Below are 461,373 nucleotides of genomic sequence, written 5' to 3'. Positions count from 1 at the left end.
GCGAAGAACGGATAGATGCGCCCGATGATCTTGTCCACGGGCAGAATCGTGGCGAGGAAGTAGTAGGCAAAGATGATCGCCACAAAAAGCATGCTGTTTATGCCGGTCAAGTGGGAGAGCAGGCCAGCTGGCCCCGCCACGAAGACCACGCCCACCAGAATGAGCAGCACGACGGCGAACACGCGCATGAGCTTCCTGATGGGTTCACCAAGGTTATATCCAACAATATCGGGCACGGACTTGCCGTTATAACGGACAGACAGCATCCCTGAGAAATAGTCATGCACGGCACCGGCGAACACGCAGCCGATCACGACCCACACGAGGGCTATGGGGCCATAGAGGGCACCAAGGATAGGCCCAAAGACAGGCCCAAGCCCGGCGATGTTCAGCAGTTGGATCAGAAACACCTTGGCGGGGCTCATCTCCACATAGTCCACACCGTCAGGCATTTTGCAGGCGGGCGTGGGACGGTTGGGGTTCGGCCCGAACACTTTTTCCACAATGGATCCATATACGAAATACCCACCCAACAGCCCCGCAAGGGCCAACACAAAATACATCCATGAAGGCATACAAATCCCCCTCTCAACGTGAATGTTACGGAACCGCCCTCCCTTACGGCAAGGAGGCTGCTCCATTATAGTACGGAGTCTAATCCCGTATTTCTTTCTGAGTCAAGGGGGAAAGTGCTTTTTGCGCAATAGGATACAAAATCGGGCAGTCTGATTTGGGCCCCTTGGCACGCCGCATCTTCATGGAAGAGGGGCGTACCAAAAACAAAAGGCTGCGCCATAGGAAAGGCTGCTGCTTTATTTCTTGAAATTCCAAAGGAATAACCGGAAAGGCTGTGTTTAAGTTTGTGGTTGATACAAGATTCCAACTGGAAAGGAAGAGTTCTTTGGAAATTATCTGGAGGTCTCGCAACAATTCTTCAAAACCGGATTTCATGTAATGAGCAAAAAATGAGAGAGCCCCACATCACCAGACGTGGAATGAGCTTTTATCTATTGATTTTCATTGAAAAAACCATCAACCGTAAAATTAAACACAGCCACCGGAAAAATGCCCCAAGCATGGAGCCCATCGGCGGGAAAACTGGAGGAAACGGCAGTATTTTCACCATACTGTGAAGCTAACGCAACCATATATCTGACAGAACCAAATAAAAGGCTCTGTTAGAGTATGTGGTTGTTTCATCTCCACAGTTTGGTGAGAATACAGCCTTTTTCTCCGGTTTTCCTCTTGGCGGAATCCATAACAAAGGCATTTTGTTGGTTATTTATTTGCAGCTTCAAGGAAAAAAGCATCAACCATTTTCTCGAACACAGCAAAATAAAAAAGGAAGGGAGCCGAAACTCCCTTCCCATTGAAGCTAACCGGAATCGGCGTCAGCCGACTTCAATTAGAAAGCGTACTTCAGGGTCACAGCACCGCGGAAGTTGTTTTCGCGGTAGTCGTTAGTGTTGTTCCACACATTTTCATCGAGGTCGAGGTTGATGTAGCCGAGTTCGACGCCGAGGGTCAGATCCTGGTAGATCTTGTACTGGGTGTCGAAGTTGACTTCCCAAGCCTTATCGGCGGTGGTCAGGTACAGGCTGTTACCACCGTTGGTCAGGGTAGCACCGCCATGACGCACCATTTCGGTGTTGTTGGTACCCTTCACGAAGCCGACGCGGAAGATGTGGCTGAGGTCTTCCATGAAGGAAATGTCTTTCGCCTGCAGGTACACACCCATGGTACCATCGTTGGACAAGCCAAGCATATCGCAGGAAACACGGCCATAGTTGTCATCGAAACCGTAGGAAGAAACCGACCAAGAGCCTTCAATGGTGGGCATACGTTCGGAGCCGTTGTACGGGCTCTTGTCGTCACCGGAAGCATACCAGAACAGGATGCCGGGGGTGAAGTAGTCCATCTTGTACTCACCAAGGATAGAAGCGAACCAGCCAGCGCGCTCTGCATCGAAGTTCTTACCACCCATGGTCTTGTAAGAACCCATATCAACGCTACCGTAAGCAGCATCAAGAGCAAAGCGGAAAGGATCAAAGTAGGTCAGTTCAGAAGCAATACCCACCCACCAAGCATAGCCATGACGGTCAAGGGAGCTGTTAGCGAGGTTGTCGGTTCCAACGGGCAACAGGCGCTGCAGGTGCGACCCACTCGTCCCATACCAGTCTTCGACACAGTCACCAGAGTTATCAAAGCTGTCGCGACCAATAACGCCACCCATAGCCCACGGGGTCACCTTCACGCCGTCGAAGGTCATGGGTACAGTCAAGCCCACGAAATCCATGGCGTCGCTGTAGCTGTGTCCGGTGGAATAGCTTTCACCAGCGTGGTTGTCATTTTCAGCACGGAGCCAGAAAAGGCTGGCACCCACGTTTTCGGTGAACTGACCGGAGATGGTGATACCAGCGCCATCAGCGGAACCGCCGCCGAGGACAGGGTTGTTGGAAACGAAGCCGGGCAGGCTGAAGTTCTGGAGACCCATACGAACCTTGGCGTCGGTCTGGGGGATCACCCAGTCAACGTAGCTGTAACGAACCTTCACAACCTTGTCGTCGGTACCGAGGGAAGCGCCATCAGAAGACTTACCCCAGTTCTGGTCGCCGATTTCGAAGAACACAACGCCCTTCAGGGATTCGGAAGCGATGACGTCAATCTGGGTACGCAGACGCTGTTTCGCAGAGAACTTATCCTTGCCGGAATTTTCAGCGAAGGTGTTATCACCCACTTCCCAAGAAAATTCCCACAAACCCTTGGCCTTGATATCAGCAGCCTGAGAACCAGCCGCAGCGCCGAGCACGAGGCCGGCAGCAAGAAGCAGAGTCACGATGCGCTTCATTTCTATTCCTTCCTTCTTAAATAAAATTCCTTGCTCAGTGAACACAGGACAATCCAGTGTTCGGGTCTCTTTTCTCACAACTCTAAACCGAGATCAAGCCTTTTTGTAAAAAAATTTAAACTTCGTGATTCTCATCCCTCTCAAACGGCCCTGCAAGGCAAAATCCCTGTACCGCCTCTGGGTGATGAGGGGCCCACGGGCTCCACTAGTTGCCGCTCTCGGAGTCCGTACCGTCCACCTAGGGGAGAATGGGCCACTGGCGTCGAGTTCCGAAGCCTGTTCGGGGGAGTACCGCCCTATGGGAATGAGGGGCCGCCCCTTCTCTGACGAGGGATTCACCTTTTCGATGATTTTCTAAAAAATTCGTTTTGAATTTTAGACAGTTGAAATGTGTCTTTCACTCAATAGCGAATGTCTCCCCTGACACGCATATTGCCCCAGCCCGCGCCGCCATTGTACCCCCCGGCCCTGCCCTTCCCTGACGCAGGCTCGAAACGACGATCCAGCTTCCACAAGGCCGCCCCTCCCCCGGCCCTTTCCCGGATACGGGCAACCGCGTGGTGCCTTCTGGTTGTACGGCAATCCCGCCCCTGCCCTGACACGCATCTTGACCCAACCCGCGCCGCCATTGAGCGCCCCTGCCCCGCCCTTCCCCTGACACGGGCTCGAAACGACGATCTGTTTTCCACAAGGTCGCCCCTGCCCCGGCCCCTTCCCGGATACGGGCAACTGCGTGGTGCCTTCCGGCTGTACGGCAATCCTGCCCCTGCCCTGACACGCATCTTGACCCAGCCCGCACCGCCATTGTACGCCCCGGCCCTACTCCTTCCCTGACGCGGGGCTTGACGGGACGCCGCAAGTACGCAAATAGTCGTATTGTACGGTTGCTCAACGCTCCCGCCCGCATCCAAAGACCTCTTTTAAGGATAGACGCATGGGTTTCTTCTCAAGTATCAAACGGCTGTGGTCATCGAATAAAACTGAGGCAACTCCGCAAACGCCGCAGGTTCCGGCAGAGGAAGCGCAGGCCGCTTCCCAGCCGACTGAAGCGGAAGGCGGCACGTCCCCCGAAACGCCTCCCGCGCCCGACACGCCGCAGCCTCCTGCGGTTTCGGAAACGTTGCCGGAAACGGCCTCCGCAGGGCCGCAGCAGGCCGCTCAGGAAGCGGATCAGCCCGCAGCCGGACAATCTTTTGAACCGGACGGAGCCCCCGCACACGCGCCCATGACCGCCGAACCGGACGCCTCCCCCGCGCCTGTTGCCGCACGCACAGCAAAGGACGGCCTGCCCGGAGCCTCCACCTCCGCGTCTGCCGCACATGCCGCGGGGGGCGGACTGCCCGAAGCGCCCGCGCCCGTTGCCCAGCCTGCCCCCCAGCCGTATGCGCCGGTGGAACCCTCAGGATGGCGGGCCACGTTGCTGCTTGCCCTCCGGGAAGCCGAGCCGCGCCTGTCCGTGTGGCTGTCCATCGTTCTGGAAGACCTCGGCCCCGATGCGCGCACGGGTGACGAGCTCTGGGAACGGGTCCGCTTCCTTTTGACCGCCCTTGGAGCCCCGGAAAACGAAGCTGATGCCTTCGTCGCCGATTTCGCGGCGTGGGCCGAGCGCATGGAATACGAAGAAGTGGCGGACTTCCGTTCGGAATTGCAGTACCGCCTCGCCCTTGCGCTCGATCTTGAAGACGAGGAGGATGAGCGCAGCCGTATTTTCCTCAAGCTGCATCAGGGGTTGGAACGAACCCGCGAACAGCTCGGCAAAGGGCTTTCCACCCTCTTCGCCAGCCACGGCGACCTCTCCGCCGACTTCTGGGACGAATTGGAAGAACTCTTTATTATGGCGGACATGGGCGTCGAAGCCGCGGCCGAACTGTGCAAGCGCCTCAAATCCCGCGCTCGTGCCGCTTCCGCAACCACCCCTGAGGAACTCCGCCCCCTCCTTGCGGCGGAACTGGAAGAGATTTTCCGCATCCCGCGCGGCGTTGTGGCGGTCAACCCGCCTGAGGTCGTGCTGATCATCGGCGTCAACGGCGTGGGCAAGACCACGACCATCGCCAAGCTCGCCTACCGCGCCCGTATGCAGGGCAAAAAAGTCCTCCTTGCCGCCGCCGACACCTTCCGGGCCGCCGCCGTGGAACAGCTTGGCATTTGGGCGGAACGCACGGGTTCCGGCTTCCACTCCAAAGGGCAGAACGCCGATCCCGCTGCCGTGGCATGGGAAGCGATGGATATAGCCATCAGGGATCAATATGATATTCTGTTTATTGATACCGCCGGGCGTCTGCACACCAAAAGCAACCTGATGGACGAGCTCCACAAAATCCGGGAGGTCATCGCCCGCAAACATCCCGGCGCTCCGCACCGCAGCATCCTTATTGTAGACGCCACCACCGGCCAGAACGCGCTCCAGCAGACAAAGATATTCAAGGAAGCCGCCGGGATTGACGAACTCATCCTGACCAAGCTCGACGGCACCGCCAAGGGCGGCGTCGCCGTAGCCGTTTCCATGCAGTACGGCATCCCGATCACCTATGTCGGCCTCGGCGAAAAAATGGAAGACCTCCGCCCCTTCAACGGGGATGACTTCGCCAAGGCGCTCCTTGAGCAGTAACGGGACGATAAAAAAGGGAGGAACCTTTCTGCAAAAGGCTCCTCCCTTTTGAGGACGGGGTCATCCTGAGCGGATTGGAATTCTTGGGGAAGGGGGGCTTTTTTGAAGAAGGCTTCTCCTTCCCTACGTTTGCCCGCGTAGAGCCAGCCGCACCTTTTCCAAACGTTTTGTGCCTATTGAACCGTTCACAATCCTTTCTGAGGCAGGCCGCCTTTGGGACACGGCATCTGAAAGCAGCCACCTGCCGCCCTCCCCTCCCCCTCACAACCCTTTTGACTTTTTTCCGTTTTTTTCCGAAAGTATACCATTTCACACGTAAACCATCCTCAAAAAAACACGCTTTGGAGCGGGCGGGGCCTTTGGGGGAAGCAGCGCCCGCGCTTCTTCGCCCATCCCCTTCCCCTGTTCCCCATACGCCGGAGACCTGCATGTACGACATCGACGATCTGAAAAACCTTGTGGACATGGCGGCGGGCGGGCGCAGCCCCGCCGACCTCCTCATCACCAACGCGAAGCTGGTGGACGTGCTGACCGGAGAAATCCGGGAAACAGACGTCAGCGTGGGCGGCGGCAAAATCCTCGGCTTCTCGCATACCGAGGCTGTGAAGGTCGTTGACGCGCAGGGAGCCTACCTGCTGCCCGGCCTCATCGACGCCCACATCCATATCGAATCCAGCATGGTAAGCCCCGCGCGTTTCGCCGGGCTGGTACTCCCGCACGGCACCACCAGCGTCGTGGCCGATCCGCACGAAATCGCCAATGTCCACGGTCTGGAAGGCATCCGGTACATGCTGGAAAACGGGCGCCATCTGCCGCTCAACATTTTTATCTCCCTCCCCTCCTGTGTCCCGGCGACGCCGTTCGAGGATTCCGGCGCGATCCTTTCCGCCGAAGAACTGGAAGAGCTCATCGACGACCCCAAAGTGACCGGGATCGGCGAAATGATGAACTTCCCCGGCGTCGTCTCCGGCGACTACGACGTGCTGGCAAAAATCCAGCTCGGCACGTCCCACGGCAAAATTGTGGACGGGCACGCCCCCGGCCTGTTGGGCCGGGATCTCGACGCCTATCTCGTCACCGGGATTACGAACACCCATGAGTGCACCACGCTTGAAGAAATGCGCGAGAACCTTTGCCGGGGCAGCTACATCCTGATCCGCGAAGGCTCCGCCGCCAAAAACCTCCGAACGCTCCTGCCCGGCGTCACGCCCGGCAACGCGCGGCGCTGCGCGTTCTGCTGCGATGACCGCCATATTGAGGATATCGTTTCCGACGGGCACATGGACAACCATTTGCGCCTCGCCGTAGGCATGGGGATGGACCCGGTACAGGCCGTCACCATGTGTACGCTCAACGCCGCGGAATGCTTCGGGCTGCGCAACAAGGGAGCCGTCGCCCCCGGCAGGGACGCCGATTTCATCCTTGTGGACGACCTCAAGGCATTCCGCGTGCGCAAGGTCTTCACGGCCGGACGGCTGATCGCCGAAGACGGGCGTGTCCTCATCCCGCTGGATGACGCGGCTGCGGGGGCGCCTTCCCATTCCATCCACCTCAAGCCGCTGGACGAAGATGCCCTGTCCTTGCCTGTCCGCACCGGAAAGGCCCGTGTCATCGGCATTGAGCCCGCCTCCCTCGTTACGAAAAACCTCATCCGCGAGGTAAAGACCGATGATGCGGGATGTTTCCAGTCCTCGCTGAATCCCGGCCTGACCAAAATCGCGGTCATCGAACGGCATAAGAGGACGGGAAAGCTCGGCATCGGGATTCTGGAAGGCTATGGGCTCACGGGAGGGGCCATAGCGACGACCATTTCCCACGACTCCCACAACATTGTCGTAGCGGGCGACAACGACCCCGATATGCTGCTTGCCGTCCGGGAGTTGGCGGACATGGGCGGCGGCATCGTCTCCGTGCACGGAGGGGCTGTCCGGCGTTTACCCCTCCCCATCGCGGGCCTCATGACCTCCGCCGATCCGCAGGAAGTCAACGCCGTCCATCATGATATGCTCGTTGCCGCGCGTGCGGAGCTCGGCATCCCCGAAGACGTCGAACCGTTCATGACCCTCAGCTTCATGGCCCTCCCCGTCATCCCGGAACTCAAGCTGACCGCCCGCGGCCTGTTCAACGTCAACACTTTTTCCTTCGTCGGCGTGGAAGCCGACTGATGAGGTGCGCCATGCCCAGACTCTTGCCGGGGACATCCCCCGAAACCGATCTTTATGCCCTCACCGACGATGAGCTGTCCCTCGGCCGTCCGGCGGTTGAAGTCGCCAAGGCCCTGCTCGACAGCGGCATCAAGATCCTCCAGTACCGCGAAAAGGAAAAAAAGGCCGGGCAGATGCTCAAAGAGTGCATGGAACTGCGCAGCCTGACCCGCGAGGCCAGCGCCTGCTTCATCGTGAATGATCACGTTGACATCGCCATCCTCTGCGAAGCCGACGGCGTACACGTCGGCCAGGAGGATCTCCCTGTCGAGGCCGTGCGCCGTCTCGTTGGCCCGGACATGATCATCGGCCTGTCCACCCATAGCCCGGAGCAGGCCCGCGCAGCCGTGGCCTCCGGCGCCGACTATATCGGGGTCGGCCCCATTTACCCGACGCAGACCAAAAAGGACGTATGCGCCGCGGTAACCCTCGACTACCTTGATTGGGTGGCCGCCAACATCACCCTGCCGTTCGTCGCCATTGGGGGCATCAAGCGCCACAACATTGCGGACGTCATCGCGCATGGCGCCCGCTGCTGCGCCCTCGTTTCCGAGTTCGTCAGCGCCCCTGACATTCCCGCCCGCGTTGCCGAAGTCAGGGCTGCAATAAAAAAAGAGTGTTTTTACAGGTGAGAGGGCAAATTATTCCCTCTCGCCGCCATGTTGCGCGATGGAGGGCGGGCGCATTCCAAGAGTGCTTTGCAGGAAGCGCTTGACCTCCGCCTGATACGGTCATATGTGTTCGACATGAACGGAATCTTCCATGCTCCCAAGTGGTTCGCTCTGCTTCTCCTCGCCGCGTTCACGCTGGCGAACAGCCCCGTGTGGGCCGCTCCGAAGCCTGTCGCCGACAAGGGCGGAGAAAAAAAGGAAGAGGTCGTATGGGGCGAAATGCCTGCTGGAGCCAAAACAACCTATATCGGCATCCATGGAGGCACAGTGCCCGTCAGCCTGCTGACGGCGGGGGACGGTTCCCCTATGATCGCGCTCGTGGGCCTGACCGGAAGCGATTTCCTGAACTTTCTGCGTACCAACGGCAGATTGCAGGAAGAACCCCTGTTTGCCGACAACACAGGGATCTACGCTCCGGGGGCTTATCCTTCGGATATGGACGACAACCCCGTACAGCCGGCAGAGCCTGACGCATCTGCACCACAGCCGACTAATAACGCGACGCAACCTGTGACCGGGAACGCTACACAGCCGCTGGCAAGTGAGCAGACAGCGCAGCAAACCGCCGACAGCCAGCCTACGGAGCTTCCCGAAACCGATCCCGCCATCCCCTCCGAGAGCAATGCTACGCTGCTTTTGGCTGGCTCATCTTCTGGAGACATTCCCGTCATCTATGCCACAGGACGGAACTTTGAACGGCTGAGCCTTGTCCCCGCTAACTGGGCCCCCTTTGGCCTGACTGAAAAAGCCCTTTCGCTTGAAGGGGAAGTAAAAGTTCTCGCCCCGCCCAAGATGCTGCCCAAGCGGCACGCTCTCAAGAAAAAACGGCGCTAATCGTTGATGAACTCACCCAAAGAGGGAAGGAACGTTTCTCCTTCCCTCTTTTTTATTGGCCCTGTCATAGCAAAAGTCTGATGTTCCATTCCATGCAATTCGAGATAGATACTGAAGAAAATATTTTTTGCCGTTGGGCTCGCCAGCAACTTCCTTCAAAAACTCAGTGGAATCAATGCCTGTAAAATCACATCAATCAAATGCTGTGGCAGAGCCTTTTTAGACAGAGCTTTTTTAGCTGGCTGTGTCCTAGGCCGTGTCGCCAATTATATATAACATATTTAAATTAATTAACTATTTTAAGTCATAAAATATTATTTATATAATTTCAAATAGTTATATCTAACATGACGACACAATCTAGAAAATCGCTGCTGCTCTTTTTCTTGAAGTTCCAAAGCAATAACCAGCAACATACCTTAGCCATGAATTCCGCCAATGGGAAAATTGGAGAAAAAGGCCGTATTTTCACCGTGCTATGGAGATGTAACACCCACATGCTATGGCAGGGCCTTTAGTTTATTCGCCTCGGGTTCACACCGATTTTAAGGAATACAGAGTTTATTCTCTCCTCTTTTTTTAAGGTAAGCTGAAACTCAGTTTCCGCTAAGGCTCTTTCCATCCCCCACTCAAAGGTTTTCCGGTACAACTTCTCAACTGCTACACATAGCAATGAGCTATGCCCTAGAGGAAAAATTCCTTAAAGTTGAATAAATAGCAATCCCTCTCCTCCAGTTCTGATAGCCGTAGTTTTCCATCTGCTGAAGCGTAAAAACGAAGTGTTCGCAGCCTGGAAGAACACCTTTGAGGACCGCATCTTTGCTTTTGCAGCGCTTCTTAAAGGCTGTGCAGCAGCAAACGATAGAGTTTTTTGTCCCTGTAATAAGTATCTGGCTGTTTTATCTATGCAATACAACACTACAAGTATAGATTTTATCCAATTTTCTGCCGATGGACACTATGGTTGGGGGATTTTGGGTTATTCCATTGGGATTTCAAAAAAGCATCAACCGTTTCCTATGGCACGGCTTTATGTTGGAGTTTCAGGTGATGGCCAGTAAAAGCCTGCGATCGTAGGGTCTGGCAAGCGGGAAAAGCAGAGAAAAAACGGGATGCCTGTCATGTTTTAAAAAGGCTCTGTTATAGTTTGTGGTTGTTTCATCTCCACAGTGAGGTGAAAATACAGCCCTTTTCTCCGGTTTTCCCCTTGGCGGGAGCCACGACTAAGGCATTTTGCCGGTTAATCCTTTGGAACTTCAAGGAAAAAAGCATCAACTATTTTCTATAACACAGCCTTTAAGAAAGGATACCACGCCCCACGGCAGGGGTTTCTTAAAGGCATTGGAACCGGGGGAGTACGGAGGGGGAGAGGGGAAGTTACGGGAAGGAGGCTGGGGCCGTTAGAAGGAGAGAGAGAGAGAGAGAGAGAGAGGAGGCCCTGAAGCCGTAAAGGGAAGAACTCCGGGTGGGAGGGAAGCCGAGGAGGAGGAGGGAGGGCAAGGCTGAGGAGAAAAACGGGGAGGGGGGAGGATTACGTGATTGGGGAGTGCGGAGGGGGATGCGGGGAGTGCCTGCAAGACAAAAAAACAACGGGCCGTCTTACGAAGACGGCCCGTTGGAAATAAAGTCTTGGCGTTGTTCTACTTTCCCACGTAAGAATGCGCAGTATCATCGACGATGGAGAGCTTAACTGCCGAGTTCGGAATGGGATCGGGTGTACCCTCTCCTCCATGAACACCAAGACAAATCTCTATTAATATGAATTGATAGGGGGTAGGAAGGGGAAAGTTTTTGACAAATAAGCCGCTCGGGCTATTAGTACTGGTCAGCTGAGCGCGTCGCCGCGCTTACACCTCCAGCCTATCGACCGGGTAGTCTACCCGGGCCCTTCAGCTCTTTCGAGGGGAGAACTTATCTTGAGGCAGGCTTCCCGCTTAGATGCTTTCAGCGGTTATCCCTTCCGCACATAGCTACCCTGCTGTGCCGCTGGCGCGACAACAGGATCACCAGGGGTGCGTCCATCCCGGTCCTCTCGTACTAGGGACAGGCCCTCTCAATTCTCCTTCGCCCACAGAAGATAGGGACCAAACTGTCTCACGACGTTTTAAACCCAGCTCGCGTACCACTTTAAACGGCGAACAGCCGTACCCTTGGGACCTGCTTCAGCCCCAGGATGTGATGAGCCGACATCGAGGTGCCAAACCGCATCGTCGATGTGAACTCTTGGATGCGATCAGCCTGTTATCCCCGGCGTACCTTTTATCCAATGAGCGATGGCCCTTCCATTCGGGACCACCGGATCACTAACGCCAACTTTCGTTCCTGTTCGAGATGTCTCTCTTACAGTCAAGCTCCCTTATGCGTTTGCACTCAGCGCCTGGTTTCCGATCAGGCTGAGGGAACCTTTGCATGCCTCCGTTACACTTTAGGAGGCGACCGCCCCAGTCAAACTACCCGCCAGACACTGTCTTTCTCCGGGATGACCGGAAGAAGTTAGGATCTTAAACATGCAAGGGTGGTATTTCAACGATGGCTCCCCCCATACTGGCGTACAGGGTTCACAGCCTCCCACCTATCCTACACATGCAGGCCCAAAATCCAATGTCAAGCTATAGTAAAGGTGCACAGGGTCTTTCCGTCTTTCTGCGGGTACACGGAATTTTCACCGCGACTGCAATTTCACCGAGTCTCTGGCCGAGACAGTGTGGAGATCGTTACGCCATTCGTGCAGGTCGGAACTTACCCGACAAGGAATTTCGCTACCTTAGGACCGTTATAGTTACGGCCGCCGTTTACTGGGGCTTCAATTCGGAGCTTTGCTTGCGCTGACTCCTCCTTTTAACCTTCCAGCACCGGGCAGGCGTCAGTCCGTATACGTCGTCTTTAGGACTTCGCACAGACCTATGTTTTTAGTAAACAGTCGCCACCACCAATTCACTGCGGCTCTCCGGGGCTTCATATGTTAAACATGTCACCCTAGAGAGCACCCCTTCTTCCGAAGTTACGGGGTTATTTTGCCGAGTTCCTTGGCCAGAGTTCTCTCGAGCGCCTTGGATTGTTCATCCCACCCACCTGAGTTGGTTTGCGGTACGGATTGCTGCGGATATACTTAGGAGCTTTTCTAGGCAGCATAGACTCAACGGCTTCAGGGCTTGCGCCCACGGACTCGCGTCTCAGATTCGTCCGGCGGATTTGCCTACCGGATATTCCTACACGCTTGCACCGGGATATCCAACACCCGGCCCGCCTATCTTCCTGCGTCCCTCCATCGCGCTACGCAACAAGTACAGGAATATTAACCTGTTTTCCATCAGTTACGGCTTTCACCCTCACCTTAGGATCCGACTAACCCTGGGAAGATTACCTTTACCCAGGAAACCTCGGGTTTTCGGCGAATATGTTTTTCACATATTTTATCGTTACTCATGTCAGCATAATCACTTCACTACAGTCCAGCATGCCTTCCGGCACACCTTCAGCCCGTAGCGAACGCTCCCCTACCCAACCTCCAAAGGAGATTGCCAAAGCTTCGGTACCATGCTTAGCCCCGTTACATTTTCGGCGCAGAGCCATTAGACCAGTGAGCTATTACGCTTTCTTTAAACGATGGCTGCTTCTAAGCCAACGTCCTGGCTGTCTGAACGGTTCCACTACCTTCACCACTGAGCATGGATTTGGAGACCTTAGCTGTTGGTCTGGGCTGTTTCCCTTTTGACGACGAACCTTCGCACCCGCCGTCTGACTCCCGGGATACAATTAAGCGGCATTCTGAGTTTGATAGAGTTTGGTAATCTGGTAGGACCCCTAGCTCTGTCAGTGCTTTACCTCCGCTAATCAATTCCCGAGGCTATACCTCAATATATTTCGGGGAGAACCAGCTATCACCGGGTTTGATTGACCTTTCACCCCTATCCACAAGTCATCCGGAACGTTTTCAGCCGTTGACGGTTCGGTCCTCCACAAGGCTTTACCCTTGCTTCAACCTGCTCATGGATAGATCACCCGGTTTCGGGTCTACTCCAACGTACTAGTCGGCCTGTTAAGCCTCGCTTTCACTGCGGCTACGCTTTCGCTTAACCTCGCACGGTAGAGTAACTCGCTGACTCATTATACAAAAGGCACGCGATCACTGCAAAAAGCAGCTCTCGCAGCTTGTAGGCAACAGGTTTCAGATTCTATTTCACTCCCCTAACAGGGGTTCTTTTCACCTTTCCCTCACGGTACTAGTTCACTATCGGTCGCTGAGGAGTACTTAGCCTTAGAGGATGGTCCCCCTAGATTCCCACGAGGTTCCACGTGCCTCGCAGTACTCAGGTACCGGCTGCGTCCTTTTCGGTTTCGTGTACGGGGCTGTCACCCGCTATGGCGGAGCTTTCCAGCTCGCTTCCCCTGCCTACTCTGGAATCACGTATGCCGGCCCTACAACCCCGAATGGTCGAAACCATCCGGTTTGGGCTCTTCCCATTTCGCTCGCCGCTACTTTGGGAGTCTCGTTTGATTTCTCTTCCTCCGGGTACTGAGATGTTTCACTTCCCCGGGTTGGCTTCTCTGGACCTATGTATTCAGTCCAGGATGATGGGACATGACTCCCATCGGGTTTCCCCATTCAGAAATCACCGGATCATAGGATGTTTAGCTCCTCCCCGATGCTTATCGCAGCTTACCGCGTCTTTCATCGCCTCTCAGCGCCAAGGCATTCACCTGTTGCCCTTGATATCTTATTTCTCAAGAACTTTACTATTCCCTTCCCATTCCCCTATTCAATTGTAAATGAGCAGCAACCGCCGGTTTTTCCGGCCGGTGCGACCAGGCCATGCCTGGATGACTGCCGCGAAACCTTCGCGCCAATGACCAATCATGGACTGTACGTCAGCAAGCTTGTGGTGGAGGTAGGCGGAATCGAACCGTCGACCCTCTGCGTGCAAAGCAGATGCTCTCCCAGCTGAGCTATACCCCCGATAAGTGGTGGGCCTGGAAAGACTTGAACTTTCGACCTCACGCTTATCAGGCGTGCGCTCTAGCCACCTGAGCTACAGGCCCCTGACGTTGACTTCTCAAAGAGCATGGCATCAAGCCCTTGTTCCTTGCAAGTGAAGAGCGAGTTGGGAATTTTTCCTGTAAAGGAGGTGATCCAGCCGCAGGTTCCCCTACGGCTACCTTGTTACGACTTCACCCCAATCATCGGCCCTACCGTAGACGGCTGCTCCTCTTGCGAGTTGGCCCACCGGCTTCGGGTAAAACCGACTTTCGTGGTGTGACGGGCGGTGTGTACAAGGCCCGGGAACGCATTCACCCGAGCATGCTGATCTCGAATTACTAGCGATTCCGACTTCATGGAGTCGAGTTGCAGACTCCAATCCGGACTGGGACGCGTTTTTTGGGATTGGCTCCACCTCACGGTCTCGCTGCCCTTTGTGCGCGCCATTGTAGTACGTGTGTAGCCCCAGGCGTAAGGGCCATGATGACTTGACGTCGTCCCCACCTTCCTCCCCGTTGACCGGGGCGGTCTCTCCAGAGTGCCCAGCTTTACCTGATGGCAACTGAAGATAGGGGTTGCGCTCGTTGCGGGACTTAACCCAACACCTCACGGCACGAGCTGACGACAGCCATGCAGCACCTGTCTTAGGGCTCCCCGAAGGGCACCCCTTCATTTCCGAAGGGTTCCCTAGATGTCAAGCCTGGGTAAGGTTCTTCGCGTTGCATCGAATTAAACCACATACTCCACCGCTTGTGCGGGCCCCCGTCAATTTCTTTGAGTTTCAGCCTTGCGACCGTACTCCCCAGGCGGGGTGCTTATCGCGTTGGCTACGGCACCGAGACATACATCCCAGCACCCAGCACCCATCGTTTACGGCGTGGACTACCAGGGTATCTAATCCTGTTTGCTACCCACGCTTTCGCACCTCAGCGTCAGTTACCGTCCAGGTGGCCGCCTTCGCCACCGGTGTTCCTCCAGATATCTACGGATTTCACTCCTACACCTGGAATTCCGCCACCCTCTCCGGTACTCAAGCCCGACAGTATCAAGGGCAGTTCCACAGTTGGGCTGTGGGATTTCACCCCTGACTTACCGGGCCGCCTACGTGCGCTTTACGCCCAGTGATTCCGATTAACGCTTGCACCCTCCGTATTACCGCGGCTGCTGGCACGGAGTTAGCCGGTGCTTCCTTTGGGGGTACCGTCAAGCCCTCGCATTATTCACACGAGGGGGTTTCTTCCCCCCTGACAGAGGTTTACGATCCGAGAACCTTCATCCCTCACGCGGCGTCGCTGCGTCAGGCTTTCGCCCATTGCGCAATATTCCCCACTGCTGCCTCCCGTAGGAGTCTGGACCGTGTTCCAGTTCCAGTGTGGCCGGTCATCCTCTCAGACCGGCTACCCATCGTCGCCTTGGTGGGCCGTTACCCCGCCAACCAGCTAATGGGACGCGGACTCATCCTTAAGCGATAGCTTGCAAGCAGAGGCCATCTTTCCCCCCAACGATAAAATCGGGAGCGTATTCGGTATTAGCGACCGTTTCCAGCCGTTATCCCCATCTTAAGGGTAGATTATCCACGCGTTACTCACCCGTGCGCCACTTTACTCATCCCGAAGGACTTTCACGTTCGACTTGCATGTGTTAAGCACGCCGCCAGCGTTCAATCTGAGCCAGAATCAAACTCTCCAGTTGATTGAAAACAACTAGCTTGCCCATATTTCTATGAGCTAAAACTCAAAGTATCTTTTCCCAACTCGCTCTTCACTTGTCAAAGAACCAGAGGCCGTTGCCTCAGCCGCGTCGGTTTCCGTCAGCGGCGAAGCGGGAACTTACCCCGCCCGGTCCAGCTTGTCAACAACTTTTTTTTCAAACCCCGAAGTTTTTTTCGAGGCGCGCCTTGAGGATTTCTCCCCGGCGCAGAAGCGGGAACTTACCCCGACCCCTTCTCGCTGTCAACAACTTTTTTCCGTTTTTTCAAAAAACTTTTTGCCCCGCCGTGCCCGGCCTCACGGCCCTGCCCGGCTCAACGGGACGCTTTGTCCCGCAGCGGCGAGAACGGGTTATGCACCTCTGCGCGACTCCTGTCAACGACTTTTTATTTTTTTCCTGATTTTTTTCTCCACCCCCGATAACGCCCCCGTGTCGTCTGGCGTTTAATCTGGGGATATCATATACTTTCTTTAATAACTTGCCGACGGCTCCGGAGCGGCGTATTTACAGTTGTCGCCCTGTGAAAGCGACCACGTCCCCGTCCCGTACGGCAACGGCGTGTCCTGATGCAGGCTTTTCCATCCTTTAGTTTGCCTTCCCGTCACCCGAACCCCACATCGCCTATGCACTCTTTCTTGCCGTTCAAACATTCCCGCCTCCGTGTGTGCATGCCGCTCTTTGCCGCGCTGCTGCTCTTCCTGATCCCCGGTACCGGCGGGGCCGATCCCGCGCCCGCGTCTCCCACCCCGGAAGTTTCCACGGCGACGCCCTCCGTCGTTCAAGAGGCGCTCCAGGCCGTGGCCAAGCAGACGGCACCGGAAACGCCCGCCTCCCCGGTGGTGCAGACGGCTTCGGCCCTCCCAGCGGTTTCCGGCGAAGCCGCCTCCGCCCTGGACAAAGAGGGCGCCTCCGCTCCCCTTCAGGCGGCGTGGCTGCTGGATCCCAAAGGCACCCACACGCTGACCGACGTCCTTTCTCCAGACGCCCAAAAGGAATTCAAGCCCTACGAGCCGGAATCCCTCCCGCATCAGGCGGGAACCATCTGGATACGCCTCGATCTTGAGGGCAAGGCTCCGGCCTTCCCGCTCGTGCTGGATCTGAATACCCGCATCGCCTCGCAGCTTCCCGGCATCCCGCAGGTCTGGCTGGCCCGCCCCGGCGAGAACAACGGAACGCCGGTGCGCCCCACCAGCGAAGGGCTTTATTCCCTGCCGAACCCGCTGCCGGATCAAACAAGCATCTATATCCGGGTCAACGGCATTCCGGCTCCCGGCTTCGCCCCCACGCTCCGCAATGCGGCGAGCCTGACCCTTGTGGACGAACTGGGGACACAGCCCCAGCTTGTCGCATTGGCCGTGCTGCTGTTCCTGTGTTTGCTGCGCGGGGTCGCAGAACGCCGCGAATGGCGCATGTGGGCCGCGCTCTATATCGCCGCCGTCTGGGTACAGGCGTTCTGGGGCTTGCCCACGACGCCCGCCGGGGAAGTCAGCCGCTGGGACATGCCGGGGCTGCTCGCGCCCGGCGTCGCCCTGCTCATCCTGCCGCATGTCGGCAGGCATATGCTGCGGACGCGCCACCACGCCCCCTTCATTGATATGCAGTTCGTCCTGCTGGCCCTCTTCGGCATCGCCCTTTCCGCCGCGCCGCTGATCCCCGGCTATACGTGGACGCTGCAATTCCTCCCGCTGTGGCCCCTGTTCATGCTCCTGCTCCTGCCCGGCACCCTCGCGGCCTGCATCTGCAAGCTCCCCGGCGCAAGACGCTTCCTGCTGATCTGCATCCTGCCGCCTCTGGGGATGCTGGCGCTGTTCCCGCTCTCCCGCCTGCTCCCCGAACCGATCATCAGCCTGCTGCCCCGCGCGCTGGAAAGCTTCATGACGCCGGGCGTGGTCAGCCTCATCCCGCTGACCGGGCTGGCCTTGAGCGCCCTGCTCGCCGCGCTCTGCCCAAGCCCGAAGCCGCTCCCCGCCCCGAACCGCAGCACACGGGACGCCAAAAACGGCAGGGCGGGAACCGCCGCGTTGGAATTGGGCGGGGCCTCCAAGGTTTCCGAAACCTCGTTCGACCGGCTCCCCCCGTTTTCCGCCGAGCCGGAGGGCCTTGAACTCGCCGACTTCCCGAAGAGGAAACCTGCCGCCGCCAACATGCGGCCTGAGCCCGCGCGGGCCGCCGAAGCCTCCCGGCCCACATCCCGCACCCCGGAAAAAAGCCCGTATCCGCAGGCCCTGCAAGCGCCCCTTTCCGCCGGGATGGTGGAGGAATCGCTCCGCGCCCCGCTGGATGCCCTGCTCCGGGCCATCAGCGCCGTGGATCAATCGCAGCTCTCCGCCGAAGCCCGCCGCCGCACCGACGCCCTCGGCGTGGCCGGGCGCAACCTTGCCACAGCCATCGGCAACATGGGCAGGGGCGTTTCCCACGCTCAGGATTTCGACCGCAAGGAACGGTTCGATTTGAACCAGCTTCTGCTGGAAACCCATGAAGCGGTCTCCAGCCTCGCCGAATCCAAGAACCTCGGCCTGTCGTGGTTCATCGCCCCCTACCTGCCCCGCTGTTATGAAGGGCGGCGCGCCCAGCTCGCCAATGTGCTGGCCCTGCTGGTCGAGAGCGCGGTACTCGCCACCGATCGCGGCATGGTGCAGATCCGTGCCCAGCGCCTGCCCGAAAGCACCGATCCCGGACATCTGCTGTTCACCGTTTCGGATACGGGTTCCGGTATGCCGCCCCTTGAACGCAGCACGCTGGCCCTTGTCCGCACATGGGAACTCGTAGGCCCTGACGGGGAACTCGTTTCCCTCGAAAGCGGCCCCAAGGGAACCACCGTTTCGTTCAGCATGAGGCTCGCCGCCCACGTCGAACAACAGCCCGTCCCCGCCGCGCCCGAACCGGACAAGGAAACGCTGTCCCGCCTGCCCGCGAGCTCCCTGCGCATCATCGTGGCGAGCAGCGTCCCGGCGAACCGGCAGATGTTGTCCTACTATCTGGATGAACTGCCCCATGAAATCATCGAAGCCCGGAGCGCCGGGGAAGCGAAAGCCCTTTACCGCCGCACCCCCGGAGCCCTGATCATTTTCGATGACGACATGCCGGAGGAAAGCATCGCCGAAGCCGTGGCCTCCATCCGCATTTTTGAAGGCGAGCACAATTTCCCGCTGGCCTCCATCCTTGCGCTGGCCGGCAGCGACGAACAGATCGACGCCCTGCGCCGGGCCGGGTGTACCCATTTCCTCAAGAAGCCGATCACGCGCAAGGATCTGCGCGTCCTGACCCTGCGCCTCGCGCCTGTTTCGCGCCGCTTCAAGGATACGGGCGGCGCATCCCCAAAACCCGCGCCCAAGCCGCAGGCGGCTGCGCCCAAGAGTCCGCCGCGCGTCTCGCCGGATATTCCCAACCTTCCGGAATTCCCGGAACCGGCAAAGCCGCTCCCGGCCCTTTCCACGGACGGCAACAGCCACGCCGCCGAACCGGCGCCTGCCAAGAAAGGGCTCTTCGCCTCCCTGTTCGCGCCGTTCCGCAAGCAGGCCAAGCCAGCCGCACCCGAAACGCCCGCCGTGGCCGCCCCGGTTGACGAGCCCGTCATGACGCTTACGGAAAAGGCCCCCGAAAAGCCGATCAAGCTGTCCAGCGTGGGCGAACCCATGCCCATCAGCAAAGCGCCCTCCGAGGAAGCCCCCGCCCCCAAGACGCGCCCTGAGCGCCCGAACCCGCTGGAAGAACGCGCCAAGCATATGCCCGCCCAGCCGAGCGCCCCGAAAGATGCCGCGGAATGGGTCGGGGAACCCATGCCCATCATCAAGAAAAAGGACGGCGATCAGAAAACGGCTCTACAGGTTGAAGCTCCGCTCGAAATGCCCACACAGGAAAAAGAAGCGGAAAAGCGGCCCGATTCCGAACACGATTCCGTGCCGCGGCGTTCCGAAACGCCCGCTCCCCTGAATGCCATGCCTGCGCTCGACCTTGATGAGTGGGTAGGCGAACCCACCCCCATCACCAAGCCGCTGACGTTATCGGATCCGCTGACGGCTTCCGGGGAGGCCCCGTTGACGCTGGAGCCGAAACAGGCCGCTTCCCCCCAAAAGCGGGACAGCGCCCCTTTGACGCTTGATCCTGCCGACGAAGAACCGCTGACGCTGACGGCCCAAGCCGACAAGGAGGAGCCGCTCATGCTCGGCACGCCGCTGCCGGACGGGAAACCCTCCCTTTCCAACGACGCCCTGATGCTGGACGAACCGCTGGGCAACCGGCGGGAGCTTCCGTTGACCGGACTTGAGCTTGAACCGCAGGTCATCAACCTGACCGAGCCCGTCCGCACCCCCACCCCGGCACAGCCTGCGGAGAAGGGCATTCCCGATCTGTTTGGGTCTCCCCGGACAGCCCAACACTCAGGCCCGCGTTCGCTGCTGGATGAAGCGGCCTGTCTCGCCCCCTGTGAACAAGGCTCCCGCCCGACGGCAAACACGGGCGGGCTGGCCATTGACGATATTGTGGAACTCGGCGCACCGATGGATCAGGCCGCCCAGCCGCTCCCCGAAAAAAGCGCCGCCCTCCCCGAACCTCAGGAGGCACCCCTCCCACCCGTGCTTCCGGCAGAAGACGGCGAAACGGCTGCGCAGGAGCAGCCCGCAGCCACTCCCGAAACACCGGGACAAGACCCCGCCCTTCCCGCTGCGGACGGACGGAACGCCCCGCCCCAGCACGCGGAACAGGAAAGCGAGGCATCGGACGAAGCCATCCGCACCCTGCTCGCGGAACTTGATGAAGCTTTGGAGCGCGCCATCCAAGGCGAACAATCGGGCAACGCGCAAATGGTCTGTGAAGCCGCCGCCCATATCGGGCGCCTTGCCGAAACCTATGATCTGCGCGTGCTGGACGATCCGGCCCGCTGCCTTGAAGAGGTCGCCTGCTCCGGCAATATGGACGAAATCGCGCAGCTCATGCCGGATCTGGTTTCCGCCATCAACCGGAATCGGGTTTCCTTTGAAGAAACGGAGCGGGAAGGATAAGACAGCAACGCATTCCAAAGCAAACACCTTTTGAAAGCGTAAGAAACATTGTGAAAGGGGAACTTCTTTATCAGGAAGTTCCCCTTTCACGCTCCCACCGAAGCAAGAGCTATCCAGCCCTTCCCAAGCCGCTCTCCCTTACTGTGGAGCCTGCGGCCTTTTCTGGGTTGCATCATCATGATCCGCATAACTATTTTAGCCCATTAAAAATATTTTTATAGCTTGAAAAATAGTTGAACTATTTGGCTCTATCATAGTACGTGGCTGTTTCATCTCTACAGCCCTTGGATAGGGCTTTACTGCCCCCACAGCATCAAAAACATCCCACAAGGCTCCCGTCCCGGCGGAAAAACTGCGCTACCCCACAGAGCGCCCGGCGTGCCGCCGCCCTTTTCCTTCCCGCCAGCCATAAAAAAAGCCCCCGCAGGCACGGAGGCTTTCCCTTCCCAAGCTGCCGGGAAAAGTTTCCCCGGCGCACATCTTACCGTCCGTAGTCGGCGGTTCCCTTGAGTTCTTCTTCGATCTCGCGGCGGACGTCATCGAGGTCGATGACGATGGGATCCATCAGGGTGAAGCCGCTCGGATTCAGCCATTCCTCATCGTCGGCGTGCTTGTCATCGTAGAACACGTTGTCGAGCACCCGATAGCCCTTGGTGCCGAGGACGTTGTCCCAGTCCGTCACGACAAAGTTGAACTTGGAAGCATCGAATTCTTCAATATTCTCCCAAATCCAGCGGAACGTGCACGTTTCGTTGTCATAGCCCAGAACCGCCAGGAACTGGGCCTTGCTGGAAAGGTACATACGCTGGCGCAGCGTGTACACGTTGCGGTACAGGAGGTTGGCGTTAAACGAAACGTCCTTCCCATCCACCTGCAAACGGATCTCGGAAGACTCGTTGAGGCGCATGCCGAACGTGCGCGTATTGCCCCTGCGCCACCAGTTCATGTACTTCTGGCTGTAGATGTCGCGCCCGCCCTCACGCATGCTCTCCGCCGTCTGGGGCGAGATGGGATGAAGCGCAAGGTCACAACTCAACCCGGTGATCTCGAAAACAACTTTCATGTCTCCTCCAGGGCCTGATGTCCGAAGCAAAAGGCGACCCGCTCAGTCGTTCCCTCTGCCCTTTCTCTGTGAAAAACGCCTTCAGAAAAAAGCTCCGATTCAGAATAACCGAATCGGAGCTTATGCGCAAAGCCTATTTGACGTCGATAACTTCAATGTCAAAGGTCAGGTCTTCCCCGGCCAACGGATGGTTGGCGTCAAGCACCACGGCCTTATCGTTCACTTCGACGATCTGCACTTCCATATCGCCTTCATCGGTGGCGATCTGCAACATCATGCCCACTTCGGGCTTGATGTCTTCCGGAACTTCGCTCACGGGCACTTCCATGAGGAGTTCTTCCAGATGCTCCCCATAAGCGTCATCAGCGGGGATGGTGACTGTAAAACGGTCGCCCGCATTGTGCCCGAGCAATGCATCCTCAAAGCCGGGGATCAGGCTTCCGTCGCCAATGGTAAATTCCAGCGGCTCACGCTCTCTGGAAGAGTCGAATACCTCCCCGTCGGAAAAGGTTCCCGTATAGTGCACGCGAACGGTGTTGCCGTCTTTGACTGCCATGAAAGGCTCCTTAATGTAGTTTTGATATTCCACCATGTCCCCAGAAAGGCGGAAAGTCAAATACCCTTTCAAGGGATTCCCGCCGTCCCTGCGGGCATGACAATCTTGTATATCCTTAACATACGAAAATACATTGTATTTTATCCCATCCCCCTTTTCTATTGACAGCACCGTACAGCCTGTTACTTTTACCCCGTAATCTTTTGCCATTCAGAGGACAATCCATGCCAAACGTTCGCTCCGTCCAGACCGACAAGGCCCGCTTTTTTGGAAACACGACGCCGCAGGAACTTGCCGCCCAGTACGGCACCCCGCTCTACGTCTATAATGAAGACGTGCTGCGCCAGCGCTGCCGGGATCTGCTCGGCCTTTCCAGCCTTCCGGGGTTCCATGTAAACTATTCCGCCAAAGCCAACACGAACCCCGCCCTCCTGCGCATCATCCGTGAAGAAGGCTGCCACGCCGACGCCATGTCGCCCGGCGAACTGCATATCAACAAGCTGGCCGGGTTCACGCCCGACCGCCTCCTGTACGTCTGTAACAATGTTTCCGCCGAAGAAATGAAAAACGCCGTGGACAACGGCCTCATCGTCAGCGTGGATTCCCTGTCGCAGCTCGACCAGTATGGCAAGGTCAACCCCGGCGGCAAGGTGATGATCCGCATCAACCCCGGCATCGGGGCCGGGCATCACAAAAAGGTCATCACCGCCGGAAAGGAAACCAAATTCGGCATCGATCCCACCTCGCTGGATGAAGTCCGCGCCCTGCTCAAAAAACACGGGCTGACGCTCGCCGGGGTGAACCAGCACATCGGCTCGCTGTTCATGGAGCCGGACAATTATCTCAACGCCATCGAATTCCTGCTGCACTTCATCCAGTCGGATCTCGCCGATCTGTTCCCCGGCATTGAGATCATCGACTTCGGGGGCGGCCTCGGCATCCCCTACCGCAAGTATGAAGAAGAGCCCCGCCTCGACATGCAGGAACTGGGCCGCCGGCTTCACGCCCTGCTGTCCGCATGGGTCGGGGAAACCGGCTACAAAGGGAAGTTCTTCATCGAGCCCGGCCGTTATGTCGTCGCGGAATGCGGCGTGCTGCTCGGCACCGTACACGCGACCAAGTTCAACGGCGAGAACCGTTATGTGGGCACCGACCTCGGTTTCAACGTGCTTGTGCGCCCCGCCATGTACGACTCGTTCCACGACATCGAAATTTTCCGCGACGGCGGCGAACCCGATGCCGAACTTGTCGAACAGAGCATCGTCGGCAACATCTGCGAAAGCGGCGACATCCTCGCCAAGAAGCGTATACTGCCGCTCATCAAGGAAGGCGACATCGTCGCCGCGCTCGACGCCGGGGCCTACGGCTTCGTGATGTCTTCCAGCTACAACCAGCGCCCCCGCGCCGCCGAAGTGCTCATCACCAGCGACGGCACGCCCAAGCTCATCCGCCGCCGCGAGACGCTGGACGATCTGACGCGGTGTTTTGTCGAAGAGTAAGATTGGAGGGGGGAGGGAACCTTTCTAAAGAAAGGTTCCCTCCCCCCTCCAAACCTCCCCTCTCCCTCCCAAGACTTTTGTAAAGGTCGATGCCGAGACGGGCGGCAAGACGGCTGAACCTCCACCACGCGTCTCCCGGCAAGGCATCAAAAAGAAATGGCTGTGCCGTAGGAAATGGTTAAGGCTTTATTTCTTGAAACTCCCAAAAAGTAACCAATAAATGCCCCAACAGTGGAGCCCATCGACGGTAAAAACCGGAAAAAAGTCCGTATTTTCACCATACTGTGGAGATAAGAACACATATTTATGACAGAGCTAAAAAAATAAAATACGGCAAGCCCGGAAACCAACGTTTCCGGGCTTGCCTACATTTTTATAGCCCATCATACAGCGGGACTCCCGCCGCGCCGCCTCCCCACCAATCAAAAGTCTTTGGAGATGGAGTTTTTTCGTAAAGGCTGATGCCGAGAAGGGAGGCAAGACGGCTGAACCTCCACCACGCGTCTCCCGGCAAGGCATCAAAAGGAAATGGCTGTGCCATAGGAAATGGTTAAGGCTTCATTTCTTGAGCCTCCCAAAAAGTAACCAATAAGTGCCCCAACCGTGGAGCCCATCGACGGTAAAAACTGGAGAAAAGTCCGTATTTTCACCATACTGTGGAGATAAGAACACATATTTATGACAGAACCAAAGAAATAAAATACGGCAAACCCGGAAACCAACGTTTCCGGGCTTGCCTACATTTTTATAGCCCATCATACAGCGGGACTCCCGCCGCGCCGCCTCCCCACCAGTCGAAAGTCTTTGGAGATGGAGGGGAGGGGTTCGGGGAGGGGAGGAAGAAGCCTTTCTTCAGAAAGGTTCTTCCTCCCCTCCCCGATTCATTCCCCTACTTTCCAAACCGCCGCAAGCGCAGCGCGTTGAGCACAACGGAGACGGACGAGAAGGCCATCGCCGTACCCGCGATCATGGGTGAAAGCGAGGGGCCGCCGAAGATCTTGAGCACCCCGGCGGCAATGGGCAGGCAAAGGATGTTGTAGCCGAAGGCCCAGCCGAGATTCTCCCGGATGTTCCGCAAGGCTGCCCGGCTCAGCTCCAGCGCCGTCACCACGCCGCGCAGCCCCTTGCCAGAACGGGTGTCGCTGCCGAGAAGGACAATGTCCCCGGCTTCCACGGCAACGTCAATGCCGTTGCCCATCGCCATGCCGACATCGGCACGGGCCAGCGCGGGGGCATCGTTGATGCCGTCGCCGATCATCCCCACCCGCAGCCCGGAGGCCTGCAGTTCGCTGATCACCTTCTCCTTACCATCCGGCAACACATCGGCAATCACCTCATCTATGCCCGCAGCCTTCGCTATGGCTTCAGCCGTGCGGCGGTTGTCGCCGCTGAGCATGATCACCCGCAAACCAAGCTGGCGGAGCTCCTTCACCACGCCCGCCGTTTCCGGGCGGATAGCGTCAGCTACGGCAAGCATCCCCACAAGGCGGCCACTCACGGCAAGCAAGAGGGGCGTCGCGCCGGAATCCGACAGCCCCGCCAAACGGGCATCCAGATCCTTTACCGCATCAAAAGCAACCTGCCGCTCTTCCATCAACCGTTTGTTACCGAGCAACAACGGTATGGACTCGTTTTCCAGATCCACATTGCCGGATACGCCGAGGCCGGAAACGCTGGCAAAGCCGCTGACGGGATACAGGCGGAGGTTCCGCTCCTCGGCGGCGGACGTCACGGCCAGCGCAAGCGGATGTTCGGACACGCCCTCAAGCGAGGCGGCGTATCCCAAGATGCGCTCCTCGTCGAACAGCGGATCAAAGGACTCGGCGGCAAGCAGGCGGGGCTTGCCTTCGGTCAGCGTCCCGGTCTTGTCGAAGACGAGCACATCCAGACGGCCCGCGAGTTCAAGGGCCGTACCGTTCTTGACGAGCACGCCCATCTGCGCGCCCCGGCCCGTAGCCACCATGATGGAAATGGGCGTAGCAAGGCCGAGCGCACACGGGCAAGCCACCACCAGCACGGCTACAAAAATACGGAAGGCTTCCGAAACCGGCACATGCCCCAAGAACAACCACCCGGCACCGGCGATGACCGCCAGCGCCATGACCGTGGGCACGAAAACAAGGCTCACGTCGTCGGCCAGCCGGGCGATGGGCGCCTTGGAGCTCTGCGCCTCGCGCACCAGCTTGATGATCCGCGACAAGGCCGTATCCGCACCGACGCGCTCGGCCCGCATGATGAAAGACCCGGTCGTGTTCATCGTGCCGCCCGCCACCGAACTGCCCACGCCCACAGGGACGGGCATGGACTCGCCGGTCAGCATGGAGGCGTCCACGCTGGACGCGCCGCTTGTTACTACCCCGTCAACAGGAATCCTCCCGCCGGGCTTCACCTGCAAATAGTCCCCCACGCGCACGGCCTTGACCGGAACCTCTTCGGCCTGATCCGTCTTGTCGGGGGCGGGCAGGCGCAGGGCCGTTTCCGGGGTCAGGTTCATGAGGGCACCGATGGCGTCGGACATGCGGAACCGCGAAACGGCCTCAAGGTACTTGCCGAACGAGATGAGCGAAATCAGCACGGCGGAGGACTCATAATACAGATCCATCACCTTGCCCGTATGCCCAAGCGCAACCTCGGCCGTATTCCACAGGCTGTACAGGAACGCCGCGCCCGTGCCCATCGCCACGAGGCTATCCATGTTCGGGGTGAGCCGCCACAGGTTCGGCAGACCGGTCAGGTAAAAATGGCGTCCCGACCAGATGACCGGCAAGGTCAGCACAAGCTGCAACAGCGCGTGGTTGAGGGCGGACTCCGGCGAATGCATGGGATCGATGATTGCGGGCAGCGGAAGCCCCCACATGTGCCCCATCGACACCAGAAGCAGCAGGATGGTGAATCCGAATTCGGGCCACAGCCGGGCCTTCAGCATCGCGAGCCGCCCAATGGTTTCCTGCTGCTGCGCTTCCCATGTGTCCACCATATCGGCTTCCGGGGCCACGGGCGTTGCGGTGAACCCCATATCCACGGCCCGCTCCCCAATCTGTTGGATAAGGGCTTCGGTGTCTGATTCGGAAAGCGCAGGATCAGGCACGACGGTGGCGCTGTTGGCGGCAAGGCTGACGGTGGCGGACTGTACGCCGTCCATGCCGTTCAGGACGCGCTCAAGCCGCGATGAGCAGGCGGCGCAGTGCATGCCGCCCACGGTGAAAAGAACTTCTTTCTGCTGATCCATGTGCCTCTCCTCTGCTTGCCAATATCGGCTAAGCTCTTATGATATGAAGGGCGGGCAGCACGGCTGCCCCTTCATCATCCACCTTCTTACCCAGAAAGGATACGATTATGCCCACTCTCACCGTGAAAGGCATGTCCTGCAACCATTGCAAGCAGGCCGTAACCCAGGCTCTGGAAGCGCTTCCCGGCGTGACCGACGTAAACGTCGACCTCCAAAAGGGTGAAGCCACCTGGAAGGAATCCCAGCCCCTCGACATCGCGGAAGTGAAGAAGGCCATCAACAAACTGGGCTTTGAAGCCTAATAAGCATCCCGCGTTCTTCTGTCCACCTTTATTGAAAACCCATTTCACCTATTACACGGATGCCGACCTGTATGCATGTCGTTCTCTTTCAGCCGGAAATACCTCCGAATACGGGCAATGTGGCCCGATTGTGCGCCGCCATGCAGGTTTCGCTGCATCTCATCGAGCCTTTGGGCTTCAAGCTTGAGGATCGCTACCTCAAACGGGCGGGCCTTGACTATTGGCCCCATGTGGACATGACGGTATGGCCCGGCCTCGACGCCTACCTCCGAAACGCCGGGGCGGGCAGGCGGCTCGTCCTCACCAGCGCCCGGCGGGGTGTCGCCCTGCACCGTTTCGCGTTCACGGAAAACGATTCCCTCGTTTTCGGGCGCGAAACGTCAGGGCTGCCGCCGGAAGTGATTGCGCTCTCGCCGCATCACGTCCGCATCCCCATCAAGGGCGAAGTCCGCAGCATCAACCTTTCCACCGCTGCGGGCATCGTCCTGTTTCAGGCGCTCGCCTCCGCCGGGATGGTTGGGGAGTAAGCACAAAGGCCATCGAAGGACATCTGTGGAGGGAGGGGAACCGCCCTGAAAAGGGCCCCCTCCCTCCACAACGTCCGCACGGCCTAGCCGCCCCCTGACAAAGGGTTCGGAGAGGGGCGAAGGAACAGGAAGGGCCCTGCCGGAGGATGTGGCCGTTTTATCTCCACAGTATGGCGAAACCACAGGCGTTTTCTCCAGTTTTTCCGTCGATGGGCTCCATGCCTGGGATATTTTATTGGTTATCCGTTTGGCATTTCAAAGAATAAAGCACCAACCACTTTCTATGGCACAGCCACAGGAATAAGATGGGGGCATTGCCTCATCCCCCGCAAACCGTATTACTGAAGCACTGCCCGCATTTTGGAGGGAAGCGTCCTGTGCCCCATGAAAAAACGCGGCGGCCCCCGATTCAACCCTTTTTTTGATACCCCAGCCCAGGCCGCCGCGAACAGGACGGCAGATCCGGCATCAGGGAACCCCCGCTGCGGAAAAATCAGCCGGTACGGGCTCACCACCGCACCGCCCCATTCTTTGAAAGCAGCGGAACGGATGAGGACATTTTGCAAAAGGGAGGAGCTTAATGGTTCCCCCTTTCCATAGGAAAGAGTTCCCCGGCCGCGGGCCTTCCTTCTCTCATCGCCTTGTGCCGGACGGCATGGGGCGTATGCTTCCATCGGACCCCCAACCCCCATGCCATATGAAACTGAACACCGAACGCATCCACACCATCTGGCACCTGACCTGGCCGCAGTGCATCATGCTGCTCTGTCAATTCGTCATTGGCATCACCGACGTGTGGGCGGGCGGGCGCATCGGCTCGGAGGTGCAGGCCTCCATCGGCCTGATCACACAGTGCCATATGATGTTCATGGCGCTGGCGATGGCCGCCGTGAACGGCGCGGTGGCCTCCATCAGCCAGTCGCTCGGCGCGTGCAAATTCGTCCGGGCGAGGAGGTATGTGGGGCTCGTGACCATCGGCTGCATCGCCGTCGGCTCAGCCATTGCGGTGGCGGCCTCGGTGTGGCGGGAACCGCTCCTGCGCCTCATCCAGACGCCCGAGAGCATCATGCCCGTGGCGATCATGTTCCTGACGGCGACGATTTGGGGCATCCCCGGACAATACACCCTCACCATCGGCGCGGCCGTGTTCCGTTCCGCCAAGATGGTGCTCATCCCGCTGTACGTGACCGGCACGGCCTGCCTGCTCAACGTCTTCGGCGATCTGGCCTTCGGGCTCGGCTGGTGGGGGTTCCCGGCCTACGGCGCAGCGGGGCTCGCCTACTCCACGCTCATCTCGGTCACCGTCGGGGCCGCGCTCATGCTGTTCCTGCTCATGCGCCACGGGCTGTTCACACGCGACAGCTTCCCCGGCTGGCGCTGGATCAAGGCGGGGGCCCCGTACCTGCTCAAGGTCGCCGGGCCCGCGTTCGGCACGTCCTTCCTGTGGCAGACCGGCTATATGGTCCTGTACGTCATCACGGCCTCCCTGCCCTTCGGCAGGGTCAACGCCCTTGCGGGGCTGACCACGGGGCTGCGGGTGGAATCCATTCTGTTTTTGCCAGCCGTGGCGTTCAGCATGACCGCCTCGGTGCTCGTGGGGCACGCGCTCGGCGAGGGCAACCGCCGCGAGGCCAAACGCACCCTGCTCGCCACGCTCGGCATCGCCTGCGCGGGGATGTGCTGCGTGGGGGCCGCCATATGGCCCTGGCGCATGGAACTCGCGGGCCTGATCGCCCCTGATCCCGCCGTGCAGGCCGAAACCGTCAAATACCTTTCCTTCAACATCATGGCCGTGCCGTTCACCGTCGCCAGCGTCGTGCTGGCTGGCGGGCTCAACGGCGCCGGAGCCACGGTCTACCCGATGGTCTCGTTCAGCTTCGCGGTCTGGGCGGTACGCCTGCCCATCGCATGGCTGTTCGGCCACATCATCTGGCAGGACGCCTCAGGGGTCTTCCTCTCCACCTTCGTTTCGCAGGTGGTCATGTCGCTTTCGCTCTTATGGGTCACGCTGCGCTGCAACTGGACCCGTTTCGCCCTGACCGTGCGCCCCCATACCTGCGCATCCCGTTAACCAGAGGTTCACATGCTTACGGAAAACTTCTCTTCCATCGAACTCGGCGACGCCGCCGCGTATGCCCCCTACTTCCGCGCGCTGCCCCTGCACGCCGCCGACTATACCTTCACCAACCTTTGGGGCTGGGGAACCCATTACAACCTTGAGTGGCGCACGGCGCACGGGCTTTGTTGGATCCGCCAGAAGCGCAACGACCTGCCCGTCGAACGCCTGTGGGCTCCGGTGGGCGACTGGCACGCCGCCGACTGGGCCGCCATGCCCGAACTCGTACCGGGCACGACCATCCTCCGCGCCCCTGAGCCGCTGTGCGAACTGCTGCTCGAACGTCTGCCGGGCCGCGTGCAAATCGAAGAAACGCCGGGCCAATGGGAATACCTGTACACGCAGCAAGCGCTCTCGACCCTCGCGGGCAGCAAGCTCCACAAGAAGAAAAACCACGTCAACGGGTATATGAAGGCCTATGGGGAGGACTACCGCACCCTGAACGGCGAAATCATGCCGCAGGTGCTGGCGCTCCAAAACGACTGGTGCAAATGGCGGGAATGCGAGAAGTCCGCTTCGCTGCTGGCCGAAAGCGACGTGGTCTGTTCCGTGCTCCGCAACTGGGACGCCCTGCCCGGGCTTATCGGCGGCGCGCTCTACGTGGGCGGGGAAATGGCCGCCTTCGCCGTGGGCGAACCGCTCGACGATCAGACCATCGTCGTCCACTTTGAAAAGGGCCGCCCTGAATACCGCGGCGTCTATCAGGCCATCAATTTCTGTTTCGCCAAACATTCAGCCAAGGACTTCCTGTTCATCAACCGCGAACAGGACGCCGATGAGGAAGGGCTCCGTCAGGCCAAGGAAAGCTATATGCCGTCCGGGTATCTGAAAAAGAACACCGTCAGGATCATTGCCTAGGCTATGCCGTCAATTAAATATAATCTATTGAAATCATTTAACTATCTTTCAAGCTACAAAAAGACTGTTTTCAATAACTTCAAATAGTTCTATGTCAAACGACGACACGACCTAAGGCTTCATGGAATCCTCTTCGCCGTACCGGCCGGGCCGGGCACCACGAAAGAGGAAACCAAAGGCAAACGGGCCGTCGGCATATGTGCCGACGGCCCGTTTGCCTTCCTTCAAGCAAGCCTGCCCATGAACGCTTTTCCAGAACGCATCGTTAAGAAAGGCGTACCGACAAAAAACATCCCTTAGGCGGCATCCTTGAAACGGGTTTCACTTCCGCAAAACGTATTTCGCGAAATCCTCAAAGGAATCGCCGGCCCTGTTTTCCGTCCCTTCTACGAGGTTGAAGAAACAGTTGGGCATTTCTTTGAGCCTCAAGTTCTTTTGGATGCAGGGGGCACAGCCTTTATCGTGCTTTGTGGGGTGAAGGGGACAGGCGAGGTTTGTACACGAACAGAACGTGCTCAGGTTTTCCATAACAGCCTCCTCAATAAAGGGTATCGTTGTTTCGGACGATACCTGATCGGGGGAGGATTTCTAGAACGGATGTGACTTTCCCGATCCGATACCGGCCGGGGGTGACTCCAAAAAAACGGCGGAAATAGCGGCCCATATGGCTTTGATCCGCAAACCCCGCCTCCGATGCGGCGATGATTGGGGATTTCCCTTCCCGCAGCAATTCCCTTGCCGAATTCAGCCTTGCCATGATCTGAAAAGCCTGAGGGGGAAGCCCATACGCCCTTTTAAAATGCCGCGAAAACCCTTCCCGGCTCATGCCCGACAGTTGGGCCAGCCGGGCAACCGTTTCGTCAAGATCGGGCGGGCGCCTTGGCAGGGGCGGCCTTGGCGCATTGCCGCAATACCGGGCAATGGCGGCTTCGATGTCGGGCCAGCAAACCGCATACCCCCTCCGGCGGCAGAGGCCCCTCAAGGCCGACAATACCCCGTCCACATCGTATCTGCCGGGGTTCAGATAGACATTGAAGCATGAAAGCTCATGGATGTCGGGCAATGAGCGGTGCGGCGTCCAGGAAGGTATCCGCATGGCCTCTCCGGGGCCGATTTCCATCGGCGCATTGCCGACTATGAACCGCCGCCTTCCCGAAAAGACAAACGTGATCTGATCCTCTTCATGGAAATGCGGCGGCAAGCCCACGTCCAGCCCGTGGACAGTCCCCATTTCCACAATGGCGCTTTCTCCCGGACGCCAATAGTGCCAGTTGTCAACGTCGTTCCGCATAGCGTCATCCGCAGCGGCAGCGGGCGACATATTCCGCAGGCCGCCGATTTTGCCACAGGTTCCGCCGAGGCAAGAAAAAGGGCGGGAACCCCCGCCCTGCGCCTTCAGAAGCTATTCGCCCCAGACCAGCGCCACCCAGTCCCCGGACTGCACGCGCCGCGCCTTGCCGAGTTCGGCATACGCCGCCTCGACCGCATCGGCCTGCACGTCCAGCAGGCCGGAAAGCACAAGGCACGCGCCCGGCTTCATCCGGGCCATGAGCGCCGGGGCCAGTTCGCGGAGCGGGCCCGCGAGGATGTTGGCGACCACCAGATCGAACCGCTCGCCTTCGCCCGCCTCGGCACTGCCGGGGGCAATGCGGAAACCGTCGGCCACCTTGTTGATGGCCACGTTCTCAAGGGCGTTGTCCACGGCGACCGGATCGATGTCCGAGCCGAGCCCGGTAAGCCCGTTCAGGCAGCAGGCGATGCCGAGGATGCCCGATCCGGTGCCCACGTCGAAGAAACGCTGTCCGGCCTTGAGGCGGCCCGATGCCAGAAGTTCGGTAATCGCTTCGAGGCACAGCACCGTCGTGTTGTGGTGCCCGGTCCCGAACGCGGATTTCGGCTCGATGACGATGGGCTTGCGGCCTTCCGGCGGCGTGGATTCAAGCAGCCACGGCGGGAGCACAATGAATTGCCCGGCACGGACGGGCGTGAAGAACTCGCGCCACGCCACAGTCCAGTCCTGGCGCGGGACGCTGGACTGCTCGACGTCGAGGCCCGGCAGCCATGCCCGCAGCGCGCTGAGGAGGTTCTCCTGCACGATGGCGTTGTCGCAGTGCACGCGGAAACGGGTTTCGCCGGTGGGGAGGCTGTCCTCCTCCCATCCGTAGGAAATGTTCCGAACCAGAAGCCCGGCGACGGTATCGTACTGCTCCTCGTCGACCACGATGTCGAGGCGGATAAGATCGGGTGTGGACATGCCGTATCCTTAGAGAATTTCGCGGAGGAACGCCTTGGTGCGCTCATGCTGCGGGTTGGTGAAGAACTGTTCCGGGGTGCCCTCTTCGAGGATCACGCCGTGATCCATGAAGATGACGCGGTCGGAGACTTCGCGGGCAAAGCCCATTTCATGCGTGACGCACAGCATGGTCATGCCGTCCTTTGCCAGATCCTTCATACAGCTCAACACTTCGTTGATCATTTCCGGGTCGAGGGCGGAGGTGGGTTCGTCAAACAGCATGGCGCGGGGCTGCATGGCGAGCGAACGGGCGATGGCGACGCGCTGCTGCTGCCCGCCGGAAATCTCGCTCGGACGCTTGGCGGCCTGACGCGCGATCCCCACGCGGCCAAGCAGTTCCATCGCCAGATCCGTGGCTTCCTTCTTGCCCATGCCCCGAACCTTGATCGGTGCAAGGGTCACGTTCTCAAGCACGGTCAGGTGCGGGTAGAGGTTGAACTGCTGGAAGACCATGCCCACCTCGGCGCGCAGGGCGTTCACGTCCACTTCCGGGGCGTAGATGCTCGTCCCTTCAAAGAGGATGTCCCCTTTCTGGATCGGCTCCAGACGGTTCAGGCAGCGGATGAGCGAGCTCTTGCCGGAGCCGGAGGGCCCGCAGATGACCAGCACCTCGCCCTTCTCGACCTGCTCCGAAATACCTTTGAGCACATGGAACTCGCCATACCATTTATGGACATCCCTGATTTCGATCAGCGACATAATTTCATCCTTTCTCGTTGACTTCCATCCGGGGCGCGGGGCTGCACTGCTGGCCGCCGACAGCTCTCTTCCCGGCATACCGTTTCAGCATAACAGGAATTCCATGAACAGGGAAGCCGCCATTGCCCCCCATTCCTCCTTATGCTATCGCTTTTGCACCTCATTTGAACCCAAACCACAGGAGATCGTCATGGCGTTGTTCACCAAGGAAGAGTCCCTCGCCTACCATGAGGAACCCCGCCCGGGAAAGCTTGAAGTCCTTCCCGTCAAACCCTGCTTTACCCAGAAAGACCTGTCGATGGCCTATTCCCCCGGCGTCGCCAACGCCTGCCTCGCCATCGCCGACGATCCTTCCCTCGCCAACGCCTACACCGGGCGCGGCAACCTCGTGGCCGTCGTTTCCAACGGCACCGCCGTCCTCGGGCTCGGCAACATCGGCCCCCTCGCGGGCAAGCCGGTCATGGAAGGCAAAAGCGTGCTCTTCAAGGCGTTTGCGGACGTGAACGCCTATGACATCAACCTTGCCCTCACCGATCCCGACAAGATCATCGAAGTGGTGAAGGCCCTTGAGCCCACCTTCGGCGGCATCAACCTTGAGGACATCAAGGCCCCTGAATGCTTCTACATCGAAGAGGTGCTCAAGAAGGAAATGAACATCCCGGTGTTCCATGACGACCAGCACGGCACGGCCATCATTTCCGGCGCGGGCCTCATCAACGCGCTGGAAATCACCGGCAAGAAGGCCGAAGACTTCATCGTGGTCGTGTCCGGGGCGGGAGCGGCGGCCATCGCCTGCGCCAAGTTCTACACCGAGCTCGGCATCGATCCCGCGAATATCCGCATGTTCGACTCCAAGGGCATCCTGCACAAGGGGCGCACGGATCTGAACAAATACAAGGCGCAGTTCGCCCTGTCCGAAGACATGACCATGGCCGAAGCCCTCAAGGGCGCGGATCTCTTCCTCGGCCTGTCCAAAAAGGATCTCCTCACGCCCGACATGATCAAGGGCATGGCCGAGCATCCGGTCATTTTCGCCTGCGCGAACCCCGATCCCGAAATCGCCTATCCGCTGGCGATGGAAACCCGCCCCGACTGCATCATGGGCACGGGCCGCACCGACTTCCCGAACCAGATCAACAACCTCTCCGGCTTCCCCTATATTTTCCGCGGGGCGCTGGACGTACACGCCACGGAAATCAACGAGGCCATGAAGCTCGCCGCCGCCCGCGCCCTCGCCGCGCTCGCCAAGGAGCCGGTGCCCGCCGAAGTTTCCGCCGCCTATCAGGGCCAGACCTTCAGCTTCGGGCAGGGCTACGTCATCCCGAAGCCCTTTGATCCCCGCCTCATCGAATGGCTGCCCCCGGCTGTTGCGCAGGCCGCGATGGACACCGGCGTCGCCCGCAAGCCCATTGAGGACATGGATGCCTACAAAGCCAGCCTCCGTGTCCGCATCCAGAAGGCGCAGGGCCGCGCCAACGCGCTGATCGAAAGCTACAAGTAAGGGGTGCTGAAAAAGAGAACGGGGGAAGGAAGCCTTTCTGGAGAGGGGATTCCTTCCCCTTCTCTGTTGCCGGAACGCCCTTCCTTTTTCTTCCAAGACGTCCGGCGCCGTCAGGCCCCGTGCCAGCTTTCGCCAGCCCCGGAGAGATCCGGCGCGCCTCAAGAAGACGCCCTTCCTACGGATGCAGCGATTGCGCAGGCGGCTTCATAGGGCGTCAGGGACGTCACATCCAGTTTGCATGTCGGCAGTGCGGCGTAGGCAGGCAGCCGCCGGAGGCTTCGCGGGATGACGCCAGCCTCCCGGATGCCGTCCCGTACATCGCGTTCCAGCCGTTCCCGCAAAGCCTGCTCCGTGCAGACGAGTGAAAAGCTGTGCGACGTAAAGGGAATACCCCGAAGCGGGCCGAGCACGGCCTCGAAAAGGAGGGGCTGATCCATGACCCAGCAGAACAGCACGTAGCGGTAACTCGAATTGTTCAGATAGGCTCGGAGCAGATGCGTGATGTTGGACAGCACCATCCGTTTGTTTTCTTCCGAAACGACAAAAGGATTCATGTTCCAGCACCAGTCGCCGTCCAGCCAGACGCCCGGCGTGAGCTGCCGCAACAGCTCCCGGCAGACGGCGCTTTTCCCCACGCCCATTGCCCCGCCTACGAGGATGAGCTGTTTCTTCATGTCTCCTCCCTAAAAAAATTATGCTTTTTTTGCATGGAATAGCCCGGATGCCCCGATAAACGGGAAGCAACAGAATCCTAACGGCAGGAAAAGCGGTTCTCAGGGAAGGGAAAAGAGCAAGGCGGCATCTCCCGAAGGCGTTCAAGCACGCGGCTCCCTTTCCGGGAAAACCTTATGGAGGGGAAACTGTCTGAAAGGCAAGCTCCATCATGAGAGGAACAGGCCGGAAGGGACGGCACCCCCTGAAAAGGTACCGTGTACAGGGGCACCCGTCTCAACGGCGGCTACGGCACAAAAAAAGGACACCCCCAAAAGGATGTCCTAAAAAATGGCGGAGCGGAAGGGACTTGAACCCTCGGCCTCCGGCGTGACAGGCCGGCGTTATAACCGACTTAACTACCGCTCCGCAGAGGCGGCTTCCCGAATCGCTTCGGTCGCCTGACAACCCGTGAAGGCTGCCGAATATGGATATCGGAAAAATCCGATACAGACTGAATGGCGGAGCGGAAGGGACTTGAACCCTCGGCCTCCGGCGTGACAGGCCGGCGTTATAACCGTCTTAACTACCGCTCCATGCATGGTGGGCAGTACAGGACTTGAACCTGTGACCCCCGCCGTGTGAAGGCGATGCTCTACCAACTGAGCTAACTGCCCATGCAGGAGAGGTATTTACCCGGCCTGCCCTGATCTGTCAACAGAAAAAATGCCCTCCTGAGAAAAAAAGATCCGCGGCCTCATATCCATCATGCCTTTTCCGCCATCCGCCCCCCTTTACATTGCCCCGCCCACTCTTATGGTAAGGGCTGGAAATGAATCTCCAAGTTTTTCCCGGCGGCATGCCCGCGCCCGTCCGCCGCCCCATCCCGGATGAAGGGAAAAGCGCAGGAAATGCACCCTTTCGGAACATTTGCGTTTTCAAAGGAACCCCGGTATCTTCACCCCCATTGTTCCAGCTACTGTTTCAGCTTCGGAGGCTGTTGTTATGTATAGGAAGCCACGGGCCGCCGCGCTCTTTTTGTTCTCACTTCTGACCGTCGGTTCGTTGACGTTCGGACAGGCTTTCGCCGCCGGGGAAAACAGCCGCTTCGATGCGCTCAAACGGTTCAGCCAAGTCCTCGACATCGTCGAGCGGTATTATGTGAAGGAGACCCCGCGCCCTGATCTGGTGAACGGCGCGCTCAAGGGGATGCTCGAATCCCTCGATCCCCACTCAACCATGCTCTCGAAGGAAGAGTTCAAGGATATGCAGGAAAGCACGTCCGGCGAATTCTTCGGCATCGGCATCGAAATCACGATGGAGAACAACCAGCTCACCGTCGTGACCCCCATCGAAGACACGCCCGCCGACAAGGGCGGCATGAAGTCCGGCGACATCATCCTTGCCGTGGGCGGCAAGCCCACGCTGGAAATGACGCTCCAGGAAGCCGTCTCGCATATCCGCGGCCCCAAGGGTTCCGAAGTGGTGCTCACCATCCTGCACCGCGACTCCAAGGAGCCCGTGGACCTGCGCATCAAACGCGACGCCATCCCGCTCATCAGCGTGAAGTCCCGCGAGCTTGAGCCCGGCTACTACTGGGTTCGCCTTACCCGCTTCAGCGAACGCACCACGCAGGAGCTGCTCGACGCCCTGTCCGACGCCAAGCGCAAGGGCCCCATCAAGGGCATCGTCCTCGACCTGCGCAACAACCCCGGCGGGCTGCTGGATCAGGCCGTCAGCGTCTCCGACACGTTCCTGAACAAGGGCGTCATCGTCTCCATGCGCGGCCGCCAGGAAGAGACCGCCCGCGAATTCTCCGCCAAGCCGCAAGATACCGACATCATCGACACGCCCCTCGTCGTGCTCGTAAACGGCGGATCGGCCTCGGCCTCCGAAATCGTAGCCGGGGCGCTCGGCGACCAGAAGCGGGCCCTGCTCGTTGGCGAACGCACCTTCGGCAAGGGATCGGTGCAGAACATCATCCCGCTGTCCGACGGTTCGGGCCTCAAGCTGACCGTGGCGCTCTATTACACGCCGTCCGGCCGCTCCATCCAGGCCGAAGGCATCATGCCCGATCTGGAAGTGCCCTTTGAAGCGCCGAAGGAAAAGCCCGCGCCGCTCAGCTCCCTGCGCATGATCCGCGAGAAGGATCTGAACAAGCACCTTGAAAAGACCGACGGCGACAAGGGCAAGGCGTCCGGCAAGAAGGTGGAAACGCCCGCTCCGGCGGCGAACGAGCCGCTGCCCGATGCGAAGGAATTCCTTGAGCGTGACAACCAGCTCCGCATGAGCCTCCAGTTCGTGAAGAGCCTTCCCAAGATCCGTACCATCCACTAACAGCAATCCCCGGCAGGAGGGATCGCCGGTTTTCCCGCGATCCCTCCTGTCCGTATGTACAGCGGCAGTCCCCTGCCCGATGCCATTGGAGTTTCATGGAGTGGTTTCCCGCACTGCGGAAACGGCTGGCCGCGCGCGGCGTGCGCCTGCCTGATCCGTATCCATACACGGTCAGGACATTCAAGGGTTCGGTTCTGGCTACCCTGTTGACGGCTCTCCTCTTCCTTATCGCCTACGCGGTATGGGAAGCCGCCAGTTACACGGCGCGCAGCGTACAGCGGACTGCGTTCATGACCATTGAGACGACGGCGGCAACGTCCCGGCTGGTTGCCGAGAAAGCGGAACAGGCCGTAGAGTCCCTGTTCCCCAAACCGGCCCCGCCTGCCGAAGCCTCCCTCGAATCCATCCTCCCGCCCAACAGCCATCTGGGGAACCGGATGAAGGACGCCATCCGGCAGAATACCCTGCCCTATCAGGAGGGTTCGGGAACCCTGACCGACGCGGCCCGGCAGATCGATTTCGCCCTGCTCCAGACCGTATTGCGGCTCAAGCTCGACAAGGGGCGCATCCTCCTCCTGACGTCCGACTACCGCACGCAAGGCAAGGATATCTACCACCTCCAGCGGATGCGCATCTATCTGCCCCCCGTTGCCCCAACCCCGGCCCCGCAAACGGCGAGGGGCGAAAACGGGCATGCGCCGTCCGCCGAAACGGGCGATGTGAAAGGCCCCCCGGAACCGGTGTTCCGCTTCCTCAACGCGCTGGCCGAAAGCCTCGACATATGGGCCGACCGTGCCGTACTCACCGAATCGCCGGGCAAGCTCACCTTGGCGGCCAAGGGCGTACTGACGCACGAAATCTGGTTTGAAGCCACGGACGAGGCATTCCCCATCCTGCCGCCCACGGACAAGGCCCCGCGCCTGACCATCGTCATGAACGAACTGGGCGATGATAAGGCCGTTACGGCCTCGCTGCTGGCCCTGAAGCTGCCAATTACGTTTTCCGTGCTGCCCTTTGCCAAGGATGCGGCGGCGACGGCGGCGGCCGCGCACGAGGCCGGGCAGGAAGTCCTTGTGGATATGCCGATGGAGCCGATGCAGTCCCCATTCGTCAAGGCGGGCCCCGGCGAAATCACCACGAAGATGTCCGAGGAAGACATGCGGATCCTGATGGACGACGCCCTCGGCCATGTGCCCTATGCCACGGGCGCGAGCAGCTTTATGGGCTCCCGGCTGACCACGGATACGGCGGCGACGCGGCGTTTCTGTGAAATTCTGGCACGTTCCGGGCTATATGTGCTTGACGACGTGACCCATCAGGGGTCAATTCTATACGCGGAAGCGCGGAGGCGTGGGCTTCCGGCGTGGCGCAGGACGCTTGCGCTGGACGACTGCCCCAAAACTGAAGGCGCCGTGCTCGCGGGCCTGAAAAAGGCGGAGGAAACGGCGCGGGCCAAAGGGCACGCCGTAGCCATCGCCACCCCCGGCCCGCATGTCCTGGCGGCGCTCAAACAGTGGTCACAGGAACGGGACAAAGGCATCCGCCTGGTTCCCCTGCGGCTCCAGCCCGTCGAGGAAGAGACGCTTGCCCCGGACTTCCCCTCCGAACGGCAGGAGGATTCCGCACCGTCTGTCGGATACCAGCCGTAAACGCCTTCCTGAAGATCACCGGCTTTCCGGGTACGGTTCCGAGGGGCGGCGCTTTCCCGCATGGCGGCAGAAAAAAACGCTCTCCTCATCTCCCTGTGCCGGGTATATCCCGCACGCGACTTTTTCAGAAAAGGAAAACCATGAACACACCGGCATCCCTCACCAGCAAGCGTATCGGCTGCATCGGCTGCGGCAACATGGGCGGGGCCATCCTCGGCGGGCTCACCGAAGTTCCCGGCCTGGAACTCTATGGCTACAACCGCACGCCCCAGCGCCTTGAGCCCCTCTGCGCCAAGGGTGTGACCGCCGTACCGGATATCCCCGGCATCGCCGCCCGCTGCGACATCCTCATCATTGGGGTGAAGCCCTACCTCGTCGGCGGCGTGCTCGCCGAAGCCCTGCCCTCCCTGAAACCGGAAACAGTCGTCATTTCCATCGCCGCCGGGGTTACGCTGTACGAGCTGCGCGATGCGGTGCAGGGCCGCTGCCATGTGGCGCGCGTCATGCCGAATACCCCCGCCCTCGTGGGGGCCGGCGTGTTCGGCATTCAGGAAGACCCTGCACTGCCCAAAGACGTGTTCGGCATGATTCTCGATCTGTTCGGGCTGCTGGGCTCCACCATCGTGCTGCCGGAAAAGAAGTTCAACGCGTTCATGGCGCTGGTGGGCTGCGGCCCGGCCTATGTCTTCCACTTCATGGACGCACTCGCCGAGGCGGGCGTCACCATGGGCTTTACCCGTCAGGAGGCGCTTGATCTGGTGACGCAGTTGGTTCTCGGTTCCGCCAAGCTGGCGGCGCTGCCGGGGAGCCACCCCGCCATCCTGCGTGAGCAGGTATGCTCTCCGGCGGGCGTGACCATCGCGGCGGTCAACCACCTCGATCGCACCGCCGTGCGCGGCCACCTCATCGACGCGGTTCTCGCCGCCTACGCGAAGGGCTAGCCGGCTCATCCCAAACCTTCTTGCCCCTGCGCCGGCTCTCATCGCCCACGCGAAGAACTGGCCCTGAGCGGGAGGGATTTTCCCGGTGAAAGGAAAGCGGATACGGAGGTTTTCATCTGATCTTCGCTCAGTTTTCCGCGTTCACGGTGGAAGGAAAACGGCCCGCTCGAAAAAGTCCAAGAAATTTACACGGCGAAGCGCCGTTCCGCAAACGCTTGCGAAGCGCGTCTCCCCGTAATTCCGTAACGCGCCGCGGCCATGCCCGGCATGGCGGGCGGCGGCAAAGGAGAAACACAATGACAGGTCATGATTATTTTCGTGCTCTGCTGGAAGTGGCGACGGTGATCAATTCCAGTCTGGAGCCCACCGTGGTGCTGCACAAGATCACGGAACAGACCGCCAAAGCCATGAACTGCAAGGCGAGCACGCTTCGCCTGCTTGACCGCACGGGCAAGGTTCTGCTCGCCAGCGCGGCGTGGGGCCTCTCCTCCGGCTACATGCGCAAAGGCCCCGTTGAAGTGTCCAAGAGCGGGCTGGACGGCGAAGTCCTCAAGGGCAAGCTCATCCACCTGCGCGACGCATGCAGCGACGGACGGTTCCAGTACCCCGACAGCGCCAAGGCCGAAGGGCTTGTTTCCGTCCTGTCCGCCCCGCTGATGGTGAACGGCAAGGCCATCGGCATCCTGCGCGTCTATTCCAGCGAAGAGCGCGATTTCACCCCGGACGAATGCGATTTCATGCTCGGCGTGGCGAACATTTCCGCCATCGCCATTGAAAACGCCCGCATGCACGAAGCGACCCGCCTCAACTACGAGTTGCTGACGTCCTACAACTATCAGGTCTTTGAAGACTAAAGGATTCCACATGCAAAAAGTACGAGTCGGCATCAACGGTTTCGGCCGCATCGGCAGACAGGTCTTCCGCGCCCTGCACGCCAAATATCAGGATACAGTGGAAGTCGTCGCCATCAACGACCTCTTCGATGCGGAAACCAACTTCCATCTGCTCGAATACGATACGAACTACGGCCGTGCCCATCTTGACGCCGTGGTGGAAGGCGACAACGCCACCGTGGGCGACTGGAAGATCCATTGCTTCGCGGAGCGCGATCCCAAGCTCCTCACCTGGGGGGCCTACGGCGTCGACGTGGTGGTCGAATCCACGGGTATTTTCCGTTCCGCCAAACAAGCCCATGTGCACATTGAAAACGGCGCCAAGAAGGTCATCATCACCGCCCCGGCGAAGGAAGAAGATCTTACCATCGTCATGGGCGTAAACCACAACGACTACGATCCGGCCAAGCATCATGTCGTTTCCAACGCCTCGTGCACCACGAACTGCCTCGCTCCGGTAGCCCTCGTCGTGGAGCGCCTCTTCGGGATCGTTTCCGGCACTATGACCACCGTGCACGCCTACACCAACGACCAGCGCATCCTCGATCTGCCCCACAAGGATCTGCGCCGGGCGCGTGCCGCCGCCTGCAACATCATCCCCACCTCTACCGGTGCGGCTCAGGCCGTAGCCAAGGTCATCCCCTCGCTCAAGGGCAAGTTCACCGGATGGTCACTGCGCGTGCCCACCCCCACCGTCTCCGTGGTGGACTTCACCGCCATCCTGAACAAGGACACCGACACCGACACGATGCGCGCCGCGCTCAAGGAAGCCGCCGAAGGTGAGCTTAAGGGCATCCTCGCCTACAGCGACGCCCCGCTCGTTTCGATGGACTTCAAGGGCAACCCGCACTCCTCCATCGTCGAAGCCGAGTACACCACCGTGCAGGACGGCAAGCTCGCCAAGATCGTCTCGTGGTACGACAACGAATGGGGCTACTCCAACCGCGTCGCCGACCTCATCATGTGGATGAAGGAAAAGGGATTCTAGAACAATCAATGTGGGGGAGGAGAGAGGGAAACTTTCTGGAGAAAGTTTCCCTCTCTCCTCCCCCACGCCCCCTCCTCTCTCCCTTCCAAGACTTTCCCCCTTATTGAATCCCTATTCGCAGTTTTCCTGAAATGGCAGCATGACAGGAATAGCGCTACTCTTGCCCTCCTGTCAGGGATAGAGCAGGGATGGAAGCGGTCAAGGGTTCAATGAAATGGTATGATGGGAATAGAAAAATCAGAAAACGAGAATTCTCTACCCTATGCCCCTGTCATAGCATGTGGTTGCTCCAACCCCCCAGAATGCTGAAATACGCCTCCCTTTTTCCTAGTTTTTCCGTTGGCGGACTCTATGGCTGAGACCTTTTATTGATTGCTCCTTGGGACTTCAAGGAAAGGCTCTGTCAGAGTATATGGTTGTTTTATTTTTGTAATATACTAAAATGTAAACTTTTTCTCAGTTTTTCTCGCTGCTGGACTCCATGATTGGGTATTTTATCAAAACTCATTTCATAATTGGAATCCACTTGTTATAATACGGCAAAGCAAAATCATAGAAAAAGCAGGATAAACAAGGATGGTAATATTGTTCAGCGCAATGTTCCCAGCGAGTTATTGCCTTTTTAAATCTGTTAAGCCATGCAAAAAGGTATTCAATTTTCCATCGTCTTTTATATCTGTGCAATACTCTCATTTCTTGCGTGGGGCTTTTTTCGTAGGGGCCTTTTTACGGTTCTTCCGATGGAATTTCAAAAAAGGAAGCATCAACGGTTTCCTAGACATAGCTTAAGGAAAAGGCTGTGCCATAAGAAAACGGCTGATGCTTTTTTCCTTGAAATTCCAAAGAAATAACCAATAAAATCCCCTAATTATGGCTCCCTCCAGCGGAAAAATTGGAGAAAAAGCATATAGTTGGGCTTTGTTATAGTATGTGGTTGTTTCTCATCTCCACAGTGCGGTGAAAAATAGAGCTTTTTTCCAGTTCTCCCCTTGAAGGGATCCACAGCTAAGGCATTTTTCCGGTTATCCCTTTGAAGTTTCAAGGAAAAAAGCATCAACCATTTCTATAACCCAGCCTATCCCACAAAAAATCCGGCGGAAGGCCGGATACTATCAGGAAAAGACAAGCTGCGAAAAGGGATTCCATAAGGTCAAAAGTCTTTGGAAGAGGGGGGCCGGGGGAGAGGGCTTTCTTCAGAAAGCTCTCTCCCCCGGTGCATCTCCTCCAAAAACCACGAAAGGCCGCCTGAAATCCAGACGGCCTTTCCATATCCTGCCTGAGAACAGCAAGAATCGGTCAAGCATTCCGCCGAAGCGGGCCGGTGTGAGCCGGACTTAGTTCTTTTCAGCCGCAGCTTCAGGCTGACGGGTGAATTCGAGGATCGCCATAGGAGCACAGTCGCCCTTACGGGGAAGCGCCAGTTTGGTGATCCGGGTGTAGCCGCCGGGGACGCCGGCGAACATGGGAGCGACCACGTCAAAAAGACGCTGCACGAGCTTGTGGTCGTTCAAGGTTTCATAAGCCAGACGGCGGGAGTGCAGATCGTTGCGAAGAGCCAAGGTGATCAGAGGTTCCACCACCCGGCGCAGTTCTTTGGCCTTCACTTCCGTCGTGCGGATCTTGCCATACGTGATCATTGCGGAAGCCATGTTGCGGAACAGAGCCTTGCGATGCGAAGGCGTTCTGCCGAGCTTTTTGCCGGAATTGCTATGCCTCATGGTGTTGTTTCCTCTTCCATTCCTGATATTTCTTCTCGAAGTTGTCGATCTTCATGCCGAAATCCAGCCCCATGCTTTCGAGCACGGCCTTGATTTCGTCAAGGGACTTCTTCCCAAAGTTCTTCGTCTTCAGCATTTCGGCTTCGGGCCGCTGCACCAGTTCGCCGACTGTGGCGATATTGGCGCTGCGCAGGCAGTTGGTCGCCCGCACGGACAGCTCCAGCTCATCGATCCCCTTAAAGAGGTTATCGTTGATGTCGGTGCTGCCGCCGCCTTCCCCTCCGCTTTCGCCGGAGATACGTTCATCGAAACTGATGAAGACCGAAATCTGATCCTTAATAATCTTGGCGCTATACGCAATAGCGTCTTCGGGAAGGACGGAACCGTCCGTCCATACTTCAAGAATCAGCTTGTCGTAGTTTGTCATCTGGCCCACGCGGGCCTGTTCCACGGTATACGCCACCTTACGCACGGGAGAGAAGCTCGCGTCCAGCTTGATAAGCCCGATCGTGTCAGGAAGACCTTCGTGCATATCAGCGGGCACATAGCCCTTACCCATGCGCACCTCGAACTCCATGCTGAGCTCCATGTCTTCGGTGAGGGTCGCGATGTGCAGTTCCGGGTTCAAGACTTCCACATTGGCGTTGGTCATGATATCCGCGGCTGTCACCGGGCCTTTCTTCGACACGGAAAGCGTCAGATGCTGGGGCTCGTCAGTCGTCATACCCAGACGAACCTGTTTGATATTCAGGATGACATCCGTAATATCTTCCAGCACTCCGGGGATGGTGGTAAACTCATGCTGCACGCCGGAGATCTTCACAGCCACGAAGGCTGCGCCCTGAAGGGACGAAAGCAGTACCCGACGCAAGGCATTGCCGATGGTGACCCCATAACCGCGTTCGAGAGGTTCGTAGGTGAACTTCCCGTACATGGTATCGTTGGGATCGCTGTCGCACACAATCTGTTCCGGCCGAACGAGTTTGGCCCAGTTGCGTGAATTGATAAGCCTGTTGCCTTGTCTGAAGAGCATGTAAGCCCCCGCTTATTTGGAGTAGAGCTCGACGATGAGGTGCTCGTTGATGGGGAACTGAATGTCGTCGCGCTGCGGCAGTGCTTTCACAATACCCTTGAAGTTGGGAGCGTCCACTTCCAGCCAGGAGGGGCAGCCGCGACGGGCCACGGCTTCCTGAGCTTCGGCGAGAACGGGGATGGTTCTGCTCTTTTCGGGAACTTCAACGCTGTCGCCAACCTTCACCTGAAGGGAAGGAATGGTGACCTTATGACCGTTCAGCGTAAAGACGCCGTGGCGAACCAACTGGCGGGCCTGAGTCCGGGAGTTGGCAAAGCCGAGGCGATACACGACGTTGTCCAGGCGGCGTTCGAGGAAGGCGAGCAGGTTCGCGCCGGTCACGCCCTTCGCCATATCGGCGCGGACGAAATAACCGTGGAACTGCTTTTCCAGAACGCCATAAACGCGACGCACCTTCTGCTTTTCACGCAGCTGGACGGCGTAGTCGCTCAGTTTTTTACGGGCGCGGCCATGCTGACCGGGCGCATAGGGGCGGCGGTCAAAGGCGCACTTGTCGGTGAAGCAACGGTCGCCCTTCAACAAGAGCTTCGTGCCTTCACGACGGCACAAACGACATTTGGCATCATTATATTTGGCCAAGGCGGTGTCCTCCTGTGAGCGCGACTAGACGCGACGCCGTTTCGGCGGGCGGCAGCCGTTGTGGGGAATGGGGGTGACGTCACGGATGAAGGCGACCTTGAAGCCGGCGGCGTTGATGGCGCGCATGGCGGCTTCACGACCGGAGCCCGGCCCCTTCACGTAGACACCCACAGTGCGCATGCCGTTGTCCTGAGCCTTGCGGGCAGCCTGTTCGGCGGCAACCTGCGCGGCAAAGGGCGTGGACTTGCGGGAACCCTTGAACCCGCTCTGTCCGGCACTCGCCCAGCTCACGGTGTTTCCGCGAGTATCGGTAAAAGTGATGATGGTATTATTGAACGAGGCCTGGATGTGAGCCACACCAAGGGGCACGTTCTTCTTTTCTCTTTTCTTGGCAACGCGTTTTGGTCTAGCCATGATTTGCTTCCGTAACCGGGCGTATCCGGTCGTATCAGTGAACGTTTCGCATAGTCAGCCCCCGAAACGGAAGCTGGTCATGCCGGAAGGTTCCTTTACTTCTTCTTACCTACAGCACCACGGCGGGGGCCCTTGCGGGTACGGGCGTTGGTGTGGGTACGCTGTCCATGAACGGGCAGGCCCTTGCGGTGACGCAGGCCACGGTAGCAGCCGATGTCCATGAGACGCTTGATGTTCATCGAAATTTCGCGGCGCAGGTCGCCTTCCACTTTATAGTTCTGTTCGAGTTCCTTACGGACTTCGTTCAGTTCTTCAGCGGTGAGATCGTCGATGCCGCGAGTCCAGTTGACGCCCGAAGCGTCAAGAATTTTCAAGGCCGTTACACGGCCGATGCCGTAGATGTAAGTCAACGCGATGTCCGCGCGCTTGCCTCTGGGCAGGTCAACACCAGCTATTCTGGCCACAGTCTTTCTCCTGAAGGCTAGCCCTGGCGCTGCTTGTGCCGGGGATTTTCGCAGATAACCCTGAGTACGCCCTTACGCCGGATGACTTTGCACTTCGGGCAAATCTTTTTTACGGATGGCCTGACTTTCATGACAAGTCTCTCCACAGGTTTCCTCGGCAGTGCAAAATACTGCCGGAACAGGAAGCCTTAGCTCTTTTTTTACATGCTGTCAATGCACGACATGGTTTTCTTCAAGGAAGGTCCAGTATCTGGGGTCCACCCGGAAGGATAGCCACACAATGCTCAAAATGGGCGGCGAGGCTCCTGTCTCGGGTCACCGCCGACCACTTGTCGTCCAGAATCTCCACTTCCGGTGTTCCCACCGTGATCATGGGCTCAATACACAGCACCATGCCGGTCTTAAGCGGCAACGCCGGTTTCGTGGTTACAACGTAGTTGGGAACTTCGGGCTTTTCGTGCAACGTCGAACCGATGCCGTGCCCAACAAAACGCCTTACCACATGGAACCCGGCACCTTCGGCGTGCTTTTGCACAGCGCCAGCGATGTCGTTGAGTTCATTACCGGATCTCGCTTCGGCCACAGCCAAGGCGAGACTTTCTTCCGTCACCCGCAGCAAGCGGGCCGCCTCAGGGGAAACCTCCCCCACGGCGAAGGTACGGGCCGCGTCCCCATAGAACCCCTCGTAGACAGTCCCCACGTCAAAGCTGACGATGTCGCCTTCTTTGAGGATGACGTCTTCGGAAGGGAACCCGTGCACGATGACTTCGTTCACCGAGCAGCACAGGCCGTACGGAAAACCGTACATGCCCTGGAACGCGGGCTTCACCTTGAATTCGCGACACATCTTTTGGACGATTTCTTCAAAGTACATGGTCGGGAGGCCGGGGCGAACCTGCCTGCCCAACTCGTCCAAAATCATCGCGACCATTCTGTTCGCTTCGCGCAGAAGGCCTATTTCCCTCTCGTTTTTGAGGAAAACGCCGCGGTACTTCTTCACGATCAGCTCCGCCCCTTCATTCGGGTCTTGCCCATCAGCCCTTCATACTGGCGCGAGATGAGATGGGACTCGATCTGCGACATGAAGTCCATTGCGACACCCACAAGGATGAGGATGCTTGTGCCGCCGAAATAGAACGGCACGTTGAACTCCGCAATGAGGAGCATGGGAAGCACTGAAATAACCGAGATATACACGCCGCCCCAAAGGGTCAGGCGAGACAGGACAGCGTCCAGATATTCCTGCGTCTTCTCACCGGGACGGATGCCGGGGATGAAGCCGCCGGCCTTCTTCAGGTTCTCGGCGACATCCTTCGGATCAAAGATGATGGCCGTATAGAAGAAGCAGAAGAAGAAAATCAGGGCGATGAAGATCACATTATACAGGATGGAAGAAGGCGTAAACCACGAAGCCGCCGTTTTCAGCCAATCCGCGATGTCGAAGTTCGCCATCGTGGCCGGGAACAGCAACAAGCTCGACGCGAAAATGGGCGGGATAACCCCGGCCGTATTCACGCGCAGCGGCAAGTGCGTGGACTGCCCGCCGTACATCTTCCGCCCGACCTGGCGCTTGGCGTACTGGATGGGAATACGCCGCTGGGCGCGTTCCATGAAGACGACGCCGACGAGCACCGCAACCATCAAGATCACGAGGGCAAGGGCGATGAACAGGCTCATGTCGCCCAGCTTGATGAGCTGGAAGGACTTCACCAACGCACCGGGAATGCCCACAACGATACCTGAGAAGATGATCAGGGAAATACCGTTGCCAATGCCCTTTTCCGTAATCTGTTCGCCGAGCCACATGATGAGCACGGTGCCAGCGGTCAGGGTCAGCATGGTCATGATGCGGAAAGTCCAGCCCGGTTCGAGGACGACGGGAAGCCCGCCGGGGCTGTACATGGTTTCGAGGCCCACGGCAATGCCGAAGCCCTGAATGATGGTGATAAGAACCGTGCTGTAGCGCGTGTACTGGGTGATTTTACGGCGACCTGCCGCACCCTCTTCCTTGGCCATGCGCTTCAGCTCGGGGCTGACCACCTGCAGGAGTTGAAGGATGATTGAGGCCGAAATGTACGGCATGATGCCGAGGGCGAACACGGAAACATTCCGCAGGCCGCCGCCGGAGAACATGTCGAACAGACCAAACAGGGTGCCTGCCACGCTTTCAAAGAAGTGGGCGAGGGCCCCCCCGTCGACGCCCGGAACCGGGATATGCACCCCGATCCGGTACGCGCAGAGAAGGCCCAGCGTCCAGAGCAGCTTTGTACGCAGTTCAGGCGAACGGGCAAGGTTATCCGCACCACCAAGAGCCACGAGTCACCTACCCTTTCACTTCCAGTTCTTTGACTTCACCGCCAGCGGCGCGGATCTTCTCCGCAGCGGACTGGCTGAACTTGTGCGCTTCCACCTTGATGGCGGCGGAAACGTCCCCTTCGCCCAGGATTTTCACCGGAGCGCCGAAGGGGCAGAGGCCGCGATCATAGATGTCATCAAGGGAGATTTCGCTTTTGCCTTCAAAGGCGGCCACGAGGCGAGCGAGGTTGATCACTTCGTATTCGACCTTGAAGAGGTAGTTCTTGAAACCACGCTTGGGCAGGCGGCGCTGAAGGGGCATCTGGCCGCCTTCAAAGCCGGGACGGACGCCGCCGCCGGAGCGGGCGTTCTGGCCCTTGTTACCCTTGCCGGACGTACATCCCAAGCCGGAACCGGAACCGCGGCCCACGCGCTTGCGGGACTTGCGATCTTCCGCGAAGGGATAGAGTTCGTTCAGATTCATGCTTTGGCAACCTCAACAACCAGGTGGGACACCTTGGCGATCATGCCGCGGACGGCAGGGTTATCCGGAAAGGTCTTAACCATTTCGCGGCGGCGCAGCCCGAGCGCGTCCAGAACCTTCTTCTGGTTGGGCGTGCAGCCGATGCGGCTCTTAACGACTTTAATCGTAATTTCAGACATGGCGCTACTTCCTGGGGGCTTCCAGTTTCATGCCGCGGATTTCGCTCACGGCTTCCGCGCTGCGCAGGGCAGCGAGGCCGGCCATGGTGGCCCGCAGCACGTTGTGGGGGTTGTTGGTCCCGATGGCCTTCGCAAGCACATCGTTCACCCCGGCCGCTTCCATGACAGCGCGCACGGCGCCACCGGCGATGATGCCGGTACCGCGGGAGGCGGGCTTGAGCATGACGCGGCCAGCGCCGAACTCGCCAAGGATTTCATAGGGGAGGGTCCCTTCGATCAGGGGCACCTTCACCATGTTCTTGCGAGCGTGTTCCGTAGCCTTGCGCAGGGCTTCAGGGACTTCCTGAGCCTTGCCGAGGCCGAATCCTACGTTCCCGTTACCGTCGCCAACGACCATCAGGGCGCTGAAGCTGAAGCGACGACCGCCTTTCACGACTTTGGCAACCCGGTTCAGGGAGACGATCTTCTCGATGAAACCCAGTTCATTCTGTTCCATGACAGTGCTATCCTCTCCGGGTTAGAACTCGAGGCCGCCTTCGCGGGCGCCATCGGCCACGGCCTTGATCTTGCCGTGGTAGAGATATCCGTTACGGTCGAAGACCACCTTTTCGATGCTCTTCTCCTTGGCCAGACGGGCAATTTCCTTACCCACCGCTTCAGCGCCGGCCTTGTTGCAGCCGACCTTTTCCCCGCCCTTGGAGAGAGCCAAGGTGGAGGTAGCGGCAAGCGTGGCGCCGGTGAGGTCGTCCACGACCTGCGCATACATATGCAGGTTGGAGCGGAAGATCACCAGGCGAGGCCGTTCGGCCGTACCGGAAATCTTTTTGCGGATGCGGATCTTTCTGCGCTGTCTGGCTTCATTCTTGGTCATAGTGCTCATAGCGCGCCCCGATTATTTACCCTTGCCGCCGGACTTGCCGGCCTTGCGCAGGATGGTTTCGGTTTCGTACTTGATGCCCTTGCCCTTATAGGGTTCAGGCTTGCGGATGCGGCGAATGCGAGCGGCCATTTCGCCCACGAGGACCTTGTCAGCGCCCATGATGGTGAGCTTCTGACCTTCGGCCTTCGCGGACAGTCCAGCAGGCAGTTCCACGAGAACAGGGTGGGAGAAGCCCACCTGAAGTTCAATCACATTACCTTTCACAGCGACGCGGTAACCGACGCCGATGACTTCGAGGGTCTTGGAGAACCCTTTGGTCACGCCCTCGATGCAGTTGGCAAGGAGGGTGCGGCGCAGGCCGTGCTGAGCGCGGGCTTCGCGCGTTTCGGCCTTGCGGGTCAGCGTGACGTGGCCGTCGGCCACTTCATAGGAAAGAAGGTCGCACACCGGGGTGGTGAGCGCAGCCTTCGCTCCCTTTACTTCAACGACATCAGCCCCGACCTTCACCTCGACACCGGAGGGAATGGCGATGGGCAGTTTTCCGATTCTCGACATGCTACACCCGCCTACCAGATTTCACACAAAAGTTCGCCGCCCACCTTCATCTGGTGAGCCTTGTCGCCAGCGAGCACCCCGTGCGAAGTGGACAGGATGCAGATGCCGAGGCCGTTCTGCACGCGGGGGATTTCGTGGGCGCCCACATACACCCGGCGGCCGGGCTTGCTCATCCGCTTCAGGCCTTCAATGGCGGGTTTGCCCTTGAAGTACTTCAACTGGATGTTGATGTTGCGGTCTTCCACGGTTACGTCATCGACGTACCCTTCCTGCTTGAGGATGGCAGCAATGGCTTCCTTCATCTTCGAGCTCGGCACACTCACTTCCTTGTGCAGGGCCAAGTGCGCGTTGCGGATACGCGTCAGCATATCTGCAATAGGATCAGTCATCATCGAATGGTCTCCTTATACCCTTTCACGGTTACCAGCTGGACTTGCGAACGCCGGGAAGATCCCCGCGGAGGGCCATATTGCGGAAGCAGATACGGCACAGTCCAAACTTACGCATGTAAGCGTGGGGTCTGCCGCAGATGGGGCAGCGGTTGTAGGCGCGGCTGGAAAACTTGGGTTTCCGGGCGGCCTTTACTTCAAGAGAAGTACGCGACACTATCCTAACTCCTTACTTTCTGAAAGGCATGCCCAGCTGTTCGAGCAGGAACTTGCCTTCCTTGTCCGTGGTGGCGGTGGTCACGATGGTAATATTCATGCCCTTCGGGTTTTCGATGCGGTCGGCTTCCATTTCAGGGAAGATCGCATGTTCCTTGATCCCGAGGGTGAAGTTGCCACGGCCGTCGAAGCCACGATCCGGGATGCCGCGGAAGTCGCGCACGCGGGGCAGGGCGAAGTTCATGAGCTTGTCCAGGAAGTCCCACATACGTTCCTTGCGGAGCGTCACGCGGCAACCGATGGGCATGCCTTCACGCAGCTTGAACGCGGCGATGGACTTCTTGGCGCGGGTCATCACGGCCTTCTGCCCGGCGATGGCGGACAGTTCGTTCATGGCCTCTTCCATCAGCTTGTTGTTCTGGCTGGCAGAACCGAGGCCGATGTTCAGCGAAATTTTGACAATCCCGGGAATCTGCATGGGAGAGCTGTACGCAAACTCCTTCTGCAATACCGGGACCACTTTCTCGCGGTACACGTTTTCAAGACGGGTCATGGTGGTTCACCTACAGCGTTTCGTTGCACTTCTTGCAGAAGCGGATTTTCTTGCCGTCCTCCGCGTAGCGGTAGCCCACGCGGGTGGGAGCGGCGCAGGCGGGGCACACGACCATGAGGTTGGAGACGTGGATGGGCATTTCCTTGTCCACGATCCCGCCGGGCTCGCGCCGATAGGGGTTGGGCTTCACATGGCGCTTGGCCACGTTGACCTTTTCCACCACAACAGAGTCATGCTTGTGAAGGACCTTCAAGACCTTGCCGATCTTGCCCTGATCCTTGCCGGCGATGACCATAACTTTGTCATCCTTGCGGATACGAAACTGTTTCATGGCAATGACTCCTACAGAACCTCAGGCGCGAGGGACACGATCTTCATGAAGTTCTTGGCACGCAGTTCACGGGCCACGGGTCCGAAGATGCGGGTACCCACGGGTTCGCCCTGCTTGGAAAGCAGCACGGCGGCATTGGAGTCAAACTTGATGTAGGAACCGTCAATGCGGCGCACTTCTTTCGCGGTGCGCACGATTACGGCCTGCATCACGTCGCCCTTCTTCACCTTGCTGTGGGGGATGGCTTCCTTGACGGCAACCATGATGATATCGCCCACGGTGGCGTAACGCCGATGAGAGCCGCCCAGCACCTTGATGCAGGCCACTTTCTTGGCGCCGGAGTTATCGGCAACCTGAAGCGTGGATTCAACCTGGATCATGACGTAACTCCTACACGGCCTTTTCGAGGATGGTCACCAGATGCCAGCGCTTGTTGCGGCTCATGGGACGGAATTCCACGATTTTCACTTTATCACCGATGCCGCATTCGTTCATGGGATCATGAGCGGTAAACTTCTTGCGGCGACGCACGAACTTCTTCAGGAGCGGATGCTTCACCAGGGTCTCAACGCGAACGACGATGGTCTTGTCGTTCTTGTCGCTGACCACGGTACCGATAAGCATGCGGCCCTTGCGGTTTTCCATGGCTTGAGACATGGTGCTATTCCTTTTCCTTCAGGACGGTCAGAATCCGCGCGATGTTCTTCCGGGCGGCGGGAATGGACGAGGTCTTTTCCAGCTGAGCGGTCGTATGTTGGAAGCGCAGATTAAAAAGTTCCTGCCGCTGTTCGGCGAGTTTGGCCTTGAGCTCTTCCACGCCGAGTTCTTTCAGTTCTTTTGCTTTCATACTACAGACCCTCTCTCACCACAATCACTGTCTTGACCGGCAGCTTGTGCGCGGCGCGGGTGAGGGCTTCCTTGGCCAGCTCGATGCTGACGCCCTTGATTTCGTACAGGATGCGGCCGGGCTTGACCGGAGCGCACCAGCCCACCGGGGCGCCCTTACCGGAACCCTGACGGGTTTCGAGAGGCTTCGCGGTGATCGGATGGTCGGGGAACACGCGGATCCACACTTTCCCGCCGCGCTTGATGTGGCGCATCATGGCGATACGGGCGGCTTCAATCTGCTGGTTGGTCAGCTTTCCGTGCTCCACAGTCTTCAAACCGATATCGCCGAAGGCGATGGTGGCACCGCGGAGGGCGGGACCACGCAGGCGGCCTTTCTGCCACTTGCGGAATTTAACTCTTTTGGGAGCGAGCATTACCTTTCAACCTCTTTGTCAAGGATTTCACCTTTGTAGATCCACGCCTTGACGCCGATGATGCCGTACGTGGTACGCGCTTCGGCGAAGCCGTAATCGATGTCGGCACGCAGGGTCTGCAACGGCACGCGGCCGTCGCGGTACCATTCGGTACGGGCGATTTCCGCACCGGCGAGACGGCCGGAGCAGGTCACCTTGATGCCTTCGGCACCAAACTTGCGGGCCATCGTCACCGTGCGCTTCATGGCGCGACGGAAAGCGACGCGGCGTTCGAGCTGCTGGGCGATGTTTTCGGCCACCAGCTGGGAATCCACTTCAGGACGGCGGATTTCGTTCACTTCAAGAGAGAACTCGCGTCCGAACTTGGCGCGCAAGTCATTGCGAAGCTTTTCAATTTCCACACCTTTGCGGCCGATGACGATGCCGGGGCGGGCGGTGGAAAGGATGAGGCGGATCTTGCCCCCGGCGCGTTCGATCTCGATCTTGGAGATGCCGGCGCTGTAGAGGAGCTTCTTCACATACTTGCGGACTTCGTGGTCTTCATACACAAAGGCAGGGTAGTCTTTCTTGCTGAACCAGCGGGACTGCCAGTTCTTGTTATACCCAAGCCGGAATCCGTACGGATGAACTTTCTGACCCATGACTTATTCCTGCCCTTCTGCGAGTATCACGGTAATGTGACTGGTACGCTTGTGGATGTTGGTGGCGCGGCCCTGGGCGCGCGGCATGAACCGCTTCCAGGTGGGGCCTTCGTTCACCAGAATTTCCTTAACGACCAGAGCATCCACGTCCATGCTGGCGTTGTGTTCCGCGTTGGCGAGGGCCGAACGGACCACACCGAGAATAACGCCGGCGGGCTTGTTAGGCGTGAAGCGCAGCAGGTTCATGGCAGCCTCGACAGGCATACCCTTCACGTTGCGGGCGACCAGCCTGGTCTTGCGCGGAGCAACGCGCACGAATTTGGCAGTAGCTTTCGATTCCATGATTGGCACCCGTTATTTCTTGGCCTTGGTCTTCTTGTCGGCGGCATGGCCGTGGAAGGTGCGCGTCGGCGCGAATTCCCCAAGCTTGTGTCCCACCATGTTTTCGGTGACGAAAACGGGCAGGAACTTCTTGCCGTTGTGCACGGCGAAGGTGATCCCCACCATTTCGGGCAGGACGGTGGACCGGCGCGACCAGGTCTTCACCACACGGCGGTCGTTGGTTTCGACGGCCGTTTCCACCTTTTTCATCAGATGGTCGTCCACAAAGGGACCTTTTTTCAGTGATCTGGGCATAACAGCTCCTACTTCTGGCCGCGGCGCTTAACGATGAGACGCGACGAGGGCTTCTTCTTATCGCGGGTCTTGTAGCCCTTGGTGGGCATACCCCACGGGGAAACGGGGTGACGGCCGCCGGAGCTTCTGCCTTCACCACCGCCGAGCGGATGGTCGACCGGGTTCATGGCCACGCCGCGAACCTTGGGACGACGACCGAGCCAGCGATTACGGCCAGCCTTGCCCAGGGAGATGTTCTCATGCTGGATGTTGCCGACCTGGCCGATGGTGGCGAGGCAGGTGGCCAGCACCTTGCGGACTTCACCGGAGGGCATACGCAACAGGGCGTACTTGCCTTCCTTGGCCACGAGCTGGGCATAGGTGCCAGCGGCGCGGCAGAACTGACCGCCGCGACCGGGGTTCAGTTCGATATTGTGCAGCACCGTGCCCACAGGGATGCGGGCCATGGGAAGCGCGTTGCCGGGCTTGATGTCGGCCTTTTCGCCGGACACGATCACGTCGCCCTGCTTCACGCCCAAGGGTGCAAGGATATAGCGTTTTTCACCGTCGGCATAGTGCAGCAGCGCGATGCGGGCGGTACGGTTCGGGTCGTACTCGATATGGGCGACGGTGGCCGGGATATCGAGCTTGTTGCGCTTGAAGTCGATGATGCGATACAGGCGCTTCACGCCACCGCCGCGGCGGCGGCTGGTGACACGACCATGGTTGTTACGACCAGCCTTTTTCGTGAGACCTTCCGTAAGGGATTTCTCAGGCGTGGTTCTGGTGATTTCCTCAAAGTCGGAAACCGTCTGGAAGCGACGGCCCGCCGAGGTGGGTTTCAGCTTGCGCACAGCCATGTTTACACTCCCTCAAAGAACTCGATCTTTTCACCGGACGCGAGGGTCACATAGGCCTTGCGCCATCCGGGGACGCGGCTTACCTTGCGGTTCCGCACGCGTTCCGTGGGCTTACGGGTAACCACGTTCACGTCAGTCACTTTCACATTGAAGGCGGTTTCCACGGCCTTCTTGATCTCAATCTTGTTGGCGTCGGGGTGGACGAAGAAAGCAACCTGATTCGCGCCGTCGCGCAGGAAGGTCGCCTTTTCGGTCACCACGGGCCGCAAGAGAATCTGCGTATGATCCATGGCCAACCTCTTATTTCAGCCGCGTTTCAACGGGTTCCACGGCGCCTTCCAGAAGCACGAGCTGCTTGTGCTTCAGGATCTCGTACACACTGAGCTGATCCGGGGTGGTCAGGGTGATGCCGGGCAGGTTCCGGGAAGAAAGCACAAGATTGCGCGATTCTTCGGGAGCGATGATGAGAGCCTTGGAAAGGCCCAGATTGCCTGCGATCTTGGCGAACACCTTGGTCTTCGCTTCGGGCAGGTCAAAGCCCTTGACCACGAGCAGGTTTTCACCGGCGAGGCGCGAAGAGAGCGCCATGCGCAGGGCCAGCTTGCGGATCTTCTTGTTCACCTTAAAATCGTACTTGCGGGGCTGGGGTCCGAAGAGGATCGCGCCGCCACGCCACACGGGGGAACGGTTGGAACCGGCGCGGGCGCGGCCGGTGCCCTTCTGGCGCCACGGCTTCACGCCGCCGCCGGAAACCATCGCCCGGGTCTTGGTCGAGTGAGTGCCCGCACGCTTGGCAGCGAGCTGAGCCCGCACCACGAGGTGGAGAATCTCCGGCCTCACAGCGACCTCGAACACTTCGGGAGCCAGGGTGAGTTCGCCCTGTTCCGTCTTGTCCTGATCGTATACTTTCACGACAGCCATTGTTTCTCTCCCTACCTACTGCTTACGCACCAGAACGAGGCCGTTTTTGGGGCCGGGCACGGAACCGCGGATGAGGATGACGTTGTCTTCCGCCCGCACGTCCACGATTTCAAGGCCCTGCACGGTAACCTGTTCGGCACCCCAGTGGCCCGCCATTTTTCTGCCCTTGAACACGTGACCGGGGAAGGTGTTGTTACCGATGGAACCACCGGAACGATGCACCTTTTCACAACCGTGCGTGTCCTTGGAGCCCTTGAAGTTCCAGCGGCGCATGACGCCCTGGTACCCCTTACCGAGGCTCGTACCAGTTACTTTAATCTTGTCGCCGGCGGCGAACACGTCCGCGGTCAGCACGGCGCCCACTTCATAAGTGGCCGGGCCGTCGAGGCGGATTTCGCGGACCTTGCGGTAAAGAGCCGTTCCGGCTTTGGCAAAGTGACCCTTCATAGGCTTGGTCACATGCTTTTCCTTGGCTTCTTCGAAGGCGATCTGCAAAGCGTCGTAGCCGTCGTTTTCAGCGGTCTTGACCTGGGTGACAGGGCAAGGGCCAGCCTGAACAACCGTCACGGCCACGGCAGAACCGTCTCCAGCGAAGATGCGGGTCATGCCAAGCTTGCGACCCAGAATTCCCATTTTCTCAGCCATGACATTCCTCGCTAAAGCTTGATTTCCACATCCACACCCGCAGGCAGGCTGAGCTTGCCGAGGGCGTCCACGGTCTGCTGCGTGGGTTCCAGGATGTCCATAAGCCGCTTATGGATCCGCATTTCAAACTGTTCACGGGACTTCTTGTTCACATGCACAGAGCGGTTCACGGTGAATTTATTGATATTGGTGGGCAGAGGAATTGGCCCTGCCACGCCCGCGCCCGTATTCCGAGCCGTATCGACGATTTCCGCCACAGCCTTGTCAAGGATGCGGTAATCGTAAGCCTTGAGCTTGATGCGGATACGATCACTGCTCACTGTCGTCATTGCGTCTACTCCGTTATCTGGCAACAATTGTCCGGTATCGTTCATAAAGAGCAACGAAACGAACCGAACCTCCACACAGCAGCCGACCTTTGAAAAGGCCGGTTCCAAAGCGTATGTACGTGAACGCTTCGGCCAACCCTGGCAAAGACCAGACGGCGGCTATGGGGTCGCCACGAACCTTTTGGTTACGTGCAGACTTCAATTATGTACGCGGGAGATTGGGACGAGGAGGGACGGCCATTCCGGCGTCACTCCGATGCTCTCCATTTCCATAATGAAGTCAACCCATGTTTCGCCAGCCTGGCCTGTATTGGATGAACATCCAATAAGACAGGTAGTCCCGCAGGGTCACCTAAGGGCTCTCGCCCCTTAACAAGACCTTTACAGCTGGGATCCGTGAGGGATTCCCGCAGCTCTAACGGCTCTTGACATCCTTTCGGCAATCAGTGACGCCTGCAAATGTCAAAGTCGGCCTGACGACCGACATAGCAGGATGGACAGTGCATCCACCCTTCCCTGCCGCACAGGGATGACCCACATCAAGTGGGGAAACGCATATCTATACAAAGAAGTCTGGAGCGTCAAGGGTTTTCTTGCCCGTTTCAGCCGCTTCTCCGTTTTTTTCTCTTTTCGGAAAACATTTCGGAACGGTTCCCGCGCCCCGGACCGTGCGTTCCGCCGCCCCTTCCGCCGAACAAGGGCATTGCTTTCCGCCCCCGTCAAGGCTACACTTCCATAAGCCATATCCCTTTCAACCGCGCGGGCCGGTGGCCCGGCAAGGTCCCGCTCATGATCACTCTGCTGCTCACCGTCTTTCTCGTGGTGCTGATTTCCGCGATCTGCTCCATGACCGAAGCGGCCCTCTACTCCGTCCCCTGGACCTATATCGAAAACCTGCGCAAGCAGGGGGCCACTACGGGCGAGATACTCTACCAGCTCCGTTCCCACATTGATCAGCCCATCGCCGCCGTCCTCACGCTCAATACGGTGGCGAACACGGCCGGGGCCGCCATAGCGGGCGCCGTCGCCGCCAACGTGCTCGGCGCGGACAGCACGGCATTGTTCGCGGCGGGGCTGACCGTCCTCATCCTTGCGTTCGGTGAAATCCTCCCCAAGACGCTCGGCGTGGCCCATGCCTGCGGCGTTGCCGGCTGCATGGCCCGGCCGCTCCAGCTCATGGTCATCGTCTTCAAGCCGTTCATCTGGTTTTCGAGCATGTTGACGCGCCTCGTGGCCCCGCCCCAAAGCGGCCCCTCCGCCACTGAGGACGACATCCGGGCGATCACCAGCCTCTCCCGCCAGACCGGCCGCATCCAGCAGTACGAGGAAAACGCCATCAGGAACATCCTCTCGCTGGATGTCAAACATGTGCGCGAGATCATGACCCCGCGCACGATGGTTTTTTCCCTCCAGGAAAGCGTTTCGATCAAGGAAGCCTACAACCACCCCCAGATCTGGCACTACAGCCGTATCCCCGTCTATGGCGACGACAACGAGGACATCGTCGGCATCGTGCTCCGCAAGGACATCGGGCGCTATGTTTCTCAGGGGCAGGGTGAAAAGACGCTGTTTGAAATCATGCAGCCCGTCCGCTTCGTCCTTGAAAACCAGACGGTGGACAAGCTGCTTTTGGAATTTCTGGAGTCGCGGCTCCATCTTTTCATCGTGCTGGACGAATATGGGGGATTGGCGGGCGTGGTATCCCTCGAAGACGTGCTTGAAGAGATGCTTGGCCGGGAGATTGTCGACGAGACCGATGCCGTCGCCGATCTGCGCGAAGCCGCACGCCAGCGCCGCAGTGCCCTGGCGCAGGCCCGCAGCCAGCAGAACGCCGCGCTCAAGGCCGCCCGCGCTGAGGCCGCGAAGGAGTAGTGGGGAGAAAATCGGGGGAGGACGCTTTTTGAAAAAAGCGCCCTCCCCCGAACCCCCTCCCGCAAAAACTTCGACTGGTGGGGAGGCTGTACGGCAGGAGTTCTTTTGTATGGAGAAAAGGCGCCGTCTTCGAGGCGAAGCCCAAACCGATGCAGGAATTCCGTTGTATAGAAAAAAAGTGGTTGCCTCATTGCAGGCTGAATGGCTTGAAAGGTGGATTCTGTATCTTTTTATGGATAGTGCTCGAAGCAAGAAAAGCCCCCGGCAATATTCCGGGGGCTTTTCTTGTGTCCTGAGAATGGCCGGTGAACGGCTTTCTAAAGGCCCCTTTTCGGGGCGGGCCCGCATACTGCGGACAGGCCTTCCCCTTAGGGAGAAAACGGAGAACGGATGCTGCGGGGATCCCCTCCCGCGCCGTCGCTGCTCCGTATGCCTTTTTATTTGAGAGGGAGCGGCTGGCCGCCCCATTTTTTAAGAAAGGGTGGAGTTCGGGGAGGGGAGGAGAACAACCTTCCTCAGAAGGATCTCCCTCCCCGATTCCATACCCATTTCCCTGCCCTGCTAGGCGGATTCGCCTTCCATAAGCGGTTCCGAAACGGGGGATTCATCCTCAACGGAAGAGGCAGGAGGAAAGCCCTTTCTGTTGAGGTGACGGATCCACAGGGTGCAGGCCGCGCTGATGATGCCAGCGGAGCCCAGATAGGCGCAGAGATACCAAGGCTCGCCGCCATCCCAAGCCACGAGCATGGTCGCCACCATCGGCGTCAGGCCCGCGGCGAAAATGCCTGAGAACTGATAGACGAAGGAAATGGCGGAATAGCGGACGGAGGGATCGAAGCTGTCGGAGAAAAGGCTCGACATGGTCCCGAACACGGCGGCGTACACCACGCCGAACGGCAGGGCCAGAGCGAGGCAGACGTAAAGATAGTTGTCGGAATAATTATGGAACACCCAGAAAGCCGGGAAACCAAGGATGCCGAGCAGCAGGGCGCAAAAACCGAACACGCGGGCCTTGCCGATACGGTCGGCGACATAGCCCCAGAAGGGGATGAAGAAAGACATGACCACAGAGGCGATCATGACCACCGCGAGCGCGGAGGAACGCTCAAGCCCGCGGGTCTGGGTCAGGTAGCTCAAGGAGAACACCGCAAAAGTGTTGAAGGCCACGCCGTCGATGAGACGGGCACCCATACAGGCCACCATCATCTTGGGGTAACGCTTGAAGGCGTCGAGCAGGGGGTACTTCACTTCCGGCATCTTGGCCTTGGCTTCCGAGAAGTCCTTGGTTTCATGCACGGAGGAACGGATATAGGAACCGACGAACAGCAGCCCGGCGCTCATAATGAATGCGATGCGCCACCCCCAACTGATGAAGGATTCGTTGGAAAGCACCGCGGAGAAAAAGCCGATGACGCCGGAAGCCAGCAGCAGGCCGAGGGAAAGCCCTATCTGCGGCAGGCTGGCATAAAAAGCGCGCTTGTGCGCGGGAGCCGACTCGAAAGACATCAGCACGGCGCCGCCCCATTCGCCGCCGAGTCCGAGGCCTTGCGCAACACGGCACAAAATGAGCAGGATCGGAGCCCAAATCCCGATGCTGGCATAGGAAGGGATACACCCGATGGCTACGGTTCCCGTCCCCATGATCATCAGGGTAAGCACCAACACCTTTTTGCGGCCGATTTTGTCGCCGAAATGCCCAAACACGAGGCCGCCCAAAGGCCGGGCCACAAAACCCACCGCGAAGGTGGCGAATGCCAGCATGGTTCCGATACGGTCGTCAAATTCGGGGAAATAAAGATGATTGAAGATAAGCCCCGCGACAACGCCGTACAGGAAGAAGTCATACCACTCTATAACGGCCCCTACGAGTGAGGAAACGACGACGCGGCGAAGGTTTTTATCGTGTTCAATCTGTTCTGTGGTTTTCATGAATGCTCCTTGGGATGCTTTGGTGTTGCCCCTGTTTGTTGTCCCTAAAGAGCACAATCTGTGCCATCATTTTAGTGTATTCCCTCGCCTTCATTCGTTTTCCGTCCATTTTTGAGTTTTTTTCTCCTGTGCCGGAAATGGATTACCGCACGTACCGAAAGCGCCGATACTGCTTGCGCAAAAAAGGTATTGTTCTAAATTTGCATCATTTGTTCTACAAAAAAAAGGTATATTGATGAATAAATGCATCAAATGGGAGATTAGATTTTAAGAAACGCTCCTGATAGGTGTTTTTATGCATCATCATGAAATATCCGGGAAAACGCCCTTCATGTGCTGAAAAAAACAAGCGCTGCGGCGGAAAAAAGGCTGAAAAATCAACAGGCGGGAAGGCGTGTTGAAGCCGGAAGTGATTTGACTTTTGCCCTCCCCGCTGGTATTCGGCACGATGGAAGTGAGGAGGAAAGCATAACAGGAACCACCATGGCAAAAAAATCCGGCAAGAACGTCTATCTCGTAGCGCTTCTCCTGTTTTTGGGAGGCGTCGGCTATCTTGCGTATTCCGGCTTTTCCGAAAACAGCGTCTATTTCCTCAATGTCTCCGAAGCGCTTGCCACCCCCTCCGATAAGCTGAAGGCCGCCCGCCTCTTCGGCACCGTTGCCGAGGACGGGCTTTCGCGCTCCGAAACCGGCCGAGACGTCAGGTTCCGGCTGGAAGATCAGGAGAACAAGGCTACTACGCTGTGGGTTGAGTACACGGGCGCCATCCCGGACACCTTCAAGGTCGGTGCGGAAGTCATTGTGGAAGGGGGGCTCCGGCCTGACGGTTCGTTTCAGGCCAAAACGCTCATGACCAAGTGCCCTTCCAAGTATCAAAAGGAAAACAGAGGCTGAACGCCGCCCTGCCCCGAATCTTCGGCCGGCCTGCCGCCCAGCGCGGCGGGCCCCGTGTGATGCGGGCGGAGCGGCTTTTTGTATGTACCGGAGCCGTAACCGCGGCCCACTCTTTCGGGAAGAGATCCCGGACAACTTGGAGCTTCCATGTATTATTTCGCTTTCGTCCTTCTCGCGCTCTCCATGCTCTGCGCACTCGCCGGGGCGCTGTGGGCCGTCAAATCGCTGTGGCCGAGGACGGCCCCGGCTGCGGGCAAGGCCCAGCGCCGCACCTCCGTTCCGGGCCTCGGCTTCATCGAAAAGGCCAACCTGTGCCTGACGGGGTGTTACGTCATCGCGTCCGCTATCCTTATATATGCGCTGGCGAGCTACGACTTCTCCCTGGTCTATGTGGCGAGCTACACCGACCGGCTGTTGCCGCTCTTCTACCGCATTACGGCCTTCTGGGCGGGACAGGCCGGCTCCATGTTGTTCTGGGCTTTCTCCGTAGCCATCTGCGGCGGGCTGTTCCAGCTCACCCGTTCCTATAAGGGCCTGACCCCCGACACGCGGCTCTGGTACTGGGTCTTTTACCTCGGCATCATGAGCTTCTTCGGGCTCATCCTCGTGACGTGGAACAATCCCTTCCTCATGAACCATGCCGTGCCGCAGGACGGCAACGGGCTGAACCCCCTGCTCCAGAACCCCGGCATGATCTTCCATCCCCCGCTGCTGTTCCTCGGTTATGGCGGGTTCGTGATCCCCGGCTGTCTCGCCCTCGCCCAGACGCTGAGCCGCAGGCACGCCGATGAGGCGGCATGGACGGATGTGGCCCGGCCCTTCACGCTGGCGGCGTGGGCCATGCTTACCGCGGGCATCGTGCTCGGCGGCTGGTGGGCCTACATGGAGCTCGGCTGGGGCGGCTACTGGGCATGGGACCCGGTGGAAAACGCCTCCCTCATCCCGTGGCTCATCGCTACGGCGGCCCTGCACACCATGCTCATCCAGACGCGCCGCAACAAGCTGCACGGCGTGAACGTCTTCCTTATGGCGCTCACCACCGTTTCGGCGTTCTTCGCCACCTACCTTGTCCGCAGCGGCGTGGTGCAGTCCGTGCATGCCTTCGGTTCCGGCGGCGTGGGCGTCCCGCTGCTCCTCTTCATCCTCATTTCCATCGCCCTTTCCTTCTGGATCGCCCTGCTCGCGCGGCGTTCCGATGCGGGCGAACTGGCCGGGATCGAAAGCCGCGAAGGGTTCCTTGTCCTGACCTCGTGGCTCCTGCTGGCGCTTTCGCTGATCATCCTCGTCGCCACCATGTGGCCCGTGTTCACCGCCTTCTGGAAAGAGACCGTCATGGGGCTCGCCCGTGAGGTCGTCCTTGACGAGGCCGGGCATGACCACGGCGGCGCGGTGGGCCTGACCGCCGACTTCTACAACCGCGTCTGTATGCCGCTGTTCGCCGCCATGGTCGCCATCCTGAGCATCTGCCCGTGGCTCGGCTGGAACGGCGGCGTCCGCAACATGCGCAAGCTCCTCCTCGTGGTGTGTACCTTCATCGGGGCCGCCGCCGCGATGTACGCCATCGGCTACACCCTGCCCGTCGCCGTGCTCGGCGCGTCGGCAAGCATCGCCGCGCTGGTCAGCATGGGCCTGAAACTCTTTGAGCGGCCCATCTACAGCCACGCTCCGAGCTTTTCCGCCTACGGCATCCACATCGGGGTGGCCCTCATCGCGCTCGGCATCGCCTTTTCCGGCCCCTACAAGATCGAATCCGAACCCACAATGGCTATGGGTGAGACCGTGAAGGTCGGCCAGTTTGAGGTCACCTTCAAGAACCTGTATGAAGGCGAAGGCGCCGGCTATATCTTCCTTGAGGGCGAGCTGGAAGTCCGCAAGGACGGCAAGCTCATCGGCATCGCCTCCCCGCAGCGCCGCGTCTACGCCAAGTGGGGGCAGATGCAGTTCGCGGAGGCCGCGGTCATCCCTTCGCTGGGCAATGAGTTCTATGCGACCCTTATGGCGGTGGATCAGCAGAACCGGGCCGTGTTCCGCCTGAGCTCCAACCCGCTGGTCAACTGGCTGTGGATCGGCGGCATCCTGATGTGCCTGCTGCCGTTCATCAGCTTCAGGCGCCGCAACGGCCGGGAAAGCTGAGATGCTGCTGAAGCTCGCCGGAATCGGAAAACTCTTCGGCGCCCGCGCCGTGCTCAAGAACATCTCGTTTGAGGTGCATCCCGGCACGGTCACGCTGCTGGTCGGCGCGAACGGCGCGGGCAAGACCACCCTGCTCAAGATCATGGCCGGGCTGGCCCGCCCCACCGTGGGCACCGTCGAACGGTTTTGCGAAGATGGCGGGCTCGGCTACCTTGGGCACGCCACGTTCATCTATCCCGGCCTGACCGCGCTTGAGAACCTTGCGTTCTGGAGCGGGATGCACGGGAAGCCGACGGACAAGGCGGCGCTCTCCGAAGCGTTGGCCCGCGTGGAGCTGGCCCCCTTCGCCGAAGAACGGGCCGGAACCTTCTCGCGCGGGATGGCGCAGCGGCTGAACCTCGCCCGCATCCTCCTCCAGTCGCCCCAGCTTCTGCTGCTCGACGAACCGGGCACCGGGCTTGATGTGCGTTCCCTCGCCATCCTGCACCGGGAAATCGCCGTGGCCCGTGAACGGGGCGCGGGGATCGTCTGGATCACCCACGATGTAGCCGGGGACGCCAAGCGCGCCGACCGGATCATCGCCATCGAGAACAGAACCATCGGCTACTGCGGCCCCGCCTCCGGGTATGAAGGCGCCCGCACCGGGGGGGCCGTATGCTGAAAGCCGCCTGCCTCATCGCCCGCAAGGATCTGCGTCTCGTGCTTTCGCGCGGGGCCGGGCTCGTGCAGGCGCTCCTGCTCGGCCTGCTGCTCATCTTCGTGTTCAGCCTGTCACGGGAAACCGGGGAAACCATGAGCGGGCAGGGGGCCGCCACGATCTTCTGGCTGTCCTCGGCCTTCTGTCAGGTCTTATCCTTTAATATGCTGTACGGGCTCGAAGAGGCCAACGGTTCACGGGCGGGGCTGCTGCTCCTGCCCGCGCCGGTCCAGTCCGTATTGCTCGGCAAGGCTGCGGCGGGGCTGTGCATCATCCTGACGGCGCAGCTCCTTTTCCTTCCGGCGGCCATCGTGTTCCTTGGGCAGTCGCTGGGCGACGGCTGGCCTCTGGCCCTGCTCGCCCTCGTCCTTACCGACGTCGGCATGGCGTCGCTCGGCTCCCTGCTCGGCGCGCTGTCGCAAGGGCAGGCCGCGCGGGAATCGCTGCTGTCCATCGTGCTTTTCCCGCTGATCATCCCCATCCTGCTGGCGGGTATCCGCGTCTGCGCCGGGGGGCTCAGCGAAGCCCTGCCCGAAGGCGTGGAGTCATGGCTCGGCATTGCCGCAGCCTTCGACGCGGTGTTCCTCGCGGCGGGGCTTGTCCTTTTCCCCTTTGTCTTTTCAGGAGACGAATAATCTCATGCGGTACACATGGATGCTCCCCTGCGCCGTGCTCGGCGGCGTGCTCATGGCGGCCTGTCAGGTGCTTATCTATTGGTATGCGCCTGTCGAGCAGACGATGGGACTGGTGCAAAAGATCTTTTACACGCATCTGCCGTTGGCGTGGTGGTCATTTGTGAGCTTCTTCCTCGTCTGCGTATCCGGGGTGGCCTACCTCAAGACGCGCAGCCGCCACTGGGACGCCGTGGCCGGGGCCGCCGCCGAGGTGGGCGTGGTGCTCAGCGGGCTGGCGCTCGTTTCCGGCTCCATCTGGGCGCGCCATTCGTGGGGCGTCTGGTGGACGTGGGACCCGCGCCTGACCACGACGCTGATCCTCTGGTTCCTCTATGCGGGCTACCTCGTCCTGCGCAAGATGGACATGCCCCGCGAGCGCCAGGCGAACCTGTGCGCGGTGGTCGGCATCGTGGCCTTTGTGGACGTGCCGCTGGTATTCCTGTCCGCACGGCTGTGGCGCTCCATCCATCCCGCCGTGTTCGCCAACAAGTCCGGCGGGCTTGAACCCGAAATGAAGATCGCCGCCATCGCCGCCGTCGCCTGTTTCGGGCTCGTCTGGGCGGCCCTCGTCGGCCTCCGTACCTTGCAGATTAAACAGAAAGAACGTCTCGACGGCCTCGCCGTCCACGGCGAGTTGTAGTCAACCATAGGGAAAGGATCGGGGGAGGGGCCTTTTTGAAGGCTCTGTCATGGTACGTGGCTGTTTCATCCCCACAGCACGATGAAAATACAGCCTTTTTCTCCGGTTTTTCCTTGGCGGACTTTATGGCTGAAACATTGTATCGGTTGTTCCCTCCGAACTTCAAGGAAAAGGCATCAACCATTTTTATGACACAGCCTTTGAAAAAAGCCCCCTCCAAGAACTTTCGCCTTTTGGATTCCGGGGGTTATATAGGGGGGGCCTCATTTGCAGGGCTCCCTGAGCGTAACCTCACCACCAGCCGGAGTTTTTCGGGAGGAGGCCCGGTTGAGGGGCTTTTGCAGGGCGCTGTCATAGGATGTGGCTGTTTCAGCTCCACAGATTGGTGAACATACCGCCTTTTTCAGTTTTCCCATTGGCGGGCTTCATGGCTGAGGCATTGTATTGGTTATCCCTGTGGAACTTCAAAAAAGAAGGCTCTGTTATAATATGTGGTTGTTTCATCTCCACAGTGCGGTGAAAAATATAGCCTTTTTCCCGTTTTCCCCTTGACGGGATACACGGCTAAGGCATTTTGCCGGTTATCCCTTTGGAGTTTCAAGGAAAAAGCATCAACCATTTTCTATAACACAGCCAAAAAGAAAGTACCAACCATTTCCTATGGCACAGCCTTCAATGAAAGCGGCATAACAATCTGTACAGTCAATATAGTGTAAACATATCAACAAAATCCTGCGGCAGAGGCTTTTGCAAAAGCCCCCTCCGCCATCAAACCAACCACAAATCAAGGAGTCCCCTCATGACCGATATGGATTGGCTCATGTATGCGAATATCGCCGTATGGATCGGGCTCGGCGCCTACCTTGCGTTCTTGATCCGCAACCAGATAGCCCTCAACCGCCGCCTTACCCAGTTGGAGACCCTGCGCAATGACTGATCAGACTTTCGGAAAAAACCGCCGCTCCATCCTGCTGCTCATCACGGCGGGGCTGGTGCTTATGCTCGCGTCCACACTGTCCTACTTCTCGGACAACCCCGGCCTGGTTTCCCACACGACCACCGGCACACAGGCCGCGGCCCCGTCCGGGCAGCAGATGCCCACAAGCGCGGGCATGGACGAAGCCACGCAGCAGGGCATCATGGCCCTGATGCAGAAACTCCAGAAAAACCCCACTGACCTCGAAGCCCTCATCGGCCTGACCGAGCACTTCATGCACACGCAGGACTGGCAGCGGGCCGAGACGTTCGCCCTGCGCGCCGTGGTCGCCGCGCCCAACGAAACGCAGCCTCTCTACATGCTCGGCATCATCCAGCACAGCCAGAACCGCAACGCCGAAGCCGCCGCCAGCCTCGAAAAGGTCGTCGCCGCCAAGGAAGATCCTTCCGTGCGCTACAGCCTCGGCATCCTCTACGCCTACTACCTCGATCAGCCGGACAAGGGCCTCGAACAGCTCCAAAAGGCGCTCGATGACCCGAACACCCCGGCGGATCTCAAGAAGGCGGTGGCCGAGGAGGTCACGAAAATCAGGGAACACAAAAACCACACGCCCCAGCAGGCGCAGTAACGTCCACCGAACCCAAAGGCCGGGGCTCCTCTAAAAAAGGGGATCCGGCCTTTTTGCTTGCAAAAGAAAGGATGGAACGGCAGTCCATGATGAAGAAAGAAATAACCCTGCGGCAGGCAACGCCGCGGGACACGGATACCGTAACGGATCTCGCCCTGCTCCTCTGGCCGGGGCACGGCAGGGAAGCCCTGCGGCAGGAGATGGAAGCCTTTTGTACCCGCGAAGATGCCGCCGCTTTCCTCGCCTCCGCGGACGGCGTGCCCGTGGGGTTCGCCGCCTGTGCCCTGCGGTGGGAATACGTCGAGGGGACGGAACAATCCCCGGCAGGCTACCTCGAAGGGATTTTTGTCGCTGCGGCATTCCGGCGGTGCGGCGCGGCGGCCGGGCTGCTGCGGCGCTGTGAAGCGTGGGCCAAGGAAAAAGGATGTGCGGAGTTCGCCAGCGACTGTGAGCTGGAAAACGAGGAAAGCCGACTGTTCCATGCCGCATGCGGCTTTTCGGAAGTCTGCCGAACCATCAATTTCGCCAAGCGGCTTGCCTAGGCTGGGGTGTAAAAAACCCTCCCGCAAAAGGGGAGGGCCGTAATGCCGTAGGGACGTCCCGGCACCGGACGGGCCGAAACGGAGAGGTTCAAGAGGCGATCAGGCTCCGCAGGATTTCTGGCGCTGGCAGGAACGCAGTTGCAGTTCCAGCACGATCAGGCGCTCATAATCCTGAACAGGAACCACCGTTTGCTGATATTCGGCACGCAAGGCGCTCTCGATCTGCTGGGTTTCTTCCCAGAAATCAAGAAGCTCTTCATCAGCCAGATTCTTGATCTGGACATTGAAGGGCGCTTCATCAGCAGGGGAAAGACGAGTGGCCATAAAATACTCCTTGTCAGCGTACGGGGCCGGAAAAATTCCGGGTGTATCCTGACGACGTAGATTACCTTTACTTTACGGTCAAACTATAAGAACAAACACCGTGGCTGGCAAGCGACTCTAACGCCGCTCCCGTGTTTTGAGGCTTCGGGCGCGGCGAAACGGGGCCCCAATCCGGCGCGACAGAAATAACATTTATGTCAAAAAGGGCAAGCGCCGGGCCTCGCCCCCCCTTTCCGCGCATTCTGCCGGAGGAAAGCCCGAACCCTTTGATATCCAAAAGCCTTTTGGCCCATTACGCGTGACTGCCCGAAATGCCGTCAAAAAAAGGATACGGATTTCGGGTGAAAAGCGCTTCAACAGGCTTGACAGCGGCGGCAACCCGTTACATGAACATCGAACGCCTTGCGAAAATCACACGCTCCGAGGCTTTCCTTTTTTGTTCGAGGATAGAGGATACCATGTCTGAAAAAAAACTCGTTGTCGCTGTTGTGGGGGCTACCGGCGCCGTCGGCCGTGAAATGCTGAAGACCCTTGAAAGCAGGAACTTCCCCGCCACTGAGGTCATTCCCTTCGCCTCGGCCCGTTCCGCCGGGACGAAAGTCCCCTACGGGGATTCCGAGCTGGTCGTGCGCGAACTGAAGGAAGATGTGTTCGAGGACATCGACATCGCCATCTTCTCCGCGGGCGGTTCCACCTCCGAAAAATACGCCCCCCACGCCGCCGCCGCGGGTTGCATCGTCGTGGACAACTCCAGCGCGTGGCGCATGGACGAGCGCTGTCCGCTGGTCGTGCCCGAAGTGAACCCCGATGCGCTGGAAGGGCACAACGGCATCATCGCCAACCCGAACTGCTCCACCATCCAGATGGTCGTGGCCCTGAAGCCCCTGCACGACGCCGCGGGCATCCGCCGCGTGGTGGTCTCCACCTATCAGGCCGTTTCCGGATCCGGGCAGAAGGGCATCAGCGAACTGGAGACGCAAGTCCGCCAGATGTTCAACCTGAAAGAGCCCGAAGTGAACGTGTATCCCCACCGCATCGCGTTCAACTGCATCCCGCACATCGACGTCTTCCTTGAGAACGACTACACCAAGGAAGAAATGAAGATGGTCCACGAAACCGTCAAGATCATGCGCGACCCGAACGTGAAGGTGACCGCCACCTGCGTGCGCGTGCCCGTGTTCTACGGACACTCCGAGTCCGTGAACATCGAAACCGAACGCAAGCTTTCCGCCAAGGAAGCCCGCGCCATCCTTGCGCAGGCCCCCGGCGTGCAGGTGTACGACAACCCCTCCGAAAAGATGTATCCCCTCGCGATCGACGCCGCTGGGGAAGATCAGACCTATGTGGGCCGCATCCGTGAGGACGAGACTATCCCGAACGGCCTCAACCTGTGGATCGTCGCCGACAACATCCGCAAGGGCGCCGCGCTCAACGCCGTCCAGATTGCCGAGGAACTGCTCCGCCGCGACCTGCTCGGCGTAAAGGATCGCACCGTGTTCATCAAGAAGTAAATCCGGCTCCCGCGAACCGTTTCTTCCGATTGGGGCATCCGGGAAACCGGGTGCCCCAATCTGGCCTTTTCGCCCCGAAGGGAGTAAGAATATTGGCAGCCCACCCTTGAAACCACCAGAAAGAGGTTTGCCATGATTCCCGTACTGGACACGAATGCATGGATCGAGAAGCTCCGGGAACTGGAACGTCCCGGCGCGGACAATATTCTGGCTTTCTACGAACACCGTTTCGGCGCGATCTGCCGCGATCCCCGGCTGATGCTGGCCCCGCTGGACGACCACCTCGTCCATCGCGGCGACGGCGTCTTTGAAACCATCCGCTTCACCGAACGCAAGGTCATCCACCTTGATGCGCACCTGCGGCGGCTCGCCAATTCCGCCGCCGGGCTGTCCCTCACCCTGCCCTGCCCCATTGAGGAAATCCGGGATATCGTGCTCGCCGTGGCCAAGGCCGGAGACGAACCCGAAGGCAATATCCGCATCCTGTCGGGCCGCGGGCCCGGAGGGTTCGGCATCGCGCTCAAGGAGTGCCCCCAGTCCAGCCTGTACGTGGCCGCCTACCGCGTCCCGGTACGCACGGACGCATGGTACGACAAGGGCCTCACCGCCTTCCGCAGCGACGTGCCGGTCAAGCCCGCCATGTTCGCCCGCCTCAAGACGACCAACTATCTTTCCGCCGTCTTCATGACGCTTGAGGCCATGCGGAAGCACATGGACGTCGCCCTGACCTTCGACGCGGACGGCTGCCTGACCGAAGCGGCCATAGCCAACGTAGCCGTGGTTGACGCCAAGGGCGCGCTGGTGTTCCCCGAATTCAAGAACGCGCTGGTCGGCACGGTGGCGACCAAGGCGATGGAGCTTGCCAAGGCGTTCATGCCCGTGGAGATCCGCCCCATCCCGCAGGCCGAGCTGGATTCCGTCCGGGAGATGATGATCCTCGGCACGGCGCACGAGTGCATCGGCGTGACCCATTTCGAGGGCAGGCCCATCGGCGGCGGCAAGACCGGCCCCGTGGCCCACAAGCTCCGCAAGCTCATCCGTGAGGATCTCCTCGCCGGCGGCGAGGCTTTTTAAGGAAAGGGGATTGTGGGGATGTGGAGGGGGAGGGAGAACCTTTCTGGAGAAAGGTTCTCCCTCCCCCTCCACGCCTCCCCCACCCACTCCAAAGACTTTCGCGCTTATCGAATCCCTGTTCGGGGCGTTCCCTGTCTGCCGATGAACGCGGGATAGCGAATAGGGGAATGATGGGCGATGTTTTCACAGGCCATTTTCAGCTCCCCCCATCCGCAGTTGAGGGCATTTATTTCCCCATCGCGGTTTTCGGGGCTCTAGAGAAAGGTGGTTGTGGACAAGGTGAAACGGGGGCATCATGTTTCCCGCAATGGATGAAAAATCAAACCGTTCGGGATGATACTCATGGCTTTCTATGGCGGCGCTCCCTAGCGTGGGATGCAAAAGGAGGGCTGCCATGCTCAAACGTACGTTGTGTGCCGCCTTTGCGGTTGCCGTTCTTGCCGCTTTTTCCGTCCCGGCTTTTGCCGGTTCCCACCACAAGATGCGTTTCCGCGGCACTGTGGAAAGCGTCGATCCCGCCCAAAAGACTTTCGTTGTGAAGAATCGGGACGGCAAGGCGATCCCCTTCCGCGTGGATGATCGCAGTGAATTTGAACTCGAACACAGGGACAAGCCCGATCAGGACGTGCCCTTTACGCAATTGAAGGCTGGCGACCGCGTCAAGGTCAAGGCATTCAAGGGAGAACCGCCGTACCTCGTGGACGATGTGGACATCTACAGGTAAATCCGGCCCCGCGAGATGAAGCCTCGGAGGGGAAAGGACGCCGTTTCTTTCCCCTCACCCTGTTTTCCCGTTTCCCATCCGGCAATAACCGAAACGCCGCGCAACGAATTGTTCGCTGTGCGGCGTTTTTCTTCAAGCGTACCGGGAATACTGGAAAAATCTATGTGCCTTGTTTTCGGAGGCATTCGCTTTTTCGATGATTTTCTAGGCGTGTCGTCGTTTTATATATAATTATTTGAAATTATTAAAAATAATGCCGTGTCATAGAAAATGGTTGATGCTTTTTTCCTTGAAGTTCCAAAGGGATAACTGGAAAAATGCCTTAGCCGTGGATCCCGCCAAGGGGAAAACCGGATAAAAAGGCTGTATTTTCACCGCACTGTGGAGATGAAACAACCACAAACTATAACAGAGCCCCCAATAATACCTTTATGACCTGAAAAACAGTTAAATAATTTCAATAAATTATATATAACTAGCGATACGACCTCAAAATTTCATTTTGAATTTCAGATGGTTGAAATACGGTTTCATTGCAAAAGCGGATGTCTCCATTTCCGGGGGAAACCACAGGGAGGCTGGAATCCTCTCAGGCAGGGGATCATTCCGTGCCTTTTCCCATAAGGCGGCGGTACAAATCCATGTATTGCCCAGCCATCCGGGTATCGGTAAACGCCAGCACGGATCGGCTTCCCGCTTCGGCAAGCCGCACCCGCAGGGCTTCGTCGGTCAGGCAGCGCGCCATCGCATCGGCAAGCGATACGGGATCGCCCACGGCGGCAAGAAGCCCGTTCTCGTCCCCGCGCACCAGCTCCCGATTGGAAGCCAGTGCCGAGCAGATCACAGGGACGCCCGTCACCCAGCCTTCCTTGATGGCCCCGCTGCTCCCCTCCCCGTCCACTGACGGGACGACCAGGGCGTCGCAGTCCGGCAGCATGTCCACGCTATCCCGGCGGCCGGGCAGCGCAAGCAGATCATCCACGCCGAGGGCACGGGCTTCTTCTTTGATGGGATCCAGCAACGGCCCATCGCCCACGATGCGCACGGCCCACTGAGGCAGGGAACGCTTCCGCAGTTCCGCCATCGCCCGGACAAGCACGCTGTAGCCTTTCTGGGGCGTGAAGGCTCCTATGCTCTGGAAGAGGAAGCCCCCGCCCCGACGCGCCTCATGAGGGCGGTAACGGGAGGGATCGATGCCGGAATGGATCGCACTGACCCGTGAGGCGGGGATGCCCGCCTCGATCATGCCGTCGGCAATCTCCCGGCTGACGCCCACAACAGCATCGGCAATCCTGTATTTCCACGAGCGCAGCCCACGCCGCAGCGGATACGAAACCCGGCGGCTGTGTATCAAGAGCGTGCCGCTGTGCAGTAGCTTGTAGATCGCGCCCAGCGTAGCGGCGTTGGCGTCATGCGTGTGTACGATATCCGGGGGAAAATCACGCAGCCGCTGCCCCATCCAGCGCAGCAGCAACGGGCTGGCAGGGCTCCGGCCCGGCAAGGCCAAAACGGGCAGGCCCTCGTCATGCAGCAGCTCAGCCAGCTTTCCCGCACGGGGGCAGGCCACCAACGGCTCCATGCCGGATGTGCGGGCCAACGCGCGGGCCAGATAATACACCTGCCGCTGGCCGCCTCGCAATTCCAGCCCAAGATCCAACAACAGAACGCGCATACCCGTCTTCCATCCCCAATTCATGCTTCCGCCCAACGACGCCGCCTTCCGGGCCCGGCACACACCATCGGCCTTTCAACCACGACGGCAAAACCGATTCCTCCGCCGGACCCACGGGCCCACCGCCCTAAAACAACCAGACGATCGAGGCCGGAGCCGGAGACTGCCGACCCCACAGGCCCACCGCACCAAATCCCAACCGTCCATCAAACGAACTCCCTCCGAGCGGCCTCCCCACCAGTCGAAAGTCTTTGGAGGGAAAGGGGAGGGGGTTTGGGGGAGGGGAAAGGGAACCTTTCTGGAGAAAGGTTCCCTTTCCCCTCCCCCAACTTCCCAACATCCAATCACATCTGCTGAGGATGCTCGTAGCCGGGAAGCACCACGGACGCGGCTTCCATCTGGCCCTGCCCCTTGGGACAGTTGCTCTGAAGCACGCAGATCTCACAGCCGCCCTTAAAGGGGTAGTGCGTCACCACGGCATAGCGGCGGGACAGGATGGGATCCTTGTCGTTGCTGTACGGGATGCCCTCGGCCTCCAGCGCCTCGCGCAGCGCGGCGGTGGGCTTGGGGGCGGGCGCGCAGCCGGCATCCTGCACTTCGGGGATTACGGCATGCACGGCGGCCATGCACATGGTCTGCGCCAGCGCGTTGTACAAAAACGCGTTGGACGGCGAGCTTTCCCAAGCCTTGTCCACGTCCTGCTCCACCGCCTCGTCGAGGGCCACCAAAAGATACTTGATCTTGCCCGTGTCGATGCCCTTCACGGTCAGATGGGGAAGCCAGTTCTTCCACAGCGCCATGAAACGCTCCATCACGTCGCCGCCAAGCCGGGTCTCCTGGCTGACGCCCATGAACAATTCCATATCAAACCACGGTTCTACATCGATTTTTTCCGTCGTGAATGCGGTCATGCTTTCCTCTTTGGAGATGTTCAAAAATGCCGTACAATAGTGGCTGGCCTGATAAGGAGCCGCCAAACGGGAGAGTCAACTTTACTTCATCCCGTCACTTTCCTACAATACCCAAAACCGCATGACGCGGTTGTTTCAGCAAGGTCAAAGGAGCCGTCAATGAGCCAACAGTATCCCAGCCGGATACGCTATGAGTACGAACAGGACCCGGAAACCCGCCTCCAGTATACCCACGGCGTATGGGGGGGCATCAACCCGCAAGGCGAAATCGAAATCAGCTTCTACCTCGAAAGCGACAAGATGCCGCCGTATTCCGAACGTATCATAGCCCCTGACGGCAGCTTCGGCCACGAAATCGCCCCCTACAATGACGAGGAGCGCACCATCACCCGGCATATCCATTCGCGCGTGGTCATGAACTACCACACGGCACGGGCCATGCTGGAATGGCTGGAAGACAAGGTCGCCGCCCTTGAAGCCGAAGAGGACGGCGGCGCGCCGCTTTCGTTCGATGAGAGCGGCTTCCAGCACCAATAAAGAAGCTCTTGAACCGGTGAGGACGTTTCACGGCACTGCCCCGCCGGAACCTCCCCTCTTCCTCAGCGTCCGTACCTCCAGCCCGATGCCGCACCCCGGTTTCGGGCTGGCGTTTCCCTCAGTCCGGCGCACTTGAAAACGCGGGCCATATCAGCGTGCCGAACGGCTTGACGCTTCCCGCGCCGCCTCCGCATCCGCCGGAAAGCCTTCAGGGAAGGGAGTGGCATGGAAAAACAGGGGGCCTGCTTGAAAAAGTCCGCCTATTTTCAGGTACGGCTTGTTACCTTACAATCCTCCGAACGCGGATAAGCCGTTTCTTCCAATATTCCTGACTCAAACTGTCCTCACGGACACGCTTGCCGCTGGTGGGGCTGTGCACGAACCGCCCGTTGCCCGTGTACAATGCGGTATGGAGCCCCGTCCGCCCGCGTCTGGTATCAAAGACAAGGATGTCGCCGGGGCGCATGGCAATGCCGCGCCCCACGCCGTACCCGGCCTTGGCCTGCGCGTCGGTCACACGGGGAACATTGATCCCATGCTGGCGATAGGCCCACCAAATCAGCCCGGAACAGTCGAAGCCTTTGGGCGTGGTGCCTCCGAGACGGTAATGCGCACCGATCTGGGAACGCGCGGTCTGGGCGACACGGGCTCCGAGGGAAGAGGCTTCGTACCGCCTGCCGTAGTCGGGCGCGGAAATGTATGTCGTACCGCAGCCGGAGAGCAGCAACGCCAGACAAAGCAAACCGGCGAGCGCCATAAAACGGCACGCCGATCCCATCCCGAACCATTGTTTTACCACTCTGCCTTCCATCTCAGCATGATAGATCACGGAAGGGCTCCATGCCAAGCGTCCATAGGGCCTCTGCCGTCAACGGGACGCACCAGCCCTGAGCCGCGCTTCCCGCAAACCACGCTGCGGAGCAAGACAGGGCGGCGGCTTCGGAAGCCGCACCGAGCGCACCCGGCCCATCCCCCTTGTTGGCGAATACGAGACGGCGGCACCCCGCCGGACAGCGGCGGAACAGCCCTTCGGGGTGCTCCACCAGACGGGCCAGCGTCGCGGGCGTCACCAAGCTCCCCGGCTCCTGCCCCGCCGCCGCGCAAACCAGTGCGGAGCGGTGCACATGCACGTCGTCCAACGGCTGGCCCACGCTGTCCAGGCCGACCACAGCCACGCAGCAATCCAAAGGCTCAGGGAGGACGGGCTCATGCGCAGCGGGAGCCTTGAGGGGCTTACGGGCAGCGCCGTCGGCCTCCACAAGAAAAAGGACATCGGGCAGCGCCGCCGACAGCACGCCGAGCATGCGGGGGGATACGCCGTCCAGCTTCCGCACATCCGGCAGCGGACGCCCGGCGGCCACAACACACGGCGCGGCGCGCAGCGCATCATGGACGGCGGCAACGGGATCAGCCTCCCCCTCCAAGAGAACCACGGGAAGGCCGTTTTCCGGCGGGAAAATCTTGGTCGTGGTGGTACAGACCACACGCCGCCCGGCATCGGCCATGCGCCGGGCCAGCGCGTACATGAGCGTCGTCTTGCCCCCGGCCCCCACAAGCGCGGTCATCCGGGGAAAGGCCGCGCCGCCGGTTCCGGCGAACAGGGCTTCAAGCGGCCGCCTCTTCATGGCTATCCGAGCAGGGAGCGTTTTTTCAGATGGATTTCCAGACAGGTCAGCGCCGCCGGGGTCACCCCGGAAATACGTCCCGCCTGACCAAGGGTACGCGGGCGTACGGCACAGAGCTTTTCCACGATCTCGGCGGACAGGCCGGAAACGGAGGGGTAATCCAGATCCGCCGGGAGGCGCACCTCCTCAAGCCGTGCGGAGCGCTTGACCAGCTCGTCCTGCCGCACCAGATACCCCGCGTACTTCACGGAGGTCTCCGCCTCCAAAAGGACTTCTTCGGGGAAATCCGTCACGCCGGGATGCAGGCGCTCAAGCCGTCCCAGCGTCATGGACGGACGCCGGAGCACTTCCTCTAGCGTCAGAGACTTGTTCGGCACGGGCTCGCCCAGCTCACGGAAAGCGTCGCTTGTCGCCGCGTCCGGCGAAACCCGCACTTCACGCAGCATGTCCAGCAGCCGCCCCAATGCGTCCTGCTTGCGCCGGAAGGCGGCCCACTGTTCGTCGCCCACCAATCCGAGCTCCCGTCCGAGCGGGGTCAGCCGCGCGTCGGCATTGGCTTCGCGCAGCAGCAGTCGGTATTCCGCCCGCGATGTGAACATACGGTACGGCTCCTGCGTCCCCCGCGTCACGAGATCGTCCACCAGCACGGACATATAGGCCACGTCGCGGCCCGGCAGGAACGGCTCGCGGCCCGTCAGGCGGCACCCCACGTTGATCGCGGCCCACATTCCTTGGGCGGCGGCCTCCTCATAGCCGGACGTCCCGTTGATCTGCCCCGCCAGCCACAGGCCGGGCAGCGCCTTGGCCTCCAGCGTGGGCTCAAGCTGCACAGGGTCCACATAGTCGTATTCGATGGCGTAGCCGGGGCGCACCATCTTGGCATGTTCAAGGCCGGGGATGGTGGCGATCATGGCAAGCTGCACATCCAGCGGCAGGCTGGTGGAAATGCCGTTGGCATAGCACTCCTGCCCGTTCAACCCTTCCGGTTCGATAAAGACATGGTGCCGCTCACGCTCAGGAAACCGCGCCACCTTGTCCTCCACGGAGGGGCAGTAGCGCGCGCCCGTGCCTTCAATGACGCCAGTGAACAGCGGCGAGCGATCCATACCTGAACGGATGGCGTCGTGCGTCCGTTCATTGGTCCACGTCACATAGCACGACACCTGCGGCTGTCCGGGCTTTGGCCCGTAAAAGCTGAAGCCCGGAGCCGGATCGTCGCCGGGCTGTTCCTCCATTTGCGAAAAATCAATGGACGACCGGAGCAGCCGCGGGGTAGTCCCCGTCTTGAGGCGGCCCAGCGTGAGGCCGTGCTTCCGCAGCGAATCCGAGAGCTTCATGGCGGCGGCATCGCCGAGGCGCCCGCCGGGGAAATGCGTGAGCCCCACATGGATGAGCCCGCACAGGAAGGTGCCCGTGGTCAGGATGACGTGCGGGGCCTCAAAGGTCTGCCCCAGCTCGGTGCGGACACCGGCGGCGCGCCCGCCCCGCTCCAGCACCTCGTCCACGGTATCCTGCCAGATGGTGATGTTCGGCTCGGCGAACAGGGCGGCCTTCACCGCCTCCATGTAGCTGTCGCGGTCGATCTGCGCGCGGGTCGCCCGCACTGCGGGCCCCTTGCTGGCGTTCAGCGTGCGGAACTGGATGCCCGCCCTGTCGGCCCACAGGCCCATCATGCCGCCGAGGGCGTCGATTTCCCGGACCATATGCCCCTTGGCGAGCCCCCCGATGGCGGGGTTGCACGAAAGGTGCCCGATGCGATCCACATTGCCCGTGATCAGCAGCACGCGCTGCCCGAACCGCGCCAACGTCATGGCGGCTTCACAGCCCGCGTGCCCCGCGCCTACGACTATACAATCGAACATAAGCTTTTCCTTGGGAAAGAGCGGGGGAGGGAAACCCTTCTGGAGAAGGGTTCTCCCTCCCCCGTACCCCCACCCTTCCCAAGACTTTCGGCTGGTGGGGAGGGGACGCAAAAGGAGTATTCTTTGGAGAAGGGGCAGGGAAAGCCCCAGCTATACCGAAATCTCCCCTTTCAACAAGCCGCCGGGAGACAAACACGGAAGTTCAGCCTTCCCAAGCCGCCCGTCCCTTCATCGGCCAGTACAAAAGTCTTGGGCGGGAAAGGGGTGGGATTTGGGGAGGGGAAGCCCTTCTCCAGAAGGGTTCCCCTTCCCAAATCTTCATCATCCCTTAATCGAACAGCATCCGGGCGAGCACCTGCGCGTCGCCGAGGGTGCGGGAAATCAGGGAGTATTCGTTGGCGAGATGATAGGTCGGCACGACGCTGGCCCAGACCGCGGCCGGGATGCCCATGTCGCGGAAGCCCACGGCCACGGTCCCGCCGCCGCTGCCGTCGCAGTGCGGCTCGATGCCGTAGATCTCACGGATGCCGGCGGAAAGGCGGAGCACCACCTCACTGTCGGGCGGGGTTGCGGGCGACGCGGGCGCATTGGTCACGGCGGTGACGTCCACGGTCACGCCATGACGCTCCGCCACGGCTTCCATGATCTCCCGTGTGGAGGTGAGCACGTCGTCGTGGCTGATGCCCGGCAGAATGCGGCTGTCGATGTAGAACACGTCCTTGCCCGGCAGGGAATTGATGTTGGGGACGTTCTCTTCGTGGCGCGTCGGGACGAACGTGCAGCACGGGGGCTGGAACAGCGGATCGACCTGAGCATAAATGGATTCCAGATCCCGCACGTGCAGGATCATGTCGGCGGCGGCGACCAGCGAGTTGCGGCCTTCCTGCGGGCGGGACGCATGGCACTGGTGCCCAAGCACCTCGACGCGCATCCAAAGCTGGCCTTTCTCGGAAATTTCGATGGAGGAGCCGTCCGCCACGCCGTAGTCGGGCACGACCACGAAATCGTCGGGGCCAAACAGGTCGGCATGGGTCTTGAGGATGTAATGGATCCCGTAACGGCTGGAAGTCTCTTCGTCGGAAACGAAAATCAGGCCAAGGGAGAGGTCGGGGGTGATGCCCTGCGCCTTCAGTTCCTGGGCAATGAGCAGGCCGCAGATGATGGCCTGCTGGTTGTCCTCCACGCCGCGCCCACGGATCTTGTCGCCGTCGACGACAACCTTCCACGGATCGGTCTTCCAGTAGGAAAGCTCTCCCGGAGGCACAACGTCCATATGCCCCAGAATCCAAAGGCGGCGCGGCGACGCGCCGGGGATGCGCGCGACCACATTGGGGCGCACGCCGTCGGGAACCCGCGTGTCGGGCGCGTCAATGCGCAGGATGTCCGTTACGCCGAGCTCACGCAGCAGCCCCTCCAGATACAGGGCTTTGGGCATTTCGCCCGTGCCGCCGTTCTCCGGGCCGAGGGCGGGAAGCTCCGTCATGCGGGTCTGGTATTCGATGACCTTGTCCCGCTGCTGTCCGATGGACTCAATAAGCCGAGAAAAACGTGCCATATGTTCCTCATGTACGGCTTCGGAAAAGAAGAAAGGGGAAGACGACGCCTCCCCCTGCCTTGGGAGAACGCCCTTCCCAAAGACGGGCGTTCCCGGAAAAATTGCGGTGCATACCCGCGGACAAAACGCTTCCGAACGGCTTAACGGCCCTTCGCAGCACGCTTGGACGCCTTCAACGGGTTGACCTTGGCGGCCTTGCTGGTTTCCGTCTTGATGTGGGTAGCGAAATTACAGCGGCCGTCGAACCACTTCTTGGCGGGGTTCGGGTAGCTGCCGCAGAACTGCTGCTCTTCAAACGTGCGAACGCGATCACAGCCTTCACACTTTTCAATGACGGGCTGCATCAGCATACCCTTCACTTCAACGCCCTGCTCAGTCTTGACGGCACCCACGAGGGTTTTTGCGTCGCTCATGATAACCTCCTGCGCGCCGGAGCGCGATTTTTTACGTAAGAAACGAACTCTTTTATCCATATCAGCGGAAATGTCAAGCCCCGTCCATGTGTTCCGGCGACAACTCCACCCCTTAAAAGCCGCGCCATGCGAAACGGGATGTGGGGGACGCCTCCGGTTTGCAAAGCGGCTTAAAGGCCGCACGCCACACGAAACGGGGAAATCACACAGCCCGATTTTTATCAGGCGGGCTTAACGCCATGCGAAACGGCACGGTGCCCCGCCTGCCCCGCACCAAAGGCACGTTTGCCTTTTCCCGCCGTTTTGGGCAACGTAACGCAAGCCGATTCCACTTTTTCCGAGGACAGCCATGCCCACGACCACCCTCCCCTATCGCTATGCCCACGCCTCCACCGAGTCCATGACCGGATACTTTTCCTGCGAGCCGCCGGAAGATCTCAGCTTTGAGGATGCGCTCGCCCGCCTTGAGGCCGCCCCCCTCGACGAATTTCTGCACCGCCATCTGCTACGCCGCATAGCGGCCCTGCCCCCGGACGAAGCCGCCGCACTGCGCACGCCTTCCCGTCCGGTGCTCATGGCCTTGCTCTACGAAGCGGCATTCCTGAACGCCGGGCACGCCGAACTATTGAGCGGCGTCTCCGCCGGGGAGCTTGAACGGCTGGAAGGGGCCACCCCCCTGCCGTACCTCGGCTTCGCCCGCAAATCCCTCACGAAGGAAGGGCAAGAGGAACAAGCGAACCTTGCCGCATGGAATGCCCTGTTTGAAGAAAACCTTTCCCGGCACCATCCCCTGCCGCATCCCGACGACAACGAGCTTCCCCTGCCCGCGTATGTGCGGAATGCGGAACCGCCCAAACACGGACGCACGGCAGCGGAGGTTTACGCTGAACGGGCCGTACCCGGACAGCCCATCTGGTCACGCCCCCCGGCCCAGCATACGGCGGCGGAAGCTCTGGCTTCGCTGGCTGCCTGCGGCGTGATCGCCGGGACGGAAATGCGGCACGAATCCTCGCTTGCCCCCGTGGGGCTGCTGCGGAACTGGAACGTGGACATCGCCGTGCGCAGCGGCAAACTCGACTACACCCTACAGGGGGAAGCCACCACATGGGGGCGCGGCCTGTCCATCGCCGCGGCCCGTGCGTCCTACTCAATGGAGATGGTCGAACGCGCTTCGGCCTATCTGTCCGTGGATGGGGACGCCATCACCGATCGCCTCCACCCCACGCCGATTGTCCGGGCCAGCCATGCGGAGCTGCTGGCACAAGGCCGGGCCGCCGTCGATCCGCGCAGCCTGCCCATCGACGCCGAGTACGACGATCAGCCCCTTTACTGGATGGAAGGCCGCGGCGTTTCGGGCAGTACGGTACTTGTCCCGGTACAGGCCGTGGGGCTGTTCTGCAATCTCGACGAACCCGCCCTTTTCCTGTCCCCCGGCTCCACGGGCATGGCTTCGGGCAACACCCTCGATGAAGCCAAGGCCGGCGCGCTTACCGAAATACTGGAACGCGACGCCGAGGCTACCGTACCGTGGCGGCGCGGCCAGTGCTTCGAGCTGCACGCGGACATCGAGCACCCGTTGGCACTGCTCCTCGCGGATTACGCCCGGCGGGGCATCCATGTCTGGTTCCGGGACATGACCACGGAATTCGGCGTCCCCTGCTACCAGAGCTTCGTAACCTGCGGCGACGGTTCCGTGGTTCGCGGAGCGGGGGCGGGGCTTTCCGGGGCCGGGGCCCTGCTCTCGGCGCTGACCGAAACCCCCTATCCGTATCCCAACGGCCCGGCTTCCGCGCCGGTTCCGGCCGGCCTCGCACAGCGCCGCCTTTCCGATCTGCCCGATTACCGGCTCGGCTCGCCCGCCGACAACCTCCGGCTGCTGGAGGAAGTGCTCCTCTCTCATGGGCACGCCCCCGTTTATGTGGAGCTGACGCGTGAGGATCTGGAACTTCCGGTGGTTCGGGCCATCGTTCCGGGCCTCGAACTGACCGCCGACTTCGACGCCTGTTCGCGCCCCTCCGTGCGCCTGTTCCGCCGCTATCTGGAAAAGGCGGGGGCATTGGAAAGGAAATAGGGAATTGGGGAGGGGGAGGAGAAACTTTCTGAAGAAAGTTTCTCCTCCCCCTCCCCAAACCCCACCCCCTCCACTTCAAAGACTTTTGTGTTTATCGAATCCCTGTTTCCAGCGTTCCCTAAGGCGGATTACCGTTTGAAGCAACGTACAGAGTAAAGATGGAATACTCTGGACGGGACCGACCCTCACTGATGAAAAGCCGAGCCGCCGTTCCCCCTGCCGCCTTTTCCGCAATTCCCTTTTCCCTTCATTCACGGTAGGGTGCCGACACGCAGCGGGGAACTTCTCCCCGCCCTTCCCAACAAACCTCAAAGGGAACCATATTCCCTTTCCTCAGCAGATACCGGAGCCATCGTGACGCGCCGTTTTCTCTTTTTCCTGCTCACGTTCCTCACACTAGTTTGCCCGGCGTATGCAGCGCCCCTGCAACCGGGCTTTAAAACCCTCGGCATCTGGGAGCCGGCCCAAAACATACGCTTGGACTTCGCCGTCTGGTATCCCAGCCGTTCCACCCCCTTTCAGGTCAATTACGGCGACTGGAGCTTTTCCGCCGCACGCGGCAGAGCCCCAGTGGAAGGAAAACACCCGCTCATCCTGCTCTCCCATGACAGCGCGGGCTCACGCTTTTCCCTGCATGAACTGGCATCGCAGCTTGCCCGCAACGGTTTTGTCGTCATGGCCTTCACGCATCCCGGCGACAACGTGGATGAGATGGGTACCCTTTTTATGCCCGCGCAGGTGGCAGGCCGGGCCAAACAGCTCACACAGGCACTGGACATTGCCCTGGCCAATCCCGAAACGGAGCCGCTCATCGATCCTGACCGCATCGGCGTCCTCGGCGTCGGCCCCGGTGGCACGGCAGCCATGCTCATCGCCGGAGCACGGCTGGACGCGGCAGGATGGCCCATCTACTGCGCAGGAAAGGAAGAAAACGCCGATCCATACTGCACGCCGTGGGCACGGCAGCGCATGGGGGCTTTTTCCACCACGCCCAACCTTTCCGCGCCCTACCGCGACAGGCGTGTCCGCGCCGCAGCAGCCGTTTCCCCTTCCTATGCCATGATGTTCACCCCCGCCAGCCTATCCCGCATCCGTATTCCTGTCCTGCTGCTCCGTGCCGAGAAGACGCCCCTCTATACCCTTCAGCACGCGGAACGCCTCCTGAGTGCTATGCCCCAGCCCCCACAGCTTGGCATATTGCCCGATGCCGACACCGCCACCCTGATGTCGTCCTGCGGCGAGAACCTGAATCAGACACTTCCTGAAATGTGCCTTGCCGTCGCCCCTTCACGCCGGAAAGCCGTACAGGAAAAAATGGCCGCTGAATCCATCGCCTTCTTCCTCAAGCATCTCGGCACCCCCAACCCTCCGCCGCTCCCTCCTGAGCCCGAAGACAATCCCCAAATTACATCCCAGCCCTCCACGCCGGAAAAAAACGCTATCCGCAAGAAAAGACGCTAGGCCGTTTCGTCATTTTGCATGTAATTATTTGAAAATATTGAAATAACCTTTACAACCCTTAAAAGATAGTTAAATAATTTCAACAGATTGTATCTAATTGACGACACGTCCTAGAAGACAGAGCATAAATCGGAAAGGCTGTGTCATAGAAAACGGTTGATGCTTTATTTCCTTGAAATTCTGAGAGAATAATCAATAAAATCCCCAATCACAGAGTCCACCAGCGGAAAATTTTGAGAAAAAACATATATTTTCAGTATATTGCTAAAACAAAACAACCATGTACTCTAACAGAGCCATCGGAAGCTGATAAGGGAAGGGAACCTTGCATAGGGTGTGTTCATACTATGCTGCATTTTCCCATGATTAAAGGGGGTTGAAGAAAACGCAGCATCACTCAAAATGAGGATAACCATTTGTAAAGATAATGTTTATTCTCTGTTTGCGTGAACAGGCCCTAGGGAATGGAAACACCGCTGCATTTCCTCCCTATCTCTTCAGCCCTCCCTTTCCAAAAACTTTCGCATTGACTGAATCCCTATTGAACACCCTTCCCGGTGAGAGACAACAAAAACTGCCGAACAAAAAACGGTTGGATGGAATTCCATTCAACCGTTTCTGTCATGGGAAAAAGAAGGCTCTGCCATAAAACAAGATAGTATCTCTCTTAATAGAATAAAATATATGGCTGTGTTTAAGTTTGTGGTTGATACAAGATTCCAACTGGAAAGGAAGAGCTCTTTGGAGATTATCTGGAGGTCTCGCAACAATTCTTCAAAACTGGATTTCATGTAATGAACAAAAAATGAGAGAGGCCCACATCACTAGACGTGAAACGAGCTTTTATCTATTCATGATTTTCATTGAAAAAATCAGCAATCGTAAACTTAAACACAGCCAAATATATTATCAGACTGTGCCATAGAAAATGGCTAATGCTTTTTTCCCTGAAGTTCCAAGGGAATAGCCAATAAAATGCCATAGTCATGGATTCCGCCAATGAGAAAACCGGAGAAAAGGCCGTATTTTTCATTATCCTGTGGAGATGAGGCAACCATATCCCATGACAGCCCCCCAAAAAAGACGATGACGGGCAAAAAACAAGTGCCCTGTTGCCGCAAAAAAGGAACGGCCGTCGAGTGAAAAGCGGTCTTTGAAAACAAACACCCCGGACGGAAACCGTCCGGGGTGTTTGTTTTCAAAGACCGCGCCGAGGGGGTCAAGGGGGGCATCATGCCCCCCTTGCCGCCGGAGGCGCATCTAATCATATAGGGTTTAGTTCGCAGCCTTCTTGCTGACTTCTTCAGCGATAGCCGCAGGCACCTTTTCATAGTGGTGGAACTGCATCGTGAAGGTCGCGCGGCCCTGCGTACGGGAACGCAGATCCGTGGCATAGCCGAACATTTCGGACAGCGGAACCTGAGCGCGGACAACCTGAGCACCGGCGCGGGCTTCCATAGACTGCACGCGGCCACGGCGTCCGTTGAGGTCGCCCATCACGTCGCCAAGGTAATCGTCGGGGGTCACCACTTCCACGTCCATATAGGGTTCGAGGAGAGCGGGGGTCGCCTTCTGCATGGCGTCCTTGATGGCCATCGAACCGGCCACATAGAAGGCCTGTTCGGAGGAGTCGACTTCGTGGTAGGAACCGAAGACCAAAGTGACCTTCACGTCCACAACCGGGAAGCCGGCGAGCACACCGGACTTCAGGGCGTCCTGAATACCCTTGTCGATGGAAGGAATGTATTCCTTCGGAATCACGCCGCCGGTGATCGCGTTGACGAACTCGTAACCCTTTTCCGGGTTGGGTTCGACTTCGATCACGCAGTGACCGTACTGGCCGCGGCCGCCGGACTGCTTGGCGTACTTCAGGTCGGACTTGCTGGGCTTCGTGATCGTTTCGCGGTAGGCAACCTGAGGCTTGCCGACGTTGGCGTTCACGTTGAATTCGCGGACCAGACGGTCAACGATGATGTCCAGATGCAGTTCGCCCATGCCCGCGATGAGGGTCTGGCCGGTTTCTTCGTTGCCCTTCACGCGGAAGGACGGGTCTTCCTTCGCCAGCTTGTTGAGCGCGGCGGAGAGGGCGTCACGGTCGGTCTTCGTCTTGGGTTCGATGGCCACTTCGATAACCGGTTCCGGAATATCGAGGGATTCGAGCACCACGGGACGCTTTTCGTCGCAGATCGTGTCGCCGGTGGAGGCAAGCTTCATGCCCACGAGAGCCACGATGTCGCCGGCGCCGGCGGACTTGATGTCCTCACGCTTGTTGGCGTGCATGCGGAGCAGGCGGCCAAGGCGTTCCTTCTTGCCGTTGTTGGCGTTGTACAGCGTCGTACCGGCTTCGATCACGCCCGAATAGATGCGGAAGAACGCCAGATGGCCCACAAAGGGGTCGGAGGCCAGCTTGAACACGAGACCGGCGAGCGGTTCCTTGTCCGAGCTGGAGCAGACGATCTCTTCTTCCGGGTTTTCGGGGTTGTGGCCCACCATCTGCGCAATGTCGAGGGGAGAAGGCAGGTAGTTCACAACCGCGTCGAGCAGAGGCTGCACACCAATGTTGCGGAACGCGGTGCCGCACAGGACGGGCACGATGCTCTGGCGGATGGTGCCCTTACGGATGCAGGAATTGATTTCCTCAACGGTCAGTTCATGGCCTTCGAGGTACTTTTCCATCAATTCTTCATCTTCTTCCGCCACGGAGTCCAGCAGCTCAAGGCGCTTTTCTTCGTACAGATCCTTGAGATCCTCAGGGATTTCACCGTAGATGATCTGGAGGCCCTTGGATTCTTTGTCAAAGCGGACGGCGCGGCCGTTAATGAGGTCAACGACGCCCTCGAACTTGTCTTCAGCCCCGATCGGAATCTGGAGGCAGACGGGCTTTGCTTTCAGGCGGTCGCGGATCATGTCCACGCTGCGGAAGAAGTTGGCGCCGATGCGGTCCATCTTGTTGATGAAGCAGATACGGGGCACACCGTAGCGGTTGGCCTGGCGCCACACGGTTTCAGACTGGGGCTCCACGCCGGCGACGGCGTCGAATACGGCCACGGCACCATCAAGCACGCGCAGGGAGCGTTCCACTTCGATGGTGAAGTCGACGTGGCCGGGGGTGTCGATGATGTTGATCTGGTGTTCAAGCCAGAAACAAGTCGTCGCGGCGGAAGTGATGGTGATGCCGCGTTCCTGCTCCTGTTCCATCCAGTCCATCGTGGCGCCGCCCTCGTGGGTTTCGCCGATTTTATGGTTTTCGCCGGTGTAGTACAGGATGCGTTCGGTCGTCGTGGTCTTACCGGCATCGATGTGGGCCATGATGCCGATATTCCGCATTTTTTCGATAGGTGCTAAACGAGCCATGTTTCTCCCCGACTACCAGCGGTAATGCGCGAAAGCCTTGTTGGCTTCGGCCATGCGATGGGTGTCTTCCTTTTTCTTCACGGCCCCGCCGCGGCTGTTGAAGGCATCCAGAAGCTCGGCGGCGAGCTTGTTGGACATGCCCTTTTCACCGCGGGAACGGGCGTAGGTGATCAGCCAACGGATGGAAAGGGAGACTTGGCGGTCAGGGCGCACTTCCATAGGCACCTGATAGGTGGCGCCGCCCACGCGGCGGGCCTTGACTTCGAGATGGGGCTTCACGTTTTCGAGAGCCTTTTCGAAGGCGCGCAGCGCTTCTTCGCCGGTCTTTTCGGCGAGGACTTCAAGGGCGCCATAGAAAATCTTTTCGGCGGCGCCCTTCTTGCCGTCGTACATGAGACGGTTCACGAAACGGGCGGCCAAGCGGCTGCCATAAATCGGATCAGGCAGAACTTCCCTTCTGGGGATGGGACCTTTACGGGGCATGAAAATTCTCCGGGTAACGCGGGCGCGTTACGTCAGGGGGTTGCAGTGCTATGCGGTTTCCCGATGCGGCGAACCGTTCGGGCTGCCTTGGTGTGTTCCCACTGCGCCCCTCCCGTTGCGGGGGGGCATGGACGCGCACCCGTGGCATGACACTGTGATGCGAAAATCCGCAAGGACGGCGCAACGCCGTCAGGCCTCTTGCCGGAAAAGCTTTGCGGCTTAGGACTTCGGACGCTTGGCACCGTACTTGGAACGGCGCTGGCGGCGATCCTGCACGCCGGAGGTATCCAGAGTACCACGGACGATGTGGTAACGGACACCGGGAAGGTCTTTCACACGGCCGCCGCGAATCATGACGACGGAGTGTTCCTGAAGGTTGTGGCCTTCACCGGGGATGTACGCGGTGACTTCGAGGCCGTTGGTGAGGCGCACACGGGCGACCTTACGCAGAGCCGAGTTCGGCTTCCTCGGGGTCGTCGTGTACACGCGGGTGCACACGCCGCGGCGCTGGGGGCAAGCCTGCAGGGCCGGGGTCTTTTTGTGCTTCACAACCTTCTTCCGCGCGACGCGGATAAGCTGGTTGATAGTTGGCATCTGTTTTCCTCCATAGGAGTGGGTAAATGTTCCGAAAGGAGTCACTCCTACAACGGATATTTTTTGTTGTCAAGCCCATTTGCAAATCGCGGGGCCCTTCCCGGCCCCTCCTGCGGCTTCCCTTTCTCCGAAGAAAAAAACATCATTACTATTTATTTGAGCAATGCGTTTTATTCATTGCCAATCATGAAGCATTTCCGAGCATGTTTGTTCAATCAACGAATTGAATGAATGCACAATCTATTTCTATGTGAAAAAATATTTTATCTCTTACGGCAAAAAACAATTTTTATAGATAAAAAAATCTTTTTTCACATGCCGTGTATTTTATAAAAGCCTATTGACCTGTTTTTTGAAACATCATACGCTGACCCAAAAGAGAGAAGAAGGTTTCTATACTTTCTTTGGTCCCGCTTTTCTTCTTGCCTTGTTTATGTCCATCTATAAACAGTGGAGGATACCACAATGGCTATTGTTGAAAAAGTTGACGGCTTCTTTATTCCTAACGTTACGCTTATTGGTGTAGGCGCTGCAAAAGCTATCCCTGAACGTATCGTTTATCTGAACGCCACGAAGCCGCTGCTTGTCACGGACAAAGGTATCGTCCACACCGGCATTCTGAAACAAATTACGGATATCCTCGACGAAGCGGCGATGGAATACGCCATCTATGATGAGACGGTTCCGAACCCCACCGACATCAATGTCGAAGCCGGCGCCGAACTGTACCGCAAAGAAGAGTGCGACAGCCTTATCTCCATCGGCGGCGGCTCCTCCCATGACTGTTGCAAGGGCATCGGCCTCGTCGTTTCCAACGGCGGCAAAATCCACGACTACGAAGGCGTGGACAAGTCCACCAAGGCCATGCCCCCCTACCTTGCCGTAAACACCACTGCGGGCACCGCCTCCGAAATCACCCGGTTCTGTATTATCACCGACAGCGTCCGCAAAGTGAAAATGGCCATCGTCGACTGGCGCATCACGCCGAGCGTCGCCATCAACGACCCCATCCTGATGGTCGGCATGCCCCCGGCCCTGACCGCCGCCACCGGCATGGACGCGCTTACCCATGCGGTCGAGGCCTACGTCTCCACCGGCGCTACCCCGCTGACCGACGCCTGTGCCGAAAAGGCCATCAAGCTGGTTTCCGAAAACCTGCGCCGCGCCGTCGCCAACGGCAATGACATCCATGCCCGCGAAGGCATGTGCTACGCCCAGTACCTTGCCGGCATGGCCTTCAACAACGCCAGCCTTGGGCACGTCCACGCCATGGCCCACCAGCTTGGCGGCTTCTACAACCTGCCCCACGGCGAGTGCAACGCCATCCTCCTGCCCATCGTGGAAGAGTACAACCTGCTCGCCCATCTTGACAAATTCATCAATATCGCCCGCATGATGGATGAGCACGTAGACGGCCTCTCCAAGCGCGACGCCGCCGAACTGGCCATTTCCGCCATCCGCCGCCTGTCGCAGGATGTGGGCATCCCGTCCAGCATCACCGCGCTTGCCAAGCGGTACGGCAAGGAAGTCAGCCGCGACGACATCCCGACGATGGTCGCCAATGCCCAGAAGGACGCCTGTGGCCTCACCAACCCGCGCAAGATGACCGACGCCGCCGTTCAGCATCTGTACGAAATCGCGTTCTGATTAGGATTGAAGTGAAGATATCGGGGGAGGGCGCTTTTTGAAAAAAGCCCCCTCCCCCGAACCCCCTCCCGCAAAAACTTTGACTGGTGGGGAGGCTGCGCGGCAGGAGTCCCGCCGTATGGAAAGGGAAGGCCATCATCTGTGGCTGTTTTGTTTCCGTAGTAGGGTGAAGCAGATAGGCATTTCTTCATTTTCCCGTTGGCGGGTTTCATAACTGAAGAATTGTGTTGCTTCTTTCTTTAGGCCATGTCGTCGATTAATATATTGAAATCATTAAATTATTTTTTAAATTGCAAAAAATTATTTCAATAATTTTATGTAGTTATATTTTAAACAACGACACGACCCAGGGAGTCAGAAAAGAAAACAGCAATCGCTTGTTGCGCCGCAGACAAAAAATAAGCCGTTCCCTGCTTCCGTTATAGTTTTTGGCTCTGTCATAGATTAAAGTATGTGGTTGCTTTATTTTCACAGTACAATGAAAACACAGCCTTTTTCTCCAATTTTCCTCTTGGCGGAATACAGGGCTAAGGCATTCATCGGTTAGCCCTTTGGAACTTCAAGGAAAAAGGCATCAACCATTTTCTATGAAAGGCCTAGGTTGTGTTGTTATTTTACATATAACTATTTGAAATCACTAAAATAATATTTTATAGCTTTGAAAAATAATTTCATAGTTTCAATAGATTATATCTAGTTGACGACACAATCTCGCTTTTTTGTTGAAGAGAGGCGGCGGGGCGCCATTTCCAATGGGCCGTTTTAAAATTTTTGGAGAAAAACGATTTCATGACTGCCCGGCGCCTACCTCCACACCGGGCAGAGGACGCTGGTAACCGTCCGCAAATGAAAAGGGAAAGGCCGGAACCCCAGCATTGGATTCCGGCCTTTTCTTGCGTTGGAAGCCCCCCACAAAGGGGGGGAATCTTCTATAAGCTCTTTCGTGGACGGTGGAAAGGCGAAAGCCCCCTGCAAGGGGGAGCCATCCTACCGTGATGTCCGGGCGGGAGACGTACGCCGGAAAGCTCCCCGCAAAGGGGAGCCCCCGTCTATTCGGCGCCGTCCTCTTCCTGCGTGGCGGGTTCCACGATCACACGGCGGATTTGTTTGGCGTCGGCTTCGTCCACGATGAACCGCCAGCCGCCGCACTCAAAAATTTCTCCCTTTTCAGGAACATGCCCGGCTTCAAGGCACAGGTAGCCGCCGATGGTATCCACCTCGTCAGCTTCCAGCTTGATGCCGAGTTCTTCCAGATCCTCAAGGTAGGCGCGGCCGGACAGCGCATAACGCGAATCCCCAAGCGGATGGATATCCTCTTCCTTGGGCGCATCGTGCTCATCCTCAATGTCGCCCACGATCTCCTCAAGGATGTCCTCGATGGTGGCAAGGCCGGACGTCCCGCCATATTCGTCCACGGCGATGGCGATATGGTTCTTGCGGGACCGGAATTCCTGAAGCAGCTCGCTCACGATCTTGGTTTCGGGTACAAAAAAGGGCGAACGCATGATTTCGTCCACCGGAGTATGGTGCTTGGCCGGATCAATGAGGAGGCTGATGAGATCCTTGGCATAGGCGATCCCGATGATGTTGTCGCGCGTATCCTTGTAGATGGGCAGTCTGGAATGTCCGGTTTCCAAAATGCACTGCGCCACCTCGCTCACGGGTGCGCCCGTAGGCATACAGTCGAAATCAGTCCGCGGGGTCATGATGTCCTGCACCTGCACGTCGTCAAGGCGCAGGATGCTCAGGATCATGGAGCCTTCGGCGAGATCCAGTTCCCCTTCGTCGCGGGCTTCCATGACGGCCTGCTCGATTGAGTCCCCAGAGCGGCCTCCGAACAGGCTGCAAACCCGATCCCACAAACTTTTGTCCGTACTTCGGTCCAAGCGTATCTCCTCAGGTAAAGGTGAAGGGACGACGGCGTTCCTGCCGGGCAGGGGCTGCGCCTGATCCCTGGGTGGAGCCCACATACACTATTCCATTCGCCTTTGCTACCGGCGGCGGCCTCCCGGACGCCCTTCAGGGGGCCCCGGCAACGCCTTGCGCGGCATGGTCTTTTCTTTATAGCCATTCCTGAACCGATACGCAACGTGCCGGGCCCTGGGAGGCATTCGCCTTTACAAGGGAAAGCGTATTTCAACCATCTAAAATCCAAAAAGAATTCTTTAGAAAAATCATCAAAAAGGCGAATGTCTCGGCCCTAGGCCTTGCGCGTAAACATCCAGATCGCGCACAGCATGGATACCGCCGTGATCGCGGCGATCCGCGCGCTGCTGTCCAGCGCCGCGCTCATGGTGATGTCCTTGAGGAACAGCCCCTGAAGGATCACGATAAAATGCCTCAGCGGGTTCAGTTGGCTCAGATCCTGTAAGAACATCGGCATGTTGTTCACGGGCGTCATGAATCCCGAAAGCAGGATGCACGGCACGCCCACGGTAAAGCACCCCAAAAAAGCCTGCTGCTGCGTGGAGGCGAACGAGGACACCATAAGCCCGATGCTGCTCACCGAAAGCGAGAACAGCAGCATGGTCACGTACAGCACCGCCACAGACCCCACAAACGGCACATCGAAGAACCCGATTATGGAGAAAAAGAAGATGGTCCCGTGCACAAGCCCGACCACACAGCCGGGGATCAGCTTCCCGCAGGCGATCTCCACCGGGCTCGCGGGCGAGACAAGCATCTGGTCGAACGTGCCGAGCTCCCGTTCCCGCGCCACGGTCAGCCCGGTAATGATCATTCCCATCAAGAAATTGATCGTGCCGATCAGGTTCGGCAGGATGAACCAGCGGAAATCGAGGTTCGGGTTGAACCAGTTCAGAGCCTCGACCTCAACGCGGGAAGGCTTGGCCTGCACGAAAGCGGGCGTCGCCGTCGCCAGCCCCTGTACGATCTGCTGGACATACTGCGTCAAAATCTGGGCTGTATTGGATCGCCGACCGTCCAGCAGCAACTGCACCTCGGCGGGCACGCCCCGCTCCACCTTGGCGGAAAAATCGTTCTGGAAGTGCATCACCACCAGCACGTCCTGACGGTTGATGGCTTCCTCGGCCTTCTTGAAATCGTCCTCGAACGTGATGTGCCGGAAGGTCGGCGAACCGCGCAGCCGGCTGATGACCTCCTGGCTCCAGTATCCTGAATCTTCATTGATCACCACCACGTCCACGTTTTTTACTTCCATCGTGGCCGCCCACGCAAAGATGAAAATCTGGATGATCGGCGGGATCAGCACCATGAACCGGCTCTGCCGCGTGCCCATGAGCACCAACAGCTCTTTCCGCGCAATCGCAAGGATACGGCGAAGCGTTCGCATCATACAATAGACCTCCGGCAACGAGACATTCACGTTTGCAATGAAAGCCGCATTGCAACTATCCAAAATGAATTTTTTAAAAAGGCTGCGTCATAGAAAATGGTTGATGCTTTCTTTGAAATTCCAAATGGATAACCAACAAAATATTTTAGCTGTGGATTCCGCCAAGGGGAAAACCGGAGAAAAAGGCTGTATTTTCACCGCACTGTGGAGATGAAACAACCACATATATAACAGAGCCTTTAAAAATCATCGAAAAGGCGAATGTCCCCCAGCAACAGACGGCGGCCCCTTGCCCCTGCATTGAGAGGAAGGCAAGAGGCTGGAGGGGCTCCTTTTCAGAGGCACTCTCCCCAAGGTTCACACATCCAACCGCATACAATAGACCTCCGGCAACGAGACATTCACGTTTGCAATGAAAGCCGCATGGCAACTATCCAAAATGAATTTTTTAAAAAGGCTGCATCATAGAAAATGACTGATGCTTTCTTTGAAGTTCCAAAGGGATAACCAACAAAGTGTTTTAGCCGTAGCTCCCGCCATGGGGAAAACCGGAGAAAAAGGCTGTATTTTCACTGCACCGTGGAGATGAAACAACCACATACTGTAACAGAGCCTTTAAAAATCATCGAAAAGGCGAATGTCCCCCAGCAACAGGCGGCGGCCCCTTGCCCCTGCATTGTGAGGAAGGCAAGAGGCTGGAGGGGCTCCTTTTCAGAGGCCCTCTCCCCAAGGTTCACACATCCAACCGCTTCACCAGCTTCCTGTACGTAATGACCAGAAAGGCGGCGCCAAGCCCAAGCATGAAGGCCATGCGCGGAAGGAACACAGGCCAGATGTCCCCGGCAAGGAAGACCGTCTGAAGCGCCGTGTTGAAATGCCGCGCGGGGATGGCCAGCGTAAGGTATTGCAGCGCGTCGGGCATACTGTTGATGTCAAAGATGAACCCGGACAGGATGACGGCGGGCAGGAACCCGGTGATCAGCCCGGTCTGGGCGGCAAGGAGCTGCTGCTTGGTGAGGATGGAAATGAGCAGCCCCTGCCCAAGCGCGGGCATGAGGAAGGTGCTCGACAAGAGGAACAGGGCGAACACCGAGCCGCGCAGGGGAACCTCAAACAGGAACACCCCCGCCAGCGCGCAGATGGTCATGGAAAACATGCCGAGGAAGTAATACGGGATCAGCTTTCCGAGCAGGATCTGCATCCGGGTCACGGGCGTGGCGAAAAGGGCTTCCATCGTCCCCCGTTCGTACTCGCGGGCAATGACCAAGGCTGTGAGCATGGTCCCGATAAGCGTCATGACGATGGTGATGGAGCCGGGCACCAGATACCAGCGGCTCTTCGCCGCCGGGTTGAACCAGTAGCGCGGGGCCACGTCAAGGGGCTGCTTCTGGACAACCCCGCCGGGCGTCCGCGTCTGCTGCCAGTTGGCGATGACGCCCTGGCTGTAGCCGCGTATGAAGTTCGCCGTGTTCGGCTCGCCTCCCGACACGATCACCTGAATGGGGGCGACAGCCGCCTTGCCCTGCCCGCCCACAAGCAGCGCCTCAAAGTTGTAGGGGATGACGATGAAGCCCGAAATCACGCTGTCGCGCATCATACGCCCGGCTTCGGAACGCGACCGGGCCTCATGGACGCGGAAGTTCGGGGAGTGGGCGAAATTTTCCTGCAATTGCAGCCCCGACCGGCTGTTGCTCTCGTCGAGGATCACGATGTCCATGACCCCGGCGTCCAGCGTGATGCCGTAGCCGAACAGCAGCAGGAAGATCATGGGCAGGATTGCCGCGACCAGATAGGAGGACGGATCACGGATAATCTGCTTGCTCTCCTTGCCCATGAGCGCGAAAAGCTGCGCGAGCCACTGGAAAGCGGGCCGCGCCCGGCCCGGATCGGCATTGCTCATGCGTGACCTCCCTTACGCTGCACGTCCTCAATATAGGCAATAAACGCCTCTTCAAGCGTCATGTCCGCCGCGCCGCCGTTTTCCCCCGCTCCGGGCGCTTTGCCTTTGAGCTCGTCGGGCGTGCCCCGCGCAATGATCCCGCCCTGAAACACCAGCGCGATTTCATCGCAGTATTCTGCCTCTTCCATAAAGTGGGTCGTGACGAGCACCGCCACGCCGTTCTGGGTCATGGCGTTGATATGCTTCCAAAATTCCCGGCGCGTCCGGGGATCGACGCCCGATGTCGGTTCGTCAAGGAACAGCACGGGCGGCTCGTGCAGCGTGGCGCAGGCCATGGCAAGGCGCTGCTTCTGTCCGAGCGGCAGGTTGAACGCCCGGACATCCCGGAACGGCCCCAGATCCAGCGCCTCGACAAGCTGTTCGATACGCGGCTTCACCCTGCTCCGCTCCAGCCCGTACAGATCCGCCATGAGGCGCATGTTCTGCTGCACGGTCAGTTCGCCGTAGAGGGAAAACTTCTGCGCCATATAGCCGAGTTTGGCCCGTGCGGCCCCGCCCGCGGTGAGCAGGTTCATGCCCGCGACGAAGCATTCCCCCTCGGTGGGGCGTGACAGGCCGCACAGCATTCTGAACGTGGTGGACTTCCCCGCCCCGTTGGGGCCAAGCAGCCCGAAGATGCGCCCCGGCTGCACCTCGAAGGTGATGTCGTGCGCCGCGACGAATGTCCCAAACTTCTTGGTCAGGCCCACGGCGCGGATCACAGGCTGTGCGGCGGGAACGGGGGGCGGGGTGGAATCGCCGGGGGAAGGGAGGGGAAACTTTTCTGAAGAAAAGCTTTCCCCTCCCTTCCCCCGGACCCCCATCCCTCCTCTTCCAAAGACTTTTGCGCTTATCGAATCCCTGTCCCCATGCTTCCCCGAAGGCGAAGAGGCCGAAGAAGATGATGACTCTGTTGAGGAGATGCCCGCGACGGACGGTTTACTCAGCTTGGCGTTCTCCCCGGCATGGGAGCCGCCCGCCCCAGCCGGTTCAACGGAAGGCCGGGAGGCGGCCCCACCTTCCGAAAGGGCCCCCGCCTCCCGCCCGCGTGCGAAAGTCTTGGGAAGGGGAAGGGAGGGGGTCCGGGGGAGGGAAGGGGATAACCTTTCTCCAGAAAGGTTTCCCCTTCCCTCCCCCGGTTCTTCCACGCCCCCCCTCCCGCTCACGGGCAAAAACGGGGAGGGCCGCTGATCCATGCCGCCCACGGCGTCGATGTAGGCGTCCTCAAGGCGCGGCGCGACGGGGTGCAGCTCAACGCCGTTGCGGGAAAACGGGCCGCCGTGCGGATCACGGAGCACCACCCGGATGCGGTTGCCCTGAATGAGTGCATCGCGGATATCCGGCTCCTGCTGCCAGCGGGCCAGCATCGCCCGCGCTTCGCCGGACGGCGGCACGAAGGAAAAGACGCGCTTCGCCACCCGGCCCGTAAACCCGGCGGGCGGCCCCTGATACACAAGGCGCCCCTGATCGAGCATCAGCACATGGGCGCAGCGCTCGGCCTCATCCATATAGGCCGTAGACCAAAGCACCGACATGCCGCCCACGGCGAGCTCGGACACCATTTTCCACAGCTCGCGCCGGGAAAGCGGATCGACGCCCACCCCCGGCTCATCGAGCAGCAGCAGGCGGGGCGTGGTCAACAGCGCGCAGGCAAGGCCGAGCTTCTGCTTCATGCCGCCGGAAAGCTTTCCCGCCAGCCGATCCGTAAACGGCGTCAATGCCGTGAACGCCAGCAGCTTTTCAAACATGGCCCGACGCGCCGGGCCCTCAAGCCCGCGCAGCTCGGCATGAAGGTTAAGGTTGTCGATGACGGACAGATCTTCATACAAACCGAAACGCTGCGGCATATACCCGACATCACGGACGGCTTCGCCCGGCGCATCGGGGAGGGGCGCACTCCCGGACACGGCCCGCCGGTTTGAAGCCGTACGGCTCTCCCCATCGGAACCGGGCGCGCGCCCAAGCACGGGCGGAAAACGGCGGGCAGGGTTTCCGGGGGCATCGGAGCCGGGCGCACGCCCAAGCACTTCCACGCTGCCGGATGTCGGCAGGAGCAGCCCGGCCAGCAAGCGCATGAGCGTCGTCTTGCCAGCGGCGTCCGGGCCTACAAGCCCCACGACCAAACCGGAGGGGACATCCGCCGTCAGGCTGGAAAGCGCGGGAGGCGTGCCCGGCGGCACGTCAGGAAAAACCTTGGAAACGCCCTGAAGCCGGATCACAGGCTGCGGCGAAGGGCTCACGGCCTGCCTCCGTCCTTGCGGAGCGTCACGGTGACGGGCATCCCCTGCCGCATCACGTTGTCGGGATCGTCGGCGATGACGCGGAAACGGAACACCAGATCATTCCGCACTTCCTTGGTTTCCACGGTCTTCGGCGTAAATTCGGCGGTCGGTGAAATGAAGCCGATGTGCCCCCGGTACGTTTTGTCCGGCGTGGCGTCGATGGACAGGAGCACCTCCTGTCCGGGCCGGATGTTCCCAAGGTTCGGCTGCGTGACATAGGCCCGTATCCACACGGGATTGTTCAGCGTCACGGTATAGACGGTCTGCCCGCCCTGCACCACCGCGCCGATCTCGTGCACGCGGGTCAGGATCACGCCGTCCTGCGGGGCGAACAGCTCGGTATCCTGCAAATCCGTCGTTGCGCGGGCGAGTCCGGCGCGGGCGGCCTCCACCGCCGCCTTCTGGCGCTCAATGTCTTCGGAGCGGTACCCGCTTTCCATAAGCTGCAACTGTTCGCGGGCGGCGTTGCGGCGGGCCAGCGCATCGCCATAGGACGCGCGCGCCTCGTCAAGGGACTGCTGCGAAACGGCGTTCTGCCGCCGCAGCCGCTCCACGCGCCGCAGGTTGCTGGCGGCGTTCGCATACACGGCCTGCGCCCCGTTCAGGGTGGCGCGCGCCTGCTCGATGTCTTCCGTGCGATACCCCGCAGCCATCTTCCTCAATTCGATTTCCTGCATGGAAAGCTCGGCGGCGGCCTGATCAAAGACCTCCTCATACGGCTTGGCATCAAGGCGCGCGAGGCGTTCCCCCGTTTTCACCACGTCGCCCTCTTCCTTGAAAAGTTCGGCCACGCGCCCGCCCACGCGAAAGCCAACATCCACCTGCCGGATGTCCACGTTGCCGTACAGCGTCAGCAGATCCGAAGGCTGCCGCTTCCCGCCGTACAGCCACCAGATGCCCCCGGCGGCGCAGGCAAGGGCAACGAGAATCAGAATGATGCGCTTCAACATGGATGCCTCCGACATGAAGAATCAGGATGAAGGAAACCGGGAGAAGGGGAGCCCGCGGCCCGGATCGGGGGTTTTGGAAAGCCATCCGCGGACGGCCTGCAACAATCTGCCTGAGATACGAGGATAGGAAAAGGATAATATCAAGTCAAATTAAAATTTCAATTTTAAATTTGACTTGTCGGCCGATTTTGCCTACAAAAAGCCATTATGAACAAAACAAATCCCCCTCAGCGCCCCAAACGCGCGCAGCGGAGCGACGGCCGCTCAACGCGGGCCATTGTCCTTGAGGCCGCAGGCAAGGTTTTTGCCGAACGGGGCTTCGCCGAAGCCACCAGCAAGGAAATATGCGAACGGGCGGGAACGAACGGCGCAGCCGTGAACTACTATTTCGGCGGCAAGGAAGGCCTGTACGAGGAAGTGCTGATCGAGGCGCACCGGCAAATGCTGAGCCTGGAGGATTTAAACATGATCATCGCTTCCGAGGCTGCGCCGGAAGAAAAGCTCCGTGTGTTTCTGGAGCACATCATCCGTACCGCCATGAACGCTTCCGATCTCTGGGGGATCAGGATCTTCCTGCGCGAGCTGGCCTCGCCCTCGCCCTTCGTGCCCAAATTCATCACAACGGCGGTATTCCCGAAATCCCAAAAACTCCGGGAGCTGATCCGGGACATCACGGGCCTTCCGCCGGATTCCCCCGCCGTGCAGCGGGCGACGGCCCTTGTCGCCCTCCCCTGCATGGGGCTCATCCTCTTCCCGGAAAAGCTCCGCACCCTCATGCTTCCCGCCACCGCAGGCGATGCGGAGGGCCTGCTTGAAGACATGCTGGCGTATATGCTCGGCGGCCTTCGCGCCTTGGGGGAAACGGCCCGGTAGGGCGTCTGGAATATTTTGGAGGGGGCGGGGGAAACGTCCTGGAGAACGTTTCCCCCGCCCCCTCCAAGCCTCCCCCTCCCCCTCCCCCTTCTAAGACTTTCCCCCCTATCGAATGGCTTTGTTAGAGTACGCGGTTGTTTCATCTCCACAGTGCGATGAAAAACAGAGCTTTTTTCTAGCATTCCCCTTGGCGGGAGCCACGGCTAAGGCATTTTTCCGGTTATCCCTTTGGAGTTTCAAGGAAAAAAGCATCAACTATTTTCTATAACACAGCCTATCGAATCCCTTTTTCCAGCTTTCCCTGCGGCGGAACCGCCTGCCGCTTTCGGCTCTTTTGGCTGATAGGCAATGGTTTGAACGTGGGGCCTGAAAAAATTTGCTTCGGGAAATACGAGGGAAGGGGGAAAGGGAAAGGTGGGAGACGTGCCGGTGGCATTGAAAAAGGGAGGGGCATATCCCCTCCCCTTTCACAATGGCTAAAGGGCGTTCAAACGGGGGAAGGCTGCAAAAAAAGACGCCCTCCCCGGCTGGCTACATTTTTTTGGCGTCCCGAAGCATTTTCACCGCGCAGAAGTTGCCGCACATGGCGCAGGCTTCCTCGTGCTTATGGGGTTCGCGGCGTTTGTCGAGGATAGCGGGATCGATGGCGGCTTCGCGCATGGCGGGCCAGTCAAGGGACATGCGGGCCTTTGCCATCTTGGCTTCGCGGGCGAGGGCGTGGGGGCGGCCAAGGGCCACTTCCCCGGCCTGCGCAGCCACGCGGGAGGCCATGATGCCCTGCCGCACGTCGTCCATGTCGGGCAGGGTCAGGTGTTCGGCGGGCGTCAGGTAGCACAGGAAGTCCACGCCCACGCGCACGGCCATGGCCCCGCCGATGGCCCCGGCGATGTGGTCGTAGCCCGGCGAGGAGTCGATGGTCAGGGGCCCCAACACGTAGAGCGGCGCGCCGTGGGTCATCTTCTTGATGCTGATGATCTGCGCCTCGACTTCGTTCATGGGCACATGGCCGGGGCCTTCGATCATGCACTGTACGCCGTATTCGAGGCCGCGCTTGGCAAGCGCGCCGAGGGTCATGACTTCTTCCCACTGGGCGGCGTCACCCGCGTCGCATCCCGCGCCGGGGCGCAGGCCGTCGCCGAGCGACAGGGTCACGTTGTACTTGCGGGCCAGTTCGAGCAGGCGGTCATACCCGGTCAGCAGTGGGTTTTCCTTATCGTTCTTGAGCATCCAGCGGGCAAGGATCGACCCGCCGCGCGACACGATGCCGAGCGCGCGCTCGCCGCGGGCGGCCCATTCGGCCCCGCGCCGGGTCAGGCCGCAATGCAGGGTCATGAAGTCCACGCCCTGCTCCGCCTGCATTTCGACTTCGGCGAACAGTTCTTCGGGATCGATGTCGGCGGGATCGCGATCCTTGTCGATATAGCGCTGCGCCACCGAGTACAGCGGCACAGTGCCGAGGGGCAGGGGAGTACGGGCGAGCATATCCCGGCGGATCGCCACAAGATCGCCGGCAATGGACAGATCCATGACCGTATCGGCCCCGGCTTCCCGTGCGACTTCGAGCTTGCGCATTTCGCAGCCGGGGTGGTTCTGGAAAGGCGAAGTTCCGATATTGGCGTTGACCTTCACCCGGCTCGGCTGCCCGACGAGAATGGGCTTGACGTTGGCGTGGTTGGGGTTGCCGAGCAGAACCATTGTCCCGGCTTCGATGGCCGAGGTGATGGCTTCCGGCGTCAATCCCTCGTACTCGGCCAGCGCGGGCAAATGCGCGGCGAGCAGGCCCTGAAGGGCCGCATTTTGAGTGATGATGGACACTAAAGACTCCTCATTGGATTTGCCGGGGCAGGAGGCCCTCCGGCAGCTAAGGGGTACGGCTTCCGCTACCCGCCCATTGTGCCGCAGGAAACCGAACTCCGCAAGCGTTCAACGCGTATGATAAATCATTCTGCACTGGTGTGCGGCCTTGCCTTCTCAACCGTCCGGCCTTACTTTGCGGGGAAATGCAAGCAATCCGGCAATGCGCGGCCCCCCATGCGGGGCGGGCGCGAAGCGCCGCCCGCGGTGCGCCGGAAAGGAGTTCCCCCCATGCCTTCATGCCTCAAACTGCTGACAGGAGCCTTCATGAGCCTCTTTCTGGGTGTCGCGGCCGGGGCTGCGATCGCCGCCCCTTCGCCGTCATCCGGGGTTCCCGACATCGTCCCGGCCATCCCCGATCCGCTTTCCGGAAAAGAGGAGCAGGTCACTAAATTGCCCAACGGGCTGTCCGTGCTCATCCTGAAAGACACCCGCTTCCCCCTCGTCTCCACCCGCCTCTACGTCCACGCCGGTTCCTCGTATGAAACGCCGGATCAGGCGGGCATCAGCCACGTGCTCGAACATATGGTGTTCAAGGGCACGGACAGCCGCCCCAAAAGCGCCATCAGCCAGGAAGTGGAATCCGCGGGAGGCTACCTGAACGCGGCCACGAGCTATGACTATACGGTGTACATCACCGACATGCCCGACCGCCACTGGAAGCTCGGCATGGACGTAGTCCGCGACATGGCTTTCCACCCCACGCTCGATCCGCAGGAGCTGGAATCCGAAAAGAACGTCATCGTCGCCGAACTCCAGCGCGGCGAGGACGATCCGGGCAGCCGGATGTTCAAGACCCTGATGGCGAATACGCTGAAGGGCACCCCGTACGATCGCCCCATCATCGGCTATGAGAAGACCATCCGCGCCCTGACCACGCAGAACCTGCGCGACTACATCGCCAAGTATTACCAGCCGCAGAACATGCTGCTCGTGGTCGTGGGCAACGTCGATCCCGCCGAAGTGCTCGCCGAAGCGGAAAAGATGTTCGCGCCCTATAAAAACGCCACCCCGCTCAGCGAAGTCATGCCCTACGAGGCCGACCGCCTCCCCCTGCCGGGCAGCAGGCCCTCGCTGGTGATACAGCCCGGCCCGTGGAACAAGGTGTATCTTGCCGCGGCCCTGCCCGTGCCCGGTTCGTCAAGCTACCAGTCCGCCACGCTGGACGTGCTGGCCTACCTGCTCGGCGGCGACCGCACCAGCCTTTTCTACAAGACCTATAAATACGAGCGCCAGCTTGTGGACAGCATCAGCGTTTCCAACGTGGGCTTTGAGCGCATCGGCGCGTTCGTGGTCATGGCGGAGCTTGACGCGGGCAAGGTGGAGCCCTTCTGGACTTCGCTCACCAAGGATTTCGCCGCGCTGGACGCTTCGGCGTTCACCCCCGAACAGTTGGAGCGCGCCAAGCTGAACCTTGAAGACGATCTGTACCGCTCCAAGGAAACGCTGTCCGGCCTTGCCTCCAAGATCGGCTACTTCCAGTTCTTCATGGGCGGCGATCAGGGCGAACGGAACGCCATCGAAGCCCTCCGCAACGTGGACAACAATATGCTCAGGCAGGTGCTGGCGACGTGGGTGCGGCCCGATCGCCTGACCACCGTAGTCCTGCCGCCCAAGGACGCCAAGATGCCGGACATGCAGGCCATCCTCGACAAGGAATGGAAGTCCGGGGCCAAGGCTTCCGCGGCGAAGGCGGCGGAAGCGGGCAAAACCGAGGTCATCGATCTCGGCAAGGGCCGTACCGTTGTCCTCATCCCGGACAAGACCCTGCCCTACGTTTCCGCGAACCTGACCTACTCCGGCGGCGACGCGTTGCTGAAGCCTTCCGAACAGGGCCTCTCCGCGCTCGCCTCCAACGTGCTGACCAAGGGCACGGCGAAGCGCAGCGCCACCGAAATGCAGGCGTTCCTTGCCGATCGCGCGGCGGGGCTTGCGGCTTCGTCCGGGCGCAAGACCTTCTCGGTAAACCTCACCACGCCCGCCCGCTTCAACGAGGATTTGTTTGAGCTGCTCGGCGAGGTGGTCACCGCCCCCGCGTTCAGCGAAGATGAAACGGCACGCGGCATCAAGGATCAGCTCGCCGCCATCAAATCCCGCGAAGACCAACCGCTTGGGCTCGCCTTCAGGAAGCTGCCGCCCTTCCTCTTTCCCGGCAGCGTATACGGCTACCTTCAGCTTGGGGAACCGGAAAACGTGCGGAAATACGACGCCGCCCGGCTCCGCAGCTTCTGGGACCGCCAAAAGGCCCGCCCGTGGGTGCTCGCCGTATCGGGCGATTTCGACCGCGATCAGGTATTGGCGTTCGCCAAGGGCCTGCCCGCGCCCGATCAGGGGAAAGTGGACGTGCCCGTCCCCGCATGGGGCACAAGGCCGGAACTCGACATCCCCATGCCGGGGCGCAGCCAGGCCCACCTCATGCTGATCTTCAAGACCGCCCCCAACACCAGCCCGGATACGCCCGCGCTGGATCTGCTCGAAACGTCGCTCGGCGGCATGGGCGGCCCGCTCTTCCGCGACCTGCGCGACAAGCAGGGCCTCGGCTACACCGTGACCGCCTTCAACCGCCAGACCTCGGAAAACGGATACATGGTCTTCTACATCGGGACGGAACCCGGCAAAATGGCGCAGGCGGAAGAGGGGTTCAGGCGGATCATCAACGATCTGCACCAGAATCTCCTGTCGGAAGAGGATGTTAACCGGGGAAAGAACCAGCTTGAAGGCGACTATTACCGGAACATGCAAAGCCTCGGCAGCCGTTCGGGTGAGGCCGCGGCCCTGACGATGGAGGGTTACCCGCTCTCCTTCACCAAAGACCAAATAGAAAAGAGTAAAAAGGTAACCCCTGAACAACTCAGGGAAATCGTCAAAAAATACCTGAATGTCGGCTCGGCATACACGATAAAAGTCTTGCCTTAATTCGCAAAGCGCCCTATAGATTCGGACGCGGGTTCGGAAACGGCCCCGCGCCCGAATCCGCTGGTCGGATTTGTGGGGTTGCCTAGATAACGGCAGACAGGGCAAAGCCCGTTTTCCGATTATTTTTGCGGCAGGGGCATTTTTTGCTTGCCAAACCCAAACGGATTGTGTAAGAGCTAGTCCCTGTTGCTGGTGTAGCTCAACTGGCAGAGCAGCTGATTTGTAATCAGCAGGTTGCGGGTTCGAGTCCCATCACCAGCTCCAGCAAAAGCCGCAAGGCTTCCGGTTCGCCGGATGGAGCACAAGCGGAAGCGATTCCGCGCGCATCGACAAAAACAGATTGCAATGGCCCTGTTTTTGTCTTCCTAAAGTGGAGGGGTTCCCGAGTGGCCAAAGGGAACAGACTGTAAATCTGTCGTCGTGAGACTTCGGAGGTTCAAATCCTCCCCCCTCCACCAGATGAAAAAGCTGACACGGCTGTAGGAGACAGGTAAAAACTGTCAGGGGACTACGGCATACAGGCGGGAATAGCTCAATGGCTAGAGCATCAGCCTTCCAAGCTGAGGGTTGCGAGTTCGAGTCTCGTTTCCCGCTCCACACCTGCCTTTTCCTCCTCCCCCCATTTTGCCGTGCCTAACGTATCGGGATGCCAGAGCGCTGCCAGATTGATGGCCAGTGATGGATGGTCTTGTGACGCCACAGGCTCTGTCCCATAAAATCCGTTATCTTCTGCAACCAAGAAGGGAGACCGTCATGGGTAAGGAAAAATTTACGCGTACCAAGCCTCATATGAACATTGGTACTGTCGGTCACATCGACCACGGCAAGACCACTCTGACTGCCGCCATCACCAAAGTCGCTGCCATGAAGCAGGGCGGTAAGTTCATCGCGTACGACGAAATCGACAAGGCTCCGGAAGAAAAGGAACGTGGCATCACCATTTCCACCGCCCACGTCGAATACGAAACCGACAACCGTCACTACGCCCACGTGGACTGCCCCGGCCACGCCGACTACATCAAGAACATGATCACCGGTGCCGCCCAGATGGACGGCGCGATCATCGTGGTCGCCGCCACCGACGGCCCCATGCCCCAGACCCGTGAGCACATCCTGCTCGCCCGTCAGGTCGGTGTGCCCCACCTCGTCGTGTTCATGAACAAGTGCGACCTCGTCGACGATCCCGAACTGCTCGAACTCGTCGAAATGGAAGTCCGTGAACTGCTGAGCTCCTACGGCTACCCCGGCGACGACATCCCGGTTGTCCGCGGTTCCGCTCTGAAGGCCCTGGAATGCGACAGCGCCGATTCTCCCGACGCCCAGTGCATCCTTGAGCTCCTCAACGCTTGCGACACCTACTTCCCGGATCCTGTCCGCGAAACTGACAAGCCCTTCCTGATGCCCATCGAAGACGTGTTCTCCATCTCCGGCCGCGGCACCGTGGTGACCGGTCGTGTGGAACGCGGCATCATCAAGGTTGGCGACGAAGTTGAAATCGTGGGCATCCGTCCCACCGTGAAGACGACCTGCACCGGCGTTGAAATGTTCCGCAAGCTGCTCGATCAGGGCGAAGCCGGCGACAACATCGGCGCTCTGCTCCGCGGCACGAAGCGTGACGAAGTGGAACGCGGCCAGGTTCTCGCCGCTCCCAAGAGCATCACGCCCCACAAGAAGTTCAAGGCTGAAGTGTACGTTCTGTCCAAGGAAGAAGGCGGCCGCCATACCCCGTTCTTCACCGGTTATCGTCCTCAGTTCTACTTCCGTACCACCGACATCACCGGTGTCATCGCCCTTGAAGAAGGCGTGGAAATGGTTATGCCCGGCGATAACGCTACCTTCAACGTCGAGCTCATCCACCCCATCGCCATGGAAAAGGGCCTCCGCTTCGCCATCCGCGAAGGCGGCCGTACCGTCGGCGCCGGTGTTGTGACCGAAATCGTGGAGTAAAGCCATGCGCGTCAACATCCTGCTCGCTTGCACCGAATGTAAGCGCCGCAATTACGCCACGGTCAAGAACAAGAAGAACACGACCGGACGTGTCGAACTGAAGAAGTTCTGCCCCTGGTGCAGAGCCCACACGGTTCACCGCGAAACCCGGTAGTGACTTCATAAACGCAGGGCAGTAGCTCTAACGGCTAGAGCGGCGGTCTCCAAAACCGCATGTTGGGGGTTCGAATCCCTCCTGCCCTGCCATTTTCATTTCTGCAGGAACGTATCATGACCAAGAAACCGACGACAGCACAAGAAGAAAAATCCGAAGGCATCGTTGCCAAGGCGAAAGCGTTCAGGAATTATCTTGAGCTGTCCAAGACTGAGCTTCGCAAGGTGACTTGGCCCACGGTCAAGGAAACCCGTACGACCAGTCTGGTGGTGTTGGCCTTCGTCGTTGTCATGGCGATCTTCCTCGGCGTTGTGGATCTCGGGCTCTCCAAACTCATCTCCTTCATTCTCGCCGCTTAATGGAGAAGCCCATGATCGAAGAAAACAACGCGTCCTCCGGGGCGGTCGAATCGTCTGCCCAGCAGTCCCAAGCAGAAGCAAAACCCGCGCAGTCAGAATTGACTGCGCAGGACATTTTGGCGGCTTCCACAGTTCAGACCGAGCTGAGCGCGGGGAATCAGGATACGGGGAAATCCCGCTGGTACATCGTGCATACCTACTCCGGCTTTGAACAGCGCGTAGAGGCCACCATCAAGGAAATGATGCGCAACGCCCAGGACAACGGCCTCATCCACGAGGTTGTGGTTCCGACCGAAAAGGTCATCGAACTGGGTAAAGGCGGTGCCAAGCGTACCACCACGCGTAAGTTTTATCCCGGTTACATTATGCTTCGCATGACCATGACCGATTTTTCATGGCACCTCGTGCAAAGCATTCCCAAAGTGACGGGATTTGTGGGCGGCAAAAATCGTCCCGCCCCCATGAAGGACGAGGAGGCGTCCCGTATCCTTTCCCTCATGGAAACCCGCCAGGAACAACCCCGTCCCAAGTTCAGCTTCGAGCGGGGCGACGACGTGCGCGTCATCGACGGGCCTTTCGGCGGCTTCAACGGCGTTGTTGAAGACGTGAACTACGACAAGGGCAAGCTTCGGGTGTCCGTGTCCATCTTCGGCAGACAGACTCCCGTGGAACTGGACTTCATTCAGGTTTCCAAGGGATAACGATTGCTTGCAGTCTGCGGCCCCATGTGCCGTATTAATAGAGGTTGAAAGACAATGGCCAAGAAAGAAGTTGCCAAAATCAAGTTGCAGATTCCCGCTGGCGCTGCGAACCCTTCGCCGCCGGTGGGTCCCGCCCTCGGTCAGCACGGCCTGAACATCATGCAGTTCTGCAAGGAGTTCAACGCCCGTACTATGGAACAGAAGGGTATGATCATTCCCGTGGTCATCACCGCTTATGCTGACCGTTCCTTCACCTTTATCACCAAGACCCCGCCGGCCGCCGTGCTGGTGATGAAAGCGGCCAAGGTGGAAAAGGGTTCGGGCGAACCCAACCGTACCAAGGTGGGCAGCATCACCATGCAGCAGGTTGAAGAGATCGCCAAGCTGAAGCTCCCCGATCTCAACGCCAACGGCTTGGAAGCCGCCGTCAAGTCCATCATGGGTACCGCCCGCAGCATGGGCATCGAGATCAAGTAAGGATCTCCGCCGCGTCAGTCGTACTGCCCTTCCTTACATCAAGGATTCGGCAGGAGATGTTGGAAGACCAGCTTTTGAAAGGATAGAGCAATGCCCTTCGGGAAAAAATATCGTAAGGCGGTAGAAGGCCTCGACCTCTCCCAGCGCTTCTCTGTAGAGGAAGCCGTGGAGAAGTCCCTCGGCGCTTCTTTCGCCAAGTTTGACGAAACTGTGGACGTGGCCATCGGCCTCGGCGTTGACCCCAAATATTCCGACCAGATGGTTCGCGGCGCCGTCTCCCTGCCTCACGGTTTGGGCAAGACCGTTCGTGTGGCCGTATTCTGTAAGGGCGAAAAGGAAGCCGAAGCCCGTGCCGCCGGTGCCGACATCGCCGGCGCTGAAGAGCTCGTCGCGAAAATCAAGGAAGGCTGGCTGGAATTTGACGCCGCCGTCGCCACCCCCGATGTCATGGCCCTCGTCGGTCAGGTCGGCCGTGTGCTCGGCCCCCGCGGTCTGATGCCCAACGCCAAGACCGGCACCGTGACTTTCGACGTCGCCACCGCCGTCAAGGAACTCAAGGCCGGGCGTGTTGACTTCAAGGTCGACAAGGCCGGCGTGCTCCACGCCCCCCTCGGCAAGGTTTCCTTCGGCCCCGAAAAGATCCTTGACAACCTCAAGGCGCTCGTCGAGACCGTGAACCGCCTGAAGCCTTCCGCGGCCAAGGGCACCTACATGAAGAACATGGCCATTTCCACCACTATGGGCCCCGGCTTTAAGGTGGACATGACCTTGATCAAAAAGTTCATCGAAGGCTAACACCCTTTGGGAACAAAAACGGCTCGTCAGGGCCGTTTTTGGCAATGGATTGGGAATTCGAGTCGAAGACGGCAGGTGGGGAAACCCTCAATGATGCCTGCTCAGACGCTTTCTTTGGCTCGGCTTTCCACTGCGAAGATTTTGGACAAATCTTCAAGCAACCCCTAACGTGAAGGAGATTCACGTGAATAGATCTGAAAAAGCTGCCCTGATTGCGCAGATTAAGGCGAAAGCCGACGCTGCCTCTTTTGTGGTAGTGACAGATTTCAAGGGGATGACGGTGGAAGAGCTGACGCGGCTCCGTGCGAAACTCTATGAGTGCGGCGGCGAATATCTCGTCGTCAAGAACACGTTGGCCCGCATCGCCCTCACCGATGGTATGCATGATTCCGTTAAGGACATGTTCAAGGAAAACTGCGGCATCGCCCTGGCCACTCAGGATCCGGTGGCGGTCGCCAAGGCGGTTTCCGAATTTGCCAAGACCAGCAAGCTGTTTACTGTTCGCCATGCCAGCCTTGAAGGCAAGGTGCTCTCCGCCGCCCAGGTGGACGCCCTCGCCAAGCTGCCCGGAAAGCAGGAACTCCTTGGTCAGGTTCTCGGCACCATGAACGCCGTGCCTACCAATTTCGTCTCCCTGTTCGCCAACATGGTTCGTCCTCTCATGTACGCCCTCAAGGCGATCGAAGAGAAAAAGGCTGCCTAGGCAACCCGTTAAACACCCAAGCCAAAGTCTCAAAGGAGCAATCCCATGGCCGTTACCAAAGAAGAAGTTGTTGAATTTATCGCTAACATGACCGTGCTCGAACTCTCCGAGTTCATCAAGGAACTCGAAGAAAAGTTCGGCGTGTCCGCTGCCGCTCCCGCCGCTGCCATGATGGTGGCCGCTCCCGCTGAAGCCGCTGCTCCCGTTGAAGAAAAGACCGAATTCGACGTCATCCTGAAGTCCGCCGGCGCCAACAAGATCGGCGTCATCAAGGTTGTCCGCGCTCTGACCGGCCTCGGCCTGAAGGAAGCCAAGGACAAGGTTGACGGCGCTCCCTCCACCCTGAAGGAAGCCGTGTCCAAGGAAGAAGCCGAAGAAGCCAAGAAGCAGCTGGTTGAAGCCGGCGCTGAAGTTGAAGTGAAGTAAGTTCACTTTATACGCGCTTTCAAAGGCGGTGAGGGTTTGTCCCTCGCCGCCTTTTGCATTGCACGGGTTGGCCCGGCGCTTGAAATCCCATGTGTTGCGGTTGAAGAAACAGAGGCAAGCCGGCGCACTGTTCAGCGCTTCCGCCAGTCCACGGAGGCTCCTCCCCACTCCGCCTCTTTCGGCGCGCAGCTTCCTTCCTTCCTTCCTTCCTTCCTTCCTTCCTTCCTTCCTTCCTTCCTTCCTTCCTTCCTTCCTTCCTTCCTTCCTCAGAAACAGCCCCCCCTGCCATCAGCATCAACAGCACCCATGCGAGCAGCCCGTAACCTTCACGGCATACCGTGAAGGCCAAACCTCCGCAAAGCAGGCCTGCAAGCCGATCGCAAGAGTGCAGCTCCCCAATCTCCCCCGCCGGAACGTCTTCTGAATACGGCATCGATGGAGGCTCCGAAAGCAAGCGGCCCCTCAGTGCGAGGAAAAAACGATGACCGGGCCGTCTCTACGTACCTCTTTGGCCGTTCCGGAACATTCGCGGGAAAGGGAAGAAGAAGAAGAAGAAGAAGAAGAAGAAGAAGAAGAAGAAGATGATGATGATGATGATGAGGAGGAGGAGGATGAGGATGATGATGAGGAGGAGGAGGACGCTTTCCGCCCGGTGTCGTCCGTTCACATCTTGGAACTGTCCCCCATGTACCTATTCCAAGATCGTTCCTTTTCCTCTATGGTGAAAGCCTCCTCGCGGCAAAGCGGAAGGAAGAGGGAGCCGCATGATGCCGCCTTTGGGCCTCCAGCACTAGACGGAAGCAGCCTGTCGCCCGTTTCAAAGTCCTTACAGGATGAACGGAGAAGCCTCGAAGAAAGGGAGGGACAGGCTCCCGGCAAGGAATTCCTTCCTCTCTTCCCCTTGGTTTGCCGCCTTGCCACTATTCAAAAACCATGCCCCAAATGAAGATTTTTTGCTTTACAAGAAAAAAAGCTTGCCTTTGTGACGATTCCTTTTTATCTTTTTGAATTCACGCGACACGAACCAGAGGTGGTATCTGTTCCAATTTTTTGAACTAACGCGGGTATCATCAGTCGACAGCAGCCCTCCGGATCTTCTGGAGGGTAACTATGTTGTCGACCTTGTTGCGTTTTTTATACATGATTGATTCCGAGAGCGCGCAACCCGGGCTCGCTCCGGCTTTTGCCGACCAACCTTCTCAGAGGTGAAATGATGGGTCAGCTTACCAAACAATTTGGCAAGATCAAGGTTGAGGTGGAGATTCCCCACCTGCTCAACCTGCAGGTGGACTCCTACCGGAAGTTCATGCAGGAGGGACGCACGGAACGTCTTCCTGATGAAGGTCTGGAAGGGGTCTTCCGTTCTGTCTTCCCAATCGAAGACTTCAACCGTACCGCCAGCCTCGAATTCGTCAGCTACGAAGTCGGTGAGCCCAAGTACGATCAGGCGGAATGCATCTCCAAAGGTCTTACCTACGAATCCCCGGTACGCATCAAGGTTCGCCTCGTCGTCTATGACGTCGATGACGAGACCGAGGCGCGTACTGTCCGCGATATCAAGGAACAGGACATCTATTTCGGCACCCTGCCCCTGATGACCGAAAAGGGAACCTTCATCATCAACGGGACCGAGCGCGTCATCGTCAACCAGTTACAGCGTTCCCCCGGCATCATCTTCGAGCACGACGGCGGCAAGACGCATACCAGCCGCAAGGTGCTCTACTCCTGCCGCGTCATCCCCATGCGCGGCTCGTGGCTCGACTTCGACTTCGACCACAAGGATATCCTCTACGTGCGCATCGACCGCCGCCGCAAGATGCCTGCCACGATCCTGCTCAAAGCCATGGGCATGAGCAAGACCGAAATCCTGGACTGCTTCTACAAGAAAGAAATCTACGAGCTTGAGGATGACGGCCGCGTCTCGTGGCACTTCAATCCTGAGCTGCACCGCAAGGAACCCGCCTTTGCCGACATCGTCGACAAGGAGGGCAACGTGCTGGTGAAGGCCGGCAAGCCCATCACCAAGCGCGCGTGGCGCCAGATGGAAGCCGCCGGCATCGAAAAGATCGAAGTGGCCCCCGAAACGCCGCTCGGCCTGTTCCTTGCCGAAGATCTGGTCGACAACGCCACCGGTGAAATCCTCGCCGAAGCCGCCGACGAAATCACCGCCGGCCTCCTTGATGCGTGCCGTGAAGCCGGGCTCACGACCATTTCCGCGCTGCATACCCGCGGCACCGACACCTCTTCCTCCATCCGCGACACCCTGGTGCAGGACAAGACGCCCACCATGGAAAAGGCGCAGGAAGAGATCTACCGCCGCCTGCGTCCGAGCTCCCCGCCGACCCCGGAAATCGCCGCGTCGTTCTTCGACAACCTGTTCCGCAACGGCGACTACTACGACCTGTCGCCCGTGGGCCGCTACAAGCTCAACCAGCGCCTCAACAAGACCGATCACGCCGACCTGCGCACCCTTGCCGACGACGACATCCTTGACGCCATCAAGGTGCTTGTCCAGTTGAAGGACAGCCACGGCCCCGCCGACGACATCGACCATCTCGGCAACCGCCGCGTGCGTCTCGTGGGCGAGCTGGTGGAAAACCAGTACCGCATCGGCCTCGTGCGCATGGAACGCGCCATCAAGGAACGGATGAGCATTCAGGAAGTGGCGACGCTCATGCCCCACGACCTGATCAATCCGAAGCCCGTGGCCGCCGTGCTCAAGGAATTCTTCGGCACCTCGCAGCTGTCGCAGTTCATGGACCAGACCAACTCCCTCTCGGAAGTCACGCACAAGCGCCGCCTTTCCGCTCTGGGCCCCGGCGGTCTGACCCGCGAACGCGCCGGTTTTGAAGTCCGAGACGTCCATGTGTCGCACTATGGCCGCATCTGCCCCATCGAAACGCCCGAAGGCCCGAACATTGGCCTGATCGTCTCCCTGACGACCTACGCCAAGGTGAACGACTACGGCTTCATCGAGACGCCGTACCGCGTCATCCGCGACGGCTACATGACCGACGAGTTCGTGCACCTCGACGCTTCCCGCGAAACGGGCCATGTCATTGCGCAGGCCAACGCCGCCGTCGATGCCGACCGCCGTCTTGTGGACGACTACGTCACCGCCCGCGTGGGCGACGACGTGCTCATGGCCGCCCGTGAGGAAATCACCCTCATGGACATTTCGCCGAGCCAGATGGTGTCCATCTCCGCCGCGCTGATCCCGTTCCTCGAACACGACGACGCCAACCGCGCGCTCATGGGCTCGAACATGCAGCGTCAGGCCGTGCCCCTGCTCCGTTCCGAACGCCCCCTTGTGGGCACCGGCATGGAAGTGGACGTGGCCCGCGACTCCGGCGCGTGCATCCTCGCGGAAGGCTCCGGCGTGGTTCACTATGCCGACGCCAACCGCATCATCGTGGCCTATGACGATCCCGCGCTGTACCCCAATATGGGCGGCGTGCGCGCCTACGATCTGCTGAAGTTCCACAAGTCGAACCAGAACTCCTGCTTCGGGCAGGTGCCCTCCTGCGTGCCCGGCCAGATCGTGAAGAAGGGCGACGTGCTCGCCGACGGCCCCGCCATCCATGACGGCGGGCTCGCCCTCGGCAAGAACATGCTCATCGCCTTCATGCCGTGGTGCGGCTACAACTACGAAGACTCCGTCCTCATCTCCGAACGTGTGGTGAAGGAAGACATCTACACTTCCGTCCACATCGAAGAGTTTGAAGTCGTAGCCCGTGACACCAAGCTGGGGCCGGAAGAAATCACCCGCGACATTCCCAACGTGGGCGAAGAAATGCTGCGTAACCTCGACGAGAGCGGCATCATCCGCATCGGCGCGCCCGTGAAGCCTGAGGACATCCTCGTCGGCAAGATCACGCCCAAGGGCGAAACGCAGCTCACCCCGGAAGAAAAGCTCCTGCGCGCCATCTTCGGCGACAAGGCCCGCGACGTGAAGAACACGTCCCTCAAGGTTCCGCCGGGAGTTGAAGGCACGGTCATCGATGTGAAGGTGTTCAACCGCCGCTCCGGCGAAAAGGACGAACGCACCAAGAACATTGAGGACTATGAAATCAGCCGCCTCGACGCCAAGGAACAGGATCACATCCGCGCCATTACGCGCCGGATGCGTGAGCGCCTGCTCCCCATCGTCGGCGGCAAGCAGATCGCCACAAGCCTCCTCGGTGACAAGAAGGGCGAAGTGCTGGCCGAAGCCGGCGCCGCCATGACCGAAGAGCTGCTCATGGCCCTGCCGATCAAGAAGCTGGCCGATCTGTTCCAGAGCAAGGAAGTCAACGAAAACGTCGGCGAACTGCTGGCGCAGTACGATCACCAGATCGAATACATCAAGTCGATCTACGACTCCAAGCGCGAAAAGGTCACGGAAGGGGACGACCTGCCCCCCGGCGTGATCAAGATGGTCAAGGTTCACATCGCCATCAAGCGCAAGCTGTCCGTGGGCGACAAGATGGCCGGCCGCCACGGGAACAAGGGTGTCGTCTCCCGCATCCTGCCGGAAGAGGACATGCCCTTCTTTGCCGACGGTCGCCCCGTGGACATCGTGCTGAACCCCCTCGGCGTGCCTTCCCGTATGAACATCGGCCAGATCATGGAAGTGCATCTCGGCTGGGCCGCCCGCGAACTGGGCCGCCAGCTCGCGGAAATGGTTGACAAGGGCACCGCCCTCCAGTCCGTGCGCGACGAGGTGAAGGACATCTTCGCTTCGCCGGAAATCTCCGCCGAAGTGGATGCGATGGACGACGAGGAATTCCGCAAGTCCGTCCTGAAGCTGCGCAACGGCATCATCACGTACACCCCGGTGTTCGACGGCGCCGAAGAATCGGAAATCTGGAACTGGCTGTCCCGCGCCGGCCTCGACGACGACGGCAAGTCCGTCCTCTATGACGGGCGCACGGGTGAGAAGCTGGAGAACCGCGTGACCACCGGCGTCATGTACTACCTCAAGCTGCACCACCTCGTTGACGAAAAGATCCACGCCCGCTCCACCGGCCCCTACTCCCTCGTCACCCAGCAGCCGCTGGGCGGCAAGGCGCAGTTCGGCGGCCAGCGCCTTGGGGAAATGGAAGTGTGGGCCCTCGAAGCCTACGGCGCTTCCTACCTGTTGCAGGAATTCCTTACCGTCAAGTCGGACGACGTGACGGGGCGCGTGAAGATGTACGAGAAGATCGTCAAGGGCGACAACTTCCTTGAAGCCGGGCTCCCTGAGTCCTTCAACGTCTTGGTCAAGGAACTCATGTCCCTCGGCCTCAACGTCACCCTCCATCAGGAGGAAGGCAAGAAGAGGCCCAAGCGCGTCGGCTTCGCCGAAGAGGAACACCAGCAGTACCTGCAACAGCAGCAGGACATGGCTGACGAATAGATACCATCGCGGGGAAGGGAGAGCCCTTTCATGAAGAAAGCCTTTCCTTTCCCCGCACCCCTCCCCTTTCTCTCCTGAATTTTTTGTGCCGGGCCAGCCCCCGGAACGGAAGAAGGAAGGAAGCGGAGGCCCTCCCAGTTAAGAGACCCTTCATTACGTCCAACCCTCAAGACAGCGGTTTTGAGGGGGTGGGGGTAGGGTTCGGAAACGGGGGTTCGTTACGGATCGCCATTTCTCCGAAGCCTGGCCCGCAAAAGGGAGTACATATATATGAGTCTTGACGATCTCTTCTCGGTTCGCAGCTCGGCTGCCGCCAATGCGAGCCAAATCCGCAATCTGAAAGCCATTCAGATTTCCATCGCCTCGCCGGAGAATATCCGCGAATGGTCCTACGGCGAAGTCAAGAAGCCGGAGACCATCAACTACCGCACGTTCAAGCCCGAACGCGACGGCCTGTTCTGCGCGAAGATCTTCGGCCCCGTGAAGGACTACGAATGCAACTGCGGCAAGTACAAACGCATGAAGCACCGCGGCATCGTCTGCGAAAAGTGCGGCGTTGAAGTCATTGCCTCCAAGGTGCGCCGCGAACGCATGGGCCATATCGAACTGGCCGCGCCCGTCGCCCATATCTGGTTCCTCAAGACCCTGCCCTCCAAGATCGGCACCCTGCTCGACATGACCATGGCCGATCTGGAAAAGGTGCTCTATTTCGACTCGTACATCGTGCTCGATCCCGGCAGCACCAACCTCCAGAAGATGCAGGTCATCTCCGAGGATCAGTACCTCCAGATCATCGACCATTTCGGTGAGGACGCCCTCACCGTGGGCATGGGCGCGGAATCCATCCGCGGCCTGCTCGAAGAGCTGAACCTTGAGGAAATCAAGGTGATGCTGCGCGAAGAGTCGCAGACCACCAAGTCCCAGACCAAAAAGAAGAAGCTCACCAAGCGCCTCAAGGTCGTGGAAGCGTTCCTCGAATCCGGCAACCGCCCCGAATGGATGATCCTCGAAGTCATCCCGGTCATTCCGCCGGAACTGCGCCCCCTCGTCCCGCTCGACGGCGGCCGTTTCGCCACCTCCGACCTGAACGACCTCTACCGCCGCGTGATCAACCGCAACAACCGCCTGAAGCGCCTGATGGAGCTCGGGGCCCCCGACATCATCATCCGCAACGAAAAGCGTATGCTGCAGGAAGCCGTGGACGCCCTGTTCGACAACGGCCGCCGCGGGCGCGCCATCGCCGGCACCAACGGACGCCCCCTGAAGTCCTTGTCCGACATGATCAAGGGCAAGCAGGGCCGTTTCCGCCAGAACCTGCTCGGCAAGCGCGTCGACTACTCCGGCCGTTCCGTCATCGTCGTGGGCCCGTACCTGAAGCTCCATCAGTGCGGCCTGCCCAAGAAAATGGCGCTTGAGCTCTTCAAGCCCTTCATCTATTCCGAACTTGAGAAAAGAGGCCACGCCTCCACCATCAAGAGCGCGAAAAAGATGGTGGAGCGCGAAGAACTGGTCGTGTGGGATATCCTGGCCGACGTGGTCAAGGAATACCCGGTTCTTCTGAACCGCGCCCCTACGCTGCACCGCCTCGGCATCCAGGCCTTTGAGCCGCTGCTCGTCGAAGGCAAGGCCATCCAGCTTCACCCGCTCGTCTGCTCCGCCTACAACGCGGACTTCGACGGCGACCAGATGGCCGTGCACATCCCGCTGTCGGTGGAAGCGCAGATCGAATGCCGCGTGCTCATGATGAGCACCAACAACATCCTGTCGCCCGCCAACGGGACGCCCGTCATCGTGCCTTCCCAGGACATGGTTCTCGGCCTGTATTACATGACCGTGGAACGTTCCTTTGAAAAGGGCGAAGGCATGATCTTCTGCGCCCCGTGGGAAGTGGAAGCCGCCCTCGACGCCAATCAGGTCAGCATGCACGCCCGCATCAAGGTGCGCATGGAAGACGGCAAGCTCACCGACACCACGCCCGGCCGCATCCTCGTGTGGCGCGGCCTGCCCGCCGGCATCAAGTTTGAAAACGTCAACCTTGTGTTGACCAAGAAGAACATCGCCAAGCTGGTGGACAGCGCCTACCGCGACGCCGGGGTCAAGGCGTGCGTCATCCTCTGCGACCGCATCAAGGCCATCGGGTACGAATACGCGACCCGTTCCGGCATCAGCATCGGCGTGAAGGACATGCTGATCCCCGACTCCAAGAAGCGCATCATTGATGCCGCTTCCGCCGAAGTGGACAACATCGAAAGCCAGTACCGCGACGGCATCATCACCCGTACGGAAAAATACAACAAGGTCGTTGACGTTTGGACCAAGGCCACGCAGGACGTATCCGCGGAAATGAACAAGGAAATCTCCACGGATATCCTGACTGACCCGAAGACCGGCAAGCAGGAGGCCAACCTCAGCTTCAACCCGATCTTCATGATGTCCAATTCGGGCGCCCGAGGCAACGCCGACCAGATGCGCCAGCTCGCCGGCATGCGCGGCCTTATGGCCAAGCCCTCCGGCGAAATCATCGAAACCCCGATCACCGCGAGCTTCCGTGAAGGCCTGACGGTGCTCCAGTACTTCACCTCCACGCACGGCGCCCGTAAGGGCCTCGCGGACACCGCCCTCAAAACGGCGAACTCCGGTTACCTGACCCGCCGCCTCGTGGACGTGGTGCAGGACGTCATCGTCTCCGAGCACGACTGCGGCACCGTCGACGGCATCGAAATCCGCGCCATCAAGGACGGCGGCGAAGTCAAGCAGAAGCTGTCCGAGCGCGCGCTCGGCCGTGTGCTGCTCTACCCGGTGTATGATCCCGCCACGGGCGACCTGCTCTATCCCGAAAACACCCTGATCGACGAACCCGTCGCCAAGGTGTTGGATCAGAAGGGCATCAACTCCGTGATGATCCGCTCCGCGCTGACCTGCCAGTCCGAACGCGGCATCTGCTCGCTGTGCTACGGGCGCGACCTTGCCCGCCGCCACCTCGTCAACATCGGCGAGACGGTCGGCATCATCGCGGCGCAGTCCATCGGCGAGCCCGGCACGCAGCTCACCATGCGTACCTTCCACATCGGCGGTACGGCGTCCAAGGAAATCGAACGCTCGAATTTCGAGGCGCAGCATGACGGCCGCGTGGTGCTCACCCGCGTGAAGGAAATCAAGAACCGTGAAGGCATCGCCCAGGTGCTCGGCAAGAGCGGGCAGATCGCCATCATCGACGAGCAGGGCCGCGAAGTGGAACGCTACACGCTTCCCAACGGCGCGCGCCTGCACGTCACGGACGGGCAGTCCGTCAGCAACGGCCAGATCCTTGCCGAATGGGACCCGTTCAACGAACCCTTCGTCTCGGAAGTCGACGGCTTCATCAAGTTTACCGACCTCGTGGACGGCAAGACCTATCAGGAAAAGCTGGACGAAGCCACGCACCAGGCTTCCATGACCATCATCGAATACCGTACGACGAGCTTCCGCCCGTCCATTTCGGTCTGCGATGAAAACGGCGATCCCAAGCTGCGCGGCGCGGGCCAGCTCCCCGCGGTCTACAGCCTCCCCGTCGGCGCGATCATCATGGTCAAGGACGGCGAGCAGGTGCTCGCGGGCGACATCATCGCCCGTAAGCCCCGCGAAACCTCCAAGACCCGCGACATCGTGGGTGGTCTTCCGCGAGTCGCCGAGCTGTTTGAAGTCCGCAAGCCCAAGGATATGGCCGTGGTTTCCGAAATCGCGGGCACCGTCTCCTTCGCGGGCGAAGCCAAGGGCAAGCGCAAGCTCATCGTCACGCCGGAAGTGGGCGAATCCAAGGAATACCTGGTGCCCAAGGGCAAGCACATCACCGTGTCCGACGGCGACTTCGTCGAATGCGGCGACCTGCTGACCGAAGGCAACCCCGAACTGCACGACATCCTGCGCACCAAGGGCGAGAAGTACCTCGCCGCCTATCTGGTGGACGAAATCCAGGAAGTGTACCGCTTCCAGGGCGTGGGCATCGACGACAAGCACATCGAAGTCATCGTACGCCAGATGCTCCGCAAGGTGACCGTCACCGAGCCGGGCGGAACGAGCTTCCTCGTGGGCGAGCAGGTCGACAAGGCCGAGTTCAAGGCCGAAAACCAGAAGGCCATGGCCGAGGGACGTTCCCCCGCCACCGCCGAACCGCTGGTTCTCGGCATCACGCAGGCGTCTTTGACCACCTCGTCCTTCATCTCGGCGGCCTCCTTCCAGGAAACCACCAAGGTGCTCACCGAGGCGGCCCTCAAGGGCAAGATGGACTACCTGCGCGGCCTCAAGGAAAACGTCATCGTCGGCCGCCTCATCCCCGCCGGGACGGGCTACCGCGAATACGTGGATCAGGACATCACTGTCCCGGATCAGAAGGAACGCCCCGACCGCTTCCTTGACGAGCTCAGCGGCAACCCGATCATTGCCGATCTGGACTAGCAAAAACAATTTGGCCCCTCAGTGGGGAGCAATCCCTTTGAGGGGCCAAACAGATCAAACACAAATCCCGCAACCGGTACATCCGGCTGCGGGGTTTATGTTTATCCTGACTGGAACGGGGCTCTTATTTTCCCACTTAGGTCGTGTCGTCAATTTTATAATCTATTAAAACTATTAATTATTTTTTTAAATAACAAGGCTGTGTTCAATTTTACGGTTGATGATTTTTTCAATGAAAATCAATAGATAAAAGTTCATTCCACGTCTAGTGGTGTGGGCCTCTCTCATTTTTTGTTCATTACATGAAATCCAGTTTTGAAGAATTGTTGCGAGACCTCCAGATAATTTCCAAAGAACTCTTCCTTTCCAGTTGGAATCTTGTATCAACCACAAACTTAAACACAGCCAATAACAAAAAATAATTTCAAATAATTATACATAAGACAACAACACAGCCTAGGAAAATCACCAAAGAAAAAGCTTGGCGGATAGTCCCCTTATGTTTTTGATAGGCGGCCTTACGGCGAAGGCTTGCTGTTTATTTTGAAGGCCCTGTCATAGTACGTGGTTGTTTCATCTCTACAGCACGGTGAAAGTACAGCCTTTTCTCCAGTTTTCCCCTTGGCGGACTTCATGGCTGAGGCATTTTGTTGGTTATTCACTTGGAACGTCATAGAAAAAGGCATCAACCTTTTTCTATGACACAGCCATTTTGAAAGGCTGTGCCCTAGGCCGTGTCGTCAATTAGATATAATCCACTGAAATCATTTAACTATTTTAAGCCATGAAAAGATTATTTTTCAATGGTTTCAAATAGTTATATACAAAAATAACGACACGGCCTAGAAAAGGGTTGATGCTTTTTTCCTTGAAATTCCAAAGGAATAACCGGAAAATGCCTTGGCTATGGATTCCGCCAAGGGGAAACCTGGAGAAAAAGGCTGTCTTTTCACCGTGTTGTGGAGATGAAACTCAGTGCGGTACGCGCTACGGAGCTTCGAGATGCTTTTCACCGCGCTGTGGAGATGAAACAGCCACATAGACGGATCCTTTTGAAACTCCCAATAGGCAGCCGATAAAGCGCCCTGGCTGGGGGCAGCCATCATGAAAAGGCAATACACGGAAAGCCGCATTTTTCAGCCAGCAGGGTGCAAGGCAATCATTGGGCGAAGCCGGGCATACCGCAAAGCCGCGGCAGCCCTCAGCGGGCCCTGCCGCCTACGGGCAGCAACGGTTTCGCCGGCTGTCCGCCGCGCAGCCAACTGCCGTCTTCAACCGGATGAACATATCAATCATATCCCATGACGGAGCCTTTTAGCTTTCAGCCCACAAAGCCTTCCCCCTTTCCTTCAGGGGCATGAATATCGCGCACATCCCGGATGTAGCCCTTTTCAACGGCCCCCATAGCCTGTAAGCTGGCGGGATGAACACACCCGGAACTTTTCAGATACACGCCACGGACGGCGCGGCCCGTACCGGCGTCCTCCAGACGGCCCACGGCCCGGTAAACACGCCCATCTTCATGCCCGTCGGCACGGTTGGCAGCGTGAAGGCCATTGCACCCGACGATCTCAACGCCATCGGCGCTGAAATCATCCTCGGAAACACCTATCACCTGTACCTGCGGCCCGGCGACGAGCTTGTAGCGCGGCGCGGCGGCCTGCACGGGTTCAACGCGTGGGACAAGCCCATCCTCACGGACAGCGGGGGCTTTCAGGTCTTCAGCCTTTCCACCCTGCGCACCATCAAGGAGGAAGGGGTTACCTTCCGTTCCCATCTCGACGGCTCGAAGCACCTGTTCACGCCGGAAAAGGTGGTGGGCATCCAGCGCAACCTGAATTCGGACATCATGATGGTGCTCGACGAGTGCGTGCCCGCCGGGGCGGATCACACCTACACAGCCCGCTCGCTGACCATGACCACACGCTGGGCCAAGCGCTGCCGTGACGCCTATCCCAAGGGGACGGCAGGGAACCTGCTGTTCGGCATCGTGCAGGGCGGCATGTTCAAGGATCTGCGTTCGGAGTCCGCGCGCCAGCTCATCGATCTCGACTTCGAGGGCTATGCCATCGGCGGGCTCTCCGTAGGCGAGAGCAAGGACGTCATGATGGAGATGCTGTACCATACGGCCCCCATACTGCCTTCCGAAAAGCCCCGTTATCTCATGGGCGTAGGCACGCCGCTGGACATCATCAAAGGCATCGACGCGGGCGTGGACATGTTCGACTGCGTCCTGCCCACGCGCAACGCCCGCAACGGCACGCTGTACACCTCCCTCGGCAAGCTCAACATCAAGCGCCGCGAATTTGCGGAGGACGACGGCCCGCTCGATCCCGCCTGCAACTGCTACACCTGCCGCACCTTTTCCCGTGCGTATCTGCGGCACCTGTACGTTTCGCAGGAGCTGCTCTCCTTCCGGCTCAACTCCATCCACAACCTGGCCTACTTCCTCGACACCGTCCGCGGGGCCCGCGCCGCCATCCGCGAAGGCCGCTGGGCCGAGTACAGGCGGCGGTATGAAGAGTTGTATGATGTGTAGGGGAGATAAGGATTGAAGGGGGGAGGGGAAACCTTTCTGGAGAAAGGTTTCCCCTCCCCCCTTCAAACTTCCCCCCTCCTCTTCCAAAGACTTTTCCCCTTACCCAGTCCCTTATCCAGAGTGTTCCCGATGACAGAGAAACACGACTCGCCGAACGGCTTTCCTCCAGCGCATCAAGAGCGTTTGGAGCGGGGCCGGGAAACTGGAATGCCTTGTTTCAAGGGAGGGGCACCCTCCTCGTCTTCCTCCTCAAAAAACACGTTGATTGTCGGTGTGGGGACGCTCATTTCGCGGCTTTTGGGATTTGTGCGCGATGCAGGCATTGCGTGGCTGCTCGGCGGTTCGGGGGCGGCGGACGCGCTCACGGCGGCGCTGCGGATTCCGTACATGGCCCGGCGGCTGTTCGGCGAAGGCACGCTGTCCCTCTCCCTGACCGCCGCCTGTACGCGGGAGCGGCTGCGGGGCGGTTCCGGCTGCGGGCTTGCGCTGGCGGTAACGCGCAAGCTGGCCGTATGGACGGGGCTTTTGGTTTTGGCGTGCGTGGCGGGAGCGGGAACCGTCATGCGGGCCATCGCGCCGGGTTTGGAGGAACGCCCGGAAGTGTTCGGGGAGGCCGTTGCGCTGTTCCGTATCTGTGCCCCGTATATCTGGAGCGTCATGATGGCGGCGGGCTGCATGGCGGCCCTGCACAGCAGGCAGCGTTTCCTGCTGCCTTCGCTGACGCCATCCCTGTTCAACCTCTGCGTCATCGGCTTCGCGCTGCTGGCGGCCTTCAACCCGGCATTGCAGCCGGGCGTTCTCGTCGCCTGCGGCGTCCTCTGCGGGGGAATCCTGCAATGGCTGGTTCAGGTGCCCGCAATCCGTGTCCTCCAGCGCGAAGAGGGAAAAGGGGCCGCCGACGCACGGGCTGCCTCGGAAACCTTCCGCCGCCTCCCCGCGGGCATCGTTGGGGCCGCCATGCCCCAACTGGCCTTTCTCGGAGCCTCGGCTTTGGCCTCGCTCCTGCCCGAAGGCCATATGGCTTCCCTGTTTTATGCCGAACGGCTGTTGGAATTTCCCCTCGGCGTGCTCGGAGCCGCCGTAGGCATGGCCGCCGCGCCGCGCCTCGCGGAACTCGCGGCCTCCGAAGGGCTTTCCCGCCCTTCCCGTTCCCACGGAATCCCCCCGTTTTCCCTTTCACGGCAAAAAAGCCCCGGACAGGCTGACTCCACGCCCCCTCTTTCCGCTTCCCATGCGGCCTGTGACGATACCAAGGCGGCGGGCGCCCGCCTGCAAAAGCCTTGGGGGGATGAGGGGATGGGATTTACGGAAGGGGAGGACGAACTTTTTTTCAGGAGAGGGGGGCATCCCCGCGGTTCCCTCGCCCCTTCAAGCTCCCCGACAGCCCCTCTTCACGCCTTCTCGGATGAAATCCAGCGGGCGGCGCTGCTGTCGCTCGGCCTGAACCTGCCCGCAGCTGCGGGTCTGGCGGCGATATCCCTGCCGCTGGTCGCCGTTGTGCTTGGGCACGGGGCCTTTGATGCGGAAGCCGTTTCCGCCACGGCGCTTGCCCTGTGCGCCTACGCGCCCGGCCTGCCCGCCTATGCGCTTTCCCGGCCCCTGCTGGCGGCTTGCCACGCCTTGGAAAGCGGGCTCCCGCTCAAGGCCGCCGTCGTTGCTCTGGCCGTCGCCCTTGCCGGAGGTTACGCCTTCACCCTGCGTTTCGGGGCATGGGGGCCGCCGCTCGGCGTCTCCTTGGGGCTCTGGTGCAATGCGGCCCTGCTCTGGATCGGACTCTCCCGCAGGGTTTCCCTGCGGCTTCCGCTCCGCTCCCTCGCCGTACAGCTTGCTGGAACGGCCCTGACCTTCGGGAGCGCCTATGGCGTTGTCCTCTGGGCCGGGCACGCCTCGAACATCGCGCAGCTGGCCCTTGCCATACCAGCCGGGGCAGCCGTGTACGCCGCCTCCCTGCTCATCGGCGACCGGAATTCGTTCCGCCTCTTGAAAAAGCGATAGTCCACCTGGAGCATTTCCTCTTTACGTTGCCGTATTTCAAAGGCCATTGATGCCGGAAAAGACTGTAATGAGCCGATAGGCATGACCAGCATTGGAAAGGGGGGATGGACTCCGCGCTGGCCAATTGAGGGAAGGAATGCTTTTCCTCAAAAAAACTCCCCTTCCCCAATGCCTCTCCGCTCTTCCAAAGTTTACCCGATCTATCATTCCGGGCGGGCAACGCACCTCGCCCCGTGCGCTTTCCCACCTTTTCTAGGTACTTCACATTCTCACGCGCTCGTCCTATACAAAAAAAATGCAAAAGACATCTTTCTTCCCCCCGTTTATCCGCACCCTCAGCGTCCTTTTTATTGGCACGCTGTTGGCGCTTGTGCTGGCGCGAGGAGCCATGCTCGGCATCCTCTGGCCGGAAGTGGCCGGGAACCCCGCTTCCGACATCCTGAACGCCCTGTACATCGGTACGAAGTTCGATATTCGCATGGTCGTACTCGGGCTCATCCCCATTGCGCTCATCCTCGGCATCCCGCCTCTTGAGCGCCTTCTGGTCCGCAGCCGAGGCTTCCGTGGCTTGATCGACTTGTTGTACGCTACGGTTTTCGCCGCGGCCACGCTCGTGTACATCATCGATTTCGGCTGGTTCTTCTACATGCACACCCGCGTGGACGCGAGCCTGTTCGAACTGCTCGGTGACCCGGACATCGCCGGGACGATGGTCTGGGAAAGTTACCCCGTCGTCTGGATCACGTTCGGGCTCATCGTGGTTACGGCGCTGTACGCCCTGTTCTTCGGCAAAACGCTGGCCAGGCACGAAGCCACGCCGCGCCTCGGATGGAAAGGCCGCACCGGATGGAGCGTCGCCACATTCGCGATCCTGTTCCTCCTCGGCTACGGACAGATCAGCTCCAACCTCTTCCCGCTGCGTTGGAGCAACGCCTTTTTCAGCGTGGACAAAAACATCTCCATCCTCGCCCTGAACCCCATCCAGAACCTTTTCGATACGGTCAACGCGGCGCAGGGAACCCGGCCGAACATCGAGGCCACCCGGGAAAGCTACCCCCGCGTCGCGGCATGGCTCCGCGTGCCCAACCCCGATCCGCAAAAGCTCAACTTCATGCGCACGGCGCACGGCACCCCGGCGGAACAACAGGAAAAGCCGCTGAATGTGGTGGTCATCATCATGGAATCCATGACATGGCCGCGCACGTCCTTCTCGCCCAACCTGACCGGCATTCCCGAGGACACCACGCCGAACCTGATGGCCCTCTCCAAGGATTCGCTGTACTACCCGCTGTTCTTCGCGCCGACGCGCACCACCGCCCGCGCCATCTTCACCACCATGACCGGCATCCCGGACGTGAACCGCTCCGGCGGCACCAGTTCCCGCAATCAGGCACTGGTGGATCAGGCGCTGATGATGAATGAATTCAAAGGGTACAGCAAATATTACATGATCGGCGGCAGCGCGAGCTGGGCCAACATCCGGGGCTTCCTCTCCCACAACATTGAGGGATTGCACCTGCTTGAGGAAGGCTCGTGGAAAGCCCCCAATACCGACGTGTGGGGCCTTTCCGATCTCGATCTGTTCCGCGAGGCGGCCGCCGCGCTCACGAAATCCCCGAAGCCGTTCGTGGCGGTCATCCAGACGGCGGGGTTTCACCGCCCCTACACCATCCCCGAAGACAACGCGGGATTCCAGATCAAACAGCCGTCCGAAGCCATTCTCAAAAACTACGGCTTCACCGGCGCGGACGAATACAACTCGCTCCGCTTCTCCGACCACTCGCTCGGCGAGTTCTTCAAAATCGCCCGGCAGCAGCCCTGGTTTGACAACACCGTGTTCGCCATTTTCGGCGATCACGGCCTGAACGACACGTCCCTGAACATGTCCCCCGGCTATCTGGCCTGCCGCCTCCAGAGCAACCATACGCCCATGCTCATCTACGCGCCCGGCCTCGTCGCTGCGGGCAAACTGCAGCCCGGCGTCGACGGCCGCCCGTGCGGCCAGCCGGACATCTTCCCCACGCTGGCGTCCCTCGCCGGAATCCCCTACCGCTACAACGCGATGGGGCGGAACCTCCTCGATCCGGACACCAAACGGGATGAAATGCAGTTCCTCGGCGGGGAAACCGAATCCACGGTGCGGCTTGTGGAAAACGGCTATTGCTACATCCGCGAAACCGACGAACACATGTACAAAATGGACGCCCCCGTACTGGAGGATCTGCTCAACACGGACCCCGAGCGCGCCGCCCACATGCGCCAGTACGCGCAGGACTTCTACAACGCTTCCAAGTACCTTTTGTATAACAACAAAAAGTTCGACTAATTCTGAAAGGCTCCTTTCTCCCCGAAGGGCATGGGGCACCCGTGGCGGTTCCCATAACCAACAAAGGCCGGTGCCTGCGCATCGGCCTTTGTTGGTTACGGCAGGAGATTACATTCTGCACGGGGATGGTTGCATTCCGTAACCTCCGCGGAATGGAACATCCGCCGCCGCAATACGGCATGCTCTTCCCCTTCATGCCGAATCATCTTTGATAACTAAGGAATACGCATCTTCCTTTCCCAGAAAAGGCAAATGGCACGTTCCATGCTTGCTATGGGTACAGGCCCGCAGCCCCGGACGAAAGAGCCCGCGGCTGCGGATCTCACGTCCCTATGGAACATCAACAAAGGAAAACACGTGCCTCACCCTACGATACACGCCGCTTGCCTTGCATCTTCCGTCAGGGCCTTGTCCGGAACCTGCTCCAGGCCCGCCGCCTTCGTGGGCAACCGCAAGAAAACAAGTCCCCATGAGCCCGTTCTGTCCGGCATAAAGGCACGGTTTGGGGCACTAGCCCGATACGTCGCGGCCCTTAACGAAAAAGCGGCCTTAGGGCTGTCCGCCGCAGCTCAATCGCGCCAGCCCGTCAAACAACTGGAGGAGCTCCTTCCCTTGCCGGAAACGGGAACGCTGCTGCATTTTGAAGCGGGGGACGGCGGCTTTCTGGAGGCCTTTCACGCCGCGCGGCCCGGCTGGGAGCTTTCGGCCATCGAATCCGGCGACGCGTTCATGCGGCTGCTCAAAAAAGGCTTCCTGCGTTCCGCGTACAACGCGGACTACCGCGATGCCGACATCGCTTCCCGATTCGACATCATCGCCGTCACCAAACCCCTGGATGAAATGGTGAAGCCCCTCAACGCCGTCCGCTGGCTGAGCCGCCGCCTCGCGGACAACGGCACGCTGTTCCTCTGGCAGCCCACCCCGCTTATAGGCGCAGGCTTGTCGCTCTGCGGCCTCCCGATCCGCATCGCCAACCTTACGGCCCTTTGCAAAGCCGCCGGGCTCTCCGTGGGCACAATCACGATGGAAGGCAACGCCATCTGCCTCTGTGCCCGGAATGCGTCTCAACACTAGGCCGTGCCGTTATTTTTTGGCTGTGTTATAGAAAATGGTTGATGCTTTTTTCCTTGAAACTCCAGCGGACTACCGCGATGCCGACATCGCTTCCCGATTCGACATCATCGCCGTCACCAAACCTCTGGATGAAATGGCGAAGCCCCTCAACGCCGTCCGCTGGCTGAGCCGCCGCCTCGCGGACAACGGCACGCTGTTCCTCTGGCAGCCCACCCCGCTTATAGGCGCAGGCTTGTCGCTCTGCGGCCTCCCGATCCGCATCGCCAACCTTACAGCCCTTTGCAAAGCCGCCGGGCTCTCCGTGGGCACAATCACGATGGAAGGCAACGCCATCTGTCTCTGTGCCCGGAATGCGTCTCAACACTAAGCCGTGCCGTTATTTTTTGGCTGTGTTATAGAAAATGGTTGATGCTTTTTTCCTTGAAATTCCAAAGGAATAACCAGCCAAATGCCTTAGGCATGGATTCCGCCAAGGGGGAAACTGGAGAAAAAGGCCGTATTTTCGCCGTGCTGTGGAGATGAAACAGCCACATGCTCTGACAGGGCCTTACCATTTTGCAATGCTGAAGTTTAAGGCACGCCCGTCCCGGCATTGGACAGCACAGATGCATTGTGCTTATGCCTTGCGACCGTCCGCTTCACGCAGCCGGAAGAGCCTTTTCAACGTGAAAACGCTCCAATATGCAGGAAGCTTGAACTGCGTGCCCTTCCAAAAGATTGAAGGAAAGGCGGGGAACCCCTCCTCCGTGCAAAAGGGCCCCGCTTCATGACCGAAACGGAATCCCCACCGTTCGGGCCCCTCACACGCGGCAGGGATGAAACCGGGCAACCCGATCGGCTCTGGACAGGGTTGGAGCCCCTCACACACGGTAAGGGCTTGCCCTGTTCGGTCTCGTCCGGGTTGTACGGAATTGGAGTTCCCCACACGCGGCAAGGGCACGCCCGGCTCAAGAACCGCCGGCGGCCTTTGGCTCACCCCTCCCCACATGCCAGAGGCACACCGGATGCCTTGGAGCAATCCTGCCTTATCTGCCCAGATTGCTCACATGCCAAGGGCGCGCCGGAACCTGTGGGCGGAAAGCCCAAAGCCTTCCCCACAGCGTGCCAAGGGCACATAAGGCCATCCCAGTATACGGAAAACCGCCCCCTCATGGGTTCAAGGCCCGAAAACCGGAGAGAAAAAAGGGGGAAAGCCCGGCAAAAGGGCTAGACCTCCAACTGTCTCACGGCTATACACAACAGACGGAGTGTTCTTTTCACCTTGTACCGAACGGAGTGTTCTTCAATGCAGTTGAACGGTGCCAGAATTCTCATCGAGTGTCTGATTCGCGAAGGCGTCAACATCATCTTCGGGTATCCCGGAGGGTCCGTACTGGACATCTATGATGAACTGCCCCAGTACGGCGAACAGCTACGCCACGTTCTGGTACGTCATGAGCAGGCCGCCGTTCACGCCGCCGACGGATACGCCCGCGCCACGGGCAAGGTCGGCGTCTGCATGGCCACATCCGGCCCCGGAGCCACCAACACGGTGACCGGCATCGCGACCGCGTACTGCGATTCCATCCCGCTGGTGATCTTCACCGGGCAGGTACCCACCGGGCTCATCGGCAACGACGCGTTCCAGGAGGTGGACATTGCGGGCATCACACGCCCCTGCACCAAACATAACTATGTGGTGAAGGACGTGAAGGATCTCGCCAAGGTCGTGCGGCAGGCCTTCTATCTGGCCCGCTCCGGGCGTCCCGGCCCCGTGCTTGTGGATCTGCCCAAGAACGTGCTTCAGGGTTCGGCCGAGTTCGCATGGCCCGAAGACGTGAGCCTGCGCAGCTATAACCCGACCTACCGCCCCAACTTCGCCCAGATCCGCAAGGTCGTGGACGCGCTCTACAAGGCGGAGCGCCCCCTGCTGTTCGGCGGCGGCGGCGTGATCATGTCCAACGCCAGCGAAGAATTCCGCAGCCTCGCCAAAACACTCAGCATCCCGGTGACCTGTTCCCTGATGGGCCTCGGCGCGTTCCCCTGCGATCACCCGCAGTGGCTCGGCATGCTCGGCATGCACGGAACCTATGCCGCCAACAAAGCCGTCAGCAACGCCGACCTCCTGATCGCCGTGGGCGTGCGCTTCGACGACCGCGTGACCGGGCGCCTCTCCTCTTTTGCGCCCAAGGCCACCATCGTCCATATCGACATCGACCCCACATCCATCCACAAGAACGTCAATGTGCGCATCCCGGTGGTGGGCGACTGCCGCAACTCGCTGCTCGCCATCCGCGAACACCTCGAAGCCCGCGAACCGCTCCCCTGGAAGGAACGCTTCGCCGCATGGCAGGGTCAGCTTGACGAATGGAAGCAAGAGCAGCCCATCACATGGACGCCCGGCGAAACGACGATCAAGCCGCAGGAAGTCATCAAGGCCGTGGACAGGATCACGGAAGGCAAGGCCATCCTGACCACGGAAGTGGGCCAGCACCAGATGTGGGCCGCGCAGCTCTACAACTTCACCGAACCGCGCACCCTGCTCACTTCGGGCGGCCTCGGAACCATGGGCTACGGCTTCCCCGCCGCCATCGGCGCGCAGTTCGCCTACCCCAACAAGCTCGTCATCGACGTGTCCGGCGACGGCTCGTTCCAGATGAACCTTCAGGAGCTCATCACCGCCGTCAGCAACAAGCTGCCGGTCAAGGTGCTGCTCCTGAACAACGGCTGTCTGGGCATGGTCCGCCAGCTCCAGGATCTTTTCTACGGAGGCCGCCTCAACGCCGTGGACATCCCGGATCAGCCGGATTTCGTGAAGCTCGCCGAAGCCTATGGGGCCGAAGGCTACCGCGTCTCCAAGCTGGAAGACCTTGAGCCCACGCTCCGCACCGCGTTTGCCAGCCCGAACACGGCCATCATCGACGTCATCGTCGAGCGTGACGAAAACGTGTACCCCACCGTGCCCTCCGGGGCTTCGCTGGACGAAATGCTGTTGCTGTAAAAAGGCTGTACAATGTCGGGAGAGGGGGCCATTCCATAACCGCCCCTCCCTCCCAACGGCGCACCACCTCCCCCTTTCAGCCGCGGGGAGGCCGCCCGGAAGGCCGTTTCAAGGGCGCGGACACATTGAAACGGCAGCTGTGCGGGAAACCGCAAAACAAGGTTGTTGGGCGCACGGAACCCGGAACGGCGTTTTTTCCGCCGCCCGCTTTACTGCCCCCGCGCTTTGCGATACGTTCAGACCCATCACCGTACCGAAAGGGGATTGTTATGACTACCGGACGTTTCCACGGAGCTTTCACCGCACTGGTGACGCCGTTCAAGAACGGCAAGATCGATGAGGAAGCTTACCGTGAATTCATCGAATGGCAGATCGAACAGGGCATCGACGGCCTCGTGCCCTGCGGCACCACCGGCGAATCCGCCACGATGACCCACGACGAGCATGAAGCCGCCATCCGCATCTGCGTCGAGCAGGTCAACAAACGCGTTCCCGTCATCGCCGGCGCGGGCTCCAACAACACCCGCGAAGCCATCCCTCTGACCCAGTTCGCCAAAAATGTCGGCGCGGACGCCGCCCTGCACATCACCCCCTATTACAACAAGCCCACGCAGGAAGGCCTGTACCAGCACTTCAAGACCATCTGTTCCGAAGTGTCCATGCCCATCATCCTGTACAACGTGCCCGGCCGCACCGGCTGCAACATGCTGCCCTCCACCGTGGCCCGCATCGCCCGTGACGTGCCCGATGTCGTGGGCATCAAGGAAGCCACGGCGGATCTCATCCATGTGTCCGACCTCGTGGAACAGTGCCCCGAAGGGTTCCAAGTCCTCTCCGGCGACGACTTCACCGTGCTGCCCCACATCGCCGTGGGCGGCTGCGGCGTGATCTCCGTGACCGCGAACGTCGCGCCCAAGCTGATGGCCGACCTCTGCAAGGCCACCCTCGCCGGGGATATGGACGAAGCCAGACGCCTGCATTTCAGGCTCATGCCCATCAACCGGGCCATGTTCCTTGAAACCAACCCGATCCCGGTCAAGACCGCCGTGTGCATGATGCGCGGCCTTGATCTCGAATTCCGCCTGCCCATGGTTCCGCTTATGCCGGACAACCTTGAAAAGCTGACCAAGACGCTCAACGACTGCGGCCTGCTTCATTAATGCAAGCGTACGCAAGCGCCACGGCCTCTTCGGAGTCCGTGGCGTTTTGCGTTTGAAAAACATACGCATAAGGAGACTTCATGGAATCGTCACTTACCTTTACGCCGGACTTCAGCAAATCTGGGGGCCTCATCGCCGCCGTCGCGCAGGATGCGGAAACCCTTGATGTTCTCATGCTGGCGTGGATGAACCCCGAAGCATGGGAAAAGACCCTCGAAACGGGCGAAGCCCATTATTACAGCCGCAGCCGCAAGTGCCTGTGGCATAAAGGCGGCACATCGGGGCATGTGCAGAAGGTGAAGTCCATCCGGCTTGACTGCGACGGCGACGCCGTCGTGCTGCTCATCGAGCAAATCGGCGGGGCCGCCTGCCATGAAGGGTACAGAAGCTGTTTTTCCCGCGAACTCCGCGACGGCAAGGTATCCCGCTGTTCCGAACTCGTATTTGATCCCAAAGAGGTGTACAATGGCTAATCCCATTCTCAAGCTCGGCCTGCCCAAAGGCTCCCTGGAAGACCCGACCATCGATCTCTTCGACCGCGCCGGCTGGAAGGTGCGCAAGCACCCCCGCAACTACTTCCCCGACATCAATGATCCCGAAATCACGGCCCGCCTCTGCCGCGTGCAGGAAATCCCCCTCTACATTCAGGACGGCGTGCTTGATCTCGGCCTGACCGGCAAGGATTGGGTCAAGGAAACCAAGGCCGACGTCGTGGTGGTTTCCGACCTCATCTACTCCAAGGTTTCCAACAAGCCCGCCCGCTGGGTGCTCGCCGTCGCCGGCGATTCCCCCTACCAGAAGCCCGAAGACCTCGCGGGCAAGCGCATCGCCACCGAGCTCATGGGCGTGTGCACCGAATATTTCAAGGAACGCAACATCCCGGTCAACATCAACTATTCATGGGGCGCGACCGAAGCCAAAGTTGTGGAAGGCCTCGCCGACGCCATCGTGGAAGTGACGGAGACGGAAACCACCATCCGCGCCCATAACCTCCGCGTCATCGACGAAGTGCTGGTGACGAACACGGTGCTCATCGCCAACGCCGCCGCCATGCGGGACCCGGAAAAGCGCCGCAAGATCGAGCAGATCGATCTGCTCCTTCAAGGCGCGCTGCGCGCCGAGTCGCTCGTCTGCCTCAAGATGAACGCCCCCGCCGCCAAGCTGGACGCCATCCTTGCCCTGCTGCCCTCCCTGAACTCCCCCACCGTCGCCCCGCTCCAGAACGGCGAATGGCTTTCTCTTGAAACCGTGGTCAGCACCGGCATCGTCCGCGACCTCATCCCCCAGCTCCGCGAAGCCGGGGCCGAAGGGATTCTGGAATACGCGCTGAACAAGGTCATCTAAGGGGAAATGCCTCCGGCGGGCAGGGCTCCGCCCTGCACCCGCTGGGGGGCGAGCCGCCCCCCAGACCCCGGCATAACGGCAGATGCAAAACGGTTCCGCATCCAGCTTGCGCTGGACACGGAACCGTTTTGCATCTGCCGCCCTTTCCCTATTGGGAATTCCCTATTGAGGCCGTGCCGTCATTTCTATATAACTATTTTAAATTATTAAAAATAATTATTTCTATAGGCTCTGTTATAGTTTGTGGCTGTTTCATCTCCATAGTATGGTGAAAATACAGCCTTTTTCTCCGTTTTTCTCCTTGGCGGGAGCCGCGGCTACGGCATTTTGCCGATTATCCCTTTGGAGCTTTAAGGAAAAGGCTCTGTCATAGTACATAATTGTTTTTGTTTTAGTAATATACTGAAAATATATGATTTTTTAAATTTTCTGCTGGTGGGCTCTGTGATTGGGGGATTTTATTGGTTATTTCTTTGGAATTTCAAGGAAATAAAGCATCAACCGTTTTCTATGACACAGCCAAGGAAAAAAGCATCAACCATTTTCTATAACACAGCCTTTTTATAACTTAAAAAATAATAAAATAATTTCAATGTATTACATATAGTTAACGACACAACCTAGAGAACGTTAACATATTATTCTTAATAATATAAAAAGCGGCATTTCCAGGAAACTTTCAACAAACCTCAATCCGTCGCATCACCGCAGCCATCATCCGCCCCACTTACGAAAGTCTTTGAAGAGGAAGGGGGAGGTTTGGAGGGGGAAGGGGAAACTTTCTACAGAAAGTTTCCCCTTCCCCCTCCAATCTTCATTTCCACCCCAGCCCTATCAATGATGGTACGGCAGCCCGCGCGTCAGGGACTCGGCGCGGTACAACTGCTCAAAAAGTACGACGCGGGCGAGCTCATGGGTCATGGTGAGGGGGCCGAGGGCGAGCAAATGGCTGGCCGCCTGCTTTACGGAGTCGTCAAGCCCAAAGGCCCCGCCGATGATAAAACAGGGGCGGCGGCCAGCGTTCTCGGAAAGCCGCTCCAGAAAAGCGGAGAATTGCCGGGAGGTAAAGGCCTTCCCCCGTTCGTCAAGCACGACGGGAATGTCGGAGGCGGAAAGGGCGGATAAAATCCCCTTGCCTTCCAAAGCATTACGGTCAACAATAGGCAAGGAAGGATCGCCGTCCCTGACAATGGACTCGGTGAACGCCCGCCAGCGGGCGAGCCGCTCAACATAATGCTCGGCGGCGGCCTTCCAGAAGGGCGTCTTCAAACGCCCCACGGCAACGATTCGCAATGGCTTTAAAGTCATGATACCCTGTTGTTGCGGGGATGGAATGTATGTTGCGGGCTTCCGGCCCGCAGCCTCACAAGCTCTGGGAAAGAGAGCCTTCACCTAACATCGGCAGGCCCGGGAGGCAAGCATATGACATCTTCACAGGCTAGCGACGTCAACACGCCGCCCTACGTGGACTTAAAGCGCGCGGCGGAGCTCATGCTTGATGGGCATCCCATCATCTTCCCAACGGAAACCTTTTTCGCACTCGGCAGCCGTGCCCTCGACGCCGACGCTACCGCACGGGTTTACCGGGCCAAGCACCGCTCTACAGTCCGCCCTTTGCCCTTGATTCTGGGCGACTGGGAGCAGCTTGATATGATCGCCAAGGTTCACGACGGGCTTATGCCGCTCCTGAAACGCTTCTGGCCCGGCCCGCTCTCGGTCATCCTCCCGGCGCGCCTCCGCGTCCCGGACATCCTCACCGGAGGCACGGGCCGCGTGGCCGTGCGCCTGTCCTCGCATCCCGTAGCCCGCGCGCTTGCGCAGGCCGTAGGCGAGCCCATCACCTCCAGCAGCGCGAACATCAGCGGCAACCCCGCCGTCGTCAGCGTCAAGCAGCTCGACGAAGAGCTGATCGCTTCGGTCATGGGCATCCTTGACGAGCCGCCCGTTCCCGCCGGAGGTCTGCCTTCCACGCTCGTCGAGCGCATGGAAGACGGCAGGCTTCGCCTCCTCAGGGCAGGCGCCGTCACCTCCGCTCAGATTGTTGAAGCCGGGTTTGAGGTTGTGGAAGAGGAGTAAGATTGGAGGGGGGAAGGGGAACCTTTCTGGAGAAGGGCTTCCCCTTCCCCCCTCCAAACCTCCCCCTTTCCCCTCCTAAGACTTTCGGGTTTATCGAATCCCGTATGGCGGCTTTCCCGTTCGCGACAAGTTCTTCAGTTTTTTCTTAAAAAATCTGTTAGTTATAATGGTTGATATTTTATTTTTTGGAATTTCAAATAAACAACAAAGGCTGTGCCATAGAAAACGGTTGGCGTTTTTTTCTTGAAGTTCCAAAGGAATTCCTCCCCAATGCCTCCAATCATGGAGCCCCTCAGCGGAAAATGGAGGAAAATCCTGTAGCTTCATCATATTGTGTAAATAAGACAGCCAGATGCTTTGACAGAGCCTTTCTCCTCCACTTTCCGCCGGGGGACGGCTGCCAAGGCATGGCTTGCCGTACCGCCCTTCACGCCGTCTGCCTTTACGAAAGTTTTAGGGGGGAGGGGATGGGGTTTGGGGAAGGGGAGGGGCCACTTTTGAAAAAGTGGCCCCTCCCCTTCCCCAATCTTCCCCTTTCCTCCCCAGCTACGCAAGCGCGACCAAATCGTAGTCGCGGCACTCGACGATGTCGGCATCGACGAGCGCGCCAGGCTCGACGCCGGGGCCGCTGATGTAAACCATACCGTCGATTTCGGGGGCCTGAAACCACGCGCGCCCGGTATGCAGGCCGGGCCACTCGGAATGGGGCGCATCCACGAGGATGGACAGGCGGTCACCTTCAAACTGGGAGAGCCACTCCGCGCTGATGTCGGCCTGCGCTTCCATGAGCACATCGCGGCGCCATTCCTTCACACGGTCTTCGACCTGATCGGGCATGACGGCGGCCGGCGTCCCTTCTTCGGCACGGTAGGCGAACACGCCGAGATGCTGGAAGCGCACCTCTTCAATGAATTCGCGCAGATGCTCAAAATGCGCCTCCGTTTCTCCGGGGAACCCGACCATGATGCTCGTGCGCAGGGCTGCTTCGGGGAAGACGCTGCGGATGCGGTCAATGGCCTCGCGGGGGTTGCGCGCAAAGGGGCGGCCCATACGGGACAGGACATCCGGGTGGGAGTGCTGCACGGGGACATCAAAGTACGGCACAAACGGCTTGCCCGCCTCGCGCAGATACTTGAGCATTTCGCGCGTCATCCCGGCGGGGTAAAGATACATGAGGCGCAGGCGTTCAAGGCCCGGCAACGGCAGGAGGCCGTCGAGCAGGGTACGAAGATCCTGCTTGCCGTCGAGATCACAGCCCCATTCCGTGAGATCCTGCGCCACGAGATTCAGTTCCTTGACCCCCTGATCCAGCAGGGCGCGGGCCTCGCGGACGATCATGTCCTTGCAGTGGGAGCGGTGCCCGCCCCGGATATTGGGGATGGCGCAGAACGAACAGGCATGGCGGCAGCCGTCGCTGATCTTGAGCCATGCGTAGGATGGCCCGGTGCTCAGGATACGGCCCGGAACCGTGGGTTCGGGGAGGCCGAGCTTCCGCGCGAGCATGGCGGGCCACTCCTCCAGATCGCTGTTGTCCAGCCAAAGATCCACTTCGGGCAGCTCAGGGGCCAGATCTTCCGCGTGGTAACGCCCCACGAGGCACCCGGCGACCGCCAGCAGCGGACGCTTGGGGAGGTCTTCGATGTCGGCGATGGCCTGCGCAATCGTCCGTACGGATTCCTCCGTGGCGGGCTGGATAAAGGCGCAGGTATTGATGAAAACAAGATCGGCCTCATCCGGCGAGTCGACGGGAACCAGCGCCGCCCCAAGGGAACCAAGGAGGCGCTCCGTGTCCACCCGGTTCTTCGGGCAGCCGAGGCTTGTGGAATAACAACGCAGTGAAACGGACATGACGCACCTCATTCTGGGACAGCTCCGCCGTGCGGCGGGGATGTCGTATAGCTTCAAGAACGGCAACACGCTCTCGTGAAGGGGAAATTTCCGGCCTCAACAGCCGGATAAGCGTTTTCCCCATCACCGGAAAAGGCTCCCACGCCTTTTCCTATCATTCCCTTTTGGCGGGCGGCAATGGAATGTTTTCCCCCGACCGGAGGGCTCCGGTGCGGCTTCGCGTCAGGAAACGCTCTGCGGGCCGGGCCGGACGAAGGGGCATCCCGCAGCGGGATTCCCGCCCTTTCACGAAAAGCAATGCCCAACCTGTTGACGGGGCATGGGATTGGCGGCAAACTGCGCGGCGCGACAGTCCGCCGCACGACCCGTTGGTGGTACGCAATATGGCGGCAATGCGCAAGGAGCAGACCATGAGCGAACAGCCTCACGATACGGAACCCGTTACCATCGTCCTCGCCACCCGCAATCAGGGCAAAGTCCGCGAACTGGCGGAGCCGCTGCGCGCCTTCGGCCTGCGCGTCGTCGGGCTGGACGCCTTCCCCGATCTTCCCGAAGTGGAGGAAACGGGCACTACTTTTGAAGAAAACGCCCTGCTCAAGGCCCGCGAAGTTTCCAAACGCACCGGCCTTGTCGCCATTGCCGACGACTCCGGGATCGAAGTGGATGCCCTCAACGGCGCGCCCGGCGTGTACTCCGCCCGCTACAGCGAAGACATGCCGGATTTGCCCGGCACCACCAAGGACGAACGCAATACGATGAAGCTCCTCGCGGCCCTGTCGTCCGTGCGCCTGTGGAACCGTTCGGCGCGCTTCCGTACCGTCATCGCCGCCTGCACGCCGGAAGGCGAAACCCTCGTCGCACCCGGCACATGGGAAGGCAGCGTCGCCTGTTCCCCGCGCGGCAAAAACGGCTTCGGCTACGATCCCGTTTTCCTTGATCCCGAACTGGGCCTCACCGCGGCGGAAATGTCCCCGGAAGAAAAAATGGGCCGCAGCCACAGGGCCAAGGCCCTGCGCGAACTTCTGCGCCTCTGGCCCTCCTTCTGGGGAGGGTATCTCCAGAAGAGAGCTTGACTTTTCCCCGTCCGGCTGTGACTTTGGGGCTGGCAAAAAACCTGCTCAAAGACTATACTGATGCCCACGGGAAGGACGGCTTTTCAATGGGAACCGCCCCTTGTATGGGCATTATGCCGCTATCCGACAGACAGGAGAACAGTTCATGGATCAAGCCACCCTCATGGATAAAATCAAAACCGGGACCACGCTCTGCAAGGCCATCATGCGCAACGGCTACGACGCCTATGCCATCAATGCGCCGCTGCAGGGCCTGATCTTTGAAAAAACCGGCGTATTCGACGTGGACATCGCCTGTGCCTGCGATACGGAAACCCTCTTCAAAATTTTCCCCAACGCCGTCCCCTACACTGAAGAAGGCGCCATGGCCATGCTTCAGGAAAACGGCGTCACCCTGCGTTTCTACGCTACGGATGTTGAGGACGCTTCCCACCCGGAAATGAGCCAGCTCCGCATCACGCCGCGCCTTGCGCGCCTCCTCGCCGAGCTCCAGCTCAAGGGGCAGCTCAAAAGCTCCAATACCAGCGATCCCGAAGCCAAGGATTTTGAGGACTTCGACAAGGCCGGAAGCGTCAAGCTGGTGGGCCTGCCGAGCAAGACGCTCGCCAAGGACTACCTGCTCGCCATCCGCGCCCTGCGCTATGCCGCAAACTTCGATTTGCCCGTCAACCCGCACACATGGGTGAGCATCATCCAGTCCGCCAACCGTATCCTCGACTACGTGCCCGCCCGCGAAATCATGGAAGAATGGCGCAAGGTCGCCGCCGAATCCATGTGGAAGTTCGTGCAGCTCCTCTTTGAAGCCCAGCTTCTGCACGGCCTCATGCCCGAAATCGCCGCCCTGGCCTGCATCAAGCAGGAACGCAACGACGACGGCGACATCGAAAGCGTCTTCGATCACACCATCGAATGCATGAAGCGTTACCCCGAAGAAGGGTTCAGCATGGACTGGTACGGCACCCTCGCCACCATGTTCCATGATGTGGGCAAGCTCTACACCGCCGAACACCTCAACGGGCGCTGGACGTTCTACCAGCACCACCGCGTGGGCGCCGGGGTGACCCGCAAAATCCTGCGCCGCCTGCATTTTACGTCGGAAGACATCGATCTCATCTGCCATCTCGTGCGGCATCACATGATGTTCCACTTCATGCTGACCGACCGCGGCATCCGCCGCTTCAAGGCCCTGCCCGAAACCGAACGCCTGATTGCCATGTGCCGTGCCGACATCAAGGCCCGGAATGGCAGCTATACCTACTTCAACCACAACACCAAGTACCTCACCCGCGCCGAAACGGATGAGCTCCTGCTCGAACCGCTCCTCAACGGCAACGAAATCATGGAATATACCAGCCTGCCCCCCGGCCCCGCTGTGGGCACCATCCGCGAAGCCCTTCTTCAGGCGCAGATCGCCGGAGAAGTTACCGACCGTGATTCCGCCATCACCTTTGTCAAGAATTATGCGGCAAAGCTGAAGTAGTCCGATTCCGATTGATGATTGCGATTGGGGAGGGAGGAGAAACGTTAAGAAGGGGAAGCCCCACGTTTCTCCTCCCCTCTTGCAGCCTACCAGCGCGGCCCGGCCTTTCCCTCTTCTCTTCAAAAATTTTCGTGTGTATCGAACCCCTGTTGCCCGCTTCCCCGACATTCAAAGAATATACGGCTTGAAGCGGAGCCCCGCCCCATCCGGTACAGGCCGGAACGGGTACGTTTTCGCCATACCGCCGGGACAGCAGAACGATCTAGCCGGTTCCTTATTTTTATGGCTGTTTCATAGGAAATGATTGATGGCTTATTTCTCGAAACTCCAAGGGGATGGCCAATAGAATCCCACAACTGTAAAGCCCGTCAACGAAAAACGAGAGAAAAAGTCTCTGTTTTCACCATACTGTGGAAATGAAACAACCGTATCCCATAACAGGGCCTTTTTTATTCACCTATACCCGCAGAGTAACGCAGCGCGCATGATAGACATCCTGAATCTGACGTTCCCCGAACTTGAACGCTTCATCGTGGAAGATCTGGGCCAGCCCAAATTCCGGGCCGTGCAGGTCTGGCAGTGGATATGGCAAAAGCACGCCACCTCGTTCGACGCCATGACCGACGTTTCCAAGCAGCTTCGCGCCAAGCTCGCGGAAGTCGCGGAGATCGTGCTTCCTGAGATCGTGACGGTACAGACCTCATCCGACGGCACGGAAAAGCTGCTGCTCCGGCTGCGGGACGGCGCACTGGTGGAGACGGTCATCCTCCCAAGCACGGGGCAGGACGGTTCCGTGCGGATAGCCCAGTGCGTTTCTTCGCAAATCGGCTGTGCGATGGGCTGCACGTTTTGCAGCACGGGCACGATGGGGTTCATCCGCAACATGACCGCCGGGGAAATCCTGAGCCAGGTTCTTGTGGCCCGCATGAGGCTCGGAGACAACCGCATCGATCACCCCATTATCCGCAACCTCGTCTTTATGGGCATGGGCGAGCCGCTCCTTAACCTGCGCGAAACCACCCGTGCCCTTGAAATGCTGAATCACGACAAGGGAATGGATTTCTCCCCCCGCCGCATTACCGTTTCGACCTGCGGCATCAAGGCGGGCCTGCGCGAACTTGGCGACAGCGGACTGGCCTTCCTCGCCGTCTCGCTCCACGCGCCCAATCAGGAACTCCGCGCCAAGATCATGCCCAAGGCCGCAAACTGGCATCTCGACGATCTCATGGCGACGCTGGAAAATTATCCGCTCAAGACGCGCGAGCACATCACATTCGAGTACCTCCTGCTCGGCGGCGTGAACGATCAGCCCGAACACGCCCGCGAACTCGCCAAGCTCGTTTCCCGGGTCAAGGGCAAGCTCAACCTCATTGCCTACAACCCCTCGGAGACCCAGCTTTACAAGGCCCCCACCGAGGCGGACATCCTTGCGTTTGAAAAGATCCTCTGGTCCAAGGGCATCACCGCCATCCTCCGCAAGAGCAAGGGGCAGGACATCAAGGCCGCCTGCGGCCAACTGAAGAGTGAATGGGAGCGTGGGAAAGGCGGCGGAGAGTAAGATTGGAGGGGGGGAAGGGGAACCTTTCTGAAGAAAGGCTTCCCCTTCCCCCCTCCAAACCTCCCCCCTTCCCCTCCCAAGACTTTTATATGGCTCAACGGAGGCCGGATGGACTGCATCACGCCGTTTCGGAGCCGAACGTCCCCCGGAGGCACGGCAGAAATCCCCCCGTATAGTAGGCGCTTCTCGTTTCGGACACTTCATATCCTCAACAGGCTGAAACCCATAAATAAAAGGCCCACATCACGATGCGGGCCTTTTATTTAAGCAAAACCGCTTCTTTTTCCCTAGGCCGTGTCATCTTCTTATATAATTATTTGAAATTATTAAAAATATTTTTATAGTTTAAAAATAGTCAAATAATTTCAATAGATATATCTAATTAACGACACGACCTAACACGAATCCCATTACAGGGTCATTGCCTTCAAAGGCCCTGTCATAGCGTGTGGTTGTTTCATCTCCACAGTATGGTAAACAGGCAGTCTTTTTCTCCGGTTTTCCTCTTGGCTGAATCCAAGGCTAAGGCATTTTGTCGGCTGTTCCTTTGGGACTTCAAGGAAAGACATCAACCATTTTCTATGGCACAGCCTTTCTTATTTCGGACACTTCGTATCTTCAACAGGCTGAAGCCATAAACAAAAATCCCACATCACGATGTGAGCCTTTTTCATAAGCAAAACCGATTCTTTTTCCCTAACCCATTACAGGGCCCTTGCCTTCAAAAAAACGAGGCTGTGCCATAGGAAATGGCTGATACTTTCTTGAGGTTCCAAAAAGATAACCGATAAAAGACCTCAGGTTTAAAGTACACCAACGGAAAACTGGATAAAAAGGCCGTATTTTCACCATACTGTGGAGATAAAACGACCACATCCTATAACAAAGCCTAAGCCTAACACGCTAACATATCTTTCTTCTTTCATACTCCTACCCACAGGGAAAACGCCCAGCAGGAATTCGATAAACACAAAAATCTTTGGAGAAGAGAGGGAAGAATTTACGGATTACCACTCCCACCCACATAGGGAAAACCGCCGCAACGCTGGCCTTGGCTACGTTGATGTCCTTACGACTCCCGCCCATGTAGAGAAACAGTACAACGGTTCCTGCACATTCGAGGGCTTCTCGTTTATACTCCCGCCCACAGGGAAAACGCCCAACAGGGATTCGATAAACGCAAAAGTCTTTGGAGAAGAGAGGGAAGAATTTACGGATTAACCACTCCCGCCCACATAGGGAAAACCGCCGCAACGCTGGCCTTGGCTATGTTGATGTCCTTACGACTCCCGCCCATGTAGAGAAACAGTACCCGGTTCCTGCACATTCGAGGGCTTCTCGTTTATACTCCCGCCCACAGGGAAAAACGCCCAACAGGGATTCGATAAACGCAAAAGTCTTTGGAAAGGGAGGGATGGGGTTTGGGGAAGGGAGGGAAAAGCTTTTCTTCAGAAAAGTTTTCCCTCCCTTCCCCAATCTTCTTTTCCTTCCCTCACTACTCCCCTGCCGTGTAACAGCCCAACAGCCTGAACGAGTGGCAGGTGTTGCGAAGCTCGGCGAGGACGCCGGAGAGCTCAGGCTTGAGCAGGTTCGTCTCAAGATCAGCGAAAAAGGCGTACTTCCAGCTCTGGGAGCGCAAGGGGCGCGACTCCAGCTTGCGGAGGTTCACGCCAGCCTTGAACAGCAAATCCAAAATACCCGCCAGAGAACCGGGCTTATCGGGCAGCGTGAACAGTACCGACGTCTTGTTGGCTGCCGAAGTGTCCGTAGGCTTGGGGCCAATGACCACAAAACGCGTCTGGTTCGTCGGCTCATCCTCAAGATTGTAGGCAAGGATGGGCAAACCGAGCATCGAGGACAGGCTCTTGTGCCCGATGGCGGCGCTCCCCGGCTCGGAAACCGCCCGGCGCGCGGCGGCGGCGGTGGAATCGCAGGCCATAAGAGACGCATCGGGCAGATGCTGACGCAGCCAGCGCTGGCACTGGGCGAGCGCCTGCGGATGGGAATACACCACCTTGATCGCTTCAGGGGACGACTCCACGGACAGCAGCGTGTGCTGGATGCGGGCGACCGACTCGGTCTGGATGTACACATCGTATTCCATGAAGAGATCGAAGCACTGCCCCACGGAGCCCTGCAGGACGTTCTCAAGCGGGATCACGCCGAGCGCGCACTCGCCGCCGTGCACGGCGGCGAAGGCCTCCCGGAAATTCTTGCAGGGCCGGTAATCCATAAGGTTCCCAAGCAGATCCACAGCCGCAAAATAGGAGTTTGTCCCCTCAGGGCCGAGGTAGGCCACGGATACGGGACGCTGAAGGCTCCGGGACGACGCGAAAATTTCATGCCAGATGGAGCGCAGGTGCTCTTCGGGCAAGGGGCCCGCGTTCTCCCTCGCGAGGTTGTCCAGAATCTGCCGCTCGCGCTGCGGGCGGAAGACGGGGCCGGACGTATTCGCCTTCACGCGCCCCACTTCGAGGCTCAGGGAGGCACGGCGGTTAAGCAGGGCCAACAGTTCGCGATCCACGGCGTCGATCTGGAGGCGCAGCCCCTGAAGCGCTTCGGACTGTTTCGCGGCTGCGGCCTCGGCCCAGCCGTCAGGGGTATCGTTGGATTCGGGCATGGCTATATCTCTCGGATGTTTTCCTGAATGCGCATACCGAAATGGCGCCCGGCCACATCGGATCGGCAGATGACTTCGTCGCCGGGCCGGAGCGCGACCACGCTGACGGGCGTGCCGTCAGGCCGCACAAGGCGGATGGTTTCGGCGTTCTGCAAAAAGACGGAACCGGTGCGCGTGCCTTCCGGCGTTTCCATCTGGGCCGTGATCATCAGCATGGGCCGCACCTCGGTCTTGATGCGCCCTATGGTGGCGAGCGACGTGCGCCCGTCCTTATCCACGATAAGGACTTCGTCCCCGGAGCGCAATTCGCCCACGTAGCAGGTCTTGTCGCCGGGCATCATCGCATAGGCGTGCACGCCGCCCGCGTTGATGCGGAAAGGCCGCGCCGCCACATATTCGTTGTGTTCCGTTTCGGCATGGACAAGGAAGGTGAACGCGCTGGAGTTGCCCACCAGCATCCCCTGCCCCCTCTCCATGAGGGTCAGCGTATCGACGCAGACGCGGTGCCCGAGGCCAACGGTCTTCACTTCGGTAATAGTCGCCTTATCCAGCGACAGCGTGCCTTGCGACAATTTCAGCTCCGATACGATGTTCTTGAGGCTTGCCAACGCTTCGGGGAGCACCACCACGACGGGCACGCCGCATTCGAGAACCCCCGCCGCAAGACGGGCTTCGGCCAGCGAAGCGGCTTCGACCGCCAGCTTTCCGGCCACGGCGGGCTGGGCGAGCAGGTTTTCCACCGGGATGATCTCCCACCCCTGAGCCAGTACGAGACGTTCGCCCCCGGCGATGCGGGAGGCGATGGATTCTTCATCGGCCTTGGAGCCGAGCCCCACGGACGGCATATCCTCCTCGGCCCGCACGTCGCACAGCGCCAGCGAGCGGACGCCCTCCACATGCTCGGCATCGGTGATGATCCCATCGACGCCGGATTCGAGGGCCAACGTCACGTCTTCCTTGCTGAAAGGCACGCTCTTGAAATAAATGTCAGGCATGGTTCCGTTCCTGTTGTTTCAACCGCATCAGGCTCCATGTCCTGACCGGAAAATGGCGATCCCGGAATTTCCGAAACCTTTGTTCTTTTTCCCCGCGCTGCATGCTTCCGCCGTGCAGCCACCTGCCGATGGCCCTTCCGGGGCGGGAAGGGCCCCCAGCCGGGAAACCCTTCCCCGCTCCCGCTAGCCTTCCACAATAGCCAGCGCCTCGTCGAGGGACAGCCCCTGATGGACAAGGCCGCGCAGGGCACGGACGAGCTGCACGCGCTTGGGATGCTGGAACACATTGCGCCCCACGGAAAGGCCGGAACCGCCCGCCTTGAGGGAGTTGTCAACCATTTCGAGGAATTGGCGGGTGGTTTCGGTGCGGGGCCCGCCGGCAATGACCACGGGAACGCAGCAGCCCGCGATGACGTCGGCGAAGGAGTCGATGTCTCCGGTGTAGGGGACTTTCACGATGTCGGCGCCGAGTTCCACGCCCACGCGGGCGCAATGGGCGACGACGGCGGGATCGAATTCATTGGAGATGCGGGGGCCGCGGGCGTACAGCATGGCGAGGAGGGGCATGCTCCATTCTTCGGCTACGCGGGCGACTTCTCCGAGGTCGGCGAGCATGTCGCTCTCATTGTCGTCGCCGAGGTTCACATGCACGGAAACGCCGTCGGCACCGCGGCGGATGGCTTCCTCAACGGTGCATACGAGGCGTTTCTTGTTGGAGTAGCTGGACAGGGATGTGGAAGCGGAAAGATGGATGATGAGGCCAAGATCCTTGCCTTCGCCGGAAGCGCGGAAGCAGCAGCGGCACAACCCTTTATGCATCAGGACGGCGTCAGCGCCGCCGTCGGCCATGTCGGAGACTGTCTTGTGGATATTCTCAATGCCTTCGATAGGGCCGACGGAGACGCCGTGATCCATAGGAACAATGATGGCGCGGCCGGTTTCACGATTGAAGATGCGCTGGAGACGGACTTGCTTGCCGAGGTTCATGGTATTCCATCCTTTGTGTGTTTGCACAGGGAGGCTGGTGCATGGATCCGCGGCAAAAAGAAGGGCCGCGGATTTGCACCCGCGGCCCTGAATGTCTGGTTTTGCTTTACAACAACATCCCACACACCCCTGTACCGCAGGTGCGACCAAAATAAAAAAAGAAGCCCCAAAAGCGGCTGCTTTCGTTGGAAGCGGTAAATGCGGTGGCGGTGTAGTTGGTCATGTCGTCCTCAACTGTGTTTTGTAAAAACTAGTCCCCAATCCGGTTTTCTGTCAAGAAAAAAATGTACCTTTTTTCATCAGCGCGAAAATGTTCGCTTTTCGTCACCGTTCCGCCACAGCCCGCTTTTCCCCGAACCTCCGTTTTTGGCAATGCACAAGGGAGAAACGAATAAAAGGCGGCCTCTTGTTTGTTCATGAAAAAACGATTACAATTTGATCAATTTCAAAGAGCGCTCCTGCGCCGTCCCGCAGTAAAGCTCTCCACTGTGCAATCTTTTACAGGGAGAAGAGTCATGCCTGCCTTGAAGAAGATCCTGTGCGCCCTGGACCTGTCGGATCAGAGCGAATCCGTAGCCGAATACGCCGTTATGCTCGCCAAGATGTCCGGGGCCAGCATTGTGGCGGTGTATGCCGCCCCCACGCTGACCCAGTACACGGGTTTCCATGTGCCGCCGAACACCATCGACAACTTTGTCGGTGAGATCGTTTCCGGCGCCGAACGCTCGATGACCGACTTCGTATCCGAACACTTCACCGGAGTGGACGCCCGCGGCGTCGTCGTCGTCGGCTACGCGGCTGAGGAAATCCTCGCCCTCGCCGAAAGCGAACAGGCCGACATCATCGTTATGGGCACCCGCGGACGCAAGGGCATCGACCTGATCCTGTTCGGCTCCGTGGCTGAAAAGGTCGTAAAGAACGCGACTTGCCCGGTGCTGACCATCCGTCCCACCGACGACGATTGATTGACTTGGGAGGCAGTCCGGCGAAACCGGGCTGCCTCCTTTTTCTTCCCCAGACGGAATGTTCCGCCGCGAAGCCTCCATACGGGACGTTCCCCGGCCTTTTCCCTTCCCCGGACGGAATGTTGCGTTTCGTCCTTCTTCGTATTTGCCCAACTTTCCGTGCCGTCCGGCAGAAACCCGGTCCGCAGGACTCCGCTGCCGGAATCCGGGCCTGCTTCCATGCCTTACAGAAGGCTCCGCCATAATATGCGGCTGTTTTATTTTGGCTGTGTCCAATTTTACGGTTGATGATTTTTTTTCAATGAAAATCAATAGATAAAAGTTCGTTCCACGTCTGGTGATGTGGGCCTCTCTCATTTTTTGTTCATTACATGAAATCCAGTTTTGAAGAATTGTTGCGAGACCTCCAGATAATTTCCAAAGAACTCTTCCTTTCCAGTTGGAATCTTGTATCAACCACAAACTTAAACACAGCCTTTATTTTTACAGTATGCTGAAAATAGGACGTTTTATCAGGCTTCCTTGCTGATGGGCTCCATGATTAGGGCGTTTATTCGTTATTTCTCTGGAATTTCAAGAAAGAAAACATCAACCGCTTCCCATAACACAGCCTTACAGAAAAACGCTTCCGCATCATGGGAGGATGTTTTATGGCCCCCTCCGGCTTTCCCGCCTTTTCCAACAAATGCACGCCCCCGGTAGGCAAGTGTTTCCTTGTGTTCCTCGTTTCGGTGCTTGGGGTATGCGTGAGCATATACTACCGTTTTACGCCCGGCATTCCCTTTGATCGGAACTTGTTCGCGGCGATGGGGATGATCCCGGGCGCGCTCCTGTGCGTGTTCCTCCTGCTCCTGCCTTGCGGGGGCTGGCTTTCTTGGCTGTTCGACACGCTCCTGTGCGCCATCATTCTACCGATACTTTGTTATTCCAGGGGAATGAATATAGGCATATTCCCCGCAGCCGTATGGGGTGCCCTGCTGGGGGCAAGCATCTCCTACCCCCTGTTCACGTTCTTCAACACATTGAAAGAGAGGGCGGAAAAAGGCTCAGGCAAAGACGGCCGACGCCCCGTTTCCGACGAAATGAGTGCCCCAAAGAAATAGCCGCCTCTGGCCGCACGGCCCTGCACTCAACGGGCGCAGTGCGTTTCCCCTTCTTTGCAGGCTATCCTTCCGGCAATCCCCATACCCCGCCGTATGACGGGAGATGCACGCCGCCGCACACCAAGCCTCTTTTCCGTGCAGCACAGGGAGAAGCAACTGTTGCCCGCCTTCCGCACGTAACAGGGCTCTTTTCCGCGCAGCACCGGGAGAAGGGCGTCAGAGCCGGAACGCCTGCGCCACACAGCGCTCTCCAGAGGCTATTGCAACCGCCTTTGGTGGGGGTGGGGTGGACGCGAGCCACGACAGCAAACTGGGGAGGGGAAACGTTCCCAAGAAAGGGCCCCCTCCCCAACATTCAGCCCGTCTACAGCTCCCCGGCCTTCAGCAAGGCTTCGCGGGCGTCCGCCAGACGGCCCTGCACTTCGAGGGCGCGGGAAAGCACCAGCCAGCCATTCCGGTATTCGGGACGCAGGGCCACGCTCTGGCGGGCCAGCGATTCCGCAAGCTCCGGGTCTTCGCCGCCGTCAAGGTAGAGGTCGGCCATGAGGCTGAGGGCGGCCACATCGCGGGGGTTGCGGAGCAGCGCCTGATGCAGATGCTCGCGGGCCTGATCCGCTTTGCCGAGCCGCAGGGCGAGACGGGCAAGGTGCCGGTACGGGAGCGGGCTCCCGGTGTCGAGGGCCGCCGCCGACTCGAACCGGGCGCGGGCTTCTTCAAGCCGTTCCTCAGCCTCGTCGAGCTGCCCGAGCCGGATCAGCGCATACAGATGCGAGGGCGACAGCCGGATGCAGGTACGGAAATGTTCCGCAGCCGCCTCGTTGTCGTGCAGGCTCTGGCAGACCGCGCCGAGGTTGTAGGCCAGCGCGGGATCGTCCGGGGTACGCTGGATCGCCTCCTCGAAAAAGCGCCGGGCTTCGGCATGGCGCCCAAGCGAGGCAAGGCAGACGCCGAGGGAGTTCCACGCCAGCACATTGTCCTCATCGGCAAGCAGGGCAAGCTTGTACTCTTCGATGGCCCCGAACACGTCGCCCCGGCAGTGCCGCTTGTCCGCGCTGATGTTCAGGGCGAGGGAACCGAACTGCCCGATATGCGGCGCGGGGAGCAGGAGCGCATATTCAAGCGCCTTGCGTGCGCCTTCGATCATGTCCGAAGGCCGGAGATCGAGGAAGGGCCAGCAGGCCAGCCCCACGCCGGCACGCACGCCGAGGCGCGAAGCGATGTCGGCGCACAGCTTTTCGTACAGCCCGCGGAGCGGTTCCGCCTCCAGATCGGGATGGAAAAAGATGAGGCTGTTCAGCCCGAAGCGTCCGCCGAGCACCTTCCTGCCGCATACGGAACGGGCGAGATCCGCCACCTGCGCCATGATGTGCTCAGGCTGCGTCATGGGCTGGATCGCGCCGGAAGGGTCACCGTCGCGGCGCGCCATGTCCACATGCAGCAGGGCCAGCGAAAACCGTTCGCACTCGCTGCACGCCCGCGCCAGATGGGCAAGGAAATCGCCGTGCCGCAGGAGCCCGGTCAGGGGATCGGGGCGGTGGAACACGCCGTCGTCCTGCCCTTCGGGGGCCGCGCTCTGCACGCTCAGCCTCTGCTCCTCCTGAAGCAGCGTCAGGGCGTCGTCGGGCTCAAGCGGCCACGCGGGATCGCCAAGGTGCAGAATCTCCGCCACGGATTCCGATTCACGGACTTCCAGAAGGACGATCTCGCCCTTGTAGAGCGGCTGGAGGGACTCGTCCCCGGAACCGCCCTTGACCGCGTAGTTCACCGACCAGACCGAGAAATGCTGGCCTTCCCGCGCGCCCACGCTCCTGCCGAGCGAGGTCAGGACCCGCGAAAGGGGCATCACCTGCCGGATGTGCCCGCCTTCGAGAAGCAGCCTGCCGTACCCCATGACCCGGCCCGCCTGAAAACCGCCGGGGCCGCGCGTGCGGGCCACTTCCGCCGCGAGCTGGGCCTTGTGCAGCAGGATGCGCCCGTGCTCTTCCGAACTGCGCTGGCGGGTCCCGTCCATATCCTGCGGATAGAGCGCATAGCCCGCATGGGGCTGCACGCCGAACGGCCTGCCGATCAGCGGATCGGGGAGGCGCACCTGCTCCATCGCCCGCAGGATGGCGGCGGCAAGGTTCTCGCATTCGGGGCGCGTGGCTTCGGGAAGGAACACCGCGACCGCGCTGTCGCCGATGCGCGCGCCGAACGCCTGATCGGGAAGCTGGCCGGAAAACGCCTCCACCAGCTTGCCCACGAGCCGATCCGCAAACCCGTAGCTGACGTTCCGGGCCACCTCGCGCACGCCGTCGAACCGGACGACGATGAGGCCGAGCGTACCGCCCCGGCTGCTGCCCTCGCCGCTTTCCAGCCCGAACTCCCGCGCGAACGCCGACTGTATGGCCCCGGTTTCCTGCGTGAGCCGCTCCAGCAGCACCTCATGGGTCGCAAGCCCGGAGCGGGGATCGAGCCGCCCGGCCTTGTACAGCTCCAGATTCTCAAGGCACAGATCGACGATGCCGGGCAGGGACGGCAGCAGCGCCGCCACGCGCTCGGCGTCGGGCACACGGGCCATGAACACGCCGAGGAGTTCCCCGTGCCGGACGAGCGGCAGCAAAAGCTTCCCCTCGTCCGGCAGCCATTCCGGTTCCTGCGAACGGGTCTGGCGGGGAAAATAGACGGCATGCGCCTCGAACGGGAGCACGCGGTGCAGGCTGTCCCGCAGCCGCTGCTCCAGATCCAGCAGATCGCGCCGGACAAGGCCGGTCGTCAGGCCCGACATGCCTACCACGTCAGGCGGACGGGCACGCCGCGATCCGCCATGTATTGCTTGAGCTGCCCAATCGTATATTCGCCGTAATGCACGATGGAGGCGATGAGCGCCGCCGAAGCGCGGCCTTCCGTCACGGCGTCCACCATGTGCTGCGGGCTCCCCGCGCCGCCGGAAGCGATGACGGGGATGCGCACGGCGTCGCAGATCCGGCGGGTGAGCGTCAGCTCATAGCCGTCCTTGGTCCCGTCGGCGTCGATGGAGTTGACGCACAGCTCGCCCGCGCCGAGCGCCTCGCAGCGCTTCGCCCACTCGACGGCGTCGATTCCCATGGCCTTGCGCCCGCCATGAATCACGATCTCATACCCGGACGGGATTTCCGGGGTGGCGGGAACCCGCTTCACGTCCATGCCGACCACGATGGCCTGCGAACCGAAGGCGTCCGCGCCCTGCGAAATGATTTCCGGGTTCTTCACGGCGGCGGAGTTCACGGAAATCTTTTCCGCGCCCGCGAGCAGCACGGCCCGCATGTCCTGTAGCGTGGAGATGCCGCCCCCCACGGAGAAGGGGATGAAAATCTCCGAGGCGACCTTTTCCACCACGTCGAGGAAGATCCCGCGCGCCTCAGCGGAAGCCGTGATGTCGTAAAAGACGATTTCATCGGCCCCGGCCTCGTAATACCGCCGGGCGGTTTCCACCGGATCGCCGATGTCTTCGTTGCCCACGAACTTGATGCCCTTGGTCAGGCGCCCGTTGCGCACGTCGAGGCAGGGGATAACCCGTTTCGTCAGCATGCCCGGCCTCCCGCGCTGCGCGCCATGCACCATTCATAGAAATTGGAAAGGATCTTCAAGCCCGGCCTGCCGCTCTTTTCCGGGTGGAACTGGATGGCCCACAGGCCGTCCTGCCCGTACACCGCGCAGAACTCCGTACCGTAACGGCTTGTGGCGATGACCTTTTCCGGGGCCGTCTCCACATAATAACTATGCACGAAATAGAAGGCCGCGTCAGCCGGGACATCCTTCAGGATGGGGCTCTCCTGCTTGCGGGAAATCGTATTCCAGCCCATGTGCGGGATGCGGATAGACGCCCCGCCTTCCTCCAGATGCTCGTCGAAACGCACGCAGCGGCCTTCGACAAGGCCGAGGGTCGGCGTGTCGTTCTCGTCGCTGTGGGCCACCATGATCTGGCAGCCGAGGCAGATCCCAAGCAGGGGCCTGCCCGACGAGACGACATTGCGCAGCACGGCGTCGAGGCCGGAATCCTGAAGGTGGCGCATGGCCTGTCCGGCAGCGCCCACGCCGGGGAAAATCACGCCGTCCGCGCTGTCCACGACGGCGGGATCGGCAGTGATGGCGCAGGGAATGCCCAGATGATCGAGCGCGCGGCGCACGCTGGTCTGGTTCCCCGCCTTGTAGTCAAGGATGGCAAGCATAGTTCTTCCCGGTAAGCCGTTGTCCGCCGCCTCCGCGCGGAGAAACGTCCGGCGGGCGGGAGCGGGTGAAAGCCCATAGAAAGGGCCGAAAACACGATACTATCCGGTTCAGCGCCAGGTCAAGGCCCGCAACGGGCCGGACAGCGGGGGCGGGGCCCCAAAAAACGCGCATGCCCCCTGATTTGAAGGGCCTGTTGGGGGCGCACGGGAGGCCGGGTTGACAGAATCCGTAGTCTGGGCGAAATATATGACAATTCCACACTCCATCACGAGGTAAACCAAGGCCCTTTTTCCCCCGCACGAGCGCGGGAAGCCTGCCATATGGGCCGCAGCGCCAAGGATACGCATGATAAAACGAGCCATCACCCTGCTGCTCTTGGCTCTTCCTTTGTATTTGGCCGCCGTCCCGCAGGCGGAAGGCCGATCTCCGGGGCCGATGCTTGAGGTCTTTACCGGGAGAGCCACCTTTTACAGCGACTCGTTCCACGGCAAGAAAACGGCCAATGGGGAACGCTACAACAAAAACGAATTCACGGCGGCGCACCGTTCCCTTCCTTTGGGAACCATCGTCCGCGTGACCAACCTTTCCAACGGCAACAACCTGCTCGTCCGCATCAACGACCGCGGGCCGGGCAAGAAAAAGCTCATCCTCGACGTTTCCAGGGCCGCCGCCAGCAGGCTGAACATGATCCGGCGCGGCGTGATTCCCGTCCAGGTCGAGGTCGTCGCCGACAAGCGGGGCATCCCGGTTCTGCGGAACAACGCCTTTTACCTGCGGCTGGCCGGCGCACGCACGCTCAAGGACGCCCAAAACAAGCTCAAAACGCTTTCGTCCGCCGGCGCATCCAAGCCCACCAAGCGGGTTTCCCGCAGCCTGCCCGGCGAACTCAAAATCCTCTCGGAACGCCTTCCCAACGGCCGCACGCAGTATTTTATCGGCCAAGGCCCCTTCACCCGCTACCGGGATGCGCAGCGCGCCCTGAGCAAAGCCAGAGCCAGGCATACTGAAGCCAGCGTCGCCTGCCTCCCCAGGCTGGTCGCCGAAAACAACCGCTGACGGCGGTTTGGGCCGCCCCCGCAGCGCCTTTCCGCGCAGCCTGCGCCCGTCGGCTTCGGGGTTCCATACCGCGCCTTTTTGGACAACCGCCCCGCCCTTCGTGGGGCCTTTTCGGGAGCCTCTTGCCCACCCTTTACGGCAAGGCGGCATAATCAGCCGACACTAAAAGGAAAAGCCGTTTAAGTCCCAGAATATTGTTCAAAAAATCACTAAATCTTTTTCGTTCTTCTTTGCACAACTTTTTCTGCAAGCACCTATCGTATTGTTCATACATATTTTTCCCATAAAAAACACAAAACAGGAAACGGTTTTCAACTCCCCAAAAGCCCTTTCAGGGCTGGTGCAGAAATTCACTCCATCCCCTATCGTGCCCTAATCACGCGCCATTTGCACGAGTTCACGGCCCAGCGGGGCTAAATGTGCACAAAATCCTTTGATGACACCGGGTTTCTCGAACCTTCCTTGACACAAACAAGAACTGCATGGTATTTTTAACAAGAAGTAAGATAACTGAGATGAGGCCCGTGCGTTTGCGCTGCGGGCCATCTTAGAATATCCCGCGGCTTTCAGCCGCACCACAATGCGGTTACCAACCAAACCAAGTGGAGGTAAGGCAATGGCAATCAAACATCCAACTCCCTTGTTGGATCAACTCGAAACTGGCCCTTGGCCCAGCTTCGTATCCGACATCAAGCAGGAAGCTGAATACAGAGCGGCCAACCCCGACAACGTGGAATTCCAGGTTCCCGCCGACGCTCCCGACGACCTGCTCGGTGTGCTTGAACTTTCCTATAAGGAAAAGGAAACGCACTGGAAGCACGGCGGCATCGTGGGCGTGTTCGGTTACGGCGGCGGCGTTATCGGCCGTTACTGCGACCAGCCTGAAATGTTCCCCGGCGTGGCGCACTTCCACACCGTCCGTGTGGCCCAGCCCTCCGGCAAGTACTACTCCACCGAATTCCTGCGCGGCCTGTGCGACATCTGGGAACTCCGCGGCTCCGGCCTGACCAACATGCACGGTTCCACCGGCGACATCGTGCTCATCGGCACCCAGACCCCGCAGCTTGAAGAAATCTTCTACGATCTCACCCACAAGCTCGACGTCGACCTCGGCGGTTCCGGTTCCAACCTCCGTACGCCTGCCGCCTGCCTTGGCCAGAGCCGCTGCGAATACGCCTGCTACAACACGCAGGACGCCTGCTACCAGCTCACCATGGACTACCAGGACGAACTGCACCGTCCCGCCTTCCCCTACAAGTTCAAGTTCAAATTCGACGGCTGCCCGAACGGCTGCGTGGCCGCTATGGCCCGTTCCGACTTCGCCGTCGTGGGTACGTGGAAGGACGACATCAAGATCGATCAGGAAGCCGTGAAAGCCTACGTTGCCGGCGAATTCGCCCCCAACGCCGGCGCCCACTCCGGTCGTGACTGGGGCAAGTTCGACATCGAAGCCGAAGTCATCAACCTGTGCCCCTCCAAGTGCATGAAGTGGGACGGCAGCCGCCTCTTCATCAACAACGCCGAATGCGTGCGTTGCATGCACTGTATCAACACCATGCCCCGCGCCCTGCACATCGGCGACGAACGCGGCGCGTCCATCCTCTGCGGCGCCAAGGCCCCGGTCGTTGACGGCGCTCAGATGGGCTCCCTGCTCGTTCCCTTCGTCCCGGTTGAAGCTCCTTACGCTGAACTCAAAGAAATCATTGAAAAGATTTGGGATTGGTGGATGGAAGAAGGCAAGAACCGCGAACGTCTCGGCGAAACCATGAAGCGTCTGTCCTTCCAGAAGCTCCTTGAAGTCACCGAAATCCCCGCTCTTGCTCAGCACGTCAAGGAACCGCGCTCCAACCCGTACATCTTCTTCAAGGAAGAAGAAGTGCCCGGCGGCTGGAACCGTGACCTGGCTGCTTACCGCTCCAGACATCAACGCTAAAGAGAAGGGAGAATTACCATGGCGTTTGTTTCTTCCGGCTACAATCCTGAAAAGCCGATGGAAGGCCGTATCTCCGATATTGGCCCCCGCAAATACGACTCGTTCTTCCCTGAAGTCATCAGGAAGAACTTCGGCAAATGGCTGTACCACGAAATCCTGGAACCCGGCGTGCTCGTGCACGTCGCCGAATCCGGCGACAAGGTGTACACCGTGCGCTGCGGCGGCACCCGTACGATGTCCGTTACCAACATCCGCGAAATCTGCGAAATCGCCGACAAGTACTGCGGCGGGCACGTTCGCTGGACGACCCGTAACAACATCGAATTCATGGTGACCGACGAAGCCACCCTGAAGGCCCTGAAGGAAGATCTGGCGGGCCGCAAGTTCGCCGCCGGCTCCTACAAGTTCCCCATCGGCGGCACCGGCGCCGGCGTTTCCAACATCGTGCACACCCAGGGCTGGGTGCACTGTCACACCCCCGCCACCGACGCCTCCGGCCCGGTTAAGGCTGTGATGGACACCATGTTTGAAGAGTTCAAGAACATGCGTCTGCCCGCCCCCGTGCGCATTTCGCTGGCTTGCTGCATCAACATGTGCGGCGCCGTGCACTGCTCCGACATCGGCATCGTGGGCATCCACCGCAAGCCCCCGATGATCGACGACCAGTGGGTTGACCAGCTCTGCGAAATCCCGCTGGCTGTCGCCGCCTGCCCCACCGCCGCCGTGCGTCCGGTCAAGACCGAACATGACGGCAAGAAGGTCAACTCCGTGGCCATCAAGCAGGATCGCTGCATGTACTGCGGCAACTGCTACACCATGTGCCCCGCCCTGCCCATCTCCGACGGCGAAGGCGACGGCGTCGCCCTGATGGTCGGCGGCAAGGTTTCCAACCGTATCTCCATGCCCAAGTTCTCCAAAGTGGTCGTGGCGTACATTCCCAACGAACCGCCCCGCTGGAACACCCTCACCAGCACGATCAAGCACATCGTGGAAGTGTACTCCGAAAACGCCAACAAGTACGAACGCCTGGGCGACTGGGCCGAACGCATCGGCTGGGAATCCTTCTTTGAGCTGACCGGCCTTGAGTTCACCCACCACCTGATCGACGACTTCCGCGATCCGGCTTACTACACCTGGCGCCAGAGCACCCAGTTCAAGTTCTCTGAACTGGCCCTCGCCGCCCACGGCGGTGAAGCCCACGAATCCGCTTCCGCCGCTGAAGTCACCGCCGAAGACAAGGAAGTCGTCATCAACTTCCTCAAGGAAAAGATGTCCCGTCCCGGCGCGAAGACCAAGTACTACTTCAAGGACTTCCTCGAACTCTTCCCCGCCAAGGGCACCCGCGACGTCAAGAACGTCCTGTCCGTGCTCGTGTCCGAAGAGACGTTGGAATACTGGTCTTCCGGCTCCACGACCATGTACGGTCTGAAGGGCGCCGGCAAGCAGGCCTCTTCCGAAGGCGAAAACTAGTCTTAACGGCTGCGGGGGAGCTTTCTCCCGCGGCTTTCCCTCCCGTTCCCGATCTAGCGGGCACGGGAGGGCTTTTGAGGGAAGGAAGCGATTCCTTCCCTTTTCTTTTCCGGGGGACGGCATGGCCCAGAACATTCGGCTCAGGCACGCACAGTCCGGCATCATCACAACCGGATTTTACGGATTCAGTTGGACGACGCTGTTTTTCAGCGGTTTTCCCGCCATATTCCGTGGCGACCTCCTTACCGGGGTGCTCGTGCTGCTCCTCAGCGCCTCCTCTTTCTGGCTCGTCGCGCTCATCTGGGCCTTTCTCTACAACCGCGTCTACACCACGCGCCTGCTGGAACGCGGCTACGTCTTCGACGACGATCCTGAGAAAGTCCGGGAAGCCAAGCGCGTGCTGGGCATACACGAGTAGAACCAAGGACGCGCCCGTGACGCCGCATCCCCGCCGGTTCCATCCGCCCGGACGGACAGCAAAGCCCGGCCCGGCTGCCCGATCCGTCCCATTCCGCGCGACGCCGGGCGGCACATCCCGCCCATTCCCGTCTCGGCCTCCCTTTGCTGCTCCCCCGGTTTCGGCGAAGCCCTTGAGGGGCTCGGCAGACACGGGGACCCCCTTGCTGGATCCGCAATCCTGCATGGACAAAATGGCGGCGAGGCCCCCTTCCATGCGGCGGCGCGTGCGGCTGGCCTTGCCCGGCTCCGGCATACCCCAGCTTTTCCGCACTCACGGCCCTATCCGCCCGGCACGCCGCCCCTCCGGTATGATTGTCCCGTCCGCGTCTGCGCCCCCCCAGCCCTCTCGGCGGCACGGGGCTGCCGAAGCATGCGGATATCCACAGCATGGAAGCCCTCCCCTTCCAATGGAACGGGCCGCCTCCCGTCCGTCCTCAGCGCCAGCCGTACGCGGCGCTACGCAGGCCACGAAGGGTTTCCCGGCGGCAGAGGGGGAAGGCCCAGTACGCCAAAACGTAAAAGGAAGGCTGTGTTATAGAAAACGGTTGATGCTTTTTTCCTTGAAGTTCCAAAGGATTAGCCGATAAAATGCCTTAGCCGCGGTTCCCGCCAAGGGGAAAACCGGAGAAAAAGGCTGTATTTTCACCGCACTGTGGAGATGAAACAACCACACACTATAACAGAGCCAAAGAGAAAACCTGCGATGTCCGATAACTACATTCTGCTGCGGCACCCCCATACGGGCAAGGAAACAAAGGGATATTACGGATTCAGTTGGGACAGCTTCCGAACCTTGGGGTTCGTCTGGTTCAAACGCGGGGCCCCCTCCGGGGGCATGGAATACATTATCTCCCCGGCTGCGATCCTCATCGTGTTCGGCCTCTTTTTCGGCGTGCCTGCGCTCTCGGAATTGCTCGACGGTACTGAAGTTCCCCTGGGCGGCCTCATGATTTCGGGGCACGCTTTAGTAGCCATGCTGGGCCTCGTTGGGCTGCTGCTTCAGAACACCCTGATCTCCTTCTCCTGCAACCGGCGATATACGCGCAGGCTGCTGGACGAAGGCTACGAAATCGTCCCCGCGATCAATGAGAAGGAAGCCCGGATCGCGCTCAACCTTCCGGGAGGCCCCGATGGCCGCCGATAGCTGCATCCTGCTGCGGCATCCCTGCACGGGCAAGGAAACCGCGGGATACTACGGATTCAGCGGGGAAACGCTTCGTTCCTTCGGTTTCTGCCTCAGGAGGGGCAACACTCGGCTGTTCCTCACCGCGCTGACGCCCCTGATCGGTTTTGTGCTGCTTCCCCCCGTGCTTCTGCTGTTTCCCGATGCCCGGAAAATCCTTCTCGCCCCTTTCCCCGGCGCTGACATCCCCCTTTTTGTGCTTTTCCTCCTGATCCTAGGGTTCCTGTGCGTTTGCGAAACGCTGCCCATCACCACGCACGCCAACCGCATCCACACCACGGAACGGCTCAGGCAGGGCTACGCCCTGCCCGCCGCCTCCGCCAACCTTGATGAAGCGCGGGCCGCCCTCAAGCTCCCGCCCTCCCGGAACAACGCATGATCACACCGACTTTCACGGCCCCCCGCCTCGTCGTCTCCGGCCTTTCCGGGGGCGGCGGAAAAACGCTCCTCTCGCTCGGCCTCGTCCGCGCCCTGACGCTTCGCGGCTTCCGCGTCAAACCCTGCAAGAAGGGCCCGGACTACATTGACGCCGCATGGCTCGGCCTCGCCTCCGGGCGCACGCCGACCAACCTTGATCCCTTCTTTTTGACGGATGCCCGGCTGCGTGCGCTTTTCCGCTCCTCATTCGGCGACGCCGACCTTGCCGTCATTGAAGGCAACCGGGGCCTGTACGACGGGCGTGACGTGCAGGGAAGCTGTTCCACCGCGGCCCTCGCCCGCGCCCTCGGCGCACCCGTCCTGCTTACCCTCACGGTCACCAAGATGACCCGCACCGCCGCCGCGGTCATTGCCGGGCTGGCCCGCTTCGAGCCCGTCAACCTCGCCGGCGTCGTCCTCAACCGTGTGGCGTCCTCACGGCACGCCGCCCTCATCCGGCAGAGCATCGAAACGTACACCGGCATCCCCGTCCTCGGAGAAATCCCCCGGCTTGCCGAGAACCCCATCCCCGAACGGCACATGGGGCTCGTCTCCATGCACGACGAAACCCCGGACGCGCCGGGCCGGGCCTCCCTGCTCGCCGCCCTTGATTCCCTTGCCGGGCTTATTGAAAGCCATATGGACGTTGATGCGGCCCTGCGCCTCGCCCGTTCCGCCCCCGATCTGCGGGACGTCGCCCCCTTCTGGGAAGAAGAAAAAGAAAGGGGAGGAAGGGGAGAAGAAGACGCCGCTTTCCGGGAAGCGGACAACATCGGGAAAGGCCCCGGCAACGCCCCCCAGTATGCCGATGCCACGGTTGGGGAGGCCGATATGGGGAGGACACTCCCCAATGATGCACCGCATGGACCAAAATCCGCCGAAAGCGCGCCTTCCGTCCCCTCGCACCCATCGGAACCAGCCGGAGCTCTGGAAGCGTCCGCATCAGCGCTGCTTCATTCCGGCCTTCCGTCCGCTTCTCCCGTGACCATCGGCTTCGTACGGGATGCGGCCCTGTGGTTCTATTATGAGGAAAATTTTGAGGCCCTGCGCCGTGCCGGAGCCGAACTCGTCGAGCTGAGCCTGCTCTCGCCGGAACCGTGGCCCGGCGAGCGCCTTGACGGGCTCTATCTCGGCGGCGGGTTCCCTGAAATGGTTCCGGAACGCCTCACGGATTCCCCGCATCTGGCGGAAATCCGGGAATACTCCATGCGCGGCATGCCCATCTATGCCGAGTGCGGCGGATTTATGGTTCTGTGCCAAGAGTTGCAGATCAACGGGAAACTGTACCCCATGACCGGGATTTTCCCGGCACGGGCGGAGTTCTGCCAGCGCCCGCAGGGCCTCGGCTATGTGGAGGCCACCGTGGAGGCCGAAAACCCGTTCCATCCGGTAGGCGCCCTTCTGCGCGGGCACGAATTCCACTATTCCCGCTGCGTTGCGCTTGGGGAACTTGAGCCGACCCTGCGCCTCTCGCCCGGCGTGGGCATGTCCGGGCCGGGGCACCGCGCCAAGGGGCTTGCGGCGGAAGGCCCGGACAAACTCAAAAGCCGCGACGGGCTCCTTGTCCGCAACACTTTCGCGGCGTATACGCACCTCTTTGCGCCAGCCGTCCCGCACTGGGCCGCCCGTTTCGTCGCGGCCTGCCGAAAGAACGGATGATCTCCAAGGGGGAGGCGTTTTCAGAGCCACGCGCCTCCCTCTCTCCGGGGTTTCCTTCCCGCGTACTTGTAATCTTATCCACCCGTTGCGCTGTGCCTTCCAACCGCCGCTTCCTTTTGCCGACGGGCCGCCGCTGCGCGCATCCCAAAGGAAGGCGGGATGATATATTTCCTGATTTTCTTCTAATCAGGAATTATTTCTATTTACAGGCCATCAGGTTTGGGGTATTCTTATTTCCTACATCACAGAACAACGCTACGCTCCCGTTTTTTGGGGGATGGAGGCTTATTATGATTGAGGAACGCACCGGCATCATCACTTTCCAAGGCAATCCCCTGACCCTTCTCGGCAAGGGCGTTTCCGTCGGCGAAGCGGCCCCGGACTTCTCCGTGCTGGCCAATGATCTCACCCCGCGCACGCTGGCCGACTACAAGGGCAAGGTGCTGGTCATCAGCGTGGTTCCTTCCCTCGACACGCCCGTCTGCGACATGCAGACCCGCCGTTTCAATGCCGAAGCCGCCAAGCTTTCCGACAACGTCCGCATCCTGACCATCAGCTGCGACCTCCCCTTCGCCCAGACCCGCTGGTGCGGGGCCGCCGGGGTCGATGCCGTCGAAACCCTCTCCGATCACCGCGACCTTTCCTTCGGTACGGCCTATGGCGTCGCCATCAAGGAACTCCGCCTCCTCAGCCGCGCCGTGTTCGTCATCTGCGCCGACGGCGTCATCGCCTACGAGCAGCTCGTCAAGGAAGTCACCCACGACGTCGATTTTGAAGCCGCTCTTGAGGCCGTGAAAGCCTGCCTTGAAAAATAGTTCCGCCAAAAGGCGTGAACCTGCCTCCCCGCCGGGTCTCCCTTTCCTTCCTTCCGAGACCTGCCGGATGATACGGCAAAGGCCGCTCCTGAGCTCTCAGGGGCGGCCTTTGTTCTGAGCCGTGTCGTCAACTAGATATAATCCATTACAATTGTTTAACCATTTTCAAGCCACAAAAAATTATTATATAATTTCAATTAGTTATATGTAAAAAATAACAACACGGCCCAGGGCCTGTTCACCAAAAAGAAAAGGCTGTGTTCTAGAAAATGGTTGATGCCTTTTTCTTTGAAGTTCCACAGGGATAACCGACAAAATGCCTTAGCCCTGTATTCCGCCAAGAGGAAAACCGGAGAAAAAGGCTGTATTTTCACCACACTGTGGAGATGAAACAACCACATACTATGACAGAGCCTTTTGCAAATGGTTACCCTCAATTCGGGCGATGCCGCATCTTTCGTCAATCACATTCAATCATTGAAAAAATTCAGCATAGCGTGAAGACGCCCTAGGCGGAAGGCTGCCCTTCCGCCGCTGCCTCCAGCGCCGCCACGCGGGACTTGAGGGCCTCCAGTTCCGTTTGTAGGGACTGTACCGCGTTGGACGGCTCCCAGTTGCCGTTGTCGGCGTTCCACCATGGGGACGGCCCCCTCCGTGCGGCTCCGGTTGTCCATCAGCGGGAGCATCTTCCCAAGCCACGCATTGAGGCGCTGCATGTTCGCCGTCACGATGGCGTTCCAGCCTTGCTGCCCATAAGTAATCGTCTCAAGCCCGGTCGGGGTCAAACTCGCCATTGCGTCTTCTCCTTGCTTGTCTTATCGGGCCGCCCCTCAGGAACCGCAGGGCCGGACGGCCCGGAACTCCGGCCACGGGGAACAGGCCGTTGCCTTCTTATCCATTGGAATGCCCGGTTCAGGCCACGTATTCCCCGTCCTGCGCTTCCACGGTGACGGATGCCGCCGGGGAAACATACCCAAGCTGCCGCGCCGTCACGGACAGCGTGAAGCGCCCCGGACGCGTGAGGGTGATGGACGTGCCGTTGACCGCATAGTCCTCGCCCGCCGCCGTAAGGACGAAATCCCCGGAGAACCCGGCGGGCACCGGCTCGTTCCCGTTCTCGGTGCGCGTCCCGGCCCCGCCGAAAGCGACGTCCACCGGGCTCCAGCTTACGGTGACGGAATCCCCCGTGCGCACCGCCCGCAGCCCGGCGACGGGCCACGGGAACATCGCCTTTCCGGTCACGGCGAAAGGCAGGCCATCCACCCGATCCGCGCCAAGCACCTCATCTCCCGAAACAGGCCGCAGCTTGACGGCATGGGTGCCTATGGGCAGCCCCTGCACCGTATTTTCCTCGCCCGGATACCGGAATACCCAGATCGCCGCCCCCGCCGCATGCGTCTGGATGGGCGTATTCATGTACCCCCGCACCACGCCGGAGAACCGGGTCGTCTCCGGGCCTTCAAGCACGACCGTCTGGAACAGCATCAGCTCATCATCGACGAGCGCCATGCGCCGCGCCCCGAACAGTTCCGCCCGGCTGACCGGGCCGAAGGACGGATCTTCCTTATAGGGCCGGTACAGCAGCCCCCGCGTGTCGTCCACGGCGAGCGTATCCGCCGGGTACGCCTCGGCAAGCGCCCCGTACTGCGCCCACGGAGCCGAAAGCAGCCCAACGGGGCTGTAGTCGGCGTTCGTGGCGGAACGCTCCACGAGCAGCCCTTCCTCGGAAAGCAGCTCCCGCGCCGCCAGCACGAGAACCGTGGGTTCGGAGCCCGTTTCCGGGTTCCGCGGCAGCTCGAAAAGCCGCGTATGCCGCAGGGGAACCGGCGAGAGATCCGGGGCCGACCACGGCGGGATGCCGGTGACCGGCGGGTACACGGCGGGCGGCTGGGCCATCGGATCGGGCAGGGGTTCCCCCGGAGGCACGAATGTCCCGGACAGCCGTTCCACAACCTGCTTGGCCTGAATCGAGATACGGTTTTCGGACAGGTTCCCGCGCACGACTTCCAGCACGCGCACCCGTACCCCGGAAAGGCCGAAACGCGGGTGCGTGATCTCAAGGATCTGCCCCTGCTCGATGTGGGCATAATCACGCGGCACGTCGAACGAAAACGAGGCCGCCGGGTAGGACTCCACGTCCCGCAGCTCCTCAATGCGCCGCTGCGCCGCGCTGCGGTCGGTAAAGGCGGTCAGATCCACGCTCTTCTTGCGCCGCAGCCCAAGGAGCTGGATGGAAGCCGCGTTGTTGGCGGTCACGGCGCGCTCGGAATAGTCCTGCGCCGCGTCGGTGAACTTGCCGGAAAGATCGTTCCATGTCGTATCCCACGCCGCCCGCTTGAAGGAGAAGGAGCCTTCCAGAAAATCGCCTTCGCCGAGCACCGCCGAGGGCGCCGCGTCAGGATCGGGGGCCCGCAGGGACAGCGTCCCGTCGGCCCGCTCGACGAGCCAGCCGCCCACGAACCCAAGCACCTGCATGATGTGCTCGCGTACGGGTTTCTGGCGCGAGAACACGATGTTCAGGCCATAGCCCTTCTGAGCCCAGAACGACGCGGCGGCGGAAAAGCTCGGCTTGTCGATGGAAGGCCACGAGGCCCCGGCGTCAAGGAGCAGTTGGAGGATGATCGCCGCCGGGTTCACGCCGTTGGGCAGGATGGCGTGCTCCAGCGGGATATCCCCGCAGAACCGCACCACGTAATGCAGCGTCGGCATCATGGACACGTTGAAGCCCAGATAGAACTGCCGGAGCCAGACATGGGCCACTCCGGGGAGGCGGCTGGCGTACGGCCCGGCCTGTGCGGGGTAAAACGCGCCCGTGCCGTCGTTCCAGACCTGCTCCGCGCACGGGATGGCCCCGCCCTGTTCCGTAAGCAGCCGATCATCCTGATAGACGCCGACAAGTTCCAGCGGCCCCATGCCGATGCCCTGCCACACGTCCATGCGGTAGTGGTAGCCTTGCAGCACCTTCTGCTTTTTCTTTTTGCCGCCCTTGCCGCCCACGGCGGTTTCCTCATACTCCGGCTCGCTGGAAAGATTGCCGTAATACAGCAGGTTTCCCGGCAGCCTGACGGTGCCGAACACGCGGGGGATGACAGTCCCTTCCTCAGCCGTGGTCAGGCGGAAGGCGTCGAGGTTGGCCGGGGCCATGTCCGCCCCCTTCATGGAGCGCGGCCCCTTGGCGAACAACGCCGTCGCCACGGTCGCCCCGATGGTCACGGCGGCGATGGCAAGCCCTACGCCCATGCGCCCGCCCCCGTTTCAGCGGCGACGATGCGGAAATGCCGGGTCATGCGCCGCAGCCACCAGTTTCCGAGCGGCGTAAACGACACGCCCCTGCCGTTGATGGCGTGCAGCATCTGGAACCCGCCGCCGCTACAGGGCCAGGCCAGCCCGCAATGGTTGGTCACGCGGCGCTCCGTGGTGGAAAACGCCAGCCAGTCGCCCCGCAGGAGCGGCGCATCCACAGGCAGGGAAGCCATCCCCAGCCCCGGACGCAAACAGTCGCGCATGTGCCTGTGGCTGGCCTCCAGCACGTATTCGTCCCGCGTATGCTCGTGCCAGTCGCGGGGGTAATAGCCGTACTCCAGACGGGTCAGCAGCCCGGCATCCACCAGCGCCTGCCCGACGAACAGCGTGCAGTCCGCGCCGCGCCCCTTGCACCGCTGCAAATGCCTGTAGGGTGTCCCGATCCATGACTCCGCCTCAGCGCGGAAGGCTTCCCACGCGGCCTCGTTGCCGAAATAGTCCATAACGATCCTCCCTCTGGAAACGGAAAAGAAGCGCCTTCCCCTGAAGGCCCCCTTCGGCTTCCTATTTGAATCCCCAAACGGCGGGGTTCCGGCTTGGGATGGAGGCGCAGCCGCCGAACCGGGCGGAATTGCCGAAGCGATCCCGGCAGGTGGCGGGCGAGCCGTCGCATCCGGGGTATGCCGTCACGGTTCCGCCGCTGCCCACACGGGAATCGAAGGGCAACTGAAGCGTGATCGTGTCCCCGACATGCGCGACGATGAACCGGAAATCCCCTCCCGCCGCCGCGTACCCGCGCGTGAAATACCCATCAGGGTACGCGGCGAAGGACGGCGACGTCAGCAGATGCCCGTCCACGGACACGGACGCCGCCACGCCCCATGACTGCGCCGCCAGCCCGCACCCGGAATCGAACAGCACGAACTGGCATTGCCCCGAATAGATCATGCGGGGCAGCATGGCATCGAGGATGCAGCTTGACGAAAGGCAGTTGACCGAAACCTGCGCGGCGTCCGCGCCGGGGATCACCTCCAGCACCACGCCGCCGAAAACCTGCACCGTGCCCCCGCCCTCAGGTTCGTGCTCATAAATGTTCACCCGCGTCGGCAGGATGGGCAACGAAGCCAGATACCGGGTGAGCAGCGTATCCATGCACGCCGTCAGCGTCACCGTGGCGGCCTTGCCGTCCACGCTGCCCCGCAGTTCGCCGCGCTCGATGGCGGCGGGCGTCCATTCCGCCCCACGCCACAGGACGGGTTCCCGCGAGGTCGTGAGCGTATGCACGGTGTCGGCTATGATTTCATAAAGTTCTACAATCTGAGGCAATTCTGTACGCATCAGCTTTCCTCCGGCAGGGTGTGGAACGACAGCTCGCACCGGGAAACCCCGGCGGATTCGTGCCGGACGGTTACGCAGTCCGTATCCAAACGGGCGTAATACTCCCGCCCCACCCGTGAAGACGGGGGGACGGCCACGCCGGGCTCGGAATCGAGGTGCAGCGCCAGTTCGCCCACGCCCGCATCTTCCACGGCCACAAGGCGGCGGTTCAGGACATCCCCGCCCGGCAAGGCGATCCACAGCCGCTGGTTGGGGATGAAGCCGTCCTTTGCGCCGTTGTCCAACACGTACAGGATCGCCTTGTCCGCCGCGGCCCCGCGGGTCAGGGTGAAACAGCGGCGCGGATCGCGCACCAGCAGGGCTTTCCAACGCCCCCGCAGGGCTGTGGCCCGATCCAGCAGCCCGGCGAGCTCCGGTTCCCGCAGCAGGTACTTTTGGCGGTGCGTCGATGGGGCCACGTCCCTCCGGGCGCCCAGCTCCATCACGCCGCCGCGCACGGTGCGCAGAGTCCGCAGCAGGGACGAGGTGCCGCCGACGCCGTCGCCCGACCAGTCGGGACGGTGCGGCCAGAGCCATGCGCCGGACTCGGACGGGACGCGGGGCAACGCCCCCAGCGCCGGCTGCGAGCCCGCCAGTTCGCGGAATTCCACCGACCACGTTTCCATCCCGTCGGAAACCACGGCAGGCTCCGCGCTCGTCAGGATGCCCGTGAACAACGGAACCAGCCGCGTGGCGCCCTCCGCGAACACATCGGGAACCGGCGCAGCCACGGAGAGCGTCCGGCCCGCCGGATCTTTTGAAAGCAGGGAACAGGCCATAAACGTACCGCTCCGGCGTTCGTGCAGCATGATCAAATCGCACAGCCGCGTCAGGTTCCAGCAGTCCCCGAAATCCCTGCCGGGCGTGAGCACCTGCCGGGCGGCGTCGATGTCCGCCACATCCAGCGCCTCCTGCCACAAGGGGACGCCGAACACGCGGTCTTTCCCGTACTGGACAAGGTGGTGGAGCCGCTGCCCGTTCACGCCGTCGCCCCAGATCGTGGCCCGGAGCGTCCGCAGGGGGCGCTTCGCCAGCGGGCGGCGCTGTTCGTCGCCGTTTTCCCCCCGCGTCAGCACGGTGTCGAACGCGTAATCGATCTCCAGCCCGTCCGACCAATCGGGCCAGAACGGAAACAGAAGCAGGCGCGACGCCGTGATCGTCAGGCTCCGTTCCCCGATGTCGGTAACGAACGTATACGTCGTATCCTGCTGCGCCGGGCCGGAAGGCAGCACGGTGAGAAGGCCCTTGAGCGCGCCGGTGGGCGGCAGCACCCCCGGACGGAAGCCGGAAAGGGCCGTGCCCGCAGGCGATGCGCTGTTGACGCCGACAAGCCGCACGGGTGCGAACGTCGCGTTCCAGAGCACCACATCAAGCGTTTCCATCCCCGAAAGCAGCCCCAGATGGGCTTCCGTCGGATACAGATGGATCTGCCCGTAAATGAGATCCGCAACGCTCTCGGCCATGCGGCGTTCCGAGGGCCGAGGCAGCGGCGTGGCCTCGTGCCGCACCATGTCCCCCCGGTGCGGGGCGTCGCCCGCCCATGCGCCCGACGTTCCGGGGATGCTGTAGGAGCACTCCGGGACGCCGCCCGCGCGCGGCCACAGCACCTCTGAAATCATGCTTCCACCTCAACGGCGAGGCCGATGGCGTCCGAGTCCGAGATGTCGGGCAGCACCATGAACACCCGGCCCCCGATGCTGATGCGATCCTTGGGCTTGAGCCCTTGCAGGCTGACCGCCCAATACGGCAGCTCGCCCGCGATGCGCACGTCCTCGCCGTTGCAGACGTACAGCAGCGGCTTGATCAGCATGTGCCGGAGCGTCCCGCTGTTCTGGAGGAGCGCCGCGTTGTACTGGGGAACCGATGCGCAGACCGCGCCCTTGTGCGTAGGGGTTATGGTTTTCCCCCCTGCGTTGACGGCCCCGGCAAGGCTGTAGTCGGTGTTCACCTTCCCGATGACGCTGCGCACGGTGACGCTGGTGCGAACCACACTGGGCGCAGGCGTGCCCGCCGTATAGCCGTAGGTGCCTTCCGGCGGGAATCTTTCGACGTTGGCCCCCTTCCAGAGCAGCCCCACATTGCCGTAGTTGTTGTTGCAAAAATAATACTCGTTGCCGACGTCCCTCTGGGCCGCATACAGCGCGGAAAGCATGAGCCCCATTGCGCTGTTCGCGCTCCACGCCGACCACAACACCATGTTGAGCTCCGTTTCATCCGCCCCGCCGTCCGCCGCCCCGAACATCAGGGGCACCCAGCCCGAATACGGCGTATCGGCCCCGTCGGAAAACGTGTAGGCCACCCGCATCGCCGTCATAATGAACGTCGGGCAGACCAGCACGATCTGCTCGGCGACCGGCGGCAAAATCCACCAGCCCGTGGACGTGATGCTGTATTTCCCCGGAGATCTGAGCCAGACGGGTTTTCCGGTCGCCCGCGAGCAATAGCCGTGCGCCAGCCTTTCGGTGAACCGGCCCGGCTGCGCGTCCCATGCCGCGGAAGCGTCGAACCCCGTGTTGCCGTGTACGGCCAGCAGGAAACGCTCCGCGTTGTCGTGCGCCTGCACAAGCCGCAGCGAAAAATAGAGCCGCCGGTTCCCGCCGCCCGTACTGTGCAGGTACAGTTCGCCTTCGGCATCCACGGCGTTTTTGTCCACCGTCCATCCCCCGGCCTGCGCCGCCCCGGCGATGTTGGCGAGCACGCCTTTCTCCGTCCCTACGTTCGTGTAGCTGAAAACCTTGCATGGCTGCGCCATCATTCGTCTCCTATGGCCATAAAGCTATGCCACTCCACCCGGTTGACGTCGGGGAAGAGGGTGTAGCCGTCCACGTCGCTTTCAACGCCGGCCAGCGCGTCGGGGGCCCAGCGCACCCCGTACATCTCGCCTATGGCCGACGCCCCGGCATAGCCGCCCGTATCCTCAAGCTGGATGACGTACATAGGCAGGAGCAGGCGCGGCGTCCCTTCCGGAAACACGATCCCCGTCCCCTGCGTGTCCATCTTCATGTCCGTCTCATAGCCGCTCGACAACCCCAGCAGGCTGGCCGTGGGGCAAATGGCGAAATGCGAAGTCCATACGCCGTCCGGCCTGCAAATCTGATGGCAGGCGTGATAAGAGGAAAAGCTCCCTCCCAGGGGGAACGTGCCCCGCCGCACGAAGGCCAGATTCCGCCTGTGCTGATCCGCGTCGCGCGAACCCGTGCTTGCGGCGGCGTCGTGCCATGTCGTGTACTGCCACAGGCTCGTGTAGCCGTCCGTCAGGCAGGCCAGGGGCCACGGGTTCTCGCCCGGCAGCGAAAAACGCCGGAGCTGCCCCAAATAGGCGTTGGCATACATCCCGTTGCACTCGGCAACGATGGCGACGCGCGCCTTGTTGCTCCAGATCCAGACGTTCATGGCGGCATTCCAGCAAGGCAGGAAGGCATGCGTCCCGCCCTGCCCCGTCCCGTTGCCGTAGGCCGTATCCAGAAACCCCGTTCCGCCCGGCGCGCCGTCGAAGGCCTTGTAGACCTTGCAGACCAGCCCGCCCTTCACGCCGTCGGTGTACGTCGCGGCATAAAGCCCCACGTACACCTCTTCCGAACCCGCCAGCCCGGTATTGCGGAAGACCGCCGCCGGGCCCCATTCCAGCGAATCCCGGCGCGCCGCCGTCCAGTCGCGGCCCGGCGTGCCCGGATCGCCCGTGATGAAGTCCGTCACTTTGGCCAACAGATCCGCATGGCTGGCCGCCGTCATCTTGCCGCTGAATGCCATTCTTTCCTCCTCAGGCGCACGGCCCGCGCAGGGCGTCAGGGGGCAATCCCTTCCTCGCCCAAAATATTGATGAGCACGCGCCGCCCCCGCGCCGAAGCCAGCGCCCGATCGAATTCGCGTTGAAAATCCATGACGTTGATCACGGTCAGCCCCTCGTTGCCGGACGCCCTGCCCCCGCCCTCCGTCAGGGAGGCGTTCCCGATCTCGCCGCCGAGGGCATAGGCCGTGCGCTTGCCCCCCGATGCCGGGAGGCGCGGCGACGCGAACGGCTCCAGCAGTTCGCGGGGGACGCTCCGACGCCGCAGCGCCTCCAAAGCCGATACCCCGTAATGCCGCACCGTGGGCCTGTCGAGCATGTATTCGCCGGGCGTGGCGCGGATCAGCACGTTGTCCGCCCGCTCGCCTTTATCCTGCCCGCCGATGAGCCCGCCGAACGCGAACCCCTTGGGCTGGGTACCCTTGATGGCGGCAACGCGGGCCATGCCCGCGGCGACGGCGGTGGCGGCCATGATCGCGCCCACCACCGGGCCGCCCCACTCCATCCCCTGCGCATACGCGGCCTGAGCGGCCTTGTAGGTGCTGATGGTGGCCTCGGCGATGGCCAGAGCCTGATACAACTGGTACACGCCCTTGCTCTGGGCAAGGCCGGACTCATAGGCCTGCTTCATGGCGTCCGCCATGCCGCCGGCCAGCGACAACGCCCCTTCAAGCCGCTGGGCGTCGATCGCCTTCTCGCGCTCCGCCTGCTCAGCCTTGATGGACACTTCCCGATCCGCCTGCGCCCGCCGCTCCTCAGCCCAGCTCCGCCCATGCGCCGCAAAAGCTTCCAGCTCGGCCTGATACGCGTCCTTCCGGGCTTCCAGCTCCTGCGCCATCCGCTCGGCCTGTTCCGAAGCGTTTTCCCGCTCCATGTCAGCGGTTTCTCCCGCCTGACGCCGCCGCTCGGCATAATAGTCCGCCATCACCTTGCCGCTGTCCCGGAATGCCGCATCCAGCTCCCGAAGCGCCCCCCTGGACAGCCCTTCCATCCGCTCGGCGGCCCCTTCCGCCAGCTTCCCCAGATCCGGCCCGGAAACGGCCTGCCCCGACGCCTTGTTCAGCGCGGAGACATCAGCCCGGAGCAAGGCCACCAGTTCCCGCACATTCGAGAGCGCCCGGCCCATATCCTTCAACCCTGCGGAAACCGAATCCTTGAGGCTGAGTTCCAGCGTATAGCCGCCATGTCCCATGTCCCGCTCCTATGCTTCCAGAAAGGCTTTGAACTGCCGCCCGTCCGCGTGCAGCGCCACGCGCAGGGCAAGGGCGGCGTCCTTCATGCGTTCGTCCCGGCGCTGCGCCTCGGCCTCAAGCGCCGCGGCGAACGCGCTCCAGCCGTACTCGAACACGTCCCTGTGCCCGGCCCCCGCCAGCCGCATCACCGCGCGGAGGAGTTCCCGTTCAGGGCCGCCTCCATCAGATCGCCGCGCAACTGAGCCCGGAACGCCTCCAGCACCCTGCCGAAGCCCAGCGCCCCGGCTATCCTGAAAAAAGCCGCGTTGACCTCCTTGACCTGCTCCCACAGCAGTTCAAGCTCGCCGGGCGTCATGTCCATAAGGTCATTGGTGGTGAGGTTGGACATCCTCGGCAGCAGCCGCTCCAGATCATGCACCAGCGGGCCCTTGCCGAACTGCTCGCACATATCCAGCACTTCGCGCACCGTCAGTTCCTGAAGGCGCACGTTCAGGGTGCCCTTGTCGTTTTCCATCGTGAATTCGGTTGATTTTCGCATTGGGTATCCTTGTCGGGAAAAAATGATGCGGGGGAGGGAAACCTTTCTGAAGAAAGGTTCTCCCTCCCCCGCGCCCCCTCCCTTCCCAAGACTTTCGGCTGGTGGGGAGGCGGCGCGGAGTGAGTCCCTGCCGCTTGGAAGTGAAAAAAAGGAAGGCCGTTCTTCAGGGAAGGTTTCCCTTATTTTCACAACAAGTTTTGTGGTTATCCGAGATAGCGCACCCGGAAGAACGGGCTTTCGGGATGGTTCAGATCATCGGCGAGCACTTCGCCGGTCATGGGGATGGAGGCCAGTTCCTCGCTGATGAGGCCGACCTCGCCGCTGAGCGAAAGGGTCACCTTCCAGCACTGCACGACAAGCCCCGGCCCCTGATCGGGCTGGCCCACGAACAGCAGTTCGCCGGTGACGTCGCTGGCGGTCAGCGCATCAATAAGCTGTTCGTCGGAAGACTCGCAATCCGCGGTCAGGAAGACCGTGTCGGCGGAGCAGGATTCGCGGACGCGCAGCAGCCCGGTGCGGGCATTAAGATCGTAATCGACGCCCTGACGGTAGCGGACGGTCGGCTCATCGGCCTTGTCCGTGAGCACCACGTCGGCGACGCGGGCGATGCCCTGCAACGTGGCTTTGATTGCAGAGGCGGCGATCTCCTCGCCGGGCACAAAAGCCCCCTGCACGTTCACGCACTCCAAAGCCCCGTCCTTCGCATAGGCGACGGTCGCCGTGGCGCTGGACGTCGAGCCCACCACGGAGGAGCCGGGCGCGAACGTCCCCCCGGTCACCTTGCCGTGCTCCAGGCGCGTGAAGCCGAGCCTTTCCTTGCCCACGAACGTATACAGGCCCTTATTGGCGTTGATCGCCTGCCCGGATACCGTTGCGGCGGCCTGCATCTGTTTCGCCACCGCCGCGCCCTTGAAGGCCCGGAGAATATTCCCGGTGGTGAATTCCTCCAGCGTGAAGGCCACGGCCGCCCCCTTCTGGGTGACGAGCTGGAGATCCTTGGCCTTCGTGCCGCTCATCGAACTGAAATGCTCCAGCTTTTCTTCGGTCAGGCTGATGGTGAAGGCCGGGGCGTTGCCGAGATGGTCGTACCCCTCGCTCCCCACGGCGCGGAAAAACAGCTCGCCCTTGCCGTACAGGTAATTCCTTGTCTGCGGACTTGCAGCCATATCCAATCCTTACAGTGCAATATTGTGTATGGTCGAAACGGTCATGCGGTAGACGCTGGCCCCATCCAGAACGAACCCCCGGATAGAGGACGGCAGGCATGGCCCCATGCCCGGAAGGGGCGGCACGCCGAGGAGCCGCTCCCGCGCCGCGGCAAGCAGCGCATAGGTTCCGGGGTGCCCCGGTTCCGGCTTTTGGCCGTTTGCTTCCGAGCGGTAACTTTTATCCATGACGTAAACCTCGAACTCCATGCGCTCCTCAAGGCGGCGGCCCGAAGGCGTGAACGCGGGAGAACCCGCGTACAGAACCAGCACCGCCGGGAACCCGCGCCGCAGCCGGGCCCATGTGTCCTTGCCCGGCTGCCCCTGAAACGCCGCTACGGTCTTCGCGCCCGGCGTTTCCTTAAGCGGCTCCAGCAATCCGAGGATCGCATCCTCAACCTCCATCGGCGTGCGGCTCACGGCGTCACTCCATCCCACGGGCGGGTGCCCGGTTCGAGCAGCACGGCCCCCGGCGTTTCCGTTCCCGCAGGGGGCAGGCCGGGAATGCCCGCCTTGCCGTCCGCAACGTCGCGCAGCCAGTTGAGCGCCTTGACGTAACGCTCGCGGATGGGATCGGTGTCGCGGATGTCGCCCCCGGTGAGCCGGTACCGGGCAATGTCCCCGGTGACCGAAACCACCACGGGCGGGATCGGCTCAGAGCCCGAAAGCGGCGTCGCATAGCGATCTGCAAGATAGCTGTCCACTTCCGAAGATGCCCGCTCCAGCGCGTCGGAAATGACCGTTTCGTCGAGTTCGCCCGTGCCCCGCCTGTCCGAAAGCGTGCGGATTTCTTCCGCCCCGAACAGGCTCACAAGCTGATCAAGCGTGGCGTATGCCATACAGAAATGCCTCCGGCGGCGATCCGCCCATTTTCGTTCGGCTGAGGCGGGTCCCTCCGCCCCTGCTCCGGCTGAAGCCGTGCGGGGGAGGAGCCCAAGGAAGGGGCTTTCACAAGAAAAGCCCTCCCCATGCCTTCATTCCGTTAAATCAGCCAATGGCTGACCAGCAGCGTCGCGGCGCGGTACCAGATGTTGCTGCCGCCGTCGGGGTCCTGCTCGGCGGAAACGATACGGCGGGCGGCGGACTGGAGGGACGGGGGCACGACCAGCATCGTCCCGGCCTCACCGCCGAAACCGAGGCCGAGGGGACGCCCGCCGTCGGCGCGGAAGCCCTGCATGGTTTCAAGGGCGGCGGCGAAATTGGCGGCGTTCAGCTCCTGCGTGCTGCACACGGCCTGCTGCCAGAAGCCGTACCCGCCGTTGCAGCGGTAACGGATGCCGTAGGGGATCTTGTCCTTCATGAAGACATAGTCGTTGTCCGGATTGGTAATGACCTGCAATTCCGGGGCGGTGCGCTCCTGAAAGATGAACGGGCGCAACGGGCGGGAGACATCCAGCACGAACCACGGCGTCCCGTCGGTGACCGTTTCGCCCACGGCGGCGGGGCGCAGCCAGTTGGAGACGCTTTCAGCGTCGCCGGAACCGTCCGCGTTCGGGTATACGGGATGATCCACGGCAAAGAACGCCTTGCCGTCATAGCATGTGCCGGACGTGCCGTTCTTGAGCAGGCCGAACACGATCTCGTCGGGATGCGTCCCGGCGGCATAGCCCATTTCGCGGAACAGCGGGGCATACACGCCGATGTCGTCGTCCTCCACAGCCGTGCGGGGGATGTCCACGGTGGCCTCGTAGAGGTTGTTCATCACCGAATAGCCGTGCTCCTTGATGTTCTTGAAGGAGCGGTCGCCGGACCATTCGCGGAGTTTGGGGAACTGGCCGATCCAGCCATAGGTGTTGCCCGCCGAGCTGCTCGGCACACGGGTGGACAGCTTGTCCCACTGGGACGGCGCGGACGAAAGCGCATCCTGAAATTCACGCTGGAAGCCCACACGCAGGGCCGACACAAGGGAACTCGTCACTACTGCCATTTGATATATCCTCATGATGAAGAACGGTTCTGAGGAGGGGAAAAGGGCCTCTTCCGAAGGAAAACGCCGTCTTCTCTCCCCCTGATTCCCTCCTCTCCCCCAAAGCCTTCGCTGATGGAAAGATGATGCGGAAGGAACCCCTGTCTTTACATTTCCAAACCGGGGGACGGGCGCGAAAGAAACGGCTTTCCAAGCCGCCCGTACCGACGCCGACCCTTACGAAAGTCTTGGGAGGCGGAGGGGTGGGGTCTGGGGAGGGGAGGAGGAAGCCTTTCTCCAGAAAGGTTCCTCCTCCCCTCCCCAGTCTTCCCTCCCCAACTCCCCTACCCGCGTACGGCGAGATACTCCGCCTCGCTCAGACCGAGCTGGCTGCAAACAAAACGCTCCTCATCGGAAAGCGGGGACGCGGCGGGAGCCGACAGCACGGGGCGGCTGCCCGTGCTCTGGAACGACGAGAGCGCGGCAATGGGCGAAACGGCGGCAAGATAGGTTTCCAGCGCCTCCGGGTCCCGGCGTCCCAGCGCGGTGGCCCAGCCGACAAGCCCACGGCTCAAGCGCCCGTCGGCCACGGCCTCCTCAATATTCCGGGCCATATGATCGCCCTGCGTGACGCTGAGCGCCACCGAAAGCTGCTCGCGCAGGGCTGTGTTGGCGCGCACCAGCGAGGTCAGGGCCGCCTGAGGATGGCAAGCCTGCAAAAAGTCGAACAGCGTGGGCCGGGCGCTGCCGGGCAGCGGATCTGCCTGATGGGGAAAAGGCGGCTGTCCGGGTACGGCGGACGGCTCGGACACGGCGGGATTCGCGGGCGCAAGCAGGGATTCGAGCTTGTCCAGTTCCGCCTGCAAGGTTTCCTCGGCGGCGTCTTCAGGCAGGCCGAGGAGCTGTTTCAGCCGATTGAGCGCATTCATGGCTGTCTCCGGTTGAGGGTTGTCGGATGGGGGGAGCTCCTCAGCCGCGGCGACGGCGCCGAGCCCGTCAAGCGCGGGGACATTGGTCAGGGCCGCGCCTTTCAGTTCCAGCACGTCGCCGTTTTGGGGGTTGAAGGAGAACACCGGGGAAATGAAACGGTATTCATCCTGTCCGATGAAAGCCTTGGCGCCTTCCGTCCACCGGATCGACGCGAACAGCCCCTGCCCCGGCTCGTACCGGAGCGACTCGATCCAGCCTGCGGCCGGGGCGGGCTGCCCGTTGTGGCGGGCATTGAGGCTCTGGTGCTCATAGTCGATGACCAGAGGCGTCTCGCGCCGCCGCCATTGGCCGAGCACACGTTCCGCGCCCGAAGGGGAGAGGTTCCATGCGTTGAGGTTTCCTCCCGTGAGCGTGCCGGGCCTGCCGTCGCGAGCGGCGAACACGCCGTCGGGCAGAAGCCGGATCTCCGGGAAAGGCCGGCGGAGCGAATCCGCCACCGCGGACAATAAAAGGGGATGTAGGGGTGATTGCTTCATGGGCTGCACCCTACGCGGCATTGCGCCGCAAGAAAGGTTGAACGATGTCAGCGGGTGGAAAAACAAAGAACGGAAAGGATCAGGCATGGAACAGACTGCCCCTAAAGGAAAAAGCGGCAAAAGGGCGGCGAGGGGGCGCACTGCGGCACACCGCAGAAGGAAGAGGCGGCAATTTGGTGAAAAACAAAGCTTCTGCGATAAAAACAATCGAAATCGTAAAAAATTTTCCTCACAAACGCCGAAAAGCCTTGTAAGCGAAAACCGACGGATCTATGATTGGTCAACTAAACAATCTTCGGGGTGGAGCATGAAAAAAGTCCTGACGACCTGCGGCTATTGCGGATGCGGGTGCAACCTGTATCTGACCGTGGAGGGCGGGCGCATCACCGGCGTCCTGCCCAAGCCGGATCATCCCGTCAGCCAAGGCATGTTGTGCTCCAAGGGATGGCAGGGGCACGGCTTCGCGCGCCATCCCGACCGTCTGGATCAGCCCCTGCTCCGTCAGGAAGACGGCACGCTGAAAGGCGTTTCGTGGAGCGAAGCCTACCGCGCCATTGCGGAACACCTGCGCGCGGTGATCCGCGCACACGGCCCGGACAAGTTCGCCATGCTCGCCTCGGCGCGCTGCACCAACGAAGAGAACTACCTTGCCGCCAAACTGACCCGCGCCGTGATCGGTTCCCCGAACATCGATCACTGCGCGCGCCTCTGACACAGCCCCACCGTAGCCGGTCTGGCTACAGCATTCGGCTCAGGGGCGGCCACCAACGGCCTTGAGGAAATCCGCTTCGCCGACACCATCCTTGTGATCGGCTCCAACACGTCGGCGCAGCACCCGCTGGCCTACGCCCGCATCACGGCGGCAAAGAAACGCGGGGCAAAGCTCATTGCCGTGGACCCTCGGCGCACGCCCGTGGCGGCGCTGTCGGACATCCACCTCGCCATCCGCCCGGGCAGCAACCTCGCGCTCGTCAACGCGCTGATGCACGTCATCCTGTTTGAAGAGAAAGCGCAGGACGACGCCTTCATCGACGGGCGCACGGAGCATTTCGACGCCCTGCGCGCCTCGTTGGAGGGCTGCACCCCGGAATGGGCCGCGCCGCTCACCGGCCTCCAGCCCGAAGCCATCCGGGAAACGGCCCGGCTGTACGCCAAGGGCCCCAATTCCATCATCCTCTACTGCATGGGCGTCACCCAACAGGCAACGGGGACCCGGACCTGCGGCGCGCTGGCGAACCTCGTCATGCTCTGCGGCATGATCGGGCGGCCTTCCACCGGGCTCATCCCCCTGCGCGGGCAAAACAACGTGCAGGGCTCCTGCGATATGGGCGCGCTCCCCGAAACCCTACCCGGCTACGTCAAGGCGGATTCCGAACTGGGGCGCCAGCGTTTCGCCCGGCTCTGGGGGCCGTTCGCCGACGAGCAGGGCAAAAAACTCACCGAAATCATGGACGGAATGCGCGACGGGAGCATCCGGGCGGCCTACATCATGGGCGAGAACCCCATGCAGTCCGATCCTGACGCGGCGAAAGTCGAATCGGGGCTGCGGAACCTCGATTTCCTCATCGTGCAGGACATTTTCATGACGCCCACGGCGCGGCTTGCCGACGTGGTCCTGCCCGCGGCCAGCTATCTCGAAAAACAGGGGACGTTCACCAACACCGAACGCCGGGTACAGCTCATCAACGAAGTCCTGCCCCCCCTGCCCGGCACCCGCCCCGACTGGCGCATCCTGTGCGACGTGATCAACGCGCTCGGCGGGCGGGCGGACTACGACTCGCCCCGCGAGATCTTCAATGAAATCCGTCAGGTGGTTCCGAGTTACGCGGGCATGGACTATACCCGCCTTGCCGAGGAACAGGGGCTGTGCTGGCCCTGCCCGACCCCGGATCATCCGGGCACGCCCTATCTGCACGCCGCATCCTTCACGCGGGGGCGCGGGCTGTTCACGGTCAACGACGTGCCCGACGATCTCGGCTGCGCCACGGATGAAAGCTATCCGTTCACGCTGCTCACCGGGCGCGTCTCGCACCACTACCACACCGGCACGATGACCCGGCGCTCATGGGCGCTGGATCGCGAGTATCCCGAGGCTTTTCTTGACATGCACCCGGACGATGCGGCGGCCTTGCGGCTCAAGGACAACTGGAAAGTGCGCGTCACCTCGCGGCAGGGTTCCATCGTGGCCCGCCTGCGGACGACAGCGGATCTCCAGCCCGGCACCGTTTTTCTCCCCTTCCATTTCGCGGAGAGCCCCGCCAACGCGCTCACGAGCCACGAGCATCTCGACCCCACGGTCAAGATCCCCGCGCTGAAGCTCACGCCCGTGCGTGTGGAGGAGGCGAGGTAGGGGAAAGGATAAGGGAATATCGGGGGAGGGGAGAGGGGAACTTTCTGGAGAAAGTTCCCCTCTCCCCTCCCCCGAACCCCCTCCCCTCTCCCTTCAAAGACTTTCGTGTTTATCGAATCCCTGTTCGCGGTTTTCCTTTGGGATGACGGGTTGCCGTGTATTCAACTGGACGGCAGTGTTTTACGGGGCTGGGTTATAGGAAGCAGTGTTTTTGCAAGGCTGTGTTTAAGTTTGTGGTTGATACAAGATTCCAACTGGAAAGGAAGAGTTCTTTGGAAATTATCTGGAGGTCTCGCAACAATTCTTCAAAACTGGATTTCATGTAATGAACAAAAAATGAGAGAGGCCCACATCACCAGACGTAGAATGAACTTTTATCTATTGATTTTCATTGAAAAAATCATCAACCGTAAAATTGAACACAGCCTTTTGCAAGGTTAGGTTATAGGAAATGGTTGATTCTTTCGGCTCTGTCATAGTACATGGTTATTTTGTTTCAGCAATATACTGAAATATATGCTTTTTATCCAAATTTTCCGCTGGAGGGCCCTGCGATTGGGGGATTTTATTGGTTATTTCTTTGGAATTTCAAGGAAATAAAGCATCAACCGTTTTCTATGAACAGCCATTCTTTCTTGAAGTTCCAAAAGGATAACCGATACAATGCCTCAGCCATAAAGCCCGCCAATGGAAAAACTGGAGAAAAAGGCCGTATCACCATACTGTGGAGATGAAACAGCCACATCCTAATGATGGACCTTTTGAAACGAACGGGGCGCAGCCTCCCCATCAGCCGGAAGCCTTGGGAAGGTGGGCGGGGAGGGAGCCCACTTCTTCAGAAGGTTTCCCATCCCCATATTCCCGCCTTTCCCTCAGGAGCCCTCATGTTCAAGTTCAAGGCATCGGATCTCCCCGAAATACTGACGCGCTGGTCGGCGCGGTATACGGTATTCGTCCCAAGCGGAAGCCCGGACAACGTACAGATGCGCATCTGGTCGCGCCGCACCCGGAAAGAAGCCCGGTTTATGGAGCCGGACGAATACACCAACCTGAGCGTCGCGCCCAAGGGGTTCGTCTTCGGCGAACGCGAGGAGCTGTTCCGCTGGGAAGGCAGCGAGAAGACCTGTACTGCCGTCAGCGCGCCGTCTTCGTCCTCTTTGCAGGAGGAGGACAAGATCCTGTTCGGCCTGCGTCCCTGCGACACGTACGGGCTGGCCTACATGGATCGCTTTTTCCTCGGCGAACACCACGACATCAATTACCATTTGCGCCGCCAGCATGTGTTCATCGTCGCCGTGAACTGCCTTAATGCCGGGCCTGAATGTTACTGCGCCTCGATGGGCACCGGGCCGTTCGCAGAAATCATCGCCCACACCGAATACGGGATGCAGGCGGGCAAGGGGTATGACCTGCTTCTGACCCCTGATTACGGGCCCGGCCACAAGAAGGGGGAGAAGGGAGAAAATGACTGGTACTGGGTGGAAGCGGGATCGGATCGGGGCAAGGCGCTCCTGTCCCACGTCGCGCCGCTCCTGTACCGCGACCTCGAATTCACGGGCCGCAGGCGCAAGAAGGCCTTGCAGGAAGAGGCGCTGAAGACGTTCCGCCGCACGCTGGACACGTCCACAGTCCGGCAGGTGCTCGCCGCGCACTTCAAGGATGAGGAATGGGATGCCATCGCTTCAAGCTGCATCGCCTGTACCGGGTGCACGCGCGTTTGCCCCACCTGTACCTGCTTCACCACCGAAGAGGAGCGGGACACGCCCCATTCCGGCACCCGCGTCCGGGTCTGGGACTCGTGCCAGTCGGTATCGTTCACCCGGAACGCGGAATTCCACAACCCGCGCTCCAAGACTTCGGCCGTGCGCTACCGGATCTACGATAAGCTGCAATACATTGAAGAGCGTTTCGGCATGAAGGGCTGTACCGGATGCGGGCGGTGCGCCGCCGTCTGCCCGGCCTCCATCGACATGGTGGACATCATGGCCCGGATGAAGGAACGGACGCCCCACGAGGTGTTGGAAGCCCTCGCCCCGGCGACAAACGTGCATTATGAGCGCGAGGAACGCCTGTTCGACCCGCAGCCGTATACGCCGCTCGTAGCGGAGATCATTGATATTTTTGAGGAAGCCAAAGGCATCAAGCGGTTTACGGTCCGCTACCGCGACCGCCCCAATCAGGGCCGCCCCGCCCTGCGCGGCCAGTTCTTCATGCTGACCGTGTTCGGCGTGGGGGAAATCGCCATTTCCGTGCCGTTCAGCGACCGCGTGAAGGATGCCTTCACCTTCTACGTCAAAAAGGTCGGCAAGGTCACTACAGCCATGCACAACCTGAAGGTCGGGGACATGATGGGCCTGCGCGGGCCGTTCGGCGTGCCCCTGCCCTACGAAACGCTGAAAGGACGCGATCTGCTGGTCGTCGGCTCCGGCGTGGGCCACGCGCCCGTGCGCGCAACGCTGGTCCGGGCCATCGAAAACAAGCCGGACTTCGGGCGCATCGCCATCATGGCCAGCGCCTCAACCTATGAAGGGCTGCTGCTCAAGGACGATCTGCGCGAATGGGCGAAAGTCCCCGGCGTCGAGGTGCACTACTCGCTCTCCAAGCCCACGGATCAGGTGGATGCGCACATCGGCTACATCAACGACCTGCTGCCCGGCCTCGGCCTCGACTGGAAAAACACCTCGGCGATCATCTGCGCCTCAGCCCGCCGCATCAAGGCCGTCGCCCGTGACCTCATGCAGCTCGGCATGAAGCCCTCGGACATCTATACGGCCCTCGAAACCAACATGCACTGCGGCATCGGCAAGTGCGGGCACTGCAAGGTCGGGAGCCATTATATGTGCGTGGACGGCCCCGTATTCACGTACGAGGAAATGCTCCAGCTTCCGCCGGAATTCTGATTTCAGGAAAAGGTTTGCCCCTGTCAGGGCATGTGGCTGTTTCATCTCCACAACACGGTGAAAATACAGCCTTTTTAGTTTTCCCCTTGGCGGAATCCACGGCTAAGGCATTTTGTCGGTTATTCCTTTGGAACTTCAAGAAAAAAAGCATCAACCATTTTCTGTGGCGCAGCCTTTGGGAAAAGGTTTGCCCCTGTCAGGGCATGTGCTGTTTCATCCCCACAGCGCGATGAAAATACAGCCTTTTTAGTTTTCCCCTTGGCGGAATCTACGGCTAAGGCATTTTGCCGGTTGTTCCTTTGGAGCTTCAAGAAAAAAACATCAACCATTTTCTATGGCGCAGCCTTCAGGAAAAGGTTTGGCCCTGTCAGGGCATGTGGCTGTTTCATCCCCACAGCCCGGTGAAAATACAGCCTTTTTAGTTTTCCCCTTGGCGGAATCTACGGCTAAGGCATTTTGCCGGTTGTTCCTTTGGAGCTTCAAGGAAAAAGCATCAACCATTTTCTATAACACAGCCAAAGTTTTTCTCCTTATAAAAATAAATAATTTAAATATGATATAAATATACGCTGTTTTCCCCTGCACAAACGCGATTTTTTTTCAGGAAATCGCCCAGAAAACGCTTGACGGAACCGGGCCATCCGACTATACCTCTTTCTCGTGATGCGGCTGTAGCTCAGCTGGATAGAGCAACAGGCTACGAACCTGTAGGCCAGGAGTTCGAATCTCTTCAGCCGCACCAGAATTTTTAAGGACTTACGAGAAAACCTCGTGAGTCCTTTTTTCGTTGGTGCCAACCAGCCCAACATGCCCCGCATTTTCAGCGTATGGGGAAGCAAGGGGAAAGGTTAGATAAAGGCTCCCCGCACGGGGCAGCCCCCTGCCGTCCCCTGCGCACCCATGCAAAGGGGCCGCCCGTTTCCGTTCACACGCGACGCCGGCACACGGCGCCAGCCTACAAGGAGTCCTTTCCATGAAAGCCATTGATTTCCGTTTCCGCCCCAACACGCCCGATGCCGTGGACGGGCTCATCCACAGCCCCTTCTTTGGGGACATGTGCGCTTTTTTCAACTACCCTGATCGCGCGTGGTCGGCCTCGCTCGACAAAATCGTCGAGCTCATGGACGAGCATGAAATCACCGGGGTCATCACCGGGCGCGACGTCGAAACGACCTATGGCTGCCCCTGCTCCAACATGGGCGTTGTGGAGATGATGAAGGCCTACCCCCACAAATTCTATGGCATGGCCGGGCTCGATCCGCACAAAGGCATGCAGGCCATCGACGAGCTTTCCCGCATGGTCAACGAATTCGGCATGAAAGGCGCGTCCATCGATCCCTACCTCGCCAAGCTCCCGGCGGATCACCGCAAGTTTTACCCCATTTATGCCAAATGCTGTGAGCTGAAGGTTCCTGTGGTCATCAGCACCGGGCCCGGCACCCGCGTCCCCGGCGCGATCATGGACGACGCCTCCCCCGCCCGCGTCGATGAAGTGGCCCGCGACTTCCCGGATCTCACCATCGTCATGAGCCACGGCGGGTATCCCTACGTGCAGGAAGCCTGCATGGTCTGCCACCGCAACGCCAACGTCTATATGGAATGGTCTGAATACGAGACGTGGCCCTTCGCGGACGGCTACGTCAAGGCGGGCAATGAGCTCATCCCCGACAAGCTCATTTTCGCCAGCGCCCACCCCTTCTATGACAGTTGGGAACGCGCCAAGCTGTATGAGACCCTCGGCTTCAAGCCCGACGTGCTTGAGAACGTCCTGTACAACAACGCCGCCCGCGTGCTGGGGATTGCGTAGGGAATCGGGGAAAGGGAGAAATCGGGGGAGGGGAGAGGGAAACTTTCTGGAGAAAGTTTCCCTCTCCCCTCCCCCGTACCCCCTCCCCTCTCCCTTCAAAGACTTTCGGCCTTATCGAATCCCTGTTTGCCGCATTCCCTGCTTGCCCTGTTGGGGCGACATGCACCTTTTCGATAGTTTCTGGAAAAGTTCATTTTGTATTTCATATAGTTGAAATACAGCTTTCATTGCAACAGCGAATGTCTCCTGTTGGGAAATGCGAAAAATCTGTTTTTTGGGGCATGGGTTCGTTCCACGGCTTGACAGGAGGAACGAATCTGCATAGATACAAACCCGGATTCAATGTCACCATCGTCTATCCGGTTAGGACGGCGGCCTCTCACGTCGCTAAGAGGGGTTCAAATCCCCTTGGTGACGCCAGTGAATGCAAAAGCCACATCACAATGATGTGGCTTTTTTGCGTTCCGGCCTACGAGCCCCGTGAAGCAAAACGTGCCGTTTTTCCGGCATAAACCTCTCTAAGAGCTGTGTAGATGAGCTTTGGAAGGACAACCGGGCTGAAAAAATTTTTTCTGAGAGAAACGCTTTTCTCTCCAAAACTGGCTGCTCCTTTTCCTGCCTTTTCTAAGGCTCTATTATATGTGGTTATTTCATCTCCACAGTGCGGTGAAAAATAGAGCTCTTTTTCCAGTTTTCCCCTTGGCGGGATCCACGGCTAAGGCATTTTTCCAGTTATCCCTTTGAAGTTTCAAGGAAAAAAACATCAACCATTTTCTATAACACAGCCTTTCTAAAGGCCCTGTCAAAGCATGTGGTTGTTTTATCTCTACCGTACGGTAAAAATACGGCTTTTTTATCCGATTTTCTCCTTGGCGGAATCCATAGCTAAGGCATTTTGCTGGCTGTTCCTTTGGAAGTTCAAAGAAAAAAGCATCAGCCATTTTCTATGATATAAAAGGCTGTGTCATAGAAAATAGTTGATGCTTTTTTCTTGAAGTTCCAGCGGAATTATTGAAAACAATCTTTTTGCAACTTGACAATAGTTAAATAATTTCAATATATTATATTAAAGACACGGCCTAGCCATATATTCCGCCAGCGGAAAAACAGAATAAAAAAGCCGTATTTTACCGTGCTGTAGAGATAAAACAACCACCTATGACAGAGCCACATAAAAAAAGGCCCCGCAACCTTTCGGATGCAGGGCCTTTCTTATGGGCGTCGATTAATAGCGGGAGTAGGAAGGACGAGCTTCGCGCGGGCGGGCTTCGTTCACCTTGAGGTTGCGACCATTGAAACTGAAATTGTCCAGCGCTTCGACAGCGGCCTGAACGCCTTCGCTGGCCATCTCCACAAAACCGAAGCCACGGGCGCGGCCGGTTTCACGGTCGGAAACGAGCTTCACGGAAGCTACTTCACCGTAAGGGACAAAAAGATCGCGAACGTCATCTTCGGTCGCGGACCAAGGGAGATTGCCGACATAGAGAGACTTAGTCATAAAAAAAAGAGACCTTGTGTAAAAAAGAAAGACAAAATGCCTGCGCATGAACTCCATCAGCTCTCTGCGCGACGTCAGTGCACAATGACTTGTTCCCTGAGAAAGTCAAGGATTTTTTCTTATTTTTTAAAAAGTTAGAAAAAAGAATCCTTCATTTCCGAAAGACCTGAACAAAACCGCCCCATTGCCGTCCGCGCATGTCCCGATGCGCAAACGGCGTTTCAGCCGCCCGCACAGCCGGATGCGTTCCCTTCCGTATTTTCCGTCCGCTACCGCAGAAATTCCGTGAGATCCGATTGCAGGATGGCGTCCAGCTCCTCAGTCCGTCCCGCCTCGCTCTCCGTAAAGGCAAACCCGAAAACGGGCAGTTCGGGCGTATCCACCTTGCGCAGTTCGAGCACCTTCGCAAAATGCGCGGCCAGCCGCTCGTAGTCGAAGGCCGAAGACGGCGGCAGGGATTTCGGCTTGTCCAGAATGACCATGCTGTAGATTTTCCCTTCCCGGCCCCGCAGGATGGCGTCAAAATCCGGCTTCCGGCCATTCAGATAGCAGTCCACCGTGTTGATCCCAAAGGCGAAATACGCCATGTCGGTCGTGCACAGCCCCGCGAAACGCATCGCATTGAACTCAATGGGCAAAATCCGATCGGCCCCGACCCGCAATTCGACATGGGCGGGAAAGTCCCGGATGCCCATCAGGGCGTTGACCTCCCTGAAAAACGCCTCAAAACGCGCCTTGTTCGCTTCGATAACGTCCTTACTCGTATAATACAGCCGATCGCTTACGTCGCTCAGCGACGCGAAACGGTGTTTGAAGATATTCAGGATGACCGGTTCGCCCTCTCCGTCGAAATACACGTCCACGGCGAACTCTTCCCCGGTAATGTATTCCTCCACCAAGAACGACGACTGGTTGACCACGCTTTCGGGGAAGCGTTCCCGGCTTTTGCGCAGGTTGCGTTCAATGTCCGCCACAGCCGCAGCCCAATCCCCATCAGATGTGATCGTATAGACGCCGAGGCTGAAGAACCCCACGGAGGGCTTGAGGATAAAGGGCTTTTTCCAGCCGCTCACGTCAGCCTTCCCAAGTTCGCCCACCGGGATCTCGCGGAAGAAGAAATCAGGGTACATTCCGGCCAGCAGGCGGCGCAGAGCGGCCTTGTCCTTCATGGTGTCGATATGGCGTGCCACCGGCATGTCGCCCAGATGCGCGTGGATCCATTCCAGCGCGTTCTCGGAAGACGTATACAGCCGTTCCCCGTTCCGGCAGCGCCGCTCGGCCTCGGCATCGTCCACAAGGTTCAGGCAATAGTCGCGGGCCAGTTCCGCCGTAAACGGGGTCTCCAATACGGGCTGTCCGCTCCGTTCAAGGTAATTGAGGAAGTGCTTCGAGACATACGGCCTGTCCAACAGGATCATGGAAACCTCCGGTGGTGAGTGTGATCATGGGGTAGGGAAGATTGGGGAAGGGGGGAGGAACCTTTCTGGAGAAAGGTTCCTCCCCCCTTCCCCAAACCCCATCCCCCTTTCTCCAAAGACTTTCATCCTTATCGAATCCCTTTCGCCAGCCTTGCCCGTGGGCGACAGCCCAAAACACTCTCTTTTTTCTTAGGCTGTGTCATGGAGATATTCATTTTTGCAATGAAAGATGTATTTCAACTCTATAAAATTCAAAATGAATTTTTTGAAAACCATCGAAAAGGCGAATAGCTCGTGTTATAGAAAATGATTGCTACTTGTTCCTTGAGGTCCCAAAGGAACAACCGGCAAAATGCCTTAGCCGTGGATTCCGTCGATGGGAAAGCAGGAGAAAAAGGCTGTATTTTCACCGTGCTGTGGAGATGAAACAATCGCATATATGACAGAGCCTTTTCATGCAAAGGGAAAGGCGTTGCCACAACAAATGATTGCCGTTTTTTCTGAAAAGCCCAAAAGACAACCAATAAAACGCCTCACCCATAAGGTTGCCTACAGAAGGCTGAAAAACGGAAAGTTGAAAAAAAGCGCATAGTTCCCCTGCTGAGAGATAAAACAAAAGGCTCCGTCATAACATATGGCTATTTTATTCCCGTAACCTGATGAGATATATGCTTTTTATCTATTTTTCCGCTGATGGGCCCCATGATGGGGGCGTTTTATTCGTTATTCCTTTGGAACTTCAAGAAATAAAGCATCAACCGCTTCCTATGGCACAGCCTGAAACAAAAGCCCCTGTCATAAGCATATGGTTATTTCATTTCCGTAGCATACTGAGATATATGCTTTTCTCTGATTTTTCCGCCAACAGACTGCATAATTAGGGAATTTTATTCGCTATTCCTTTGCAATTTCAGAAAATAAAGCATCAGCCATTTCCTATGGCACAGCCAAACAAAGCGATGCCATGCCCCACAAAAAAGAAAGGCTGTGTTATAGAAAATGGTTAATACTTTTTCCTTGAAGTTCCAAAGGGATAACCGGCAAAATGCCTTATCAGTGAATCCAGCCAAGGGGAAAACTGGAGAAAAAGGCTGTATTTTCACCGCACTGTGGAGATAAAGCAACCATAAACGATAACAGAGCCTTTCTCTTTATCAACCGTAAACTTGAACAGAGCCAAAAGAAAAAAGGGAAAGCTCCCAACAGGGATTCAATAAAGGCGAAAGTTTTAGGGGGATGGGGGTGGGGTTTGGGGAGGGGGAAGGGCCCCTTTTCCAAAAGGGGCCCTTCCCCCTCCCCAAGCCAACTCCCTCCTTACGCCTTTGCCAGAGCCTGTTCCAGATCGGCGATGATGTCCTTGATGTTCTCGATGCCGACGGAGAGCCGCACCATACCGGGGGTGATCCCGGCGCTGACAAGCTGCTCGTCGGTGAGCTGGCGATGCGTGGAGCTGGCGGGGTGCAGCACACAGGTGCGGATGTCCGCCACATGCACGAGCAGCGAGGCCATCTTGAGGCTGTCGATAAACCGGGCTCCGGCTTCGCGCCCGCCCTTGAGCGAGAAGGAGATCACGCCGCTGCACCCGTTGGGCAGGTATTTGGCGGCCCGCTCCTTGTAGGGGCTGCCGTCCAGCGTGGGGTAGCTCACGGATTCGACCTTGCCGTGCTTCTCAAGCCAGTGGGCGACGGCATCGGCGTTCCGGCTGTGGCGCTCAATGCGCAGGGGCAGGGTTTCAAGCCCCTGATTGATCAGGAAGGCCCCGAACGGCGTCTGACAGGCCCCCATATCCCGCATCATCTGCGTGCGCGCCTTGACGATATAGGCGGCCTTGCCGAAGGACTGCGTATAAATGGTTCCGTGGTAGGACTCGTCGGGCTCGGTGAATTCCGGGAACTTGCCGTTCGTCCAGTCGAAGGTTCCGCCGTCCACGATCACGCCGCCCATTTGCAGGGCGTGCCCGTCCATGTATTTGGTGGTCGAATGCACCACGATGTCCGCCCCAAATGCAATGGGGCGGCACAGAACCGGCGTGGCGAACGTGTTGTCCACGATCAGCGGCACGCCGTTCTTATGGGCGATGCGGGCGAACTTTTCGATGTCCAGCACTTCAATGCTCGGATTGGCGATGGTCTCGCCGAACAGCGCCTTGGTGTTGGGGCGGAACGCGGCCTGAATCTCCTCTTCGGAGGCTTCCGGGGACACGAAGGTCACTTCAATGCCGAGCCTCTTGAGCGTCACGGCGAACAGGTTCAGCGAGCCGCCGTAGATGGCGGAGGAGCTGACGATATGATCCCCGGCGGCGGCAAGCGTCAGGATGGAAAACGTGGTTGCGGCCTGCCCGGAAGCGGTGCACAGCGCCCCTACCCCGCCTTCCAGCATGGCGATCTTCTGCTCGACGGCGTCCACGGTGGGATTGCCGAGGCGGGTATAGAAGAATCCGGCTTCCTCAAGGTCAAACAGCTTGCTGACCTGTTCGGTCGACTCATACTTAAACGTCGTGCTCTGGCAGATGGGCAAGGTCTGCGGTTCGCCGTTTTTCGGGGAATACCCGGCATACAGGCATTGCGTTTCGATTTCCATTGTTCTCTCCGTTCAGGATGTTTCCTTCCGCAACCTGCGGACGGGTACGGCGTTCCCGGAAGCGTTTCCCGTGGGCATCCGCCCTTTCCGGGCGGCGGGCACATCTCCGCAAAGGGGCTATAAATAAAGCGTGTTTCCGCGCGGATAAAAGATATATCACTATAGCTTGATATGTCAATTTAAAACAGCCCCGCCGCCGGGATTCGACAACGCGGGCCGGGCGGAGTATGCTCTGCACGCTTCCCGTGCGGGATTTCCTTCTGCTGCGCCCCCCCTTTCCCGCACGCCCCAAAGAGACTCGGAGAAAGAACACCGTGGATCAGAAACGAAACCGCAAAACACTGAGCTGGTGCGGAAGCCGCAAACGCAAGGCCGCACGCACGCCATACGACGCCCGGATCACCGAATACGCCCATCAGGGCCACCTTGTCCCGCCCCGAAGCATCCTCAAAACGCCCGAACAGATCGCGGGCATCCGTGAAAGCGGCAAGATCAATATCGCCGTGCTTGACCATGTGGCGGCGCACATCAAGGCGGGCATGACCACCGCCGAAATCGACAGGCTGGTCTTTGAAAAGACCAAGGAACTCGGCGGCGTCCCCGCCCCGCTCGGCTACCGCGGATTCCCCAAGAGCACCTGCACCTCCATCAACGAGGAAGTCTGCCACGGCATCCCCTCCGACGATGTAGTGCTCAAGGATGGCGACATCGTCAATGTGGACGTTTCAACCATCTACAACAGCTACTTTTCCGACTCCTCGCGGATGTTCTGCATCGGCACGGTCAGCAAGGAAAAGCGCCGGCTCGTGGACGTGGCCCGCGAATGCGTGGAGCTGGGCTTGCAGGAAGTGAAGCCGTGGGGCTTCCTCGGCGACATGGGGCAGGCCGTGCACGACAACGCGAAAAGGCACGGCTACAGCGTAGTCCGCGAAGTGGGCGGGCACGGCGTGGGCATCCGGTTCCACGAGGAGCCGTTCGTCAGCTACGTCACCAAGCGCGGGACGGACATGCTGCTGGTTCCCGGCATGATCTTTACCATCGAGCCGATGATCAACATGGGCAAGGATGCCGTCGTGTTGGACAAGGCCAACGGCTGGACGATCCGCACGGCGGACGGCGCACCCTCCGCACAGTGGGAAATCATGGTGCTGGTCACGGAAGACGGGCACGAGGTGCTGGCGTACTGAGCGTCCATAGGGCCGCCTTCCCGCTCCGGGCGAAGGCGGCCTTTTTCAACCGGGCTTGCAGCGTATCCGATACCGGCGGCCTTCATCCAAGAGGACAGCCCTTGTCGTGCCCCTCCCCCGCAGCGCCTGAACATTCCGCAACCCACCGATACGTCAGCTTTTCTCTTTTGATCTATCGAAAATGGCTGATGTTTTTTTCCTTGAAGTTCCAAAGGAATAACCGGCAAAATACCTCAGCTATGGATTCCAACAAGGGAAAAGTGGAGAAAAAGACTGTCTTTTCAGCGCGCTATGGAGATAAAACTGCCACATACCTGACAGAGCCTTCTCTTTCACCAGCCCGGCAGGTTGTTTTTCGCCATGCCTGCCTCCACGTGCAGGTGGCTTACCGTGTTTTGAGGGACACCCCTAAAAAAAGGAACGGCCCATAACGCTATCTCTTCAAATGGCTCCCACCAAGGGGAAATCTGGAGAAAAAGGCTGTCTTTTCACCGCGCTGTGGAGATGAAGCAGCCACATGCCTGACAGAGCCTTCTCTTTCACCGGCCCGGCAGGTTGTTTTTCGCCATGCCTGCCTCAGCGTGCAGGTGGCTTACCGTGTTTTGAGGGACACCCCTGAAAAAAGGAACGGCCCATAACGCTATCTCTTCAATAGGTTACGGGCAGCCCTGGAAAGTTCGGCTTTGAGCTTGGCGGAAGGGGAGGGATTTGAACCCCCGGACGCCTCACGACGTCAACGGTTTTCAAGACCGCCGCATTAAGCCGCTCTGCCACCCTTCCGCAGAGCCGTCCGGCAAGCGAACGGCAACTACTGAACGTCATAAAGCGGAGCGGCCCGTGGGTCAAGCGAAAACAGAGGGCTTCCCCGCAGCCGCACACCTTGTTTTTCCCTTCCTTCCCTTGCGGTTTCCGTGGGGGCTTTCGGTTTCATAAAAATCTTATACCGTTTTTTTGCATTTTTTTAGCCTTTCCAACACGGGTGATATATTGTACTGTATGACGATTTTGACAGAATTCGCATACTTCGAGAAAAAAAGCACATTTCGGACCCACCCAGAATCTCCTGAAAAAGGAATGCGTTCCGCAAGGGCGCTTTTCAGGAACCATAGCTTTTTTGATCAGGCGTTTTTGTCAGGACGGCATGTTCGGCCGACGGCGGCCGACCGGGGCCATATGTTGCCAAGCGCTTGCCATGTCTTGTGTCTTGACACGTGTTTGCCCGGTCGCCTACACCATGATGACGGTGAAAAAGCGCGCCCGTTCCCCCTTGCGGGAAAAGGGCGCCAAGGACGGTTTTCCTGTCTCATGACGTGCCGCGGCCAAGAGGCGAATGGTTTTCAGCAACACAACCATTTCAAGAGGCGAAGGGTATGGAGGATAGGCAGAACAACGCGCCTTCCCACGAGAAGGCCCGCAGTCTGGCAAAACGACTTGAATTCGGTCCCGCACCGTTCATCGTCGGTCTTGTCGTTGCGCTCGTGTTTGGCTGGTGGATTTTCCCGGAACTTTTGTTCAGCAGACAGGATCAGCCTGTGCAGTTCAGCCATGAGACGCATCTCAAAGATGCTTCCCTGGACTGTTCGGTCTGTCACCATCTCCGTGCGGACGGGACGTTCGACGCCCTGCCCTCCACGAAGGACTGTGCGGTCTGCCACTCGCAGATGCTCGGCAAAAGCAAGGCCGAACGGGTCTTCTTCAACGAATACGTCAAGAAGGGCAAGGAAGTGGACTGGAAAGTCTACCAGAAGCAACCTGACAACGTATTCTTCAGCCATGCCGTGCACTCGCTGGCGACCTGCAACAACTGTCATGAGTTCTCCGAGCGTGAGCTTTGTTCCTCGTGCCATCTCGACATGGCTTCCAGCAAAAAGCCGCCCGTGTTCCGCGAGAACAGGATCTCCGGCTACAGCCAGGACACCATGAAGATGTGGCAGTGTGAAGCATGCCATGCCAATCCCAATCACTTTGGCAGCACCAATGCCAGCAACGCGTGCTTTGTCTGCCACAAGTAAGGAGACACCAATGCTTGACAGACGAGGCTTTCTGAAATTCATCGGCGGGGCCGCCGTGGGTACGCTGGCGACTCCTGTGATCTGGAAGGGTTTGGACGATATCTCCATCTGGTCGCAAAACTGGCCGTGGATCCCTTCCCTGCAATACGGCAACAACGAAAACACGTATATCCGCACGGTCAGCAAGCTCTGCCCTTCCGCCGGGGCCACCAAAATTCGCCTCGTGGGCGGGCGTCCCGTGCGCGTCCTCAGCGATCCTGAGAGCCCGCTTGGCGGCGGCGTCACCGCGCTGGCCGCCACCGAAGTCCAGATGCGCTACAGCCCGGCCCGCCTCAAGCGGCCCCTGCTCCGCAGCCCGGACGGGGCCTACGGGGAAATCACGTGGGAAGAGGCTGAAAAGCTGCTGCTCGAAAAACTCGCCGCAGCCAAGAAACAGGCCGGGTGTGACCATGACAGCGTGGTCTGCATTTCCGGCGACGAAAACGGCACCATGAACGAGCTGCTCGCGGGCTTTGCCGCCCAGACCGGCTCAGGCCACTTCTTCGCCATGCCCAGCGATGCGCAGACCACCGCGCAGGCGTGGAGGCTCATGGGTGGGCGCGGGCGCGTCGGCTTCGACATCCCCAACAGCGACTACGTCTTCGCCGTCGGCGCCAACGTGCTGGAAACGTGGGGCCCTGTGGTCGTCAACCGCCACGCGTGGGGGCAGGCCCGTCCCGCGGGCGCCGAACCCGCCATGCGCCTGGCCTATGCCGGGCCCGTGCAGAACAACACGGCCGCGGGCGCCGATCTCTGGCTGCCCATCAAGCCCGGCACGGAACTGTTCCTGCTCCTCGGCGTCGCCCGCCAGCTCATCAAGGACGGCGTGGCCGCCCCCGCCAAAGGGCTGGATGAATTCGTGGAGCTGGTCGCCAAATGGACGCCGGAAAAGGTCTGCGCAATCACGGGCCTCATGCCCGAACGCTTCGCCGCCGTCGTCGAAGGGCTCAAGAAGGCCAAGAAGCCCCTCGTGGTCGTCGGTTCCGAGATGGATCAGGGCGGCGGCACCGCCCCCGTCCGCATCGGCATGGCGATCAACATGCTCCTCGACCGCGTGAACAAGGAAGGCGGGATGCGCGTTATCCCGTTGGCCCCCGCCGCGGTGAAAGGTTCCGCATCCTATGACGTGCTCATGCAGGGCGACCTTGTCAGCTACGCCGCTGAAATGGCGCAGGGGAACAGGCCCGAAGTGGGCGTCCTCATGATCTATGAGGCAAACCCCGTCTATGCCCTGCCCGGCAAGGACATTGAAGCCGTCTTCAAGAAAAGCGGCTTCTCGGTGGCCTTCACCTGCTTCTTCGATGAAACCGCCCGCCGCTGCGATCTCGTGCTGCCCAACGCCCTGGGCCTCGAACGCTACGACGACGTGGCCGACCCCTTCGGCTACGGCAAATTCGTCTACGCGCTGGTTCGCCCCGTGGCCGAGCCGCTCTATCAGGCGCGGCCCGCCGGCGACGTAATCATCGACATGGCCTACAAGCTCGGCATCAACCTCGGCGTTTCCGACGTCGTGACCATGCTCAAGACCAAAGCCTTCAACATGGGCGCCGACTGGGGCTCCCTGAGCGACGGCAACGTCTACGTCAGCGACATCGTGGTTCCCCAAAAGGTATTGAAAGAGCTCTTGGAGTACGGCTCAGGCTCCGAACTCTCCGCCGCCATCGAGAAGGCCGAAGCCCAAGCCTCCTCCGGCAAGGGGCTGGCCGTGGCCTTCGTGAACAAGCTTGGCCTCGGCACGCCCGAAACCGCCATCCCGCCCTTCAACACCAAGCTCATCACCAACGATGAACTGGACAAAAACGTGCTCGTCGCCGCCGTCAACGGGGCCACGCTCAAAAAGCTCGGCCTGTACGAGGGCAACCGCGTCGTCCTGACCGGCAAGGCCGGGAAGGTTATGGCGAAGATCCGCGTCTTTGAAGGCGTTACCGACGATACCGTAGCGTTGACCATGGGCTTCGGGCATACGGCTTTCGGGGAGTTCAACGACGGCAAGGGCATGGACGTTATGGCCCTCGTCACGCCCTCTTTCGAGCCCGGTTCCGGCCTCTCCGTCTGGAACGATACCCGCGTGAACGTCGCCCAAGCATAAGGATTCGTAATCATGTCCGAAGTGAAAGAATTCGACATCAAATGGACAATGGTCGTCGATCTTGACAAGTGCACGGGCTGCGGCGCCTGCATGGTGGCCTGCCAAGCCGAAAACAATGTCGCCCCCAACCCCGACGGCACGAACAAGGTCCGCTCCATCAACTGGATGAAGGTGTACCGCCTCTCCAACAATAAACCGTTCCCGGAACACGACACGGCCTACCTGCCCCGCCCCTGCATGCAGTGCGGGAAGCCCTCCTGCGTGTCCGTCTGCCCCGTCGTCGCCACCGACAAGAACGAAGAGGGCGGCATCGTCAGCCAGGTCTATCCCCGCTGCATCGGCTGCCGGTACTGCATGGCCTCATGCCCTTACCATGCCCGTTACTTCAACTGGTATGATCCGATCTGGCCGGAAGGCATGGAAAAAACCCTCACCCCGGACGTTTCCGTCCGTCCCCGCGGCGTGGTGGAGAAGTGCACCTTCTGCCATCACCGCTGGATGAAGGCCAAGGACAAGGCCATTGCCGAGGGGCGCAACCCCTACGATCTGGCCGATGGGGAATATGTGACCTCCTGCACCGAGGTATGCCCCAACGGGGCAATCTCCTTCGGCGATTCCAAGAATCCCGAACACAAGGTGTATGAGCTGATCCGGAGCCCCCACGCCTTCCGCCTTCTGGAGCGCCTGGGAACCGACCCGCAGGTGTACTACCTGAGCAAGCGCGAATGGGTGCGCCGTCAGGGCGACAACTACCTGGAAAACGAAAAGACCAAGGGGTAGGTCAATGGAAGTGAAAAACTACAACCAGCCCGTCGACGCCGCCCTCTTCCCTGAAGGGTGCCCGCGTTGTTCGCTGCTGAAATTCCTGCTGCATCTTGTTCCCGTGGCCGCGGTCGGCCTGTGGGGCGCCTATGCCGCCTTCCGCGTCCTTGCCTATGGCCTCGGCGAAACCGGCCTTGACGACTACTTCGGGTTCGGCCTCTGGATCACCTTCGACCTCGCCGTCATCGCCCTCGGCGCGGGCGCGTTCTTCACCGGCGCGCTGCGCTACCTGCTGAACATCGACGCCTTGAAGAACATCATCAACCTGACGGTCGTGGTGGGCTTCCTGTGCTACTCCGGCGCCATGCTGGTGCTCGTTCTCGACATCGGCCAGCCGCTCCGCGCATGGTTCGGCTACTGGCATCCGAACGTCCACTCCATGCTGACCGAAGTCATCTTCTGCATCACCTGCTACTGCACCGTGCTCATCATCGAGTACGTGCCTTTGGCGCTGGAAAACCGGCAGTTGGCGAAGAACAAGCTCGCCCACGCCATCGCCCACAATTTCCACCTGATCATGCCCCTGTTCGCGGGCATCGGCGCCTTCCTGTCCACGTTCCACCAAGGCTCCCTCGGCGGCATGTACGGCGTGCTTTTCGGCCGCCCCTACATCCTGCGCGACGGGTTCTTCATCTGGCCGTGGACGTTCTTCCTGTATATCCTCTCCGCCGTGGGTTCCGGCCCCATGTTCACCGTGCTCGTCTGCACGTTCATGGAAAAGCTCACCGGCCGCAGGCTCGTCTCCTGGGACGTGAAGCAGCTCATGGGCAAAATCGCCGGGACGATGTTCACCATCTACATGGTGTTCAAGCTGGCCGACACCGCCGCGTGGGTTTGGGACATCCTCCCCCGTTCCGGCATGACTTTCGATCAGATGTTCCACGGCTGGATCTACGGCAAGTGGCTCCTCTTCGCCGAGCTCGTGGTTTGCGGCGTCGTGCCCGCATACCTGCTCTTCTCGAAGAAGTGCCGCTCCAACCCGGCCCTGTTCTACCTTGGCGGCATCCTCGCCTGCGTCGGCGTGACCATCAACCGCTACGTCATGACCGTTCAGGCCCTCGCCATCCCGGTCATGCCCTTCGACACGTGGGAATTCTACACTCCCAACTGGGCCGAATGGGGCGCGTCCTTCATGGTCATTTCCTATGCGTGGCTCTGCCTTGCCATCTCTTACCGCTATCTCCCCATGTTCCCGCAGGAACGTGAGCTGAACAAGTAAAAAAGATTGGGAGGGGCGGGGAAACCTTTCTGGAGAAAGGTTCTCCCCGCCCCTCCCAAACCCTCCCCACCCCTTCCAAAGACTTTCGCGTTTCGGATCGGGGAGGCTCAAAGAGTGTTCCGCATGACGACGCTGTGATCCGCCGGATTGCAGCGTTTGCCGTACCTGCCCCCGGAACGGGGAAAACCTTCAGCCCCTTTTTCCTATGACGCTTCCTTACGACCTGAATATACTGGATGTCGTGCTGCTTTCGGTCATCGCCCTGTTTACCCTGCGCGGCGCGCTGCGCGGCTTCCTTGACGAAGTGGCGGGGCTTGTGGGCATCATCGGCGGCATATGGCTCGCCGGACGCTATTATGGCGAGCTGGGCCGCATTTTTTCCCAGTATACGACCTCCCAATGGGTCTACATCGTCGCCTATGTGCTGATCCTCTGCATGGTGATGTTCGTCATCAGCATGGCATCCCGCGCCCTCCACTCGTTCCTCAAGATGGCCTATGCCGACTGGATCAACCATGTCGCCGGGGCGGCCGTGGGCGGGCTCAAAGGCTTCCTCATCTGCGCCGTCATGGTCACCCTGCTCACCTACTTCCTCAACGACGCCGATTTCATCAGAAAATCGCGCATGATCCAGCCGATCAAGGAAACCATCGTCGTCTTCAAGCAATTCCTCCCCGAACAATATCGAAAATAACAAGGGGAGAAAAAAGAATGGGAAAGCCCCCTTCCGCAAAACGGAGGCACGGCACCAACGGCAAGGCCGAATGAAAAGGCCCTGTCATACATATGGTTGCTTCATCTCCACAGTATGGCGAAAATACAGCTTTTCCCAGTCTTCCCATTGGCGGAATCCATAGCTGGAGCAAATCAACTTTAAAGTTTTTTGCAACATTAAAGTTCGGCTCTGTTATAGTAGTTGTTTCATCTCCACAGTGCGATGAAAAATAGAGCTTTTTTTCCAGTTTTCCCCTTGGCGGGATCCACGGCTAAGGCATTTTTCCGGTTATCCCTTTGGAGTTTCAAGGAAAAAAACATCAACCATTTTCTATAACATAGCCTAAAGTTTAAGGCTCTCTCGATCCGGCATTAAACAGCGTAAATACATTGTGCCTATGCCTTTACAGCGACCGCCTGCTTCCCGCAGTCAGAAGAGCCTTTTCAGCGTGAAAACGCTCCAAGGCATTTTGCTGGCTATTCCTTTGGAACTCCAAGGAAAAAAGCATCAACCGTTTTCTATAACACAGCCTAAAGTTTAAGGCTCTCTCGATCCGGCATTAAACAGCGCAAATACATTGTGCCTATGCCTTTACAGCGACCGCCTGCTTCCCGCAGCCGGAAGAGCCTTTTCAGCGTGAAAACGCTCCAAGGCATTTTGCTGGTTATTCCTTTGGAACTCCAAGGGAAAAAGCATCAGCCATTTCCTATGGCATATGCACAGTCAATGAAAAGGCCAGCCATACCTTCCAAATGGGGTTCTTCTCTCCGCCGGAACGGACTCCCTCCGCGCAGCCTCCCCACCAATCGAAAATCTTTGGAGGATGAGAGGAGGGGGTGCGGGGGAGGGGGGAAGGAACCTTTCTTGAGAAAGGTTCCTTCCCCCCTCCCCCGCATGCTTTCCCCTTCCAGCTTGAACTCCCCGTTCTTCCGGGATATGTCTGTTGACGGCCCACATTTTCCAACTGCGAACCGAAAAGGGAAACCTCATGTCCGATACCACCACCGCGCCCGCCGCTGCCGACGCCGCCACGCAAGCCGCGCTCGAACGCCTCAATTCCGTCATCGACCGCCTCATCGCACCGGACGGCTGTCCGTGGGACAGCACGCAGACGCCGGAATCGCTGACCGAATACGTCATTGAGGAATGCCACGAACTCGTGGACGCCATCCGCTCCGGCAAAACCGCCGATATGGTCGAAGAACTGGGCGACGTGGCCTTCCTGATCCTGATGATCGGCAAGCTCATGGCCCGCGCGGGAGGCCCGTCCCTCGCCGACGCGCTTGAAGTCGAAGCCGCCAAAATGGTGCGCCGCCATCCCCATGTTTTCAGCGATACGACCTATGAAAGCCAGTCCGAACAGCTCAAGGACTGGGATCGCATCAAACGCGAGGAAAAGGCCGCTGCGGACGCCGAAGGCCCCAAGGGAACCTATGACAGCCTGCCGCGCGGCCTGCCGCCCCTGACGAAGGCCTACCGCATCCACGCCAAGGCCGACCGCGTGGGCTTCACATGGCCCGAAAACGAAGACGTCGAAAAGCAGGTTGAGGCTGAATGGCTGGAACTGCTCGATGCGATGGCTTCCGACGACGCCGAGGCCATCGAACACGAGTTCGGCGACCATATGTTCACCCTCGTCGAACTTGGCCGCCGCAAGGGGATCAAGGCGGCCCCCGCCCTGAACGCCGCCACGGAACGCTTCCTTGCCCGCTTTGAACGCATGGAGGCCCTCGCCCGCGAGCGCGGCCTTGATTTCGTCAGCCTTTCCCTCGACGACAAGGACGACCTCTGGAACGAGGCCAAAGCCGTCGAGAAGCCCGATACGAAGCCGGAACAAGAATAAACTGGAAAGGGCGGGGCCGTTTCCCGAACGCCCCGCCCTCTCCGATCAGCAAAATGCCGCCCTTTCCCCTGCCCCCTCAAAGGGGGCTTTTTGGGGGCGCAACAGCCCTCTATTTCCTTCACTTTTCCCCGGTACGATACAATGATCCTTTTGATTGCAGGCGCTTCGCATACAGGTAAAACCGTTTTAGCGCAAAGGCTGCTGGAAAAATACAACTATCCGTATTTATCCATCGACCTGCTGAAGATGGGGCTCATCAGGAGCGGAAATACCGGCCTAACGCCCGAACAGGATGAGGCTTTGCAAGCCTATCTCTGGCCGATCGTCAAAGAGATGATCAAGACAGCCATTGAAAACCGCCAAAACCTCATCGTCGAAGGCAGCTACATTCCCTTTGACTGGAAAAAAGATTTTCCTGATAGCTACTTGGAACAAATACGCTACTATTGCCTTGTGATGACGGAAGCGTATATCGAAAGCCATTTTGATGAAATCAAAAAACATGCTGACGACATTGAAGCGCGCCTTGACGATTCATGGTGCACAAAAGAGTCCGTGCTTCAAGATAACGCATACAACTTCAAGATGTGCAAGCGGCATGGCTGCAACTGCATCCTGATTGACGGCAGCTACCACGTAGACATAGAACTTTAAAAACCTATTTTTATCATCCAGTTAAACAATAAAAAAGGGCTCTGCCATATACGTGGTTGTTTCATCTCCACAGCATGGTGAAAATACAGCCTTTTTCTCCAATTTTTCCATCGGCGGAATCCGCGGTTAAGGCATTTTGCGGATTATTCCCTTAGAACTTCAAGGAAAAAAACATCAACCGTTTTCTATGACACAGCCCCAAATAATAGGGGCGGGACGCCATTCGCGGCTGCCTCGCCCCTTTTTCATGACAATATGCGGGGCCCATTACGAAGCGGTACGGCCCTCTTCCGGGGAAAGCAGAAGCACCATACGGCCTATTTCCCCAATATCTTTGAAAACGGGGACTCCCTCCGCGCCGCCTCCCCACCAGTCGAAAGTCTTGGGAGAGGAAGGGGTGGGGTTTGGGGAGGGGGAGGAGAAGCCTTTCTCCAGAAAGGTTCTCCTCCCCCTCCCCAATTCTTATACCACGCTTAATCCATGTTGATGACGGCAACCTTGCCGGTTTCGGCGTGCAGCACGTGCACGGCACAACCCAGTCACGGGTCAAAGGCGCGGATGAGCCGCGCTATGTTGACGGGATTTTCAATATCCGGCACGGGCACGCCGATGAGGGCTTCCTCAAGAGCGCCGCGCATGCCGGTATCGCTGCGGGGAGCGCAGTTCCAAAGGGTCGCGGACACGATCTGATAGTTGGCGATCTTGCCGTTGCGAACCTTGGTGAAGTGCATCAGCGAACCGCGAGGCGCTTCGGTAAAGCCGAACCCTTCGGAATCCTTCATCACCGGCATGGAGAACGTCTCCTCGTCGGGATGCACTTCCTTGAGGAAGCGCTCGATGACGTCCAGCATGAGATAGGCTTCTTCAGCGCGGGCCACGTGGCGGCCAAGCAGCGAGAAGGCAAGATCTTCGCCCATGTCGCGGAAGTTCTTCACGTCGAGGCCGAAATACTCCTTGAACAGCTTCTGGCCGATGGGCGAAATGGGCTTGTTGTTCACCCACATACGCGCCAACGGGCCGACTTCCATAGGCTTCCCGTTGTACAGGGGGGCCTTCACGAAGCTGTACGCGCCCTTCTTGTCCACTTCGAGGACGTTTTCACCCTTGGTAAAGGGCTTGCCGGAGGTGGAGTCCGCAAACCACGAATACTTGACGTCTTCGGTGACCTTCTTCACGTCGAAGGGCATGTCCTTGCCGTCCTGATAGGCCCCGGCCTTGAACACGAATTCCTTGCCCTCGTCGTCCAGCGGGAACACGCCCACGCACAGCGCGTTGCGGTATCCCTGCCCGAACGTCCCAAGATCCTTGTACTGGCTGCCGACGAGATACACCACGGGGAGGTACTTTTCCTCGACGAACTTGCGAACCTTCTTGAAGCGGGCCGCGTATTCGACGAGCTTTTCCTTCGTGGGGATTTCAGAAGCGCCGCCGGCGAGGATGCCGTGCACGTGGGGCATACGGCCGCCGAAAAGCGCGACCATCTCATGGCACACGGCGCGCACTTCCAACGCTTCGACGTACTGGTCGACGCCCACGGCGTTGATGGCCGGGGGAAGGCGCAGATCCGGCTTGGCGTAGCGCGGCATGAACGGGGCGGTGTCCGGCCCCTGAATGAAATCCTGCCCCGCCAGATGGTAAAAATGCAGGATGTGCGACTGGAGGTAGTTCGCGCCGAGGATCAGGTTGCGGGTGGCGCGGCCGTTGCTCGGAACCGCGGTGCCGCTGGCCTTTTCCAGCGCGATGCTGGCGGCGGTGGCGTGGGCGGTAGGGCACACGCCGCAGATGCGCTGCACGATCTGCGCGGCGTCGCGCGGATGGCGCCCCCGCAGGATGGATTCAAAACCACGGTACATGCCGCCGGTCAGCTTCGCATCGACGACCTTGCCGTTTTCAACCACGACCTCGGCCTTGAGATGGCCTTCGATGCGGGTCACCGGATCAATGGCAATCGTGGTTTTCTTCTGGGTAACTTCTGCCATAAAGTGGCTCCTCAAAAGCGACTGGAACGGGAAAGCCCGTTCAGAGTGTCAGATAAGCGCAACCCCGGAGGATTGCCGCCTCCCGGCCGGAAAACGGCCTAGTTGACGTAGAAGGGGGACTGCCCGTCGGGGAAGGTCGGGGAGGTACAGCCGATGCACGTTGCGTTGTTGACGCACCAGTTGACCCCGTTGTTCCATTTGCGCTCGAAGGAGTCGCAGGCGCTCCGGGGCCCCTTGCAGCCCATGCTGAAGCGGCAGCCGTCCTTGTCGCTCATGGTCTTGACCATGTGCCCGGCTTCAAAGGCGCTCAGATGGGGGCAGTTCATGTGCACGTTCTTGTAGAACGCCTTCGGGCGGCCGTTGGCGTCGAGCCCCTGCTTGACCAGCAGGCCGAGCGTGTTGGTGGCAAGCGCCTGAAGGCCGAGGCCGATGGTGCCCACGATCCAGTCGGGATGCGGCGGGCAGCCGGGGATGTTGATGACGGGGGCGGGGATGCCTTCCTTCTTGAGGAACGCGGCAACGCCCATAGCGCCGGTCTCGTTGCCCTTCCCGGCGGGGATGCCGCCGTAGGCCGCGCAGGTGCCCACGGCGAGCACGGCGGCGGCGTTGGCGGCCAGCACCTTGGTCACTTCGGTCATGGTCACTTCATAGTGGCCGGCTTCCGCCACCACGCAGCACTTGCCGTCATGCGCCACGGGCACGGCGCCCTCAACGGCGAAAATGAACTTGCCCTTGAACTTCTCGGCGACGCGCATCATGTGCTCATACGCGCCCTCGCCTTCAGCGGCCATGACGGTGGGATGGAATTCAAGGCTGATGATTTTGAGCAGCACGTCGGCGATGCTCGGATGCGTGCTGTTCAGCAACGTGACCGAACAGCCCGTGCATCCCTGCCCCTGAACCCAGAAAACGGGAGGACGTTCGCCGGTAAGCGTCTGGGCAAAGGCCTCGTGGATGGCGGGGTGAAACATTTGGGAAACCCCGAACCCGGCCACCGTGCCCGAACACAGTTTGACGAAATCTCGTCTGGAAAGAGCCATTCCTGCCTCCTTGATAAAGGCATGTTGATACGATGGATAGCGAGGAATGCTGCACAACGCGCGCTCTGAGGACGGACAGAATGCGGCCTACAGCAAAAGATTATAATCGTATTATACAGAGGCCGGAATTGTGTCAATCAAAACAGGGTGAAACGTGCCACTTATCATTTTTTAGTAACACCATTGATGCTGCAACCATGCAACATCACCAACAATGTGCGTTTTAGGACAAGCCCATCAGACCGTATGGCCCAAGAAACGCAGGCTGCCGCACTGCCGATGCAGACCGGTGTCCGCCGCATCCCGCCACACGGCTCAGCGCCTACGGATTTTTCCCATCCCGTGCCGCCCGCCCAAGGCTGCGGGGCGCCCTGCGCTCCGTGAACTGCTTCCGGCTGGCCGCAAAAATCAAGCTCGCCACGACCAGCGTACACATTTCCGCCAACGGTATGGCTACGTAAATGCCTGCATTGCCGAACAGCCCCGGCAACAGCCACAGGAAGCCCACCGGGAAAAGCAGGCTGCGCATGAGGGCCACAGCAGCGGACGCCGCAGCCATATGCAGCGCCGTGAAGAAGCTCGCCAAAGCCATGTTCAGGCCGCTGAACAAGAAAGCCAGCTTGAACCAGTCGATGAAATCCAGCGTCACCGCCACAACCTTTTCCTCATCGGGCAGGAAGATCTTCAACAGCACTTCCGGGTACAGGGCGAACACGCCGTACAGCATGAGCCCGATGCCGAAGACCATACTCAAGGCCAGCCCAAGGAACCGGCGGGCGCGGGCGAAGTTCCGGGCCCCGAAATTGGCGCTTACCAACGGGGACAGGGAATCGCTGATGGCGTAGGACACGGAGGCCCCAAACCATGCGGCGTAATTGATGATGGTAAACGCCGCCACGCCATAGGAACCGATCCGGGCAAGCAGGATCCAGTTGATGAACAGGATCACCAAGCCAATCGACGCCTCATTGATCAGTTCGGAAACGCCGTTCCAGCAGGCCAGCCCGACTTCCTTCCACGCACCAATCGTGCGGGTAAAACGGCATCTCGCCTCAGGAGTGAAAAAGTGCAGGCACAAAAGCCCCGTCGTGACGGTATAGGCGATGCCGGTGGCGTAGGCCGCACCCTCAACGCCCATGCCAAGCATGGAAATGAATACGGCGTCCAGAATGATGTTGATGAGGGCGCTCAGCATAAGCCCGGCGGAAGCCAGGGCGGGTTTCCCGTTCACGCGGACGAAATACGAGAGCGCAAGCCCGCAAGGGATCATCGGCCCGAAAAACAAGAGGCCGCGCAGGTAGGCTTCGGCGGGCCCCCTCAGCTCTTCGTCCGCCCCAAGAAAATCCACCAGCCCTCCGCTGAACAGCAGCATGCCCACCGATGCGGCGGCGCCGATGAACAGCAGGAAAAGCATCGTCTTCGTGAAAATAGCGGAAGCCGCTTCCGGCCTCTTCTCGCCAAGATATTTCCCGGCCCGAACCGCCCCGCCCGACGCAAGCATGACGCCCACCCCGAAAAACAGGGAAAACATCGGCATGACAAGGTTGAGGGCCGCCAAAGGCATCGCCCCGACATAGCGGCCCACGAAAAAGCCGTCCACTATCGCCGCCGAAGACTGGAGCAGCATGGCCAACGTCCACGGGATGCAGTAACGCAAAAAAGTCCGCACCAGAGGGCCGTGGAGCATGAGATCCAATCCGTGCATAACTTTCCTTCAAACAAAAAAGATTGCGGCGTATGAACTGCGGAAGCCCTCTCAGAGAAGGACGCCCTCCCCTCCAAGAAGCCCCGGCAACAGGGCACAGGACGACAAAAGCCCGTCCCACTGATCCGTATGGAAGACGGATACGGCGCTTGTCGGGCATCCCTGCCCATACAAAGGCAGCAGCCCCTTTCAAAAACGCCTATCCGCTCACTCCGACCGTGCTCACCTAGGCCGTGCCGTCATTTTACATAGAACCATTTGAAAACATTAAAACAACATCTTGTGACCCGATAAATAATTAAAATAATTTCAATAGGTTATATCAAATTAACGACACAACCTGACAAAAGATCACGCTCTTTTCAGAATACGCCATTTGTTGCGGGGTGGAAACCGGGCTATGCCATGAAAACAGCATGGCACTCCCAATTAGTACGTATAAGGATTATCCTTACACGGACTAATTGGCAAGAAAAAAGTTCCCCGGCCGATGACAGGCGCCAGCCCATAACAAAAGCCTCCGGTGTGCGCGGAGGCCCCCCGCCGATGGGAAAACCGGATAAAAAGGCTGTAAAAAGCCCCCGGTGTAGGCGGAGGCCCCTTTCAACAGCGATCCTTTCCGGTGCGGCATCAGACTATGCCGTAGCGCACCATATACCAAAGCGTCTTGACGTATTCCGAAAAAATATACCCCATCTCATAGATGCGGAACCGGGCCGTAAAGGTTGCCCCCGCATGGACGGGATGCACCCCGAACGCCACTTCGGGCCAAACGTCCCGGAACACCGTAAGCGCCCGCCTGCTGTGGAACCAGCTCGTCACCAGCATGATGGAACGGGGATGCGTGGCTTCCAGCGCCCCTTTGGTCAAAACGGCGTTTTCATACGTGCTGCGGGATTGGCCCTCATAGGCCGCATCCGGCACGCCCGCCATGCCGAGCCGCCGGGCGATAAGCCCACCGTCGCCGGAGCCCGTCACAAAAACTTTCGGGGCAACGCCCCGATGATACAGCTCCGCCGCGCCGATCACGCGCTGCCCGGATTCCCCTCCAAGCACCACGATCACATCCGCATGTTCCAACGGTACGTCAACATACAGCCACGCTTCCGCCCGCTAAATCAGCACCGCCCCGATCAGCAAAGCGGCAACCGCCAGCCTGCCGATCGCCCCATACCATCCCTGCCCCATCCCCCGCTCCCTGCCGAGCGCCGGATATGCCTTCCTTTTCCCGAACATGCTCCCCCACAAAAAAACAGCCCCTATCCAGCCCACCCCCCTGCATGGGGGCAACAACGGCACACGCCTTTGGAGGAGAGGGGAAATTGAAGGGAGAGGCCCCTTTCCAGAAGGCTGTGTTCTAGAAAATGGTTGATGCTTTTTTCCTTGAAGTTCCACAGGGATAACCGAAAAAATGCCTTAGCCCTGTATTCCGCCAAAAGGAAAACCGGAGAAAAAGGCTGTATTTTCACCGCACTGTGGAGATGAAACAACCACAAACCATAACAGAGCCTTCCAGAAAAAGCCCCCCCAATGCAATCTTCATCAACCCTGCCGCAATCAGTCTCCGGCCTTGAGCTGTTCCCAATACTTTTCGTACAGTTCGCGGGCCTTGCCCACATTGACGGTCACTTCACCCTTGGCGAGCTCTTCCGGGTCCAGCACTATGACCTTGCTTTCGGCGTATTCGGGCTCAAGGATCTTTTCGGCGGCCTTGTTCGGCGTGGAGTAGTTGAACTCTTCCACGCACAGCTTGGCAACCTCAGGGCGCATCAGGTAGCTGATGAACTTGTAGGCGTTTTCCTTGTGCTCGGCCCCGGCGGGGATGGCGAAGTTGTCGAGCCAGATCAACATCCCTTCTTCGGGCACGATGAACTCAAGGTCGGGGTTTTCCTGCATGGCGATGAAGGCGTCACCGTTCCACGACAGCCCGGCCACCACTTCCTCGCTGATGAAGGCCTGCTTGGTGGCGGTCACGTCGAACACGCGCACGGACGGCTTGAGGGCCTTCAGCCATTCATAAGCGGCCTTAATCTCATCGGGGTTGGTGCTGTTGATGGAGTAGCCGCACGCCTTCAAGCCCACGCCGAACGTATCGCGCAGGTCATCGGAAAGCAGCACCCTGCCCTTGAACTCAGGCCGGGCGAGATCCTTCCAGCTCTTGATGGTGGAGACGTCCACGGCCTTCTTGTTCACGAGCAGCCCCACCGTGCCCCACATATAGGGGATGGTCAGGACATTGCCCTTGTCGAAGGGCTGGTTCAGCGAGGCCGGATCAAGGTTGCCGAGGCCCTCAATCTTGCTCTTGTCCAGCTTGGCGAGGAGGTTATCCTGCGCCATCACTTCCACGAAGTACCCGGAAGGGATGACCAGATCGTACCCCTTGGCCCCAAGCAGTTTGAGCTTCGCGTACATGGCCTCGTTGGATTCATAGGTGGAAAGCACCACCTTGATGCCTGTCTCTTTCGTGAAGCCATTGACGACTTCCTGCGGAATGTATTCCGACCAGCTGAACACGTTCAGTTCCTTCGCCTCTTCCGCAAAAACCGGAGAAGCGGCGATCAGCAGCGCGACAAGCGCAACGAGGAGTTTTTTCACGCGAGTTCCTTATAAGGTTGAAGGTACTTAGGAATGTGGGGGAGGGGAGAGGGAACCTTTCTGAAGAAAGGTTCCCTCTCCCCTCCCCCACGCCCCCACCTCTCTCCCTCCCAAGACTTTCGTCTTTTTGGGACGGGGCGGCGAGGAGGCCATGCCTGAAAGGATAAGCGTCTTCCCGAGAAAAGAAAACAGGCTGCGCAACGGAACTCCCGCCGCACGGCCCGCATGCCAGCCGTATTTTTCAAACAGGGATTCAATAAACGCAAAAGTCTTTGGAAAGGGAGGGATGGGGTTTGGGGAAGGGAGGGAAAAGCTTTTCTTCAGAAAAGTTTTCCCTCCCTTCCCCAATCCATTCATCAACCCCGCTTCCTCAAACTTTTCCTGGGCCGCGAGAGGCAGAAGGCCAGCACGACGAGGGCGATGGTGACGCAGAACATGATGGCGGAAAGCGCGTTGACGTCCGGCTTCACGCCGAGCCGCACCATCGAGTAGATGCGCAGGGGCAGCACCTCAAACGTCGGCCCGGCCACGAAAAAGCTGATCAGCACGTCGTCCATAGACAGCGTGAACGCCAAGAGCCACCCCGCGACCACGGCGGGCATGATCACCGGCAGGATCACATAGCGGAACGCCTGCGCCTCAGTCGCCCCAAGATCGCGGGCCGCCTCCACCAGATGCTCGTCGAACTCGGCCAGACGCGCCAGCACGGTCAACGCCACGAACGGCAGGCCGAGCGTCGTATGGGCGATGAGCATGGAGACAAACCCAAGCGGCAGCTTCACGCTGATGAAAAAAATGAGCAGAGAAATCCCCATGACCATCTCCGGCGAGACGGTCAGGACATACAGGGAGGCGTGCAGAAGCTGGCGGCCCGGAAATTCGGTGCGTTTGAGGCACAGCGCGGCGAGGACGCCGAGCAGCGTCGCCAGCGAAGCCGCCAACGCCGCAACGGAAAGCGTATTCACCACCGCGTCGATCAACGCGGCGTTGCCGAAAAGCTGGCCGTACCACTTGAGCGTGAAGCCCTTCCAGTTCGAGGTGTATTTCGCGGCGTTGAAGGAATAAACGATCACCACAAAGATGGGCAGGAACAGGAACGCGTAGACGATCCACAGCCACAGTTTGCCGAGCTTCCGCATCATCACGCCACCTCATCCATGCGGTCGCGCGAGGCGGCCTTGCGGTTGGCCATCCGATATACCACGATGAGCAGGGCCAGCAGCAACGTCAAAATGGTGCTCGCCGCCGCGCCGAGCGGCCAGTCGCGGGCCACCATGAACTGGTTCTTGATGAAGTTGCCGATGAGCATGCTCTTGGCCCCGCCGAGGATTTCAGGGATGTAGAACGCCCCAAGCGAAGGCAGGAAGACGAGCATCGAACCCGCGATGATGCCGGGCAGGGTCAGCGGGAGCGTGACGTGCCAGAATGACTGGAAGCCGTTGGCCCCCAGATCCCGCGCCGCGTCAAGCAGGCGGCTGTCCAGCTTTTCGATGGATGCGTACAGCGGCAAGACCATGAACGGCAGGAACGTGTACAGGATGCCCATAAACACAGCGAAATCGCCGTACATGAAGGACACGGGCCGTTCCGTAACCCCAAGCCACACCAGCAACGTGCTGATGAGCCCGTTGGCCTTGAGAATCAGGATGAGCGCATAGGTACGGATAAGCGAATTCGTCCAGAACGGAATGATGACCAGCAGGAGCAGCCACGGCTTCAGCCTGGCTCCGGCACGGGCGATCCGGTAGGCGAACGGATAGCCCACCAGCAGGCACGCCAGCGTGCTCATGAAGGCCAGCCATAAGGATTCCCACAGGATTTTCAGGAACGTGGGATCGAGCAGGCGCAAATAGTTGTCCAGCGTGAACTGCGGCAATACGAAATCCTGCTCGCCGCGCGTCAGCACCGTCACCACCAGAAGGCCGATATTCGGCAGCAACGCGAACAGCATCAGCCACAGCGCCGTGACGCCGATGGAAAAACGATTGAAAAAGGCCCTAGTCTGCTTCATACGGCAACACCACTTCCCAGCCGTCAACCCAAGTCACGGCAACGCGCTCCCCGCGGTTGTAGCTGATTTCCGCGTCGTCCTCATTGAAGAACTCGGCGACGGAAAGGGTCTCGCCGCAGTCGAGGGCGATGGAAATGTCCACGGTAGCCCCCTTATAGACGGTTTCCTCAATGCGTCCAGTGAGGTACGGCCCTTCGGGACGCTCGTCGTCATGCGCATAGACGCGGATGTCCTCAGGCCGCAAAAGCACGTTCACCCGATCCCCCGCCGCGAACGAACGCGACGTGCGCAGGGTGAAGCGGCGGCCGCTGATGTCCGCGATATAGATGCCCTCTCCGGGCACGGACATGATCCGCGCGGGCAGGATGTTGATCTCCCCGACGAAGCGGGCGACGTACAGGTTGGCCGGTTCCTCGTAGATTTCCTGAGGCGTGCCGATCTGTTCGATGCGGCCCTGATTCATGACCACAACGCGGTCGGACATGGCAAAAGCCTCTTCCTGATCGTGGGTCACGAACACGAAGGTGATGCCGAGGCGTCGCTGGAGGCGTTTGATCTCAAGCTGCATGGCGCGCCGCAGCTTGTAGTCGAGGGCGCTGAACGGCTCGTCGAGGAGCAGCACCAGCGGCTTGTTGACCACGGCGCGGGCAATGGCCACACGCTGCTGCTGGCCGCCGGAAAGCTGGTGCGGGCGGCGATCCGCGTACTGTTCGAGGTGCACCATGCGCAGGGCTTCCAGCACCCTGCCCTCGATCTCGCTTTTCGGGCAGGACTGCATCCGAAGCCCGAAGGCCACGTTGTCGCGCACGGTCATATGCGGGAACAGCGCGTAATTCTGAAACACGGTATTGACCTGGCGGCGCTCCGGCGGGACGCCGTTCATCCGCTGCCCGGCGATGGACACGTCTCCCCGATCCGGGGTCTCGAAGCCCGAAAGGATCCGCAGAATGGTCGTCTTGCCGCAGCCGGAAGGCCCAAGGAGGGTCAGAAACTCGCCGTTGCTGATGCTCAGATCAATGCCCTCAAGCGCGCGAGTGTCCTCAAAAGATTTGTCCACGCCCCTCAACTCAATGATATTGTCCTGTCCGGCCATTCTTCCCGACTGCCTCCGTATCCTTGTATGGAAGGGCGCGCGTCCCCGAACGGAATCGCCGCACATCAGCCATTCACGGTTCCGCCCGTCCTTCAGCACAGATTCTTGCGAAAAAGCCTTCAGCGGCTTGTCCGGGCAGCCCGTCAGGACTCCCGAAGGCTGTCTCAGGACCTTCTCTTTCACGCATCCTCTACATGAGGCGGGTCAAAGGGTCAAGAAAAGCCCCATCCTTGATTTTTCGTATAACCTATTGTCTATACATATTTTATCAAAACAGCCCCTTTCCTTTTTTCCACAAGGGCCAAAAAAATGCTTGTCTTTCGTTTTGGTTCGGGCTAAGAAGGGCTTCTTCACGGGATGTGGCTCAGTCTGGTAGAGCGCTGCGTTCGGGACGCAGAGACCGCGCGTTCAAATCGCGCCATCCCGACCATTCAGAGCTTAAGGGTTTGCTTCACGGCAAACCCTTTTTTTATGCCCAATGCGCGGCGCAAAAAAAGGAATCCTTCCCTATGAAGAATTCCCTCTTCGGCACCGAAACCCGCCGCAGGCCGACGCCTCAGATCGCGTCGGCAATGATCGACTGCGGGGCCAGCAGATCCGCGTGGATAGCCAGCCAGATGCACGGGGAGCTGGTGTAAACCACCCGATGTTTCCTGCGCTTAGGCAGAAACAACGAATCCCCCTTTTTCAGCCCCACTTCCTCGCCATCCATGTAGTGCAGGCGGGCTTCGCCCTCAAGCACCACGACCCATTCATCCAGATCCTGATCATACCATTCGCCTTCGGGAGTGACCTGCCCGTTGGAGACGATGCGTTCCACGCGGATGCTGCCCGCACCCGTCGCAAGGGTCTCGAAAAGTTCCGGCTCTTCAAGAGGGGGATACGCGTCCTTATCTACAAAAAGGATGTTACGTTTTCCGTCCATAGTCATACCTCCACCCGCACCTATAGGCCCCGCATCCCTTTCTGTCCATGCCGGTATTTATCATTTTCAACCCTCCGCCGGCGGGTATACGCCTTGGAAGAAGAATGCGGCCCCAATCTCTACGGATGGAGGAAAACATGCGATTCGGTTATACGCTGCTCGTGGCGGGAGCCCTCTCCCTTGGCATCGGCATCCAAGCCCAAGCCGACAATTTCCTTTCCCATAAAGCGGGAAACGTCACCATCAGCCTCCCTTCCGGCTGGGAAGTCCTTCCCAAGGGCATTCTGAAACAGCTCTCCCAAGAGAATGGCCCTGAAATCCTGCTTCTGGCACAAGGCCCTACGGACGATTTCCTTAAACTGAGCATCATCAGAAACCCCGATCCCCTCACACAGGAAGCCTTCCTCAAGCAAGATGCCGCACAAACGGAAAAGCGCTGTGAGGAACTCATCGGCAAACTGGAAAGCCAGCTTGGCACAGGCAAAGCCGAAGCCACATGCGGCAAGGCCGAGAATGGCGGCGTCGCCGCCCTCGCCGCCCAGATGACCATCCCCGCCCAGGATGACCGCCCGGAACTCATCAACATGACATGGGCCTACCCCAATGGGGACAAGGGCGTGATTGCAAACGCCATGTTCCTGAAGAAGGACGCCGGGAAGTACGAGGCCGACCTCAAAAAAGCCCTCCAGTCCGTCAAGTTCGACAACTAAAGGGCCTCACGGCATCCCCTGCCGTACTTTGAAGATTCCAGCGCGGCCTTTCCACTGCACACCCTTTCCACCCTATGCGCCGCCCCCGGATACCTAAAAAACGCTTCAGTGTCCGATCCCCACCGGATACTGAAGCGTTTTCCTTTTCCAAGACACATCGGCGACCTCATTTTCATGCCGCGGCATATCTTTTTGGCTGTGCCATAGAAAACGGTTGATGCTTTATTTCTTGAAATTACAAAGGAATAACCAATAAATGCGTCCTTCATGGAGTCCGTCAGCGGAAAAATTGGAGAAAAAGTCTCTATTTTCAGCATCCTACTAAAATAAAACGACCATATGCTATGACAGAGCCTTTCATTTTCACAGTACCGTGAAAAATACAGCCTTTTTCGTCGGCGGGTTCTCTGGTTGAGATATTTTCCGGTTACCTCTTTGAAACCTCAGAAAAAAAGCTGTGTCATAGAAAATGATTGATGCTTTTTCCTTGAAGTTCCAAAGGAACAACCAACAAACTGCCTTAGCCATTGATTTCGCCAAGGGGAAAACCGGATAAAAAGACTGTATTTCCAGCATACTGTGTAGATAAAACAACCATATCTGACAGGGCTTTTTGCAAAAAGCCCCTTCCCCGGCCCACTCCGGTAAAAACTTCGACAAATGGGGAGGGGACGCAAAAGAAGTCCATTCCGCTCACGGCCTGTACCCCTATTCTTTTCCCTTAAAAACAAGGCCCTGTTATAGCATCTTGTTGTTTTATCTGCGCGCTATTTGAAGAAAAGAAAGCCTTTCCCCCATTTTGCCGCCGATGGACTTCATGATTGGGGCATTTTACCGGCTATTTCTTTGGAATTTCAAAAAGGCTGTGTTATAGAAAATGGTTGATGCTTTTTTCCTTGAAGGTCCAAAGGGATAACCGGCAAAATGCCTTAGCCGTGGATCCCGCCAAGGGGAAAATCGGAGAAAAAGGCTGTATTTTCACAGCACTGTGGAGATGAAACAACCACAAACTATAACAGAGCCTTCAAAAAAGAAAACATCGGCCGTTTTCTATGACACAGCCCCCAAAAAACGCAAAAAATACCTTCCCTGAAACAGCCCTTCCCCCAAAACAGACAATCCCCGTCACCATCCTCCGCCGGAACGAACTCCCTCCGCGCCGCCTCCCCACCAGTCAAAAGTCTTTGGAGGGAGAGGGGTGGGGTTTGGGGAGGGGGGAGGGAACCTTTCCTCAGAAAGGTTCCCTCCCCCCTCCCCAATATCATTCCATCATCTCCGCCTAGAACTCCAACGAGCCGGGCGTGCGGGGGAACGGAAGCACGTCGCGGATGTTGGAAATGCCGGTAAGCATCATGACGAGGCGCTCGAAGCCCATCCCGAAACCGGAATGCGGAACCGATCCGAAACGGCGCAGATCCAGATACCACCAATAGCCAGCGGGATCCTGATTCATCTCGCGGATACGGTTTTCGAGCACGTCAAGGCGCTCCTCGCGCTGGCTGCCTCCGATGAGCTCACCGATACGGGGCACCAGCACATCCATCGCGGCCACAGTCTCGTGGTCGTCGTTCTGGCGCATGTAGAACGCCTTGATCCCCTTGGGATAATCATACACCGCCACCGGGCGCTTGAAATACTCCTCGGCAAGGAAACGCTCGTGCTCGGTCTGCAAATCGAGGCCAAACTTGGCGGGGTACTCAAAATGCTTCCCGCTCGCCTTCAGAATGTCGATGGCCTCACGGTAGGAACAGCGCGCAAAGGGCTGCGCCACCATACCTTTGAGGCGATCCACCAGCCCCTTGTCCACAAAACGATCGAACAAATCGATATCGTCGGCACGGCGTTCGAGAACCCGGTTGATCACAAAACAGGTCAAGCCCTCTGCCAGATCCATGTTGTCGTTGATATCCGTAAAGGCCACTTCCGGCTCAATCATCCAAAATTCCGCGGCATGGCGCGGGGTATTGGAATTTTCGGCGCGGAAGGTCGGGCCGAACGTGTAGACTTTGCCGAGGCCAAGGGCCAGCGCTTCGGCCTCAAGCTGGCCGGAAACGGTCAAGCTGCATTCCTTGCCGAAAAAGTCCTGCGCATAGGGGTTTTCGCCGGGCTTCGCGGGGGCGTTCGGGGGCAGGGTCGTCACCCGGAACATTTCGCCCGCACCTTCGCAGTCGGATCCCGTCAGGATGGGCGTATGCACATAATAAAACCCGTTCCGATAGAAAAAGTCGTGCACGGCGTGCGCGGCTTCGGCACGGATGCGGAAGGCCGCCCCGTATTTGTTGGTACGGGAACGCAAGTGCGCGATAGTGCGCAGGAATTCGTCTGAATGGCGCTTTTTCTGGAGCGGGAAGGTTTCAGGATCGGCAAGGCCGAACACGGTCATGTCCTTGGCCCGCACTTCCCATTTCTGCCCCTTGCCGGGCGACTCGACGAGTTCGCCCGTAACGGCGACGCACGCGCCCGTGTTGACGCCTTCCAGCTTCTCCCATGCGGCGGTGCCTTCATCGACAATACACTGGATATTGCCGAGGCAGGAACCATCGTTGAGTTCGAGGAACGAAAAGCCTTTGGCATCACGGCGGGTTCTGACCCAGCCGCCGATACGGATTTCAGGCACGGCGGACGCCGCACCGAGAGCTTCAGCTACAGGAGTACGCAGCATAGAGCCTCCTTACATTATACGTTATTTCTTGATTTTTGCCCGTATGAACTCGATAACCACAGGCAGAACCGAAACGATGATGATGCCGTAAATGACGACACTAAAATTATTCTTTACAATCGGTATGTTGCCAAGGAAGTACCCGGCGGAAACCAGCCCCACCACCCAGAGGACGGCCCCGGTGATGTTGAAGGACAGGAACTTGACCGGGGACATGAGCGCGATCCCCGCCACAAACGGCGCAAAGGTACGCACGATGGGGATGAACCGGGCCAAGATGATGGCCTTGCCGCCGTGCCGTTCGTAAAACGCATGGGCCTTGAGCAAGTGCTCCTTGTTCAGAAACCGTGTCTCCCGGCTGAATATGCTTGGCCCCACATGCCGGCCGATTTCATAGTTCACGGCATCTCCAAGGACAGCCGCAGCCAGCAGGATAAGCATACACACAGGATAACTGAGATGCCCGGCCCCGGCCACGGTTCCCGCCGCGAACAGCAGCGAGTCCCCCGGCAGGAACGGCGTCACCACAAGGCCGGTTTCACAGAACACGACGATAAACAGAAAAAGATACAGCAATACCCCATATTCCGCGACAAGCGCAAAAAGGTGCTGATCGATATGCAGAACAAACGAAATCGCCTGTTCAAAAAAAGAAAGATCCGTCATGAAAAGTCCTGACCACGCAAATACAGGTTTGAAACGGCTTGGAAAACAGCGCACAGGATACGGACAGACCTGTGGAGAATCAAGCCCTGATCGCCCCTTCAAACACCCGTAACCCGTTTGTCACAATCCCCCTTTACGGCCCGCCTGCGCCCCTGCCGCCGTGGGTACCGCCAACCCTCCCCCAACCTTTTGTTCCCCCAAAAGAAAAAGGGCTTGACTTTAAAACGGGGACAAGCTATTGATTCCCCCTGTATCGACCACTGGTCAATGCGCCAGCATAGCTCAGCTGGTAGAGCAACTGATTCGTAATCAGTAGGTCCACGGTTCAAATCCGCGTGCTGGCTCCAGAGATTACAAGGGTTTACCCTCAAGTGGGGATAAACCCTTTTTTCTTTGGCTGTGTCATAGAAAATGGTTGATGCTTTTTCCCTTGAAGTTCCAAAGGAATAATCGGCAAAATACCTTAGCTATGCATTCCGCCAAGGGGAAAGCTGGAGGAAGAGGCTGTATTTTTTACCGTGCTGTGGAGATGAAACAGCCACATACCATGACAGAGCCTTTTCTTTTCCGTTCAGTGCAGGCCTACGGAAAGGCATCCGCCGCACCTCCTTTGCCGGGCCCCTCCCCTCTTCTCTCGAAAACCGCCGCCCACGGCTGTGGGCAAAGCGCTGCGCCTTCGCCCGGAACGCAGCAAACTATACAAGCCGGAAAAAAGGCTCCCCCGCTCCTTCCCTCCACAGCACCCTGCACAGACGCCGTTTTGTGAAACGATTTCAGAAGGTAAAAAAAGCGTATAAAAACGCGGCAAAAAAAGGTAACTTCCTTCTTGCAGGCAGGGCGGGCAAAGGCCGTACAAGCAGCGGTGTGCCGAGCAGGAAAAGCAGCGGCCCCGCGAGGGAGGCGGGACTTTCAGATGAAGGCCGGGCCGCCTTAGGAAGAAGAGAAGAGAAGAGAAGAGAAGAGATGTTCATCAGGCCGGATTCCCGTTTCCGCCGCGGAGGGCTCGCCGCCTTGCCGAATGGGGAGCGCCCACGCAGAACAGCCCCATCCACGCGACCTTAAATCAACGGACAAAACGATGGCACGAAACAGCACGGCTCTGGTTCAGACGTTCGAGAAGGGCTTGCAGCTTTTGGAGTACCTTGTTGAGCACAAGGTCGTCTCCGTAACCAGCATCGCCAAACTGATGGGTATCCAAAAAAGCGCAAGCTACCGCTTCCTGAATACGCTGCGGCTGCACGGGTACGTCGAGCAGGACCAGCACAACAACTACATTCTGACCGACAAGGTCTCCAAAATGGGGAACGGCATCGTCCCCCGCATGGAATTCCGCCACATCGTCTCCCGGTTCCTCGACGAGCTGGCCAAGCGCAACTGCAAGGACGGCATCTGCAATCTGGGCAAGTGGAACGGCAAGGAGATCGTCTACGAAGTCCAGAGTGCGAACTTTGAATACGTCCAGTACAGCGTCGGACGGACGGTTCCGGCCTACTGTTCCGCCCTCGGCAAGGCCATCCTTGCCCACCTGCCGGAAGCAGCCCTCGCCACCTACATCCAGCGGACGCCGATGGAGGGCTTCACCGAAAAGACCTGCACCACGGAAGAGCGGCTGCGCGCCGAGCTGCAGGAAGTCAGGGAACGGGGCTACGCGATCATGGACGGCGAACTGTACCTGCCGCTCAAGGGCCTCGCCGTTCCGCTCCTCTCTGGAGACGGGCGGATCAAATATGCCATCAGCGCCACACGCACGCAGTACGGCCCCATTGACTCCCTCATCGAAGACATGCTGGTGCCACTTCAGGAAACCGCCCACGACATCGTGGAGTATATAAAGTTCTACCATTTCGATTAGCTTCGCGCACGCCCGAAGACAAAGGCTCCCGGCCCCACGAACTGTGAGGCCGGGAGCCTTTGTCTGGAGGCATCGGGCGATCAGCGCATCGCTTCGACGAGGAACAGGGAAATCTGCGGGAACAGCGTCACCAGAGCGAGCGTCAGCACCTGCACGCCAAGGAACAGCCATGCCTCGCGCATGATGAGCCCGATCTTGACCTTGCAGATCGGGGCCGCAATCCAGAGCTGCGGCCCCATCGGAGGCGTCACTTCCCCGATGATGGAACAGAACACGGCAAGCGCGCCGTACAGGGCGGGGTCGATGCCGAGCGCGTTGACGCTGGGGAGGAACAGCGGCAGCACGATGACCACCATCGGGAAGCTGGAGAAGAAAAAGCCCATGACCAACAGCAGGCCCTGCACGGCGAACAGGAAGGTTACAGGCCCCAGTTCCATGCCGATGACCCATTCGCAGATCATCTGCGGCAGCCCGACGTAGCCGAGCACGCGTCCGAACAGATCGCCGCCGATGACCAGAAAATAAATCATGCTGCTCAGGCGCACGGTTTCCACCAGCGCATCCATGAACACCTTCCAGTTGACGCCGCGATAGATGACGACGCCGAGGAACAGCGAATAGGCGCACGCCACGGATGCGGCCTGTGTCGGGCTGAAAATGCCGGAGTAGATGCCGCCGAGCACGATCAGGGGCATGAGGATGATAGGGAACGCCTTCTTGAAGGACTCCACCCGCTGAGCGAACGTGGCCCTGACGCCGCTCTGATAGCCGCGCTTCTTGGAAATCCAGATGGACGTCAGGCACATCAGGAACGCGGCCAGCAGGCCGGGGCCCACGCCAGCCGCAAAGAGGTCGGCGACGGAAACGCGGTTGCTCGCTCCAAACACAATCATGAACACGCTGGGCGGGATGACAGCCCCAAGCCCGGCTGAAGTCACGGCGAGCCCTGCGGCGAATGCCCGCGAGTAGCCCGAATCGGCCATCATAGGCACGAAGATCGTCCCGATGATCGCCAAACAGGCCGTCGCAGAACCGGAAATCGATCCGAGGAAGGCCGCGAAGATGCAGATAGCCACAGCCATACCGCCGGGGAGATGCCCGACCAGCCGGTTCATGAAGTCGCGCAGGTAACCCATGCCTCCACTGGCAAGGATCAGGTTGCCCGCCAGAATGAAGAACGGCATCGCCAGCATCGGATAGCTGCTGATGGTGGTGAAAAAGACCTGCGAGACGTTGCCCAGCGGAAATCCCATGGTGTGGATCATGATCGCTATCGAGCCGATGCTGAACGTCACGGCGAGCGGCGAACCCAGCAGGAACAGAAAGACAATGGACGCCAGGGCCAGATAATCGAAGAGTTCCATCCCGTACTCCTGAAGTTAAGCCGGAATCATGGCGAATCCGCGTGAGTGCGACGGCTATTCGTCTGCCTGACTGTCCGCCTTGGCGTAGTTCGTCCTGACGACGGTCACAAGCTGGTATACGGCGAAGATCGTGAACAGGAACATGCCGATGGGTATGCAGCTTTCGACAAGCCAACGCGGTACGGAAATGCAGCGGATGATGTTCATGTTGAACTCATAGCACTGCAAGGTGAACACCACGCCGCCCCATGTGATGACGGCGCCGAAGGCGATGGTGGCGAGACAGTTGACGATTTCGCACACCTTGCGCGGAAGGCCGTGCAGATGCTCACGCACCATGTCCACCGAAACGTGATCGCCGTCGGGCAGAATGGGCCCCGCCAGCATCATGACGGACCAAATGGTGAGCCAAATCGGGATGTCGTACATCAGGTCGATGGAGAAGTGGAACACCGAACGGCAGATGACTTCCGCAAAATTGATGCCGACGCCGATAAAGAAGACGATGCCCCAAAGTTCAACCCAGCGCCGCTTCAGCCGCAGAAGGATCGAAGGCGTTTCCATGACGTTTCCCCTTTGCCGTTGAGGTGGATCCGTCCGGGGCGGAAGGAGCCGCCCCGGACAGGAGGCTACTTCTTGGAGGCCGTGCTGCTGACGGCTTCGAGGAGGGCGGGATTGAGATCCTTGACAAACGCTTCGGTGGACGACTTCAGGACGGCTTCCCATTCGGCGCGGGCTTCGGGGGTCAGCTTGACCAGGACGGTATCCGGGTTTTCATCCCACCACTTGAGGATTTCGAGCTGACGCTTTTCAAAATACTGGTGCACATCCGTGCAGGCGATGGTGAATTCGATGGCTTCGCGTTCGGCCTTGGGCAGCCCGTTCCACCACTTGGCGTTGACCACGAGGGCCTGCGGGCACAAGCCGAAGGGGATGGGGAACATGTACTTGGTCAGGCGGGGCAGGTCATAGTAGGTGTAACCGAAAATATCGTTGGTCAGGCCCTCGATCATGTTCGTCTGGAGCGCGGACACGACTTCGGTATACGGCAGGGCCACACCCACGAGGCCGAGGGCGTCGAACGCGTTGGAATAGGACTTCTGGCCCGCGTAGCGAATCTTCTGCCCCTTAAGGGCGGCGAGTGAGTCGGCGGGGCCGGTCTTCGTCCAAAGCCAGAAGTTGCCGATGGAGTTCGTCCACTTCAGAATCTTGAAGCCCTTGGTCTTTTCAAGCTCTTCCTGCTTCGCCTTCCATGCCGGGGTTTCCATCGTCCGCAGGAAATGCTCGAAACTCTCGAATACGCCGGGAGCCGTGACCAGCCGCCAGTCGGGGTCAAACTGCTCAATGAACTGCGGCAGGGTATAGGTGAACTGACCGGCGCCGGTCGCCACCGCATTCAGGGCGTCGGCGGGCGACTTCACCACGTCGCCTACCCAGCGCATCTTGTACTTCCCGCGCAGGGCGGGATGGTTCTGCATATTGAAATCAAGCGCGCCGTAATAGATGCCTACGGCCTGCCCTTCGGCGTAGGTGGAAGCGGAGCTGTAGGGTTCGGGGAAGAGGAGCTTGACCTCCTTGGGAGCGGCCGCGGCGGAGCCGAGGAACATACTGAACGAAAGCGCACAAACACCGAGTGCTCGACAGGTACTCTTGAAAAGCTTCATCCGGTTTCTCCTCATTGGGGCGTTGAGTGATGCGTTCAGGCCGATTGAACCGGCCAGCCTGCTGATCCGTAAGTATGAAAAACGTCCTGCGGCGGATCGTTTCCATCACACATGAAATCCCATGACGCCGGTTGTGGAAGACAGAGCGTTGCGCCTCGCCGAAGTGGAACGGCTGAAGCCGCGTCCGGGGTATTCGAGAGCCTATATTTTATTTTAAGCAACTATGTTCTTTTTTTATGAACATACGCTTCACAAAATACCGTGTCAAGAGAAGTGACAAGAAAATGTGAAAAAGCTCTCAATAGGGCGGCATGGCATCCTTTTTTCCACGCACCTCTGCCATACCCTCCTTCTTTGGGCCGTAGGGTACGGGAGAATGCCAGACCGAAGCATCCGGGATGCGTCGACGGCACGCAAAAGGCATGGGGCAGGAAAGCTGCGGCGACGTAAAGGGGAGGAACCGGACAGGGAGAGGGGCAGGCAGGCAGGCTTTCGGACTCCGCACCATCGGGAACCCTCCGGCGACCGTGCCTGCTTCATGGGTGCTGAACCGCAAAAGGATGCGCCGACGAGCACGTCTCGGCCTTGGGGAAAAGACACGAACCAAACGCGCGCGAACGCCCTCCCGCCCTTTGCCGGCCCTTCGGAGGACATCACCCGACGACATACCGCCGCCCCGTTCCGTCTTTCGGCTTTGCCTCCGTGAATGCCTCCGGGCACGCGAGGAGCCCCCGCGCCGACAGCGTGAGGGCTCCTCAGGGACGCGGGTTCGCGCCGTGCGCTAAAGCTCGTGCGGAATGCGGCTGATGATGTCCTCCTGCATTTCCTTGCTCAATTCGACGAAATACGCGCTGTATCCCGCCACGCGCACGAGGAGCGACCGGTATTCGTCAGGATGCTTCTGGGCGCAGCGCAGCACCTCCTGCCCTACGATGTTGAACTGGATGTGGAAGAGATCCAAATCCAAAAAGCTCCGCAGGAAGGAGACAAGCCGGAATCGGCCCTGCTCGCCCTCCACGGTGCTCGGCGTGAACCGCACGTTGAGCAGGAGCCCGCCGTCATAATCCACATGCGGGAACTTGGACATGGACTTGATGAGGGCCGTGGGGCCGTTCCTGTCGCGGCCCTGACAGGCGGAAATGCCGTCCGCGAGCGGAAAGCCCGCCAACCGACCCGAAGGCAGAGCGCTCACGCTCGCCCCCTGCGGGATGTTCGAGGTAATCGGGATGATCGTCATCATCCGGGGGTTACCGAGCAGGCCGCGCGTCCCGCCGAAGGTCTGGGACAGAAAGTCCGTCAATTCCCCGGCGAAAACGTCGGCGTCGTCATCGTCGTTGCCCCACTTGGGCGCGTCCTCGACAAGCATACGGCGGACTGCCTCGTATCCCTCGAAATTGGCCCGGATCGCCTCGACCAGCCGGGACATGGGCAGCCTGCCCTCGCGGAACACCAGCTTTTGGACGGCGGCCATCGAATCGATGAAGTCCCCAAACCCGTTGGCGTTCATGCCCGGCCCCCAGTTGTACCGCGCCCCGCCCTGCATGAGGTGCCTGCCCTTCTCCACGCAGTCCAGCGTGACGAGGGAGGCCAGCGGCAAGGGAAGATGTTCCAGATGCAGCCGCTCGAACAGGCTCATCACCAGCGAGAAATGCCGGATGATGTGCCCAAGCTGGCCGTACACCGCCTCCCGGAAATCGTCGAAAGTCTGGAAAGTGACCGGATCCGGGGTCCGCAGGCCGACCTGTTCGCCCGTCTTGAGGTGAACGCCGCGGGTCAGGGCGAACTCAATGGCGGAGGCCAGATTGTAGTGCCCGCCCGAAGTCCACTGGGAGGTCATGCCCGGAATGTCCGGTTCGACGCAGCCGTGCAGGGCCCAGTCACGGGCCGCCCGCGAGGGTACCCCCTTGCGCATGACCATCATGGTGCCCACATCGTCGCTGTGGATGGCGGGAAAGCCCGTACCGGTCTGCACGCACTCCGCAACCTTATGGAAAAACTCTTCAGGATTCTTGCGGCTGAGGCGCACGGACAGCGAAGGCTGCGCCATCCGTACATGGATGGTCGCGTCCAGCATCATATAAGAAAGCGGATTCACGGCATCGTTGCCGTTCACATCCACACCGCCGACGCACAGGTTGTGGAAGGGGCAGTACCCCGCATAGTCCCGCGCGCTCTCGTCCGTCTGATACCAAAGCTGCTCGCCAAGCTTGATCCAAAAGCATTCGAGCAACTCCTGCGCCGCGTCGTCGGTAAGAAGGCCATCCGCCTTGTCCCTCAAAAAGAAAGGATAAAGGTACTGATCAAGGCGGCCTATGGAATAGCCGCCGCCGTTCCCCTCGATGAACAGGCCGCATAGGGTGAAATAGACCTGCTGGATCGCGTCCCGGAAAGTGGCGGGCGCGCCCACGGCGAGGCGGCGGCAGGTTTCGGCGATGTCCCGCAATTCAGACGCCCGGACGGGATCGGCTTCGGCGGCGGCCAGCTCCCCGGCCTTTTCGGCGTACCGCGCCGCCAGCGTCTCCATGCCTTCGCAGGTGATGGCGGCGGCCCGCCAGAAGTCGCGGCGCTCAAGGTTGCGCACGTCGGTGAGATCCAACGCGGCAAGCGCGGCCTCGGCTTCGCGCCTGATCCCGGAGTACCCCTTCACGAACAGGTGATCCCGGAAATTCGGGGTCAGCTCCGAAGGCGTGGACTCCACCTTGACGCCGCAGTCCACCACCCCGCCGACACGGATGATCGCCATCGTATCTTCGGGCACCTGTTTTTCCCAGATGTCTCGGAGCGACTTGCCCACCCAGTAGGGATGGATGATCTCGCGGTACTGCGCCTTCTGTTCCTCAGTGATGTCGTAGGGATCCTGCGGGCGATCCCGCATGGTCTCCAGCTCAAGCACGAACCAGTTGTTCGACAGCTCCGGCGTGATGCAGGCCTGCCGGGCCTTCGCGCCCGCATTGCCGACAATCAGCTCCTGCGGCTGGATGGTGATCGTCTTGGTGCGGCATGTCTCCCGGAAACTCTTGGCGCGCCGCAGGATCAGCGCCTCGCCTTCCGTCTCCCGGAAAACCCGGGTCTTCGCCAGCGCCGCCTCCAGACACACGGAGGGGCGGTTCAGGAAAAACTGCTGCCTGAGAAACTTGATCCGCGGAAACATGGGACATCTCCTTCGCCCGGAACATTCCGGGCGGCATAGGCTCACTGCACGGCGGCCCCTTCGAGGAACCGAGACGTCACAAACGGCGTCCGCTCCAGTTCACGGACCTGACGGCGGCTCAACGCGCCCGTCGCCTCGTGGAAGCGGATCACGTCCTCAATCCAGAAGTGGAGCAGTCCGCCCTCGGCACGGCTTCGGAACAGCTTCCGCTGTTCGTCCGCCGCCAGAAACCGGTGCGTGTCCAGATCACCAAGAGCGACCGCTTCGGAAACCGGCTGCCCGGAGAACATCTCCATGAACCTCCGGTACAGCGGGACGAGTTCGTCCTCCGGCATGGCGAGGATTGCGTCTACGGCCCTAAGATACGCCCTCATGAAGGCTTCGACCTGCGCGGGGTTCGCCTCCGCGAACTTACGGTCGGCGATGAGCAGGATAGGCTGGGTGATGCCGCATTCCCGCCCGGAGACCAGCCGCCGCAACCCAAGGGCGTCGGCCTTGTAGGTGTCCGGGGCCCACAGTACGACCGCATCGCCCATACCGCCGGTGAACGCCTTGAGCGCCTCCTCCGGCTTCGTGTCTATGACGATGGACTCCGCATCGCTCGTGCCGAGCCGTTCCAGCCAAAAATACAGCAACTGGTGCGCGCTGGTTCCCATGGGCGCGAGCACGGTCTTTCCCTGCATGGCCGCGGCGCTGCCGTAGAGTTCGGGATAGCCGGGGTTCTCACCCTTCAGCTTCAGCAAGGGGCTGTCCGGGCGCACGTAAACGGCGTTCGCCGCAGTCTCATCCGCAGCCACCCCAATGACGGAAACCTGCCCGCTGAGGATGCCGAACACGGCGGCGGCCCCGCCGCACGCGCCGATCACGCACCCGGAGCGCCGCATGTTGTCCACCAGATTTTTCCCGGTGGGAAACACCTTGCATTCCAGCGAAACGCCGTTCTCCACATCCCACTTCCGTTCATGTGCATACCATGCGGCGAAGGCTTCGTATTCGGAAAGCCACGCCGTCCGCAGGGTGACGGGCGACGCGGGGGCAAGGCCGGGTACAGTCAGCGCCACGGCCACGACAAGGGCGAGCAGACGGACGAACAACACGGGATACCTCGCTTTGCAAGGCCGCACCCCCGCACGGAGGCGCGGCCGGATTGGCTAGAGTTCATGGGCCGTGCGGCTCAGGATGTCTTCCTGAATCTCGCGGCTCAGCTCGACGAAATAGGCGCTGTAGCCCGCGACGCGGACGAGCAGGCTCTTGTAGTCCTCAGGGGCCCGCTGCGCGCAGCGCAAAACCTCATGGCTGACCACATTGAACTGAATATGGAACACGTCGAGGTCGAGGAAGGTCTTCAGGAAGGCGGACAGGCGCCGCTTGCCTTCTTCCCCGGCGACCACGGCGGGGGTCAGCTTGATGTTCAGGAGCGTCCCGCCGTCGATGCAGTCGTGGGGCAGCTTGCCGAGCGACTGGAGGATCGCGGTTGGGCCGAGCCTGTCCATGCCCTGCGAGGGCGAGCAGCCGTCCGCAAGAGGCTTGCCTGCCTTGCGTCCCGAAGGCAGGGCGGCGACGGACAGGCCCTGCGGCACATTCGACGAGACGGGGTACAGCGCGGGCAGCTTGGGATTGCCGAGCTTGCCGCGGTATGTGCCGATTTCCTTGATGATGGCGTCAAACAGCTTCGTCATGTTGATGTCGGCCTCGTCGTTGTTGTTGCCCCACTTGGGCGCGTCCTCAATGAGCATACGGCGGATGTGCTCGCAGCCCTCAAAGTCGGCCCTGACCGCAGCGACAAGATCGGCCATTGAAATGCGCTTGTCCTCGAATACGATCTTCCGCACCGCCGTCACGGAATCCACGAAGTCCGCAAGGCCGTTGCCGTTCATGCCGGGGCCGGTGTTGAACTCGGCCCCGCCGTGGGTAAGGTCGCAGCCCTTTTCGATGCAGCCGGTGAGCAGCATGGAGGCCACGGGATTCGGCAGGTATTCGTAGTGCAGCTGTTCCAACAGATTCTGAGACACGGAGAACTGGTGCAGCAGGAAACGCAATTGCTTGTATACGGCCTCCTCAAACTGCTCATAAGTCGTGAACGTCGAGGCGTCCCCGGTGTCCGCGCCGAGCTTCTTGCCGCTCTTGAGGTGTACGCCGTTGGTCAAGGCGAACTCCACCACGCTGCCGAGGTTGTAGTGCCCGGCCGAACTCCACTGGTAATGGCGTCCGGCAAGCTGCGCCTCCACGCACCCGATAGGCGCCCAGTCGCGGGCAAGGTGGGCGGGGATGCCCTTCTTAAGCAGCATCTTGTAGCCGACCTCGTCGCTGAAGATGGCCGGGAAACCGGATCCGGTCTGCACCAGCTCGGCAATCTTGAGGAAAAACTCCTCAGGATTCTTCTTGCTCAGACGCACGGACAACGAGGGCTGAACCATCTGTACGTCGATGCTCGCCTGCAGCATGAGGTAGCTCAGTTCGTTGACGGCGTCGCGGCCATAGGTATCAAGGCCGCCCAGCGCGATGTTCTGGAAGGCGCAGAAACCTGAGTAGTGCTTCGCGGCGGGCTCGTTCCAGTACCAAATCTGCTCGCCGAACTTCACCCACAGGCTTTCGATGACTTCAAGGGCATCCTCATCGCTCAGGCCGCGTTCCCGATCCCTGCGGTAATAGGGGATCAGATACTGATCGAGCAGGCCCGGCGAATAGCCGCCCGCGTTGCCTTCGATAAAGAGGCCGACGAAGATGAAATAGGTAAGCTGCAAGGCTTCGTGCAGCGTGTCCGGGGGATTGTGGGCGATCCGGCCGCACACGGCGGCGATGCGTTCGAGGTCACGGCGGCGGGCGTCGTCAGCCCCTTCCATGAGTTCGCGGGCCTTTTGGGCGTGGCGTTCGCACAAAAGGCTGAACCCTTCGCAGCAGATGATCACGGCCTGCCAAAAATCACGCTTTGAAAAGTTCTCGATGTCGTTGAAGTCCAGCCCGGCGAGGTTTTCGGCGGCCTTGCGCTTGATCCCGTCGAAGCCGAGGGGCAGGACGAGCTGATGAAGGGCCGGAACCATGTCGCCGGGGGTACACTCGATCTTCACGTCATTGTCGCAGATGCCGCCGACGGAGAACAGCTCATGGACATCCTTCGGGGCGCGCGCGTCCCAGAAATCCCGGAGCGTCTTGCCCTTCCAGTAGGGATAGATTTCCTCACGATAGAGCCGCTTCTGTTCTTCCGTGATCTGGTAGGGATCCTGCGGGCGTGTGCTCATCGTATCCAATTCGTTGTAGAACCAATTGTTCGAGAGCTCAGGATTCACATGGATGCTGCGCGCCACGGCCCCGGCGTTGCCGACGATGAGCTCGTCCGGCTGGATGGTGATGGTCTTGGTTTCGCAATGCCGCTTGAAGACCTTGGCCCGGCGGATGACCATCGGCTCACTTTCGGTTTCCTGAAACACGCGGGTCGCGGTCAGAGCGCCCTCGATGCAGACGCTCGGCTTGTGGGAAAAGAACTGCTTCTTGAGGCGCATGATCCGTTCGAGACGGGCTTCCTTGGTGAGAGACATCGTCATTCTCCTTTCATTTCAAGAGTTGCCGATCAGGCAACGCACAACACCTTCACATGACCCGCGTGCTCCCGGACGCGGCCGACGGCGGCGGCGACGGCGTCCCGGGCGGGGGGAGGGACATCGCCCAGAGTATAACCGCGCCCGAGCATGTCATATTTGTTCTTGCCGAGGCGGTGGTAGGGCAGCAACTCCAGATCGGCGATGCCCTCAAGCCCGGCTGCGAACGCGCCGTACCGATCGAGATGTTCCGGGGCGTCATTCAGGCCGGGAATGAGCGGAAGGCGCAGATGGATGCGTACGTTTCCGCCCTTTTCGCGGCCCAGACGCCGGATGTTGTCCAGAATCAGCGCATTGGGTTGACCAGTAAGCCGCCTGTGTGCCTCGTCGTCGAGGTGCTTCACGTCAAAAAAGATGTGATCCATCACGTCGGCAAGGGCCAGCAGGCGTTCGTACGGCGCAAACCCCGACGTTTCCATCGCCGTGTTGATGCCGAGCCTCCGACAGCGTTCCGCCAGTTCCACGGCGAATGCGGACTGCGACAGAACCTCCCCGCCGGAAAAGGTCACACCGCCCCCGGAGTTGCGGTAGAACAACATGTCGCCCTTGAGGATGTCGAAGACCTCTTCAACGGTATATTCGCTCCCGGCCATGACCAGCGCCTTTCCGGGACATTCGCGGGCACAAAGGCCGCAGTCGTCGCACAGCTCCCGGTCGATGACCGGCGCCTTCCCCGGTTCAAAGGCCACGGCCCCCTTCGGACACACCCGGGCACAAAGGCCGCAGCCGAGACAGTCGTCGGCCTTTTGCAGCAGTTCCTTCGGCATACGCTGCGTCGTCGGGTTGGAGCACCACAGGCAGCGCAGCGGACAGCCCTTGAAAAAGACCGTCGTCCGCATGCCGGGGCCGTCATGCAGGCAATAGTGCTGAATATTCTCGATAAGCGCCTTCATGCCGATACTCCTACAACGTCAGGCTGTCGTATTCTTCCCGGTGACGTTCGCGCAACGCGTACAATTTGGCGATCTCGACGCTGCCGCGCCGCTCCACGTCCTTTGCGCATTCCAGCAGCACGTCCATGACCCGGACGGGACGGCGCAGGGACAGCAGCCAGCGGACGGTGACGGCAATGTCCTCAGGCTGGATCATCTCTTCAGGAGCCAGCGACGCCCCTTCGCCCGCGGCCATATCGGTATTCACCCAGCCGGGGCACAGAGTCGTGATCGCGATGCCCTTGGCGGAGAGGTCGCGGAACGCGGATTCGCCGAGCCCGACCAGCCCGAACTTGGAGGCCGAATAGCCGCCAAGGTTGGCCACGGCGACCTTGCCGTTGCGCGAGGCCACGTTGACGATATGGCCACCGCCCTGCCGTTCCATAATCGGCACGATTTCCTGCATGAACACGAAGGGCGCCCGCAGGTTGACCTCGAACAGCCGCGTGAACGTGGCGGCGTCCAGATCGAAAGTCCCCGGAATGCTGATCCCAGCCCCGTTGAACAGGAAATCGATCCGCCCGCAGTCCCCAAGGATATCCCTGACCACCGTGCGGATGGCGACGACATCAGACACGTCGGCGGCGTAGATGCCGGGAACAGTTTCGCCTTCGAGGGCGTGCGCCCGGACGATTTCTTCCTTCGCGGCCTCAAGGTTCCCACGATTGCGGGCGACAAGCTGAACCCGATAGCCCAGCGACGCTAGTTCGTGCGCAACGGCCTTGCCGATGCCTCGGCTGCCTCCGGTAACGACGGCGACGGGAGTCGGTTGCATACGCTTCTCCACTTTGGTTTGCAGTGAAGGCGGACGGCCTCAGGCGGCGGGTCCGTCGTTTTCCATAAAATGACAGGTGAACGATTTCCTGACGTACCCCTCGACGTGCCAGATCGTGTGCGCCCCATAGGGAATCACGAAACTGTCGCCGGGGGCCACGGTTACCTGCGAGCCGTCCTCATGTTCGATGACGGCCTCGCCTTCGAGGATGGTGCACATCTCAGTGCTCGGATGGGACATGATCTCGAAGGTTCCGCCTTCGCAGCTCCAGATGCCCGCGATCAGCTTGCCGGACGGATGGACGAAGCAACGCCACGTGTGCGTTACCGGATTCCCGGAAAGCGGATTGGGGGCGATGCCCTCGACGTGCTCCACGGCCCCCTCCGGGCCGAAGCGGACAATCGTTTTCATGGCGACCTCTTTTGTTCTTTTATTTAGAACTTTTTTCTATTTTTGTATACAGAGGCCGCTTTGTCAAGCTTCGGGCAAAAAAAACCGCCCTTGACGGGCGATTCAGGATGGGGGAAGTTCCCCGTTTTTACTAAATTGATTATTCCATAAAAAACAAACTATTAGGATAGCATCATTACAACTTCGGCTCTTTGTGTCCACACACGGCGGCACCCGCAAGAGCCGTTGTCCCTTCCTGCAGGAAGGAAACAGGCTTCCCACGGGCGTGTGCACAGATGAAGGGCCTACGTGGAGCCATTCCGTAAACTCCATCGGCCCGCCATTCAGCGGGGTGCGGTCAGCCGTGCGACCGCCGCGACGATCCCCACGATTTCTTCTTGGGCTTGCCGAGGCAGCGGCAAGAGCAGCCTTTCTATTGTATGCGCCCATTCCCCCGCTTCGTCTTCCCCGCGGAACAAGTCGGCTATGGAACACTCCAGCGCCTCGGCAAAAAGCTGCAACCGTTCAAACCGAGGGGCGATGACACCTTTCTCCATGCGGGATAGGGATTCCTGTGAAATACCCACCCGTTCAGCCAACTCCTCTTGGCTCATCTTCAAGAGCTTCCGTTTTTCCGAAATGATAGAACCGAACCGCACCATGACAGGCTTTGCCGTTTTAGGGGCCATTATGCTCTCCATACTTAAAATTCCGTATGAAAAACATACTTTCAGGAAAAAACGGAACTCGTTATGCACTAAAAGATATATTTATTGACGTAAAAAGCATATTTTGTATAATTTGGCTCACCCGATGCCTTGAATAAAGGGAAGCCGCCAACGACTCGCAGCCAGCGCCAGCAACGCGGGCTCGCCCGTCCCGATGCCCCTACGGAGCGTCGCCAGAGCCTCCACGCATGCTCGCATCTTTCGATACAGCTTAAACCTGGCGCTACCCCCTGAGAAGCTCTAAAGCAGGTTCGATGCCTACTTCGGAACAAATGTTCCCAGCCTGCCGCCACAAAAAAAGCATGTTCAGATCTGTTGAACAGGCTTTTTATAAATATTTTATAATTTCAAAATAATATGCAGTTATCTATTTATGAAAATCGTTCAACTTCGAATACACTTTCCTGGCCCTTCCGGCTTGTAATATCAACATAATCTCAAGGCATGATGCAGACGAACATAATAAGTATCAATGCAATGATAAAACATGTTTTATAATAGAGGATATCATGCTGCGTTATGTATGGAGAAAAAGCCCCAACTTCATTCGCAATTTCACATCAAAGATTTTAGTCAAATACCTTGTGCTAACCTCCCGGCAATCCAGATCAAAAATCAAAGAACGACCGGGGCGCCTGATCATCATGGGAAATTTTTCCAGTGGCGGCGGAATTGGCCGCTCTGCTGAGCGTTATTGTGAACAATTGGAAATAAAAGAGAAAAACCCTATTTGTGGAGATACCACGGCGGCAACGTGCCAGCCGATCAGGAAGCACTGCCCGGCAGTTCTGGCTTTAAGGGAGATGAGGGACGACTCTGCTCCGGCAACCGTTATTATCCATCTGAACCCACCTCATTTCCTTCTTGCCTTGCTGCACCTTGGACGTAATTTCGTTAAAAATAAATATATTATTGCTTATTGGGCATGGGAATTACCTGCTTTGCCGCCAGTCTGGAAGTACTGTCTGGAGATAGTGGATGAAATCGAAGTTCCGAGCACTTTTACACAGAAGATTATTTCTCAATATACAGACAAACCTGTGCGTGTGGTTCATCCCATAGGCCATCTGTCGCAAAAAAGTCCTGAAGACAGACAGTATGGCGCTTCAGGAAAATTACGGTGCCTTTTTATCTTTGATCTTGCATCAAGCATGGAAAGGAAAAATCCAGAAGCCGCCATCAAAGCCTTCTCTTTGGCGTTTTCGCCAGATGAGGCGGAACTGACGATAAAAATCCTTTCCCCACAGGCCTCGCCTGTTGCCATGCAGCAACTGCAAGCGTTGGAAAAAGAAATTCCCCATCTCCATATTCTGTCCGAATGGCTTGATGAGACACAGCTTGAAGCCTTGTACAGTACTCATGACGTCTATTTGTCACTCCACCGTTCAGAGGGTTTTGGCTCCACCCTGTATGAAGCGATGAGCAAAGGGCTTTATGTCGTTGCTACAGGATGGTCCGGCAATATGGATTTTATGCGCGGCAGTAAAGTTTTTCCCATTCCATATACAATGGAAGATATACCACAGCATGTTGCTGACCATTTGGGAATAAGAAACTGCCAATGGGCTAACCCTGATATCAATACTGCAGCAACCATATTACGCAATATTTATAAAGAATGTTTTCCGTCAGGGGAAAAGCATTGTAATATTGTAGAAGGCCATGACCAACAGGTTACCTTACAGCAGTATCGCATAGACGAGGGAGCCAGCAAATGATCATTTCAAAAACGCCGTTTAGAGTCTCTTTTTTTGGAGGGGGAACGGATTATCCCTCATGGTATCATACACATGGCGGCGCCGTCTTATCTACCACAATCAATAAATATACATATGTCACCTGCCGTTGGCTTCCTCCGTTTTTTCCACATAAACATCGTGTGGTCTATTCCAGACTGGAAGATGTTCGATCGCCGTACGAAATCATTCATCCTTCCATCAATGCGGTTCTGTCAGCCTATAACCCAGAAAAGGGCATAGAGCTGCATACGGACGCTGATCTGCCTGCTCGTTCAGGACTGGGCTCCAGTTCGGCATTTTTAGTTGGGCTGCTCCATTCCATGGAGGCGCTCATGGGAAAGCGTGTAACTCCTATGTGGCTTGCAAAAGAAGCCATTCGCTTTGAACAGAATGTCCTTGCGGAACATGTCGGCTCTCAAGATCAGGTGGCCGCTGCCTTTGGCGGGCTCAACGTCATACAATTTGAACGGGACGACGAAATAAGCGTTCGGCCAGTAATCATTTCAAAAGCAAGAAAAAAGCTGCTGAATAACCACCTGATGCTGTTTTTTACGGGTTTTTCGCGCTCGGCATCCGAAGTGGCCCAAGTGCAAATCAAGAATATTGACAACCGGACTGCCGAACTACGCAAAATATATTCCATGGTTCATGATGCCCTCGATATCTTAAGCTCTGAAACAGACATCCGCCATTTTGGGGAAATGCTGCATGAGGCGTGGATGTTCAAAAGGAGCCTCTCCAGCCGGATAACGTCAGATCGCATTGATGAAATTTATGATCGGGCACGGCAGGCTGGGGCCATTGGCGGGAAGCTGCTTGGGGCTGGGGGCGGAGGCTTTTTTCTGCTTTTCGTGGAACCGGACAAACAGCAGGCCGTAAAAGACGCCCTCAAGCACTATCTGTATGTCCCTTTCGAATTTGAAACCGGCGGCTCACAAATCATTTATTTCACTGAATAGGTTGCTATGAATACCCGTGCTCCTTCCCCGCTGGCCTGCCTTTTTCTGCTGCCGTGCGCCTATGTTTGCGAAGGTTCTTTTCGCAACGTCAGGAAAACTCTCGCCCGTGGCTGGCCTTATTTTTATGAACTTCTTGCAGATCGGCACAGGATAGGAAAAGCGTGCGCCGACCTCCCGCACTGGGAGGCCGTCACCATACTGTCGTTCTTTTTCGGGGCTTCCTATCTTCAGAGACACGGGGGGCTTTATTACGGCCTTGTCAACGTGGTTGCCAAGCTTCGGAAATTCGGCTTGAGGGGTATGCTGTTCGCCTCTCTGGCTGAAATACATAAGCTCGCGATACAACGAAAAGACAACAGCCGGAATTTTTTGCTCTGTTTTGACAAAAACGCACGCGCGGGCAAAGGGCTGCTTACTTTTTTGCATTGCCTGAAAACCGCTTCCTATAATGTAGAGGCCTTTACAGAGCAAGACGATTTGTTTGTCAAAAATATTGCTTCATTACGAAAGCTAGGCGTTTATCGCGCATTTGCACGGAGCCACAGCGCATCTGTAGCGGACTACTGTTATGAAGTTGGCGATTGCTATTCAGGCTTTCTGGTTCCCGTAGCAGATCTAAAGCATAGCTTTTTGGATACGATGCGTTACGTATCCCCTCATGGTATAATTTTCTGTATCTGCGACGATACTTCTGAACTTCGTTCTGTAGATTCTTCACTACTTGAAAAAATTGACCATATCATTTGTTACACAATATCTTTTATTCCAGCTCATGTTTCTTTGCTGGCTGTTCCTGAATCGGATAAAAACCTGAATATTGAAATAGACAAGATAGTCCATTTCCTTGCGCGCTGTGAAATCCTGCCTCCCAAATGCATTGCCGATTACTATGCAAAGCAATCCATTTCAACACAAATTCGAGGCGTTCCCGTTGTCTCCCTGGCAATTCAGCTTCATGAAGACGCTTCAACCACGCGAAATATGGTTGGGGCCCTGCTTACAGCCTGTGAAAAGGCTGGGCTGGCATGCGAAATCGTATTCTGGGGAAAAAAACTCCCTGAGTGGGTATCGCAACTCGCCGTAGCGTGGAAGCACCTTGACATTCCACCGGTTCTTTTTCTGGAACATCTGGCTCTTATTGAAAAGAGTTGCAGCTGTGACGCCGTCCTGCTGGTCAAGGACGGTACGTTGCTGCTGAAAGGACTGGACAGCGCACTGGCGATACTCAAGCAGTCGCCTGAGGTTCACCTGTGCGGCTGCCGCCTCCTGGCGGCGGACGGCTCTTTGCATGGAGCTGGGGCACAGCTGAAAGATGGCCATATCGTCCCTATAGGACAGGGCGAATCATTCAAGGCCCCCTTTTTCAGGATCACCCGCTCTGTCCCCCTTCTCTCGCTGCACCTCCTGCTCTTTAAAAAGGGAGTTGGCCTGTTCAGCACTGAAAGAAAAAATATCTGTCTTTTGGAGCAGTCGGAAGGTTTCATCGGCTTTACTGACAATTCCTCCCTGGCGGTTTTGTGTGCTGACCTGGAGGCATATCTGCCCGATGTTGGGCAGCCGCTACAGCAACAGCAGGGAAAAGGCCTTTCGGATGAAGAAGCAGCAGCTTTGGCGGCTCAGGATCGCTATATCCCAGCAACCGTGAATGAAACCGGCAGGCCGGTACGCATCCTGTATTATTCCCCCTATCCCTCACATCCGGCAAGCCATGGAAACCGCAGCACCATCCAATTCTTCGGGAAAATTTTCAGGGAAAAAGGCTGTGAAGCCCATTTTGGCCTTCTGGAACTTGATCGCTGTACCCCCGAAGACATGACCGCCATGCACAGGGCCTGGGACAGCGTGGCCACCCTTCCCTACCCGTTCCATGATGAAAGCCATTTGGGGGTCGATGTCCCTTTTGACGGCTGGTACGAAAAGGGGCTGGGCGAGCATATCGCCTGGTTGTGCTCCCTCCATTCCGTAGACGTCCTGTTCTGTTCCTATGTGTTCCAGTCAAAGATGCTGGAATTCGTTCCCAAACATATCCTGAAGGTTATTGATACGCACGACAAGATGGGCGGACGCTATGCCGCACAAAAAGCACGCGGCGTTAAAACAGAATTTTTTTCCTGTAGCCCTGAAGACGAGGGCCGCTACCTGCGCCGTGCCGACATCGTAATCGCGCGCAGAGAGGAAGAGGCCAGATACTTTAACGAAGTCAGCGGCCAGGATTCAGCTATTGTCATTCCCCATGTGGAACCTCCGCATTTTTTGCAGCGCAGTTTTGAAGGGGTACACGCCGTCGGCCTGGTTGCAAGCGCCAACAGGATCAATCTGGATCTTGTTACCGATTTCCTTCACGCCGTGCAGTCCCAGCAGGCGGCCCCTCCCTTTGAGGTCAGAATAGCCGGCCAAGTTTCAACCATGATTAAAGATGTCTCCGCCTGCAAACGCGAGGCATTCCACTGCCCCTGGGTCAAGCTCCTCGGTTTTGTGGAAGATATCGCCGGTTTTTATGCGGATGTTGACCTTGTTGTCTCGCCGGTCACGCTGGGCACAGGAATCAATGTCAAAACGGTACAGGCCATGTCATACGGCATGCCGCTTGTGACAACCGCCTTTGGATGCAAGGGAATAGAAACAGGGCACCCAATGCACTCACACGCAACGGTAGAGGAAGTTGCCGCCGCGGTGTTCCACATCTTCAGGCAGCCCCAACTGCTTGGAGAGCTCGCCGAGTGCAGCCGGCAACGGTACAGGACATTTTATGAAACCAGCCTGGAAGGTTTTGATTTCCTGATTCAACAGGCAAGAAAAAGGAGCTGTGGCCAATGACCCTCTTTCGTAAGCTTTTCAAAATGTTACCTGACAACCTCAAAAAGGGTCTGAAGGATTCCGCCTATCCCTTCATTGAGCGGCTGCATGCCCGCATCAAAAACGAAGGCTACCTGAGGGAATCAATCAAAACGAGTTCTGAAGGCTTGAACCTGGAACATTATCAGCTTCCCGTATTGCAGCGCCTGATAGATTTGGGAGGCTTCAACACGCTGCAGGGCCGCAGGGTTTGTGAAATTGGCGGCGACGGGGAATTTGGCATCGCCCGCCTCTGGCACAGGCTGACTGGAGAACGCGTCGTAGTCAGCAATCCCTATCCTAACACCGCGTTAACCGATGAGGCCCTGTCCCAGTACGGCGTTTCACTTGTCCGGCTGCCATTTGAAAGCATGACATCCGCATCCAATGCCTTTGATATCATCTACGGCTGTGCAGTCATGGAGCATATAGTCAATATGGCTGAGTTCTTTGAATGCGCGTTTGAACGGCTCGCACCAGGGGGCTGGGCCATTCTGCATGGATGCCCCCTGTGGCATTCGGCGGTTGGCCATCACACATATATACTTTGCGATGATACACTCTATTCCTTTGGTGATGAAAACTGTCCGGTCAGGCCTTTTTCACACTTATACATGACGAAAGACGAGCTGCGTGAAGCTCTGGTAAAAAGATCCGTCCCTCAAAAACATGCCGATGCCATTTGTTCGCAAATTTATGATTCCGATCAAATCAACCGACTGTCGATTGCCCAAATATGTTCGGCAGCAGCCAAACAGCCGTGGCAGGAAATACGGCTTGTAACGGATATTGACTACACCCCACACCAGCAAAAAGATTTTATCAATAAATTAGGCATTGAAGTAAAAGATGTCCAAAGGGCTGCAATATATATTGCCGTAAAAAAACCTGATTATCTTTAATAGTAAAAGAAGGAAAGCAAAATGATTCCATTTCTGAAAAAAATCCTTGGAAATGACTGTGAAGCCTCTCATGGCGAAGACATAAAACATACTGAAAAAGCGGCAGTCAACGACTGGAACTCTTTTGACAACTGGTTTTGCAATTCCATTCATAACGCCCCCGTCTCACCCAAACGCCCCTTGGCAAGTTCATGGGATTGGAATTCAAAATATGGACTGCCTATTAAGAACATCATGGATGAGGTTGAGGCAGTCTATGCCGAGGATCTCCTTCTCGATCTGAAACAAAAGAACATTGAAGGCGATATCGTTGAGTTTGGCGTTTTTGAAGGGGGATGGATTGAAAGGCTCTGGCAGTCCTGCAACCGTATAGGCTTGAATAAAAAAATTATTGGTTTTGACAGTTTTGAAGGGTTACCGGAACCAAGTGAAAACGACTATCCCGGATGGGAGCGCGGCCAGTTTTCAACAACCTATGAAAAGGTCTGCAACCTGCTCAAAACCCATGAACGCCCTAATATTTCCTTGATCAAGGGATGGTTTTCCGAGTCATTCAAGAGGCCGGAAATTCAAGGCATCGATAAAATTTGTTATGCAAGAATCGACTCCGACCTTTATCAGCCGGCTGTCGAGTGCCTTGATTTTCTTCGGGACAGGCTGGTTGATGGTGCAATCCTTGTCTTTGACGATTGGTCATGGGGGCTGGAAAAGGGCGAATCAAAGGCCCTTTCCGAGTGGCTCCCCACATCAGGGCTTGAACTGGAATTTTTGGCGTATAACGGCATTGTCCACCTTTATCTTAGAGTCCACAAAAAATAATCCTTTCATGCAGCGTTGCCGGATTCCTTGGTTTATTTAAAGCCTCATGCTCGGCATAGTATTGTTATTGGATAGAAAAAACATGCCTTCACTCCGTAAAGCCTATGACCTCTGGCTGTATGACCGCCCCCTGTTCTGGCAGCGCCTCAAGGCAAACCTGAACAGGGGCACGCACAGCCCGCTGTCTTTTTTGCGCGGCAACGCTTCCCTTCAACAGGATATCCTGCTCGCCTCTCCCCTGTGTACGGAAAAGGCGCGCTGCCTTGTGGTCTTTAGCTGCAACCCTTTGCTGCCCAGCGGCGTGGCGACGGCCGTCCGTACCCAGTGCCGGCTGTTGCGGGACATGGGGTATGCCCTTGATGCCCTTGTCTACGCTATGGACGGCTGTTCGCGTGAGGATGCCGAAGTGCTTCAGCGGCACTTTGAGCGCACAGCCGTAATCTACCCCCGGACAGCGCGTCAGGAACGATTGGCGGACGGGGTTACCGCCCCCAACTTGGATACATGGTGCGGGAGTGAGTTGCTTGATGCCTGCGCGCTCCTGCTGGAGGATGGAAGGTATTGCGGCGTCATCGTGCACCAGCCTTGGCTGTCCCGTGTGCTCGCTTGTGTGCCGAAAGGAATAAAAAAATATCTCTTCATGCATGATAATTTTGCCGGGCGCGCCGCCTTGTTTGAACGGCAGGGCCTTCCCGCACGTTCGGCGTGGCTGAACCTTGAGGAAGCTGAACAGGCGCGCTGCATGAAGCGGGCTGATATTATTTTTGCGATTCAGGATGAAGAGAAGGCGCTGTATGAACGGCAGCTGTGTTCACAGCGGCAGGTTGTGATCTTCAAAATTCCTTTCCCGGACAACACTCGGCTCCCTCTGCCTCGCGTCCATGATAAGCTGGCTGTCGGAGTGCTTGCCAGTGACAACGAAAGCAACCGGCACGCCGTCGGCGACTTCCTGATCCGCTGGGAACGCGAATCCCGCCTGCATGGTTGCACCGAGCTGCATATTGCCGGGGACGTCTGCAATTTTATCAAATCGCGCGACCCTTCAGTACATCTTCTTGGCCGTGTCGAAAACCTTGAGCGTTTTTACGCTGATCTGCATCTGGTGATCAATCCCGACTTCAGCGGGACAGGCATCAAGATCAAGTCGCTGGAAGCCCTGAGCTATGGGCGGCCTTTGTTGTGCGGCGGCGCCGGGAGCCGGGGGCTGAACGCGGTGCATCCCTGGCATGCCCTTCCGGGCCGGGCGTCCATGCTGGACTGTATCGTCACCCTGACGCAGCGCAAAGAGATGCTTCCTCCTCTCCGTGAAGAATCGATCAGGCTATTTTACGAATACAGCCGCATGGATACCTATCGGGCTGCGCTTGAGGGCATGCGGAGGCAGGCAGACGGCAGCGCCGGCGATATGCCCCCTGGGAAAGCCCCTGTTCCATTCTTTTTCGATGCGGCCCCGCTTGCCCTCTGGGAACAGTCGGATATCCACAAAACCGGCATAGGCCGCATGGCAACACGCGCGCTGCGGGCCTTCGTCCGACGTGAGGATATCCGCGTACTGCTGATCTCCCCCAGCGGCATGGAAAACGATGTACGCCGCTTTCTGGAGCATAACCCTTGGGCGCGTAACGCTTCCCTCCTTCACCTTGCCTTGTCCAAGAACCCATCCGGCTCATGGCACGGGAAGAAGCTGAAACCTGCCATCCGCCGGATATTGGCCCCCCTGCCGAGCAGGGTGCAGGGCTGGCTCAAACAGGCTGCCGGCGTCCGCCCGTTTGCCCTGTACGATCAACCCTGCGAGGCCCTGCGCCAAGCGATTCTGCCGCACATGACAGCAGGGGGAAAAGCTGTCTGGTTTTCGTGCTTTCAGCCTGTCCCCCATGAGGTTTCCGCCATGCCCGGCATACGGTCATGCGTTGTGCTGCATGACATCATCCCCCTGCGGCTGCGGGACAAACACCCTTTTTACGGGCCTTGCCTTGATCTCATGCGCCAGCATCTGCGGAAAGCGGACATCATCTGGGCCAATTCCCAGTTTACACGGCAGGACTTTCTCTCCTTCTTCCCCGGTGCGGATGGGGACAAGGTACGCGTAGCCCTCCTTGGCGGCGGCGATCATTTTCATGCGGCAGACGGAGGGCAAACGGAATCCGTCCTGCGTGCTCTTGGCATCCCCGCCCATACGCCGTTTTTTGTCAGCCTGGCTACCGTGGAGCCACGAAAAGGACTTACCTGCGTTATCCGTGCATTTCGCCGCCTGGTGGAAAAATATCCTGATGCGCACCTCCTGCTTGTAGGGCAGAAGGGCTGGAACTGCGGCGGAATCGTGCGGGAATGCGCAGAAACCCGGCAGATCCACCTGACGGGCTTTCTCCCCGACGAGGCTGTCGCGGCCCTCCTGAGCGGCTGCCGTGCTTTCCTGTATCTCTCGGAATATGAAGGGTTCGGCCTTCCTGTCCTTGAAGCCATGTCCTGCGGCGCGCCCGTTATTGCTGCGAACCGTACATCGCTGCCGGAGATAGGCGGCGATGCCGCCCTGTATGTCCCTCCCTCGGATGTGGAAGCGCTCGCGGCGAGGATGGGCGAACTTCTGGAACATGAAGATCTCCAAAAGACATTACGCCGCAAGGGGCTTGCCAGATCCGCGGCCTTTACATGGGATGCCTTTGCCCAAACCGTTGTAGACGGCATGGTTTATGGAACGCTGCGGAATGGCAGCGGCACGCGGACGGAAAAACAGCACTGATCACGCCAGTCAGCACAGGATACAAGCATTATGTCCCTCTTTCAGAATATCCAGAATATGTTGCTCAGGGATTTCCTGACCATTTACAGGATAATGCCGGCCTTTATCCGCCGAAAAATCCTCCTTGTCTTTTTGCTGATGCTGGTGATCGCCATCTTTGAAGCATTATCCATTCTTTCGCTTTCTTTTTTGGCGCTGAGCGTCGCCTCTCCCGACAAGACGATGAGCCTGCCTCTGGTCAGGTATGCCTTTGATATCTTTCCAAGCCTCCATAGCCTCCAGTCCGATGTCAGAATATTCGCCTTCTGGGTGGCCCTTCTGGTGGCGGGGCTTACCATCGTCAAGAACGCCATGTCCGCCCTGGCAGGGATGCGCACCGCCATGTTGGGCGAAGCTGTGGCTCAGTATGCCGGGGAAACGCTCTTCCGCTACTTTCTGAACAGCTCATATCTCGATTTTCTTTCGGGGAAGACCCGACAGATCCCCCAAGTGTTCTCATGGCGCAGCCAGCTCGGATTTTTCCTTGTAAACCTGATGCAGGTCTACACATATATTGTCATCTCCATCGCGCTGTTTCTGATACTCATCTCGGCAACGCCCGAAGTCCTGCTGGCAACGCTGGTTGTCGTCACGTCGCTATGCTTTTTTATTTACAAAAGAATCAAACAAAGCGTCGATGCCGCCGGCAAGGAGTCCGCCGAGTGCTCCAGTATGGAATACCTGGCGCTGGAAAACGCCAAACGCGGCATGATGGAAGTGCATATCTACCGACAGCAGCCGTATTTTTTTGAAGCGTACCGTTCCGCAGGGATGAAGGCCATGCAGAGCCGGGCGCTCATCACCGTCGCCCCTCCCATCCCCACATGGATATTGGAAAGCATCGCCTTCCTCGTAATCCCCGCGGCGCTGTGGATCATGATATCGTTTTATGATGCCTCCATGTCCCGCATTACCGGCGTGCTGACCATGATCATGCTTGCCTCATGGCGCGTACTGCCACTGCTCAACCGCTCCATGACGAACATGGTTGCCTTGCGCGGAGCGCACTATCCGGCGCTCCAGTGTGCCGGGCTTATTGACGAGATACAGAAAGCTCCCATCCCTCCGGCCGTGGAAGCCGAACAGCGGCTGGAGTTCAGTGAGGCTATCAGCTTTGAGGATGTCTCCTTTTTCTACCCCTCGTCTGAGAAGGCCGCCCTGCGCCATGTCACATTCCGGCTTGCCAAAGGGGAGAGGCTGGGGATCGTCGGACAGTCCGGGGCGGGGAAAAGCTCTCTGGCCAATATCCTCAGCGGGCTCATTGAGCCTACTGCCGGGCGGATGCTCGTGGATGGGAACCCCCTGTCCCCCTCGGAGCGCGCCGCCTATATGCTTGGGGTGGGGTATGTGGCGCAAAACCCATACGTTGCGCCGGGCACGCTCGCGCAGAACGTCGCCTTCAGCCAATGGGGACGGCCTTATGATGAGGAACGCGTGCGGCAGGCCTGCCGGATGGCCCATCTGGATATTGCGGATCAGCGGCCCGAAGGCATCAACCTCCCCATAGGGGAAGGGGGCAGCGGCCTTTCAGGGGGACAGTTGCAGCGCCTTTCCATTGCGCGCGCCCTGTATGCCTCGCCGCACCTGCTGATTCTTGACGAGGCCACAAGCTCGCTGGACATGGGGGTAGAGGCGGCCATCATGAAAACCATCACCTCGCTTCCCAGATCAATGACGCTGGCGATTATCGCCCACAGGCTTTCCACTGTGGAATCGTGCGATTCCATCCTTTGGCTCAGGGATGGCGAGACCGCCATGTACGGCCCTCCCTCCGAGGTGCTGCCGCATTACAGGGAATACCTGCGGGCTTCACATGAACGCACATTGCCGCAGGCATAGCCGGGGCTCATAGCCCCTTTTCCGGCTGCCTGAGTCGGCCGCCATTCACTGCCATGACGAATAAAAGAGGTGTTTTTATGCGGGAAGCTGTCATCCTTGCAGGAGGGTTCGGCACTCGGCTGAGATCCGCCGTTCCGGATCTGCCGAAAGCCATGGCCCCTGTTGCTGGCAAGCCGTTCCTGGAAATCCTGCTGGCGCATCTGGAAAAGAAGGGGATACGGCACGTCATCCTTTCCGTAGGCTACCTCGCGGAAATCATTGAATCCCATTTCGGCGACAGTTTTGCCTCACTGCATATCAGCTACGCCTACGAGGATGAGCCTCTCGGCACAGGCGGGGCCTTGCGCTTCGCCATGCGGCAGTGCCGCGAGGACGTGGTGCTGGCGCTCAACGGCGATACCTTTCTTGATGTTGATCTGGAACAAGCCGGGCAGGATTGGCGACACCACCGCGCCCCCATTCTTTTCGGCGTACAATCCGACGATACCGCACGCTACGGCAGCCTGTTGACGGATGGCCGCCGCGTCACCGGCTTTCTGGAAAAGGGACGGAAGGGGCCGGGCATCATCAACGCGGGAAGCTACCTTTTTCCGGTTACGCTTTTTGACGGGCAGAACCTTCCGGCGAGCTTTTCGCTGGAACAGGACTTTCTGGCGCGGGAAATCTCCCGCAGGGCCTTCCGCCTGTTTCCCATCGACGAACCTTTTATAGATATCGGCGTCCCGGAGGACTATCTGTTGGCCCAAACCTATTTGAAACGGTATGCCTGACAATGATGAACAAGGCCCTTTTCCTTGATCGTGATGGCATTATCAATGTGGACTTTGGTTATGTGCATAAGAAGGAACATATTGTCTTTGTGGAAAACATTTTTCCTCTGGTGCGCGCCGCCAACCAAAAAGGATATCTGGTCATCATCATAACCAATCAGGCCGGCATCGGCAGAGGGTATTATACCGAAGAAGATTTCTTTGCCCTTATGCACTGGATGCAGGAGCAATTTCAAAAACATGGCACCGTTGTCCATGATGTTTTCTACTGCCCTTTCCATCCCGTTCATGGAATCGGCCGTTACAGGCGGGAGAGTTTCCTGCGCAAACCGCATCCGGGCATGATCATGCAGGCAGCGGAAAAATATGAAATCGATCTTGCCGCCTCCGTGCTGGTAGGCGACTCGCTTACGGATATTCAGGCAGGCATGGCCGGAGGGGTGGGCAAACTTTTCCTCCTTGCCCAGGATGGAGGGGAAACGCCGCAAGCCCAGACCATCTCCGGGCTTTCAGAGGTCATTAACCATTTGTCATAGACAGAAAGCCACCTTGTTGAAACGGGGCATGCGGGTTTGCCCCAAAAATATTTCTGGACGGCAGCTTTTGGAGGTTCCATGTCCTGCAAATTTCCTTTTTCCTTTATTGAAGTCTTTTCAAATGGGGATGTTTATCCTTGCTGTCCCGAATATTGCTATTACTATTGCCTCGGCAATATTTTTGAGCAAAGCCTTGAAGAGATCTGGTATGGCAGCAAAGCGACGGCGCTGCGAAAAAGGCTGCTTTCCGATGACCATACCGTCTGCAACGCCATGCAGTGCTTCAGGGAAACCATGGATTTCCTTCTTCCTGAAGACGATATCGTGTGGGATGAGAAACCGCCGCTTCCCATTGCCGTTAAGCTCAGCCATGATAAGGAATGCAATTGCTCCTGCATCACATGCCGGGATATGCCCATACGGTCTTCGCAGCAGGAACTTGATGAGCTGAACCGGAAAATCGAAACCCATTTTCTTCCATTGCTGCGCAATGCCAAGGTCGTCTCCCTTTCCGGGGCTGGAGATCCCCTCTTTTCACGGCACTCCCGCCAGCTTATCCGCCGTATTGCAGAAACCTATCCCTCCATGCGCTTTGCGCTGCACACCAACGGCCAGCTTTGTACGGCGCCGCTTCTTAAGGAACTCGGCATCCTGAACAGGTTGTCCCATGTCCAGATTTCCATCCACGCGGCAACATGCGGCACATATGAACACATCGTCAGGGGGGCGAGCTTCCAAAGGCTTATGGAAAACCTCGCCGGTCTGCGGGAACTGCTGGACAAGGGGAACCTGCGCAAACTGGATCTCTTTTTTGTCATACACAACCTGAATATGAAAGAAATCGGGCAGTTTTCCGATCTGGCGAAACAGTTTGGGGCGAATGCGCATTTCTGGGAATATCGTTATTGGGGAACGGAATTCGGCAGGGACTTTGACGCGGTCAACGTCTGTTCCCCTGCCCACCCTCTGCATGAGGAGCTTTTGTCCGGCCTGCGCGGCATTGCGGATCTGCCGCACATCCGGCTTTCCCCTGTGCTGAAGGGGCTCGCCCATCCTGTGAAACGGCGGCCCGACAGCCAGCCTGCCATTTTTGTCCACTCTTACTATTGCTGCGGCCAGACAGATATTTTCAAAAAATTCCGGCAAAAAGGGACGTATTGCTATTTTGAGCCGTATAAGCTGGAACTGGGTTCCCTGCACCGGGACAGGCTTCTTGCCGCAGCCTCAGGAAACGGCTCCCACCTTCCGTATCAGATGGAGTTCAGCGCGCTGTGCAGGGGGAACGGGCATGTGGACGGCTACAAGGCAACATTCCACGATACCGTCTATCACTACAAACATCTGCCGCCAGATGAAGCCAGCTATATACAGGGCCTTCTGGATCATGCCGGGCGCATCGGCCGCAGGCCGTTTTTGGGCTTTACCCGTTCGCTCCTGAGGATTGGCCTGCACAAAAAGCATTTTGGCGGCCTGCATGTCATGCTATTGCGTGATCCGTACAGCATGTTCGCTTCGCTTTTGTCTCAGGAGTTCGAGAGATCAGCCCATCTTGCTGTTTTACGCCTCGCAACTGAAGATAGTATTATCAGGCGGTTGGGCTTTATCGGAAATGGCGCCGGCCTGAGTACGGCGGATGCCGGGTATTTCACGCCAGACAATTGGGAGCTGTTTTGCGAATTTTATGTCCTGTTTCACGCCGTCGGCATGTGCCATTGCGATATGGTTGCCGATACTACGCGGCTTGCCCTTGACCGTTCCTATGCCGAAGAATGTGGAGAGAAACTTTCCTCGGCGACCGGCTTACAGCTTTCCTTTGCAGATACAGCCGTTCCTCCTGATGAGATGGACATTTTTTACAATCCCACTCCCCTCAGGGGGGCCTTCCAGCGTTATCTTGGCACGGCTCAGCAACGTCAGAAGCTGATCGCGCTGGCTGAAGAATATGCGGATATTCCGGCAACACCCCATGCAGAGGCGAACCTTGATACGCTTACGGCCTGCATCTTCCGCAAAACAGGCGATGCACGGCAGCAATCTTACGCCCAATGGGCCCAGCTTACATATGAAAGCTACTTTCTGCGTGAGCTGCGCCGCCTTAACGAAGCCAGGCCAGAGCAGGCCATCCCCTTTGACGACAGCCTGCGGCAACTATCCCAAAAACTGGATGAGCTGAAAGAACGCAGCCTGCTCAAGGCCGAGGCCAAGAAAATCCTGCGGCGCATTTTTCCCCAGCACATCAGAAAACGCCTCGCGGAGTTGCGCGCGTCATACTTTCGCCAGTAGGCGTATTCCCTCCCCACACACAAAGGCCCCGCAACGCCCCGCTGAACCGGCAGCATTCAGGCGCGCCCCGTATCAACCCGGCTTTTCTGTGGGGCCTGCACCGGCAAATCCGCCCAGCAAAGCCGCATGCTCTACTCGCCGAAGATGCTGACCTCAATGCAGGCACATAAAGCATGATACAGAGGCAGATGGAGCTCCTGTACCTGCGGCGTTGAAGATGCCGGAGCCCGCAACTCCACATCCAGCAGCGAAGCCATTTCGCCGCCATCCTTGCCTGTCAGCCCCAGAGTCCGGCAGGACAACAGCCGCGCGACCCGTAACGCCTGATTGACATTGGCCGAATTGCCCGACGTGCTGATGCCCCAGACGACATCGCCGGGACGTGCCAGCGCATACACCTGCTGGGCAAAGCAGAGCTGCCCATCCACATCATTGGCAAAGGCTGTCGGCAGGGCAACGCCGGAAACCAGCGGGATCGCCGCAATGCCACCCTGTAAGCGGGTCAGGGCATCCGCATGCTGGGGGTAGAGCTTCTTGGCACGGCTGCAAAAACTTTCCGGCAACGAGCGCGGCAGCAGAAAGGATTTCATCAGTTCGCCCGCAATATGCTCGGCATCGGCTGCGCTTCCACCGTTTCCACAGATGAGGATTTTTCCGTGGTTCTTCACACAGCCCACCAGCAGAGATACAGCCTCTGCAAAAGAGCTTTCCGCCCCTTGCCACTGAGGATAACGATCCGACAGCTCATTCCAGAAATACGCGATATGGGATTCCATAAAATCTCTCACAAAACGGCAGCAAAGCCGGGCTTGATGAATCAAAAATAGATTCATCATGAAATTGTTCATTTTAGAGACAGTTATTCATCAAAGAATATTATTATAATATAGGCTGGCGTTAAAATTTCCCGTTCAAAGATTCAAATATATGCGGCAAAGGAAGCTATCCACATCACCACATCTATCCACATCCAAGCCATGAATCCCTCCCCGGCATCAAGCGAACATCATAATATTCTTTCCTTATCCCACCCCCAGTCGGCCTGACCGGGAGCTTTTTGTTTTGGCTGTGCCATAGAAACGGCTGAGGCTTTCTTTCTTGAAATCCCAAAGGAATAACCAATAAAATGCCCCAATCATGAAGCCCATCGACGGAAAGCTGGATAAACAGCCTGTATTTTCACCATACTGTGGGGATAAGACAGCCACATACTCCGGCAGAGCCTATTTTTGTCGTCAGGCTTTGGCGAAAAAACGCTCGAACAGGGCATCCTGCTCCGGGTTGTGGACGACATAGCCCACGGCGACCCTGTTCCCCGTAGCGGCAATAATTTTGTCGGCCCATTCCTTTCCGAACGCTCCGCAGACCTCGATGGCGCCCACGCCGTCCTCGGCGCAGGCCACGGCCCGCTTGAGGGCTTCCTCGAAGCTGGTGACCGTGAAAATGTAGCTGATCATATGTTCCGTCTCGAATATGGCGGCATCCTTGGCTGTGTCGAACTCTTTTCCCATGAGCAGGAATGCGAATTTCTTTTTCATGCGGACTCCATCGGGTTTTGCTTTGGCTGTGTTATAAAAAATGGTTGATGGTTTTTCCTTGAAATTCCAAAGGGATAACCGAAAATGCCTTAACCATGTATCCCGCCACGGGGAAAACTGGAAAAAAGCTCTATTTTTTACCGCACTGTGGAGATGAAACAACCACATACTAACAGAGCCTTTGCTTTTCCTTGCCATAGCAGGAAAGCCCTGCCTCCCACAATGCGGCCCGTGCCCTTTTCTCCGGTGCTGCCGTCATTTTGCCCGCTGTCCCCATGATCTTCCGCTGGAACAGGCTCCTGTGGGAGGCATTCGCCTTTTCGATGGCTTTCTAAAAATTCATTTTGAATTTCACATAGTTAATATACTGCGTTCATTGTAAAAGTGGATATCTCCCTGTGGCGCGGCCTCCCCATTTGATGAAAGTCTTGGGAGAGGAGGGGGTGGGGCTTGGGGAGGGGGAGGAGAAGCCTTTCTTCAGAAAGGTTCTCCTCCCCCTCCCCAATTTTTTCCTCTCCTTGACTATATGAAGATTTCTTTATATAAAACCATCCGTTCATCTTGATACATCTGTAACCCTTTGAAACCGCATGTCCAACGCTATCCGCTATTTCAAGGCACTGTCCGACGAGACCCGGCTACGGCTTACCTATGTTCTTGAACGGTATGAACTTTCCGTCAATGAACTGGTAAGCATCCTCGAAATGGGCCAGTCGCGGGTTTCGCGCCACCTCAAGATCCTGACCGAAGCGGGGCTGCTTTCCTCGCGCCGGGACGGGCTGTGGGTGTTTTACTCCTCCGTAAAGGAAGGGGAGGGCGCCGCTTTCCTGAAAGCCGCCATGCCCTTTCTGGACGAAGACGCCGAAATGCGCGCGGATGTGGAAATGGCCGCCAAGATCATTGAGGATCGGGCGCTCAAGACGCGGCAGTTCTTCAATACCATCGCCGAACACTGGGATACCCTGAGCCGCGAAGTGCTCGGCGGTTTCGATCTCGCCGGGGCCGTGTGCGGCATGATGCCCGAAGGCTGTGAGGCGGCGGTGGATCTGGGGTGCGGAACCGGGATCGTGCTGGAACGGATGCGCGGGCGCGCCCGGCAGATCATCGGGGTGGACGGTTCGCCGAGGATGCTGGAGCTTTCCCGGCGGCGCCTTGCCGGAGTGGAGGGGGAGCCTGAAGGCGTCTCTCTGCGCATCGGGGAACTCAGCCACCTTCCGCTGCGGGACTGCGAGGCGGATTTCGCCAGCATCAATATGGTGCTGCACCACCTGTCCAACCCGGAGAACGCCCTTGCCGAAATCCGGCGCGTGCTGCGTCCCGGCGGGCTGCTCGTTGTGGCGGACTTTGATCGGCATACTCAGGAAAGGATGCGTCTGGACTACGGGGATCTGTGGCTCGGATTCGATGAAGCGACCATGTCGAGGCTGCTGCAAGCGGCGTCCTTCGAGGTCGTTTCCACTGCCCGCCACCTCGTGGAACAGGGGCTGGCGCTCAATCTAACGCTGGCCCGACGCCTGTAACATATCAACTTTATGGAGATACTTATGTCCAACGCGAAGCCTCTCGATCTGTCGCTGCCCTATCAGGTGGCGGATATCAGCCTTGCCGACTTCGGCAAGAAGGAAATGCAGCTCTCCGAGCGCGAAATGCCCGGCCTGATGGAACTCATCCGCCGCTACGGAGACAAGAAGCCCCTTAAAGGCTTCAAAATCATGGGCTCGCTGCACATGACCATCCAGACCGCCATGCTCATCAAGACGCTGTATGAGCTCGGCGCGGACATCCGCTGGGCGTCCTGCAACATCTTCTCCACGCAGGATCACGCCGCCGCCGCCATCGCGGAGCTCGGCTACGCCAAGGTGTTCGCATGGAAGGGCGAAACGCTTGAGGACTATTGGTGGTGCACGGAAATGGCCCTGACGTGGCCCGACGGTTCCGGCCCCGATCTCATTGTGGACGACGGCGGCGACGCCACCCTGATGATCCACCTCGGCGTGGATGCGGACCGCGATCCTTCCGTGCTCGACAAGCCTTGCGACTCCAAGGAAGCCCGCGTCCTTATGGATCGCATCAGCCTCGGCCATAAGACCAATCCCGGCCATTGGACGAAGGTGGCGGCGAAGGTGCGCGGCGTGTCCGAAGAAACGACCACCGGCGTCCACCGCCTGTACCAGCTCTCGGAGCAGGGCAAGCTGCTGTTCCCGGCCATCAACGTGAACGACTCCGTAACCAAGTCCAAGTTCGACAACCTGTACGGCTGCCGCGAGTCCCTCGCCGACGGCATCAAGCGCGCCACCGACATCATGATCGCTGGCAAGGTTGTGGTCGTTGCCGGGTACGGCGACGTGGGCAAGGGCTGCGCCCATTCCATGCGCGGCTTCGGCGCCCGTGTGCTCGTGACCGAAATCGACCCCATCTGCGCTCTTCAGGCCGCGATGGAAGGCTTTGAAGTGACCACGATGGAAGACGCCGTGAAGGAAGGCGACATTTTCGTCACCTGCACCGGCAACTACCACGTCATCACCGGCGAGCACATGAACAACATGAAGGACGAGGCCATCGTCTGCAACATCGGCCACTTTGACAACGAAATCGAAATGACGTGGCTTGAGGAAAACCCGGCCAACAAGCGCATCCAGATCAAGCCGCAGGTGGACAAGTGGGTGCTGCCCAACGGCCGCTCCCTGATCATCCTCGCCGAAGGCCGCCTCGTGAACCTCGGCTGCGCCACCGGCCACGCCAGCTTCGTCATGTCCAACAGCTTCACCAATCAGGTGCTGGCCCAGATGGAGCTCGCCGCCACGGATCACGAAGTGAAGGTGTACACGCTGCCCAAGAAGCTCGACGAGGAAGTGGCCCGCCTGCACCTCGCCCGCCTCGGCGTGAAGCTCACCAAACTTACCGAAGAGCAGGCTGCGTACATCGGCGTCTCCGTCGACGGCCCGTTCAAGTCGGATCTGTATCGGTATTAAGATTGTGGATATTGGAGGGGGGCGGGAGAAACTTTCTAGAGAAAGTTTCTCCCGCCCCCCTCCAAACCTCCCCCCACCCTCTTCAAAGATTTTCGGCCTTATCGAATTCCTGTTCGCTATTTCTTCTGATTCACCGGACTGAAAACAAAGGCTCTGCCGGAGTATGCGGCTGTCTTATCTCCACAGTATGGTGAAAATACAGGCCGTTATCCAGTTTTCCGTCGATGGGTTTATGATTGGGGCATGTTATTGATTATTTCTTTAGGATTTCAAGAAAGAAAGCATTAACCATTTCCTATGGGGCGTGTCGTCATGTTACATGCAACTATTGAAAATTATTGAAAACAATCTTTTGTGTTTTAAAAATAATTAAATAATTTCAATATATTATATCAAACTAACGACACAGCCTATGGCACAGCCCAAAACAAAGCCCGCCTTCCGGCAGGAAGACGGGTTTTTGTTCCATCGAAAAAGAGGCGGTTATGCCCTCCAAGCCCCCAATATATCGTTCTCGTTTTCGGCTTCCGGGATCTTGAGCTTGTCGTGCGCCCAGCGCGCCGAGATCTTCATCACCGAGGCCAGCGCCGGGAGCGCCTGTGCGAACGTGGCGATGTCCTCGGCTTCCCGCGTATCGAACCGGAACCACGGCAGCAGGCGCGGATCGCTGACGCCGCAGTTCAGCACCGCCAGCGGAGCCAGAAGCTGGCGCGACAGCGTGGACGCTACCTGCATGGCGTCGGATACCATCAGGTCGCGGCGCACCCTGTCGTGCACGCGCCCAAGGGCGTTGGTGCTGGCGGCCCCGTCGGATTGCGAGGTCAGCGTGCCGCCGAGGATGGCCTTGCTCATGCCGAGCTCGCAGCGCGAAATCAATGCGCCCGCCAAGTCCTGAGAAGAGGAGGCGGGGGTTTCAAACAGGATGTCCATGCCCTGCGGGATGATGCCCGCCGCATCCTGCCCAAGCGTCCGCAGGGCGTTGTACAGCGCCCGCCGATCTTCCTCGCGGCTGCCGGGCGGGTACTTTCCGAGCCGGAACGGCAGACCGTGAACCTGCACGTAGCGAATATTCGCCTCCAGCGCGTAGCTGCGGATCAGATACGCCCACGCCACCGTGCGGAATAGCCCGCAGCGCGGCAGCCAACCGGATCGGGAGCGGTGCGTATGCACGATCCAGCCGAAAGGCCAGAGTTCTTCCCCGTCGGGCTTGCCGTTCCGCAGACGCAGCTGGTTCCTGTCTTCCCGCAAAACCTGAAACCAACTTTGCGGGCGGAAATGGAAGGCGGCGGGAAGATGCAGCCCGTGCCGATAGTCCCACTCAATCTCGCAGGCGGAAAACCCGTGCCCGATGCCGTCCGCCAGATCCATCAACAAGTCTTCAAAACCGTTGACGGCATCAAACTGCTCCCGAACCGCCGCCGCAATCCGGGCCGCCCGCGCATCGTTGGCGCGGCCCGGCAGAATTTCCCAATCCAGCGTCAGCAAAGCCCGCTTGCGCTTGCCCATTTCCGCCGCAAGATGCTCGCAGCGATCTTCCATATCCGCAAACAGCAAATGCTGTTCAAGGATGTCCCCCTGATCCGCAAGTTCCAGAATGTTCCGCAGCCGCTTCGGGGTCAGCCCGTGCGTCAGGTTCATCTGCGGCTCCAACGCCAACATGCGCGGGCCTTCCCCCTGCGTCTGCAATCGCCGTATCTTTTTCATGAATGCCTCCAACGGCCCCAAAGCCGCCGTGTTGCTCCCAGCCCGTCCCGCAATCCCGTTTGACGGTCCACAGCTTCTATGGATCGGCTCTTTTCCTGGGCCGTGTCATGGAAAGCGGTTGATGCTTTTTCCTTGAAATGTTAGGCCGTGTCGCTGATTAGACATAATCTATTGGAATTATTTAACTATTTTCAAGTCACAAAAATGATTATTTTCAATAATTTCAAATAATTATATGTAAAACAACGACACAAACCTAAAAAATAGGCTGTGTTATAGAAAATGGTTGATGCTTTTTTCCTTGAAGTTCAAAAGGGATAATCGGCAAAATGCCTTATCCGTGGATCCAGCCAAGGGGAAAAACGGATAAAAAGGCTGTACTTTCACCGTGCTGTGGAGATGAAACAGCCACGTATTCTGACAGGGCCTTTCCCATAAAAATCTGCCGTACCTTGCCCATCCCCATCCAACGGCCCCGCCGCGCCGCCTCCCCACCAGCCGGAAGACTTCAGGGAGGGACGCGAACCGTTCCAGCAGCTTGGGAAGAAAGGGGGAACCTTCCCTAGAAGGGCCCCCTCTCCCCTCCCCAGCTTCCATCTTCCCCGTCATCGCCCCATCCCCTTTTCAACGGCATACGGATGTAGGCGTCGCCCATGCCGACGAATCCGGTGGACGCCAGACGCCAAAGCATTTCAAGCGCATCCGGCCCGTCGTCATGATCGGCCCTGGGGAAATGCCGCAACTGATCGATGAGCGCCCGCTGGGAGGCGTGAAGCCTGATCCGCCCCTGCGCCATGTGCGGCTGTAACGACTCGATGCGCAGCAGCTTGTCCGCACTGTTGACGAGGGGCCGCACAGGGAGGGCAATCCCGCGCTCCGCCGCCCGCTGCACCAGCACATGGGCGAAAAACTCCTGAAACTGCACGGCCTCCACGCCCCAGATCAACGGATGGTGCACATCGTGCAGGGCAATCACATCCTCAATGATGCGATCGGGATGGCGCTTTCGGATGCTCGCCTCCACCACGTCGAGCGTCATGCTCCCGCGGAGGAAACCGCCGACGAGAATCGCGGAAGGGTCACGCCCCGCGCCCTGCCTGCCGAGCGACGGATCCACCGCCCCGAACAGCAGCCAGTCCCGGCTCCGATCCACCCAAAAGGTGATGCACCCGTTGAACGGAGCCTCGTTTGCGGACAAAGGATCGTTCTGCTGCTCGGAATCGAAAGCCTCCCGATCCTCGGCACGGAGGCACATGAGCCGGTACAGCGGGCGCGACGCGGGCCAGCTCACTTCGGCCCCGGCCTCCATCTCCTCCTTGTGCCGGCGGTAAAAACGCCGGGCCTCCGCCTCGCCGCGCGACGACAAGAGGCTTTCCCACGCATCCCAAAGATCCATCCGATCCGGCCAGCGCAGGATGGAACGGAACGTCCGGGCCTTCCACAACGGCTTGCGGAGCGTGCGGGCCAGCACGGAATCGTAATGCAGCAGCGTGCCGACATAGACCACGTCCATGCTCCCGTCCGCCGCGCCGAGATTGAGCACCGTCTTCTGAAGCCACGACTGGAGCTTGTCGCGCTGTTCCGGCTTGTCCACGTTCTCGTCGTTTTCAAGATCGTCAAGGACAATCAAATCCGGGCGGTGCGGCCCGTGCCGCAGCCCGCGCATGCGCTTGCCCGCGCCGAGCGCCTGGATTTTGACGTTCCCCGGCGTGACCACCGTTCCCGTGTTCCAGACGTGCCCTTTGCCCGCCGCTCCGGGAAAATCCCGCTTCAGCGCCTCGTTGAACTCCAGCTCGTCCTTGACCGCACCCAACAGCGACGCGGCCTGTTCCAGCGCGTCGGCTATGATCAAAATGTAGTGCTTGCGCCCGGTCAGCACGGCCCACAACACGAAAAACAGCGAAACGAACGTGCTCTTGGCCTCCCCGCGCGGGGCCGCAATCGCCAGCCGCACGCCTTCGGGCGCGTCCGCCATGCGGGGCAGTTCCGCATCCAGCCATTCGTGGAGCCGGGAATCCTCCCCGACAAGGCAGTAATGCGGAAAATACGCCCGCCGGAAAAAGGCGAAATCCTGCCGGGCACGTTCCCGGCGCCCCTCCGGTGTCCCGGCGGAGGCATCCTGAAGATCAGGGGAGGCGCTCCGGCGCTTCCCACGCATGTCAGCGCCCCCCGCTGCGGATCGCGTCCGCGATGCGATCCAGTTTTTCGTCCGCCCGCTCCAGCCCGCCGAGGATCTGCGCCGTGCGCTCCCGGCAGTCCTCGCGGGGCACGTAGCTCTTGTGCATCTCCTCGGCCAGCAGGCACTGGCGGGCCTTTAATTCGTCCACCCGCTGCTCCAGCCGGGTCCCCCAGTAGGCGAGAAAGCCGCAAACCATCCCAAGCAGGCCAAGCAGGAGGGTATGCGCGTCGAATTGCAGCGCGGCCTGCGTCATGGCCTGCCCTCCCGCCCTTTTTCCACGGCAAGCAGGGCTTCGGCCTGGGCGCGCAGGCTCCGGCAATAGCCGCCGTAATCCCGCGCGTGGGCCAGAAGATCCTCCGGGCTGGCCATTACGGATGCCCCAGCCCGTACCCCGGCGTCAGCGGCGGAGGCGCTTCCGGCAGGCGCGCCAGCTCCGGCGGCAGGGGCAGAACCTCCGGGGGAGGCGGGGGCAAGTCCAAGGGCTTCGTTGTACAGGCGCACCCAGCCAGCAGACAGGCCAGCGCAATGGCGGGAAGCATCTTCGGCAACACGGGCCATCCTCCTTGTGAACGCCTGCCGTTCGGCGGCAAGGCGGCTGCGGGTTTCGGAAAGCTCCCCGGCAATGGCGGCTGCCCGCTCCGCTTCCGCTTCCAGCCTCCGGCGGGCGAGGCGCTCCGCTTCCGCCATCGCGGCAGCCAACGCCTCCCGTTCGCTGGCGGACGCTTCGGCCTGTTCCGCAAGCAGCGCGCGGCCCCGCGTTTCCGCAATGCCGAAGCCCCGGACGTACCCGGCGGCGCAGCACGCCGCACACAACAGCCCTACGGCAAGCACGTTCCTAGTCATGGCCCCCTCCGCACCCGATGCCGGGCCCCCACCCCGCCTTGCGGTACCAATACTGCCTCTCAAGCAGGATCAGCCGCACATAGCGGCGGTTTTCGCGGAAGCTGGAGGCGCTCCGCCCGGCATTCGCCTTTTCCACCTGCCCGAACCAGCGCGCCGGATCACGGCCCTGCCGCTCCGCCTCCTTCCGATCCCTGCCGACCCAGCCGATCCCGCCGTTATACGCGGACAACGCAAACGCCATGCGCTGGCAGGCATCGGCTCCGCCCAGCCGATCCCACAGCCACTTGTCATAGGAAACCAGCGCCCGAAGCGCCCAGCCGGGATTGAACGGCGCGGGCCGCCCGGCCTCGCGTTCCAGTTCCGGGACGGCACGCGGCAGCCATTCCGCCGTGGAAGGCAGGAACTGCGCCAGGCCCTGCGCCCCCGCCGGGGATACCGTGCCGTTGCGCCACCAGCTTTCCGTATGCACCTGCGCGGCGAACACCGCCACGGGAGCTTCCAAGCCCCACACGGCGCGGGAAACCCGTATGAGTTCCGCCCGATGCCGTTCCGCCGCGCGCGGGATATCCGACGCCAGCCCCGGCTGCGGAAACGGCGCGGACAACAGCGCCACCATCAAAACCATGCGAATCATCATGTGCAGCCCCTCCATGCGGTAACCGCCCTTCCGGGGGCGGCTCCCCATCTCCCCCATGCTCACAGCCCCACGGACACCGCTACGACGAAAGCCGCAACCACGGCGGCGCGGCGCAGGCAGGCCATGAGGAAAGGCCAGAGGCAGCCCTTGGCGATGGCGAAATCGGCGCACCGAAGCCGCACGGCTCCGGGGGCGCGCTTCCAGTCGCCGTCAAGATACGAGTCGGGGGTGGCGAAAGGGAACACGGCCACATCGAAGAACATGCCCAAGATGGCCGCAAGCATGACGAGGGCCAGCTTATAGAGCACGACGGGCATCTGCGCCGGGCTGATCAGCAACAGCACGGCCTGAAGCGCCAGCGCAATCAGCCCGAAGAACAGCAGACGCCAACGGGGGCGGAGAAGAAGCCTGAAGAATCCCATAAGACCTCCTGTGGTATGGCGCGGAACCTTCAGCGGCCCGCAAGACGCACCATGCCCGAAAGGAGGCCTCAGGAAAGGTTGAAGGATGTCAGCACGCCGCGCTGGAGCGGGACACCCGGCGCGCGGCGGCGCAGCTTTCGCCCATCTCAACAGCCATAGCGTCCATGTGGGCCAAGCGGCGCGCGGCGGCGCAGGCCGCCATATCCGGCCTCACCGGGCCGGGCTTCTTTAAAATGCGCCAGATCTGGCGATCGGAAAGCCCATGCCGCACGGCGAGCACGGACACCAGCGCCCGCTCGGAAAGCCCTTCGCGGGCCAGTTCGTCGCGTTCAAGGTTGATGTCCCTGTCCCGCGTGTCCACGAAAGCCTGACGGCAGGTGGGGATGTACAGCGTCGTGCCGCCGTAGCGCCCGATCAGCTTGGCCGCCTGTTCCCGGCCGATGATCTGCACCAATTTTTCACGCTGTTCCTGCCCCCGCAGCGTGATGCCCAGAGGGACGGAAAAACTTGTCCCGCCCTTGGCCCTGATGAGCTCGATCGCCGCCGGAAGGCCAATCAGTTCAACCAGTTCATCCATGCCCTGCCGCCGCTTCCGGGCCCGCCCGGAGGCCATTTCCGAAGACGCGTCCCGCTCCCGATTCTTCGCCGTGTGTTCCATATGAATCCCTGTCAGGTAAAAGATGCACCTCTCCGCCTTGTGGGAAAGGCATGGAAAACAATGCCCTGAGCGCGCACGGCCCGAAGGCCTGCGGCACAGGGGCCAGACCGGATTGTTGACCGGATAGCTTGGTGAAGGTAAAGAAAAGAGGTTGTACACGACCGTCCGCAAGGAGATCTCTACGTCAAAATCAGTTCTTTTACAATCATTTTTTGACGCAAAAACTTATTTATTGACTTAACGGTCAAAAACATTACAACATTTTTTTACGATCCCCGTTCACTTCAACCCGGAGCGCCCCACGGCGCAGAGACGCCATGAGCAGCATCGCCGATCGACTCGTTTTTTTGCGCGGAAGCGCCACACAGGCCGAATTTGCCGATCGTATCGGCATCAATGTGAATACGTTGCGCGGATACGAGAAAGGGCGCGCCCTGCCCGGATATGAAGTCTTGGAAGCCCTGTGCCTAAAATTAAACGTATCACCGAACTGGATTTTGACGGGGCGGGGCAACGTCCTCCAAGAGGCCCCCTTTTCCGGCCTCAACGGGACGCCGCGGCCCCATCCCCAGCCCGAACTTGCCGAGCCGATGCCCCCCTGCGATGTGGATTTGATCATGATCCCGATGGTGGAGGCGCGCCTGTCCGCCGGGCACGGCAGCCTTGAGGTCGGCGGCGGTTCGGAGCGCAGTTACGCCTTCCGCAGCGATTTCCTGCACCGCAAAGGAAACCCCCGTGATATGGTGCTCATGCGGGTTTCCGGCGACAGCATGGAGCCGGAGATCATGGACAACGACATCGTGCTCATCGATCAGGGCAAGCGCGACGTCACCCCCGGACGCCTCTATGCCGTCGGTTTTGACGAGGCCATCTATCTCAAGCGCATCGACATCCTCCCCGGCAAGGTCATCCTCAAGAGCACCAACGCCGCCTATCCCCCCGTCGAGCTCGACACCCGCGGCGACTGCGAGGACGCCTTCCGCGTCATCGGCCGCGTCCTCTGGTGCGGCAGGGAGTACAAATAAGATTGGGGAGGGGGAGGAGGAACTTTCTTCAGAAAGTTCCTCCTCCCCCTCCCCAAACCCCACCCCCTCCTCTTCAAAGACTTTCGTGTTTATCGAATCCCTGCTGTCTGTTTTCCCTGTAGGCGAAAGGCAAGGCCCGACTGACTCGTTTTGGTGCATCGGCCCTGTCGTTTTCCCTGTAAACAAAAAACAAAGGGTTCTTTTCTTCATGTGGGATCCGTTTCGTATTTTCCCTCCCCCTATGGGCAAAAAACGGGATAAAAAATTTCCCATTTCTTTCCGGACAGCTTTTCCCCGCTGACAAAAAAACCGCCTGAACAGAATCTGTTCAGGCGGTTCCCTCATTTGAATGCCCACCGTAGGGGAAACCCCTTCTACCATTCCCGGCCGGAACGGACTCCTGCCGCGCCGCCTCCCCACCAGCCAAAAGGCTCTGTTATAGTATGTGGTTGTTTCCTCTCCACAGCGCGGTGAAAAATAGAGCTTTTTTTCCAGTTTTCCCCTTGGCGGGAGCCACGGTTAAGGCATTTTTCCGGTTATCCCCTTGGAGTTTCAGAAAAAAAGCATCAACCATTTTTTATAACACAGCCAGTCAAAAAGTTTAGGGGGATGAGGGGGGCGGGGAGGGGAGAAGGAGCACCTTTTCAAAGGGGCCCTTCTCCCCTCCCCCGGTTTTCCCATCTTCTCATCCCCCCAGCTTGCTTTCCTTGAACTCGTGCTGCGGCGCGCCGGGCGGCGGCGGGGCGTTCGGGGGAAGGGTAACGTCCTTCTGCCCGATCTTCACTTCAATGGTGGGCTCTTCGGGCGTATAGGGCGGCTTCTTCTGATCCACGTCCACGAACAGCCTGCAACTCTGGCTCAGGCAATCGTAGACGGCGAGGAGCTTGGGCACGAGGATGGACGCGCCGGGCTTCTCGATGAGCAGATAGTAATCGCGCATGTTGTTCTTGCCGATGAGCGGCTTGACCCGGCAAAGCAGCAGCCATTCGTTGAGGCCGTCGTCGTTCCAGTCCACCTGGGCAAGCAGCGTCACCGTCACGATGTCCGCGCCCTGTCCGAGCATGAAGCCGTAGGGCCGCATCTCCACCGTATCCCCCGCCGTGCGCGACAGGGCGAACGTCGGCGGCAGCAGCGCCGGATCGACTTTGAAGCGGAACGCCGGGGAAAGGCGCTGGAACAAATATTCCCCAAGCTGGGGCGGCAGTTCCGGGGCCGAAAAGACGGGAACGGCATAGGCCCCGTGCTCGTCGATGACGCCGTGGGCCTTGAGTACCGGAGCCAGCCGTTTCGCCATCGTGTTGAACTCATTTTCGGCCGTGACGTGCACCTGTTTGCCCGAACACCCGGCGGCAAGGCAGACGCACAGGCAGAAACAGGTTGTGAAAAAAAGACGCAGGGATAAGGGGAAGCGAGCCGACATGGAATCTCCCGGTTCATGGCTGTAAGGGTGGATGGACGTCTGCGTGATAGCCCTGCGGGGTGGGATTGTAAAGAGCGCAGGAACATGCGAGAATCATACCTCAGCGTGTTTTTCCCTCCCCGGAACTGTTTGTTTGAATAAACACGGCAAAGAGGGCCGGATAATGGGAAAACGCTCACAAAAAGACAAGTCCGTTGTTTCTTGAGGCCCGCCTCTTGAGGGAAGGCGGCCCTCTTTCCGGCGCGAACCCAGCCTTCGTGCCGGGGCAGTCCGGCACTGCGTCTGATTTCTATCCACTATGGACAAGCACAGCGCTTACTTTTTAAGGAGGGAGCATGGACAGTAGCGTAACGCCGACTTCGCCATCAGAGATGGCTATTCTCGTCGCCGGCCTGCTGATAATGCTGTTTGGGGTTTATAAAGTATACCGCGAGCGGGGCCGGCCCGGTCTGCTGATCCTCTGGGGCGGCCTTGTGGATTTGGGGCTTGCGCTCATGGGGCTTGGCCTTGGGCCGTCCGGCGACGTGGGCAGCATCATGATCATCATCTACCATGCCATTGCGCGCCTCGCGGCATGGATGGGGCTGTCCGGGCTCGTCTCCAACCCGTATTCCTGCGTCGCCAACGACATCCGCGGCGCGCTGCACCGCAACCCCGTGGGGGCCGTGCTGCTGGCGTTCGCGCTTGAGGCTTCGCTCGGCATCTCTCCGGCCATGACGCCGGAAGGCCAGCATCTCGTCCTGCACGCCATGGCCATGCACAGCATCGACGTGCCGCTCGGCGGCCCGGTTCTCGCCATCATCATGGCCTTGGGCTACACCGTGCTGCTGTGGCTTTCCGCCGAGGTCGTCCTCCAGGTGTGCTTCACCCGGCCCGACGAACCCATATGCACCGAAGTCCCCATCGGCGGCGGCAACTTCGCCCGCGCCCTGTTCGACAGGGAAACCGAGCTGCTCGGCGTCCCCACCGGGAGCTGGTGCCCCATCGTCCCCAACCGCTGGAGCAAGACCCCGGCTGCGATCAGCCTGTACGTTTTGCTTGCCCTGCTGGCGCTTTTGGGGATCGGGCGCTTCCTCGTGCAGGATTTCGGCGCGTGGATCGTCGGCATCGATCCCCATTCGCTGGTGGAACTCGAAGGCCCGTGGCATGCGACCCCGCTCCTGCTCTATGTGGGCTCCTTCCTCGTCCTCTGTCCCCGCATCATCAGGCCCGCTTACCGGGCCAAGTATACGTTCGCGCTGTTCCTCGCCGCGTTCATCCTCACTTACGTGAGCGACCTGCCGCCCCTGTCCCGCCTGTTCTCGCTGATCATATCGGGCATCGGCACGCTCGTCGCCTGCTATTCCACCAACTATATTGAGGAGGACGGGCGCAAGCACTGGTACTGGTTCTTCCTGCTCCTTACCTTCGGCGCGCTGCTCAACATCGTGACCACCGACAACATCGGCACGCTGGCCTCCCAGTGGGAAGTCATGACGTGGGCGTCCTTCGCGCTGGTGGCGTGGGAGCGCACTTCCAGAGCGCGCGACGCGGCGATCAAGTACGTGGTGCTGTGCTGCAGCGCGGCCTACCTCATGATCGTGGGCTTCTTCATGATCGGCGGGAACCATACGCAGTACGGCGAACTCGTCGCCAACCTGTCCGTCCATTCCGACGACGTGCTCAAGTTCGCCCTTGTGTTCACCCTGCTCGGCTTCGCGGCCAAGGCCGGCCTCGTGCCCCTGCACAGTTGGCTGCCCGACGCCCACCCCGCCGCGCCGTCGTCCGTGTCCGCGCCGCTCTCCGGCGTGCTCACCAAGATGGGCGTGTTCGGCGTGGTGACGGTCTACTTCGGGCTCATCGGCTACAAGGAGCTCGCCTCGACCGGAACCTACGGGGGCCTCACCGCCCCCGGCCTGATGGTCACGTTCATGGGCCTGTGCACCATGGCCTACGGCGAATGGATGGCCCTCAGGCAGGAAGACCTCAAGCGGATGCTCGCCTACTCCACCATGGGGCAGGTCGGCGAAATCTTCACCGTCCTCGGCCTCGGCACGTGGCTGGCGGCGGCGGGCGCGCTGTCCCATGTCCTGAACCACGCGATCATGAAGGACCTGCTCTTCCTCTGTGCGGGCGGCCTCATTTTCCGCGTGGGCAGCCGCAAGCTCTCCGATCTCGCGGGCCTCGTCCACGAAATGCCGTGGGCCGTGGGCTGTATGAGCATCGGCATCGTGTCCATCATGGGCCTGCCGCCGTTCAACGGCTTCGTGAGCAAATACCTCATGATCGTGGCCTGTATGGACGCCGGGCAGCCGCTCATCGCGGCGGCGCTCATCGCGGCGAGCCTCGTGGGGGCGATCTACTACATGCGCATCCTGCGCACGATCCTGCTTGACCCCGCCCCGGCGGGACGCCGCCGCGTGCAGGGCGTCACCACGACCATGCGCGTGCCCATGATCATCCTCGCGGGCCTGTGCGTGATCCTCGGCGTGGCCCCGCAGACGGGCCTGTCCCTCGTCACCCCGGTCATCAACGAGCTTATGCCGCACCTCGGCACCGGCGCGGGCCATATGGCGGCGGCCCTGCCGTCGCTCGACGTGAGCTGGCCCGTGTATGTGATCCTGCCCATGATCGGCGCCATCGTGCCGATCTGGTTCCGCAGGGATCGCGTGAAGGCCGGATGGGGCGCCGCCGCCATCCTGCTCCTGACCACGCTGCATGTGCTCGCCTTCGGGCAGGATCTGGATACGCTGTCCTTCATCATGGCCCTGTTCATCCCCGCCGTCGGCACGGTGAACCTCGTGTACGCCGTGGGCTACATGGAGCACAGCCATACGCAGTGGCGCTTCTACGCCTTCTTCCTGCTCATGACGGGCGGGCTGCTCGGCGTGGCGGCGAGTTCGGATCTGTTCAGCTTCTTCACCTTCTGGGAAATCATGAGCTCGTGGGCCCTGTATTTCGCCATCGCGCATGAGGGCACGCCCGAAGCGCTGCGGGAAGGCTTCAAATACTTCCTGTTCAACGTGGCGGGCGCGGGCTTCCTGTTCCTCGGCATCGGGCTCATCGTGGCCTACACCGGCACCGGCGAGTTCGCGGGCGTGGCCAAGGGCTTCGCCTCCCTGCCCCCCGCCGTGGGCACCTCCATCATGATCCTGATGGCCGTCGGCTTCTGTATGAAGGCCGCACAGGTCTCCCTGCGCATCGACTGGCAGATGCACCCGGCGCTGGCCCCCACGCCCGTGTCCGGCTACATCTCCTCCGTTCTGCTGAAGATCGCCGTCTTCGGCCTCGTGAAGCTGTTCCTCGTCTTCGGGAGCGTGTACGCGCAGTCCCCGGACACGGCGGGGCTCTTCTCGCAGCAGGCCGTCATGTACGCCGCGGCATGGATCGGCGCGTTCACGCTGCTGTACAGCGCCGTGCAGGCCATGCTCCAGAACAGCCTCAAGCTGGTGTTCATCTGGTCTACGGTAAGCCAAATCGGGTACATGGTGCTCGGCGTCGCCGTGGGCACGAGCCTCGGCATGGCGGGCGGCCTCCTGCACATGGCGAACCACGTGTTCTTCAAGGATCTGCTCTTCCTCATGGTGGGCGCGGTCATGCTGCGCACCCATGCGGATACGATCGCCGAGCTGGGCGGCGTGGGCCGCAAGATGCCCGTGACCATGTTCTGCTTCTTCATCGGGTCGCTGGCCGCCGTGGGCGTGCCGCCGACCAACGGCTTCACCTCCAAGTGGATCATCTATCAGGCGCTCATGGCGGAAGGCGAACCGCTCCTTGCGCTGATCTCGCTCATCGGCAGCGTGATCACGCTGGCGTACCTCGCCCGCTTCATGCACGCGGTCTTCCTCGGACAGCCGGGGCGCAACCTCGACCATATCGAAGAGGCCCCGTGGGTCATGCGCGCGCCCATGCTGCTCATGGCCTTCATGGTGATCCTGACCGGCGTGTTCCCCGGCCTGATGCTCGCGCCCCTCAATGCGGCGCTGGCGGAATACGGGATGCCGCCGCTTGACGTGGCCTTCTACGGCCTCGCCACCGGCCCCGGCGCGTGGGACGCCACGGCGGTCGCCGTGCTGATGCTCGTGGCCTTCGGCGGCTGCTGGCTGGCCCTGCGCTTCCTGCTCTCCCGCGTGAAGATCCGCGTCGCGCCCCCGCACGCCTGCGGCCACGACGCATCTCAGGAAGCCTCGCGCATCCCGCCCGAAGCCATCTACCCGGCGCTGGTCAACCTGTGCACGGGCAACAAGCCCGGCAGCGCCGCATGCCCTCTGCCGGAACTGGCCCTGTCCCTCTGCCGGGCCCTGCGGCAGTCCCTCCGCATCAATAAGGAGCGTCCGTCATGCTAGACCTGCTTGTGGGCATTCTCCACCTTGTCGTCTTCCCCGGCGGCCTGTTCGCGCTGGCGCTGGGCCTGTTCCTCAAAGGGTGCGACCGCCGCGTCGAAGCCCGGCTCCAGCGCCGGGTGGGGCCGCCGCTGATCCAGCCCTTCCTCGATCTGATCAAGCTGAGCACCAAGGAGGTCATCATCCCGGCCTCCGCCGTGCGCGGGGCGTTCCTCGCGGCCCCCGTGGTCGCGCTCGGCGGCATCGCCATGTGCGCGGCGCTGCTGCCCGTGCCCGGCGTGACCGACGGCCTGCCCAAGATGGGCGACCTGCTGGTCATCTTCTACCTGTTCCCCATCCCGGCGATGGCGATCATGCTGGCGGGTTCCTCGTCCGGCTCGCCCTACGGCGGCATCGGCTTCTCGCGCGAGATGATCATGATGCTTGCCTATGAGGTTCCGCTGCTTATGATCATGCTGACGGTCGCCATGAAGGTGGGCGGCGGCAGCGGGGCCGAATTTTCCCTGACCAGGATCATGGACTATCAGGCCGAACACGGCTCGTTCGGGCTCACCCCGGTCATGTGGCCCGCATTCCTCGCGTGGCTCATGTTCCTGCCCGCCACGCTCGGCGTGCCGCCCTTCGACCAGCCGGAAGCGGAAACCGAAATCCTCGAAGGCCCGCTCCTCGAATATTCGGGCGTGCTGCTGGCCTTCTTCCACATGGCCTCGGCCCTCAAGATGGTCGTGGCGCTGGCGCTTGGGGTGGTGCTGTTCTTCCCCGGCACGATCTCGGACATCCCCGCGGTCAATCTGGTCTGGTTCGTCGTCAAGTGCGCGCTGTTCATGCTGCTCACCCTGACCGCGGTGAAGTCCGCCACGGGGCGTCTGCGCATCGAACAGGCTCTGTCCTTTTTCTTCAAGTATCCCACCGGGCTGGCTTTCCTGAGCCTTGTCCTGGTGTGGATCGGCTGCTGACGGGAGGCCGGTCATGAACCTCATCAAGAAACTCTCCGCCCGCTCGCCGTGGCTGTTCCGCATCAACGCGGGCTCCTGCAACGGGTGCGACGTGGAACTAGCCACCACGGCCTGCATCTCCCGCTACGACGTGGAGCGCCTCGGCTGCAAATACTGCGGGAGCCCCCGCCACGCGGACATCGTGCTCATCACCGGGCCGCTCACGGCGCGGGTCAAGGATAAGGTCCTGCGCGTCTGGAACGAAATCCCTGAGCCCAAAGTGACCGTAGCCGTGGGCATCTGCCCCATCAGCGGCGGCGTGTTCCGCGAAGGCTACTCCATCGAGGGCCCCGTGGACCGCTACCTGCCCATCGACGTCAACGTACCCGGCTGTCCGCCGCGCCCGCAGGCGATCATGGAAGGCGTGCTCGAAGCCGTCGCCATCTGGCGGGAAAGGATGGAGGGCTGATATGGAATTCCTCAAAATCCTTTGGGACAACCTCAAGAAGGGCCCGGTGACCGACGCCTTCCCCTTCGGGGAGACGTACACCCCGGATCGCCTGCGCGGGCGGGTCGAAGTCGACCCGGCGCTGTGCGTGGGCTGCGGCACGTGCGTCCACGTCTGCGCCGCCGGAGCCATCAACATCTCGAAATTCGAGGACGGCAGCGGCTTCGAGATCACGGTGTGGCGCAACTCCTGCTGCCTGTGCGCCCAGTGCCGCCACTACTGCCCGACCAAGGCCATCACCCTCACCAACGACTGGCACAGCGCCCACCGGGCCACGGAAAAATATACCCAGATCACCCGCGCCAAGGTCAAATACGACTACTGCGCCGTGTGCGGGGCCAAGATGCGCGTTCTGCCGCAGGAAGTGCTCAACCGCATCTACGCCAAGCATTCCGAAGTCGATGTGGACGTGATCTCGCACCTCTGCCCGAACTGCCGCCGCATCGACGTGGCGGTCGAGGAAGACCGCGCCTGTCATATCGACCAGCTCGAAAAGATGGCCGCCCGCGAAGAAGTCTGTCTCGTCCCGCCGCGAAAGCCCGAAAAGGCCCCGGCGGGCAAGAAAAGCGCAAAGGAAGCCCCCGCTCAGGCGGCTTCCGGCCCGGAAACCGCCGCGCCCGCACAGGAAACGGCGGCACGGCCCAAGCCCGGCCCCGCGGCTTCCAAGACGGCGCCGGACGCCCAGACGCCTCCGGCTGGGCAGGCCGCTTCCGCAGCGGCCGAAACGCGGCCCGATGCGCCTTCCGGCGCGGAAAGCGCCGCTGAAAAACCGTCTCCGGCGGCGGGCAGCACCGCCGACTGAGCCGACGTACCGCTATGAAGCAAGGAGAAACTTGCATGAATACGACATGGTCAAGCCGTTCCATCAATCCTGAGCTCGTCAAGGGGTTGGTGGAGCTGGCTTCCGAAGAACGGCACAACTGGGACAGTTGGGGCAACGGCTTCGAGTGGGTGACGCTCACGGACGCCGGACAGCTCCCCGCCGCCGCCGCCCTGCTCGCCAAACACGAGGCGCGCCTGTGCACGGTCACCGCGCTGAACAAGCAGCTCGCCGATCCCGTCACCACGCTCGCCTACCACTTCGACGTGCACGGCTATACCGTGACGGTGACGGTCCCGCTGGACCCCGCCGAGAACAGCGTGCCCACCATCACCCCGTGGTTCCGCAACGCCGACTGGAACGAACGCGAGTTCGCGGAGCTGTTCGACGTGCACGTCGACGGCAACACCAACCCCAAGCGCCTCTTCCTCGATCCCGAAATCGACGAGGGCATCCTCAATGAGGTCATCCCGCTGACCATCATGATGAACGGGGCCTGCACCAAGGATATGTGGGAGCGCATCATGGAAGTGAACGCCGAACCCGGCGAGGAAGTGGAAAAGGGGGTGCGCGAATGAGCCAGACCAGCAGTTTTTCCCTGCCCATCGGCCCGGTGCACATCGCCCTTGAGGAACCGGTTTACTTCCATCTCGACGTTGACGGCGAAACCGTCCGCAAGGTGGAGATCACTTCCGGGCATGTCCATCGCGGCATGGAAGGCATGGCGACGCAGCGCAATTTCTTCAAGAACACGACGCTGACCGAGCGCGTCTGCTCGCTCTGTTCCAACAGCCACTCGCTGACCTACTGCATGGCGGTCGAGAACGTGCTCGGCATGACCCCGCCGCCCCGCGCCCAGTACCTGCGCGTGCTGGCGGAGGAAACCAAGCGCGTGGCCTCGCACCTGTTCAACATCGCCATTTTCGCGCACAACGTGGGCTTCAAGTCCCTGTTCCTGCACATCATGGAAGTGCGCGAGAACATGCAGGACGTGAAGGAGACCATCTACGGCAACCGCATGAACCTTTCCGCGAACTGCATCGGCGGCGTGAAGTTCGACATGGACGACGGCCTGACCATGTACATGCTGGAACGGCTCGGCATCGTCGAAGAGGCGGTCAAGCGCGTGGAAAAGGTCTTCCGTACCGATCCCCTGATCGCCAAACGTTCGCGCGGCGTGGGCGTCCTGTCCCGCGAGGATGCGTGGGCGCTCGGCGTGGTCGGCCCCGTGGCGCGCGGTTCGGGCCTCGATATCGACGTGCGCAAGAACACGCCCTACCTCGTCTATCCCGATCTCTACTTTGACATCGTCAAAGAGCAGGACGGCGACGTCTGGTCGCGCGCGATGGTGCGCGTGCGCGAGGTGTTCGAGTCCATCCGGCTCCTCCGCCAGTGCCTCGACAAGCTCCCCGAAGGCCCGCTGGCCGTGCACATGGAGCGCATCCCGGAAAGCGAATCCGTCGCCCGCTCGGAGGCCCCGCGCGGCGAGCTTATCTATTATCTTCAGACCAACGGGACCGACACCCCCGCCCGCCTCAAGTGGCGCGTGCCGTCCTACATGAACTGGGAGGCCCTCACCGTCATGATGAAGGACTGCCAGCTTGCCGACATCCCCGTCATCGTCAACAGCATCGACCCCTGCGTCAGTTGTACGGAGCGGTAGCAGGTTGAAATGAAGATTGGGGAGGGGGAGGAGAACCCTTCTGGAGAAGGGCTTCTCCTCCCCCTCCCCAAACCCCGCCCCCTCCTCTCCCAAGACTTTTGTAAGGGTCGGCGGATGGCGGGGTATTGAGAGAAGATTCACCTTTGACGCGTGTCCCCCGGATCGGCGTCGAAAGAAAGACGGTTTTGATGCGAAGGGGCTCCTGAGGAGCCGCCTCCCCACCAGTCAACGTTTTGCGGGTGGGGGGCCGGGGGAGGGAGCGTGCGGGTGTCCCCCGCTTTTGAAAAAAGCCCCCTCCCCCGGTGCCTCTTCACCAACCACCAAAAAATGCACGAAGCATCCATCGTCGCAGGCATGATGAACATCCTCGAAGACGAGGCCAAACGCCACAACGTGAGCAGGATCACGCGGGTGCGGCTTTCGGTGGGGCTGTTCACGGCGGTGGAGCCCAAAACGCTGGAAGCGTGCTTCGAGCTGTACGCGGAAGGCACGGCGGCGGAAGGGGCCGAACTGGACATCACGGCCGTCCCCGCCGAAGGGCGCTGCCTTGATTGCGGGCATGAATTTCCTATGGCCTCGCCGCGCTGCCGCTGCCCGGAATGCGGAAGCCTGCGGCTGGAAGGCAAAGGCGGCCGGGACTTCCTCATCACCGGCATCGACGCCTGCTGACAACCAAGACTGACTGCGAAAGTTCGCAAGGAATATGCCATGAGCCGTTACATGATCGAATCGGTCCCGGAAAAATGCAAGGCGTGCCGCCGCTGCGAAATCGCCTGCATCGCCGCCCACCACGGCCTGACCTTTAAGGAGGCCCTGAAAAAGCGCGACGAGCTCGTCGCCCGCGTCCATGTCGTCAAGAGCGGCTCGGTGAAGTCGCCCATCTCCTGCCGCCAGTGCGAAAACGCCCCCTGCGCCCGCATCTGCCCCACCGGGGCGCTCCAGCAGGACGGCGGCATCGTGACCATGAACGCCCAGATCTGTTCGGGCTGCCAGCTCTGCATCATGGCCTGTCCCTACGGCGCGATTTCGCTGGAATCCATCGGCCTGCCCTCCGCCACGTCGGAAACGATGGCCCAGAAAAGTATGCGTTCAGTGGCCGTGCGCTGCGACCTGTGCAAGGACTGGATGAAGCGCGAGGGCAAATCCGTGCCCGCCTGCGTCGAAGCCTGCCCCGTCCACGCCCGCAGCGTGGTGCAGATAGGCTGATCCCAGCGCAATCATTGATGGTGTAAGCGTGCCGGGGCGGGGCCTCGGCACGCTTTTATTCACCGGACATTTATGATACAGGGCACGGATTATGAGCGAATCCATCGGCATCATTGCAGGAAGCGGACAATTCCCGCGCCTCGTGGCGGAAGACGCCAAGGCCGCGGGCTACGGCGTTGTGGCCTGCGCCTTCCACGGCTTCACCGATCCCGGCCTCGAAGCGCTGGCCGACGCGTACACGACCGTCTATCTGGGGCAGTTCGACAAGGTGATCGATTACTTCCGAAAGCACGGCGTCCGAAAGCTGTGCATGGCTGGGGCGATCAACAAGCCCCGCGCGCTGGATCTGCGCCCGGACTTCCGGGCGGCCCGCATCCTCTTCTCGCTCAGGGGCAAAGGCGACGACGCACTGCTTCGCGCCATCATGGAAGATCTGGAAAAGGAAGGCTTCACGCTCATTCAGGCGGCGGAGCTCTCCGCCTCCCTGCTCTGTCCCGAAGGCGTCCTGACCCGGCGCGGCCCCTCGGCCGAGGAGATTGCGGAAATCGACTACGGCTGGCCCATCGCCGAGGCGCTCGGCCGCTTTGACATCGGCCAGTGCATCGTGGTCAAGCAGGGGATGGTGGTAGCCGTGGAATGTCTTGAAGGCACGGACGCCGCTCTGCGGCGCGGCGGCGAACTGCGCGGCGAAGGCTGCGTGGCGATCAAACGCTTCAAGCCCAAGCAGGACGAGCGCGCGGATCTGCCGTCCATCGGGCTGCAAACCGTCCGCCTCCTCATTGAACAAAACTACCGCTGCCTCGCCGTGGACGCGGGCAAAACGCTCTTTTTCGACAGGGCCGAAGCGCTGGCCCTTGCCGACAAACATAACTTCTGCATCGTCGCGCTGACCGAAGACTCGTTCGGGAAGCTGCGCCTTCAGGCGAAAGCCGACTAGACACACGAAACCCGAGAGGAAACCAAGTATGGGCAAGGCCGACCGTTATCAGAAACTGTACCCCGTTACATGGGATCAACTCCACCGCGACGCGAAAGCCCTGGCATGGCGCCTTTTGGAGCAGGGGCCGTTCAAGGGCATCATCGGCGTCGCGCGCGGCGGGCTTGTCCCGGCCGCCATCGTAGCCCGTGAGCTGAACATCCGTCTGGTCGACACCCTGTGCATCTGTACCTATCAGGGCCGCGAGCAGACCGGCGGCGAGGAAATCCTCAAAGCCATCGAAGGCGATGGCGACGGCTGGCTCGTCATCGACGACCTCGTGGATACCGGCAACACCGCCACCATTATCCGCAACATGCTCCCCAAGGCCCATTTCGCCACCCTGTACTCCAAGCCCGCCGGAAAGCCCCTCGTGGAAACCTTCATTACCGAAGTCAGCCAAGATACGTGGATCCTTTTCCCGTGGGACTCCGAAGTGCAGTACACCGCCCCGCTGGTGGAACAGAACTAGGCGTTAAGACGGGAAGCCCCCAGCAGACGGCATCATAAAAAAGGCCCTGTTAGGGCATGTGGTTGTTTCATCTCCACAGTGCGGTGAAAATACAGCCTTTTCCTCCGTTTTCCCCTTGGCGGGATCCACGGTTAAGGCATTTTTCCGGTTATCCCTTTGGAGCTTCAAGGAAAAAAGCATCAATCATTTTTTATAATACAGCCATAAAAAAAGAAAACCGGGACAGCCTCGCGCAACAGGCTGCCCCGGTTTTCCGCATAGGAGCGGAGGAAGGATTGCCGCCGGCCTCGCTGCTGTCGGTCATCGAGAACCGCCGGAAGTTCCCGGATCGCCGGCCCGTGACTGCCGCCGATCCGGGGCTCCGCCCTCCCCGCCGGGTGGACGGAAGGGCGGAGCTGTTTGGGAGGGAAGGATGCCAAAAGGCGATCCGTACGGAGGAGCTTCAGCCGCGCGGCGCGAACGCACCCTTGGTTTCCCCTCCCGGTTCGACAAAACCTGGCCTTAGAAAGCGTACCGCATATTGACGGAGGCCTTGTACGCGTTGCGGTTGGTGTTGTCGAGGACGTTGCCCCAAACGCCGTCGTTGAGGCTCAGGTGGATGTATCCGAGCTCAACGGCGAGGGTCAGATCCTTGTAGATCTGGTAGTCGGTATCAAAGGTGGCTTCCCAAGCGCCGTCCTTGGTGGTCAGGTAGGTGGAGCCCACCATGCTGCCGGTAGCGTCAGGATAGCTGGTATGGAAAGTGGTCATACCGGCGTTCTCCGGCATATTCTTGTTGTTGGTGCCCCGATAGTAGCCGACCTGAATGGCGTGCGTCAGGTTTTCCATAAAGGAGATGTCCTTCATGCGGAGCGCGATGCCCCACGTACCCACGGGGCTGGTGCCGAGGATGGTGTCGCTGGAAATGCCGTAACCGCCGTCGAAGCCGAAGGAAGAGCCGGACCAGCCGGCGTCCACGGTAGGCATGCGTTCGGAGCCGTCATACGGATTGGAGTTGTCGCCGGATCCGTACCACAGGAGCAGGCCGGGGACGCCGAAATCAAGCTTGTATTCCGCGATGGCGGAAGCCAGCCAGCCGCTGCGCTTCAGGTCGATGGTCTTGCTGGTCGCGCCGTCGTATCCGCTGAGCGAGCGGACGGTGCCCATATCCACGGAGCCGTAGTTGAAGTCACCGGCGAGGCGGAAGGGGCTGAACGTGGTCATTTCGCCCGTGATGCCGACCCACCATGCGTTGCCTTCGCTGCGGTTGCCTTCAAGCGTGGTCAAATCGCTGCCGCTGGGGAGCACGGGGAGCATACCGGCGCGCATATCGTCGATATCCCCCTTGGCGTCGCCGCCAAGGCTGCGGCTGCCCACAAAGCCGTACATGCCCCAAGGCGTGATCTTCACGCCGTCAAAGGTCAACGGCAAGGTCAGGCCGACGAAATCCATGGCGTTGTTCTGATCGTCACGCCACTTGCCGTAACCGTTGGTGTTGTCGTTTTCGGCACGCAGCCAGAAGAGGTTCGCACCGACGTTTTCGGTCAAGTTGCCGCCGATGGTGATCCCCGCGCCGTCGCCGTCGAGCACGGCGGAACCGGCCACGAAGCCCGGCATCACGAAGGGCTGCAAGCCCATGCGGACCAGCACGTCGGTTTCGGGGATGGCCCAGTCGATGTAGGAATAGCGCACTTCAACGGTTCTGCCGTCCGTGCCGAGGGACGCGCCGTCCTTGGCATGGCCCCAATGCGTGTCGCCGATTTCAAAATAGACGACACCCTTCAGGCTTTCGGATGCAATCACATCAATCTGGGTGCGCAGGCGCTGCGCCGCACCGAAGCGGTCGCCGCTGCTGTGCTTGTCGAACGAATCGTTCGTATACTCAAAATTGAAGTCCCACATCCCCTTGGCCTTGATGTCGGCCGCATTGGCGGCGGAAAATGCGGAGCAGACAAGGCCGGCCGCAAGCAGAAGCGTGGTGAATCTCTTCATGACGAAAATCTCCTTTCTTCATGGTGAAGGTTGGGATATTTCCGGCCTCTTCCTCTCAGAGCCGGAAACATCAAGAGCTTCAGGAGCCGAGGTGAAGCTTTCAAGCGCATTTTCTCCCACCGAAATAAATATTCAATTATTTGTACGATCTTTATAACAGCCCTCTAACGAAGCCCCATCACCCCGCCTGCTGAAAGGAAAATGCGATGCTACGATCCAGTCCTCCTCGGACGGCCCATCACCCGCCAGCGGAAAGAAAAGGCCCTGCCAGCGCATGCGGTTGCTTCATCTCCACAGTACGCTGAAAACACAGCTTTTTTATCCGACTTTCCCATTGGCGGAATCCACAGCTGAAACATTTTCTTGGTTATCCCTTTGGAACTTCAAAGAAAAAAACATCAGCCATTTTCTATGGCACCGCCAAAGGAAAAAGAAAGGGAAGGAGGTTCCAGCCAATCTGGACGTGGACGCCCCGCTCTCGCCCTCGCTTGCGAAAAGAAAGGCATCTTTAAGTTATGTCGTATTTTTACATATAATTATTTGAAACCATTGAAGACAGTCTTTTATAACTTGAAAATAATTAAATTATTTCAATATATTATATAATTAACAACACAATCTAACCCTTTTCCGCGTTTCCTTGCCCAAGGTAAAAACAGGCCCCTGCCTCCATGTCCCCATGCCCCCATGCCTATGTGCAGCCTGACGCTGTTCAAGCAGCGGATACGGTCGGCTTTCGGCGTTTCCCATGCCTATGTGCAGCCTGACGCCGCACCGCTGCGACGTGATGCCCATGTCTATACGCAGCCTGAAAAGCCTGCGGGGTTTGGCATGTCCGTCAAACGGACAGGGGCATCCCCTTCCTATCAGGGCCATCCCCTTCCTAACGAGGCTTCCCTTATGGGGCTCCCTCTTGCCTGAAGCTCATGGGGGCGACCAGCGGGTGGGGAAGCCCTCCGCACGGGCAAGTAGATGCCCACGTACAGGCCGGCTGCTCCAACGGATGGGGAAGCCCTTGTCTCAAGGTTCCGGGGATACTGCGGGATACGGGGCTGCCCAGCGGATGCGGAACCCCTGCCGCCCAATGCGGCCCCTCCCCTACTCGCTAGGAGGTGTCGTCAATTCAATATAATATATTAAAATTATTCAACTATTTTTCAAAGCATAAAAAATTACTTTTGATAATTTTAAATAGTTACATACAAAAACAACGACACAACCTAGGCTGCTCCAGCGGATACGGAAGCGCCTCCTAAGTCAACCCTCCGCACGATGCCGGGAACAAGGCCAGCCCGGAAAACGGATACAAAAGCAGGCCCGCGCCAAGCACTGCCCGGCATGGCCCCGCAATATTCCGCCGCAGCCGGACGGAACGGCCCTGCGTTGCGCCCTCATCGGAAAAATATGGCTGTGTCATAGAAAATGGCTGATGCTTTTTTCTTTGAAGTTCCAAAGGGATAACCAAGAAAATGTTTTAGCTGTGGATTCCGCCAAGAGGAAAGTCAGATAAAAAAGCTGTATTTTCAGCATGCTGTGGAGATGAAACAACCACATACCATGACAGGGCCAAAAATATTTTATAACATACCAATATATATAGTATTGTTAGAGCCATCAGCTTGGCTGGCGGCTTTCCTTTGTCCCCCAAAGGGTACTGATACGAGGCAACGCACGCCCATAAGGAAAAGGTTCCTCCTCCCAAAGGCCATCAGCGGCGCCGGGCTGCAAAACGGCACAAAGGCAACTGCTTGCCTTTGTTCAGCTATCCGCGTAGATTATCACCTTTCGCGCCAGCCGGCCCGGTTGGGGTGCGCCCCTCGGCTTCAACGCAGTCCAGACAAAAGGGAAGCATATGAACCTCACACAGAAAATCATCGGCAGTCACCTTGTTTCCGGCACCATGACGCCCGGAAGCGAAATCGGTCTGCGCATCGACCAGACCCTGACCCAAGACGCCACCGGGACTATGGCATGGCTCCAGTTCGAGGCTCTGGGCATCCCACGGGTCAAGACCGACATTTCCCTGAGCTACGTGGATCACAACACGCTCCAGATGAACTTCCGCAACCCCGACGACCACCGTTTCCTGCGCACCGTGGCGGCCAAGTTCGGCGGCGTGTACTCCGGGCCCGGTACCGGCATCTGCCACCAGCTCCACCTTGAAAACTTCGCCAAGCCCGGCGCGACCCTCGTGGGCTCCGACAGCCACACCCCCACCGCAGGCGGCATCTGTTCGCTCGCTATGGGCGCGGGCGGGCTTTCCGTCGCGCTGGCGATGGCGGGCGAGCCTTATTACATCCCCATGCCCAAGGTCGTGCGCGTCTTCCTGACCGGTGAGCTCACCGGATGGGCTTCCGCCAAGGACGTCATCCTCGAACTGCTCCGCCGCCGCACCGTCAAGGGCGGCGTGGGCCGCGTGTTTGAATACGCCGGGCCCGGCGTCGCCACCCTTTCCGTGCCGGAACGCGCCACCATCGCCAACATGGGCGCGGAACTCGGCGCCACGGGCACCCTCTTCCCCTCCGACGGCGTGACCCGCGCCTTCCTCAAGGCCATGGGCCGCGAAGCCGACTGGCTGGAGCTCGGCCCCGACGCCGATGCCGCGTATGATGAAGAAGAAACCATCGATCTTTCCGCGCTGGTTCCGCTGGCCGCGCAGCCGCACATGCCCGACCGCGTGGTGCCCGTAGCCGAACTCGACGGCCTGCCCGTCGAGCAGGTCTGTATCGGTTCCTGTACGAACTCCTCTTACGCCGACCTCAAGCTGGTCGCCCAGATCCTCGGCGGGCGCCGCATCAACCCCGGCACCGACGCCATGATCTCCCCCGGCTCCAAGCAGGTGCTCACCATGCTGGCGCAGGAAGGGCTCCTTGAGCCGCTCATCAGCTCCGGCGCGCGCCTGCTCGAATGCTCCTGCGGGCCGTGCATCGGCTCCGGCGGCGCGCCCGTCACCGCGGGCGTGAGCGCCCGTACCTTCAACCGCAACTTCGAGGGGCGCAGCGGCACCAAGGACGCCAAGGTCTATCTGGTCAGCCCCCTGACCGCCGCCCAAGCCGCCCTGAACGGCAAGTTCACCGATCCCGCCACATGGGGAACCCCGCCCGCCAAGCCGGAACTGCCCGCCGATCCGCCGTCCATCCGGCACCTGTTCGTGTTCCCGCCGGAAAACGGCGAGGGCGTCGAAGTCCTGCGCGGCCCGAACATCGTGGCGCTGGAGAAATTCCCCCGCCTCGACGCGTCCGGAGACGTGCTCGAAGCCAACGTCGTGATCCGCCTCGGCGACAACATCACTACTGACCACATCATGCCCGCGGGCGCGGAAATCCTCGCCCTGCGCTCCAACATCCCGGCCATTTCCGAACACGTGTTCGTGCGCGTGGACCCCGACTTCGTGAAGCGCGCCCGCGCCGTCTCCGAAGCGGGCGGCAACGGCGTCATCGTGGCGGGTGAGAACTACGGGCAGGGCTCCAGCCGCGAACACGCGGCGCTGGCCCCGCGCCATCTCGGCATCAGAGCCGTCATCGCCCTGTCGATGGCCCGCATCCACCGCGCCAATCTCGTGAATTTCGGCATCCTGCCTCTGGTCTTCGTGAACAGGGAAGATTATGCTAAGGTCGCCCAAGGTGCGGATATCCGCATCCCGCTCACGGAAATCACGCCCGGCGGCGTGACGAATATTGAGATTGCGGGCGTGGGCGTTCTTCCTGTAAGGAATGATCTCTCGGCGGCCGAACTGGACATCATCCGATCCGGCGGCCTGCTGAACGCCGTAAAAGAAAAAATGTAAGCCGGAGCCCGGCGGGACGTGCGGGACGCCGTACGGCCCGCCGGGGCCCGTAACCTTTGAACTGGAGCTGTCATGCTGGATCTCATTCGAGCCAACGCCCAATCGTGGGGCGTCAAAATCGCCTTTGGCATCATCATTCTGGTCTTCGTCTTCTGGGGCGTCGGCGGCCTGACGGGCGGCCCTTCCACGGTCATCCTCACCGTGAACGGGGACCCCATCACCATTCAGGAGTTCCAGCGGAAATACGAACAGCTTGAGCAGCAGGTGCGCGCCCAGTACCCCGATCTTGACGCGGCGGGCCTCAAGGCGATGCAGCTCAAGCAGCAGCTTATCCAGAACCTCATCCTTGAAAACCTCATTACGCAGGAAGCCGAGCGCGTCGGCATCGTCGTGACGCCCGTGGAACTGCGCAAGCTCATCGAGAGCTTCCCCGCCTTCCACAACGAAGAAGGCAAGTTCGATCCCGACGCCTACGTCCGCATGATCAAGGCCCAGCGCAACACCCCCGGCAACTTTGAGGCCGAACTCCGCAACAACATGCTGATGAACAAGCTCCGCGCCGACGTCACCGCCGGGGCCTTCGTCCCTGAAGCCGAAGTGCGCGATCTCTTCCGCTATGAAGGCGAACGCCGCATTCTGGAGTACGTTTTCTATCCGCTGGAAGACTATACCTCCAAGGTCGCCATCGACGACGCGCAGATCAAGGACTACTACGAAGCCAATCAGACGGCTTTCACCGTGCCCCCGCAGGCCGACGTGGAATACCTCCTCATCGGCGCGGAAGCGCTCGCCGCCGCCCAGAACGTCAGCGACGCCGCCGTATCCGAGTACTATGAAAAGAACGCCGCCCAGTTCGCCACCCCCGAAATGGTGCGCGCCCGCCACATCCTCATCCTGAGCGACGCCAAGGCTTCCGCCGAGGATCAGGCCAAGGCGAAGGCCAAGATTGAAGAAATCGCCCAGCGCATCAAGGCCGGCGAAGATTTCGGCACCGTAGCCAAGGAAGTTTCCGAAGATCCGGGCAGCGCCCCGCAGGGCGGCGAACTCGGCTGGTTCGCGCATGGGCAGATGGTCCCCGAATTCGACAAGGCTTCTTTCGCCCTCAACCCCGGCGAGCTTTCCGAACCCGTCAAGACGCAGTTCGGCTGGCACCTCATCCAGCTTGAAGAAAAGAAGGCCGCCGGTCAGAAGCCGTTGGATGAAGTGAAGGAGCAGATCCGCACCCGACTGGCGCAGGATGAAGCCTCCGGCAAGGTACAGGAAGCGCTGGAACAGGTTCAGCTCGCGGTCATCGGCGGTAAGTCGCTGAAGGAAGCCGGGGAACCGCTCAAGCTGGCCCCGCAGGAAACCGGCCTCGTCAATACGACCGAACTGGCCGAAAAGATGGGCATCAAGCCTGAAAACCTGTCGGCGCTGCTGGCCGCCAAGCCCGGCACCGTGCTGGATACGCCTTTCGTGACCAAGACCGGCTACGTCATCGCCAAGGTGAACGAGTCCAAGCCTCAGACCGTGAAGCCGCTGGACGCCGTGAAGGACGACATCAAGGCCCGCCTCCAGCAGGACAAGGCCCGCACGCTCGCCTTTGAAGCCGCCAACGCCGAACGCAAGGCCTTTACCGCCGATCTGCCCAAGGAACTTCAGGGCAAGCTCAAGAAGACCGAACCGGTCGGACGTCAGGGCTACATGGGCGCTCTGGGCATGAACGCCGAACTGGCCAAGGCCGCCTTCGCCGCCAAGGTAAACGAATGGTTCCCCGTGGCCTACACGCTCGACGGCGGCGCGGTCATCGCCCGCGTAGCCGAAGTCGTGACGCCGAGCGATGAAGACTGGAAGGCCGCCGCCCCGCAGATCACCGACGCCGTGCTCAACGCCAAGCGCGAGCAGATGTTCCGCGGCTTCCTCAGCCTACTCCGCTCCAATGCCAAGATCGAACTGAAGAACGAAACGATTCTGGCGGATTAATAAAAACTGAATCGGGGAGGGGAGAGGGAACCTTTCTAAAGAAAGGTTCCCTCTCCCCTCCCCGAACCCCTCCCCTTTCCCTCCCAAGATTTTTGTATGGGTCAATGAAGGTTGAAGGGGATACGGTATTCCGTTTCGGAGGCATCCGTCTCCCGGTTCCACTGGGGCAACTTAACGTTGCCATTTTACAATTTTAAAGTTTAAAATATGCAAGACTTAGTAAATGGTCGTTGTGGATGGTGCGGAACAGATGAAATTTATGTATCATACCATGACAAGGAATGGGGAGTTTTAGTAGAAGATGATAAAACACTATTTGAATTTCTTCTTTTAGAAAGTGCCCAAGCCGGATTAAATTGGATTACAATTTTGAAAAAACGAGAAGGATATCGCACTGCATTTTATGATTTTGACATTGAATTAGTCGCGCAAATGACAGAAGAAGATATTGAACGTCTAATGCACTTTGACGGAATTGTAAGAAATAGATTGAAAATAAAATCAGCAATAACTAATGCAAAGTTATTTATTGGTATCCAAAAAGAATATGGTAGTTTTTTCAATTATGTTTTGTCTTTTTTCCCAAATAAACAGCCAAAAATAAACACATACCATTTTTTAAGCGAGATTCCTCCCACTTCTCCTGAATCCGACGCAATAAGCAAGGACATAAAAAAAAGGGGATTCAAATTTTTCGGGTCAACCATATGTTACGCATTTTTACAAGCAGCAGGTTTTATTAATGACCACTTAACAGACTGCATTTGCAGAAAATAAAATATAAAGCCTCCGGCGGGATTCTCGCTGAGAGCTTCTGAGCTTTGCACATATAAAAAGCAAAAAGAAAGTGATATTGCACCGTAACACCCTAAAAAGTACCAGCCGACTACGACAAAATGATATTACGTGCCTTACTGACTAGGGCAGTTCTGCACCCATGAGAGGAAAGAACGGTAACAGAATGACAAAGCGGACAATGTTCCTAACATGCCAACTTGTGAATGGGATGAATGATTTTCTTTGTTCGCAAGTCACCTTTGCAAAATAGCCGCTGATAGTTCGTACTTTCGGAAAAAGATATTATATTTGCAAATGAAAGAGTTATTTGACAGCATAGCAACGTAACACGCTGAAATTCGTACGGTTGCTAAATCGTTACCCCTATTCCTCAATCGGTTAAGTCAAACCGATCAAAATCTAAAATACGCTTGATCCGGCATTGAACAGCGCAAATGAATTGTGCTTATGGCCTTCCAGCAACCGCCTGCTTCTCGCAGTCGGAAGAGCCTTTTCAACGTGAAAACGCTCTAAAAAAGCCATAAGAAAAGCGCCCGAACTTTTTTTCGGGCGCTTTCTTTATTTCAAATGGCTGTGTCATAGAAGATGGCTGATGCCTTTTTCCTTGAAGTTCCAAGGGAATAACCAACAAAATGCCTCAGCCATGAACTCCGCCAAGGGGAAAACGGAAAAAAAGGCTGTATTTTTCACCGCTTTGTGGAGATGAAACAGCCATACACTATCTAGAGCCTAAAAAATCCCCCAATAATCCTATTTTCCGCAGAACCGGGGGACGTCCGCATCCGAAACGGGCCTGCATATAACCTCACCTTCCATTGACCCATACGAAAGTCTTTGAAAGGGGTGGGGGTGGTTTGGAGGGGGCGGGGAAAACTTTCTTCAGAAAGTTTTCCCCGCCCCCTCCAATCTTCTACAGCTTCCTCAGCTTCTTCTCAAACCGCTCGTACTCGCTGAAAATACAGGCGCAGTAGTTCTGGCGGTACAGGCCCATTTCCTTGGAGCGGTCGATCCCGGCCTGCCAGAAGGGGCGGAAATCCCGGTACAGGAACTCGGAACCGAACCCCGCCTCGCTCCTGTAGTCCCCGGACGCCGCGACGCGGGTTCCGATTTCCCGGATGGCGTCGTGCTGCTGGTGCCGGGAATAGAGCAGGCTTGTGGTAAAGCAGTCAAAACCGTTCTCCGAGGCGATGGCGCAGGTCAGGGCAAGACGGCTCTCGTAACAGTAGCCGCAGCGGGCATACCCCTGGTTATCCGCAATGCCCAAGTCATGCACCATCTTGAGCCAACCGGGAAGATCATACACATCGTCCTGCCAGAGCATGGGCAGATCCATCTGTTCCGCTACCTGCTCCATCGCCTCCCGCCGCCGAAAATACTCGGAGACGGGATGGATGTTCGGATTGGCGAAGTATCCCGTGACGTCATAGCCCTCGTCGCGCAGCGACTGGATGCACATGATGCTGCACGGCCCGCAACAGGCGTGCAGGAGCACTTTCTTGCCGTTACCTGCCATTGTTCTGCCCATTGTGCTGATGGCCCTGCTGCTGTGCGGGGGCTGCGGGTGCGGAAGAGATGCCTTCGATGCGGATATCCAGACGGATGTGGAATTCCTTTTCCATGAGCGAGAGCCGTTCGCGCTTGTGGTTCAGGAGGTACAGCCCAAGCTCGGCGTCCACGCTGTGGACGTACTCGGCCTGCCCCGCCGCCGCAGCCCCACGCATGGCGCGGTGCAGCTCGCGGAGCGTCTGCACGGACTGCCACTCCATGTTGCGGCGCTGCCCCGTCCCCTTGCAGTGGGGACAGGTCTCCATGCTGATGGAAATCGCCGAGGAGCCCGTCCGCTGGCGTACGATCTGGAGCAGGCCGAAGGAGCTCATCTTGCCGATGTCATGGCGGGCGCGATCGCCCTTCATGGCATTGCGGAGCTCTTTTTCAACCTCGCGGCAATGTTCGGGATCGCGCATTTCGATGAAGTCGATGACGATCTGCCCGCCGATGTCGCGCAGGCGGAGCTGGCGGGCGATGGCCGCCGCCGCCTCCATGTTCGTGCGGAAGGCCATTGCCTCAAAATTCGTCTTTCCGCCGATCTTGCCGGAGTTGATGTCGATAGCCATGAGCGCCTCTGTCTGATCGAACACCAGACGCCCGCCGGACGGCATGATCACCTCGCGGGAATGCACCTGTTCGATCTGTCCGAGAAGGCCGAAGTGCTCCCAGAGGGTTTTGTCATGCTTCTCATAGAGATGCACGAGGTCGCCCTTGCGCGGGAACAGCAGGGAAGCCATCTCCCGGATGGCTTCGGCGGTTTCCGCGTCGTCCACCCAGACTTCCGACACGTCGTCGGACAGGTAGTCACGGACGCTCCGGCTGGCGAGGCCCGGTTCCTGATAGATCAGGGAGGGCACCTTTTCGGTAGTGGCGCGCTTGCGGATGTCCTTCCAGACGCGCTTGAGGAAAGAGAGGTCTTTCTGGAGCGTTGTCTTGCTCGTGCCCGCGCTTACGGTGCGGACGATGGCCCCAAGCCCTTCGCCGGGCTCAAGGCCCCGGATGAGCTCGCGCAAACGGTTGCGCTCCTCGCCGTCCTCCACCTTGCGGGAAATGCCGATCTGCTCCTGCCCCGGCGTCAGCACGAGGAAACGCCCGGCGAGCGACAGCCATGTAGTCAGGAACGCGCCCTTGGAGCCGTTGGGTTCCTTCACGACCTGAACGAGGACTTCCTGCCCCGGCTTGAGCACTTTCTGGATGGGCGGGTATTTGCGGCCCTTGGTGGGCTCGTGGGGCTGGAGGTAATATTCGGGGTGCACTTCGTCGATTTGCAGGAACCCGTTTTTCACGTTCCCATAATTGACGAAAGCGGCTTGCAGGTTGGTGTCGATGTTGTTGATGACGCCCTTGTAGATGTTGCCCCGGATCTTGGCCTGATGGGTCATCTCCACGTAATACTCGCGCACGGATCCGTCTTCGGTGAGCACCACCTCGACCATATCGCCGGGGAGCACGCTGACCAGCATCTTGCGATCCACGCCGGACGCGGCGGCCTTGGCGGGCTTGCGGCCTTTCTTGGCGTCCTGCCCCTCTTCGCCTTCCTCGGCGGCTTCGCCCTCGGCTTCCTGCGGCGCGGCGGCAGCGGCGGCCTTCTTGTTCCGGCGGCGGCGCGGCTTGCGCGGCACGCGGGGCGTACGCGCCTCCTCACCCTCGGCTTCAGCGGGAGCAGCAGCGGGTTCCTCGTCATCATCGTCATCAAAGACGAACACCTCATCCTCAGGCACGGCGGCAGCCTGCTGATCCTTCCGCACCTCCTCGGACGGCTCGGCGGCGGGACGCGCGGGCTTGCGGCGGCGGGAACGGGAGCGGGGCTTACGGGGGGCCTCTTCACCCTCGGCGGCGGGCTCCTGCCCGGATTCGGCCCCTGCGGGCTCATCTTCGACGGCGGGCGCGGATTCGGCAACGGCCCCAGCCGGGGATTCGGCGGCTAAGGGCTCATCAAGGGCGGGCGTCTCCCCCGCTTCCGAAACAGCCGCATCAACGGCGGCATCGCCCTCGGCGGGACGGCGGCGGCCCCGGCCGCTGCGGCGGGAACGGCGGCGCTTCGCGGGTGCGGCGGCATCGCCTTCGGAGGCTTCGGAAACATCGGCGGCAACGGATGCCTCCGGCGAGGCGACGGCAGGGACGGCGGCGGGTTCGGACACGGCGGGGACGGCGGACGCAACCGCCTCGGCGGGCAGCACGGAAGCGGCGACGGCGGGAATCTGAACGGGATGTTCGGTCAACAGGGGCTGTTCGGGCTGCTTCGGCTCCACAGGCTCTTCAACAGGCTGTTTCGGCTGCCCGGCCCGCTTCCGGGATGTTTTCGCCGCGGACGGCTTCGAGGCGGGACGTTTCCGTGCGGGGGCTTCGGCCGCCGGATCCGATACGGGCTGTCCCTCCGCAGGCTGCACCGGTGCGGCGTCCTCTGGAACGGCAAGTTCCAGCGTGGCCTGTTCCACGGCAGGCTTCTTGCGGCGCGGGCGGCGGGGCTTCTTTTCGGGAGCGGGCTCGGAAGGGGTTTCAACGGCGTCCGCAGCGGCGGACATGGGCATTTCGGACGCAGCCGGCTGTTCCGCCGGGGCCGCGGTCTTTTCAGAATCGGTCATATGTTTCCTCAAAAAAACAAAAAAGTATCGGGGTGCCGTCCGGCTGGCGCGGGCGGCCGCAAAATCGCGGGTCGGGCACGCCGTTCGGCGTCTCCGAAGGGCCCCGCACATACGGGCCTCGCCGGGGAGAAAGCCTTTCCGGTGAATACGGAGGGCGGGCAAGGCCGCAAGGCGCGGTTTTCCAAAAAATTTTTCCGGCGGCGACAAATGCCCCTGCGCACGGGCAGGCCAGCGGCCCGTACGGGGAAGCGGCGATCCGGGCGGGCCGGTCAGTCCAGCATGTGAAGCGTCACCGACAGATCGTCCCCCGCAAGCCGCAGGACGGCATAGCCGCCCGCCGCAAACGCGCCGGGATTGACCAGCACGGTGCGCCCGAGGCGATCCACGGCGCGGGATTCATGGATGTGCCCGCACAGGCACACATCCGGCTGTGCGTCCAGAATGAAGTCGCGTACGGCGGAGGAACCGACGTGGGTTCCGTCCCCGACGATGTCGCACAGCGTGTCATGCGGAGGCGTATGCACGGAAAGCACCACATGGCGGTACGTCCGGGCCTCCCTCCACATGTGTTCGAGCCAGTCCGCAAAGCGGGACTCGGGAAATTCGCTCGGCGTGCCGAACGGCGTGAACGTGGAGCCGCCAAGCCCCATGATCGCGACGCCGGGAGCCAGCTCACGGACGCACAAATGCGTATTCCAACCCTGCCTGGTAAGCCAGTCCGTGACTTCGGCGCGATCCATGTTGCCGATCTGCGCGTAAATGACGGGATTGTAGCGGGTGAGCTTCTCAAGCACGTTGCGGGCCTGCGCCGCGCCGCCGGTGACGGTCAGATCGCCGGTGACGATGATGCCGTCGGCCTCTTCCAATCCTTGGATTTCGCCAAGGCGGGCGGCCTTGTCGTGAAGATCGCCCATGACGATCCACGTGCGAACCCCGGATGACGGGGCGGCCGCGCCGGAGGTTCCGGGAGCGGGGGCCGCAAAGGACGAAAGGGGCTGGACGCTTGGCATGTCGGCAACTTCCTTGTACTGTTGGGGTTGCAGGGTATACCGGCTTGCCATTCCCTGCAAGGGATTCCGCTTCACTCGATCTTTCGTACCCTAACCTATTGTTTCAGGTTTGACAAAGGTGCGCCATGCCCCTCCCTCCGACCTCCCTTTCCGCGGCGGGTATGCCCTCCGGCCACGCCGCCCCGGACAGAAACGCCTTGCGTTCCGAGCTGATGCGCGCCCGCAAAGCCCTTGCCCCCGCCGAGTGGGAACGCCATTCCGCCGCCGTCCAGCGGCGTGTCCTCGCCCTCCCCGAATGGCGCGAAGCCCGCACGGTCGCCATGTATGTCGCCGTGCGGAACGAAATTTCCACCGATGAACTTATCAGGCGCGCGTGGGCCGAGGGCAAACAGGTGCTCCTGCCCCGCTGCCTCCCGCCGAGCGCGGGCGAGGGAATCATGGAATTCGTCCTGTGCCGGGGCTACGATGAACTGGCGCCCGGCGCCTTCGGCCTCTCCGAGCCCGGCCCCGCGTGCCCGCCCCTGCCCCGCGCGGGATGGGAACGGGACGCCGCCGGAACCTTCGCCCCGCCTTCCGGGACGGATGCGTCCCTCCGGCTGCCGGATCTGATCCTGGTCCCCGCCGTGGGCATCAGCCCAGCCGGGGCGCGCCTTGGGTACGGCAAAGGCTTCTACGACCGCCTGCTCGCCCTGCCCGGCTGGGGCGGCGCGAAGCGGCTGGCGCTGATCCATTCCCTCCAGATAGCCGCATTTCCCGCCGGGCCTCTGGACATCCCCATGCACGGCTACGCCACCGAAAAGGAACTCATATGGCTCTGAGCTTCATCCCCTTCGCCTTTCCCGGCATTCCGGGCGTCCGCTGCGCCTTCCAGACCCGCGATTGGGGCGTTTCGGAAGGGCCCTATGGGGGCGGGAACATCGCCTACACGGTAGGGGACGATCCCCTGCGCGTCTCGGCCAACCGGCTGGATCTCGCCGCCACGCTTGAGCTTGCCGAAATCGCCGAGCTCGATCAGATCCACGGCGACACGCTCGTTTTCGATCCCCCCTCAGCGCCGCTGGAGCGGTTCGTGGAGCCGCCCGCCTTTCCCAAAGGGGACGGCCTTGCCACGGACAAGCCCGGCATCGGCCTGCTCATCAAGACCGCCGACTGCCAGCCCGTCCTCGTCGCGCACAAGGAAGGGCGCCACATCGCGGCCTTCCACATCGGCTGGCGCGGCAACCGCCTGCGTTTCCTCCAGTCCGGCATTGCGGCCTTCTGCGGGCGTTACGGCCTCGACGCCCGCGACCTGCTCGCCGTGCGCGGCCCGAGCCTTGGCCCGCAGCGTTCGGAATTCGTCAATTATGATGAAGAATGGGGCCCCGATTTCGCCAACTGGTTCAATGCCCGCGACAAGACCATGAACCTCTGGCGGCTGACCCGCGACCAACTGCTGGAAGCGGGCCTTCCGGACGAAGGCATCTTCGGCCTCGATCTGTGTACGGCGTCCATGCCGGACAGCTTCTTCTCCTACCGCCGGGACGGGATCTGCGGGCGTCAGGCCAACGTCATCTGGACAGTCTGAATGCCCATGCTGCTGGACATCCGGGATACGGTGGCCGACTATGCGGAACTCATCGCCCGCGTGGTCGGCGTGGACGTGGAAGTCGTGGACGCGGGCCTGAACCGCCTCGCCGGGACGGGCCTCTATGCCTCCGGGGTCGGGGAAAACATCCGCGCCGCGGGCGAAACCTACCGCCACGTCATGCGCATCCGGCGCTCGTTCGTCATGGAGACGCCCCGCGAGCATTTCATCTGCACGCGCTGTCAGGGGCGCGGCCTCTGCCGCGAAACCCTTTCCATCAGCACGCCCATCATCGACGGCGGCGACGTGCTCGGCGTCATCGGGCTCGTCTGCTCCACCGACGAAGACCGCGCCCGCGTCCTCGCGCACAAGGACGTCTACGTCCAGTTCATCGAGCGCTGCGCGGAATTCATCCTGCACAAGCTCCACGACCACGCCGACCTGCTCCGCGCCCGGTCGTTCCTCGACATCATGCTGCGGATCCTCGAAATCAACAGCCGGGGCATCGTCATCTTCAACGCCAAGGGGGGCATTTCCTACCTGAACGACATCGCCCGCCGGGATCTTGGGCTCAAGGGCGGCGGCCTGCCCACGGACGTGCAGTTCAAACGGACAGGGGAATCCTTTTCGGATCTTGAGGAATTCGTGGTCACCGCCCGGAACCGCAAACACACGCTCATGGGGCAGATGACCCCGCTCGCGCCTTCGGACTACCACTTTGCCGCGGTCTTTACCTTCGAGTCCCTGCCGCGCATGGCGGATCGCGTCTCTTCCCTTGGGGACTCCCTTTCCGGCGTCGAGAACCTCATCGGGCGCTCGCCCGCCATGCTCCAGCTCAAAGATCAAATCCGCCGGATCGCGGGCTCCACGTCCACAGTCCTCGTCACCGGCGAATCCGGCACCGGCAAGGAACTCGTCGCCCGCGCCATCCACGCCGCCAGCGGCCGCCGGGACAAGCCGTTCATCGGCATCAACTGCGGGGCCATCCCCGACGCCCTGCTCGAAAGCGAGCTGTTCGGCTACACTGGCGGCGCGTTCACCGGCGCGAGCGCCAAGGGGCGCATCGGCAAATTCGAGCTGGCCCACAAGGGCGTGCTGTTCCTCGACGAAATCGGCACCATGCCGCTCTACCTGCAAGTGAAGCTGCTCCGCGTCCTGCAGGAACGGGCCTTCACCCGCCTCGGCTCCAACCGGCTCATTGAGGTGGACATCCGCATCATCGCGGCGGCGAACGAAGATCTTGCCGGAGCGGTGCGACAAGGCCGTTTCCGCGAGGATCTCTTCTACCGCCTGAACGTGATCCCGTTACAGGTTCCGCCCCTGCGCGAGCGCCACGGCGACATCGAGTTGTTGTCGTCCCACTTCCTCGCCCGCTACAGCGCCCGGTTCAACAAACAGGCCCCGTCGCTCGGCCCGGACATGCTCGCGGCGCTCTCCGCCTACCCGTGGCCCGGCAATGTGCGCGAGTTCGAGAATGTCATGGAATTTATGGTCAATATGGCCCCGGCGTCCGGCGGGGTGCTGCATCCTGACATGCTCCCCGCCTCCGTGCGCGGGGCCCTGCCCCCTTCCGTGCCCCCGCCCGCCGCGCCGCCCGCCTCCGGCGGGATCATCCCCCTCCGCGATCTGGAGCGCAACGCCATCCTGGACGCCGTCCGCCGCTGCGGGGACGACACGCCCGGCAAGAAGGCCGCTGCCGCCGCCCTCGGCATCGGCGTCGCCACGCTGTACAGGAAATTGAAGGACTACGAAGGCGCATGACCTTTCCGGCATGCGGCATTTCCGGCGGATGCGGTTCCTCCCGCCTGAGAATACGCTACAGGCTCTTTCTCCAGTTTTTCCGCTAGTGGTGTGGCTCCGCACGCCTGGGACACCCGGCTTCTTTGGACAGCAGCTCCTGACGGGCGGGGTGTGGCCCCGCACGCCTGAGAATACCAGGGTTCCATGTACATCATCCGCTGGAAAAGGGATATGACTCCACACGCCTGAGAATACCAAAGGCCGCAAGGCTTTCCCGCCGCTTCTCAAGGTGTGGCTCCGCGCGCGCCTAGGAATATTCCCGACAAGGGCCCGTATTGGCAATGGAGCAAGGTATGGCTCCTCCCGCCTGAGAATACGTCGGCCTCCTGCTGCACGTCCGAGCACGGTATGGGTGTGGCTCCGCGGAGAGTACGCTTGGGGAGACGCCCGCACCTCGGACGCCCTTTTCATCCGCCGTTCGCCGCCTCTTGCCCCGCTCCTGCCAAAGCAAACGGCCAGACGCCCTTCGACCGGATCCATCGCGGCGGCGAGGCTCCTTCCGAGGCCGTTTCCCTCCTTCCAGTCTTGCGATTTTCGGCAAGACACGCTATGCTTATCCCCTTGTGTGCTATCCGGGCGAGAGTGGCGGAATTGGTAGACGCACTGGACTTAGAATCCAGCGGATTTCCGTGGGGGTTCAACTCCCCCCTCTCGCACCAGAAAGCCTAACGGCGCATTCATAAACCTCGTGTTTTGATTGATAAAAAAGTTCGTCCGCCCCTGAACGGGCCGGCTCCCCTAAGGAGGGAATCCCCATGGAATTTGTCGTTGAAAGCCTTTCCCCCACTCGGAAAAAGATCGCCTTCACCCTGACCGCGGATGACGTGAACGCCGCTATCAACACCGCCGTCAAGGGCTTCCAGAAGGATCTGGTCCTGCCCGGCTTCCGTAAGGGTAAAGTCCCCGCGTCCGTAGTGGAAAAGCGCTTCGGCGAAGACGTGTACGCCCGCGCCACGCAGGACGAGATCAACGCCCTCCTCCAGAAGGCCCTCAAGGACTCCGGCCTGACCCCCGTTTCCAGCATGGAAATGGACAATCATGACGCCTTCGCCCGCAATGCCGAATTCAAGTGCAACGTCGCCTTCGACGTGCTGCCCGAAATCGAATTCCCCAACTATGAAGGCCTCGAAGTCGATCAGGCCAAGGCCGACGTGTCCGACGACGACGTGAACGAAATCATCGAAAACCTCCGTGGACGCATGGCGGAACTCACCGAAGTGACCGAAGATCGCCTTCCCCAGGACGGCGATACCGTGGATGTCGACTACTCCGGCGCCGATGAGGAAGGCAACAAGATCGACGACGTGCAGGGCGAAAACTTCGGCGTGGCCCTCGGCCAGGGCCAGGCCCTCCCCGATTTTGAAGCCCTCGTGAAGACCGCGAAGGTCGGCGAGGAAAAGACCGGCCCCGTGAACTTCCCCGCCGACTACCCCCACAAGCCGCTGGCCGGCAAGACCGTCACCTTCACCATCAAGGTGAACAAGATCCAGACCAGCCAGAAGCCCGAAGTGAACGAAGAGTTCGCCAAGAAGGTCGGACAGGAAAGCATTGAAAAGATGAAGGCCTCTATCATCGAGCACGTTTCCGCTACGAAGGCCCAGGCCGCCCGCAGCGAAGCCATGAAGAAGCTCATCGACGGCCTCCTTGAAAAGGTTTCCTTTGAAATCCCCGAATCCATGCTGAACGCCCGCGTCGAGCGCGTGGTGCAGGAACAGGCCATGAAGCTCCAGCGCATGGGCATCGACGACCTCCGCAAGGATCAGGCGCAGGAAGAAAAGCGCGAAGAAGCCAAGAAGGAAGCCCTCGAAACCCTGCGTCCTCAGGTGTTCCTGATGGCCCTCGCCCAGAAGGAAAACATCACCGTCAGCGATCAGGAAGTGGAAATGGCCATCTACGGCATGGCCATGCGCGCCCAGCAGGACTACAAGAAGGTCAGCGAAGCCTACCACAAGAGCGGCCTGATCTATGAACTGCGCGACCGCATCCTCGCTGACAAGGCTCTGGAACTGGTCTACAGCAAGGCGAAGATCAACGAAGTCCCCGCCGTGAGCCTGAGCGCGCCCAAGAACGCGGACTAGTCCGTTTTCCGCCCGTTTTTTTGGAGAAATGAGGAGAGGGGAGTGTCCGCACTCCCCTCTTTATTGTATGTGGCCCCTGTGCTATTTCCCGTTTTTACGGCTTCATCCCAAGACAACGGCGCAATCGTGCTTATCTGACGGGGAAAGCCCTGATGCCCCAATCATCATATGGAGACAGTATGCAAGACATTCTTGATATGACGGTGCCCATCGTCGTCGAAACGTCGGGCCGCACCGAACGCGCTTATGATATTTTTTCCCGCCTGCTGAAAGACCGCATCGTGCTCCTCGGCTCCGAGGTCAACGACCCGGTGGCGTCCCTCATCTGCGCCCAACTGCTTTTCCTCGAATCGCAGGACCCGGAAAAGGAAATTTACCTCTACATCAACAGCCCCGGCGGTTCCGTCACGGCTGGCATGGCTATCTATGATACCATGAACTACATCACCCCGCCCGTCGCCACCGTGTGCATGGGCCGCGCCGCCAGCATGGGGGCCTTCCTCCTCAGCGCGGGCCAGAAGGGGATGCGCTACGCCCTGCCCAACAGCCAGGTGATGATCCACCAGCCCCTCGGCGGGTTCCAGGGCCAGGCCACCGACATCGACATCCATGCCCGCGAGATCCTGCGCATGCGCGAGACCCTCAACGGGCTGCTGGCGAAGCATACCGGCCAGCCCATCGAAAAGATCGCCCAGGATACCGAACGCGACAACTTTATGACCGCCGAAATGGCGCAGGCCTATGGTCTGGTGGACAAGGTTCTCGCCTCCCGCCGTGACCTCCTCGCCGAAAAGTCCGAATAGGAAGAGAGATGCCTAATACCACTCCCCCGAACGAACCCCGCTGCTCTTTCTGCGGCAAAACCGAAACGCAGGCGAACCAGTTCGTCTCCGGGCCGGACGGCGTGCATATCTGCGACGAGTGCATCGCCACCTGCAACGAAATGCTGGCCCAGAACACCATTGAGCAGGTCCGTGAAGATGAACGCCTGCTCACCCCGCAGGAAATCAAGGCCCGCCTCGACGAATACGTCATCGGGCAGGACGAGGCCAAGAAGATCCTCGCCGTGGCGGTGCACAACCACTACAAGCGCGTCTTTTACGCCGACGCCCTCAAGGGCGACGACGGTGTGGAGCTCGAAAAGAGCAACATCCTGCTTGTCGGCCCCTCCGGGAGCGGCAAGACGCTCCTCGCCAAGACGCTGGCCCGCGTCCTGCGCGTGCCGTTCGCCATCGCGGACGCCACCACACTGACCGAGGCCGGGTATGTGGGCGAAGACGTGGAAAACATTCTGGTCCAACTGCTCCAGAACGCCGACTACGACCTTGAAGCGGCCCGCAAGGGGATCATCTACATCGACGAAATCGACAAGATCTCCCGCAAGGCCGACGGCCCGTCCATCACCCGCGACGTGTCCGGCGAAGGCGTCCAGCAGGCCCTGCTCAAGATCATCGAAGGCACGGAGGCCAACATCCCCCCCAAGGGCGGACGCAAGCACCCGCAGCAGGAATTCATCCGCATGGACACCTCGAACATCCTGTTCATCGTGGGCGGGGCGTTCATCGGGCTGGACAAGATCGTCGAGCAGCGCATGCGCGGCGGCAGCATGGGCTTCGGGGCCAAGGTGGAGACCAAAAAGGAGCGCACCCTCGGCGAGCTCCTTGAGCAGGTGCATCCCGCCGACCTCGTGCAGTTCGGGCTCATCCCCGAATTTGTGGGCCGCATCCCGGTTCTGACGCATGTGGACGATCTCGGCGAGGACGACCTCGTCCGCATCCTGACCGAGCCCAAGAACGCCCTTACCCGGCAGTATCAGAAGCTGTTCGAGCTCGACAACGTGACCCTGCGCTTCACCTCCGACGCCCTGCGCGCCATCGCCCACAAAGCCATCGAGCGCAAGACCGGCGCGCGCGGCCTGCGCAACGTCATGGAAAGCGTCATGCTCGACATCATGTATCAGCTTCCCTCCATGCCCGGCGTGAAGGAGTGCGTCATCAACGACGCGGTCATCGAAAAGAAGGCCCCGCCGCTGTACATCTACGACACCGAAGCGCACATCGCTTCGTAAGGTTGAATGCGGGGGGAAGGGAAACCCTTTTGAAAAAGGGTTCTCCCTTCCCCCCACACCCCCCATCCTTTCCAAAAACTTCTGACGGGTGGGGAGGAAACGCGGCGGGCGTTTCCTTTTGCGATAAAAAAATTTCCGCGCGGCCCCTCACGGCATACGAAGCCGGGCTGGGGCCCGTTACAAAAGTCTTGGGAAGATGAGAGGAGGGGGCCTGGGGGAGGGGAGAAGGAAGCCCTTCTTCAGAAGGGTTCCTTCTCCCCTCCCCCAGTTCCGTACCCTCTAAAGGAGCAAGCATGAACGAAACGAACGACGCCATCACCAGCAATGCAACACTGGAGGGATTCGAGCTTCCGCTCATGCCCTTGCGGGAGGTGGTCATGTCGCCGCACTCGATCATGCCCCTCCTCGTGGGCCGCGAAGCCTCGATCAAAGCCATCGAAAGCGCCGTGAACAACTACGGCAAGCGCATCTGCCTCGTGACCCAGCGCGAACCCGAACTGGAAAAGCCCAATCCGGCGGATCTCTATGCCGTTGGCGTGGTCGGGCGGGTGCTCCAATACATGCGGCTGCCCGAAGGCCCGATCAAGGTGCTCTTCGAGGGCCTGTACCGCATCGGCTGGCGGCCCCTGACGCCCGAAGATCAGGAAAACCCCTTCGGAAAGGATGCCTTCCCCAAGGTCGTGGTCACGCCGCTGCCCATCATACGCAATGACGGCCCCGAAACCGAAGCGCTGGTTCGGGCCACAAAGGAAATCCTCGCCGAATACGCCCACACCAACAAAAAGCTCACCCCGGAGATCCTCTCCGCCGTCACCGCCCTGCGCGACCCCGGACAGCTTGCCGACACCATCCTGCCCTTGCTCAAGATCGAATACCCCAAGAAGCAGGAAGCCTTGGAGCTCTCCGACCCCGGACAGCGGCTTGAAAAGATTTACGAGCTCCTGAATACCGAGATGGAGCGGGTTTCGATGGAACGGCGCATCAAGAGCCGCGTCAAAGACCAGATGGATAAAAACCAGCGGGAATACTACCTTTCCGAGCAGATCAAAGCCATCAACAAGGAAATGGGCCGCGAAGACGATCCGCAGGCTGAAATCGCGGAGCTTGAGCGGATGCTCAAGGCCAAGAACATGCCTGAAGAAGCCCGCGAAAAAGGCATGTCCGAGCTCAAGAAGCTGCGCATGATGGCCCCGGCCTCCGCCGAATACGCCATTGTCCGCAACTATGTGGACTGGATTCTCGAACTGCCGTGGAATGAGATGCGGGAAACCAGCATCGACATCCCCGAAGCCCGCGCCATCCTCGACGCCGATCATTTCGGCCTTGAGAAGCCCAAGCAGCGCATCCTTGAATTCCTCGCCGTCCAGAAGCTCACCAACGCGCTCAAAGGCCCCATCCTCTGCCTCGTCGGGCCTCCCGGCGTGGGCAAGACCTCGCTGGCCCGCTCCGTCGCCACGGCCACGGGGCGCGAATACGTGCGCCTGTCCCTCGGCGGCGTGCGCGACGAAGCCGAAATCCGCGGCCACCGGCGCACCTACGTGGGGGCCATGCCCGGCAAGATCATCATGGCCCTCAAGCGCGCCAAATCCAGCAACCCGCTGTTCTGCCTCGATGAAATCGACAAGATGAGTTCCGACTACCGGGGCGATCCCGCGTCCGCCCTGCTGGAAGTGCTCGACCCCGAACAGAACAAGACGTTCAACGACCACTACCTCGACATCGACTACGACCTGTCGAAGGTGTTCTTCATCACCACGGCGAACTCGCTGCACAATATCCCCGCCCCGCTTCAGGACCGCATGGAAATCATTGAGCTTTCCAGCTACCTCGAAGTAGAGAAAAAGCACATCGCCCGCGACTTCCTCCTGCCGCGCCAGATCAGGGAGCATGGCCTCAAGTCCGGGAACATCTCGCTGCCGGAGGAGACGCTCACCGAGGTCATCCGTTCCTACACGCGCGAGGCCGGCGTCCGCAATCTTGAACGCGAAATCGGCGCGCTGTGCCGCAAGACCGCGATCAAGCTGGTGGAAGAAGACAACCTCGACCAGTGCGTGACTATTGCGCCGGATGATCTGGAAACCTATCTCGGCGTGAAGAAGTACCGCATGGACGAAAACGAAAAGTCCCCCAAGGTCGGCGTGGTCAACGGGCTGGCCTATACGGGCGTGGGCGGCGTGCTGCTCAATGTGGAAACGGTGATCATGCCCGGCAAGGGGAGTGTGGCCACCACCGGCAAAATCGGCGAGGTCATGAGCGAATCCGCGAAGGCGGCGCTTTCCTACGTGCGTTCCCGTGCCGCGGCGCTTGGGCTCAAGCCCGATTTCCACAGCGAGATCGACATCCACACGCACTTCCCCGAAGGCGCGACCCCCAAGGACGGCCCCTCGGCGGGCATCGCCATCACCACGAGCCTCGTTTCCGCCCTGCTCGGCATCCCCGTGCGGCATGACGTAGCCATGACCGGCGAAGTCACCCTGCGCGGGCGCGTGCTTCCCATCGGCGGCCTGCGCGAAAAGCTCCTCGCCGCCAGCCGCGCAGAGATGGCGACCGTGATCATCCCCCGCGACAACGCCAAGGATCTCAAGGAAGTGCCTGACGAAATCCTCCAGACCCTGCGTATTGAGCTTGTGGATCATGTGGATGAGGTGCTCCCCATCGCCCTCGACGCGCCCGCGGACGCCATTTGGGACAAGAGCGACTGCCCTTCCCTTATCGAGTCCCTCCGCCGCCATCACGAGCCTGCTGTGGCGCCGATGGCGGCGGCGCAGTAGGGGGGAGGAGATTGGGGAGGGGAGGAGGAACCTTTCTGGAGAAAGGTTCCTCCTCCCCTCCCCAAACCCCACCCCTCCGCCTCCCAAGACTTTCGTAAGGGTCGATGAAGGGTGGGGTGGCTTGAAAGGCGGGGTGTCGGCGCACGTCCCCCGGTGCTGCGCCCAAAAACTGGTTTCGTAAGACATTTGACGGCAGTTGGTTGATATAATGTTGCAGTAATTGATTTCGTTGAACTTTTTAAAGGCGCTTGTTGGCGTGCATTCCCGGTGCCGTGCCCAGGAAATTGGCTTTTCACGGCACTTGATTGATGCAGTGTTGCAGCGACTGATGTTATCGGGTTCTTTGAAGGCATTTGTCGGCGTTCCCTGCGGCGGAAAAGTTTTCCTCAGTATTTGCCTTGGATTACATGGAATACAATACCAATCGGTTGCTGCGGTACGGCCTTGTTTTTTGATGCGAAGGGACTCCCTCCGGGTTCCCTCCCCACCAGTCAAAATTTTTGCGGGAGGGGTGCGAGCCTCACTGCGGGTTCGGGGGAGGGGCTTGTTTTAAAAAGCCTCCTCCCCCGTGCCTCCCTCCAATACCCCAAACCGCAGGGACGGCCCTGCGGCTGCCTGCGAACCGGGGACGGCCTCGACAACATGGCGAGGTAATGTATGCACTGGATTTTGCTTGTTTTTGCAGGATTGTTCGAGGTAGGCTGGGCCATCGGCCTGAAGAGTTCCCACGGGTTCACGCGGTTCTGGCCTTCGGTGGCGACGCTTGTCCTCATGGCCTTGAGCTTTTTCCTGCTGGCCTCGGCCCTGAAACACCTCCCCATCGGCACCGCCTACGCGGTCTGGACGGGCATCGGGGCCGTGGGGACGGCGCTGCTCGGCATCGTCCTTTTCGGAGAATCGGCATCCCCGGCGCGCCTCCTGTGCATCGGGCTGATCCTCGCGGGCATCGCCGGGCTGAAACTGCTTTCCGACGCATAACGGCTTATTGTGAATGGACAAGGGTGAAACGGTATGGCACGCATTCTGATCATCGACGACGAGGAGCCCATCCGGTTCTCGCTCCGGGGCATTCTGGAGGACGAAGGGTACGAAGTGCTTGAGGCCGCCACCGCCGAGGAAGGGCTTGAAGCCGCCGACGCGGAACGCCCGGATCTCGTTTTCCTCGACATCTGGCTGCCCGGCATGGACGGCCTCACCGCGCAGGCCCGTCTCAAGGGGAACCACCCCGATCTGCCCGTCGTGATGATATCGGGGCACGGAACCATCGAAACCGCCGTAAGCGCCATCCAGCAAGGGGCCTACGACTTCATCGAAAAGCCCCTTTCTTTGGAAAAGGTCGTCATCGTCGCGGCCCGCGCCCTTGAAGCTGGCTCCCTGCGCCGGGAAAATCAGGTGCTCCGTACCGTTTTGCCCGAACAGGACGAACTCATCGGCCAATCCCCGGTCATGCTCAAGTTCCGGGAACTGCTGGCCCGCGTCGCCCCCACGGACGTATGGGTGCTGCTCACCGGCGAAAACGGCACGGGCAAGGAACTCGCCGCCCGCGCCCTTCATGCCGGGAGCCGGCGCGCCGATGCGCCCATGATCGCGGTGAACTGCGCCGCCATCCCCGAAGAACTCATCGAAAGCGAGCTGTTCGGGCATGAGAAGGGCGCGTTCACCAGCGCGGATCAGGCACGGGCCGGACGCTTTGAAATGGCGAACAACGGCACGCTGTTCCTCGACGAAATCGGGGACATGAGCCTGAAGACGCAGGCCAAGATCCTCCGCATCCTTCAAGAGCAGTCCTTTGAGCGCGTGGGCGGCACGCGGACCATCAAGGTGGACGTGCGGGTCATCGCCGCGACGAACAAAAACCTTGAGGAGGCCATTGCCGCCGGGACATTCCGCGAAGACCTGTACTACCGGCTCCGCGTGGTTCCGCTGCACCTACCCCCCCTGCGCGAGCGCGGGGGGGACATCGATCTGTTGCTGGCGGCCTTCACGGAACGCCTGTGCCGCGTACACGCCTGCAAAGCGCCCGTCTACGCGCCGGAAACGATGGAACGCCTCCACCATTACCCGTGGCCCGGCAACGTGCGCGAACTGCGCAATTTCGCGGAACGCATGGTGATCCTCTTTGGCGGAAAGACAGTCCTCCCCGTGGATCTCCCGCCGGAAATGATCCCGCAGGGCAAACCGGAGCCGTCTGCCGGGGCCGCCCCCGCCGACTGCGAACAAGCGTTCCTGCCGCAATCCGCGGTACTGGCCCCGGATCTCGATTTCAAGAAGGCCAGGGCCGTGTTCGAGGCCCGCTACCTTGAGGCGAAGCTCCACGAATGCGGCGGCAACATCACAAGGCTTGCCGAGACCATCGGCCTTGAGCGCAGCTACCTGCACCGCAAGCTGAAAGGGTATGGGATTTCTTCGGAGTAGCGCCCCCGTTGCCCCGTTTGGGCAATGAGGAAAAAAGGCTCCACCGGAGCCTACAACCACAAAAGCCTTAGGAAAGAGCAGGACGGGGTTTAAGGCGGGGAGGGAAAAGCCCTCCCTCAGGGAGTTTTTCTCTCCCTTCCTCAAGCCCCTCCTAAAGGAGCATTTGCATGGAATTGCGTTTTCAGGCCGGAGGGCCGGAGAGTTGGTCGGCGGATGCGGTGATCGTGTTCCTGTCGGAAGACGAGAAACTGGAAAAAGCCTACCCCGAACTGTTGGAAGCCGCGCCGTGGATGTCCATTGCGCCGGGGATGCGTGACTTCCACGGGAAAAAAGGCGAAATGGGCCTCCTCTACGGCCCTCCCGCGCACCCTCTGCCCCGCGCCGTCGTGGTCGGCCTCGGCAAGCTCGACGCGCTGACGTATGCGGAAACGCTTGAAGAACTCCGCAAGGGAGCCGGAGCCGCCGCCGTCCGCTGCCGCGAGCTCGGCGTGGGCACGCTTGCCCTGCCCGTTTCCGGGCTGGCCCGCTTCAACGCCGATGTCGAGCGCACCATTGAAGAAATCGTCTGCGCCGCCATGCTCGGCCTGTGGCGCAACAAGGCGTTCAAGTCCAAAGAGCCCGAAGACGCCGATCCGCGCTGGCTGGCCCTGCTGTTCTGCGACGCCAGCGTGCCGGACTTCCCCCGCCTTGCCGCCCGGCGCGGCGAGACCCATGCCGAAGCCGTCATCCTCGCCCGCAACCTCGCCAACACCCCGGCCAACAGCCTCACGCCGGAAGGCATGGCGGAAGAAGCCCGCAAGCTCGCCCGGCGCCACGACATGAACTGCGAAGTGCTCGAACGCGAGGACATCATTTCCCTCGGCATGGGCGCGTTCGCCGCCGTCGCCGCCGGTTCCGTCAACGATCCGCGCCTGATCATCCTTGAGCACGCCCCCGCCGGGCATGCCGACGAAGCCCCGCTCATCGTGGTGGGCAAGGGCATCACCTTCGACAGCGGCGGGATCTCCATCAAGCCCGCCGCCGGGATGTGGGAAATGAAGGGCGACATGGGCGGCGCGGCCGCGGTCATGGGCCTGTTTGAAGCCCTCGGCCAGCTCGAAACGCCCCGCCGCGTCATCGGCCTGATGGCTTGCGCCGAGAACATGCCCGACGCCCGCGCGACCCGTCCCGGCGACGTGGTGAAGACCCTCAGCGGCAAGACCGTGGAAATCGTCAATACCGACGCCGAGGGGCGCCTTGTGCTTTGCGACGCCCTGACTTACGCGCAGCAGCGCTGGAACCCTTCCATGATCGTGGATGTGGCGACCCTCACGGGCGCGTGCGTCGTGGCCCTTGGCGACGACGTGGCGGGCCTGTTCTGTCAGGACGCCACCCTTGCCCAGCGCATCAAGGACTTCGGCGACATCGTGGGCGAACCCTACTGGCCCTTGCCGCTCTGGGATCGCTACTTTGAGTTGCTCAAGAGCGAAACCGCCGACTTCGCCAACGCCGGGACGCGGGCGGGCGGGGCGAGCAGCGCCGCCGTGTTCCTCAAGCAGTTCATCACGTTCGACGGAAGCTGGGCGCATCTCGACATCGCCGGGCCCGGATTCGTCACCCGCAAAATCCCCAACTGTCCCGCGGGCGGCACCGGTTTCGCCGTCCGCACGCTGATCGAGCTGGCGGAGAATAAATAGTATACTTGGGGAGGGGCGGGGAAACCTTTCTGGAGAAAGGTTCTCCCCGCCCCTCCCCAAACCCCTCCCCACCCCTTCCCAAGACTTTCACCTGTGGGGGTGAGGGCAAGGCAGCGTCTCTTCCGAGATATTCGCCTTTGCAATGAAGGCAGCATTTCAACTGTATGAAATTCAAAATGAATTTTTTCGAAAATCATCGAAAGGGAGAACGTCTCTCTTCCGGCGCTGTTTTTCTTGGCTCAACTGTAGGATATGATTGTCCCATCTCCACAGCATGGTGAAAATACGGCTTTTTACCCCAGTTTTTCCGCTGGAGGACTCCAAGGCTGAGGTATATGGCTATCCCTTTGGAATTTCAAAAGCCTGTGCCATAGAAAATGGTTGATGCTTTATTTTTTGAAGCTCCAAAGGGATAACCGGCAAAATGCCTTAGCCGTGGATTCCGCCAAGGGGGAGGCTGGAAAAAGGCTGTATTTTCACCGCACTGTGGAGATGAAACAACCACATGCTATAACAGAGCCTTAGAAAACCATCGAAAGGGCGAACGTTTCTCTTCCGGCGCTGTTTTTCTTGGCTCAACTATAGGATATGATCGTCCCATCTCCACAGCATGGTGAAAATACGGCTTTTTACCCCAGTTTTTCCGCTGGAGGGCTCCAAGGCTGAGGTATATGGCTATCCTTTGGAATTTCAAAAGGCTGTGCCATAGAAAATGGTTATGCTTTTTTCCTTGAAACCCCAAAGAGATAACCGGCAAAATGCCTTAGCCGTGAGCCCCGCCAAGGAGAAAGCTGGAAAAAAGGCTGTATTTTCACCGCACTGTGGAGATGAAACAACCACATGCTATAACAGAGCCTTAGAAAACCATCGAAAGGGCGAACGTCTCTCTTCCGGCGTTGTTTTTCTTGGCTCAACTATAGGATATGATTGTCCCATCTCCACAGCATGGTGAAAATACGGCTTTTTACCCCAGTTTTTCCGCTGGAGGGCTCCAAGGCTGAGGTATATGGTTATCCCTTTGGAATTTCAAAAGCCTGTGCCATAGAAAATGGTTGATGCTTTATTTCTTGAAGTTCCAAATGGATAACCGGCAAAATGCCTTAGCCGTGGATCCCGCCAAGGGGAAAACTGGAAAAAGGCTGTATTTTCACCGCACTGTGGAGATGAAACAACCACATGCTATAACAGAGCCGAAAAGAACGCATCAACCGTTTCCTCATGAGACGGCCTTTTCTTTACAAGGAGCGAAGCAATGGGAATGAAGGACAGGTTCCGCGCAGATCGGGACTTCATTAACGGCGTTCTGAACGACGCCGACGACATGGTAGTCGCCCTGAACGACGGCGACGGGGCCCCGTATGCCTTCCCGGTAAATTTTGTCCTGCTGGGCGACGCGCTGTACATTCATACCGCGTTCACCGGGAAAAAAATGGACTTGATCCGCAAGAACCCCCGCGTGGGGTTCTCCGCCTATGTGGATGTCCGCATCATCCGCGAGAAGGCCACAACCACGTTCCGCAGCGTCTGCGGAACCGGGACGGCGGCCATCGTCGAGGACAAGGAGGAAAAACGCACCGCGCTCGATGCCATCACCGTGCGCTACAAGTCCTTGTGCCCGCGCCCCGCCCCCGATTCCATGATCAACAGGGTCGCCATCATCCGCATCGACATCGACTCGCTCATGGGGAAATACGCCCCCGGTGAAGAGGAAGCGCTCAAAGCATGAACCCTTCGCCTACGCATCAGCCCTTTCAGCTCGTTACGGAACGCCTGCGGGTTCGCCTTTGGGATGAGGCGGATCGTGCCGCTTTCCGCCGTATGAACGCCGATCCCCGCGTCATGAAATTCTTCCCGTCCACGCTCTCCGAAGCCGAAAGCGACGCGCTTCTGGCCCGGATTCAGGCACATCAGGAGGAGCACGGATTTACGTTCTGGGCTGTGGAAGACAAGCCCACCGGAAACCTCGCCGGGTTCACCGGGCTTGCGCGGGCGACTTTTGACGCGCCGTTTACGCCCTGCGTGGAAATCGGCTGGCGGTTCCTGCCCGAATACTGGGGCACGGGATACGCCCTCGAAGCCGCCCGCAGCGTGATGGGCTACGCCTTCAAGGTTCTGAACCTTCCCGAAGTCGTCGCCTTCACCGCCGAAACCAACCTTCCGTCACAGGGACTTATGCGGCGGCTTGGGATGCTCCACAACCCCGCCGAGGATTTCGATCATCCCGCCCTGCCGCCGGATCACCCGCTCCATCGCCATGTGCTCTACAGGATGCTGAAAGATTTCTGGGAGTGACGGCACAGGCTGTGTCATGGCATAGGACTGTTTCATCTTCACAACACGGTAAAAATACAGCCTTTTTCTCCAACTTTTCCCTTGGTGGAATCCGTGGTTAAGGCGCTTTGCCGGTCATGCCTTTGGAACTTCAAGGAAAAAAGCGCCAACCATCTTCTATGACACAGCCACAGCATATGGATCAGGGTTCTTGCCCTGAGGCAGGGCTTCCAGACAGTTCCTTCCGGCCCCATCCCCTCCAACCTTTCCGGCAGCAAGGGGAACTACGGCAGGAGCCCCAACGCATAACTATTCCCTTGCAACGCTTGCCCTCCTGCCATCCGCCCACACACAAAACAATCCCCTCCCCCACACAAAAACCCGCCCGAACGGACATCGCTCAGGCGGGTTACTTCCCTCAACCGGGAAAACCGGCAACAGGGATTCAATAAACACGAAAGTCTTTGGAGAGGAAAGGGAGGGGTTTGGGGAGGGGAAGGGGAACCTTTCTCCAGAAAGGTTCCCCTTCCCCTCCCCAATCTTTCACAATCCTACTACTTCCCTTCAGCCTGAATCTCTTCGCGGACGTAGTTCACGAGGCCGCCCTTGTCGATGAGGTTCTGCATGACGGGGGACAGCGCGGGAACCTTGATGGTCTCGCCGGTGGTCAGGTTCTTGATCAGGCCCTCTTCGGGGCTGACTTCGAGCTTGTCGCCGTCCTTGATCTTGTTCACGTCGTCGCCGATTTCCAGCAGCAACAGCCCCATGTTGAAGGCGTTACGGTAGAAGATACGGGCGAAGCTGTGCGCGATGACGGCCTTCATGCCCGCGCCGAGGATGGCGATGGGGGCGTGCTCGCGGGAAGAGCCGCAACCAAAGTTGCGCTCGGCCACGAGGATGTCGCCCACCTGCACGCGCTTGACCCAGCCGTGCTCAAGGCCTTCCATGCAGTTTTCGCCGAGCTTCTTGGGATCGGTCGTCACAAGGAAACGGGCCGGGATGATGGCGTCGGTATCGATATGTTCACCGACTTTATGCGATACACCAGTGAAAGGCATATGGTTCTCCTGTAGTACTCACGCTAGAAAAATCCACGGGATCCGCGCACCCCGAAAGGATGCGGCGAAACCGAGGCGGCCGGGCGGAGCCGCTCCGGTGCGCCTCGTGCTCCGGGCCGCCCTGCGGGGCAGCCCGGCCGGACGGCATTACAACTTTTCGGGGCTGGTGATCACGCCGGTGACGGCGGAAGCCGCAGCCGTACAGGGGCTGGCAAGATACACTTCGGCTTCGAGGCTGCCCATGCGGCCGCGGAAGTTGCGGTTGGTGGTGGCGATGCAGCGCTCGCCGTCGCCGAGGATGCCCATGTGGCCGCCAAGGCAGGGGCCGCAGGTGGGCGGGCCGACGATGCAGCCGGCATCGGTAAAGATCTCAAACAGCCCTTCCTTCATGGCCTGACGCCAGATGGCGGGCGTCGCGGGCAGGACGATGCAGCGCACGCCCTTGGCGACCTTGCGGCCCTTGAGCACTTCGGCGGCGTCGCGCATGTCGGAAATGCGCCCGTTGGTGCAGGAACCGATGACCACCTGATTGATGGTCACGTCCTTGACTTCGGAAACGGGCTTCGTGTTTTCGGGCAGGTGCGGGCAGGACACCTGCGGCTCCATGCCGCTCACATCGATGCGCACGATCCTTTCATACGTCGCACCGGCGTCCGCTGCAATGAGTTTTGCGTCGGGGTTGTTGTGATCGCGGCAATAGGCGAGCGTTTTCTCGTCGGACGGGAACAGGCCGCACTTGCCGCCCGCTTCAATCGCCATATTGGAGATGCAGAGGCGCGCTTCGACATCAAGCTCGGAGAGGGTCTCGCCGCCGAATTCCAGCGCCTTGTAGAGGGCGCCGTCCACGCCGATGTCGCCGATGAGCCGCAGGATCAGGTCTTTGCCGCGCAGCCATTTGGGCATCTTGCCTTCAAATTCCACACGGATGGTCGGAGGCACCTTGAACCACAGCTTGCCGAGCGCCATGCCTGCGGCGACGTCCGTGGAGCCGAGGCCGGTCGCAAACGCGCCGAGGCCGCCGTAGGTGCAGGTGTGGCTGTCCGCGCCGATCACGAGGTCGCCGGGCTTCACAAGGCCCTGTTCGGGCAGGAGGGCGTGCTCGACGCCGCAGTCCCCGCCTTCATAATAGTGGGTGACGCCCATTTCCTGCGCGAACTTGCGGGTCACCATCACCTGATTGGCGGAATCGATGTCCTTCTGCGGGGTGAAGTGATCCATCACCAGAAAGACGCGATCCTTGTCGAACACCTTGGTCGCGCCCATCGCCCGAAAGGACTTGATGGCAAGCGGCCCGGTGATGTCGTTGGCGAGCACGCCGGAAAGATGGCAGTTGACGATTTGCCCGGCTTCACGGACTTCTTCATCCGTGTGGGCCTGAAGGATTTTCTGGGCAAGAGTATGAGGCATGGGACGGCTCCAGAAGGTAAAAGGTTTCCCGACCGACGGACGAAAACGCCATTCCGCGTTTCCACATCAATCGGAATCGTTACAACATTTTTTCGGCCGAAAGGCCAGCGCCCGGCAAACCGAGGCATCCGCTCCCGCAAGGGAAGCCGTATCTCAATTACCTGAAATTCAAAGGCTCTGTTAAAGTTTGTGGTTGTTTCATCTCCACAGTGCGATGAAAATACAGCCTTTTTCTCCGGTTTTCCCCTTGGCGGGATCCACGGCCAAGGCATTTTGCCGGTGATCCCTTTGGAACTTCAAGGAAAAAAGCATCAACCATTTTCTATAACACAGCCAATTCAAAAATGAATTTTTAGGAAATCATCGAAACGGCGAATGTCTCGCAAACCGCTTTACCCCGGAAACCGGGGCTGCGCAGGGAAAGCGCGGCGCTGCCCATCAGCCCGGCTAAGGGGCGGAAGCCGGAGGAACGGCCCGCTGCGGCTTTCCCCCGGCCCCGCGCCTTAGTTGCACGTATTGATGGCCGGTTCGCCGGTGGCTTCCTGCGTGCGGATGGCGTCACGCTCCTTGTGGTCGAGGCGGTTCAGGGCATCAATGTAGGCCTTGGCGCTGGCGACGATGATGTCCGGGTCGGAACCGCGGCCCGTGGCGCTGTATTCGCCTTCGCGCAGGCGCACGGTCACCTCGCCCTGCGCGTCCGTGCCGCCGGTGATGGCGTTGATGCTGAACTGCTCCAGATCAGGGGCGCGGCTTACAATCTGGGAAATGACGTTGAAGGTCGCGTCGATGGGGCCGGCCCCGAACCCGGCGCGGCGCATTTCCTCTTCCCCGGCCTGAATGACCACGGCGGCGGTGGCGGGCATGGAGGAGCCCATCGTCGTCTGCACGGACACGTTGCCCAGGCGGTAGCGATCCGGCAGGCGGTAGACTTCGGAGAAGACCAGCGCTTCGAGGTCTTCGTCATGCACGTTGGCCTTCTTGTCCGCGAGCTCCTTCACGGCGGCGAACACCACGTTGACCTGTTCGTCGTCCAGACGGTAGCCCAGTTCCTCAAGGCGGGTACGCACGGCGTTGCGGCCGGAGTGCTTGCCGATGACGAGATCCGTGGACTTGCGGCCGATGGACTGGGGCGTCATGATTTCGTAGGTTTCGCGGTTCTTCAGCATGCCGTCCTGATGGATGCCGGACTCATGCGCAAAGGCGTTGCTGCCCACGATGGCCTTGTTCGCGGCGATGGGGCGGCCGATGATGAGCGACAGCAGGCGGCAGGCCGGATAAAGCTGTTCGTTCTGGATGCCGCAGTCCACGCCGTACACGTCGGGGCGAACCTTCATCGCCATGACGATTTCTTCCAGAGAGGCATTGCCCGCGCGTTCGCCGATGCCGCAAAGGGTCACTTCGGCCTGACGTGCGCCGTTCTGGATGGCGCTCAGGCTGTTGGCGACGGCAAGCCCAAGGTCGTCGTGGCAATGCACGCTGAACACGGCCTTGTGGGAATTCGGGGTGTTTTCGATGACGTATTTGATCAGCTTGCCGTATTCGCCGGGCTGGGCATAGCCGACGGTATCGGGCACGTTGATGGTGGTGGCCCCGGCGTTGATGACCTCGGTGAACACGCGGACGAGGAAGTCAGGATCGGAACGCGAGGCGTCCTCGGCGGAAAATTCCACGTTGTTGGTGTACTTGGCGGCGTGGCGCACGGCGGCGACGGCCATTTCCACGACCTGATCCGGGGTCTTGCGGAGCTTGTACTCCATGTGGATGGGCGAGGTGGCGAGGAAAACGTGGATACGCGGGTTGCGCGCCCCGTTCAGGGCCTGCCATGCGCGGTCGATGTCGTTCTTGTTGCAGCGGGCGAGCGCGGCGACCTGCACGTCGGTGACGGCGTTGGCGATGGCATGGACGGCTTCAAAGTCGCCCACGCTGGAAGCCGGGAATCCGGCTTCGATGACGTCCACCCCGAGGCTCTCCAACTGGCGCGCCATACGGAGCTTTTCCTGAAGGTTCATGGTAGCGCCGGGGGACTGCTCACCATCACGGAGCGTCGTGTCGAAAATAATGACGCGATTGGACATGGGATTCTCCTTGGAGTCTTTCAGCCGGAAACAGCCCGCCTCAGTCCTGACGCCGCCCGATGCGACTTCTTACAACTATACGGTTTTATTGCTGTTTTCCGTAAAAAAGCTCTCATATGCAGAAGGGAGGGATAGGGAACCGCTCTAATCAGGTTCCCTTCCCTCCCCCGGATCAAAGCGCCATTCACCGTTAATTCTGCGTAAGGCTCCCTAGGAGCTGCCGGTTGCGGCGGGGCAGAATGATGTAGGTGTAGATGGGGCCGGACAGAAGGTAGATCGCGCCCAACAGGAACCCGAAAACAACGGGCTGGGACAAGATGAGCACGAACACAAGCAAAGCGGAGATCATGGAGCTGAAGGCGTGCGTCTTCAGGAAGCCGTATTCCTTAAACGAGAAATAGCGCACGCGGCTGACCATGAGCAGGGCCATCACAAAGGTGATGAGCAGGCCGAGGAACGGCGTACGGGCTTCCAACCATGACGGGAGATAGGAAGAGAAGAGGATGAACATGGCGACGGCGCACCCGGCTGCCGGGCAGGGGAGCCCGACGAAGAACTTCTTGCTCACCGTGGTGACGCAGACGTTGAAACGCGCCAGACGCAGGGCTGTGCAGGCCACATAGAGGAAGGCCACGCCGATGCCGAGCTTGCCGTAGCCTTCGAGCACCCACATCCACGAAGTGAACGCGGGAGCGACGCCGAAGGCCACAAGGTCGGCCAACGAGTCATACTGGATGCCGAATTCGCTGGCCGTATTGGTCAAACGGGCGACTTTCCCGTCTAGGCCGTCCATAAGGGCGCTGAACAGGATGGCGAGGGCACTGCCTTCGATATTGCCCTGCACCGCGAGGAGCATGGCAAGAAAGCCCGTAAACAGGCTGGCAGTGGTAAAAAGGTTCGGGAGGATATACACTCCCCGCCGAACGGGTTTTTCTTCTTGCATAATAAGGTACCTGTGGGAATCCTGCGAGCAGATTCCGGCCGCGTCGAAGAGGCGCTAGGCCTGAAATTTTCTGGCCAGGATGCTTTCTCCTGCCGCGACCACATCACCGTTGGTAACGACAGCACTATAGTCGGGAGGAAGATAGAGGTCAACCCGAGAGCCGAAACGGATCATGCCGTAGCGTTCGCCGCGGGCGAGGGTGTCCCCCTCTTCCACACGGCAGACGATCCGCCGGGCGATGAGCCCAGCCACCTGCACCATAACCCAAGGCCGCCCGCCGTCGTCGCGCACAAGGTACGCGCAGCGTTCGTTGTCCGTGGACGCCTTGTCGAGCGCGGCGTTGAAGAACTTGCCGGGGAAATAGCGGATGGCCTCCACCCGTCCGGCGACGGGCGAACGGTTGACGTGCACATTGAACACATTCATGAAAATGCTGATGCAGGGCCGAACCTCCCCCGTGATGGGATCGGCTTTCGGCTCCACGCGGATCACCCGGCCGTCGGCGGGGCTGACGGCGATGTCATCCTCCGAGGGCACCACACGTTCGGGATCCCGGAAAAAATGCCCGGAAAACCACGTAAGCACAAGAAAAACCAGCGCCAGCGGCCAAAAGCGCAGCGCCGCAAACGCCAGCGCCGTCAGCGCGAGCAGAAAGAGGAACGGCAACCCTTCCGGCGCCACACCGATATTGCCTTTTCGCATCTGTCATCCTTCACTTTATGGCCGGGGAACGGCTGCCCTTCCCGGCCCAATAAGGTTAAACGTGATTTTCGGATCATGACCGAAAAAGGCCACGGATGCAACCCTGCATCGCCGCGTTGCCCACGGCCCGGCTAGTCCCGCCAGAACTCAGGGACGAACAGCACGAGGATGGCGTAAATCTCCAGACGGCCCAGCAGCATGCACAGCGTCAGAACCCATTTGGACAACGCCGGGACATGGCCGAAGTTGTCCACCGGCCCCACGCTGCCGAGCCCCGGCCCCACATTGGAAATGCAGGTCAGCGTCGCCGTGAACGCGCTCATCAGATCCATGTCCTGCACGGTCAGGACAATCGTACCCGCTGTGGTAACGATGAGATACAACAGGAAAAAGCCGACCACCCCCGAAATGACTTCAACGGGCACGGACTTCCCGGCGCTCTTGAGGTGGCGCACGGAACGGGGGTGCAGCAGGCGGAAGATCTCCAGGTACGCCAGCCGGAACAGCATCACGAGGCGCATGACCTTGACGCCGCCGCCCGTGGAGCCCGCACAGCCGCCCATCAGCATGAACATCAAAAGGATGACCAGCGTAATCGAAGGCCAGAGGTTGAAGTTTTCCGAAACGAACCCTGTGGTCGTACAAACGGAAACAAGCTGGAACACCGCCGCCCGCGTGACCTGCTCGAATTCCGAAAGCGAACCTATCCCAAACAGGCCGTGCTCCACGAGCCCCGCCACGATGACCGCAGAGCCGAGGATGAGCAGCCCGGTATAAAAGCAGCATTCCTGATTACGCAGGTAAACCTTGACCACGCCCCTCAGCGCCTGCGCGTGCAGGGAAAAATTGATGCCCGCGATGAACATGAAAAAAATCAGAATCCATTGGATGGATGCCTGCGGGTACGCGGCGATTGAGGCGTTCTTGGTTGAAAAGCCGCCCGTCGCCACGGTTGAAAAGCTGTGGTTGAGCGCGTCGAACCAGTCCATGCCCGCGATGTACAGCAGCACGGTCAGCACGACCGTCATCAGGCAGTAAACCCGCCAAAGCGTGAGGGCGGTGTCCTGCATCCTCGGCGTGAGCTTGCCGGGGCTCGGCCCCGTCACCTCGGCCCGGTACAGCTGCATCCCGCCGACGCCGAGCAGCGGCAGGACGATCAACGAGAGCAGGATGATCCCAAGGCCGCCGATCCAGTGGGTCAGGCTGCGCCACATGAGCAGGCCGTGCGGCAGGGCTTCGATATCCGCAAAAACCGTTGCGCCCGTGGTCGTGAAGCCCGACGCGGCCTCAAAGACCGCATCCGTCACCGAGGCCGTCGACGTCAGCACGAACGGCAGCCCGCCCGCGAAGCTCGCCACGATCCAGCAGATGCCCACCACGGCGAACCCGTCGCGCAAGGTCAGGTTCAGGGGCGTCTGCGAGCGGTTGGCATACGCCAAGGCGAGCCCGCCGCCCACCATGATCGCCAGCGACGAGAGCAGGCCGAGGAACGCCCCGTCCCCATACCACAGCGACACCCCAAGCGGGAGCACCAGCGACGTGCCCACGCACGCCAGCAGCACTCCCACGATGAACAGAACCGAACGTATTTGCATGGCTGACCCTTTTGGTGAGGGAAGATTGGGGAGGGGAAGGGGTGCCTTTCTGGAGAAAGGCACCCCTTCCCCTCCCCAAACCCCTCCCTATCCCCTTCAAAGACTTTTGACCTTATCGAATCCCTGTTTCCAGCCTTCCCGGAAATGGGAGAGCCTTCTGGGAAGGCGCTTCATATCCATCGTCAAACGATTGGTGTTTTATCCCTTGAAATGCCGGATAAAAAAACAAGGCCCTGTCATCGCAACGGTTGTTTCATTTTCACAGCACAGTGAAATAAAAAGGCTCTGTCATAGTACATGGTTGTTTTGTTTCATCAATATACTGAAAATACACGTTTTTCTCCAATCTTTCCGCTGATGGGCTCTGTGATTGGGGGATTTTATTGGTTATTTCTTTGGAATTTCAAGGAAATAAAGCATCAACCGCTTTCTATGACACAGCCAATGAAAATTTCATCCAGCTTTTTCCATTGGAGGAATCTATGGTTAAGGCACTTTGTCGACTATTCCTTTGGAGCTTCAAGGAAAAACATGGCCCTGTTATGGTATGCGGTTGTTTCATCTCCACAGTGCGGTGAAAATACGGGCTTTTTCTCCAGTTTTCCCCTTGGCGGAGTTCATGGCTGAGGCATTTTGTTGGTTATTCCCTATGAAACTTCAAGGAAAAAGGCATCAGCCATTTTCTAGGCCATGTCAGCAATTAAATATATTCTATTGAAATTATTTAACTATCTTTCAAGCTATAAAATATTATTTTCTATGATTTCAAATAGTCATATAAAACAAGGCTGTGTTATAGAAAATGGTTGATGCTTTTTTCCTTGAAGCTCCAAAGGGATAACCGGCAAAATGCCTTGGCCGTGGATCCCGCCAAGGGAAAAATTGGAGAAAAAGGCTATATTTTCACCTCACTGTGGAGATGAAACAACCACAAACTATAACAGAGCCTAAAACAACGACACGACTTAGGACACAGCCTTCTTTTTTTCCGCAACGATATCTTCGAGCTTGCTCATCTTCTCGCGGAGGCTGAGCAGGACGATGCGATCCTGCGGCTGGATGACGGTCTGGCCCGAAGGGATAAACGCCTCGCCGCCCCGGATGACCCCAAGCAGAAGTATCCCCTTGGGCAGGCCAAGCTCATAGACGCGCTTCCCGGCGATAAGGGATTCCTCATCCACCAGCGCCTCAAGCATTTCGGCGGCGTCGCCGCCCACGGAGACGCTGGAAAGCACCTTGCCTTGCCGGATGTACTGCAAAATGCTGTTCACGGCGGACAAGCGGGGGCTTACGCTGTGCGCGATGCCGATGGCCTCCACAAGCGGGAGGTAGGCGGCCTTGTTCACGCGGGCCACGGTTTCCTTCACGCCGAGGGACTTCGCCAGCAGGCAGGACAAAATATTCGATTCCTCATCGCCGGTTACCGCGATGAAGGCGTCCATCTGGTCGATATGCTCTTCCTGCAGGAGGGACTTGTCCGTACCGTCGCCGTGCAGAACCAGCGTGCCCTGAAGCTGATCCGCCAGATATTCGCAGCGATCCTCGCTGATGTCGATCAGTTTGGTATCCACCCCCTTGTTCTCAAAGAGCCGCGCCAGACGCAGGCCGATGTTCCCGCCGCCCACGATGCAGGCCGTGCCGAGGCTGCCCCGCGTCTTGTGCAGCGCATGGAGCAAAGCCCGCTGGCTGGTGGGCTTGTAGGCGAAATAGACGGTGTCCCCCATCTTGATGGCGTCGGAACCGGAAGGGACGATGAGCTTCTGGCCGCGGGCGATGGCCCCGACCATGATGCCGTCGTCCCGCACGATTTCCCGGAAACGGGTCAGCGGCTGATCGATGAGCGGGCCGCCCTCCACGCGCATCCCGACCATACGGATGAACCCGTCGGCAAGCTGGCCGTACTCCACGGCGCCGGGCAGCGTGAGCAGGCGCTCAATGGAGCGGACGATCTCCTGTTCCGGGTTGATGAGCATGCTGATTTGCAGGGAGCCGCTGCCGAGCAACTGGGGATAGGCGGTATATTCTTCCGTGCGTATGCGCGCCAGCTTCACAGCCTTGGGGGCGATGGCGTTGGCGAACAGGCAGGCGACGATATTGGTTTCGTCGCTGTCGGTCACGGCCAGAAAAATGGCGGCGTCGCCCGCCCCCGCATCCTTGAGCACCGAAGGGATGGAGCCGGAACCGAGCACGGTCTGCACGTCCATACTGTCTTCTATCCTGCGGAGCTTGTCCGGGTTCTGGTCAATCACCACAACCTGCTTCTGCTCTTCGGACAAGCGCTGTGCAATGTGGAACCCCACTTCCCCCGCTCCCACGATGACGATTTTGAGTTCTTCCACTTTCTGGGGAGCACGACGAAACAGCATAAAGCCTCCAACAACGCCTATTAAGATTGGAATTGCTCTGAAACAACAGAGTATCACAAGGATTCAGGCTGCCGCAGTGTAGCGGAAAACATTCCAAGGGAAAACTAGAAAAAGCGCCCCAGCCCGCATGAACACTCGACAATCCGGCCTTTACGCTTGCCTTATCAATGCAGCTATCTTAAAAGAATGCACTATTCACCCTTTTCGTTTGGCTGTGTCATAGAAAATGGCTGATGTTTTTTCCTTGAAACTCCAAAGGGATAACCGGAAAAAGGCCTTAGCCGTGGATCCCGCCGAGGGGAAAACTGGAAAAAAGCTGTATTTTTCACCGCACGGTGGAGATGAAGCAACCACATGCCATAACAGAGCCTTTCGTTTTATGGAGCCCCCACTGCTATGGATATCCCCCTTCTTCCCGACATCGTCGCTATTTTCTGCCTTTCCATCGGCGTCCTGCTCGTCTGCCACCAAATCAAGATACCGCCGATTGTGGGGTTCCTGCTGACCGGCGTCCTGTGCGGCCCCACGGCCTTGGGGCTCGTCCAGAACCCCCACGCGGTCGAACTGCTGGCGGAGATCGGCGTGGTCCTGCTGCTGTTCTCCATCGGCCTTGAGATGTCCGGGGAAGAACTCATGCGCCTGAAGCGCCCCGTGTTCGTCGGCGGCACGGCGCAGGTGGTGCTGACCATCGGCGCGTTCATGGGCCTTGGCGTGCTCATAGGCCAGACATGGCAAGAAAGCATGATGTACGGCTTCCTCGCCTCCCTGTCCTCCACAGCCATCGTACTCAGCCGCCTCCAGCAGAAGGCGCAGTCGGAATCCCCGCAGGGCAGGCTCGACTTTTCCGTGCTCATCTTTCAGGACATCGCCGTCGTCCCCATGATGCTCGCCATCCCGATCCTCGCCGGGGAGGGGGACACGGACATTGGGGGGATGCTCATCTCCGCCGGGCGGACGCTGGTGATCCTCGTCGGCGGCTGGCTCCTCGCCCGCCATGTGGTTCCCCGCGTCATGCAGCTCGTGCTCCGCACCCGGAGCAAGGAGCTTATGCTCATGACCGTGCTCGGCCTGTGCTTCGCCATCGCCCTCGGCACGGCCTCGCTCGGCCTCTCCCTCGCCCTCGGCGCGTTCCTTGCCGGGCTCCTGCTCTCCGGCTCGGAATACAGCCTCAACGTCCTCGAAGGCATCCTCCCCTTTAAGGACGTCTTCACCAGCCTGTTCTTTATTTCCGTGGGCATGCTGCTCGACGTGGACTTCCTCGTGCATCATCTGGACAAGGTCTTTCTCTTTGCGGCCCTGCTCATCCTCCTGAAATCCGTCCTGTCCCTGCCGCCCATGCTGTTGGTGGGCTACCCCCTGCGCGTCTCCATCCTCGCCGCCATGAGCCTTGCGCAGATCGGCGAATTCTCCTTCGTGCTGGCCAGTTCCGCCGTAAACGGCGGCCTCATGGACGACGACGCCTACCAGATGTTCCTCGCGGCGAGCATCGTGACCATGATCCTGACCCCCACGGTCATGGAAGCCGCGCCCAAGGTGGCCTCCTTCGTGAGCCGCTACCTGCACCTGCCCATTGATGAGGAAGCCGCCGCCCAAAAGGATGAATCCCTCAAGGATCACCTGATTATCGTAGGCTTCGGCGTGGGCGGCAAGCATCTGGCCCGTACTGCGCGCGAGGCGGGCATCCCCTACGTTATCCTTGAAATGAACCCTGATACCGTGTCGCGCTACGGCGGCAAGGAACCCATCCACGGCGGCGACGCCTCCAAGCCCCTCGTGCTGGAACATTTCGGCATCAAGAACGCGCGCGTCATCGCCGTGGTGATTTCCGATCCCTCGGCTGTCCGGGCCATCACCGCCGTAGCCCGCAAACTCAACCCGAAAGTGCACATCGTGGTGCGTACCCGCTTCCTTGGCGAAGTGGACGCCCTGCGGCGGCTTGGAGCCAACGACGTCATCCCTGAGGATTTTGAAACGTCCATCGAAGTCTTCTCCCGCGTGCTCGGGTACTACCTCGTCCCGCGCCAAACCATCGAACGGTTCGTGAACAGCATCCGGCACGAATACTACAACATGGCCCGCCAGCTCCGCATGACTGGCATGGATCTGCCCTCGCTCGCCGATGAAGTCCTCACCGGGCTTGAAGTGGTGGCCTGCAAGGTCGAGCCAGGCTGCGCCCTCGACGGCAAACGCCTGACGGATACCTCGCTCCGCAGGAAATACGGCGTCACCGTCGTCGGCATCCGCCACGCCGGGCAGATCATCCCCTCGCCCGGCGGGGACGCCTCCCTCCACGGCGACGATACGGTGTTCCTCTTCGCCTCCCCCGCCTCCCTCACGACCGTCATGCCCTTCTTCCATGCCGATCCCGAACCGGAGAAAGCCGAGGATTTATAAGGGCTCTATGCCTCCACAGCAACCTAAAAAACAACACATGCCCCAAAAATACGGCAGCCCCGATGACCGCGGCGCAACGAGCAATGCCGGAAAGGGCGGCGAAATGCCCGATGCAGGGCCAGCAACAATACATCATGGAACCAACCCATACGACGCCGGGCAAAATTCCGGGTACAGGGGCGGCCCCACTGTGGAGCAAGGACACACTGGCACAAGAGGCTAAAATTCCAGACACAGGGGACGCCCCGAAAGCCGCCGAAGCCAACCAACATAAACTGGCGAAATTCCGGGTTCGGAGAAACGGCCCCATTCGCCTTTGGGCACAACGCCGACAAGCTGCTGCCGGATGCAAAAGGCCACATCTGGCAGCCCCAAAAACAAACTTGCATCTGAAATTCCAGATGCAGGGGGACGGCCCACGCAGATCAGGATGATGCCGCTGCGGGGCTGAAATCCAGACGCAGAGGGACGCCCCGAAAGCCACCGAAGCCAACCAGCATAACCAGGCGAAATTCCGGGTTCGGAGAAACGACCCCATTCGTCTTTGGGCACAACGCCGACAAGCTGCTGCCGGATGCAAGAGGCCACATCTGGCAGCCCAAAAAACAAACTTGCATCTGAAATTCCAGATGCAGGGGAACGGCCCACGCAGATCAGGATGATGCCGCTGCGGGGCTGAAATTCAGATGCAGAGGGACGACCCGAAAGACGCCGAAACCAACCAGCACAATCAGGCGAAATTCCGGGCACAGGAGGGCGGCTCCGGGGAACTTCCAACAGGACACGGGCCGCCAAGCCGCCGCTACCGCCGCCCGCCCCGTTTACGAAAGTCTTTGAAGGGAAAGGGGTGGGGTTTGGGGAGGGGGAAGGGAAACTTTCTGGAGAAAGTTTCCCTTCCCCCTCCCCAATCTCTGCCTCCGCCCCACACCACCAGAGCTTGCGTGCGGGAACGGGCGGGTTTATAGTTGCAGGCTGGCGGCGGCCTGCGGGCCGGAGCCGGGACATTGTAAAGCATTCCACCGGCAAGGCCGGCTGCCGGGCACCTCCCCGGAGAGGCGGGCGGCCCCAAAACATAGAGGGATATTTTGATGAAGACGGCACAGGAAATACGGGCTATGATGCGCGGGGGCAAAGCCACGATCGGTACGTGGCTCCAGTTCCCTTCGGCGGACGTTGCGGAAGTGATGGGCGCATCCGGTTACGACTGGGTGGCGGTGGACATGGAACACGGCGCGTTCACGCGGGCCATCCTGCCGGACGTGTTCCGCGCCATCGAACGGGGCGGCTCCACGCCCTTCGCGCGCATCGCGCAGGCGGAACTGCGGCCCATCAAGGACGCGCTGGACTCCGGCGCGCAGGGGCTCGTCTTCCCCATGATCGAATCCCGCGAGCAGCTTGACCGGGCCATCAGCCTCTCGCTGTACCCCGACGCGGGCGGCAGCCGGGGCGTGGGCTATTCCCGCGCCAATATGTACGGCAGGGATTTCGATCCCTACCGCGTGGGCGCGGCGAAGGACATCCTCCTCGTTGCGCAGATCGAGCATATCCGCGCCGTGGAACAGCTCGACGCCATTCTATCCCATCCCCGCCTCGACGCCATCATGGTCGGCCCGTATGACCTCTCCGGCTCGATGGGCCTCACCGGGCAGTTCGATCACCCCGATTTCGTCGCCGTGATGGACAGCATCAACGAAGCCTGCAAGCGCCACAACATGCCCATGGGCAACCACGTCGTGCAGCCCGAACCCGAACGCCTCGCCAAGTGCATCGCCGACGGCTACCGGTTCATCGCCTACGGCATCGACGCGGTTTTCCTCCTCCACGGCTGCGCCTGCCCGAAACGGTAACGCGATAATGACGGAGAGGGGAGGAGAAACCTTTCTGAAGAAAGGCTTCCTCCTCCCCTCCCCGAACCCCTCCCCTCCGCCTCCAAAGACTTTCAGCTTTGAAGAGGGGAAATAAGGTAGGACAAACCTGTATGAAAATCGTTTTCTTCGGCGGTTCCGGCTTCTTGGGATCGCACGTATGCGACAAGCTCTCCGACGCGGGCCATGACGTCACCATCGTCGATCTGCGCCCCTCCCCGTACCTGCGCCCCGACCAGAAGATGGTCACGGGGAGCCTCCTGGACGAAGATCTGGTCAATGCCGTCGTGAGCGGCGCGGACGCCGTATTCGACTTCGCGGGCCTCGCCGACATCGGCGAATCCAACCAGAAGCCCGTGGAAACCGCGCGCATCAACGTCCTCGGCAACGTCATCCTGCTCGAAGCCTGCCGCAAGGCCGGGGTCAAGCGCTACGTCTTCGCCAGCACGCTCTATGTGTACGGCAAGTCCGGCGGCTTCTACCGGTGCAGCAAACAGTCGTGCGAACTGTATATCGAAAATTATCACGATATGTTCGGCCTCGAATACACGATCCTGCGCTACGGCTCGCTCTACGGCCCCCGCGCCGACCGCCGCAACGCGATCAACCGTTTCGTGGCCGAGGCGCTGGAAAAGGGCACGATCACCTATTACGGCGCGCCCACGGCCCTGCGCGAGTACATCCACGTCGAGGACGCCGCCCTCAGCACCGTGGAAATCCTCAGTCCTGAATACGCCAACCAGAACATCGTGCTCACCGGCAACCAGCCCATGCGGGTGGGCGACCTGTTCCGCATGATCGAGGAAATGCTCGGCAAACCCATTGAAATCAAGTACCAGCACGACCCCAACAGCGGGCACTACCAAATCACGCCGTACGCCTTCATGCCCAAGGTGGGCCGCAAGATGACCCCTCACCTGTCCACCGAACTCGGACAGGGCGTGCTCAAGGTCATGGAAGAAATCCATCAGGAACTGCACCCCGACCTCAAGGAGCTCGGCGGGTATCTGATGGTTGACAAAGCCGACTAACCGACACAGCTCAGGAGACGCCTCATGAATATCATCGCCATTATCCCCGCCCGCATGGGCTCCAGCCGCTTCCCCGGCAAACCCCTTGCCGACATCCACGGCATCCCGATGGTCGGCCATGTGGCCATCCGCACCGCCATGTGCAAAGAACTGTCCTCCACATGGATCGCCACCTGCGATCAGGTCGTGATGGACTACGCGGCCTCCGCCGGGCTCAAGGCCGTGATGACCGCCGACACGCATGTCCGCTGCACGACCCGTACCGCCGAAGCCATGCTCAAGATCGAGGAAATGACCGGGCAGCGCGCCGACATCGTGGTCATGGTGCAGGGCGACGAGCCCATGATCACCCCCGACATGATCGACGCCGCCGTCGAGCCCATGCTCAAAGACCCGTCCATCAACGTCGTGAACCTCATGGCCGACCTCGCCACCGAGGAAGAATTTGAAGATCCCAACGAAGTGAAGGTCGTCACCGACCTGAACGGCGACGCCCTCTACTTCTCCCGCGAGCCCATCCCGTCCCGCCGCAAGGGAACCCCTCATGTGCCCATGCACAAGCAGGTCTGCATCATCCCCTTCCGCCGCGACTACCTGCTCAAGTTCAACGCGATGGACGAATGCCCGCTGGAAATCATTGAATCCGTCGATATGATGCGCATTCTCGAACACGGCGAAAAGGTCCGCATGGTTCCCACCGACAAGCGGACCCTCAGCGTCGATACGCAGGGAGACCTCGAACGCGTCCGCGAAATGATGAAGGACGACGCCCTGCGCATCAGCTACACGAAGTAACGGGGAAAGGGGAGAAAAACGGCGGAGGGGGAAGAAACCCTTTGAAAGGGCCTTCCGCCTCCGCTGCCCCTCATCCCCTCAAGTTTTGGGTGGGGAGGCCGCGCGGCGGCTTTCCCCCTTTTTATTCACTTCGGCCCGCCTTTTCAGAATGGCCCTGTCAGGGGATGTGGTCGTTTCATCTCCGCAGCACGGTGAAAATACAGCCTTTTTTATCCCGTTTTCCCATCAGCGGAATCATGGATAAGGCATTTTTCCGGCTGTTCCTTTGAGATTTCAAAGGAAAAAGCATCCGCCATTTTCTATGACGCGGCCTTCAGAATCCGCCGGGGGCGCATGCCAAGGACGAAACCGCGGCGCCTCCCGCTCATCATCCACCCATAGCCGGGCCAGGGGGCGCCGCCCCCTTGCGGGTGCAAGCCCGCCGGAGGCATATCACCATGAAACATTTCCTCGAAGAACTCATCATTGCGGCGTTGGCGTGGATTCCGACGGCCGCGGGCATGGGCGCGCGCCTGCTCCTGTGGCGTCCCCTGTTCAGACGCTGCGGCAAGGCCCGGTTCGGCACCGGCCTCGCCATGCAGGGCTGCAAAAACATGAGCCTCGCGGACGGCGTGCGCATCGGCAGGGGCTGCCAGCTCTATGCCGAGGGCGGGACGCTGGAGATGGGCGAGGACGCGGCCCTGAGCCCCGGCGTGACCGTGGACGCATCGGGCGGGCTCATCCGCATCGGCAGGCAGGTGGCCGTCGGCCCCGGAACCGTCTTGCGCGCCGCCAACCATTGTTTTGATAGCCTTGAAAAGCCTATCATGCTACAGGGTCACCTGTACGGAGAAATCGTCATCGAGGATGACGTCTGGATCGCGGCGAACTGCACCATCACCCCCGGAACCCGCATCGGGCACGGGGCCGTGGTCGGGGCGGGCGCCGTGGTCACGCGCGACGTGGAGCCCTACGCCATCGTGGGCGGCGTCCCCGCGCGCGTCATCGGCAGCCGTCGCAAGGATTGATTGCCCAACGCCGCCCCGCACGCCGGAACGGCGTTTCCCATCCAGCCCAAAGGATGTTTCGCCATGAAAATCGCCATCACCACATCTTCTTTCGCCCGATACAGCGACGAGCCGCTGAAGCTGCTCGAACAGGCGGGCGTCGAATACGTCATGAACGACAAGGGCCGCGCCCTGACGGAAGAGGAAGCCATCCAGATGCTGGAAGGCTGCCACGGCGTCGCCGCCGGAACCGAACCGCTCACCAAAAAAGTCATGGACGCCCTGCCCGACCTCAAGGTCATTTCGCGCTGCGGCACGGGCATGGACAACGTGGACCGCGCCTATGCCGCCGAAAAAGGCATTGCCGTCCGCAATACGCCGGACGGCCCCACGCTGGCCGTCGCTGAGCTGACCCTGGGCCTCATCCTCACCCTGCTCCGCCAAGTGCCGCATCAGGATCGCGAACTGCGCTCCGGCGTCTGGAAGAAGCGCATGGGCAACCTCCTGCACGGCAAGAACGTGGGCATCGTGGGCTTCGGCAAAATCGGCCGGACTGTGGCGCACCTCCTCGAACCGTTCGGCGTGAACATCGGCTATCACGATCCCTTTGCCGACGTCCCCGGCTATACGCGCCTTGAGCTCGACGACCTGATGGGCTGGGCGGACATCATCACCCTGCACTGCCCCAAGACCGAAAACGGCGCCCCGCTGCTCGATCTTGGCCGCCTCTCCCTGATGCGCCCCGGCAGCTTCATCCTGAACATCGCCCGCGGCGGGCTCATCGACGAAAAGGCCCTCCTCGGCCTGCTCACCGCCGGGCATCTGGCGGGCGCGGCCCTCGACTGCTTCGCCAAGGAACCCTATGACGGCCCGCTCAAGGAGATGGACAACGTCATCCTGACCCCGCACGTCGGCTCCTACGCCAAGGAAGCGCGGATCATCATGGAAACGGACACCATCAGGAACCTCCTCGCCGTCCTGTTCCCCGGAGCCTAAGCGTATGGCCCTTTCGCTCATCGTTTTCGACTGCGACGGCGTCATCCTCGAATCCGTGGACGCCAAGACCAAAGCCTTCGCACAGGTGGCGGAGCCGCTCGGCGCGGAAGCCCGCGACCGCCTCGTCCTCTACCATACCCTGCACGGCGGGGTGAGCCGCCGCGAAAAATTCGCATGGCTCTACCGCGAGGTGTTCCACCGGGAAATCACGCATGAGGAAATGGAGGACTGCTGCGCCCGGTTCGTTTCCTATGCGCTGGACAACGTCCTGAACGCGCCGCTCGTGCCCGGCGTCATGGATGTCCTCGAACGCTGGCACGGGCGCGTGCCCATGTACGTCTGCTCCGGCACGCCGCAGGAAGAGCTCCGGTCCGTTCTGGAACAGCGCGGCCTCGCCCGCTACTTCACCGGCATCTGCGGCACCCCGCCCGCCAAGGCGGAACTGCTCAAGGGCATTGTCCGCAAGGAGCGCGTCGATCCCGCCGACGCGGTCATGGTCGGCGACGCCACCACGGACAGCGACGCCGCCGAAGCCGCCGAGACGCTGTTTTACGGGCGCGGCCCCTTCTTTGAGAATACCGCCTACCCCCACGGTTCCGATCTGACCGGGCTCAACGCCTGGCTGGAAGAACTCGCGGGGAAGGAGTAAAAAGATTGGAGGGGGAAGGGGAAACTTTCTAAGAAAGTTTCCCCTTCCCCCTCCACCCCCATCCCCTTCAAAGATTTTCGCCCTTATCGAATCCCTGTTGCATGCCTTCCCTGTGGATGCGGGCAGGCGTTCCCGCATCGGGTTTTGAAAACCCTAAAGGCAGGGTGCGGCACCCAAGAGTGGAAATCCGTTTCTCGCTCCTAAGGCTTTTGTGTTTTGGGGGCGTTTGTGTTTTTATGGGGCACCCTTTTTCTCGAAACCAACCCGGCGAAGAGGATGCCTGACGCCCTCAGGGATGCCGCAATGGTATGGAACGGTGTTCCGGTTCGGAACATTGCGGCGGCCCTGAGGAAATTGGGGGAATTTGCCCCAAGGGGCGGCGAAGCCGTGGCCGTCAGGCGGGCTTGCGAACCTTGCGGGCATCGCGCGCAAAGCGGTTTCCCCGGCCCGCCGGAAGGCGCGGGTTCGGGCGGCGGCCCGGCCGCCGGAGGCATCCCCTTCCCACGGAGTTCCTGTGATAGACATTTCGACACTCAACCCGGCCCAGCTTGAAGCCGTGACCGCGCCGGACGGCCCGGTGCTGGTCATCGCGGGCGCGGGGAGCGGCAAGACCCGCACCATCGTCCACCGTCTGGCATGGCTGGCGGAACAGGGCGTCCCGGCAAGCGACATGCTGCTGCTCACGTTCACGCGCAAGGCCAGCCGCGAAATGCTGCTCCGGGCCACGGATCTTCTCGGCTACAGCATCGGCGGCGTCCACGGCGGTACGTTCCACAGCTTCGCATTCTCGGTGCTCCGCCAGTACAGGCCCGCATGGGCCGAAGGCCCGGTCACGGTCATGGACTCGGCGGACAGCGCCTCCGCCATCCAGCAGTGCAAGGAACGGCTCAAAATCGGCAAGGGCGACCGCTCGTTCCCCAAGACGCAGACCATCATCGGCCTCCTCAGCAAGGCACGGAACAAGGAAATTTCCATCGGAGACGTGCTCCAGCGCGACGCGCAGCATCTGCTGCCCCACGCCGATGCGCTGGAAAGCATCGGAGAGGCATACCGGGGCTACCGACGCCAGCATGGGCTGCTCGACTACGACGACCTGCTGTTCGAGCTTGAGGATCTGCTCAAAGGCGATCCCGAAACGGGGCGCGAAGGGCTTGCCGGGCGGTTCCGGGAGCGCTACCGCTACATCATGGTGGACGAGTATCAGGACACCAACCGCGTTCAGGCCCGGCTGGTGCGGCTCCTCGCCGGGGAAGCGGGCAACGTCATGGCCGTGGGCGACGACGCCCAGTCCATCTATGCCTTCCGGGGCGCGGACGTCCGCAACATCCTTGACTTCCCCAAGCTGTTCCCCGGAACGCGGGTCATCCGGCTTGAGGAGAACTACCGCTCCACCCAGCCCGTGCTCGACGTCGCCAACGCGGTGCTGGCCCCGGCCTCCGAGGGCTTCCGCAAAAACCTGTTCACGACCAGGGAAAACACGCCCCAAACGCCCCGCGTGCGCCTCGTCCGCCCCATGAGCGATCTGACGCAGGCCAATGTGGTGGCGGCGCGCGTGGAAGAGTTGCTTGACCGCTATCAGGCGAAGGAAATCGCCGTGCTGTTCCGCGCGGGCTACCAGTCCTACCACCTTGAGGTCGCGCTCTCCAAGCGCGGCGTCAAATTCCGCAAATACGGCGGGCTGCGCTATGCGGAAGCCGTACACGTCAAGGACGTGGTGGCGTTCGTGCGGCTGGCGATCAACCCGCTGGACATGCCCTCCTTCGAGCGCGTGGCGGGGCTGTCCAAGGGCGTGGGGACCAAAACCGCCGAAAAAATCTATCATGTCGCCGCACAGGGCGATTTCGACGCGCTGCGCAAAGCCTGCACCAAATATCCGGATCTGTGGTCGGACATGCTGCTGCTCGACAAGCTGCGCCAGCACAACCTGACACCCGCCGCGCTCATCGAAATGGTCATTGAGCACTACACGCCCCGCCTTCAGGCCATCTTCCCCGACGACTGGCCCCGCCGTCAGCAGGGCCTTTCGGAACTCGCGCACATCGCCTCGGCCTACACCGATCTCGAACAGTTCGTCGCGGATCTGTCGCTGGAAACGCCGGAGGACGAGGCCGACGAGTTCGATGAGGCGGGCCGGGTGGTGCTTTCCACCATCCACTCGTCAAAGGGGCTGGAATGGGACGCCGTCATCCTGCTCGATCTGGTCGAGGATCGCTTCCCCTCGCGCCACGCGCTGGTGCGGCCCGAAGACTTCGAGGAGGAACGCCGCCTCATGTACGTGGCCTGCACCCGCGCCCGCGAGGATTTGGAACTGTTCGTGCCCGCCACGCTCTACAGCCGCCAGAACGGCGGCAATGAGCCCGCGACGCCGAGCCCCTTCGTGCGCGAACTGCCGTTCAGCGCCCTTGAGGAGTGGCAGGAGGGCTACACGGGCCGCATCTCCAAGCGCAGCACATCCTTTGCCGGAGATCCCGCCTTTTCGCGGCCTTCTCCGGGTATTCCCCGCGAACTTGTCAGCCCCAACGCCGGGCGCGTCAAAGGCGTGTTCCCGCCCCCGGTCATCCCTGAGGCCAAAAACGATAAGGCCGCATCCAAGGGCGGCGCGGGGTGCGGCTATTGCCGGCACAAGGTATTCGGGCGCGGCAAGATCGTGGAACAGCTTCCGCCCGACAAATGCCGGGTCAACTTCCCCGGCTTCGGGCTCAAGGTCATTCTCAGCGCGTTTCTGACTCTGGAGGAATAAATGTCCGATCTCGTTTCCGAGGATCACATCCTCGCCCGCATCGCCTCGCATTTCCCCAACGAAGGGCCGGACGTGCTGCTTGGGCGCGGCGACGACTGCGCCGTGCTCGGCGTTTCCGGGCCGCTGTGCGTGAGCACGGATCTGTTCATGGAGGACGTGCATTTCCGGCGCTCCTATTTCACGCCGGAAGACATCGGCTGGAAGGCCCTTGCCGTCAACCTGAGCGATCTCGCCGCCGACGGGGCGCGGCCGATGGGGTTCACGGTGGGCCTGTCCCTGCCGCCCGATGCGGATATGGCCCTTGTGGACGGCCTGTGCGCGGGCATGGCCGATCTGGCGGCCCAGGCTTCCGTGCCGCTCGTGGGCGGCGACCTCTCCCGCGCCGACAAGCTCCACCTCTGCCTGACGGTATTCGGGCAGGCGGAAAAGACGCTCCTGCGCGGCGAGGCGCAGCCCGGCGACGTTATTTTCCTCATCGGCAGGACGGGCCTTGCACGCGCCGGTTTGATGCTTTTCGAGGAGCGGGGCCGTGCCGCCCTCAACGGGTGGCCCATCCCCTGCGAGGCGCACCTGCGCCCCGCCCCGCGCCTCAAGGAAGGCATGCGCCTGTCGCGCCTTGCGGCGGACTGGGGCCGCGAGAAAGGCGATCCCGCCTGCGGGCGGCTTGGGCTCATGGATGTTTCCGACGGCCTCGCCCGCGATCTGCCCCGGCTGATCGGGCCGGGCATGGGCGCGGACATCGGCATGCCCATGCCGCACACGGAAATCCTCCGCTTCATGCGTTCCCGCAGCGAGGCCGATCCCGTCGCCGCAGCCAAGCGGCACGCCTTCCTCGGCGGCGAGGATTACGCGCTCATCGGGACGTGCTCGCCCGAACTTGCCGTACACGTCATGGTCGCCAACGCCGAGACCACCATGCTCGGCAAAGTCACCGAAGGCGGCGTGATCCGCGTTGACGGCGTCCCCGTGTCCGGTGGGTTTGATCATTTCGCGGGCTAGAGTAAATGGCTTTGGGGGAGATTGGGGAAGGGAGGGAAAACTTTTCTGAAGAAAAGCTTTTCCCTCCCTTCCCCAAACCCCATCCCTCCCTTTCCAAAGACTTTTGCGCTTATCGAATCCCTGTCCGCAGGCTTTTCCAGTGTCATGTTTTTAGGGGTGGGAAAAGGCGTTGGCGTCTGCCCGGCAAGGGGGTGCCGTCGTGGGATTCCGGGCGGGGCGCCTCCGGTTGTTCCTGTGGACACGAATCCCGCTTTGTACGAAACTGGGAAGCAGGTTCTTTCCATTGCCCACCGTTCCCGGAACGGGCTGCCATCACTCCATGCCGCTTTCCTTGCCCACTGCGCCCGGAGCGGTTTGCCCCTCCGCGCCGGTGGACGGCCAGGCGTGTCTCATTTGAGATGTAATCATTTGAAATTATTAAAAAACAATCTTTTTGTAGCTTAAAAATAATTAAATAATTTCAATGGATTATATAATTGGCGACACAACCTGAAGAGGATTGGCGAACCAAGCGGGCAGTTTTGGAGAAGGGGAAGGCCGGCCTTCCTCTGGAAAGGCCTCTCACCGATTATGGCAACCATTCCTTTCAAAAGGGGTTTCTATGGCTACACTCATCCTGCTGAACAAAACGGAACTGCCGAAGGGCACGCCGTCCGAGGCGTTGGTGGCGGTATGGGACAAGGGCAGCGTCCCCGACGGGCAGATCTCCATCCCCGTGGAGCTGAACGAACGCCTGTTTCCCATCCGTGACGAGCTGGCGGCATGGACATACGAAACGGGCTGTGCCCGGATCGACGGCAAGCTGCTGGAAGAACACCTCCGCGCCGACGACAACCTGTCCATGTGGTGGTGCTCCACGCTGGTGGAAAAGCACCCCAAGGTGACGCACAACCTGTTCCCGGCGCTGAAGCTGCGCGCCCTTGAGCTTCTGATGGACGATAAGGGCGTCACCCGGCTGGAGCTGCACGCCGCGGCGGGGGCCGACCCGTGGATGGAAGACGTTCTGGGGCGCTTCTGCAAGGCTGCCGGGCGCGAGTTCGCCGTGCACCGTATCGGCGGCGCGGAAGCGGCACAGCCTGAAGGCCTGAAGGCCAGGCTCAAAGCCTGTTACTACCGCCTGCCCGCCCCGGTGAAGGCGCTGGTACGCTTCCCGGCGTGGCTGTGGATCGTGCGCCGCCGCCTGCCGCGCACGCCGCTTTCCCGGCCCGCCCTGCCCGAAGGCGTGAAGCCCGCGAGCATCGTAACCTACTTCCCCAACATCGACATGGGCGCCGCCAAGAACGGGCGGTTCCGCTCCCGCTACTGGGAAAAGCTCCATGACGCCCTCCAGCCCGCCGACGGCAAGCCCAACCGCGTGAACTGGGTCTTCATCTATTTCCCGGCCCCACAGTGTTCCTTCCCCGATGCGATCAAGCTGCGCGACCGCTTCCGCGCCAACGGGCAGGACGGCGCTTCGTTCCACTTCCTTGAAGAATTCCTCACCAACGGCGACATCGCCAAGAGCCTTGTGCGGTTCGGCAAGCTCCTGCTCTCCAGCCGGGCCGTGGAGCCGCAGGTCAGGGAACTGTTCCGCTTCCCCGGCTCCCGGATGGATCTCTGGCCCCTCCTGAAAGACAACTGGGCCGATTCCACCCGAGGCTGGCGGGCGCTGGAACGCTGCCTCATGCGCGAAGCCTTCCGCCGCTATGCGGAATGGGCCGGGCCGCAGGACTGGACGACCTTCCCACAGGAAAACTGCCCGTGGGAACGTATGCTCTGCCAGTCCATGCACGACGCGGACGCCGGGCCGGTCTACGGCGCGCAGCACTCCACGGTGCGCCCCACGGACTTCCGCTATTTCGACGATCCCCGCATGATCAACGATCCCGCCTGCCGCCGGGCCATGCCCGAACTGTGGCTGTGCAACGGGACCGGTGCGCAGGATGCCCTGCTCGCCGGGCACATGCCGAAGGATCGTACCGCACTGGTGGAAGCCCTGCGGTATCTTTACCTCACGCCCAAGCCTGATGCCGAAGCCGCCCCGGAGACGCCCGCCAAGCCCACGCGCCTGCTCGTCGTCACCAGCTTCTTCGCCGACGAAACCGACGCCCACCTCACCGCGCTGGCGGCCTCAGCCAAGGCCGGGGTACTGGACGGCTGGGAAGTCGTCGTCAAGCCGCATCCCTACCTGCCCGTAGCCGAACGCCTCAAGAACCTGTACGGCGCCGCCGAGCCGCCCAGCGTCGTGGACGGCCCCATCGGGAACTTCCTTACGCCGGACACCGTGGTCTGGGCTTCCAACTCCACCACCGTGGCGCTGGAGGCCGCTTTCCGCAAGCTGCCCGTGCTGGTGCAGGCCGCCGAGGACGACGTGGATCTTTGCCCCTTGCAGGGGCTTCCCGGCGTGGTCAACGTCCGCACGGTCAAGGATGTGGCCGCCGCCCTCGCCGCTCCCAAAGCCCCCGACCTGCCGCCCGATTACCTCGCCCTCAACCCCGAACTGCCGAGATGGAAGGAGCGTTTGGGGCTCTAGAACAACTTAATTTTAAGATGTTGCAGTGAACGTTTAAGGCACGCCCGATCCGGCATTGAACAGCGCCAATAAATGGTGCTTATGCCTTCGCAGCGACCGCCTGCTTCCCGCAGCCGGAAGCGTATTTTCAACGTGAAAACGCTCGCCGAGGCCGACGCCAATCCCCATGACGGCAAGCAGGAAATGACAAGGCTGTGTTACAGAAAATGGTTGATGCTTTTTCCCTGAAGTTCCAAAGGGATAACCGGCAAAATGCCTTAGCCGTGGCTCCCGTCGCCATACTGCTCCAGTCTTCGGCGGCCATAGTGTAAACTGCCTTAGCCGTGGCTCACGCCAAGGGGAAAACCGGAGAAAAAGGCTGTATTTTCACCGCACTGTGGAGATGAAACAACCACAAACTATACAGGGCAATGATAAAAAGGGGGGCATTCAGTCCCCCTTCCTGTTGCCTTAAGCGGACTGCCCCTGACGGCTCCCCCTCCAAAACCGCCTGTTATTTTTATAACTCTTCTTAAATGAAGTAAAATAAAGCCCAGACGAGAGGCATTCGCCTTTTCGATGATTTCTAAAAAATTCATTTTGAATTTCAGATAGTTGAAATGCAATTTTCATTGCGGAAGCGAATGCCTCCCAGACGGTTCTTCCTTGATAAGGGCTGGGCCGTTATGTATGGTGGAGGCATTTCATGCCCGCTTTCTTCAAACGGGCACAAAGAGGGGGTTGTCTGGGATGAAAAAGCTGTTGCGCGCGCTCAAACAATGGACACTCCTCATCGCCATCACCGTAGGGGCCGTGGGGCACAGTTTTTTCTCACAGTTCACATGGCTTGCGCCGTGGCTCCTCGCCTCCATGCTCCTGCTGACCTTCTGCAACATCTCGCCGCGCGATCTGCGGTTCCACCCCCTGCACCTCATCCTGATGGGCCTTCAAGTCGCCATGAGCCTTGGCCTCTATGCGCTGACGCTCCCGTGGCATCCGGCCATCGCGCAGGGCGTATGCATGGCCGCCCTCACACCCACGGCTACGGCGGCGGCCATCATCACCGGCATGCTCGGCGGCAGCGTGGCCTTCCTCGCGGCCTATGCCTTCCTGAGCAACCTCGCCATCGTCGTGCTCGCGCCGCTGATCCTGCCGATCATCGCCACGGGACAGATCGACACGCCTTTTCTCGAAACCATGTTCAACGTGTTCATGCGCGTGGGGCCCACCATGCTCTTGCCCCTGCTGGCCGCGTGGTTCATCCAGTACGCCGCCCCCAAAGCCAACGCCGTACTGCTGCGCTGGGGCATCTTGGCCTATTACCTGTGGGCGGGGATGCTCATCATCCTTATGGCGGGCACCTTTGAACAGCTCCTGAAGCCCGGCGAAAAGGATTACCGGCTCGAAATCCTCCTTGCCCTTGCCGGGATCGCCGTCTGCACAGCCAACTTCATCCTCGGCAAATCCATCGGTTCCCGCTTCCACCGCCGCATCGCGGGAGGGCAGGCGCTGGCGCAAAAGAACATCATCCTGCCCATGTGGCTGACCTTTCAGTATCTCGACCCCATAGCGTCCGTATTGCTGGCCGCCTACTCCATCTTCCAGAACATCGTCAACGCCGCCCAGATATGGCTCAAAGGACGGCGCGACGACCGCATCATCCAGCGCCTCCACGACTTCCACGAGAAAAAACACGCCCGTATGCAGGCCGCCCAGCGGCTGATCCCCCAAGAGGAACACGCCGAACTCCTCTCGGAACTGCCTGTCCGCGTCAAAGACAGGCTCAAAAAATAACAGGGCACGCGCCCACACGGATCGCATCCCGGTTTGAACGGGAAACAGCCCCATCTCCGTGCCATCCCCCTGCCACGGAATCCCTGTCCGCGATGTAACGCCCCGCAATCCCCCGCAGCCTCATTGGAAAGGCCTTTCAAAAAGGCTCTGTATAGTATGTGGTTTCTTCCAGAACATCGTCAACGCCGCCCAGATATGGCTCAAAGGATGGCGCGACGACCGCATCATCCAGCGCCTCCACGACTTCCACGAGAAAAAACACGCCCGTATGCAGGCCACCCAGCGGCTGATCCCCCAAGAGGAACACGCCGAACTCCTCTCGGAACTGCCTGTCCGCGTCAAAGACAGGCTCAAAAAATAACAGGGCACGCGCCCACACGGATCGCATTCCCGGTTTGAACGGGAAACAACCCCATATCCGTGCCATCCCCCTGCCACGGAATCCCTGTCCGCGATGTAACGCCCCGCAATCCCCCGCAGCCTCATTGGAAAGGCCTTTCAAAAAGGCTCTGTATAGTATGTGGTTTCTTCCAGAACATCGTCAACGCCGCCCAGATATGCCTCAAAGGACGGCGCGACGACCGCATCATCCGGCGCCTCCACGACTTCCACGAGAAAAAACACGCCCGTATGCAGGCCGCCCAGCGGCTGATCCCCCAAGAGGAGCACGCCGAACTCCTCTCGGAACTGCCTGTCCGCGTCAAAGACAGGCTCAAAAAATAACAGGGCACACGCCCACACGGATCGCATCCCGGTTTGAACGGGAAACAGCCCCATCTCCGTGCCATCCCCCTGCCACGGAATTCCTGTCCGCGATGTAACGCCCCGTAATCCCCAGCAGCTTCATTGGAAAGGCCTTTCAAAAAGGCTCTGTATAGTATGTGGTTGTTTCATCTCCACAGCGCGGTGAAGATATGGGCTTTTTATCCGGTTTTCCCGTCGTCGGAATCCACAGCTACGGTATTTTGTTGGTTATTCCTTTGGGACTTCAGGGAAAAAGCATCAACTATTTTCTCTGGCACCGCCAAACGAAGCAACCATATGCTATGGCGGAGCCTTCAAAAAAGGCCCTCCTTCCAAGGTGGTGGAAGGGCATCTCTTCTGCCCATTACGCCGCACTGAACAGCCCGCCCCAACCCGCTTGGGGGGCTCCCCACTCCCTTCCCTGAGCCCAAAACGCAACGCCTGCCGCACGGGGGGCGACAGGCGCTGTCCTCCCCTCCAAGGAGGGGACATTCCCCTTGCGGTTTGCCGAAGGGGAATGTCCGGGGGGAGGGAAGATGCGGCATCCCGGTTGGGGCAGGACGCCGCGGTTTGGGGCTAGAACAAATGGGCTTTAACGTTTTACAGTGTTAAAATACCCGCTCCGGCATTGAACAGTGCAAATACATTGTGCTTATACCTTACAGCGGCCGCCTGCTTCCCGCAGCCGGAAGAGCATTTTCAGCGTGAAAACGCTCTAGAAGGGCCAGATCATCGGGATGACGAACACGCACAGCACGAGGCTGATAAGCTGCAACGGCCAGCCCGCCTTCAGATAATCAAGGAAGGTGTAGCGGCCGGGGGTCAACACGATGGTGTTCGGAGGCGTGGCGATGGGGGTCAGGAAGCAGGCCGAGGCGGACATGCAGATGCCCATCATGAGCGGCAGGGGCGAAATGCCGCCGCCGACGGCGATGGGAAGGGCCAGCGGGGCCATCAGGGCCGCTGTCGCGGTGTTCGACATGAAGTTGGTGAGCAGCATGGTAAGCGCGCAGGACACGAACAGCAGCATGGTCGGCCCGGACACGTTGGAAACCACGGCGTTCGCCACCAGCGCGGCGGCCCCGGACTTCTGCATGGCGGCGGACATGGAGAGCATGCCCGCGAACAGGAAAATGGTTACCCAGTCGATGCATTGGAACGCTTCCTTCATGGTCATGCAGCGGGTCGCCACCACAAGGCACGCACCGAGCACGGCGGCGGTCGTCAGGGGCAGCATTTCCGTCACCATCATGATGACCACGAAAGCAAATATCCCCATAGAGTAAGGCATTTTCCCGGTACGGCGCTCCTTCAGTTCGGAACCGAAGGAATGGTCTTCGCCGCCCTTGTCCTCAGGAAGCAGGCGATAACCGAAGGCCCAGTAATACAGCATTCCGGCGGCGAACAGGATGAGGCCGAACTTGCCGAACTCAAAGAAGCCGAACGGCGGGATGCCTACCTGATCGAGCATGGAGTTGACGATGCCGTTGGGGGGCGTGCCCACGAGGGTCACGGTGCCGCCGAGGGACGACGCAAAGGCCACGGGCATGAGGATCTTGCTCGGCGCGACCTTGGCGGAGGCGCACATGCCCATGATCATGGGGACGGCCACGGCGGTGGTTCCGGTATTGGAAAGCACGGTGGACAAGCCGCCGACAGCGATCATGGAGAAAAGCAGCAGCTTCTTCATATCGCCTTTGGACAGCTTCAAGGCCATCTGGCCGACCTTGTCGGCAAAACCGGTGACGAACGTCGACTCGCCGATGATGAACATGGCCATGAACAGCACCACGGTGTTGTCGCCGAAGTAGCTGAACGCCACTTTTGAGGTCAAAACGCCTGTGCTGGAAAGCCCCACGGGCACGAGCATGGCCGTGATGGGCAGCGGGAGCGCTTCCGTAACGAACAGCAGCGCGGCGACGGCGAGGATGCCGAGAGTAATATACGCTTTGGTGTGGTCGCCGGGAACGGCGGCGCCCGCTGTCCCGGACGAGGCCGCAAAGCACTCCATCCCACCGGACAGATAAACGCCCGCACACGCAACAATCAACAGAGCCAAGAAACCCCACATGAGCCGTTTCATACAAACCTTCTCCCCTGCTTGCCAAAAAAGCGAAAACAGTTAGTGTATGAAAGTCATCAAACTGGTGATGCCTTTGACGGAAACGCTTCCCAAGGGCGGCCTTGTTCCTCCCAAAACGCGGCCGCCCTCCCCGATGAGGCGCCCGCCCGCTCCGCTGCAACGGCGTGAACGGGCATTTTTTTATTCGTAAGAAGCGACGAACGGCCGGATGCGATCGTGCGAGGCCTTTACGCGCCGTTCCAGTTCACGGGCGTATCCGTCGAGATCTTCAATACGCTTGCGGGCAACGCCCGTATCCATCGCAGCTTTGGCGACGGCGGGCGTGATGCGCGTCAAAATGCGCGGATCAAGCGGCTTCGGGATGATGTAATCAAAACCGTATTCGAGCTTGTCCACATTGTAGGCGGAACAGACTTCCGCCGGGACAGGCTCCTTCGCCAGCGCGGCGAGGGCTTCGGCGGCGGCGATCTTCATCGCCTCGTTGATTTCCGTGGCTTCCACGTCAAGCGCGCCGCGGAAAATGTAGGGGAAGCCCGATACGTTGTTGATCTGGTTCGGATAGTCGGAACGCCCGGTACCCATGATGCAGTCCGGGCGGGCCGCCTTGGCATCCTCGTAGGCGATTTCCGGATCAGGGTTCGCCATGGCAAACAGCACCGGCCTGTCGGCCATGGAGCGCACCATATCCCGTGAAACCAGATTCTTAGTGGAAAGGCCGAGGAACAGATCCGCCCCCTTCATGCAGTCCGCGAGGCTCCCAAGATCGTCTTCCTGCGCAAATTCCAGCTTGTATTCGGCCAGATCCGGGCGTTTCTTGTGGATAAGCCCCTTGGAGTCAAACATGCGGATGTTCCCGCGCTTCACCCCAAGCGCGCAGTAGAACCGCGCGCAGGCCATGCCCGCCGCGCCGGCCCCCACCACCACGACGGCCACGTCTTCAATCCTGCGGCCCGTGAGTTCACAGGCGTTGAGCAGGGCCGCGCCGGAAATGATGGCGGTGCCGTGCTGATCGTCATGGAACACCGGGATGCCCATTTCCTTCTTGAGGGCCTCCTCGATGATGAAGCATTCGGGAGCCTTGATGTCCTCAAGGTTGATGCCGCCGAACGTGGGTTCCATCGTCCTTACGGCGGCGATGAACTCTTCGGCGCTGCCCGTCTTGAGGCACAGGTCGAACACGTCGATGTCTGCGAAATTCTTGAACAGGACGCCCTTGCCTTCCATGACCGGCTTGGCGGCGTAAGGCCCGATGTTGCCGAGCCCAAGGACGGCCGTGCCGTCGGAGATCACGGCCACCAGATTGGCGCGCCCGGTGTATTCGGATACCAGCGCCCGATCCTCCGCGATGGCCTTGCAGGCTTCGGCCACGCCCGGCGAATAGGCGAGGGACAGATCCTTCTGGCTTTCGCAGCGCTTGGTCAGCACCACTTCGGTTTTCCCATGACGGGGGGAACGGTGGTATTCAAGGGCTTCTTCCCGCGTGAACAAGGCCATATGTACCTTCCTTTAAATAGAGGTGAAAGGCGACGCTTCAGGCGGCAGGGTGCGAACTGCACCGACGGATGATGCGCGGCGCGAAAACTCGCCTCCGGGCGGCGTGATAACTCTTTCCAAGAGTCTGCTGCATATTCGTCAACAAAATTACGAAGTTCCTCAAAAACGCAAAATCAACATCCCAACTTATCACGTTTTTTCCCATAAGGTTATCACGACGTTCTTCAGACGGAACAACCAACCTTAACCCCGCCCAAAGGGTGGCCCCCAGCCCTCCCAGCCGTATCGGCCCCGCACCAGCCAGGGACAAAAGCCCCCATGCCGTTCCCTCCGGCGCAGGGGAAACGGCGTGCCGTTCCTCCTGCCGATCCAAGGCAACACGCTTCAGCAATTCCGATGGCTGTGTTATAGAAAACGGTTGATGCTTTTTCCTTGAAGTTCCAAAGGGATAACCGGAAAAATGCCTTATCAGTGGATCCTGCCAAGGGGAAAACCGGAGAAAAAGGCTATATTTTCACCGCACTGTGGAGATAAAACAACCATAAACGATAACAGAGTCTTTCTCTTTATCAACCGTAAACTTGAACAGAGCCGTTCCGATTGTGCCGGGGTCCGGGGGGCGGCTCGCCCCCCGGACGGGGTCAAGGGGCGGTAAGCCCCTTGCCGCCGGAGGCCCATCTTTTTAGCTGTGACAGTGCGATCCGCAGCCCTTGAACTTTTCGTACAGGGCCTTGGGCAGGATGCCCTTGACGGACTTGAGGGCCAGCATGCGGCGCATGATGCCGAGCTGGTCTTGGAGGGGAATCTTCTTGGGACAGACATCTTCGCATCCGAGGAGGCCCATGCAGCCGAATACGCCCTGATCGTTGCCGATCACGTCGTAATATTCGTCCTCGGAACGGTTGTCGCGGGGATCGATGTAGAAACGGGCGAGGCGGTTGATGGTCGCCGCGCCGAGGAAGTCCTTGCGCATCCGGGCCGTGCCGCAGGCCGCGATGCAGCAGCCGCATTCGATGCAGCGGTCAAGCTCGAAAATCTGCTCGGCAAGCTCGTTTTCCATGCGCCTTTCTTCGGCGCGGGGATCGAACGCCTTGTCCTGCGTGTGAACCCACGCTTCGATTTTGCGGCCCACTTCACGGAACCATACGCCCGTATCCACCGACAGGTCGCCAAGCAGCTTGAAGACCGGCAGGGGATGCAGGACGATGTGATCCGGCAGATCACGGGTCTGGGTATGGCAGGCGAGGCCGGGACGCCCGTTGATGACCATGCCGCAGGAACCGCAGATGCCCGCGCGGCAGCAGAAGTCGAACTGGAGGCTCGGATCCTGCTGTTCGCGGATGATGTTCAGCGCGATGAACAGGGTCATGGAGTTGTATTCTTCCACATGAAAAGACTGCATGTGCGGAACGGAGGCGGGATCAAGCGGATTGTACCGGAACACCTCGATATGCAATTTGCGACTCATGCTCTTTCCTCATCTACTGAAAATGGTTGTTCTGATCTCCCTTCGCGAACCCTCCCCACCAGCCAAAAAGTTTAGGGGGATGAGAGGAGGGGCCGGGGGAGGGGAGAAGGAGGCCCTTTTCAAAGGGGCCCTTCTCCCCTCCCCCGCAAACGCTTCGCGAGCTACTTGATGGCTTCTTCCGCCTGCGCCTTGGTCTTGATCTTGTCGGCGGGGATTTCGGCGGGGATGATCTTCCCGCCGCCGTAGCCGCGCTCGCCCGGAGGCAGCTCGAACCACGGAGAAGCGTCTTCGTATTTGAGAGTGGGCAGGGAGTCGCCTTCCTTCCAGTAGGCGAGCGTGCGCTTCAGCCATTCGGCATCGTTGCGTTCGGGGAAATCCTCGCGGGTATGCGCCCCACGGGATTCGGTGCGCTGAAGCGCGCCGTAGGCGGTGCAGAGCGCCAGCTTGATCATGCCGGGCACGCGCAGGGCCATGGACAGCTCCGGCGTGAAGCCCTTCACGCTGCCGTAGAGACCAATGTGCTTGGCCCGCTCGGAAAGTTCAAGCAGCCTGTCGACGCCATTCTGGAGATCCTTGGCATTCCTGAAAATGCCCACGTCGTCCATCATGACGTCCTGCATGGCGTTGCGGAGCTCAAAACAGTTTTCCTTGCCGTTGCGACAGGAAACGATGTCGTCAATGGCCTTGGCGACGAGCTTATGGGCATCGTTGACGGGTTCGGTCTTGAACACGCTTTCGGAGCCCTTGAGATACTCAACCACCTTGCTGCCGATGTAACGCCCGGAAACCACGGTTTCAGCGAGGGAGTTGCCGCCCAGACGGTTGAAGCCGTGCAGATCCCAGCACGCCGCTTCACCGGCGGCGAACAGCCCCTTGAGCCCGTAGGCGCGGCCGTCCTTGTCCGTGCGGACGCCGCCCATCGAATAGTGCTGCGTCGGGCGCACGGGGATAAGCTGATGGATGGGATTCACGCCGAGGAAATGCGTACAGATGTCGTAGATCTCACGCAGCTTGGTCGTGATGTGGTGCTCGCCGAGGTGACGGATATCCAGCCACAGGTGGTCACCGTAGGGGCTCTTCACGCCGAAGCCCTTGCGCATGTGCTCGGTCATGCGCCGGGAAACCACGTCGCGGGAGGCGAGTTCGGCCTTCTCCGGCTCGTAGTCGGGCATGAAACGGTACTCGTTCACGTCGAGGAGCGTCCCGCCGTCGCCGCGGCAGCCTTCCGTCATCAGAATGTCCGTGGGCACGCTGCCTGTGGGATGGAACTGGATGGCCTCCATGTTGCCGAGGGGCACGACGCCGGTATTCAGGGCGCAGATCTGGCCGCCGCCGTCGCAGATGACGGCGTTGGTGGTGGCGCGGTAGATGCGCCCGTACCCACCTGTGGCGATGAGGGTCGCCTTGGCGATGTAGGCGACAAGCTCCCCGTCGCGTAGGGAACGGACAATCGCGCCCATGCAGCGCTCGCCGTCATGGATGAGAGCCTCAGCCTGCATACGGTCGTGGATTTCCACGCCGTACTGGAGGCATTTGCTGTCGAGGGTGTTCAGCACGGAACGCCCCGTGCCGTCAGCCGTGTAACAGGTGCGCCATTTCGCGGTGCCGCCGAAGGCGCGGGCGTGGATGAGCCCGTGTTTGCTTTCCTCCTCTTCGGCCTCGAAAGGCTTGCCGCCCTTATAGTAGATGTGTTTGCCCGCGACGACGCGGTTCCACGGCACGCCCCAGTGGGCCATTTCACGCATGACGATGGGCGCGCTGTCCGCGAAAATGCGGGCCACTTCCTGATCGCAGCCCCAGTCGGAACCCTTCACGGTATCGGCGAAGTGGATGTCGGTGCTGTCGCCCTTGCCCATGATGGCGTTGCCGAGGGCCGCCTGCATACCGCCCTGCGCCGCCGAGGAATGCGACCGGCGCGGAGGGACGACGGAAAGACAGATGGTGTGGAAACCTTCCATAGCCGCGGCGAGGGCCACGCGTTCGCCGGCGAGCCCGGCGCCAATGCACAACACGTCGGAATAAATCGTTCTCATGACGCCCTCCCTTAGATGGCCATCGTGGCGAAGCTGTAGTGGGTTGCCAGACTCAGCAGTGCCAGACCGATAACGAGATAGAGGGCATACTTGCGCCACTTCAACCGGTTTTCACGGTTCAGGATGCCGAACTTCACGCCGATGCGGTACAAGCCGATGGCGATATGCAGATCCAACGCGGCGAACAGCACCAGATAGAAAGGAACCATGCCGCCCTGAATGGCCGCCGCACTCTTGTTCGCGGAGATGGGCAAATTCGACAGGACGTTGATGACGTGCGCGCTGGCCATAACAAGGATGACTATCGCGGTGGCGACCTGCACCAGCCACAGCCACGTGTCCATATGGTGCATCATCTTGGCCTGACGCCAGAACTCGCGCAGTTCCAGCGGACTGAACGGCATTTTCCGTGCAGCGAGAATAAAGTGCAGGATCATGACAAGCAAAATGATTGGCCCGCCGATCTGCGCCAAATAAGATGTTTCAAGGAATACTGCCAGAGAGTCCATTATCTTCGGACTCAAGATGACGCTTGAAACAAGTACCATATGCATCAGCACAAAACAGCAGAGAAGGACACCGGTCAACATCTGTATAACATCGGTGTATCCTGAAATATGACTGCGCAGTCTGACGTGTGAAGTGATGTTCGCCTGAGCCATCTTTAGATTCCCTCCTCAAATAATAAAAAAGACCTTACAACTCCTTCCGCTTCTCCTTATTCGCAACTCCTTTGCCAGTTCCGCCATAAGCTGACGCCGCAAGCATCAACTTCCTTTACTTCTTATTGAAGTATAACGGCATTCCTATCTGGTTTAAAGGATACTTTCCTTTTTCTGTCAACCAAGTGTTATTTGTGCGCTCGAACAATATAGCCAATTGCCCTGGAAAGAACTTTTATTATTTATACTTATTAGGGAACAACATAGAAACAATTTTTATTACCATGTCATGTAATATTGTATTTTTACTCATTTTTTCGTTCCATATTTTCTTTGCCGCAAATCCTTTCAGGGAATGACGCCCTTCTTCACAAGATAAAAGGGAATGCAGCGAACCTCCCCTTTTTACACGGTTATTCTCCATGTCCCATGAACAAAAAAGAGCAGCCCGGCAGAGGGAGACGGTTTTACAATGTTGGCAACCCCCTCCCAAGAAAGTGCGGCGCTGCCTCAAGAACGGCCCTCCGGCCCTCCTCCATAAGCGTATGCAGCCACATGGCGCATGTTATGAAGGAAACTTCGCCGGGCCGAGGCCGCGGCTCGGCGATGCGCCCGGATAAGGGGAAAACCATATCCGCCTGACTTCAAAATCAAGCGGCAACGCAGCTCTCCCATATAAGGCGGCCCCCCTCTGCGAACCCACCACAAAGGGTGGCTTTTTTCTCCTTGGCCCTGTTATGGCATGTGGCTGCTTCATCTCCACAGTACGGTGAAAATACAGCCTTTTTCCAGTTTTCCCTTTGGCAGGATCCACGGCTAAGGCATTTTGCCGGTTATTCCCTTGGGGCTTCAGGGGGAAAAGCATCAACCACTTTCCAGAACACAGCCCTCTCCTTACACTTGCCCAATCCAAGGGGCGGCTATACGGATGCCGCCCACCGAAACGCCCCGTCACGGGAGTGGCTGTTTTCATTTCCACAATACAGTGAATATATAGCCTTTTTACCAAATTTTCCGTCGGCGGGCTTCATGACGGATCATCTTCTTGGCTATTCCTTTGGAACTTCAAGAAAGCACCACCCATTACCTGTGGCGGAGCCAAACGAAAAGCCCCCTATTCCGTGGAACAGGGGGCTCAACAAATCAGAGCACGACAGGGTTATTTCGCACGCCAAGCGCCGTGCTTGTTACAGTAGGCGCGGGCGAACACAACCTGATCAAAGGGGATGGGGAATTCGACGACCGGGGTTTCTCCGGCCTTGAAGTACTTGCGCAGCACAGTGTTATCGGAGGTGCGGATTTCGGCCCATTCGATCAGGTGATCGGCTTCCATCCCGTGCAGCTTGGAGCCCACGCTCACCTTGCAGCCCTTTTCCGTGGCTTCCACGACGGGCATGTGCGATTCCCTGGTTCCAACGGGTTCGCGGTCGTCAAGAACTTCCATCGTTTTGCCGCAGCAGATCATGGCGCTGACGCCATCATGCACGATTTCAGTCACGGTTCCGCAAATGGGGCACTTATAAAGCTGATAACGGTACGTCATGGGAGAGCTCCTTCGCAGCGAGGCTGCATATATTGTCCACACGGGGACATCGTTAATGAGTTAATGATAAAAAATACTATTCCTGTTTTTCTTTTTTGTCCATAGTCTACCCCACCTCGGCGGCCTCCGCCCCGAATCTTCCACAATATGCCCTAACAATAAGGGATTCCTATCTTTGTCGAAAAGGAAGGCTCCGCCACAGCCATTCGGCCGGCATTTCGTCTTTTGAAATTTAAAATAAATAATCAATGAAATTCATTAGCTATGGATTTTCCAAAGGCTGTTCCAGAGAAACGGCTGATGCTTCATTTTTTGAAGTTCCAAAGGAATAACCAATAACATATCTCCAATCATAAAGCCCATCAGCGAAGGCTCTGTCATGGCATGTGGTTGCTTCATCTCCACAGCACGCTGAAAGTACAGCCTTTTTATCCGATTTTCCCATCGGCGGAATCCACAGCTAAAACATTTTAGGCTCTGTCATAGTACATGGTTGTTTTTGTTTGTTTCGGCAATATACTGAAAATATATGCTTTTTCTCAAAGTTTTCCGCTGGTGGGCTCTGTGATTGGGGAATTTTATTGATTATTTCTTTGGAATTTCAAGGAAATAAAGCATCAACCGTTTTCTATGGCACAGCCTTATTTTTTTATTTTTATTTATCTTTTTTTGAAATTCCAAAGGGATAACCAATAAAGTGTCTCGCGCTATGGAGTCCTTTAGTGAGAAAACAAGAGAAAAAGGTTGTATTTTCACCATACTGTGAAAATACAACCTTTTTCTATGACAGAGCCACATTTTATTGGTTATCCCTTTGGAACTTCAAAGAAAAAAGCATCAACCGTCATTTCCTCTGACACAGTCAAAAGAAAAGCCCCGTTCATGGAACGGGGCCAATCTCTTCCGAAACAAGCGTTACTTCGCCAGCAGCATCCAGATTTCACCGGGGCCGTTGAGGTGCCCCGCGATATAGGCCGCCCTTGCGCCCTTGCCGCAGAACAGGTCGACGCGGCGCCCCCTGATGGCCTCTCCCGTATCCTGCGCCAACCCGATGCCGAAAAGCGGCGTGGTCGAAACGGGGCCTTCCTCCACGGGGGAGGACGGATCGGGAATATTCACATCAAAGGCAAGCACCGAGCCGAGCGGGAAGGTCGTGCGATCCACAGCCAGCGAGACCATCGAACTGAGCGGCGATCCCATGCTCCCCACAGGGCCGGACGTAATGCTGCCGGAAGAGGTTTCCGGCCCCTTGCGGAAAAAGATGTAGCGCTGGTTGCGCCGGAGCAGGTCGTCACGCGATTCCGGGTGATCGCGCAGCCACTGCCGGATGGACTGCATACTCACCTGCCCGGTGGGGATTTCCCCCTGATCGGCGAGATACCGCCCTATGCTCAGGTACGGCTTGCCGTTGGAACCGGCAAAGCGCACGGGCATCTCCTTGCCGTCCTCAAAACGCAGCCGCCCCGATCCCTGCACCTGGAGGAAAAAGGCGTCCACAGGATCGGACAGCCATGCCAGTTCCAGCCCCTTGCCGCGCAGGACGCCGGGCCTGCCGTCCAGCCCGTCGATTTCGGCCCTCGTATAATAAGGAACGGGCCTCCCCTTCTCCATGCGGTACACGATGCGCTGGCCGATAAGCTCGCTCTTGAAGCCCCCCAGGTTCAGCTCGCGCAGATCCGGCGGCACACGGTACAGCGGGGCCGTATAACCGGGCTTGCGGGTACGGCTTGCCTTGACGACGGGCTCATAGTATCCCGAAAAGGCCGCGCCATCCTTGAGCTTCACCCAGCGGAACCGCTCCGCCAGCAGGCCGGGCTCGGCGTCGAGACGGGGCAGCAGGGCCTCAAGGCAATCCAGCGTCTTGGCCAGATCGCCCCACGTCACCGCCACATCGCCGTGCGCCACCGCGACCTGGCCGGGCTCACGCCCGGCGATATGCGCCCGGCTGGCCCGCAGGGCCGGGGCCAGCTCCTTCCACGAATGCAGGCGCTGCCCGGCGCGATCGAGCTTCCCCGCCAGCACGGCGGCCTGCCCGTCCCCCTCAGGGACAAGATCGCCCGCAACGTCCCGAACCGGAACGGACGGGGCGGGAAGGGAGGCTGCGCACCCCGCCAACAGGCCGAGGGCAAGGGCGGCTGCGGCCAGAACCGCCGTTCCCGCCCCGCGTTTTTGTGGAACCTTCAGCAAAGGATGCTGTTCATGCACGATTTTCCCACCCCCGATGTTTGGCTCGCCCACCGCGTCTCCTATGGAGAAACCGATACGATGGGGTATCTCTATTATGCGGAATACCTGCACCTCTTTGAACGTTCACGCAGCGAGTACATCCGCGAGATGGGCATGAGTTACGCGGAGGTGGAACGCCTCGGCATCATGCTGCCCGTACGCGAAGCCCAGTGCCGCTACAGGCGGCCCGCCCGATATGACGATCTGATCCATATCCGCGCGGGGATAGCCGAAGTCAGACGCGCCTCTCTCGTCTTTGTGTACAATGTCATGGACGCCGAGCGCAAGACCCTGCTTGCCGAAGGCATGACTGAACACGCCTGCACCGGACGCGACGGACGCCCCGTGCGCCCACCGGAATGGTTCGTCAGGCTCATGCGCGGGGAACCGTTCCAGATCCCCGAATAGCCCCTTTGCCCGGACAACGGGAAGGGCTGCCCGTAAAACGGGAGCCGGTTGGAAGGATGCCGGAAGGCCCCGCCCTGTTTCCCCGTATTCAGGGGACGCAGGAAAACGGCAGGCCCCCTTGTGCGCGTTAGAAGCCCCCCTGAGAGAAACGCTTTACAACGTCACGGGTGGGGCTGCCTCGCATACACCAGAAGCCCCCGGCTCTGTTTCACTTGTCAGGCGGCCCTGCCGCCCGTTTGGGATGTCTCTGTGAAATAGGCCGATGCAGGGCGTGAATTCATGGCGCGGGCTTATACGGAACACCAAGCAGATAAAGGGCGCAGGGCAGGCGGAACAAAGGGAAGGAACACGCGCTGCCCGCCAGCACCGCGTATGGCTCCGCTGCACCGACAGCCGGGGCTGGAAGAACGGAAACGGCGGCGTATACGATCAACATTTGGGCACCGTAAACGGGATCTTTCCCTTGTAAGTATATGGCCGAGAACTCCAGCTATAGGCGGGCTCCACATGGAGCAAAACAAGGCCCTGCCATTAGGATGCGGCTGGTTCATCTCCACGGAACACCAAGCAAATAAAGGGCGCAAAGCAGACGGAACAGAGGGAAGGAACACGCGCTGCCCGCCAGCACCGCATATGGCCCCGCTGTACCAGCAGCCGGGGCTGGAAGAACGGAAACGGCGGCGTATACGATCAACATTTGGGCATCGTAACCGGGATCTTCCCTTGCAAGTATATGGTCGGGTGCTCCAAGCCATAGGCGGGCTCCGCATGGATCGGAACAAGGCCCTGCCATAGGATGCCGCTGGTTCTGCTCCACGGAACACCAAGATGAAGGGCGCAGGGCAGGCGGAACAGAGGGAAGGAACACGCGCTGCCCGCCAGTACCGCGTATGGCTCTGCTGCACCGACAGCCGGGGCTGGAAGAACGGAAACGGCGGCGTATACGATCAACATTTGGGCATCGTAAACGGGATCTTTCCCTTGCAAGTACATGACCGGGCGCTCCAAGACATAGGCGGGCTCCGCATGGATCGGAACAAGGCCCTGCCATAGATGCGGCTGGTTCTGCTCCACGGAACACCAAGATGAAGGGCGCAGGGCAGGCGGAGCAAAGGGAAGGAACACGCGCTGCCCGCCAGCACCGCGTATGGCCCCGCTGTACCAGCAGCCGGGGCTGAAAAAACGGAAACGGCGGCGTATACGATCAACATTTGGGCACCGTAAACGGGATCTTTCCCTTGCAAGTACATGGCCGGGCGCTCCAGCCATAGGCGGGCTCCGCATGGATCGGAACAAGGCCCTGCCATAGGATGCCGCTGGTTCTGCTCCACGGTATGGTAAAAAACAGCCTTGTTATCCAGTTTTTTGTTGGCGTACCCTATGTCTGAGGCGTTTTATGCCGTAGCCGAACCCCGCGCCGCCTCTGGAGAGGCGTACCCCAGGCCTGAGGCGTTTTATTGGTTACTCCTTTGGGGTTTCAAAAAAGGAAGCATCAGCCATTGCCTAATGGCACAGCCAAGAACAACATCCGAGGTACCGGAATGAGTGAAGCCAAACAAAACTATTATGGCGGTTTATGTACTGAAATGTACGAAATCTTACACGAAAAAGCCCCGCAAGACGAACTGAACTTTTACCTTTCCTATGCGGGGAAGGACAAGAAAATCCTGGAGCCCCTCTGCGGCAGCGGCCGGTTCCTTGTTCCCTTTATGGAGCGAGGCTTTGATATCAGCGGAATAGATTCGTCGAAAGAAATGTTGGGCAAGCTGAAGCAGAAGGCTCCCAATGCAAAGGCCATCTGTGCCGATATAAGGGAATACTCCCCTCAAGGACATTTTGATTATATCTTTATTTCTTCAGGATCGGTTTCGCTCTTTACAGATATGGGGCTGTGCAAAACCATTTTGACGGCCTTGAAGGAAATGCTGTCCCCAAAAGGCAAGCTTGTTTTTGCCGTTGATACGATAGCCAACAGGTGCCCCGACGACAGCGATTACAAACTATCCCTTTCCGTAAAGACAAAAGAAGGGTTTGACCTCATCCTCAAAAGCAAAAATCTGTATGACGAGCAAAGCCAGACACAGTTTTCTCCGGGAATATATGAATTATACAACGGAGCGGAACTCTTGCGAAGCGAGCGGATGGATTTTCAAACGCATCTGTATACATTTGGGGAGATGGAACAGTATTTAAAGGAAATGGGATTTAAGGATGTGAAGACCTATTCTTCTTTCCAAAAAGAGATTGCAGCCAATAGCGAATGCGAAATGTTTTTATTTGAATGCAGTAACGATTAAGGCCATCCCAAAGCTGCTGCAGAAACAACAAAGCGGGAAAGCCCTACAATGATTTCCCGCCGCCGGCTTCTTTTGTGCCGTCATATCCCCCTACCGGCCGCACCATCTGGATGTCCCTCGCTCGTCCTTCTTTATTGTTCCATCTAAGAAGCCCTTCCCTTTTCTTCCGCCCTTCCCCCCCCATCCCCGCCGCCCCGTCCCAACTTTTCATCAATGCAAGCATCTTCCTGAGCCTCCTTTGACCGTTTCTCGATATAGATTGGCATTTTCTCATAAGACATGGTTATTCAATTCGTCTATTCCTATCTATAACGCATCATCTCTTTTATCAGGACAGGCTTTTTCCTTTTTTATCCATCAAGAAACAATCGGCTGTCCTTAAGCGTCAAACGATACCCTTTATCTTTTTGCGGAAAGAGGGGCCTCCCTCCTTTATCCTTTTGCCGGAAACATGCTTTGGCTGTACGGACTGGAACCTCATACATAAAGGAGTTTCTTATGAAACGATGGTTCAAAGTGCTTACGAGTTTCCTTGCTGTTGCCCTCTTCATCACGTTTTCCTGTGCGGCATTCGCGGCGGCCCCGGTCAAGCTCCGTACGGCGTGGCTTGACGAACACGAAGCCTTCCTCATCTGGTACGCCAAAGAAAAAGGATGGGACAAAGAGGAAGGGCTGGATATTGAAATGCTCCTCTTCTCGTCCGGCATGGCGCAGCTCAACGCCCTCCCCGCCGGGGAATGGGTGCTCGCCGGAACCGGCGCCGTGCCCGGCATGATGGGCGCGCTCCGCTACGGGACGTACACCATCGCCGTCACCAACGACGAATCCTACACCAACGCCCTCCTGCTCCGCCCCGACAGCCCCATCCTCAAGACCAAGGGCTACAACAAAGACTACCCGGAAGTGTACGGGCACCCGGACGACGTGCGCGGCAAGACGTTCCTCATCACCACGATGTCCTCCCCCCACTTCACCCTGAGCCATTGGCTCCGCGTGCTCGGCCTCAAGGAAAGCGACGTCACCATCAAGAACATCGATCAGGCGCAGGGCCTCGCGGCGTTCGACAGCGGCATCGGCGACGGCGTCTGCCTGTGGGCCCCGCACATGTTCTTCGGCATGGACAAGGGCTGGAAGGTCGCCGGAACCCCCAATACCTGCGGCGTGGGCCTGCCCACCGTGCTCATGGGCGACAAGAAGTTCTGCGACGCCAACCCCGAACTGGTCGCCAAGTTCCTGCGCGTGTTCCTGCGTTCCGCCAACATGCTCCAGAAGGAAACCCCGGAATCCCTCGCCCCGGAATACTGCCGCTTCTTCCAGGAATTCGTGGGCAAGAGCTTTACGCCGGAAATGGCCGCGCTCGACATCAAGACGCACCCCGTTTTCAACCTTGAAGAGCAGCTCGCCCTGTTCGACGACTCCAAGGGGCAGAGCAAGGCCGCCAAGTGGATGGCCGACATCGCCGCCTTCTTCGCCGGCGTGGGCCGGATCACGCCCGACGAGCTGAAGGTGGTCAAGGACGGCTCCTACGCCACCGGCAAGTTCCTCAAGCTGGTCAAGCGGCCCATCCCCGACTACAAGTAGCATTCCCGGTTTCCCTCTGCCCTGCCTTTGCCGGCCCTCCGTAACAGGAGGGCCGGCTTGCTTTTGGGAAAACCGGTATGATTCTAACTCTCTGAGCAACCAAACAGCCCCTTTTCGCAAGAAGGGGTTCCATCTTCGCGCCTCGTCTGATAGCATGTGAAAGTTCACCTTTGCATTGCTCCGGGGGGAAACTTTTTCCTTGCATTGCATGGGGGCGGGCGAGGAGAAGACCTAGGGGTTCTCCTTTTTCTTTTCTCCAACCCTGTTGCCCCGTTAGCGTGGATATGTTAGATTTTTTCTCGTGAAGAAGGTCTATTGGTCTTTGAACCACTCTACTGCCGGGAGAATCATGGAAACAATCAATCTTGAAACCACGCGCGACGAAGCGTTTCTTCGCGAGGTGGAAGCAGAAAGCGGTCAGAAGGTGACCAACTGCTACCAGTGTGGAAACTGCACGGCGGGGTGCCCCTGCGGGCCTGAATACGACCTGCAGGTCAGCCAAGTCATGCGGGCCGTCCAGCTCGGTAACAAGGAAATGGCGCTTTCAAGCCGTTCGCTGTGGCTCTGCGTGTCGTGCTCGACCTGTACGTCCCGCTGTCCCAACAACATCGACGTCGCCAAGGTCATGGACGTGCTGCGGCACATGGCCTGGAAGGAAGGCAAGACGAACTACGCCATGGCGTCGTTCTGGCAGTCCTTCCTGACCACCGTCCGCCGCTTCGGGCGCACGTACGAACTGGGCGTCATGGCCATGTTCATGGCCCGCACCGGCCGGGTTTTCACCGATGTGGATCTCGCGCCGCGCATCCTGCCCAAGCAGAAGCTGCCCTTCAAACCCCACACCATCGTCGGCAAGGACGCTGTGGCCCGCATCTTCAAGCGTTTTGACGAGCAGCGCAGCGCCGAGGGGGACAAGTAAATGAAACTCGCCTACTACCCCGGTTGCTCCGGCCAAGGGACGTCCGCCGAATACGAACGTTCCACCCGCGCCGTCTGCCGCGCGCTTGAAATCGGCCTCAAGGAAATTTCCGACTGGAGCTGCTGCGGCTCCACGCCGGCCCACGCCTGCGATCACGTGCTCTCCTCCGCGCTTTCCGCGCGCAACCTCGCGCTTGCCGCCGCCGAAGGCGCCGAACGCGTGGGCACGCCCTGTCCGAGCTGTCTCGCCAACCTGAAGACCGCCAAGCACCGCATGCAGGACGAGGCGTTCCGCAGCAAGGTCAACGCCCTTCTCGACAGCCCCTGTCCCGAAGAGCTGCCCGAAACCGTGTCCATCCTTCAGGTTCTGGTGGAAGACTACGGCATCGGCGCCATCGCCGAAAAGGTCAAGAAGCCCCTCGAAGGCATCAAGGTCGCCTGTTACTACGGCTGTCTGATGAGCCGCCCCGCGGACATCATGCGGTTTGACGACGCCGAGAACCCGATGGCCATGGACAACATCATGACCGCCCTCGGCGCCGAAGTCGTGCCTTTCCCCCTGAAGACGGAATGCTGCGGCGCAGCCATGGGCATTCCCCGCCGCGACATCACCGCCCGCCTTACCGGCCGCATCCTTGAACGGGCGCAGGCCTTCGGCGCGGACGCCGTGGTCGTCGCCTGTCCGCTCTGCCACATGAACCTTGACCTGCGCCAGCGTCAGGCCGTGGGCGGGAGCATGAAGATGCCGGTGCTGTATTTCACGCAGCTCATGGGGCTGGCCCTCGGCCTGCCGCATCAGGAACTCGGCTTTGAAAAGCTCTGCGTCAGCCCCGACGAACTTCTGCGGAAGATCGACGCCGCGCAGGCCGCCAAGGCCGCCAAGGCCAAGGCCGATGAAGCCACAGAGGAGGCCAAGGCATGAAAATAGGCGTTTTTATCTGCCACTGCGGGTCAAACATCGCCGGGACCGTGGATTGCGCCAAGGTCGCCGAGATCGCCAAGACCTATCCCGACGTGGCCTTCTCCACCGACACCATGTACACCTGTTCGGAGCCCGGACAGGAAGAAATCGTCGCCGCCATCAAGGAACACAAGCTTGACGGCGTAGTCGTCGCTTCCTGTACGCCGCGCATGCACGAGCCCACCTTCCGCCGCACCGTGGAACGCGCCGGGCTCAACAAGTATATGTTTGAAATGGCCAATATCCGCGAACACGTGTCGTGGATCGGCAAGGACAAGGAAGCCAACACCAACAAGGCCGCGGAACTCGTCCGCATCGCCGTTGAAAAACTGCGCCGCGACAACCCGCTGTTCTCCAAGTCCTTCGAGTCCACCAAGCGCGTGCTCGTCATCGGCGGCGGCGTGGCCGGCATCCAGGCCGCCCTCGACTGTGCCGACGCGGGCCTCGACGTGCTCCTCGTCGAGCGCGAAACCCACATCGGCGGCAAGATGGCGAAGCTCGACAAGACCTTCCCCACCGTCGACTGTTCCAGCTGTATCCTCGGCCCCAAGATGGTGGACGTGGCCCAGCATCCCAAAATCACGCTCATGGCCGCTTCCGAAGTGACCAACGTGTCCGGGTATGTGGGCAACTTCACCGTGACCGTGAAAAAGAAGGCCACCTACGTGGACTGGTCCAAGTGCACCGGCTGCGGCGCCTGCATGGACAAGTGCCCCGCCAGGAAGACCCCGGACAAGTTCAACGAGTTTGTCGGCCCCACCACCGCCATCAACATCCCCTTCCCGCAGGCGATCCCCAAGAAGGCGTCCATCAACCCCGAATACTGCCGCAAGCTCACTTCGGGCAAGTGCGGCGTCTGCGCCAAGGTGTGCCCCACCGGTGCGATCAACTACGAGATGAAGGACGAGATCGTCACGGAAACCGTGGGCGCCATCGTAGCCGCCACCGGCTACGACCTCATGGACTGGACGGTCTACGGCGAATACGGCGCGGGCCAATACCCCGACGTCATCACCTCGCTCCAGTACGAACGCATCATGTCCGCCTCCGGCCCGACCGGCGGCCACATCAAGCGCCCGTCCGACGGCAAGGAACCCAAGAGCGTCGTGTTCATCCAGTGCGTGGGCTCCCGCGACAAATCCATCGGCCGCCCCTACTGCTCCGGCTTCTGCTGCATGTACACCGCCAAACAGGCCGTCCTGACCAAAGACCACATCCCCGATTCGCAGTCCTACGTGTTCTACATGGACATCCGCTCCAACGCGAAGCTCTATGACGAATTCACGCGCCGCGCCATCGAGGAATACGGCACCCAGTACATCCGCGGCCGCGTATCCGCCATCCAGCCCGACGGCCACGGGCAGTACATCGTCCGCGGCGCCGACACCCTGCTCGGCAAGCCCGTCGAGGTGAAGGCCGACATGGTCGTGCTCGCCGTGGGCATCGAAGGTTCCAAGGGCGCGAACAAGCTCGCGGAAACCCTGCATATCTCCTACGACAGCTTTGGGTTCTTCATGGAATCCCACTGCAAGCTCCGCCCCGTGGAGACCAACACCGCCGGCGTGTTCCTCGCGGGCGTGGCCCAGGGCCCGAAGGACATCCCCTCCTCCGTCGCGCAGGGCAGCGGCGCCGCCGCCAAGGTGATCGGCCTCCTCTCCAAGCCGCTCCTCGAAAGCGACCCGCAGATCTCTGTCGTGGACATCAAGCGCTGCGTCGGCTGCGGCAAGTGCATCAAGGTGTGCCCGTTCCAGGCCATCGTCGAAAAGGAAATCCGCGGCGAAAAGAAGGCGCAGACCATCGAGGCCGTGTGCCAGGGCTGCGGCCTTTGCACGGCTACCTGCCCGCAGGGCGCCATCCAGCTCTCCCACTTCACTGACAACCAGATCCTTGCGGAGGTAGACGCTCTATGTCGGTGCTGACAGGCAAAGAACTCCGGATCGTAGGCTTCCTCTGCAACTGGTGCTCCTATGGCGGCGCCGATACTGCCGGGGTCGCCCGTTTCACACAGCCTACGGACCTGCGTATCATCCGCGTCCCCTGTTCGGGCCGCGTCAATCCCCTGTTCCCGCTGAAAGCCCTGCTTTCCGGCGCCGACGGGGTGCTCGTGTCCGGCTGTCACCCGCGTGACTGCCACTATTCGGAAGGCAACTATTATGCCCGCCGCCGCCTCGAAACGCTGAAGGAATTCCTGCCCATCATCGGCATCGATCCCCGCCGCTTCGAGTATACGTGGGTGTCCGCCTCCGAAGGCCAGCGCTGGCAGGCCGTGGTCACTGCGTTCACCGAACGTGTCCACAAGCTCGGGCCCGCGCCCAAGTTTGAAGACGCGAAGCCCTTGTACGTCATGCCCAACCTTGAACTGCCCGCGCCCCTGCGTCCGCTCGGCTGCGGCGTCAACCCCGCGGCCATGACCGAACTCAAGGATCAGATCAAGGCCGCGCTCGAAGCCAAGGAAGTGGAATTCGTCATGGGCTGGCAGAAGGGCTTTGACGGCCTGCACGCCACGCCCCTGTACATGCGCAGGCCCGAAGATGTCGAAAAGCTCATCTGGGGCCCGCTCAACGTCCACTCCCTCGCCACCTACCTGCCCCTCTTCAAGGGCAAGAAGGTCGGCATCGTGGTCAAGGGCTGCGACTCCCGCGGCGTCGTGGAACTCCTTCAGGAGAACCTCATCAACCGTGAGGACGTGGTCATCTTCGGCATGGGCTGCAACGGCACCGTCGACATCAACCGCGTGCTCGCCAAGATCGGCGACGTGACGGAAGTCGAATCCGTGGCCGGATCCGGCGCCACCCTCAAAGTCCGCGCCGACGGCAAGGACTACGAGTTCGCCATGCAGGACGTGGCGCAGGACAAATGCCGCGCCTGCACCGTGCCCAACGCCGTCATCCACGATCACTTCGCGGGCCCGCCCACGAAGATCCCGGACGGCGCCCAGCCCGCCATGCCCGCGATCATGACCTTCCTCGACGGCCTGAGCCTTGAGGAGCGCATGGGCTTCTGGCGCGGCCACATCGAACGCTGCATCCGCTGCTACGCCTGCCGCAACGCCTGCCCCATGTGCGTATGCCGCGACAACTGCGTGGCCGACAGCCGCGAACCGCACTGGCTCACGCAGGAAGACAGCCCCACGCAGAAGATGTTCTTCCAGCTCATCCACGCGATGCACCTCGCCGGACGCTGCACCGGCTGCGGCGAATGCAACCGTGCCTGTCCGATGGGCATCCCGGTCGGAGCCCTCAAGCTCCAGATGGGCCGCGTCGTGAAGAAGCTGTTCGAATACGCGCCCGGCATGGACGTTGACGCCGTGCCGCCGCTGCTCGGCTTCCAGCTGGAAGAAAAGAACATTCACGAACACCACATCGAGGGAGCATAAACGCAATGAGCGCCATACGATTCCTCGCTGCCGACAAGCTGGCCCCGTGGCTGGCCGAAGTGGCGGCATCCCGTCAGGTGCTGGCCCCTCGTCAGGAGGGTAAGGCGGTTGTGTTCCGGCCTCTCGTCGCCGGAGAAACGCCGTCGCTGGCCCGCGCCACCGTATCCCCCAAGGCCGCCGTTTTCCCCGCCTGTGAAACGCTCATCAGATTCACCGGCACCAAAGACCCGGAAAACCCGGCCAAGCTGGACATAAAACTTGACGACACCCCCGACGCCCCGGCCCGGATGGTGTTCGGCTGCCGTTCCTGCGACGCCCGCGGCTTCGCCGTGCTCGACAAGCCCTTCCTCCAAGGCAAGTTCCAAGATGCCTACTACAAGGCCCGCCGCGACAACCTGCTGGTCGTCACCCGGACTTGCGACAGCCCGTGCAGCACCTGCTTCTGCCACTGGACAGGCGGCGGCCCCGCCGATCCCACCGGCTCCGACGTGCTGCTCACGGCTGTGAACGGCGGCTTCGTGCTTGAGGCCGTCTCTGAAAAGGGCGAAGCCTTCCTTGCGTCGACCAAGCTCGCCGACGGCTCAGACAAGATGGACGAAGCCAAGGCCGTCCGTGAAAAGGCCGCCGCCAGCCAGCAGCCCGCCCCGGATCTGTCCAAGGCGGCCCGCCGCCTCGAAGAGCGTTTCACCGACGTGGACTTCTGGACGGAACAGACCGCCAAGTGCCTCTCCTGCGGCGCGTGCACCTACATGTGCCCCACCTGCCAGTGCTTCAACATCTCCGACGAGGGCAACACCCTCGAAGGACGCCGCCTGCGCAGCTGGGACAACTGCATGTCCCCGCTGTTCACCCGTGAGGCCAGCGGGCACAACCCCCGCACGGCCAAGGCCCTGCGCATGCGCAACCGCGTTTCGCACAAGTACTGGTACGCCCCCGACGACAGCGACGGGCGCTTCGCCTGTACGGGCTGCGGTCGGTGCATCAAGCAGTGCCCGGTGTCGCTGGACATCCGTGAAATTGTCCTCAACGCCATCGCGGATGACGCGGAAGCCAAATAAGGAGTCTGAACATGGCAGGGACGCACAATCCCCTTCTGCCTGAAATGGCGACCGTCATCGAAACCGTGCAGGAAACGCACAACATCAAAACGTTCCGCGTGCGTTTCGATGATGAAGAAAAAATGAAGAACTTCACCTTCCAGCCCGGACAGGTGGGGCAGCTCTCCGTTTTCGGCGTGGGCGAGTCGACCTTCGTGATCAACTCTTCCCCCACCCGGATGGATTACCTCCAGTTCTCCGTGATGAAGGCCGGCGAGAACACCGCCGCCCTCCACAAGCTCAACGCCGGGGACAAGATCGGCGTTCGCGCGCCCCTCGGCAACTGGTTCCCCTACGACCAGTGGAAGGGCAAGAACGTCTTCTTCATCGGCGGCGGCATCGGCATGGCCCCCATCCGCACCATCATGGTGTACCTGCTGGACAACCGCAAGGATTACGGCGACATCAGCCTGCTGTACGGCGCCAAGACCCCTGCGGATCTGTCCTTCCGGTCCGACATGCCCGAATGGTTGGAGCGCAAGGATCTGAACGTCACCCTCACCATCGACAATCCTGCCGATGGCTGGGAACACAAGGTCGGTCTCATCCCCAACGTGCTCAAGGAAATCGGCCCCAAGCCCAAGAACACCATCGCCGTCCTCTGCGGCCCGCCGATCATGATCAAGTTCACCCTCGCGGCCCTCGTCGAGCTGGGCTTCCCGGATGACCAGATCTACACCACGCTGGAAAAGCGCATGAAGTGCGGCATCGGCATCTGCGGGCGCTGCAACATCGGCGGCAAGCTCGTCTGCGTCGACGGCCCCGTCTTCTCCAACAAGCAGCTCAAGGAACTCCCGCCTGAGCTGTAGGATTATGATGATTGAATCGGGGAGGGGGAAGGGCCCCTTTTGAAAAAGGGCTCCCTTCCCCCTCCCCGAACCCCACCCCCTTCCCCCTAAAACTTTTATAATAGGGGTGAGGGGAAAACGGCAGACACGGCATCGCTCCCATCCGGGAATGATGCCGTGTCTGTTTTTGGAAAGGCTGTGTTATAGAAAAGGGCTGATGCTTTCTTCCTTGAAACTCCAAAGGGATAACCGGAAAAATGCCTTAACCGTGGAGCCCGCCAAGGGGAAAACCGGAGAAAAAGGCTGTATTTTCACCGCACTATAGAGATAAAACAACCACATACTCTAACAGAGCCTTTCTCTTTATCAACCGTAAACTTGAACAGATCCGTAAAATAAAGACACAACCTAAGAACATCAATCAGTTATTGTGGCAGGAGGCTTTCTCATCGCCTTCCCTTATTCTAAAAATGCCTCTTGTACTGCTGCCGTACTCCTCCCTGCCTTATGTTTTAGGCTACTTCATAGGAAATGGTTGATGCTTTATTTTTGGCTCTGTCATAGTACATGGTTGTTTTGTTTCAGCAATACACTGAAAATATATGCTTTTTCTCCAAATTTTCCGCTGGCGGGTTCTGTGATTGGGGGATTTTATTGGTTATTTCCTTGGAATTTCAAGGAAATAAAGCATCAACCGTTTTCTATGACACAGCCTTATTTTTTTGGCTCTGTCATAGTATGAGGTGCTTCATCTCCATAGTACGGTGAAAATACAGCCTTTTTCTCCGGTTTTCCTTTTGACGGAATACAGGCCAGGGCATTTTCTCGGTTAACCCTTTGGAACTTCAAGAAAAAAGCATCAACCACTTTCTAGGACACAGCCATTTTTTTTAAATTCCAAAGGAATAACCAATAAGATGCCCCAGCCATAAAGCCCATCGACGGGAAAACGGGATAACAATCTGTATGTTCACCATACTGTGGAGATAATACAGCCACATCCCATGACCAGAACCATATTTTAGAGAGAGTCTTCCCTGTGGTTTTGCCTCCCCCTCCAATAGTTCCATACGAAGGAGAAACGGCTGAGGCTTTGCGCTGCGCGGAGGGAGATCCACCCGGTCGCAGACCGGGTTAGCTCCCGGAGCATCGGCAGCGCACCGACGACGGATTGCGGACAAAGGAAGACCCAAAAGGAAGAGGGCCGCTGCGTGACAGGCCGGCAACCCACTTGAGGCAGCGGAGAAACGGGGTGTTCCGGGGGGATTGCAAAGGGGGCCTCGGAGGGGCGGAGCCCCTAACAGGCCCCCTTTGCCCCCGCGGGAGGCGGCCACCCTGCGCGGCAGGGAAAACGCCCGCCGGCGCAGCCGCCCCCCCATTCCCGTAACACTCCATAATAACCTTAAACCATTGCCAAATACTCCGCTTCCAACCCAATCCCCTCCACCGTCAAAACGGCAAGATGCGGATACACCTCCACGCCGTGCGCCACGGCATCCCGCAGCCCTGCGGCATACGCCGGATCAATCATGTCCGCAGGCCCGAAACAACAGGCATCGGGCCGCTGTATGCAGTAAAACATGGCGGCCCGCTCCCCGGCGGCAACAATGCCCTTCAGCGTCCCCAAATGCTTGAGCCCCCGCTCGGAAACGGCATCCGGGAACAGCGCCACGTCATCCTCCGACATGGTGACGTTCTTGCACTCAACCCAGAGCCGGGGCATCCCCGGCCCTTCGAGCAAACCGTCCAACCGGCTCTCGCCCCGCACCTTTTCCCGCGCGAATGAAGTGTATCCTTCCGCCCACGGCAGCTTGCCAGCCCTGAACGCCGCTTCAAGCATCCGGTTGGGCGTGCTCGTGTTCACCCCGGCCCAGAAGCCGCCGCGCGGATACGCCGCAGGATCGCCGCACCACACCAGCTCCAACGTCCACCTGAGCTTCCGGCCGGGATTCTGCGCGGGAGACAACAGCACGGGCGCGCCGGGCCGCAACAGCCCGATCATGGACCCCGTATTGTTGGTATGCGCCACATCCGGCTTGCCGTCGATCAACACATGCACGAAAAAACGCTTCTCACGGCGCACCAGACGCCCGACCACACAGCCGGAAGGAAATGGCAACAATATGGACATGCACCCCATCCCATTCCCTCAGGAGCCGTGCCCTGAGGGTGTTCTTTCTTAAAAAAGCGAATGCCGATACACGGCTAGAGGAAAAAAAGCCCTTCCCGCTTCCCGCGTATCCACCAATTTACAGACGGGGCCTAACCTGCTACTGCATGACGACAAAGTCATGTAGCCACCGAGGTATAGTCCCATGCAATTCTCCGAAAGAATGGCCCACATAAAGCCTTCCGCCACCCTGACCATCAACGCCAAGGCCCTTGAGCTCAAATCGCAGGGCGTCGATGTGACCAGCCTGGCAATCGGCGAACCGAATTTCCCCACCCCCGCCCATGTCTGCGATGCCGCAAAACAGGCTATCGACGAGGGATTTACCCGCTACACCGCCGTGCCCGGCATCCCGCCCCTGCGGGAAGCCATCGCCGGTTACTTTAAGCGCGCTTACGGCGTCGACGTCGCGCCGGACTGTACCATCGCCAGCAACGGCGGCAAACAGTCCCTGTACAACCTGTTCGCCGCCCTGCTCAATGACGGCGACGAAGTGCTCATCCCCTCGCCGTACTGGGTGAGCTACCCCGACATGGTCTACTTGAACGGCGGCGTGCCGGTCGCGGTCAAGGCCCCGGCCTCGCAGGGCTTCAAGGTGACGGTGGAACAGCTCGAAGCCGCGCTGACCCCGAAGACCAAAATACTCGTCTTCAACTCGCCTTCCAACCCCACGGGCGCCTGTTATTCCGTGCCCGAACGCGACGCCATCGTGAAATGGGCGCTGGATCGCGGCCTGTTCATCATCGCCGACGAAATCTATGACCAGCTCGTCTACGAGCCCAACAAGCCGTCGAGCATCATCGTTTGGTGGAAGCAGTACCCGGACCGCATCGCCGTCGTCAACGGCCTTGCCAAGAGCTTCGCCATGACCGGCTGGCGCGTGGGCTATACCGTGGCCCATCCCGACCTCATCAAGAAACTCAGCCAGATCACCGGACAGGCCACCGGCAACATCTGCTCCGTTTCCCAGAAGGCCGCCGTAGCCGCCCTCACCGGCCCCTACGACTGCGTGGAGTCCATGCGCCGGGCCTTCCAGAAACGCCGCGATATGGCATGGAAGGAAATCGCCTCGTGGCCCAAGGTGGTATGCCCGAAACCCGAAGGCGCGTTCTACCTGTTCGCGGACATTTCCGCCCTGTATGACGAAAAAATGCCCGACGCCACCGCCGCCTGCACCCGCCTGCTCAGCGAAGCGGGCGTGGCGCTGGTTCCCGGCGACGCCTTCGGAGCGCCGGACTGCATCCGGTTCTCCTACGCCGTGGCTGACGACGTGCTTATGGACGCCCTCGCCCGCGTCCGCAAGGTTCTCATCGGACAATAACGCTGACCTCCGGTTCCGAAAATCCCGGAACCGGAAAACGCCGCCCGTGGACGGCACTTTTCAGGAGACGGTATGCATACTTTGGATTGGAAGCACGCATGGGCCGGACGGCTGCTGACGACGGCCCCGACGCGCCCACAGGCGCTCAAGCTCCTTGAGCCGCAGCTCGACAGCTGCAACGCCCGCCTCATCGGTGAAGTGGCCTCGGGCAAACTTCCGTTCCTCAACCTTCCCTTCCGGAGCAGCCTGACGGCCCGCCTCAAGGCCCTCACCCCGCGGCTCCGGCGGTTCAGGCACATGGTCGTGCTCGGCATCGGCGGCTCGGCCCTCGGTACCCGCGCGCTCCAAAAGGCCTTTTTCCCACAGCAGGATCTCCCGAACCACCAGGGGCCGTGGCTGTGGATTCTGGACAACGTGGACGCCGATGTGCTCGAAGCCCAGATGTCCGCCCTCAACCCCGAAGAAACCATTGTCGTCCCCGTCAGCAAATCCGGCGGGACCATCGAAACGCTAGCCCAGTACTTTTTTATGAAGGCATGGCTGCAAAAGGCGCTCCCCGACACGTGGCACGAGCATATGCTGCTCGTTACCGACGAGAAGAAGGGCTATCTGCGCGAAGAGGCGGACCGTCACAACATCGTGTCCCTGCCGGTGCCGGATCACCTGGGCGGGCGCTACTCCGTCATTTCGGCGGTGGGGCTCGTACCCGCGGCCTTCATGGGCCTGCCGTGGGAAGACTTCCTCGAAGGCGCGGCCTGCGTGAACGCGCCGCTCGTCAACGACGAACTCGGCAAGCCGGAAGCCCTCCGCAGCCATCCCGCATGGGCGCTTGCGAACTGGTGCTTCGAGCTGTCGCGGCACGACTACAGCCAATTGGTTTTCTTTACGTACATCCCTTCATGGGCCTCTTTCGGCCAGTGGTTCGGCCAGCTCTGGGCGGAAAGCCTCGGCAAAAACGGCAAGGGAACCATGCCGCTGCCCGCCGTGGGCGTTACCGATCAGCACTCGCTCCAGCAGATGTTCCTCGACGGCCCCGCCGACAAGGGCTGCATCCAGCTGCACTGCCCGAACCTGAACAAGGGCCCGCGGTTCCCGGACGGCGTGCCGGACAGTTGGGGATGGCTGCGGGGCAAGGCATTCGGGGATCTGCTCAACGCCGAAACCCTCGGCTCGGCTGCGGCCCTCGTGCATAACGGCGTGCCGCTCACCCGCCTGGAAGTGGCGGAATCCTCCATGCGCGCCGCGGGCGAAGTCATGGGGCTGCTCATGGCCACGACCGTGCTTACCGGCTGGCTTATGAACATCAACCCGCTCGACCAGCCCGCCGTGGAGCTCGGCAAACGCCTTGCCTATTCCCGCCTCGGCTCCTCCAGCTACCCGGAAGAAGCCGCCATCTTGAAGGCGTTTCTGAATTAGGGGATAAAAGGCATCGGGGGAGGGGAAAGCGTTTCCGAAAAACAGTTTTCCCTCCCCCAAGCTCGACTGCCCGCTCTTTTTCCCTTTGGCCCTGTCATAAGATACGCTTGATCCATCTCCACGGCATGGTGAAGGGACGGCTTTTTCCTCCGGCGTTTCCGTCGACGGGCCCCATAACCAAGGCACTGCGCCGGTTATCTTTTTAAAACTTCAAGGCCCTGCCGGGGCATGTGATTGCTTCATCTCCGCAGCGCGGTGAAAAGACAGCCTTTTTCTCCAGTTCTCCCTTGGCGGAATCCCCGGATGCGGCATTGTGCCGGTTTACTCCTTTGGAACTTCAAGGAAAAAGCATCAACCGCTCCCTATGGCACAGCAAACTTCAAAAAACGGGACATATCAACAGATTGCCGCGGCACGGCTTTCCCTTTCCAAAGACGTTTCGCCTCTTGGGTTTCTGAGCCGTTCCCGGTACGGCCATAAGAGGGCCCCGCAGGGACGCATGGTTATGGCCGGCGGCAATCAGGGCTTTTTTCTTCGGACAAGGCCAATGGCCCTGTTCAAACAAAAAAGCCGTGGCTATTTTTCAAGGGCATCCCTATCCCAATAACCGCCTTTCCCGCTAAAAGCTTCACGGGAAGGGAGCCGGGGAAGGCATGGCGGATGCGCTTTTCATGAAGCTCCCTTCCTGACACAGACTACGCAGAGGCTCGTTTTGTTCGGCAAAAAAGACTCCGTGGACAAGGGCCTGCCGTTTGGGCTGACCCGGTTCCTCTCGTGGATATCCCTTATCCTCATCCTCGCTTCCAGCGTGACGCTGGCCTTCTTCATCGGCAATTCCGCACGCAACACGCTGCTGCTCCGCCAGCAGCAATACGCCATGCTCATGGCCAGCAACCTGAACCAGCAGATCTACCGCCGGTTCACGCTGCCGACCTTCCTCACCTTCGGGCGCATCGCCCTGCGCCAGAGCATGCAGTACCAGCAGCTTGATGATGTGGTGCAGTCCACCATCCTCGGCCTGCATTTGGAATCCCTGCGCATCTACGGGGCCGACAGGGTCGTCAACTACTCCATCAACCAGATGGAGCTGGGCCGGACGGACATCACGCCCGCGTCGATGGAGCGCGTCATGAGTTCGGGCATCCCCTTCTTTGAAACGCTCTCCAGCGTCAACATGCTTTCCGCCATGTTCATGCTCAAAATCCCGGACGGCAGCTACTCGCTGCGAACCATGTTCCCCCTGACCGTGGATCTCGGCATCAGCGAGAGCACCGGCAAACCGGAATCCCTTGTGACCGGCGTGTTGGAAATCACGCAGGACATCACCGACGATTACGACAGCGTCGTGCGCTTCCAGTGGCTTATCCTCGCCACATGCCTCGGATCGTCCGCCATCCTGTTCGCCATCCTCCAGTTCTTCATCATCAAGGCGGAACGCACCCTTGCCGAGCGCATGAGCCGCAACCGCAAGCTCGAGGCCGAACTCCATCAAAACGAAAAGCTCGCCAGCATGGGCCGCGTCATCGCCAGCATCGCCCATGAGATCCGCAATCCGCTCGGCATCATCCGATCCAGCGCCGAGTTCCTCATCCGGCGCACGCCGGAACAGGAAAAAAGCAGCCCCGCACAACGTATCCTTACAGCCATTTTCGATGAATCCTGCCGCTTGAGCCAGATCGTCAACGACTTCCTCGACTATGCCCGCCCCCGCGTGCCCCGTCAGGATCGCGTGGATATCAACGCGCTGCTGAATCAGGCCACCGGCTTCCTCAACGGCGAAATGAAACGCCTCGGCGTGGAGTGCATCCGTGATACGGAAGATTCCCTGTTCGTCCTTGGGGACAAGGATCTGCTGTACCGGGCCGTCTACAACATCTTGGTCAACGCGTATCAGGCCATCGGAGGCAGCGGGATCATCCGCATCCGCGGCGTACGGCGTGACGACGGCATGATCGAGCTCTCGTTCCACGACAGCGGCCCCGGTTTCCCGCCCGCCCTGCTGCACAAGCTTCTTGATCCCTTCTTTACCACCAAGGATCACGGCACGGGCCTCGGCTTGCCCATCGTGAACACCATCGTCACGTCGCACAACGGGGAACTGCTGCTGACCAACCCCGAAGGGGGCGGGGCCATGATCACCATCCTGCTCCCGGTTGCCAGCGAGCCGGATATAGGCGACACTCCCGAAAAAGGCGGACGGACGGATGCGGGCGCCGACGGCGAACCCGTGACGCTGACCGATCCGCTCCCCTCGGAAGAACACGATTTGCGGGAAGGCGACGCCTCTCCGCAGGCACGCTAGACAGATAAGGATAGTCTCATGAACGATAAGGTGCATCTGCTGCTGATTGACGACGAGAAAAACTACCTGCTCGTTCTGGAAACGCTGCTGACCGAAGCGGGATACGCCGTGACCGCGCTGAATGACCCGGAAACGGCGCTGGCTTTTCTCGAAGAGTCCGAAGTGGACATCGTCATCACGGACATGAAGATGCCCCGCATCTCCGGGCGCGAAGTGCTGGAACGGGTCAAAAAGAACTGGCCCCATATCCCGGTGCTCATCATGACGGCCTTCGGCTCCATCGAAAGCGCTGTGGAGGCCATGCGCTACGGGGCGTTCAACTACATCACCAAGCCCTTTTCCAATGACGAGCTGCTGCTTTCCATCCAGAACGCCGCCGAGCTGGCCCGCGCGCACCGCCAATACCAACTGTTGCGGGAAAGCCTTGAAGAGCGCTACGGCAAGCACCAGATCATCGGGCGCAGCCGGGCCATCCGCGACATGCTCGCCCTTGTGGATCGCGCCGGGCCGAGCCGCGCCACGGTGCTCATCACCGGCGAATCCGGCACCGGCAAGGAGCTCGTCGCGCGCGCCATCCACTTTTCCTCGCCGCGCAGCCAGGAACCTTTCGTTTCCGTAAACTGCATGGCCCTGAACCCCGGCGTGCTTGAAAGCGAACTCTTCGGGCACGAAAAAGGCTCCTTCACCGGCGCGGTCGCCATGCGCCGGGGGCGCTTCGAGCAGGCCAGCGGGGGCACGCTGTTCCTTGACGAAGTGGGCGAGCTGACCCCGGAATTGCAGGTCAAGCTGCTCCGCGTGCTTCAGGAACGCCGTTTCGAGCGCGTGGGCGGCAGCGAGGAAATCGAGGTCGACATCCGCATCGTCGCGGCGACGAACAAGGATCTCATGCCGCTGGTGCAGGCGGGGACGTTCCGCGAAGACCTCTATTACCGCCTCAACGTGGTGCATATTCCGATCCCGCCCCTGCGCGAACGCCGCGAGGACATCCCGCTGCTGGTGGCGCACTTCGCGGAAAAGGCCGCCAAGGAAAACGGCATCCCGCCCAAGACGTTTTCCACCGAAGCGCTGAACCATCTTTCCGGCTACGAGTGGCCCGGCAACATCCGGCAGTTGCAGAACGTGGTCGAACGCTGCCTTGTGCTCGTGCCCGGAGACGTGATCACCCTTGAGGATCTCCCCGCCGAGATCCGCGACGAGGAAGCGCAGTTCAAGAGCGCCGTGGATCTGCTCCCGGTGCAGCTTGATCTTGCCGATACCCTCGAACGCATTGAGGCCGCGCTTATCCGCCGCGCGCTCGTCCGCGCCGACTTCGTACAGGCCAAGGCCGCGGAATTGCTCGGCATATCCAAGAGCCTGATGCAGTACAAGCTGAAAAAATATAGTATTACCGGGCATTAGGGAAATTGGGGAAGGGAGGGGGAACTTTTCTGGAGAAAAGCTTCCCCCTCCCTTCCCCAAACCCCATCCCTCCCTCTCCAAAGACTTTTGACGTTATCGAATCCCTGTTGCCGGAGTTGCCTGTGGGCGAAGAACAGCCTGACGGGTTCCGTTCGGAGGCCCGCAATGCAGGGAAACTGCCGCCGGGTGAACTTCTCGCCTAGATCCGCCCGCCATCCGTCCCGTTTACAGAGATTGGCTTTGTTGCAGTAAACAGTTGCTGTTTTATCGGCTGAAATGAAGTAGATGGTAAAAATTGGCTGTGCCGTAGGAAACGGTTGAGGTTTTCTTTCTTGAAATTCCAAAGAAAGAACCAATAGAATCCCCCAATCATGGAGCCCACCAGAGAAAAATGGGAGAGAAAAGCATATAGTTTTCAGTATATTGATAGGTTCTGTTATAGTATGTGGCTGTTTCATCTCCACGGTGCGGTGGAAAATACAACCTTTTTTCCAGTTTTTCCCCTTGGCGGGATCCACGGCCAAGGCATTTTTCCGGTTATCCCTTTGGAGTTTCAAGGAAAAAGCATCAACCATTTTCTATAACACAGCCTATTGATACAACAAAACACCCACATACTATGACAGAGCCAAATTCCAAAGGAATAACTCATAAAATGCCCCAATCATGGAGCCCATCAGTGGAAAAAACTGGAGGAAAAGCCTCTATTTTCAGCATACTGTGGAAATAAAAAGTTCTGTCACAGCATGTGTGTATTTCATCTCCACAGCACAGTGAACATGCGGCCTTTTTCTCCAGTTTTCCCCTTGGCTGAATCCTTGGCTAAGGCACTTTGCTGGTTATCCCTTTGGAACTTCAAGGAAAAAATATCAAACGTTTTCTACGGCACAGCCAAATAAAACAACCAGACACTATGACAGAGCCAAAACGTTTCAGCCGTGGAGTCCGCCGGCGGAAAAGCCGGAACAGGCTGTATTTGTTCACCATACTGTGAAAATGGAATAACCAACCCATATAACAGGGCCAACATCTCTGAAGGGGAAGGTTTGGAGGGAAAGGAAAAACACGGGGTGTTCCCCCTTATCTCCAGAAAGTTTCCCCTTCCCTCCAAGGCCACTTTGCACCTCTACACCTTATCACCGAGCCTCGCATGAAAAAGAAAAAGCAAAACGGCGAAACGCCCCTTCCGGCGCGTGAAGCGGCGCTTCGGGTTTTAGAGCGCACGGGCATCAGCGCCCCCGTACAATCCCTGTTGGACACGAAATTGACAGGCGGCCTTTTTTCGCGTCAGGAGGCCGCTCTGACGACGGAACTCGTTTACGGGTATCTGAGGTCGGAAATTCGGATTTCGTGGCTTCTGAGCCAATTTATGAAGGCTCCTGAAAAGCTGCCCGCGTCCATGAAGCTCATGATCGGCATAGCGGCCTACGAACTGCTGTACCTTGACCGCATCCCCGCCCATGCCAGCGTCAGCGCCGCCGTGGATGCCGTGCGCTCCCGGTTCGGGCAAGGATTGTCCCGCGTCGCCAACGGCGTGCTCCGATCGCTGATCCGCCTCTCCGAAGCCGAAGATTTGAAAGCCCTCGCGTTCTATGAATCCCGCATCGCCGATCCGATGGAGCGCCTTTCCATCTTCCACAGCGTGCCCCGCTGGATACTCGAACTGTGGGCCGAAGGCTACGGGCCGGAAAAGGCCGATGCGTTCGCGCGGGCCGTTTCCGCCGTGCCGTCCCCCTGCGTCCGGGTGAACGCCGCCAGGGACGAATGGGAGGCCCTGCGCAGCTTCCTGTGCAGGGAAGGGGAGGCCGTGGGGATTTCAGGCGTCCGCTTCGCGCCCGGCACCCAGCCGGAGTATATGCGGGACTACCTGCGGCAGGGCAGGCTGTCCATACAGGGCGCGGGAAGCCAGCTTGTTCTGGAAGCGCTGGACGCGCCGCACTGGGAAGGCCCCGTATGGGACGCCTGCGCCGGACGCGGCGGCAAGACGCTCGCGCTCCTTGAACTGGGCGTGCCCGTCCTCGCCGCCAGCGATACCTATCAGCCCCGGCTGCGGGGCATGAGGGACGACGCCAAGCGCCTTGTGCTCAAGACGCCGCCGCTGTTCTGCGCCTCGGCGACCGAACCGGCCCTGCGGGGCACGCCCAAGACCATCCTGCTTGATGTCCCGTGCAGCGGCCTCGGCACGCTCGCCCGCCACCCTGACCTGCGCACGCTCCGCACGCCCGAACAGGTCGCCGGGCTGGTCGGGCTTCAGCGCCGCATACTCGACGCCGTATGGCCGTGCCTGCCTTCCGGCGGGCATATCGCCTACATCACCTGCACCATGAACCCCGCCGAAAACGAAGGGCAAATCGAAGCATTCCTCGCACGCACACCCGGCGCGTCGCTTGAAAAGCAGTGGCAGAGCACGCCCGACACTTTCGGCAGCGATTTAATGTATGGAGCAATGATCAAAAAGGCTGTGTTATAGAAAATGGTTGATGCTTTTTTCCTTGAAGCTCCAAAGGGATAACCGGCAAAATGCCTTAGCCAAGGATTCAGCCAAGGGGAAAACTGGAGAAAAAGGCCGCATGTTCACTGTACTGTGGAGATGAAACAACCATAAACTATAACAGAGCCATCAAAAAAAGCATAAGAGAGAGAGAGAGAGAGAGAGAGAGAAAGAAAGAAAGAAAGAAAGAAAGAAAGAAAGAAACCGCCAACGGCCAGCCGTTTCCCTGAAAAATCTCCCTGCATTTAGACTGCCATATAAAAATGCAGGGAATGCCTCAAGCGTTTGAAGCATTCCCTGCATTCGCAAAGAGGTGGATACCCTCATCGCAGCAGCGGCATGCTTCCGGTCAGTCTGTTGACCAGCTTTTTAGGGCCGCAAAGGCCGATGCCGAAATACCGCCATTCGCTTTCATCCGCCCGCGCCGCCTTGCCGATGTATTCGCCGTAGTTTTTGCAGCACTGGGCCACATCGGAAAAATCCGCAACAATCACATCCTGATAGCCGTCTCCATACAGTGTTTCCCTGATGGAGCGGATCTGTTCCGCATCCCCCCGCAAAATCGGTACCGGAAACGTAATAATGCCCAGATGGGCCTTTCCAGATCCATCGAAAACGTCCGCGCCGACCGCTTCGGGCATATGCTTGCCCAGCGTGATGCCCAAGATGGCGGCCGTGTTGGCGAGAAGGCCCAAAGGCAGGCTTTCGTCCAGAATCATTACGCATTTTGAATTCGTACTTCCCACGTCACTCTCCTTTTCAGGAAGGCTGTGCCATAGAAAACGGTTGATGCTTTATCTCTTGAAATTCCAAAGAAATAACCAATAAAATTCCCAGTCATGAAGCCAACCAGCGGAGAATTGGAGAAAAAGCATATTTTTTCAGCATATTGCCGAGATAAAACAAGCATGTGTATGACAGAGCCTTCAGAAAAAGCCTAGCACGGGGCCAGAGCAAACGCTTGCACGATATTGCCCACCATTTCCACCGTTCCATATCGAATACGGCCTTGCCCCGGAAACCATCTTTCCACATTTTCGTCACAAAAAAACGCCGGGTTCCCGAAAGGGAAACCGACGTTCGGAGGCGCATACCGCCCCCATCAAAAACCGTAGAGCTTTTTATTGTATTTTTACCATTTCGTAATGGTTACCGGCAAGTCACGGATAGCCTCGCGCAGCGCATCGGGTGAAGCGACGGCGGCCCCGACCTGTGCGACGACGAGCCCGGCGGCGTAGTTCGCCAACACGCAGGAAGCCAGAAGGGGCAGCCCGGCGGCAAGCCCCAGCCCAAGGGTGGCGATGACCGTATCGCCCGCGCCGGTCACGTCAAAAACGTCCTGCGCCATTGTGGGGACATGCCAAACATCGGAGGGGCCGGAGAACAGCGCCATGCCGTCCGAACCAAGGGTTGTGAGCAGATGCGGGCACCCGACCTTTTCCAGGATGGCGCGCCCGGCGGCAAGGATTTCCTCACGGTTCCGCACGGGCATCCCGGCGCACTCGCCCGTTTCCTTCGTATTCGGCGTGAGCAGGAACGAGCCGCCGTACAAGCCGACATTGCCCGGCTTGGGATCGATCAAGACCTTCACCTGATGCGGGCCGGCGGCGAGCAGCCCACGCAAGCGGGACATGAACGACAGGGAGACGATGCCCTTGCTGTAATCGGACAGGATGACCACATCGTGCGCCGGAAGCTGTTCCGCAATGACGGAAAGCAGGGCTTCCTGATCGCCGGAGGAAAGCGGGCTGGCGTCCTCGCTGTCCAAGCGCAGCATTTGCTGGCGCCGGGCCATGACGCGGGTTTTCACCGTGGTCGGACGCTGCGGCAGGGCCACGAACGAGCCGCAAATGCCTTCATCACGGGCGAGCCCCCGGATACGATCGGCGGAGGCATCCTTGCCCACCACGCCCACGAGCGTCGCTACGCCGCCAAGCGCCACGATATTGCGGGCCACATTGCCCGCGCCGCCGAGCAGGTAGCGTTCCTTTTCGATCCGGACGACGGGGACGGGCGCTTCCGGGGAAATGCGATCCGCGTCGCCTATAAGATAGGCATCCAGCATAATGTCGCCGACGACCAGCACGCGCCTGCCTGCCAGCCCGCCCACGACATCGGGCGTCAAGAGAACCGGGGACACGTCAGACATGGAAATCCTTTGGTTGAAGCTCATTCCGGTTTGGCTTCGGAAAGCTCCACCGAGAGCCCCAGACGGCTCAGGAGTTCCGCAAGCTGTTCTTCGGATTCGTAGGGAAGCGTGATCCGCCCCGCGTGGCCGGTCCCGGAAATGGACGCCTTGGGCGCGACGTTCTCCCGAAGCTGCCGGATGGCCAGCTTGATGCACGCGGGCTTGGGCGCACGGGCACTGCGGGCCGCGGGAGCGGGGGCCCCCATCAGCGAAGACGGCAACAGGCCGTTCCGTTTCCAGTGGATGACGGCTTCTTCGGCGTCACGCACGGAAAGGCGGCGCGTCATGACCGCATTGAACAGGATGTCCTGCAAAGCGCGTTCAGGAAGCGCCAGCACCGCACGGGCATGGCCGGGCGTAAACACGCCGTCCTTGAGCGCCTCCTGCATAGGCCGGGGGAGTTGGAGCAGGCGCAGGGAGTTGGCGACGGCGGAACGGCTTTTGCCAAGCCGCTGGGCCAGTTCTTCCTGGCTGTACGGCAAACGCTCGCGCAGGGACTGGATGGCTTGTGCCTCTTCAAGCGGGTTCAGATCCTCGCGCTGGAGGTTTTCGATAAGCGCGGCGGTCAGGGCGTCCTCATCGGACAGTTCCCGCAGATAAACGGGCACCTCGGTAAGCCCGGCGCGCTGCGCGGCCCGCCAACGGCGCTCGCCCGCCACGATCTCGTAGATGGTCGCCGTTTCCGTACGGCGCGGGCGCACCAGCAGCGGCTGGATGATGCCTTGGCTCCGAATGGAAGCCGCCAGCTCTTCAAGCGCGGCCTCGTCAAAATGCTTGCGGGGCTGCCCCTTGCAGGGGGTCAGGGCCGCGATGGGCAGAGTCGTCGTATGCTTGGGCGTCGAAGGCGCGGGCATCCCCGCATTGTCCGCCTTGCCCGAAGACGGGCGCTCCGCAGGCGTTACGTTGCGGAACAGCGCATCCAGACCGCGCCCCAAACCACGTTCATTCGCAGACATGGGAAAACCTCACAGTCGTTCAAGGCAGGGACGCCCTGCCGATGTTTTCACGTGAAACATTACTCCGACTTCGCGGTACGCGAGCCGGGCTTGCGCATGACGATTTCTTTGGCAAGATTCAGATAGGCCTCGGATCCCTTGGACTTGATGTCGTAATGGAGGATGGACTTGCCGAAGCTGGGGGCCTCGGAAAGCCGCACGGTGCGGGGGATGACCGTCTTGAAGATCTGATCCGGGAAGCAGCGGTTCACTTCCTCCTGCACTTGCCGCGTCAGACGGTTCCGCCCGTCGAACATGGTCAGCACCACGCCGAGAAGCCCCAACTGAGGGTTGAGGCGCTTCTTGACCTGTTCATAGGTTTGCAGCAGCTTGACGATGCCTTCCAAGGCAAAGAACTCGCATTGAAGCGGCACAAGGATCTCCCTGGCGGCGCACAGGGCATTGAGCGTAAGCAGGCCGAGCGACGGGGGGCAATCCAATATAATGAAATCAAAACGCTTTTCCAGCGGCTCCAGCAACTCGGAAAGATAGAATTCCCGCCCCATCTTATCCACAAGCTCCAATTCCGCCGCCGCCAGATCCGTACCGGAAGGCAAGAGGAACAGGTACGGCGAAACCGTGGACAAAATGGCCTCGTTGACCTTTTCAGGCTGGAAGAACGACGTGTACAGATTGGCCGGCAGCGCATCCTGACCGAAGCCGAGCCCGCTAGTAGTGTTCGCCTGCGGATCGCAGTCCACGAGCAGCACGCGTTTTTCCATAATCGCCAATGAAGCGGCGAGATTGATGGCGGTAGTGGTTTTGCCTACACCGCCTTTTTGATTGGCAATGGCAATGATTCGAGCCATGAACGTCCCTCTTTGGCAATAGGAGAAGCGCAAGGACATGAAAGGTGAAAAGGCCGAGGCTGCCTGAGCCTCATCCCTTCCCAGACAATTCCGCATGGCGGCCTTGCAAACGGCAGGCGGCTCCCCGTGCCGCATCTTCACGCATACGGCACGCAGCAAGGCCATACGGAAGCGTTCCCGGACGGCTGCGCCGGAAAATCCCCCTCATGGAGAACGGCAATGTTTCACGGGAAACAGGCACGCTTCCCTTACCGTTCTCTAGAAGATGTCACTCCTCACGTCAAGGGAAGGCGAAAAGAGAATAAGAAGAAACCGATGTTACCATGAGGGCAATTGAACTTTACAATTTGGATCTGCCACAGGATATGGTTGTTTCTCTCCACAGTATGGTGAAAATAGAGGCTTTTCTCTCGTTTTTCCGTTGGTGGACTCTCTAGTTGAGGCATTTTATTGGTTATTTCCTTGGAATTGTTGAGAAATAAAGCATCAACCAGTTCCTATGAACCGCCTGAATTTTTAGGTCGAGTCGTTGTTTTTACATGGAACTATTTGAAATCATTAAAAACAATCTTTTGCGCCCTCAAAAATAATTAAATAATTTCAATAAATTATATCTAATTAGTGACACGACCTAGGCCCTATCATGGTATGGACTTGTTTCATCTCCACCGTACTAAAAATACAGCCTTTTTCTCCAGTTTCCCCCTTAGCGGAATCCACGGCTAAGACATTTTGCTGGTTATTCCTTTGAAACTTCGAGGAAAAAAGCACCAGCCATTTTTATGATAGGCTCTGTCATAGTGTGTGGTGGTTTCATCTCCACAGCACGGTGAAAAGACAGCCTTTTTCTCCGGTTTTCCCCTTGGCTGAATCCATAGCTGAAGCGTTTTTCTGGCTATTCCTTTGGAATTTCAATAAAAAAGCATCAGCCATTTTCTAGGATACAGCCTCATGATAAAGCCAAATTTTACAACCTTAAAGTTTTAGGCACTCCCGATCCGGCATTGAACAACGCAAATACGCTGTTCTTATACCTTCACAGCGACCGCCTGCTTCCCACAGCCGGAAGAACCTTTTCAAGGTAAAATCACCCTAAAAAAACAGAACATATTATATTCGGAGACGCCCGCCGGGACGAGACGAGGAAAGCTCCCGTTCGGCACGGCCCCAAAAAAATGGAATGCGCCCATTCCTTATGTGCGTTTTGCCCTTTCAGGGGAGCCGCCCAGATTTTCCCTCTGCAAACGGCCTTGCAAAGACCTATCCTACCTCCGGGCAAGGCTCGTTCACCAGACGCTCCCACTGTTCGAGGAAGGCAGCCCGGCTTTTCGCCTCCCAGTGCTCCATCTCCCGGATAAAAGCCCTTGCCTTGCCCCGCAAAGCCTCTTCCGTCCCGGAATTGGCGATGACCTGATCGCACCCCGCCATCTTGCGTTCCTGCGTCCACTGGAGGCCGTCCATCCGGGCCATGAACGTATCCGACCAGCCACGCACTTCCAGCAGGCGGCGGCAGCGTTCGCCCTGCTCGCAGGAAATCCCCACAACGTAGGGCCGCCGTTCTCCGCACAACTTGCGGCTCCAGCCGGACTCGAACCACAGCGGCACCTCGGCGACGGCGTAGCCCCGCCCCGCTTCTTCCTGCCCGCTCCAGAAGCGTTCAAGATCATCCAGCACCAGCGGGTGCAGCAGGCTTTCCAACTCGTGCACATCCACGCCCGACTCAGCTTCCGGCAACAACGCGGCAGCCAAAGCCTTACGATCCACAGGCGAACGGTCGTCGGGAATAAACCGATCGCCATAGCGCAGGCGCAGCGCCTGCCAAGCCTCCCGGCCCGGCTCATAGAGCCGGATTACCGCCGCGTCCGCGCTCCATATCGGGACGCCCTCCTCCGCCAGCATCCGCATGAACAGCGACTTCCCCGATCCCGCCACGCCGGTTACGACGACGCGCCGCATATGACGTTCCAACGTCAGCGCCGCCTGGATGAAATCCTCCGGCGGCGGACAGGTGAAGGCCATCTTCTCGCCCGTAAACGGATGGATGAACGACAAATGCCATGCGTGCAGCATCTGACGCGGAGCCGGATCGTGCTTGAGCAGCACGCCGGGGACGGGCGGCGTCAGAGCCTGACCGCCCCTTCCATATAATTTGTCGCCCCAGAGGGGATGCCCGACATGCGCCATATGCACACGGATCTGGTGCGTGCGGCCCGTGAAAATCCGTACCCCAAGCAGGCTGTAGCCCTGCCCCTTGTGCAGCACGCGCCACTCGCTGCGGGCTTCCTTCCCGTTTTTCACCACTGCAACCTTGACCTTCACCGTGGGATGCCTGCCGAGCGGCGCATCCACCGTGCCCGCCGGGGCGGGGACGCCCTGCACCAAAGCAAGGTACTCCTTCCGTATTTCCCGTGCCGCGAACGCCTCGGAAAGCCGCATCCTCGCCTCTTCCGTAAGCGCCACGCAGATAAGCCCGGAGGTGTCCTTGTCCAGACGGTGCACGATGCCGGGCCGGAAGCCTTCCTGCGCCCGCAGGGACGGGAAACGCGCCACCAGCCGGTGGACGAGCGTCCCCTCAGGGCAGCTCGGCGCGGGGTGTACGGTCATCCCCGCCGGTTTGTTGAGCACGGCAAGCCACGCATCCTGATAGAGGATCTCCAGTTCGCCCTCTTCCGGCTGCACGGATGTCGGCTCCGCTTCCATCCTGAGTTCCACGGACTGCCCGGCCCCTACCTTGGCGGAGACATCCGTACACACGGCCCCGTCAACAAGACAGCCGCCATCCCGGATGGCACGCTTCACTTTTTCACGTGAAACATCCTGTTCCCGCAGGGCCTCTCCAAGGAAACGGTCAAGCCGCACCCGCCCGCCGTCAACTGTGAAAGCAAATGTTCGTGTCATAAGGAATATCGGTAGAGGTGGGGTGTAACGGGGAGGAAGGAATCCTCTTCAAGAGGATTTCTTCCTCCCCGGACATATCTCCTTCCCGCCTCAAGCAGGACGAGGAGGCCGCTCAAAAGAACCCATTCCGGCTTTTTCCATGAAAACACACAATCAAAGCGGAAGCAAACGCAACAGCCTGCCTTCACACGTTTCTTATTTGCGCAGAAAACCGGGGAGCTTGAAATACAACTGCGAAAGCGGATCAAAGAGGCTTCCGGGCAGCCATGACGCCAGCCAGAACAGGCGGATCTTGGGCGAGGATACATAAGGAGCCACCAGCCTGCGGGCCTCCGCCCCGCTGCCCTCGCGCCACAGGGCCACGGCCTTCTGGAACGCGGCCCGGCGGGTCAGGATCCCGACCAGATCGGGATAGTCCCGGTCATAGCCGGGGTACAGCCTCCGGTGCTTGTCGAGGATACGGAGCGTTTCATCCGCGAACTGGCCGAACTTGCGGAACGTCGTATTTACGCCGTGGACGCGCCAACGGGTCAGCGGCTCGTCCACATGATCCAGTTCCCACGTTTTGGCGATGCGATAAAACACATCCGCCTCTTCGCATACGTTCAGGGATTCGTCGAACCACTCGCCCAGGCTGTCCAGCGCCGATTTGCGGATCATGGCCGAGGACATGGAAATCCACTGCCGGGTCATGAGTTCGCGGAACACCATGCCCCGCGCCGGATGCGTCGACTCGAACATCCGCGAAAGCGTGCCCTTCCCGCTGAACATCTCGGTATCCGTGCTCACCAGGCCGAGCCTCGGATTGGCATCGAACAGCATCACCTGCTTTTCCAGCTTGGTGGGAAGCCATTCGTCATCACAGTCCAGAAACGCCAGCAGGGAACCCTCAGCCTTGGCAATGGCAAGGTTCCGCGCGGCCCCAAGCGGAACCGTCTTCTCGGCGAGGAAATACCGCACCTTCCCGCCGTAGCTCTGCGCGATGGCGGCGCTGTCGTCCGTGGAACAGTTGTCCCAGAACACGATTTCCCAATCGGGCCACGACTGCCGGAACACCGAATCCATCGCCTCGCGAAGGTGTTCCGCGCTGTTGTAGCAATTCATGATCACCGTAACTTTCGGCATAGAGACCTCTTGTTGGAAGGGGGGAGAAAAACGTGTGGGGAGGGGAAGGAGGCCCTTTCTGGAGAAAGGGCCTCCTTCCCCTCCCCACGCCCCTCCCCTTCCTCCCCAAAGACTTTCGTAAATGGGGCGAACGGCGTGTGGGGCGGCCCGGCGGCTTGACCCGGAAAACAGTTTCCCGGCAGCGCCGTCCACAAAAAACTCAAGGGGCGTCAAAAAAACGACGCGCATAATCGCCTTTTCAGCCCTTAAAAAAAATTTTCCGACCCGTTTCCCGTCCGTATCCCGTTTTTACAGCGGAGAGCCTATTGACGCGCAATATCGGCCCCGGCTCCTGAACACACAAGCGCAGCGCCGGGCGTTCAGGAGCCGGGGCCGCACTGAAGGGGTCCGGGGGGAATCATTCCCCCCGGCGGGGTCAAGGGGCGGGGCCCCTTGCCGCCGGAGGCATCCCACGGCGGCATCCCCGCTACTTCACCGCTTCGATGATCCCCGCACAAACGGACTCGACATCCTCACGGCTCAGGCCGGGATGCAAGGGCAGCGTCAACAGCTCGCCGTGCAATTGCTCGGTCACGGGCAGGGACGGCTTGCCCCCGCCGTACAGCGACAACAAATGGTTCGGCTTGTAGTGCTGGCCCGTGGGGATGCCTTGGGCATCCAGCGCGCCGATGACGTCATGCCGACGCCCGTTCAGGATGCGCACCGGGAAAATATGCGGCACGATCCACGCTTCCGGCTCAGCCGTGAGCAGCGCCACGCCGGGCACGCCGGAAAGCCGTTCGCGGTACAGATCCGCAAGCTCACGGCGCTTGGGGGCGAATTCGCCGTCCAGCCGGGCCAACTGCACCCGACCGATGGCCGCCATGATGTTGCTCATGTGGTAACGCCAGCCCTGCCGCTCCACGTCGAACTCCCAACTGCGCTGCCCGGAAAAACGCTTTTCGGTGTCCTTTTCCACGGAAAGCAGACGCCCGTCGCGCGCGGCCTCGGCCACCGCCTGATCCGAGGCCACGATGCAGCCGCCTTCGCCGCAGGTGATGTTCTTGATGCCGTCAAAGCTGAAACAGGCCACATCCCCGAAGCTGCCGATCTTGCGGCCCTTGTACAGGCATCCGAACGCATGGGCGGCATCTTCGATGACCCGCAGGCCGTGCTTTTCCGCAAACGCATACACGCCGTCCAGATTGACCGGGTTGCTCGCATAGTGCACCGGCATGATGGCCTTGGTGCACGGGGTAAGGCGCTTTTCCGCATCGGCGAGATCGATGGTCGCCGTATCAAGGCGCGCATCGCAGGCCACGGGGACGGCCCCGGCCCCGCTGATGGCCTGAAAGGACGCCACGAACGTCAGCGAAGGCACCAGCACTTCCGCGCCGCTCCCGTGCCCGAGCACGGCCTCGACAGCCAGATGCAGGGCGGCCGTCCCGGTATTGACGGAAATGACCCAGCTCGCGGGCACGCCCAGATAAGCCGCTACATCAGCCTCAAATTGCTGCACTTCCTTGCCGATGCCCAAGTAGCCGTCTTCGCAGATGACGCGGCGCACGGCCTCGGCTTCGGCCTCGCCAACGATGGAACGGGAAAGTCTCATGCTCATGTCAGTCTCCGGGGGTTCCCCCCCTGCCCCGCCGTGCGGCGGGCGCATAGGTCGGCGCCGCATGGCGGACGCCAGAAAAAGGGGCAGGGAAAACCCTGCCCTGACGTGTTACCAATGATAAGGGATATCCTGCGAATCGACGTCCTTGCGGAGCCCTTCCGCCGGATCGTGCGGGATGTCCGGGCAGTTGCAGATAACCGCAGGAACGCCCCCCGCCGCCGTAAAGCCGTACCAGACACGCGGCGGGATTTGCAGCAGCGCGTAGTTGTCCGGCCTGCCGAGCAGCACTTCCATGATCCGCCCGTACGTCGGGGACTCCGGGCGGCCGTCATACAGGACAATCTTCAGCCGCCCCACCGGTACGGCGAAACGCTGCGTCTGGCGCGTGTGGCATTTCCATGCCTTCACGCATCCCGGCTCAACTTCGGAAAAGTACACTTCCCCGATCTCCCCGAACAGCGGGGAGGCCGGGCGCATCATGTGCATGACCGGGCCGCCGTTCGTGGGGATGACGGCCAAATCCTGCAACTCCACGTCCTTAATAACGGATTCCATCGGAACTCCACGGCAGCCCCAACGCGGCGGCCTTGCGGCAGTAATCCTGAATCTGCGACTGCGTGAACGCGTAAATGTCCGCGCCCTGCCCCTTGTAAAACACTTCGTACCACTTGGCGGTAAACCGCATGGTCGTGTCGAAATCCAGCGTGGCGCGCCAGTTGAGGCAGGCCAGCGCCTTGTCGCAGCACAGCTTGAGCAGGGTGCATTCCTTCATCCCGGCCTGCCCCGCCAAATCCATCTTGCTGCCGAACCCGGCCCACTGGCTTTCCAGCGCCCGCACCACATCGGCTACGGTGTGGCTGGCGTCGGAAGAAGGCCCGAAGTTGAACGCCTCGCCGTCGAGCCTGAACCCTTCATGGCAGCCGTCGCCCTTGCCCGATTTCACCGCGTCGCGGTGCGCGGCGAACAGCTTCGCGCCGAGCCACAGGTAGCCGGAAAGCGGCTCCAGCACATGCTGCCACGGGCGGGTGGCGTGCGGGCTGCGGATTTCCACTTCCCTGCCCTCGCTCCACGCGCGGGCGCAGTCGGGCACGATGCGGTCAGCCGCCCAGTCGCCGCCGCCGATGACGTTCCCGGCGCGGGTCGTGGCGCAATACGGCGTATTCACCGGATCGCCGAAAAACGACTTGAAATAGGAATGCGCGATGATCTCGGCGCAGCCCTTGGATGCGCTGTAGGGATCGTAGCCGCCCAGATGGTCGGTTTCACGATAGCCCCACACCCATTCGTCATTGCGGTACGCCTTGTCGCTGGTGATGCTGACCACGGCCTCAACCGAAGGCGTCACGCGCACGGCTTCCAGCACGTTGAGCGTGCCCATCGCGTTGACTTCGATGGTGTCGGCGGGGTTTTCGTAGGAAGCGCGCACAAGCGCCTGCGCAGCCAAGTGGAACACGATTTCGGGCTTGAACTCCCGCATGGCTTCGATGAGCGCCTTGCGGTCACGCACATCGCCCCGATAGTCGCGGATACGCCCGCCAAGCCCGATCACGTCGAAATGCGACGGGGCGGTCGGCACGGCGTCCGAAAAACCGGCGACTTCCGCGCCCATCTGGAGCAGCCACGCCGTCAGCCACGAACCCTTGAATCCGGTGTGCCCGGTGACGAACACCCGGCGGCCTTCATAGATATGACCAAACATAGATTGTCCTTGGGGGAGAATGCCTCCGGCGGAGGGCTGCCGCCCTCCGGGCTCCTGCCGGGGGGAATGATTCCCCCCGGCCCTTCAGCGCCGCCGCATCCCGCACAGGCCATGCGCCTGCATGGGATACGGCGGTTCTGTGGGCGTCGGGCATCCTTTTTCACAATGCCGCAACGGAGCCGCCGGGAAACTGTTTTTCAAAGAAAGGCGTATCGGAATGCCCTTCCCTCAGCCCGCCCCGCTTGCAAAAGCCTTGGGAGGGAGAGGGATGGGGTGCGTGGGAAGGGTAAGGGAAGCCCTTCTCCAGAAGGGTTCCCTCCCCCTTCCCCCGCATATCAAAATCTTATTTGCACCACGGGGCGTTGCCCTTGTCCCAAAGGGCATTGAGCGCCTGCGCGTCACGCAAGGTATCCATGCACTGCCAGAAACCGGTGTGGCGGTACATGGAAAGCTGGCCTTCGGCGGCAAGGCGTTCGAGCGGCTCCTTTTCGAGATCGCAGGACTCGTCCTCAGAAAGATAGTCAAGGAATTCGCGCTTGAACACGAAGAACCCGCAGTTGATGTATTCGTCCAGGACGGGCTTTTCCTGCCAAGACAGGATGTTCCCGTTTTCATCGGTCTTGACGGAACCGAAGCGGGAAGGCATCCGGACGCCGGTGAAGGTCGCCATCTTGCCGGATTTGATATGGAAATCGACCAGTTCGCTGATATTGATGTCGGAAACGCCGTCCCCGTAGGTGACCATGAAGCGATCCGTGTCGATGTGCTGCGCGATGCGCTTGATGCGCGCCCCCTTCAGGGTTTCCTGCCCGGTGTCGGACATGGTGACGCGCCAGTCGGTCACCTGCGCGGTCGGGTGGTAGGTCGTCGAGCCGGTGGCGAGATCCACGGTGAAGTCCGCATTGCGCATACGGTAATCGTGGAAATACTGCTTGATGACCTCCCCCTTGTAGCCGAGGGGCAGCACAAAATCCTTGTGACCGTACCGGGCGTACATGGACATGATATGCCACAGCACCGGACGCCCGCCGATTTCGACCATCGGCTTGGGTTTGAACTCGGTTTCTTCGCGGAGCCGGGTTCCCTTACCGCCACACAGAATAATAACTTTCATGGACTTGCCTCATGTTTCCAGATATAGGAAGCTCCGTATCCCGACCGGACTGCCGGAGTGCGGCCACACTAGCAAAACACGCGGCAAAGGTGAATACCCCGTCCTTCCGGGCAAAAAGCCGCCGCCCCGCAATCCTTTTCCAGCCCCTTTTCGACGCCATCCGCATCAGGAGGAATCCCATGTCCCCATCCGTCCAGGCCATCAAACGGTTCCTTGAAGCCCACGACCGTTTTGCCATGCACAACGGCATCACCGTTGAAGATGCCGACTACGATTACGGCAAGGTCAGCCTCGCGTTTGAAGATCACGTCAAAAACTCCCTCGACATGCTGCACGGCGGCGCGCTGTTCACCCTCGCGGACATGGCTTTCGGCCTTGCTTCCAACTTCGGGCAGGAAGACGGCACCATGATCAGCACCAACGCCACCATTTCCTACATGAAAAGCGCCAAGGCAGGCCCCATCGTCGCCGAAGCCCGGCTCGCCAACGGCGGCAGGCATCTCGCCACCTATGAAGTCAAAATCTACGACGGGCAGGGAACCTATATCGCCTGCGCCATGATCTCCGGCTACCGCCTCGACACGAAGCTGGCGATTGAAGAGGAATAGAATATGTGGGGGAAGGGAGGGGGAGCCTTTCTAAAGAAAGGTTCCCCCTCCCTTCCCCCACACCCCCATCCCTCCCTCTCCCAAGACTTTCGACTGATGGGGAGGCCCCCCGACAGGAGTCCGTTCCGGCAACAGGCCGGGTTGTGTTGTTAATTATATATTGAAACTATTGAATTATTTTAGGTTGTAAATATTGTTTTAATAATTTTAAATAGTTATATTTTAAACGACGATATGGCCTAAAAAAACGCCTTTCCCTCTCCATATCAAACAAATTCCAAGCCGCCGTGCCCTCAAAAAAGGCGGCTCCTGACGGCCTTGGGGCGAATGAAAAGGGTTCCGTGTCCGGCGCAAGCCGGATGCGGAACCCTTTTCATTCGCCTTGAGGGGGTCTGGGGGGCATCATGCCCCCCAGCGGGTGCAGGGCGGAGCCCTGCCCGCCGGAGGCGCTGCCTTTTACCTCCCTACGCGGCGGGCGTGGCGGGCGATGATCTCGTTGTAACGGACCTTGAACGCCGCGGGATCGGCTAGCTCAAAGCCGGACTGCACCGGACGGAATACAAAAAGGGCCTGCGCCGCCTTGCCGTTGGCCCAGCTCATGGGGGCCATGCTCCACTCCATGTTCTGGGCGGAGGCCAAACGCCGGTTCACCTGCGCGGGCGTCCATGGGGTTTGAAGGTTCATGACCGAGGCCATGCGGACAAAGTCATAGCCGATGCCTTCCCAGAAATCCGGGATGCCCTTGCCGGACTCCGCCATCGCCCGCACGAGGGCGCCCGCAGCCGGGGACGGGGACGCCGGATTCCACGCACCGGGGAAAATCGCCAGATCGAGGTTCGCCACATTGACGCTCGAACGGTTGGAAAGCCCCTGCTCCCAAAGGGACGTGCCCATCAGCACGAGGCGATCCTCGCCCTGATAGAACAGGAACGGCACGAGCAGTTCCAGATTCTTCCAGCTATCTGGAATGAAAGCCGCCTGGAAGGTGGATGTCGGCACGGGGGTCTTGCCGCGCATGGTGCCGCCCACAAAACCGCGCATCACCTCGCCCCAACTGGAGGTGTCGCCGGAAGGATAGGTCGCCACTTTAGCCGCGGAGCCGTTGGCGCGCACGGCCTTGAGGAACAGATCCGTCATCCGCTGCCCGTAAGTATCCGTCGGCGCAAGGACGCCGTAGCTGGAAATGCCGAGGCTGCGCGTAAATTTGAGGACAGCGTTGATTTGATCCTGCGGGCTGGCGAAGAAACGCCACGCGACCGTCCCTTCGTCGCTTCCCTCAAGGCTCGGAAGGAAGGCGAAAACGGCGCGCGACTGCTGAATGCTGCGGGACTTCATCGCCGTATAGCGATCCGCGCGCAGGGGCCCGCCCACCATCACGCACTGCGGGGGCAGTTGGGCCAGCTTGTCCAGCCAATCGGGAGATTCCGTATTGATCATACGGACATCCATCATCATGCCGGATTTGGACAATTCACCCTGCGCAGCCGTGGCGCCTGCGGCGATCTTGTTGCCGAACGGCCCGTACGCCCCGCTCAGGGGCAAGGCCAAGGCCACACACCCGGAACTGAATGAAGGCTGCCCTGTGCCGCCCGCACCGGAAAGCTTGCCCTGCACATCAAGCCACGCGGGGCTGTTTTCCGCTCCGGGAACCAGATCCTTCCAGAATTTCAGGGCATTCTCAGCGCCCTGCCTATTGCCGCTGAAAAGGGCCGCCTGAGCCACACGCTCCCACGCCAACGCGCGCTGCTCCGTGGAAAGCGCGGCGTCACGGGCCACCACATTGTACAGGCGCTCGGCTTCGGCATAATTGCCCGCCTTCCACGCCGCATCAGCCTGTTCGGGAAGAGGCTGGCCGCTGGCGGCATGGCCGGGCTGGGAGGAAGGCGCGTAGCCGCCGGAGACAAATACGGTACGCCCGCACCCGGCGAGCAGCAGAAGGCACGCCAAAACCATCAAAGCGCCTGCCCGTGCAGGCCATTTCAGACAACCGTTCATGATTCCCCCAAGGATATGGTTCCATCCGTATAGATACGCCGCACAGGAAACAAAAAGCCCGCAAAACGGAGCCGCACCCCAAAAAGGCAGGCGGGAAAAGCGCATCCGTTCCCCACAGGCGTTTCAAGGCTACAGCATGGCGGAAAGCGAGGCAAGCCCGGCTCGCCTAAACACAGGGCTTTGATGCCGGTTTGCGCCATTTGACCGGCGTTCGCGGCAAGGGTACAAGGCAGGGGAGCCTCTCTTTTCCCGTAACCGCCGCACCTTTTCACGGAGCGTTTTATGAACCTTACCGAACTCATCAGCAAGCACCCCGTCCCGGCAACCCGCTTCCAGCGCCCCTACGTCATCGCCGAAGCAGGCGTGAACCATGAAGGCAGCATGGACATCGCCCGCCGCCTCATCGACGAAGCCGCCCTCGGCGGCGCGGACGCCATCAAGTTCCAGACCTACAAGGCGGGAACCCTTGCCTCCAAGCATTCCCCGGCCTACTGGGACACCACCAAAGAGCCGACCCCAAGCCAGTACGAACTGTTCAAAAAGCACGACTCGTTCTGGAAAAACGAATTTGAAAATCTGAAAAAACACTGCGATCAGGCTGGGATCGCCTTCATGTCCACGCCGTTCGACGTGGAATCCGCCAAGTTCCTCAACGACATGATGGACGTGTTCAAGATCTCCTCCTCGGATCTCACAAACCGCCCCTTCATCGAATTCATGTGCGACTTCAAAAAGCCCATCATCATGTCCACCGGCGCGGCAAGCCTTGCCGAAATCGCCGAGGCCGTGAGCTGGATTGAAGCCAAGGGCAACCCGCTGGCCCTGCTCCACTGCGTGCTGAATTACCCCACGATGGATGAAAACGCCGCGCTCGGCATGATCCCGGCCCTCGTCCGCCATTTCCCGCAGCACGTCATCGGCTACTCCGACCACACCCTGCCCAACGACATGAAGGTGCTGGAAGTCGCCACCCTGCTCGGCGCGCAAATCCTTGAAAAGCACTTCAGCCACGACAAGACGCTGCCCGGCAACGACCATTACCACGCTATGGATTACAAGGATCTCCAGCTCTTCCGCCGGAATTTCGAGCGGACGCTGTCCATGATCGGGGAAATGCGCATCGAAGCCCTGGCCTCCGAGGAGCCCGCCCGCCGGAACGCCCGCCGCTCGCTCGTCGCCAACCGCAACATCCCCGCCGGGAAGATCATCGACAAGGACGACCTCACGTGGAAGCGTCCCGCTGGCGGCATCAGCCCCCGCCATTATTATGAAGTGCTCGGCATGGCCGCCCGCGCTGACATCGAGGAAGATACCGTCCTTCAGTGGGCGCATCTGGAATAAAAACGCATGTGCTGGAAGGGGCGGGAGAAGGCCCCCTTTTCCCTGCCCCATTCGGTGCGGGTCCCCGATTTCGTCGAGGAACAGCGTGCCGTTGCCCTTTTTCCTTCCCATCCGGTGCGGGCCGCCTCCTCCCATAAGCCCCCGCGCCGAAAGGGGGCATGGTGCGCCCGCCGCAGGAGGGAGCGGAAAGACAATCATTGAGCATTCGGTTCGTTGTGTTTCAATCTTCCTCAAGCCCGGCGCGTTCCGGCATTTCCCAAAAAGGAAACGGGGAAAGTGCATCTTGCGGGAAGGCGGACGGGGCCAAAAGAAAGGGCAAGGCCAAAGGGCCTCCTTTCGGGAAAAGGCCCCTTCTCCGGGACTCAACAACACATAGCCGAAAAGGAAACGCCATGAAAAAAATGCTCATTGCCGCCGTATGCCTGATGCTGCTGAGCCCGGCCTATGCGGGCGCATCGCTGTTCGGATCGGACGGCCCGAAGGACACCGACGAGATCACGCCCCTCCAGTACGCCTCCCTCCTCGGCCTGCGGGACATCGATCCCGTGATGTTCCGCACGAAGCTGATGCCGCTCATCGACGAAGCCATGAAAGACGGCAAGATCACCGTCGGCGAATGCAAAGAGATCGAAAAGGCGGCCGGCAACGTGGCCCCGGCCTTCTATGCGGCTGCGAAAGCCCCGCGCCTTCAGGAAAGCATCTCGGAAACGATGGACAAGGCGAAGAAGGACGGCAAGGAACTGGGGTCAAAACTTGAGGACACCCTCAACAACCAGCTGCCGCAGTTGTTCGACGACGCCATGAACCTGTTCCGGGAGCAGATGCGGCAGTACAACAAGGAAAAACCGGAAGCGCCCACAAACCTTTGATTGCCTGCGGCGCGGAAAGAGGCACCTCCTGTGACCACTCAAGCCATCACGACGCTGATTCTTGGTAAGGCCCCGGAAAACGCGGCCCCGGCCACCCACATTCTGGCCGGGCCGTGGTGTACTGCCCCGGCGTCGGCCGAAGAAACCGGTTTCGACATGCCGCCGGAACCGCTGGCCGATCCCGAACGGCTGGAAACGGCCGCCAGACAGGCGCGCCAGCTCGTCACGCAGCTTGCCCCCCGGCTCCGGGATTATCTGAATGGGCTTTACGGCACGCAGCACGACGACCGCTATTGGGATTTCGTACTGGCCCCGTGGCTCGTCCGCGCCGTGGAAACGCTGGTTGACCGCCTGTACCGTACCGCCGGGATTCTGGAAGCGTTCGGCAGCCGCCCCCTCTCCGTACCCGTGCTGGACGCTTCGGCATTCGCCTTTGCGGACACGCAGGACTTCATCATGGGCGGCATCCTCAATCCTCAGTGGAACCACTGGCTGTTTTCCCGCCTGCTGAAACGGGATTGGCCCGCCGCATGGACTGCCGAGGAACTGCCGCCCGTCCAACGCGAGGCCGCCCCGGCCAGACGGGAAAACCTCTTGAAGCATACCGCGCGGAACATCCTGTTCAGCCTGCCCTTTCCCCGCGTCAAAGGGTTCAGCCTCAGGCAGTCGTTCGATCTGTCCGTGGTGCTCACGCTCAACCGGGATCGCCGGGACGACACCATCCCGCTCCGGCTGCTCGGCGATCCGTCCGCGCCGCCCCTGCCTCTCGGATTCACGGAGGACGAAGCCTTTGATCTCGCCGTCGCCCTGCTCCCCGAATCCCTGCGGAAAGCGTCCATCCCGCAGACGCTCGGCCACGAACAGGCCCGCATCCGTTCGCGCGTGGTCAGCGTGGCGGCCTGCGAGGACGACGCCTACCGCATCAAGATGGCCCTGCACCGGGGGCGCGGCTGCCGGATGATCTTCATCCAGCACGGCGGCGAGTACGGCTATGTCAGGACTTCCGTGGCCTATCCGCTCGTCGAGTACTGCCAGCATCGTTTCATCACATGGGGATGGAAGCGCCACGGCCTCATGCCCGGCAACTTCCTGCCCCTGCCGCATCCCCAGCTTGCGGCCCTGCGCGACGCCCACCGCGAGAAGTCGCCCACGCTGCTGCTCGTCGGCACGGAGATGGCCCTCTTGCCCTACACGCTCAAGTCCATGCTCCGGGGGCGGCAGCAGTTCGCCTACCGGGAGGGCAAGGCCCGCTTCATGGCCGCCCTGCCCGAAGAGCTCCGCAGGCAGTCCCAGTACCGGCCCTATTTCGACGTCCCTTCTTCCCTTGAAGACGCCCCGTGGCTGCTCCGGCGGTTCCCTGAGGTAAAACGCTGCACGGGCCCCCTTGAGCCGCATCTGCTCGGCTGTCGCCTGCTTGTGCTCGATCATGCGGGGACGACGCTGGCGCAGGCGCTTGCCGCGAACATCCCGTTCCTGCTCTACTGGAATCCCGATACGGCCAGCTTCACCCCCGAAGCCCTGCCCCTGCTCGGCAAACTCCGGGAAGCGGGCATCCTGCACGACACGCCGGAATCCGCAGCAGCCAAGGCCGCCGAAGTCTGGGGCGACGTGCCCGGCTGGTGGACTTCCGTCCGCGCCGCGTGCAGGCCGTGGGCGTCGCAGCACGCCCTCACGAACAAGGACGACGTCCCGCATGTGTGGAAGCTCGTGTTGAAGGATGTGTAGAAGAGAAGATTGGAGGGGGAAGGGGAAACTTTCTGGAGAAAGTTTCCCCTTCCCCCTCCAAACCTCCCCCTTCCTCTTCAAAGACTTTTGACTGGTGGGGAGGCCACGCGACAGGAGTTCGTTCCACTCCAAGGCAGGGAAACTAAGCCCCCTGTTTCACCTCTTCACCAATGCCCTTTCAACAACAAAGAGCCTGAACGTATTGTTCAGGCTCTTCTTTTTGCCCACAGGGAAAGCGGGGAAAAGGAATTCAACAAGGCAAACGCCTTGAGAGCGCGGAAGGAGTTGAGAGAGGGAGGGAGAGCCTTTCTGGAGAAAACTTATCCTTCCTCTTCCAAACTGCCAGAGCAGATCGCCCCTTCCCCTTTCTCCCCCTTCCTCTTCAAAGACTTTTGACTGGTGGGAAGGCCGCGCCACAGGAGTTCGTTCCACTCCAAGGCAGGAAACCTGAGCCCCCTGTTTCACCTCTTCACCAATACCCTTTCAACAATAAAAAGCCTGAACGTATTGTTCAGGCCCTTCTTTTTGCCCACAGGGAAAGCGGGGAAAAGGAATTCAACAAGGCAAACGCCTTGAGAGCGCGGAAGGAGTTGAGAGGGAGGGAGAGCCTTTCTGGAGAAAACTTATCCTTCCTCTTCCAAACTGCCAGAGCGGATCGCCCCTTCCCCTTTCTTCCCCTTCCTCTTCAAAGGCTTTTGACTGATGGGGAGGCTGCGCGGCAGGAGTTCGTTCCACTCCAAGGCAGAAAAACTAAGCCCCCTGTTTCACCTCTTCACCAATGCCCTTTCAACAACAAAGAGCCTGAACGCATTGTTCAGGCTCTTCTTTTTTTCCACAGGGAAAGCGACCACCTGCCCCTAGCCCGTATATCCCTTCCAAACACCTCTTTTTGCCCGCAGGGAAAGCGGACAAGAGGGATTCGATAAGGTCAAAAGTCTTTGGAAAGGGAGGGATGGGGTTTGGGGAAGGGAGGGAAAAGCTTTTCTTCAGAAAAGTTTTCCCTCCCTTCCCCAATCTTTCCCAATCTTCCCCAACTGTTCCCTTACTCGACGGCTCTCCCGATCCTGTTCAGACGGATGTTGCTGAGGCCGTCGGCGGACCAGTAGATGCGCCACGCCTTGCCGCGGATGTCGTTGCGGTCAAGGAAGCCCCAGAAGCGGGAATCGGCCGAATCGTCACGGTTGTCGCCGAGCGCGAAAAACTTGTCGGCGGGCACGGTGATCGGCCCCCAGTTGTCGCGGCCCGGAATCATGATAAGCGGCTGCGAATGCTGCGTGTAGGGTTCCTGCACTTCAACGCCGTTGCGGTATAATACCTTGTTCCGCATCTCCAGCGTGTCGCCGGGGACGCCCACAATGCGCTTGATGTAGTCGAGGCTCCGATCCTTGGGGTAACGGAACACGATGATGTCCCCCACCTTGGGCTCGACGCCGCGGATCAGGTAGTCGTCATTGAAAGGATTCCGCAGGCCGTAGAGGAACTTGTTGACCAGCAGGTGATCGCCGATCTGGAGCGTTTCCAGCATGGAGCCGGACGGAATCTTGAACGCCTGCACCACAAACGTGGTCAGCACCAGAGCCAGAGCTACCGCCCAGATGAGCGCCTCGGCGTATTCCCCTATCACGGTCTTGCGAAACCTCTGGATGAGAGAAAGTTGTTCATTCATAAAGGAGGGAGTCCATTAAGAAAAGTGCCCTTCAATCCCTGTGGGAACGGCGGATGCCTTTCCCGGACTCAAGACACGGGCGTTTGAGGGGAGGGTACGGGGAGGGGCCGCTTCAAAGGCCCCTTCCCCATAGGCTTTTTTTACAGAATTCAACAGTATTTTGCTTCGATCTCAGCCCCGGCGGCGGCGACGTCGGACTTGAACCGCTCGCGGGAAGCACGGATCTGCTGGGCAAGATCGGGATCATGGAGCGCAAGGATCTGGGCGGCCAGCCAAGCGGCGTTCCGGGCCCCGGCCTTGTCAAGGGCGACGGTGGCGACGGGGAATCCGGGAGGCATCTGCACGGTGGCGAGCAGCGCATCCATGCCGCCGAGCGGGGACGCGGCGACGGGGATGCCGATAACGGGTTTCATGGTGCGGGCGGCAACCGCGCCGGCGAGATGGGCGGCCATGCCGGCGGCGCAGATGAACACCTCACAGCCCGCAGCTTCCAGCGAATCCACGAGTTCGGCGGTACGTTCGGGGGTACGGTGGGCGGAAGTCACCGTGAAGCGGAACGGAATGCCGAGCTTTTTCAGGATGTCGGCGCAGGGGGCTACGGTGGCCTCGTCGGACGCGGAGCCGATAAAGACGGCGACCTTGGCTTTTTCCATATTACAGTCTCCTCAAGCCCTTGGCACCGATGTCGGAACGGTGCTGGCTCTTTTCCATGTCGATCTTGGCGACGGCTTCATAAGCGCGCTTCTGGGCTTCGGCAAGCCCCTTCCCAAGCGCGGTCACGCACAGCACGCGTCCGCCGCTGGACAGGGTGCGGGTGCCTTCGCGCTTCGTGCCCGCCTGAAACACCTTGGCGTCCGGCAGGGCGTCCACGGCGTCGATGCCCTTGATTTCCATCCCTTTCGGATAACTGCCGGGATAGCCTTCGGCGGCGATGACCACGCCGAGCGCGGATTCCGGCCGGATGGACAGCTTGGCCTCATCAAGCCGACCGTCGATGCAGGCATCCATGATCTCCAGCAGATCGCTTTCAAGGCGCATCAGCAGGGGCTCACATTCCGGGTCTCCGAAACGGACGTTGTATTCCAAAACTTTCGGGCCGTCTTTGGTCATCATCAGGCCGGCATAGAGGATGCCGGTGAAGGGATGCCCCTGCCGGGCCATTTCAGCGAGGATCGGGCGGATGGTGATGTCGGCCATCTTTTCCAGATCCGCATCGGGAACGATCGGGGCCGGGCTGTAAGCGCCCATGCCGCCGGTATTGGGGCCGGCGTCGCCGTCGAATACGGCCTTGTGATCCTGCGCGGAAGGCAGCGGGAGGGCCGTTTTCCCATCGCAGAACGCCAACAGCGAAACTTCCTCGCCCACCAGAAATTCTTCGATGACCACACGGCTTCCGGCCGCGCCGAACATACCGCCCATGATCTGGCCGAGCGCTTCGAGCGCCTCTTCCTTGGTCTGGGCCACGACGACGCCCTTGCCCGCCGCGAGGCCGTCCGCCTTGATGACGATGGGCGCGCCCTTTTCTTCCACAAAGGCTTGGGCGGCTTCCAGTTCGGTGAACACGCCGCAGGCGGCGGTGGGGACGCCCGCTTTCTGCATGATGTCCTTGGCGAAAGCCTTGCTGCCCTCAAGCTGCGCGCACCACCGGCTCGGTCCGAAACAGCGGATGCCAGCCTGAGTCATGGCGTCCACGACGCCGAGGGTAAGGGGAAGCTCCGGCCCGGGAATCACAAAATCAACGGCGTTTTCCTTGGCAAAAGACACTAGCCCGGCGATGTCGCTGTCCTTCAGGGGGATGTTTTCACCTTCCTGCGCCGTTCCGCCGTTGCCGGGAGCACAGTAGATTTTCTCGGCTTTTCCGCTTTGGGCGACCTTCCACGACAAGGCGTGTTCGCGTCCGCCGGAGCCGATGATGAGTACGCGCATGTACTTTCCCTCCAAAATATTTTCTGCTAAATAGCAAACTTTCGTTTGTTTGAATCGATCGACACTAGCCGTTTACCGTCGAAAAGACAACCGGCAACCCCGTTGCCGCCGCCCTGCCGGAGAGACGCCATGTCACCTGCCAAGCCCCGCTTCCTTCCCCATCTTCCCGCCGATTTCCTTGCCGAACACCAGCTCGCGGGCATCCGATGGTCGGTGCGGCAGGCCATGAAGAGCCCCCAATACCGCGCCAAGCTCGCCGCCGCGGGCATTTCCTGCGGCGAGGACATCAAGACCCTTGATGATGTCCGCCGCCTGCCCTTTTCGGACGTGACCGACCTGCGCGACGGCTACCCCCTGCCCCTGCTTTGCGTGGAGCCCTCCGAAGTCGTGCGCGTGCACGCCTCGTCCGGTACGACCGGCAAGCGCAAAATCCTCGCCTACACCCAGAAGGACGTGGACACGTTCGCGCTCCAGATGGCCCGCTGCTATGAGCTTGCCGGGCTGACCACGGAAGACCGCATGCAGATTGCCGTAGGGTATGGCCTATGGACAGCCGGGGCGGGCTTCCAGCTCGGCAGCGAGCGTTTCGGCGCGCTCACCATCCCCGTGGGCCCCGGCAACATCGACATGCAGCTCCAGCTTCTTGTGGACATGCAGACCACCTGCATCGGCTGCACCTCCTCGATGGCCCTGCTCCTTGCCGAGGAAGTGGAGCGCCACAATCTGCGCGACAAAATCGCGCTCAGGAAGATTATTTTCGGTTCCGAGCCGCACAGCCTCAAAATGCGCCAGAGCTTCACTGAAAAGCTCGGCCTTGAGGCCAGCTACGACATTGCGGGCATGACCGAGATGTACGGCCCCGGAACGGGCCTGAACTGCGAGGTTGGGGAGGGCATCCACTACTGGGCGGATCTTTTCTATATCGAGATCATCGATCCCTACACGCTCCAGCCCGTTCCCGAAGGCGAAGTCGGTGAAATGGTCGTGACTTCTCTGTCCAAGGAAGCCGTGCCGCTCATCCGTTACCGTACCCATGACCTCAGCCGCCTCATCCCCGAACCCTGCCCCTGCGGGCGCGCCATCCCGCGCCACGGGCACATCCGGGGGCGTTCGGACGACATGATCATTTTCCGTGGGGTGAACATTTATCCCGGCCAGATTGCCGACGTGCTGAACCTCTATCCCGATGTGGGCGGCGAGTATCATATTGAGCTCACTCGTTCGGAAGGGCTCGACTACATGCGCCTGCGCGTGGAGCGTCAGTCCGGCGTCGGTTCCGGCAACGACGCGGGGCTTGCCCGCGCCATCGGCGAAGAGATGCACAAGCGCATCATGGCCCGCATCAACGTCGAGATCGTCGATCCCGGCGCGCTGCCGCGTACCTTCTCCAAGGCCAAGCGCATCACCGATTTGAGGCTGAGTGATTGAGAGTGAGGGGTTGGATTTGAGATTGGGGAAGGGGGAGGGAACTTTCTGGAGAAAGTTCCCTCCCCCTTCCCCAAACCCCATCCCCCTCCTTCAAAGACTTTCGTGTTTATCGAATCCCTGTTCCCCCGCTTTCCCTGTGGACAAAAAGAAGAGCCTGAACGCAGAGTTCAGGCTCTTCTTTTTGGAAAGGCTCTGTCATAGCATATGGTTGTTTTATTTTGCTGTGTTATAGAAAATGGTTGATGCTTTTTCCTTGAAGTTCCAAAGGGATAACCGGCAAAATGCCTTATCAGTGAATCCAGCCAAGGGGAAAACTGGAGAAATAGGCTGTATGTTCACCGTGCTGTGGAGATGAAACAACCAGATATTATGACAGAGCCTTGGAAAAAAGGGATTGGGAATTGAGCTAGCAGAAAATGTTTGCCTTCCGCCTCGGAGTGGAACGAACTCCCGCCGCGCAGCCTCCCCACCAGTCGAAAATCTTTGAAAAGGATGGGGGAGGAGCGAACCGATCTGGCAGTTTGAAGGGGGAAGGGAAAACGTGGGGGTGCTCCACTCCTTCTTCAAAAAGTTTCCCCTTCTCCTCCAATCTTTCCCGTTCCCTATTGCCCAATCGTAGGCAACGGGGGGATGGACGCGGCAACATCTTCGGGATGGACGCGGACGAGCACCGAGGCAGTCGTGCCCGCGCGGAGCTCGATTCCCTTCGGGAGCGCATCGAAATGAAGCCTGACGGGGATGCGCTGCGCCAGCCGTATCCACTCGAACGTGGGGCTGACCGAAGGCAAAAGCTGCTCGCCTGTACTCCCGTTCTCGCGGGCGATCCCCCAGCCGATGCTCTCCACCGTGGCCTCAAGCGGCGTATCGGAATAAGTCATGAGCGTGATCAGCGCCCGGTCGCCGGGGCGGAAATCCCGGATCTGCGTCTCGCGGAAAAAGGCGTCCACGCGGAAACTGTCCGCATTGATCAGGGCAACCAAAGGGCGATAGGCCGTCGACATGGTCCCCGGCTGTACCGTCAGATTGGTGATGTACCCGTTCACGGGAGCCGTAACGTGCGTGAAGCTCAGGTTCAACCGTGCCTGCTCCAACTGGGCCTGCGCAACCGCCACATCAGCCTCGGCGGACAGAAGCTGATCCTCGGCCTGTTGAAAGGCTTCGGGGGAAATCGCACCCGGCGCGCCCCGCTGAAGCCGTGCATCGCGCTCCGCCCTGTCACGGGCGGCCTTCGCAACGGCCTGCTTCTGGCGCACGTTGGCTTCGGCCTGCGAAAGCGTTACGCGGAATGGCCTGTCGTCCAAATCAAAAAGCGGATCGCCCACTTTCACAAATTGATTGTCGCGGACATGCACGGCCTTGACCTCCCCGGACACGCGGGCGGCGACCTGAACGACTTCCGCCTGCACCATCCCGTCACGCGTCCAAGGATTCCTGAAATAGGCGTTGTAGCGGATATAGCAGAAAATACAGGCAATCACGATGATCAGCAGCGTCAGGAACCAGCGAAGCAAACTGTTGATGCTCATAGAACCATCCCAAGCGGTAGGAGGAGACACACATAAATGGCGATGAGCGCCATAAACACCCACGGCGGGTTGGCGAACCAGCCGGAAAGCCCGGTGCGGTTCAACACAAACGCCGTTGCCAGCGCGCCCAGAATGCCGAACAGCACTATGGGCAGGAACGGCGAAAAATAAATGCCCATCAAGGCAAGCTCATGCGGCATACCCACCTCCCTTCAAGGCGCGGGAAAATTTTATGTTGTGTCGCTATCTTAAATATAACTATTTAAAATTATTAAAAATATTTTTATTGCTCGTAACCAGTTAAATAATTTCAATAAATTATACAATTGACGACACAGCCTAGGGCAAATGAACTTTAATTTGGCTCTGTCATAGCATATGGTTATTTTCATCTCTACAACACTGTGAACATACAGCCTTTTTCTCCAGTTTTCCCCTTGGCGGACTTCATGGCTGAGGCATTCTGTTGGCTATTCCCTTGGAACTTCAAGGAAAAAGGCATCAACCATTTTCCATGACACAGCCTAAAATTTAAGACACGCTCGCCTCGGCATTGAATAGCGCAAATACATTGTACTTATACCTTCGCAACGACGGCCTGCCTCCCACAGCCGGAAGAACATTTTCAACGTGAAAATGCTCTAGGGTCTGTTCACACAAAAAGAATAAACATAATATTTACAAATTATTATACTCAATTTCGAGCAATGCTGAATGTTTCTACCAGCCCGCTTCAGTCATTGGAAAAACTCGGCATAGTGTGAACACGCCCTAGAAGCCCGCTCTCACCAATTCGTTGTATTTCTGCATAACATCCCAAAACAAATCACAATACGTCGTATCCTCCCCCAAAACCCCGTAAAAGGCACGGGCTGTGGCGCGGCCTCCCCACCAGCCGAAAGTCTTGGGAGGGATAGAGGAGGGGGTTTGGGGGAGGGGAAAGGGAGCCCTTCTTCAGAAGGGTTCCCTTTCCCCTCCCCCAATCTCACACTCCCTCAAAACCTGTTCCGGGAATCGGCCTCCACAGGGAGGGAGCGCATCAAATCAAGCGTATTGGACAACGATTTCATGATGCCCGCACAGGAAACGAGCAAATCCTGCACGGCCTGCCCACCCGCGTGGGCATCCGGCCCTTTCTCGACGCGGGCGCTTTCCCGCAAGCCGTCAATCATGGAACGGACCACCGCTTCCATGGATTCAAGCCGGTCTTTTAACGGCGCTTCCACAAGCGGCACGCGCGCCGTCCCCGGCTGGGAAGGGCAAAGCAGGTCGCTGTCCACGGAGCGGAGCCGGGCGTAAAGCCCCTGCATCGAGGACGCCATGTCCTGAACCTCCGTGGAAAAAACGCGGACGAGTTCGGGCTTCACAAAGGTTACGGGGAGCTTTCTGGCCAAAATGCCGATCTCCTCAGCCAAAAAACGCGTCCGATGCAGACGGAAAAACATCCCCAGACGGAACAGGGAGCCGCGCCGCTGTTCGCGGCAAGCCCGCAAATGGAGCAGCAATGTTTCCGAGGAGCGGAAAAAGGCCTTTTGCCTCTGGAGAAAACGGGCTTCCGTGTTGGGCATGAACAGCGCGTAATGGATCAGGGAAACGATGGAAATGCCGAACAGCAGCGTAAAGGAACCAACCAGCAACTGCCCGAAATCGTACGTCGGGAGGTTCGTAAAATTGCCTATGGACAGCCACGGCAGCATGAAGGCCTGTTTGGTGAAATTCTGCTCCTTGCGCGGAAACGCGAACGTAATGAAAAATCCCGATACCCCCATCATGACGATGAACCCGCCGAGATTGGAAACCAGAGGGTAGATGAAGGTGTAGGCCAACCCCGTGCAGCCGATGCCGAGCGCAAAGATCAGCACCTGACGCAGCGGCTTGTCCTCGCCGGTCATGATGCCGATGAGTCCGAGCACGATGGTCAATTCCAGAAAGGCGATGGACTCCAGCCCCGGAGGGTTGAGGAGTATCCAGCACAGCGCCGCCGCCCAGAAAATGACGAACATCTGGGACATGTAGGCGTATTGCTCAGGCTTGATGACGGAAAAGGCCTTTTTTGAAGCGGACGGCTTCAGTTCGGGCAGAGGCCCGCCATGCAGCAGGAAACCGGCCAGCATCAGCAGCTCACGGCAGTGCGCCGCCTGTTCCTCAAACAGGTTCACCGCGGAAAACGCCAAACCCTTCCGTGTCGAGCCGAGTTTCTCGAATACGCTTTCATCGAACGCGAGCGGCTGTACGTCTCCGGGCTTCGCGGAACCTCCGGGATGGCCTTCCTTCCCCAAGGCATCCAGTTGTTCAAACAAGTTGCCCAGTTCTGCGATCCGTGACTCAAAATGGGGGAAAAGGGACGCCATATCCAAATCTTTCATGGCTACGAGGGTTCCCATCCAGCGCCGCTGGAGCTCCAGCAGTTCGGCGCTGCACCGGACAGCGCGCCCCCAGTATTCCCGGCAACGGTAAACCTGATACGCCTCCAGTTGTACGGCGGGAATGAGCTGCCCAACTTTATCGAGGAGCTCCCGCATGCCGACATACTGCGCATACATGCGGCTCATCTGGCCTTCCGCCCCGGCCTCCCTGCCCATGACGAAAAGGGCTTTGTGCCCCGCCATGAGCTCCCGCACGCCGCGATACAGGCCCTTGATGGATGTCCTTGGAGAAAAAACAAGTGTTACAACGGTATATACGCCGATGCCGAGCAATGTTTCCTCAACCCGGTATACGGAAAGATGAAAGGCGTCCTGCGGTTCGTGAACCGCCATGAGGCAGATGATCAGCGTGACGATGCAGGAAATGAAAAAGGCATAGCCGTAGTAAACGCTGGTCAGCATAAGATACAGCATCAGGCACAGATAGAGAGACAGCACAAACAGAAGGAGCATGCGCTCTTGTGCGAAAAGCCCAAGCAGGACAAGGGCGGCGACAGCCCCGGCAACCGTACCGAACATCCGCAGCACGCCCTTTTGCAGCGTCTGGCCGATGCTCGGCAGGCTGATCACGAACACGGTGAACCCCGCCCAAAACGGCCTGTCCAGATTCCAATAGAACGCCAGTACATACGTACAGACGAAAGCCAGCGCGGTTACGGCGGCGGCATGGATTCGGGCGGACAGTTCGGCGGTCATGGCAAAGGTAGGTGGAGGTTAAGGATGCCGCCATAGTACCGTGCCTCAGATGTCCGTCAATCCGCTGAGAGCTTTGAGAATCCCCGGAGGCATCCGCCTTTTCGATGATTTTCTAAAAAATTCATTTTAAATTTCAGACAGTTGAAATGTGGATTTTACTACAAAAGTGAATATCTCATACCCGAAGCCCCTTTACTTCGGGCCTGTTTTCCCCTATAAGAAGCCCTGCATACGAACGGGCGGTTAGCTCAGTTGGTAGAGCGCCGCCCTTACAAGGCGGATGCCACAAGTTCAAGTCTTGTACCGCCCACCAGCTAATTCAGGGACTTACGGAATAAACGCCGCAAGTCCCTTTTTCTTTTGGCTGTGTCAGAGGAAATGGTTGATGCTTTCTTGAAGTTCCGAAGGAATAGCCAAGAACCTGCCTCAGGTATGGAGCCCGCCAGCGAAAAGGGGAAACGGTTTGCATTTTCACTATCCTGTGGAGATAATACAGCTACACCCCATGCCGGAGCCTTTCTTTTCCAATACCATCCCCAACACGTAAACAAAAAACCATCCCCTCCCCTCGAAGGACATACGGCAGTACCGCCCTCCCCATGGCAAAAAGGGGCCCCCCTTCGGAACGGAACCTCCCCGGCTCCCCTCACGGCTAATGCCAGCCCCCTCACCTTGCGCTTCCTAATATCTCCCCCGTTGTACCTCCACATGGAGAACCTAAACGGGCGCTTGGAGAGCCGCCCGCCCATCTGGGCTTGGTTCCTCTATCCGAAGAACCTAGGGCCGAAAAACGGCAGGCAGATTCCTTTCCACCGATTGTCTCTTCCGCGCGAAAGGCCTAGAGCTTGCCGGGGGTTTTACGTTTGGCCTTGCCACAGAATATGATTGGCATATTCACACACAATGCAGTGAATATGCCGTACGTCATATCTCTTTTCCGTCGATGGGCGTCATACCCGAACCATTGATCTTTATTGGGAACTTCAAAAGTATCAATCGGTTACTGTTGAAGGGCGTTACGTTTTCAGCCCTCCAAGGCGGCTCCGCGCTGTCCCGTCCGCAAAAGCGCGGCGGCCCGGCGATTTCCGTTTCAGGCCCCTCCCGCCACACCGTAAATAAACAAGGCCCTGTCATGGCATGTGGTTGCTTCCTCTTCACAGCGCGGTGAACATACATACTTTTCAGTTTTCCCATCGGCGGAATCCGTGGCTAAGGCATTTTGCCGGTTATTCCTTTGGAGCTTCAAGGCAAAAAACATCAACCGCTTTCTATGGCACAGCCATAAGCAATGCGGCGGACGCTCATCTATAATGGCATTTTCCCCCCCGGCGTCATCACCTTATGGCATCACATTGATGATTTTGGCGAAACGGCATACCATTCCCCAAAAGCCGTGCCGATAGCAATCGACCGTTCTTTTATCCCTTGAAACTCCAAATAAAGAATCGATAACATGCCTCAGCCGCAGCGTTCCCCAATAATATTTGGTAAGATATTGTGTTTCCCCATGTTGGATAAAAATAGCAACCGTATCCTTTGACAGGGCTTCCCCCAAAAACGACAGATGCCGGGCCCGCCCCGGAAAGGATTCCCCGTGTACGATTTCCAATCCGCCGAATCATGGCTCAGAAAAGCGCTCAGAAACGCCCCGAAGCCGCTTCCGCCCGGAGTCTTTCCCAAATTGCTGGACGAGGCGGAGCAGGCGGGGTTCTCCCATTCCACGCTCGGCGATGTCGTGGACGAATGGCTGAACTTCGGCTATTGCCGCGTCACCGACCACGTCTCCAACGACATCGCCCTGACGCCGGAAGGGGACGAGTATTTCGGGCACCGAACCATTGATGAATAAAGAATAACTGTACATAACCCGCAACGCATGGAGACAGGCATGAAGGGGAGCTTCACCACCCGGAAAGGGGCGCTTTGCTGCATCGTCATGACGTGCCTTTGCAGCCTGCTGGCTACGGGCTGCGCCAGCAAATACGGCGCGCAGATGACGGACGTGCATTACTATCCCGACTGCTATCAGCCCATCGCCGACCTGCGCAGCGCCGAAAAGAGCTTCAACACCACAATGGTCATGGGCACGACGATGGGCGCTCTGCTCGGCGCGGTCATCGGCGCGAGCCAGACCGGGAAGGCGGAAGGCGCTCTGGCCGGGGCCGCCATCGGCGCGGGAGCCGGAGCCGGGGCGAGCTATCTCGTCGCCAAATACAACAACGAGAAGGACGACCGTGTCCGCCTCGCCAGCTATGCCCGCGACCTGAACGCCGACGTCAACTCCCTGAACCGCGTAACCGCCGCCGGGCAGGTGGCGTATAATTGTTACAGCGCAAAGTTCCGGGCCGCCCTTGAGGACTACAAGGCCAAGCGCATCACCCGCGCCGAACTTGATCAGCGTTATGCCGAAATCAAGAGCGGGCTTGCCGAAGCGTCCGCCATTCTGGGCAGTACGCTCAACGAGGCCGACAAGCGCGAAGCCGAGTACCGGCAAGTGCTGGCCATTGAGGCGAAGAAGGCCAGCCGTCCGATCCCTCCGGTGCAGACCGTGGCCACGACTTCCAAGAAAACCAAAAAGGCCGCGAAAACCGTCACGCGCAGGCAGACGGGCGACCAGTTGCAGAACCTTTCCAACGGCGTGGGTTCGTATAGGGAATCCACGGCGCAGCTCACCGCAGTGAAGTCGGATCTCGACGAGATCCAGTTGCAGATGGACAAGGTGATGCTCGCTCAGGGTTAGCGGAGAGCGAACCGGGGGAAGGCCCTTTCTGGAGAAAGGCCCTTCCCCGTCCCCCATCCCCGCATCCACCAAAGGCTTTCGACCGGTGGGAAACTGCCCTGCGGGAATTTCCTGAATATTGTGGCTGTGCCATAGGGAACGGTTGATGCTTTTTTCTTGAAATTCCAAGGCTGTGTCATAGGAAGCGGTTGATACTTTATTTCTTGAAATTCCAAAGAAATAACAAATAAAATGCCCCAATCATGGAGCCCATCAACGGGAAAATTGGATAAAAAGGCTATATTTTCAACATAATACGAAATAAAACAGTCATATACTAGACAGAGCCAGTTCCAAAAGAATAACCAGTGAAATCATCCAGGCATGGAGTCCGCCAGCAGAAAAAGCAAATAAAAAGTTTGTATTTTCAATATATTGTAAGGATAAAGCAACTATATGCCATGACAGAGCCAATAGCTTTGGCTTTGAAACGTCTGGCATTTCCCAAAGCCTCCGCTTCGGGGAATGCCGAAAATAAAAATGGCTGTGCCATAGAAAATGGTTGATGTTTTTTTCCTTGAAGTTCCAAAGGAATAACCGGAAAAATGCCTTAGCTATGGAGCCCGCCAAGGGGAAAACTTTGGAAAAAGTCTGTATTTTCACCGCACTGCGGAAGTGAACAACCTCATGCCATGCCAGAGCCGATAGTTCTAGCTTTGAAACGTCTGGCATTTCCCAAAGCCTCCGCTTTAGGGAATGCCGAAAATAAAAATGGCTGTGCCATAGAAAATGGTTGATGTTTTTTCCTTGAAGTTCCAAAGGAATAACCGGAAAAATACCTTAGCTATGGAGCCCGCCAAGGGGAAAACTGGGGAAAAAGGCCGTATGTCCACCGCGCTGCGGAAGTGAACAACCTCATGCCATGACAGAGCCGATAGTTTTGGCTTTGAAACGTCTGGCATTTCCCAAAGCCTCCGCTTTGGGGAATGCCGAAAACAAAAACTCGATAAGCACAAAAGCCTTTGGAACGGGAGGGAAGACGGGGGCTCCCCTTTCATCGGAAAAGTTTTTCCTCCTTTCCTCAATACCTCGCCGAAGGTACGCCTATGGGTAATCCTCTTCATTTCATACAGGCTTCGGATACGTCCGCCTTCGCCGCCCTGCATACGGAACAGGGCGCGCTCCCCTCGCAGTACGAAGCGTTGCAGGCCCACCTGAAAAAAATCGGCCTTGGCAGGTTCGGCACATTGTGGGCCGAGCCTGTTACCGGACAGGCCACACCTGCGGGCTACGCTTCCATTTCATGGTATACGCCGCTGGAAGGCGTCGGCACCCCGCTTTCCCGCCTTGATGCGGGAGAAGCGGAACAGGCGCGGGCGGCCCTGCGCCGGGCGCGGGAAGCCGTTGCCCCCCATCTCGACGGCACGCCCGGCGGCGTCCTGCTCCGCAAGGCGCTGTTCATCCCTTCGGCGGACAATGTTTTCGTCGTCAACGGCCATCCCGTGCTCGTCAACTGGGGGCTGCTCCCGCAAGGCATGGATGAAGCCACGGCCCCAATCCTCTGGGGCGGGCCGGAAAACGGGGAAGCGCCCTCCGGCGTGGCGGGAACGGCTGCGGGGGGTTCCGCCGCAGCGGTTGCGGGAACGGCGGCACACGATGCCGTCCCCGGTGCGGGCCGTGCGGCGGGAGCTTCCGCCGGGGCAGGGGCACATGCGGCCGCTGCCGGAACCGCTGCCGGAACCGCCGCAGGCATTGCCGGGGCAACGGCGGGAAACGTCATCGTCCGGCGCAGCAGGGCGGGCCTCTTCGGAGCCCTGCTCCTCGGCATCCTGCTGGGCGCACTCCTGCTTTTCCTGCTGCGTTCCTGCGTAAAAACGGCCCCGGAACAGCCCGCTGCCCCGGAAACGCCCCCGGCTGCGATGGAATCCCCTGAAGAGGCGGCGCGCAAGGCGGAATGGGCCAACCTGCTCCGCGAAAAGGCGTTCTGGCAGGGACTGCTGGAACTGACGCCGTGCGAGCTGAAAGCCTTCTTTGAAGGCAATGCCGGAAAGGAGGATGCCAAACCGGACGCCGGAGAAACCGCCCCCGGCACGGCGGCACCGGAAACCCTTCCGGGGGAAGCGGTTCCCGGCATCTCCCTCCCGCCCCTGCCTTCCGCCAACGCCACGGTTCCGGCAAAGGCCGTGGATCTGTCCACGCTCACCATCCCGCAGCGCCTTGAACAAGGCACGGTTCTCATCCTTGCGCCCGTCCCCGGCGGCGCGCAGCAGGGGACGGGCTTTTTCATCAATCCCGATCATGTGCTGACCAACCGCCATGTCGTGGCAAACGCCATCGACGACATGGTGATGGTGACCAACGCCAGCCTGCGCGGTGCGCGCCGGGGCATGGTCGTCGCGCGCAGCGATGCGCCGGGATACGATTTCGCGGTCATCAAGGTGATGCTTGCCGAAGGGGATCAGGTTCCCGCCCTTCCCTTGTCCCCGACCGTCAACAGGACCGACAAGGTAAGCGCATGGGGCTTCCCCGCCCTCGTTTCCGAGCAGGACCCCGCCTACCTGCGGCTTCTCAGGGGCGACTTCAACGCCGTCCCGGAGGTCGTGTTCACTGACGGCGTGGTCAACGCCATCCTCCAGACCTCGCCCCGCAACATCGTGCATTCCGCCGTGGTTTCGCAGGGCAACAGCGGCGGCCCGCTGGTCAACGAGAAGGGCGACGTCATCGGCATCAACACCTTCATCAGGCTGGACGCGGACTCCAACCGCCAGACCCAGACCGCGCTCGGCAGCGACGCCGTCATGGGCTTCCTGCGCGGGAAGGGCATCCCCTTCACCGAACACCAATGAACCGTCCCTGAACAAGGATAGTCAGATATGGCCGGATATTTCATTCTCTCCACCCGGAAAGGGGATTACCGCGCACTGGCGTTTCAGGGCTCGCAGGTCTATGCCTGCCATGCCCAGTTGAGCGGGCTGCTGCGGACCCATCTCGGAGAAGCCCACGCCCGCCTGCTGGCCGAGCCGCTCATGGATCCGCAGGGAACGGCGGTGGACTGGTACACGCCGGGCCCCGTGCAGCCCCTCGCCGGGCTTCCCCCCGAAACGCAGGAAGCCGTCAAAACGCGGCTGCAAAGCCTCCTTTCGGATATTGAAGAACTGGCCGCCAGCCTTCAGACGGACAGCGATCCCTATAAAAGCCTGTGCGGCACCATGCTGCATCTGGCTACCCGTTTCCCCACGCAGGAATGCCTGTACGCCTCCCTCCCTTCGCCCTCAGGCGAACCGTCCCCCCCGCAGCCCGTGCTGGTCTGCTGGGGCATGACCCTTTCTTCCTCCTCGGTGCAGGAAGGCATCTATGCGATGGGAGCCACGCCGTTCCCCCCCTCACCGCAGACGCCCCTCGCCAGCGGTGCATCCGGCGATCCGGATCGCATCGTCCGCGAAGGCGAAATGGCGGAACGCCCCATCGCCGCCCCGCTCCCCCCGACAGTTGTGGTGGAAGGCGAGCCGTGGTGGAAAAAGCTCCTCATGCTCCTGCTCGGCCTGCTCCTCGCGCTGCTGCTGTTCTGGGGCCTGCACTTCCTCTTTCCGTGGGTTCCCCCCCTCCCCCTGCCCGCAGGGTGCGCGAGGACGCCCGCCGTTGAAGCCCCGGCCCCGCAGCCCGCCGTGCAGCCGTCGGCCCCCGCCCCATCCGAAGCGGATTTGACGGCTTTGCGCGCCGAACTCGAAGTCCTGCGCCAAGCGGCCCGGAAGCGCGCCGAAGCCTGCCCTCCCCCCGCACCGCCCGCCGTCGAGGAACCCAAAGCGGAAACGCCCGCCGAGCCGCCCAAGGATCTGGGCGACCTGCTCGGCGATCTGACCGCCATCCCCAAAGAGGAACCCAAGCCCGAACCCAAGAAGGAACAGCCTGCGCCAAAGCCGGAACCCAAGGAAACCCCGAAGAAGGGCGATCCCATGAAGCTGCCGGACAAGGACGACAAGTCGATGGACTTCCTCGACGGCTGCTGGAACTGCCGTACCGGGCTTTCGGACACGCGGGGCAACCCGATCAAGGTTCGTTTCTGCTTCGGCAAGAACGGCAAGGGGCAGATCACCATCATCGACCGCCAGGGCAAGACCTACACGGGCCGGGCCGACGCGCAGATGCGGAACGGCAGGCTGCACATCGACACCGGAGACGCCACCAGCCGCAATTCACGGGGCAGCTTCAACGGCCTCCGCATCGACTGTAGCCCCGGCGCGGGCAACGCCGCCATGTGCTACGGCCGCAACAAGGGCGACAACTCCCCGTGGAACGCGAAGTTTTTCAGGGATTAGGGAAACCGGGGAGGGGAGAGGGAACCCTTCTGAAGAAGGGCTTCCCTCTCCCCTCCCCGAACCCCACCCCTCTCCCTCCCAAGACTTTCAACTGGTGGGGAGGCTGCGCGAAAGGTCGTTCCCGTTTTGAGACGTCACGAGATAAGGCACAAAGAATGAAGGGCCGCCCATTTCTCAGCGCAACAGGTTGCCATTCCGGGACGCATAGGAGAAACTTTTACGGCGCGGCTCCGGGATACGGACGCCACGCGGATATGTTCTTGTGCCGCTCTGCCCGCCTTCGGCTTCCGAAAGCCTTTGGAGGGAATGCGGCGACGTTTCGAGAGGAAGGCAAGGGGGAAGATGGAGGGTGTTCCGCTTTCCCCGGAAGGATTCCCCTCCTTGCCCCCATTTGGAAGGACTCCCTATGAATTACACGTCAGCAGTGAGCATCATACCGGGCGGCTGCCCGCAGTTTCTGGATTGCCGCCTCGACGCGAAGGGCCTCGGCAGGTTCTGGGCGTATTTCCGCGAAATCCCGCAAACCGGGGAATCCGCCATAGCCTCCGCGCGCAGGCAGGTGGAACTCGTCCCCGTGCCGCTGGACGACACCGGGCAGCCCGGCGACTACGACTACAAGATCGACGCGAACCGGGCGCTTGAAGCGTTCACGGGGCGCTGGGTTCCCGTGCCCTTCCTGCGGCTCTCCAACGAGCAGTGGAAGGACGGCGCGTTCAAATGCGAAAAGGGGCCGAGCAACTGGGCGCGCCTGCACGTCAGCCGCGAGGATTCCGACGGCGCCTACCGCCTGACCTTCCTGTTCGATACGGCCATTGAGGAACGCGAACAGCCCACGGGCCAGTATTTCGCCCTGTGCGGCGACGACGTGGCGGAGAACGCCCGTTTCGCCCTCTCGCCCAAAAGCCGCGACAACGCGTGGTTCCTCAATACGCTGTGGGTCGACGAATGGATCGCCGAAATCTACGATGCCCACCAGACCGCGCGCCACAACGGGCGGACCGCATGGCGCGAGAATACGCCGTTCATCATGGAGCACCTCGCCACCTACCTGACGCTCCTTGAGGCGCTCGCCGCAAGCGGGGCCGTCCCCTCCGTGCGCGTGGTCGATCCCGCCCACCTGACGCCCGTGGACGTAGATCTCGTGCTCGATCTCGGCAACTCCCGCTCCACCGGGATGCTCGTGGAAACCCTCCCCCAGCGCCAGACCAACCTGAACGACAGCTACCTGCTCCAGATCCGGGATCTGAGCCAGCCGGACCGTACCTATACCGGCCCCTTCGCCACGCGCATCGAGTTCGCGGAAGCCACCTTCGGCAACCCGCGCCTGAGCGCCCGTTCGGGCCGCAGCACCCCGGCCTTTGTCTGGCCTTCGGTGGTGCGCGTCGGCCCCGAAGCCGCCCGGCTCGCCCAGCATTCCGTGGGCGCGGAAGGCAATACCGGCATGTCCAGCCCCAAACGCTACCTGTGGGACGAATCCCCCCGCGCCCAGCAATGGCGCTTCAACGCGTGGGGTACGGGCTCCGAGCTGGAGCCGCCCGTCACGCGGGGGGTGTTCATCCAGCAGATCAACCGCGAAGGCACGCCGCTGTGCTGCTTCGACGATCCGGGCCTCTCCCCGCGCCCCAAAATCCTGCGCACCCAGCAGCCCGAAGTGGCGTTCGAGGCCCATTTCACCCGCAGCTCGACCATGATGTTTCTCCTCAGCGAGATCATCATGCACGCGCTCGCCACCATCAATTCCCCGGCCCAGCGCGGCGAGCGCGAACAGCCCGACGTGCCCCGCCGCCTCAAGCGGATCATCTTCACCGTGCCCAGCGCCATGCCCATTGCTGAACAGCGGATATACCGCCGCTGGGTGACGTGGGCCGTGCGCATGATCTGGGAAACCCTCGGCTGGGGGCAGTGGTACACGACCAAACAGGGGATACGGGACACCCGCCCGGACTACCGGGTCAGCCCGGAAGTCCGTTGCAGCTGGGATGAAGCCACCTGCACCCAGCTCGTCTACCTCTACAACGAGATCACCGAAAAGTTTCAGGGCGACGCCCGCCACTTCTTCGCGCTCATGGGCCGCAAACGCAGCGCGGACGGGCCGTCCCTGCGCATCGCCAACGTGGACATCGGCGGCGGGACCATCGATCTGAGCATCACCACCTTCGCCGTCACCGGGGATGAAGCCACCGCCGCCCGCATCAAGCCGCACATGGCATTCCGCGACGGCTTCAACATCGCTGGCGACGACGTGATCCGCGAGATCGTCGAACAGCACGTCCTGCCCTGCATCGGCCAGGCCACGGGCCTTTCCGATCCCCGCAACCTCCTCGGCCAGCTTTTCGGGCGGGATACAGTGGGCGGCTCGCAGCGCAACCGGGCCCTGCGCACCCAGTTCGCCCGCCAGATCGCCGGGCCGGTCGTCACCCGGATGCTTGAAGGCTACGAACAGGCGGATCTGCTCGTGGGCGGCGTGCAGGAACGCAAGCTGTCCGCGTTCTTCCGGCCTGAGCACGCCCCGCAGGAATCCGATCCCGCGTCTCCCGAAACGGAAGGCCTGCCGGAACACCCTTCCGTCGCGCTCATCCGGTACGTCAACGAGGCCGTGGAGCGCCAGACCGGAAAGCCGTTCAGCCTCATGGATGTAACCCTGCGCATCGATCCACGGGCCATCGACAGGACCATCCGCAACACGCTCGGCCAGATCCTCGCCAACCTGTGCGAGGTCATCCACGCCTACAACTGCGACCTGCTCCTGCTCACCGGGCGGCCTTCCAAATGGCACGCGATCATTTCCAGCTTCTTCGCCAAGCTCCCCGTCCCGGCGGACCGCATCATCCCCATGCGCGATTTCCGGGTGGGAAGCTGGTACCCCTTTGCCGACAACCGGGGCGAGATCACCGACCCCAAGACGACCGTGGTGGTCGGGGCCATCCTCTGCGCCCTGTCCGAGGGCCATCTCGAAGGCTTTTCCTTTGATACGGGCTCGCTGTTCCTCAAATCCACGGCCCGGTTCATCGGCGCGATGGACGCGGGCGGCCAGATCCGGCAGGCGCAGGTCTGGTTTGAGGCGGATACGGACAATCCCTCCGGCGGCGAGCTGCACAAGGCCATCCAGTTCTCCGGCCCGATCCCCATCGGCTTCCGGCAGATTGAGGCCGAGCGCTGGACGACCACCCGCTTCTACATGATGGATTTCGCCTCGCCCGCCGCACGGAACAACGCCCGGAACCGTCTGCCCTACACGGTGAAGCTCGCCTTCACGGTGGCGGATCTTGCGGACGCGCCCGACGCGGCGTCACGGGACGAGGGGGAACTCGCCGTCAGCGAAATCGAAGCCGTGGACGGCACCCCGGTCAATCCCCGCGACCTCGAAATCCGCCTCCAGACCCTCCCCGCCGACGAGGGCTATTGGATTGACACGGGCGTTTTTAATATTTTGTAGAAAGGCAGAAGACCGGAGGGGGCGGGGAAACCTTTCTGGAGAAAGGTTCTCCCCGCCCCCTCCAGACCTCCCCCACCCCTTCCAAAGACTTTTGCAAACGGGTCGGGAAACGGTTGCGGAGCCGCGGCGGGCTACTCCTTGATGGAAGTTTCCCGGTTTCGCATGAAAAACAACCGGAGCCGCAGCGGATTGTTCCCTGATGGAAGCCTCCGGTTCCGCGTGAAGAAAACAAGGGGCGGCCTCTTGCCGTTCCACGACATGAAAAGGGGCACGACTGACTCGCTCGGAACGGCGGTACTGTGTTTCGTGCTGAAAAAGCGAAGCGTTTCAGCACGAAACACTGTGCCGCCGCTCTGAGGGGGTCTGGGGGAAATCATTTCCCCCAGCCCGCCGGGAGGCATTCCTCTTATGACCATAGACGATCAAAAGCTTGTCGAACAGTGCGAAGCGGGCATCAAAACGCTCGCCGGCGTTGACGAATGGGTCCGGGCGAACCCGCAGGCCGCGGGCTCCTCCGGCGAGGCGCTCCTGCGCGAGAGCAACCGGCTCGCCCGCGCCCTGCGCAAGGAGGCCGCCACCGCCGCGCGGAAAATGTGCGTGGGCGTGTTCGGCCCAAGCCAGTCCGGGAAGTCCTACCTCATCTCGGCGTTGGCGCAGGATGCCGACGGCTCGCTGCTCGCGGCGCTCGGCGGCGAATCCGCCGATTTCATTCAGGACATCAACCCGGCGGGCGGCAAGGAGTCCACGGGCCTCGTCACGCGCTTCACCCTGACGCCGAGCGGAGCCCCGGCCATGTTTCCCGTGAAACTGCGCCTGCTGTCCGAACTGGATATCGTCAAAATCCTGACGAATACCTACTACGCCGACTGCCGCCACCTCACCCCGCCCGACGAGGACGCCCTCGCCGCCCGCGTGGACGAACTGGCGAAAAAGGCCAAAGGCGAACCGTGGCGGGCCTCCTTCAGCGAAGACGACATGATCGACCTGAAGGAATACGTCACCCGGAATTTCCGGGCCGCCGCCGTCGTCCAGAAGCTTGAGCACCTGTACTGGCCCAAGGCCATCCACGCCGCCGGACGCCTCGCGCCCGAAGATCGCGCCGCGCTGTTTGAAATCCTGTGGGACGAGGCCAAACCGTTTACGGGGCTCTACCTGCACCTGCGCGGGGTGCTCGACGCGCTCGGCTATCCCGATGAGGCGTTTTGCGGCAAGGAAGCCCTGCTCCCCCGCGAAACCAGCATCATCGACGTGGAAACGCTGCGCGGCCTCGGAGAGGCGGAGGGCGCGGACAGCCTCGAACTGGTCACGAAGGACGGACGCCGGGTTACGGCGGGCCGGGCCGAAGCCGCCGCGCTCACGGCGGAGCTGTCCATCACCATGCGCCACAAGCCGGACGATTTCTTTGAACATACCGACCTGCTCGACTTCCCCGGCTACCGTTCCCGCCTCAAGACCGACGACGTGGCCCGCGAACTCGCCAAGCCCGATCAAATCCGCCAATTCTTCCTGCGCGGCAAGGTGGCCTACCTCTTCGAGCGCTACAAGACCGATCTTGAGCTGACCAGCATGCTCCTGTGCATCGGCCCAAGCAATCAGGAAGTGCAGGATCTGCCCGCCGTCATCAACGACTGGGTGTCCGACGCCGCAGGAAAGACGCCCGAACTCAGGCGGGGCCGCCACACCACGCTGTTCCTCGTGCTTACCAAGTTCGATATGGAATTTGAGAAGAAAAAAGGCGCGATGGACGACGAAACCCGCTGGTCAAACCGCCTGCACGCCTCGCTCCTCGATTTCTTCGGCAAACAGTACGACTGGCCCGAACAGTGGACGCCCGACCAGCCGTTCAACAATACTTTCTGGCTCCGCAACCCCAAATTCCGCTGGGAAGCGGTCATCGCGTTCGACGGCGAGCGGGAAACCGGCATCCGTTCCGAACAGGAAGCCTATGTGTCGGACATGAAGTCCAAGTTCCTGAATACGCCCGAAGTGCGCCGCCACTTTGCCGATCCCGAAGCCGCATGGGACGCCGCGTTCACCCTCAACGACGGCGGCGTGGCCTTCCTGCGCCGCCGGCTGCGCCCGGTATGCGATCCGGCGATCAAACGGCGGCAGGTTGCGGACCGCGTGGCCGACAACCTGCGCCCCTTCGTCGAGCACCTGCGCCGCTTCCACCGCACCGACGACAAGGCCGCCCTGCGCGAACAGCAGCGCCAGCTCGGCATGCGCCTTGCCCGCAGCCTCGCCCTGACCGCCCAGAACCAGCGGTTCGGGGAGCTGCTCCGGGCCATGCTCATGCGGGATCACGAACTGTACGCCCTCTATTATCAGGTTGAAAACCGGCTCATGCGCGGGAACGGACAGGCTCCCGCGCCGCAGCCGAGCATGGGCAGCGCCGCCAGCGCGCAGGACATCATGGACGACCTGTTCGGCGACATGGCCCCGCTCGTGTCCGCCTCCGCCGAAACGCCCGAAGCCGCCCCGCAGCCGCTGGACGAGGCGGGCGCGTTCGCGGAACTCGTCGTCGGCGCGTGGATCGAACGGCTCAACGCCCTCGCCGCCGATCCCGTCCGCCAACGGTACTTCGGCCTTGAAGCCGAAGATTTCGGGCAGCTTGTCCACGAGCTCATTCAGGGCATGTCCCGCCTCGGCCTTGAAAAAGACATGGCGCAGGCCGTGCGCGACGTGTCCGGCTACCGCAATATCCGGCGCGACAAGCTCATCTGGCGGCAGGCAAGCATGGCCGCCTACTGCATCAGCGCCTTTGTGGACTGGCTGGGCTTCAACCCCTCATCCGTCTCCGAGGCCAAGCGCACCATCCAGCTTGCCGGGCGCACCCGTACCCTCTTCAGGCAGCGGCCCGATCCGGAAGGGTATCCCGCCCTTGCCGCCGAACCCCTTGCCTTTGACAGGCAATACTATACCGATTGGCTGGCGGCGCTCATACACCTCATCGAAGGCAACGCCGACTATGAAGGCGGGCAGGCCTTCGATCCGGAGCAGAACGCCCGCCTCGGACAACTCATCAACAACCTGAACCCTTCCGTTTTCACGCAGGACAACTGACATGACGCTTCGCTGTGCACTCCGTTTCGAACCCGACAAAGCCAAAGGGCCGGGCTACGGCCTCATTCTGGCCTCCTGCCCCGGCTTTTCCGCGGCCCCCAACACGCTTCTCTACATGATCAAGGATCCTTCCAACGGCATGAGCCTCGGCCCCAACGGCTGGCAGCCCGGCGACGCCCACCTTGTTCCCGACGCCGTAGCCCCATCGGGCGAAATCCTGAGCCTGTCGGTAGGCCCCGCCGTTGTGGACAGCCTTGAACTGCAGGCCATTTATCAGGTGGCGCTGTTCACGGACGCCGAGCATGTGTGGCAGGGCGGCCTCAGCATCAACCGGATCGTCTATTCGCGCGATCCCAGCCTCCTGCCCGATCTGGAGCTCGCCCCCAAACCCACGCCTTCCGCAGGACGCGCTCCCCTGCCCCTGCCGGAAATGGAAACCGGCCCCGCGCCGACCTCGCTCACCTTCGATGGGAAACCCGGCTCGGCGGTCCCGGACAGCGAACTGCTGAACCTGAAGGAACGCCCAAAAAGCTGCAAGGGGCTTATCCTGAACATCATCTTTGCCATCCTCACGGTCATTCTGCTTGCCGGGGCCGGATACTTCATCTACACGCGCGTCCTGCCCAAAACGGACACGACGCTGGAGGAAAGGCCCGCCGAAGTCCTGAAGCATGAGGCGGCGGATCTGCCTCCGGGCCAGGAAGCGCCCGTGAAATACGCCCCCGATGACATCAAGGGCCCCAAGGGGTTGCAGGTCGCCCGCGATGCGCTCAAGCGCAAGGTGGAGCCGGACACGGCTATGGCCCTCGCGCAGCAGCTTTTTGCCGCTGCCGACGATCCCAAGGCGCAGGACGGCGCATTCCTGATCGCCGACGAGCTCGCCAAGAAGGGCAATGCGCAGGCCCTGCTCATGCTCGGCGACTTCTATTCCCCGAAGCAGCCCCAGCGCGGGACCATCCAAAAGGACACCGACATGGCCGGCGACTGCTACAAGAAAGCCCTCGCAGCCGGAGCCGCCGAAGCCCAGCAGCGGCTGGATGCGTTGAAGTAGAGAGAGAGAGAGAGAGAGAGAGAGAGAGAGAATATTGGGGAGGGGAGGAAGGCCCTTTTTAAAGGAAGACTTTTCCTTTCCCTCCCCAAACCTGCCGACGCGGAACCGCCCCATCCTTTCCAAAGGCGTTCCTCAACGGGGCGCATGGCGATCACATGAGCGCGCCGGACTTCGCCTTGGCGGAAGTTTCCGAGGCCGCCTCATTCCCTTCAATGTCAACGGCCTGTTACTGTAAAAAGCCCCATCGTTGGCTGAGGCGTCATCCCTCAGCCTCCGAGGGCACCATCCCGACAGGAGAACCCCATGAAACGAATCCTCATCGCCATACTGACGGCGCTTACGCTCCTCGCGGGCTGGACGCCGACGCCACACGCGGCGGATCGCACGCCGCTGCTGATGGAAGGCAAGAAAACCCTGTACCAGCGGGTGATCACCCATCCCGGCACGAGCCTGTACGCCGGGCAAGGGGAAGGCTCCACGGTCATCCAAAAGGCCGTGCGCCCGTTCAGCGTTTTTTATGTATACACCCGCGACGGAAACTGGCTTGAGGTCGGCGCGTCCACCACAAAGCCCGACGGCTGGATAAAGGCCGCGGACACCACAGCATGGAACCAGGCCCTTACCCTGCTTTTCACCGACCGCTCACAGCGCCAGCCCGTCCTGTTCTTTAAGGATCACAAGGCCATCATGGATGTCTGCCAGGCGGAGGATCTGCCGGGCATGCTTTCAAAACTCCGCGCCGAAGCCAAGACCGCGCAGCAGGGCGACGCCCCGGCGGATCTGCCCATCCTCGCCGTGGAGCCCGACGACGCGCAGGGTGCCGTCTCGCGCAGCCGCTTCTACCTGATGCCCATCCTGAAGGTGGACACGCCGTTCGAGGGGACGAAGCTCCTTGAGGTAGCCTCCATCGATCCCGGCAGCGCCGGAGACAAGCCCGACGCCAACGCCCCAAAAGACGCCAAGGACGACGGCGTCCCGCGCACGGGCATCGCAATGGTCATCGACACGACCATCTCCATGAAACCCTACATCGACCAGAGCCTCAACGTGGTGCGGGCCATTTTCGACTCCGTCGCCAAGGACAAACTGGACGACAAGGTTTCCTTCGGCATCGTGGCCTTCCGCAACAGCACGAAGGCGTCGCCAAAGCTCGAATACGTTACCAAGGTCGTCAGCGATTTCCGCGACGCCACCAAACGCGGCGAACTGGAAAAGGCCCTCAGCGGGCTTGAGGAAGCCAAGGCATCCAGCCACTCCTTCAACGAGGATTCCCTTGCCGGGGTCAAGGCCGCACTTGATGAGCTGAACTGGCAGCCTTACGCCAACCGCGTGCTGCTCCTGATCACGGACGCCGGGCCGCTGCCCCTGAGCGACGCCAACGCCTCCACAAGCCTCGACGTGCGGGAACTGGCCGACCTTGCGGCCTCCCGCAACATCCGGCTGGTGGTGGCGCACGTCCGCACGCCCGCCGGAAAGGGCAACATCGACTACGCCGCCAAAGCCTACGCCACGCTGTCCGCCGTGCCCGGCGGGAAAAGCGCGTACATCCCGATTCAGGCCACGGACGCCGCCAAGGGCAGCGCCTCTTTCGCCAAGGCCGCCACGGGCCTGTCCTCCGCGCTGGTTTCGAGCGTGAAGCAGGCCCTTACCGGGAAGGCCCCGGTAAAGCCGCAGGAAACGCCCGCCCAATCGCCGGAAGAACGCGCCAAACAGATCGGCGAGGAACTCGGCTATGCCATGCAGCTTGAGTATCTCGGCAAAAAGCAGGGGACCCGCGCGCCGGAAGTCGTGACCTCATGGATTGCCGACGCGGATCTCGACGCCCTCAGCGCCGGAAAGCCCGTCAGCGCCGTTTCGGTCGCCGTCCTGCTGACCAAGAACCAGCTCAGCGATTTGCAGCGCCAGCTCAAGATCATCATCGACAACGCCGAGCGGACCCGCAAGACCGACTCGCGGGACTTCTTCCAGGGCATCCTGTCCGCCTCGGCGCAGCTTGCCCGCGATCCCGCCGCCTTCTCCCAGAAGCCCGGCGCGAACCTCCGCGATATGGGCGTACTCGGCGAATTTCTCGACGATCTGCCCTACAAGAGCGACATCATGCTGCTTTCCGAGGACGACTGGTACCGCATGAGCGTCGGGGAGCAGACAGCTTTCATCAACCGCCTCAAGTCCCGCGTCGCCCGTTACGAAGAGTACGACCGCGACGTCAGCAACTGGGAGAGCTTCGGCTCCAAGGATCCCGGCGACTGGGTTTACCGCGTCCCGCTGGCAATGCTGCCGTAGGGGGAGAATATTGGGGAGGGGGAGGAAGAACCCTTCTGAAGAAGGGCTTCTTCCTCCCCCTCCCCAAACCCCACCCCCTCCAGCTCCCAAGACTTTTATGTTTATCGAATCCCTGTCCGAGGCTTTCCTTTTGGCTGTGTTATAGAAAGTGGTTGATGCTTTTTTCTTTGAAGATCCAAAAGGATAACATGCAAAATGCCTTAACCGTGGATCCCGCCAAGGGGAAAACCGGAGAAAAAGGCTGTATTTTCACCGCACTGTGGAGATGAAACAACCACAAACCAGAACAGAGCCTTCCTTTTTATCAAATTTTTGTTCACGGCTTTCCTTGAAACGGTTTTTGATTCGGAAAAAAGAGCTTTTCCAAACTCGCATTTCCTTGCAAGGCCAGAAGATATATAAATATATTTTTGTTTTTTCAGGAAACGGCAGACGCCCACGGGCTCGCCGCAAGGCGTTTCGGGCGAAGCGCAGCTTCGGCTGAAACGCCTTGCGGCGGTACTGGGGGCCGGGGGGCATGATGCCCCCGGCAGGGCCAAGGGGCGGCAGCCCCGCCAAAGCGGCCCGCACCTTGCCGCAGGAGGCATTCCCCTATGAATCTCTGCGAACTGCAAAACGTCACGCTCGAACGGAAAGCGCGGGACTACACGTATCGGCTCCGCATCGACTCCCTGACCATCCGGGCCGGTGAAAAAATCGCGCTGATCGGCCCTTCGGGGTGCGGGAAAAGCACCGCGCTGGACTTGCTCGCCATGATATTGCCCCCAAGCGGGGCGGAAACATTCCTGTTCAGCGCACCGGGCGATGCGCCGGAAGATGTGGCGGAGCTCTGGCGGCGCGGAGGGCGGGAACGCATGGCCCGCCTGCGGCTGCGGCATATCGGCTACGTGCTGCAAACCGGCGGCCTCCTGCCTTTCCTGAGCGCCGGAGACAACATTGCCGCGCCGGGAAGGGCCAAGGACATGGACGCCAAGGCCGTGGACGCCGGATTGAAGGAACTGGCCGGACGCCTCGGCATCGGGCACCTGCTCGGCGCCCTGCCGGGCAAGCTGTCCATCGGGGAACGGCAGCGGGCCGCCATCGCGCGGGCGCTGCTGCCGAAACCTGATCTCGTGCTTGCCGACGAGCCCACCGCCGCGCTGGACCCCGTGACCGCGAAGAACGTCATGCGCCTGTTTACGGAACTGGCCGGAGAATGCGCGCTGGTCGTCGTGTCGCACGACCACAGGCTGGTCGAGGAAAACGGTTTCCGCTGCCTGCGTCTGGATGTGGACGGCGGGGACGGCTCCATCAACACCACGCTGCGGGGGTGAACATGCGTCTTTCCATCATCTGCGGCATGGCCCTGAGGGACTACTGGCACGAGCGCGCCCTGTCGCTGTGCGCGGTGCTTGCACTGGCGACCGTGCTGGCTCCCCTGCTCATCCTGTTCGGCGTGCGCAACGGCGTCATCGGCAACCTTCAGGAGCGGCTGCTCCAAGATCCCCGCAACCTTGAAATCGTTCCCGTGGGCAGCGGCAAATACGGCAAGGCTTTCTTCGAGGAGCTGCGGAAACGCCAGGACGTGGGCTATGTGGTCCCCCAGACGCGGGCCATAGCCGCGACCATCGCCCTGCTCCCCGCCTCCGAAAAAAAAGGCGGGCTGCCCCCCAACCCGGTCAACGTCAGCCTCATCCCTTCCGGTGCGGGCGATCCCTTGACCCGGCGTTTCGCCGGAAACGCGGCCCTGAAGGATGACGAAATCATCCTGACCGCGCCCGCCGCCGACAAGCTCGGAGCGCGCGCCGGAACCCTACTGACCGGGCGGGTCACGCGGGCGCGGGGCATGATGCGGGAACAGGCGGAAACGCCCCTGCGCGTCAAGGCCGTACTCCCGCTGTCCGCGCTCCAGAAGGAGGCCGCCTTTGTGCCGCCGTCGCTTGCCGAGGACGCCGAAACCTACCGCGACGGCATGGGCGTGCCCGAACGCGGCTGGGACGGGACGGCGCGCGGAGACGGCGAACGGCTCTACCCTTCGTTCCGGCTCTATGCCGCGGATCTTGACGGCGTGGCCTCGCTGCGGGACTTTCTGGGCGCCCGGAACATCGACGTCTATACCCGCGCCGAAGAAATCGAAAACGTCAAAATGCTGGACCGCTCCACAACGCTGGTGTTCGGCCTGATCTGCCTCGCGGCGGGCGTGGGCTTCCTCGCGTCCACGGCGAGCAACCTCGTCGCCGCCATCCGGCGCAAGCGCCGCGTGCTCGGCATTATCCGGCTCATGGGCTTTTCCGGGGCGGACATCGTATGCTTCCCGCTGGTGCAGGCGCTGTCCACATCCGCGCTCGGCATGGGGCTGGCCTTCGCGCTCTACGCCGCCGTCGCGGGCGTCATCAACGCCCTCTTCCCCCTCGGCGCGGAACTCGGCGCCGTCTGCCGCCTGTCGTGGGCGCATGTCGGGGGGGCTGTCGGCGTCGTGCTTGTGTTGTCCCTGCTGGCCGCCCTGCCGCCAAGCCTTTCGTGCGGCCGCCTTTCACCTTCCGAGGTTATCCGCGATGAATAAATGGTGTTTCCTGTTGATTGCCGCCTGCCTGCTCTCCCCCGGTACGGGGCACGCCGCGCTCAAGGCGCGGGGCGACGTGAAGGCCGAAGACGCCTTCAACCCCAACCCCGCCCCCGATGATCTGATCCTGCCCATGCCCTGCGGGCAAAGCATGGTGCTCAAGGCTGTGGGGGTGCGCGGCAAGGGCCTGCTCTGGGATCTCGAAACCCGTTTCGGACGCCGGGACGGAGGTTCCGACGATCGCGGCTATTATGACGGCCCGTATGCGTCCGCCATATCGGGCCCCTTCGTGCTCAAGGATCTCCCTCCCGACTGGCAGCGGAAAATCAAGGCCGCCAACCCGGACGCCGACGCCATGCAGTTCTATTTTGAAGGCAAGTACGAGGTGAGCAAACGCCAGTGGGATGCCGTCATGGGCGGGCAGTGCATGGATGGGGACGCCCTCCCCGCCCTCAGCCCTGAGGACGCGCGCCCCGTCGTCGAGGTTTCATGGCATGAGGCGCAGGAATTTACCAAAAACTATACGGAATGGCTGCTTGCCAACGCCCCGCAGTCCCTGCCCGGCTTTCAGGGGGATGACAGGAACACCGCCTTTGTCCGCCTGCCCACGGAAGCGGAATGGGAATACGCGGCGCGCGGCGCCCAGAAGGTTTCGCCGCTGTCCCTGAGCCAAGAGGATTTCTTTGAAATGCCGGCGGGCGACGCCGTCAAGGACTACGCCGTGTTCCGCGGCAGTGAGGGGACTTCGGAAGAAACGCTCCAGCGCATCGGCTCGCGCAAGCCCAACCCGGCGGGGTTCTACGACATGGCGGGCAACGCCGCCGAAATGGTGCAGGACGGCTTCCAGTTTTCCCTCGGCGGGCGGCTCCACGGCTCCACGGGCGGCTTTATCCGCAAGGGCGGCGGCTTCCTGTCCACGCAGGATGAAGTCATGCCCGGAAGGAGGGAGGAAGTGGCCCCCTTCCTCAAGGACGGGCCCAACAAGGCGCGGGATCTCGGATTCCGCATCGCCCTTTCCGGCATCAACACCCCCGGCGGCGCAAGGCCCGCGGAACTGGCCTCGGAATGGAAGAAGGCCGGGATAGAACTGTCCGCCGAGCTGAACCCCTCCGGCGATCCGCTGGAACTGGTGGCCCAGCTTGAGGCGCGGGCCGGAAGCGATGCGGAAAAGGCCAGCCTCAAGGGGCTTCAAAACCTGATCCGTGAAAACAACATTTCGCTCGAACGCCAGAAGCGATCCACGGTATCCAATGAAATCCGTTCCGCCGTCTACCTTGTGACCATGCTCAAGGACTGCCTGATCAAGCGGGAAATCATCGGCAAGGAGCTGCAAAACTTCGAGGACAAGAAAAAGCAGATCACGGCGGCCCTGCCCAAAATGAAAGCCGCCGAAGCCAAGCAGTATAAGCAAGTCCTTGCCAGCCTCGACAAGGGCATCGCCCTTTCCAAAACCGGCATCGACAATCAGGAGGCCGAATTCCGCTCCATGCTCCTGTTTTACAAGCAGACGGTGGAGAACACCCGGAAGGTGCCGCAATCCCTTTTTGACGAAGAGCTGAAAGGCATCGGGCAGGAAATGTCCGGCAAGGCCCCGCACCTCGTCAAGCAAAACGCCTCACTCCAGATCTACAGGAAGCACGTCGCTGCACTGCGCGGCGGCAAGCTGACCCTGCTCTCCTCGGATGCGCTCAGAAAGGACATCCTGTCCTTGATTCCCAAAGGGAAATGATCCTGAAGGGGAGGGAGAACGCCTCTCCCTCCCCCGTATTCCCTGTGGGCTGTCTTGGCTTCCCCTCCGTTTCCGGCTTGTTGTCCCCCCCGGACGAGGCATTCGCTTCTGCAATGAAAGCCGCATTTCAACTCTCTGAAATTCAAAGGCTGTGTTCAATTTTACGGTTGATGATTTTTTCAATGAAAATCAATAGATAAAAGTCCGTTCCACGTCTAGTGATGTGGCCTCTCTCATTTTTTGTTCATTACATGAAATCCAGTCTTGAAAAATTGTTGCGAGATCTCCAGATAATTTCCAAAGAACTCTTCCTTTCCAGTTGGAATCTTGTATCAACCACAAACTTAAGCACAGCCAATTCAAAATGAATATTTGAAAAAAGCTGTGCCATAGAAAATGGTTGACGCTTTTTTCCTTGAAACTCCAAAGGGATAACCGGAAAAATGCCTTAGCCGTGGATCCCGCCAAGGGGAAAACGGGAAAAAAAGCTCTATTTTTCACCGCACTGCGGAGATGAAACAACCACATGCTATAACAAAGCCTTTGAAAAAATCATCGAAAAGGCGAATGTCCCCTTCGGACGGCCCCTTATCATCCTCTTCCCCTCTGCCTGCCCCCCCGCTCCTTTTCCGCCCTCTTTCCCTCCATACCTTCCCTGTAGCGTGGCCTTCCTTTTCCGCCATTGGCAAATGGTATTTGGCATTCCAGGAAAATCATAGCCTTTTCTTTCTTTTCTTCTAAAGTAACAAACTGATAATAAAGGAAAATAAAGAATCTTTATTATCAGTAAAAATAATTATTATTGACTTATATGTAAGAAACGCCCATGTTCCCTACACACAGGGCATCGCTGTTTCCTTGCAACGTCCCAACCTCACCCGGCCAGCCGGAAAAACAAAAGGAGGCAACCATGTCCAATGATCTGCTTACAAACAACGCCGGAGCCCCGGTAGTTGATAATGAAAATTCCCTTACCGCCGGGCCCCGCGGCCCCATGCTGCTTCAGGATACGTGGTTCCTCGAAAAGCTGGCCCATTTCGACCGTGAAGTCATCCCCGAACGCCGTATGCACGCCAAAGGCTCCGGCGCTTACGGCACGTTTACGGTCACCCACGACATCACCCGCTACACCAAGGCTTCCCTGTTCTCCCGGATCGGCAAGAAAACCGACCTGTTCATGCGCTTCTCCACGGTTGCGGGCGAGCGCGGCGCCGCCGACGCCGAACGCGACATCCGCGGCTTCGCCATCAAATTCTATACGGATCAGGGCAACTGGGATCTCGTGGGCAACAACACGCCCGTCTTCTTCCTCCGCGACCCGCTGAAATTCCCCGACCTGAACCATGTGGTCAAACGCGATCCCCGCACCAACATGCACAGCGCCAAAAACAACTGGGACTTCTGGACGCTCCTGCCCGAAGCGCTGCATCAGGTGACCGTGGTCATGAGCGATCGCGGCATTCCCGCGAGCTACCGCCACATGCACGGGTTCGGCAGCCATACTTTCAGCTTCATCAACGCCGACAACGAACGCTTCTGGGTAAAATTCCACTTCAGGACGCAACAGGGCATCAAGAACCTGACCGACGCCGAAGCCGAAGCCATCATCGCCAAGGATCGCGAAAGCCATCAGCGCGACCTCTATGAGCACATCGAAAAGGGCGATTTCCCGCGCTGGACCCTGTTCGTTCAGGTCATGCCCGAAGCCGACGCCGAAAAACTGCCCTACCATCCCTTTGATCTGACCAAGGTCTGGTATCACAAGGATTGCCCGCTCATCGAAGTGGGTGAGCTCGAACTGAACCGCAACCCTGAAAACTATTTCGCGGAAGTGGAACAGGCCGCGTTCAACCCCGCAAACATCGTTCCCGGCATCAGCTTTTCGCCGGACAAGATGCTGCAGGGGCGCCTCTTTTCCTACGGCGATGCGCAGCGTTACCGCCTTGGCGTAAACCACCACCTCATCCCGGTGAACAGATCCCGCTGCCCGTTCCACAGCTACCACCGCGACGGCCAGATGCGCGTTGACGGCAACTACGGCAGCTACACCAACTACGAGCCCAACAGCAACGGCGCGTGGAAGGATCAGCCTGATTTCTCCGAGCCGCCGCTGAAGCTTTCCGGCGACGCCGACCGCTGGAAGTATCCCTGTGACGACGCCGACTATTACGAACAGCCCGGCAAGCTGTTCCGGGTGATGACGCCCGAACAGCAGGAAGCCCTTTTCGGCAACACCGCCCGCGCCATGGACGGCGTGCCCCGTGAGATCCAGATCCGCCACATCTACAACTGCTCCAAGGCCGATCCCGCTTACGGCAAGGGCGTTGCCGACGCCCTCGGCATCCCTATGAGCGAGGTGAAGCTGTAAGAGAGCGGGGAAGAGAAGCATTGGGGAAGGGAGGGAAAACTTTTCTGAAGAAAAGCTTTTCCCTCCCTTCCCCAAACCCCATCCCTCCCTTTCCAAAGACTTTTGACTTTATCGAATCCCTGTTCACGGTTTTCCTTACGCAGATTCCCTTTAGGATCAGGGAATTTCAACTTTGCTGGACTGCCGTGCGGCAGGGATTTCGTTGTATGGCGGGCAACTCAAAACAGCATGTTTTTGTGTTTGCTCAAAGAAAAATGCCCGAAGAAGCATGATTCTTCGGGCATTTTTTTAAGGCCGTGCCACAGGGAACAATTGTTGCTTTATTTCTTGAAGCTCCAAAGAGATAACGAATGATATGCCTCAGACATGGAACCCGCCAATAGGAAAACTAGAAAAAAGCTGTTCTCCATAGTGTAGAGATGGAAACAAGCGCATCCTATGACAAAATTTTGGGCTATATCATAGAAAACGGTTGATGCTTTCTTGAAGTTCCAAAGGAGTATGCGAGTAAAAGCTCTCAACCTTGGAGCCAGCCAGCGGAAAAATTAGAGAACAAATCTGTATTGTTACCCTGCTGTAGGGCGGAAATGAAATAATCAGATATTATGGCAGAGCCAAATTTTTTAGGCTCTGCCATAATATCTGATTGTTTTATATCTACAATACACTGAACATACTGATTTTTCACATTTTTTCGCTGATAGCTTCATGATTGGGGAATTTTATTGGCTATTCCTTTGGAATTTCAAGAAAGCATCAACCGTTTCCTATGACACAGCCTTTTTCAAAGCCGTTTTCATAGGGAAGGATGCCGATTTTTCCCCTCGCCACGAACAGGGATTCGATAAGGTCGAAAGTCTTGGGAAGGTGAGAGGAGGGGGTCCGGGGGAGGAGAGAGGAAACCTTTCTGTAGAAAGGTTTCCTCTCTCCTCCCCCGGTTTATCACTCCCCGCAAACCTTGTCGGAAACAAGGGCCATAAAACCAAGGGTCTTCCTGAGGCTGTCGAGCTGCGGATCAATGCCGTATCGATGGGCCAGCCACAGGATGTCTGGCATGAAGAGCATCGTCCCTTCGCCGGGAACTTCGGAAATCACGATGCGCAGAGGCAGTTCGAGGGCAACCTCAGGGCGCTCCAGCATCAGATGCGTCCCGACCGCAGGCTTGCCGAAAAAGGCGACGCGGGTTTCGGGCATGAACAACCCGGCGGCGCGCGCGTTGGCGGCGTGATCCACCGTAGCGAACAGCGGAACATTCAAGGCCTTGAGCGTTTCAAGCAAACGGTTCCAAACTATTTCCACACTCCCCACACAGGGCTTGGATACGAGTCCTTCCGTGGTATGCATGACCATTCCTTTTTTTGAAGGTTCGTTGGAGAAGTCCCTTCTCCAAAGGTGGTTTTCCATAAAAACGTCCCGAATGTAACAGGGCGGAGCATCAATGATGCTCCGCCGCCTTCCTTTGCCTTTCGGGAGGTATCCGGCGACGGTCGGGATGCCCTTCGCCGGATGCCGGTTATTCGACAGTCACACTCTTGGCGAGGTTTCTGGGCTGATCCACGTCTTTGCCGAGATAGTCGGCCATTTCATAGCTGAACAACTGCATGGCCGGGAGCGCCAAAAACGCGCTGAACGGGCCCCACGCGGCGGGAATCGTCCACAGGTGCTCCACATGCAGATCCGCCCCCGGATTGGCCAGCGCGATGACCGGCCCTCGGCGGGCCTGCACTTCCACGATATTCGATTTGACCTTTGGAAACAACGCATCATTGAAGGCAAGGGCAAAAGTCGGGAATTCCGGCTCGATCAGGGCGATGGGCCCGTGCTTCATCTCCCCGGAGGCATAGCCCTCCGCGTGGATGTAGGAAATTTCCTTGAGCTTCAAAGCCCCTTCCAGCGCGAGGGGGAAGGCATGTCCGCGCCCCAGATAGAAAAAGCTGCTCGCGGACGCATACAGCGGGGATAACCTCCGTGCCGTTTCCCGCATGGCGGGCAGGGCATCCTCAATCTGCTTCGGCAGGCCGTGCAGCGCGGCAAGGGCCTCATGGCGGGTCTTGGCGTCGAGCAGTCCCTTGCGCTGCCCGTAATAGAGCGCGATGAGAGCCATGATGACCATCTGGCTGCACATGGCTTTGGTAGACGCCACGCTGATTTCCGGCCCGGCCTGCGTATAGAGCACCGCATCCGCCTCACGCGGGATGGACGAGCCCACGACGTTGCACAGCGCGATGGCGATACAGCCTTTTTCCTTGGCAAGCCGGAGCGCCGCAAGCGTATCCGCCGTTTCCCCGGACTGGCTGATCACAAGAACCATGTCGTCAGGTTCTAGAATGACGTTGCGGTACCGGAACTCGGACGCGATTTCCGGGACGACCGGCATACGCGCCCAGTCCTCAAGCAGGTGTTGCCCCCACATGCCCGCATGGTATGAGGTTCCGCAGGCGATGATCCGCAGGCGGGAGGGGATGGGAAGCCCATCAAGCTCCGGCAGCACGACCATGCCCTTCTCTTCGTCCACCCTCCCGGCAAGGCAATCCGAGATGACCTTGGGCTGTTCAAAGATTTCCTTGAGCATAAAGTGCTTGAAGCCGCCCTTCCGTGCGGCCTGCATGTCCCACTGGACGGTCTGCACTTCCTTATGGACGGGCTCAAGCGTATCGAGGGAGAGCACCTGCCATGTGGCGTCCGTGATGCGGACGATTTCACCGTCCTCCAGAAAAACGACGTCGCGCGTATAGGGCAGGAAAGCCGGGATATCCGAAGCAATGAAATGTTCGCCCACGCCCACGCCGAGGATCAGGGGGGCGGACATGCGCGCGGAAAGGATGGTGCCCGGTTCGTCGGGGCAAATGACCGCCACGGCATACGCGCCGTGGGCCTGGCGCAGGGCCCAGGCAAAGGCTTCAAGCAGTGTGGGGTTGTGCTTGCGCCCTTCCGCGATGAGATGGGCCAAGACTTCCGTATCGGTTTCGGATTTGAAGACATACCCCTTGGCAAGCAGGTTTTCCTTCAACTCCTGAAAGTTCTCGATGATGCCGTTGTGGATGACGGCAAGTTCGTTATCGCCGCCGATATGGGGATGGGCATTACGTTCGGCGGGCACGCCGTGCGTGGCCCAGCGCGTATGACCGATGCCGTTCATGGCGACCGTGTTGGGATAATGGGCGAGCTTTTCTTCCAGAGCCGCCAGCTTGCCCTCGGCCTTGATGACCTTAAGCTCCTTGCCCTGAATGAAACCGACCCCAGCGGAATCGTACCCGCGGTATTCAAGGCGCCGCAAGCCTTCGATAATGACCGGAACAGCCGGACGATGCCCGGCATAACCAATAATTCCGCACATGCAGTGTTGCTCCTTCCGTTCACGGGAATGCAGTCGGGGCTCCATACGCCGCCGAGAGCAGTCGTTTCTTTTTGCAGCCTGTTTTCAGGCAAGGTTCCAGTGTGATAGAAAAAGGGCACGTTGTAAATATGTCCCAATCCCCCTTGAAAATCATCCAACTAGGCTATTATTAAGATGATTTTCATTGATGCCCCACAGATTCGCCGTATATTCCACTACACGGGCGGAAAAGTCCCTGCCAGGCCGCCTGTTTCAGCGTTTTTACTCATTTCAGGAGGATACCATGAATACCATGTTGAAGACCGCCATCTTTGCCGCCGCCCTCCTCATGCTCGGCGGCTGCGCTACCAAGGCCCTTACCCCCGAAGAGCAAGCCTTCCAGAACGCGCAGAACTCTTGTACCGAACAGACCAACTCCATGATCGGCGGGAGCCGCTATTCATGGGGGAATGAACTTTCGTGGAGCAACTATTTTGAATGGTGTATGCAGGGCAAGGGCTACACCAAGGATCAGTTAAAGACCATCTGGTATTAAGCTCCCATAGGTTCAGAAAAAGCGACGGCAGCCGCGGCGGATGGCTTCGCTGCGGCTGCCGTCGCCTTGTCCCTTCCTTTTAGGCCGTGTCGTTAACTAGATACAATATATTGAAATTATTAAATTATTTTTAATTCACAAAAGTATTTTTAATAATTTCAAATTATTATATGTAACTAGCGACACAAACCTAAAATAAATACAGCACCGCAGGGGATGGAGGCTTTCACGTTTTCAATGAAAGCTACATTTTAACTCTATGAAATTCAAAAATGAATTTTTTAAAAAATCATCGAAAAGGTGAATATCTCAGTGGATGGCTTCCCCGTGGCTGCCGCCGTGTTTGGGCAAGCAAAAAATGGGCTGTCTCCACTGTGAAGTAGAAATGAGACGACCACATTCCATGACGGAGCCTTTGGGAAAAGGAAAGACTGCAAAGGGGCGTTTCCCCTCGCTACGACTCCAACATATAAAAAAAGGCTCTGTTATAGTTTATGGTTGTTTCATCTCCACAGTGCGATGAAAATACAGCCTTTTTCTCCGGTTTTCCCCTTGGCGGGAGCCACGGCCAAGGCATTTTGCCGGTTATCCCTTTGGAGCTTCAAGGAAAAAAGCATCAACCATTTTCTATAACATAGCATAAAAAATGTATTTTTCATACAGTAGAGCTAAAACAACGCATCCCATGACGGAGCCTATAAAAAAGGCTCCCGGAATCTTCCGGGAACCTTTTTTCATAACAGGAACTCCTGCCGTATAACCTCCCCACCAGTCAAAGTTTTTGCGGGTGGGGGCCCGGGGGAGGGAGCTTTTTACAAAAAGCTCCCTCCCCCGGTTCTCAAACCCATCGCCCTACTTGCTGCGATGGGCGGCGATTTCTTCAAGATATTCGGGGCGCACATCAAAGCCGAATTCAATGGCTTTGTCGGCGTATTCGGCGGCCTTGTCGTAGTCGCCCTTTTCAAACCACGCGAGGGACAGGTTGTTCCACGCGGGAGCGAAACCGGGCTGCTTTTCAATGGCCTTTTCGCTGATTTTGATGCTCTCGTCGTACTGGCCGTTCATGTAATAGGCGGCGCCGAGAGTCGCCATCGCCTGAATGAATTCGGCGTCCCATTTCAGGGCCTTTTGCAGGGCGCTGATGGCCTTTTCGGGCTCGCCGCGCTGCAAATGCACGAAGCCGATATTACTCCACGGCACGGGGAACTTGGCACGGCAGTTGGCCGCCTCCTCGTTGTAGCGCAGACAGCCTTCGAGATCGCCACGTTGCAGGCAGATGCCGCCAAGCTGCACATAGGCTTCGGCAAGATGGGACGAATTGCGGACTGCGGCGAGAAACGATTCTTCCGCCGCCACAAAGTCGCCCTTGCTGAGCAAGGCTACGCCAAGATTATAATGGTGATTGGCGCAAGCGTCGTTCTGGCTGAGCGCGGCCCGCAGGTCGGCGATGTACTCGTCAAGATTCTCGTACCGGTCCTTCATCGATCAGTCCCTCTTTCTTCAGGAGTTTATAATACCATACGCAAAACTCGTAGATGCCGAGGTAGCGTTCATCCCTGTTCACAATCCCGAGCGCGCAGTCAAGGGCGCCTTTGTTGAAGTCATTGCCCTCGGTGCGTTCGCCGAGCGAATGCATGAACCCTCGGAAAAGCTGCTGCGTGGTGCGCTTGCTCGGATCGACGCGGATATCCATCGGGTCGTTGGGCTTCTGGAAGGGATCCCATTCATCGTAGCCGATGCGGTCGATGAACTTCCTCCGGCGGGGATTCATGCGCTCGTAAATTTCGCGCTTGAGCAGTTCCTGCTCCTCGGTCAGCTCCTGCTTGGTGCTGTCTCGAAACATGGTGGCGGAAATCATCAAGACTCCTTGGGTGCCGGGCCTATCCCCAAATAAGCGTCGTCGTAGTTGGTGAGAAGCGCCATTGATACGGGCACGAAAACCTCATGCAGCTCCTTGAACCGGGACTTCACGCGATCCCGGATTTCCACGCTGAGGCGATCCAGCCGTTCCTGAATCTTGTCCAGATGGACGGTCGGATAATTGATTCCGGCAGCGAAATTGGACTTGCCGCATACGTGCCCCTTGCCGCCGATCGCCGTGGGGATGCCGTAGAGACGACAGGTGATGGGGCGGTAGTCATAAAGCACGCACTGATCGTTCGAGTCGAGGAGCGGGCAGCGGACGCGGGCCTTGGCAGCCTCTTCCATGATGTGCCCCATGGCTTCCTCAGATCCTTTGGCATCGCGCAGCTCGCGGAAATAGTCGCGCTTCATGCGGGTCAGCTTGCGATCCACACTTCCGGCGTTCTCAAGGATGCGGGAACGCTCAGGGCCGAAGTCGTACTTTTCGATGAACCGCGCGTTCAGGTACATGGCTTCGACAAGCGAAAGGTCAAACAAGGCGTGGCAGCAATCACTGCAACCGGGCTTGCAGGTCACGCAGTCCGGGTGCATCTCGCCGACGCGGGCAAACACCGCGTCGGCTTCAGCAACAAGTGCCTCGTACGCAGTGAACACAGGGGTAAGCTCGGGCATGATGTTGATCATAGGATCTATAATAGGTAAGAGTGTAAAAAAAGGAAGGGGCCTCTTGAAAAAAAGCTCCTTCCTCTCGCACAAGCCGCCGCCCGCAATCACGATTGCGGGCGGCGGCATTTCAATGCTTAGTTTTCTTCAACGTTGATGGCGTCGTGTTCACAGACTTCGACGCAGGATTCACAGCCGAGGCATTCTTCGGCATGGGCCGGGCTGGATTTGCCGTCGGTCATTTCGTACACTTCAACGGGACAGACGTCCACGCATTCGCCACAGCCCACGCACTTGTCAGCATCAACAGTAACATTCCAAGACATTGTCACTTCCTCCAAGTTTTGGATCAAACGATCCTGAGTTTCTCGACCACAGGCACCATCGTGCCGTCATCCTTGCCTTAGCGTCCGAACAGGAGGGTGTCAAGTGTTTTGAGAAGCGGCGGGAAAGCCTTGCAGCCTTTGTTTCCGCGCGCTGCCGAGGCTCTCCCGGCAGCGGCCTTTCTTCCCTCCCGACATCCATCCTGTCCAGACAATAATCATTTTCCCGCAAGTTCCAAGCGGTCAGCGACGGCCTTCGCAGCGGCCCGCGTAAACTCCTCAGCGGAGAGCCGCGCCTTCTCGGAGGCATCAACCACCAAAGAGGGCCGGTTGGCAAGGCCCGCGTCAGGCGTGACGCCGTATTCCGGCGGGAACGTGTCGGTAAAATACATATTCTGGAATCCAGCAAACTTGAGCGCGTGCGCCGTCGAGTCGAGCACAGCCTTTTCGTCGGCGGCCACCCTGCCCTCTTCGCGTGCCTTGAGCAGGCCGGCAAGACATTCGCCGCCCTGCGTGCATACAATATGCCCGTGCCGGTTGGCGATAATGGTCGCGTCCATGATGGCCTGTTCGGTCACTTGAACCACGCCGAATTCGCCGCCCTCAGCTTCGTAGGCGTCAACGAGCGCCTTCACGCGGGGGAAGGACACCGGGTTGCCGATCATGGCGGCCTGCGCCACGCTCGGGCGGACGGTCACGGGGCTGTACACGCGCTCGGCCCTGGGCCTGCTGTAGTAGCGCCACACCGGATCGGCGTGTTCGGACTGCACCCCGAACAGGCGCGGCAAATCGGAAATGATGCCAAGGCGACGCATCTTGAGCAGGCCGGACATGACCGCCGTGATGTTCCCGGCGTTGCCCACCGGCACGAACAGGGCCTTGCCCGCCAGATCCCAGTTGAACCACTGGGCGACTTCATAGGCGTAGGATTCCTGCCCAAGGATGCGCCAACTGTTCTTCGAGTTGAGCAGGGCCACGCGGTAGTGTTCCGCCAGATGTTCGACGACCTTCATGCAGTCGTCGAATACGCCGGGCACCTCAAGCACGGTCGCGCCGGAGCCGAGGGGCTGGGAAAGCTGCTGAGGCGTCACCTTGCCCTGCGGCAGCAGCACGGCGGTCTTGATGGGATGCCCCACATACGCGCCGTACAAAGCCGCGGCAGCCGACGTATCCCCGGTAGAGGCGCAGATGGTCAGCACCTCATCCCATCCGTGCCTGCGTACAAGCGCACGCAGATAGCTGTACGCGCAGGCCATGCCGCGATCCTTAAAGGAAGCGCTCGGATTCTGGCCGTCGTTCTTGAACGCGAACGAGGCGTTCAGCTTCTTCTGGAGTTCGGGAGCGCCGTCCACGACAGGGGTGTTCCCTTCGCCTAGGTACAGGATGTCTTCCTGCTCCAGCACGGGGGCCATCAGCTCATAAAACCGGAACACGCCGCGCAGGGCCGTGTTGCGGGTGGCGGCCCGGCTGTCGAACAGGCTGCGCCAGTATGCGCCGCCGTGTTCCTTCAGCCTGTCGAAGGTCGTGTCTTCAAGCAGGAATACGCCGCCGCAGTCCGGGCACGTATACAGCAATTCATCAATGGGGTGACGGGCCCCACAGCCGAGGCACACGTATTCCATCTGTGCCCGGTAGGTCGGAAACTGATCGGACATGGTCGCTCCGTATTGAGGTACGCCTCCGGCGGCAAAGGGCTACCGCCCCTTGCCCCTATTTTAGGGGAATCGCTCCGCATACGATCCTTCTAAGGCCCGCAAGCCCGCCCAACGGTACGGCTTCGCCGCCCCCTTTGGGCCGAATTCCCCCAAAACGCCCCAGTGCCGCCGAAAGCGCAAAAGGCTTTGCCTTCCCCCGGCGGCTCTGTGGGATTCGGAGATTATGTTCTTTTTTCTGAGGTCGTAAGGAAAAATACAACGGGAGGCAAGCCTTTGTTTCCCCGGCCTCCCATCTTCCCGCCCCCTAAAAAATACGCCCCCCTTTTCCTCAAGGCTCCGCCACAGCCAACAACTGCCCGTCCCTCCCTTCAAATTCCAAAGGCTGTGTCCCAGAAAATGGTTGATGCTTTTTTCCTTGAAATTCCAAAGGAATAGCCAGAAAAACGCCTCAGTTATGGATTCAGCCAAGGGGAAAACTGGAGAAAAAGGCTGTCTTTTCACCGTGCTGTGGAGATGAAACAACCACACGCTATGACAGAGCCATTCCAAAAGGATGGCCAACAAGCTGCTCAGCCATGCCATCCGCCAACAAAAAACACATAAAAATGTCATTTCAATATATTATAAAAAAACCCGTACCATAGAACATGGTTGACGCTTTTTCCCTTGGCTGTGCCATAGGAAACGGTTGATGCTTTATTTCTTGAAATTCCAAAGGAGTAACCAATAAAATGCCCCAATCATGGAGCCCATCAGCGGGAAAACTGGAGAAAAAGGCTATATTTTCAGTATAATATGAAATAAAACAGCCAGATACTCTGACAGAACCTTTCCCTTAAAGCCCAAAGGAATAACCAGCCAAATGCCTTAGCCATAGATTCCGCCAATGGGAAAATGGAAAAAAAGCTATATATTCACTGCACTGTAGAGACGAAACAACCACATACTCAGAACCTAAAAATAATCACATCCCATAGCAGAACCTTTCCCAAAAGGGGAACCGCACCCCGCCTTTTCCAAAAGCTCTTTTATAGGATGTGGTCGTTTCATCACCGTAGTGCGGTGGAAAATACAGCCTTTTTTCCAGTTTTCCCTTTGGCGGGGTTCACGCCCAAGGCATTTTGAGGGTTATCCTTTGGAGCTTCAAGGAAAAAAGCATCAACCGTTTTCTATGACACAGCCTATAGAAAACGGTTGATGCTTTATTTCCTTGAAATTCCAAAGAAACAACCAATAAAATCCCCCAACCACAGAGCCAACCAGCGGAAAATTTAGAGAAAAAGCATATATTTTCAGTATATTGCTAAAAAAAACAACCATGTACTCTGACAGAGCCTTTCTATAGCACAGCCTTTCCAAAACCTGCCGTACCCCTCTTTTCAGCCTACACGAAATCCCTGTGAACAGGGATTCGATAACGCCGAAAGTCTTTGAAGGGGATGGGGTGGGGTTTGGGGAGGGGAAGGGGGAACTTTCTTCAGAAAGTTCCCCCTTCCCCTCCCCAATGCCTCTCCCCACTCAACTATGCTAAAACACTATCGCCAGCTTCGCTTCAAGCTTCCAGCGCTCGCCGAGGGAGGCGGCGGTGGGGTAATCGACGTTCTCGATGCGGGCCACGGCATCATAATTCTGATAGAGGCTGAACTGGGCGCTCACGCCGAGCGAGGCGTTGTATTCGGGCAGCTTCAAGGTCACGGACGGCCCGGCAAACCATGTCGTGCTGGCGTCGTCTTTGGAACGCCCGTAGCGCCGCGAATCCGTGTTGTATTCAAACTGCGTCTCGACGCCCATGTCCCAGTGTTGGGAGAGCGCATAGACGTAACGCCCGTTCAGGCGGAATACGTCGCTGACGTCTACGCGGGACGTGTGCCCTACCCCGCGATACAAATACATAACCTCGCCTTCGACGAACTGCCGCCCGCCGTCAAAGGCGTGCCCCACGCCAAGGCCCGCCATCGCGCCCCAAGCGCCTGTGCCCACGCCGTCGTCGGACGTGCTGCCCGTGGGCGTCCAGACGCCGAGATCCCACGCCACATCGACGGGGAAACCTTCCCGCTGGCTCAAAAACTGCTTGTGCAGGACAAACGTGGTGTCGCCAATGCCGTTCTTGCTGCTGACGCTGTTGGGCGTGAGGGTGCTGTGGGCACGGAAATTGTTCATGACAATGGGCATGGCGAAACGCACGTCGTAACCGTCGCCGAGCCCGTAGCGCATCTTGAGGACGAACCGGTCATGCAGGTTCCGCTGCGTCCCTTTGTTGTCGGGATGCTTGGCCGAATGCCGCGAGCCATTCTTATACCATGTATGCTTGTCGGCGTGGATGTAGTTGACGATAGTTGCCAGCTTGCCCTTAGGGATTGTACCGGACGCGGGCCCCATGCTCTCAATGACGACCTGCCCGACTCGCGGGGCCGGCTGTTTCGTTTCGTCAGCCAGCGCGGGAACACCCAACAACGACAGGCCGAGCAATGCCCCTACAACGCCCAAATACTTCATGCGCCAATCTCCTCTTGTTTTATACAGTGAAAACATAACGGCGGATGAGGGCCATGCAAGCCTACCCCGCATGACCGCAACATCCTGCAACTTCACAGCAAGAGAGCCCCTTTTTTCGGGATAACCGAAACAAGGGGCCCTCTTTTTAGGCTGTTTTTATACCGTCAGGCCTTTTTTTACAAGGCTTCTTCGCTTCCCGCATCCGCGTCGGAGTTGACCGTGTCGAAGCCGACCACGCGCGCGCCGTCGTCCAGCTTCACCAGACGCACGCCGATGGTGGCGCGGCCTACGGAACGGATTTCATCCACGCCCATGCGGATGATCTTATTGGTGGAAGTCAGCAGCACAAGCGCCTCGTCGTCAAGCACCGACTTGGCGCCGATGACCGGGCCCGTCTTCGGCGTGACCTTGAAGTTGATGATACCCTTCCCGCCGCGGCTCTGCACACGGTAGAGATCCACATTGGTACGCTTGCCGAAGCCGAGCGCGGAGATGGTCATGATCGCCGGGCTGTCTTCCTTGAGCACAAGGCAAGCCACCACCGTATCGCCGTGGCGCAGGGCAATGCCCTTTACGCCGCTGGCCCCGCGCCCCATGTTGCGGACGTCGCGACAACTGAACCGGATGGCGATGCCGTCGGCGGTCGCCAGCACCACGAAATCGTCGTCCGTGATCTCGCGCACCATGATGAGCTCGTCGTCCTCACGCAGGCCAACGGCGATAAGCCCACCCTTGCGGCTCCGGGCGTAGAGCGCGGCGCTGGAACGCTTCACCATGCCCCGGCGGGTGGCGAAGAGGAACGACTTGTCCTCGGCGAACTCACGCACGGTCAGGATGGTGTTGACCCACTCGTCCTTTTCCATAGGCACGAGGTTGGCGATATGCACGCCCTTGGCCGTCCGGCTGCCTTCCGGCACCTGATGAACCTTGAGCTGGTGCATGCGGCCCTTGTTGGTGAACATCAACAAGAACTGGTGGTTCGTCGTGGTGATGAACTCCTGCACGAAATCGTCTTCGCCGGTATGCACCCCGGCAACGCCCTTGCCGCCACGACGCTGCTGCTGGTAGATGCCGAGGCTCGTGCGCTTGATGTAGCCGCGGCGCGACAGGGTAATGACCACGTCGTCGTCGGGCAGCAGATCCTCAATGTCGATGTTTGAAAGCGCCTCGCGGATGACTTCCGTACGGCGGGGCGTGGAATACGTCTGCTTGATGTATTCCACTTCATCGCGGATGACGCCCCAAAGCACGGAGGCGTCGCCGAGGATGGACTGATACCACGCGATTTTCGAGAGCAGCTCCCTCTGTTCCTCTTCAATCTTGCCGCGCTCAAGCCCGGTCAGGCGTTGCAGCCGCATGTCAAGGATGGCCTGCGCCTGCACTTCGGACAGCCCAAAGCGCTGCATGAGGCGTTCCTTGGCCTCCGGCGGCGTCGCCGAAGAGCGGATCAGGGACACAACCTCATCAATATGATCGAGCGCCTTGAGGAGGCCCTCCAAGATATGGGCACGGGCTTCGGCCTTGCGCAGTTCAAACTTGGTGCGCCGAACCACCACCTCACGGCGATGATCGAGGAAGTAGGCCAACGCGGTCTTGAGGTTCAGCAGCACGGGCCGGTTGTCCACCACCGCCAGCATGTTGATGCCGAACGAGGTTTCCAGCGGCGTATACTTGTACAGCGAATTGATGACGATCTCAGGCATGGTGCCGCGCTTCAGCTCGATGACCACGCGGATGCCCCGGCGGTCGGACTCGTCGCGCAGGTCGGACACGCCGTCGATCTTGCGGTCGTTGATCAGCGCCGCGATCTTTTCCACGAGGCTCGACTTGTTCAAACCAAACGGGATCTCCCGGATGATCAGGGACTGGAAGCCCTTCTTGCGCTCCTCAATCTCAACCTTGCCGCGTACCTTTACGGTTCCGCGCCCAGTGGTATAGGCGTCGTACAGCCCTTGGCCCGCGTAGACGTAGCCGCCCGTGGGGAAGTCCGGCCCCTGCACGGCATCCATCAGATCCTCGACGGAACTTTCCGGGTCGTCGATGAGCATGAGCAGGGCATCCGACAGCTCGCTCAAATTATGCGGCGGGATGTTCGTCGCCATGCCGACGGCGATGCCTGACGAACCGTTCAGCAACAAGTTGGGGACCTTCGTGGGCAGCACCACGGGCTCGGCCAGCGTGTTGTCGTAGTTGGGCCGGAAATCGACGGTTTCCTTGTCGATGTCATTGAGAAATTCGCTCGCCAAGCGGGACATGCGGACTTCGGTGTAACGCATGGCGGCGGCGGCGTCGCCGTCGATGGAGCCGAAGTTGCCCTGCCCGTCTTCCAGCGGATCGCGCATGGAGAAATCCTGCGCCAGACGGACGAGGGCGTAGTACACGGCGGAGTCGCCGTGCGGGTGGTACTTACCGATGACGTCGCCGACGATGCGCGCGCACTTCTTCGGAGGACGGTTGTAGCTGTTCGCCAGCTCCTGCTGCGCGAACAGGATGCGCCGGTGTACCGGTTTCAGGCCGTCGCGGACATCCGGGATGGCCCGCCCGATGATGACGCTGAGCGAGTACTCCAAGTACGATTTGCGCATTTCATGTTCAATATTCACATTCTGAGACATAGTATCCTCGAAGGCAGCGCCTCCGGCGGCCGGGGGGAATGATTCCCCCCGGACCCCCCCAAGGCGGCGGGCGCAACGGCTACGCCGTTCCGTCCGCCGCCCCGGACGCGTCGGAACAGGCCGTTTCCGGCATCGTTCCGCCACCCAAGTACCTGCTTGTCAAATATGCACGAGGGATGAAACCATCCCCTATCGCCGCCCTGCCCGCTCCCCAAAAACAAAAGTCTTAGGAGGGAGAGAGGAGGGGGCCTGGGGGAGGAGGGAGGGAAGCCCTTCTTCAGAAGGGTTCCCTCCCTCCTCCCCCAGTTTCACTAAATATCCAAATCCCGCACGGTGAGGGCGTTGCGCTCGATGAACTCGCGGCGCGGCTCCACGCGATCGCCCATGAGCTGCTCGAACGTGTCGCTGGCGGCTTCGGCGTCCTCGACGGTCACGCGCAGCAAGGTGCGGTTCTCAGGGTTCATGGTCGTTACCCAGAGCTGTTCGGGGTTCATTTCACCGAGGCCCTTGTAACGCTGGATGTTGATCCCCTTCCGTGCTTCCTCAAGCGTCATGGCGTGCAGCTCGAAAATGTCGGCCGCCGCGTACTCCTGCTCCTTATTGCGAAGCGTGAAGCTGAGGCCGCCGCACTTCTGCCGGATGGCGTCGAGGGCTTCCCATGAGTTGAGGTACATCTTGGAAATGAAGAACTCGACGGATACCCGCGTGCGGTGGCCGTTGGCGTTCTCAATGAGCGCGAAGACGCGGTCGCCGTCCTCGTGCGGTTCCGTCTCCGTCGTCAGTTCGTAGCCACGCTCCTTGAGGAAGTCGTAACAGCGCGTCCCTGACGTGAGGCAGTCCGGGGTGACGCGATCCTCCACATCCACAAGGGCAAGGAAAAGCTCCCGGCCGATGCCCGCCAACTCCGCGTCGCGCACACGGTGGGAAATGTTTTCGATCTGCCCCATGAGGGCCTTGATCTCTTCCCCACGGAAGATCGTGCCGTTGGGGGCCTCCACTTCCATGTCGTCGCTCACGCGCTGCATCAGGAAGGCGTTCAGCTCGTAGTCGTCCTTGATGAACTTCTCCATCTTGCTGTTGTGGGCCCGGTACAGCGGCGGCTGCGCGATGTACAGGTAGCCGCGGTCGATGAGCCCCGCGTAGTTGCGGAAGAAGAAGGTCAGGAGGAGCGTGCGGATGTGCGCGCCGTCCACATCGGCGTCGGTCATGATGACGATCTTGTGGTAGCGCAGCTTGTCGTAATCGGTATCCTCCTCGCCGATGCCCGCGCCCATCGCGGTGATGAGCGCCTTGACTTCCTTGTTGGCGAGCATCTTGTCGAAGCGGGTGCGTTCCGTATTCAGGATCTTGCCGCGCAGGGGCAGGATGGCCTGCGTGTTCGGGTTGCGGCCCTGCTTTGCCGAACCGCCTGCGGAGTCGCCTTCCACGATGAACAGTTCGGAATCCGCAGGATCCTTGCTCTGGCAGTCGGCCAGCTTGCCGGGCAGCGCGTTGTCCGACAGGGCACCCTTGCGGCGGACAAGCTCCTTGGCACGGCGGGCCGCATCGCGGGCGCGGGAGGCGTCCACGGCCTTGTCGATGATCAGCCGGGCTTCTTTGGGGTTCTCCTGAAAATAGGTGTCGAGCCTGCCGTACACCACGCCGCTCACGATGCCCGCAACCTCGCTGTTGCCGAGCTTGGTCTTGGTCTGGCCTTCAAACTGCGGCTGCGGGAGCTTCACGCTGAGCACGGCGGTCAGCCCTTCGCGGACGTCGTCGCCGGAAAGGGTCTGCCCCTTCATCTTCTTAACCAGATCGGGCTGGCCCTTGACGTAGTTGTTGATGGCGCGGGTCAGCGCGGTCTTGAACCCGGCAAGGTGCGTACCGCCTTCCTTCGTGCGAATGTTGTTCGCAAAGGTGTACATATTTTCCTTGTAGCCCGCGTTGTACTGGATGGCGAACTCCACGGAAACGCCGTCGGCCACGCCTTCCCCATCGACGATGGCGTGAATGCCCACTTCGCCGGAGTTCAGATCCTTCACGAACTGGTGGATGCCGCCCTCCGCATGGAACAGATGGACTTCGCTGGTGCGCTCGTCGCGGCACTCGATCTGAAGCCCCTTGTTCAGATAGGCCAGCTCCTCAAAACGCTTCTTGAGGGTGTCGTAGGAGAACTCCGTGGTCTCGAAGATGGTTTCGTCGGGCTTGAAGCGGACGGTCGTACCGTGGCTGTCGGACTCGCCGATGTACTGAAGCTCCTCCTGCGGCACGCCCCGGCTGTACACCTGTTTCCAGCGCTTCCCGTCCCGGCGCACGGTCACCTCAAGGCGCTCGGAAAGCGCGTTGACGCAGGAGACGCCCACGCCGTGCAGACCGCCGGACACCTTGTAGGCGGCGTTGTCGAACTTGCCGCCCGCATGGAGCTTGGTCATGACCACCTGAACGGCAGGGACCTTTTCCTTGGGGTGGATGTCCACGGGGATGCCGCGCCCGTTGTCACGAACCGTGACGCTGTTGTCCATGTGAAGCACAACTTCAATGCGCGTGCAGTAGCCCGCCATCGCTTCGTCGATGGAGTTGTCCACCACTTCGTACACGAGGTGGTGCAAACCACGGTAATCCGTGCTGCCGATGTACATGGCCGGGCGTTTCCGCACGGCCTGGAGGCCCTCAAGAATAGTGATTGAATCAGCTGTATAAGCGTTCGCGTTGGCTGTCATAGGCTCGTGAATCCATATGTTGGTTGTGGCGCCTCCGGCGGCAAAGGGCCGCCGCAGACGATCCGCAAACGCGGCCTTCCATGAGGCCGCGCCCTCCGGCCTTTACCCGGGAAAAGCCCCCGGGCCCTTCAGAGGCCGCCTCATGCCGCATACATTCCCAGGCACGCGGCATGAGGCGGCTCCTGAAGATGCCCCCCTTCAAAGCCGAACGCTCCAAAACGGGGACAAAGGTTGTGACTAGAAAGAAACAATACCATAGACGGAATGAGAGAACCATCCCCCTATTCCAAGCGTTCAGGAAAGGGGGGCTGAGGGGCGCTTCCATCCCGAAGCGCCCCTCCAGCAGAGCACCTAGTTTTCTTCGTAATAGCTTTCTTCGGCGATTTTCATGGGCATGATCAGCACGGTGTAATCGGGATCTTCCGTGCCGTTGATGCCGCAGGGCCCCTCGGCCCCGGTAAGGGTCAGGGTAAGCTCGCCGGACTGGTAATGGGTAAGGATTTCCATCAGGTTCTTGGTCGGGAACGCGATGCGCCCGATGGAGCCGTTGTAGGAAACTTCAAGGGACTCGTTGGCCGACCCGGTATCCTGCCCCTGCGCGGAAAGCATAACCTCGGAACCGGACAGTTCAAAATACGTACACCGATCGCTCTCCGTGTTGAAGATGCTGATACGATCGAGCGCATCAAGGCAGTCCTTCCGGTTCAGCTTGAGCAGGGACACGTCAGGGGCCGCCAGGCGGGTCATGAACGGCGAATAGTCAGGGTAGGCGTATCCGGCGCGGGGAAGGCTGAGGGTCTCATGCCCGTCGCCCGAACGCACGAAAAGGCGCTTGTCCGTCAGGTTGACCTCGATTTCATCGCCGTCGAGCCATTTGCGGAGTTCGCCGACATACTTGCGCTGGATCAGCACGCCCTCTTCGGGAAGGCGAGCGGCCAGATCGTCGTGGGTGAAACGGGTCAGGGCGAACTGATGGCCGTTCAGCCCGCATACTTCGATGTGGCCTTCGCCGACGGGCTTGAAGTAGAGGCATGCGATGGCGTCGGAAGCTTCGTCGTCACTCACGCAGAAAAACACGCGGTCGATGATTTCCTGGAAGAAATCGCCGGACCACACCACGGCACCTTCGCTGGAGAACGGCGCAAGGCTCTGGAACCATGTGGGGTCGTTGGCGGGGAGCTTGTAGGTACGGCGGCCCTGTTCGAGGATCACCGTGCCCGTGGCGTCGTCAAGGCGGATACGCAGTTCACCGGCGGGAAGGCGGCGGATGAGATCCACAAAGTTCCGGCCGTTCACCCCGACGAGCCCGGGTTCCTTCACTTCGGCGGGATACGTGCCGGTGAACTCAATGTTCGCATCGGTCGCCATGATGGTCAGGACTTCCCCTTCGGCCTTGATCCAGAGCGAACGCAGATATGCCGCTCCCGCCCTCGTGGGGATGATGCCCGCCGCCTTCTGAAGGCCTTCGATGATGTTTTCTTTCTTTACTGTAAAAAGCATGTAGAAGATCCTTGTTGTAGATTATTAAGAGACGCGCAATGTGCGTATCCTGATTAACTTGGTGGAATTGCTCTTGTTTTTAGTTACAGTTCGTTCGGCCGGTTAGAAACGGCGGGAACAGCTTCCGTGTTCGCAACTTCAGCCGCGGTGTTCGAGGCACGCTTTTGTCAGCTCTGTCACCATACTGTGCGTAAGTCGATCACTTTCCTGCAATAATTTGATTTTTTTCACCCCATGCATCACCGTGCTGTGATCCTTCCCGCCGAACATGCGCCCGATGACGGGGTAGGAGTGCCCAAGCAGTTCGCGGCACAGGTACATGGCGAGCTGGCGGGCCTGCACGAGATCCGGGCGGCGTTTTTCGCCGAGGATTTCCTTGGGCGGGACGCCGCAGTGTTCGCCGACGATGCTGACGATGAGCTGGGGGGTCAGCGCGGAACCGTCGCCTCCCTGCCGTACGATGTTGAGCAGATCCTGTTCGGAAAGATCGCGCCCAATGAGGGAGCGGTGGGACGCCACCCGGAGGATGACGCCGGAAAGCCGCCGGACGTCCGGGCAGTGCTGCGCAATGAGCAGCAGGTGTTCCCTGGACAGGGGCAGGCGGCGGAATTTGGCCTGTTGCTGCGCGTAGCGCAGGCGCACGTCAAGATCCGGCTCGGGAAGCTCCGCCCAAAGCCCGGTTTCGAGGCGCGAAAGCAGCGCCTTGCCGAGGCTCCATTCCTTGGGGCGCCCCACGCCCGCCACGATGACGGGTTTGCCCTGATCCATGAAGCGATCCAGCAGGAGGCAAAGCTCCTCGCGCACGGACGGCCCGGCTGTCTCCGGCTCGGCGACAAGCTGGGCACGGAACCGGGACGCCGTGGCGGGCGTCCTGTCGGGAATCCGGCTCAGGTGCTGGAAGTCGTCGAGAAGAACGGCTTCTTTAGATAGCAGCTCCTGACGGGCGGCGAGGGCCGAACGCCCGGCGAACAGCAGTTCCAGATCGCTCAGGGAGGCGTAGTAAAGATCGTTCCCAAGCGTGCGGAAAAGCTCGTTGCCGATGGCCCGGAGCAGATGGGTCTTGCCCGTCCCGTGAGGGCCGCAGAGCACCAGCAGGCCCGGTGCTTCGCCGATGTCGTCGAGCGACGGCGCGCGGCCGTGCGTGGCCCGGTAGACGGCGCGCCGGGTGATGTCGCGGGCAAGGCTCAAGGCCCATTTGTGCTTTCCGTTGCCGATAAAGGTATCGAATGTCCACTCTTCCCCAAAAGGCATCGGGTTGGCCACGGCGGGATGGAGGGCCTCCCCCCGGCCTTCGGGGGCAGGCTGGATGAAGGGGACGGGAGGGGCCGGAGCGAACTTCCCGGCGCCGTATGTGATGGAAAGCCCTTTCCCCCAAAGTTCCCTGGCCTTTTTTTCAAACAGTTTCTGGAACAGGCTGGAGAAGCGTATGCCGAAGAAGGCGTGGGGGAAACGGACAGCCAGCGTTCCCGATTCTTGATCCAGCAGGATTTCAAGGGGATCGAACCAGCTCTGCAGCGCGGTTTCCGAGCACGCCTCCAACGCTTCGCCGGCGGCGGAAAGGCGATCCTGAAGCTGGGGCTTTGGGGAGTCGGCGTTGGTGAAGCAGGAGAGCAGGGACGGGCGCGTTTGGGGGATCGCTTCGGCTGAAGACGTGAGGAGGTGTTTGCGTAGCGTTTCTTTGGACACGGCGTTGCGAAGCTCCACAGGGGCCAGAGCCTGAGTCAGGCTGAAAAAGATGGTGAAAAACGGAGGCGAAAACGCTTTGTTTCCAACAGAGAAAATATATCAGAAAAAAGTACGTTACACAAGCAAAGAGCCCCTGTGGATAAGTTGTTGAACCTCCCCTGAGGAAATGTGGAATTCCCACCGGAAGCGGGCCCGGCGGTTCTGGGGCGGGATGCCCCATCCGTGCCGCCGGGAAAGGAGCAGGCCGGGGAACGTCCCGTTGCGGAAGGAAGCGGGGCAGCCAGCCACGATAGGGCCAAGGCCATCGGAACATCCCGGCGCGGGAGAGGACGGAAGCAGCCCGGAAGCTCCCCGTGTTGCAGGGTATGCCGCACATCCCCGCCTGACGCCCGCCGTCAATCGGGAAGCCCATCCTGCAGGGCGCGCCCCCTGTGCCCCACGGATCTGGACAATGGCGTAACAGGTTGATACAATACAAGATAAGACTTTTTTCATACAAAAAATTGAACTGCGCCGTATCCCGGCGCTTGCCTATCCACTTCTGACAGCGTGGTTCTTCCCTTGCGAAACACCTTTTCCGCAGGCACCATACTCATCAGTTTTATCTGCCTGTTCCTCGTTGTGGGCGGGATGTATCTCGTCAACAGCCGTCGGGAAGCCTCCCTGCTGATCCCTGAGAGCCAGCCCGCTGCCGCCTCTTCCGTGGCGCAACCCCTTCAGGCGGAGGAGCGTCCCGGACATGCCACCGCCCGCCGCAAGGCTTCTGTGGCCCAGCGCCTCCAAGAGCAGGTGATCCCTTCCCTTTTCGCCTTATGGGAAAGGGCAAAGAGTGCCGCTGCCGTGCAGCCCGACGAACCCCTTGTCCGGGAGGGGCTGGAGGACGCCGCCATCGTTTCCGAGATGCAGCAGGTTCCGTTGGAGCAGGAAGCCCCGTCCGATCCCTCCGTCATCAGCGGCGTCATCGCCAAGGGCGACAGCGCCTCAGAACTGCTTTCGCCATATATGTCCGCTGGTTCCGTCCAACAGCTTCTGCATGTGACGCGAAAGCTCCATCCGCTCAGCAACCTCCGCACGGGGCAGCCCTACACGCTGGTCTGCTCCCCGGACGGCAAGGGCATGGAGCGCTTTGAATACGAGATCAACGATCGCAAGAAGCTCATCGTCACGAAAACGGATGAAGGGCTTGTCGCCCACGTCGAGCCGATAGTCTATGATTTCAGCTTGGTGCGCGTAAGCGGAACCATCCGTTCCAGCCTGTTCGAGACGCTGGCTTCGACCGGGGAATCGCCTATCCTGGCCGTGCGGATTGCGGAGATTTTCGGCTCGGAGATTAACTTCATCAAGGACTTGCGCGAAGGTGACAGCTTTTCCCTGCTGATTGAAAAGCGGTTCCGGGAAAACGAGTTTAAGGGTTACGGCAACGTGCTTGGGGCGACATTCACCAATCAGGGGAAAACGTACGAAGCCTATAGCTTCGCAACGGAAGACGGCGAAGCCTTCTTCAACGCCAAGGGCGAAAGCCTCAAGAAGACCCTCCTCAAGGCTCCGCTGGCGTTCACGCGGATTTCCTCAGGCTACTCCATGAACCGCAAGCATCCGATTTTCAAGACCCGTAAGCCGCATCAGGGCGTGGATTACGCGGCTCCCACCGGAACCCCGGTCAAGGCCGTCGGCGACGGCACGATCGAAAAGGCCGGGTGGGGAAAAGGTTTTGGGAACATGGTTATCCTCAAACATTCCGGTGGGCTGGAGTCCATGTATTCGCATCTTTCCGGGTTTGCGTCCGGCGCCAAGCGTGGGGCGCGGGTCAAGCAGGGGCAGGTCATCGGGTATGTGGGCGCAACCGGATATGCCACCGGCCCGCATCTGGATTTCCGCCTCAAGCAGAACGGCAAGTACGTGAATCCCGCAAAGGTCGTAGCCCCGCGCGGCGGCAGCATCCCCCGCAGCCGGATGAAGGATTTTAAGAGCAGGAAAGCCTTGATCGGTGAATATTTGAGCGGCAAGCGCAGCCTGTCCGACTATAAGCGGTGATGCGGGATGGGCCGGCATGTTGCAGGCGGGTTGTGCCCGGTGGGGGAAGGCCGCCATGTACTGGTTTCCTCTTGGGGGATGAAGGCAAAAATATATTGTTGCTATATAGTATCTTTTAGGGGGTGATGTTTTTTTTACATAATAATAAATAGTTTAAATAAAATAAGAAAAATTTCTTTGGAAGATGCTGAAAAAAGGAACCGAGGGGGTTCCTTTTTTTGGGCCTTCCGCAAGTGCGGCTTAGGTGATAAAATGGGCCTTTCGCTACGCTATGAAAGCCTTTTTCAAGGAAACCCCGCATCAGGATGCCCGCGAGGAAAGCGCCCATCCGCACCTGCGGGCCGCTTTTTTCAAGGCCCAGTTATGGCATCTGGTTGTTTTTTTAGGCTGCGTTATAGAAAATGGTTGATGCTTTTTTCCTTGAAGTTCCAAAGGATTAGACGATAAAATGCCTTAGCCGTAGATCCCGCCAAGGGGAAAACCGGAGAAAAAGGCTGTATTTTTCACCGCACTGTGGAGATGAAACAACCACATACTGTAACAGAGCTTTTTTTATTTCAACAATATACTGAAAATATAGACTTTTTATTCATTTTTTCCAATGATGGCCCCCATGTTTGGGGCTTATCCGTTATTCCTTTGGAACTTCAAGGAAAAAAGCATCAACCGTTTCCTATGACACGGCCTTTTTCAAAGGCAAACCACAAGGATTTCCATGTATTCCATCCCACAATCCGAAGCCGATTTTCTCCTCTCTTCCTACCGTTACGAACTGCCTCCCGAACGTATAGCCCAGCACCCCGGTGAACGGGGGGCATCGCGGCTTCTCGTGCTGGATCGTGATACGGGGAAGCGTACGCATACCTTTTTTTCCCATCTGCTCGAATACTTGCCGAAGGGGACGCTGCTCATAGCCAACAATTCCCGTGTGGTTCCCGCGAGGATGCTCGGCCAGCGGCCATCGGGCGGCAAGATGGAGTTTCTGCTGCTTACGCCCATGCCCCTGCTGGAACGGCATGGGGAAGGGGACGGCTGGCATTGCGCGGAGGCCGACGGGCTGCTCAAGCCCGCCAAGAACGCCCGGATAGGGGATTTCCTTGCCTTCGGGGAAGATCTGCGTGTGGAAGTCCTTGCCAAGGGGGAATTCGGGCGGCATCGGGTGCGGCTGCACTGGACAGGCGATATCCGTGCGCTTTTTGAAGCACGGGGGCATTTGCCGCTGCCGCCGTATATCAAGCGCGAGGATACGAAGGAGGATCGGGGGACGTACCAGACCGTTTACGCCAGGGACGACAAGGCCGGTTCCGTAGCCGCGCCTACGGCGGGCCTGCATTTCACCCCGGAATTGCGTGCGCAAATGGCCTCTGCGGGCGTCGGATGGGCTGAGGTGACCCTTCATGTCGGATACGGCACGTTCAGCCCCGTACGCTGCGAGGATATCCGCGGGCACGTCATGCATGAGGAGTTCGTGGAAGTGCCGCAAGCCACGGTGGACGCCATTGGAAAGGCTAAGGCCGAAGGGCGGCCCGTCATCGCCGTAGGCACCACTTCCGCCCGGACGCTTGAAGGTGTGGCCGGTGCGCATGGGGGTGAGCTGACGGCGCATCAAGGCTGGATCAACTGCTTCATTTGGCCCGGATACAGGTTTCATGTCCTTGACGGCTTGATAACCAACTTCCACCTGCCCGAATCCACGCTGTTGATGCTCGTCTCGGCGCTGACGGGCCGGGAACGGATGCTTGAGACATATGCCGAGGCCGTGAAGATGGAATACCGCTTTTTCTCCTACGGCGACGCCATGCTCATCCGCTGAATTTGCCAAAATGTTTCTCTGCCTTATCTTTGGGAAGACCAGCAACCTGTCACAAGGGAGGCCGTATGTGGGAAGCGCTTTTTTTGATATTGGCCATCGCCGCGGTGCTGGTGGTGCTGCGGCTGGCAAAGAAGGCGGGGTTGGATATCATACCCTGCGGCTGAGGCGTCCGGGCGGTTCCCCGTGCGGAAGCCAGGAAGGATGACAAGCATCTCATCGTTAAGTAGGCGTCATGGTAGAAACTCTTATTCTTATCATCGTGCTGGCCTTTACTGTAGGGATTTTGTGGCTTGCCAAGCGGCACGGCATCGTAATGCGCCCTGAGGCGGACGGGCTTGAAGCGCTTCCAAAGGAGCTCCACGAAGCCGAGCTACGCCGTGAAAAGGATAAAAAATATTGTGATTCATAATGGTTGTTTGATTTAGGAACAGAATATAAACAACATTATGCACAAAAAGCGGAAAGCCCTCCTTTTTTGCAAAAGGAGGGCTTTTTTTGCGGTTGATTTCGTATCTTTTTTAATTAAATAATACTTATTATTTTATATGGTTATTGTAGTTATGAACAGATTATGCTCAGAATTATGAACAAAACTGAGCGGAGAGAGCGGAATTTGGGGCTGATTTCATGATGTGTTCTTATTTATCTTTTTATTTCAATATATTCTTTGAGTTATGCACAGAAAAGGAACAGAGTTACGAACAAGATGCGGAGTATCTTCTTCTTCTTCTTCTTCTTCTTCTTCTTCTTCTTCTTCTTCTTCTTCTTCTTCTTCTTGCCAGAAGCATTTTACGGGGATGCCGGAAAAATTTGATGAGTATAGGTTATAATATTTTTTTTATTTTAGTGTGTTATGCCATTTACGAACATTTTATGAACAGCATTATGCACATTAGCTGAGAGTAAGGAACACGATGGAGTATCCTGCTGTAATAAAAAAGCCTCCGTACGGAGGCTTTTTTCCTATGGGGGAGGGAAGGGGGAGGGTCAGCTTTTCCTTTCCCACCAGTTGCGGTCGGGGCCGAGATACCACCAATCCGTGTGATCGGTTTTGAGGATCGTTTGAGCCAGTTCTTTGGCGATATCCGTGCGCAGCCTCTCTACGGCGCTTTCGAGCCATTTGTCGGCGTAGCGGTTCCCAAGATCGCTTTCGCGTTTCAGGTTGAGGATCAGATCAAGCTGGTCGGCGTCATGGGCAAGCAGCGATTCGGGCGTGGTGCGGCCCGCATGTTCGTCCCATATGGACATGATGTCTTCTTCCAGCCCCGTGCCTTCTACAGCGTCCTCAAGGGCGTCGCGTTCGCGCGAGGTATCGTAGAGGCGGTTCACATAATTGAAGTCGCCCGTACGGGCTTCCGGCAGGTCATGGAAGAGGCACAGCATGACGGTGCGGGCCGCGTCCGCTCCTGTTTTTTGGGCCAATGCGTAACCGATGACGGCCGTCCGGTGCGAATGCTCGGCCACGGTTTCCCGGCCGGAACCGAGGAACTTATAGCCGCTCCGGGGCGTGTGGCGGAGCATCCCCACCTCGTTGAGAAAATCCGTGAGCCGCTGCATGGCGTCCCGTTGCTTGAGTTGTTCTGCTGACATGGACACACCCGGTGTTATCTGTTATTTTTTTGGCTGTGTTATAGAAAATGGTTGATGCTTTTTTCCTTGAAGTTCCAAAGGGATAACTGGAAAAATGCCTTAGCCGTAGATCCCGCCAAGGGGAAAACCGGATAAAAAGGCTGTATTTTCACCGCACTGTGGAGATGAAACAACCACAAACTATAACAGAGCCATTTTTTTCTTTCTATAACGAGTCTGGAGGAAATCACAAGTGAGTGGCATTGAAAGATATTTTCGCGATTCTGGTTATCTTCACGAGCGGCTGGGAAATGCCCTGAGCTATTTGAAGGATCCGAGGGAATTTTTCTGGAAGCAAAAGGCGAAGAAAGAAGCCGCCGCCCTCATACAAGAGCCAGAGTTGGCCGCATTGCAGCGCGAGGCGAAAGAACTTTTCCCGGAAGGCCGGACTTATGCAAAGTATACGGATTTTGAGAGGTACTTTGCCATCAATTTGCGCCGGATCTACAGGCTGGGGCTTCCTTCCTTCCTTCCTTCCTTCCTTCCTTCCTTCCTTCCTTCCTTCCTTCCTTCCTTCCTTCTGGAAAAAAGCATCTGCTGGATATAGGCTGCGGAGCCGGTTTTTTCTGCCTGCTGTGTAAACGGCTGGGATACGATGTGACGGGAATGGATCTTTCGGGTGTCGCCATCTTCGATTACCTGATCCCCCGTTTCCATATCCCCCGTATAGTGCACAGAATTGAGCCTCAGCAGCCCCTGCCGCCCGTAGAACGCCGTTTCGATTATATCACCGCTTTTGCCATCTGTTTTCATGAACTGGAAAAAAATGGCGAATGGACGGGACGCTGGGAGCGGAAGGATTGGCTCTTCTTCCTTGACGATATTGCGGAAAACTACATTGCTCCCGGCGGCAGGATGTATCTTTTTTTCAACGACTGGCCGCACGGCGATTTCAATGAAGTGAAGTCCCGTATTTTCCCTTGCCGCTACAACGTGCGTGTGGGGCATAAAGTGCTTGATTTCCGTTTCGACTGACCGGGGCTATTTCTTCCAGCCTTCCCCGACCGCTTTGCCCGAAGCCCATGCCCAGTGCAGGTTGTAACCGCCGAGTAACCCCGTGACGTCGAGCACTTCTCCGGCGAAGTACAGGCCGGGCTGTCTGCGGCTTTCAAGCGTGCGCGGGTTTACGTCTCCCGTATCCACGCCCCCGGCTGCGGCTTCGGCGTGCCCCATGCCTTCCGAACGGCTTGGTGTTACCGTATGGTCATGTATTGCCGACGCAAGGTGCTCCCTATCTTTTTTGGCAAGCTGGGCGACTTTTTTTGAGGCCAGCGATTCCGGTATGAGCCGTTCCGCCAGACGGGAGGGGAGCACCTTTTTGAACAGGCCCAAAACCGTATTCTTGCCGTGTCCGGGGTGGTGCATAAGCTCCAAGGCGGGGTGGCCGGGCAGAAAGTCGATATGCAGCGCTTCGCCCTGCCGCCAGAAACAGGAAGCCTGAAGGGCGGCGGGGCCGCTGAGCCCCTTGTGGGTGAACAGGAGCGGATAGCGGAAAGCCCGCCCGCCCACGGATACGGCGGCGGGCAGGCTTACGCCCGCGAGGCCGTGCAGGGGCCATGATTCGGGGAGCAGCAGCGGAGTCAGTACCGGACGCACAGGGACGACCTTATGTCCCCATTGGCGGGCCAGGCGCATCCCCCCATCCGTTGCCCCGCAAGCGGGCCATGCGGGGCTTCCCGTAGCGATGACAAGGCGCGGGGCCCGAAGGATGCCGCCGGACGTTTCCACAATGAACAAGCCGTCTTCATACCGGACTCCGCCGAACGTGCGGTTCAGCAGCAGTTCCGCCCCCGCACTGCGGCAGGCGGCAACCATCGACTCCACAAGCCGGGCCGCCTGTACCGTACAGAAGATTTGCCCGTAGTCGCGTTCTTCCCATGCTATGTTGAAGCCCGTTAACATATTCAGGACAAAATCCGTCGGACAGCGTTTGAGCAGGACATCAGGAAACCCCTTCTGCTCACCCACATACCATTCCGAAGATATATATCGATTGGTAACATTCCCCTTGCCGCCTCCGGCAAGGCGCACTTTGCGCCCCGCAACCGGGCTATGGTCGATGACGGCGCAGGAGAAGCCCCGGCGTCCGGCGGTCATGGCGCACATGAGCCCGGCGGCCCCGGCTCCGAGGATGACGGCGTCGCGGATCATTGTTCGGCCTGAAGGCTTTTGAGCTTACGGAACAACGCCCGGTAAGCGTGCGGAGGGCGGCTGTGCTCGCGTTCGTTGCGGGCCTTTGCCGTGAGGCCGCGGATCTCGGCGGCGTCTTCGGCAGGGAAGGCGGCAAGCAGCGCATCCATTTCCGCATCGGTGGCGATCATGAGGTCATCCCGCAGTTTTTCGGAACGCTTGAAGCTGGCGGTTTCGCCCGCATGCCCAAGCCTGATGGCGTCCAGAGCGCCGCGCACGGCCTGCGGATCAGCCTCTTCGCGCATCAGGCGCCCGATGTACTGCAACTGCCTGCGGCGGCCTTCGTGTGAGCCGAGGCGCTGCCATTCAAGGACGGCTTCGCGGATATTGGGCGAGATCGGCATCTTGGCGAGTACGGATGGGCTGAGGCGGGTGAGTTCTTCACCCATATGTTGGAGAGCGGTACTGTCGCGTTTTTTCTGAGAGCGGCTGGGGCGGTCATCCTCGATCTCGGAACCTTTTGTATCCCACTGGTAACGTTTTTTCGGCGGCATGGCGTGTCGGTAGGGTTGGAAGTTGCAGGAGGAGGGCGTTTTATTATTTGTAGAGGGAAACTGGCATACCGCAAAATGATATCAGCCGTACATTGCAATGCAGCCTTTTGCGAAAGCCATGTTCCCCCGGCCCTCCTCCGTAAAACGCCGATTGGCGGGGAGGGCGCATACGGGCCCTTCCGTCAGCCCATCAAAGTAACCATCTAGTCACTAGAATCGCTTCGACGCTTACCCTTCACCGGCGGCGTTTCGCTGCCTCCAAGGGCAAAAGTCTTTGGAAGGGGTGGGGAGGGTATGGGAGGGGCGGGGGAAGCCTTTCTTCAGAAAGGTTCCCCCGCCCCTCCCATCTTTGCGCATCAATCAATTACAGTTGCAGCGTGCCGCGGAACTCGGCGAGGTTCTTGATGCCGAGCTGCTGGCACAGATGGGGGAGCTCTTCGGCGATCCTGAAGGCGGCGTCGGGGCGGACGAAATTCATGGTCCCGACTTCCACCGCGTACGCGCCGACGAGGATAAATTCCAGAACATCCTGTGCGCAGGTGATGCCGCCGATGCCGATGACCGGGATCTTGACGGCGTTGCAGACCTGCCAGACGCAGCGCAGGGCCACGGGCTTTACGGCGGGGCCGGAGAGCCCGCCCACCACATTGGCGAGCAGGGGCTTGCGCGTCTTCACGTCGACGCCCATGCCGGTGATGGTGTTGATGCAGGAAATGGCGTCGGCCCCGGCCTGTTCAGCGGCCTTGGCGATGACGGTGATGTCCGTCACGTTGGGCGACAGCTTCACAATGACGGGCAGGTTCCCCGCATGTTTTTTGACCGCTTCGGTCACTTCGGCGGCGAGGGCCGGATCCTGCCCGAACAGCACGCCCCCGTTTTTCACATTGGGGCAGGAGATGTTCACTTCCAGTCCGGCAATGCCTTCCTCGGCGGCGAGGATGCCCGCCAGCTCCGCGAATTCAGCGGGGGAGGTGGCGTACAGGTTGGCGATGACCGGCGTTTCATGCCACGGCAGGCGGGGCAGCTTGCTCTTGAGGAAGGATTCCACGCCGTCGTTCTGCAAGCCCACGGCATTGAGCATGCCGCAGGGGGTTTCCGCCACGCGGGGCAGCGGATTGCCGGGGCGCGGCTTCAGGGAAAGCCCTTTGACCACGATGCCGCCGAGGTGCGTGAGATCGCCGTAACCGGCGAACTCGACGCCGTATCCGAACGTGCCGGAGGCCGTCAGGACGGGGTTCTTGAAGACAAGCGGCCTCGTGTTCCCGGAAGGCTTATGGGATGAAGAAAGTCGTACGGTGAAGCGTTCCATGGCTAAGCCTCCAAGGTGATCTGATCGGCCCAGAACACGGGCCCATGCGTGCATGTCTGCACGGGGGTTCCGGCCTTTTCTTCGACGGGCCACTTTTCCGTCGTCTTGGTGACGCAGCCGAGGCAGGCGCCTACGCCGCAAGCCATGCGGCTTTCCAGGGAAAGCTGGCAGCGCGCCTTGGCCTCCAGCGCGAACCCCTGCACCGCCTTGAGGAACGGGGCCGGGCCGCAGGCGAGCACGAGGCCGTTGCGTTCGGCATAGGCTTCGATGCGCGAGCGGACATGGTTGAGGAACCACTCAAGGTCTTCGCCGGTGTTCTCATGGAAGGATTCCACGTCGATGCGTTCCCCGAGGCTTTCCACAGGATAGCAGTCTTCGGGCAGGCGGTGGCCGAAGACCATCGAAAGGACGCCCGGCGTGGGGTGGCGTTCCGCATACCCGACGAAGGGCGCGATGCCGATGCCGCCCGCGAGGAGCAGCGTCGGGGTTCCGCCTTCCACGGCGAAACGGTTTCCGAGGGGCCCCCAGAGGTGCACCTTGTCGCCGCGCCGGAGTTTGGCCATTTTTTCGGTGCCTCTGCCGGCCACCTGAAAAAAGATGACGAGCTCATTGGTGCTCACCCGGCAGATGGAGAACGGACGGGCCCAAGGCATATCGAGCGCCCAGCCCTGAGGGCGGAGCATGACGAATTGTCCCGGCGCCCAACTCTTCCAATCGGGCCGTTCGAGGCGCAGGGCAAAAAAACGTCCCTGCGATCCGGTGAGTCCGAAGGGAACATTATCAATAACCGCCAGGTCGTAAAACGCGGACTGACTCATGTGCGAACTTCCTGTCTGATACAAGTGCTTTGGGGTTTTGTAGTGCGTATGCCCCCCTACGGTCAAGGGGCTAGAGAATTCTTTTGCAATTCCCTTGAATTTCGCCGGGATGGGGGTTCCGGTTTTATTTGATTGTGCAATGCAAGCGTGGCATACTTTTCTTTTATATCTATCTGTTTGTGAGGATTGCAACATGTCCATCGCTCCCAAAGGCTTTCGTTTCGCTACAGTATGCGCCGGGTTCCGCAAGGAAGGCCGTGCGGATCTCGCCCTTCTCGTCAGCGACGTCCCCGCCGTCGCCGCAGGGACGTTTACGCAGAACCGTTTCCCGGCGGCACCCGTCCTCGTCGCCAAGGCCATGCTCGCCGGGCGCCCCGCCGCCCGTGCCGTGGTGATCAATTCCGGGCAGGCCAACGCCTGCACCGGCGATGAAGGCATGCGGAACTGCCGCACAACCCAAGAACTGGTGGCCGGCGCCCTTGGGCTTGAAGCGTCGGATGTCCTGCCCGCGTCCACGGGCGTCATCGGCGCGCAGCTCAAGATGGATCTTTGGGAGAAGGCCGCCCCCGCCCTCGCCGCCAACCTCGGCAAGGCGACCCCGGAGGATTTTGCCAAGGCGATTATGACCACGGACGCCTTCCACAAGATTTCGCACCGCGAAGTCTCCCTTCCCGGCGGCGTGGTAAGGCTCGTGGGTATGGCCAAGGGCGCGGGCATGATCTGCCCCAACATGGCGACCATGCTGTCCGTCGTGCTGTGTGACGCGCAGGTGGAAGCCCCCGTCTGGCAGAAAATGTTGCGCGACGCCGTGGATCTGACCTTCAACCGCGTGACCGTGGACGGCGACACCTCCACGAACGACACGCTGTATGGCCTTGCCAACGGCGCATCGGGCGTGCCCGCGTCCGGCGGGGAAGCGATCAAGGCCCTGTCCGCCGCGCTGACTTCCGTGCTTGGGGATCTGGCCTATATGCTGGTGAAGGACGGCGAGGGCGCGTCCAAGGTCGCCCGCATCCATGTGGCCGGGGCGGCATCCGACGCCGACGCCGAGCGCGTGGCCCGGACGGTGGGGCATTCCCAACTGGTGAAGACGGCCCTGTACGGGCGCGACGCCAACTGGGGGCGCATCGTCGCCGCCGTGGGCCGCAGCGGGGCGGATTTCAACCCCGACGATGTGGTGGTGACCCTGTGCGGCGTAGAGCTGTTCCGCAAGGGGCAGCCCACGGATCTGGATTTCGATGCCCTGCTTGAAGAGCCCCTCAAGCAGCGCGATCTGCCCATCGACATCGTGCTGGGTTCCGGTTCCGGCAGCTATACGCTGCTCGCTTCCGACCTTGGGCATGAGTATGTGAACGTCAACGCCGACTACCGCAGTTAGGGCGGATGCTTTTTTACATGACGTGAACCCATGTTGGGGAGGGGACATTTTCCAGAAACGTTTTCCTCCCCAACATTCCGTCAGGGCTCCCCTCCCTTTCAAAGGGTGTCGGCCCCTCCCCGCAGTTTTTCCGGTGCAGGCTGCTTTGGGGATACGGCGCGCTTCAAAAGGAAGAGAGGTGGGGGACACTCCTTTTCACGGAAAGGTGCCTCCTCGTAAGGAATGCCCTCATGCTTCAATGTTTTTGCAGGCGGGCATCGGTTTTGCCGGTTTCGATTGTGAGCCGGGCCGACAGGATGTCCTGCCCAGTCTCCCGCCCGTCAGGAGCGTTGTCGGCGGGCGGGAGATTCCGGTTTATGCGCAGGCACAGGAACCCTTGGAAAAGATCATCGCCAAGGATGTACAACGCTGGCTTGCGCATGGGCACGGGAACCCTCCACAGCCTTTCCCGAATGGGATGCTGGGGGAAGGGAGGCGAACCCCCTCCAGAGGGGCCATTTTTTAAGGAATATCATGCCTGAACCATTGCAAGTGACGGCGGCGGAAGCCGGGCAAAAGCTGCTTCAGTTCCTGTCCCGGCGTTTTGATGAGCCGCAGGGCGTCCTGCATCGCTGGATCCGTACTGGGCAGGTTCGGATCAACGGCGGGCGTGCCAAACCGTTTGACCGGGTGGAACTGGGCGACGAAATCCGGGTTCCGCCCTTTGCCGGGGCCGGGGCGAAAACGGAACGCGCCTCCGCGCCGTCGGGCGGCGTGGAATTGCCCCCCATCGTTGCGGAGACGGATGACGTCATCGTGTTCTGCAAGCCGTCCGGCCTGCCCGTGCATCCGGGCACGGGGCATACGGACAGCCTGACGGCACGGCTTGAAGCGGCGTTTGCCGGATCGCCTTTTATCCCCGCCCCTGTGCACCGGCTGGATCGGGATACCTCCGGCCTGCTGCTGGTGGGCAAGACGTATGCCGCCGTGCGCCGCCTTTCGGATGCGCTGGCGGCCCATGACGGGAGCGTCGCCAAGGACTACCTTGCATGGGTGCAGGGGGAATGCCCGTGGAGCCGCCCGAAACGCCTTGAGGATCATCTGGCAAAACGCACGGTCGGCGCACAGGGCCGCGAAAAGGTCGTTGCCGGGAAATCCCTCGTGGGTGAGCCCGGCGAAAAAAACGCGAGCCTGACGGTCCGCTGCCTGGCCGTGCGTGAAGGCCGGAGCCTTGTCTTGATCCGCCTGCATACGGGGCGGACGCATCAGATCCGCGTACAGCTTTCGGAGCGGGGTTTTCCGCTCGTGGGGGATGTGAAATACGGAGGCCCGCGCTGCGGGGATGGGCTCAAGCTCCATGCCGTGCGGCTGCGGGTGGGAAAGGAAACCTATACGGCCTTGCCGCCGTGGGCCGGCCCGTGGCGCGTTGCGCACCTGCCGCCCGAATGGGAGGATGCCTGAGATGTATTTCCCTACTGCGGAAATCGAAGTTTCGCCGCTCGTGCCGCCGCTGGTCGCGTTCGTCGTCTCCTTCTTCACGTCGATGGGCGGGATTTCCGGCGCGTTCCTGCTGCTGCCTTTTCAGATGACGTTCCTTGGCTACACCAATACCTCGGTCAGCGCGACGAACCAGCTCTACAACGTCTTTGCCAATCCGGGCGGCGTGTTCCGCTATTACCGCGAAAAACGGATGCTCTGGCCGCTGTCGTGGATTGTCATGGCCGGGGCCGTGCCGGGGGTCGTCATCGGCGGCATCGTCCGCATCAACTGGCTGGCTGATGTCCGGCCTTTCAAGCTGTTCGTGGCGCTTGTGCTGCTCGGCATCGGTCTGGAAATGATCCGCGACCTGCTCGGATGGATGCGCTTCAAGCCCGCCCCAAGATACGAACAAGCCCCGCCCAAGCCCCATGTCGAGGTTGTGGAACGGAACCTGTCCCGCGTATCCTACACGTTTGACGGGTATCTCTATTCCTTTTCCGTGCCGATCCTCCTATTCTATTCCATTGCGGTCGGCCTTGTCGGGGGCATCTACGGCATCGGCGGCGGGGCGATCATCGCACCGTTCCTCGTTTCCGTCTTCCATCTGCCCATCTACACGGTGGCGGGGGCGACGCTGGCGGCGACCTTCGTCAATGCGCTGGCCGGCGTCCTTTTCTACATAGCCATTTCGCCCCTTTATCCCGACCTGAGCATTGCCCCCGACTGGGGCATGGCCCTGCTTCTCAGCCTCGGCGGGTTGCTCGGCATGTATTTCGGCGCGAAATTCCAGAAGTGCATCTCGCCCGTGTTTCTCAAGTGGATGCTTGTCGTCATCCTTTTGGGCACCGTCATTGCGTATTTTGTGGAATTCGTGAGGGGGTGAAGGGAATATTGGGGAGGGGAGAGGGGCCCTTTTTGAAAAAAGGCCCCCTCTCCCCTCCCCAAACCCCTCCCCTCTCCCTCCAAAAACTTTCGACTGGTGGGGAGGCCGCGCGCAGGGAGTCCCTGTCGGATGGAAGGATGAGGTTTTATTATAGGCTGTGTTTAAGTTTACGGTTGCTGATTTTTTCAATGAAAATCATGAATAGATAAAAGCTCGTTTCACGTCTAGTGATGTGGGCCTCTCTCATTTTTTGTTCATTACATGAAATCCAGTCTTGAAGAATTGTTGCGAGACCTCCAGATAATCTCCAAAGAGCTCTTCCTTTCCAGTTGGAATCTTGTATCAACCACAAACTTAAACACAGCCTTATTATATATGTGTGGTTATTTCACCTCCACAACATGGTGAAAATGCAGCCTTTTTATCCAGTTTCCCCGTTGTCGGAAACCATAGCTAGGGTATTTTGTTGGTTATTCCTTTGGGGCTTCAAGGAAAAAAGCATCGACCATTTTTTATGGCACAGCCAAAAATAAGGCACCAACCATTTCCTATCGTACAGTCAAGGATAAAAGCGGAAGGCCTTGTCAGAGGGCGTGGTTGTTTCATCTCCACAGTATAGTGAGAACATACCGTTTTTTCTTCAGTTGTTCCGTTTACGGGCTTTATGGCTGAGGCATTTTATTGCTCATTCTTTTAGGATTAAAAAAGGCTGTGTCATAGAAACTGGTTGTTTAAAGTTCCAAAGGAATAGCCAACAAAATGCCCTAGCCATAGATTCCGCCAACGGAAAAACTAGATACAAAAGCCGTATTTTCACCGTACTGTAGAGATAAAACAACCACATACTATGGCAGAGCCTTAAAAAATAAGGGGATGTCCTAGCTTGTGTTGTCAATTATATATAATATATTGAAATTATTTAATTAATTTTAAATTACAAAAAGTTATTTTCAATGATTTCAAATAATTATATATAAAATAACGACACAACCTAGTTAAGATTAGCTAAATGATTTAGCTCTATGAGAAGATGGCTATGGCAGCCTCCATTGAAGCGCCATTCGCATTTCTTCAGAAACGAGTAAAAATGTTCCGGTTTGATGCCGTCAAAACGCCGTAAATGCCTCTTTGCCCGGTTCCAAAAATAAAGCATTGACCATTTCCTTTGGTACAGCCGAGGATAAAAGCAAAAGGCTGTGTTATAGAAAACGGTTGATGTTTTTTTCCTTGAAGCCCCAAAGGGATAACCGGAAAAATGCCTTAGCCGTGGATCCCGCCAAGGGGAAAACCGGAGAAAAAGGCTGTCTTTTCACCATACTGTGGAGATGAAACAACCACAAACTATAACAGAACCAAGCAAAAATATATTTTAGCCCTGTGTTTTCCTTAGGTCGTGTCGTTAATTAGATATAATCGAGTGAAACTATTTAACTATTTTAAGGTTATAAAAAGATGGTTTTTAATAATTTTAAATAGTTACATATAAATAACGACACGGCCTAGAGCGTTTTTACGTTGAAAATACTCTTTCGAGTGTGGGAAACAGGCGGTTGTTGCGAAGACATAAGCACAATATATTTGCTCTGTTCAATGCCGGAGCAAGCGTGCCTTACACTTTAACATTGTAAAATATTAAAGTTAATTTGCTCTAAACAGGGGATGGAAACCAAAAGCCCGGAATATGTTCCGGGCTTTCGTGTCTGAAAAAGACGTCAACAGGGATTCGATAAGGTCAAAAGTCTTTGGGGAGGGTGGGGGAGGTTTGGAGGGGGCGGGAGGGGCTTTCTCCAGAAAGGCCCTCCCGCCCCCTCCAATCTTCCGCTCCCTACACTATCCCCCCAGCCTTCATGCACCAAAAAGAAATGGCGGCGATGAAGGCGGAGGCCGGGATGGTAAGAATCCATGCAATGACGAGGTTCCCGGCTACGCCCCAGCGGACGGCGGAGAGCCGCTTGGTCGAGCCGACGCCGAAGATGCAGGCGGTGATGGTGTGGGTGGTGCTGACGGGCGCACCGAAAAGCGACGCCCCACAGATGACGGCTGCCGCGGAGGTCTCGGTGGCGAAGCCGTGCACAGGCTCCAGCTTGAAGATCTTGTGGCCCATCGTCTTGATGATCTTCCAGCCGCCGAGCGCCGTGCCCATCGCCATGGCGAGCGCGCAGACGCACTTGACCCAGAAGGGAACCGCAATCGTGTCAATTTTGTTGAAAATGAAAAGGGCGAGGGTGATCACGCCCATGGTCTTCTGGGCATCGTTGAGGCCGTGGCTCGTCGCCATGAAAGCGGCGGAAACGATTTGCAGCTTGGTGAAGGCGCGGGTGAGCTTGTTGCGGTTGGCCCGGGCGCACAGGAGCATGATCAGAAACATGGTCAGAAAGCCCACGCCGAAACCGGCGAGGGGCGACAGGATCAGCGGAAGCAGGATCTTTTCGGCAATGGAAGCGCCGTTGAGCGTGCTGAAACCGGCGTAGGCCACGGCGGACCCCATCAGGCCGCCGATGAGCGCGTGGGATGATGAGGAGGGGATGCCGAAATACCACGTGATGAGGTTCCATGCGATGGCCCCGATCAGCGCGGCGAGCACCAGCGGCTGGCAGTTCGCCACCATGTCCGTGTTGACGATCCCCGCGCCAAGGGTCGTGGCGACCTTGGTGCCGAGGAAGGCGCCGATAAAGTTGAGCGATGCCGCCATGATGACCGCAACGCGGGGGCTGAGCACCTTGGTGGAGACCACCGTGGCGATGGCGTTGGCGCAGTCGTGGGCCCCATTGGTGAAGTCGAAGATCAGCGCCATCACGACAATGAGCACAAGCAGCACGGGTACCTCAAACATACTTGAGCACCACCTCTTCCAGCGTATCGCCGAGGTCGGAAACCATGTCCACGGCACGCTCGATACGTTCGTAGACCTGGCTCCAAAGGATCAGCTCGCGCACTTTCTCAAAGTTGGGGATTTCGCCGTCCATCATTTCCGAGATGCCTGCGGCCTGCAACATTTCACAATCCGATTTGCGGGACTTCAGGGAGTGCAGATGCCCCGATATGTCCTTTTTCTTTTCAAGCTGCCCGAGCATGAGCCCCGTATCCTCAATCATGCCCTTGATGTTCCGGGTCATCATATGGGCCGGGAAACGCTGGTACATGAAGCCGCACATAAAAAAACGGCTGGCGAGGTTTTGTATGCCGTCCGCCACCCGTTCCTGTGCGAGGTTGATTGCGTGGATGTCTTCACGATCGATGGGAGTAATGAAAGTCTGTGAGAGATGCCATGTTATTTTCCGGTTGAGCTTGTCGGCTTCTTCTTCCAACAGATTGATTTGTTTGAGGTGTTCTTCCGATTCATACGTGTTTTCCATGACGATGATGAGGCTTTGGGCCATCCGCTGCAGGACGGCGTTCTGTTCCATCAGCAATTTGAAAAACGGAACCGTCTGGGGCAAGAAACGCGCTAGCATGAAACCTCCTCAAAGGCCTGATTCTTAAATGCCGCCGTTGTACTGGAAAGAAATGGATCGGGCAAGCAAACAGGAGAAGTCGACAGGAGGATCAAAGGGTTCGTTATGGAAAATTTTTTCGGAAGAGACGTCAGATATGGATAAGGACATATCTTTGGAATACGCCGGAGACACGGCAACTGTGGGCATTAAAGATTTTCGGATTCAATACGTTTTTTATACATTGGAAAAATTGGCGGTGGGGATTCGATAAAAACGAAAATCTTTGAAGAGAAAGGGGAGATGTTCGGAGAGGGGGAGCTTTCTTAGGTTGTACCGTTGTTTGATATATAATTATTTGAAATCATTGAAATGATATTTTTGTAGATTAAAATAATTAAATGATTTCAAATAATTATATATAACTGACGACACGGCCTAGAAAATCCCCTGCCTCTCCAATTGTCATTCTCCTTCCATTCCTAAAAACGCCGTGGCTTTCTCCTGCGCCTCCTGAGGAAGCAGCGGAAACCACGCGGGAAGGTGGAAGGCTTGGAAATCGGGAAGCGATACCCGCCCGTGATGCAGGAGAAAACCGGAAGGGCAGGACAATCCCGCGCCGTAGAGGGAATCTCCGGCCAGCGGATGCCCTGCGGCGGCAAGATGCGCCCGGATCTGGTGGCGTGCGCCCTTGCGGATGCGGCAGCCCACGAGCATGAGCGGGGCATCGGGATCATCGGATTCGACGAGGCCGGGGACATCCCCAGCGGTCAGGGGGGCCAGCAGGGTGACATCGGTATGCCGCACCGGATCGGGATCGTTGGTATGGCGCACCCGCGTCTTGTTCCGCGTGTCCGTATCCAGACGGCGGGCCACGGTGAAATCATAGAGCGGCTGGCCTTCTATTAGGGCCAGATACAGCTTGTCCGTATTGCCGATGCGCTCGGCCCGGTACCAGCGGCGCTCGCCTTCTTCGGTGCGGGATGCGAGCACAAGGCCGGAGGTCGGTGCGTCCAGACGGTTGAGCAGGCGCGGGGCATAGCCTTCCTCTTCCGACGGCAGCAGGTCGCCGAGCATGGTTTCGAGGCTTGGGGAAAGGCTTCCCGCGAGGGCTGCGGTGTGCATGCCCGCGGGCTTGTAGAGCGCAGCAATCCCATCATCCTTATAAACAAGGGACGGGGCGTCTTCCGGGAGGGCCGCGCCTTCCGGGTCGGGCAGGATGGTGATTTCCTGCCCCGCGCGCAGCTTGAGGCCGGGGATGCCGGGTTTGCCGTTCACCAGTACGAGGGAACGGTCGCAAAGGCGGCGGCGCGCCCGGAGGCCGCGATCCGCCAGCGCGAACAGGTCGGGCCGGGCGGCTTGCTGTTCGGGGGAAGGGGAGGCCAGCAAGAGGCCGAGGGCTTTGTCCAGACGCCAGCCCCGCGCCTCTTCAGGCACACAAAACGAGATGCCGCCGTTTTGGGGGCGGTTCGCGGAAGAGGGCATGGGGCGGGCTTAGTGGTTGTTGGGGGAAGATTTCTTGATGTACGTCAGGCCAGCGGCTACGGCGGCGATGCCGAGGAAGAACCAGATGAAATCCATATGGGGCTCCAGCGTTGAAATGGTTGCGGATGCCTTGAAGTGTAGCGTAAAGGAGAGGGCTGAGCAAGGGAACGCTCCCGGCTCCTGCGGCGGTTTCCCGCCAGCCTTTCCCGTTGCGCCCGGATTGGGGCGCGTGAACTTTTTTCCCCAGAGTATCCATGACCACACAGCGAATAGCTCTTGTCGGTGCGGGGCTTGCCGGCTGCGAATGCGCGTTGCAGCTGGCCCGGCGCGGTTTTGCCGTCACTCTTTTCGAGCAGAAGCCGGAAGCCTATTCCCCGGCGCACTCCATGCCGCAGCTTGCGGAACTGGTCTGCTCCAATTCCTTGCGCTCCGACGAGCTGGCATCCGGTGTCGGCCTGATCAAGCAGGAACTGCGCGAACTCGGCAGCGCGCTCATGGCCGTGGCCGACGCTACCCGCGTCCCTGCGGGCAAGGCGCTGGCCGTGGATCGCGAGCTGTTTGCCGGAAAGGTGACGGAGCTTGTGGAAGCCGAGCCGAATATCACGCTTGTCCGCAAGGCCATCGCCGATCTCGATGATCCCGCTTTGGAGGGATTCGAGCGGGTGGTCATCTCCGCCGGGCCGCTGGCGAGCGAAAGCCTGTCGGCGTCCATTGCACGGGCCGTCGGCGCGGAGCACCTCTATTTTTATGATGCCATCGCGCCCATTGTGGCGGCGGATTCCATCGACATGGGCATCGCCTTTTGGGGTTCCCGTTACGGCGAGCCGGGCGAGGGCGATTATCTGAACTGCCCCATGAATGAGGAAGAGTACAAGGCGTTTTATCAGGGCCTGCTCGACGGCGAAAAGGTTGCCAGCCGCGAATTTGAGCAGGAGAAGCATTTTGAGGGCTGTATGCCCGTGGAGGCGCTTGCCGCGCGCGGCGAGAAGACGCTGGCCTTCGGGCCGCTCAAGCCGGTGGGCTTCACGGACCCGCGTACCGGGCGGCGTCCTTTCGCATTGCTTCAGCTTCGTCCCGAAAACGGGAACAAGACGATGTTCAATCTGGTGGGCTGCCAGACCAAGCTGACCTATCCCGCGCAGGCCGTCTGCTTCCGCAAGGTGCCGGGCCTTGAGCACGCGGAATTCGTGCGTTTCGGCAGTATGCACCGCAATACTTACGTGAATGCGCCCGTGGCCCTGAATGAAGAGCTTGCCCTCAAGTCCCGCCCGAACGTACATCTTGCCGGGCAGATCACCGGGGTGGAAGGCTATGTCGAGTCCATTGCCTGCGGCTTGTGGGTGGGGCTGATGCTGGCGGCGAAGCTGGCGGGGCGTTCCCTGCCGAAGCCTCCGGCAACGACGGCCCTCGGCGCGCTGCTCAACCATCTGGTTACGCCCGCCAAGCATTTCCAGCCGTCCAATGTGCATTTCGGGCTCATGCCGGAGCCCGAAGTCCGCGTGAAAAAGAAGGAACGCAAGCAGTGGTATGCGGATCGCGCCCGTGCCGCGTTTGGCGAGTGGCTGGAGGGGTTGGGGAAAGAAGGGAATTGAAGACTGGGGAGGGGAGAGGCCCCCTTTTGAAAAAGGGGGCCTCTCCCCTCCCCAAACCCCACCCCTCTCCACCTAAAACTTTTGACCTTATCGAATCCCTGTTGGGAGGATGGGGCATAGGTGAAGATGGAGGGGGAGCGATAGATGTTTTTTCTTGACCGTGTTATAGAAAACGGTTGCTGTTTTTTTCCTTGAAGTTCCAAAGGGATAACCGGAAAAATGCCTTAGCCGTGGATCCCGCCAGGGAGAAAACTGGAAAAAGGCTGTATTTTCCACCGTACTGTGGAGATGAAACAACCACATACTATTATAATAGAGTCTTTTTCTTTGGGGAAAATGAAGTCTTGAATGATTTTGAGGCTGTTGTTTGGTTCTGTCAGAAAACAGGATTGATATATTGAAACATTCACTTTTGCAATGGAAGCCGTATTTCAACTATATCAAATTCAAAATGAATTTTTTAGAAAGGTTGTGTCATAGGAAACGGTTGATGTTTTATTTCTTGAAATTCCAAGGGAATAGCCAATAAAATGCCACAATTATGGAACCCATCAACTAAAAATTTGAGAAAAATTCTGTATTTTCACCATACTGTGGAGATAAAACAACCATATACTATGACAGAGCCTTTAGAAAATCATCGAAAAGGCGAATGCTTCGATAGAGTTGCATGATATGGTGAAAAGACTCTATTTAGAGTCTGTTGACGGCCTCCATGAGCAAAATATTTGGCTCTATTATAGTATATGGTTGTTTCATCTCCACAGTGCAGTCAAAATACAGCTTTTTTTCCAGTTTTCCCCTTGGCGGAATCTACGGCTAAGGCATTTTATCGGTTAATCCTTTTGAACTTCAAGGAAAAAAGCATCAACCATTTTCTATAGCACAGCCAAATATTTTATTGGCTATTTGAAATTTCAGGAAATGAAGCATTAACCATTTACTTTGAAAGAACCTTCTCTTTTATAGAGATGTTGTAAATTTTGAAAAAGGCTGTGCCGTAGGAAATGGTTGCTGTTTTCTTTCTGAAACCCAAAAGAATGAGCAATAACGTATCTCAGCCGTGGAATCCGCTGGCGGAAAGCTGAAAAAAGCTGTATTTTTCATCATACTGCGAGATGGAACAGCCAATATCCTACGGCAACTCTATGAAAAACATGAGCCTGTTCATTCCTATTTTTTAAGGGCTTTGTTTATAGTTTGTGGTTGTTTCATCTCCACAGTGAGGTGAAAATACAGCCTTTTTCTCCGGTTTTCCCCTTGGTGGAACCACGGCTAAGGCATTTTGCCGATTATCTCTTTGGAATTTCAAGGAAAAAAGCATCAACCATTTTCTATAACACAGCCTTTTTAAGAGCGGACGTTTCCCAGCGTTTTTCGGATTACGGAAGAGGTGCTTTTCAGACGAAGGACATCTTAATAAAAAGGAGTATCGTATGGACGTGTGTTTTGTGACCGCCAAGTTGACGGCGAAGAAAGGCATGGAAGCGCAGCTTGAAGCGGAAGTAGTAAAGAACATTCCGAACGTGCGGGCTGAAAAGGGCTGTATCCGGTACGATTTCCACAAGAACCGCTCCGAAGACGGCACGTTCCTTTTCTATGAGATCTGGGAAAGCCCGGAAGCCCTCGACGCCCACGGCAAGACCCCGCACATGCTGGCCTACAAGGAACGCACCAAGGATCTGCTGGCCTGCCCAACCGTCGTAACTGTCTGGTCGCAGGTTGATTGCCGATAGGAAAAGCGCCGCCCGTTGTCGCGAATCAAGCAAAAAGCCGCCTGAACCAACAGGCGGTTTTTATTATGGGGAGCGGTTTCCATTCTTTTCGGCCTTCCACTTTTCCAGAGGACAGGCTCCGCATTACTCACGTTCGGCCTTCCAGAAAGGCTGTATCCTAGAAAATGGTTGATGCTTTTTTCCTTGAAGTTCCAAAGGAATAACCGGCAAAATGCCTTGGCTATGGATTCCGCCAAGGGGAAAGCTGGAGAGAAAGGCTGCATTTTCATCGTGTTGTGGAGATGAAGCAACCACTATGACAGGGCCTTCAGAAAAATGGCTCTCCGCGTTTCCGGGGGACGGACGCCAAGGGCCAGCTTTGAGCCCACCCGTCCTGCCATCGACCCTTATAAAAGTCTTGGGAGGGAGAGGGGTGGGGTTTGGGGAGGGGAGAGGGAAGCCTTTCTCCAGAAAGGTTCCCTCTCCCCTCCCCAATCTTCCCTAACCTTGCCTACCCCCGCCCTCTGAACTGCCGCTTGTCGCCCACCCTGATGGTGACGCGCTCACGGTCGAAATATTCGAGAAGCGGGATGACGTACTTGCGGGAAAGGCCGCCGGAAAGCTCCTTGAACCCGGCGGGATCGAGATCGTCATGGGAGGTGAACCACGCCTGCATCCGGGCCTTGAGCTCCTGAATGACGGGGCCGTGGAAATACAGGCCGTCCTTGACCTTCACGAGGCTGCCGTCCTCGCAGAGCAGCTTGAGCACCGGGGCCGCGGCCTTGGCGTCTACGTTGAGAGCCTCAAGGACATCCTTGAGGTTCGGCGGCGTGAATCCGCCGTCCACGTGCGCCTTGAGCAGCGCGTCGCGAAGCCCGGCCTGATCCGACTTGAGGGAGACGGTGTGCGAGGCCATGCGGATGACGTCGCCCTCGGAAACCAGCTCGCCCGAACGCAGCAGGCGCTCCACGACGAAGAAAGCCAGCTTCGGCGGGATGCCCTTGCTCCACGCTTCGCGGCCCGTACCGCCGGAGAGGAGCGCGCCGCGCGCCATGCCCTGCTTGAGCGGTTCCTTTTTATGGAAGGCTTCGGCTACGGCAAGGCAACGCTTGGCGAGTTCGGCGGAAGCTCCGGCAGAAACGTAATCCTTTTCCTCACGGTCGAAGCAGAAGATTTTCCCTTTGCCGGAAAGCGCCTGCAATACTTTGTCGAGCCGCTTGGAGTCGAGGTTGGTCAGCACGGAAAGCTGCGCGATGTTCGCGCCGCGGTTCCCGGCAAGCTCGATCTGCATACGGACGCGCTCCTCATCGGAAGCGGCCTCAAGGCCGAGCAGGGAGGCGATGCGATCGGGGGTGGCATCCCGGCGGCGCAATCCGGCGCTGATCGGGTCGAGCACGACGCCGCCCGCTACGGTACGCAGCGGCGAGAAGGCCCGCACGACGCAGTGGTCGCCGAATACGCCCACCAGCGGCTCGTCAAGCCGGACTTCGCACAGCGTGGTTTCGCCGGGGCCGAGCTTGTCGCGGTCGAGGAAATAGAGCCGGGCGGCGACTTCGCGGGCTTCGTGGTGGAAATGGATTTCGGCGCGGTGGCGCAGGGCGCGGGGCGAGGAACCAAGGCAGGTCAGCCGCACCAGCCAGCGATCGGAAGGGAACAGCGTTCCCGGCAGGGCCAGCACATCGCCGCGCTCCACATCCGCCACATCCAGCCCTTGCAGGTTGACGGCGGTACGGTGGCCGGATTCCGCCACCTCCACGGATTCCCCGTGGCTTTGCAGGCTGCGGGCGCGGGTAGCGAGTTTTTTCGGGAGCAGTTCCAGCGCGTCGCCCACTTTGACCGAGCCGGAAATCATGGTTCCGGTCACGATAGTCCCGTGGCCCTTCAACGTGAATACCCGGTCTACGGGCAGGCGGAACAGATCCGTCCGGCGGCGGGGCGCGAGTTCCTTTTCCTGTTTGATGATATAGTCACGGAGTTTGTCCACGCCTTCGCCGGTCTGGGACGACACCGGGAACAGCGGCGCGCCTTCGAGGAAAGTCCCTTTGAGGAATTCGGAAATGTCCTCGACGGCGAGTTCGAGCAGTTCGGGATCGACCATGTCGGTTTTGGTCACGGCGACGAGGCCGTGCTTGATCCCAAGCAGGGAGCAGATTTCGAGGTGCTCGCGCGTCTGCGGCATGACGCCTTCGTCCGCGGCGACGACCAGCATCACGAAGTCGATGCCCGACGCGCCCGCGACCATATTCTTGACGAATTTTTCGTGGCCGGGCACGTCCACGATGCCGAGCCGTCCTCCGCCGGGCAGATCGCAGAACGCAAAGCCGAGCTCAATGGTGATGCCGCGGCGTTTTTCCTCTTCGAGGCGGTCGCAGTCGATCCCGGTCAGCTTGCGCACAAGCGAGGTTTTACCGTGGTCGATGTGACCCGCCGTTCCCATTACGATAGCCATAGCAATGCCTCCGGCGGCAAGGGGCTGCCGCCCCCTTGACCCCTGTCGGTGGAAATGATTTCCCCCGGCCCCTCGGTGCCGCCGCGCGGTTTTCAGCCGAAGCGCCGCTTCGTCCGAAAACCGCGCGGCGGGCCTGTGGGCGTCAGGAGTTTCCGCTTTTGAAAGTGAAAGAACGAAAAGGCCGCTCCGGGGAACTGCCGCCTGAAAGAAAGGAACCACGCCGCCCGAAACGCCGCTTGCCCCGTTTAGGAAAGTCTTTGGAAGGAGGGGGATGGGGTTTGGGGAAGGGGGAGGGAAGCTTTTCTTCAGAAAAGTTCCCTCCCCCTTCCCCAAGTTCCCGTTACTTGCTCAACACGTTGCCGATGCCGAGGATGCCCGCCTCGTCGAAATCCCTGCCGATGAGCTGCATGCCGACGGGGAGGCCGTCCGCTTCGCCCACGGGGAACGAGAGGCCGGGGAGCCCGGCGAGGTTCAGGGACACGGTGTAGATGTCCATGAGGTACATCTTGAGCGGATCATCAATGATGGAGCCGAGTTTCCACGCCGTGACCGGAGAGACCGGGCCGAAAAGGGCGTCGCAGGAGCCGAGCGCGTTCAGGTAGTCCTGGCGGATGAGGCGGCGGACCTGCGCGGCCTTCTTGTAGTAGGCGTCGTAGTACCCGGCGGAAAGGACGTAGGTGCCGAGCAGGATGCGGCGCTGGACTTCCTGCCCGAAGCCCTCGCTGCGGGAACGGCAGTAGAGGTCGTCGAGATTTTTGGGATCGGCGGCGCGGTAGCCGTAGCGCACGCCGTCGAACCGGGAGAGGTTCGAGCTGGCTTCGGCCATTGCTACAATATAATAGGCGGCGATGGCGTGGCGGGTCGCGTGGGGCAGGGATACGTCCACGAGTTCCGCGCCGAGGTCGCGGGCATGGTCAAGGGCGTCTTGGCATGCCTTGGCGACCGGGCCGTCCAGCCCTTCGGCCATGAATTCGCGGGGCACGCCGAGGCGCACGCCTTTGAGGTCGGTACGGGAGAAGTCGGCGTAGTTCTCTACGGGGCGCGGCGAAGAGGTGGAATCGCGTTTGTCGTGCCCGGCGATGACGGAAAGCACAAGGGCGGCGTCTTCCACGGTGCGGGCCAGCGGGCCGACCTGATCGAGCGAGGAACCGTAGGCGATGACGCCGTAGCGGGATACGCGCCCGTAGGTGGGTTTGAGGCCCACGCAGCCGCACAGGGCTGCGGGCTGGCGGATGGAGCCGCCGGTGTCCGTGCCGAGGGAGGCGTAGCACTGGTTCGCGGCGACGCTGGCGGCCGAGCCGCCGCTGGAGCCGCCGGGGACGCGTTCGGGATCGCGGGGGTTGCGGGTCGGGCCGAAGGCGGAGTTTTCCGTGGAGGAGCCCATAGCGAACTCGTCCATGTTGTTCTTGCCGACGATGACCGCCCCGGCTTCCTTCAGGCGTTCGACCACAAAGGCGTCATAAAACGGATTGAAGCCGCCGAGGATTTTGGAGCCGGCCGTGGTGCGCGTGCCCTTGGTGACGATGGCGTCCTTGACCGTGACGGGCACGCCCCAGAGGGGCTTGGAGGCGTCCGGGCCCTGCGCGTCGAGGGCGCGGGCCTCTTCAAGGGCCTGCTCGCGCACGGTGATCAGGGCATGGATGGACGGTTCCGTCTCGGCGATGCGGTCGAGGCAGGCTTTGGCCACGGCTTCGGCGGTGACGTCGCCCCCGGCGAGGCGCGCCCGGATTTCGGCAAGGGAGGCTTGGATCAGATCAGACATGGGACGCTCCTAGACGATGCGGGGCACGACGAAGAACTGCCCGTCGGTTTCCGGGGCGTTGGCGAGAACGTCCGTATGCATGTTTTTCTGGATGGGCTCGTCGGCACGGTAGGGCGTGGAGTGCTCCACAGGGCTGTACAGCGGCTCGACGGCGCTGGTGTCCACTTCGGCGAGAATATCCATATAGGCAATGATGTCGGCGCATTGTTCTCCGAATTTGGCGAGCGTGCCTTCTTCGGGGGCGAGGCGGGCAAGTCTCGCAAGGTGCGCCATGCGATCCGTGGTGAGCATGAGGAGAACCTTTCGGCTAGAGGTTGGCAAAAAGAAAAAATTACCATCGGCGGTTGTGGATGGTCAAGACGCCCGTTCCGGGAGGCGTTTATTGTTATAATGAGGGCTGTATTTTCAACTATATGAAATTCAAAACAGATTTTTTAGAAAATCATCAAAAAGGCGAATGCCCCGTTCCGGTGCGTACGGCGGGCCAAAAAGAAAGGGGGTGCTCCCCCCTTCCCCAGAACTTTTTTCCTTGGCGCTATTTAGTATGTGGTTGCTTCATCTCCACAACACGGTGAAAATGCAGCCTTTCTCTCCAACTTTCCCCCTGGCGGAATCCATAGCCAAGGCATTTTGCCGGTTATTCCTTTGGAACTTCAAGGAAAAAAGCATCAGCCATTTTCCAGGATACAGTCTTTTCCTTTGGCCCTGTCATAGTATGTGATTGTTTTATCTCCACAGCATGGGAAACTACCGGCTTTTTCTCTGGCTTTTCTGCCGATGGGCTCCGTGCTTGGGGTATTTTACTGGTTATTCCTTTGGAATTTCAAGAAATCAGGCACAACCATTTCCTGTGGCACAGCCTTTCAAGAGCCTCTGTCAGAGTAGATGGTTGTTTTGTTTTAGCAATATACTGAAAATATATGCTTTTTCTCCAATTTTTCCGCTGGTGGGCTCCATGATTGGCGGATTTTATTGGTTCTTTCTTTGGAATTTCAAGAAGTAAAGCCTCAGCCGTTTTCTACGGCGCAGCCTTTCCCCGGCTATTCAGCTCCGCCCCGTCCTGCGGGAGGCCTGCGCTGTGGCCTTGTCGCGGCGGATCTTCTGCTTTTTGACGGACGACGCTGTGGCCTTGCTGGATGGCTTGTATTTGGTGAGGGCGGAGGCCACGGTGATGCCTTTGGTGCGGGATTTGAAACCGGCCTCCACAAGCCTGCGGACTTCTTGGCTGCGTATCCCGGCGGATTCGGCGCCGAGGATGACCGCGATGAGGCGGGTATTGCCGCGCCGCACGGTGGAAATGATATTGTAGCCGGAAGCCGTGACCCAGCCGGTTTTGAGGCCGTCGGCGCCGGGGCAGGCCCCAAGCAGCGGGTTTTTGTTCCTTGTGACCGCCCCCCGGTGCTTGAGCACGCGGACGCGGTGGTATTGGAGCGCGGAGGGGTTGTTTTTAAGATATACGTATCCAAGCCGCGCCATATCCCTGGCTGTGGTGTACTGCCCGGCGGCGGGAAGGCCGTTGGGCGTTTTGAACGTGCTGGAGGACATGCCGATCTGGCGGGCCTTCCTGTTCATCATTTTGACGAAGGCACGGCCCGAACCGCCCACGCGCTCGGCGACGGCCATCGAAGCGTCGTTTCCGGAAGAGACGGCCATCCCCATAAGCAGGCGTTTCAGGGAAACGCGCTCCCCTGCGCGCAGGCCCATACGGGAGCCCCCCTGACGCGCGGCGTGCCGGCTGACGCGGATTGAGTCGGAGAGCTTGACCTTGCCGGAACGGATGGCGTCGAACGTCACCATCATGGACATGACTTTCGTGAGGGAGGCCGGGGGGATCCGCGCGTCGGGGTTTTGGGAATAGAGTATCTTGCCCGTGCGGGCATCCATGAGCACGGCGGAGCGGACATTGAGGAGCCGCCCGGAAGCGGCGCTTTGGGCGGTGGCGGCTTTCCGGGCGCTCCGGGCTTCCGCGGCCGGGGCAAGGATGAGGGAGGCGGCTATGAGGAGGAATCCGGCAAAAAGCGGGATTCTCAGGAAGCGGCATTTGGATCGCAGGGG

At 59.5% G+C, this 461,373-nt stretch carries 365 protein-coding genes, 16 tRNA genes, 3 rRNA genes and 2 pseudogenes (2 of these 386 cut by a window edge); 188 read left to right on the top strand and 198 right to left on the bottom strand.

Going from position 1 to position 461,373, the window contains the following annotated elements; translation table 11 throughout:
- Positions 1 to 575 carry the 5' end (the start) of a carbon starvation CstA family protein gene (locus AC6I1V_RS11250; RefSeq protein ID WP_497736993.1) on the bottom strand. 859 nt of this gene lie to the left of the window's left edge, so only the first 575 of its 1,434 coding nucleotides appear in the window; the start codon lies at positions 573 to 575; its stop codon lies beyond the left edge, outside the window.
- Between the two features lie 830 nt (positions 576 to 1,405).
- Positions 1,406 to 2,848 (bottom strand): outer membrane homotrimeric porin, encoded by a 1,443-nt coding sequence (locus AC6I1V_RS11245; RefSeq protein WP_497736992.1) that lies wholly within the window; start codon positions 2,846 to 2,848, stop codon positions 1,406 to 1,408.
- 934 nt (positions 2,849 to 3,782) lie between these two features.
- On the opposite strand from AC6I1V_RS11245, the gene ftsY reads away from it, so the two are divergent.
- From ftsY to AC6I1V_RS11220, 5 genes are all read left to right on the top strand, one after another.
- Complete coding sequence (gene ftsY / locus AC6I1V_RS11240; RefSeq protein ID WP_497736991.1) at positions 3,783 to 5,456, top strand: signal recognition particle-docking protein FtsY; 1,674 nt, start codon at positions 3,783 to 3,785, stop codon at positions 5,454 to 5,456.
- Between the two features lie 428 nt (positions 5,457 to 5,884).
- Positions 5,885 to 7,621, top strand: a complete 1,737-nt coding sequence (gene ade, locus AC6I1V_RS11235; protein WP_486854577.1) for an adenine deaminase — start codon at positions 5,885 to 5,887, stop codon at positions 7,619 to 7,621.
- Positions 7,622 to 7,632: 11 nt separating this feature from the next.
- On the top strand, positions 7,633 to 8,292 hold the full coding sequence (gene thiE, locus AC6I1V_RS11230; RefSeq protein ID WP_486854576.1) for a thiamine phosphate synthase: 660 nt from the start codon (positions 7,633 to 7,635) through the stop codon (positions 8,290 to 8,292).
- A gap of 114 nt (positions 8,293 to 8,406) precedes the next feature.
- Entirely contained in the window at positions 8,407 to 9,165 is a 759-nt protein-coding gene (locus AC6I1V_RS11225) for a hypothetical protein (RefSeq protein WP_486854575.1), read from the top strand.
- 779 nt (positions 9,166 to 9,944) lie between these two features.
- Entirely contained in the window at positions 9,945 to 10,226 is a 282-nt protein-coding gene (locus AC6I1V_RS11220; RefSeq protein WP_497736990.1) for a hypothetical protein, read from the top strand.
- A gap of 566 nt (positions 10,227 to 10,792) precedes the next feature.
- Here AC6I1V_RS11220 and rrf read toward each other — a convergent pair.
- The 5 genes from rrf to AC6I1V_RS11195 form a co-directional block, all read right to left on the bottom strand.
- Positions 10,793 to 10,907 (bottom strand): 5S ribosomal RNA (gene rrf, locus AC6I1V_RS11215).
- A gap of 52 nt (positions 10,908 to 10,959) precedes the next feature.
- A 23S ribosomal RNA gene (locus AC6I1V_RS11210) occupies positions 10,960 to 13,889 on the bottom strand.
- Between the two features lie 157 nt (positions 13,890 to 14,046).
- Positions 14,047 to 14,122: transfer RNA gene (locus AC6I1V_RS11205), tRNA-Ala, on the bottom strand.
- A gap of 6 nt (positions 14,123 to 14,128) precedes the next feature.
- A tRNA-Ile gene (locus AC6I1V_RS11200) sits at positions 14,129 to 14,205 on the bottom strand.
- Positions 14,206 to 14,284: 79 nt separating this feature from the next.
- Positions 14,285 to 15,835: ribosomal RNA gene (locus AC6I1V_RS11195) — 16S ribosomal RNA — on the bottom strand.
- Together the 16S, 23S and 5S rRNA genes with 2 tRNA genes alongside form the textbook arrangement of a ribosomal RNA operon.
- Before the next feature lie 686 nt (positions 15,836 to 16,521).
- Between AC6I1V_RS11195 and AC6I1V_RS11190 the strand changes: the two genes are divergently transcribed.
- Positions 16,522 to 20,853 carry a molecular chaperone Hsp90 gene (locus AC6I1V_RS11190; RefSeq protein WP_486853417.1) on the top strand — a complete coding sequence of 1,444 codons (4,332 nt, stop codon included), beginning with the start codon at positions 16,522 to 16,524 and terminating at the stop codon, positions 20,851 to 20,853.
- A 481-nt stretch (positions 20,854 to 21,334) separates the two neighbouring features.
- Here the strand turns inward: AC6I1V_RS11190 and AC6I1V_RS11185 are convergent, their stop codons facing one another.
- Together AC6I1V_RS11185 and AC6I1V_RS11180 are read right to left on the bottom strand one after the other, a co-directional pair.
- Positions 21,335 to 21,916: a hypothetical protein gene (locus AC6I1V_RS11185; protein WP_302551251.1), complete on the bottom strand. Its 582-nt coding sequence runs from the start codon at positions 21,914 to 21,916 to the stop codon at positions 21,335 to 21,337.
- Positions 21,917 to 22,049: 133 nt separating this feature from the next.
- Complete coding sequence (locus AC6I1V_RS11180; RefSeq protein ID WP_486853418.1) at positions 22,050 to 22,472, bottom strand: FKBP-type peptidyl-prolyl cis-trans isomerase; 423 nt, start codon at positions 22,470 to 22,472, stop codon at positions 22,050 to 22,052.
- 224 nt (positions 22,473 to 22,696) lie between these two features.
- Here AC6I1V_RS11180 and lysA point away from each other — a divergent pair, with 224 nt between their 5' ends.
- On the top strand, positions 22,697 to 23,971 hold the full coding sequence (lysA, locus tag AC6I1V_RS11175; RefSeq protein ID WP_479859876.1) for a diaminopimelate decarboxylase: 1,275 nt from the start codon (positions 22,697 to 22,699) through the stop codon (positions 23,969 to 23,971).
- Between the two features lie 889 nt (positions 23,972 to 24,860).
- On the opposite strand, the gene AC6I1V_RS11170 is transcribed toward lysA, so the two are convergent.
- Positions 24,861 to 27,200 (bottom strand): heavy metal translocating P-type ATPase, encoded by a 2,340-nt coding sequence (locus AC6I1V_RS11170; protein WP_302551255.1) that lies wholly within the window; start codon positions 27,198 to 27,200, stop codon positions 24,861 to 24,863.
- Positions 27,201 to 27,307: 107 nt separating this feature from the next.
- On the opposite strand from AC6I1V_RS11170, the gene AC6I1V_RS11165 reads away from it, so the two are divergent.
- From AC6I1V_RS11165 to AC6I1V_RS11150, 4 genes are all read left to right on the top strand, one after another.
- Positions 27,308 to 27,502 (top strand): heavy-metal-associated domain-containing protein, encoded by a 195-nt coding sequence (locus AC6I1V_RS11165; protein ID WP_308770620.1) that lies wholly within the window; start codon positions 27,308 to 27,310, stop codon positions 27,500 to 27,502.
- A gap of 71 nt (positions 27,503 to 27,573) precedes the next feature.
- Entirely contained in the window at positions 27,574 to 28,029 is a 456-nt protein-coding gene (locus AC6I1V_RS11160) for a tRNA (cytidine(34)-2'-O)-methyltransferase (RefSeq protein WP_308770621.1), read from the top strand.
- A 697-nt stretch (positions 28,030 to 28,726) separates the two neighbouring features.
- Positions 28,727 to 30,100 (top strand): MATE family efflux transporter, encoded by a 1,374-nt coding sequence (locus AC6I1V_RS11155; RefSeq protein ID WP_486850547.1) that lies wholly within the window; start codon positions 28,727 to 28,729, stop codon positions 30,098 to 30,100.
- Positions 30,101 to 30,112: 12 nt separating this feature from the next.
- A complete protein-coding gene (locus tag AC6I1V_RS11150; RefSeq protein WP_302551261.1) occupies positions 30,113 to 31,003 on the top strand; it encodes a DUF2156 domain-containing protein in 891 nt (296 codons plus the stop codon).
- Between the two features lie 321 nt (positions 31,004 to 31,324).
- On the opposite strand, the gene AC6I1V_RS11145 is transcribed toward AC6I1V_RS11150, so the two are convergent.
- From AC6I1V_RS11145 to AC6I1V_RS11130, 4 genes are all read right to left on the bottom strand, one after another.
- Positions 31,325 to 31,531: a DUF6485 family protein gene (locus AC6I1V_RS11145; RefSeq protein WP_302551262.1), complete on the bottom strand. Its 207-nt coding sequence runs from the start codon at positions 31,529 to 31,531 to the stop codon at positions 31,325 to 31,327.
- Between the two features lie 10 nt (positions 31,532 to 31,541).
- On the bottom strand, positions 31,542 to 32,294 hold the full coding sequence (locus AC6I1V_RS11140) for a helix-turn-helix domain-containing protein (RefSeq protein ID WP_308770624.1): 753 nt from the start codon (positions 32,292 to 32,294) through the stop codon (positions 31,542 to 31,544).
- A 111-nt stretch (positions 32,295 to 32,405) separates the two neighbouring features.
- Positions 32,406 to 33,257, bottom strand: coding sequence for a 50S ribosomal protein L11 methyltransferase (locus tag AC6I1V_RS11135; protein ID WP_486853419.1), 852 nt, complete (start codon positions 33,255 to 33,257; stop codon positions 32,406 to 32,408).
- A gap of 9 nt (positions 33,258 to 33,266) precedes the next feature.
- A complete protein-coding gene (locus tag AC6I1V_RS11130) occupies positions 33,267 to 33,995 on the bottom strand; it encodes an amino acid ABC transporter ATP-binding protein (protein ID WP_302551265.1) in 729 nt (242 codons plus the stop codon).
- 190 nt (positions 33,996 to 34,185) lie between these two features.
- Between AC6I1V_RS11130 and AC6I1V_RS11125 the strand changes: the two genes are divergently transcribed.
- Positions 34,186 to 35,496: a malic enzyme-like NAD(P)-binding protein gene (locus AC6I1V_RS11125; protein ID WP_308770625.1), complete on the top strand. Its 1,311-nt coding sequence runs from the start codon at positions 34,186 to 34,188 to the stop codon at positions 35,494 to 35,496.
- A 158-nt stretch (positions 35,497 to 35,654) separates the two neighbouring features.
- On the opposite strand, the gene AC6I1V_RS11120 is transcribed toward AC6I1V_RS11125, so the two are convergent.
- From AC6I1V_RS11120 to AC6I1V_RS11105, 4 genes are all read right to left on the bottom strand, one after another.
- Positions 35,655 to 36,170, bottom strand: coding sequence for an AAA family ATPase (locus tag AC6I1V_RS11120; protein WP_486853420.1), 516 nt, complete (start codon positions 36,168 to 36,170; stop codon positions 35,655 to 35,657).
- A 329-nt stretch (positions 36,171 to 36,499) separates the two neighbouring features.
- Positions 36,500 to 36,576: transfer RNA gene (locus tag AC6I1V_RS11115), tRNA-Asp, on the bottom strand.
- A 90-nt stretch (positions 36,577 to 36,666) separates the two neighbouring features.
- Positions 36,667 to 36,743: transfer RNA gene (locus AC6I1V_RS11110), tRNA-Asp, on the bottom strand.
- A 5-nt stretch (positions 36,744 to 36,748) separates the two neighbouring features.
- A tRNA-Val gene (locus AC6I1V_RS11105) sits at positions 36,749 to 36,824 on the bottom strand.
- Between the two features lie 328 nt (positions 36,825 to 37,152).
- Between AC6I1V_RS11105 and AC6I1V_RS11100 the strand changes: the two genes are divergently transcribed.
- The 5 genes from AC6I1V_RS11100 (at position 37,153) to gap (ending at position 42,955) form a co-directional block, all read left to right on the top strand.
- The gene (locus tag AC6I1V_RS11100) at positions 37,153 to 38,484 is read left to right on the top strand and encodes a S41 family peptidase (protein WP_302551268.1); all 1,332 of its coding nucleotides are present in this window, start codon (positions 37,153 to 37,155) and stop codon (positions 38,482 to 38,484) included.
- 95 nt (positions 38,485 to 38,579) lie between these two features.
- Complete coding sequence (locus AC6I1V_RS11095) at positions 38,580 to 40,133, top strand: divergent polysaccharide deacetylase family protein (protein ID WP_486853421.1); 1,554 nt, start codon at positions 38,580 to 38,582, stop codon at positions 40,131 to 40,133.
- A gap of 140 nt (positions 40,134 to 40,273) precedes the next feature.
- The gene (proC, locus tag AC6I1V_RS11090) at positions 40,274 to 41,074 is read left to right on the top strand and encodes a pyrroline-5-carboxylate reductase (protein WP_302551270.1); all 801 of its coding nucleotides are present in this window, start codon (positions 40,274 to 40,276) and stop codon (positions 41,072 to 41,074) included.
- A gap of 296 nt (positions 41,075 to 41,370) precedes the next feature.
- Entirely contained in the window at positions 41,371 to 41,928 is a 558-nt protein-coding gene (locus AC6I1V_RS11085) for a GAF domain-containing protein (protein ID WP_302551271.1), read from the top strand.
- A 10-nt stretch (positions 41,929 to 41,938) separates the two neighbouring features.
- On the top strand, positions 41,939 to 42,955 hold the full coding sequence (gene gap / locus AC6I1V_RS11080) for a type I glyceraldehyde-3-phosphate dehydrogenase (protein ID WP_302551272.1): 1,017 nt from the start codon (positions 41,939 to 41,941) through the stop codon (positions 42,953 to 42,955).
- 1,334 nt (positions 42,956 to 44,289) lie between these two features.
- On the opposite strand, the gene rplQ is transcribed toward gap, so the two are convergent.
- From rplQ to rpsJ, 29 genes are all read right to left on the bottom strand, one after another.
- Entirely contained in the window at positions 44,290 to 44,673 is a 384-nt protein-coding gene (rplQ, locus tag AC6I1V_RS11075; RefSeq protein WP_302551274.1) for a 50S ribosomal protein L17, read from the bottom strand.
- Positions 44,663 to 45,706, bottom strand: coding sequence for a DNA-directed RNA polymerase subunit alpha (locus AC6I1V_RS11070; protein ID WP_302551275.1), 1,044 nt, complete (start codon positions 45,704 to 45,706; stop codon positions 44,663 to 44,665). The genes rplQ and AC6I1V_RS11070 overlap by 11 nt, the downstream gene beginning before the upstream one ends.
- Before the next feature lie 12 nt (positions 45,707 to 45,718).
- Positions 45,719 to 46,345 (bottom strand): 30S ribosomal protein S4, encoded by a 627-nt coding sequence (gene rpsD, locus AC6I1V_RS11065; RefSeq protein ID WP_302551276.1) that lies wholly within the window; start codon positions 46,343 to 46,345, stop codon positions 45,719 to 45,721.
- 24 nt (positions 46,346 to 46,369) lie between these two features.
- Positions 46,370 to 46,759 (bottom strand): 30S ribosomal protein S11, encoded by a 390-nt coding sequence (rpsK, locus tag AC6I1V_RS11060; RefSeq protein ID WP_302551277.1) that lies wholly within the window; start codon positions 46,757 to 46,759, stop codon positions 46,370 to 46,372.
- A 95-nt stretch (positions 46,760 to 46,854) separates the two neighbouring features.
- Positions 46,855 to 47,223 (bottom strand): 30S ribosomal protein S13, encoded by a 369-nt coding sequence (gene rpsM / locus AC6I1V_RS11055; protein ID WP_294512053.1) that lies wholly within the window; start codon positions 47,221 to 47,223, stop codon positions 46,855 to 46,857.
- Positions 47,224 to 47,240: 17 nt separating this feature from the next.
- Positions 47,241 to 47,354 carry a 50S ribosomal protein L36 gene (gene rpmJ, locus AC6I1V_RS11050; RefSeq protein WP_005027799.1) on the bottom strand — a complete coding sequence of 38 codons (114 nt, stop codon included), beginning with the start codon at positions 47,352 to 47,354 and terminating at the stop codon, positions 47,241 to 47,243.
- 101 nt (positions 47,355 to 47,455) lie between these two features.
- The gene (map, locus tag AC6I1V_RS11045; protein ID WP_308770529.1) at positions 47,456 to 48,223 is read right to left on the bottom strand and encodes a type I methionyl aminopeptidase; all 768 of its coding nucleotides are present in this window, start codon (positions 48,221 to 48,223) and stop codon (positions 47,456 to 47,458) included.
- Positions 48,224 to 48,225: 2 nt separating this feature from the next.
- Positions 48,226 to 49,539, bottom strand: coding sequence for a preprotein translocase subunit SecY (secY, locus tag AC6I1V_RS11040; RefSeq protein WP_302551279.1), 1,314 nt, complete (start codon positions 49,537 to 49,539; stop codon positions 48,226 to 48,228).
- Positions 49,540 to 49,546: 7 nt separating this feature from the next.
- Positions 49,547 to 50,002 carry a 50S ribosomal protein L15 gene (gene rplO / locus AC6I1V_RS11035; RefSeq protein ID WP_302551280.1) on the bottom strand — a complete coding sequence of 152 codons (456 nt, stop codon included), beginning with the start codon at positions 50,000 to 50,002 and terminating at the stop codon, positions 49,547 to 49,549.
- Positions 49,999 to 50,181: a 50S ribosomal protein L30 gene (rpmD, locus tag AC6I1V_RS11030; protein WP_302551281.1), complete on the bottom strand. Its 183-nt coding sequence runs from the start codon at positions 50,179 to 50,181 to the stop codon at positions 49,999 to 50,001. The genes rplO and rpmD overlap by 4 nt, the downstream gene beginning before the upstream one ends.
- Positions 50,182 to 50,185: 4 nt before the next feature.
- Complete coding sequence (gene rpsE, locus AC6I1V_RS11025; RefSeq protein ID WP_302551282.1) at positions 50,186 to 50,677, bottom strand: 30S ribosomal protein S5; 492 nt, start codon at positions 50,675 to 50,677, stop codon at positions 50,186 to 50,188.
- A 21-nt stretch (positions 50,678 to 50,698) separates the two neighbouring features.
- Complete coding sequence (gene rplR / locus AC6I1V_RS11020) at positions 50,699 to 51,061, bottom strand: 50S ribosomal protein L18 (protein WP_308770528.1); 363 nt, start codon at positions 51,059 to 51,061, stop codon at positions 50,699 to 50,701.
- A 12-nt stretch (positions 51,062 to 51,073) separates the two neighbouring features.
- Positions 51,074 to 51,616 carry a 50S ribosomal protein L6 gene (gene rplF / locus AC6I1V_RS11015; RefSeq protein WP_302551284.1) on the bottom strand — a complete coding sequence of 181 codons (543 nt, stop codon included), beginning with the start codon at positions 51,614 to 51,616 and terminating at the stop codon, positions 51,074 to 51,076.
- A gap of 11 nt (positions 51,617 to 51,627) precedes the next feature.
- Positions 51,628 to 52,008 carry a 30S ribosomal protein S8 gene (gene rpsH, locus AC6I1V_RS11010; RefSeq protein WP_005027808.1) on the bottom strand — a complete coding sequence of 127 codons (381 nt, stop codon included), beginning with the start codon at positions 52,006 to 52,008 and terminating at the stop codon, positions 51,628 to 51,630.
- A gap of 28 nt (positions 52,009 to 52,036) precedes the next feature.
- On the bottom strand, positions 52,037 to 52,222 hold the full coding sequence (locus AC6I1V_RS11005) for a type Z 30S ribosomal protein S14 (protein WP_005027809.1): 186 nt from the start codon (positions 52,220 to 52,222) through the stop codon (positions 52,037 to 52,039).
- A 12-nt stretch (positions 52,223 to 52,234) separates the two neighbouring features.
- On the bottom strand, positions 52,235 to 52,774 hold the full coding sequence (rplE, locus tag AC6I1V_RS11000) for a 50S ribosomal protein L5 (protein ID WP_302551285.1): 540 nt from the start codon (positions 52,772 to 52,774) through the stop codon (positions 52,235 to 52,237).
- 10 nt (positions 52,775 to 52,784) lie between these two features.
- Entirely contained in the window at positions 52,785 to 53,105 is a 321-nt protein-coding gene (gene rplX, locus AC6I1V_RS10995) for a 50S ribosomal protein L24 (RefSeq protein ID WP_005027811.1), read from the bottom strand.
- Between the two features lie 11 nt (positions 53,106 to 53,116).
- The gene (rplN, locus tag AC6I1V_RS10990) at positions 53,117 to 53,485 is read right to left on the bottom strand and encodes a 50S ribosomal protein L14 (RefSeq protein ID WP_302551286.1); all 369 of its coding nucleotides are present in this window, start codon (positions 53,483 to 53,485) and stop codon (positions 53,117 to 53,119) included.
- Between the two features lie 10 nt (positions 53,486 to 53,495).
- Entirely contained in the window at positions 53,496 to 53,762 is a 267-nt protein-coding gene (gene rpsQ / locus AC6I1V_RS10985; RefSeq protein WP_005027813.1) for a 30S ribosomal protein S17, read from the bottom strand.
- A 4-nt stretch (positions 53,763 to 53,766) separates the two neighbouring features.
- Positions 53,767 to 53,952, bottom strand: coding sequence for a 50S ribosomal protein L29 (rpmC, locus tag AC6I1V_RS10980; RefSeq protein WP_005027815.1), 186 nt, complete (start codon positions 53,950 to 53,952; stop codon positions 53,767 to 53,769).
- Position 53,953: 1 nt separating this feature from the next.
- Complete coding sequence (gene rplP / locus AC6I1V_RS10975; RefSeq protein WP_302551287.1) at positions 53,954 to 54,367, bottom strand: 50S ribosomal protein L16; 414 nt, start codon at positions 54,365 to 54,367, stop codon at positions 53,954 to 53,956.
- Positions 54,367 to 55,008, bottom strand: coding sequence for a 30S ribosomal protein S3 (rpsC, locus tag AC6I1V_RS10970; RefSeq protein ID WP_005027817.1), 642 nt, complete (start codon positions 55,006 to 55,008; stop codon positions 54,367 to 54,369). The genes rplP and rpsC overlap by 1 nt, the downstream gene beginning before the upstream one ends.
- Positions 55,009 to 55,011: 3 nt before the next feature.
- Positions 55,012 to 55,350, bottom strand: coding sequence for a 50S ribosomal protein L22 (gene rplV, locus AC6I1V_RS10965; protein ID WP_294512106.1), 339 nt, complete (start codon positions 55,348 to 55,350; stop codon positions 55,012 to 55,014).
- Positions 55,351 to 55,362: 12 nt separating this feature from the next.
- Positions 55,363 to 55,644, bottom strand: coding sequence for a 30S ribosomal protein S19 (gene rpsS / locus AC6I1V_RS10960; protein WP_005027819.1), 282 nt, complete (start codon positions 55,642 to 55,644; stop codon positions 55,363 to 55,365).
- An 8-nt stretch (positions 55,645 to 55,652) separates the two neighbouring features.
- On the bottom strand, positions 55,653 to 56,483 hold the full coding sequence (gene rplB, locus AC6I1V_RS10955) for a 50S ribosomal protein L2 (protein ID WP_005027821.1): 831 nt from the start codon (positions 56,481 to 56,483) through the stop codon (positions 55,653 to 55,655).
- A gap of 2 nt (positions 56,484 to 56,485) precedes the next feature.
- On the bottom strand, positions 56,486 to 56,773 hold the full coding sequence (rplW, locus tag AC6I1V_RS10950; RefSeq protein ID WP_005027822.1) for a 50S ribosomal protein L23: 288 nt from the start codon (positions 56,771 to 56,773) through the stop codon (positions 56,486 to 56,488).
- A gap of 10 nt (positions 56,774 to 56,783) precedes the next feature.
- Positions 56,784 to 57,404, bottom strand: a complete 621-nt coding sequence (rplD, locus tag AC6I1V_RS10945; RefSeq protein ID WP_302551288.1) for a 50S ribosomal protein L4 — start codon at positions 57,402 to 57,404, stop codon at positions 56,784 to 56,786.
- Positions 57,405 to 57,419: 15 nt separating this feature from the next.
- Complete coding sequence (rplC, locus tag AC6I1V_RS10940) at positions 57,420 to 58,049, bottom strand: 50S ribosomal protein L3 (protein ID WP_302551289.1); 630 nt, start codon at positions 58,047 to 58,049, stop codon at positions 57,420 to 57,422.
- 11 nt (positions 58,050 to 58,060) lie between these two features.
- Positions 58,061 to 58,378 carry a 30S ribosomal protein S10 gene (gene rpsJ, locus AC6I1V_RS10935; protein WP_302982870.1) on the bottom strand — a complete coding sequence of 106 codons (318 nt, stop codon included), beginning with the start codon at positions 58,376 to 58,378 and terminating at the stop codon, positions 58,061 to 58,063.
- A gap of 789 nt (positions 58,379 to 59,167) precedes the next feature.
- Here rpsJ and AC6I1V_RS10930 point away from each other — a divergent pair.
- Entirely contained in the window at positions 59,168 to 60,250 is a 1,083-nt protein-coding gene (locus AC6I1V_RS10930) for a hemolysin family protein (RefSeq protein WP_308770527.1), read from the top strand.
- Positions 60,251 to 60,811: 561 nt separating this feature from the next.
- Here the strand turns inward: AC6I1V_RS10930 and AC6I1V_RS10925 are convergent.
- Positions 60,812 to 62,179, bottom strand: coding sequence for an MFS transporter (locus AC6I1V_RS10925; protein WP_302551291.1), 1,368 nt, complete (start codon positions 62,177 to 62,179; stop codon positions 60,812 to 60,814).
- 483 nt (positions 62,180 to 62,662) lie between these two features.
- On the opposite strand from AC6I1V_RS10925, the gene AC6I1V_RS10920 reads away from it, so the two are divergent.
- The 8 genes from AC6I1V_RS10920 (at position 62,663) to aac(6') (ending at position 69,324) form a co-directional block, all read left to right on the top strand.
- Positions 62,663 to 63,073: a cytochrome c maturation protein CcmE gene (locus tag AC6I1V_RS10920; protein ID WP_486853422.1), complete on the top strand. Its 411-nt coding sequence runs from the start codon at positions 62,663 to 62,665 to the stop codon at positions 63,071 to 63,073.
- A gap of 147 nt (positions 63,074 to 63,220) precedes the next feature.
- Positions 63,221 to 65,206 carry a heme lyase CcmF/NrfE family subunit gene (locus AC6I1V_RS10915; protein ID WP_486853423.1) on the top strand — a complete coding sequence of 662 codons (1,986 nt, stop codon included), beginning with the start codon at positions 63,221 to 63,223 and terminating at the stop codon, positions 65,204 to 65,206.
- Between the two features lies 1 nt (position 65,207).
- Positions 65,208 to 65,867 carry an ABC transporter ATP-binding protein gene (locus AC6I1V_RS10910; protein ID WP_486853424.1) on the top strand — a complete coding sequence of 220 codons (660 nt, stop codon included), beginning with the start codon at positions 65,208 to 65,210 and terminating at the stop codon, positions 65,865 to 65,867.
- Positions 65,861 to 66,538: a heme exporter protein CcmB gene (locus AC6I1V_RS10905; RefSeq protein WP_302551295.1), complete on the top strand. Its 678-nt coding sequence runs from the start codon at positions 65,861 to 65,863 to the stop codon at positions 66,536 to 66,538. Before AC6I1V_RS10910 ends, AC6I1V_RS10905 begins: the two co-directional genes overlap by 7 nt.
- A gap of 4 nt (positions 66,539 to 66,542) precedes the next feature.
- Positions 66,543 to 67,217, top strand: a complete 675-nt coding sequence (locus tag AC6I1V_RS10900; RefSeq protein WP_486853425.1) for a cytochrome c biogenesis protein — start codon at positions 66,543 to 66,545, stop codon at positions 67,215 to 67,217.
- Positions 67,218 to 68,016: 799 nt separating this feature from the next.
- Positions 68,017 to 68,154 (top strand): CcmD family protein, encoded by a 138-nt coding sequence (locus AC6I1V_RS10895; RefSeq protein ID WP_302551297.1) that lies wholly within the window; start codon positions 68,017 to 68,019, stop codon positions 68,152 to 68,154.
- Positions 68,147 to 68,782 carry a tetratricopeptide repeat protein gene (locus tag AC6I1V_RS10890; RefSeq protein ID WP_479858380.1) on the top strand — a complete coding sequence of 212 codons (636 nt, stop codon included), beginning with the start codon at positions 68,147 to 68,149 and terminating at the stop codon, positions 68,780 to 68,782. Before AC6I1V_RS10895 ends, AC6I1V_RS10890 begins: the two co-directional genes overlap by 8 nt.
- Positions 68,783 to 68,868: 86 nt before the next feature.
- Entirely contained in the window at positions 68,869 to 69,324 is a 456-nt protein-coding gene (gene aac(6') / locus AC6I1V_RS10885; RefSeq protein ID WP_302551299.1) for an aminoglycoside 6'-N-acetyltransferase, read from the top strand.
- A gap of 99 nt (positions 69,325 to 69,423) precedes the next feature.
- Here the strand turns inward: aac(6') and AC6I1V_RS10880 are convergent, their stop codons facing one another.
- Positions 69,424 to 69,648, bottom strand: a complete 225-nt coding sequence (locus tag AC6I1V_RS10880; RefSeq protein WP_302551300.1) for a hypothetical protein — start codon at positions 69,646 to 69,648, stop codon at positions 69,424 to 69,426.
- Positions 69,649 to 70,106: 458 nt separating this feature from the next.
- Between AC6I1V_RS10880 and AC6I1V_RS10875 the strand changes: the two genes are divergently transcribed.
- From AC6I1V_RS10875 to AC6I1V_RS10865, 3 genes are all read left to right on the top strand, one after another.
- On the top strand, positions 70,107 to 71,159 hold the full coding sequence (locus AC6I1V_RS10875; protein WP_486853426.1) for an aspartate-semialdehyde dehydrogenase: 1,053 nt from the start codon (positions 70,107 to 70,109) through the stop codon (positions 71,157 to 71,159).
- 132 nt (positions 71,160 to 71,291) lie between these two features.
- On the top strand, positions 71,292 to 72,233 hold the full coding sequence (locus AC6I1V_RS10870) for an aminotransferase class IV (protein ID WP_302551302.1): 942 nt from the start codon (positions 71,292 to 71,294) through the stop codon (positions 72,231 to 72,233).
- A 394-nt stretch (positions 72,234 to 72,627) separates the two neighbouring features.
- On the top strand, positions 72,628 to 72,957 hold the full coding sequence (locus AC6I1V_RS10865) for a DUF5666 domain-containing protein (protein ID WP_486853427.1): 330 nt from the start codon (positions 72,628 to 72,630) through the stop codon (positions 72,955 to 72,957).
- 601 nt (positions 72,958 to 73,558) lie between these two features.
- On the opposite strand, the gene AC6I1V_RS10860 is transcribed toward AC6I1V_RS10865, so the two are convergent.
- Positions 73,559 to 74,629: a glycosyltransferase family 4 protein gene (locus AC6I1V_RS10860; RefSeq protein WP_486853428.1), complete on the bottom strand. Its 1,071-nt coding sequence runs from the start codon at positions 74,627 to 74,629 to the stop codon at positions 73,559 to 73,561.
- A 344-nt stretch (positions 74,630 to 74,973) separates the two neighbouring features.
- Positions 74,974 to 75,540, bottom strand: coding sequence for a hypothetical protein (locus AC6I1V_RS10855; protein ID WP_308771925.1), 567 nt, complete (start codon positions 75,538 to 75,540; stop codon positions 74,974 to 74,976).
- A 159-nt stretch (positions 75,541 to 75,699) separates the two neighbouring features.
- Between AC6I1V_RS10855 and AC6I1V_RS10850 the strand changes: the two genes are divergently transcribed.
- Positions 75,700 to 76,077 (top strand): hypothetical protein, encoded by a 378-nt coding sequence (locus AC6I1V_RS10850; RefSeq protein ID WP_302551306.1) that lies wholly within the window; start codon positions 75,700 to 75,702, stop codon positions 76,075 to 76,077.
- A gap of 280 nt (positions 76,078 to 76,357) precedes the next feature.
- Here the strand turns inward: AC6I1V_RS10850 and AC6I1V_RS10845 are convergent, their stop codons facing one another.
- The 5 genes from AC6I1V_RS10845 to AC6I1V_RS10825 form a co-directional block, all read right to left on the bottom strand.
- On the bottom strand, positions 76,358 to 76,906 hold the full coding sequence (locus tag AC6I1V_RS10845) for a C40 family peptidase (RefSeq protein ID WP_479859664.1): 549 nt from the start codon (positions 76,904 to 76,906) through the stop codon (positions 76,358 to 76,360).
- Positions 76,890 to 77,702, bottom strand: coding sequence for a selenium cofactor biosynthesis protein YqeC (gene yqeC, locus AC6I1V_RS10840; RefSeq protein WP_486854770.1), 813 nt, complete (start codon positions 77,700 to 77,702; stop codon positions 76,890 to 76,892). The genes AC6I1V_RS10845 and yqeC overlap by 17 nt, the downstream gene beginning before the upstream one ends.
- 2 nt (positions 77,703 to 77,704) lie before the next feature.
- On the bottom strand, positions 77,705 to 79,564 hold the full coding sequence (gene mnmG, locus AC6I1V_RS10835; RefSeq protein WP_308771922.1) for a tRNA uridine-5-carboxymethylaminomethyl(34) synthesis enzyme MnmG: 1,860 nt from the start codon (positions 79,562 to 79,564) through the stop codon (positions 77,705 to 77,707).
- Between the two features lie 328 nt (positions 79,565 to 79,892).
- Entirely contained in the window at positions 79,893 to 81,119 is a 1,227-nt protein-coding gene (locus AC6I1V_RS10830; protein ID WP_486854771.1) for a M20 family metallo-hydrolase, read from the bottom strand.
- Positions 81,120 to 81,259: 140 nt separating this feature from the next.
- Complete coding sequence (locus AC6I1V_RS10825; protein WP_302551311.1) at positions 81,260 to 81,532, bottom strand: PxxKW family cysteine-rich protein; 273 nt, start codon at positions 81,530 to 81,532, stop codon at positions 81,260 to 81,262.
- Positions 81,533 to 81,881: 349 nt separating this feature from the next.
- Between AC6I1V_RS10825 and AC6I1V_RS10820 the strand changes: the two genes are divergently transcribed.
- Entirely contained in the window at positions 81,882 to 83,603 is a 1,722-nt protein-coding gene (locus AC6I1V_RS10820) for a YcaO-like family protein (RefSeq protein WP_486854772.1), read from the top strand.
- Positions 83,604 to 83,957: 354 nt separating this feature from the next.
- On the top strand, positions 83,958 to 85,064 hold the full coding sequence (locus AC6I1V_RS10815) for an alpha/beta hydrolase family protein (protein WP_486855074.1): 1,107 nt from the start codon (positions 83,958 to 83,960) through the stop codon (positions 85,062 to 85,064).
- A gap of 932 nt (positions 85,065 to 85,996) precedes the next feature.
- Here AC6I1V_RS10815 and AC6I1V_RS10810 read toward each other — a convergent pair.
- The 4 genes from AC6I1V_RS10810 to rpsL form a co-directional block, all read right to left on the bottom strand.
- Positions 85,997 to 86,299: a hypothetical protein gene (locus AC6I1V_RS10810; RefSeq protein WP_497736989.1), complete on the bottom strand. Its 303-nt coding sequence runs from the start codon at positions 86,297 to 86,299 to the stop codon at positions 85,997 to 85,999.
- A 40-nt stretch (positions 86,300 to 86,339) separates the two neighbouring features.
- Positions 86,340 to 88,418 (bottom strand): elongation factor G, encoded by a 2,079-nt coding sequence (fusA, locus tag AC6I1V_RS10805; RefSeq protein ID WP_302551315.1) that lies wholly within the window; start codon positions 88,416 to 88,418, stop codon positions 86,340 to 86,342.
- A 12-nt stretch (positions 88,419 to 88,430) separates the two neighbouring features.
- Positions 88,431 to 88,901: a 30S ribosomal protein S7 gene (rpsG, locus tag AC6I1V_RS10800; RefSeq protein ID WP_005027858.1), complete on the bottom strand. Its 471-nt coding sequence runs from the start codon at positions 88,899 to 88,901 to the stop codon at positions 88,431 to 88,433.
- Positions 88,902 to 89,120: 219 nt separating this feature from the next.
- Positions 89,121 to 89,495, bottom strand: coding sequence for a 30S ribosomal protein S12 (gene rpsL, locus AC6I1V_RS10795; RefSeq protein ID WP_418717473.1), 375 nt, complete (start codon positions 89,493 to 89,495; stop codon positions 89,121 to 89,123).
- A 465-nt stretch (positions 89,496 to 89,960) separates the two neighbouring features.
- On the opposite strand from rpsL, the gene AC6I1V_RS10790 reads away from it, so the two are divergent.
- Positions 89,961 to 91,142: an iron-containing alcohol dehydrogenase gene (locus AC6I1V_RS10790; protein ID WP_302551316.1), complete on the top strand. Its 1,182-nt coding sequence runs from the start codon at positions 89,961 to 89,963 to the stop codon at positions 91,140 to 91,142.
- Positions 91,143 to 92,191: 1,049 nt separating this feature from the next.
- Here the strand turns inward: AC6I1V_RS10790 and AC6I1V_RS10785 are convergent.
- Positions 92,192 to 93,028 (bottom strand): hemolysin family protein, encoded by an 837-nt coding sequence (locus AC6I1V_RS10785; RefSeq protein ID WP_302551317.1) that lies wholly within the window; start codon positions 93,026 to 93,028, stop codon positions 92,192 to 92,194.
- A gap of 314 nt (positions 93,029 to 93,342) precedes the next feature.
- Entirely contained in the window at positions 93,343 to 94,458 is a 1,116-nt protein-coding gene (locus AC6I1V_RS10780; RefSeq protein ID WP_486854651.1) for an ABC transporter permease, read from the bottom strand.
- 37 nt (positions 94,459 to 94,495) lie between these two features.
- Here AC6I1V_RS10780 and AC6I1V_RS10775 point away from each other — a divergent pair, with 37 nt between their 5' ends.
- Complete coding sequence (locus AC6I1V_RS10775) at positions 94,496 to 94,672, top strand: hypothetical protein (RefSeq protein ID WP_486854652.1); 177 nt, start codon at positions 94,496 to 94,498, stop codon at positions 94,670 to 94,672.
- A gap of 519 nt (positions 94,673 to 95,191) precedes the next feature.
- Here the strand turns inward: AC6I1V_RS10775 and AC6I1V_RS10770 are convergent.
- From AC6I1V_RS10770 to hlyD, 3 genes are read right to left on the bottom strand one after another with little or no spacing between them, the layout of a single operon-like run.
- Complete coding sequence (locus AC6I1V_RS10770; protein WP_302551320.1) at positions 95,192 to 96,358, bottom strand: ABC transporter permease; 1,167 nt, start codon at positions 96,356 to 96,358, stop codon at positions 95,192 to 95,194.
- Positions 96,355 to 98,637, bottom strand: a complete 2,283-nt coding sequence (locus tag AC6I1V_RS10765; RefSeq protein ID WP_497736988.1) for an ATP-binding cassette domain-containing protein — start codon at positions 98,635 to 98,637, stop codon at positions 96,355 to 96,357. The genes AC6I1V_RS10770 and AC6I1V_RS10765 overlap by 4 nt, the downstream gene beginning before the upstream one ends.
- A complete protein-coding gene (gene hlyD / locus AC6I1V_RS10760; protein ID WP_486853577.1) occupies positions 98,634 to 99,629 on the bottom strand; it encodes a secretion protein HlyD in 996 nt (331 codons plus the stop codon). The genes AC6I1V_RS10765 and hlyD overlap by 4 nt, the downstream gene beginning before the upstream one ends.
- A gap of 207 nt (positions 99,630 to 99,836) precedes the next feature.
- Here hlyD and AC6I1V_RS10755 point away from each other — a divergent pair, with 207 nt between their 5' ends.
- A complete protein-coding gene (locus tag AC6I1V_RS10755) occupies positions 99,837 to 100,502 on the top strand; it encodes a TetR/AcrR family transcriptional regulator (protein ID WP_308770431.1) in 666 nt (221 codons plus the stop codon).
- A gap of 531 nt (positions 100,503 to 101,033) precedes the next feature.
- Here the strand turns inward: AC6I1V_RS10755 and thiC are convergent.
- Positions 101,034 to 102,317 (bottom strand): phosphomethylpyrimidine synthase ThiC, encoded by a 1,284-nt coding sequence (thiC, locus tag AC6I1V_RS10750; RefSeq protein WP_308770432.1) that lies wholly within the window; start codon positions 102,315 to 102,317, stop codon positions 101,034 to 101,036.
- Between the two features lie 306 nt (positions 102,318 to 102,623).
- Here thiC and AC6I1V_RS10745 point away from each other — a divergent pair, with 306 nt between their 5' ends.
- From AC6I1V_RS10745 to rpoC, 16 genes are all read left to right on the top strand, one after another.
- Positions 102,624 to 105,272, top strand: coding sequence for a M16 family metallopeptidase (locus tag AC6I1V_RS10745; protein WP_308770433.1), 2,649 nt, complete (start codon positions 102,624 to 102,626; stop codon positions 105,270 to 105,272).
- A 188-nt stretch (positions 105,273 to 105,460) separates the two neighbouring features.
- Positions 105,461 to 105,536, top strand: a tRNA-Thr gene (locus AC6I1V_RS10740).
- Between the two features lie 108 nt (positions 105,537 to 105,644).
- Positions 105,645 to 105,730: transfer RNA gene (locus AC6I1V_RS10735), tRNA-Tyr, on the top strand.
- Between the two features lie 63 nt (positions 105,731 to 105,793).
- Positions 105,794 to 105,869, top strand: a tRNA-Gly gene (locus tag AC6I1V_RS10730).
- A gap of 156 nt (positions 105,870 to 106,025) precedes the next feature.
- Positions 106,026 to 107,219: an elongation factor Tu gene (tuf, locus tag AC6I1V_RS10725; protein WP_302551325.1), complete on the top strand. Its 1,194-nt coding sequence runs from the start codon at positions 106,026 to 106,028 to the stop codon at positions 107,217 to 107,219.
- 4 nt (positions 107,220 to 107,223) lie between these two features.
- Entirely contained in the window at positions 107,224 to 107,373 is a 150-nt protein-coding gene (gene rpmG, locus AC6I1V_RS10720; protein ID WP_302551326.1) for a 50S ribosomal protein L33, read from the top strand.
- A 15-nt stretch (positions 107,374 to 107,388) separates the two neighbouring features.
- A tRNA-Trp gene (locus AC6I1V_RS10715) sits at positions 107,389 to 107,465 on the top strand.
- Positions 107,466 to 107,489: 24 nt separating this feature from the next.
- Positions 107,490 to 107,732 (top strand): preprotein translocase subunit SecE, encoded by a 243-nt coding sequence (gene secE / locus AC6I1V_RS10710; RefSeq protein WP_005027873.1) that lies wholly within the window; start codon positions 107,490 to 107,492, stop codon positions 107,730 to 107,732.
- An 11-nt stretch (positions 107,733 to 107,743) separates the two neighbouring features.
- On the top strand, positions 107,744 to 108,433 hold the full coding sequence (gene nusG / locus AC6I1V_RS10705) for a transcription termination/antitermination protein NusG (RefSeq protein ID WP_302551327.1): 690 nt from the start codon (positions 107,744 to 107,746) through the stop codon (positions 108,431 to 108,433).
- Between the two features lie 54 nt (positions 108,434 to 108,487).
- On the top strand, positions 108,488 to 108,910 hold the full coding sequence (rplK, locus tag AC6I1V_RS10700) for a 50S ribosomal protein L11 (protein WP_302551328.1): 423 nt from the start codon (positions 108,488 to 108,490) through the stop codon (positions 108,908 to 108,910).
- A gap of 90 nt (positions 108,911 to 109,000) precedes the next feature.
- Positions 109,001 to 109,705 carry a 50S ribosomal protein L1 gene (rplA, locus tag AC6I1V_RS10695; RefSeq protein ID WP_302551329.1) on the top strand — a complete coding sequence of 235 codons (705 nt, stop codon included), beginning with the start codon at positions 109,001 to 109,003 and terminating at the stop codon, positions 109,703 to 109,705.
- A gap of 184 nt (positions 109,706 to 109,889) precedes the next feature.
- Complete coding sequence (gene rplJ, locus AC6I1V_RS10690; protein WP_302551330.1) at positions 109,890 to 110,408, top strand: 50S ribosomal protein L10; 519 nt, start codon at positions 109,890 to 109,892, stop codon at positions 110,406 to 110,408.
- Positions 110,409 to 110,453: 45 nt separating this feature from the next.
- The gene (rplL, locus tag AC6I1V_RS10685; protein WP_302551331.1) at positions 110,454 to 110,834 is read left to right on the top strand and encodes a 50S ribosomal protein L7/L12; all 381 of its coding nucleotides are present in this window, start codon (positions 110,454 to 110,456) and stop codon (positions 110,832 to 110,834) included.
- Between the two features lie 481 nt (positions 110,835 to 111,315).
- Positions 111,316 to 111,780: a hypothetical protein gene (locus AC6I1V_RS10680; RefSeq protein WP_497736987.1), complete on the top strand. Its 465-nt coding sequence runs from the start codon at positions 111,316 to 111,318 to the stop codon at positions 111,778 to 111,780.
- A gap of 267 nt (positions 111,781 to 112,047) precedes the next feature.
- Positions 112,048 to 116,211, top strand: a complete 4,164-nt coding sequence (gene rpoB, locus AC6I1V_RS10675; protein WP_486850360.1) for a DNA-directed RNA polymerase subunit beta — start codon at positions 112,048 to 112,050, stop codon at positions 116,209 to 116,211.
- A gap of 270 nt (positions 116,212 to 116,481) precedes the next feature.
- Complete coding sequence (gene rpoC, locus AC6I1V_RS10670) at positions 116,482 to 120,645, top strand: DNA-directed RNA polymerase subunit beta' (RefSeq protein ID WP_302551429.1); 4,164 nt, start codon at positions 116,482 to 116,484, stop codon at positions 120,643 to 120,645.
- Positions 120,646 to 121,487: 842 nt separating this feature from the next.
- Here rpoC and AC6I1V_RS10665 read toward each other — a convergent pair.
- Positions 121,488 to 121,778, bottom strand: coding sequence for a hypothetical protein (locus AC6I1V_RS10665; protein ID WP_486853575.1), 291 nt, complete (start codon positions 121,776 to 121,778; stop codon positions 121,488 to 121,490).
- Between the two features lie 290 nt (positions 121,779 to 122,068).
- On the opposite strand from AC6I1V_RS10665, the gene tgt reads away from it, so the two are divergent.
- The 9 genes from tgt to hisG all read left to right on the top strand — a co-directional run bounded on the left by tgt (position 122,069) and on the right by hisG (position 134,063).
- Positions 122,069 to 123,184: a tRNA guanosine(34) transglycosylase Tgt gene (gene tgt, locus AC6I1V_RS10660; protein ID WP_337430620.1), complete on the top strand. Its 1,116-nt coding sequence runs from the start codon at positions 122,069 to 122,071 to the stop codon at positions 123,182 to 123,184.
- Positions 123,185 to 123,391: 207 nt separating this feature from the next.
- Positions 123,392 to 125,179 carry a murein biosynthesis integral membrane protein MurJ gene (gene murJ / locus AC6I1V_RS10655; RefSeq protein WP_486853574.1) on the top strand — a complete coding sequence of 596 codons (1,788 nt, stop codon included), beginning with the start codon at positions 123,392 to 123,394 and terminating at the stop codon, positions 125,177 to 125,179.
- A 295-nt stretch (positions 125,180 to 125,474) separates the two neighbouring features.
- On the top strand, positions 125,475 to 127,505 hold the full coding sequence (locus AC6I1V_RS10650) for an LTA synthase family protein (RefSeq protein WP_486853573.1): 2,031 nt from the start codon (positions 125,475 to 125,477) through the stop codon (positions 127,503 to 127,505).
- 252 nt (positions 127,506 to 127,757) lie between these two features.
- Positions 127,758 to 128,579, top strand: coding sequence for a class I SAM-dependent methyltransferase (locus tag AC6I1V_RS10645; RefSeq protein WP_486853572.1), 822 nt, complete (start codon positions 127,758 to 127,760; stop codon positions 128,577 to 128,579).
- A gap of 34 nt (positions 128,580 to 128,613) precedes the next feature.
- On the top strand, positions 128,614 to 128,946 hold the full coding sequence (locus AC6I1V_RS10640; RefSeq protein ID WP_486853571.1) for a hypothetical protein: 333 nt from the start codon (positions 128,614 to 128,616) through the stop codon (positions 128,944 to 128,946).
- 918 nt (positions 128,947 to 129,864) lie between these two features.
- On the top strand, positions 129,865 to 131,559 hold the full coding sequence (ilvB, locus tag AC6I1V_RS10635) for a biosynthetic-type acetolactate synthase large subunit (protein ID WP_337431716.1): 1,695 nt from the start codon (positions 129,865 to 129,867) through the stop codon (positions 131,557 to 131,559).
- 269 nt (positions 131,560 to 131,828) lie between these two features.
- Positions 131,829 to 132,719 carry a 4-hydroxy-tetrahydrodipicolinate synthase gene (gene dapA, locus AC6I1V_RS10630; protein ID WP_302551436.1) on the top strand — a complete coding sequence of 297 codons (891 nt, stop codon included), beginning with the start codon at positions 131,829 to 131,831 and terminating at the stop codon, positions 132,717 to 132,719.
- A gap of 80 nt (positions 132,720 to 132,799) precedes the next feature.
- Complete coding sequence (gene hisI, locus AC6I1V_RS10625; protein WP_486853570.1) at positions 132,800 to 133,192, top strand: phosphoribosyl-AMP cyclohydrolase; 393 nt, start codon at positions 132,800 to 132,802, stop codon at positions 133,190 to 133,192.
- Positions 133,185 to 134,063 (top strand): ATP phosphoribosyltransferase, encoded by an 879-nt coding sequence (gene hisG, locus AC6I1V_RS10620; protein ID WP_302551438.1) that lies wholly within the window; start codon positions 133,185 to 133,187, stop codon positions 134,061 to 134,063. Before hisI ends, hisG begins: the two co-directional genes overlap by 8 nt.
- Before the next feature lie 834 nt (positions 134,064 to 134,897).
- Here hisG and AC6I1V_RS10615 read toward each other — a convergent pair.
- Positions 134,898 to 135,371, bottom strand: coding sequence for a 23S rRNA (pseudouridine(1915)-N(3))-methyltransferase RlmH (locus AC6I1V_RS10615; RefSeq protein WP_337430391.1), 474 nt, complete (start codon positions 135,369 to 135,371; stop codon positions 134,898 to 134,900).
- Between the two features lie 114 nt (positions 135,372 to 135,485).
- Between AC6I1V_RS10615 and AC6I1V_RS10610 the strand changes: the two genes are divergently transcribed.
- Positions 135,486 to 136,139, top strand: coding sequence for an L-threonylcarbamoyladenylate synthase (locus tag AC6I1V_RS10610; RefSeq protein ID WP_302551440.1), 654 nt, complete (start codon positions 135,486 to 135,488; stop codon positions 136,137 to 136,139).
- A gap of 546 nt (positions 136,140 to 136,685) precedes the next feature.
- On the opposite strand, the gene rimO is transcribed toward AC6I1V_RS10610, so the two are convergent.
- On the bottom strand, positions 136,686 to 137,987 hold the full coding sequence (gene rimO / locus AC6I1V_RS10605) for a 30S ribosomal protein S12 methylthiotransferase RimO (RefSeq protein WP_337430390.1): 1,302 nt from the start codon (positions 137,985 to 137,987) through the stop codon (positions 136,686 to 136,688).
- Positions 137,988 to 138,397: 410 nt separating this feature from the next.
- Between rimO and rdgB the strand changes: the two genes are divergently transcribed.
- The 3 genes from rdgB to rlmN all read left to right on the top strand — a co-directional run bounded on the left by rdgB (position 138,398) and on the right by rlmN (position 142,098).
- Positions 138,398 to 139,060, top strand: a complete 663-nt coding sequence (gene rdgB, locus AC6I1V_RS10600) for an RdgB/HAM1 family non-canonical purine NTP pyrophosphatase (protein WP_486853569.1) — start codon at positions 138,398 to 138,400, stop codon at positions 139,058 to 139,060.
- 145 nt (positions 139,061 to 139,205) lie between these two features.
- Positions 139,206 to 140,540 (top strand): HD domain-containing protein, encoded by a 1,335-nt coding sequence (locus tag AC6I1V_RS10595; RefSeq protein ID WP_302551444.1) that lies wholly within the window; start codon positions 139,206 to 139,208, stop codon positions 140,538 to 140,540.
- A gap of 484 nt (positions 140,541 to 141,024) precedes the next feature.
- On the top strand, positions 141,025 to 142,098 hold the full coding sequence (rlmN, locus tag AC6I1V_RS10590; RefSeq protein ID WP_302551445.1) for a dual-specificity RNA methyltransferase RlmN: 1,074 nt from the start codon (positions 141,025 to 141,027) through the stop codon (positions 142,096 to 142,098).
- 1,495 nt (positions 142,099 to 143,593) lie between these two features.
- On the opposite strand, the gene pheA is transcribed toward rlmN, so the two are convergent.
- From pheA to AC6I1V_RS10575, 3 genes are all read right to left on the bottom strand, one after another.
- Entirely contained in the window at positions 143,594 to 144,718 is a 1,125-nt protein-coding gene (gene pheA / locus AC6I1V_RS10585; protein ID WP_486854922.1) for a prephenate dehydratase, read from the bottom strand.
- Positions 144,719 to 144,720: 2 nt separating this feature from the next.
- On the bottom strand, positions 144,721 to 145,713 hold the full coding sequence (locus AC6I1V_RS10580; protein WP_308771993.1) for a 3-dehydroquinate synthase II family protein: 993 nt from the start codon (positions 145,711 to 145,713) through the stop codon (positions 144,721 to 144,723).
- Between the two features lie 183 nt (positions 145,714 to 145,896).
- Positions 145,897 to 146,700 carry a 2-amino-3,7-dideoxy-D-threo-hept-6-ulosonate synthase gene (locus AC6I1V_RS10575; RefSeq protein ID WP_302551448.1) on the bottom strand — a complete coding sequence of 268 codons (804 nt, stop codon included), beginning with the start codon at positions 146,698 to 146,700 and terminating at the stop codon, positions 145,897 to 145,899.
- 515 nt (positions 146,701 to 147,215) lie between these two features.
- Here AC6I1V_RS10575 and AC6I1V_RS10570 point away from each other — a divergent pair.
- Both AC6I1V_RS10570 and AC6I1V_RS10565 read left to right on the top strand, forming a co-directional pair.
- Positions 147,216 to 147,665 carry a universal stress protein gene (locus AC6I1V_RS10570; protein WP_005027907.1) on the top strand — a complete coding sequence of 150 codons (450 nt, stop codon included), beginning with the start codon at positions 147,216 to 147,218 and terminating at the stop codon, positions 147,663 to 147,665.
- A gap of 650 nt (positions 147,666 to 148,315) precedes the next feature.
- Complete coding sequence (locus AC6I1V_RS10565; RefSeq protein ID WP_486855055.1) at positions 148,316 to 148,768, top strand: hypothetical protein; 453 nt, start codon at positions 148,316 to 148,318, stop codon at positions 148,766 to 148,768.
- 364 nt (positions 148,769 to 149,132) lie between these two features.
- Here AC6I1V_RS10565 and AC6I1V_RS10560 read toward each other — a convergent pair whose 3' ends face one another.
- Genes AC6I1V_RS10560 through hisH form a run of 3 tightly spaced genes read right to left on the bottom strand, consistent with a single transcriptional unit; the run spans position 149,133 to position 152,958 of the window.
- A complete protein-coding gene (locus tag AC6I1V_RS10560; protein WP_302551473.1) occupies positions 149,133 to 151,535 on the bottom strand; it encodes a tetratricopeptide repeat protein in 2,403 nt (800 codons plus the stop codon).
- Positions 151,536 to 151,537: 2 nt separating this feature from the next.
- Complete coding sequence (gene hisF / locus AC6I1V_RS10555; RefSeq protein WP_486854046.1) at positions 151,538 to 152,317, bottom strand: imidazole glycerol phosphate synthase subunit HisF; 780 nt, start codon at positions 152,315 to 152,317, stop codon at positions 151,538 to 151,540.
- Positions 152,311 to 152,958: an imidazole glycerol phosphate synthase subunit HisH gene (gene hisH, locus AC6I1V_RS10550; protein ID WP_308770510.1), complete on the bottom strand. Its 648-nt coding sequence runs from the start codon at positions 152,956 to 152,958 to the stop codon at positions 152,311 to 152,313. The genes hisF and hisH overlap by 7 nt, the downstream gene beginning before the upstream one ends.
- 346 nt (positions 152,959 to 153,304) lie before the next feature.
- Between hisH and AC6I1V_RS10545 the strand changes: the two genes are divergently transcribed.
- The 9 genes and pseudogenes from AC6I1V_RS10545 (at position 153,305) to tpx (ending at position 161,951) form a co-directional block, all read left to right on the top strand.
- Positions 153,305 to 154,015: a septal ring lytic transglycosylase RlpA family protein gene (locus tag AC6I1V_RS10545; RefSeq protein WP_337431365.1), complete on the top strand. Its 711-nt coding sequence runs from the start codon at positions 153,305 to 153,307 to the stop codon at positions 154,013 to 154,015.
- A 616-nt stretch (positions 154,016 to 154,631) separates the two neighbouring features.
- Entirely contained in the window at positions 154,632 to 155,948 is a 1,317-nt protein-coding gene (gene dsrA, locus AC6I1V_RS10540) for a dissimilatory-type sulfite reductase subunit alpha (RefSeq protein ID WP_302551453.1), read from the top strand.
- Between the two features lie 18 nt (positions 155,949 to 155,966).
- Positions 155,967 to 157,109, top strand: a pseudogene (dsrB, locus tag AC6I1V_RS10535) (dissimilatory-type sulfite reductase subunit beta); the annotation flags it as partial.
- An 87-nt stretch (positions 157,110 to 157,196) separates the two neighbouring features.
- Complete coding sequence (locus tag AC6I1V_RS10530; RefSeq protein ID WP_486854054.1) at positions 157,197 to 157,418, top strand: dissimilatory sulfite reductase D family protein; 222 nt, start codon at positions 157,197 to 157,199, stop codon at positions 157,416 to 157,418.
- A 121-nt stretch (positions 157,419 to 157,539) separates the two neighbouring features.
- Entirely contained in the window at positions 157,540 to 157,836 is a 297-nt protein-coding gene (locus AC6I1V_RS10525) for a hypothetical protein (protein ID WP_302551454.1), read from the top strand.
- Between the two features lie 744 nt (positions 157,837 to 158,580).
- Positions 158,581 to 159,021, top strand: coding sequence for a hypothetical protein (locus tag AC6I1V_RS10520; protein WP_308770507.1), 441 nt, complete (start codon positions 158,581 to 158,583; stop codon positions 159,019 to 159,021).
- Complete coding sequence (locus AC6I1V_RS10515) at positions 159,008 to 159,439, top strand: hypothetical protein (RefSeq protein WP_486854047.1); 432 nt, start codon at positions 159,008 to 159,010, stop codon at positions 159,437 to 159,439. The genes AC6I1V_RS10520 and AC6I1V_RS10515 overlap by 14 nt, the downstream gene beginning before the upstream one ends.
- Positions 159,436 to 161,136, top strand: a complete 1,701-nt coding sequence (locus tag AC6I1V_RS10510) for a cobyrinic acid a,c-diamide synthase CobB (protein WP_486854048.1) — start codon at positions 159,436 to 159,438, stop codon at positions 161,134 to 161,136. Before AC6I1V_RS10515 ends, AC6I1V_RS10510 begins: the two co-directional genes overlap by 4 nt.
- A 290-nt stretch (positions 161,137 to 161,426) precedes the next feature.
- Positions 161,427 to 161,951: a thiol peroxidase gene (tpx, locus tag AC6I1V_RS10505; protein WP_302551459.1), complete on the top strand. Its 525-nt coding sequence runs from the start codon at positions 161,427 to 161,429 to the stop codon at positions 161,949 to 161,951.
- A 470-nt stretch (positions 161,952 to 162,421) separates the two neighbouring features.
- Here the strand turns inward: tpx and AC6I1V_RS10500 are convergent, their stop codons facing one another.
- The 15 genes from AC6I1V_RS10500 to AC6I1V_RS10430 all read right to left on the bottom strand — a co-directional run bounded on the left by AC6I1V_RS10500 (position 162,422) and on the right by AC6I1V_RS10430 (position 176,666).
- Entirely contained in the window at positions 162,422 to 162,745 is a 324-nt protein-coding gene (locus AC6I1V_RS10500) for a hypothetical protein (RefSeq protein WP_486854049.1), read from the bottom strand.
- Positions 162,746 to 162,863: 118 nt separating this feature from the next.
- On the bottom strand, positions 162,864 to 165,191 hold the full coding sequence (locus tag AC6I1V_RS10495) for a phage tail protein (RefSeq protein ID WP_486854050.1): 2,328 nt from the start codon (positions 165,189 to 165,191) through the stop codon (positions 162,864 to 162,866).
- Positions 165,182 to 165,697, bottom strand: coding sequence for a C40 family peptidase (locus AC6I1V_RS10490; RefSeq protein ID WP_302551462.1), 516 nt, complete (start codon positions 165,695 to 165,697; stop codon positions 165,182 to 165,184). Before AC6I1V_RS10490 ends, AC6I1V_RS10495 begins: the two co-directional genes overlap by 10 nt.
- A 61-nt stretch (positions 165,698 to 165,758) precedes the next feature.
- On the bottom strand, positions 165,759 to 166,532 hold the full coding sequence (locus AC6I1V_RS10485) for a phage BR0599 family protein (protein WP_337431374.1): 774 nt from the start codon (positions 166,530 to 166,532) through the stop codon (positions 165,759 to 165,761).
- Positions 166,532 to 168,190 carry a hypothetical protein gene (locus AC6I1V_RS10480; protein WP_479858672.1) on the bottom strand — a complete coding sequence of 553 codons (1,659 nt, stop codon included), beginning with the start codon at positions 168,188 to 168,190 and terminating at the stop codon, positions 166,532 to 166,534. The genes AC6I1V_RS10485 and AC6I1V_RS10480 overlap by 1 nt, the downstream gene beginning before the upstream one ends.
- Positions 168,187 to 169,326: a hypothetical protein gene (locus tag AC6I1V_RS10475; protein WP_486854051.1), complete on the bottom strand. Its 1,140-nt coding sequence runs from the start codon at positions 169,324 to 169,326 to the stop codon at positions 168,187 to 168,189. Before AC6I1V_RS10475 ends, AC6I1V_RS10480 begins: the two co-directional genes overlap by 4 nt.
- Positions 169,323 to 170,321 carry a potassium transporter KtrB gene (locus AC6I1V_RS10470; protein WP_486854052.1) on the bottom strand — a complete coding sequence of 333 codons (999 nt, stop codon included), beginning with the start codon at positions 170,319 to 170,321 and terminating at the stop codon, positions 169,323 to 169,325. Before AC6I1V_RS10470 ends, AC6I1V_RS10475 begins: the two co-directional genes overlap by 4 nt.
- A gap of 35 nt (positions 170,322 to 170,356) precedes the next feature.
- Entirely contained in the window at positions 170,357 to 171,550 is a 1,194-nt protein-coding gene (locus tag AC6I1V_RS10465; RefSeq protein ID WP_486854053.1) for a flotillin family protein, read from the bottom strand.
- 9 nt (positions 171,551 to 171,559) lie between these two features.
- On the bottom strand, positions 171,560 to 171,739 hold the full coding sequence (locus AC6I1V_RS10460) for a hypothetical protein (RefSeq protein WP_302551475.1): 180 nt from the start codon (positions 171,737 to 171,739) through the stop codon (positions 171,560 to 171,562).
- Positions 171,736 to 172,089, bottom strand: a complete 354-nt coding sequence (locus AC6I1V_RS10455) for a glycogen debranching protein (protein WP_302551468.1) — start codon at positions 172,087 to 172,089, stop codon at positions 171,736 to 171,738. Before AC6I1V_RS10455 ends, AC6I1V_RS10460 begins: the two co-directional genes overlap by 4 nt.
- A 203-nt stretch (positions 172,090 to 172,292) precedes the next feature.
- Positions 172,293 to 173,255 (bottom strand): phage tail tube protein, encoded by a 963-nt coding sequence (locus AC6I1V_RS10450; protein ID WP_302551469.1) that lies wholly within the window; start codon positions 173,253 to 173,255, stop codon positions 172,293 to 172,295.
- A gap of 9 nt (positions 173,256 to 173,264) precedes the next feature.
- On the bottom strand, positions 173,265 to 173,714 hold the full coding sequence (locus AC6I1V_RS10445; protein WP_486849792.1) for a phage protein Gp37: 450 nt from the start codon (positions 173,712 to 173,714) through the stop codon (positions 173,265 to 173,267).
- Positions 173,711 to 174,133: a gp436 family protein gene (locus AC6I1V_RS10440; protein WP_486849793.1), complete on the bottom strand. Its 423-nt coding sequence runs from the start codon at positions 174,131 to 174,133 to the stop codon at positions 173,711 to 173,713. The genes AC6I1V_RS10445 and AC6I1V_RS10440 overlap by 4 nt, the downstream gene beginning before the upstream one ends.
- A gap of 143 nt (positions 174,134 to 174,276) precedes the next feature.
- The gene (locus tag AC6I1V_RS10435; RefSeq protein ID WP_302551472.1) at positions 174,277 to 175,221 is read right to left on the bottom strand and encodes a Mu-like prophage major head subunit gpT family protein; all 945 of its coding nucleotides are present in this window, start codon (positions 175,219 to 175,221) and stop codon (positions 174,277 to 174,279) included.
- Between the two features lie 323 nt (positions 175,222 to 175,544).
- Positions 175,545 to 176,666 (bottom strand): phage protease, encoded by a 1,122-nt coding sequence (locus AC6I1V_RS10430; protein ID WP_486855033.1) that lies wholly within the window; start codon positions 176,664 to 176,666, stop codon positions 175,545 to 175,547.
- On the opposite strand from AC6I1V_RS10430, the gene fdhF reads away from it, so the two are divergent.
- From fdhF to AC6I1V_RS10415, 3 genes are all read left to right on the top strand, one after another.
- Complete coding sequence (gene fdhF / locus AC6I1V_RS10425; protein ID WP_497736986.1) at positions 176,665 to 179,016, top strand: formate dehydrogenase subunit alpha; 2,352 nt, start codon at positions 176,665 to 176,667, stop codon at positions 179,014 to 179,016. The two genes, AC6I1V_RS10430 and fdhF, sit on opposite strands and share 2 nt — an antisense overlap.
- Before the next feature lie 105 nt (positions 179,017 to 179,121).
- Positions 179,122 to 179,457, top strand: a complete 336-nt coding sequence (locus tag AC6I1V_RS10420; protein ID WP_497736985.1) for a hypothetical protein — start codon at positions 179,122 to 179,124, stop codon at positions 179,455 to 179,457.
- A gap of 443 nt (positions 179,458 to 179,900) precedes the next feature.
- The gene (locus AC6I1V_RS10415) at positions 179,901 to 181,916 is read left to right on the top strand and encodes a 4Fe-4S dicluster domain-containing protein (protein ID WP_486855005.1); all 2,016 of its coding nucleotides are present in this window, start codon (positions 179,901 to 179,903) and stop codon (positions 181,914 to 181,916) included.
- Positions 181,917 to 182,035: 119 nt separating this feature from the next.
- Here AC6I1V_RS10415 and AC6I1V_RS10410 read toward each other — a convergent pair whose 3' ends face one another.
- Complete coding sequence (locus tag AC6I1V_RS10410; protein WP_486855006.1) at positions 182,036 to 182,245, bottom strand: hypothetical protein; 210 nt, start codon at positions 182,243 to 182,245, stop codon at positions 182,036 to 182,038.
- Between the two features lie 336 nt (positions 182,246 to 182,581).
- On the opposite strand from AC6I1V_RS10410, the gene AC6I1V_RS10405 reads away from it, so the two are divergent.
- The 3 genes from AC6I1V_RS10405 to AC6I1V_RS10395 all read left to right on the top strand — a co-directional run bounded on the left by AC6I1V_RS10405 (position 182,582) and on the right by AC6I1V_RS10395 (position 184,143).
- Positions 182,582 to 182,658, top strand: a tRNA-Arg gene (locus AC6I1V_RS10405).
- A 231-nt stretch (positions 182,659 to 182,889) separates the two neighbouring features.
- A complete protein-coding gene (locus AC6I1V_RS10400) occupies positions 182,890 to 183,723 on the top strand; it encodes an amidohydrolase family protein (protein WP_497736984.1) in 834 nt (277 codons plus the stop codon).
- 344 nt (positions 183,724 to 184,067) lie between these two features.
- Positions 184,068 to 184,143 (top strand) — tRNA-Glu (locus AC6I1V_RS10395).
- A gap of 230 nt (positions 184,144 to 184,373) precedes the next feature.
- Here AC6I1V_RS10395 and AC6I1V_RS10390 read toward each other — a convergent pair.
- The 3 genes from AC6I1V_RS10390 to AC6I1V_RS10380 all read right to left on the bottom strand — a co-directional run bounded on the left by AC6I1V_RS10390 (position 184,374) and on the right by AC6I1V_RS10380 (position 186,639).
- Entirely contained in the window at positions 184,374 to 184,664 is a 291-nt protein-coding gene (locus AC6I1V_RS10390; protein ID WP_497736983.1) for a hypothetical protein, read from the bottom strand.
- Between the two features lie 284 nt (positions 184,665 to 184,948).
- Positions 184,949 to 185,221, bottom strand: coding sequence for an RNA-binding regulator (gene rbp, locus AC6I1V_RS10385; protein ID WP_497736982.1), 273 nt, complete (start codon positions 185,219 to 185,221; stop codon positions 184,949 to 184,951).
- A gap of 269 nt (positions 185,222 to 185,490) precedes the next feature.
- Positions 185,491 to 186,639, bottom strand: a complete 1,149-nt coding sequence (locus tag AC6I1V_RS10380; RefSeq protein ID WP_497736981.1) for an ATP-grasp domain-containing protein — start codon at positions 186,637 to 186,639, stop codon at positions 185,491 to 185,493.
- 376 nt (positions 186,640 to 187,015) lie between these two features.
- On the opposite strand from AC6I1V_RS10380, the gene AC6I1V_RS10375 reads away from it, so the two are divergent.
- Positions 187,016 to 187,231: a hypothetical protein gene (locus tag AC6I1V_RS10375; protein ID WP_497736980.1), complete on the top strand. Its 216-nt coding sequence runs from the start codon at positions 187,016 to 187,018 to the stop codon at positions 187,229 to 187,231.
- A gap of 722 nt (positions 187,232 to 187,953) precedes the next feature.
- Here AC6I1V_RS10375 and AC6I1V_RS10370 read toward each other — a convergent pair.
- Positions 187,954 to 189,219 (bottom strand): O-acetylhomoserine aminocarboxypropyltransferase/cysteine synthase family protein, encoded by a 1,266-nt coding sequence (locus AC6I1V_RS10370; RefSeq protein ID WP_302553361.1) that lies wholly within the window; start codon positions 189,217 to 189,219, stop codon positions 187,954 to 187,956.
- Between the two features lie 314 nt (positions 189,220 to 189,533).
- Between AC6I1V_RS10370 and AC6I1V_RS10365 the strand changes: the two genes are divergently transcribed.
- Positions 189,534 to 190,406: a methionyl aminopeptidase gene (locus AC6I1V_RS10365; RefSeq protein ID WP_302553360.1), complete on the top strand. Its 873-nt coding sequence runs from the start codon at positions 189,534 to 189,536 to the stop codon at positions 190,404 to 190,406.
- Positions 190,407 to 191,096: 690 nt separating this feature from the next.
- Here the strand turns inward: AC6I1V_RS10365 and AC6I1V_RS10360 are convergent.
- Positions 191,097 to 191,186 (bottom strand) — tRNA-Ser (locus tag AC6I1V_RS10360).
- 590 nt (positions 191,187 to 191,776) lie between these two features.
- Between AC6I1V_RS10360 and qrcA the strand changes: the two genes are divergently transcribed.
- The 7 genes from qrcA (at position 191,777) to AC6I1V_RS10325 (ending at position 199,799) form a co-directional block, all read left to right on the top strand.
- A complete protein-coding gene (gene qrcA, locus AC6I1V_RS10355) occupies positions 191,777 to 192,418 on the top strand; it encodes a menaquinone reductase multiheme cytochrome c subunit QrcA (protein ID WP_302553359.1) in 642 nt (213 codons plus the stop codon).
- Positions 192,419 to 192,428: 10 nt separating this feature from the next.
- Positions 192,429 to 194,546 carry a menaquinone reductase molybdopterin-binding-like subunit QrcB gene (qrcB, locus tag AC6I1V_RS10350; protein ID WP_302553358.1) on the top strand — a complete coding sequence of 706 codons (2,118 nt, stop codon included), beginning with the start codon at positions 192,429 to 192,431 and terminating at the stop codon, positions 194,544 to 194,546.
- A 12-nt stretch (positions 194,547 to 194,558) separates the two neighbouring features.
- A complete protein-coding gene (gene qrcC / locus AC6I1V_RS10345; RefSeq protein ID WP_302553357.1) occupies positions 194,559 to 195,326 on the top strand; it encodes a menaquinone reductase iron-sulfur cluster-binding subunit QrcC in 768 nt (255 codons plus the stop codon).
- 4 nt (positions 195,327 to 195,330) lie between these two features.
- On the top strand, positions 195,331 to 196,587 hold the full coding sequence (qrcD, locus tag AC6I1V_RS10340) for a menaquinone reductase integral membrane subunit QrcD (protein ID WP_302553356.1): 1,257 nt from the start codon (positions 195,331 to 195,333) through the stop codon (positions 196,585 to 196,587).
- A gap of 205 nt (positions 196,588 to 196,792) precedes the next feature.
- Entirely contained in the window at positions 196,793 to 197,281 is a 489-nt protein-coding gene (locus tag AC6I1V_RS10335) for a CvpA family protein (RefSeq protein ID WP_482331783.1), read from the top strand.
- A gap of 1,009 nt (positions 197,282 to 198,290) precedes the next feature.
- On the top strand, positions 198,291 to 199,145 hold the full coding sequence (gene mazG, locus AC6I1V_RS10330; RefSeq protein WP_486854318.1) for a nucleoside triphosphate pyrophosphohydrolase: 855 nt from the start codon (positions 198,291 to 198,293) through the stop codon (positions 199,143 to 199,145).
- Positions 199,146 to 199,286: 141 nt separating this feature from the next.
- Complete coding sequence (locus AC6I1V_RS10325) at positions 199,287 to 199,799, top strand: adenylate kinase (protein ID WP_486854319.1); 513 nt, start codon at positions 199,287 to 199,289, stop codon at positions 199,797 to 199,799.
- Between the two features lie 539 nt (positions 199,800 to 200,338).
- Here the strand turns inward: AC6I1V_RS10325 and hysA are convergent.
- The 9 genes from hysA to potA all read right to left on the bottom strand — a co-directional run bounded on the left by hysA (position 200,339) and on the right by potA (position 210,222).
- Positions 200,339 to 201,778 (bottom strand): NiFeSe hydrogenase large subunit HysA, encoded by a 1,440-nt coding sequence (hysA, locus tag AC6I1V_RS10320; protein ID WP_337430899.1) that lies wholly within the window; start codon positions 201,776 to 201,778, stop codon positions 200,339 to 200,341.
- Positions 201,779 to 201,876: 98 nt separating this feature from the next.
- Entirely contained in the window at positions 201,877 to 202,833 is a 957-nt protein-coding gene (hysB, locus tag AC6I1V_RS10315; RefSeq protein WP_486854323.1) for a NiFeSe hydrogenase small subunit, read from the bottom strand.
- Positions 202,834 to 203,140: 307 nt separating this feature from the next.
- Positions 203,141 to 204,523, bottom strand: a complete 1,383-nt coding sequence (locus tag AC6I1V_RS10310) for an MATE family efflux transporter (RefSeq protein WP_486854320.1) — start codon at positions 204,521 to 204,523, stop codon at positions 203,141 to 203,143.
- A gap of 630 nt (positions 204,524 to 205,153) precedes the next feature.
- Positions 205,154 to 205,582 (bottom strand): YdcF family protein, encoded by a 429-nt coding sequence (locus AC6I1V_RS10305; protein WP_486854321.1) that lies wholly within the window; start codon positions 205,580 to 205,582, stop codon positions 205,154 to 205,156.
- Between the two features lie 54 nt (positions 205,583 to 205,636).
- Positions 205,637 to 205,759 (bottom strand): hypothetical protein, encoded by a 123-nt coding sequence (locus tag AC6I1V_RS10300; protein ID WP_486854322.1) that lies wholly within the window; start codon positions 205,757 to 205,759, stop codon positions 205,637 to 205,639.
- A 321-nt stretch (positions 205,760 to 206,080) separates the two neighbouring features.
- Complete coding sequence (locus AC6I1V_RS10295) at positions 206,081 to 207,118, bottom strand: polyamine ABC transporter substrate-binding protein (RefSeq protein WP_337431765.1); 1,038 nt, start codon at positions 207,116 to 207,118, stop codon at positions 206,081 to 206,083.
- A gap of 356 nt (positions 207,119 to 207,474) precedes the next feature.
- A complete protein-coding gene (potC, locus tag AC6I1V_RS10290; protein ID WP_302553077.1) occupies positions 207,475 to 208,260 on the bottom strand; it encodes a spermidine/putrescine ABC transporter permease PotC in 786 nt (261 codons plus the stop codon).
- Complete coding sequence (locus AC6I1V_RS10285) at positions 208,260 to 209,129, bottom strand: ABC transporter permease (RefSeq protein WP_302553078.1); 870 nt, start codon at positions 209,127 to 209,129, stop codon at positions 208,260 to 208,262. The genes potC and AC6I1V_RS10285 overlap by 1 nt, the downstream gene beginning before the upstream one ends.
- Positions 209,116 to 210,222, bottom strand: coding sequence for a spermidine/putrescine ABC transporter ATP-binding protein PotA (gene potA, locus AC6I1V_RS10280; protein WP_486851183.1), 1,107 nt, complete (start codon positions 210,220 to 210,222; stop codon positions 209,116 to 209,118). The genes AC6I1V_RS10285 and potA overlap by 14 nt, the downstream gene beginning before the upstream one ends.
- 353 nt (positions 210,223 to 210,575) lie before the next feature.
- Here potA and AC6I1V_RS10275 point away from each other — a divergent pair.
- Positions 210,576 to 210,652 (top strand) — tRNA-Pro (locus tag AC6I1V_RS10275).
- A gap of 126 nt (positions 210,653 to 210,778) precedes the next feature.
- On the opposite strand, the gene AC6I1V_RS10270 is transcribed toward AC6I1V_RS10275, so the two are convergent.
- Entirely contained in the window at positions 210,779 to 211,147 is a 369-nt protein-coding gene (locus tag AC6I1V_RS10270; RefSeq protein ID WP_302553080.1) for a cupin domain-containing protein, read from the bottom strand.
- A gap of 137 nt (positions 211,148 to 211,284) precedes the next feature.
- Between AC6I1V_RS10270 and AC6I1V_RS10265 the strand changes: the two genes are divergently transcribed.
- Entirely contained in the window at positions 211,285 to 211,857 is a 573-nt protein-coding gene (locus AC6I1V_RS10265) for a hypothetical protein (RefSeq protein WP_486854923.1), read from the top strand.
- A gap of 1,279 nt (positions 211,858 to 213,136) precedes the next feature.
- Here the strand turns inward: AC6I1V_RS10265 and asnS are convergent.
- The gene (gene asnS / locus AC6I1V_RS10260; RefSeq protein ID WP_486853599.1) at positions 213,137 to 214,519 is read right to left on the bottom strand and encodes an asparagine--tRNA ligase; all 1,383 of its coding nucleotides are present in this window, start codon (positions 214,517 to 214,519) and stop codon (positions 213,137 to 213,139) included.
- Positions 214,520 to 214,540: 21 nt separating this feature from the next.
- A complete protein-coding gene (locus AC6I1V_RS10255; protein ID WP_302552047.1) occupies positions 214,541 to 215,185 on the bottom strand; it encodes a DedA family protein in 645 nt (214 codons plus the stop codon).
- Positions 215,186 to 215,456: 271 nt separating this feature from the next.
- Between AC6I1V_RS10255 and AC6I1V_RS10250 the strand changes: the two genes are divergently transcribed.
- Positions 215,457 to 215,532, top strand: a tRNA-Thr gene (locus tag AC6I1V_RS10250).
- Between the two features lie 731 nt (positions 215,533 to 216,263).
- Positions 216,264 to 217,037 (top strand): IclR family transcriptional regulator, encoded by a 774-nt coding sequence (locus AC6I1V_RS10245; protein ID WP_302552048.1) that lies wholly within the window; start codon positions 216,264 to 216,266, stop codon positions 217,035 to 217,037.
- An 80-nt stretch (positions 217,038 to 217,117) separates the two neighbouring features.
- On the opposite strand, the gene AC6I1V_RS10240 is transcribed toward AC6I1V_RS10245, so the two are convergent.
- From AC6I1V_RS10240 to AC6I1V_RS10195, 10 genes are all read right to left on the bottom strand, one after another.
- Positions 217,118 to 218,401 carry a TRAP transporter large permease gene (locus AC6I1V_RS10240; RefSeq protein WP_302552049.1) on the bottom strand — a complete coding sequence of 428 codons (1,284 nt, stop codon included), beginning with the start codon at positions 218,399 to 218,401 and terminating at the stop codon, positions 217,118 to 217,120.
- Positions 218,402 to 218,455: 54 nt separating this feature from the next.
- Positions 218,456 to 218,965, bottom strand: a complete 510-nt coding sequence (locus AC6I1V_RS10235; RefSeq protein ID WP_302552050.1) for a TRAP transporter small permease — start codon at positions 218,963 to 218,965, stop codon at positions 218,456 to 218,458.
- Between the two features lie 65 nt (positions 218,966 to 219,030).
- Entirely contained in the window at positions 219,031 to 220,065 is a 1,035-nt protein-coding gene (locus tag AC6I1V_RS10230) for a TRAP transporter substrate-binding protein (RefSeq protein ID WP_486853598.1), read from the bottom strand.
- Between the two features lie 781 nt (positions 220,066 to 220,846).
- A complete protein-coding gene (locus AC6I1V_RS10225) occupies positions 220,847 to 223,216 on the bottom strand; it encodes a glycyl radical protein (RefSeq protein ID WP_484057619.1) in 2,370 nt (789 codons plus the stop codon).
- Positions 223,217 to 223,257: 41 nt separating this feature from the next.
- Positions 223,258 to 224,313, bottom strand: coding sequence for an ABC transporter substrate-binding protein (locus tag AC6I1V_RS10220; protein WP_486853597.1), 1,056 nt, complete (start codon positions 224,311 to 224,313; stop codon positions 223,258 to 223,260).
- A gap of 54 nt (positions 224,314 to 224,367) precedes the next feature.
- Positions 224,368 to 226,752: a glycyl radical protein gene (locus AC6I1V_RS10215; protein WP_308770598.1), complete on the bottom strand. Its 2,385-nt coding sequence runs from the start codon at positions 226,750 to 226,752 to the stop codon at positions 224,368 to 224,370.
- A gap of 32 nt (positions 226,753 to 226,784) precedes the next feature.
- The gene (locus AC6I1V_RS10210; RefSeq protein WP_486853596.1) at positions 226,785 to 227,705 is read right to left on the bottom strand and encodes a glycyl-radical enzyme activating protein; all 921 of its coding nucleotides are present in this window, start codon (positions 227,703 to 227,705) and stop codon (positions 226,785 to 226,787) included.
- 10 nt (positions 227,706 to 227,715) lie between these two features.
- Positions 227,716 to 228,519 (bottom strand): SDR family oxidoreductase, encoded by an 804-nt coding sequence (locus tag AC6I1V_RS10205; RefSeq protein ID WP_486853595.1) that lies wholly within the window; start codon positions 228,517 to 228,519, stop codon positions 227,716 to 227,718.
- Between the two features lie 39 nt (positions 228,520 to 228,558).
- Complete coding sequence (locus AC6I1V_RS10200; RefSeq protein ID WP_479858328.1) at positions 228,559 to 228,930, bottom strand: cupin domain-containing protein; 372 nt, start codon at positions 228,928 to 228,930, stop codon at positions 228,559 to 228,561.
- Positions 228,931 to 229,253: 323 nt separating this feature from the next.
- Complete coding sequence (locus AC6I1V_RS10195) at positions 229,254 to 229,598, bottom strand: helix-turn-helix domain-containing protein (RefSeq protein ID WP_486853594.1); 345 nt, start codon at positions 229,596 to 229,598, stop codon at positions 229,254 to 229,256.
- A 548-nt stretch (positions 229,599 to 230,146) separates the two neighbouring features.
- On the opposite strand from AC6I1V_RS10195, the gene AC6I1V_RS10190 reads away from it, so the two are divergent.
- The 10 genes from AC6I1V_RS10190 (at position 230,147) to AC6I1V_RS10145 (ending at position 245,098) form a co-directional block, all read left to right on the top strand.
- A complete protein-coding gene (locus AC6I1V_RS10190) occupies positions 230,147 to 231,355 on the top strand; it encodes a glycosyltransferase (RefSeq protein WP_486853593.1) in 1,209 nt (402 codons plus the stop codon).
- Positions 231,352 to 232,335 carry a GHMP family kinase ATP-binding protein gene (locus AC6I1V_RS10185; protein ID WP_486853592.1) on the top strand — a complete coding sequence of 328 codons (984 nt, stop codon included), beginning with the start codon at positions 231,352 to 231,354 and terminating at the stop codon, positions 232,333 to 232,335. The genes AC6I1V_RS10190 and AC6I1V_RS10185 overlap by 4 nt, the downstream gene beginning before the upstream one ends.
- A 6-nt stretch (positions 232,336 to 232,341) precedes the next feature.
- On the top strand, positions 232,342 to 235,152 hold the full coding sequence (locus AC6I1V_RS10180) for a glycosyltransferase (protein ID WP_486853591.1): 2,811 nt from the start codon (positions 232,342 to 232,344) through the stop codon (positions 235,150 to 235,152).
- Complete coding sequence (locus AC6I1V_RS10175; protein WP_486853590.1) at positions 235,149 to 236,072, top strand: class I SAM-dependent methyltransferase; 924 nt, start codon at positions 235,149 to 235,151, stop codon at positions 236,070 to 236,072. The genes AC6I1V_RS10180 and AC6I1V_RS10175 overlap by 4 nt, the downstream gene beginning before the upstream one ends.
- 21 nt (positions 236,073 to 236,093) lie before the next feature.
- Positions 236,094 to 236,891: a TylF/MycF/NovP-related O-methyltransferase gene (locus tag AC6I1V_RS10170; protein WP_486853589.1), complete on the top strand. Its 798-nt coding sequence runs from the start codon at positions 236,094 to 236,096 to the stop codon at positions 236,889 to 236,891.
- An 82-nt stretch (positions 236,892 to 236,973) separates the two neighbouring features.
- Positions 236,974 to 239,631: a glycosyltransferase gene (locus AC6I1V_RS10165; protein WP_486853588.1), complete on the top strand. Its 2,658-nt coding sequence runs from the start codon at positions 236,974 to 236,976 to the stop codon at positions 239,629 to 239,631.
- A gap of 30 nt (positions 239,632 to 239,661) precedes the next feature.
- Positions 239,662 to 241,509, top strand: a complete 1,848-nt coding sequence (locus tag AC6I1V_RS10160; protein WP_486853587.1) for an ATP-binding cassette domain-containing protein — start codon at positions 239,662 to 239,664, stop codon at positions 241,507 to 241,509.
- A 77-nt stretch (positions 241,510 to 241,586) separates the two neighbouring features.
- Positions 241,587 to 242,279 carry a nucleotidyltransferase family protein gene (locus AC6I1V_RS10155; RefSeq protein WP_486853586.1) on the top strand — a complete coding sequence of 231 codons (693 nt, stop codon included), beginning with the start codon at positions 241,587 to 241,589 and terminating at the stop codon, positions 242,277 to 242,279.
- Between the two features lie 2 nt (positions 242,280 to 242,281).
- Entirely contained in the window at positions 242,282 to 242,815 is a 534-nt protein-coding gene (locus AC6I1V_RS10150) for a D-glycero-alpha-D-manno-heptose-1,7-bisphosphate 7-phosphatase (RefSeq protein ID WP_486853585.1), read from the top strand.
- Between the two features lie 78 nt (positions 242,816 to 242,893).
- Entirely contained in the window at positions 242,894 to 245,098 is a 2,205-nt protein-coding gene (locus tag AC6I1V_RS10145; protein ID WP_486853584.1) for a radical SAM/SPASM domain-containing protein, read from the top strand.
- A gap of 131 nt (positions 245,099 to 245,229) precedes the next feature.
- On the opposite strand, the gene AC6I1V_RS10140 is transcribed toward AC6I1V_RS10145, so the two are convergent.
- The gene (locus tag AC6I1V_RS10140) at positions 245,230 to 245,874 is read right to left on the bottom strand and encodes a D-sedoheptulose-7-phosphate isomerase (RefSeq protein ID WP_486853583.1); all 645 of its coding nucleotides are present in this window, start codon (positions 245,872 to 245,874) and stop codon (positions 245,230 to 245,232) included.
- Between the two features lie 459 nt (positions 245,875 to 246,333).
- Positions 246,334 to 246,636, bottom strand: a complete 303-nt coding sequence (locus tag AC6I1V_RS10135) for a DUF6506 family protein (RefSeq protein ID WP_302552070.1) — start codon at positions 246,634 to 246,636, stop codon at positions 246,334 to 246,336.
- 590 nt (positions 246,637 to 247,226) lie between these two features.
- Between AC6I1V_RS10135 and AC6I1V_RS10130 the strand changes: the two genes are divergently transcribed.
- Together AC6I1V_RS10130 and ahcY are read left to right on the top strand one after the other, a co-directional pair.
- Positions 247,227 to 248,156: an ArsR/SmtB family transcription factor gene (locus AC6I1V_RS10130; protein WP_302552071.1), complete on the top strand. Its 930-nt coding sequence runs from the start codon at positions 247,227 to 247,229 to the stop codon at positions 248,154 to 248,156.
- A gap of 24 nt (positions 248,157 to 248,180) precedes the next feature.
- Positions 248,181 to 249,608, top strand: coding sequence for an adenosylhomocysteinase (gene ahcY / locus AC6I1V_RS10125; protein ID WP_302552072.1), 1,428 nt, complete (start codon positions 248,181 to 248,183; stop codon positions 249,606 to 249,608).
- 483 nt (positions 249,609 to 250,091) lie between these two features.
- On the opposite strand, the gene AC6I1V_RS10120 is transcribed toward ahcY, so the two are convergent.
- The 7 genes from AC6I1V_RS10120 to AC6I1V_RS10090 form a co-directional block, all read right to left on the bottom strand.
- Positions 250,092 to 251,312 (bottom strand): phage portal protein family protein, encoded by a 1,221-nt coding sequence (locus AC6I1V_RS10120; protein WP_486853582.1) that lies wholly within the window; start codon positions 251,310 to 251,312, stop codon positions 250,092 to 250,094.
- 562 nt (positions 251,313 to 251,874) lie between these two features.
- The gene (gene terL / locus AC6I1V_RS10115) at positions 251,875 to 253,470 is read right to left on the bottom strand and encodes a phage terminase large subunit (protein WP_486853581.1); all 1,596 of its coding nucleotides are present in this window, start codon (positions 253,468 to 253,470) and stop codon (positions 251,875 to 251,877) included.
- Between the two features lies 1 nt (position 253,471).
- On the bottom strand, positions 253,472 to 253,744 hold the full coding sequence (locus AC6I1V_RS10110) for a hypothetical protein (protein ID WP_302552075.1): 273 nt from the start codon (positions 253,742 to 253,744) through the stop codon (positions 253,472 to 253,474).
- The gene (locus tag AC6I1V_RS10105; protein ID WP_486853580.1) at positions 253,741 to 254,334 is read right to left on the bottom strand and encodes a hypothetical protein; all 594 of its coding nucleotides are present in this window, start codon (positions 254,332 to 254,334) and stop codon (positions 253,741 to 253,743) included. Before AC6I1V_RS10105 ends, AC6I1V_RS10110 begins: the two co-directional genes overlap by 4 nt.
- Positions 254,327 to 254,971 (bottom strand): transglycosylase SLT domain-containing protein, encoded by a 645-nt coding sequence (locus tag AC6I1V_RS10100; protein ID WP_337431412.1) that lies wholly within the window; start codon positions 254,969 to 254,971, stop codon positions 254,327 to 254,329. Before AC6I1V_RS10100 ends, AC6I1V_RS10105 begins: the two co-directional genes overlap by 8 nt.
- A gap of 59 nt (positions 254,972 to 255,030) precedes the next feature.
- Positions 255,031 to 255,393, bottom strand: coding sequence for a putative holin (locus tag AC6I1V_RS10095; protein WP_337431413.1), 363 nt, complete (start codon positions 255,391 to 255,393; stop codon positions 255,031 to 255,033).
- An 88-nt stretch (positions 255,394 to 255,481) separates the two neighbouring features.
- Positions 255,482 to 256,051, bottom strand: a complete 570-nt coding sequence (locus tag AC6I1V_RS10090; RefSeq protein WP_302552079.1) for a Mor transcription activator family protein — start codon at positions 256,049 to 256,051, stop codon at positions 255,482 to 255,484.
- A gap of 317 nt (positions 256,052 to 256,368) precedes the next feature.
- Here AC6I1V_RS10090 and AC6I1V_RS10085 point away from each other — a divergent pair, with 317 nt between their 5' ends.
- Positions 256,369 to 257,076 (top strand): XRE family transcriptional regulator, encoded by a 708-nt coding sequence (locus tag AC6I1V_RS10085; RefSeq protein WP_486853579.1) that lies wholly within the window; start codon positions 256,369 to 256,371, stop codon positions 257,074 to 257,076.
- Between the two features lie 685 nt (positions 257,077 to 257,761).
- Here AC6I1V_RS10085 and AC6I1V_RS10080 read toward each other — a convergent pair.
- Positions 257,762 to 258,496, bottom strand: a complete 735-nt coding sequence (locus AC6I1V_RS10080; protein WP_337432255.1) for a motor neuron and pancreas homeobox protein 1 — start codon at positions 258,494 to 258,496, stop codon at positions 257,762 to 257,764.
- Positions 258,497 to 258,831: 335 nt separating this feature from the next.
- Between AC6I1V_RS10080 and AC6I1V_RS10075 the strand changes: the two genes are divergently transcribed.
- From AC6I1V_RS10075 to gpt, 10 genes are all read left to right on the top strand, one after another.
- Complete coding sequence (locus tag AC6I1V_RS10075) at positions 258,832 to 262,821, top strand: complex I subunit 5 family protein (protein ID WP_486853651.1); 3,990 nt, start codon at positions 258,832 to 258,834, stop codon at positions 262,819 to 262,821.
- Positions 262,815 to 263,774, top strand: coding sequence for a respiratory chain complex I subunit 1 family protein (locus AC6I1V_RS10070; RefSeq protein ID WP_486853650.1), 960 nt, complete (start codon positions 262,815 to 262,817; stop codon positions 263,772 to 263,774). The genes AC6I1V_RS10075 and AC6I1V_RS10070 overlap by 7 nt, the downstream gene beginning before the upstream one ends.
- A gap of 13 nt (positions 263,775 to 263,787) precedes the next feature.
- Positions 263,788 to 264,222, top strand: a complete 435-nt coding sequence (locus tag AC6I1V_RS10065) for an NADH-quinone oxidoreductase subunit B family protein (RefSeq protein WP_302552519.1) — start codon at positions 263,788 to 263,790, stop codon at positions 264,220 to 264,222.
- 1 nt (position 264,223) lies between these two features.
- Positions 264,224 to 265,063, top strand: a complete 840-nt coding sequence (locus AC6I1V_RS10060; RefSeq protein WP_308770393.1) for a 4Fe-4S dicluster domain-containing protein — start codon at positions 264,224 to 264,226, stop codon at positions 265,061 to 265,063.
- Between the two features lie 35 nt (positions 265,064 to 265,098).
- On the top strand, positions 265,099 to 265,659 hold the full coding sequence (locus tag AC6I1V_RS10055) for an NADH-quinone oxidoreductase subunit C (protein ID WP_302552521.1): 561 nt from the start codon (positions 265,099 to 265,101) through the stop codon (positions 265,657 to 265,659).
- Positions 265,656 to 266,744 (top strand): hydrogenase large subunit, encoded by a 1,089-nt coding sequence (locus tag AC6I1V_RS10050; protein ID WP_302552522.1) that lies wholly within the window; start codon positions 265,656 to 265,658, stop codon positions 266,742 to 266,744. The genes AC6I1V_RS10055 and AC6I1V_RS10050 overlap by 4 nt, the downstream gene beginning before the upstream one ends.
- 327 nt (positions 266,745 to 267,071) lie before the next feature.
- Positions 267,072 to 267,413 (top strand): hydrogenase maturation nickel metallochaperone HypA, encoded by a 342-nt coding sequence (hypA, locus tag AC6I1V_RS10045; protein ID WP_302552523.1) that lies wholly within the window; start codon positions 267,072 to 267,074, stop codon positions 267,411 to 267,413.
- 39 nt (positions 267,414 to 267,452) lie between these two features.
- Positions 267,453 to 267,950, top strand: a complete 498-nt coding sequence (locus AC6I1V_RS10040) for a 4Fe-4S dicluster domain-containing protein (protein ID WP_302552524.1) — start codon at positions 267,453 to 267,455, stop codon at positions 267,948 to 267,950.
- A gap of 91 nt (positions 267,951 to 268,041) precedes the next feature.
- Positions 268,042 to 268,887 (top strand): LpxI family protein, encoded by an 846-nt coding sequence (locus AC6I1V_RS10035; protein WP_302552525.1) that lies wholly within the window; start codon positions 268,042 to 268,044, stop codon positions 268,885 to 268,887.
- A 28-nt stretch (positions 268,888 to 268,915) separates the two neighbouring features.
- A complete protein-coding gene (gpt, locus tag AC6I1V_RS10030; RefSeq protein WP_302552526.1) occupies positions 268,916 to 269,398 on the top strand; it encodes a xanthine phosphoribosyltransferase in 483 nt (160 codons plus the stop codon).
- Between the two features lie 501 nt (positions 269,399 to 269,899).
- Here gpt and AC6I1V_RS10025 read toward each other — a convergent pair.
- Positions 269,900 to 271,369: an outer membrane homotrimeric porin gene (locus AC6I1V_RS10025; protein ID WP_486853649.1), complete on the bottom strand. Its 1,470-nt coding sequence runs from the start codon at positions 271,367 to 271,369 to the stop codon at positions 269,900 to 269,902.
- A 687-nt stretch (positions 271,370 to 272,056) separates the two neighbouring features.
- Between AC6I1V_RS10025 and AC6I1V_RS10020 the strand changes: the two genes are divergently transcribed.
- The 4 genes from AC6I1V_RS10020 to AC6I1V_RS10005 all read left to right on the top strand — a co-directional run bounded on the left by AC6I1V_RS10020 (position 272,057) and on the right by AC6I1V_RS10005 (position 277,895).
- A complete protein-coding gene (locus AC6I1V_RS10020) occupies positions 272,057 to 272,290 on the top strand; it encodes a hypothetical protein (protein WP_486853648.1) in 234 nt (77 codons plus the stop codon).
- A 931-nt stretch (positions 272,291 to 273,221) separates the two neighbouring features.
- Entirely contained in the window at positions 273,222 to 275,156 is a 1,935-nt protein-coding gene (locus tag AC6I1V_RS10015) for an aconitate hydratase (protein ID WP_486853647.1), read from the top strand.
- Positions 275,157 to 275,228: 72 nt separating this feature from the next.
- Positions 275,229 to 277,118 carry a SurA N-terminal domain-containing protein gene (locus tag AC6I1V_RS10010; RefSeq protein ID WP_486853646.1) on the top strand — a complete coding sequence of 630 codons (1,890 nt, stop codon included), beginning with the start codon at positions 275,229 to 275,231 and terminating at the stop codon, positions 277,116 to 277,118.
- Between the two features lie 207 nt (positions 277,119 to 277,325).
- Positions 277,326 to 277,895: a DNA-3-methyladenine glycosylase I gene (locus AC6I1V_RS10005; protein ID WP_486853645.1), complete on the top strand. Its 570-nt coding sequence runs from the start codon at positions 277,326 to 277,328 to the stop codon at positions 277,893 to 277,895.
- A gap of 931 nt (positions 277,896 to 278,826) precedes the next feature.
- Here AC6I1V_RS10005 and AC6I1V_RS10000 read toward each other — a convergent pair.
- From AC6I1V_RS10000 to AC6I1V_RS09990, 3 genes are all read right to left on the bottom strand, one after another.
- On the bottom strand, positions 278,827 to 279,429 hold the full coding sequence (locus AC6I1V_RS10000; protein ID WP_479859652.1) for an epoxyqueuosine reductase QueH: 603 nt from the start codon (positions 279,427 to 279,429) through the stop codon (positions 278,827 to 278,829).
- Complete coding sequence (locus AC6I1V_RS09995) at positions 279,419 to 282,049, bottom strand: Rne/Rng family ribonuclease (RefSeq protein ID WP_486853644.1); 2,631 nt, start codon at positions 282,047 to 282,049, stop codon at positions 279,419 to 279,421. Before AC6I1V_RS09995 ends, AC6I1V_RS10000 begins: the two co-directional genes overlap by 11 nt.
- A 269-nt stretch (positions 282,050 to 282,318) precedes the next feature.
- Positions 282,319 to 283,059, bottom strand: a complete 741-nt coding sequence (locus AC6I1V_RS09990; RefSeq protein WP_308770386.1) for a metallophosphoesterase family protein — start codon at positions 283,057 to 283,059, stop codon at positions 282,319 to 282,321.
- Between the two features lie 125 nt (positions 283,060 to 283,184).
- Between AC6I1V_RS09990 and AC6I1V_RS09985 the strand changes: the two genes are divergently transcribed.
- The 13 genes from AC6I1V_RS09985 to AC6I1V_RS09925 all read left to right on the top strand — a co-directional run bounded on the left by AC6I1V_RS09985 (position 283,185) and on the right by AC6I1V_RS09925 (position 299,723).
- Complete coding sequence (locus tag AC6I1V_RS09985) at positions 283,185 to 283,877, top strand: 5-formyltetrahydrofolate cyclo-ligase (protein ID WP_486853643.1); 693 nt, start codon at positions 283,185 to 283,187, stop codon at positions 283,875 to 283,877.
- Positions 283,868 to 284,623, top strand: coding sequence for a purine nucleoside phosphorylase YfiH/LACC1 family protein (locus AC6I1V_RS09980; RefSeq protein ID WP_486853642.1), 756 nt, complete (start codon positions 283,868 to 283,870; stop codon positions 284,621 to 284,623). The genes AC6I1V_RS09985 and AC6I1V_RS09980 overlap by 10 nt, the downstream gene beginning before the upstream one ends.
- The gene (locus AC6I1V_RS09975) at positions 284,624 to 286,384 is read left to right on the top strand and encodes a sigma-54 interaction domain-containing protein (RefSeq protein WP_302552797.1); all 1,761 of its coding nucleotides are present in this window, start codon (positions 284,624 to 284,626) and stop codon (positions 286,382 to 286,384) included. It begins immediately after the preceding gene.
- 615 nt (positions 286,385 to 286,999) lie between these two features.
- Positions 287,000 to 287,082 (top strand) — tRNA-Leu (locus AC6I1V_RS09970).
- A gap of 96 nt (positions 287,083 to 287,178) precedes the next feature.
- A complete protein-coding gene (tig, locus tag AC6I1V_RS09965) occupies positions 287,179 to 288,501 on the top strand; it encodes a trigger factor (protein ID WP_308770383.1) in 1,323 nt (440 codons plus the stop codon).
- Between the two features lie 179 nt (positions 288,502 to 288,680).
- Positions 288,681 to 289,304 carry an ATP-dependent Clp endopeptidase proteolytic subunit ClpP gene (gene clpP, locus AC6I1V_RS09960; protein WP_302552794.1) on the top strand — a complete coding sequence of 208 codons (624 nt, stop codon included), beginning with the start codon at positions 288,681 to 288,683 and terminating at the stop codon, positions 289,302 to 289,304.
- Between the two features lie 8 nt (positions 289,305 to 289,312).
- Entirely contained in the window at positions 289,313 to 290,569 is a 1,257-nt protein-coding gene (clpX, locus tag AC6I1V_RS09955; protein ID WP_302552792.1) for an ATP-dependent Clp protease ATP-binding subunit ClpX, read from the top strand.
- Between the two features lie 293 nt (positions 290,570 to 290,862).
- Entirely contained in the window at positions 290,863 to 293,340 is a 2,478-nt protein-coding gene (gene lon / locus AC6I1V_RS09950) for an endopeptidase La (RefSeq protein WP_337430488.1), read from the top strand.
- A 657-nt stretch (positions 293,341 to 293,997) separates the two neighbouring features.
- A complete protein-coding gene (sugE, locus tag AC6I1V_RS09945) occupies positions 293,998 to 294,318 on the top strand; it encodes a quaternary ammonium compound efflux SMR transporter SugE (protein ID WP_302552790.1) in 321 nt (106 codons plus the stop codon).
- A gap of 33 nt (positions 294,319 to 294,351) precedes the next feature.
- A complete protein-coding gene (locus tag AC6I1V_RS09940) occupies positions 294,352 to 295,755 on the top strand; it encodes a sigma-54-dependent transcriptional regulator (RefSeq protein WP_486853640.1) in 1,404 nt (467 codons plus the stop codon).
- A 167-nt stretch (positions 295,756 to 295,922) separates the two neighbouring features.
- Positions 295,923 to 297,431 carry a leucyl aminopeptidase gene (locus AC6I1V_RS09935; RefSeq protein ID WP_486853639.1) on the top strand — a complete coding sequence of 503 codons (1,509 nt, stop codon included), beginning with the start codon at positions 295,923 to 295,925 and terminating at the stop codon, positions 297,429 to 297,431.
- Between the two features lie 1,252 nt (positions 297,432 to 298,683).
- Complete coding sequence (locus AC6I1V_RS09930; protein ID WP_497736979.1) at positions 298,684 to 299,157, top strand: pyridoxamine 5'-phosphate oxidase family protein; 474 nt, start codon at positions 298,684 to 298,686, stop codon at positions 299,155 to 299,157.
- On the top strand, positions 299,154 to 299,723 hold the full coding sequence (locus AC6I1V_RS09925; RefSeq protein ID WP_486854085.1) for a GNAT family N-acetyltransferase: 570 nt from the start codon (positions 299,154 to 299,156) through the stop codon (positions 299,721 to 299,723). The genes AC6I1V_RS09930 and AC6I1V_RS09925 overlap by 4 nt, the downstream gene beginning before the upstream one ends.
- Positions 299,724 to 300,256: 533 nt before the next feature.
- On the opposite strand, the gene AC6I1V_RS09920 is transcribed toward AC6I1V_RS09925, so the two are convergent.
- The 6 genes from AC6I1V_RS09920 to AC6I1V_RS09895 all read right to left on the bottom strand — a co-directional run bounded on the left by AC6I1V_RS09920 (position 300,257) and on the right by AC6I1V_RS09895 (position 307,482).
- A complete protein-coding gene (locus AC6I1V_RS09920) occupies positions 300,257 to 300,760 on the bottom strand; it encodes a 3-isopropylmalate dehydratase small subunit (protein ID WP_337431998.1) in 504 nt (167 codons plus the stop codon).
- A 147-nt stretch (positions 300,761 to 300,907) separates the two neighbouring features.
- Positions 300,908 to 302,167 carry a 3-isopropylmalate dehydratase large subunit gene (gene leuC / locus AC6I1V_RS09915; RefSeq protein ID WP_302552780.1) on the bottom strand — a complete coding sequence of 420 codons (1,260 nt, stop codon included), beginning with the start codon at positions 302,165 to 302,167 and terminating at the stop codon, positions 300,908 to 300,910.
- A 503-nt stretch (positions 302,168 to 302,670) separates the two neighbouring features.
- Positions 302,671 to 304,242 (bottom strand): 2-isopropylmalate synthase, encoded by a 1,572-nt coding sequence (locus AC6I1V_RS09910; protein WP_302552775.1) that lies wholly within the window; start codon positions 304,240 to 304,242, stop codon positions 302,671 to 302,673.
- A 190-nt stretch (positions 304,243 to 304,432) separates the two neighbouring features.
- The gene (pssA, locus tag AC6I1V_RS09905) at positions 304,433 to 305,185 is read right to left on the bottom strand and encodes a CDP-diacylglycerol--serine O-phosphatidyltransferase (RefSeq protein WP_302552774.1); all 753 of its coding nucleotides are present in this window, start codon (positions 305,183 to 305,185) and stop codon (positions 304,433 to 304,435) included.
- 54 nt (positions 305,186 to 305,239) lie between these two features.
- Positions 305,240 to 305,887: a phosphatidylserine decarboxylase family protein gene (locus AC6I1V_RS09900; protein ID WP_302552772.1), complete on the bottom strand. Its 648-nt coding sequence runs from the start codon at positions 305,885 to 305,887 to the stop codon at positions 305,240 to 305,242.
- A 131-nt stretch (positions 305,888 to 306,018) separates the two neighbouring features.
- A complete protein-coding gene (locus AC6I1V_RS09895; protein WP_482330476.1) occupies positions 306,019 to 307,482 on the bottom strand; it encodes a TrkH family potassium uptake protein in 1,464 nt (487 codons plus the stop codon).
- 297 nt (positions 307,483 to 307,779) lie between these two features.
- On the opposite strand from AC6I1V_RS09895, the gene AC6I1V_RS09890 reads away from it, so the two are divergent.
- Entirely contained in the window at positions 307,780 to 308,109 is a 330-nt protein-coding gene (locus AC6I1V_RS09890) for a hypothetical protein (protein WP_486854084.1), read from the top strand.
- A gap of 338 nt (positions 308,110 to 308,447) precedes the next feature.
- Here AC6I1V_RS09890 and trkA read toward each other — a convergent pair whose 3' ends face one another.
- Positions 308,448 to 309,848 (bottom strand): Trk system potassium transporter TrkA, encoded by a 1,401-nt coding sequence (trkA, locus tag AC6I1V_RS09885; protein ID WP_302554738.1) that lies wholly within the window; start codon positions 309,846 to 309,848, stop codon positions 308,448 to 308,450.
- 396 nt (positions 309,849 to 310,244) lie between these two features.
- Here trkA and AC6I1V_RS09880 point away from each other — a divergent pair, with 396 nt between their 5' ends.
- The 11 genes from AC6I1V_RS09880 to AC6I1V_RS09830 all read left to right on the top strand — a co-directional run bounded on the left by AC6I1V_RS09880 (position 310,245) and on the right by AC6I1V_RS09830 (position 326,588).
- Complete coding sequence (locus AC6I1V_RS09880) at positions 310,245 to 312,242, top strand: monovalent cation:proton antiporter family protein (protein WP_486854083.1); 1,998 nt, start codon at positions 310,245 to 310,247, stop codon at positions 312,240 to 312,242.
- Positions 312,243 to 313,330: 1,088 nt separating this feature from the next.
- Positions 313,331 to 314,089 (top strand): HpcH/HpaI aldolase family protein, encoded by a 759-nt coding sequence (locus AC6I1V_RS09875; RefSeq protein ID WP_302553516.1) that lies wholly within the window; start codon positions 313,331 to 313,333, stop codon positions 314,087 to 314,089.
- A 131-nt stretch (positions 314,090 to 314,220) separates the two neighbouring features.
- The gene (locus tag AC6I1V_RS09870) at positions 314,221 to 315,138 is read left to right on the top strand and encodes an NAD-dependent epimerase/dehydratase family protein (protein ID WP_302553515.1); all 918 of its coding nucleotides are present in this window, start codon (positions 314,221 to 314,223) and stop codon (positions 315,136 to 315,138) included.
- A gap of 24 nt (positions 315,139 to 315,162) precedes the next feature.
- A complete protein-coding gene (gene kdsB, locus AC6I1V_RS09865; RefSeq protein ID WP_302553514.1) occupies positions 315,163 to 315,933 on the top strand; it encodes a 3-deoxy-manno-octulosonate cytidylyltransferase in 771 nt (256 codons plus the stop codon).
- A gap of 437 nt (positions 315,934 to 316,370) precedes the next feature.
- Entirely contained in the window at positions 316,371 to 316,940 is a 570-nt protein-coding gene (locus tag AC6I1V_RS09860; RefSeq protein WP_302553513.1) for an acyltransferase, read from the top strand.
- 63 nt (positions 316,941 to 317,003) lie between these two features.
- Positions 317,004 to 317,915: a phosphoglycerate dehydrogenase gene (locus AC6I1V_RS09855; RefSeq protein WP_308772000.1), complete on the top strand. Its 912-nt coding sequence runs from the start codon at positions 317,004 to 317,006 to the stop codon at positions 317,913 to 317,915.
- Positions 317,916 to 317,919: 4 nt separating this feature from the next.
- Entirely contained in the window at positions 317,920 to 318,564 is a 645-nt protein-coding gene (locus AC6I1V_RS09850; protein WP_486854082.1) for an HAD family hydrolase, read from the top strand.
- 514 nt (positions 318,565 to 319,078) lie between these two features.
- Positions 319,079 to 321,304: an ATP-dependent helicase gene (locus AC6I1V_RS09845; protein ID WP_486854081.1), complete on the top strand. Its 2,226-nt coding sequence runs from the start codon at positions 319,079 to 319,081 to the stop codon at positions 321,302 to 321,304.
- Entirely contained in the window at positions 321,305 to 322,303 is a 999-nt protein-coding gene (thiL, locus tag AC6I1V_RS09840; protein ID WP_497736978.1) for a thiamine-phosphate kinase, read from the top strand.
- Positions 322,304 to 322,904: 601 nt separating this feature from the next.
- Positions 322,905 to 324,815, top strand: coding sequence for a TIGR04326 family surface carbohydrate biosynthesis protein (locus AC6I1V_RS09835; protein ID WP_486853366.1), 1,911 nt, complete (start codon positions 322,905 to 322,907; stop codon positions 324,813 to 324,815).
- Positions 324,816 to 325,544: 729 nt separating this feature from the next.
- Positions 325,545 to 326,588 (top strand): symporter, encoded by a 1,044-nt coding sequence (locus AC6I1V_RS09830; RefSeq protein WP_486853367.1) that lies wholly within the window; start codon positions 325,545 to 325,547, stop codon positions 326,586 to 326,588.
- 136 nt (positions 326,589 to 326,724) lie between these two features.
- Here AC6I1V_RS09830 and AC6I1V_RS09825 read toward each other — a convergent pair whose 3' ends face one another.
- The 10 genes from AC6I1V_RS09825 to mltA form a co-directional block, all read right to left on the bottom strand.
- Complete coding sequence (locus AC6I1V_RS09825) at positions 326,725 to 326,967, bottom strand: hypothetical protein (protein ID WP_497736977.1); 243 nt, start codon at positions 326,965 to 326,967, stop codon at positions 326,725 to 326,727.
- A 119-nt stretch (positions 326,968 to 327,086) separates the two neighbouring features.
- Entirely contained in the window at positions 327,087 to 327,365 is a 279-nt protein-coding gene (locus AC6I1V_RS09820; RefSeq protein ID WP_497736976.1) for a hypothetical protein, read from the bottom strand.
- Positions 327,366 to 328,047: 682 nt separating this feature from the next.
- The gene (locus AC6I1V_RS09815) at positions 328,048 to 329,415 is read right to left on the bottom strand and encodes an SLC13 family permease (RefSeq protein WP_302553506.1); all 1,368 of its coding nucleotides are present in this window, start codon (positions 329,413 to 329,415) and stop codon (positions 328,048 to 328,050) included.
- A 180-nt stretch (positions 329,416 to 329,595) separates the two neighbouring features.
- On the bottom strand, positions 329,596 to 330,909 hold the full coding sequence (locus AC6I1V_RS09810) for a malic enzyme-like NAD(P)-binding protein (protein ID WP_486853370.1): 1,314 nt from the start codon (positions 330,907 to 330,909) through the stop codon (positions 329,596 to 329,598).
- Positions 330,910 to 331,591: 682 nt separating this feature from the next.
- Positions 331,592 to 332,377 (bottom strand): fumarate reductase iron-sulfur subunit, encoded by a 786-nt coding sequence (locus AC6I1V_RS09805; protein WP_302554607.1) that lies wholly within the window; start codon positions 332,375 to 332,377, stop codon positions 331,592 to 331,594.
- A 161-nt stretch (positions 332,378 to 332,538) separates the two neighbouring features.
- Complete coding sequence (locus AC6I1V_RS09800) at positions 332,539 to 334,410, bottom strand: fumarate reductase flavoprotein subunit (RefSeq protein ID WP_486853371.1); 1,872 nt, start codon at positions 334,408 to 334,410, stop codon at positions 332,539 to 332,541.
- Between the two features lie 11 nt (positions 334,411 to 334,421).
- Positions 334,422 to 334,934 carry a succinate dehydrogenase/fumarate reductase transmembrane subunit gene (locus AC6I1V_RS09795; protein WP_486853372.1) on the bottom strand — a complete coding sequence of 171 codons (513 nt, stop codon included), beginning with the start codon at positions 334,932 to 334,934 and terminating at the stop codon, positions 334,422 to 334,424.
- A gap of 1,297 nt (positions 334,935 to 336,231) precedes the next feature.
- Positions 336,232 to 336,615, bottom strand: coding sequence for a desulfoferrodoxin family protein (locus tag AC6I1V_RS09790; RefSeq protein WP_308770960.1), 384 nt, complete (start codon positions 336,613 to 336,615; stop codon positions 336,232 to 336,234).
- Positions 336,616 to 336,877: 262 nt separating this feature from the next.
- The gene (locus tag AC6I1V_RS09785; RefSeq protein ID WP_497736975.1) at positions 336,878 to 337,060 is read right to left on the bottom strand and encodes a hypothetical protein; all 183 of its coding nucleotides are present in this window, start codon (positions 337,058 to 337,060) and stop codon (positions 336,878 to 336,880) included.
- Between the two features lie 470 nt (positions 337,061 to 337,530).
- Complete coding sequence (gene mltA, locus AC6I1V_RS09780) at positions 337,531 to 338,820, bottom strand: murein transglycosylase A (RefSeq protein WP_308770959.1); 1,290 nt, start codon at positions 338,818 to 338,820, stop codon at positions 337,531 to 337,533.
- On the opposite strand from mltA, the gene AC6I1V_RS09775 reads away from it, so the two are divergent.
- Complete coding sequence (locus AC6I1V_RS09775) at positions 338,815 to 339,249, top strand: acyl-CoA thioesterase (RefSeq protein ID WP_308770958.1); 435 nt, start codon at positions 338,815 to 338,817, stop codon at positions 339,247 to 339,249. The two genes, mltA and AC6I1V_RS09775, sit on opposite strands and share 6 nt — an antisense overlap.
- Before the next feature lie 690 nt (positions 339,250 to 339,939).
- Here AC6I1V_RS09775 and AC6I1V_RS09770 read toward each other — a convergent pair.
- Complete coding sequence (locus AC6I1V_RS09770; protein WP_497736974.1) at positions 339,940 to 340,374, bottom strand: hypothetical protein; 435 nt, start codon at positions 340,372 to 340,374, stop codon at positions 339,940 to 339,942.
- A gap of 416 nt (positions 340,375 to 340,790) precedes the next feature.
- Between AC6I1V_RS09770 and AC6I1V_RS09765 the strand changes: the two genes are divergently transcribed.
- The 8 genes from AC6I1V_RS09765 to AC6I1V_RS09730 all read left to right on the top strand — a co-directional run bounded on the left by AC6I1V_RS09765 (position 340,791) and on the right by AC6I1V_RS09730 (position 350,288).
- Positions 340,791 to 341,546: a class I SAM-dependent methyltransferase gene (locus tag AC6I1V_RS09765; RefSeq protein ID WP_486853374.1), complete on the top strand. Its 756-nt coding sequence runs from the start codon at positions 340,791 to 340,793 to the stop codon at positions 341,544 to 341,546.
- A 498-nt stretch (positions 341,547 to 342,044) separates the two neighbouring features.
- Positions 342,045 to 343,127 carry an ABC transporter substrate-binding protein gene (locus tag AC6I1V_RS09760; RefSeq protein ID WP_308771212.1) on the top strand — a complete coding sequence of 361 codons (1,083 nt, stop codon included), beginning with the start codon at positions 342,045 to 342,047 and terminating at the stop codon, positions 343,125 to 343,127.
- A gap of 349 nt (positions 343,128 to 343,476) precedes the next feature.
- A complete protein-coding gene (locus AC6I1V_RS09755) occupies positions 343,477 to 344,046 on the top strand; it encodes a 4Fe-4S dicluster domain-containing protein (RefSeq protein WP_302554211.1) in 570 nt (189 codons plus the stop codon).
- Complete coding sequence (locus AC6I1V_RS09750; protein ID WP_308771213.1) at positions 344,047 to 344,967, top strand: CoB--CoM heterodisulfide reductase iron-sulfur subunit B family protein; 921 nt, start codon at positions 344,047 to 344,049, stop codon at positions 344,965 to 344,967.
- Positions 344,964 to 346,925, top strand: a complete 1,962-nt coding sequence (locus AC6I1V_RS09745; RefSeq protein WP_486853375.1) for a 4Fe-4S binding protein — start codon at positions 344,964 to 344,966, stop codon at positions 346,923 to 346,925. Before AC6I1V_RS09750 ends, AC6I1V_RS09745 begins: the two co-directional genes overlap by 4 nt.
- Positions 346,913 to 348,382 carry a hydrogenase iron-sulfur subunit gene (locus AC6I1V_RS09740; protein WP_308771214.1) on the top strand — a complete coding sequence of 490 codons (1,470 nt, stop codon included), beginning with the start codon at positions 346,913 to 346,915 and terminating at the stop codon, positions 348,380 to 348,382. Before AC6I1V_RS09745 ends, AC6I1V_RS09740 begins: the two co-directional genes overlap by 13 nt.
- Positions 348,383 to 348,387: 5 nt before the next feature.
- Positions 348,388 to 349,440 (top strand): 4Fe-4S dicluster domain-containing protein, encoded by a 1,053-nt coding sequence (locus AC6I1V_RS09735; protein WP_486853376.1) that lies wholly within the window; start codon positions 348,388 to 348,390, stop codon positions 349,438 to 349,440.
- Positions 349,441 to 349,451: 11 nt separating this feature from the next.
- The gene (locus AC6I1V_RS09730; protein ID WP_308771215.1) at positions 349,452 to 350,288 is read left to right on the top strand and encodes an FAD/NAD(P)-binding protein; all 837 of its coding nucleotides are present in this window, start codon (positions 349,452 to 349,454) and stop codon (positions 350,286 to 350,288) included.
- Positions 350,289 to 351,669: 1,381 nt separating this feature from the next.
- Here AC6I1V_RS09730 and sfsA read toward each other — a convergent pair.
- Positions 351,670 to 352,398, bottom strand: coding sequence for a DNA/RNA nuclease SfsA (gene sfsA, locus AC6I1V_RS09725; protein WP_308771397.1), 729 nt, complete (start codon positions 352,396 to 352,398; stop codon positions 351,670 to 351,672).
- Positions 352,399 to 352,582: 184 nt separating this feature from the next.
- On the opposite strand from sfsA, the gene AC6I1V_RS09720 reads away from it, so the two are divergent.
- The 4 genes from AC6I1V_RS09720 to AC6I1V_RS09705 all read left to right on the top strand — a co-directional run bounded on the left by AC6I1V_RS09720 (position 352,583) and on the right by AC6I1V_RS09705 (position 358,874).
- A complete protein-coding gene (locus tag AC6I1V_RS09720; protein WP_302551927.1) occupies positions 352,583 to 353,758 on the top strand; it encodes a pyridoxal phosphate-dependent aminotransferase in 1,176 nt (391 codons plus the stop codon).
- 72 nt (positions 353,759 to 353,830) lie between these two features.
- Positions 353,831 to 355,174, top strand: coding sequence for a phosphoglucose isomerase-related protein (locus tag AC6I1V_RS09715; RefSeq protein ID WP_486853377.1), 1,344 nt, complete (start codon positions 353,831 to 353,833; stop codon positions 355,172 to 355,174).
- Between the two features lie 712 nt (positions 355,175 to 355,886).
- Positions 355,887 to 357,476: a sensor histidine kinase gene (locus AC6I1V_RS09710; protein WP_337432292.1), complete on the top strand. Its 1,590-nt coding sequence runs from the start codon at positions 355,887 to 355,889 to the stop codon at positions 357,474 to 357,476.
- Positions 357,477 to 357,494: 18 nt separating this feature from the next.
- Positions 357,495 to 358,874: a sigma-54-dependent transcriptional regulator gene (locus tag AC6I1V_RS09705; protein ID WP_005028077.1), complete on the top strand. Its 1,380-nt coding sequence runs from the start codon at positions 357,495 to 357,497 to the stop codon at positions 358,872 to 358,874.
- Here AC6I1V_RS09705 and AC6I1V_RS09700 read toward each other — a convergent pair.
- Positions 358,871 to 359,449 (bottom strand): hypothetical protein, encoded by a 579-nt coding sequence (locus tag AC6I1V_RS09700; RefSeq protein WP_497736973.1) that lies wholly within the window; start codon positions 359,447 to 359,449, stop codon positions 358,871 to 358,873. The two genes, AC6I1V_RS09705 and AC6I1V_RS09700, sit on opposite strands and share 4 nt — an antisense overlap.
- Before the next feature lie 575 nt (positions 359,450 to 360,024).
- On the opposite strand from AC6I1V_RS09700, the gene AC6I1V_RS09695 reads away from it, so the two are divergent.
- Positions 360,025 to 361,344, top strand: a complete 1,320-nt coding sequence (locus AC6I1V_RS09695) for an RsmB/NOP family class I SAM-dependent RNA methyltransferase (protein ID WP_486853378.1) — start codon at positions 360,025 to 360,027, stop codon at positions 361,342 to 361,344.
- A gap of 344 nt (positions 361,345 to 361,688) precedes the next feature.
- Here the strand turns inward: AC6I1V_RS09695 and AC6I1V_RS09690 are convergent, their stop codons facing one another.
- From AC6I1V_RS09690 to rfbF, 10 genes are all read right to left on the bottom strand, one after another.
- Entirely contained in the window at positions 361,689 to 362,111 is a 423-nt protein-coding gene (locus AC6I1V_RS09690; protein ID WP_486853379.1) for a DUF2000 domain-containing protein, read from the bottom strand.
- A 386-nt stretch (positions 362,112 to 362,497) separates the two neighbouring features.
- On the bottom strand, positions 362,498 to 363,514 hold the full coding sequence (gene rfaE1 / locus AC6I1V_RS09685) for a D-glycero-beta-D-manno-heptose-7-phosphate kinase (RefSeq protein ID WP_486853380.1): 1,017 nt from the start codon (positions 363,512 to 363,514) through the stop codon (positions 362,498 to 362,500).
- Between the two features lie 20 nt (positions 363,515 to 363,534).
- Positions 363,535 to 364,509: a ParB/RepB/Spo0J family partition protein gene (locus AC6I1V_RS09680; protein ID WP_486849345.1), complete on the bottom strand. Its 975-nt coding sequence runs from the start codon at positions 364,507 to 364,509 to the stop codon at positions 363,535 to 363,537.
- 59 nt (positions 364,510 to 364,568) lie between these two features.
- A complete protein-coding gene (locus AC6I1V_RS09675) occupies positions 364,569 to 365,357 on the bottom strand; it encodes a ParA family protein (RefSeq protein WP_308771417.1) in 789 nt (262 codons plus the stop codon).
- 1,260 nt (positions 365,358 to 366,617) lie between these two features.
- On the bottom strand, positions 366,618 to 368,255 hold the full coding sequence (locus AC6I1V_RS09670) for a dephospho-CoA kinase (protein ID WP_486853381.1): 1,638 nt from the start codon (positions 368,253 to 368,255) through the stop codon (positions 366,618 to 366,620).
- A gap of 195 nt (positions 368,256 to 368,450) precedes the next feature.
- Positions 368,451 to 369,380, bottom strand: a complete 930-nt coding sequence (locus AC6I1V_RS09665; RefSeq protein ID WP_482331402.1) for a glycosyltransferase family 2 protein — start codon at positions 369,378 to 369,380, stop codon at positions 368,451 to 368,453.
- A gap of 466 nt (positions 369,381 to 369,846) precedes the next feature.
- The gene (locus AC6I1V_RS09660; RefSeq protein WP_486853382.1) at positions 369,847 to 370,977 is read right to left on the bottom strand and encodes a DegT/DnrJ/EryC1/StrS family aminotransferase; all 1,131 of its coding nucleotides are present in this window, start codon (positions 370,975 to 370,977) and stop codon (positions 369,847 to 369,849) included.
- A gap of 108 nt (positions 370,978 to 371,085) precedes the next feature.
- Positions 371,086 to 371,532, bottom strand: coding sequence for a dTDP-4-dehydrorhamnose 3,5-epimerase (locus AC6I1V_RS09655; protein WP_486853383.1), 447 nt, complete (start codon positions 371,530 to 371,532; stop codon positions 371,086 to 371,088).
- Positions 371,516 to 372,676 (bottom strand): CDP-glucose 4,6-dehydratase, encoded by a 1,161-nt coding sequence (rfbG, locus tag AC6I1V_RS09650; protein WP_308772236.1) that lies wholly within the window; start codon positions 372,674 to 372,676, stop codon positions 371,516 to 371,518. The genes AC6I1V_RS09655 and rfbG overlap by 17 nt, the downstream gene beginning before the upstream one ends.
- Before the next feature lie 343 nt (positions 372,677 to 373,019).
- Positions 373,020 to 373,790, bottom strand: coding sequence for a glucose-1-phosphate cytidylyltransferase (rfbF, locus tag AC6I1V_RS09645; RefSeq protein ID WP_302551912.1), 771 nt, complete (start codon positions 373,788 to 373,790; stop codon positions 373,020 to 373,022).
- Positions 373,791 to 373,969: 179 nt separating this feature from the next.
- Here rfbF and AC6I1V_RS09640 point away from each other — a divergent pair, with 179 nt between their 5' ends.
- The gene (locus AC6I1V_RS09640; protein ID WP_302551911.1) at positions 373,970 to 374,398 is read left to right on the top strand and encodes a PaaI family thioesterase; all 429 of its coding nucleotides are present in this window, start codon (positions 373,970 to 373,972) and stop codon (positions 374,396 to 374,398) included.
- A gap of 456 nt (positions 374,399 to 374,854) precedes the next feature.
- Here the strand turns inward: AC6I1V_RS09640 and AC6I1V_RS09635 are convergent, their stop codons facing one another.
- Positions 374,855 to 376,351, bottom strand: a complete 1,497-nt coding sequence (locus tag AC6I1V_RS09635; protein ID WP_486853384.1) for a penicillin-binding protein activator — start codon at positions 376,349 to 376,351, stop codon at positions 374,855 to 374,857.
- Between the two features lie 324 nt (positions 376,352 to 376,675).
- On the opposite strand from AC6I1V_RS09635, the gene AC6I1V_RS09630 reads away from it, so the two are divergent.
- The 3 genes from AC6I1V_RS09630 to AC6I1V_RS09620 all read left to right on the top strand — a co-directional run bounded on the left by AC6I1V_RS09630 (position 376,676) and on the right by AC6I1V_RS09620 (position 380,328).
- A complete protein-coding gene (locus tag AC6I1V_RS09630) occupies positions 376,676 to 377,734 on the top strand; it encodes an N-acetylneuraminate synthase family protein (protein WP_302551909.1) in 1,059 nt (352 codons plus the stop codon).
- A 392-nt stretch (positions 377,735 to 378,126) separates the two neighbouring features.
- Positions 378,127 to 378,603 (top strand): hypothetical protein, encoded by a 477-nt coding sequence (locus AC6I1V_RS09625; RefSeq protein ID WP_308771826.1) that lies wholly within the window; start codon positions 378,127 to 378,129, stop codon positions 378,601 to 378,603.
- A 30-nt stretch (positions 378,604 to 378,633) separates the two neighbouring features.
- Positions 378,634 to 380,328 (top strand): LIC12162 family transferase, encoded by a 1,695-nt coding sequence (locus tag AC6I1V_RS09620; RefSeq protein ID WP_486853385.1) that lies wholly within the window; start codon positions 378,634 to 378,636, stop codon positions 380,326 to 380,328.
- A gap of 1,042 nt (positions 380,329 to 381,370) precedes the next feature.
- Here the strand turns inward: AC6I1V_RS09620 and lepB are convergent.
- From lepB to purD, 3 genes are all read right to left on the bottom strand, one after another.
- Complete coding sequence (lepB, locus tag AC6I1V_RS09615) at positions 381,371 to 381,994, bottom strand: signal peptidase I (protein ID WP_005028097.1); 624 nt, start codon at positions 381,992 to 381,994, stop codon at positions 381,371 to 381,373.
- Positions 381,995 to 382,143: 149 nt separating this feature from the next.
- On the bottom strand, positions 382,144 to 382,647 hold the full coding sequence (purE, locus tag AC6I1V_RS09610) for a 5-(carboxyamino)imidazole ribonucleotide mutase (protein WP_302551906.1): 504 nt from the start codon (positions 382,645 to 382,647) through the stop codon (positions 382,144 to 382,146).
- Between the two features lies 1 nt (position 382,648).
- Positions 382,649 to 383,920, bottom strand: a complete 1,272-nt coding sequence (purD, locus tag AC6I1V_RS09605; protein ID WP_486853386.1) for a phosphoribosylamine--glycine ligase — start codon at positions 383,918 to 383,920, stop codon at positions 382,649 to 382,651.
- A 129-nt stretch (positions 383,921 to 384,049) separates the two neighbouring features.
- Between purD and AC6I1V_RS09600 the strand changes: the two genes are divergently transcribed.
- A complete protein-coding gene (locus tag AC6I1V_RS09600) occupies positions 384,050 to 385,348 on the top strand; it encodes a phenylacetate--CoA ligase (protein WP_302551904.1) in 1,299 nt (432 codons plus the stop codon).
- Between the two features lie 602 nt (positions 385,349 to 385,950).
- Here AC6I1V_RS09600 and AC6I1V_RS09595 read toward each other — a convergent pair.
- The 3 genes from AC6I1V_RS09595 to AC6I1V_RS09585 all read right to left on the bottom strand — a co-directional run bounded on the left by AC6I1V_RS09595 (position 385,951) and on the right by AC6I1V_RS09585 (position 389,996).
- On the bottom strand, positions 385,951 to 386,874 hold the full coding sequence (locus AC6I1V_RS09595) for an HlyD family secretion protein (RefSeq protein ID WP_486853387.1): 924 nt from the start codon (positions 386,872 to 386,874) through the stop codon (positions 385,951 to 385,953).
- Complete coding sequence (locus tag AC6I1V_RS09590; RefSeq protein WP_302551901.1) at positions 386,871 to 387,074, bottom strand: DUF1656 domain-containing protein; 204 nt, start codon at positions 387,072 to 387,074, stop codon at positions 386,871 to 386,873. Before AC6I1V_RS09590 ends, AC6I1V_RS09595 begins: the two co-directional genes overlap by 4 nt.
- Before the next feature lie 795 nt (positions 387,075 to 387,869).
- Complete coding sequence (locus AC6I1V_RS09585; RefSeq protein ID WP_486853388.1) at positions 387,870 to 389,996, bottom strand: FUSC family protein; 2,127 nt, start codon at positions 389,994 to 389,996, stop codon at positions 387,870 to 387,872.
- A 237-nt stretch (positions 389,997 to 390,233) separates the two neighbouring features.
- Between AC6I1V_RS09585 and AC6I1V_RS09580 the strand changes: the two genes are divergently transcribed.
- The 3 genes from AC6I1V_RS09580 to AC6I1V_RS09570 all read left to right on the top strand — a co-directional run bounded on the left by AC6I1V_RS09580 (position 390,234) and on the right by AC6I1V_RS09570 (position 392,736).
- A tRNA-Val gene (locus tag AC6I1V_RS09580) sits at positions 390,234 to 390,309 on the top strand.
- A gap of 1,281 nt (positions 390,310 to 391,590) precedes the next feature.
- Entirely contained in the window at positions 391,591 to 391,845 is a 255-nt protein-coding gene (locus AC6I1V_RS09575) for a hypothetical protein (RefSeq protein ID WP_302551899.1), read from the top strand.
- A gap of 39 nt (positions 391,846 to 391,884) precedes the next feature.
- Positions 391,885 to 392,736 carry a glycine zipper domain-containing protein gene (locus tag AC6I1V_RS09570; RefSeq protein ID WP_486853389.1) on the top strand — a complete coding sequence of 284 codons (852 nt, stop codon included), beginning with the start codon at positions 391,885 to 391,887 and terminating at the stop codon, positions 392,734 to 392,736.
- A 309-nt stretch (positions 392,737 to 393,045) separates the two neighbouring features.
- Here the strand turns inward: AC6I1V_RS09570 and AC6I1V_RS09565 are convergent, their stop codons facing one another.
- On the bottom strand, positions 393,046 to 393,447 hold the full coding sequence (locus AC6I1V_RS09565; protein ID WP_486853390.1) for a hypothetical protein: 402 nt from the start codon (positions 393,445 to 393,447) through the stop codon (positions 393,046 to 393,048).
- A gap of 374 nt (positions 393,448 to 393,821) precedes the next feature.
- Between AC6I1V_RS09565 and AC6I1V_RS09560 the strand changes: the two genes are divergently transcribed.
- The 6 genes from AC6I1V_RS09560 (at position 393,822) to AC6I1V_RS09535 (ending at position 406,864) form a co-directional block, all read left to right on the top strand.
- Complete coding sequence (locus tag AC6I1V_RS09560) at positions 393,822 to 395,561, top strand: S1 family peptidase (protein WP_486853391.1); 1,740 nt, start codon at positions 393,822 to 393,824, stop codon at positions 395,559 to 395,561.
- A gap of 27 nt (positions 395,562 to 395,588) precedes the next feature.
- Complete coding sequence (locus AC6I1V_RS09555; protein WP_486853392.1) at positions 395,589 to 397,031, top strand: SrfA family protein; 1,443 nt, start codon at positions 395,589 to 395,591, stop codon at positions 397,029 to 397,031.
- 406 nt (positions 397,032 to 397,437) lie between these two features.
- Entirely contained in the window at positions 397,438 to 400,467 is a 3,030-nt protein-coding gene (locus AC6I1V_RS09550; RefSeq protein ID WP_486853393.1) for a virulence factor SrfB, read from the top strand.
- Positions 400,468 to 400,875: 408 nt separating this feature from the next.
- The gene (locus AC6I1V_RS09545; RefSeq protein ID WP_486853394.1) at positions 400,876 to 403,530 is read left to right on the top strand and encodes a virulence factor SrfC family protein; all 2,655 of its coding nucleotides are present in this window, start codon (positions 400,876 to 400,878) and stop codon (positions 403,528 to 403,530) included.
- A 1-nt stretch (position 403,531) separates the two neighbouring features.
- Positions 403,532 to 404,581 (top strand): hypothetical protein, encoded by a 1,050-nt coding sequence (locus AC6I1V_RS09540; protein ID WP_486853395.1) that lies wholly within the window; start codon positions 403,532 to 403,534, stop codon positions 404,579 to 404,581.
- 303 nt (positions 404,582 to 404,884) lie between these two features.
- On the top strand, positions 404,885 to 406,864 hold the full coding sequence (locus AC6I1V_RS09535) for a vWA domain-containing protein (RefSeq protein WP_486853396.1): 1,980 nt from the start codon (positions 404,885 to 404,887) through the stop codon (positions 406,862 to 406,864).
- A 249-nt stretch (positions 406,865 to 407,113) separates the two neighbouring features.
- Here the strand turns inward: AC6I1V_RS09535 and AC6I1V_RS09530 are convergent, their stop codons facing one another.
- Positions 407,114 to 407,383 carry a hypothetical protein gene (locus tag AC6I1V_RS09530; RefSeq protein WP_486853397.1) on the bottom strand — a complete coding sequence of 90 codons (270 nt, stop codon included), beginning with the start codon at positions 407,381 to 407,383 and terminating at the stop codon, positions 407,114 to 407,116.
- A 74-nt stretch (positions 407,384 to 407,457) separates the two neighbouring features.
- Between AC6I1V_RS09530 and AC6I1V_RS09525 the strand changes: the two genes are divergently transcribed.
- The 4 genes from AC6I1V_RS09525 to AC6I1V_RS09510 all read left to right on the top strand — a co-directional run bounded on the left by AC6I1V_RS09525 (position 407,458) and on the right by AC6I1V_RS09510 (position 413,503).
- A complete protein-coding gene (locus tag AC6I1V_RS09525) occupies positions 407,458 to 408,177 on the top strand; it encodes an ABC transporter ATP-binding protein (protein WP_486853398.1) in 720 nt (239 codons plus the stop codon).
- Positions 408,178 to 408,179: 2 nt separating this feature from the next.
- A complete protein-coding gene (locus tag AC6I1V_RS09520; protein ID WP_486853399.1) occupies positions 408,180 to 409,406 on the top strand; it encodes an FtsX-like permease family protein in 1,227 nt (408 codons plus the stop codon).
- On the top strand, positions 409,399 to 411,135 hold the full coding sequence (locus AC6I1V_RS09515; protein WP_486853400.1) for a formylglycine-generating enzyme family protein: 1,737 nt from the start codon (positions 409,399 to 409,401) through the stop codon (positions 411,133 to 411,135). Before AC6I1V_RS09520 ends, AC6I1V_RS09515 begins: the two co-directional genes overlap by 8 nt.
- Positions 411,136 to 412,045: 910 nt before the next feature.
- Complete coding sequence (locus AC6I1V_RS09510) at positions 412,046 to 413,503, top strand: catalase (protein WP_302554539.1); 1,458 nt, start codon at positions 412,046 to 412,048, stop codon at positions 413,501 to 413,503.
- A gap of 942 nt (positions 413,504 to 414,445) precedes the next feature.
- Here the strand turns inward: AC6I1V_RS09510 and AC6I1V_RS09505 are convergent.
- Both AC6I1V_RS09505 and glmS read right to left on the bottom strand, forming a co-directional pair.
- Complete coding sequence (locus AC6I1V_RS09505; protein WP_302554729.1) at positions 414,446 to 414,847, bottom strand: DUF302 domain-containing protein; 402 nt, start codon at positions 414,845 to 414,847, stop codon at positions 414,446 to 414,448.
- A 169-nt stretch (positions 414,848 to 415,016) separates the two neighbouring features.
- Entirely contained in the window at positions 415,017 to 416,840 is a 1,824-nt protein-coding gene (glmS, locus tag AC6I1V_RS09500) for a glutamine--fructose-6-phosphate transaminase (isomerizing) (protein WP_302554730.1), read from the bottom strand.
- Between the two features lie 283 nt (positions 416,841 to 417,123).
- On the opposite strand from glmS, the gene AC6I1V_RS09495 reads away from it, so the two are divergent.
- Complete coding sequence (locus tag AC6I1V_RS09495) at positions 417,124 to 417,375, top strand: hypothetical protein (RefSeq protein WP_302554731.1); 252 nt, start codon at positions 417,124 to 417,126, stop codon at positions 417,373 to 417,375.
- Between the two features lie 852 nt (positions 417,376 to 418,227).
- Here AC6I1V_RS09495 and AC6I1V_RS09490 read toward each other — a convergent pair.
- From AC6I1V_RS09490 to AC6I1V_RS09445, 10 genes are all read right to left on the bottom strand, one after another.
- Positions 418,228 to 418,857, bottom strand: coding sequence for a tetratricopeptide repeat protein (locus AC6I1V_RS09490; protein ID WP_302553263.1), 630 nt, complete (start codon positions 418,855 to 418,857; stop codon positions 418,228 to 418,230).
- Positions 418,832 to 419,233 (bottom strand): hypothetical protein, encoded by a 402-nt coding sequence (locus tag AC6I1V_RS09485; protein ID WP_302553262.1) that lies wholly within the window; start codon positions 419,231 to 419,233, stop codon positions 418,832 to 418,834. Before AC6I1V_RS09485 ends, AC6I1V_RS09490 begins: the two co-directional genes overlap by 26 nt.
- Positions 419,233 to 419,922, bottom strand: coding sequence for a YkgJ family cysteine cluster protein (locus AC6I1V_RS09480; RefSeq protein WP_486853401.1), 690 nt, complete (start codon positions 419,920 to 419,922; stop codon positions 419,233 to 419,235). The genes AC6I1V_RS09485 and AC6I1V_RS09480 overlap by 1 nt, the downstream gene beginning before the upstream one ends.
- 116 nt (positions 419,923 to 420,038) lie before the next feature.
- Positions 420,039 to 420,227 (bottom strand): ferredoxin, encoded by a 189-nt coding sequence (locus AC6I1V_RS09475; RefSeq protein ID WP_005028128.1) that lies wholly within the window; start codon positions 420,225 to 420,227, stop codon positions 420,039 to 420,041.
- A gap of 215 nt (positions 420,228 to 420,442) precedes the next feature.
- Positions 420,443 to 421,879, bottom strand: coding sequence for a threonine synthase (gene thrC / locus AC6I1V_RS09470; protein ID WP_486853402.1), 1,437 nt, complete (start codon positions 421,877 to 421,879; stop codon positions 420,443 to 420,445).
- A gap of 1,527 nt (positions 421,880 to 423,406) precedes the next feature.
- Positions 423,407 to 424,375, bottom strand: coding sequence for a transporter (locus AC6I1V_RS09465; protein ID WP_486853403.1), 969 nt, complete (start codon positions 424,373 to 424,375; stop codon positions 423,407 to 423,409).
- Positions 424,376 to 424,551: 176 nt separating this feature from the next.
- Positions 424,552 to 426,990 (bottom strand): DNA gyrase subunit A, encoded by a 2,439-nt coding sequence (gyrA, locus tag AC6I1V_RS09460; protein ID WP_497736972.1) that lies wholly within the window; start codon positions 426,988 to 426,990, stop codon positions 424,552 to 424,554.
- 311 nt (positions 426,991 to 427,301) lie between these two features.
- The gene (gene gyrB, locus AC6I1V_RS09455) at positions 427,302 to 429,689 is read right to left on the bottom strand and encodes a DNA topoisomerase (ATP-hydrolyzing) subunit B (RefSeq protein ID WP_308770807.1); all 2,388 of its coding nucleotides are present in this window, start codon (positions 429,687 to 429,689) and stop codon (positions 427,302 to 427,304) included.
- 351 nt (positions 429,690 to 430,040) lie between these two features.
- The gene (gene dnaN, locus AC6I1V_RS09450) at positions 430,041 to 431,189 is read right to left on the bottom strand and encodes a DNA polymerase III subunit beta (protein WP_308770808.1); all 1,149 of its coding nucleotides are present in this window, start codon (positions 431,187 to 431,189) and stop codon (positions 430,041 to 430,043) included.
- A gap of 138 nt (positions 431,190 to 431,327) precedes the next feature.
- Entirely contained in the window at positions 431,328 to 432,875 is a 1,548-nt protein-coding gene (locus tag AC6I1V_RS09445; protein WP_486853405.1) for a helix-turn-helix domain-containing protein, read from the bottom strand.
- 561 nt (positions 432,876 to 433,436) lie between these two features.
- Here AC6I1V_RS09445 and AC6I1V_RS09440 point away from each other — a divergent pair.
- The 3 genes from AC6I1V_RS09440 to AC6I1V_RS09430 all read left to right on the top strand — a co-directional run bounded on the left by AC6I1V_RS09440 (position 433,437) and on the right by AC6I1V_RS09430 (position 437,131).
- Positions 433,437 to 434,909, top strand: a complete 1,473-nt coding sequence (locus AC6I1V_RS09440) for a M23 family metallopeptidase (protein ID WP_486853406.1) — start codon at positions 433,437 to 433,439, stop codon at positions 434,907 to 434,909.
- A 715-nt stretch (positions 434,910 to 435,624) separates the two neighbouring features.
- Complete coding sequence (gene queA / locus AC6I1V_RS09435) at positions 435,625 to 436,722, top strand: tRNA preQ1(34) S-adenosylmethionine ribosyltransferase-isomerase QueA (protein WP_486853407.1); 1,098 nt, start codon at positions 435,625 to 435,627, stop codon at positions 436,720 to 436,722.
- Positions 436,723 to 436,954: 232 nt separating this feature from the next.
- Positions 436,955 to 437,131 carry a hypothetical protein gene (locus AC6I1V_RS09430; RefSeq protein ID WP_486853408.1) on the top strand — a complete coding sequence of 59 codons (177 nt, stop codon included), beginning with the start codon at positions 436,955 to 436,957 and terminating at the stop codon, positions 437,129 to 437,131.
- A gap of 578 nt (positions 437,132 to 437,709) precedes the next feature.
- Here the strand turns inward: AC6I1V_RS09430 and AC6I1V_RS09425 are convergent.
- Positions 437,710 to 438,312, bottom strand: a complete 603-nt coding sequence (locus AC6I1V_RS09425) for an HD domain-containing protein (protein WP_308770815.1) — start codon at positions 438,310 to 438,312, stop codon at positions 437,710 to 437,712.
- A 573-nt stretch (positions 438,313 to 438,885) separates the two neighbouring features.
- Here AC6I1V_RS09425 and AC6I1V_RS09420 point away from each other — a divergent pair.
- Positions 438,886 to 439,326, top strand: a complete 441-nt coding sequence (locus AC6I1V_RS09420) for a class I SAM-dependent methyltransferase (RefSeq protein WP_482330789.1) — start codon at positions 438,886 to 438,888, stop codon at positions 439,324 to 439,326.
- Positions 439,327 to 439,332: 6 nt separating this feature from the next.
- Here AC6I1V_RS09420 and AC6I1V_RS09415 read toward each other — a convergent pair whose 3' ends face one another.
- The 4 genes from AC6I1V_RS09415 to AC6I1V_RS09400 all read right to left on the bottom strand — a co-directional run bounded on the left by AC6I1V_RS09415 (position 439,333) and on the right by AC6I1V_RS09400 (position 443,162).
- A complete protein-coding gene (locus AC6I1V_RS09415; protein WP_486853411.1) occupies positions 439,333 to 440,502 on the bottom strand; it encodes a BaiN/RdsA family NAD(P)/FAD-dependent oxidoreductase in 1,170 nt (389 codons plus the stop codon).
- Complete coding sequence (yjgA, locus tag AC6I1V_RS09410; protein ID WP_302554434.1) at positions 440,499 to 441,035, bottom strand: ribosome biogenesis factor YjgA; 537 nt, start codon at positions 441,033 to 441,035, stop codon at positions 440,499 to 440,501. Before yjgA ends, AC6I1V_RS09415 begins: the two co-directional genes overlap by 4 nt.
- A gap of 364 nt (positions 441,036 to 441,399) precedes the next feature.
- Entirely contained in the window at positions 441,400 to 442,344 is a 945-nt protein-coding gene (locus tag AC6I1V_RS09405; RefSeq protein ID WP_302554433.1) for a dihydroorotate dehydrogenase, read from the bottom strand.
- Between the two features lie 2 nt (positions 442,345 to 442,346).
- The gene (locus tag AC6I1V_RS09400) at positions 442,347 to 443,162 is read right to left on the bottom strand and encodes a dihydroorotate dehydrogenase electron transfer subunit (protein WP_302554432.1); all 816 of its coding nucleotides are present in this window, start codon (positions 443,160 to 443,162) and stop codon (positions 442,347 to 442,349) included.
- A 193-nt stretch (positions 443,163 to 443,355) separates the two neighbouring features.
- Here AC6I1V_RS09400 and argJ point away from each other — a divergent pair, with 193 nt between their 5' ends.
- Complete coding sequence (argJ, locus tag AC6I1V_RS09395; protein ID WP_486853412.1) at positions 443,356 to 444,540, top strand: bifunctional glutamate N-acetyltransferase/amino-acid acetyltransferase ArgJ; 1,185 nt, start codon at positions 443,356 to 443,358, stop codon at positions 444,538 to 444,540.
- A gap of 235 nt (positions 444,541 to 444,775) precedes the next feature.
- On the opposite strand, the gene AC6I1V_RS09390 is transcribed toward argJ, so the two are convergent.
- Positions 444,776 to 444,967 carry a hypothetical protein gene (locus AC6I1V_RS09390; protein WP_486853413.1) on the bottom strand — a complete coding sequence of 64 codons (192 nt, stop codon included), beginning with the start codon at positions 444,965 to 444,967 and terminating at the stop codon, positions 444,776 to 444,778.
- 86 nt (positions 444,968 to 445,053) lie between these two features.
- On the opposite strand from AC6I1V_RS09390, the gene AC6I1V_RS09385 reads away from it, so the two are divergent.
- Both AC6I1V_RS09385 and AC6I1V_RS09380 read left to right on the top strand, forming a co-directional pair.
- Positions 445,054 to 445,980 carry an RluA family pseudouridine synthase gene (locus AC6I1V_RS09385; RefSeq protein ID WP_486853414.1) on the top strand — a complete coding sequence of 309 codons (927 nt, stop codon included), beginning with the start codon at positions 445,054 to 445,056 and terminating at the stop codon, positions 445,978 to 445,980.
- Position 445,981: 1 nt separating this feature from the next.
- Positions 445,982 to 446,881: a sulfite exporter TauE/SafE family protein gene (locus AC6I1V_RS09380; RefSeq protein WP_486853415.1), complete on the top strand. Its 900-nt coding sequence runs from the start codon at positions 445,982 to 445,984 to the stop codon at positions 446,879 to 446,881.
- 991 nt (positions 446,882 to 447,872) lie between these two features.
- Here AC6I1V_RS09380 and AC6I1V_RS09375 read toward each other — a convergent pair.
- From AC6I1V_RS09375 to AC6I1V_RS09355, 5 genes and pseudogenes are all read right to left on the bottom strand, one after another.
- Positions 447,873 to 448,025, bottom strand: a pseudogene (locus AC6I1V_RS09375) (IS1595 family transposase); the annotation flags it as partial.
- Positions 448,026 to 448,706: 681 nt separating this feature from the next.
- Positions 448,707 to 449,714 (bottom strand): inorganic phosphate transporter, encoded by a 1,008-nt coding sequence (locus AC6I1V_RS09370; protein ID WP_308771983.1) that lies wholly within the window; start codon positions 449,712 to 449,714, stop codon positions 448,707 to 448,709.
- Complete coding sequence (locus AC6I1V_RS09365; RefSeq protein ID WP_302554445.1) at positions 449,707 to 450,336, bottom strand: DUF47 domain-containing protein; 630 nt, start codon at positions 450,334 to 450,336, stop codon at positions 449,707 to 449,709. The genes AC6I1V_RS09370 and AC6I1V_RS09365 overlap by 8 nt, the downstream gene beginning before the upstream one ends.
- A 444-nt stretch (positions 450,337 to 450,780) precedes the next feature.
- Entirely contained in the window at positions 450,781 to 451,800 is a 1,020-nt protein-coding gene (locus tag AC6I1V_RS09360) for a pseudouridine synthase family protein (protein ID WP_486854804.1), read from the bottom strand.
- A 9-nt stretch (positions 451,801 to 451,809) separates the two neighbouring features.
- Positions 451,810 to 452,064, bottom strand: coding sequence for a hypothetical protein (locus AC6I1V_RS09355; RefSeq protein WP_486850480.1), 255 nt, complete (start codon positions 452,062 to 452,064; stop codon positions 451,810 to 451,812).
- Between AC6I1V_RS09355 and trmFO the strand changes: the two genes are divergently transcribed.
- A complete protein-coding gene (trmFO, locus tag AC6I1V_RS09350; protein WP_486854803.1) occupies positions 452,055 to 453,392 on the top strand; it encodes a methylenetetrahydrofolate--tRNA-(uracil(54)-C(5))-methyltransferase (FADH(2)-oxidizing) TrmFO in 1,338 nt (445 codons plus the stop codon). The two genes, AC6I1V_RS09355 and trmFO, sit on opposite strands and share 10 nt — an antisense overlap.
- Positions 453,393 to 454,828: 1,436 nt before the next feature.
- Positions 454,829 to 455,128: a putative quinol monooxygenase gene (locus AC6I1V_RS09345; RefSeq protein WP_302554449.1), complete on the top strand. Its 300-nt coding sequence runs from the start codon at positions 454,829 to 454,831 to the stop codon at positions 455,126 to 455,128.
- 490 nt (positions 455,129 to 455,618) lie between these two features.
- On the opposite strand, the gene selB is transcribed toward AC6I1V_RS09345, so the two are convergent.
- The 4 genes from selB to AC6I1V_RS09325 form a co-directional block, all read right to left on the bottom strand.
- Positions 455,619 to 457,556: a selenocysteine-specific translation elongation factor gene (selB, locus tag AC6I1V_RS09340; RefSeq protein WP_486853925.1), complete on the bottom strand. Its 1,938-nt coding sequence runs from the start codon at positions 457,554 to 457,556 to the stop codon at positions 455,619 to 455,621.
- 340 nt (positions 457,557 to 457,896) lie between these two features.
- The gene (gene gatA, locus AC6I1V_RS09335; RefSeq protein ID WP_486853924.1) at positions 457,897 to 459,318 is read right to left on the bottom strand and encodes an Asp-tRNA(Asn)/Glu-tRNA(Gln) amidotransferase subunit GatA; all 1,422 of its coding nucleotides are present in this window, start codon (positions 459,316 to 459,318) and stop codon (positions 457,897 to 457,899) included.
- A 9-nt stretch (positions 459,319 to 459,327) separates the two neighbouring features.
- Complete coding sequence (gene gatC, locus AC6I1V_RS09330; RefSeq protein ID WP_287548292.1) at positions 459,328 to 459,609, bottom strand: Asp-tRNA(Asn)/Glu-tRNA(Gln) amidotransferase subunit GatC; 282 nt, start codon at positions 459,607 to 459,609, stop codon at positions 459,328 to 459,330.
- 753 nt (positions 459,610 to 460,362) lie between these two features.
- Positions 460,363 to 461,373: the 3' portion of a D-alanyl-D-alanine carboxypeptidase family protein gene (locus tag AC6I1V_RS09325; RefSeq protein WP_302553498.1), read on the bottom strand. 9 nt of this gene lie beyond the right edge of the window; only the last 1,011 of its 1,020 coding nucleotides appear in the window; its start codon lies beyond the right edge, outside the window — the gene reads right to left on this strand; it ends in the stop codon at positions 460,363 to 460,365.

The organism is Bilophila sp. T19-St14, from assembly GCF_059728385.1.
This window is presented reverse-complemented; position numbering and strand designations above follow the sequence as displayed.

Excerpts from the sequence above, each read along its gene's own strand:
- gap (WP_302551272.1), top strand. The coding sequence starts at position 41,939 with ATGCAAAAAGTACGAGTCGGCATCAACGGTTTCGGCCGCATCGGCAGA.
- proC (WP_302551270.1), top strand. The coding sequence starts at position 40,274 with ATGAACACACCGGCATCCCTCACCAGCAAGCGTATCGGCTGCATCGGC.
- AC6I1V_RS10455 (WP_302551468.1), bottom strand. The coding sequence starts at position 172,089 with ATGCGAAAATCAACCGAATTCACGATGGAAAACGACAAGGGCACCCTG.
- AC6I1V_RS09670 (WP_486853381.1), bottom strand. The coding sequence starts at position 368,255 with ATGACACGAACATTTGCTTTCACAGTTGACGGCGGGCGGGTGCGGCTT.
- AC6I1V_RS10495 (WP_486854050.1), bottom strand. The coding sequence starts at position 165,191 with ATGGGCGTAGGGCTTGCCATCGCCGCCGTGACCATCGGGGCGACCGTG.
- AC6I1V_RS10410 (WP_486855006.1), bottom strand. The coding sequence starts at position 182,245 with ATGGTTGATGTTTTTTTCTTGAAGCTCCAAAGGAACAACCGGCAAAAT.
- tpx (WP_302551459.1), top strand. The coding sequence starts at position 161,427 with ATGATTGAGGAACGCACCGGCATCATCACTTTCCAAGGCAATCCCCTG.
- AC6I1V_RS09935 (WP_486853639.1), top strand. The coding sequence starts at position 295,923 with ATGGAATTGCGTTTTCAGGCCGGAGGGCCGGAGAGTTGGTCGGCGGAT.
- AC6I1V_RS09735 (WP_486853376.1), top strand. The coding sequence starts at position 348,388 with ATGAGCGCCATACGATTCCTCGCTGCCGACAAGCTGGCCCCGTGGCTG.
- AC6I1V_RS10010 (WP_486853646.1), top strand. The coding sequence starts at position 275,229 with ATGCTGGATCTCATTCGAGCCAACGCCCAATCGTGGGGCGTCAAAATC.
- AC6I1V_RS09750 (WP_308771213.1), top strand. The coding sequence starts at position 344,047 with ATGAAACTCGCCTACTACCCCGGTTGCTCCGGCCAAGGGACGTCCGCC.
- AC6I1V_RS09835 (WP_486853366.1), top strand. The coding sequence starts at position 322,905 with ATGGCTACACTCATCCTGCTGAACAAAACGGAACTGCCGAAGGGCACG.
- AC6I1V_RS10155 (WP_486853586.1), top strand. The coding sequence starts at position 241,587 with ATGCGGGAAGCTGTCATCCTTGCAGGAGGGTTCGGCACTCGGCTGAGA.
- asnS (WP_486853599.1), bottom strand. The coding sequence starts at position 214,519 with ATGCTGCGTACTCCTGTAGCTGAAGCTCTCGGTGCGGCGTCCGCCGTG.
- AC6I1V_RS10310 (WP_486854320.1), bottom strand. The coding sequence starts at position 204,523 with ATGCACGGATTGGATCTCATGCTCCACGGCCCTCTGGTGCGGACTTTT.
- clpX (WP_302552792.1), top strand. The coding sequence starts at position 289,313 with ATGCCTAATACCACTCCCCCGAACGAACCCCGCTGCTCTTTCTGCGGC.
- AC6I1V_RS09705 (WP_005028077.1), top strand. The coding sequence starts at position 357,495 with ATGAACGATAAGGTGCATCTGCTGCTGATTGACGACGAGAAAAACTAC.
- AC6I1V_RS09715 (WP_486853377.1), top strand. The coding sequence starts at position 353,831 with ATGCATACTTTGGATTGGAAGCACGCATGGGCCGGACGGCTGCTGACG.
- AC6I1V_RS11135 (WP_486853419.1), bottom strand. The coding sequence starts at position 33,257 with ATGTCCACACCCGATCTTATCCGCCTCGACATCGTGGTCGACGAGGAG.
- AC6I1V_RS10915 (WP_486853423.1), top strand. The coding sequence starts at position 63,221 with ATGTATTATTTCGCTTTCGTCCTTCTCGCGCTCTCCATGCTCTGCGCA.
- AC6I1V_RS09730 (WP_308771215.1), top strand. The coding sequence starts at position 349,452 with ATGGCAGGGACGCACAATCCCCTTCTGCCTGAAATGGCGACCGTCATC.
- AC6I1V_RS11145 (WP_302551262.1), bottom strand. The coding sequence starts at position 31,531 with ATGGAAAACCTGAGCACGTTCTGTTCGTGTACAAACCTCGCCTGTCCC.
- AC6I1V_RS10930 (WP_308770527.1), top strand. The coding sequence starts at position 59,168 with ATGATCACTCTGCTGCTCACCGTCTTTCTCGTGGTGCTGATTTCCGCG.
- AC6I1V_RS10230 (WP_486853598.1), bottom strand. The coding sequence starts at position 220,065 with ATGAAGCTTTTCAAGAGTACCTGTCGAGCACTCGGTGTTTGTGCGCTT.
- trmFO (WP_486854803.1), top strand. The coding sequence starts at position 452,055 with ATGACCACACAGCGAATAGCTCTTGTCGGTGCGGGGCTTGCCGGCTGC.
- AC6I1V_RS09975 (WP_302552797.1), top strand. The coding sequence starts at position 284,624 with ATGCCCATGCTGCTGGACATCCGGGATACGGTGGCCGACTATGCGGAA.
- AC6I1V_RS09370 (WP_308771983.1), bottom strand. The coding sequence starts at position 449,714 with ATGTTTGAGGTACCCGTGCTGCTTGTGCTCATTGTCGTGATGGCGCTG.
- AC6I1V_RS10500 (WP_486854049.1), bottom strand. The coding sequence starts at position 162,745 with ATGGCGAGTTTGACCCCGACCGGGCTTGAGACGATTACTTATGGGCAG.
- AC6I1V_RS10025 (WP_486853649.1), bottom strand. The coding sequence starts at position 271,369 with ATGAAGAGATTCACCACGCTTCTGCTTGCGGCCGGCCTTGTCTGCTCC.
- selB (WP_486853925.1), bottom strand. The coding sequence starts at position 457,556 with ATGGCTATCGTAATGGGAACGGCGGGTCACATCGACCACGGTAAAACC.
- AC6I1V_RS11165 (WP_308770620.1), top strand. The coding sequence starts at position 27,308 with ATGCCCACTCTCACCGTGAAAGGCATGTCCTGCAACCATTGCAAGCAG.
- rpsC (WP_005027817.1), bottom strand. The coding sequence starts at position 55,008 with ATGGGTCAGAAAGTTCATCCGTACGGATTCCGGCTTGGGTATAACAAG.
- AC6I1V_RS10465 (WP_486854053.1), bottom strand. The coding sequence starts at position 171,550 with ATGGGACATGGCGGCTATACGCTGGAACTCAGCCTCAAGGATTCGGTT.
- rfbF (WP_302551912.1), bottom strand. The coding sequence starts at position 373,790 with ATGAAAGTTATTATTCTGTGTGGCGGTAAGGGAACCCGGCTCCGCGAA.
- AC6I1V_RS10215 (WP_308770598.1), bottom strand. The coding sequence starts at position 226,752 with ATGTCTCTCACCAAGGAAGCCCGTCTCGAACGGATCATGCGCCTCAAG.
- AC6I1V_RS10300 (WP_486854322.1), bottom strand. The coding sequence starts at position 205,759 with ATGTTCGGGAAAAGGAAGGCATATCCGGCGCTCGGCAGGGAGCGGGGG.
- tgt (WP_337430620.1), top strand. The coding sequence starts at position 122,069 with ATGAACACACCCGGAACTTTTCAGATACACGCCACGGACGGCGCGGCC.
- rplF (WP_302551284.1), bottom strand. The coding sequence starts at position 51,616 with ATGTCGAGAATCGGAAAACTGCCCATCGCCATTCCCTCCGGTGTCGAG.
- rpsE (WP_302551282.1), bottom strand. The coding sequence starts at position 50,677 with ATGGAACAGAATGAACTGGGTTTCATCGAGAAGATCGTCTCCCTGAAC.
- hysA (WP_337430899.1), bottom strand. The coding sequence starts at position 201,778 with ATGGCAGAAGTTACCCAGAAGAAAACCACGATTGCCATTGATCCGGTG.
- AC6I1V_RS09755 (WP_302554211.1), top strand. The coding sequence starts at position 343,477 with ATGGAAACAATCAATCTTGAAACCACGCGCGACGAAGCGTTTCTTCGC.
- AC6I1V_RS10920 (WP_486853422.1), top strand. The coding sequence starts at position 62,663 with ATGGCAAAAAAATCCGGCAAGAACGTCTATCTCGTAGCGCTTCTCCTG.
- rbp (WP_497736982.1), bottom strand. The coding sequence starts at position 185,221 with ATGACTAAGTCTCTCTATGTCGGCAATCTCCCTTGGTCCGCGACCGAA.
- AC6I1V_RS09560 (WP_486853391.1), top strand. The coding sequence starts at position 393,822 with ATGGGTAATCCTCTTCATTTCATACAGGCTTCGGATACGTCCGCCTTC.
- AC6I1V_RS10050 (WP_302552522.1), top strand. The coding sequence starts at position 265,656 with ATGAGCCAGACCAGCAGTTTTTCCCTGCCCATCGGCCCGGTGCACATC.
- AC6I1V_RS10820 (WP_486854772.1), top strand. The coding sequence starts at position 81,882 with ATGCCCACGACCACCCTCCCCTATCGCTATGCCCACGCCTCCACCGAG.
- AC6I1V_RS10450 (WP_302551469.1), bottom strand. The coding sequence starts at position 173,255 with ATGGCTGCAAGTCCGCAGACAAGGAATTACCTGTACGGCAAGGGCGAG.
- rpsG (WP_005027858.1), bottom strand. The coding sequence starts at position 88,901 with ATGCCCCGTAAAGGTCCCATCCCCAGAAGGGAAGTTCTGCCTGATCCG.
- AC6I1V_RS10490 (WP_302551462.1), bottom strand. The coding sequence starts at position 165,697 with ATGGACTATTTCGGCAACGAGGCCGCGTGGGAAGCCTTCCGCGCTGAG.
- AC6I1V_RS10545 (WP_337431365.1), top strand. The coding sequence starts at position 153,305 with ATGATAAAACGAGCCATCACCCTGCTGCTCTTGGCTCTTCCTTTGTAT.
- nusG (WP_302551327.1), top strand. The coding sequence starts at position 107,744 with ATGATCGAAGAAAACAACGCGTCCTCCGGGGCGGTCGAATCGTCTGCC.
- AC6I1V_RS09805 (WP_302554607.1), bottom strand. The coding sequence starts at position 332,377 with ATGAGTCGCAAATTGCATATCGAGGTGTTCCGGTACAATCCGCTTGAT.
- AC6I1V_RS09720 (WP_302551927.1), top strand. The coding sequence starts at position 352,583 with ATGCAATTCTCCGAAAGAATGGCCCACATAAAGCCTTCCGCCACCCTG.
- rpmG (WP_302551326.1), top strand. The coding sequence starts at position 107,224 with ATGCGCGTCAACATCCTGCTCGCTTGCACCGAATGTAAGCGCCGCAAT.
- yqeC (WP_486854770.1), bottom strand. The coding sequence starts at position 77,702 with ATGAAGAGGCGGCCGCTTGAAGCCCTGTTCGCCGGAACCGGCGGCGCG.
- AC6I1V_RS09995 (WP_486853644.1), bottom strand. The coding sequence starts at position 282,049 with ATGACCGATTCTGAAAAGACCGCGGCCCCGGCGGAACAGCCGGCTGCG.
- sugE (WP_302552790.1), top strand. The coding sequence starts at position 293,998 with ATGCACTGGATTTTGCTTGTTTTTGCAGGATTGTTCGAGGTAGGCTGG.
- AC6I1V_RS10240 (WP_302552049.1), bottom strand. The coding sequence starts at position 218,401 with ATGGAACTCTTCGATTATCTGGCCCTGGCGTCCATTGTCTTTCTGTTC.
- AC6I1V_RS09565 (WP_486853390.1), bottom strand. The coding sequence starts at position 393,447 with ATGCCAGACGTTTCAAAGCTAGAACTATCGGCTCTGGCATGGCATGAG.
- dapA (WP_302551436.1), top strand. The coding sequence starts at position 131,829 with ATGACTACCGGACGTTTCCACGGAGCTTTCACCGCACTGGTGACGCCG.
- AC6I1V_RS10570 (WP_005027907.1), top strand. The coding sequence starts at position 147,216 with ATGCCTGCCTTGAAGAAGATCCTGTGCGCCCTGGACCTGTCGGATCAG.
- pssA (WP_302552774.1), bottom strand. The coding sequence starts at position 305,185 with ATGCAAGAAGAAAAACCCGTTCGGCGGGGAGTGTATATCCTCCCGAAC.
- AC6I1V_RS10235 (WP_302552050.1), bottom strand. The coding sequence starts at position 218,965 with ATGGAAACGCCTTCGATCCTTCTGCGGCTGAAGCGGCGCTGGGTTGAA.
- AC6I1V_RS10860 (WP_486853428.1), bottom strand. The coding sequence starts at position 74,629 with ATGCGCGTTCTGTTGTTGGATCTTGGGCTGGAATTGCGAGGCGGCCAG.
- AC6I1V_RS11190 (WP_486853417.1), top strand. The coding sequence starts at position 16,522 with ATGCCGCTCTTTGCCGCGCTGCTGCTCTTCCTGATCCCCGGTACCGGC.
- AC6I1V_RS10775 (WP_486854652.1), top strand. The coding sequence starts at position 94,496 with ATGAAAGCCGCATTGCAACTATCCAAAATGAATTTTTTAAAAAGGCTG.
- AC6I1V_RS10130 (WP_302552071.1), top strand. The coding sequence starts at position 247,227 with ATGTCCAACGCTATCCGCTATTTCAAGGCACTGTCCGACGAGACCCGG.
- rpsQ (WP_005027813.1), bottom strand. The coding sequence starts at position 53,762 with ATGTCTCAAGCCATGGAAAACCGCAAGGGCCGCATGCTTATCGGTACC.
- qrcB (WP_302553358.1), top strand. The coding sequence starts at position 192,429 with ATGCTTGACAGACGAGGCTTTCTGAAATTCATCGGCGGGGCCGCCGTG.
- AC6I1V_RS10160 (WP_486853587.1), top strand. The coding sequence starts at position 239,662 with ATGTCCCTCTTTCAGAATATCCAGAATATGTTGCTCAGGGATTTCCTG.
- AC6I1V_RS10000 (WP_479859652.1), bottom strand. The coding sequence starts at position 279,429 with ATGGCAGGTAACGGCAAGAAAGTGCTCCTGCACGCCTGTTGCGGGCCG.
- AC6I1V_RS09920 (WP_337431998.1), bottom strand. The coding sequence starts at position 300,760 with ATGCCTTTCACTGGTGTATCGCATAAAGTCGGTGAACATATCGATACC.
- AC6I1V_RS09745 (WP_486853375.1), top strand. The coding sequence starts at position 344,964 with ATGAAAATAGGCGTTTTTATCTGCCACTGCGGGTCAAACATCGCCGGG.
- AC6I1V_RS09430 (WP_486853408.1), top strand. The coding sequence starts at position 436,955 with ATGGTAGAAACTCTTATTCTTATCATCGTGCTGGCCTTTACTGTAGGG.
- murJ (WP_486853574.1), top strand. The coding sequence starts at position 123,392 with ATGCCTTGTTTCAAGGGAGGGGCACCCTCCTCGTCTTCCTCCTCAAAA.
- AC6I1V_RS09490 (WP_302553263.1), bottom strand. The coding sequence starts at position 418,857 with ATGAAGGACCGGTACGAGAATCTTGACGAGTACATCGCCGACCTGCGG.
- queA (WP_486853407.1), top strand. The coding sequence starts at position 435,625 with ATGTATTCCATCCCACAATCCGAAGCCGATTTTCTCCTCTCTTCCTAC.
- AC6I1V_RS10830 (WP_486854771.1), bottom strand. The coding sequence starts at position 81,119 with ATGGCACGTTTTTCTCGGCTTATTGAGTCCATCGGACAGCAGCGGGAC.
- mnmG (WP_308771922.1), bottom strand. The coding sequence starts at position 79,564 with ATGTTCGATTGTATAGTCGTAGGCGCGGGGCACGCGGGCTGTGAAGCC.
- rimO (WP_337430390.1), bottom strand. The coding sequence starts at position 137,987 with ATGTCCGTTTCACTGCGTTGTTATTCCACAAGCCTCGGCTGCCCGAAG.
- AC6I1V_RS09595 (WP_486853387.1), bottom strand. The coding sequence starts at position 386,874 with ATGAGCATCAACAGTTTGCTTCGCTGGTTCCTGACGCTGCTGATCATC.
- AC6I1V_RS09640 (WP_302551911.1), top strand. The coding sequence starts at position 373,970 with ATGTCCCCATCCGTCCAGGCCATCAAACGGTTCCTTGAAGCCCACGAC.
- AC6I1V_RS10070 (WP_486853650.1), top strand. The coding sequence starts at position 262,815 with ATGCTAGACCTGCTTGTGGGCATTCTCCACCTTGTCGTCTTCCCCGGC.
- AC6I1V_RS10055 (WP_302552521.1), top strand. The coding sequence starts at position 265,099 with ATGAATACGACATGGTCAAGCCGTTCCATCAATCCTGAGCTCGTCAAG.
- AC6I1V_RS09635 (WP_486853384.1), bottom strand. The coding sequence starts at position 376,351 with ATGGTTTTGGCGTGCCTTCTGCTGCTCGCCGGGTGCGGGCGTACCGTA.
- AC6I1V_RS10105 (WP_486853580.1), bottom strand. The coding sequence starts at position 254,334 with ATGACTAGGAACGTGCTTGCCGTAGGGCTGTTGTGTGCGGCGTGCTGC.
- rplN (WP_302551286.1), bottom strand. The coding sequence starts at position 53,485 with ATGATCCAGGTTGAATCCACGCTTCAGGTTGCCGATAACTCCGGCGCC.
- AC6I1V_RS10110 (WP_302552075.1), bottom strand. The coding sequence starts at position 253,744 with ATGACGCAGGCCGCGCTGCAATTCGACGCGCATACCCTCCTGCTTGGC.
- AC6I1V_RS09880 (WP_486854083.1), top strand. The coding sequence starts at position 310,245 with ATGGATATCCCCCTTCTTCCCGACATCGTCGCTATTTTCTGCCTTTCC.
- rpoB (WP_486850360.1), top strand. The coding sequence starts at position 112,048 with ATGGGTCAGCTTACCAAACAATTTGGCAAGATCAAGGTTGAGGTGGAG.
- hisG (WP_302551438.1), top strand. The coding sequence starts at position 133,185 with ATGGCTAATCCCATTCTCAAGCTCGGCCTGCCCAAAGGCTCCCTGGAA.
- AC6I1V_RS09475 (WP_005028128.1), bottom strand. The coding sequence starts at position 420,227 with ATGTCTTGGAATGTTACTGTTGATGCTGACAAGTGCGTGGGCTGTGGC.
- AC6I1V_RS09890 (WP_486854084.1), top strand. The coding sequence starts at position 307,780 with ATGGTTGTTTTGTTTCATCAATATACTGAAAATACACGTTTTTCTCCA.
- dsrA (WP_302551453.1), top strand. The coding sequence starts at position 154,632 with ATGGCAATCAAACATCCAACTCCCTTGTTGGATCAACTCGAAACTGGC.
- kdsB (WP_302553514.1), top strand. The coding sequence starts at position 315,163 with ATGAATATCATCGCCATTATCCCCGCCCGCATGGGCTCCAGCCGCTTC.
- AC6I1V_RS09495 (WP_302554731.1), top strand. The coding sequence starts at position 417,124 with ATGAATACCATGTTGAAGACCGCCATCTTTGCCGCCGCCCTCCTCATG.
- AC6I1V_RS09980 (WP_486853642.1), top strand. The coding sequence starts at position 283,868 with ATGGCTCTGAGCTTCATCCCCTTCGCCTTTCCCGGCATTCCGGGCGTC.
- AC6I1V_RS09415 (WP_486853411.1), bottom strand. The coding sequence starts at position 440,502 with ATGATCCGCGACGCCGTCATCCTCGGAGCCGGGGCCGCCGGGCTCATG.
- AC6I1V_RS09740 (WP_308771214.1), top strand. The coding sequence starts at position 346,913 with ATGTCGGTGCTGACAGGCAAAGAACTCCGGATCGTAGGCTTCCTCTGC.
- rfbG (WP_308772236.1), bottom strand. The coding sequence starts at position 372,676 with ATGTTTGGTCATATCTATGAAGGCCGCCGGGTGTTCGTCACCGGGCAC.
- AC6I1V_RS09985 (WP_486853643.1), top strand. The coding sequence starts at position 283,185 with ATGCCCCTCCCTCCGACCTCCCTTTCCGCGGCGGGTATGCCCTCCGGC.
- AC6I1V_RS09545 (WP_486853394.1), top strand. The coding sequence starts at position 400,876 with ATGACCATAGACGATCAAAAGCTTGTCGAACAGTGCGAAGCGGGCATC.
- AC6I1V_RS10565 (WP_486855055.1), top strand. The coding sequence starts at position 148,316 with ATGGCCCCCTCCGGCTTTCCCGCCTTTTCCAACAAATGCACGCCCCCG.
- rpsK (WP_302551277.1), bottom strand. The coding sequence starts at position 46,759 with ATGGCTAGACCAAAACGCGTTGCCAAGAAAAGAGAAAAGAAGAACGTG.
- lon (WP_337430488.1), top strand. The coding sequence starts at position 290,863 with ATGAACGAAACGAACGACGCCATCACCAGCAATGCAACACTGGAGGGA.
- AC6I1V_RS10080 (WP_337432255.1), bottom strand. The coding sequence starts at position 258,496 with ATGTCGGCTCGCTTCCCCTTATCCCTGCGTCTTTTTTTCACAACCTGT.
- rplW (WP_005027822.1), bottom strand. The coding sequence starts at position 56,773 with ATGGATCATACGCAGATTCTCTTGCGGCCCGTGGTGACCGAAAAGGCG.
- hlyD (WP_486853577.1), bottom strand. The coding sequence starts at position 99,629 with ATGTTGAAGCGCATCATTCTGATTCTCGTTGCCCTTGCCTGCGCCGCC.
- AC6I1V_RS09775 (WP_308770958.1), top strand. The coding sequence starts at position 338,815 with ATGCACGATTTTCCCACCCCCGATGTTTGGCTCGCCCACCGCGTCTCC.
- AC6I1V_RS11155 (WP_486850547.1), top strand. The coding sequence starts at position 28,727 with ATGAAACTGAACACCGAACGCATCCACACCATCTGGCACCTGACCTGG.
- AC6I1V_RS10015 (WP_486853647.1), top strand. The coding sequence starts at position 273,222 with ATGAACCTCACACAGAAAATCATCGGCAGTCACCTTGTTTCCGGCACC.
- AC6I1V_RS09365 (WP_302554445.1), bottom strand. The coding sequence starts at position 450,336 with ATGCTAGCGCGTTTCTTGCCCCAGACGGTTCCGTTTTTCAAATTGCTG.
- AC6I1V_RS09385 (WP_486853414.1), top strand. The coding sequence starts at position 445,054 with ATGCCTGAACCATTGCAAGTGACGGCGGCGGAAGCCGGGCAAAAGCTG.
- rplR (WP_308770528.1), bottom strand. The coding sequence starts at position 51,061 with ATGAGCACTATGACCAAGAATGAAGCCAGACAGCGCAGAAAGATCCGC.
- AC6I1V_RS09925 (WP_486854085.1), top strand. The coding sequence starts at position 299,154 with ATGAACCCTTCGCCTACGCATCAGCCCTTTCAGCTCGTTACGGAACGC.
- AC6I1V_RS09855 (WP_308772000.1), top strand. The coding sequence starts at position 317,004 with ATGAAAATCGCCATCACCACATCTTCTTTCGCCCGATACAGCGACGAG.
- rlmN (WP_302551445.1), top strand. The coding sequence starts at position 141,025 with ATGATAGACATCCTGAATCTGACGTTCCCCGAACTTGAACGCTTCATC.
- AC6I1V_RS10265 (WP_486854923.1), top strand. The coding sequence starts at position 211,285 with ATGCGATTCGGTTATACGCTGCTCGTGGCGGGAGCCCTCTCCCTTGGC.
- AC6I1V_RS11160 (WP_308770621.1), top strand. The coding sequence starts at position 27,574 with ATGCATGTCGTTCTCTTTCAGCCGGAAATACCTCCGAATACGGGCAAT.
- ilvB (WP_337431716.1), top strand. The coding sequence starts at position 129,865 with ATGCAGTTGAACGGTGCCAGAATTCTCATCGAGTGTCTGATTCGCGAA.
- AC6I1V_RS11225 (WP_486854575.1), top strand. The coding sequence starts at position 8,407 with ATGAACGGAATCTTCCATGCTCCCAAGTGGTTCGCTCTGCTTCTCCTC.
- lepB (WP_005028097.1), bottom strand. The coding sequence starts at position 381,994 with ATGAATGAACAACTTTCTCTCATCCAGAGGTTTCGCAAGACCGTGATA.
- AC6I1V_RS09540 (WP_486853395.1), top strand. The coding sequence starts at position 403,532 with ATGACGCTTCGCTGTGCACTCCGTTTCGAACCCGACAAAGCCAAAGGG.
- rplL (WP_302551331.1), top strand. The coding sequence starts at position 110,454 with ATGGCCGTTACCAAAGAAGAAGTTGTTGAATTTATCGCTAACATGACC.
- terL (WP_486853581.1), bottom strand. The coding sequence starts at position 253,470 with ATGCGTGGGAAGCGCCGGAGCGCCTCCCCTGATCTTCAGGATGCCTCC.
- AC6I1V_RS09940 (WP_486853640.1), top strand. The coding sequence starts at position 294,352 with ATGGCACGCATTCTGATCATCGACGACGAGGAGCCCATCCGGTTCTCG.
- AC6I1V_RS09790 (WP_308770960.1), bottom strand. The coding sequence starts at position 336,615 with ATGACGTACCGTTATCAGCTTTATAAGTGCCCCATTTGCGGAACCGTG.
- rplQ (WP_302551274.1), bottom strand. The coding sequence starts at position 44,673 with ATGAGGCATAGCAATTCCGGCAAAAAGCTCGGCAGAACGCCTTCGCAT.
- AC6I1V_RS09815 (WP_302553506.1), bottom strand. The coding sequence starts at position 329,415 with ATGAAACGGCTCATGTGGGGTTTCTTGGCTCTGTTGATTGTTGCGTGT.
- AC6I1V_RS10645 (WP_486853572.1), top strand. The coding sequence starts at position 127,758 with ATGGCACGTTCCATGCTTGCTATGGGTACAGGCCCGCAGCCCCGGACG.
- potA (WP_486851183.1), bottom strand. The coding sequence starts at position 210,222 with ATGGCCGGACAGGACAATATCATTGAGTTGAGGGGCGTGGACAAATCT.
- trkA (WP_302554738.1), bottom strand. The coding sequence starts at position 309,848 with ATGCTGTTTCGTCGTGCTCCCCAGAAAGTGGAAGAACTCAAAATCGTC.
- AC6I1V_RS09765 (WP_486853374.1), top strand. The coding sequence starts at position 340,791 with ATGAGTGAAGCCAAACAAAACTATTATGGCGGTTTATGTACTGAAATG.
- AC6I1V_RS09820 (WP_497736976.1), bottom strand. The coding sequence starts at position 327,365 with ATGGGGCTGTTTCCCGTTCAAACCGGGATGCGATCCGTGTGGGCGTGT.
- AC6I1V_RS10745 (WP_308770433.1), top strand. The coding sequence starts at position 102,624 with ATGAGCCTCTTTCTGGGTGTCGCGGCCGGGGCTGCGATCGCCGCCCCT.
- AC6I1V_RS10825 (WP_302551311.1), bottom strand. The coding sequence starts at position 81,532 with ATGAGCGACGCAAAAACCCTCGTGGGTGCCGTCAAGACTGAGCAGGGC.
- AC6I1V_RS09810 (WP_486853370.1), bottom strand. The coding sequence starts at position 330,909 with ATGGCCTTGTTCACGCGGGAAGAAGCCCTTGAATACCACCGTTCCCCC.
- AC6I1V_RS10335 (WP_482331783.1), top strand. The coding sequence starts at position 196,793 with ATGACGCTTCCTTACGACCTGAATATACTGGATGTCGTGCTGCTTTCG.
- rpmJ (WP_005027799.1), bottom strand. The coding sequence starts at position 47,354 with ATGAAAGTCAGGCCATCCGTAAAAAAGATTTGCCCGAAGTGCAAAGTC.
- AC6I1V_RS10475 (WP_486854051.1), bottom strand. The coding sequence starts at position 169,326 with ATGATGGCGCAGCCATGCAAGGTTTTCAGCTACACGAACGTAGGGACG.
- AC6I1V_RS10005 (WP_486853645.1), top strand. The coding sequence starts at position 277,326 with ATGCAAGACTTAGTAAATGGTCGTTGTGGATGGTGCGGAACAGATGAA.
- AC6I1V_RS10135 (WP_302552070.1), bottom strand. The coding sequence starts at position 246,636 with ATGAAAAAGAAATTCGCATTCCTGCTCATGGGAAAAGAGTTCGACACA.
- AC6I1V_RS10205 (WP_486853595.1), bottom strand. The coding sequence starts at position 228,519 with ATGCAACCGACTCCCGTCGCCGTCGTTACCGGAGGCAGCCGAGGCATC.
- rplO (WP_302551280.1), bottom strand. The coding sequence starts at position 50,002 with ATGAATCTGAACGAACTCTATCCCTTCGCGGAAGATCGCAAGTCCCGC.
- AC6I1V_RS10370 (WP_302553361.1), bottom strand. The coding sequence starts at position 189,219 with ATGGAAATCGAAACGCAATGCCTGTATGCCGGGTATTCCCCGAAAAAC.
- AC6I1V_RS11120 (WP_486853420.1), bottom strand. The coding sequence starts at position 36,170 with ATGAAGAAACAGCTCATCCTCGTAGGCGGGGCAATGGGCGTGGGGAAA.
- rdgB (WP_486853569.1), top strand. The coding sequence starts at position 138,398 with ATGAGCGAACAGCCTCACGATACGGAACCCGTTACCATCGTCCTCGCC.
- AC6I1V_RS09345 (WP_302554449.1), top strand. The coding sequence starts at position 454,829 with ATGGACGTGTGTTTTGTGACCGCCAAGTTGACGGCGAAGAAAGGCATG.
- AC6I1V_RS10075 (WP_486853651.1), top strand. The coding sequence starts at position 258,832 with ATGGACAGTAGCGTAACGCCGACTTCGCCATCAGAGATGGCTATTCTC.
- AC6I1V_RS09990 (WP_308770386.1), bottom strand. The coding sequence starts at position 283,059 with ATGCCAAGCGTCCAGCCCCTTTCGTCCTTTGCGGCCCCCGCTCCCGGA.
- AC6I1V_RS10610 (WP_302551440.1), top strand. The coding sequence starts at position 135,486 with ATGACATCTTCACAGGCTAGCGACGTCAACACGCCGCCCTACGTGGAC.
- AC6I1V_RS10910 (WP_486853424.1), top strand. The coding sequence starts at position 65,208 with ATGCTGCTGAAGCTCGCCGGAATCGGAAAACTCTTCGGCGCCCGCGCC.
- AC6I1V_RS10085 (WP_486853579.1), top strand. The coding sequence starts at position 256,369 with ATGAGCAGCATCGCCGATCGACTCGTTTTTTTGCGCGGAAGCGCCACA.
- AC6I1V_RS10180 (WP_486853591.1), top strand. The coding sequence starts at position 232,342 with ATGAATACCCGTGCTCCTTCCCCGCTGGCCTGCCTTTTTCTGCTGCCG.
- AC6I1V_RS10905 (WP_302551295.1), top strand. The coding sequence starts at position 65,861 with ATGCTGAAAGCCGCCTGCCTCATCGCCCGCAAGGATCTGCGTCTCGTG.
- rplX (WP_005027811.1), bottom strand. The coding sequence starts at position 53,105 with ATGAAACAGTTTCGTATCCGCAAGGATGACAAAGTTATGGTCATCGCC.
- qrcC (WP_302553357.1), top strand. The coding sequence starts at position 194,559 with ATGTCCGAAGTGAAAGAATTCGACATCAAATGGACAATGGTCGTCGAT.
- tig (WP_308770383.1), top strand. The coding sequence starts at position 287,179 with ATGGAATTTGTCGTTGAAAGCCTTTCCCCCACTCGGAAAAAGATCGCC.
- ade (WP_486854577.1), top strand. The coding sequence starts at position 5,885 with ATGTACGACATCGACGATCTGAAAAACCTTGTGGACATGGCGGCGGGC.
- AC6I1V_RS10790 (WP_302551316.1), top strand. The coding sequence starts at position 89,961 with ATGGCTATTGTTGAAAAAGTTGACGGCTTCTTTATTCCTAACGTTACG.
- AC6I1V_RS10245 (WP_302552048.1), top strand. The coding sequence starts at position 216,264 with ATGGCACGAAACAGCACGGCTCTGGTTCAGACGTTCGAGAAGGGCTTG.
- AC6I1V_RS10680 (WP_497736987.1), top strand. The coding sequence starts at position 111,316 with ATGACCGGGCCGTCTCTACGTACCTCTTTGGCCGTTCCGGAACATTCG.
- AC6I1V_RS09830 (WP_486853367.1), top strand. The coding sequence starts at position 325,545 with ATGAAAAAGCTGTTGCGCGCGCTCAAACAATGGACACTCCTCATCGCC.
- AC6I1V_RS09480 (WP_486853401.1), bottom strand. The coding sequence starts at position 419,922 with ATGATCAACATCATGCCCGAGCTTACCCCTGTGTTCACTGCGTACGAG.
- AC6I1V_RS10325 (WP_486854319.1), top strand. The coding sequence starts at position 199,287 with ATGATCCTTTTGATTGCAGGCGCTTCGCATACAGGTAAAACCGTTTTA.
- pheA (WP_486854922.1), bottom strand. The coding sequence starts at position 144,718 with ATGCCCGAATCCAACGATACCCCTGACGGCTGGGCCGAGGCCGCAGCC.
- AC6I1V_RS09660 (WP_486853382.1), bottom strand. The coding sequence starts at position 370,977 with ATGAGCATGAGACTTTCCCGTTCCATCGTTGGCGAGGCCGAAGCCGAG.
- gyrB (WP_308770807.1), bottom strand. The coding sequence starts at position 429,689 with ATGACAGCCAACGCGAACGCTTATACAGCTGATTCAATCACTATTCTT.
- AC6I1V_RS09930 (WP_497736979.1), top strand. The coding sequence starts at position 298,684 with ATGGGAATGAAGGACAGGTTCCGCGCAGATCGGGACTTCATTAACGGC.
- AC6I1V_RS09400 (WP_302554432.1), bottom strand. The coding sequence starts at position 443,162 with ATGAGTCAGTCCGCGTTTTACGACCTGGCGGTTATTGATAATGTTCCC.
- AC6I1V_RS10185 (WP_486853592.1), top strand. The coding sequence starts at position 231,352 with ATGATCATTTCAAAAACGCCGTTTAGAGTCTCTTTTTTTGGAGGGGGA.
- AC6I1V_RS10480 (WP_479858672.1), bottom strand. The coding sequence starts at position 168,190 with ATGATTTCAGAGGTGCTGTGGCCGCGCGCGGGCGGCGTCCCGGAGTGC.
- AC6I1V_RS09700 (WP_497736973.1), bottom strand. The coding sequence starts at position 359,449 with ATGGTTGATGCTTTTTCCTTGAAACTCCAAAGGGATAACCGGAAAAAT.
- clpP (WP_302552794.1), top strand. The coding sequence starts at position 288,681 with ATGCAAGACATTCTTGATATGACGGTGCCCATCGTCGTCGAAACGTCG.
- AC6I1V_RS11245 (WP_497736992.1), bottom strand. The coding sequence starts at position 2,848 with ATGAAGCGCATCGTGACTCTGCTTCTTGCTGCCGGCCTCGTGCTCGGC.
- AC6I1V_RS11125 (WP_308770625.1), top strand. The coding sequence starts at position 34,186 with ATGGCGTTGTTCACCAAGGAAGAGTCCCTCGCCTACCATGAGGAACCC.
- tuf (WP_302551325.1), top strand. The coding sequence starts at position 106,026 with ATGGGTAAGGAAAAATTTACGCGTACCAAGCCTCATATGAACATTGGT.
- AC6I1V_RS09760 (WP_308771212.1), top strand. The coding sequence starts at position 342,045 with ATGAAACGATGGTTCAAAGTGCTTACGAGTTTCCTTGCTGTTGCCCTC.
- AC6I1V_RS09800 (WP_486853371.1), bottom strand. The coding sequence starts at position 334,410 with ATGAGAACGATTTATTCCGACGTGTTGTGCATTGGCGCCGGGCTCGCC.
- AC6I1V_RS09625 (WP_308771826.1), top strand. The coding sequence starts at position 378,127 with ATGAAAAAAATGCTCATTGCCGCCGTATGCCTGATGCTGCTGAGCCCG.
- AC6I1V_RS10200 (WP_479858328.1), bottom strand. The coding sequence starts at position 228,930 with ATGAAAACGATTGTCCGCTTCGGCCCGGAGGGGGCCGTGGAGCACGTC.
- AC6I1V_RS10580 (WP_308771993.1), bottom strand. The coding sequence starts at position 145,713 with ATGCCTGACATTTATTTCAAGAGCGTGCCTTTCAGCAAGGAAGACGTG.
- AC6I1V_RS09530 (WP_486853397.1), bottom strand. The coding sequence starts at position 407,383 with ATGCCCCCCGGCCCCCAGTACCGCCGCAAGGCGTTTCAGCCGAAGCTG.
- ftsY (WP_497736991.1), top strand. The coding sequence starts at position 3,783 with ATGGGTTTCTTCTCAAGTATCAAACGGCTGTGGTCATCGAATAAAACT.
- qrcA (WP_302553359.1), top strand. The coding sequence starts at position 191,777 with ATGGAGGATAGGCAGAACAACGCGCCTTCCCACGAGAAGGCCCGCAGT.
- AC6I1V_RS10400 (WP_497736984.1), top strand. The coding sequence starts at position 182,890 with ATGAAAGCCATTGATTTCCGTTTCCGCCCCAACACGCCCGATGCCGTG.
- AC6I1V_RS10210 (WP_486853596.1), bottom strand. The coding sequence starts at position 227,705 with ATGAAGGCGCTTATCGAGAATATTCAGCACTATTGCCTGCATGACGGC.
- AC6I1V_RS11070 (WP_302551275.1), bottom strand. The coding sequence starts at position 45,706 with ATGCTCTTCAGACAAGGCAACAGGCTTATCAATTCACGCAACTGGGCC.
- secE (WP_005027873.1), top strand. The coding sequence starts at position 107,490 with ATGACCAAGAAACCGACGACAGCACAAGAAGAAAAATCCGAAGGCATC.
- rplE (WP_302551285.1), bottom strand. The coding sequence starts at position 52,774 with ATGACCCGTCTTGAAAACGTGTACCGCGAGAAAGTGGTCCCGGTATTG.
- AC6I1V_RS09870 (WP_302553515.1), top strand. The coding sequence starts at position 314,221 with ATGAAAATCGTTTTCTTCGGCGGTTCCGGCTTCTTGGGATCGCACGTA.
- hisH (WP_308770510.1), bottom strand. The coding sequence starts at position 152,958 with ATGCTTGCCATCCTTGACTACAAGGCGGGGAACCAGACCAGCGTGCGC.
- AC6I1V_RS10140 (WP_486853583.1), bottom strand. The coding sequence starts at position 245,874 with ATGGAATCCCATATCGCGTATTTCTGGAATGAGCTGTCGGATCGTTAT.
- AC6I1V_RS10665 (WP_486853575.1), bottom strand. The coding sequence starts at position 121,778 with ATGCGGCTTTCCGTGTATTGCCTTTTCATGATGGCTGCCCCCAGCCAG.
- rplC (WP_302551289.1), bottom strand. The coding sequence starts at position 58,049 with ATGGCTGAGAAAATGGGAATTCTGGGTCGCAAGCTTGGCATGACCCGC.
- AC6I1V_RS09570 (WP_486853389.1), top strand. The coding sequence starts at position 391,885 with ATGAAGGGGAGCTTCACCACCCGGAAAGGGGCGCTTTGCTGCATCGTC.
- AC6I1V_RS10100 (WP_337431412.1), bottom strand. The coding sequence starts at position 254,971 with ATGATGATTCGCATGGTTTTGATGGTGGCGCTGTTGTCCGCGCCGTTT.
- AC6I1V_RS09895 (WP_482330476.1), bottom strand. The coding sequence starts at position 307,482 with ATGCAAATACGTTCGGTTCTGTTCATCGTGGGAGTGCTGCTGGCGTGC.
- AC6I1V_RS09505 (WP_302554729.1), bottom strand. The coding sequence starts at position 414,847 with ATGCATACCACGGAAGGACTCGTATCCAAGCCCTGTGTGGGGAGTGTG.
- rplP (WP_302551287.1), bottom strand. The coding sequence starts at position 54,367 with ATGCTCGCTCCCAAAAGAGTTAAATTCCGCAAGTGGCAGAAAGGCCGC.
- AC6I1V_RS09405 (WP_302554433.1), bottom strand. The coding sequence starts at position 442,344 with ATGGAACGCTTCACCGTACGACTTTCTTCATCCCATAAGCCTTCCGGG.
- purD (WP_486853386.1), bottom strand. The coding sequence starts at position 383,920 with ATGCGCGTACTCATCATCGGCTCCGGCGGACGCGAACACGCCTTGTCG.
- thrC (WP_486853402.1), bottom strand. The coding sequence starts at position 421,879 with ATGTCCGATCAGTTTCCGACCTACCGGGCACAGATGGAATACGTGTGC.
- AC6I1V_RS09665 (WP_482331402.1), bottom strand. The coding sequence starts at position 369,380 with ATGCCGAAAGTTACGGTGATCATGAATTGCTACAACAGCGCGGAACAC.
- AC6I1V_RS11185 (WP_302551251.1), bottom strand. The coding sequence starts at position 21,916 with ATGAAAGTTGTTTTCGAGATCACCGGGTTGAGTTGTGACCTTGCGCTT.
- rpmC (WP_005027815.1), bottom strand. The coding sequence starts at position 53,952 with ATGAAAGCAAAAGAACTGAAAGAACTCGGCGTGGAAGAGCTCAAGGCC.
- AC6I1V_RS09600 (WP_302551904.1), top strand. The coding sequence starts at position 384,050 with ATGTCACCTGCCAAGCCCCGCTTCCTTCCCCATCTTCCCGCCGATTTC.
- AC6I1V_RS09590 (WP_302551901.1), bottom strand. The coding sequence starts at position 387,074 with ATGCCGCATGAGCTTGCCTTGATGGGCATTTATTTTTCGCCGTTCCTG.
- AC6I1V_RS09695 (WP_486853378.1), top strand. The coding sequence starts at position 360,025 with ATGAAAAAGAAAAAGCAAAACGGCGAAACGCCCCTTCCGGCGCGTGAA.
- AC6I1V_RS11150 (WP_302551261.1), top strand. The coding sequence starts at position 30,113 with ATGCTTACGGAAAACTTCTCTTCCATCGAACTCGGCGACGCCGCCGCG.
- AC6I1V_RS10175 (WP_486853590.1), top strand. The coding sequence starts at position 235,149 with ATGACCCTCTTTCGTAAGCTTTTCAAAATGTTACCTGACAACCTCAAA.
- yjgA (WP_302554434.1), bottom strand. The coding sequence starts at position 441,035 with ATGCCGCCGAAAAAACGTTACCAGTGGGATACAAAAGGTTCCGAGATC.
- AC6I1V_RS10430 (WP_486855033.1), bottom strand. The coding sequence starts at position 176,666 with ATGAAGCAATCACCCCTACATCCCCTTTTATTGTCCGCGGTGGCGGAT.
- AC6I1V_RS09520 (WP_486853399.1), top strand. The coding sequence starts at position 408,180 with ATGCGTCTTTCCATCATCTGCGGCATGGCCCTGAGGGACTACTGGCAC.
- AC6I1V_RS10470 (WP_486854052.1), bottom strand. The coding sequence starts at position 170,321 with ATGGCATTCAGCGGCAAGATGACGGCGGCCAGCCATGCGGATCTGTTG.
- AC6I1V_RS10090 (WP_302552079.1), bottom strand. The coding sequence starts at position 256,051 with ATGGAACACACGGCGAAGAATCGGGAGCGGGACGCGTCTTCGGAAATG.
- AC6I1V_RS10640 (WP_486853571.1), top strand. The coding sequence starts at position 128,614 with ATGGTTGATGCTTTTTTCCTTGAAACTCCAGCGGACTACCGCGATGCC.
- AC6I1V_RS09425 (WP_308770815.1), bottom strand. The coding sequence starts at position 438,312 with ATGTCAGCAGAACAACTCAAGCAACGGGACGCCATGCAGCGGCTCACG.
- rpmD (WP_302551281.1), bottom strand. The coding sequence starts at position 50,181 with ATGTCTGAAATTACGATTAAAGTCGTTAAGAGCCGCATCGGCTGCACG.
- AC6I1V_RS10850 (WP_302551306.1), top strand. The coding sequence starts at position 75,700 with ATGAGCCAACAGTATCCCAGCCGGATACGCTATGAGTACGAACAGGAC.
- hisI (WP_486853570.1), top strand. The coding sequence starts at position 132,800 with ATGGAATCGTCACTTACCTTTACGCCGGACTTCAGCAAATCTGGGGGC.
- AC6I1V_RS10165 (WP_486853588.1), top strand. The coding sequence starts at position 236,974 with ATGCCTTCACTCCGTAAAGCCTATGACCTCTGGCTGTATGACCGCCCC.
- AC6I1V_RS10755 (WP_308770431.1), top strand. The coding sequence starts at position 99,837 with ATGAACAAAACAAATCCCCCTCAGCGCCCCAAACGCGCGCAGCGGAGC.
- AC6I1V_RS09860 (WP_302553513.1), top strand. The coding sequence starts at position 316,371 with ATGAAACATTTCCTCGAAGAACTCATCATTGCGGCGTTGGCGTGGATT.
- AC6I1V_RS10925 (WP_302551291.1), bottom strand. The coding sequence starts at position 62,179 with ATGAAAACCACAGAACAGATTGAACACGATAAAAACCTTCGCCGCGTC.
- rplK (WP_302551328.1), top strand. The coding sequence starts at position 108,488 with ATGGCCAAGAAAGAAGTTGCCAAAATCAAGTTGCAGATTCCCGCTGGC.
- sfsA (WP_308771397.1), bottom strand. The coding sequence starts at position 352,398 with ATGTCCATATTGTTGCCATTTCCTTCCGGCTGTGTGGTCGGGCGTCTG.
- AC6I1V_RS10865 (WP_486853427.1), top strand. The coding sequence starts at position 72,628 with ATGCTCAAACGTACGTTGTGTGCCGCCTTTGCGGTTGCCGTTCTTGCC.
- mazG (WP_486854318.1), top strand. The coding sequence starts at position 198,291 with ATGTCCGATACCACCACCGCGCCCGCCGCTGCCGACGCCGCCACGCAA.
- AC6I1V_RS10380 (WP_497736981.1), bottom strand. The coding sequence starts at position 186,639 with ATGATCCTGTTGGACAGGCCGTATGTCTCGAAGCACTTCCTCAATTAC.
- AC6I1V_RS09380 (WP_486853415.1), top strand. The coding sequence starts at position 445,982 with ATGTATTTCCCTACTGCGGAAATCGAAGTTTCGCCGCTCGTGCCGCCG.
- AC6I1V_RS10510 (WP_486854048.1), top strand. The coding sequence starts at position 159,436 with ATGATCACACCGACTTTCACGGCCCCCCGCCTCGTCGTCTCCGGCCTT.
- AC6I1V_RS10150 (WP_486853585.1), top strand. The coding sequence starts at position 242,282 with ATGATGAACAAGGCCCTTTTCCTTGATCGTGATGGCATTATCAATGTG.
- AC6I1V_RS10020 (WP_486853648.1), top strand. The coding sequence starts at position 272,057 with ATGCCTATGTGCAGCCTGACGCTGTTCAAGCAGCGGATACGGTCGGCT.
- AC6I1V_RS10065 (WP_302552519.1), top strand. The coding sequence starts at position 263,788 with ATGAACCTCATCAAGAAACTCTCCGCCCGCTCGCCGTGGCTGTTCCGC.
- AC6I1V_RS10040 (WP_302552524.1), top strand. The coding sequence starts at position 267,453 with ATGAGCCGTTACATGATCGAATCGGTCCCGGAAAAATGCAAGGCGTGC.
- fusA (WP_302551315.1), bottom strand. The coding sequence starts at position 88,418 with ATGGCTCGTTTAGCACCTATCGAAAAAATGCGGAATATCGGCATCATG.
- hypA (WP_302552523.1), top strand. The coding sequence starts at position 267,072 with ATGCACGAAGCATCCATCGTCGCAGGCATGATGAACATCCTCGAAGAC.
- AC6I1V_RS09510 (WP_302554539.1), top strand. The coding sequence starts at position 412,046 with ATGTCCAATGATCTGCTTACAAACAACGCCGGAGCCCCGGTAGTTGAT.
- AC6I1V_RS09585 (WP_486853388.1), bottom strand. The coding sequence starts at position 389,996 with ATGACCGCCGAACTGTCCGCCCGAATCCATGCCGCCGCCGTAACCGCG.
- AC6I1V_RS10780 (WP_486854651.1), bottom strand. The coding sequence starts at position 94,458 with ATGATGCGAACGCTTCGCCGTATCCTTGCGATTGCGCGGAAAGAGCTG.
- AC6I1V_RS10120 (WP_486853582.1), bottom strand. The coding sequence starts at position 251,312 with ATGAAAAAGATACGGCGATTGCAGACGCAGGGGGAAGGCCCGCGCATG.
- thiE (WP_486854576.1), top strand. The coding sequence starts at position 7,633 with ATGCCCAGACTCTTGCCGGGGACATCCCCCGAAACCGATCTTTATGCC.
- AC6I1V_RS10880 (WP_302551300.1), bottom strand. The coding sequence starts at position 69,648 with ATGGCCACTCGTCTTTCCCCTGCTGATGAAGCGCCCTTCAATGTCCAG.
- thiL (WP_497736978.1), top strand. The coding sequence starts at position 321,305 with ATGTCCGATCTCGTTTCCGAGGATCACATCCTCGCCCGCATCGCCTCG.
- rplV (WP_294512106.1), bottom strand. The coding sequence starts at position 55,350 with ATGGAATCGAAAGCTACTGCCAAATTCGTGCGCGTTGCTCCGCGCAAG.
- rplA (WP_302551329.1), top strand. The coding sequence starts at position 109,001 with ATGCCCTTCGGGAAAAAATATCGTAAGGCGGTAGAAGGCCTCGACCTC.
- AC6I1V_RS09785 (WP_497736975.1), bottom strand. The coding sequence starts at position 337,060 with ATGGGAAAATCGGATAAAAAGGCTGTACTTTCAGCGTGCTGTGGAGAT.
- AC6I1V_RS09515 (WP_486853400.1), top strand. The coding sequence starts at position 409,399 with ATGAATAAATGGTGTTTCCTGTTGATTGCCGCCTGCCTGCTCTCCCCC.
- hisF (WP_486854046.1), bottom strand. The coding sequence starts at position 152,317 with ATGCTGACGAAACGGGTTATCCCCTGCCTCGACGTGCGCAACGGGCGC.
- rpsH (WP_005027808.1), bottom strand. The coding sequence starts at position 52,008 with ATGATGACTGATCCTATTGCAGATATGCTGACGCGTATCCGCAACGCG.
- AC6I1V_RS10195 (WP_486853594.1), bottom strand. The coding sequence starts at position 229,598 with ATGGCCCCTAAAACGGCAAAGCCTGTCATGGTGCGGTTCGGTTCTATC.
- AC6I1V_RS10145 (WP_486853584.1), top strand. The coding sequence starts at position 242,894 with ATGTCCTGCAAATTTCCTTTTTCCTTTATTGAAGTCTTTTCAAATGGG.
- AC6I1V_RS09875 (WP_302553516.1), top strand. The coding sequence starts at position 313,331 with ATGAAGACGGCACAGGAAATACGGGCTATGATGCGCGGGGGCAAAGCC.
- AC6I1V_RS09675 (WP_308771417.1), bottom strand. The coding sequence starts at position 365,357 with ATGGCTCGAATCATTGCCATTGCCAATCAAAAAGGCGGTGTAGGCAAA.
- AC6I1V_RS10415 (WP_486855005.1), top strand. The coding sequence starts at position 179,901 with ATGTTCAAGTTCAAGGCATCGGATCTCCCCGAAATACTGACGCGCTGG.
- AC6I1V_RS10525 (WP_302551454.1), top strand. The coding sequence starts at position 157,540 with ATGGCCCAGAACATTCGGCTCAGGCACGCACAGTCCGGCATCATCACA.
- glmS (WP_302554730.1), bottom strand. The coding sequence starts at position 416,840 with ATGTGCGGAATTATTGGTTATGCCGGGCATCGTCCGGCTGTTCCGGTC.
- AC6I1V_RS10095 (WP_337431413.1), bottom strand. The coding sequence starts at position 255,393 with ATGGGATTCTTCAGGCTTCTTCTCCGCCCCCGTTGGCGTCTGCTGTTC.
- AC6I1V_RS10485 (WP_337431374.1), bottom strand. The coding sequence starts at position 166,532 with ATGCGTACAGAATTGCCTCAGATTGTAGAACTTTATGAAATCATAGCC.
- AC6I1V_RS10390 (WP_497736983.1), bottom strand. The coding sequence starts at position 184,664 with ATGGCTGATGCTTTTTTCTTTGAACTTCCAAAGGAACAGCCAGCAAAA.
- AC6I1V_RS11140 (WP_308770624.1), bottom strand. The coding sequence starts at position 32,294 with ATGCGGAACGACGTTGACAACTGGCACTATTGGCGTCCGGGAGAAAGC.
- gpt (WP_302552526.1), top strand. The coding sequence starts at position 268,916 with ATGGGCAAGGCCGACCGTTATCAGAAACTGTACCCCGTTACATGGGAT.
- AC6I1V_RS10595 (WP_302551444.1), top strand. The coding sequence starts at position 139,206 with ATGGATCAAGCCACCCTCATGGATAAAATCAAAACCGGGACCACGCTC.
- rpsL (WP_418717473.1), bottom strand. The coding sequence starts at position 89,495 with ATGCCAACTATCAACCAGCTTATCCGCGTCGCGCGGAAGAAGGTTGTG.
- AC6I1V_RS10615 (WP_337430391.1), bottom strand. The coding sequence starts at position 135,371 with ATGACTTTAAAGCCATTGCGAATCGTTGCCGTGGGGCGTTTGAAGACG.
- AC6I1V_RS10270 (WP_302553080.1), bottom strand. The coding sequence starts at position 211,147 with ATGGACGGAAAACGTAACATCCTTTTTGTAGATAAGGACGCGTATCCC.
- AC6I1V_RS10520 (WP_308770507.1), top strand. The coding sequence starts at position 158,581 with ATGTCCGATAACTACATTCTGCTGCGGCACCCCCATACGGGCAAGGAA.
- AC6I1V_RS10035 (WP_302552525.1), top strand. The coding sequence starts at position 268,042 with ATGAGCGAATCCATCGGCATCATTGCAGGAAGCGGACAATTCCCGCGC.
- AC6I1V_RS10170 (WP_486853589.1), top strand. The coding sequence starts at position 236,094 with ATGATTCCATTTCTGAAAAAAATCCTTGGAAATGACTGTGAAGCCTCT.
- AC6I1V_RS10855 (WP_308771925.1), bottom strand. The coding sequence starts at position 75,540 with ATGACCGCATTCACGACGGAAAAAATCGATGTAGAACCGTGGTTTGAT.
- gatC (WP_287548292.1), bottom strand. The coding sequence starts at position 459,609 with ATGCTCACCACGGATCGCATGGCGCACCTTGCGAGACTTGCCCGCCTC.
- AC6I1V_RS11170 (WP_302551255.1), bottom strand. The coding sequence starts at position 27,200 with ATGGATCAGCAGAAAGAAGTTCTTTTCACCGTGGGCGGCATGCACTGC.
- dnaN (WP_308770808.1), bottom strand. The coding sequence starts at position 431,189 with ATGCTTTTTACAGTAAAGAAAGAAAACATCATCGAAGGCCTTCAGAAG.
- AC6I1V_RS11130 (WP_302551265.1), bottom strand. The coding sequence starts at position 33,995 with ATGTCGCTGATCGAAATCAGGGATGTCCATAAATGGTATGGCGAGTTC.
- AC6I1V_RS10190 (WP_486853593.1), top strand. The coding sequence starts at position 230,147 with ATGCTGCGTTATGTATGGAGAAAAAGCCCCAACTTCATTCGCAATTTC.
- AC6I1V_RS09555 (WP_486853392.1), top strand. The coding sequence starts at position 395,589 with ATGGCCGGATATTTCATTCTCTCCACCCGGAAAGGGGATTACCGCGCA.
- rpsS (WP_005027819.1), bottom strand. The coding sequence starts at position 55,644 with ATGCCCAGATCACTGAAAAAAGGTCCCTTTGTGGACGACCATCTGATG.
- gatA (WP_486853924.1), bottom strand. The coding sequence starts at position 459,318 with ATGTCTGATCTGATCCAAGCCTCCCTTGCCGAAATCCGGGCGCGCCTC.
- ahcY (WP_302552072.1), top strand. The coding sequence starts at position 248,181 with ATGTCCAACGCGAAGCCTCTCGATCTGTCGCTGCCCTATCAGGTGGCG.
- AC6I1V_RS10810 (WP_497736989.1), bottom strand. The coding sequence starts at position 86,299 with ATGATGCCCCCCTTGACCCCCTCGGCGCGGTCTTTGAAAACAAACACC.
- AC6I1V_RS11085 (WP_302551271.1), top strand. The coding sequence starts at position 41,371 with ATGACAGGTCATGATTATTTTCGTGCTCTGCTGGAAGTGGCGACGGTG.
- AC6I1V_RS09360 (WP_486854804.1), bottom strand. The coding sequence starts at position 451,800 with ATGCCCTCTTCCGCGAACCGCCCCCAAAACGGCGGCATCTCGTTTTGT.
- AC6I1V_RS09630 (WP_302551909.1), top strand. The coding sequence starts at position 376,676 with ATGAACCTTACCGAACTCATCAGCAAGCACCCCGTCCCGGCAACCCGC.
- AC6I1V_RS10870 (WP_302551302.1), top strand. The coding sequence starts at position 71,292 with ATGATTCCCGTACTGGACACGAATGCATGGATCGAGAAGCTCCGGGAA.
- AC6I1V_RS10650 (WP_486853573.1), top strand. The coding sequence starts at position 125,475 with ATGCAAAAGACATCTTTCTTCCCCCCGTTTATCCGCACCCTCAGCGTC.
- AC6I1V_RS09910 (WP_302552775.1), bottom strand. The coding sequence starts at position 304,242 with ATGTCCAATCGCGTCATTATTTTCGACACGACGCTCCGTGATGGTGAG.
- AC6I1V_RS10285 (WP_302553078.1), bottom strand. The coding sequence starts at position 209,129 with ATGAAGCAGACTAGGGCCTTTTTCAATCGTTTTTCCATCGGCGTCACG.
- AC6I1V_RS10560 (WP_302551473.1), bottom strand. The coding sequence starts at position 151,535 with ATGTCGGGCCTGACGACCGGCCTTGTCCGGCGCGATCTGCTGGATCTG.
- AC6I1V_RS10575 (WP_302551448.1), bottom strand. The coding sequence starts at position 146,700 with ATGAACCTCGGCAAGCAAGTCCGTCTCCAGCGCATCTTCAATCGTGAA.
- AC6I1V_RS09550 (WP_486853393.1), top strand. The coding sequence starts at position 397,438 with ATGAATTACACGTCAGCAGTGAGCATCATACCGGGCGGCTGCCCGCAG.
- AC6I1V_RS10060 (WP_308770393.1), top strand. The coding sequence starts at position 264,224 with ATGGAATTCCTCAAAATCCTTTGGGACAACCTCAAGAAGGGCCCGGTG.
- AC6I1V_RS11100 (WP_302551268.1), top strand. The coding sequence starts at position 37,153 with ATGTATAGGAAGCCACGGGCCGCCGCGCTCTTTTTGTTCTCACTTCTG.
- argJ (WP_486853412.1), top strand. The coding sequence starts at position 443,356 with ATGTCCATCGCTCCCAAAGGCTTTCGTTTCGCTACAGTATGCGCCGGG.
- potC (WP_302553077.1), bottom strand. The coding sequence starts at position 208,260 with ATGATGCGGAAGCTCGGCAAACTGTGGCTGTGGATCGTCTACGCGTTC.
- AC6I1V_RS10440 (WP_486849793.1), bottom strand. The coding sequence starts at position 174,133 with ATGGCATACGCCACGCTTGATCAGCTTGTGAGCCTGTTCGGGGCGGAA.
- lysA (WP_479859876.1), top strand. The coding sequence starts at position 22,697 with ATGCCAAACGTTCGCTCCGTCCAGACCGACAAGGCCCGCTTTTTTGGA.
- rpoC (WP_302551429.1), top strand. The coding sequence starts at position 116,482 with ATGAGTCTTGACGATCTCTTCTCGGTTCGCAGCTCGGCTGCCGCCAAT.
- rpsJ (WP_302982870.1), bottom strand. The coding sequence starts at position 58,378 with ATGACGACAGTGAGCAGTGATCGTATCCGCATCAAGCTCAAGGCTTAC.
- AC6I1V_RS09535 (WP_486853396.1), top strand. The coding sequence starts at position 404,885 with ATGAAACGAATCCTCATCGCCATACTGACGGCGCTTACGCTCCTCGCG.
- AC6I1V_RS09900 (WP_302552772.1), bottom strand. The coding sequence starts at position 305,887 with ATGCGAAAAGGCAATATCGGTGTGGCGCCGGAAGGGTTGCCGTTCCTC.
- AC6I1V_RS09465 (WP_486853403.1), bottom strand. The coding sequence starts at position 424,375 with ATGAAGTATTTGGGCGTTGTAGGGGCATTGCTCGGCCTGTCGTTGTTG.
- AC6I1V_RS09850 (WP_486854082.1), top strand. The coding sequence starts at position 317,920 with ATGGCCCTTTCGCTCATCGTTTTCGACTGCGACGGCGTCATCCTCGAA.
- gyrA (WP_497736972.1), bottom strand. The coding sequence starts at position 426,990 with ATGTCTCAGAATGTGAATATTGAACATGAAATGCGCAAATCGTACTTG.
- purE (WP_302551906.1), bottom strand. The coding sequence starts at position 382,647 with ATGGAAAAAGCCAAGGTCGCCGTCTTTATCGGCTCCGCGTCCGACGAG.
- AC6I1V_RS10225 (WP_484057619.1), bottom strand. The coding sequence starts at position 223,216 with ATGTTTCCGCGGATCAAGTTTCTCAGGCAGCAGTTTTTCCTGAACCGC.
- AC6I1V_RS09680 (WP_486849345.1), bottom strand. The coding sequence starts at position 364,509 with ATGTCTGCGAATGAACGTGGTTTGGGGCGCGGTCTGGATGCGCTGTTC.
- rplD (WP_302551288.1), bottom strand. The coding sequence starts at position 57,404 with ATGGCTGTCGTGAAAGTATACGATCAGGACAAGACGGAACAGGGCGAA.
- AC6I1V_RS11180 (WP_486853418.1), bottom strand. The coding sequence starts at position 22,472 with ATGGCAGTCAAAGACGGCAACACCGTTCGCGTGCACTATACGGGAACC.
- AC6I1V_RS11095 (WP_486853421.1), top strand. The coding sequence starts at position 38,580 with ATGGAGTGGTTTCCCGCACTGCGGAAACGGCTGGCCGCGCGCGGCGTG.
- AC6I1V_RS10515 (WP_486854047.1), top strand. The coding sequence starts at position 159,008 with ATGGCCGCCGATAGCTGCATCCTGCTGCGGCATCCCTGCACGGGCAAG.
- AC6I1V_RS10895 (WP_302551297.1), top strand. The coding sequence starts at position 68,017 with ATGACCGATATGGATTGGCTCATGTATGCGAATATCGCCGTATGGATC.
- AC6I1V_RS10900 (WP_486853425.1), top strand. The coding sequence starts at position 66,543 with ATGCGGTACACATGGATGCTCCCCTGCGCCGTGCTCGGCGGCGTGCTC.
- AC6I1V_RS09655 (WP_486853383.1), bottom strand. The coding sequence starts at position 371,532 with ATGGAATCCGTTATTAAGGACGTGGAGTTGCAGGATTTGGCCGTCATC.
- AC6I1V_RS10375 (WP_497736980.1), top strand. The coding sequence starts at position 187,016 with ATGGGAAAGCAGGAGAAAAAGGCTGTATTTTCACCGTGCTGTGGAGAT.
- rfaE1 (WP_486853380.1), bottom strand. The coding sequence starts at position 363,514 with ATGTCTGACGTGTCCCCGGTTCTCTTGACGCCCGATGTCGTGGGCGGG.
- AC6I1V_RS10770 (WP_302551320.1), bottom strand. The coding sequence starts at position 96,358 with ATGAGCAATGCCGATCCGGGCCGGGCGCGGCCCGCTTTCCAGTGGCTC.
- AC6I1V_RS10875 (WP_486853426.1), top strand. The coding sequence starts at position 70,107 with ATGTCTGAAAAAAAACTCGTTGTCGCTGTTGTGGGGGCTACCGGCGCC.
- rplB (WP_005027821.1), bottom strand. The coding sequence starts at position 56,483 with ATGGCTGTGCGCAAGCTGAAACCCACCTCGGCGGGCCGTCGCTTCCAG.
- AC6I1V_RS10435 (WP_302551472.1), bottom strand. The coding sequence starts at position 175,221 with ATGGCAGTAGTGACGAGTTCCCTTGTGTCGGCCCTGCGTGTGGGCTTC.
- AC6I1V_RS10890 (WP_479858380.1), top strand. The coding sequence starts at position 68,147 with ATGACTGATCAGACTTTCGGAAAAAACCGCCGCTCCATCCTGCTGCTC.
- AC6I1V_RS09525 (WP_486853398.1), top strand. The coding sequence starts at position 407,458 with ATGAATCTCTGCGAACTGCAAAACGTCACGCTCGAACGGAAAGCGCGG.
- leuC (WP_302552780.1), bottom strand. The coding sequence starts at position 302,167 with ATGCCTCATACTCTTGCCCAGAAAATCCTTCAGGCCCACACGGATGAA.
- qrcD (WP_302553356.1), top strand. The coding sequence starts at position 195,331 with ATGGAAGTGAAAAACTACAACCAGCCCGTCGACGCCGCCCTCTTCCCT.
- AC6I1V_RS10255 (WP_302552047.1), bottom strand. The coding sequence starts at position 215,185 with ATGACGGATCTTTCTTTTTTTGAACAGGCGATTTCGTTTGTTCTGCAT.
- AC6I1V_RS09485 (WP_302553262.1), bottom strand. The coding sequence starts at position 419,233 with ATGATTTCCGCCACCATGTTTCGAGACAGCACCAAGCAGGAGCTGACC.